The 455,175-nt window shown below is 62.8% G+C and carries 423 protein-coding genes, 6 tRNA genes, 1 pseudogene and 1 riboswitch (2 of these 431 running past the window's edge); of the genes and pseudogenes, 225 read left to right on the forward strand and 205 right to left on the reverse strand.

Annotated features, from left to right (window positions below; translation table 11 throughout):
- From IEW00_RS08275 to IEW00_RS08310, 8 genes are all read left to right on the forward strand, one after another.
- Positions 1–125, forward strand: partial view of an alpha-glucosidase gene (locus tag IEW00_RS08275; RefSeq protein ID WP_188513944.1) — the 3' end only. Its footprint begins 1,897 nt before the window's first position; only the last 125 of its 2,022 coding nucleotides appear in the window; its start codon lies off the left edge, out of view; its stop codon occupies positions 123–125.
- Positions 122–1,135 carry a LacI family DNA-binding transcriptional regulator gene (locus IEW00_RS08280; protein WP_188513945.1) on the forward strand — a complete coding sequence of 338 codons (1,014 nt, stop codon included), beginning with the start codon at positions 122–124 and terminating at the stop codon, positions 1,133–1,135. The genes IEW00_RS08275 and IEW00_RS08280 overlap by 4 nt, the downstream gene beginning before the upstream one ends.
- On the forward strand, positions 1,132–2,046 hold the full coding sequence (locus IEW00_RS08285; RefSeq protein ID WP_188513946.1) for an aldo/keto reductase: 915 nt from the start codon (positions 1,132–1,134) through the stop codon (positions 2,044–2,046). Before IEW00_RS08280 ends, IEW00_RS08285 begins: the two co-directional genes overlap by 4 nt.
- 122 nt (positions 2,047–2,168) lie before the next feature.
- Entirely contained in the window at positions 2,169–3,263 is a 1,095-nt protein-coding gene (locus tag IEW00_RS08290) for an LLM class flavin-dependent oxidoreductase (protein ID WP_188513947.1), read from the forward strand.
- A gap of 11 nt (positions 3,264–3,274) precedes the next feature.
- Complete coding sequence (glpD, locus tag IEW00_RS08295) at positions 3,275–4,765, forward strand: glycerol-3-phosphate dehydrogenase (RefSeq protein ID WP_229736907.1); 1,491 nt, start codon at positions 3,275–3,277, stop codon at positions 4,763–4,765.
- Positions 4,762–5,340, forward strand: a complete 579-nt coding sequence (locus tag IEW00_RS08300; RefSeq protein WP_188513949.1) for an NADPH-dependent FMN reductase — start codon at positions 4,762–4,764, stop codon at positions 5,338–5,340. The genes glpD and IEW00_RS08300 overlap by 4 nt, the downstream gene beginning before the upstream one ends.
- Positions 5,337–5,954, forward strand: coding sequence for a 3,4-dihydroxy-2-butanone-4-phosphate synthase (locus tag IEW00_RS08305; protein WP_188513950.1), 618 nt, complete (start codon positions 5,337–5,339; stop codon positions 5,952–5,954). The genes IEW00_RS08300 and IEW00_RS08305 overlap by 4 nt, the downstream gene beginning before the upstream one ends.
- Positions 5,955–5,978: 24 nt before the next feature.
- Positions 5,979–7,442: a glycerol kinase gene (locus IEW00_RS08310; RefSeq protein ID WP_188513951.1), complete on the forward strand. Its 1,464-nt coding sequence runs from the start codon at positions 5,979–5,981 to the stop codon at positions 7,440–7,442.
- Here IEW00_RS08310 and IEW00_RS08315 read toward each other — a convergent pair whose 3' ends face one another.
- Together IEW00_RS08315 and IEW00_RS08320 are read right to left on the reverse strand one after the other, a co-directional pair.
- Entirely contained in the window at positions 7,443–8,663 is a 1,221-nt protein-coding gene (locus tag IEW00_RS08315; RefSeq protein ID WP_229736908.1) for an FAD-binding domain-containing protein, read from the reverse strand.
- A complete protein-coding gene (locus tag IEW00_RS08320) occupies positions 8,660–9,058 on the reverse strand; it encodes a thiol-disulfide oxidoreductase DCC family protein (protein ID WP_188514557.1) in 399 nt (132 codons plus the stop codon). Before IEW00_RS08320 ends, IEW00_RS08315 begins: the two co-directional genes overlap by 4 nt.
- Positions 9,059–9,133: 75 nt before the next feature.
- Between IEW00_RS08320 and IEW00_RS08325 the strand changes: the two genes are divergently transcribed.
- Positions 9,134–10,801 carry a M20/M25/M40 family metallo-hydrolase gene (locus IEW00_RS08325; protein ID WP_188513952.1) on the forward strand — a complete coding sequence of 556 codons (1,668 nt, stop codon included), beginning with the start codon at positions 9,134–9,136 and terminating at the stop codon, positions 10,799–10,801.
- Between the two features lies 1 nt (position 10,802).
- Here IEW00_RS08325 and IEW00_RS08330 read toward each other — a convergent pair whose 3' ends face one another.
- On the reverse strand, positions 10,803–11,435 hold the full coding sequence (locus IEW00_RS08330) for an NAD(P)H-binding protein (protein ID WP_188513953.1): 633 nt from the start codon (positions 11,433–11,435) through the stop codon (positions 10,803–10,805).
- Between the two features lie 451 nt (positions 11,436–11,886).
- Between IEW00_RS08330 and IEW00_RS08335 the strand changes: the two genes are divergently transcribed.
- Genes IEW00_RS08335 through IEW00_RS08350 form a run of 4 tightly spaced genes read left to right on the forward strand, consistent with a single transcriptional unit; the run spans position 11,887 to position 17,270 of the window.
- A complete protein-coding gene (locus IEW00_RS08335) occupies positions 11,887–13,233 on the forward strand; it encodes an amidohydrolase family protein (RefSeq protein ID WP_188513954.1) in 1,347 nt (448 codons plus the stop codon).
- A 46-nt stretch (positions 13,234–13,279) separates the two neighbouring features.
- Positions 13,280–14,530 carry a cytochrome c gene (locus tag IEW00_RS08340; RefSeq protein WP_188513955.1) on the forward strand — a complete coding sequence of 417 codons (1,251 nt, stop codon included), beginning with the start codon at positions 13,280–13,282 and terminating at the stop codon, positions 14,528–14,530.
- Positions 14,527–15,018 (forward strand): (2Fe-2S)-binding protein, encoded by a 492-nt coding sequence (locus IEW00_RS08345; protein ID WP_188513956.1) that lies wholly within the window; start codon positions 14,527–14,529, stop codon positions 15,016–15,018. Before IEW00_RS08340 ends, IEW00_RS08345 begins: the two co-directional genes overlap by 4 nt.
- Positions 15,015–17,270, forward strand: a complete 2,256-nt coding sequence (locus tag IEW00_RS08350; RefSeq protein ID WP_188513957.1) for a molybdopterin cofactor-binding domain-containing protein — start codon at positions 15,015–15,017, stop codon at positions 17,268–17,270. The genes IEW00_RS08345 and IEW00_RS08350 overlap by 4 nt, the downstream gene beginning before the upstream one ends.
- On the opposite strand, the gene IEW00_RS08355 is transcribed toward IEW00_RS08350, so the two are convergent.
- A complete protein-coding gene (locus tag IEW00_RS08355; RefSeq protein WP_188513958.1) occupies positions 17,211–17,636 on the reverse strand; it encodes a hypothetical protein in 426 nt (141 codons plus the stop codon). The two genes, IEW00_RS08350 and IEW00_RS08355, sit on opposite strands and share 60 nt — an antisense overlap.
- A 113-nt stretch (positions 17,637–17,749) precedes the next feature.
- On the opposite strand from IEW00_RS08355, the gene IEW00_RS08360 reads away from it, so the two are divergent.
- Positions 17,750–18,685 carry a TraB/GumN family protein gene (locus IEW00_RS08360; RefSeq protein WP_229736909.1) on the forward strand — a complete coding sequence of 312 codons (936 nt, stop codon included), beginning with the start codon at positions 17,750–17,752 and terminating at the stop codon, positions 18,683–18,685.
- A 30-nt stretch (positions 18,686–18,715) separates the two neighbouring features.
- Here the strand turns inward: IEW00_RS08360 and IEW00_RS08365 are convergent, their stop codons facing one another.
- The 3 genes from IEW00_RS08365 to IEW00_RS08375 form a co-directional block, all read right to left on the reverse strand.
- Positions 18,716–20,017: an Hsp70 family protein gene (locus IEW00_RS08365; protein WP_188513959.1), complete on the reverse strand. Its 1,302-nt coding sequence runs from the start codon at positions 20,015–20,017 to the stop codon at positions 18,716–18,718.
- A 599-nt stretch (positions 20,018–20,616) separates the two neighbouring features.
- A tRNA-Ala gene (locus IEW00_RS08370) sits at positions 20,617–20,692 on the reverse strand.
- Between the two features lie 119 nt (positions 20,693–20,811).
- Entirely contained in the window at positions 20,812–21,126 is a 315-nt protein-coding gene (locus tag IEW00_RS08375) for a TIGR02300 family protein (protein ID WP_188513960.1), read from the reverse strand.
- Between the two features lie 188 nt (positions 21,127–21,314).
- On the opposite strand from IEW00_RS08375, the gene aroA reads away from it, so the two are divergent.
- From aroA to IEW00_RS08430, 11 genes are all read left to right on the forward strand, one after another.
- Positions 21,315–22,658: a 3-phosphoshikimate 1-carboxyvinyltransferase gene (gene aroA / locus IEW00_RS08380; protein ID WP_188513961.1), complete on the forward strand. Its 1,344-nt coding sequence runs from the start codon at positions 21,315–21,317 to the stop codon at positions 22,656–22,658.
- Entirely contained in the window at positions 22,655–22,924 is a 270-nt protein-coding gene (locus tag IEW00_RS08385; RefSeq protein ID WP_188513962.1) for a CBU_0592 family membrane protein, read from the forward strand. Before aroA ends, IEW00_RS08385 begins: the two co-directional genes overlap by 4 nt.
- Positions 22,921–23,874 carry a subclass B3 metallo-beta-lactamase gene (gene bla / locus IEW00_RS08390; protein WP_188513963.1) on the forward strand — a complete coding sequence of 318 codons (954 nt, stop codon included), beginning with the start codon at positions 22,921–22,923 and terminating at the stop codon, positions 23,872–23,874. Before IEW00_RS08385 ends, bla begins: the two co-directional genes overlap by 4 nt.
- Positions 23,871–24,497, forward strand: a complete 627-nt coding sequence (locus IEW00_RS08395; RefSeq protein ID WP_188513964.1) for a (d)CMP kinase — start codon at positions 23,871–23,873, stop codon at positions 24,495–24,497. Before bla ends, IEW00_RS08395 begins: the two co-directional genes overlap by 4 nt.
- Before the next feature lie 109 nt (positions 24,498–24,606).
- The gene (locus IEW00_RS08400; protein ID WP_188513965.1) at positions 24,607–25,383 is read left to right on the forward strand and encodes a glycosyltransferase family 2 protein; all 777 of its coding nucleotides are present in this window, start codon (positions 24,607–24,609) and stop codon (positions 25,381–25,383) included.
- Positions 25,380–26,336 carry a hypothetical protein gene (locus IEW00_RS08405; RefSeq protein ID WP_188513966.1) on the forward strand — a complete coding sequence of 319 codons (957 nt, stop codon included), beginning with the start codon at positions 25,380–25,382 and terminating at the stop codon, positions 26,334–26,336. The genes IEW00_RS08400 and IEW00_RS08405 overlap by 4 nt, the downstream gene beginning before the upstream one ends.
- Positions 26,333–26,875 carry a DUF2141 domain-containing protein gene (locus IEW00_RS08410; protein ID WP_188513967.1) on the forward strand — a complete coding sequence of 181 codons (543 nt, stop codon included), beginning with the start codon at positions 26,333–26,335 and terminating at the stop codon, positions 26,873–26,875. Before IEW00_RS08405 ends, IEW00_RS08410 begins: the two co-directional genes overlap by 4 nt.
- A gap of 3 nt (positions 26,876–26,878) precedes the next feature.
- Positions 26,879–28,057, forward strand: a complete 1,179-nt coding sequence (locus tag IEW00_RS08415; RefSeq protein ID WP_188513968.1) for a glycosyltransferase — start codon at positions 26,879–26,881, stop codon at positions 28,055–28,057.
- A gap of 458 nt (positions 28,058–28,515) precedes the next feature.
- Positions 28,516–30,228: a 30S ribosomal protein S1 gene (gene rpsA, locus IEW00_RS08420; protein ID WP_188513969.1), complete on the forward strand. Its 1,713-nt coding sequence runs from the start codon at positions 28,516–28,518 to the stop codon at positions 30,226–30,228.
- A gap of 324 nt (positions 30,229–30,552) precedes the next feature.
- Positions 30,553–30,834, forward strand: coding sequence for an integration host factor subunit beta (locus tag IEW00_RS08425; protein ID WP_188513970.1), 282 nt, complete (start codon positions 30,553–30,555; stop codon positions 30,832–30,834).
- Positions 30,835–30,911: 77 nt separating this feature from the next.
- Positions 30,912–30,996: transfer RNA gene (locus IEW00_RS08430), tRNA-Leu, on the forward strand.
- A 44-nt stretch (positions 30,997–31,040) separates the two neighbouring features.
- Here the strand turns inward: IEW00_RS08430 and IEW00_RS08435 are convergent.
- Entirely contained in the window at positions 31,041–32,984 is a 1,944-nt protein-coding gene (locus IEW00_RS08435) for a sensor domain-containing diguanylate cyclase (RefSeq protein ID WP_188513971.1), read from the reverse strand.
- Between the two features lie 239 nt (positions 32,985–33,223).
- Between IEW00_RS08435 and IEW00_RS08440 the strand changes: the two genes are divergently transcribed.
- The gene (locus IEW00_RS08440) at positions 33,224–33,790 is read left to right on the forward strand and encodes a hypothetical protein (protein WP_188513972.1); all 567 of its coding nucleotides are present in this window, start codon (positions 33,224–33,226) and stop codon (positions 33,788–33,790) included.
- 4 nt (positions 33,791–33,794) lie between these two features.
- Positions 33,795–34,508, forward strand: a complete 714-nt coding sequence (locus IEW00_RS08445; RefSeq protein WP_188513973.1) for a COG3904 family protein — start codon at positions 33,795–33,797, stop codon at positions 34,506–34,508.
- 13 nt (positions 34,509–34,521) lie between these two features.
- Here IEW00_RS08445 and IEW00_RS08450 read toward each other — a convergent pair whose 3' ends face one another.
- From IEW00_RS08450 to IEW00_RS08485, 8 genes are all read right to left on the reverse strand, one after another.
- A complete protein-coding gene (locus tag IEW00_RS08450) occupies positions 34,522–35,229 on the reverse strand; it encodes a class I SAM-dependent methyltransferase (RefSeq protein ID WP_229736910.1) in 708 nt (235 codons plus the stop codon).
- Positions 35,230–35,461: 232 nt separating this feature from the next.
- The gene (locus IEW00_RS08455; RefSeq protein ID WP_188513974.1) at positions 35,462–35,872 is read right to left on the reverse strand and encodes a hypothetical protein; all 411 of its coding nucleotides are present in this window, start codon (positions 35,870–35,872) and stop codon (positions 35,462–35,464) included.
- A gap of 68 nt (positions 35,873–35,940) precedes the next feature.
- The gene (locus tag IEW00_RS08460; RefSeq protein WP_188513975.1) at positions 35,941–36,231 is read right to left on the reverse strand and encodes a helix-turn-helix domain-containing protein; all 291 of its coding nucleotides are present in this window, start codon (positions 36,229–36,231) and stop codon (positions 35,941–35,943) included.
- Between the two features lie 10 nt (positions 36,232–36,241).
- Positions 36,242–36,580, reverse strand: coding sequence for a type II toxin-antitoxin system RelE/ParE family toxin (locus IEW00_RS08465; protein WP_188513976.1), 339 nt, complete (start codon positions 36,578–36,580; stop codon positions 36,242–36,244).
- Positions 36,581–36,680: 100 nt separating this feature from the next.
- On the reverse strand, positions 36,681–37,460 hold the full coding sequence (locus IEW00_RS08470) for a hypothetical protein (RefSeq protein ID WP_188513977.1): 780 nt from the start codon (positions 37,458–37,460) through the stop codon (positions 36,681–36,683).
- Positions 37,461–37,595: 135 nt separating this feature from the next.
- Positions 37,596–40,880, reverse strand: a complete 3,285-nt coding sequence (locus IEW00_RS08475; protein WP_188513978.1) for an error-prone DNA polymerase — start codon at positions 40,878–40,880, stop codon at positions 37,596–37,598.
- Positions 40,881–40,911: 31 nt separating this feature from the next.
- A complete protein-coding gene (locus IEW00_RS08480) occupies positions 40,912–42,420 on the reverse strand; it encodes a Y-family DNA polymerase (protein ID WP_229736911.1) in 1,509 nt (502 codons plus the stop codon).
- Positions 42,389–43,231 carry an ImuA family protein gene (locus IEW00_RS08485; protein WP_188513980.1) on the reverse strand — a complete coding sequence of 281 codons (843 nt, stop codon included), beginning with the start codon at positions 43,229–43,231 and terminating at the stop codon, positions 42,389–42,391. Before IEW00_RS08485 ends, IEW00_RS08480 begins: the two co-directional genes overlap by 32 nt.
- Positions 43,232–43,482: 251 nt before the next feature.
- Between IEW00_RS08485 and IEW00_RS08490 the strand changes: the two genes are divergently transcribed.
- Together IEW00_RS08490 and IEW00_RS08495 are read left to right on the forward strand one after the other, a co-directional pair.
- Positions 43,483–44,868, forward strand: coding sequence for a protein arginine N-methyltransferase (locus tag IEW00_RS08490; RefSeq protein WP_188513981.1), 1,386 nt, complete (start codon positions 43,483–43,485; stop codon positions 44,866–44,868).
- Between the two features lie 484 nt (positions 44,869–45,352).
- Positions 45,353–45,592: a hypothetical protein gene (locus IEW00_RS08495; RefSeq protein ID WP_188513982.1), complete on the forward strand. Its 240-nt coding sequence runs from the start codon at positions 45,353–45,355 to the stop codon at positions 45,590–45,592.
- A gap of 63 nt (positions 45,593–45,655) precedes the next feature.
- On the opposite strand, the gene IEW00_RS08500 is transcribed toward IEW00_RS08495, so the two are convergent.
- Positions 45,656–46,258: an HNH endonuclease gene (locus IEW00_RS08500; protein WP_188513983.1), complete on the reverse strand. Its 603-nt coding sequence runs from the start codon at positions 46,256–46,258 to the stop codon at positions 45,656–45,658.
- A gap of 196 nt (positions 46,259–46,454) precedes the next feature.
- On the opposite strand from IEW00_RS08500, the gene gluQRS reads away from it, so the two are divergent.
- The 5 genes from gluQRS (at position 46,455) to egtD (ending at position 50,562) form a co-directional block, all read left to right on the forward strand.
- Entirely contained in the window at positions 46,455–47,348 is an 894-nt protein-coding gene (gene gluQRS / locus IEW00_RS08505) for a tRNA glutamyl-Q(34) synthetase GluQRS (protein ID WP_188514559.1), read from the forward strand.
- A complete protein-coding gene (locus IEW00_RS08510; protein ID WP_188513984.1) occupies positions 47,345–47,566 on the forward strand; it encodes a hypothetical protein in 222 nt (73 codons plus the stop codon). The genes gluQRS and IEW00_RS08510 overlap by 4 nt, the downstream gene beginning before the upstream one ends.
- A gap of 27 nt (positions 47,567–47,593) precedes the next feature.
- Positions 47,594–48,157, forward strand: a complete 564-nt coding sequence (locus IEW00_RS08515; RefSeq protein ID WP_188513985.1) for a cob(I)yrinic acid a,c-diamide adenosyltransferase — start codon at positions 47,594–47,596, stop codon at positions 48,155–48,157.
- A 119-nt stretch (positions 48,158–48,276) separates the two neighbouring features.
- Positions 48,277–49,545, forward strand: a complete 1,269-nt coding sequence (egtB, locus tag IEW00_RS08520; RefSeq protein ID WP_188513986.1) for an ergothioneine biosynthesis protein EgtB — start codon at positions 48,277–48,279, stop codon at positions 49,543–49,545.
- A 24-nt stretch (positions 49,546–49,569) separates the two neighbouring features.
- Complete coding sequence (gene egtD / locus IEW00_RS08525) at positions 49,570–50,562, forward strand: L-histidine N(alpha)-methyltransferase (RefSeq protein ID WP_229736912.1); 993 nt, start codon at positions 49,570–49,572, stop codon at positions 50,560–50,562.
- A 134-nt stretch (positions 50,563–50,696) separates the two neighbouring features.
- Here egtD and IEW00_RS08530 read toward each other — a convergent pair whose 3' ends face one another.
- A complete protein-coding gene (locus tag IEW00_RS08530; RefSeq protein WP_188513987.1) occupies positions 50,697–52,133 on the reverse strand; it encodes a M20/M25/M40 family metallo-hydrolase in 1,437 nt (478 codons plus the stop codon).
- A gap of 105 nt (positions 52,134–52,238) precedes the next feature.
- On the opposite strand from IEW00_RS08530, the gene ispG reads away from it, so the two are divergent.
- From ispG to IEW00_RS17580, 3 genes are all read left to right on the forward strand, one after another.
- Positions 52,239–53,390 carry a flavodoxin-dependent (E)-4-hydroxy-3-methylbut-2-enyl-diphosphate synthase gene (gene ispG, locus IEW00_RS08535; RefSeq protein WP_188513988.1) on the forward strand — a complete coding sequence of 384 codons (1,152 nt, stop codon included), beginning with the start codon at positions 52,239–52,241 and terminating at the stop codon, positions 53,388–53,390.
- A gap of 11 nt (positions 53,391–53,401) precedes the next feature.
- Positions 53,402–53,884 carry a GNAT family N-acetyltransferase gene (locus IEW00_RS08540; RefSeq protein WP_188513989.1) on the forward strand — a complete coding sequence of 161 codons (483 nt, stop codon included), beginning with the start codon at positions 53,402–53,404 and terminating at the stop codon, positions 53,882–53,884.
- Between the two features lie 79 nt (positions 53,885–53,963).
- Complete coding sequence (locus IEW00_RS17580) at positions 53,964–54,092, forward strand: hypothetical protein (RefSeq protein ID WP_268235804.1); 129 nt, start codon at positions 53,964–53,966, stop codon at positions 54,090–54,092.
- On the opposite strand, the gene IEW00_RS08545 is transcribed toward IEW00_RS17580, so the two are convergent.
- The 3 genes from IEW00_RS08545 to IEW00_RS08555 all read right to left on the reverse strand — a co-directional run bounded on the left by IEW00_RS08545 (position 54,089) and on the right by IEW00_RS08555 (position 57,182).
- The gene (locus IEW00_RS08545; RefSeq protein ID WP_188513990.1) at positions 54,089–54,817 is read right to left on the reverse strand and encodes a ParA family protein; all 729 of its coding nucleotides are present in this window, start codon (positions 54,815–54,817) and stop codon (positions 54,089–54,091) included. The genes IEW00_RS17580 and IEW00_RS08545 overlap by 4 nt on opposite strands.
- 13 nt (positions 54,818–54,830) lie before the next feature.
- Entirely contained in the window at positions 54,831–55,862 is a 1,032-nt protein-coding gene (locus tag IEW00_RS08550) for an alpha/beta fold hydrolase (protein WP_188513991.1), read from the reverse strand.
- A 501-nt stretch (positions 55,863–56,363) separates the two neighbouring features.
- Positions 56,364–57,182 (reverse strand): universal stress protein, encoded by an 819-nt coding sequence (locus IEW00_RS08555; protein ID WP_188513992.1) that lies wholly within the window; start codon positions 57,180–57,182, stop codon positions 56,364–56,366.
- 170 nt (positions 57,183–57,352) lie between these two features.
- On the opposite strand from IEW00_RS08555, the gene IEW00_RS08560 reads away from it, so the two are divergent.
- Genes IEW00_RS08560 through IEW00_RS08585 form a run of 6 tightly spaced genes read left to right on the forward strand, consistent with a single transcriptional unit; the run spans position 57,353 to position 61,601 of the window.
- Positions 57,353–58,060: a CoA transferase subunit A gene (locus tag IEW00_RS08560; RefSeq protein WP_188513993.1), complete on the forward strand. Its 708-nt coding sequence runs from the start codon at positions 57,353–57,355 to the stop codon at positions 58,058–58,060.
- Entirely contained in the window at positions 58,057–58,908 is an 852-nt protein-coding gene (locus IEW00_RS08565) for an HAD family acid phosphatase (protein ID WP_188513994.1), read from the forward strand. The genes IEW00_RS08560 and IEW00_RS08565 overlap by 4 nt, the downstream gene beginning before the upstream one ends.
- On the forward strand, positions 58,905–59,375 hold the full coding sequence (locus IEW00_RS08570) for a hypothetical protein (protein WP_229736913.1): 471 nt from the start codon (positions 58,905–58,907) through the stop codon (positions 59,373–59,375). Before IEW00_RS08565 ends, IEW00_RS08570 begins: the two co-directional genes overlap by 4 nt.
- Entirely contained in the window at positions 59,375–60,010 is a 636-nt protein-coding gene (locus IEW00_RS08575) for a 3-oxoacid CoA-transferase subunit B (RefSeq protein ID WP_188513995.1), read from the forward strand. Before IEW00_RS08570 ends, IEW00_RS08575 begins: the two co-directional genes overlap by 1 nt.
- Complete coding sequence (locus IEW00_RS08580) at positions 60,007–60,909, forward strand: alpha/beta hydrolase (protein ID WP_188513996.1); 903 nt, start codon at positions 60,007–60,009, stop codon at positions 60,907–60,909. Before IEW00_RS08575 ends, IEW00_RS08580 begins: the two co-directional genes overlap by 4 nt.
- Positions 60,910–60,911: 2 nt before the next feature.
- Positions 60,912–61,601: a glutathione S-transferase family protein gene (locus IEW00_RS08585; RefSeq protein ID WP_188513997.1), complete on the forward strand. Its 690-nt coding sequence runs from the start codon at positions 60,912–60,914 to the stop codon at positions 61,599–61,601.
- Here IEW00_RS08585 and IEW00_RS08590 read toward each other — a convergent pair.
- A complete protein-coding gene (locus IEW00_RS08590; RefSeq protein ID WP_188513998.1) occupies positions 61,598–61,990 on the reverse strand; it encodes a hypothetical protein in 393 nt (130 codons plus the stop codon). The genes IEW00_RS08585 and IEW00_RS08590 overlap by 4 nt on opposite strands.
- Before the next feature lie 137 nt (positions 61,991–62,127).
- Here IEW00_RS08590 and IEW00_RS17585 point away from each other — a divergent pair, with 137 nt between their 5' ends.
- The 3 genes from IEW00_RS17585 to IEW00_RS08600 are packed head-to-tail and all read left to right on the forward strand — an operon-like array spanning position 62,128 to position 64,244.
- Positions 62,128–62,259: a hypothetical protein gene (locus IEW00_RS17585; RefSeq protein ID WP_268235805.1), complete on the forward strand. Its 132-nt coding sequence runs from the start codon at positions 62,128–62,130 to the stop codon at positions 62,257–62,259.
- Positions 62,256–63,563 (forward strand): serine hydrolase domain-containing protein, encoded by a 1,308-nt coding sequence (locus tag IEW00_RS08595; RefSeq protein ID WP_188513999.1) that lies wholly within the window; start codon positions 62,256–62,258, stop codon positions 63,561–63,563. The genes IEW00_RS17585 and IEW00_RS08595 overlap by 4 nt, the downstream gene beginning before the upstream one ends.
- A gap of 45 nt (positions 63,564–63,608) precedes the next feature.
- Entirely contained in the window at positions 63,609–64,244 is a 636-nt protein-coding gene (locus IEW00_RS08600) for a glutathione S-transferase family protein (RefSeq protein ID WP_188514000.1), read from the forward strand.
- A gap of 6 nt (positions 64,245–64,250) precedes the next feature.
- Here IEW00_RS08600 and IEW00_RS08605 read toward each other — a convergent pair whose 3' ends face one another.
- Genes IEW00_RS08605 through IEW00_RS08625 form a run of 5 tightly spaced genes read right to left on the reverse strand, consistent with a single transcriptional unit; the run spans position 64,251 to position 68,436 of the window.
- A complete protein-coding gene (locus IEW00_RS08605) occupies positions 64,251–65,192 on the reverse strand; it encodes a 5-oxoprolinase subunit C family protein (RefSeq protein ID WP_188514001.1) in 942 nt (313 codons plus the stop codon).
- Positions 65,189–65,848, reverse strand: a complete 660-nt coding sequence (locus IEW00_RS08610; protein WP_188514002.1) for a 5-oxoprolinase subunit B family protein — start codon at positions 65,846–65,848, stop codon at positions 65,189–65,191. Before IEW00_RS08610 ends, IEW00_RS08605 begins: the two co-directional genes overlap by 4 nt.
- The gene (gene pxpA, locus IEW00_RS08615; RefSeq protein WP_188514003.1) at positions 65,820–66,611 is read right to left on the reverse strand and encodes a 5-oxoprolinase subunit PxpA; all 792 of its coding nucleotides are present in this window, start codon (positions 66,609–66,611) and stop codon (positions 65,820–65,822) included. Before pxpA ends, IEW00_RS08610 begins: the two co-directional genes overlap by 29 nt.
- Positions 66,608–67,864, reverse strand: coding sequence for an Nramp family divalent metal transporter (locus IEW00_RS08620; protein WP_188514004.1), 1,257 nt, complete (start codon positions 67,862–67,864; stop codon positions 66,608–66,610). Before IEW00_RS08620 ends, pxpA begins: the two co-directional genes overlap by 4 nt.
- Entirely contained in the window at positions 67,834–68,436 is a 603-nt protein-coding gene (locus IEW00_RS08625; protein WP_229736994.1) for a prolyl hydroxylase family protein, read from the reverse strand. The genes IEW00_RS08620 and IEW00_RS08625 overlap by 31 nt, the downstream gene beginning before the upstream one ends.
- Positions 68,437–68,630: 194 nt before the next feature.
- On the opposite strand from IEW00_RS08625, the gene gspI reads away from it, so the two are divergent.
- The 14 genes from gspI (at position 68,631) to IEW00_RS08690 (ending at position 79,683) form a co-directional block, all read left to right on the forward strand.
- Complete coding sequence (gene gspI, locus IEW00_RS08630; RefSeq protein ID WP_188514006.1) at positions 68,631–69,008, forward strand: type II secretion system minor pseudopilin GspI; 378 nt, start codon at positions 68,631–68,633, stop codon at positions 69,006–69,008.
- Between the two features lie 101 nt (positions 69,009–69,109).
- Positions 69,110–69,703 (forward strand): type II secretion system minor pseudopilin GspJ, encoded by a 594-nt coding sequence (gene gspJ, locus IEW00_RS08635; RefSeq protein WP_188514007.1) that lies wholly within the window; start codon positions 69,110–69,112, stop codon positions 69,701–69,703.
- Positions 69,700–70,692, forward strand: a complete 993-nt coding sequence (gspK, locus tag IEW00_RS08640) for a type II secretion system minor pseudopilin GspK (protein ID WP_229736914.1) — start codon at positions 69,700–69,702, stop codon at positions 70,690–70,692. Before gspJ ends, gspK begins: the two co-directional genes overlap by 4 nt.
- Positions 70,693–70,850: 158 nt before the next feature.
- Positions 70,851–70,927, forward strand: a tRNA-His gene (locus tag IEW00_RS08645).
- A gap of 68 nt (positions 70,928–70,995) precedes the next feature.
- Complete coding sequence (locus IEW00_RS08650; RefSeq protein WP_188514563.1) at positions 70,996–72,063, forward strand: Leu/Phe/Val dehydrogenase; 1,068 nt, start codon at positions 70,996–70,998, stop codon at positions 72,061–72,063.
- A 226-nt stretch (positions 72,064–72,289) separates the two neighbouring features.
- On the forward strand, positions 72,290–73,021 hold the full coding sequence (gene ccmC / locus IEW00_RS08655; protein WP_188514008.1) for a heme ABC transporter permease CcmC: 732 nt from the start codon (positions 72,290–72,292) through the stop codon (positions 73,019–73,021).
- Positions 73,018–73,146, forward strand: coding sequence for a hypothetical protein (locus IEW00_RS17590; protein ID WP_268235806.1), 129 nt, complete (start codon positions 73,018–73,020; stop codon positions 73,144–73,146). The genes ccmC and IEW00_RS17590 overlap by 4 nt, the downstream gene beginning before the upstream one ends.
- A gap of 28 nt (positions 73,147–73,174) precedes the next feature.
- Positions 73,175–73,627: a cytochrome c maturation protein CcmE gene (ccmE, locus tag IEW00_RS08660; protein ID WP_188514009.1), complete on the forward strand. Its 453-nt coding sequence runs from the start codon at positions 73,175–73,177 to the stop codon at positions 73,625–73,627.
- On the forward strand, positions 73,624–75,603 hold the full coding sequence (locus IEW00_RS08665) for a heme lyase CcmF/NrfE family subunit (RefSeq protein ID WP_188514010.1): 1,980 nt from the start codon (positions 73,624–73,626) through the stop codon (positions 75,601–75,603). Before ccmE ends, IEW00_RS08665 begins: the two co-directional genes overlap by 4 nt.
- Before the next feature lie 13 nt (positions 75,604–75,616).
- A complete protein-coding gene (locus IEW00_RS08670) occupies positions 75,617–76,144 on the forward strand; it encodes a DsbE family thiol:disulfide interchange protein (protein WP_188514011.1) in 528 nt (175 codons plus the stop codon).
- Positions 76,144–76,566, forward strand: a complete 423-nt coding sequence (locus tag IEW00_RS08675) for a cytochrome c-type biogenesis protein (protein ID WP_188514012.1) — start codon at positions 76,144–76,146, stop codon at positions 76,564–76,566. The genes IEW00_RS08670 and IEW00_RS08675 overlap by 1 nt, the downstream gene beginning before the upstream one ends.
- A complete protein-coding gene (locus IEW00_RS08680) occupies positions 76,566–77,246 on the forward strand; it encodes a tetratricopeptide repeat protein (RefSeq protein ID WP_188514013.1) in 681 nt (226 codons plus the stop codon). Before IEW00_RS08675 ends, IEW00_RS08680 begins: the two co-directional genes overlap by 1 nt.
- 151 nt (positions 77,247–77,397) lie before the next feature.
- A complete protein-coding gene (locus tag IEW00_RS08685; protein ID WP_229736915.1) occupies positions 77,398–79,371 on the forward strand; it encodes a potassium transporter Kup in 1,974 nt (657 codons plus the stop codon).
- A 12-nt stretch (positions 79,372–79,383) separates the two neighbouring features.
- Positions 79,384–79,683 carry a putative quinol monooxygenase gene (locus IEW00_RS08690; RefSeq protein ID WP_188514014.1) on the forward strand — a complete coding sequence of 100 codons (300 nt, stop codon included), beginning with the start codon at positions 79,384–79,386 and terminating at the stop codon, positions 79,681–79,683.
- A 16-nt stretch (positions 79,684–79,699) separates the two neighbouring features.
- Here the strand turns inward: IEW00_RS08690 and IEW00_RS08695 are convergent, their stop codons facing one another.
- From IEW00_RS08695 to miaA, 12 genes are all read right to left on the reverse strand, one after another.
- Positions 79,700–80,620: a hypothetical protein gene (locus tag IEW00_RS08695; protein ID WP_188514015.1), complete on the reverse strand. Its 921-nt coding sequence runs from the start codon at positions 80,618–80,620 to the stop codon at positions 79,700–79,702.
- A 106-nt stretch (positions 80,621–80,726) separates the two neighbouring features.
- On the reverse strand, positions 80,727–81,701 hold the full coding sequence (locus IEW00_RS08700; RefSeq protein ID WP_188514016.1) for an NAD(P)H-dependent flavin oxidoreductase: 975 nt from the start codon (positions 81,699–81,701) through the stop codon (positions 80,727–80,729).
- A gap of 200 nt (positions 81,702–81,901) precedes the next feature.
- Positions 81,902–83,566 (reverse strand): 2-isopropylmalate synthase, encoded by a 1,665-nt coding sequence (leuA, locus tag IEW00_RS08705; RefSeq protein ID WP_188514017.1) that lies wholly within the window; start codon positions 83,564–83,566, stop codon positions 81,902–81,904.
- A gap of 284 nt (positions 83,567–83,850) precedes the next feature.
- A complete protein-coding gene (locus tag IEW00_RS08710; RefSeq protein WP_188514018.1) occupies positions 83,851–84,519 on the reverse strand; it encodes a DUF2490 domain-containing protein in 669 nt (222 codons plus the stop codon).
- Positions 84,520–84,652: 133 nt separating this feature from the next.
- Complete coding sequence (locus IEW00_RS08715) at positions 84,653–85,276, reverse strand: YceI family protein (RefSeq protein WP_188514019.1); 624 nt, start codon at positions 85,274–85,276, stop codon at positions 84,653–84,655.
- Positions 85,277–85,370: 94 nt separating this feature from the next.
- Entirely contained in the window at positions 85,371–86,627 is a 1,257-nt protein-coding gene (locus IEW00_RS08720) for an adenosylmethionine--8-amino-7-oxononanoate transaminase (RefSeq protein WP_188514020.1), read from the reverse strand.
- Entirely contained in the window at positions 86,624–87,241 is a 618-nt protein-coding gene (bioD, locus tag IEW00_RS08725; RefSeq protein WP_188514021.1) for a dethiobiotin synthase, read from the reverse strand. Before bioD ends, IEW00_RS08720 begins: the two co-directional genes overlap by 4 nt.
- Entirely contained in the window at positions 87,238–88,374 is a 1,137-nt protein-coding gene (locus IEW00_RS08730; protein ID WP_373282632.1) for an 8-amino-7-oxononanoate synthase, read from the reverse strand. Before IEW00_RS08730 ends, bioD begins: the two co-directional genes overlap by 4 nt.
- A gap of 10 nt (positions 88,375–88,384) precedes the next feature.
- Positions 88,385–89,437, reverse strand: a complete 1,053-nt coding sequence (gene ilvC, locus IEW00_RS08735; RefSeq protein WP_188514023.1) for a ketol-acid reductoisomerase — start codon at positions 89,435–89,437, stop codon at positions 88,385–88,387.
- 90 nt (positions 89,438–89,527) lie between these two features.
- A complete protein-coding gene (gene ilvN, locus IEW00_RS08740) occupies positions 89,528–90,043 on the reverse strand; it encodes an acetolactate synthase small subunit (protein ID WP_188514024.1) in 516 nt (171 codons plus the stop codon).
- 115 nt (positions 90,044–90,158) lie between these two features.
- A complete protein-coding gene (ilvB, locus tag IEW00_RS08745) occupies positions 90,159–91,913 on the reverse strand; it encodes a biosynthetic-type acetolactate synthase large subunit (RefSeq protein ID WP_188514025.1) in 1,755 nt (584 codons plus the stop codon).
- A 224-nt stretch (positions 91,914–92,137) separates the two neighbouring features.
- Positions 92,138–93,103, reverse strand: coding sequence for a tRNA (adenosine(37)-N6)-dimethylallyltransferase MiaA (miaA, locus tag IEW00_RS08750; RefSeq protein WP_188514026.1), 966 nt, complete (start codon positions 93,101–93,103; stop codon positions 92,138–92,140).
- Here miaA and serB point away from each other — a divergent pair.
- Positions 93,096–93,974 (forward strand): phosphoserine phosphatase SerB, encoded by an 879-nt coding sequence (serB, locus tag IEW00_RS08755; protein ID WP_229736917.1) that lies wholly within the window; start codon positions 93,096–93,098, stop codon positions 93,972–93,974. The two genes, miaA and serB, sit on opposite strands and share 8 nt — an antisense overlap.
- Positions 93,975–94,042: 68 nt before the next feature.
- Here the strand turns inward: serB and IEW00_RS08760 are convergent, their stop codons facing one another.
- The 8 genes from IEW00_RS08760 to IEW00_RS08795 form a co-directional block, all read right to left on the reverse strand.
- Positions 94,043–94,939, reverse strand: coding sequence for an SDR family oxidoreductase (locus tag IEW00_RS08760; protein ID WP_188514028.1), 897 nt, complete (start codon positions 94,937–94,939; stop codon positions 94,043–94,045).
- Positions 94,940–95,116: 177 nt separating this feature from the next.
- Positions 95,117–95,812 (reverse strand): phosphate regulon transcriptional regulator PhoB, encoded by a 696-nt coding sequence (gene phoB / locus IEW00_RS08765; protein ID WP_054133468.1) that lies wholly within the window; start codon positions 95,810–95,812, stop codon positions 95,117–95,119.
- Between the two features lie 49 nt (positions 95,813–95,861).
- On the reverse strand, positions 95,862–96,572 hold the full coding sequence (gene phoU, locus IEW00_RS08770) for a phosphate signaling complex protein PhoU (protein WP_188514029.1): 711 nt from the start codon (positions 96,570–96,572) through the stop codon (positions 95,862–95,864).
- Positions 96,573–96,660: 88 nt separating this feature from the next.
- Positions 96,661–97,434 carry a phosphate ABC transporter ATP-binding protein PstB gene (gene pstB, locus IEW00_RS08775; protein ID WP_229736918.1) on the reverse strand — a complete coding sequence of 258 codons (774 nt, stop codon included), beginning with the start codon at positions 97,432–97,434 and terminating at the stop codon, positions 96,661–96,663.
- Positions 97,435–97,442: 8 nt separating this feature from the next.
- A complete protein-coding gene (gene pstA / locus IEW00_RS08780; RefSeq protein ID WP_229736919.1) occupies positions 97,443–98,729 on the reverse strand; it encodes a phosphate ABC transporter permease PstA in 1,287 nt (428 codons plus the stop codon).
- Between the two features lie 10 nt (positions 98,730–98,739).
- A complete protein-coding gene (gene pstC, locus IEW00_RS08785; RefSeq protein WP_188514032.1) occupies positions 98,740–100,116 on the reverse strand; it encodes a phosphate ABC transporter permease subunit PstC in 1,377 nt (458 codons plus the stop codon).
- 8 nt (positions 100,117–100,124) lie between these two features.
- On the reverse strand, positions 100,125–101,138 hold the full coding sequence (locus IEW00_RS08790) for a substrate-binding domain-containing protein (protein ID WP_188514033.1): 1,014 nt from the start codon (positions 101,136–101,138) through the stop codon (positions 100,125–100,127).
- A 251-nt stretch (positions 101,139–101,389) separates the two neighbouring features.
- Positions 101,390–102,688 carry an ATP-binding protein gene (locus IEW00_RS08795; RefSeq protein ID WP_188514034.1) on the reverse strand — a complete coding sequence of 433 codons (1,299 nt, stop codon included), beginning with the start codon at positions 102,686–102,688 and terminating at the stop codon, positions 101,390–101,392.
- 191 nt (positions 102,689–102,879) lie between these two features.
- Between IEW00_RS08795 and IEW00_RS08800 the strand changes: the two genes are divergently transcribed.
- The 4 genes from IEW00_RS08800 (at position 102,880) to IEW00_RS08815 (ending at position 105,715) form a co-directional block, all read left to right on the forward strand.
- Positions 102,880–103,308 carry a hypothetical protein gene (locus IEW00_RS08800; protein ID WP_188514035.1) on the forward strand — a complete coding sequence of 143 codons (429 nt, stop codon included), beginning with the start codon at positions 102,880–102,882 and terminating at the stop codon, positions 103,306–103,308.
- A 20-nt stretch (positions 103,309–103,328) separates the two neighbouring features.
- The gene (locus IEW00_RS08805; protein ID WP_188514036.1) at positions 103,329–103,640 is read left to right on the forward strand and encodes an HPr-rel-A system PqqD family peptide chaperone; all 312 of its coding nucleotides are present in this window, start codon (positions 103,329–103,331) and stop codon (positions 103,638–103,640) included.
- 96 nt (positions 103,641–103,736) lie between these two features.
- Entirely contained in the window at positions 103,737–104,630 is an 894-nt protein-coding gene (locus IEW00_RS08810) for an HprK-related kinase A (protein WP_188514037.1), read from the forward strand.
- Positions 104,627–105,715, forward strand: coding sequence for a nucleotidyltransferase domain-containing protein (locus tag IEW00_RS08815; RefSeq protein ID WP_188514038.1), 1,089 nt, complete (start codon positions 104,627–104,629; stop codon positions 105,713–105,715). Before IEW00_RS08810 ends, IEW00_RS08815 begins: the two co-directional genes overlap by 4 nt.
- 100 nt (positions 105,716–105,815) lie before the next feature.
- On the opposite strand, the gene IEW00_RS08820 is transcribed toward IEW00_RS08815, so the two are convergent.
- A complete protein-coding gene (locus IEW00_RS08820) occupies positions 105,816–106,508 on the reverse strand; it encodes an HAD hydrolase-like protein (protein ID WP_188514039.1) in 693 nt (230 codons plus the stop codon).
- A gap of 96 nt (positions 106,509–106,604) precedes the next feature.
- Between IEW00_RS08820 and glmU the strand changes: the two genes are divergently transcribed.
- The 7 genes from glmU (at position 106,605) to IEW00_RS08855 (ending at position 113,761) form a co-directional block, all read left to right on the forward strand.
- On the forward strand, positions 106,605–107,963 hold the full coding sequence (gene glmU / locus IEW00_RS08825; protein ID WP_188514040.1) for a bifunctional UDP-N-acetylglucosamine diphosphorylase/glucosamine-1-phosphate N-acetyltransferase GlmU: 1,359 nt from the start codon (positions 106,605–106,607) through the stop codon (positions 107,961–107,963).
- A gap of 50 nt (positions 107,964–108,013) precedes the next feature.
- Complete coding sequence (locus IEW00_RS08830; protein ID WP_188514041.1) at positions 108,014–108,391, forward strand: ribbon-helix-helix domain-containing protein; 378 nt, start codon at positions 108,014–108,016, stop codon at positions 108,389–108,391.
- Positions 108,388–108,768 (forward strand): PIN domain-containing protein, encoded by a 381-nt coding sequence (locus IEW00_RS08835; protein WP_188514042.1) that lies wholly within the window; start codon positions 108,388–108,390, stop codon positions 108,766–108,768. Before IEW00_RS08830 ends, IEW00_RS08835 begins: the two co-directional genes overlap by 4 nt.
- 15 nt (positions 108,769–108,783) lie before the next feature.
- The gene (gene glmS / locus IEW00_RS08840; protein ID WP_188514043.1) at positions 108,784–110,607 is read left to right on the forward strand and encodes a glutamine--fructose-6-phosphate transaminase (isomerizing); all 1,824 of its coding nucleotides are present in this window, start codon (positions 108,784–108,786) and stop codon (positions 110,605–110,607) included.
- 49 nt (positions 110,608–110,656) lie between these two features.
- Positions 110,657–111,049: a GFA family protein gene (locus tag IEW00_RS08845; protein WP_188514044.1), complete on the forward strand. Its 393-nt coding sequence runs from the start codon at positions 110,657–110,659 to the stop codon at positions 111,047–111,049.
- Position 111,050: 1 nt separating this feature from the next.
- On the forward strand, positions 111,051–111,242 hold the full coding sequence (locus tag IEW00_RS08850; RefSeq protein WP_188514045.1) for a hypothetical protein: 192 nt from the start codon (positions 111,051–111,053) through the stop codon (positions 111,240–111,242).
- Positions 111,243–111,457: 215 nt separating this feature from the next.
- Positions 111,458–113,761, forward strand: coding sequence for a putative bifunctional diguanylate cyclase/phosphodiesterase (locus tag IEW00_RS08855; protein WP_444542135.1), 2,304 nt, complete (start codon positions 111,458–111,460; stop codon positions 113,759–113,761).
- A gap of 29 nt (positions 113,762–113,790) precedes the next feature.
- Here the strand turns inward: IEW00_RS08855 and purQ are convergent, their stop codons facing one another.
- Positions 113,791–114,465, reverse strand: coding sequence for a phosphoribosylformylglycinamidine synthase subunit PurQ (gene purQ, locus IEW00_RS08860; protein WP_188514047.1), 675 nt, complete (start codon positions 114,463–114,465; stop codon positions 113,791–113,793).
- On the reverse strand, positions 114,465–114,695 hold the full coding sequence (purS, locus tag IEW00_RS08865) for a phosphoribosylformylglycinamidine synthase subunit PurS (RefSeq protein WP_188514048.1): 231 nt from the start codon (positions 114,693–114,695) through the stop codon (positions 114,465–114,467). The genes purQ and purS overlap by 1 nt, the downstream gene beginning before the upstream one ends.
- Before the next feature lie 174 nt (positions 114,696–114,869).
- Between purS and IEW00_RS08870 the strand changes: the two genes are divergently transcribed.
- Positions 114,870–115,019: a hypothetical protein gene (locus IEW00_RS08870; protein WP_188514049.1), complete on the forward strand. Its 150-nt coding sequence runs from the start codon at positions 114,870–114,872 to the stop codon at positions 115,017–115,019.
- Positions 115,020–115,036: 17 nt separating this feature from the next.
- On the opposite strand, the gene IEW00_RS08875 is transcribed toward IEW00_RS08870, so the two are convergent.
- Both IEW00_RS08875 and purC read right to left on the reverse strand, forming a co-directional pair.
- Positions 115,037–117,997 (reverse strand): M16 family metallopeptidase, encoded by a 2,961-nt coding sequence (locus IEW00_RS08875; protein WP_188514050.1) that lies wholly within the window; start codon positions 117,995–117,997, stop codon positions 115,037–115,039.
- A gap of 160 nt (positions 117,998–118,157) precedes the next feature.
- Positions 118,158–118,937 carry a phosphoribosylaminoimidazolesuccinocarboxamide synthase gene (gene purC / locus IEW00_RS08880; protein ID WP_188514051.1) on the reverse strand — a complete coding sequence of 260 codons (780 nt, stop codon included), beginning with the start codon at positions 118,935–118,937 and terminating at the stop codon, positions 118,158–118,160.
- A gap of 20 nt (positions 118,938–118,957) precedes the next feature.
- Here purC and IEW00_RS08885 point away from each other — a divergent pair, with 20 nt between their 5' ends.
- The 3 genes from IEW00_RS08885 (at position 118,958) to IEW00_RS08895 (ending at position 124,094) form a co-directional block, all read left to right on the forward strand.
- Positions 118,958–119,692, forward strand: a complete 735-nt coding sequence (locus IEW00_RS08885) for a DUF5063 domain-containing protein (RefSeq protein ID WP_188514052.1) — start codon at positions 118,958–118,960, stop codon at positions 119,690–119,692.
- Between the two features lie 282 nt (positions 119,693–119,974).
- Positions 119,975–122,278: a DNA topoisomerase IV subunit A gene (gene parC / locus IEW00_RS08890; RefSeq protein WP_188514053.1), complete on the forward strand. Its 2,304-nt coding sequence runs from the start codon at positions 119,975–119,977 to the stop codon at positions 122,276–122,278.
- 208 nt (positions 122,279–122,486) lie between these two features.
- On the forward strand, positions 122,487–124,094 hold the full coding sequence (locus tag IEW00_RS08895; RefSeq protein WP_188514054.1) for a putative bifunctional diguanylate cyclase/phosphodiesterase: 1,608 nt from the start codon (positions 122,487–122,489) through the stop codon (positions 124,092–124,094).
- Here the strand turns inward: IEW00_RS08895 and IEW00_RS08900 are convergent, their stop codons facing one another.
- Genes IEW00_RS08900 through IEW00_RS08915 form a run of 4 tightly spaced genes read right to left on the reverse strand, consistent with a single transcriptional unit; the run spans position 124,095 to position 127,047 of the window.
- Entirely contained in the window at positions 124,095–125,288 is a 1,194-nt protein-coding gene (locus tag IEW00_RS08900; RefSeq protein WP_188514055.1) for a CCA tRNA nucleotidyltransferase, read from the reverse strand. It lies immediately after the preceding gene.
- On the reverse strand, positions 125,285–125,881 hold the full coding sequence (locus IEW00_RS08905) for a CoA pyrophosphatase (protein ID WP_188514056.1): 597 nt from the start codon (positions 125,879–125,881) through the stop codon (positions 125,285–125,287). The genes IEW00_RS08900 and IEW00_RS08905 overlap by 4 nt, the downstream gene beginning before the upstream one ends.
- Positions 125,878–126,468 (reverse strand): DUF1285 domain-containing protein, encoded by a 591-nt coding sequence (locus IEW00_RS08910; protein ID WP_188514057.1) that lies wholly within the window; start codon positions 126,466–126,468, stop codon positions 125,878–125,880. The genes IEW00_RS08905 and IEW00_RS08910 overlap by 4 nt, the downstream gene beginning before the upstream one ends.
- A gap of 60 nt (positions 126,469–126,528) precedes the next feature.
- Complete coding sequence (locus tag IEW00_RS08915) at positions 126,529–127,047, reverse strand: GNAT family N-acetyltransferase (protein ID WP_188514058.1); 519 nt, start codon at positions 127,045–127,047, stop codon at positions 126,529–126,531.
- Positions 127,048–127,207: 160 nt separating this feature from the next.
- On the opposite strand from IEW00_RS08915, the gene IEW00_RS08920 reads away from it, so the two are divergent.
- On the forward strand, positions 127,208–127,996 hold the full coding sequence (locus IEW00_RS08920; protein ID WP_188514059.1) for a DUF1499 domain-containing protein: 789 nt from the start codon (positions 127,208–127,210) through the stop codon (positions 127,994–127,996).
- Positions 127,997–128,034: 38 nt separating this feature from the next.
- On the opposite strand, the gene IEW00_RS08925 is transcribed toward IEW00_RS08920, so the two are convergent.
- On the reverse strand, positions 128,035–128,478 hold the full coding sequence (locus IEW00_RS08925; RefSeq protein WP_188514060.1) for a PaaI family thioesterase: 444 nt from the start codon (positions 128,476–128,478) through the stop codon (positions 128,035–128,037).
- Positions 128,479–128,627: 149 nt separating this feature from the next.
- Between IEW00_RS08925 and IEW00_RS08930 the strand changes: the two genes are divergently transcribed.
- On the forward strand, positions 128,628–129,203 hold the full coding sequence (locus IEW00_RS08930) for a superoxide dismutase family protein (RefSeq protein ID WP_188514061.1): 576 nt from the start codon (positions 128,628–128,630) through the stop codon (positions 129,201–129,203).
- A 16-nt stretch (positions 129,204–129,219) separates the two neighbouring features.
- Here IEW00_RS08930 and IEW00_RS08935 read toward each other — a convergent pair whose 3' ends face one another.
- From IEW00_RS08935 to IEW00_RS08950, 4 genes are all read right to left on the reverse strand, one after another.
- Complete coding sequence (locus IEW00_RS08935) at positions 129,220–130,020, reverse strand: hypothetical protein (RefSeq protein ID WP_188514062.1); 801 nt, start codon at positions 130,018–130,020, stop codon at positions 129,220–129,222.
- Between the two features lie 75 nt (positions 130,021–130,095).
- Positions 130,096–130,171: transfer RNA gene (locus tag IEW00_RS08940), tRNA-Thr, on the reverse strand.
- 32 nt (positions 130,172–130,203) lie between these two features.
- Complete coding sequence (locus IEW00_RS08945; protein WP_188514063.1) at positions 130,204–131,097, reverse strand: hypothetical protein; 894 nt, start codon at positions 131,095–131,097, stop codon at positions 130,204–130,206.
- 2 nt (positions 131,098–131,099) lie between these two features.
- Positions 131,100–132,431 (reverse strand): serine hydrolase domain-containing protein, encoded by a 1,332-nt coding sequence (locus tag IEW00_RS08950; protein WP_229736921.1) that lies wholly within the window; start codon positions 132,429–132,431, stop codon positions 131,100–131,102.
- A gap of 103 nt (positions 132,432–132,534) precedes the next feature.
- On the opposite strand from IEW00_RS08950, the gene IEW00_RS08955 reads away from it, so the two are divergent.
- Together IEW00_RS08955 and IEW00_RS08960 are read left to right on the forward strand one after the other, a co-directional pair.
- On the forward strand, positions 132,535–132,822 hold the full coding sequence (locus IEW00_RS08955; RefSeq protein ID WP_188514064.1) for a BrnT family toxin: 288 nt from the start codon (positions 132,535–132,537) through the stop codon (positions 132,820–132,822).
- A 34-nt stretch (positions 132,823–132,856) separates the two neighbouring features.
- A complete protein-coding gene (locus IEW00_RS08960) occupies positions 132,857–133,102 on the forward strand; it encodes a YegP family protein (RefSeq protein ID WP_188514065.1) in 246 nt (81 codons plus the stop codon).
- On the opposite strand, the gene IEW00_RS08965 is transcribed toward IEW00_RS08960, so the two are convergent.
- Positions 133,099–134,415 (reverse strand): replication-associated recombination protein A, encoded by a 1,317-nt coding sequence (locus IEW00_RS08965; RefSeq protein ID WP_188514066.1) that lies wholly within the window; start codon positions 134,413–134,415, stop codon positions 133,099–133,101. The two genes, IEW00_RS08960 and IEW00_RS08965, sit on opposite strands and share 4 nt — an antisense overlap.
- 132 nt (positions 134,416–134,547) lie before the next feature.
- On the opposite strand from IEW00_RS08965, the gene IEW00_RS08970 reads away from it, so the two are divergent.
- Positions 134,548–135,207: a PadR family transcriptional regulator gene (locus IEW00_RS08970; RefSeq protein ID WP_229736922.1), complete on the forward strand. Its 660-nt coding sequence runs from the start codon at positions 134,548–134,550 to the stop codon at positions 135,205–135,207.
- 138 nt (positions 135,208–135,345) lie between these two features.
- Here the strand turns inward: IEW00_RS08970 and putA are convergent, their stop codons facing one another.
- From putA to IEW00_RS08985, 3 genes are all read right to left on the reverse strand, one after another.
- Positions 135,346–138,831, reverse strand: a complete 3,486-nt coding sequence (putA, locus tag IEW00_RS08975; RefSeq protein ID WP_188514067.1) for a bifunctional proline dehydrogenase/L-glutamate gamma-semialdehyde dehydrogenase PutA — start codon at positions 138,829–138,831, stop codon at positions 135,346–135,348.
- Positions 138,832–139,041: 210 nt separating this feature from the next.
- On the reverse strand, positions 139,042–140,241 hold the full coding sequence (spt, locus tag IEW00_RS08980) for a serine palmitoyltransferase (RefSeq protein WP_188514068.1): 1,200 nt from the start codon (positions 140,239–140,241) through the stop codon (positions 139,042–139,044).
- Positions 140,242–140,318: 77 nt separating this feature from the next.
- Entirely contained in the window at positions 140,319–140,561 is a 243-nt protein-coding gene (locus IEW00_RS08985; RefSeq protein ID WP_188514069.1) for an acyl carrier protein, read from the reverse strand.
- A gap of 251 nt (positions 140,562–140,812) precedes the next feature.
- Between IEW00_RS08985 and IEW00_RS08990 the strand changes: the two genes are divergently transcribed.
- Complete coding sequence (locus tag IEW00_RS08990; RefSeq protein ID WP_229736923.1) at positions 140,813–141,298, forward strand: Pycsar system effector family protein; 486 nt, start codon at positions 140,813–140,815, stop codon at positions 141,296–141,298.
- Here the strand turns inward: IEW00_RS08990 and IEW00_RS08995 are convergent.
- From IEW00_RS08995 to obgE, 3 genes are all read right to left on the reverse strand, one after another.
- Complete coding sequence (locus tag IEW00_RS08995) at positions 141,291–142,202, reverse strand: NAD-dependent epimerase/dehydratase family protein (protein WP_188514071.1); 912 nt, start codon at positions 142,200–142,202, stop codon at positions 141,291–141,293. The two genes, IEW00_RS08990 and IEW00_RS08995, sit on opposite strands and share 8 nt — an antisense overlap.
- Positions 142,199–143,347 (reverse strand): glutamate 5-kinase, encoded by a 1,149-nt coding sequence (proB, locus tag IEW00_RS09000; protein ID WP_188514072.1) that lies wholly within the window; start codon positions 143,345–143,347, stop codon positions 142,199–142,201. Before proB ends, IEW00_RS08995 begins: the two co-directional genes overlap by 4 nt.
- A 107-nt stretch (positions 143,348–143,454) precedes the next feature.
- Complete coding sequence (gene obgE / locus IEW00_RS09005) at positions 143,455–144,513, reverse strand: GTPase ObgE (protein WP_188514073.1); 1,059 nt, start codon at positions 144,511–144,513, stop codon at positions 143,455–143,457.
- Between the two features lie 145 nt (positions 144,514–144,658).
- On the opposite strand from obgE, the gene clpS reads away from it, so the two are divergent.
- Together clpS and murA are read left to right on the forward strand one after the other, a co-directional pair.
- Positions 144,659–145,072, forward strand: a complete 414-nt coding sequence (clpS, locus tag IEW00_RS09010; RefSeq protein WP_229736924.1) for an ATP-dependent Clp protease adapter ClpS — start codon at positions 144,659–144,661, stop codon at positions 145,070–145,072.
- 58 nt (positions 145,073–145,130) lie between these two features.
- Entirely contained in the window at positions 145,131–146,414 is a 1,284-nt protein-coding gene (gene murA / locus IEW00_RS09015; RefSeq protein ID WP_188514074.1) for a UDP-N-acetylglucosamine 1-carboxyvinyltransferase, read from the forward strand.
- An 89-nt stretch (positions 146,415–146,503) separates the two neighbouring features.
- Here murA and IEW00_RS09020 read toward each other — a convergent pair whose 3' ends face one another.
- Complete coding sequence (locus IEW00_RS09020) at positions 146,504–146,797, reverse strand: ribbon-helix-helix domain-containing protein (RefSeq protein ID WP_188514075.1); 294 nt, start codon at positions 146,795–146,797, stop codon at positions 146,504–146,506.
- Positions 146,794–147,240 (reverse strand): DUF1801 domain-containing protein, encoded by a 447-nt coding sequence (locus IEW00_RS09025; RefSeq protein ID WP_188514076.1) that lies wholly within the window; start codon positions 147,238–147,240, stop codon positions 146,794–146,796. The genes IEW00_RS09020 and IEW00_RS09025 overlap by 4 nt, the downstream gene beginning before the upstream one ends.
- 246 nt (positions 147,241–147,486) lie before the next feature.
- On the opposite strand from IEW00_RS09025, the gene IEW00_RS09030 reads away from it, so the two are divergent.
- From IEW00_RS09030 to IEW00_RS09050, 5 genes are all read left to right on the forward strand, one after another.
- Complete coding sequence (locus tag IEW00_RS09030; RefSeq protein ID WP_188514077.1) at positions 147,487–148,059, forward strand: TMEM165/GDT1 family protein; 573 nt, start codon at positions 147,487–147,489, stop codon at positions 148,057–148,059.
- Between the two features lie 73 nt (positions 148,060–148,132).
- Positions 148,133–149,350 carry an argininosuccinate synthase gene (locus IEW00_RS09035; protein ID WP_188514078.1) on the forward strand — a complete coding sequence of 406 codons (1,218 nt, stop codon included), beginning with the start codon at positions 148,133–148,135 and terminating at the stop codon, positions 149,348–149,350.
- An 8-nt stretch (positions 149,351–149,358) separates the two neighbouring features.
- On the forward strand, positions 149,359–149,814 hold the full coding sequence (locus IEW00_RS09040; RefSeq protein WP_188514079.1) for a DUF3429 domain-containing protein: 456 nt from the start codon (positions 149,359–149,361) through the stop codon (positions 149,812–149,814).
- Between the two features lie 1,016 nt (positions 149,815–150,830).
- Positions 150,831–151,457 (forward strand): cupin domain-containing protein, encoded by a 627-nt coding sequence (locus IEW00_RS09045; RefSeq protein WP_188514080.1) that lies wholly within the window; start codon positions 150,831–150,833, stop codon positions 151,455–151,457.
- Between the two features lie 216 nt (positions 151,458–151,673).
- On the forward strand, positions 151,674–152,387 hold the full coding sequence (locus IEW00_RS09050; RefSeq protein ID WP_188514081.1) for an EAL domain-containing protein: 714 nt from the start codon (positions 151,674–151,676) through the stop codon (positions 152,385–152,387).
- An 87-nt stretch (positions 152,388–152,474) separates the two neighbouring features.
- On the opposite strand, the gene pal is transcribed toward IEW00_RS09050, so the two are convergent.
- The 6 genes from pal to IEW00_RS09080 form a co-directional block, all read right to left on the reverse strand.
- On the reverse strand, positions 152,475–152,993 hold the full coding sequence (pal, locus tag IEW00_RS09055; protein WP_188514082.1) for a peptidoglycan-associated lipoprotein Pal: 519 nt from the start codon (positions 152,991–152,993) through the stop codon (positions 152,475–152,477).
- Positions 152,994–153,204: 211 nt separating this feature from the next.
- Positions 153,205–154,488 (reverse strand): Tol-Pal system beta propeller repeat protein TolB, encoded by a 1,284-nt coding sequence (tolB, locus tag IEW00_RS09060; protein ID WP_188514083.1) that lies wholly within the window; start codon positions 154,486–154,488, stop codon positions 153,205–153,207.
- 129 nt (positions 154,489–154,617) lie between these two features.
- Positions 154,618–155,562, reverse strand: a complete 945-nt coding sequence (gene tolA / locus IEW00_RS09065) for a cell envelope integrity protein TolA (protein WP_188514084.1) — start codon at positions 155,560–155,562, stop codon at positions 154,618–154,620.
- 34 nt (positions 155,563–155,596) lie between these two features.
- Entirely contained in the window at positions 155,597–156,055 is a 459-nt protein-coding gene (locus IEW00_RS09070; protein WP_188514085.1) for an ExbD/TolR family protein, read from the reverse strand.
- Positions 156,055–156,756 carry a protein TolQ gene (gene tolQ, locus IEW00_RS09075; RefSeq protein WP_188514086.1) on the reverse strand — a complete coding sequence of 234 codons (702 nt, stop codon included), beginning with the start codon at positions 156,754–156,756 and terminating at the stop codon, positions 156,055–156,057. Before tolQ ends, IEW00_RS09070 begins: the two co-directional genes overlap by 1 nt.
- Positions 156,753–157,247: a YbgC/FadM family acyl-CoA thioesterase gene (locus IEW00_RS09080; protein ID WP_188514087.1), complete on the reverse strand. Its 495-nt coding sequence runs from the start codon at positions 157,245–157,247 to the stop codon at positions 156,753–156,755. Before IEW00_RS09080 ends, tolQ begins: the two co-directional genes overlap by 4 nt.
- Before the next feature lie 153 nt (positions 157,248–157,400).
- Between IEW00_RS09080 and IEW00_RS09085 the strand changes: the two genes are divergently transcribed.
- From IEW00_RS09085 to IEW00_RS09100, 4 genes are all read left to right on the forward strand, one after another.
- Positions 157,401–158,774 (forward strand): class II 3-deoxy-7-phosphoheptulonate synthase, encoded by a 1,374-nt coding sequence (locus IEW00_RS09085; protein WP_188514088.1) that lies wholly within the window; start codon positions 157,401–157,403, stop codon positions 158,772–158,774.
- The gene (locus IEW00_RS09090; RefSeq protein ID WP_188514089.1) at positions 158,771–158,944 is read left to right on the forward strand and encodes a hypothetical protein; all 174 of its coding nucleotides are present in this window, start codon (positions 158,771–158,773) and stop codon (positions 158,942–158,944) included. The genes IEW00_RS09085 and IEW00_RS09090 overlap by 4 nt, the downstream gene beginning before the upstream one ends.
- Positions 158,945–159,078: 134 nt before the next feature.
- Positions 159,079–160,335 (forward strand): M20/M25/M40 family metallo-hydrolase, encoded by a 1,257-nt coding sequence (locus IEW00_RS09095; RefSeq protein ID WP_188514090.1) that lies wholly within the window; start codon positions 159,079–159,081, stop codon positions 160,333–160,335.
- Positions 160,332–160,871 carry a hypothetical protein gene (locus IEW00_RS09100; RefSeq protein ID WP_188514091.1) on the forward strand — a complete coding sequence of 180 codons (540 nt, stop codon included), beginning with the start codon at positions 160,332–160,334 and terminating at the stop codon, positions 160,869–160,871. The genes IEW00_RS09095 and IEW00_RS09100 overlap by 4 nt, the downstream gene beginning before the upstream one ends.
- A gap of 37 nt (positions 160,872–160,908) precedes the next feature.
- On the opposite strand, the gene IEW00_RS09105 is transcribed toward IEW00_RS09100, so the two are convergent.
- The 3 genes from IEW00_RS09105 to IEW00_RS09115 are packed head-to-tail and all read right to left on the reverse strand — an operon-like array spanning position 160,909 to position 165,165.
- On the reverse strand, positions 160,909–163,128 hold the full coding sequence (locus IEW00_RS09105; RefSeq protein WP_188514092.1) for a CHASE2 domain-containing protein: 2,220 nt from the start codon (positions 163,126–163,128) through the stop codon (positions 160,909–160,911).
- Complete coding sequence (locus IEW00_RS09110; protein WP_188514093.1) at positions 163,121–164,455, reverse strand: FecR domain-containing protein; 1,335 nt, start codon at positions 164,453–164,455, stop codon at positions 163,121–163,123. Before IEW00_RS09110 ends, IEW00_RS09105 begins: the two co-directional genes overlap by 8 nt.
- Positions 164,452–165,165, reverse strand: a complete 714-nt coding sequence (locus tag IEW00_RS09115) for a response regulator transcription factor (RefSeq protein WP_188514094.1) — start codon at positions 165,163–165,165, stop codon at positions 164,452–164,454. The genes IEW00_RS09110 and IEW00_RS09115 overlap by 4 nt, the downstream gene beginning before the upstream one ends.
- 180 nt (positions 165,166–165,345) lie before the next feature.
- On the opposite strand from IEW00_RS09115, the gene amaB reads away from it, so the two are divergent.
- Positions 165,346–166,866 (forward strand): L-piperidine-6-carboxylate dehydrogenase, encoded by a 1,521-nt coding sequence (gene amaB, locus IEW00_RS09120; protein ID WP_188514095.1) that lies wholly within the window; start codon positions 165,346–165,348, stop codon positions 166,864–166,866.
- A gap of 205 nt (positions 166,867–167,071) precedes the next feature.
- On the opposite strand, the gene IEW00_RS09125 is transcribed toward amaB, so the two are convergent.
- Complete coding sequence (locus IEW00_RS09125) at positions 167,072–167,377, reverse strand: barstar family protein (RefSeq protein WP_188514096.1); 306 nt, start codon at positions 167,375–167,377, stop codon at positions 167,072–167,074.
- Between the two features lie 329 nt (positions 167,378–167,706).
- Between IEW00_RS09125 and IEW00_RS17490 the strand changes: the two genes are divergently transcribed.
- Positions 167,707–167,970: a hypothetical protein gene (locus IEW00_RS17490; RefSeq protein WP_229736925.1), complete on the forward strand. Its 264-nt coding sequence runs from the start codon at positions 167,707–167,709 to the stop codon at positions 167,968–167,970.
- A gap of 634 nt (positions 167,971–168,604) precedes the next feature.
- Here the strand turns inward: IEW00_RS17490 and zapE are convergent.
- The 4 genes from zapE to IEW00_RS09150 all read right to left on the reverse strand — a co-directional run bounded on the left by zapE (position 168,605) and on the right by IEW00_RS09150 (position 172,276).
- Positions 168,605–169,735, reverse strand: coding sequence for a cell division protein ZapE (gene zapE, locus IEW00_RS09135; RefSeq protein ID WP_188514098.1), 1,131 nt, complete (start codon positions 169,733–169,735; stop codon positions 168,605–168,607).
- The gene (locus IEW00_RS09140) at positions 169,732–170,193 is read right to left on the reverse strand and encodes a PaaI family thioesterase (RefSeq protein WP_188514099.1); all 462 of its coding nucleotides are present in this window, start codon (positions 170,191–170,193) and stop codon (positions 169,732–169,734) included. Before IEW00_RS09140 ends, zapE begins: the two co-directional genes overlap by 4 nt.
- Positions 170,194–170,257: 64 nt before the next feature.
- Complete coding sequence (locus tag IEW00_RS09145) at positions 170,258–171,040, reverse strand: succinate dehydrogenase iron-sulfur subunit (RefSeq protein WP_017670675.1); 783 nt, start codon at positions 171,038–171,040, stop codon at positions 170,258–170,260.
- A gap of 228 nt (positions 171,041–171,268) precedes the next feature.
- Positions 171,269–172,276, reverse strand: coding sequence for a D-alanine--D-alanine ligase family protein (locus tag IEW00_RS09150; RefSeq protein WP_188514100.1), 1,008 nt, complete (start codon positions 172,274–172,276; stop codon positions 171,269–171,271).
- A gap of 155 nt (positions 172,277–172,431) precedes the next feature.
- On the opposite strand from IEW00_RS09150, the gene IEW00_RS09155 reads away from it, so the two are divergent.
- On the forward strand, positions 172,432–173,901 hold the full coding sequence (locus IEW00_RS09155; RefSeq protein WP_188514101.1) for a hypothetical protein: 1,470 nt from the start codon (positions 172,432–172,434) through the stop codon (positions 173,899–173,901).
- 72 nt (positions 173,902–173,973) lie between these two features.
- Here IEW00_RS09155 and IEW00_RS09160 read toward each other — a convergent pair whose 3' ends face one another.
- Complete coding sequence (locus tag IEW00_RS09160) at positions 173,974–176,964, reverse strand: Rne/Rng family ribonuclease (protein ID WP_188514102.1); 2,991 nt, start codon at positions 176,962–176,964, stop codon at positions 173,974–173,976.
- A 591-nt stretch (positions 176,965–177,555) separates the two neighbouring features.
- Between IEW00_RS09160 and IEW00_RS09165 the strand changes: the two genes are divergently transcribed.
- From IEW00_RS09165 to IEW00_RS09175, 3 genes are all read left to right on the forward strand, one after another.
- On the forward strand, positions 177,556–178,767 hold the full coding sequence (locus IEW00_RS09165; RefSeq protein ID WP_188514103.1) for an N-acetylmuramoyl-L-alanine amidase: 1,212 nt from the start codon (positions 177,556–177,558) through the stop codon (positions 178,765–178,767).
- Between the two features lie 160 nt (positions 178,768–178,927).
- Positions 178,928–181,444: a penicillin-binding protein 1A gene (locus IEW00_RS09170; RefSeq protein ID WP_188514104.1), complete on the forward strand. Its 2,517-nt coding sequence runs from the start codon at positions 178,928–178,930 to the stop codon at positions 181,442–181,444.
- Between the two features lie 94 nt (positions 181,445–181,538).
- Entirely contained in the window at positions 181,539–181,982 is a 444-nt protein-coding gene (locus IEW00_RS09175) for an RrF2 family transcriptional regulator (RefSeq protein WP_188514105.1), read from the forward strand.
- A gap of 3 nt (positions 181,983–181,985) precedes the next feature.
- Here the strand turns inward: IEW00_RS09175 and IEW00_RS09180 are convergent, their stop codons facing one another.
- Positions 181,986–182,987 (reverse strand): sensor histidine kinase, encoded by a 1,002-nt coding sequence (locus IEW00_RS09180; RefSeq protein ID WP_188514106.1) that lies wholly within the window; start codon positions 182,985–182,987, stop codon positions 181,986–181,988.
- 274 nt (positions 182,988–183,261) lie between these two features.
- Here IEW00_RS09180 and IEW00_RS09185 point away from each other — a divergent pair, with 274 nt between their 5' ends.
- The 5 genes from IEW00_RS09185 to IEW00_RS09205 all read left to right on the forward strand — a co-directional run bounded on the left by IEW00_RS09185 (position 183,262) and on the right by IEW00_RS09205 (position 189,428).
- A complete protein-coding gene (locus IEW00_RS09185; protein WP_188514107.1) occupies positions 183,262–184,467 on the forward strand; it encodes a GGDEF domain-containing protein in 1,206 nt (401 codons plus the stop codon).
- A gap of 158 nt (positions 184,468–184,625) precedes the next feature.
- Positions 184,626–186,713 carry a prolyl oligopeptidase family serine peptidase gene (locus IEW00_RS09190; protein WP_229736926.1) on the forward strand — a complete coding sequence of 696 codons (2,088 nt, stop codon included), beginning with the start codon at positions 184,626–184,628 and terminating at the stop codon, positions 186,711–186,713.
- 106 nt (positions 186,714–186,819) lie between these two features.
- Complete coding sequence (gene chrA, locus IEW00_RS09195; RefSeq protein ID WP_188514568.1) at positions 186,820–188,142, forward strand: chromate efflux transporter; 1,323 nt, start codon at positions 186,820–186,822, stop codon at positions 188,140–188,142.
- A 121-nt stretch (positions 188,143–188,263) separates the two neighbouring features.
- Entirely contained in the window at positions 188,264–188,620 is a 357-nt protein-coding gene (locus tag IEW00_RS09200) for a hypothetical protein (RefSeq protein ID WP_188514109.1), read from the forward strand.
- A 124-nt stretch (positions 188,621–188,744) separates the two neighbouring features.
- Positions 188,745–189,428: a hypothetical protein gene (locus tag IEW00_RS09205; RefSeq protein ID WP_188514110.1), complete on the forward strand. Its 684-nt coding sequence runs from the start codon at positions 188,745–188,747 to the stop codon at positions 189,426–189,428.
- A gap of 119 nt (positions 189,429–189,547) precedes the next feature.
- On the opposite strand, the gene IEW00_RS09210 is transcribed toward IEW00_RS09205, so the two are convergent.
- From IEW00_RS09210 to mdh, 7 genes are all read right to left on the reverse strand, one after another.
- Positions 189,548–190,192 carry a trimeric intracellular cation channel family protein gene (locus IEW00_RS09210; RefSeq protein ID WP_188514111.1) on the reverse strand — a complete coding sequence of 215 codons (645 nt, stop codon included), beginning with the start codon at positions 190,190–190,192 and terminating at the stop codon, positions 189,548–189,550.
- A 486-nt stretch (positions 190,193–190,678) separates the two neighbouring features.
- Entirely contained in the window at positions 190,679–192,076 is a 1,398-nt protein-coding gene (lpdA, locus tag IEW00_RS09215) for a dihydrolipoyl dehydrogenase (RefSeq protein ID WP_188514112.1), read from the reverse strand.
- Positions 192,077–192,188: 112 nt separating this feature from the next.
- Positions 192,189–192,458 (reverse strand): GIY-YIG nuclease family protein, encoded by a 270-nt coding sequence (locus IEW00_RS09220; RefSeq protein WP_268235815.1) that lies wholly within the window; start codon positions 192,456–192,458, stop codon positions 192,189–192,191.
- 125 nt (positions 192,459–192,583) lie between these two features.
- Complete coding sequence (gene odhB / locus IEW00_RS09225; protein WP_188514114.1) at positions 192,584–193,855, reverse strand: 2-oxoglutarate dehydrogenase complex dihydrolipoyllysine-residue succinyltransferase; 1,272 nt, start codon at positions 193,853–193,855, stop codon at positions 192,584–192,586.
- Between the two features lie 67 nt (positions 193,856–193,922).
- Positions 193,923–196,748 (reverse strand): 2-oxoglutarate dehydrogenase E1 component, encoded by a 2,826-nt coding sequence (locus IEW00_RS09230; RefSeq protein WP_188514115.1) that lies wholly within the window; start codon positions 196,746–196,748, stop codon positions 193,923–193,925.
- Between the two features lie 182 nt (positions 196,749–196,930).
- Complete coding sequence (sucD, locus tag IEW00_RS09235; RefSeq protein ID WP_188514116.1) at positions 196,931–197,818, reverse strand: succinate--CoA ligase subunit alpha; 888 nt, start codon at positions 197,816–197,818, stop codon at positions 196,931–196,933.
- 105 nt (positions 197,819–197,923) lie between these two features.
- On the reverse strand, positions 197,924–198,886 hold the full coding sequence (mdh, locus tag IEW00_RS09240) for a malate dehydrogenase (RefSeq protein WP_188514117.1): 963 nt from the start codon (positions 198,884–198,886) through the stop codon (positions 197,924–197,926).
- Positions 198,887–199,335: 449 nt separating this feature from the next.
- On the opposite strand from mdh, the gene IEW00_RS09245 reads away from it, so the two are divergent.
- Positions 199,336–200,355 (forward strand): polysaccharide deacetylase family protein, encoded by a 1,020-nt coding sequence (locus IEW00_RS09245; RefSeq protein ID WP_188514118.1) that lies wholly within the window; start codon positions 199,336–199,338, stop codon positions 200,353–200,355.
- 17 nt (positions 200,356–200,372) lie between these two features.
- Here the strand turns inward: IEW00_RS09245 and IEW00_RS09250 are convergent, their stop codons facing one another.
- From IEW00_RS09250 to infA, 12 genes are all read right to left on the reverse strand, one after another.
- Positions 200,373–201,287, reverse strand: a complete 915-nt coding sequence (locus IEW00_RS09250) for a GNAT family N-acetyltransferase (RefSeq protein WP_188514119.1) — start codon at positions 201,285–201,287, stop codon at positions 200,373–200,375.
- A 96-nt stretch (positions 201,288–201,383) separates the two neighbouring features.
- Positions 201,384–201,980 carry a DUF1989 domain-containing protein gene (locus IEW00_RS09255; protein WP_188514120.1) on the reverse strand — a complete coding sequence of 199 codons (597 nt, stop codon included), beginning with the start codon at positions 201,978–201,980 and terminating at the stop codon, positions 201,384–201,386.
- Positions 201,970–202,665: a guanitoxin biosynthesis heme-dependent pre-guanitoxin N-hydroxylase GntA gene (gene gntA / locus IEW00_RS09260; protein WP_188514121.1), complete on the reverse strand. Its 696-nt coding sequence runs from the start codon at positions 202,663–202,665 to the stop codon at positions 201,970–201,972. The genes IEW00_RS09255 and gntA overlap by 11 nt, the downstream gene beginning before the upstream one ends.
- Positions 202,666–202,709: 44 nt before the next feature.
- Complete coding sequence (locus tag IEW00_RS09265; RefSeq protein WP_188514122.1) at positions 202,710–204,155, reverse strand: UdgX family uracil-DNA binding protein; 1,446 nt, start codon at positions 204,153–204,155, stop codon at positions 202,710–202,712.
- A gap of 11 nt (positions 204,156–204,166) precedes the next feature.
- The gene (locus IEW00_RS09270; protein WP_188514123.1) at positions 204,167–205,417 is read right to left on the reverse strand and encodes a putative DNA modification/repair radical SAM protein; all 1,251 of its coding nucleotides are present in this window, start codon (positions 205,415–205,417) and stop codon (positions 204,167–204,169) included.
- A 103-nt stretch (positions 205,418–205,520) separates the two neighbouring features.
- The gene (locus tag IEW00_RS09275; protein WP_188514124.1) at positions 205,521–206,357 is read right to left on the reverse strand and encodes an alpha/beta fold hydrolase; all 837 of its coding nucleotides are present in this window, start codon (positions 206,355–206,357) and stop codon (positions 205,521–205,523) included.
- Positions 206,358–206,473: 116 nt separating this feature from the next.
- Entirely contained in the window at positions 206,474–207,043 is a 570-nt protein-coding gene (locus tag IEW00_RS09280) for a DUF1993 domain-containing protein (protein WP_188514125.1), read from the reverse strand.
- Positions 207,044–207,131: 88 nt separating this feature from the next.
- A tRNA-Phe gene (locus IEW00_RS09285) sits at positions 207,132–207,207 on the reverse strand.
- A 114-nt stretch (positions 207,208–207,321) separates the two neighbouring features.
- Positions 207,322–207,498: a DNA gyrase inhibitor YacG gene (locus IEW00_RS09290; protein WP_188514126.1), complete on the reverse strand. Its 177-nt coding sequence runs from the start codon at positions 207,496–207,498 to the stop codon at positions 207,322–207,324.
- Between the two features lie 10 nt (positions 207,499–207,508).
- The gene (locus IEW00_RS09295) at positions 207,509–208,477 is read right to left on the reverse strand and encodes a ribonuclease E/G (protein WP_188514127.1); all 969 of its coding nucleotides are present in this window, start codon (positions 208,475–208,477) and stop codon (positions 207,509–207,511) included.
- Positions 208,474–209,085, reverse strand: coding sequence for a Maf family protein (locus tag IEW00_RS09300; protein WP_188514128.1), 612 nt, complete (start codon positions 209,083–209,085; stop codon positions 208,474–208,476). The genes IEW00_RS09295 and IEW00_RS09300 overlap by 4 nt, the downstream gene beginning before the upstream one ends.
- Before the next feature lie 11 nt (positions 209,086–209,096).
- Positions 209,097–209,315 (reverse strand): translation initiation factor IF-1, encoded by a 219-nt coding sequence (gene infA / locus IEW00_RS09305; protein ID WP_010162480.1) that lies wholly within the window; start codon positions 209,313–209,315, stop codon positions 209,097–209,099.
- A gap of 285 nt (positions 209,316–209,600) precedes the next feature.
- Between infA and IEW00_RS09310 the strand changes: the two genes are divergently transcribed.
- The 7 genes from IEW00_RS09310 to IEW00_RS09340 all read left to right on the forward strand — a co-directional run bounded on the left by IEW00_RS09310 (position 209,601) and on the right by IEW00_RS09340 (position 219,164).
- Positions 209,601–212,501, forward strand: coding sequence for a TonB-dependent receptor (locus tag IEW00_RS09310; RefSeq protein ID WP_188514129.1), 2,901 nt, complete (start codon positions 209,601–209,603; stop codon positions 212,499–212,501).
- 118 nt (positions 212,502–212,619) lie between these two features.
- Positions 212,620–213,387, forward strand: coding sequence for a tetratricopeptide repeat protein (locus tag IEW00_RS09315; RefSeq protein WP_229736927.1), 768 nt, complete (start codon positions 212,620–212,622; stop codon positions 213,385–213,387).
- A gap of 63 nt (positions 213,388–213,450) precedes the next feature.
- Positions 213,451–214,779: a PQQ-like beta-propeller repeat protein gene (locus IEW00_RS09320; protein WP_188514130.1), complete on the forward strand. Its 1,329-nt coding sequence runs from the start codon at positions 213,451–213,453 to the stop codon at positions 214,777–214,779.
- A 66-nt stretch (positions 214,780–214,845) separates the two neighbouring features.
- Entirely contained in the window at positions 214,846–216,252 is a 1,407-nt protein-coding gene (gene der / locus IEW00_RS09325; RefSeq protein WP_188514131.1) for a ribosome biogenesis GTPase Der, read from the forward strand.
- Between the two features lie 143 nt (positions 216,253–216,395).
- Positions 216,396–216,845, forward strand: coding sequence for an Hpt domain-containing protein (locus IEW00_RS09330; RefSeq protein ID WP_188514132.1), 450 nt, complete (start codon positions 216,396–216,398; stop codon positions 216,843–216,845).
- A gap of 61 nt (positions 216,846–216,906) precedes the next feature.
- Positions 216,907–217,428, forward strand: a complete 522-nt coding sequence (gene def, locus IEW00_RS09335) for a peptide deformylase (protein WP_188514133.1) — start codon at positions 216,907–216,909, stop codon at positions 217,426–217,428.
- A 227-nt stretch (positions 217,429–217,655) separates the two neighbouring features.
- The gene (locus IEW00_RS09340) at positions 217,656–219,164 is read left to right on the forward strand and encodes a DNA recombination protein RmuC (RefSeq protein WP_188514134.1); all 1,509 of its coding nucleotides are present in this window, start codon (positions 217,656–217,658) and stop codon (positions 219,162–219,164) included.
- 40 nt (positions 219,165–219,204) lie between these two features.
- Here the strand turns inward: IEW00_RS09340 and IEW00_RS09345 are convergent, their stop codons facing one another.
- Both IEW00_RS09345 and IEW00_RS09350 read right to left on the reverse strand, forming a co-directional pair.
- Positions 219,205–219,594 (reverse strand): hypothetical protein, encoded by a 390-nt coding sequence (locus IEW00_RS09345; RefSeq protein WP_229736928.1) that lies wholly within the window; start codon positions 219,592–219,594, stop codon positions 219,205–219,207.
- Positions 219,595–219,783: 189 nt separating this feature from the next.
- Entirely contained in the window at positions 219,784–221,391 is a 1,608-nt protein-coding gene (locus IEW00_RS09350) for a phosphoenolpyruvate carboxykinase (RefSeq protein ID WP_188514135.1), read from the reverse strand.
- 286 nt (positions 221,392–221,677) lie between these two features.
- Between IEW00_RS09350 and IEW00_RS09355 the strand changes: the two genes are divergently transcribed.
- The 7 genes from IEW00_RS09355 (at position 221,678) to IEW00_RS09385 (ending at position 227,153) form a co-directional block, all read left to right on the forward strand.
- Positions 221,678–222,385 (forward strand): response regulator transcription factor, encoded by a 708-nt coding sequence (locus IEW00_RS09355; protein WP_188514136.1) that lies wholly within the window; start codon positions 221,678–221,680, stop codon positions 222,383–222,385.
- Positions 222,354–223,964, forward strand: a complete 1,611-nt coding sequence (locus tag IEW00_RS09360; protein WP_188514137.1) for a sensor histidine kinase — start codon at positions 222,354–222,356, stop codon at positions 223,962–223,964. The genes IEW00_RS09355 and IEW00_RS09360 overlap by 32 nt, the downstream gene beginning before the upstream one ends.
- Before the next feature lie 70 nt (positions 223,965–224,034).
- Positions 224,035–224,469 (forward strand): HPr kinase/phosphorylase, encoded by a 435-nt coding sequence (locus tag IEW00_RS09365; protein ID WP_188514138.1) that lies wholly within the window; start codon positions 224,035–224,037, stop codon positions 224,467–224,469.
- 49 nt (positions 224,470–224,518) lie between these two features.
- Positions 224,519–225,478 (forward strand): RNase adapter RapZ, encoded by a 960-nt coding sequence (gene rapZ / locus IEW00_RS09370; protein WP_188514139.1) that lies wholly within the window; start codon positions 224,519–224,521, stop codon positions 225,476–225,478.
- A 136-nt stretch (positions 225,479–225,614) separates the two neighbouring features.
- A complete protein-coding gene (locus tag IEW00_RS09375) occupies positions 225,615–226,025 on the forward strand; it encodes a PTS sugar transporter subunit IIA (RefSeq protein WP_188514140.1) in 411 nt (136 codons plus the stop codon).
- Positions 226,022–226,294 (forward strand): HPr family phosphocarrier protein, encoded by a 273-nt coding sequence (locus IEW00_RS09380; protein WP_188514141.1) that lies wholly within the window; start codon positions 226,022–226,024, stop codon positions 226,292–226,294. The genes IEW00_RS09375 and IEW00_RS09380 overlap by 4 nt, the downstream gene beginning before the upstream one ends.
- 52 nt (positions 226,295–226,346) lie before the next feature.
- A complete protein-coding gene (locus IEW00_RS09385) occupies positions 226,347–227,153 on the forward strand; it encodes a TrmH family RNA methyltransferase (protein ID WP_188514142.1) in 807 nt (268 codons plus the stop codon).
- 165 nt (positions 227,154–227,318) lie between these two features.
- On the opposite strand, the gene IEW00_RS09390 is transcribed toward IEW00_RS09385, so the two are convergent.
- The gene (locus IEW00_RS09390) at positions 227,319–227,495 is read right to left on the reverse strand and encodes a hypothetical protein (RefSeq protein WP_188514143.1); all 177 of its coding nucleotides are present in this window, start codon (positions 227,493–227,495) and stop codon (positions 227,319–227,321) included.
- Positions 227,496–227,539: 44 nt separating this feature from the next.
- Here IEW00_RS09390 and IEW00_RS09395 point away from each other — a divergent pair, with 44 nt between their 5' ends.
- From IEW00_RS09395 to IEW00_RS09415, 5 genes are all read left to right on the forward strand, one after another.
- Entirely contained in the window at positions 227,540–229,072 is a 1,533-nt protein-coding gene (locus IEW00_RS09395) for a M28 family peptidase (protein WP_188514144.1), read from the forward strand.
- Between the two features lie 76 nt (positions 229,073–229,148).
- The gene (gene guaB / locus IEW00_RS09400; RefSeq protein ID WP_188514145.1) at positions 229,149–230,606 is read left to right on the forward strand and encodes an IMP dehydrogenase; all 1,458 of its coding nucleotides are present in this window, start codon (positions 229,149–229,151) and stop codon (positions 230,604–230,606) included.
- A 6-nt stretch (positions 230,607–230,612) separates the two neighbouring features.
- Positions 230,613–230,873 carry a hypothetical protein gene (locus IEW00_RS09405; RefSeq protein WP_188514146.1) on the forward strand — a complete coding sequence of 87 codons (261 nt, stop codon included), beginning with the start codon at positions 230,613–230,615 and terminating at the stop codon, positions 230,871–230,873.
- A complete protein-coding gene (locus IEW00_RS09410) occupies positions 230,870–232,096 on the forward strand; it encodes an RsmB/NOP family class I SAM-dependent RNA methyltransferase (protein ID WP_188514147.1) in 1,227 nt (408 codons plus the stop codon). Before IEW00_RS09405 ends, IEW00_RS09410 begins: the two co-directional genes overlap by 4 nt.
- A gap of 23 nt (positions 232,097–232,119) precedes the next feature.
- Positions 232,120–232,644 (forward strand): tetratricopeptide repeat protein, encoded by a 525-nt coding sequence (locus IEW00_RS09415; protein ID WP_188514571.1) that lies wholly within the window; start codon positions 232,120–232,122, stop codon positions 232,642–232,644.
- 252 nt (positions 232,645–232,896) lie between these two features.
- Here IEW00_RS09415 and IEW00_RS09420 read toward each other — a convergent pair whose 3' ends face one another.
- Together IEW00_RS09420 and IEW00_RS09425 are read right to left on the reverse strand one after the other, a co-directional pair.
- Positions 232,897–233,538, reverse strand: coding sequence for a hypothetical protein (locus tag IEW00_RS09420; RefSeq protein ID WP_188514148.1), 642 nt, complete (start codon positions 233,536–233,538; stop codon positions 232,897–232,899).
- Between the two features lie 522 nt (positions 233,539–234,060).
- Entirely contained in the window at positions 234,061–234,945 is an 885-nt protein-coding gene (locus tag IEW00_RS09425) for a LysR family transcriptional regulator (protein ID WP_188514149.1), read from the reverse strand.
- A 102-nt stretch (positions 234,946–235,047) separates the two neighbouring features.
- Here IEW00_RS09425 and IEW00_RS09430 point away from each other — a divergent pair, with 102 nt between their 5' ends.
- The 6 genes from IEW00_RS09430 to IEW00_RS09455 all read left to right on the forward strand — a co-directional run bounded on the left by IEW00_RS09430 (position 235,048) and on the right by IEW00_RS09455 (position 243,056).
- The gene (locus IEW00_RS09430; protein WP_188514150.1) at positions 235,048–236,205 is read left to right on the forward strand and encodes an acyl-CoA dehydrogenase family protein; all 1,158 of its coding nucleotides are present in this window, start codon (positions 235,048–235,050) and stop codon (positions 236,203–236,205) included.
- 169 nt (positions 236,206–236,374) lie between these two features.
- Positions 236,375–237,976: a carboxyl transferase domain-containing protein gene (locus IEW00_RS09435; protein ID WP_188514151.1), complete on the forward strand. Its 1,602-nt coding sequence runs from the start codon at positions 236,375–236,377 to the stop codon at positions 237,974–237,976.
- Between the two features lie 151 nt (positions 237,977–238,127).
- On the forward strand, positions 238,128–238,499 hold the full coding sequence (locus tag IEW00_RS09440; protein ID WP_188514152.1) for an endonuclease domain-containing protein: 372 nt from the start codon (positions 238,128–238,130) through the stop codon (positions 238,497–238,499).
- A 5-nt stretch (positions 238,500–238,504) separates the two neighbouring features.
- On the forward strand, positions 238,505–240,424 hold the full coding sequence (locus IEW00_RS09445) for an acetyl-CoA carboxylase biotin carboxylase subunit (RefSeq protein WP_188514153.1): 1,920 nt from the start codon (positions 238,505–238,507) through the stop codon (positions 240,422–240,424).
- A 168-nt stretch (positions 240,425–240,592) separates the two neighbouring features.
- Positions 240,593–241,045, forward strand: a complete 453-nt coding sequence (locus IEW00_RS09450; RefSeq protein WP_188514154.1) for a MaoC family dehydratase — start codon at positions 240,593–240,595, stop codon at positions 241,043–241,045.
- Positions 241,046–241,250: 205 nt separating this feature from the next.
- Complete coding sequence (locus tag IEW00_RS09455; protein WP_188514155.1) at positions 241,251–243,056, forward strand: DUF885 domain-containing protein; 1,806 nt, start codon at positions 241,251–241,253, stop codon at positions 243,054–243,056.
- A 3-nt stretch (positions 243,057–243,059) separates the two neighbouring features.
- Here IEW00_RS09455 and IEW00_RS09460 read toward each other — a convergent pair whose 3' ends face one another.
- Positions 243,060–244,157 (reverse strand): isoaspartyl peptidase/L-asparaginase family protein, encoded by a 1,098-nt coding sequence (locus tag IEW00_RS09460; RefSeq protein WP_188514156.1) that lies wholly within the window; start codon positions 244,155–244,157, stop codon positions 243,060–243,062.
- A 147-nt stretch (positions 244,158–244,304) separates the two neighbouring features.
- Here IEW00_RS09460 and IEW00_RS09465 point away from each other — a divergent pair, with 147 nt between their 5' ends.
- Positions 244,305–244,787, forward strand: a complete 483-nt coding sequence (locus IEW00_RS09465) for a GNAT family N-acetyltransferase (protein WP_188514157.1) — start codon at positions 244,305–244,307, stop codon at positions 244,785–244,787.
- Between the two features lie 6 nt (positions 244,788–244,793).
- On the opposite strand, the gene IEW00_RS09470 is transcribed toward IEW00_RS09465, so the two are convergent.
- Positions 244,794–245,831, reverse strand: coding sequence for a DUF1176 domain-containing protein (locus IEW00_RS09470; protein ID WP_188514158.1), 1,038 nt, complete (start codon positions 245,829–245,831; stop codon positions 244,794–244,796).
- A gap of 85 nt (positions 245,832–245,916) precedes the next feature.
- Here IEW00_RS09470 and IEW00_RS09475 point away from each other — a divergent pair, with 85 nt between their 5' ends.
- Together IEW00_RS09475 and IEW00_RS09480 are read left to right on the forward strand one after the other, a co-directional pair.
- Positions 245,917–246,786: a 3-hydroxybutyryl-CoA dehydrogenase gene (locus IEW00_RS09475; protein ID WP_188514159.1), complete on the forward strand. Its 870-nt coding sequence runs from the start codon at positions 245,917–245,919 to the stop codon at positions 246,784–246,786.
- 84 nt (positions 246,787–246,870) lie between these two features.
- Positions 246,871–247,536, forward strand: coding sequence for a DsbA family oxidoreductase (locus tag IEW00_RS09480; protein ID WP_188514160.1), 666 nt, complete (start codon positions 246,871–246,873; stop codon positions 247,534–247,536).
- Positions 247,537–247,730: 194 nt separating this feature from the next.
- Here the strand turns inward: IEW00_RS09480 and IEW00_RS09485 are convergent, their stop codons facing one another.
- Positions 247,731–248,132, reverse strand: a complete 402-nt coding sequence (locus tag IEW00_RS09485) for a DUF1489 family protein (protein ID WP_188514161.1) — start codon at positions 248,130–248,132, stop codon at positions 247,731–247,733.
- A gap of 4 nt (positions 248,133–248,136) precedes the next feature.
- Positions 248,137–249,564: a magnesium transporter gene (mgtE, locus tag IEW00_RS09490; protein ID WP_188514162.1), complete on the reverse strand. Its 1,428-nt coding sequence runs from the start codon at positions 249,562–249,564 to the stop codon at positions 248,137–248,139.
- A gap of 170 nt (positions 249,565–249,734) precedes the next feature.
- Here mgtE and IEW00_RS09495 point away from each other — a divergent pair, with 170 nt between their 5' ends.
- Positions 249,735–250,187, forward strand: coding sequence for a peptidylprolyl isomerase (locus tag IEW00_RS09495; protein WP_188514163.1), 453 nt, complete (start codon positions 249,735–249,737; stop codon positions 250,185–250,187).
- 49 nt (positions 250,188–250,236) lie between these two features.
- On the opposite strand, the gene IEW00_RS09500 is transcribed toward IEW00_RS09495, so the two are convergent.
- The 3 genes from IEW00_RS09500 to IEW00_RS09510 all read right to left on the reverse strand — a co-directional run bounded on the left by IEW00_RS09500 (position 250,237) and on the right by IEW00_RS09510 (position 253,460).
- Positions 250,237–251,121, reverse strand: a complete 885-nt coding sequence (locus IEW00_RS09500) for a LysR substrate-binding domain-containing protein (protein WP_188514164.1) — start codon at positions 251,119–251,121, stop codon at positions 250,237–250,239.
- Between the two features lie 403 nt (positions 251,122–251,524).
- Complete coding sequence (locus IEW00_RS09505) at positions 251,525–251,917, reverse strand: DUF4112 domain-containing protein (RefSeq protein ID WP_188514572.1); 393 nt, start codon at positions 251,915–251,917, stop codon at positions 251,525–251,527.
- 76 nt (positions 251,918–251,993) lie between these two features.
- Entirely contained in the window at positions 251,994–253,460 is a 1,467-nt protein-coding gene (locus IEW00_RS09510; protein ID WP_188514165.1) for an ABC transporter substrate-binding protein, read from the reverse strand.
- Positions 253,461–253,662: 202 nt separating this feature from the next.
- Between IEW00_RS09510 and IEW00_RS09515 the strand changes: the two genes are divergently transcribed.
- Complete coding sequence (locus IEW00_RS09515; RefSeq protein WP_229736930.1) at positions 253,663–254,085, forward strand: glycine zipper 2TM domain-containing protein; 423 nt, start codon at positions 253,663–253,665, stop codon at positions 254,083–254,085.
- A gap of 85 nt (positions 254,086–254,170) precedes the next feature.
- Here the strand turns inward: IEW00_RS09515 and glnA are convergent, their stop codons facing one another.
- The 3 genes from glnA to map all read right to left on the reverse strand — a co-directional run bounded on the left by glnA (position 254,171) and on the right by map (position 257,181).
- Positions 254,171–255,583, reverse strand: coding sequence for a type I glutamate--ammonia ligase (gene glnA, locus IEW00_RS09520; RefSeq protein ID WP_188514166.1), 1,413 nt, complete (start codon positions 255,581–255,583; stop codon positions 254,171–254,173).
- Positions 255,584–255,708: 125 nt separating this feature from the next.
- On the reverse strand, positions 255,709–256,047 hold the full coding sequence (locus IEW00_RS09525; RefSeq protein WP_188514167.1) for a P-II family nitrogen regulator: 339 nt from the start codon (positions 256,045–256,047) through the stop codon (positions 255,709–255,711).
- A gap of 309 nt (positions 256,048–256,356) precedes the next feature.
- Positions 256,357–257,181 carry a type I methionyl aminopeptidase gene (gene map / locus IEW00_RS09530; protein WP_188514168.1) on the reverse strand — a complete coding sequence of 275 codons (825 nt, stop codon included), beginning with the start codon at positions 257,179–257,181 and terminating at the stop codon, positions 256,357–256,359.
- 99 nt (positions 257,182–257,280) lie between these two features.
- Between map and IEW00_RS09535 the strand changes: the two genes are divergently transcribed.
- Genes IEW00_RS09535 through IEW00_RS09545 form a run of 3 tightly spaced genes read left to right on the forward strand, consistent with a single transcriptional unit; the run spans position 257,281 to position 258,742 of the window.
- Entirely contained in the window at positions 257,281–257,517 is a 237-nt protein-coding gene (locus IEW00_RS09535; protein ID WP_188514169.1) for a type II toxin-antitoxin system Phd/YefM family antitoxin, read from the forward strand.
- Positions 257,514–257,909, forward strand: a complete 396-nt coding sequence (locus tag IEW00_RS09540; protein ID WP_188514170.1) for a type II toxin-antitoxin system VapC family toxin — start codon at positions 257,514–257,516, stop codon at positions 257,907–257,909. Before IEW00_RS09535 ends, IEW00_RS09540 begins: the two co-directional genes overlap by 4 nt.
- A 56-nt stretch (positions 257,910–257,965) precedes the next feature.
- The gene (locus IEW00_RS09545; protein ID WP_188514171.1) at positions 257,966–258,742 is read left to right on the forward strand and encodes a competence/damage-inducible protein A; all 777 of its coding nucleotides are present in this window, start codon (positions 257,966–257,968) and stop codon (positions 258,740–258,742) included.
- Here IEW00_RS09545 and IEW00_RS09550 read toward each other — a convergent pair whose 3' ends face one another.
- Positions 258,743–259,060, reverse strand: a complete 318-nt coding sequence (locus IEW00_RS09550) for a 2Fe-2S iron-sulfur cluster-binding protein (RefSeq protein ID WP_188514172.1) — start codon at positions 259,058–259,060, stop codon at positions 258,743–258,745.
- Positions 259,061–259,166: 106 nt separating this feature from the next.
- On the opposite strand from IEW00_RS09550, the gene IEW00_RS09555 reads away from it, so the two are divergent.
- Positions 259,167–259,784 carry a DNA-3-methyladenine glycosylase family protein gene (locus IEW00_RS09555; protein ID WP_188514173.1) on the forward strand — a complete coding sequence of 206 codons (618 nt, stop codon included), beginning with the start codon at positions 259,167–259,169 and terminating at the stop codon, positions 259,782–259,784.
- 15 nt (positions 259,785–259,799) lie between these two features.
- On the opposite strand, the gene IEW00_RS09560 is transcribed toward IEW00_RS09555, so the two are convergent.
- The 3 genes from IEW00_RS09560 to IEW00_RS09570 are packed head-to-tail and all read right to left on the reverse strand — an operon-like array spanning position 259,800 to position 262,704.
- Positions 259,800–260,339, reverse strand: coding sequence for a hypothetical protein (locus tag IEW00_RS09560; RefSeq protein WP_188514174.1), 540 nt, complete (start codon positions 260,337–260,339; stop codon positions 259,800–259,802).
- Positions 260,336–261,895, reverse strand: coding sequence for an ABC transporter permease/substrate-binding protein (locus IEW00_RS09565; protein WP_188514175.1), 1,560 nt, complete (start codon positions 261,893–261,895; stop codon positions 260,336–260,338). The genes IEW00_RS09560 and IEW00_RS09565 overlap by 4 nt, the downstream gene beginning before the upstream one ends.
- The gene (locus IEW00_RS09570) at positions 261,892–262,704 is read right to left on the reverse strand and encodes an ATP-binding cassette domain-containing protein (RefSeq protein WP_188514176.1); all 813 of its coding nucleotides are present in this window, start codon (positions 262,702–262,704) and stop codon (positions 261,892–261,894) included. Before IEW00_RS09570 ends, IEW00_RS09565 begins: the two co-directional genes overlap by 4 nt.
- A gap of 151 nt (positions 262,705–262,855) precedes the next feature.
- Here IEW00_RS09570 and IEW00_RS09575 point away from each other — a divergent pair, with 151 nt between their 5' ends.
- Positions 262,856–263,662: an SDR family oxidoreductase gene (locus IEW00_RS09575; RefSeq protein ID WP_188514177.1), complete on the forward strand. Its 807-nt coding sequence runs from the start codon at positions 262,856–262,858 to the stop codon at positions 263,660–263,662.
- Positions 263,663–263,730: 68 nt separating this feature from the next.
- Here the strand turns inward: IEW00_RS09575 and IEW00_RS09580 are convergent, their stop codons facing one another.
- The 6 genes from IEW00_RS09580 to IEW00_RS09605 all read right to left on the reverse strand — a co-directional run bounded on the left by IEW00_RS09580 (position 263,731) and on the right by IEW00_RS09605 (position 268,907).
- The gene (locus IEW00_RS09580; RefSeq protein ID WP_188514178.1) at positions 263,731–263,988 is read right to left on the reverse strand and encodes an ATP synthase F1 subunit epsilon; all 258 of its coding nucleotides are present in this window, start codon (positions 263,986–263,988) and stop codon (positions 263,731–263,733) included.
- A 54-nt stretch (positions 263,989–264,042) separates the two neighbouring features.
- Positions 264,043–265,485, reverse strand: a complete 1,443-nt coding sequence (gene atpD, locus IEW00_RS09585; RefSeq protein ID WP_188514179.1) for a F0F1 ATP synthase subunit beta — start codon at positions 265,483–265,485, stop codon at positions 264,043–264,045.
- Between the two features lie 23 nt (positions 265,486–265,508).
- Positions 265,509–265,823: an energy transducer TonB gene (locus tag IEW00_RS09590; RefSeq protein ID WP_188514180.1), complete on the reverse strand. Its 315-nt coding sequence runs from the start codon at positions 265,821–265,823 to the stop codon at positions 265,509–265,511.
- Entirely contained in the window at positions 265,823–266,698 is an 876-nt protein-coding gene (locus IEW00_RS09595) for a F0F1 ATP synthase subunit gamma (protein WP_188514181.1), read from the reverse strand. The genes IEW00_RS09590 and IEW00_RS09595 overlap by 1 nt, the downstream gene beginning before the upstream one ends.
- 117 nt (positions 266,699–266,815) lie before the next feature.
- The gene (gene atpA, locus IEW00_RS09600; RefSeq protein WP_188514182.1) at positions 266,816–268,345 is read right to left on the reverse strand and encodes a F0F1 ATP synthase subunit alpha; all 1,530 of its coding nucleotides are present in this window, start codon (positions 268,343–268,345) and stop codon (positions 266,816–266,818) included.
- Between the two features lie 7 nt (positions 268,346–268,352).
- Positions 268,353–268,907 (reverse strand): F0F1 ATP synthase subunit delta, encoded by a 555-nt coding sequence (locus IEW00_RS09605; RefSeq protein ID WP_188514183.1) that lies wholly within the window; start codon positions 268,905–268,907, stop codon positions 268,353–268,355.
- Between the two features lie 268 nt (positions 268,908–269,175).
- Here IEW00_RS09605 and IEW00_RS09610 point away from each other — a divergent pair, with 268 nt between their 5' ends.
- Together IEW00_RS09610 and IEW00_RS09615 are read left to right on the forward strand one after the other, a co-directional pair.
- On the forward strand, positions 269,176–270,924 hold the full coding sequence (locus IEW00_RS09610; RefSeq protein WP_188514184.1) for a methyl-accepting chemotaxis protein: 1,749 nt from the start codon (positions 269,176–269,178) through the stop codon (positions 270,922–270,924).
- A 182-nt stretch (positions 270,925–271,106) separates the two neighbouring features.
- Positions 271,107–272,126 (forward strand): bifunctional transcriptional activator/DNA repair enzyme AdaA, encoded by a 1,020-nt coding sequence (locus IEW00_RS09615; protein WP_188514185.1) that lies wholly within the window; start codon positions 271,107–271,109, stop codon positions 272,124–272,126.
- A 7-nt stretch (positions 272,127–272,133) separates the two neighbouring features.
- On the opposite strand, the gene IEW00_RS09620 is transcribed toward IEW00_RS09615, so the two are convergent.
- Positions 272,134–273,672, reverse strand: coding sequence for a S1C family serine protease (locus IEW00_RS09620; protein ID WP_188514186.1), 1,539 nt, complete (start codon positions 273,670–273,672; stop codon positions 272,134–272,136).
- A gap of 33 nt (positions 273,673–273,705) precedes the next feature.
- Positions 273,706–275,871, reverse strand: a complete 2,166-nt coding sequence (locus IEW00_RS09625; protein ID WP_188514187.1) for a primosomal protein N' — start codon at positions 275,869–275,871, stop codon at positions 273,706–273,708.
- A gap of 165 nt (positions 275,872–276,036) precedes the next feature.
- On the opposite strand from IEW00_RS09625, the gene fsa reads away from it, so the two are divergent.
- On the forward strand, positions 276,037–276,690 hold the full coding sequence (gene fsa, locus IEW00_RS09630) for a fructose-6-phosphate aldolase (RefSeq protein WP_188514188.1): 654 nt from the start codon (positions 276,037–276,039) through the stop codon (positions 276,688–276,690).
- A gap of 85 nt (positions 276,691–276,775) precedes the next feature.
- On the opposite strand, the gene IEW00_RS09635 is transcribed toward fsa, so the two are convergent.
- The 9 genes from IEW00_RS09635 to IEW00_RS09675 all read right to left on the reverse strand — a co-directional run bounded on the left by IEW00_RS09635 (position 276,776) and on the right by IEW00_RS09675 (position 289,169).
- A complete protein-coding gene (locus IEW00_RS09635) occupies positions 276,776–279,049 on the reverse strand; it encodes an EAL domain-containing protein (RefSeq protein WP_188514189.1) in 2,274 nt (757 codons plus the stop codon).
- Between the two features lie 501 nt (positions 279,050–279,550).
- Complete coding sequence (locus IEW00_RS09640) at positions 279,551–280,660, reverse strand: cell wall hydrolase (protein ID WP_229736931.1); 1,110 nt, start codon at positions 280,658–280,660, stop codon at positions 279,551–279,553.
- 174 nt (positions 280,661–280,834) lie between these two features.
- Entirely contained in the window at positions 280,835–281,830 is a 996-nt protein-coding gene (locus IEW00_RS09645) for a glycosyltransferase (RefSeq protein ID WP_229736932.1), read from the reverse strand.
- Positions 281,831–281,907: 77 nt separating this feature from the next.
- Entirely contained in the window at positions 281,908–283,356 is a 1,449-nt protein-coding gene (locus IEW00_RS09650) for an MATE family efflux transporter (protein WP_188514190.1), read from the reverse strand.
- A gap of 115 nt (positions 283,357–283,471) precedes the next feature.
- On the reverse strand, positions 283,472–285,304 hold the full coding sequence (locus IEW00_RS09655) for a DUF885 domain-containing protein (RefSeq protein ID WP_188514191.1): 1,833 nt from the start codon (positions 285,302–285,304) through the stop codon (positions 283,472–283,474).
- 243 nt (positions 285,305–285,547) lie between these two features.
- Positions 285,548–285,904: a DUF4440 domain-containing protein gene (locus IEW00_RS09660; protein ID WP_188514192.1), complete on the reverse strand. Its 357-nt coding sequence runs from the start codon at positions 285,902–285,904 to the stop codon at positions 285,548–285,550.
- 43 nt (positions 285,905–285,947) lie between these two features.
- Entirely contained in the window at positions 285,948–286,703 is a 756-nt protein-coding gene (locus tag IEW00_RS09665) for a hypothetical protein (RefSeq protein WP_229736933.1), read from the reverse strand.
- 193 nt (positions 286,704–286,896) lie between these two features.
- Positions 286,897–288,555, reverse strand: coding sequence for an NAD(P)/FAD-dependent oxidoreductase (locus tag IEW00_RS09670; protein WP_188514193.1), 1,659 nt, complete (start codon positions 288,553–288,555; stop codon positions 286,897–286,899).
- A 140-nt stretch (positions 288,556–288,695) separates the two neighbouring features.
- Entirely contained in the window at positions 288,696–289,169 is a 474-nt protein-coding gene (locus IEW00_RS09675; RefSeq protein WP_188514194.1) for a BLUF domain-containing protein, read from the reverse strand.
- 323 nt (positions 289,170–289,492) lie between these two features.
- On the opposite strand from IEW00_RS09675, the gene IEW00_RS09680 reads away from it, so the two are divergent.
- Both IEW00_RS09680 and IEW00_RS09685 read left to right on the forward strand, forming a co-directional pair.
- The gene (locus tag IEW00_RS09680) at positions 289,493–290,155 is read left to right on the forward strand and encodes an alpha/beta hydrolase (RefSeq protein ID WP_268235809.1); all 663 of its coding nucleotides are present in this window, start codon (positions 289,493–289,495) and stop codon (positions 290,153–290,155) included.
- A gap of 294 nt (positions 290,156–290,449) precedes the next feature.
- Positions 290,450–291,682 (forward strand): tyrosine-type recombinase/integrase, encoded by a 1,233-nt coding sequence (locus tag IEW00_RS09685; protein WP_188514195.1) that lies wholly within the window; start codon positions 290,450–290,452, stop codon positions 291,680–291,682.
- Between the two features lie 196 nt (positions 291,683–291,878).
- On the opposite strand, the gene IEW00_RS17685 is transcribed toward IEW00_RS09685, so the two are convergent.
- Together IEW00_RS17685 and IEW00_RS09695 are read right to left on the reverse strand one after the other, a co-directional pair.
- Positions 291,879–292,298 (reverse strand): energy transducer TonB family protein, encoded by a 420-nt coding sequence (locus IEW00_RS17685; RefSeq protein ID WP_373282623.1) that lies wholly within the window; start codon positions 292,296–292,298, stop codon positions 291,879–291,881.
- A 142-nt stretch (positions 292,299–292,440) separates the two neighbouring features.
- On the reverse strand, positions 292,441–292,701 hold the full coding sequence (locus tag IEW00_RS09695; RefSeq protein ID WP_188514197.1) for a hypothetical protein: 261 nt from the start codon (positions 292,699–292,701) through the stop codon (positions 292,441–292,443).
- 537 nt (positions 292,702–293,238) lie between these two features.
- Between IEW00_RS09695 and IEW00_RS17495 the strand changes: the two genes are divergently transcribed.
- From IEW00_RS17495 to IEW00_RS09715, 4 genes are all read left to right on the forward strand, one after another.
- Positions 293,239–293,526: a phytanoyl-CoA dioxygenase family protein gene (locus IEW00_RS17495; RefSeq protein WP_229736934.1), complete on the forward strand. Its 288-nt coding sequence runs from the start codon at positions 293,239–293,241 to the stop codon at positions 293,524–293,526.
- Between the two features lie 1,091 nt (positions 293,527–294,617).
- Positions 294,618–296,879, forward strand: coding sequence for a TonB-dependent receptor (locus IEW00_RS09705; protein ID WP_188514198.1), 2,262 nt, complete (start codon positions 294,618–294,620; stop codon positions 296,877–296,879).
- Entirely contained in the window at positions 296,876–297,454 is a 579-nt protein-coding gene (locus IEW00_RS09710; protein ID WP_229736935.1) for a hypothetical protein, read from the forward strand. Before IEW00_RS09705 ends, IEW00_RS09710 begins: the two co-directional genes overlap by 4 nt.
- Complete coding sequence (locus tag IEW00_RS09715) at positions 297,454–298,974, forward strand: PepSY-associated TM helix domain-containing protein (protein ID WP_188514199.1); 1,521 nt, start codon at positions 297,454–297,456, stop codon at positions 298,972–298,974. The genes IEW00_RS09710 and IEW00_RS09715 overlap by 1 nt, the downstream gene beginning before the upstream one ends.
- 294 nt (positions 298,975–299,268) lie before the next feature.
- Here IEW00_RS09715 and IEW00_RS09720 read toward each other — a convergent pair whose 3' ends face one another.
- On the reverse strand, positions 299,269–299,481 hold the full coding sequence (locus tag IEW00_RS09720; RefSeq protein WP_188514578.1) for a helix-turn-helix transcriptional regulator: 213 nt from the start codon (positions 299,479–299,481) through the stop codon (positions 299,269–299,271).
- 474 nt (positions 299,482–299,955) lie between these two features.
- On the opposite strand from IEW00_RS09720, the gene IEW00_RS09725 reads away from it, so the two are divergent.
- From IEW00_RS09725 to IEW00_RS09740, 4 genes are all read left to right on the forward strand, one after another.
- A complete protein-coding gene (locus IEW00_RS09725; protein WP_188514200.1) occupies positions 299,956–300,204 on the forward strand; it encodes an RNA polymerase sigma factor in 249 nt (82 codons plus the stop codon).
- Positions 300,205–300,258: 54 nt separating this feature from the next.
- Complete coding sequence (locus tag IEW00_RS09730; RefSeq protein ID WP_188514201.1) at positions 300,259–301,179, forward strand: HEPN domain-containing protein; 921 nt, start codon at positions 300,259–300,261, stop codon at positions 301,177–301,179.
- 288 nt (positions 301,180–301,467) lie between these two features.
- On the forward strand, positions 301,468–304,407 hold the full coding sequence (traA, locus tag IEW00_RS09735) for a Ti-type conjugative transfer relaxase TraA (RefSeq protein ID WP_188514202.1): 2,940 nt from the start codon (positions 301,468–301,470) through the stop codon (positions 304,405–304,407).
- Between the two features lie 9 nt (positions 304,408–304,416).
- Positions 304,417–305,127, forward strand: coding sequence for a DUF6118 family protein (locus IEW00_RS09740; RefSeq protein ID WP_188514203.1), 711 nt, complete (start codon positions 304,417–304,419; stop codon positions 305,125–305,127).
- 220 nt (positions 305,128–305,347) lie between these two features.
- On the opposite strand, the gene IEW00_RS09745 is transcribed toward IEW00_RS09740, so the two are convergent.
- From IEW00_RS09745 to IEW00_RS09785, 9 genes are all read right to left on the reverse strand, one after another.
- The gene (locus IEW00_RS09745) at positions 305,348–305,842 is read right to left on the reverse strand and encodes a hypothetical protein (RefSeq protein WP_188514204.1); all 495 of its coding nucleotides are present in this window, start codon (positions 305,840–305,842) and stop codon (positions 305,348–305,350) included.
- Positions 305,843–306,030: 188 nt separating this feature from the next.
- Complete coding sequence (locus tag IEW00_RS09750; RefSeq protein ID WP_188514205.1) at positions 306,031–306,318, reverse strand: hypothetical protein; 288 nt, start codon at positions 306,316–306,318, stop codon at positions 306,031–306,033.
- 834 nt (positions 306,319–307,152) lie between these two features.
- Positions 307,153–307,228 (reverse strand) — tRNA-Lys (locus IEW00_RS09755).
- 90 nt (positions 307,229–307,318) lie between these two features.
- Complete coding sequence (folK, locus tag IEW00_RS09760; protein WP_188514206.1) at positions 307,319–307,813, reverse strand: 2-amino-4-hydroxy-6-hydroxymethyldihydropteridine diphosphokinase; 495 nt, start codon at positions 307,811–307,813, stop codon at positions 307,319–307,321.
- Positions 307,783–308,331: a GIY-YIG nuclease family protein gene (locus tag IEW00_RS17635; protein WP_188514207.1), complete on the reverse strand. Its 549-nt coding sequence runs from the start codon at positions 308,329–308,331 to the stop codon at positions 307,783–307,785. The genes folK and IEW00_RS17635 overlap by 31 nt, the downstream gene beginning before the upstream one ends.
- A 423-nt stretch (positions 308,332–308,754) precedes the next feature.
- Positions 308,755–309,603, reverse strand: coding sequence for an N-carbamoylputrescine amidase (gene aguB, locus IEW00_RS09770; RefSeq protein WP_188514208.1), 849 nt, complete (start codon positions 309,601–309,603; stop codon positions 308,755–308,757).
- Between the two features lie 10 nt (positions 309,604–309,613).
- A complete protein-coding gene (locus tag IEW00_RS09775) occupies positions 309,614–310,465 on the reverse strand; it encodes a class I SAM-dependent methyltransferase (protein WP_188514209.1) in 852 nt (283 codons plus the stop codon).
- Positions 310,466–310,544: 79 nt separating this feature from the next.
- Positions 310,545–311,558 (reverse strand): agmatine deiminase family protein, encoded by a 1,014-nt coding sequence (locus IEW00_RS09780; protein WP_229736936.1) that lies wholly within the window; start codon positions 311,556–311,558, stop codon positions 310,545–310,547.
- A gap of 10 nt (positions 311,559–311,568) precedes the next feature.
- Positions 311,569–313,260, reverse strand: coding sequence for a M28 family metallopeptidase (locus tag IEW00_RS09785; RefSeq protein WP_188514210.1), 1,692 nt, complete (start codon positions 313,258–313,260; stop codon positions 311,569–311,571).
- Positions 313,261–313,507: 247 nt separating this feature from the next.
- Here IEW00_RS09785 and IEW00_RS09790 point away from each other — a divergent pair, with 247 nt between their 5' ends.
- From IEW00_RS09790 to IEW00_RS09845, 12 genes are all read left to right on the forward strand, one after another.
- A complete protein-coding gene (locus IEW00_RS09790) occupies positions 313,508–314,155 on the forward strand; it encodes a sigma-70 family RNA polymerase sigma factor (protein WP_188514211.1) in 648 nt (215 codons plus the stop codon).
- Positions 314,156–314,221: 66 nt separating this feature from the next.
- Positions 314,222–316,969 (forward strand): bifunctional [glutamine synthetase] adenylyltransferase/[glutamine synthetase]-adenylyl-L-tyrosine phosphorylase, encoded by a 2,748-nt coding sequence (locus IEW00_RS09795; RefSeq protein ID WP_188514212.1) that lies wholly within the window; start codon positions 314,222–314,224, stop codon positions 316,967–316,969.
- Positions 316,966–317,433, forward strand: a complete 468-nt coding sequence (locus IEW00_RS09800; protein WP_188514213.1) for a peroxiredoxin — start codon at positions 316,966–316,968, stop codon at positions 317,431–317,433. Before IEW00_RS09795 ends, IEW00_RS09800 begins: the two co-directional genes overlap by 4 nt.
- Positions 317,434–317,852: 419 nt before the next feature.
- Entirely contained in the window at positions 317,853–318,521 is a 669-nt protein-coding gene (locus IEW00_RS09805; RefSeq protein WP_188514214.1) for a M23 family metallopeptidase, read from the forward strand.
- 220 nt (positions 318,522–318,741) lie between these two features.
- Positions 318,742–320,280: an acyl-CoA synthetase gene (locus IEW00_RS09810; RefSeq protein WP_188514215.1), complete on the forward strand. Its 1,539-nt coding sequence runs from the start codon at positions 318,742–318,744 to the stop codon at positions 320,278–320,280.
- A gap of 3 nt (positions 320,281–320,283) precedes the next feature.
- The gene (locus tag IEW00_RS09815) at positions 320,284–321,576 is read left to right on the forward strand and encodes a cytochrome P450 (protein ID WP_188514216.1); all 1,293 of its coding nucleotides are present in this window, start codon (positions 320,284–320,286) and stop codon (positions 321,574–321,576) included.
- A gap of 150 nt (positions 321,577–321,726) precedes the next feature.
- Complete coding sequence (locus IEW00_RS09820) at positions 321,727–323,154, forward strand: aldehyde dehydrogenase family protein (RefSeq protein WP_188514217.1); 1,428 nt, start codon at positions 321,727–321,729, stop codon at positions 323,152–323,154.
- Between the two features lie 249 nt (positions 323,155–323,403).
- Positions 323,404–324,576 carry an acetyl-CoA C-acetyltransferase gene (locus IEW00_RS09825; RefSeq protein ID WP_188514218.1) on the forward strand — a complete coding sequence of 391 codons (1,173 nt, stop codon included), beginning with the start codon at positions 323,404–323,406 and terminating at the stop codon, positions 324,574–324,576.
- A 175-nt stretch (positions 324,577–324,751) separates the two neighbouring features.
- Entirely contained in the window at positions 324,752–325,534 is a 783-nt protein-coding gene (locus tag IEW00_RS09830; RefSeq protein WP_188514219.1) for an SDR family NAD(P)-dependent oxidoreductase, read from the forward strand.
- A 68-nt stretch (positions 325,535–325,602) separates the two neighbouring features.
- Positions 325,603–326,469 (forward strand): crotonase/enoyl-CoA hydratase family protein, encoded by an 867-nt coding sequence (locus IEW00_RS09835; RefSeq protein ID WP_188514220.1) that lies wholly within the window; start codon positions 325,603–325,605, stop codon positions 326,467–326,469.
- Entirely contained in the window at positions 326,450–327,094 is a 645-nt protein-coding gene (locus IEW00_RS09840) for a TetR family transcriptional regulator (protein WP_229736937.1), read from the forward strand. The genes IEW00_RS09835 and IEW00_RS09840 overlap by 20 nt, the downstream gene beginning before the upstream one ends.
- A 106-nt stretch (positions 327,095–327,200) precedes the next feature.
- On the forward strand, positions 327,201–327,542 hold the full coding sequence (locus tag IEW00_RS09845; protein WP_188514221.1) for a hypothetical protein: 342 nt from the start codon (positions 327,201–327,203) through the stop codon (positions 327,540–327,542).
- Positions 327,543–327,737: 195 nt separating this feature from the next.
- Here the strand turns inward: IEW00_RS09845 and IEW00_RS09850 are convergent, their stop codons facing one another.
- Positions 327,738–328,106 carry a DUF2147 domain-containing protein gene (locus tag IEW00_RS09850; protein ID WP_229736938.1) on the reverse strand — a complete coding sequence of 123 codons (369 nt, stop codon included), beginning with the start codon at positions 328,104–328,106 and terminating at the stop codon, positions 327,738–327,740.
- A 209-nt stretch (positions 328,107–328,315) separates the two neighbouring features.
- On the opposite strand from IEW00_RS09850, the gene IEW00_RS09855 reads away from it, so the two are divergent.
- From IEW00_RS09855 to IEW00_RS09865, 3 genes are all read left to right on the forward strand, one after another.
- On the forward strand, positions 328,316–329,485 hold the full coding sequence (locus IEW00_RS09855; RefSeq protein ID WP_308419323.1) for a parallel beta-helix domain-containing protein: 1,170 nt from the start codon (positions 328,316–328,318) through the stop codon (positions 329,483–329,485).
- 5 nt (positions 329,486–329,490) lie between these two features.
- The gene (locus IEW00_RS09860) at positions 329,491–330,507 is read left to right on the forward strand and encodes an SO2930 family diheme c-type cytochrome (protein WP_188514223.1); all 1,017 of its coding nucleotides are present in this window, start codon (positions 329,491–329,493) and stop codon (positions 330,505–330,507) included.
- Between the two features lie 66 nt (positions 330,508–330,573).
- Positions 330,574–331,452 (forward strand): S-methyl-5'-thioadenosine phosphorylase, encoded by an 879-nt coding sequence (locus tag IEW00_RS09865; protein WP_188514224.1) that lies wholly within the window; start codon positions 330,574–330,576, stop codon positions 331,450–331,452.
- A gap of 28 nt (positions 331,453–331,480) precedes the next feature.
- On the opposite strand, the gene IEW00_RS09870 is transcribed toward IEW00_RS09865, so the two are convergent.
- Positions 331,481–332,341 (reverse strand): oxygenase MpaB family protein, encoded by an 861-nt coding sequence (locus IEW00_RS09870; protein WP_188514225.1) that lies wholly within the window; start codon positions 332,339–332,341, stop codon positions 331,481–331,483.
- A 386-nt stretch (positions 332,342–332,727) separates the two neighbouring features.
- Here IEW00_RS09870 and IEW00_RS09875 point away from each other — a divergent pair, with 386 nt between their 5' ends.
- The 5 genes from IEW00_RS09875 (at position 332,728) to IEW00_RS09895 (ending at position 340,294) form a co-directional block, all read left to right on the forward strand.
- Entirely contained in the window at positions 332,728–335,145 is a 2,418-nt protein-coding gene (locus IEW00_RS09875; protein ID WP_229736939.1) for an EAL domain-containing protein, read from the forward strand.
- A 150-nt stretch (positions 335,146–335,295) separates the two neighbouring features.
- Positions 335,296–337,131, forward strand: coding sequence for an arylsulfatase (locus IEW00_RS09880; protein WP_188514226.1), 1,836 nt, complete (start codon positions 335,296–335,298; stop codon positions 337,129–337,131).
- Positions 337,132–337,182: 51 nt separating this feature from the next.
- The gene (locus tag IEW00_RS09885) at positions 337,183–338,214 is read left to right on the forward strand and encodes a glutathione S-transferase family protein (RefSeq protein ID WP_188514227.1); all 1,032 of its coding nucleotides are present in this window, start codon (positions 337,183–337,185) and stop codon (positions 338,212–338,214) included.
- Positions 338,211–339,872: a sulfatase gene (locus tag IEW00_RS09890; RefSeq protein ID WP_188514228.1), complete on the forward strand. Its 1,662-nt coding sequence runs from the start codon at positions 338,211–338,213 to the stop codon at positions 339,870–339,872. The genes IEW00_RS09885 and IEW00_RS09890 overlap by 4 nt, the downstream gene beginning before the upstream one ends.
- On the forward strand, positions 339,872–340,294 hold the full coding sequence (locus tag IEW00_RS09895; protein WP_188514229.1) for a hypothetical protein: 423 nt from the start codon (positions 339,872–339,874) through the stop codon (positions 340,292–340,294). Before IEW00_RS09890 ends, IEW00_RS09895 begins: the two co-directional genes overlap by 1 nt.
- Here the strand turns inward: IEW00_RS09895 and IEW00_RS09900 are convergent.
- The 5 genes from IEW00_RS09900 to IEW00_RS09920 form a co-directional block, all read right to left on the reverse strand.
- Positions 340,269–341,180 carry an SUMF1/EgtB/PvdO family nonheme iron enzyme gene (locus tag IEW00_RS09900; protein ID WP_229736940.1) on the reverse strand — a complete coding sequence of 304 codons (912 nt, stop codon included), beginning with the start codon at positions 341,178–341,180 and terminating at the stop codon, positions 340,269–340,271. The two genes, IEW00_RS09895 and IEW00_RS09900, sit on opposite strands and share 26 nt — an antisense overlap.
- Positions 341,181–341,185: 5 nt before the next feature.
- Entirely contained in the window at positions 341,186–341,764 is a 579-nt protein-coding gene (locus IEW00_RS09905) for a TetR/AcrR family transcriptional regulator (RefSeq protein WP_229736941.1), read from the reverse strand.
- 49 nt (positions 341,765–341,813) lie between these two features.
- On the reverse strand, positions 341,814–342,296 hold the full coding sequence (locus IEW00_RS09910) for a DUF1330 domain-containing protein (protein ID WP_188514230.1): 483 nt from the start codon (positions 342,294–342,296) through the stop codon (positions 341,814–341,816).
- 73 nt (positions 342,297–342,369) lie between these two features.
- The gene (gene recQ / locus IEW00_RS09915) at positions 342,370–344,145 is read right to left on the reverse strand and encodes a DNA helicase RecQ (protein WP_188514231.1); all 1,776 of its coding nucleotides are present in this window, start codon (positions 344,143–344,145) and stop codon (positions 342,370–342,372) included.
- Positions 344,146–344,211: 66 nt separating this feature from the next.
- A complete protein-coding gene (locus tag IEW00_RS09920) occupies positions 344,212–345,603 on the reverse strand; it encodes a sigma-54-dependent transcriptional regulator (protein ID WP_229736942.1) in 1,392 nt (463 codons plus the stop codon).
- Between the two features lie 204 nt (positions 345,604–345,807).
- Between IEW00_RS09920 and IEW00_RS09925 the strand changes: the two genes are divergently transcribed.
- The 10 genes from IEW00_RS09925 to gcvPB all read left to right on the forward strand — a co-directional run bounded on the left by IEW00_RS09925 (position 345,808) and on the right by gcvPB (position 355,887).
- Positions 345,808–345,942: an aa3-type cytochrome c oxidase subunit IV gene (locus IEW00_RS09925; protein ID WP_188514232.1), complete on the forward strand. Its 135-nt coding sequence runs from the start codon at positions 345,808–345,810 to the stop codon at positions 345,940–345,942.
- A 12-nt stretch (positions 345,943–345,954) separates the two neighbouring features.
- Positions 345,955–347,085, forward strand: a complete 1,131-nt coding sequence (locus IEW00_RS09930; RefSeq protein ID WP_188514233.1) for an NAD(P) transhydrogenase subunit alpha — start codon at positions 345,955–345,957, stop codon at positions 347,083–347,085.
- A gap of 91 nt (positions 347,086–347,176) precedes the next feature.
- Positions 347,177–347,461, forward strand: a complete 285-nt coding sequence (locus IEW00_RS09935; RefSeq protein ID WP_188514234.1) for an NAD(P) transhydrogenase subunit alpha part 2 — start codon at positions 347,177–347,179, stop codon at positions 347,459–347,461.
- A gap of 23 nt (positions 347,462–347,484) precedes the next feature.
- A complete protein-coding gene (locus IEW00_RS09940; RefSeq protein ID WP_229736943.1) occupies positions 347,485–348,990 on the forward strand; it encodes an NAD(P)(+) transhydrogenase (Re/Si-specific) subunit beta in 1,506 nt (501 codons plus the stop codon).
- A gap of 5 nt (positions 348,991–348,995) precedes the next feature.
- Entirely contained in the window at positions 348,996–349,691 is a 696-nt protein-coding gene (locus IEW00_RS09945; protein WP_188514235.1) for an aspartate/glutamate racemase family protein, read from the forward strand.
- A gap of 140 nt (positions 349,692–349,831) precedes the next feature.
- Positions 349,832–351,001 carry a deoxyguanosinetriphosphate triphosphohydrolase gene (locus IEW00_RS09950; RefSeq protein WP_188514236.1) on the forward strand — a complete coding sequence of 390 codons (1,170 nt, stop codon included), beginning with the start codon at positions 349,832–349,834 and terminating at the stop codon, positions 350,999–351,001.
- 88 nt (positions 351,002–351,089) lie between these two features.
- A riboswitch (glycine riboswitch) is annotated at positions 351,090–351,182 on the forward strand.
- Between the two features lie 174 nt (positions 351,183–351,356).
- Complete coding sequence (gene gcvT, locus IEW00_RS09955) at positions 351,357–352,493, forward strand: glycine cleavage system aminomethyltransferase GcvT (protein ID WP_188514237.1); 1,137 nt, start codon at positions 351,357–351,359, stop codon at positions 352,491–352,493.
- Positions 352,494–352,520: 27 nt separating this feature from the next.
- The gene (gcvH, locus tag IEW00_RS09960; protein ID WP_188514238.1) at positions 352,521–352,892 is read left to right on the forward strand and encodes a glycine cleavage system protein GcvH; all 372 of its coding nucleotides are present in this window, start codon (positions 352,521–352,523) and stop codon (positions 352,890–352,892) included.
- Between the two features lie 59 nt (positions 352,893–352,951).
- Entirely contained in the window at positions 352,952–354,310 is a 1,359-nt protein-coding gene (gene gcvPA / locus IEW00_RS09965) for an aminomethyl-transferring glycine dehydrogenase subunit GcvPA (protein WP_188514239.1), read from the forward strand.
- Complete coding sequence (gcvPB, locus tag IEW00_RS09970) at positions 354,307–355,887, forward strand: aminomethyl-transferring glycine dehydrogenase subunit GcvPB (protein ID WP_188514240.1); 1,581 nt, start codon at positions 354,307–354,309, stop codon at positions 355,885–355,887. Before gcvPA ends, gcvPB begins: the two co-directional genes overlap by 4 nt.
- Before the next feature lie 58 nt (positions 355,888–355,945).
- Here the strand turns inward: gcvPB and IEW00_RS09975 are convergent, their stop codons facing one another.
- Positions 355,946–356,443 carry a methyltransferase family protein gene (locus IEW00_RS09975; protein ID WP_188514241.1) on the reverse strand — a complete coding sequence of 166 codons (498 nt, stop codon included), beginning with the start codon at positions 356,441–356,443 and terminating at the stop codon, positions 355,946–355,948.
- 82 nt (positions 356,444–356,525) lie between these two features.
- Here IEW00_RS09975 and IEW00_RS09980 point away from each other — a divergent pair, with 82 nt between their 5' ends.
- From IEW00_RS09980 to IEW00_RS09990, 3 genes are all read left to right on the forward strand, one after another.
- Positions 356,526–357,176, forward strand: coding sequence for a DUF938 domain-containing protein (locus IEW00_RS09980; RefSeq protein ID WP_188514242.1), 651 nt, complete (start codon positions 356,526–356,528; stop codon positions 357,174–357,176).
- A 149-nt stretch (positions 357,177–357,325) separates the two neighbouring features.
- Entirely contained in the window at positions 357,326–358,306 is a 981-nt protein-coding gene (locus IEW00_RS09985) for a glycerophosphodiester phosphodiesterase family protein (RefSeq protein ID WP_229736944.1), read from the forward strand.
- Between the two features lie 468 nt (positions 358,307–358,774).
- Positions 358,775–360,358, forward strand: coding sequence for a fatty acid--CoA ligase (locus IEW00_RS09990; protein ID WP_188514243.1), 1,584 nt, complete (start codon positions 358,775–358,777; stop codon positions 360,356–360,358).
- Here the strand turns inward: IEW00_RS09990 and IEW00_RS09995 are convergent.
- Both IEW00_RS09995 and IEW00_RS10000 read right to left on the reverse strand, forming a co-directional pair.
- A complete protein-coding gene (locus IEW00_RS09995) occupies positions 360,346–361,293 on the reverse strand; it encodes a DMT family transporter (protein ID WP_188514244.1) in 948 nt (315 codons plus the stop codon). The two genes, IEW00_RS09990 and IEW00_RS09995, sit on opposite strands and share 13 nt — an antisense overlap.
- A gap of 34 nt (positions 361,294–361,327) precedes the next feature.
- Positions 361,328–361,498, reverse strand: a complete 171-nt coding sequence (locus tag IEW00_RS10000; protein WP_188514245.1) for a hypothetical protein — start codon at positions 361,496–361,498, stop codon at positions 361,328–361,330.
- Here IEW00_RS10000 and IEW00_RS10005 point away from each other — a divergent pair.
- The 5 genes from IEW00_RS10005 to IEW00_RS10025 all read left to right on the forward strand — a co-directional run bounded on the left by IEW00_RS10005 (position 361,497) and on the right by IEW00_RS10025 (position 365,623).
- Positions 361,497–362,642, forward strand: coding sequence for an acyl-CoA dehydrogenase family protein (locus IEW00_RS10005; protein WP_188514246.1), 1,146 nt, complete (start codon positions 361,497–361,499; stop codon positions 362,640–362,642). The genes IEW00_RS10000 and IEW00_RS10005 overlap by 2 nt on opposite strands.
- 10 nt (positions 362,643–362,652) lie before the next feature.
- On the forward strand, positions 362,653–363,708 hold the full coding sequence (locus tag IEW00_RS10010) for an enoyl-CoA hydratase/isomerase family protein (protein ID WP_188514247.1): 1,056 nt from the start codon (positions 362,653–362,655) through the stop codon (positions 363,706–363,708).
- On the forward strand, positions 363,705–364,478 hold the full coding sequence (locus IEW00_RS10015; RefSeq protein WP_188514248.1) for an enoyl-CoA hydratase: 774 nt from the start codon (positions 363,705–363,707) through the stop codon (positions 364,476–364,478). Before IEW00_RS10010 ends, IEW00_RS10015 begins: the two co-directional genes overlap by 4 nt.
- Positions 364,479–364,565: 87 nt before the next feature.
- Positions 364,566–365,345, forward strand: coding sequence for an esterase/lipase family protein (locus tag IEW00_RS10020; RefSeq protein WP_188514249.1), 780 nt, complete (start codon positions 364,566–364,568; stop codon positions 365,343–365,345).
- An 86-nt stretch (positions 365,346–365,431) separates the two neighbouring features.
- A complete protein-coding gene (locus IEW00_RS10025) occupies positions 365,432–365,623 on the forward strand; it encodes a hypothetical protein (RefSeq protein ID WP_188514250.1) in 192 nt (63 codons plus the stop codon).
- A 15-nt stretch (positions 365,624–365,638) separates the two neighbouring features.
- Here IEW00_RS10025 and IEW00_RS10030 read toward each other — a convergent pair whose 3' ends face one another.
- Positions 365,639–367,192 (reverse strand): TadA family conjugal transfer-associated ATPase, encoded by a 1,554-nt coding sequence (locus IEW00_RS10030; RefSeq protein WP_188514588.1) that lies wholly within the window; start codon positions 367,190–367,192, stop codon positions 365,639–365,641.
- Positions 367,193–367,413: 221 nt separating this feature from the next.
- On the opposite strand from IEW00_RS10030, the gene IEW00_RS10035 reads away from it, so the two are divergent.
- Both IEW00_RS10035 and IEW00_RS10040 read left to right on the forward strand, forming a co-directional pair.
- Positions 367,414–368,334: a DMT family transporter gene (locus IEW00_RS10035; RefSeq protein ID WP_229736945.1), complete on the forward strand. Its 921-nt coding sequence runs from the start codon at positions 367,414–367,416 to the stop codon at positions 368,332–368,334.
- Positions 368,335–368,376: 42 nt separating this feature from the next.
- The gene (locus IEW00_RS10040) at positions 368,377–368,838 is read left to right on the forward strand and encodes a DUF6265 family protein (protein WP_188514251.1); all 462 of its coding nucleotides are present in this window, start codon (positions 368,377–368,379) and stop codon (positions 368,836–368,838) included.
- A 10-nt stretch (positions 368,839–368,848) separates the two neighbouring features.
- Here IEW00_RS10040 and IEW00_RS10045 read toward each other — a convergent pair whose 3' ends face one another.
- The 3 genes from IEW00_RS10045 to IEW00_RS10055 all read right to left on the reverse strand — a co-directional run bounded on the left by IEW00_RS10045 (position 368,849) and on the right by IEW00_RS10055 (position 371,662).
- Positions 368,849–370,414, reverse strand: a complete 1,566-nt coding sequence (locus tag IEW00_RS10045; RefSeq protein WP_188514252.1) for a phospholipase D-like domain-containing protein — start codon at positions 370,412–370,414, stop codon at positions 368,849–368,851.
- Complete coding sequence (locus IEW00_RS10050; RefSeq protein WP_188514253.1) at positions 370,411–371,148, reverse strand: endonuclease/exonuclease/phosphatase family protein; 738 nt, start codon at positions 371,146–371,148, stop codon at positions 370,411–370,413. The genes IEW00_RS10045 and IEW00_RS10050 overlap by 4 nt, the downstream gene beginning before the upstream one ends.
- A gap of 127 nt (positions 371,149–371,275) precedes the next feature.
- A complete protein-coding gene (locus IEW00_RS10055; protein WP_188514254.1) occupies positions 371,276–371,662 on the reverse strand; it encodes a hypothetical protein in 387 nt (128 codons plus the stop codon).
- 216 nt (positions 371,663–371,878) lie between these two features.
- Here IEW00_RS10055 and IEW00_RS10060 point away from each other — a divergent pair, with 216 nt between their 5' ends.
- From IEW00_RS10060 to IEW00_RS17505, 3 genes and pseudogenes are all read left to right on the forward strand, one after another.
- Positions 371,879–372,376 carry a (2Fe-2S)-binding protein gene (locus tag IEW00_RS10060; RefSeq protein ID WP_229736946.1) on the forward strand — a complete coding sequence of 166 codons (498 nt, stop codon included), beginning with the start codon at positions 371,879–371,881 and terminating at the stop codon, positions 372,374–372,376.
- On the forward strand, positions 372,376–374,640 hold the full coding sequence (locus IEW00_RS10065; RefSeq protein ID WP_229736947.1) for a xanthine dehydrogenase family protein molybdopterin-binding subunit: 2,265 nt from the start codon (positions 372,376–372,378) through the stop codon (positions 374,638–374,640). Before IEW00_RS10060 ends, IEW00_RS10065 begins: the two co-directional genes overlap by 1 nt.
- Before the next feature lie 13 nt (positions 374,641–374,653).
- Positions 374,654–375,145 (forward strand): annotated as a pseudogene (locus tag IEW00_RS17505) (nucleotidyltransferase family protein); the annotation flags it as partial.
- A gap of 17 nt (positions 375,146–375,162) precedes the next feature.
- Here IEW00_RS17505 and IEW00_RS10070 read toward each other — a convergent pair.
- Positions 375,163–376,167, reverse strand: a complete 1,005-nt coding sequence (locus IEW00_RS10070) for an XdhC family protein (protein ID WP_188514256.1) — start codon at positions 376,165–376,167, stop codon at positions 375,163–375,165.
- 13 nt (positions 376,168–376,180) lie between these two features.
- The gene (locus tag IEW00_RS10075) at positions 376,181–378,556 is read right to left on the reverse strand and encodes a thiamine pyrophosphate-binding protein (RefSeq protein WP_188514257.1); all 2,376 of its coding nucleotides are present in this window, start codon (positions 378,554–378,556) and stop codon (positions 376,181–376,183) included.
- 198 nt (positions 378,557–378,754) lie between these two features.
- Here IEW00_RS10075 and IEW00_RS10080 point away from each other — a divergent pair, with 198 nt between their 5' ends.
- On the forward strand, positions 378,755–379,375 hold the full coding sequence (locus IEW00_RS10080; RefSeq protein ID WP_188514258.1) for a GNAT family N-acetyltransferase: 621 nt from the start codon (positions 378,755–378,757) through the stop codon (positions 379,373–379,375).
- Between the two features lie 15 nt (positions 379,376–379,390).
- Here IEW00_RS10080 and asd read toward each other — a convergent pair whose 3' ends face one another.
- The 8 genes from asd to hisG all read right to left on the reverse strand — a co-directional run bounded on the left by asd (position 379,391) and on the right by hisG (position 388,535).
- Positions 379,391–380,242, reverse strand: coding sequence for an archaetidylserine decarboxylase (asd, locus tag IEW00_RS10085; protein ID WP_188514259.1), 852 nt, complete (start codon positions 380,240–380,242; stop codon positions 379,391–379,393).
- 145 nt (positions 380,243–380,387) lie between these two features.
- Complete coding sequence (locus tag IEW00_RS10090) at positions 380,388–381,275, reverse strand: cupin-like domain-containing protein (RefSeq protein WP_188514591.1); 888 nt, start codon at positions 381,273–381,275, stop codon at positions 380,388–380,390.
- Entirely contained in the window at positions 381,268–382,458 is a 1,191-nt protein-coding gene (locus tag IEW00_RS10095; protein ID WP_188514260.1) for a GNAT family N-acetyltransferase, read from the reverse strand. The genes IEW00_RS10090 and IEW00_RS10095 overlap by 8 nt, the downstream gene beginning before the upstream one ends.
- A gap of 221 nt (positions 382,459–382,679) precedes the next feature.
- Positions 382,680–384,812 (reverse strand): sodium-translocating pyrophosphatase, encoded by a 2,133-nt coding sequence (locus IEW00_RS10100; protein WP_188514261.1) that lies wholly within the window; start codon positions 384,810–384,812, stop codon positions 382,680–382,682.
- Positions 384,813–384,971: 159 nt separating this feature from the next.
- Complete coding sequence (gene thiL / locus IEW00_RS10105) at positions 384,972–385,895, reverse strand: thiamine-phosphate kinase (protein WP_188514262.1); 924 nt, start codon at positions 385,893–385,895, stop codon at positions 384,972–384,974.
- 231 nt (positions 385,896–386,126) lie between these two features.
- Positions 386,127–386,573 carry a transcription antitermination factor NusB gene (nusB, locus tag IEW00_RS10110; protein WP_188514263.1) on the reverse strand — a complete coding sequence of 149 codons (447 nt, stop codon included), beginning with the start codon at positions 386,571–386,573 and terminating at the stop codon, positions 386,127–386,129.
- Between the two features lie 10 nt (positions 386,574–386,583).
- Positions 386,584–387,873: a histidinol dehydrogenase gene (gene hisD, locus IEW00_RS10115; RefSeq protein ID WP_188514264.1), complete on the reverse strand. Its 1,290-nt coding sequence runs from the start codon at positions 387,871–387,873 to the stop codon at positions 386,584–386,586.
- On the reverse strand, positions 387,870–388,535 hold the full coding sequence (gene hisG, locus IEW00_RS10120; protein WP_188514265.1) for an ATP phosphoribosyltransferase: 666 nt from the start codon (positions 388,533–388,535) through the stop codon (positions 387,870–387,872). Before hisG ends, hisD begins: the two co-directional genes overlap by 4 nt.
- Before the next feature lie 38 nt (positions 388,536–388,573).
- Between hisG and IEW00_RS10125 the strand changes: the two genes are divergently transcribed.
- Positions 388,574–389,629, forward strand: a complete 1,056-nt coding sequence (locus IEW00_RS10125) for a DUF2332 domain-containing protein (RefSeq protein WP_188514266.1) — start codon at positions 388,574–388,576, stop codon at positions 389,627–389,629.
- Between the two features lie 109 nt (positions 389,630–389,738).
- Here the strand turns inward: IEW00_RS10125 and IEW00_RS10130 are convergent, their stop codons facing one another.
- Positions 389,739–392,240, reverse strand: coding sequence for a TonB-dependent receptor domain-containing protein (locus tag IEW00_RS10130; RefSeq protein ID WP_229736948.1), 2,502 nt, complete (start codon positions 392,238–392,240; stop codon positions 389,739–389,741).
- Positions 392,241–392,500: 260 nt separating this feature from the next.
- Between IEW00_RS10130 and IEW00_RS10135 the strand changes: the two genes are divergently transcribed.
- Positions 392,501–393,637: a hypothetical protein gene (locus IEW00_RS10135; RefSeq protein ID WP_188514267.1), complete on the forward strand. Its 1,137-nt coding sequence runs from the start codon at positions 392,501–392,503 to the stop codon at positions 393,635–393,637.
- Here IEW00_RS10135 and IEW00_RS10140 read toward each other — a convergent pair whose 3' ends face one another.
- The gene (locus IEW00_RS10140; protein WP_188514268.1) at positions 393,638–394,531 is read right to left on the reverse strand and encodes an alpha/beta fold hydrolase; all 894 of its coding nucleotides are present in this window, start codon (positions 394,529–394,531) and stop codon (positions 393,638–393,640) included.
- A 33-nt stretch (positions 394,532–394,564) separates the two neighbouring features.
- Positions 394,565–394,849, reverse strand: coding sequence for a BolA family protein (locus IEW00_RS10145; RefSeq protein WP_188514269.1), 285 nt, complete (start codon positions 394,847–394,849; stop codon positions 394,565–394,567).
- A 54-nt stretch (positions 394,850–394,903) separates the two neighbouring features.
- Between IEW00_RS10145 and IEW00_RS10150 the strand changes: the two genes are divergently transcribed.
- The 11 genes from IEW00_RS10150 (at position 394,904) to IEW00_RS10200 (ending at position 407,927) form a co-directional block, all read left to right on the forward strand.
- The gene (locus IEW00_RS10150) at positions 394,904–395,566 is read left to right on the forward strand and encodes a J domain-containing protein (protein WP_188514270.1); all 663 of its coding nucleotides are present in this window, start codon (positions 394,904–394,906) and stop codon (positions 395,564–395,566) included.
- Positions 395,567–395,621: 55 nt separating this feature from the next.
- Complete coding sequence (gene cobS / locus IEW00_RS10155; RefSeq protein WP_188514271.1) at positions 395,622–396,614, forward strand: cobaltochelatase subunit CobS; 993 nt, start codon at positions 395,622–395,624, stop codon at positions 396,612–396,614.
- 16 nt (positions 396,615–396,630) lie between these two features.
- A complete protein-coding gene (locus tag IEW00_RS10160; protein WP_188514272.1) occupies positions 396,631–396,927 on the forward strand; it encodes a nucleotidyltransferase family protein in 297 nt (98 codons plus the stop codon).
- A gap of 10 nt (positions 396,928–396,937) precedes the next feature.
- Positions 396,938–397,255: a HepT-like ribonuclease domain-containing protein gene (locus IEW00_RS10165; RefSeq protein WP_229736950.1), complete on the forward strand. Its 318-nt coding sequence runs from the start codon at positions 396,938–396,940 to the stop codon at positions 397,253–397,255.
- A 154-nt stretch (positions 397,256–397,409) separates the two neighbouring features.
- Positions 397,410–399,395 (forward strand): transglycosylase domain-containing protein, encoded by a 1,986-nt coding sequence (locus IEW00_RS10170; RefSeq protein WP_373282633.1) that lies wholly within the window; start codon positions 397,410–397,412, stop codon positions 399,393–399,395.
- Positions 399,396–399,452: 57 nt separating this feature from the next.
- Positions 399,453–401,276 (forward strand): cobaltochelatase subunit CobT, encoded by a 1,824-nt coding sequence (gene cobT / locus IEW00_RS10175; RefSeq protein ID WP_188514274.1) that lies wholly within the window; start codon positions 399,453–399,455, stop codon positions 401,274–401,276.
- A 77-nt stretch (positions 401,277–401,353) separates the two neighbouring features.
- A complete protein-coding gene (locus IEW00_RS10180) occupies positions 401,354–402,025 on the forward strand; it encodes a nitroreductase (protein ID WP_188514275.1) in 672 nt (223 codons plus the stop codon).
- 346 nt (positions 402,026–402,371) lie between these two features.
- Entirely contained in the window at positions 402,372–404,402 is a 2,031-nt protein-coding gene (locus IEW00_RS10185; protein WP_188514594.1) for a CHASE2 domain-containing protein, read from the forward strand.
- Between the two features lie 31 nt (positions 404,403–404,433).
- Entirely contained in the window at positions 404,434–405,180 is a 747-nt protein-coding gene (locus IEW00_RS10190; RefSeq protein ID WP_188514276.1) for a hypothetical protein, read from the forward strand.
- 115 nt (positions 405,181–405,295) lie between these two features.
- On the forward strand, positions 405,296–406,744 hold the full coding sequence (cysS, locus tag IEW00_RS10195) for a cysteine--tRNA ligase (protein WP_188514277.1): 1,449 nt from the start codon (positions 405,296–405,298) through the stop codon (positions 406,742–406,744).
- A 238-nt stretch (positions 406,745–406,982) separates the two neighbouring features.
- Positions 406,983–407,927 carry a D-2-hydroxyacid dehydrogenase gene (locus IEW00_RS10200; RefSeq protein ID WP_188514278.1) on the forward strand — a complete coding sequence of 315 codons (945 nt, stop codon included), beginning with the start codon at positions 406,983–406,985 and terminating at the stop codon, positions 407,925–407,927.
- A 14-nt stretch (positions 407,928–407,941) separates the two neighbouring features.
- Here IEW00_RS10200 and IEW00_RS10205 read toward each other — a convergent pair whose 3' ends face one another.
- Positions 407,942–408,709, reverse strand: coding sequence for an N-acetylmuramidase family protein (locus tag IEW00_RS10205; protein WP_188514279.1), 768 nt, complete (start codon positions 408,707–408,709; stop codon positions 407,942–407,944).
- Between the two features lie 398 nt (positions 408,710–409,107).
- Between IEW00_RS10205 and IEW00_RS10210 the strand changes: the two genes are divergently transcribed.
- Together IEW00_RS10210 and IEW00_RS10215 are read left to right on the forward strand one after the other, a co-directional pair.
- Complete coding sequence (locus IEW00_RS10210; RefSeq protein ID WP_188514280.1) at positions 409,108–410,754, forward strand: acetolactate synthase large subunit; 1,647 nt, start codon at positions 409,108–409,110, stop codon at positions 410,752–410,754.
- Positions 410,755–410,864: 110 nt separating this feature from the next.
- Entirely contained in the window at positions 410,865–412,298 is a 1,434-nt protein-coding gene (locus tag IEW00_RS10215) for an aldehyde dehydrogenase family protein (RefSeq protein WP_188514281.1), read from the forward strand.
- A 15-nt stretch (positions 412,299–412,313) separates the two neighbouring features.
- On the opposite strand, the gene IEW00_RS10220 is transcribed toward IEW00_RS10215, so the two are convergent.
- The 4 genes from IEW00_RS10220 to IEW00_RS10235 all read right to left on the reverse strand — a co-directional run bounded on the left by IEW00_RS10220 (position 412,314) and on the right by IEW00_RS10235 (position 417,430).
- Positions 412,314–412,964 carry a hypothetical protein gene (locus IEW00_RS10220; protein ID WP_229736953.1) on the reverse strand — a complete coding sequence of 217 codons (651 nt, stop codon included), beginning with the start codon at positions 412,962–412,964 and terminating at the stop codon, positions 412,314–412,316.
- Positions 412,965–413,114: 150 nt separating this feature from the next.
- Entirely contained in the window at positions 413,115–414,512 is a 1,398-nt protein-coding gene (locus tag IEW00_RS10225; RefSeq protein ID WP_188514283.1) for a vanadium-dependent haloperoxidase, read from the reverse strand.
- 251 nt (positions 414,513–414,763) lie between these two features.
- Positions 414,764–415,243, reverse strand: coding sequence for a transcription elongation factor GreB (gene greB / locus IEW00_RS10230; RefSeq protein WP_188514284.1), 480 nt, complete (start codon positions 415,241–415,243; stop codon positions 414,764–414,766).
- 126 nt (positions 415,244–415,369) lie between these two features.
- Complete coding sequence (locus IEW00_RS10235; protein WP_373282634.1) at positions 415,370–417,430, reverse strand: lytic transglycosylase domain-containing protein; 2,061 nt, start codon at positions 417,428–417,430, stop codon at positions 415,370–415,372.
- A gap of 108 nt (positions 417,431–417,538) precedes the next feature.
- Between IEW00_RS10235 and dapA the strand changes: the two genes are divergently transcribed.
- The 7 genes from dapA to alaS all read left to right on the forward strand — a co-directional run bounded on the left by dapA (position 417,539) and on the right by alaS (position 426,687).
- Entirely contained in the window at positions 417,539–418,414 is an 876-nt protein-coding gene (gene dapA / locus IEW00_RS10240; protein ID WP_188514285.1) for a 4-hydroxy-tetrahydrodipicolinate synthase, read from the forward strand.
- Positions 418,414–418,896 carry an SsrA-binding protein SmpB gene (gene smpB, locus IEW00_RS10245; RefSeq protein ID WP_188514286.1) on the forward strand — a complete coding sequence of 161 codons (483 nt, stop codon included), beginning with the start codon at positions 418,414–418,416 and terminating at the stop codon, positions 418,894–418,896. The genes dapA and smpB overlap by 1 nt, the downstream gene beginning before the upstream one ends.
- Before the next feature lie 300 nt (positions 418,897–419,196).
- The gene (locus tag IEW00_RS10250; RefSeq protein WP_188514596.1) at positions 419,197–419,712 is read left to right on the forward strand and encodes a DUF2062 domain-containing protein; all 516 of its coding nucleotides are present in this window, start codon (positions 419,197–419,199) and stop codon (positions 419,710–419,712) included.
- A gap of 169 nt (positions 419,713–419,881) precedes the next feature.
- Positions 419,882–422,290, forward strand: a complete 2,409-nt coding sequence (locus tag IEW00_RS10255) for a hybrid sensor histidine kinase/response regulator (protein ID WP_229736996.1) — start codon at positions 419,882–419,884, stop codon at positions 422,288–422,290.
- A 15-nt stretch (positions 422,291–422,305) separates the two neighbouring features.
- On the forward strand, positions 422,306–422,653 hold the full coding sequence (locus tag IEW00_RS10260) for a response regulator (protein WP_188514287.1): 348 nt from the start codon (positions 422,306–422,308) through the stop codon (positions 422,651–422,653).
- A gap of 118 nt (positions 422,654–422,771) precedes the next feature.
- Positions 422,772–423,857 (forward strand): recombinase RecA, encoded by a 1,086-nt coding sequence (recA, locus tag IEW00_RS10265; protein ID WP_188514288.1) that lies wholly within the window; start codon positions 422,772–422,774, stop codon positions 423,855–423,857.
- A 166-nt stretch (positions 423,858–424,023) separates the two neighbouring features.
- Positions 424,024–426,687, forward strand: coding sequence for an alanine--tRNA ligase (gene alaS, locus IEW00_RS10270; protein WP_188514289.1), 2,664 nt, complete (start codon positions 424,024–424,026; stop codon positions 426,685–426,687).
- Positions 426,688–426,804: 117 nt separating this feature from the next.
- Here the strand turns inward: alaS and rpmE are convergent, their stop codons facing one another.
- From rpmE to rpsB, 12 genes are all read right to left on the reverse strand, one after another.
- A complete protein-coding gene (gene rpmE / locus IEW00_RS10275) occupies positions 426,805–427,035 on the reverse strand; it encodes a 50S ribosomal protein L31 (RefSeq protein WP_054134584.1) in 231 nt (76 codons plus the stop codon).
- A gap of 112 nt (positions 427,036–427,147) precedes the next feature.
- Complete coding sequence (gene fabZ, locus IEW00_RS10280) at positions 427,148–427,606, reverse strand: 3-hydroxyacyl-ACP dehydratase FabZ (RefSeq protein WP_188514290.1); 459 nt, start codon at positions 427,604–427,606, stop codon at positions 427,148–427,150.
- A gap of 17 nt (positions 427,607–427,623) precedes the next feature.
- Entirely contained in the window at positions 427,624–428,316 is a 693-nt protein-coding gene (locus IEW00_RS10285) for an OmpH/Skp family outer membrane protein (protein WP_188514291.1), read from the reverse strand.
- Positions 428,316–431,000 carry an outer membrane protein assembly factor BamA gene (gene bamA / locus IEW00_RS10290; protein ID WP_188514292.1) on the reverse strand — a complete coding sequence of 895 codons (2,685 nt, stop codon included), beginning with the start codon at positions 430,998–431,000 and terminating at the stop codon, positions 428,316–428,318. The genes IEW00_RS10285 and bamA overlap by 1 nt, the downstream gene beginning before the upstream one ends.
- A gap of 118 nt (positions 431,001–431,118) precedes the next feature.
- Positions 431,119–432,231, reverse strand: a complete 1,113-nt coding sequence (gene rseP / locus IEW00_RS10295; RefSeq protein WP_188514293.1) for an RIP metalloprotease RseP — start codon at positions 432,229–432,231, stop codon at positions 431,119–431,121.
- Positions 432,228–433,445 (reverse strand): 1-deoxy-D-xylulose-5-phosphate reductoisomerase, encoded by a 1,218-nt coding sequence (gene dxr / locus IEW00_RS10300; RefSeq protein ID WP_229736955.1) that lies wholly within the window; start codon positions 433,443–433,445, stop codon positions 432,228–432,230. Before dxr ends, rseP begins: the two co-directional genes overlap by 4 nt.
- A 7-nt stretch (positions 433,446–433,452) precedes the next feature.
- Positions 433,453–434,259 (reverse strand): phosphatidate cytidylyltransferase, encoded by an 807-nt coding sequence (locus tag IEW00_RS10305; RefSeq protein WP_188514294.1) that lies wholly within the window; start codon positions 434,257–434,259, stop codon positions 433,453–433,455.
- Positions 434,246–434,914 carry a polyprenyl diphosphate synthase gene (gene uppS / locus IEW00_RS10310; protein WP_229736997.1) on the reverse strand — a complete coding sequence of 223 codons (669 nt, stop codon included), beginning with the start codon at positions 434,912–434,914 and terminating at the stop codon, positions 434,246–434,248. The genes IEW00_RS10305 and uppS overlap by 14 nt, the downstream gene beginning before the upstream one ends.
- A 104-nt stretch (positions 434,915–435,018) precedes the next feature.
- The gene (frr, locus tag IEW00_RS10315; protein WP_188514296.1) at positions 435,019–435,576 is read right to left on the reverse strand and encodes a ribosome recycling factor; all 558 of its coding nucleotides are present in this window, start codon (positions 435,574–435,576) and stop codon (positions 435,019–435,021) included.
- Between the two features lie 4 nt (positions 435,577–435,580).
- Positions 435,581–436,303, reverse strand: coding sequence for a UMP kinase (gene pyrH, locus IEW00_RS10320; protein ID WP_188514297.1), 723 nt, complete (start codon positions 436,301–436,303; stop codon positions 435,581–435,583).
- 205 nt (positions 436,304–436,508) lie between these two features.
- Positions 436,509–437,432: a translation elongation factor Ts gene (gene tsf, locus IEW00_RS10325; RefSeq protein ID WP_188514298.1), complete on the reverse strand. Its 924-nt coding sequence runs from the start codon at positions 437,430–437,432 to the stop codon at positions 436,509–436,511.
- A gap of 138 nt (positions 437,433–437,570) precedes the next feature.
- Positions 437,571–438,422 (reverse strand): 30S ribosomal protein S2, encoded by an 852-nt coding sequence (rpsB, locus tag IEW00_RS10330; RefSeq protein ID WP_188514299.1) that lies wholly within the window; start codon positions 438,420–438,422, stop codon positions 437,571–437,573.
- Between the two features lie 346 nt (positions 438,423–438,768).
- On the opposite strand from rpsB, the gene IEW00_RS10335 reads away from it, so the two are divergent.
- Positions 438,769–439,050, forward strand: a complete 282-nt coding sequence (locus tag IEW00_RS10335; RefSeq protein WP_188514300.1) for a hypothetical protein — start codon at positions 438,769–438,771, stop codon at positions 439,048–439,050.
- Here the strand turns inward: IEW00_RS10335 and IEW00_RS10340 are convergent.
- Together IEW00_RS10340 and IEW00_RS10345 are read right to left on the reverse strand one after the other, a co-directional pair.
- Entirely contained in the window at positions 439,019–439,738 is a 720-nt protein-coding gene (locus IEW00_RS10340) for a CDP-alcohol phosphatidyltransferase family protein (RefSeq protein ID WP_229736998.1), read from the reverse strand. The two genes, IEW00_RS10335 and IEW00_RS10340, sit on opposite strands and share 32 nt — an antisense overlap.
- A gap of 163 nt (positions 439,739–439,901) precedes the next feature.
- Positions 439,902–440,636 (reverse strand): phosphatidylserine decarboxylase, encoded by a 735-nt coding sequence (locus IEW00_RS10345; RefSeq protein ID WP_188514302.1) that lies wholly within the window; start codon positions 440,634–440,636, stop codon positions 439,902–439,904.
- A 201-nt stretch (positions 440,637–440,837) separates the two neighbouring features.
- On the opposite strand from IEW00_RS10345, the gene IEW00_RS10350 reads away from it, so the two are divergent.
- From IEW00_RS10350 to IEW00_RS10360, 3 genes are all read left to right on the forward strand, one after another.
- Positions 440,838–442,058: an NADP-dependent isocitrate dehydrogenase gene (locus IEW00_RS10350; RefSeq protein WP_188514303.1), complete on the forward strand. Its 1,221-nt coding sequence runs from the start codon at positions 440,838–440,840 to the stop codon at positions 442,056–442,058.
- Between the two features lie 7 nt (positions 442,059–442,065).
- Positions 442,066–443,694 (forward strand): carbon-nitrogen hydrolase family protein, encoded by a 1,629-nt coding sequence (locus tag IEW00_RS10355; protein ID WP_188514304.1) that lies wholly within the window; start codon positions 442,066–442,068, stop codon positions 443,692–443,694.
- Positions 443,695–443,775: 81 nt separating this feature from the next.
- Positions 443,776–445,548 carry a cation:proton antiporter domain-containing protein gene (locus IEW00_RS10360; RefSeq protein ID WP_188514305.1) on the forward strand — a complete coding sequence of 591 codons (1,773 nt, stop codon included), beginning with the start codon at positions 443,776–443,778 and terminating at the stop codon, positions 445,546–445,548.
- A 170-nt stretch (positions 445,549–445,718) separates the two neighbouring features.
- On the opposite strand, the gene rlmN is transcribed toward IEW00_RS10360, so the two are convergent.
- From rlmN to IEW00_RS10375, 3 genes are all read right to left on the reverse strand, one after another.
- Positions 445,719–446,954 carry a dual-specificity RNA methyltransferase RlmN gene (rlmN, locus tag IEW00_RS10365; protein WP_229736956.1) on the reverse strand — a complete coding sequence of 412 codons (1,236 nt, stop codon included), beginning with the start codon at positions 446,952–446,954 and terminating at the stop codon, positions 445,719–445,721.
- Positions 446,955–447,016: 62 nt separating this feature from the next.
- Positions 447,017–447,514: a hypothetical protein gene (locus IEW00_RS10370; protein ID WP_229736957.1), complete on the reverse strand. Its 498-nt coding sequence runs from the start codon at positions 447,512–447,514 to the stop codon at positions 447,017–447,019.
- Entirely contained in the window at positions 447,511–448,170 is a 660-nt protein-coding gene (locus IEW00_RS10375) for a histidine phosphatase family protein (RefSeq protein WP_188514307.1), read from the reverse strand. Before IEW00_RS10375 ends, IEW00_RS10370 begins: the two co-directional genes overlap by 4 nt.
- A 189-nt stretch (positions 448,171–448,359) precedes the next feature.
- On the opposite strand from IEW00_RS10375, the gene dnaN reads away from it, so the two are divergent.
- The gene (gene dnaN / locus IEW00_RS10380; RefSeq protein WP_188514308.1) at positions 448,360–449,478 is read left to right on the forward strand and encodes a DNA polymerase III subunit beta; all 1,119 of its coding nucleotides are present in this window, start codon (positions 448,360–448,362) and stop codon (positions 449,476–449,478) included.
- A 258-nt stretch (positions 449,479–449,736) separates the two neighbouring features.
- Here the strand turns inward: dnaN and IEW00_RS10385 are convergent, their stop codons facing one another.
- Positions 449,737–451,020 (reverse strand): citrate synthase, encoded by a 1,284-nt coding sequence (locus IEW00_RS10385; protein ID WP_188514309.1) that lies wholly within the window; start codon positions 451,018–451,020, stop codon positions 449,737–449,739.
- A 72-nt stretch (positions 451,021–451,092) separates the two neighbouring features.
- Positions 451,093–452,553 carry a glutamate--tRNA ligase gene (gltX, locus tag IEW00_RS10390; RefSeq protein WP_188514310.1) on the reverse strand — a complete coding sequence of 487 codons (1,461 nt, stop codon included), beginning with the start codon at positions 452,551–452,553 and terminating at the stop codon, positions 451,093–451,095.
- A gap of 73 nt (positions 452,554–452,626) precedes the next feature.
- On the opposite strand from gltX, the gene IEW00_RS10395 reads away from it, so the two are divergent.
- Positions 452,627–454,804, forward strand: coding sequence for a ComEC/Rec2 family competence protein (locus tag IEW00_RS10395; RefSeq protein WP_188514311.1), 2,178 nt, complete (start codon positions 452,627–452,629; stop codon positions 454,802–454,804).
- Here the strand turns inward: IEW00_RS10395 and IEW00_RS10400 are convergent.
- On the reverse strand, positions 454,785–455,175 hold the end of the coding sequence (locus IEW00_RS10400; RefSeq protein ID WP_188514312.1) for an L-serine ammonia-lyase. The gene runs 992 nt beyond the window's last position; the window shows 391 of its 1,383 coding nt (coding positions 993–1,383); the start codon falls outside the window, past its right edge — the gene reads right to left on this strand; the stop codon is at positions 454,785–454,787. The two genes, IEW00_RS10395 and IEW00_RS10400, sit on opposite strands and share 20 nt — an antisense overlap.

The following is a 455,175-nucleotide window of genomic DNA, read 5'->3' on the forward strand; positions in this document are numbered from 1 at the left end:
GTGCGGATTATGCGCCCGGGACGCACACGGTCCCCGCGCCGATCGGTCAGCCACCTGTGTTCTACCGCCCCGACAGCGATTTTGCGGCGCTGTTCGCCGGGCTGCAGGAGGTGCTGAACCGATGAGCGAGCGGGCCAATATCAAGGATGTCGCAGCAAAGGCCGGGGTCGCGGTGAAGACCGTCAGCCGGGTGCTCAACGGCCATCCTTATGTCAGTGCAGAAACCCGCACCCGGGTGGAAGATGCGATGCGGACTCTCGATTTCCGCCCCAGCGTCGCCGCGCGCATCCTGTCGGGCGGCAAGTCGAACCAGATCGCGCTGATCTACGACAATCACAGCCCCTATTACATGTTCCAGATCCAGACCGGCTGCTGGGATTTCTGCCGCGCCAACCATATCCGGCTGCTCGCCCAGCCGGTCGATGTCGCCGATCCCGATGTTGGAGAGCAGGTGCGCGGCCTCGTCACCGAGACGCATGTCGATGGCATCATCCTCTCGTCGCCGGTGACCGATTGCGATCCCGTGCTGCGCGCGCTTGAGGCGCTCGACGTGCCGTTCGTGCGGATTTCGCCCGGCACCAATCACGCGCTGACGAGTTCGGTGTTCATGGACGATGCCCAGGCCGCCGATGACATGACCACCCACCTGATCAACGCCGGCCACCGCCGCATCGGCTTCATCAAGGGCCACCCCAACCATATGGCGTCGGACGACCGCACCTTCGGCTATCGCCGCGCGCTGGACCGGGCGGGGCTGCCCTTTGATCCGGTGTTGGTTTGCGATGGCGAGTTCGATTTCGATTCGGGCGTGCGCGGCGGACGGGTTTTGCTCGATCTGCCCAATCGCCCGACCGCGATCTTCGCTTCGAACGACGATATGGCCGCCGGCGTGCTTGCGGTTGCGCACGACCGCGGGGTGGCGGTGCCGGCCGAGCTGTCGGTCGCGGGCTTTGACGATACCACGCTGGCGCGCACCGTCTGGCCGCCGCTGACCACCATTCACCAACCGATGATCGAACTGGCGCGCACCGCCACCGAGATTCTGATTGCCGGCGGTGCGATCTCGCACCGCCGCCTGCCGCACACCTTAATCGAACGCGCGTCGGTCGCGCCTCCCAACAGGATAATTTCATGAGCGAATTGCCCAAGTCCCCTGCCTTCCGTCCTCTCGGGCGCAGCGATATTGCCGTGTCCCCCATTGCCTGGGGCATGTGGCGGCTCGCCGATAACGGCCGCAGCGTCGCCGAGGCGACGACGCTGGTACACGCCGCGCTCGATGCGGGAATTAACTTCCTCGACACCGCCGATATCTATGGCTTCAACGGCACCGATGGCTTTGGCGATGCCGAGGCGCTGCTGGGCGAGGTGCTCGCGGCGGAACCCGAATTGCGCGATCGCATGGTGCTGGCGACCAAGGGCGGTATCCTGCCCCCGCTGCCGTACGACCAGAGCGCGGACTATCTGCGCAAGGCGATCGATGATTCGCTGGCCCGGCTCAAGGTCGACATGGTCGATCTGTGGCAGATCCACCGTCCCGATATCCTCGCCCACCCGCAGGAAACCGCGCGCGTGCTCGACGATGCGGTGGCATCGGGCAAGATCCGCACCATCGGCGTCTCGAACTTCACGATGGCGCAGATTGCAGCGCTCGACCATTTCCTTGCGGAAAAGCTGGTGACGACTCAGCCCGAGATCAGTCCCTTGCGGATCGACTGCTTCGAGAACGGAGAGCTCGATCAGGCGATGATGCTGAGCCTGACCCCGATGGCGTGGTCGCCGCTGGGTGGCGGGCGTCTCGCCGCGCCGGAAACCGCAAGCGACAAGGCGGTCGCCGCCGCGCTCGATACGGTGGCGCAGGCGCATGGCGTGTCGCGCACCGTGGCGGCCTATTCATGGCTGATGGCGCATCCGGCAGGCATCATCCCGATCATCGGATCGCAGCAGCCAGGCCGCATCGCAGAGGGCGCGCAGGCGCTGAACGTGCGCTGGACGCGGCAGGAATGGTACGCGGTGCTCGTCGCGGCGCGCGGCGTTACGCTGCCGTAACGTTACGCCGGGTGCTTCGACAAGCTCAGCATGAGCGGGGTTGGGGCTAAAACATAAAACACCTCCGCTCAGCCTGAGCCTGTCGAAGGCCCTGCGCCGGGCAATTCCGAAGGAACCGAAACATGAACCAACCGACCGGCCAATGCGAAATCTCCTGGTTTTCGGCGCTGTGCGACGATGACTACGAGTTTCTCGGCGTTCCCGACAAATATCTGCAATCGAGCTGGGAGCACTGCCGCAACATCGTGCTGCGCGCCGAAGAGGGCGGGTTCGACAACATCCTGCTGCCATCGGGCTATGCGCTGGGGCTGGACACCACTGCGTTCGCCGCCGCTGTTGCCACCCAGGTCCGCAGGATCAAGCTGCTGTGGGCGACTCGGATGGGCGAAGACTGGCCGCCGCAACTGGCGCGCCGCATCGCGACATTGGATCGCATCCTCGGCCCGAATGCGGACGGCACCGGCGGGCGGCTCAACGTCAACATCATCTCGTCCGATATGCCCGGTGAGAAAATCGAGTCCGGCCCGCGCTATGCCCGCGCGACCGAGATCATGAAGATCGTCAAAACGCTGCTCAATGGCGAGCATCTCGATTTCCAGGGCGAGTTCTACCAGCTCGAGCTCGATCCGCCGCGTGTCGGGACGCTCTCGGGCAAGTGCCCCGCGTTCTACTTCGGCGGGCTCAGCCATGATGCGCGCGAATGCGCCGCCGAAGCCTCGGACGTCTATCTGATGTGGCCCGACACGATGGACAAGGTCCGCGAGAACATCGCCGACCTGACGCAGCGCGCCGCGCGCTATGGCCGCACGCTCAAGTTCGGCTATCGCGCGCATGTCATCGTCCGCGAGACCGAGGACGAGGCTCGGGCCTATGCCGACCGGCTGCTGTCCAAGCTCGACGATGAGGCCGGCCGGGCCATCCGCGAACAGTCGCTCGATGCCAAGAACTACGGCGTCCAGCGCCAGCAGGAACTGCGCGGCGCGGCCGATGGCGATGGCTTTGTAGAAGAGCACCTGTGGACCGGCATCGGCCGGGCGCGCTCGGGCTGTGGCGCGGCCATCGTCGGCACCCCCGATCAGGTGCTCGCCAAGCTGCGTGCCTACCAGGCCGAGGGTATCGAGGCGTTCATCCTCTCAGGCTATCCGCACATGCAGGAAGCCGATATGTTCGCGCGCTATGTGCTGCCGCATATTCAGCACGGACCGCTGAACATCTGATGGAGCAAGGCTTGCCCGGCGAACCTTCGATCTTCGACGTCGCCGTCATCGGCGGCGGTGTTAACGGCACCGGCATCGCGCGCGATGCCGCCGGGCGCGGCGCGAAAGTGCTGCTGCTCGAGGCGCAGGATCTCGCCAGCGGCACTTCGTCCAACTCGAGCAAGCTGATCCATGGCGGGCTGCGCTATCTGGAGCATTACGAGTTCGGCCTGGTGCGCGAGGCGCTGGGCGAGCGGGAGAAGCTCTGGAAAATCGCGCCGCACATCATCTGGCCGATGCGTTTCGTGCTGCCGTGGGTGCAGGGGCTGCGCCCGCGCTGGCTGCTCAGGCTCGGGCTGTTCCTGTACGACCATCTGGGCACGCGCAAGCTGCTGCCCGCGACCGAAACGGTGCGGCTGCACCAGCACCCGGCGGGCGCACCGCTCAAGAGCGAATTCGTCCACGGCTTTGTCTATTCGGACGGCTGGGTCGATGATTCGCGCCTTGTCGTGCTCAACGCCCGCGACGCGGCTAACCACGGGGCGCAGGTCCATACCCGCTGCCCGGTCACGAAGCTCGAACGGGCAGGGGAGCTCTGGCACATCGAGACCGCGGATGGCCATTTCACCGCCCGCTCGGTGATCAATGCGGCAGGGCCGTCGGTGCTCGGCATTCTGGGCCGCAGCGGCGAGACGCCCAAACAGGCGATCCGGCTGGTGCGCGGGTCGCACATCGTGGTGCGCAAACTGTTCGATCACCCGCATCCCTATTTCTTCCAGCTTCCCGATGGCCGCATCTTCTTTGCGATCCCTTACGAGCAGGACTTCACGCTGATCGGCACCACCGATCGCGACCACACGCCCGGCGAGCCGATCGTCGCGAGCGACGAGGAAATCGCCTATCTGTGCGAGGGCGCTAGCCGGTTCTTCGCCAAGCCCGTCACGCCGTCGCAAGTGGTGTGGAGCTATTCGGGGGTGCGGCCCTTGGTCGATGACGGATCGGGCAAGCCCGAGGCGGCGACGCGCGGCTATCGCTTCGACGTCAGCGACGCTCATGAGGGCGCGCCGATCCTCTCGGTGTTCGGCGGCAAGATCACCACCTTCCGCACGCTGGCGCAGGTAGCGGTCGATCGCATGGCCGAGCGCATTCCCGCGCTGGCAGGCGCGCACTGGACCGACACCCGGCCACTGCCCGGAGGCGACTTTGGTGTCCATGAGGTCGACCAGCGCATCGCCGATCTGCGCGCGCGCTATCCGTTCCTGGAAGCCAAATGGGCCGATCGCCTGATTCGCTCCTACGGCACGCTCGCCACCACGATCCTGGGCGATGCGACAAGCCTGGCTGACTGCGGCGCGCATTTTGGCGAGGGACTGACCGAACGCGAGGTCCGCTATCTGATCGCCAACGAATGGGCGTGCGAGGCCGATGACGTGCTGTGGCGGCGCTCCAAGCTTGGTCTTCGCCTGTCTGAGCGCGAGCAGGATGCTTTGCGCAACTTTTTCACCAAGGAACCCGTTTCATGACACCCCGTATCGTCGCCATTGGCGGAACAGTATCTGCAAGCAGCACCACCGAACTCGCCTTGCGGACAGCGATGGCCAGCGCAGCGGCGCACGGCGCGGAGGTGCAGCTGTTCGACGGGGCGTATCTCGCCGCACTGCCGCATTATCGCAGCACCGCACATGCGGGCGCCGAGGGCAGCGAACTGGTCGAGGCCGTGCGCCAGGCCGATGGTCTGCTGCTGGCAGCGCCCGGCTATCACGGCACAATCTCGGGGCTGGTCAAGAACGCGCTCGATTACCTCGAGGACCTGTCGAAGGACACGCGGCCCTATCTCGATGGCCGTGCGGTCGGGCTGATCGCGACCGCCTATGGCGACCAGGCGACGATGAGCACGATGCAGACCTTGCGCAGCATCGTCCACGCGCTGCGCGGCTGGCCCACGCCTATGGGGGCGACGATTCGCACCTTTCCGGGGCTGTTTTCGGTCGATGGCGAATGCCTCGACGACCGTGCGAAGGTGCAGCTCGATCTGGTCGGCCAGCAGGTGGTGCACGGCGCGATGAGCCTTTCGGCAATGTCACAGGCTACCGCATGAGCGGGGTACAATCTGCGTTGGACGCGCTGGCGCGGGGCGAGGTGATCATCATCACCGGCGACCGCTTTCGCCGGGGCGACATGGATTTCTGCGTGGCGGCCAGCCACGCCGATGCCGATGCGATCAACTTCCTGGCGACGCATGGTCGCGGGCTGATCTGCCTGGCGATGCGGCAGGACCGCGCCGAGCGGCTGGGGATCAGCCTGATGAACGAAGGCACCGAGCGGCAATCCGGTCGGCCCCTGGGCCGCTCGATCGAGGCCAGCGAGGGCGTGACCACGGGCATCTCCGCGGCTGATCGCGCGCAGACGGTCAAGGTCGCAGTGGCCCCCGACGCGACGCATGAGGACATTGTCTCGCCTGGCCACGTCTTCCCGCTGATCATCTCGCCCGGCGGCGTTGCCGAACGTGCGGCAGCCGCCGAGGCTGCGGTCGAACTGTGCCAGCGCGCAGGGGTCGGCGACGCAGCGGTGATCTGCGCGATCATGCGTGACGATGGCGAAATGGCACGGCCCGCAGACATCGCCGATCTGGTTGCGCGCTTTGGCCTCGCGGTGGCCGATATTGACGATCTGCTGGAAATGCCGGAACCCGGTTCGCAACAAAAACGATAATTCGATTGGGATGAGGCTCGCCGCATGACTGACAACCGCTTCCTGCTGGTGCTCGACGAGGGCACCACCTCCACGCGAGCGATCCTCTATTCGCTGACCGGCGACCTTGTCGCCACGTCGCAGGAAGACATCACCCAGCATTACCCCGCGCCGGGTCTGGTTGAGCACGATGCTACGGAAATCTGGGACAGGACGCTGCGCTGCGCACGCGCGATGGTCGAGCGGGCAGGCGGTGCGGACCATATTGAGGCAATCGGCGTCACCAACCAGCGCGAGACCGTGGTTGCGTGGGACCGCAGCACTGGCAAACCCTTGTGCCGCGCGATCGTCTGGCAGGATCGCCGCACCGAGGAGCAATGCCGAGCCTTGCGCGATGCGGGGCACGAGCCTTCGATCCAGATCACCACGGGCCTGCTGCTCGACCCTTACTTCTCCGCGACCAAGATGGCGTGGATCCTAAAAAACGTGGACGGCGCGGCGGCGTTGGGTGACCGGCTTGCTTTCGGCACCGTCGAAAGCTGGTTGGTCTGGAACCTCACCGGCGGGCTTCACATCACCGATGTTTCCAATGCCAGCCGCACCTCGCTGTTCCCGCTGACCGCGCAATCCTGGGACGAGGGTCTTTGCGACCTGTTCGGGGTGCCGCGCGCTGCCCTGCCCGAGATCGTGCCCAGTGCCGGGGCGTTTGGTCTGACCAAGCCGGAAATTCTGGGCGCGGCGATCCCGATCACGGGTCTTGCGGGCGACCAGCAGGCGGCGACCATCGGCCAGGGCTGTTTCGCGCACGGTCAGACCAAGGCAACGCTTGGCACCGGCGCATTCGTGCTCGCCAATATGGGGCAGACACCGCCCCGGTCCGAACACCGGCTGCTTGGCACTGTGTTGTGCGAAGTCGCCGGGGTGCGTACCTTTGCGCTCGAAGGATCGGTGTTCGTCGCCGGAAGCCTGGTCAAATGGCTGCGCGACAGCATCGGCATGCTGGGCAACGCGGCCGAGAGCGAGGCGCTGGCCCGGTCGGTGCCCGATAGCGGCGGCGTGGTTGTCGTACCCGCATTGTCAGGGCTTGGCGCGCCGTATTGGCTGCCCGATGCACGCGGCAGCATCACCGGGCTGTCGTTCTCGACCACCCGTGCGCACATCATCCGCGCTTCGCTCGAATCGGTCGCCAACGTGTTCCACGATCTGGCGCGCGCCTTTGCCGCCGATGGCGCGGGCTGGTCGGTGCTGCGGCTCGATGGTGGGATGAGCGCAAACGACTGGCTGGCGCAGGACATCGCCGATGTGCTGGCGATCCCCTGCGAGCGTCCAGTCGATGTCGAGACCACCGCACGCGGCGCGGCGATCCTCGCGGCAATCGGGGCAGGGGCATACGCCTCGCTCGAGGACGCGCAGACGATGGTGTCGAGCACACAGGTGTTTTCGCCGCAGATGGATGCGCGCGCGCGCAATACCCGGCTGGGGCAGTGGAAAGCCGCGCTGGGGATCTGATTACCAGCCGGGCGTCCCGATTTCCGCGAGCAGCCTGGGCATCTGCTGCTTGAACGGGAAGAAGCCCTTCTTTGCGTGCGGCCAGAAGCTGTCGTCCCATTCACGACGGACCTGCACCAGCGGGATTCCCTCTGCCGCCAGCACGGGCATCAGTCTGGCAAGCGCCTCGGCGACCGGCCCCACCGGCGCATAGGGTGTCACGATCTGGCGCGCGCCTGCCTTTTGCGCGGCATCGATCAGCGTGGCGGCATCGAGAGTGGAGGCCGTATCTGCCGCACACCCGCAATGCGCAGACAGGCGCGTGGTGGCGTCCGCAGACGCACCGCTGACGAAACCGCGCGCAGCATCCCCCCACAACAGGCTGTGATCTGCCACCACCAGTGCGCCGCGCAGGTCCGCGTCGTTCGCCAGCGCCGACTCGGCGTGGAGATCGTCTGGCGTCACCAGCAGCAGCGAAGGAGTGCCCGGATCGAACCGCGGCAAATCGGCGACCGGCCGCGCGGATTCGACTGGGGCCTCAATCAGCGCCTCGGCATGTTGCGCCAGTCCCTTGGGCGCGAACCGGCCACTGGTGTAGCGTGCGATGTTGTCGGTGGTGGCCAGATAGGTCTTGCCTGCGGTCTGCAATCCCGCGACCCAGCGCCACGACAAAGTGTTGGATGCGGCATCGGCATCGACAAGTGTGCGCAGGAAGAAATCCGCCCCCAGTGCCCAGGGCAGTTTGAGCGTGAAAATCCAGATCGAGGCAAACCACATGCGCGCGTGATTGTGCAGATAGCCAGTTTCGACCAGCTCGTGTGCCCAGTCATCGAACCCCTCGATCCCGGTGCGACCCGCTTCGGCGTCTTCGATCCCGCGGGTATAGCTGAAGCCATCGCGCTGTCGGTCGCGCTCGGCTAGAAACCGCGTCCAAACCTGTGGGCGCATCTCGAGCCAGCCCTTCCAGTACGTGCGCCACAGCACCTCCTGCACGTATTTTTCCGCCGACTGCAGCGAATGCCGCGCCAGCACCGCATCGACCGTCTCGTGCTCGGTCAGCATCCGGTAGCGCAGATAGGGCGACAGCCGCGAAACCGCGCCGGGGTTGCCCGGGCCGGGATCGGTGTTGCGCCCTTGCGCATAGTCGCCTGCGGCATGCGGCACGAACGACGCCAGCCGCTCAAGCCCAGCAGCCCGGGTCGGGGGGAACATCGATGCGTCGTTCGCTGGTTTGGGCGTCATTTGTTGGCGAGCATTTGCTGCAGCCTCGGTCGCAGCACCAGAAAGCGGAGGTAAAGCCATTCGAGCCCCTTCAAAACTACACGATTGCGCGCTGCCCAGCCCAATGGCTTCAGCACGGGTATGGCCCGCCACATTGCGGCGAACGCCGCCGCGCCCGACAGCAGCACGCCGTTTTCGCGCGCATGAAACCGCGCGAGAAGTTCGCGCTGGTCGATCGGACAGAGCGCATCAGGTGACGATACATCGACGAAGTTTATCGCCCCACGCCGGTCGAGCCGACGCATCAGCGCGATCTCCCGAAGGCACAGCGGGCAAGCGCCATCGAACCACACGGTCACCCCTTGAGCGGGGGCAGGGGAGGGGGCCTCTGCAGGTCGGGCGACATCGGTGTTCATAACCGGCATATAGGGTGCGCCGATGGACATGCCATAGCCTTGCCCTGATCCAATGCCGCCCTATAAACCTTCTTCATGAAAACCCGTACACTCGTTCTTGCCGCTGCGCTTGGCGCTGCCTCACTCTCTCCCGCCTTTGCTCAGCAAGCCATCACCGTCGATGCCGACGAGCTGACGCAAACGGTGCGCACGCTGGCCTCCGATGTATTCGAAGGCCGCGCGCCCGGAACGCGAGGCGAGGAGCGGACGCTGGGCTATCTGATCGCGCGGTTCGAGGCGTTGGGGCTCGAGCCTGCCGGAACCGATGGCGGCTGGCTGCAGAAAGTGCCGTTGCTCCACACCCGGTTGGGTACACCCGCCACGCTGGCGTTTGCCACCCCCAAGGGTGCAATGGCGCCGGTGGTGGCGCAGGATATCTACGTCTCCACCATTCGCCCCGATGATGCCGCGCAGATCGCCGAGGCGCCGCTGGTGTTCGTCGGCTATGGCGTGAACGCGCCCGAGCGCGGCTGGGACGATTTCAAGGGGATGGATCTCAAGGGCAAGGTCGCGGTCTTCCTGATCAACGATCCCGATTTCGCCGCCCAGCCCGGCGAACCTGCCGCGGGCAAGTTCGGCGACCGGACGATGACCTATTATGGCCGCTGGACCTACAAGTTCGAGGAAGCCGCGCGCCAGGGCGCAGTCGCTGCGCTGATCGTCCACAATGCCGAGGGCGTGGGCTATGGCTGGAACGTCGTGATCAGCCCTGGCGGCGAAAATTACGATATCGTGCGCCCGACCGAACAGCTGACCAGCCTCAAGCTGCAGGGCTGGCTGTCGGCGGAGATGTCGGCCAAGCTGTTCGGTGCAGCCGGGCTCGATCTGGCTGCGCTCGAGGTTGCCGCGCGGTCGCCCGGATTCCGTCCTGTCGAACTCAAGGGCGTAACCATGGGGGCGGAAATTCCCGTGACCCAGGAAGTCGTCGCGAGCCACAATGTGCTGGCCAAAATCCCCGGCACCACCCGGCCCGACGAGATCGTGATGTATGGCGCGCACTGGGATGCCTATGGGGAAGGCAAGCCCGATGCGCAGGGCCGCATTTATCGTGCGGGGGCCAATGACGATGCGCTGGGCATCGCCGGAATGTTCGAGATCGCGCGCGCGATGAAGGCCGCGCCTGCGCCGCAGCGCAGCGTCGTCTTCGGGGCGTGGACCGCCGAGGAGCGCGGCCTGCTGGGGTCGGAATATTATGCGACCAACCCGGTTTTCCCGATGGACAAGACCGTCGCCAATCTGGGGCTCGATATCCTGCAGACTGCAGGCGCTGCGAACGATGTCGTGTTGGTTGGCCAAGGCCAGAATACGCTCGAAGACGACATGGCCCGCGTCGCTGCAACCCAGGGCCGTACCGTGACGCCCGAAAGCCTGCCCGAACGCGGGCTGTTCTATCGCGCCGATCACTTCTCCTTCGCCAAGCGCGGCGTGCCGGTCATGCTGCTGATGGGGATCGCGGGCGCGGCGAACCTCAAGGTCGGCGGGTCGGCGGCGGGGCAGGCTTGGATCGATGCCTATACCGGCCAGTGCTATCACCAGGCCTGCGATGCCTGGAGCGCGGACTGGAACCTCGACGGGGCGGTGCAGGACATCGAACTAATCGGCGCCATCGGCGCGGAGCTCGCCAGTTCCAACCGCTGGCCGCAGTGGAAGGCAGGATCGGAGTTCAAGGGCATCCGCGACAAGGCCGGCGTGCCGGGGCAATAACTCAGGCGAGACGATCGGCGGAAATGACGTGCCGCCCTGGCGTTCCGGCAACCGCGGCCTCGATCAGCGCGCTGGCGATGTTCTGGGCCGGGCTGATCCGCCATCCGCGCGGCAGAACCGGGCCAAACACTCGAAGAATCGCCTCGGAAACGCGCTCTGCCGCGCGGAATTCATCTCGTTTGCCGCCGATCAGGCCGGGGCGCACGATGGTGTAGCTGCAATATTCGAGAGCAGCGATGCTGGCTTCGACCGCGCCCTTGGTGCGGTTGTACAGCAGCCGCGAACCGGCATCCGCGCCGATTGCCGACACCAGCGCGAAGGACCTCGCACCCTGCGCCTGCGCGGCCTTTGCAACGGCTAGCGGATAGTCATGGTCGACACGGATGAACGCCGCATCCGACCCAGCCTTGGCGCACGTGGTACCAAGCGCGCAGATCACCGCGTCGCACCGGAACCAACCGGCATCGGGTGGAAGGGCATCGTAATCGACGATGGGGTTGGTAAGCTTGGGATGCGGTGGCAGCGCGCTGCGGGAAGGGGCGATGACGCGGGCAATACGAGGATCGTCCAGCGCCCGGGCCAGGACCATCCGGCCGACAAGCCCGGTGGCGCCAGCGATGAGCAGAGTGGTCATGCGTTGTTTCTTTTAAAAGTCATCAATGTGGAATCTCGCGTCAGGGATCGGTCCATGATCGCACCGATCACCTGGATTACGATACCAACTACTATTTTTCCGTCATCCAGAACAGGATCGCATAGCCGACCCGCTGGCAATTCAGGCTTTCTGATGGCCCAAGCGCCACTTTGGATCGCGTTTGCATCGCCGAACAGCGAGCTATTCTGCGCCGCGTGGTGACCACAGGCGGGGGGCAAGGCTCGCCCTCGGTGCGCAGGTTCGATCCGATCCCTGCTACACAGCAACGTCTTTTGCTGCCTTCCGCTGGAACAACTTGCCTTTCTGCCCCGTTGTTGACGCTTAGCCCTGTTGCAGGGGCGAATGTCCGAGGGGCGAGCAGATTAGCCTGAACCACGCTTTTCGAATTTCCAGGCGCGCGGTGCTGGCAGGCGCGGGCGCATCGGCAATCGTGCCACTCGGCTCCACTGCCGCGCGTTCACCTGCAGGCGAGTATCTGATCAGGGGTGCGACGGTCCTCACGATGGTGCCTGGCCCCGCTACGCCTGCCGGTGATGATGTCCATGTCCGTGACGGCCTGATCGTTGCCATCGGCCCGAAAATCGCCGCACCCGCAGCCATACCGATCGATGCCCGTGGCTCGATCGTGTTGCCGGGGCTGGTCGATACGCATTGGCATCTGTGGACCACGTTGCTGCGGAACTTCGCCGACAATAGCAGCGGCAACGGCTACTTCGCCATGACCGGCCGCCTGGGACAGCGGTTTGGTCCAGATGACATGCGGCTTGCGGCGATGCTCGCTGCCGCAGATGCAATCGATCACGGGATCACCACCGTGCACGACTGGTGCCACAACATCCGGAGCCCGGCCCACGCCCGCGCCGCTTTGGCGGGACTGCGCGACACAGGACTTCGCGCGCGGTTTTCCTATGGAGCGACGCGCGAAACCGCTTTCGATCAGCCGCTCGGTGCAAAAGGCTTTGCGCAGCTGCACGATAGCTGGAGCGAATGGTCCGCCGACGGTCGCCTGACCTTGGGGCTGGGCTGGCGCGGAGTGCTCGCCACGGTGGATGGCCGTCCTGCTGCCGTGCCTGATGCCGTCTGGCGCGCAGATCTGGCGCTGGCGCGCGACCGAGATCTCCCGGTGAGCGTCCACGCCAACAACAGCGCTGCCAATCGCGGGCACATCCGGCAGCTGGCTGCGCTGGGCCTGCTTGGCCGCGACATGCAGATTGTCCACGCGGTCAATGCCGAGCCCGACGAGATCGCGGCGATCGCAGGCAGCGGCGCAAGCGTCTCACTTGCGCCCTCGTCCGAGTTCACGGTGGGCTTTGGAGTGCCGCCTGTCGCGGCGCTCCGGCGTGCAGGCGTCAGGATCGGCGCATCGATCGATACGCCGACGCTGGTGGGCGCGGCTGACCTGTTGCGCGAGCTGCTGATGATCCAGGGTCTTGCCAATGCCCAAGCCGGAGACGAGATGGCGATGACGCCGCTCGACGCGCTGGCGATCGGCACGCGCGAGGGGGCGGCGTCGCTCGGGTTGGGCCAAGTGACGGGGACGCTGAGCCCGGGAAAACGCGCCGACCTGATCGTCGTTCGGCGCGATGCGCTGTCGCTGCAGCCACAGGCCGACCCTGCCACGACGCTCCTGCGATCGGTTCGGCCGTCGGACATCACGCTGGTGATGGTCGATGGCGCTATTCTGAAGCAGGACGGACGGTTGACTCGGATCGATCGCGCAGCGCTTTTCGCCGATGTGGGGCAAGCCACCGACCGGATGATGCGCGATGCCCGTTGAAGGGCCACTGCGGCGCCGCTGGCCACGTATACTGGCGCTGATTGCGGTGGCCGTTCTCACTGTGCTGGCGATTTTCGCTTTATGGGCACGCGAACCGGTCATCGCCGCAATTGGCCGTCCAGACCCGGCAAGCTTCGATCCGCGACAGGTCGCGCTGGGCGCTTCACTTGCCCGGATCGGAAATTGCGCCAGCTGCCATAGCGTGCCCGGTGGCCGGGTCTATGCTGGTGGCACTCCGATCCAGACGCCGTTCGGGACGATCCATGGCAGCAATATCACCCCGGACCCGGAGACTGGGATCGGCCAATGGTCTTACGAGGCCTTCGCGCGGTCGATGCGCGAGGGGCTGGGGCGCGACGGATCGCATCTGTATCCCGCATTCCCCTATGATCGCCTGCGGCATACCAGCAATGCTGACCTTCGCGCGCTGTACGCCTTTTTGATGACGCGCGATGCGGTGCGTGCCGAGCCCCCAGCCAATTCGCTGATCCCCCCACTCGGCTGGCGACCCGTGCTGGCCGGTTGGAAGCTGCTGGCGCTGCCACGCACCGCTCCGCAGGGACCGCAGCCGCAACTGGGCGCATTGTGGGAGCGCGGCCGCTATCTGGGCGAAGGGCTTGCCCATTGTGCCAGCTGCCACTCGCCGCGCGGGCTGCTGCAACAGGAGTTGCGCGAACGCGCCTATGAAGGGGGCTGGTCCGACGGCTGGTATGCGCCGCCGCTTGACGCGACTTCGCCTGCGGTGCGCGAATGGACCGCTGAACGGCTGGACGCCTATCTGCGCACCGGCCTCAGCACCGCGCACGCCGCAGCAGCAGGTCCCATGGGACCGGTGGCCCACAACTTGGCCCGCGCGCCAGAAGACGATGTGCGTGCGTTGGCGACGTATTATGCCTGGACGATGCGTGACGCGCGTGCTGCCCGGTCCGAACCTGTGCTGCCTGATCGAGGTACGGTCGCGGCCAGAGCGCACCCCAGCGGGGCTGCCCTGTTTCGCGGAGCATGTGCCGCATGCCATGAGCCCGGCGCCCCGATGATGGTTGCAGGGCGCCCCGATCTTCGTCTTGGCAGTCCGCTGCACGACGACAACCCGCGCAACGCCGTGCAGGTCATCCTGCAAGGGTTGGAGCCGCCAGTCGAGCCCCACGGCCCCTACATGCCAGCCTATGCCGATACGCTGACCGACAAGCAGATCGCCGAGGTCACGGCCTATATGCGGGCACGATGGGGGTCAGGGCCCGACTGGGGCAATCTTGTGGAAGCGGTGGCCGACGCACGCGCGGAGAATGGCGAATGATAGAGCTGACGATCAATGGCACGCGCCACCGCATCGATGGAGATCCGGCCGAGCCGCTGCTCTATGTGCTGCGCGACGATCTGGGGCTGTATGCCGCCAAGTTCGGTTGTGGCCTTGGCCAATGTGGGTCGTGCACCGTGCTGGTCGATGGCAAGCCGGCGCAATCGTGCATCACGCCGATCGCCGCGCTCGAAGACCGCGTGGTCATGACGATCGAAGGATTGGGCAGCGCCAGGACCCCCGGCCCGGTCCAGCAGGCGTTCATCGACGAGCAGGCGGCGCAATGCGGCTATTGCATCCCCGGCATGATCGCGCGTGCCGAGGCCTTGTTGCGCGCAGATCCTCGACCGAGCGAAGCTGCGATGCGCGATGCGATGCGGCCATCGCTCTGCCGCTGCGGCACGCACATGCGGATACTGCGCGCGGTGCGCCGCGCCGCCGTGGCGATGGGTGGCGGCATCGTCGATCCTGCCGAGCCCGTATCATGAGCGGTGTCGCGCGCCGGGACCTGTTGCGTGGTGGCGGGCTGGTGGTGCTGTTCGCTCTCGCTGGAACGGGCGTCGGGCAGGAGGGCGGCACGAGCGGCGGAGGAGAAGGCACCGGCGCGCCGCCCGAGGTCGCGCCCGAGCTTCCCGGCAGTCTGGCCGAATTCCCGCATCTCGATGCCTGGATCCGTATTGCGCCCGATGGTGCTGCCACGGTTTTCACCGGCAAGGCCGAGCTGGGGCAGGGTATCGGCATGGCTTTGCTGCAAATCGCTGCCGACGAGCTCGACCTCCCGCTCGAACGGGTGTCGCTGGTCACCGCCGATACCGCGCGAACACCCGACGAGGGGATTACATCGGGCAGCCAGTCGCTGCAGAACAGCGGCACCGCGATCGCCAATGCCGCCGCCAATGTCCGCTATCTGCTCGCCGAACGCGCAGCGCAGCTTTTCAGGGTGGCGGCTCAAACGCTGACCACCACAAACGGGATCGTCCGAGCGCGCGATGGCAGACAAGCGAGCTATGGCGAGCTGGCGGCGTCGCTGTCGTTGCATGTCGAGGCGCGACCCGATGTGCGGCGCAAGCGCGTCGATGCGCGCGATCATATCGGCCGCGACCGACCGCGTCGCGATATACCGCCCAAGCTAACCGGCGCAGCCGCCTATGTTCAAGACATGAGGATGCCGGGGATGCTCCACGCCCGCGTCATCCGCGGGCCTGCGGAAGGCACGCGGCTGACCGCGCCCGATTTCGATGCAATCGCGCGGTTGCCGGGGATCGCGCAGGTGGTGCGCGTCGGCGATTTCGCCGCGATGCTGGGCCCACGCGAATGGCCGCTGGTGCAAGCCATGTTGGCGGTCGGGCGGGTGCCATGGGCGCGTGACGATACGCCACTGCCGCAAGGGGATTTGCGAGAGGCGATCCGCAATCTGCCGACCGAGCCTGAGGTGATCCTGGCGCGTGACGCCGTCACCCTCCCGGCTGTTCGTCGCATTACGGCGCGCTATGACCGCCCCTATCTGATGCACGGAGCGATCGGGCCGTCCTGCGCGGTCGCGCTGTGGAAGGACGGCGCGATGACCGTCTGGACGCACAGCCAGGGCGTCTATCCGCTGCGAAGCGCGCTTGCCGAGCTGCTCGACCTCCCCCTTGAGCGCATTCGCTGCATCCACCGCGAAGGCGCGGGCTGCTATGGCCATAACGGTGCCGATGATGTCGCCGCCGACGCCGCGCTCGCCGCGCGCGCGGTTCCTGGTCGGCCGGTGAAGCTGACCTGGACCCGCGAACAGGAGCATGGCTGGGAACCCTTGGGCCCGGCGATGGTGACCGAGCTTTCGGCTGCGCTCGATGCCAATGGCCATATCGCCGAATGGACTCATGCGGTGTGGAGCAACACCCACAGCACCCGTCCGTCGCAGGCAGGCGACCTGCTCGCCGGGCTGGAAGTCGGGCGCGGATTTGCGCCGTCACCGCCGCGCGCTATCCCGCAGCCCAATGGCGGCGGCGATCGCAATGCGATCCCGCTCTACACATTGCCGCGCGCGACGATCACCAATATGTTCGTGCCGCAGATGCCCGTGCGCGTGTCGGCGCTGCGCGGTCTGGGTGCCCATATGAACGTGTTTGCGATCGAAAGCATGATCGACGAACTGGCGATGGCGGCGGGCGGCGATCCGGTGGCGTTCAGGCTGCGGCACCTGTCGGACCCACGCGCGATCGCGGTGATCCGCACTTTGGCTGACCGTTTCGGCTGGGCGCGGCAGAAATCTGAGCGCTGGCGTGGCCAGGGTTTCGCGTTTGCGCGCTACAAGAACAGCGGCGCCTATTGCGCGGTTGCGATCGACCTGCGCGTCGAACCTGAAACCGGCAAAACAACGGTGCTGCGCGCGGACGCTGCGGTGGATGCCGGCGAAACTGTCAGTCCCGATGGCTTGCGCAACCAGATCGAGGGCGGCATCGTTCAATCGATCAGCTGGACCGCCCATGAAGAAGTACGCTTCGACACGGCCCGCCGCACCGCGTTCGATTGGAGCAGCTATCCGATCCTGCGCTTCGATGCCGCGCCGCAGCGAATGGCGGTGCACGTGATAGATCGCCCGGGGCAGCCCTTTCTGGGCGCGGGTGAAGCATCGCAGGGACCCGCAGCGGCGGCGTTCGCCAACGCCCTCGCGCGCGCGACCCGGCAGCGTTTGAGGTCAATGCCGCTGAATGCGGAACGTATTCGCATTGCGCTCGATGGCTTCGGTACGCGCTAAAGCTTGCTCGATGATCATCGCTCGTTCCCGTTCGACACGATCAAGATAGACAAGCGCTTCGTCAACGATCTCGCAACGGACCAAAGCGCCCGCGCCATAATTGGGCGACCACCATGGTGGCCAGGGGCGCCAGGCATGGGAACGTTCGCCGAGCGCGCGGAAGACTGAGACCAGCTCGAAGCGCTCAGCGCGCAGGGTTGCAAGACCATCCAGGGCCATGTCTTCGGTCGCCCGGTGGCCATAAAGCCGGTCGTCCCCCTGATTACCGACATGCACTATGTACAGCAGGAATCCGGCGTGCAGGCTGGCGTTCAGAACATCGAATGTCTGTTGAATTGGGCAGTCGTTGTCCAGAATGTTATGCACACGTTGAGCCCGAAGACCCCGCAGAGCAGACCTGTCCGGACGACAATTGGCGATGCCGGTCTGTCGTCAGACGGTTGATGGACCGTCTATTTGCATGGTGCTAAGCTAGGGCGATGAACGCAAAATGTCTGACAGTCGCTGCAACCATGATGATCTGCGCGATGCCTGTACAGGCGCAGACCGCGCCAACTCCACCAACCGAGAACGAAATCGTGGTCAGCGCAAAGCGCTCAGGCGCGCCGATGTGGACGATCGACACGCCCAGCGGCACGGTTCTGCTGGTTGGCGAAATCCGCGCGGTTCCCAAGAGCACGCCATGGGAGCCCGAGCGACTGCGCGACGCTACTGCCGAAGCGGGTCGCGTCATCCTGCGCGCGGCACCCAAATTCTCGCCAGGTGATGTCCTGCGCCTGATCTTTCGCGGGGGCAACTTTACCAAGCTGCCAGATAAACGTGTAGCGGCGGATTATCTAACCGTTCAGCAGCGTAGCCGACTGGCCGTGCTGGAGACCCGGTACAAGGCTGACTATGACCGGGGCAGCTTTCTGATGTCCGCCTTCGATCTGCTGGCGCGCCGGCTCGATTTTGCGGACGATACCACCGACGATGCAACCGACATCGTGCAGAAGGCCGCCAAGAAGGCAAATATAGCGATCGTCCGGCCAGAGCGGTTTCGCGGCGAAGACCTGCTGGACAATCTGGCTGCCGCTCCGCCTGCCAGCCACATTCCCTGTCTGGAAGCCGCGATGACGGCGACCGAGGCGGGCAAGGCCGTTATCGAGGCGCGCGGCGATGACTGGCGCAGGTTCGATATCCCTGCAGTGATGGCCAACCCGCTCGAAATTGCCCTGAACACCTGTTGGCCCTGGGCCGACGAAGACCTTGGCGGAGAAATCCGCGATCAGTGGACCCGGCTGATCACCCAGGCCTCCAGCACGCAGGGGGTGACGCTGGCTGTTGTCCCGCTCGGGGTGCTTGCCGAAAAGCAAGGCGTGCTCGACCAGCTGGAGGCCCGCGGTTTTGCTGTTGCAGGACCCCAATGGCGCTGAGCATGCTGCCCAAACGATGATCGACTTGCGTCATTCGCCCCATTGGCTAGGATCATCTTCCATTCCGATGAGTGCCAGGCCATGGGCGATCGACGTCAGTTCGCCCCCTGTGGCAATGCGATCTGAACCGAACCGGCGTTCGAACAATCCGCGGATAGCCGGGATCAGCGACGAGCCGCCGGTCAGGAAAACGCGGTCGATGGCACCTGTCGTCATGCCTGCCCGTTCCAGTGCCGTATTCATCGCCGCTTCGATGCGGAGCAGGTCGGTGGCGATCCATTGCTCGAACTGACTGCGCAGAACCTCAGCCTCGATCTCGACGCCGCCCCCGGCAAACGCAAACCTGGCTGTCTCCGTTTCCGAGAGCGCTCGCTTCAGTTTGCCGATGGCATCATACAGCGCGAACCCCTGTTCATTTTCGATCAGCGCGATCATCCGGCCAATCTGGTCCGGGAACAGGGCATCGCGCTGCAGTCTGCGCAGCTCGTCGAGCGTGCGGCGGTTGCGCATCATTGCGAGGCGCGACCAGTTGCCAAAATCAGAGAAGTGGCCACCGGGGATATCGAGGACCTTGCCAAACGAGCGGTATTGGCTGCCCTTTCCTAGCAGCGGAAGCACCAGGTGATCGACAATGCGATAGTCAAAATGGTCACCGGCAATGGCAATCCCTGCCGAAGCCAGTGGCACGCAGCGGCGAGCGGCGCCGGGTTCGGCGATGGTCACAACCGAAAAGTCGGTGGTGCCCCCGCCAAAATCGGCCACCAATATCGTGGCAGGCTTGTCGAGCCGGGTCGCATAGCTGTGCGCTGCGCCCAGCGGTTCGAAGACATACAAAGGCTGCGTGCCCAGTGCTTCGAACATCAGGTCATAGCGCTGCCGCGCCAGCAGCGCATCAGCCCTGGCGCCGGCATATTCGACCGGGCGGCCGACAATCACACTGGCTGGCCGGGTATCCAGCGCGCCCTGGGCGTGCGAAACCAGACGGTTGAGGAAGGTGCGGCCCAGATCCTCGAACCGATGGGGCCGGTTGTAGATCATCGCCCGTTCGAACAGCGGGCTTGCTGCCACGCTTTTGAACGACTGGATAAACCGGCAGTCGAGCGGCGACTGGAGATATTCCTCGATCGCCCACGGCCCGGCCTCATGGGCAATGCCCTGCCATGCCCGCTCGTCCTCCCAGAAGCATAAGGCCGATCTGAAGACCGCGCTGGCCGACGCGGCCGGGCCGAACTGGACAAGCTGCGTGTCGCCATCCGGGGCCGAGACTGCCGCGACGGTATTGGTCGTGCCAAAATCGATGCCCAATGCCTTTGGTGGCAGTTTGCTGTTCATGGTGCGTCCGGTGTCCGTTGAATTTGCAAGGGCGTGCATGGCAGGGCCGCGCCTGTCGCATGGCTGCTGGGTGGCGGCAAGAGGGGCGCAGGCCATATGGGTCTTGTGTGACCTGCGGGCCGTTGCTTGTGCCACGGCTCGTGCCGCTGTCTCTGCACTGGGGTGCGCCCCGGCCTCGCCATCACCGTCGGCGCTTTGGGCTTCGCGAAATTCGAGCCTTTAGCGCATCGTCTGCTGAAAGGCCTGTGCCCTTGCTAGCCTTGGTTTATCCTAGGGTATGGCGATCGTGCGCCACGGTCGCCGCGCGTTTGCGCCTGCGCACCGCGGAATGGTCAGCGGGTGTTCCCGCTCGCCAAAACCGGTCGATTGCCGATGCTGGTTGCGGCTGGGTACAGGCCCGCCAAGCGGTGATGTGCGGGAGCGCTGGGGCGGGGCCGCATACAGTGGTCGCTCAACCGTTGCAGCCTAACGCTGGACAGCGTGCCGACGATGGCCAGCGTTGCCTTCAGTCTGATCGATGCGGGCACGGCGAAGGCTCCACCGTCACGTTATGTGCTGGGATACCGAAAATGCGCGTTTGCGCCGCTTTCGTAGTAGGTTGGTGGAGCCTAGCGGGATCGAACCGCTGACCTCTACACTGCCAGTGTAGCGCTCTCCCAGCTGAGCTAAGGCCCCATATGCGCCGGCGGGATTGATGCCCGGCGCTGAGAAGGACAGCCCTTTAATCGAGCCATCCGGTGGTGGCAAGGGACAAAACGCTGCCCCCGCCACCAAAATTACCGGTCTGGAAAGTCTTAGCTTTCCTCGTCGCCGTCGTCGGCAGCGGCCACGCCAAGGTCGTCGTCACCGCCAAGATCGACATCGTTGTCGGGCGAATCGCCATCCTCGTCGATGTCCAGATCCTCATCGGCCAGATCGACGTCCTCCTTCTCGACGACTTTCTTCTTTTCTTCCTCGAACGGAAGCGGCTGCTTGGATTTCAGCACGGGCTCGGGCGTCCAGCTGTTGCCGCAGTTGATGCAGGCGACCGGATCGTCCTTGCCCAGGTCATAAAAGCGGGTGCCGCATTTCGGGCAGCTGTGCTTGGCGCCCCATTCAGGCTTGATCATGAATAATGCCTCAGGTTCAATAACATCGAAGATGTAAGGAGAAGGTTGCATATTTCCAGTCGGCAGCGCGCGTGCGCAGCAACAGGAAAATCGGCGTGCGCCTTGCCATAGCTTTGTGCCGCTGTCAAAAGCTGCATCGCATTTCACCTCTGGCAGCTGCCTGCCCAACCGGAACGTGTATCATCCTTATGGCTCATTCAGCAGACCATGCTCCGGTCCCGTGCCGTTTCGGCACATCCGCCGCGCTCACCGGCGCGATCCGCGTCCCTGGCGACAAGTCGATCTCGCACCGCGCGCTGATGCTCTCGGCGCTGTGCGTCGGTCGGAGCCGCATCACAGGCCTGCTCGAGGGCGAGGACGTGCTCGCCACCGCTGCTGCGATGCGGGCGATGGGGGCCGATGTTGTGCGCGATGATGATGGTGTGTGGACGGTGCACGGCGTGGGCGTGGGCGGGCTGATGCAGCCGCCCCAGGCGCTCGAAATGGGCAACAGCGGTACATCGACACGGCTGCTGATGGGGCTGGTCGCGAGCCACCCGATTACCGCGATGTTCACCGGCGATGCGTCGCTCAGCCGCCGCCCGATGGCGCGAGTGACCGATCCGCTGGGGGAAATGGGGGCGCAGTTCAACGCCAGCCCCGGCGGCACGCTGCCGCTGATGGTGCGCGGGATCAGCCCTGCGGTGCCGATCAGCTACAGGCTGCCGGTGGCTTCCGCGCAGGTGAAATCTGCGATACTGCTCGCAGCACTCAACACGCCGGGCACCACCACGGTGATCGAGCCGGTGGCGACGCGCGACCATAGCGAAAAGATGCTCAAGGGTTTTGGTGCCGATCTGACGGTGGAGACCGATGCCGACGGCGTGCGGCATATCTCGGTCACCGGGCCGTGCGACCTCAAGCCGCAGAACATCGAGGTTCCCGGCGATCCCTCATCCGCCGCGTTCTTTATCGTCGCCGCACTGATCGTGCCGGGTTCGGACCTCGTGATCGAAAATGTCGGCATGAACGTCACCCGCACCGGATTGATCACGGTGCTCGAGCAGATGGGCGGGCGGATCGAGCGGCTGAACGAACGCACCGTCGGCGGCGAGCCGGTCGCGGACCTGCGGGTGCGGGCGAGTGCGCTGCATGGCATTACGGTCGATCCCGCGATTGTGCCGAGCATGGTCGACGAGTTTCCGGTGTTTTTCGTTGCCGCCGCTTGTGCCAGCGGGACGACAGTCACCAGCGGCCTTGATGAACTGCGGGTCAAGGAATCGGACCGTCTCGCCACCATGGCGCGCGGGCTAGAGGCGATCGGCGTATCGGTGAAAGAGTGCGAGGACGGGCTGGTCATCACCGGCAGCGGCGGTGTTACCTTGCGGGGTGGCGGACCAGTCGCGACACTGCTCGATCACCGTATTGCGATGAGCTTTGCCATTGCCGGGCTGGTCAGCCAAGACGGCGTCGAGGTTGACGACACCGCCCCGATCGCGACCAGCTTTCCCGATTTCCTCGCGCTGCTCGAAAGCAGCACCGGCGCAACATGAACCCGCTGCTCGCCAACATCATCGGGGTCACCGGAAGCGTGCTGTTCATCGGCGCGTTTGCTTACGCCAACCGGGTCGAAGTGATCGACAAGCTGCTGTTCAACGCGGTCAATCTGGCAGGAGCGATCCTGCTGCTGATTTCCTTGTGGGTGCACTTCAATCTCGCCGCGTTCGTGCTTGAAAGCGCCTGGGCGGTGATCGCGTTGGCGGGCCTGATCAAGGCGATCCGGGAGCGGCGGACACACCGGGAAGGCACACAGTCATGAAGCGGATCCTTATCGCCACGCTTGGAGCGGTCGCCGTCGCTGGGTGTGCCGCAAGCCCGCCATCCACGCCCTCGCCCGCGCAGTCACGGATCGCCAGCGATGCCCAGATCGATGCTGCGCAGGAGGCTCCGGTGGAAGGCTTTGCCAAAAATGGCCGCTGGAACGAGCCTCAAGCGCCGTTCACGGTCGCGGGAAACCTGCATTATGTCGGTACCGAAACCGTCAGCGCCTTTTTGATCACAACGCCTGAGGGGCATATGTTGATCGATGGCGTGCTCGCGCAATCGGTCCCGCAGATCATCGCCAATATCAAGACGCTGGGCTTCGACATCGCGGACGTCAAATACCTGCTCAACACCCATGCGCATATCGATCATGCTGGCGGTTTGGCGGGGCTGCAACGGGCGAGCGGCGCGCAGATGCTCGCCAGCGCGCCCGACAAGCCGTTTCTGGAAGCCGGTGCCATCGACCATGGCCCGACCAAGGATATCCGCTTTCCCCCGGTGCGTGTCGATCGCGTGATCCGCGATGGCGAGGTTGTCACGCTGGGTGGAACGCAGCTGACCGCGCACATCACGCCCGGGCATTCGCCGGGCTGCACATCGTGGAGCCTGCCGGTCAAGCGCGCAGACGGCGCGCAGCACCAGGCGTTTCTGCATTGCAGCGCGACGGTCGCAGGTCAGTCGCTTGTGCCCGAAGCCTATCCCGGCATGGTCGCCGCATTTCGCAGTACCTTTGCGAAGGTGGGGGCGATGCAGGCCGACATATTTCTGGCCAACCACGACAATTTCTTTGGCTTGAAGGACAAGCGTGCACGGCAGCTGGCCGGGGACGCTAACGCGTTCGTGAATGCGCAAGAACTGCAAAGCTTCAATACCCGCATGGAAGCGCAGTTCGAGGCTGATCTGGCCAAGCAGCAGCAAGCGGCGCAGGCCGGGAGCGCGCGATGATCATCGCGGTCGATGGACCCACCGCCAGCGGTAAGGGAACGATTGCCAGGGCGCTCGCCGCGCATTTCGGCCTGCCGCATCTCGATACCGGACTGCTTTACCGTGCGGTGGGCGTAAATGCGGTTCGTCTGGGCGGTGATCCGGACGATGCCGACGAGGCGCTGGCGGGCTGCGCGTTTGACGATGCGCTGCTCGCCGACGAGCATTTGCGCTCTGAAACCGCAGGCGGGCTCGCCAGCCGTGCCTCGCGGCATCCTTTGGTCCGGGCAGCATTGCTCGAGCGGCAGCGCGCCTTTGCGGGCCAGCCAGGCGGCGCAGTGCTCGACGGGCGCGACATCGGCACGGTGATCGCGCCTGAGGCCGAAGCCAAGCTGTACGTCACCGCCAGCGTCGGCGCACGCGCGGCTCGGCGCTTCAACGAGATGCGGCTGCGCGGCGAAAACGTTACGCTCGAGGAGATAGCCGCCGATCTTGCCTCGCGCGATGCGCGCGATTCGCAGCGCGCGGTGGCGCCGCTCAGGCCCGCCGACGACGCGTTCTTGCTGGACACCAGCGATTTGACCGCCGGCGCAGCAGCAGCGGCTGCGATTGCGGCGGTTGCGGCGCGGTTGTCTCGGCGCTGACTTCAATCTTAAGATATCTATCATATAACTGACTTGGTGATATCGCTGACGCGTCACGCCATTGGCCTAACTGAAACGACTTCGGTACAGGCTGCGGGGGGTGAATGGGATGCGCTGGTCGGCTGTCGTTGCAGTGTACAACGAAGAGGCATTCCTTCCCGGGATGCTGCGCTCGATCCAGGCGCAAAGCGAGCCGTGCCACGTGATCGTCGTCGATAACGGTTCGACCGACCAGAGCCTCAAAATCGCTCAGGACCTGCAGGCGGCGGGCGGCACTATCACGGTGCTGTCCGAACCCAGGCCGGGTCAGGTCCATGCACTTGCGCAAGGCGTGCGGGCGGTGGAAACCGAATTTGTCGCGATCTGCGATGCCGATACATTCTACCCAACAGGCTACCTTGCCGCCGCGACGCGACTTTTCGAGCGCCCCGGCCGGTATACCGTCGCGGCGTGCGCCTGGCCGCGTCCGCAGGCCCATTCGGCTGTGGCGCAATGGTTCGCCGCCAGCCACAAATTGGGAGCGCAGCGCCTGATGCCGCGCCAGAACCATGTCAACGGTGGCAGCCAGACGTTCCGCACCGCAGCGCTGCTGGCCTCGGGGGGGTATGACCCGGCGATATGGCCGTATGTGCTCAAAGATCACGAGCTGATGAACCGGGTGCTGCACCTTGGCTGCCAAGCGATGGCAGCCGATTTCTGGTGCAGCCCGTCGCCGCGCCGTGGCGATCGGCGCAACGTGCGCTGGACGTTGCGCGAGCGGCTGGCGTATCACGGATCACGCTTCCACCGGCGCGACACGTTCTTTCACGAGTGGCTCGCGCCCCGGTTGGAGGCGCGCGGTCAACGCGACACCGTGCTGCGCGACCAACCCTGGAATGGCGCATGAACCATAGCGTTCCTGGCGCTGCGCCGCTGGCAATTCCGCGGATAGATGCGGATATTCTGGCAAGTCTGCCTCGGCTAGATCCCCGGCGGCAATGGCGGGCACGCTGGTTCGCGCGTACGATATCGCTTCTGCTGTTAGGCATGGTTGCTGTGCAGCTCAGCGCGATCGACCTTGCAGCGCTCGAGGGTCTGCTCGCCCAGAATGCCGGGTTCTGGCTGGCGTTTGCCATGATGTATTTTGCGCTGCCACTGGCCGACTGGATTATCTTTCGCCGTCTTTGGCGATTGCCGCTCATCGGCCTGGCACCAATCCTGCGCAAGCGGATCAGCAACGAGCTGCTACTGTCCTATTCGGGTGAGGTGTATTTCTACTTCTGGGCGCGCCACCGCGCCGGGCTGACCAACGCTCCCTTCGGTGCAATCAAGGATGTGAACATCGTCTCGGCGCTTGTTGCCAACGGGGTGACGCTGGGACTGCTGGGGCTGGCCTATCCGTATATGGACGGTCTGTTTCCCGGCGAGCTGGAAACGATCGTGACTTTGTCGATCGCCGTGATCCTCGCAATCACATCGGTGGCGCTTCTCTTCCGTCGACGGCTGTTCACGCTGACCGGCGATCAGCTGGTCTGGGTAGGCGGCATCCATCTGGCGCGCATCCTTGTCACCACCGGGTTGCTGGCGTTGGTGTGGCATCTGGCCATGCCGGGTGCCCCGCTGGGTCTGTGGCTGGAGCTCTCTGCACTTCGACTGGTGGTCACCCGGTTACCGATGCTGCCTTCGAAGGATCTGCTGTTCACCAGCATCGCCATCTTCCTGCTCGGGTCCCACAACGAGGTTTCGGCGCTGCTCGCGTTGACTGCTGCGCTCACGCTTGCGCTCCACGTGGGGCTGGCGATCATTCTGGCCATCACCGGCTTTTTCGATCGCGAACGCTCAGGGGAGGAGGCATCATGATCGGCCGGATAGTCTGCGCCCTGGGTCTGCTGGCCTGTGCCGCGTCGAGCATCGGTGCTCCATATCCGGTGCCACCGCGCGCCGAGCGCGGCAAAGCCAACGCTGCCTGTCGGCCGGGCGAGCCGGGACCCGCCATCCGGGTGAAGGTGACCGGTATCAAGGATGGTGAGGGAAGCCTGCGGCTCGACCTCTATCCCGCCAACGACACCGAATTTCTGGCACCTGACAAGGAATTGATCGCAGCCGGGCGGCCGTTCCGCCGGATCGAGCGCAAGCCGCTGGTGGCGGGCACGGCCACATTGTGCATCCGCGCGCCGGAACCGGGCCATTACGCGCTCAGCGTGCTGCACGATCGCGATGGCGACGGCAAGTTTGCGTTTCTGCGCGATGGCGTCGGCTTTTCGCGCAACCCCAGGCTGAGGCGCGCCAAGCCCAAGGCCAGTTCGGTGGCCATCAAGATCGGACCAGGCATCGGAGAGACGCAGATCGTAATGAACTACCGCCGCGGGCTTGGCTTCGGCCCCGTCCCGGTGCCCTGAGCGGTGCGGATCGTCGATATCTGCGAGTTCTATGCGCCTGAAGGCGGCGGCGTGCGGACCTATGTCCATGCCAAGCTGCGCGCGGCGGCCGCAGCCGGGCATGACATGACCATTGTCGCACCGGGAGCTGCCGATCACGTCGCAGTTTGGCCGGATGGCGGCCGGATCATCACGCTCAAATCGCCGCCGCTGCCGTTCGACCGGCGCTACGGCATGTTCTGGAATACGGCTCCAGTGCATGCCTTGCTCGACGATCTGCAGCCTGACGTTCTCGAAGCATCATCGCCGTGGCGCGGGGCCTGGGTCGCTGCCTCATGGCGGGGCAATGCAGTCCGATCTCTGTTCATGCACCATGATCCGCTCTCGGCCTTTGCCTATCGCTGGTTCGATGCCATGGCACCGCGTGAGGCTATCGACCGCCAGTTCGCTTGGTTCTGGCGCTATCTCCAACGCATGTGCGCGCAATATGATACGATTGTCTGTGCTGCTCCGAGCCTGAGCGCGCGGTTGAAACAGGGCGGTATCGAGCGCACGGTTACGCTGCCGATGGGGGTCGATGCAGGCGTTTTCTCACCGGATTTGCGCGATGACGATATCCGTGCCGGGCTGTTGGCGCTATGCAATCTACGCCGCGATGCGACTCTCGCGCTTGCCGTTGGCAGGCATACCCCCGAAAAGCGCTGGCCTCTGGTGATCGATGCCTGCACCCGAGTCGCGGCAGATCATCCGCTCGGTCTGGTGCTGATCGGCGATGGCCACCAGCGTGGCAAAACATTGGCGCACATTGGTGATAATCCCCATGTCTACGCCATGGCTCCGGTCCGCGACCGCCCGCTGCTGGCGCGCATCCTAGCGAGCGGCGATCTGCTGCTGCACGGATCGGCTGCAGAAACGTTCGGACTGGTGGCGGCAGAGGCCGGTGCTTCCGGCTTGCCTCTTGTGCTCCCCGATATGGGCGCGGCGCATGATCTGGCACATGACGATCATTGCGAGACATATACTGCAGGGGATCGCAAATCTGCGGCCGATGCGATTCGGCGGATGCTGGGACGCGATCAGACCGCGTTGCGCGCTGCCGCCGCCGCGCGCGCAACGTCCGCGCGCACGCTGGACGAGCATTTTGCAGAGCTCTTTGCGCATTATCAGACGGCATCGCGCTGGCCGCAAGGGATTGCGGCCTGATGCCGAAACGTGCTCCCCGGCCCTTGGGATGCGCCCCCCGGGGCTGGGGCAGCTGGTGGCAGCTTGCGGCAGGCCCAGGACCATTGCTTATCCGGGTACTGATCTGGAGCCAGCGCAACGCCCCAGAACATTCGCCAGCCGATGAGCCTGTAACGGCCGCGCTTGCCAATTGCCCCATAGTTGGATATGGGCCACGCGTTCTCGAAAATGGTGACGAGATCGGATAGGGCGAGCCTGGTACTGCCAGGGTCGGCAAAGCAGGCGTTGCTAACTGGCATTCGTGCCACAGGCCGATGGCGGGTTTATCGCATTCGAAGGCGCTGTCTGCCGGTTTTCCTTTTCCGCTGCAATCATCTGCGCGAACGTCGACCTGGCATGCGGCCTTGTCGATATTTTAGGCCAAGACCGCCGGAGACAACCGGCTGGCCGGACAATACAGTTTAAGGATTATCACATTTATGGCCTCAACGGCATTTCCCAGCCGCGATGATTTTGCGGCACTTCTCGACGAATCGCTTGGTGGCGGAGCCGCATCGGATGGCGGATTCGAAGGCCGCGTCGTCAAGGGCACGGTTACCGCGATCGAAAACGACAAGGCGGTCATCGATGTCGGACTGAAGTCGGAAGGCCGCGTGGCCCTGCGCGAATTCGCAGCGCCCGGCCAGGATCACGGCCTCAAGGTCGGTGACGAAGTCGAAGTCTATGTCGACCGGATCGAAAATGCCGACGGCGAAGCGATGCTGTCGCGCGACCGCGCACGCCGCGAAGCTGCATGGGACAAGCTCGAGAGCGAATTTGGCGAAGGCAAGCGCGTCGAAGGCGTGATCTTCGGCCGCGTCAAGGGTGGCTTCACCGTCGATCTCGACGGCGCCGTGGCCTTTCTTCCCGGCAGCCAGGTCGATATCCGCCCCGTGCGCGATGTCACCCCGCTGATGGACATTCCGCAGCCTTTCCAGATCCTCAAGATGGACCGTCGTCGTGGCAACATCGTTGTCTCGCGTCGCGCCGTTCTGGAAGAAACCCGTGCCGAACAGCGCACCGGCCTGATCCAGTCGCTGGCCGAAGGTCAGATCATCGACGGTATCGTCAAGAACATCACCGATTACGGTGCGTTCGTCGATCTGGGCGGAATCGATGGCCTGCTGCATGTCACCGACATCAGCTACAAGCGCATCAACCACCCCAGCGAAGCGATCACCATCGGTGAGACCGTCAAGGTGCAGATTATCCGCATCAATTCGGAAACGCAACGTATCTCGCTGGGCATGAAGCAGCTCGAAAGCGATCCATGGGAAGGCGCCAGCGTCAAGTATCCCATCGGTGCCAAGCTCAGCGGTGCTGTCACCAACATCACCGAATATGGTGCATTCGTCGAACTCGAGCCCGGCATCGAAGGCCTGGTCCACGTTTCGGAAATGTCCTGGACCAAGAAGAACGTCCACCCCGGCAAGATCGTTTCGACCAGCCAGGAAGTCGATGTCATCGTTCTGGAGGTCGACGCCGAAAAGCGTCGCATTTCGCTGGGCCTCAAGCAGGCGCAGTCGAACCCCTGGGATGCTTTCGCAGACAAGCACCCGGTCGGCAGCATCGTCGAAGGCGAAGTCAAAAACGCAACCGAATTCGGTCTGTTCATCGGCCTCGATGGCGATGTCGATGGCATGGTCCACATGTCGGATATCGCATGGGGCATTTCGGGTGAAGACGCGCTCAACCTCCACCTCAAGGGTGAGCAGGTCAAGGCGATCGTTCTGGACGTCGATGTCGACAAGGAGCGTATCTCGCTCGGCATGAAGCAGCTTGAAAAGGGTGCTCCGGCCGTTGGCGGATCGGACAGCTCGACGCTTCGCAAGAACGAAGTCGTCACCGTCACCGTGCTCGAAGTGCGCGACGGTGGTCTGGAAGTTCAGGTTGGCGAAGACGGAGCCACCGGCTTCATCAAGCGCAACGATCTGGGCCGCGACCGCGACGAACAGCGTCCCGATCGCTTCCAGGTTGGCCAGAAGCTCGACGCGATGGTCACCGGTTTCGACCGCTCGCGCAAGCCGACCTTCTCGGTCAAGGCGCATCAGCTGGCTGAAGAAAAGCAGGCTGTCGCACAGTACGGTTCGTCCGACTCGGGCGCATCGCTGGGTGACATTCTGGGCGCCGCTCTCAAGCAGCGCGAAGATTGATCAGCTGAACCGCCAGCCTTTGAGGCTGGCACCGTTTCAAAAAGGGGCATCGGCCGAGCGCCGGTGCCCTTTTTTGTGCACGATCCGTCGCCCTGATGGCCGTAGTTCGAAGAACGGCGTTGAAACGGTTCGCAAATTCTGACAGCATTCAGATTGTCGGTTACTCGATTATAGTGTGCCCGGCACATCCACACGCGCCGGCTTTTCGGGTCCTGCGCTTTGGCTTGTCGGGGGGCTGGTCAATTCGATAACTGTGGGGTGGTTGCGCGCGGCGATCTCCCTTGATGCGCACCCCGTCGCATATTGAATTGCAGGAGATTGGCCGTGATACGATCAGAGCTGCTTCAGCATCTGTCAGAAGAAAATCCCGGTCTTCGTCCCGATGAGATCGAAAAGATCCTCGATATCTTCTTTAACAACATCATCCAGCGGCTGGCTGAGGGCGGCCGGGTTGAGCTGCGCGGTTTCGGCGCTTTCTCCACCCGTTCGCGCGAGCCGCGCAAGGGCCGTAATCCGCGTACCGGAGAGGCTGTCGATGTTCCCGGCAAGCGCGTTCCGTACTTTAAACCCGGCAAGGAAATGCGCGCACGGCTCAACACCGATTGAGCCACAGACAGGCTCTTGCGGCCATTATCTAAGCTTGCCCGGCAATTCCTTCCCGGACTATAGACGGCGGTCTTCAAGCGGGCGTGGTGAAATGGTAGACGCAACGGACTTAAAATCCGTCGGGCTTTGCCCGTGGGGGTTCAAGTCCCCCCGCCCGCACCAACTTCCAACGGCCTGACCTGATCCGGCAGCGAGCGGGCGGCGGGTCACGCGGCGCTGCGGTCGATCCCCGGTGTATATCGGCTGGTGACCACGCAATTGCGACCCAGGGTCTTGGCCTGGTACAGCGCGTTGTCGGCGCGCGCATACAGGGCTTTGGCATCATCACCCGCGTGCCAGTTGGCAACGCCGATGCTGACGGTGATCTGCAACTCAAGATTGCCGTGAACCGCAAACGTCTGCCGAGCGATGGCAGCGCGGATCCGCTCGGCAATGGTATCGGCGATTGCCGGGCGCGCGCGGTCGAGAATAATCAGGAACTCCTCGCCCCCCATCCGGCCCAACGCATCGCCTGCGCGCAGCAGACCCTGCATGCGCTCGGTCAGGACTCGCAAGGCATCGTCGCCCGCCACATGACCATAGCGATCGTTGATCGCCTTGAAGTTGTCGATATCGATCACCAGCACAGCCATTGCGCTCCCCGGCCGCAGCCTGGGAAGCCGCGTATCCAGATCCGCCAGGATCTTGCGGCGGTTGGCGATTCCTGTCAGCGGGTCGATCTCCGACAGCATCTTCAGCTTTGCGTTCGCCGCATTGAGCGCGGACGTCCGCTCGGCAACTCGGTCTTCGAGCAACGCATGCGACTGGCGGATGGCGCTTGCCATGGTTTCGAACCAGCGCACCAGCCGGGTCACCTCATTGCCGCCCTTTTCGCGCTCGGGTAGCGCGAGGATCGCATCATTGGCCAGCTCGCGGGTGATCCGCTGTGCGTCATAGGTCAGATCGCGCAGTGGCTTGCCGACCAGGCTGCGCAGAACGAACGTGACCGCGAGGATGCACACGATCAGCGCGATGACCGCTATTGCCGCAATACGCGGAATGGGGCGCAGCGCCTCGGCCAGGATCAGCCGTTCGGGCTTTACCGTCAGCGCATACCAGCCCGCGCCGGGCACATCTTGCAAGGACACATAGGCACCCAGCCCATCGGCCTTTCCGGTGAAACCCGCGCTGCCATGCTTGCGGACCAGCGCCCACAGTGCAGCAAGTTCGGGCTTGGTGCTTGTCGTTATGTCGAGATACGTTCCGGTCTCGCGGCTATGCTGGCGGGTGTATTCGGGGTGGTAGATCAGCCGACCCTCACGCGAGACCAAAATGACCTCATCGTTCGCAGGACCAGAGAAATGGCCCGCCGGCACGACCTGGTCAAGCGGCATCGAGGTACCGAAGGTGCCGATATGGCGTCCCTCGCGATCGACCGGGGTCATGCATCCCGTGGTCCAGATCTCACGATCCTTGAGTGAAATCAGCGATTGCAATCCGGTGCACATCATCTGCCGGGCCGGGTTGGCGGTTGTGGTGGAGATGGTGGCAAATTCGCGGTCCTGGAAGGCGAAACCGGCAGGTGCGGTTTTGCGATAATATTCCAGCCGATCGGGCCGCGCGGGAGCAAAGATGACGATGCCGTTGGCAGGAGTGAAGAAATACAGGCTCTCGATCTCGAACCGGCTGCCTTCGCCCAAAGCGCGGATCGCATGGGTTGCCGCGACCACATCGCGCACCGCCTCGTCATCGCGCGCGATTCCCGCAGGGATGAACGCCGCCATTCCCTGGGTATAGCCGATCGCGGTGCGACCGCCGTCGAACATCGCATCGCGGCTGCGCCGGGTCCCATCGGGCTGAAGCGGGTACAGCGCTTCAAACTCCCGGCGTGCCTCTGCCGGGGTTAGCATCGCGCGTTCGGCGCGGAATAGATCGATCGCGCGGGTCTGAGTGGTGGCGATCCGATCGAAGCGCTTGCCGAGCTCTTCGACGATCTTGTCGTTGCGCTGATCAAGCCGGGCCAGCGACTCGTCGATCGCGTTGGCATGCTCATCGTTGAAGGCGATCAGCGCGGCGCAAACGATGACCAGCGTGAACCCCGCTGCCAGGCTCCACGCCGTCCGTGCGCTGATCGATAGCGAATGATACCAATCTAGAAGACGAGCGGCCATTCGGCTACTATCCAATATTTTGGTTAATAAACCGCAAATAGCGGCGCTTTGGCCTAGGCGCGGTAGCTTGAGCCACTCCACTCAAGCGCGTGGGCTGGCTGCGGCGGATATATCCTATCTGCCCGAGGGGCGCTGCATTATCACTCCGGGCTGTGATCCGGGTCATGGTTTGACCGGTCCTTGCCGCTACGGTACGATAAACCAGGGTCGATAGCTGTTCCTGGCGGGAGATGCTTGCGATGGGTGGAGCAATATTGAATGCAGCCTTCAAGGCTGTGGTGAAATCCGGGGCGGTAGCTGCGGTTGTGGCGCTCGCGCTTCCCATGCCGGCACAGGCGCAGTTCGGCAGCCTGCTACGCAGCAAGCCCAAGGCCAGCGGCAAGACCGCCACCGGTTGTGATGACAGCGCGGGCAAGTCGGTCGGGCGCTCGGTGATCGGCGGCATGCTGGGCAGCGTGACCAGCCGCGTCGGCGGGCTGGCGAGCTTCCTGCCGGTGCCCGAAGTCGCGGGTCTGTTGACCGATGCCATCGCCTGCAAGCTCGAGCCCGAGGAGCAGAAAAAGGCGGCCGACGCGACGCTGGAGGCGACGCGCGGCGAAGAGGTCGGCAGCACATCGACCTGGACCAGCGAAACCCGCAAGGACGTCTCGGGCACCTCGACCGTGGTCGGCAAGACCCAGTTGGCGGATGGATCGACCTGCATGAGCGTCAACGATGTTATCATCGTCGAGGGCGAAGAGACGACGGTCGCCAAGCGAATGTGCAAGAAGCCGGGCGCGGCGCGCTATGAAATTGCGCAGGCCTGATGTGATGCGTACCCCATTGCGTGCCGTGCTGTTGCTGACGGGCGCTGCGCTACTGAGCGCACAGAGCCCGGCAGCGGTCGATCCGCTCAACCCCAGCTGCCCGAAATCGCCCGACTGGTCGGCCAACAAGATCATGGCGCTCAAGGTGGTCAAGAAGGGCGGCGCGCAGGTGCTGCTCGCCGAAGGGCCGATCGACCAGACATTGCCCGACCGGCTGAAAAAGGCGCTGGCCGACAATCCCGACATCGCCGAGATCTGGCTGCGCTCCCCCGGCGGCAACGCGCGCGCGGGCAACGCGGCCGGCCGGCTGATCCGCAGCGCGCCGGGGCTGGTAACGCGCATCCCGGCAGGCTGGACGTGCTTTAGTGCCTGCAACTTCGTGTTCATGGGCGGCCAACTGCGCGTGGTTGAGCCCGGCGGCAACTTCATGGTGCACATGTTCACGATGACAGGCGACCGCGACGCGATCGATCAATCGGTGGCTTTGGGCACCGAAACCACGGTCGAGCTGATCGGTGACATCGAACAGGAAAGCGCGCTGCTCGCCAGCGAGGACAACGACTTCCTGATCCGCATGGGCGTCTCGCGCAAGCTGCTGACCGACATCATGTACAAGCAAAAGGCGGTGCCGAGCGGCGGAAGCGGCGACAAATCGACGCGGCGCTGTCTGAGCCAGGACGAGGTGTTCCAGTACAACGTGGCGAACGTGCGCGAATAAGGGGGCGGAGGGCTTAAGCCTTCGCGGTCAGCAGCCACACCTTGTTGGCCATCATCACGCCCTTGCCCGGCACATGCCGCTGCCCGAACAGGCTGACCAGATCTGCACGCGCGCGGGCGAGCACGTCGTCGCCTGCCTCGGCAAGCGCGCGGCCGATCGCCATCGAGGCGAGCGCGAAGTCCGCCGCCTCGTCGGGCGAGGCACCGGGGCCGCCGATCGGTTGCTCGCCCTGATAGGGTTCGATATCGGGCGAGGAAAACCCGGCACGCGCCAGGATGTCGCGGACATAATCGAGATCGGAAAAGGCGAACGGGCCGGGCGCGCGCGGATCTGGCGAGGGGATGTCGATATGCGACCGCGCGACCCCCATCAGCTCCATCATCCACGGATTGTCGCGCGGCGCGGCCCAGATGGCGAGGTCGATCCGCCCGCCGGGCCTGATCAGGCCGTGCAGGTTGGTGAAGGCGGCATAGGGATCGGCGAAGAACATCGATCCGAAGCGCGAGATCAGCCGGTCATAAGGCTCGCCGTCGAGCGCGACGGTGGCGGCATCGGCACAGACGAAGGTGACGCCAGAATGATTGGGGGCGTGGCCTTTGGCGCGGCGGCGGGCCGCGTCGATCAGATCGGGCGAGATATCCAGCCCCAGCACCGCACCATCCGGCCCGGTCGCGCGCGCGGCGGCGAGCGAGGTCAACCCCCCCGCCACACCCCAGATCAATCACCCGCTCCCCCGAAGCAATCGCCGCGCGCGCCAGCAGCGCATCGCCGATCGGCGCGATCATGCCCTCGAACCGGTCGATATGTGTGAGCCACTTGCGCCCCATCTCGCCCGCCCAGTCTTCGCCCTTGAGTTGGTTGGGGTCGGCGGTGGTCGCGGTCATGGCGGGCTCTCCTGTGGTTGCGGGAGAGGTTAGGGGGTGGTGGGGGGAGGTCAATGGGGGGAGTGGTGCTTAAAGCCCGGCGGTGGGACCGTCCCGCCATGTCGGATAGACCACGCGCTTGGTGCCAAAATAGCGTTGCGTAGAGTCGCGAAGCCGCTTTGGGTCGACAAGGTCATCGCCAAGGTCTGCTTCATACAGAACGTTGACCTCGGATTCCTTGCCCCTGAGCACATACTGGATCTCCAGCCAGCGCTGGTCAGGTGGGTCCAGTTCCCACAATGCGATCATGTCGTCCTCGAACTTGTCGTAGTCCGGCGAGTGGTACGCGATGTAATTGCCCCGATCCCAGAACAGCGACATGCTGATAAACATGTCTTCGACCGCGCAGATGAACAACGTTCCCAAAGGTGAAAACCGCCGGTCTGCCTTGAGAGTAGCGCCGATCTGGTGGAGCAGGCGCGCCTTTTGGTCGTGGGTCATTGCTCATCCCCTAGTCTCCGAGCGCATACCCTCAACCTGCCTGCGCACCCACGCCCATCAAGCTGCCTTCACGCCTCCCGTGCGGCATCGGGCATCCGCGCGATCACGCTCAGATAGGCGCTGGCGGTGGCATCGGGATGGCGGCGGCCCTGTTCCCACCCCTTGAGCGTGGCGAGCGGAATGCGATACGCACTGGCAAACGCCTGTTGCGACAACCCCAAAGCCTCGCGGATCGCGCGCACATCGGGCACCTCGATCACATGTTCGCGCGCGGCGGTATCGTCCCCGCGCGCATGGGCAGCGGCTTCGGTCATGCTGGCGATCAGGTCCGCAGCGAAGGTGGTTTTGGCGTCTTCCATTGCTCTTTCCTTATCTCTTGCCTTTGATGGCTGCGGCGAGGGCTGCAACCGCCTTCTTCTCGTTCGCGCTCATATCGGTCGCCTGCGCCTTGGCATAAGCCAGCAGCAGATAGAGCGGGGTGTCCAGATCGTGATAGAAATAGATCACCCGTGCGCCGCCACGCTTCCCGCTACCGCTCCGCCCCCAGCGCATTTTGCGCACCCCGCCCGTGCCGGGGATGACATCGCCTGATTCTGGATTGTGCGCGAGTTGATCGACAAGGGAAGCACGTTCCTCATCACTCCATATCTTCTCCGCTTGCCGCAGGAACACGCTGGTTTCCACGACGGTGATCGGGCGGGTCTGCATGGTGCATTTATACGTCAATGTCGCCTAGGGCGCAATCGGGCTTTGTGAGTGCTGATCACCGATTAGCGCAGAAAAGCAGGGCAGGTTGACGAATTAAATATCATTTCCTTAGAGATAGTGAAAATTTAGATAAATCATCTAAGGCTTTATTCGTGATTTGCGAAACCTCTTTAATCTTCCCAACAACACTTTCTCCTTCAAAAGTCCCTTGATCGAATCTGATGTCAAAAACCTTTCTTGGATCATCGTGAAGCTTTAGCCACTGTCCTGGCTCTAGGCCAATGGGTCCTGAGTTTTGGTACTTATGAGGAACAATAATAGTGGGGCCATGAATGTCTAAAAGTGATTTTCCATTGTTATCCATGATTTCATAATGTGCTTGATGAACATAGGCCAGGGTTCCGACAAGCACCTTGTGCTTGTCATCAATATCTAATTTATGTAAAATATAAAGATCGTTACCATCATCCTGGAATGGCTTCAATTCATTAAGTATGAATTCTAAAACATCATTGTTTGGTGTATCACTCCGAACTCTACCCTTATTTGTAAGAGCCTCTAGTGCCCGGTCTTTGTTGGGGTAGAATGGAAATGATGTTCGATTTGTTATTTTACATCCATTTGCTATTACGAGCGCACAATAAGCATGATCCAAAGCTGAGCGTAGATTGTGGATGGCGTCGCCTAATATCGTAGGCGTGTGTCTTGGTGGTGCACTACCGACACCCCTTTTTTGCCACTTTTTGGGATTCGGTTGCCGTTTCATAGCTTGCACATTGAACGCGACATGATCTCGAGCGATCTGCTCTAAATGTCGAATGTGGTGCTCAGCCCGTTCCAGTTTTAACCGTACCCCAAGGAAATCCTCGCGATCCATCATATTGTTTTCCTTTTAAGACAGCTCCGGCTCTATATATTGCCAGTATATAATAGGCTCATGATGATACCTTTTGAGTTTTGTTATAATCAAGACTCGAATTATCGGTTGGATTAGACTTTCGGTTCGTATGCCCCCTCAATGAAAATCCCGCGATTTCGGCAGCACCCTTGCATCCCGCGGATGGCGTGACGGTACCGGGCGCGCCACCTCATCCCCTCGCGCCAGCGGTGGCGACATCGCTCCATCCCCCCGTGTCGCCGTCAGCGTCGCCAGCAGATCGCTCCGATCCACCACGCGGTTCGCCATCAGGTGGACCACGCCTTCGCGGCTGCGTTGCAAGACGCCTTCGACCTGCATCAGGCGGCTGGCCATCACGGCGCGGCGGTAGCGTTCGAACAGGCGGGCCCACAGGACGATGTTGGTGATCCCGGTCTCGTCCTCGATCGTGACGAAGATCGCGTTGCCCTTGCCGGGGCGCTGGCGGACGAGGACGATGCCGGCGGTGCGCACCGCCGCGCCCGCCTTGGAATTGTTGGTGTCCTCGCACGACAGCACGCCGTCTGCGCGCAGACCAGAACGCAAGAACGTCATCGGGTGGTCCTTGAGCGAGAGCCGCAGCGTCTGGTAATCGGTCACCACCTCTTCGGAGGCGGGCATGATCGGCAGCTGCATGTCGGGCTCGTCGCCCAATTCACTGACGAGGGGCTCGCGGGCGCGGGCGGCGGCGAACAGCGGCAACTCGCCCGAGGGCGTGCGCCGCACCTCCCATAGGGCCTGCCGCCGCGACAGCCCCAGCGATCCGAACGCATCGGCATCGGCGAGCAGGCGCAGCGCAGCAGACGGCAGGTCGGCACGGCGCGCGAGCATCTCGACCGAGGTGAAGCGGCCTATTTCGGCGCGCGCGGCGACCAGAGCCTCGGCCCAGGCATTGCGGAAGCCATCCATCTGGCGATAGCCCAGCCGCAGCGCCAGCCGCCCATGGCCATCGCGCTCAAGCGCATTGTCCCAGCCGCTCATGTTGATGTCGATCGGCCGTACCTCGACCTGATGCTCGCGCACATCGCGCACGATCTGTGCAGGCGCATAGAACCCCATCGGCTGCGAATTGAGCAGCGCGCAGGCGAACACCGCAGGCTGGTGGCACTTGATCCACGACGAGACATAGACCAATCGCGCGAACGACAGCGCATGGCTCTCCGGGAAGCCATAACTCCCGAAACCCTCGATCTGCTTGAAGCAGCGTTCGGCGAACTCGGCGGTATAGCCGCGCGCGGTCATCCCCTTGACCAGCTTCTCGCGGAAATTGTGCATCGTGCCGACATTGCGGAAGGTCGCCATCGCGCGGCGCAGGTGGTTGGCCTCGCCCGGGGTGAAGTCCGCCGCGACGATCGCCAGCTTCATCGCCTGCTCCTGGAACAGCGGCACGCCATAGGTCTGCCCGAGCAGCGTCTTCAGCTCATCGGGGTCGTGCGGCGGTGCGGGCGAGGGGTAGTCGACCGGATCGATGCCTGACCTACGCCGCAGATAGGGGTGGACCATGTCGCCCTCGATCGGCCCGGGGCGCACGATCGCGACCTGCACGGTAAGGTCGTAAAGCGTGCGGGGGCGCAGGCGCGGCAGCATGTTCATCTGCGCGCGGCTTTCCACCTGGAACACGCCGATGCTGTCGCCGCGGCACAGCATGTCGTACACAGCCGGGTCGTCCGCCTCGAGATCGACGGTGAGATCGTGCTCGCCCAGATCATGCTGCCGCATCAGCGCGAACGCCTTGCGGATGCAGGTGAGCATGCCCAGCGCCAGCACATCGACCTTCATCAGGCCCAGCGCGTCGATGTCATCCTTGTCCCATTCGATGAAGGTGCGGTCGTCCATCGCGGCGTTGTGGATCGGCACGGTCTCGTCGAGCCGGTCTTCGGTGAGCACGAAACCGCCGACATGCTGCGACAGGTGGCGGGGGAAGTGCAGGATCTGGTCGACCAGATCGCGCAGCCGCACGATGTCCGGATTGTCGGGATCGAACCCGGCCTCGGCATAGCGCTGCTCGGCCATCGAGGACGCAAAGCTGCCCCAGATCGTGCTGGTCAGCCGGGCCGTCACATCCTCGGAAAAGCCCAGCACCTTGCCGACCTCGCGCACCGCGCTGCGCGGGCGGTAATGGATTACCGTCGCGGCGATCCCGGCGCGGTGGCGGCCATAACGCTGGTAGATGTACTGCATCACCTCCTCGCGCCGCTCGTGCTCGAAATCGACATCGATATCGGGCGGCTCGGCGCGTTCTTCCGAGACGAAGCGCGAGAACAAGAGGTCGTGCGTCACCGGATCGACCGAGGTAACGCCCAGCAGAAAGCAGACGATCGAGTTCGCCGCAGAGCCGCGCCCCTGGCACAATATCGGCGGATCGCGGGTGCGGGCGAAGCGCACCAGATCGTGCACGGTGAGGAAATAGCAGGCGTATTTTTGGCTAGCGATCAGCGCGAACTCGTCGTCGAGCATCTTGCGGACCTTGGCGGGCAGCTCCCTGCCGTACCGGTCGCGCGCGGCCTCGGTCACCATATGCTCGAGCCAGGCCTGCGCCTCCCAGCCTTCGGGAACGGGCTCGAGCGGGTACTGGTAGCGCAGGTCGTCGAGGGTGAAGGCGATGCGCTCGATCAGCGCGGTGCTCTGCGCGATCGCCTCGGGGCAGTCGGCGAACAGCCGTGCCATCTCGGCGGGCGGCTTGATGTGGCGCTCGGCGTTCGCCTCGAGACGCCGCCCTGCATTGGCGATGGTGGTGCCCGCGCCGATGCAGGTCAGCACATCGTGCAGCGGGCGCTGCTCGGGCGAGGCATAGAGCACGTCGTTGGTGGCGAGCAGGGGGAGGGCGGTGGCCTCGGCGAGGTGCATCATCCGCGCGAGATGGCGGCGGTCGGCGCCCCGGCGTGGCATGGTCACGCCGATCCAGACGCGGTCTGGCGCGGCTGCGCGGAGCGTGCCGAGCAGCGCCGCGTCATCGGGCGCGGCCATCACGATCAGCAGGAGGTCGTCGAGGTGCTCGAGCAGGTCGGCAAGGTGCAGCGTACAATCGCCCTTGGTGGCGCGCAGGTTGCCCAAGGTCAGCAGCCGGGTCAGCCGCCCCCATCCATGCCGCGTCGCGGGATAGGCGATGATGTCGGGCGTTCCGTCGGCAAACACCAATCGCGCGCCGACCACCAGCCTGAGGGCAGGGGGCGGCACGCCGATCTCGGCGGCGGCCTTATGCGCATCGCGCAGCGCGATGTGCGCGCGGACCACGCCTGCCACCGTGTTGCGGTCGGCGATGCCGATGCCTGCGAGCCCGAGCTCGAGCGCGCGCGCGACCAGATCCGCCGGGTGCGATGCCCCGCGCAGGAACGAGTAGTTGCTCGCGGTGACCAGTTCGGCGAAGGCGGGTGCGTCCGTCATGCGAATAACGTGTTGTTTGTGGGCCTTTTTGTCATGCGAAAAGGCCGTGCACATACCAGCGCGGATCGGGCTTTTCGGTCTCGTACAATCCATGGCGGAAGATCCAGAAGCGCCGCCCGCGCGCGTCCTCGACGCGGTAATAGTCGCGGGTCAGGCCCCCACCTCCCTTGGGGCTTTTGCCAGGCGCGTGCTTCCACCATTGCGCCGCAATCCGCTCGGGCCCCTCGAAGCGCACGACATGGTGCTGGGTGCGGCGCCAGCGGAAGCGGTGCGGCGGGCCGTCGGGCACCTCGGCGATCACCTCGATCGGCTGCGGCGGATCGAACAGGTGGATCGGGCGGGTCGGCGGCTCGCCCGACTGCGGGGCATCCCAGGCGGCGGGCGCGGGCAGATCGACCGCGGGCAGGGTCAGCGCGGCCTGCTCGGGGACATGGCTGTTGCGCGGCTCGAAACGGCGGATCGCGCCGCGCCCCAGCCGGGTGCTCAACCGGTCGACCAGCTCGGCCATCGCTTCGTCGGCCACGCACCCGCCCTCAAGCTGCAATTGCGCCGGGGTCAGCGGTTCGATGCGCGGCACCGCCAGCCGGATCATGTCGAAGCCGAAGCCCGGATCGATCGGATCGGCCAGCGCCGCCAGCCGCTCGCTGAGCAGCCGCATCAGTATGTCGGGATCGCGCATCGGCAGGCTGCTTTCGGTGGCGAGATCATAGGTGCGCCCGTCGCTGCGGAAAAAGCGCGCGATGAAGCGCCGCCCGCCCATGCCGCGCTGCTCGAGCACGATGGCGGCTTCCTGCGCCAGTTCGCCGATCGCCGCCATCGCCGCTTCGGTGCGACCGATCGGCTCGGCAAAGCGCCGTTCGAAGCGCAAGGCTGGTGCGGCGCGGCGCGGGGTGATGCGGCTGTCGGCGGTGCCCAGCAGCCGGTCGAGGTTGTCGACCAGATCCGCACCGAAGCGCGCGGCGAGCGGTGCGCTGGGCCGCATCGCCAGATCGCCGATGGTCTTGAGCCCGGCGCGGATCAATGCGGTCTGCGTCTCTTCGTCGATCCGCAGCGCGGCGACCGGCAGCCGGCGCAATGTCGCATCCTCGCTCTCGAAGCTGGTGCCTGCAGGCGCGAACCGGGCGAGCGCCTGCGCCGCCTCGGGCGTATCGCCGCACGACAGCCGGACATCGTCGCTCCACCGCGCCATGAAATGCGCGACATCGGCGAGCAGCGGAGCCTCGCCACCGAACAGATGCGCGCAACCGGTGATGTCGAGCGCCAGCGCATCGGGCGGCTCGATCGCGACCAGAGGCGTGAAGCGGTCGCAAAGGTCTGCCAGCCGCTCTAGCCAGGTCAAGTCCGCTGCCGGGTCGTGATCGGTGACAGTGAGCAGCGGCACCTGCGCGCGGGCATCGGCGAGCGCCATCCCCGGGCTCAGCCCGAGCGCGGCCGCCTGCGGGCAGGTCGCCGCGATCCGCATCGCACCGCGCACCTTTTCGACCAGCACCAGCGGCGTGTCACGACCATCACCCGGCGCGTCGCAGTTCGTTTGCCGCATCAACCGGTCTACCGGCAGAAAAGGGAAGAACAGCGCCAGATGACGCCGCTGCGATTGCGGCGGATTCTCCGGCATTGAGGCCGCAATCGGCGTCTGCAAAACAGGCTTGTTCACGGTTCCACTCCACGCGCCAGTCGCTGCCTGATGGGCGTCCGCGCTGGCGCAACAATTCAACTTTCCAGGCAGGATAGCCCGGCGCATTGGCTTCCATCGGTAGCGATGGGGCGGCGCTCACCTGCCAGCGGGTCTGCGCCGCGCTGGGTGAGGGGGTCGCCGCAATGCGCAAGCCGATCACAGTCACCCCCGATGTTTCCGCCGCCAGCGCCAGCCGCCGACTTGCGGTCAGGTCGAGCAGCCGCGGGTCGCGCCACAGTTCGATCACCGCGACGCCCACTTCGGCGCAGCGCACCACATCGGCCGCCGCACGCAGCACCGCCAGTGGATCGGGCATGATCCCGATGATGACACGTGCCGGATCGAGGCCGATCTCGACCAGCCCCGGCGCGTGCAGCCTGCCGCCTTGGCGTTCCGCCTGAGCCTCACGCAGCCACACCAGGGTGCCGCCCGATCCCATCCCCAGGCCCACCCCCAGACGCAGCGCCAGCCCTGCGACAAAACCCGCCGCGCAGCCCGCATCACCGGCCTCTGCGGCAAACACCTCATGCACCCGTCCGCGCGCCAACCCGCCGCCCAGCGCGTCGTCGATCCCGGCATGACCGGTCTGCGCCAACGCCGCCGTCTCGACAGCACGCAGGCGTTCGATCCCGGCGATCCGGTTTTTGAGAGACTCGAGGGAATCGGGTCGGGACATATGTTCTTATTATGTTCTCTTTTGCGGAACGTCAAACTCGGTCGGTCGCAGGTGGGGAAATCCGTCATTCCCGCAGACGCGGGAATCCCGCTTTGATACGGCCGTGGCGCAAAAGCGGGACCCCCGCCTTCGCGGGGGTGACGATCAAGTTGCAGACGTAAAAAGTCTCGCAAAACCCAACGGTTACGTTTTGTTAACCCTGCTCGTTAATAGTCTGGTGAACTGTCTTAACGCCGCTTTACGGGGGAAATATGCCGGATACCGCACACGAGATTTCAGCCGCGCGAACCCTGTTGCATGAGGCGATGCAGTTGCAGGAGGCGGGCAATCTTGCCGCTGCCGAACCGCGCTATCGGATGGTGGTGGAGCAGGGCTATCGCACGATCGAGGTGCTGCCGATTCTCGCCGGAATCCTCGGTCATCGCGGCGCGACCGACGAGGCGCTGGCGGCGTGGGACATGCTGCTCGCGCTCGATCCCGATCACGCGGTGGCGCACCACGAAAAGGGGCTGATCTACAGCCGCACCGGCCGCCCGAACGAGGCGATCACTGCGCTGCAGGCGAGTTGCAAGGCCGACCCCGCCAACCCGGTCGCCGCCAACAACCTTGCGGTCATGCTCTCCGATGCAGGCCGCAAGGGTGAGGCGCTCGACCAGTTCCGCCGCGCGCTGGCGCTGCAGCCGGGCAACATCCATATCGAACACCAGATCCGCCGTCTGAGCGCCGATCTGGTGCCGTTCTGGCATATCCCGATGCTCAACGACGTGCGCCGCAACGACGCCTTCGAGGCCGCGATCCGCGCCGCGATCGCTGAGGCCGGGCCCGATGCGCGCGTGCTGGATATCGGCACCGGCAGCGGGCTGCTCTCGATGATGGCCGCGCGCGCCGGCGCCCGGTCGGTCACCGCGTGCGAGGTCGTCCCGGTGATCGCCGACATGGCGCGCCAGATCATCGCCGACAACGGCTATCAGACCCAAATCACCGTCCACACCGCGCCTTCGACCGAGTTGAAGGTCGGCGAGCATCTGGGCGAACGCGCGGACATTCTGGTCTCCGAAATCCTCTCGAGCGACCTGCTCACCGAGCATGTCATCGACACCTTCGAGGATGCGCACGCGCGGCTGCTCAAGCCCGACGCCATCGTCATCCCGCGCCGCGCATCTGCGATCGGCTGCCTGGTCGAAAGCCCGGTGCTCGCCGATTATGTGTTCGTCGATCAGGTCTCGGGCTTCGATCTGTCGCGCTTCGCCGCGCTCGCTTCGCCCAAATTGCCGATCCACGGCACGATGACCGACTGGCGGCGGCTGTCGGCGGACGTCGAACTGGTCAGCATCGATCTCACCTGCAAGGCGCACGCCAGCGACCTGCACCTGCTCGAGATCGACGTGCAGGCCGATGGCATCGCCACCGGAATCGTCCAGTGGATGCATGTCGATCTGGCCGAGGGCGTGACCTTCGACAACCACCCCGATGGCTATACCGATGGCGGCTGGCTGCAGATGCTGCACAATTTTCCCGAGCCGATCGTGGTCCAGGCGGGCGATGTGCTCAATGTCGCGGTCGGGCACGACCGGGTAACGCTGATCGTGCGTCCGCTCGAGGTGGTCACTGCGGCAGCGCAGGCGCAGGTGGCTTGATGTGATGATGCTCTCTCCCCTTCAGGGGAGAGATACGAAGGCTTGCGAGCGTAGCTCGCTAGCCGAAGTTGAGAGGGGCAGCGGCAACGCATTCCCCTCTCCCCCCGCCGCTACGCGGCTCCTCCCTCTCCCTTAAAGGGGAGAGGGCCAATGCGGCACGCACCCTCATTCCGTCGCGCCGCCACTCTTCGCGTGAAAAAATTCCGGTTCACGCGAAGACGCGAAGCCGCGAAGGAAATGCGCCAAGCCGCGAGCCAAGGCGCGACAATTGTCGATGCACTCCAATCACCACCCCCGCTCATCCTGAGCCGCGGGCTTCAGCCCGCGAAGTCGAAGGACCCGCGCCCACGCTGGCCGTATAGCGGGGCCTTCGACAGGCTCAGGCTGAGCGGAGGGGGTGGCGGCTGTGCTGCTATGATAAAAAAGCAATCGCTCCGTAAACCACCCGCTTGTGGATGTGCGCGCTTGAATTACTATTGTTGTGATGTCTGAGCTCGCCCAAGCAATGTTGGCCATATTCATCGCCGCAATGTGCGTTGCCGTCGGCGCGTGGGCATATGGCACGCGATATTGGCTTCCAATGTGGTCAGTAGGTTTTCGTAAAACAGAATGGCGCAACATTTACATGCGACGTACCATCAAAGGATATGCGGGCTTTATTCTTGCCGCCGGCATCGGCTTTGTCGCTGGAGGCATTGCGGAATATTGGGGAGGCGGTTGGTAGCGATGCATCACCGACCAATTCGCTTTGGCTGACTGACAACCTTCTGCTCCCTTTACTTCCCCCTCAAGCCTCCAACTCTACATCCCAATACAGCCAGTCATGCCAGCTGTTGTGCAGATAATTGGGCGGAAACGCGCGCCCGCGCTCCTGCAGCTGCCAGCTGGTCGGGCGGATCGGCTGGACCATCAGGCGCATGCCCGCTTGCGCAGGCGTGCGGCCGCCCTTGCGCATGTTGCATGGGGCGCAGGCGGTGGCGACGTTCTGCCAGGTGGTCTTGCCCGCCAGACGGCGTGGGACGACGTGGTCGAAGGTCAACTGGTGCGGCGATCCGCAATACTGGCAGTGGAAGCGGTCGCGCAGGAACAGGTTGAAGCGGGTGAAGGCGGGGTATTCGGACGGCTTCACGTATTGCTTCAATGCGATCACCGATGGGATCTTCATCTGGACCGTGGGTGAGTGTACCTCGCGCTCATAGGTCTCGATGACATCGACGCGGTCGAGGAAGATCGCCTTGATCGCGGTCTGCCACGGCCACAGGCTCAGCGGATAATAGCTCAAAGGGGTGTAATCGGCGTTGAGAACAAGCGCCGGGCAGCTGTCGGGATGCCGGATAAAGTCGGGGTGCGGGTCCCGCAGGGCCCGTTCAATCAAATCGGGATGAAACATGGTCGGCTTAAACCCTCTCCCATTCGTCCGCGCTGTTTCCTATAAACCCAAGTGCGTGACAGCCCCATGACAAAAACGCGATAACCGGATTTACGGTTAATCAGCATGAGGCAACCGCACAGGTCAAGAGGGTGCTGCCACAATATATGGTGATAAGTTGGCGCATTACACCCAAGGGGCGGACGGTTTGTTTGAGATGGGCGAAAAGGTGACGGCGCGCTCTCCCGTCCGCACCCGGTTTGCCCCGAGCCCCAATGGCGCGCTTCACCTGGGACATGCCTATGCCGCCTGCCGTGCACATGATCTGGCGCGCGATCTGGGCGGCGCATTCCTGCTGCGGATCGAGGATATCGATGGGGTGCGCTCGCGCCCTGAACTGGTCGAGGCGATCTTTGCGGACCTTGGCTGGCTGGGGCTGGGCTGGGATGGCGAGGTGTTGTTCCAGTCGTCGCGGCTCGCGGCGTATGAGGCGGCGCTAACGCTGCTGAAGGCGCGGGGGCTGGTTTATCCCTGCTTCTGCACCCGCAGCCAGATTGCCGCTGCTGGCGCACAACCTGGACCCGAGGGGCTGGTCTATCCCGGCACCTGCCGCGCGCTGGACAAGGCGGAGCGCGAGCACCGGATGGCCAGCGAGGCGCATGCCTGGCGGCTGGATATGGCGCGCGCCATCGCCGAGGCAGGACCGCTTGTCTGGCACGATCTGCAGGAAGGCGATCAGCCCGCGCGGCCCGAGGTGTTCGGTGATGTCGTGCTGGCGCGCAAGGATGCGCCGGCGAGCTATCATCTCGCGGTAACACTGGATGATGCTCACCAGCGCATCAGCCATGTGGTGCGCGGGGCCGATCTGTTCGATGCGACGCACGTCCACCGTCTGTTGCAGGCGCTGCTGGACCTGCCGGTGCCGCACTATCTGCACCACGCGCTGCTCGCCGGACCCGATGGCCGCAAGCTGGCCAAGAGCGAAGGGGCCGCTGCGCTGGCCGTGTTGCGCGATGCGGGCGAGGACGGACCGGCGCTGCTGGAAAGTTTGAGAAAAAATCACCTTGCCGCTGGCATTTCATGGGTGCACGCCTCATATAGTTTCCCATGAACGTCATCATCATCCTTGCGATTGTCGCTCTGGCAGTCATGGTCCTGGTCAGCCTCGTGCGCGGCCTCGTTGCATTCATCCAGATGACCGAGGAAGACCTCAAAACCCCCGGGGTCGGCCGTAGCCACCAGATGCAGAACAAGATGATGTTCGCCCGCGTCAAATATCAGGCGATGGCGATCGTTGCGGTCGCAGTGCTGATGCTGGTCAACCGCTGAGCCTGTTGGGCACGCGGGTTTCGTTAGATGGTCAAGCTCAACAAGATTTACACCCGCACCGGCGATGACGGCACGTCGGGCCTGGTCGATGGCTCGCGGGTGTCCAAGGATTGCCCGCGCATGGTGGCGATCGGGGATATCGACGAACTGAACAGCGCGCTCGGGCTGGCGGTCGTGGCGCTGGGCGAGAGCGAGTTCACCGCCGATCTGGTCCGCGTGCAGAACGACCTGTTCGATCTGGGCGCCGACATTGCCACCCCTGGCGAGGATTTCACCCCGTCGGAAATGGTGCTGCGCATTATCCCGGCGCAGGTCGAGTGGCTCGAACAGCGCATCGATGCGGTCAACGATGCCCTGCCGCCGCTGCGCAGTTTCATCCTTCCGGGCGGCAGTCCGGGCGCCGCTGCGGTGCACCTTGCCCGCGCGATTGCTCGCCGTGCCGAGCGCGCCCTGGTGACGGCATCGCAGGACGGATCGATCAATCCTTCAGCGCGTATCTACGTGAACCGGCTGTCGGACTTCCTGTTCGTCCTCGCGCGCCGGATCAACAACGGTGAAGATCCGCTCTGGGTGCCCGGCGCTTCGCGGTAGACGACTGTTCTCCGGCGAAAGCCGGAGCCCAGGAGTCAGATTGAGCAACATCGCCCCTGGATTCCGGCGTGCGCCGGGAAACGGTAAAGGACGATAGATAATCATCGCATGGGGAAGATATGACGACCACGAGCGCCACCGCCCTCCCGCATGAGGCAAGCCCCTCGGCGCTGGTCGGTCTCTTCACCCAAGTCCGTGCGCTCACGCTGGCATTGGCCGATCCGCTGTCCGATGCCGACGCGACAGTGCAGTCGATGGACGATGCCTCGCCCGCCAAATGGCATCTTGCCCACACCAGCTGGTTCTTCGAAACCTTCGTGCTGCGCGATTATGTGCCTGATTACCGCGCGTTCGACCCGGACTTCCACTTTCTGTTCAACAGCTATTACGAGGCCGAAGGCGCGCGGCATGCGCGACCGCATCGCGGGCTGCTGACCCGGCCTTCGCTCGACCACATCCGCGCCTATCGCGAGCATGTCGATGCCGCGATGATGGACGCGATGCCATCGCTGGGTCAGGAAGCGCTGGCGCTGGTCGAACTGGGGCTGAACCACGAGCAGCAGCATCAGGAGCTTTTGCTGACCGATATCCTGCACCTGTTCGCGCAGAACCCGCTATATCCCGCGATCTGGCCAGCAGAACCGCAGCCGGTGGTCGATGCGCAGCCGCTCGAATGGATCACCGGGCCGGTGGGGCAGGTCGAGATCGGCCATGCGGGTGATGGTTTTGCGTTCGATTGCGAAGGCCCGCGGCATGCGGTGTTGCTGACCCCATATGCGCTCGCCAGCCGCCCGGTGACCAATGGCGAATGGGCCGCGTTCATCGCCGATGGCGGCTACACGCAATCGCGCCACTGGCTGGCCGATGGCTGGGCGTGGGTGCAGGCCAACGGCATCGGTGCACCGCTGTACTGGACCAAGGACGCCGACGGGCACTGGCAGCAGTTCGGGCTCGATGGGCTGCGCAGTGTCGATCCGGCAGCGCCTGTCTGTCATATCAGCCTGTACGAGGCCGATGCCTATGCCGCTTGGGCCGGAGCGCGCCTTCCGACCGAGGCCGAATGGGAAGCGATCGCCATGATGCACAATCCACTGGGCGGCAATCAGCTCGATACCGCTGGCGCGGTGCGGCCGCGCGCCGATGCGAGCGAAGCACTGTTCGGCAATGTCTGGCAATGGACCGGTAGCGCCTATCGTCCCTATCCTGGGTTCAAGCCGGCCGAAGGCGCGGTGGGCGAATACAACGGCAAGTTCATGTCGGGCCAATTCGTCCTGCGTGGCAGCAGCTGTGCAACCCCGCGCGGGTCCGTGCGTCCCAGTTATCGCACCTTCTTTTACCCCCACCAGCGCTGGCAGTTCACCGGGCTCAGGCTGGCGCGGGATTTGTAGAAGATTTCATCAGGAGAGTAGTTCGTGTCGACCAGACCCCAGGCCATCGATGCAATTCCCGATGTTTCGGTAGCATCGGCAGACCCGGCCTTCCGCGCCGACATTCTCGCCTGTTTCCGCAGCACCCGCCGTGCGATTCCGGCGCGCTGGCTGTATGATCTGGCAGGATCCGAGCTGTTCGAGGCGATCACCGATCTGCCCGAATATTACCCCACCCGCACCGAGACCGCACTGCTCGAACGCTATTGCGGCGAGGTCGCCGCGCATGGCGGTGCGGGTCGCGCGGTGGTCGAGTTCGGATCGGGCTCGTCGGTCAAGACCCCGCATCTGCTACGCGCGGTGCAGGGCGAGCATTATGTGCCGATCGATATCTCGGGGGATTTCCTGCGGGACTCGGCATCTGCGCTGGCGGCGGATTTCCCCGAACTGGCGGTGCATCCGCTCGAAGGCGATTTCATGCACCCGCTCAAGCTGCCCGAGGCTGTGGCGGGGGTGCCCAAGCTCGGCTTCTTCCCCGGCTCGACCATCGGCAACATGGTCGCGCGCACGTCGCTTGACCTGTTGCGCTCGATGCGCGAGACGCTGGGTGAGGGGGCGATGCTGCTGATCGGCATGGACCGGATCAAGTCGCCCGATATTCTCATCCCGGCCTATGACGATGCGCAAGGCGTGACAGCGGAGTTCAACCTCAACCTGCTGCGCCGGATCAACCGCGAGCTCGATGGTGATATCCCGGTCGATCGATTCTGCCATGTCGCCCGCTGGAACGACAGCTACGCCCGGATCGAGATGCACCTGGAAGCACAGGCTGATATCGATTTCCATATTCTGGGAGAAGGCTTCAGCATGGCCAGAGGCGAGACGATCCACACCGAAAACAGCCACAAATACGGACCCCGCGATGCGCGGCTGCTGCTGCGTTCGGGCGGCTGGACCACCTGTCACGAATGGACCGATCCCGACGACTGGTTCGCGCTGATCCTGGCCGAAGCCAAGCCGTTCCAGTCCGCGCCCTGACGCTCACGGTGGACTGCGTTCTCCGGCGAAAGCCGGAGTCCAGAAGCGGGGTTGTGCACCATGGCCCCTGGATTCCGGCTTTCGCCGGAAAACAGGAATTGGGTCACCGGTCATTCTTGCATCGGTGATGGCGCTCAATTGGCCAGGTGCTTGAGGATCAGGTACCAGTGGTCCAGCCCGGCGTAGAAATCCTCGACCCGGATGCGTTCGTTGAGGCCGTGCGCGAACATGTCCGCATCGCGCATCGCCGCGCCGCTGATTGCGACGGTGTTCATACCCAGCGCACGATAGTGCATGCCATCGGTACCGCCCGCTTCCATATACGGCGCGATCACCATGTCGGTAAAACGCGCATGAACGCCTGCCTTGACCGCGCCGAGAACCTCGGCGTTCAGCGTCGATGCCGGGCTTTCGACGACATCGGTATCGAGCTTGAAGATGACATTGTCGTTGCCGATGACCTTCTCGAGTGTTGCTTGGGTTGCCGCAGCGCCGCCTTCACCGGGGAATATCCGGCAGTTGACCGTCGCGGTCGCCGATTGCGGCAGCGCGTTTTCGGCATGGCCGCCCTTGAGCATCGTCGCAACGCAGGTGGTCGAGAGCATGTTGGCTGCAGGTGAGGCGAGCAGGGTCGCGCGCGCGGCCTCGTCAGCAGGGTTGGCCGAGAATGCCAGCATCGCCTCGCCCAGCGGGCCGGGGGTGATCTTCCCAAGCTCGGCAAACGAACCGCGGGTGATCGCGTTGTCGCGCACGGGGAAGCGATAGGCTTCGATCGCCTTGAGCGCCGAAGCCAGTTCATAGATCGCATTGTCCGCGCGGGGCCGCGACGAGTGGCCGCCGGGATTGGTGACGGTCAGCTCGAAGGTCGCAAAGGTCTTTTCCGCCGCCTGAACGCCGAACATGATCGGCTTGAAATCCTCGGTCAGCCGGATGCCGCCAGCATCGCTGTTGAGCACCAGCGCAGGCTTGATCGTCTCGGCCACGAATTTGGCCTGCGCCCGGGTGCTGATCATTCCGGTTTCCTCATCACCTGAAAACACCAGAACCAGATCGCGCTTGGGCGTCCAGCCTTCCTTCTTCAACCGGATGAACGTGTGCGACAGGCTGGCGATGCCGTATTTGTTGTCGAGCGTGCCACGTCCGAAGAAATAGCCGTCTTCCTCGGTCAACGTGAACGGCGGGCGTTCCCAGTCTTCGGGCAAAGCTTCGACGACATCCATATGCCCGAGCAGCACGATCGGACCGGCCTTGGGCTTCCCCTTGGCGCGGAACGTGACCATCAGGCCCTGGGTGGGCTCGCCATCGCTGTCGTAATCGGTGATGCTGATATCGCTCTCGGGGAAGCCCGCCTTTACGAGCTCGCCCTTGAGGTACGAGACCATTGCCGGCACCTGCTTGTGGCCGCGCGCGGTGCGGAAGCCGACGATGGTGCGATACAGCTCGCGCGCTGCCTGTTCATGGGCGCTGCGCTGCGCGGCCGGAGCTTGCATCTGCGCCCAAGCGGGCAGGGTGGTCACAGTTGCCATCGCCATCAGGCCGCTTGCCAGCGTCAGTTTCATCATCTTGTGCATCTGGTTCCCAATCCCTGTTGTTTGACCGGCTGCGTTCGCTCCCAGAACTCTCGCCAAAGCCGTATCGAGCGACTATACCTGCCTGACACTCTTGGAGAGCAATTTATGTCCGTCCACAACCCCTCGCTTCGCCCCTGGCGCGATATCGACCGGCGCAAGTCGCGGCAGATCATGGTGGGCAACGTCCCGGTCGGCGGCGATGCGCCGGTCACGGTGCAGACCATGACCAATACGCTGACATCGGATGCGCGCGCGACGATCGACCAGATCCGCCGCTGCGAGGAAGCAGGCGTCGATATCATCCGCGTCTCGTGCCCCGATGTCGAATCCACTGCGGCGCTCAAGCAGATCGTGCGCGCGGCGCGCGTCCCGATCGTTGCCGACATCCATTTCCACTACAAGCGCGCACTCGAGGCCGCCGATGCAGGTGCGGCGTGCCTGCGGATCAACCCCGGTAACATCGGCTCGTCGGACAGGGTGCGTGAGGTCGTCAACGCGGCCAAGGCCAATGGCTGCTCGATCCGTATCGGCGTCAACGCCGGAAGCCTCGAAAAGGACCTGCTCGAGAAATATGGCGAGCCTTGCCCCGAAGCCTTGGTCGAAAGCGCGCTCGATCATATCAAGCTGCTCCAGGACCATGATTTCCACGAGTTCAAGGTCGCGGTCAAGGCGAGCGACCTGTTCCTTGCGGTCGCTGCCTATCAGCAACTCGCCGATGTGGTCGATTGCCCGCTGCACCTCGGCATCACCGAGGCGGGCGGTTTCGTCGGCGGCACCGTCAAGAGCGCGATCGGCATCGGCAACCTGCTCTGGGCCGGCATCGGCGATACCATCCGCGTTTCGCTCTCGGCCGAGCCCGAGGAAGAGGTGCGCGTCGGTTACGAAATCCTCAAGTCGCTGGGCATCCGCACCCGCGGCGTGCGCATCGTAAGCTGCCCCAGCTGCGCGCGGCAAGGCTTCGATGTCATCCGCACAGTCCAGAAGCTCGAGGAGCGCTTGCAGCACATCAACACCCCGCTTTCGCTTTCGGTGCTGGGTTGTGTCGTCAACGGCCCGGGCGAGGCGCGCGAGACCGATATCGGCCTGACCGGCGGTGGCAAGGGCAAGCACATGGTGTACCTGTCGGGGATCACCGACCATACGGTCGAGGACGAAGGCATGGTCGATCACATCGTCCGGCTGGTCGAGGCCAAGGCGGCTGAAATCGAATCCGAAACAAGCGACGCCGGCAACGCCGAGACGATCGCGGCGGAATAAGGCCAGCCATCATGACAGTAACGATCCGCCCGGCGAGGCTCGGCGACGAGGCCGATATCCTGCGCATGGTCATCGCGCTTGCGGTGTACGAGCGCGAGCCCGATGCCGTGAAGGCGACCGAGGAATCGCTGCGCGCGACGCTGTTTGGCGCAAATGCGCAGGTGTTCGCGCACTTGGCCGAGATCGACGGACAGATTGTCGGTCTGGCCTTGTGGTTCCTGACCTATTCGACCTGGACCGGTGCGCCGTCGCTGTATCTCGAGGACCTTTACGTCGCCGATGCCGCGCGCGGAACCGGAACCGGTCGTGCGCTGCTTTCCACGCTGGCACGCGAGGCCAAAGCGCGCGGCTGTGCGCGGATCGACTGGGCGGTGCTCGACTGGAACGAGAAGGCGAAGAAATTCTACAGCCATATCGGCGCGCATCATTCCGTCGGTTGGGAGCCGTGGCGGATCGAAGGCGAAGCGCTGGAGCGGCTGGCAGGGCGCGGTTGAGCGCATTTCGGCCGCTGATCGCGGGCGGTGCCCTGGGTAATTTAACGCTTTGTTAGCGGATCGCGCGCATTTTGCGGGAATGAGCAAAACCGCAATTTTCGTCCAAGCCCCCCGCACCGATCCTGCGATGTTCGCGGTGCTGCGGTTCGTGCTGGTCTCGGGCTGCGCGAGCGCGCTGATCCTCGCGCGGTATCCGCTGCCGTTCTAACCGGCAAGCTTGCGCTCGATCCCCTGCCATAGCCGCGCATAAGCCTGCGCCGCCGGACTTTTGGCGTCGAAGGCGCCCACGGGCATCCGCTCCTCGGCCATCCGCTCGACCGAACTCGCCATCGGTACAACCGGCCAATCGGGGTATTTCTCCAGCGCCTGCTTGTGCAGCGCACGCCTGCGATCGACCATCACGAACACCGGCAGCATCGGCGCGTGCCTGCCCGATTTGCCGTCGAGATAGGCCTGCACCTCGACAAAGGCGCGTTGCGACAGCGGCGAGGGGATGATCGGCACGATTACCAGATCGGCTGCGCGCAGCACCTGATCGGAGGTCTCGCTGAGCCCCGGTGGGCAGTCGAGGATGATCCGATCATAGGTTTTGCCAAGCCCATCGAGCAGTTTCCTGAGCCTTTTGGCCTTGCCGATTTCGAACAGCAGCCGGTCGAGACCACGCAGCGAATGGTCCGCCGCCAGCAGATCGAGCCCTGCGATCCGCGAGGGACGGACCAATCGGTCAGCGGAGACATCGCGCGCAAAGATTGAGCGCGCCTCGTCCTTGGCTGAGCGATCGTCGCCGATCAGATGAGTCGCCGCGCCCTGCGGATCGAGATCCCACAACAGCGTTCGCCGGGCGGACAGCACCGCCGAGCACCAGGCCAGGTTTACCGCGCTGGTGGTTTTGCCGACGCCGCCTTTCAGGTTGTAGATGGCGATGCTGTGCATGCTGTTCCCCATATCAGCCCCCGGGTAAAATTGCCGGTTCGGCAGGGACGGCGGCCGCATTAGGGACCGATTGTGTCATCGCTGTTGCAGGCCGGTCGAGTCCCGTCTTCTGTAGCCAGCTTCTGAAATCCGCGACCGTGCGCACCGGGTCTTCCTCCATCGGAATATGTCCCAGATCATCATAGACCAGCACGGTTTCGTTGGGTAATTGGCGCGCAAACCAGGTGGCGTTGGCAAGCGGGATCAGCGTGTCCTTTTTCCCCCACAGGATGAGTGACGGCATCGTCAGCCCGGCAAATTCGAGCGCACTTGCAGGTTTGCGGGGGAAATCTCCGCGCGCCACGGTCGCCTCGCGGTTGCCCGGATGGCGCAGCAGTTTCCAGTACAGATCGACCATCTCGGGGGTGATCTTGCCGGGATCGCCCACCGATTGCTCCAGGCTCTGTTTGATGATCACGCGGGGCGTGAAAACCTTGAGGATCGGGCGGACGGCCGCGCTTTGCGCCAGTTGAAAGCCGATGGGAACCTTGGTCGGCTTGGCCTCGGGCGCTCCTGAACTGTCGATCAGCACCAGCCCTGCGACCCGCCTGGGATAGGCCAGCGCCATATTCCACGCGACCCAGCCGCCCATCGAATTGCCCGCGACCACATAGCGATCGACACCCAGTCTGTTCATCACGGCAGCGCCTGTGTCGCGGAAGGCTTCGGTGCTGTAATCCTCCTTCACATGCGCCCCGGTCAGGCCATGGCCTGGCTGATCGTAACGCACCACGCGGTAGTCCGCCTTCAATGCATCGACCCATCCGTCCCAGGTGTGCAACGAAGCGTTGGACCCGTGGATCAGCAGGATCGCCGGGGCATTGCGGGGGCCTTCATCACGAACATGCACGCTTTGACCATTGGGCAGTTCGACGAATTGAGATGGAGGTTGGCCATATAGCGCCTGCAATTCACTCGGCTCGATATCGGGGGCATAGCCCCAGATGAAGAGGCCGATGATGGCAACGACCAGAAGGATAAACAGCCATTTCAGGAATTTAAGCATCGCAGGCAGGGTCCTTGCGGCAGGGGGACGGTCCTCCCTGAGCCTAGTGCGATTTTCTTTGAAGTGCCAGCGGATTGGCCTGTAGTTGCCACCCCGGCCTTACTGCCAGACATCTTCCCGACATATGGTATTGCATTTCAATAACGAGTATAAGCTGCAATTGAAATGCGTTAGCGATAGACGCGAGGCTACAGTTGGCTTGTGTAACGGGTAAAACGTGAGCGATTGACCGTACTTCGGGCTCGGCATCGCGTATCACACAAGCCTGTTCTTCCGCATGTCAAATGTCATTCGGATGCCCCTCCGCGCGGGAAGGTGCAGGCCGGTCCAGAGGCTTTCTGCACGCGAAAGGATCCGATCGCCGCGATGACCAGTGACCAAAGCCCGTTTGCCGAGCGCTGTTTTTCCCGCTTGGTACGGCGAAAAGACCATCACCGCGAGCAGGATCGTCGACCCCTGCTGTTAGGTGCGGGCGCGCCGTTGACCGCGCCCGCCCAGCCATCAATGCGCCAGCAGCAGCGGAATGTTTGAATCGCGCAGAAAATAGCGCGTCACGCCGCCGAGCAGGACTTCGCGCAGACGGCTGTGACCGAATGCTCCCATCACCAGCAGGTCGGCGCTGATCTCGCCTGCGACATTCTCGATCACTTCCTCGATCGACAGCGTACCGCGTTCGCGCTCGATCAATTCGCTGCACACGCCATGGCGCGAGAGATATTCGCATGCCTCGGTCGAGGGAAAGCCGCCCGCCTTTTTCGGCTCGACGATCGTGACGATATGCACCGATGCCGCCTGTTGCAGCATCGGCAGAGCGAGCTTGAGCGCATTGGCGGATTCGTGCCCGCCATCCCAGGCGACCAGCACCTTGCCAGCGGTATAAAGCGCCTTGGTATCGGTTGGCACGGCCAGCACCGGGCAACGGGTTTCCACCGCTACATCGGCGATCGACAGCAATGGGTGCGGGCGAACATTGCGCTCGGTGTTTTCCAGCGACAGCACGATCACATCTGCAAGGCGCGACGCGCTGATCACTGCCTGGGTGACGTCGCCATCATAAGCTGTCCAGTCCCAGGGCAGCCCCTCGATCTTCATCCTCGCCTCGACCATATTGCGCAGCCGGTCCTCATCGGCGCGCAACTGCGCGAGCATGCCAGCGGGGACATAGCTGCCGCCCATCGGATCCATGACGATGAAGCCCGAAAGCGGCGTTGCCTGTAAAAAGGTGATGTGGCCAGATTGGCTGCGGGCAAGGTCAAGCGCGGCCTGAAACCGGGATTCAAATGCAGCGCCACCATCGGCATAAAGCAGGATCGATTTCATGGTGCCTTCTCCAGTGTTGTTATGAGGTGACCTTGGGAGCGGTCGGCACAACACGCATTGATTCAAATCAAGCCGCGGCTAGAAAAAGCAGTTATCTGCCGCTACGGCACCCAGAAGGGACCGAATCAACCGATTGGCCCGGACATCATTTCTCTGGGAGACCTCTCGTCATGCAGAAAATCTATCCCGATGCCGCATCCGCACTGGAAGGTCTGCTGTTTGACGGGATGCAGATATGTGCAGGCGGCTTTGGCCTCAGCGGCATCCCCGAACGACTGATCGATGCGATCCGCGATGCAGGTACCAAGGACCTGACCATCGCCAGCAACAATGCCGGGATCGATGGCGAAGGGCTGGGCAAGCTGTTGCGCACTCGCCAGGTCAAGAAGATGATCTCGAGCTATGTCGGCGAGAACAAGGAATTCGAACGCCAGTATCTGGCAGGCGAGCTCGAGGTCGAGTTCTGTCCGCAAGGGACGCTCGCCGAGCGCTGCCGCGCAGGCGGCGCTGGCATTCCCGGCTTCTACACCAAGACCGGCGTCGGCACGCAGGTGGCAGAAGGCAAGGAACACAAGGACTTCGACGGCCAGACCTACATTCTGGAACGCGGGATCTATGCCGATCTGTGCATCATCAAGGGCTGGAAGGCCGACAAGGCGGGCAACCTGATCTTCCGAAAGACCGCGCGCAACTTCAACCAGCCGATGGCGACCGCGGGCAAGATCTGCGTCGCCGAGGTCGAGGAAATCGTCGAGACCGGCAGCCTTGATCCGGACTGCATTCATCTGCCCGGTGTTTATGTAAAGCGCCTGATCTGCGGTGCGCCCTACGACAAGAAGATCGAGTTCAGAACGGTGCGTGAACGGACCGCCGCGTGAAACGCGCGCTGCTGTTCGCGGCGATCGCGCTCTCCGGATGCGCCACGACGCGTTCCGATCCCGTTGCAACCGCGGCAGCCGCAATCGCGCCAGCGGTGCCGACGGGCCAGCAATGGCTCTACGGATCCGCCGAAGGTGCGATCGCGGTGCGGCAAACCTATGGCGCATTGGTGTCGTATGCGGTCGCCAAGGCCAAAACGCGGCCTGCCGACAGTGTGATCATCGATGAGGCGACCGGTAAGCCCTTTGCTTGCGGCGACAAACCGCTGGCTGCCGTGTTCGATGCCGATGAGACGCTGATCTGGAACATTGGGTCGATGCGCTGGTTCGCGATGCAGGGCAGCGACTTCGATCCCGCGATCTGGGACCAGTGGGAAAAGACCGGCACCGGCAAGGCCGTCGCGATGCCCGGTGCGCTTGAGGCGATGACCGCGCTACGCGCTGCCGGGATCACGCCGATCGCCAACACCAACCGTTCGACCGCCAACGCTAAGGGCAGCGAGGCCACGCTTGCCGCTGCCGGATTGGGCGACTTCAAGCACGGCGATACGCTGTTCCTGATGGGTGATGATACCGACGGATCGAGCAAGGATCTGCGCCGCGCCACGATCGCTTCGCGCTGGTGTGTCATCGCGATGGCGGGTGACCAGCTTGGCGATTTCCGCAATGTCTTCAACAAGCCCGAACTGCCCCCGCTGCAGCGCCGCGCACTAGCAACCGCCGCACCGTATGACGCGCTTTGGGGCAATGGCTGGTTCCTGTTCGCCAACCCGGTCTACGGCCCGTCGATCCGCGGCGGCTTCGATGATGTCTTCCCGCCCGAAACACATTGGGAACCGCAGCCGTGAACGGTCGCCTGCAGGGCAACAGCTGGCTGATGGTCGGTGGCTGTCTCAGCCTGCTCGCAGCGCTGCTTCACATCGGCGTGATCATCGGCGGTCCCGATTGGTATCGCTTCTTTGGTGCTGGTGAAGGCATGGCGCGCATGGCCGAACGCGGCCTTTGGCAGCCGGTCCTCGTGACCACCGGGATCACTGCGGTTCTTGCAGTTTGGGCGCTCTACGCCTTTGCTGGCGCGGGCCGTTTCCGCAAGCTGCCGCTGATGCGCACGGCGCTGGTGCTGGTCAGCGGCATTTATCTGGCGCGTGGGCTGTTGATCGTACCGATCCTGATCGAGCCGCACGCGCGCACACCGTTCAATATCTGGTCTTCGCTCATTGTCCTCATTTATGGCCTGGTTTACGCGATCGGCACCCGGCAGGTGTGGCGCGATCTTTCACAAAAACCCGCTCTCATCCAAAAGGAAGCATCATAATGCCCTGGACCCGTGACGATATGGCGGCGCGTGCCGCAAAGGAATTGAAGGACGGCTATTACGTCAACTTGGGCATCGGCATTCCGACTTTGGTCGCCAACCATGTGCCCGAAGGCATCGAGGTGACGCTGCAGTCGGAAAACGGCATGCTCGGCATCGGCCCGTTCCCCTTTGAAGGCGACGAGGATGCCGATCTCATCAACGCCGGCAAGCAGACGATCAGCGAACTGCCCTCTTCGAGCTATTTCAGCTCGGCTGACAGTTTCGCGATGATCCGCGGTGGGCATATCGACCTCACCGTGCTGGGCGCGATGGAGATCGCCGAGAATGGCGACATCGCCAACTGGATGATCCCCGGCAAGATGATCAAGGGCATGGGCGGCGCGATGGATCTGGTCGCGGGCGTCAAGAAGATCATCGTGGTGATGGAGCACACCTCCAAGAACGGCGATCCCAAGTTCATCCCGGCCTGCACGCTGCCACTGACCGGCAAGAACGTGGTCGATATGATCATCACCGACATGTGCGTGTTCCAGCGGCCCGATCACGACAGCCCGTTCAAGCTGATCGAACTCGCTCCCGGCGTGACGGCAGAGGATGTCGCGGCCAAGACGACGGCGCACTACATCGCATGAAGCGCGGTGCCCAGGTTGCTTTGGGGCTTGCTGTCGTTGCGATCGGCGGATTGGGGGCCTGCGCCGCGACCACATCGCCACCGTTGCTTTTGAGCCAGCTCGATGCCGTGGCCGGAGGCGGCAAGGGGGCGGAACTGGTGGCCGAGGCGGTTCCATTCGGTGCGCATGGCCAGACACTTGATGTCTGGCGCGCGGCTGATGCCACTACAAGCGACAAACGCCCGGTGCTGATCTTCTGGCATGGCGGCGGTTGGGTGAAGGGTGCGCGGCAGGACTATGCCTTTGCCGGGCGCGCGTTCGCCAAGCAGGGCTTTACTGTGGTGGTGCCCGATTACCGCAAGGTGCCTCAGGTACGTTTTCCGGCATTTGTCGAAGATGCTGCCGATGCGGTCGCCTGGACCCGCGACAACATCGCGCGTTTTGGCGGCGACCCGCAAGCGATCGGCTTTTCCGGCCACTCGGCAGGCGCACACACCGCCGTGCTGCTGGCGCTTGATCCGCGCTGGCTCAAGGCGGCAGGCGTCGACCCGGGCATCGTCAAGGCGGTGGTTGGGCTGAGCGGCGCCTATGATTTCTATCCCTTCACCACCAAGCGTTCGATCGACGCGATGGCTGCCTATCCCGATCCGCAAGCCACCCAGCCGATCACCTTCGCGCGCGCCGATGCGCCGCCGATGCTGCTGATCACCAGCAGCGAGGACAACACCGTCCGCCCGCGCAACGCGATCAACCTCACCGCGCGGCTCAAGCAGGAGGGCGCGATGGTCGAGATGATCAATTATCAGGGGCTCGACCACGAAGAGGTGGTGATGGCGCTATCCAAGCCCTTCCGCGGCAAGGGGCCGGTGTTGAAGGACAGCAGCGTATTCCTCGAGCGGTACCTCAAAAGCGGGGACTGACCATGGCCTACACTTTGTACACCGCGAACCGGAATTATTCGAGCTGGTCGCTGCGTCCCTGGCTGCTGATGCGCGCGCTCGACATTGCGTTCGAGGACCGGCTGGTGCCCTTTGCCGGGCCGGACAACGCAGCTGAATTCCGCAGCTTCGCCCCCAATGGCAAGGTCCCGTGCCTGCACGATGGCGACATCATTGTCTGGGATTCCCTCGCCATCATCGAATATCTGGCGGAACGGCACACAGATGTATGGCCTGCCGATGCGATGGCACGCGCATGGGCGCGGTGTGCGGCGGCAGAAATGCACAGTGGCTTTGCCGCGCTGCGCAACATTTGCCCGATGAGCGTGGGTGTGCGGGCCGAGTTGCTCGATATCCCCCCGGCGTTGCAGGCCGATATCGACCGGATTTCGGAGATCTTTTGCGATGGGCTTGACCGGTTCGGTGGCCCCTGGCTGGCTGGCGCTGATTTCAGCGCGGTTGATGCCTTCTTCGCGCCGGTTGCCTACCGCGTGCGTAGTTTCGGGTTGCCGCTTGCCGCCCCGGCAAAGGCCTGGGTCGGCCGGATGCTCAGCCATCCGGCGATGGTCGAATGGGAAGCTGCAGCGCTCGCCGAAACCTGGCGCGACCCTGACCATGAAGATGAAATAGCCGCCGTGGCGACCGTCACCGCCGATTATCGCGCTTCGAACTAGCTGCTGCGCTTGCCGTTCCACACAGCGCCGGGAACGTAATCATAGTCGCAGTACGACCAGATACCCGTCCAGCCTGTGCCTGCGCTGTTGAGCTCGAAGCGGATGCGTCCCCAGTGGCGGCTGCCCATCTTCGCGGTATCGCAAGTGTAATCCGATGCGGATTCGATCCAGAACCCGTCGATCACATTGTTGTCGACTGTGCCGGTAATACGGCCATCGTCGGTTTCATAGGATCCGCTGATTTCGCCCTGCTTGTTCTGCGTCAGCGTTACGGTACCAAAATCGGTGGTCCAGACGCCGGTAACCGGATTTTGAGGGGGCGCAGCCTGCGCGATCGCGGCAGCCGATAACAGGGTGAGCGCGGTCAGTGTTTTGAAACCAAAGGACATCGACATTATCTCCGGGCCTAGGGGAACCATCTAAAGGAATCGTACCACCCAGATCGCAAAAGTTTTGTGATGCGCAGCACATGCTCGAAAAATTTCCACCGGCGTAGGGAAAGCGGCGATGAACCGGCGATCCGGCCATGACCGGCGACAGATCGAAACCGCAATGGCTTGCTCTTAAGCATTTTACAGGGCAAAACATCTATAATGGCGAAGACGATGCAGTTAACGCATTGCAGCCGGGGCGCAATTTCATTTCGGAGATTCCATGAAGCACTGGCTGCGCAGTCCTGTCGTCTGGACCGCCAGTGGTCTTGCCGCCACCGCCTTGCTCACCGGGCTCAATGTGTCGCGTGGCGGCGGTGTGGTGTCGGGCACCCCGGCGATCGCCGCGCAAGCCACGCTGCTGTTGCCCGATACCCCCGAACGCTGGCAGGGCATGGTCGATTATGCCGCGTTCGACGCGCGGATCAACCGGCTGATGCGCGATCCCGAGATGGTCGGGCTGTCGGTCGCAACCGTCGAGAACGGAAGGCTGGCGTTCGTCCATAGCTATGGCTTTGCCGACCGCGAGGCCGGGCTTCCGGTGACTCCGCAAACCGTGTTCCGCTGGGCCTCGGTCTCCAAAGGCGTCGCAGGAACGCTGGCCTACAAGCTCGCGGAAAAGGGCGATCTCAGCCTGTCTGCGCCGCTGGCGTCGTTCGGAACTAGCTTGAGGCTTTCTGGTGGGGCCGAGCACCGGCTCGCCATACCCGATCTGCTTGCGCACCGGCTGGGGCTGTCGCGCAATGCTTACGACGGCAAGCTGGAATCGGGCGACCCCGCGCCGGTTCTCCGCAACATGCTCTCCACCGTGCCGCAACAATGCCTTCCGGGCGATTGCCACAGCTATCAGAACGTCGCTTATGATGCGTTCAGCGAGATCGTCGTTAACGCCACGAAGATGCCTTATGAAATGGCCGCGTCGCAGCAGCTGTTCACTCCGCTGGGAATGACGAGCGCAGGGCTTGGCATGGCCAACCTCACTGGCGCTGCCAGTTGGGCGCGGCCCTATCGCCGGGGACGAGTGCAGGTGCTGTCCGATTCCTATTTTCGCGTTCCGGCTGCGGCCGGGGTCAGCTCGAACATCATCGATATGGCGCGCTGGATGCAGGCGCAGATGGGGCAATCGCCGCAAGTCGTTTCGCCCGGGGTTCGCGCCGAAATCCACCGGCCGCGCGTCGCGACCTATCGCGGCGGACGCAGCGGGCCAGACTCGCTGATCATCAGCCATGGTTATGGCCAGGGCTGGCGCAGTCATATCTATGATGGCCACTGGATCGTTGGCCATGGCGGCGCAGTCAACGGCTATCGCGCGGCGATGTGGTTCGATCCCGAAACCCAAAATGGCGTCGTGCTGCTGTGGAACAGCGAATCGACCCGACCCTTCCGGCTGGCATATGAATTCTTCGACCAGGTCTATGGCCGCCCGTACAGCGACTGGATGGCTATCGATAAGGATCCGCGGTTGAGCGATCCGGCCCCGATGATGCCGGCCCCGATGCTATCTGCCGACGCGGCGGCGGTCGCCGATTGACCAGACCGACATCCTAAAAAACATAACTGTCCGGAGAGATTTGCCATGAGCATCGTGCTGCATCACCTCGAATATTCACGCTCGACCCGCATCATCTGGCTGCTCGAGGAAATGGGCTTGCAGTACGAGATGGTGCGTCACCAGCGCGATCCGCAGACCTTCCGCGCACCGCCCGCGCTCAAGGACGTGCACCCGTTGTCGAAGGCGCCGACGGTCATCATCGATGGCCATGTCATGGTCGAATCGGGCGCGATCATCGAATATCTGATCGAGCGCTTCGGCAGCGACCGGCTGGCACCTGCCAATGCAAAGGACCGCCCCGCCTATCTCGAGTGGCTGCATTTTGCCGAAGGGACGATGTCCAGCCCGATCATCTTTACAGCCCTCGCCCCGCGCTTTGGCGGACTGGGGCCGATGCTCGGCGGCTTTCTGGGCGCAGAGGTGACCAAGTTGCTCGACCATGTGGAAGCTGCCGTCACCGGGCATGATTTCCTGGTCGGCGACAGGTTGAGCGGCGCGGATATCCACATGGCCTATCTTCTGGAAGTCGCGACCGCCAGCAAGCTGCTCGAAGGCCGCAGCGCGCTGACCGCCTATCTCCAGCGGCTGCGCGATCGTCCGGCTTATGCCAAGTCGATCGAGCTGGGCGGGCCGATGATCTTCGCAGCGATGGGTGGCTGATCGGGCTTAAGCCAGGGTCAGGCCGGGAAGCCACTCACGCCACAACGCCAGCTTTTCGGCATGGATCTGTTCGGCCTGTTCTCCTTGGACCGGCACCAGCAGCATGGTGGCGTTGGGAGCAAGCTGGCCAATCAGGTGCCGGTCGGCGCGAATCACCTGACCGACGCGCGGGTAGCCGCCGGTGGTCTGGCCTTCGCAGCCGATCAGATAGGGCAGGCCATCGGGCGGACACTGAATGATGCCAGGGAACACCGCGCCACTGCGGATCGGCGCGGCGGAGTTGAGATCGATCGCGGTGCCCTGCAACTTGAGACCCATCCGGCTCGACCGTGATGAAACCCGCCAGCGTTTGCGTGCCAGCGCCGCCATGCCCAGCGCAAGTCGTTCGGATTCGGGACCTGCGACGATGCGCAGCACGAAACCATGCCCAAAGAATGGCTGCAACTCCGCCGGAGTGGTGATTTTGTCGCTCGGATCGTTGCCGTCTTCCAGCGCGATGACGTCACCGTCGGCGAGCGCGCGGCCCTCGAGGCCGCCAAAGCCGGCAGCGATCAGCGTCGATTGCGATCCCAGCACCGGCGTGACCGCGATCTCGGCCGAGACCGCCAGATAGATGCGGCACCCTGCCCAGACCCGGCCGATGCTGATCGTGTCGCCGGCGGACAGGTGCAGCGTCTCGTGCTGCTCGGCATCCTCGCCGTTGATCGCGACCTGGCATGGCGCGCCGGTCACCGCTACTGCCATTGCGCGTTCGGTGCGGAACTCGGCAGGGCCCAGGGTGATTTCGATCGCCGCCGCCTCATACGGCTTGCCGACCAGCCGATTGGCCAATGCGAGGCTGAGCACATCGGCTGCACCACCCGAGGGGACCGCCAACTGGCGCAGGCCCCGAAATGGCGCTGCCTGGATGCTTGACTGGACCCCGGCCTTGATCACGGTGATGCTCATGCGGCGTCTCCCGCTAGGCGTGAAAGCGTCGCACCATCCACCCGCTCGAACCGGACTTTCTGGCCCGGGGTCAGCAAGGCGGGGGAGGCAGCGTGCGGATCGAACAGCGTTTCGGCGATCCGCCCGATAATCGGCCAACCTCCGGGCCCCGCATGCGGATAAAGCCCGCAGATCTGGCCGAGCAGCCCGACCGAGCCCGCTGCGACATGGGTGCGCGGATCGGACAGGCGCGGGATATCGGGGATCGCCGCATTGCAGACCAGATAGCCGAAGCCCGGCTGGAACCCCAGCATCGCCACGCACCAATCCTGCGCGGCGTGCCATTGCGGCAATGCATCGGTGGGAATTCCCAACAGTTCTGCAACGATTTCGGCGTCATGCGCCCAGTTGCTGTCATAACATATATGCAGCGTGACAGGTGGCAGGGTACCATTCCGGGGAGCGTTGGTCGCCTCCGTCAGCAGGACCTCGGCAGCATCACGCGCCGCCTGTAACGATCGCTCTACTGGGTTCCAGCTCAGCGACAGGCTGTCCAGCCCCGGTACGATGTCTTCCCAACCCTGTTGCTGTGCCGCCTGTGCCAGTCCTGCAACCTGATCCGGGTCGAGCGAGCGGATCATCAACCAGTCATCGGCGCAATAGATCGGCAGGGTCATTGGGCATCTCTCCGGGTGCTTTTATGCTTATCCCCTTGCTTGCCATCACCCCGGCGATCCGCAAAGCGGTTTGTTCCGATCCGGGACTGTCTGAATGGATGCACAGGCTTTTCGCCACAACATGGATCAGTGTGCCGTCATTGGCGGCGAGCGGTTGGCCGGTGGCGATGGCCAGCGCCTGCGCCGCGCGGGCATCATCGCCTTCGATCAGCGCGCCCGGCTGGCTGCGCGGGACCAGGCGGCGCGCTGGCGTGTAACCGCGATCGACAAACCCTTCGGCGATGAAGCAGGCGCCAGCCTTGCTCGCAGCGGCTTCAAAAGAGCCATGGGCAAGCCCTACCAACGCGAGATGCGGGAACGCGCGGTGCAGCGCCGATGCCACCGCACCGGCCATTTGCGGATGGTCGGCAAGGTCGTTGTAGAGCATGCCGTGCGGCTTGATGTGGGTGAGGGGGATCGCAAGGTCCGCGGCGATGTTGGCGAGCGCGTCCACCTGAGCGACGAGCGAGTCGATCAGCTCGGTCAGCGGCATATCCAGCGATGTCCGGCCAAAGCCCGCGCTATCGGGATAGGAGGGGTGCGCCCCTGGAGCCACGCCCGCTTCCCGCGCCGCGCGCAGCATCCGCGCCATGCTGCCCGCGTCCCCGGCATGGCCGCCACAGGCGATGTTGCAGCTGGAAATGTGCTGCATCAAGGCAATATCGCGCACTTCTTCCATGGGCTCTTCACCCAGATCGGCATTGAGGTCGATCCAGCCGGTCATGGCCACACACCTGCTGCGCGCAGGATAAGCCGCAGCCCCAGCAGCGTGCACACCAGAACCACCAAACCGCCCGCCAGATTGGCCACGAATCCATTGGCAAAGCTGCCCAGGCTTTCCCGACGCGATGCCACCCACAAAAGAAACGCGGCGAGGATCGGGAGCAACAGGCCGTTGGCCGATTGCGCAATCAGAATGAGCTCGACCGGGTTCACCGCGAGGACCGCAAACGCCGTACCGATCGCGATCACCGCCAGCGCGGTGCGCTTGAAGATTCGCGTGCGCCGTGCCGGGTCGCCGCTGCCGCCCAGCATTTCAGCGAGTACATAGCCGGTGGCGAGCGGAGCGGTAAGCGAAGAGCTAAACCCCGCGCCGACAAGCCCCAGTGCGAAGACGATCCGCGCCGGGGGTCCGAACAGCTCTTCCAGCCGCAGGGCGATGTCTTCGAGAGGGCTGCCACTCGCCGCCGCCATCGCGCTGGTCGCAGCCCCCATGATCACCACCGCCATCGAAAGAATCCCGCCCAGCGTAACCGAAATTGCCGTGTCCATGCTGGCCGCCGCGATCCCCTCCCCGTCGGGGCTGAACTGGCCGCGCACCGATGCGGCGTGGAGGAACAGGTTGTAGGGCACCACCGTCGTGCCAATCAGCGCGATCGCGGTGAACAGGCTATCGGCGGGAAGCGACGGGACCAGGCCAGCGGCGGCGGCAGACCAGTCGACATCGATCACTATCAGCCCACCGATAAATGCCAGCGCCATTGCCAGCACCAGAGCGATCAGCAGCTTTTCCAGCCAGCCGGGCTTGCCGACGATCACCAGCGCCGCCGCCACCGCGCCAGTGGCGAGCGCGCGCAGCGGTGGGGAGACGAGGTCATCGCCGATCCCCAGCAGCGCAAGCCCCAGCCCGGTGCCGCTGATGTTGCCCGCCTGATAGGCGGAGTTGCCAATGCCCAGCGCGGCGAAGATCAACGCCGCCGTCGCCCAGCGCACCGGAGGGCTGGATGCCGCCGCGAGGATCGCCTCGGCCAGTCCTTGGCCTGTAACGATCGCGACCCGCGCCGCCATATTCTGCAATATGATCGTCGAGAGAGTCGCGAACACCAGCGCCCAAAGCAGGCCATAACCAAAGCCGATGCCTGCGCTCGCGCAGGCGGTGACCGTTCCGGGTCCGATAAATGCTGCGGTGACCAGCATCGCTGGCCCGGGGCGGTAGGATGTCAGGCTCACCAGCCCCAGCTTTTCTCGCGATACCATTTGGTGATCACGTACTTCGTCCCCTCGCGCACCTTCATACCGTGGTGGATGGTCGCGGGATTGAGGCTGCCATCGGGCCTGCGGTTGTTCCACGCGACAAGTTTGCCGGTTTCGGGCTGGATCGACTTGCCGATGGTCTTGAACCGGGTCGCGCCGCCTGCGGCCGGCTCGTTGAGGTAGATCATGAACGTCCAGGTCCGCTGGCCGGCCACGCTGGTATAGCGTTCGTAATCCTGGCCGCCGGGCTCGAAGTAATCGGTGTGTGCCTTGAACTCCTGCCCCACGGCATAGCGCTGCCCCTGCATCGTCTCGCCGAACCGACGGTCGATCCCCGACAGCGCGCTGAGTTTCTCATCAAGCGCAATGACCTCCGGGTCCTCGGTGCCAAGGTCGCAGGTTTCCGATGTGCGGAAATAATGGTCGCCATTGGGGTCGGCGATGGTCGAGGGGCGGCGGTCGATATCGATCTTGGCGACGAAGCGGGCGCATTCCTCAGGCGACAAAAAACCGCGGAGGATAAACAGCTCCAGCCGCGGCGTCGGCACCCGCTGAATCCCGGGAACGCGCATCATCGCGGCGACATCGCACTGGTTGTTGCCGGTATTGTCGGTGGCGGCTTTGGTGGTGGTGTTGGCGGTCTTGGTGTCGCTCATTGTTCCCATCCATGTGCGGGCCTGCGGTGCCTGCCGAATAGCCAGCAAACCGGCCGCAATTCAACCCCGCAAACGGCTGGCGCGCCGGGGCTTTGACGGTTAAATGATCGACCATGTCATCCCGCCGCCATACCCGCGACCGCACCGCCGGTTTCAGCCTGCTGGAAATGCTGGTCGCGCTGGCGGTGTTTTCGATCGCGGCGCTGGCGCTAATCAAGCTGCAAGGGGCGAGCCTGATGCAGACGGCAGAGCTCGACAGCCGGTTGTACAGTGAGGTCGTGGTGCGCAACTTGGCGGTCGAGGCGCTGACCGATCCCAACCCGCCATCCCTGGGCGACTCGGAAGGGTCGACAACCAACGCGGGGCGCAATTTCACCTGGCGGCGCACGACATCTGCGCTCGATGGCGGCGAGATGCTCAAGGTCGATCTGGCGGTGAAGCAGGCGGCGGGCCCCGAGGTGACGCTGACGGTGCTGAGGCCGGTGTTGTGATTGGCCGAGCCAAGCCTGTTCTCCGGCGAAAGCCGGAGCCCAGGAGTCGGATTGCGCTACCTCGCTCTGGATTCCGGCTTTCGCCGGAAAACGGACATGGTGTGCGGGGTGCGGATACAGGCTTCACCCTCGTCGAGATGATGGTCGCCCTGTTCATCTTCGGGATGATCGCCAGCGCCTCTGTTTTCCTCCTTCGCCAGAGCGTCGAGGCCGAGGCGCGCAGCGCGGTGCGGCTTGAGGAGATGGGCGACATCCGCCGGTTCTCGGCAATCATGGCGCAGGACACCACGCTGATGCTTCCGCGTCCGTCGAGGGACGCGATCGGCAGTGACCGGGTCGCGCTGATGTCCGGCAATGGCCTGCTGCTCGGCTTTACCCGGCAGGTGGTGCAGATCGACCCGCAACCGGGTGTCTCCAGTCTGCAGCGGATTGAATGGGCGCTGCGCGACGGCCAGCTGACCCGAGCAGTAGCCTCCAAGGCCGATGGCGCGGCGACGACCGCCCCGGTGCCGATCCTCGAGGGCATCGAATCGGCGCAGCTTCGCTTCCGGGACAAGCAGGGGCTGTGGCAGTCCGATTGGCGGCCGCAGCGCACCAACGAGCTGCCGATCGCAATCGAGCTGACGCTGGCGCAGGTCGGCAATCCCGGTGCTCCGCTGGTTCTGCAGTTCCTGGTCGCAGGGGGTGGGGTTTGAGCGCGCCGGTCAAACCATCCGAGCGCGGCATCGCGTTGCTCAGCGTATTGCTGCTGGTTGCGGTGATGGCGATCGTCACGACGCTGATTCTCGACCGGGTGAACCTGGCGGTGCGTCTGGCGGGTAACGCCGGTGCTGCCGACCGTGCCCGGTTTGCGGCTTTGGGGGCAGAAAGCTTTGCCGCGCGCGAGATCAAGCGGCGGCTTGACCAGAGCCCTGCGCGCACGGTCAATGTCGGCGGCTGGCTGGGCAACCCGACGGTGCTGCCGATTGACGATGGATCTGGCGGAATCGCTACCGCGACGGTGCGCGATGGCGGCAACTGCTTCAACCTCAACTCGGTGGTCGAGGGTCAGCCAGGCAACCTGGCGGCACGACCCGTCGGCATCGGCCAGTTTGCCGGACTGATGAGAGCGCTGGGCGTGCCCGCGCAAGATTCGGCCGCCATGGCCGATGCGCTGGCGGACTGGATCGATAGCGATCAGGCTCCGTTGCCCGCAGGCGCTGAGGATGCGTACTACACGCAAGGTGAGGTGCCTTATCGCACCGCAGGCCAGTTGCTGCACGACAAGGGCGAGATTCAGGCGTTGCGCGGGATGACGCCGCAATTGTACGCCCGGCTCGAGCCCTGGATCTGCGCGCTGCCCGACGCCATTCTCTCGCCGATCAACGTCAACACCTTGCTGCCCGAGCAGGCGCCGTTGATCATGATGCTCGCCCCAGGCCAGATCACGCTGGAGCGTGCACGCCGTCTGATCGAGGAGCGCCCGCCACTGGGCTATGCACGGATCGCCGACTTCTGGCGGCCGCTGGCGCTGCAGTCACAGACCTTCGGGCCCGAGATCGAATCGCAACCCCAGATCGTGACCCGTTGGTTCGAGCTGGATCTGGTTATCGCGCAAGGCGAGAGTCGCTGGCGGCAGACCAGCCTGCTCGATGCGCAGCTTTCCCCTGCACGGGTCATCGCGCGGCGAATAGGCGAGCCTTGAACCGCTGGATTATTTAATTACAGTGCAGCGGCCGATTGGCGCATTTTCCCTTGCCATGAGGCCCTGCTTTGTAAGATAGCGAGCCGCGCCAATCGTTGCTTGACGATTGTCCCCGCGCGCTCCTAAGGGACGCCTCCGCGTGGCGTGTGCAGTGTGTGGCGACCGTAGCTCAGTTGGTTAGAGCGCCGGTTTGTGGTACCGGAGGTCGGGGGTTCGAGACCCCTCGGTCGCCCCATCTGCCCTGATTTGATGGCCTTGCAAGGCCACTTCCGCGTGCTGACCATCCTTGGGGGAATCGGACGCATGCAAAGCTATTGGGACCTGCCTGACTTCGACGAGCACGAAGCCGTGCAATATGTTCACGACCGCGCATCCGGCCTGTCGGCGATCATCGCCATCCATTCCACCAAGCTGGGCCCCGCAGGCGGCGGCACCCGTTTCTGGCATTATGCCGACAAGGGCCGCGCCATCACCGATGCGCTGCGCCTGTCGCGCGGCATGAGCTACAAGAACGCGATGGCTGGACTGCCCATGGGTGGCGGCAAGGCCGTGATCCTCGCCGATAGCGATCATCGCAAGACTCCCGAAATGCTCGCCGCGTTCGGCGACGCCATCCAGGCGCTGGGCGGCCGGTATGTGACCGCCGAGGATATCGGCATGTCCGATGCCGACATGGTTGCGATCTCGAAGCGGACCCGCTTTGTCTCGGGCCTGCCGGTCCAGCAGGAAGGTTCCGCCGGGGGCGACCCTGGACCGTTTACCGCCAATGGAATCTTCCAGGGCGTAAAGGCTGCGGTCCAGTTCAAGCTTGGCACCGACCGGTTGAAGGACGTCCGCATCGCGGTGCAGGGTACCGGCAGCGTCGGCGGCGGGCTGGCACGTCTGCTGGCATCCAAAGGCGCCGTGCTGACGCTCGCCGACGTCAATGCCGACCGCGCCCAAAGTCTCGCCGACGAGCTTGGCGCGCAGACCGTGTCTGCCGATCAGATTATGCAGGTCGAGGCCGATGTCTTCAGCCCCAACGCACTGGGTGCGATCCTAGATTCGGAAAGCATCGAGAAGCTCAACGTCAAAATCGTAGCGGGCGGCGCGAATAACCAGCTCGCCCGGCCGCACCACGCCGACATGCTGGTCGACCGCGATATTCTGTACGCGCCCGATTACGTGATCAACGCAGGCGGCATCATCTCGGTCGCGCTGGAATATTTCGCTGTCGCCGATGGCCGCACTGCGCAGGTGGATGAGGTTCTTGCCCGGCTGACCGGCATTCCCCAGCGGCTCACCGGCATCTGGCAGGAAAGCCGCAGCACCGGCCAGTCGCCCGCAGCGGTGGCCGACGCCATGGCACAGAAGCTGATCGGGCGGGGTTGAACAATCTCACTGTGCTTCTGCAAGCGGCCGGGAAATATTCCGACCGTATCTGAAGTGCGATTGCATTCACCCTCTGGAAAAACGCGGTAATACTCCCCAACTCAAGGTTCGATCCATCGGTACGACGCAAAATGCCTTGAGGCTGTGCGTGCATCGTGGCAACAAGGGCCGATGCCGATATCCCTCGGCGATCGACTGCTCTGGGAAGCTGACGCAACGCTCGCTCATGCATGGTTTTGCCAATCCTACGCGATTTCTGTCGATTGCCCGTCCGCTGACACCAGCGTTGATGGTGACCGGCGTGATCATGGTCGCGATCGCCCTGTTCCTCGGCCTGTTCAACGCGCCTGCCGATCGGCTGATGGGCGAGACAGTTCGGATTCTCTATATTCACGTGCCCGCCGCCTGGCTGGGAATGGCAGGCTGGACCAGCATTGCCATCGCCAGCCTGGTCGAGCTTGTCTGGCGGCACCCGCTGGCCGGTATCGCCGCGCGCGCCTCGGCACTGCCTGGCGCATTCTTTTGCGCGCTGTGCCTGGCGACCGGATCGATCTGGGCCCGCCCGACCTGGGGCACGTGGTGGGTATGGGATGGCCGGTTGACCTCGATGCTGGTGCTTTTGTTCCTGTATCTGGGATACATGGCCCTTGCCGATGCCAGCCAGAAGGATGCCGCTGCCGGACGCAATGGCACGGCCCGTGTCGCTGCGATCTTCGGGCTTGTGGGTGCGATCAACGTGCCCATCATCAACCGTTCGGTGGTGTGGTGGAACAGCCTGCACCAGCCCGCGAGCATCACGATGGGCAAGTCTGCGATCGACCCGGCGTTTCTGTGGCCGCTGGGAATGGCCGTCATCGGCTTCAGCCTGATCTTCGGGGCGATCATTTTGATGCGAATGCGCACCTTGCTGGCGGATATCCGGATCGAGGCGCGGATGCGCAGGCTGGCGGCAGCATGACCCAGTGGTCTTATGTGATTATGTCCTATGCGCTAGGCATAGGCGGCAGCATTGGCCTGATCGGCTATTGCTGGATGGCTTTGAAGCGCGCAGAAGCGCGGCTCGATGCGCTCAAGCGCAAGTGAACCGGACACACCCGACATGCCCAGCCCAATGAAAGCCAAACATCAGCGTCTCGTCCTGATCTCCATCGCCTTTATCGGCCTGTTGGCGGCGGGACTGATCGCGGCCTATGCGCTACGCGGCCAGGCAAGCTATTTCTACACACCCGGCGAACTCGCCGCTGCCGAGGTCGAACCCGGACAGGCCATCCGCCTCGGCGGGATGGTCCAGACCGGATCGATCAAGAAGCAGGCTGACGGTGTCACCATCGATTTCATCGTCGAAGACGGCAAGGGTACGGTCCCGGTGCGATTCTCGGGCATCACGCCTGCGCTGTTCGTCGAAGGATCGGGCGTCGTGGCCGAGGGCCGGATGGACCGTGCAGGATTCTTCGTGGCCGACAATCTGCTTGCCAAGCACGACGAGAACTACGTCCCGCGCGAGATGAAAGACATGACCAGCGCCGACGTCAAAAAGGTCGCGGGCACGGTGGCACAGCCATGATTGCAGAATTTGCGCTGGCGCTGCTGTGGCTGGCCGCCGCACTGGCTCTGTTGCAGCTGGGACTTGGCAGCTACGCATTGACCGTAAGGGGCGCGCAGTTTCTGCCCGCCGTTCGACCGGTTGCCGTCGCGCAGGGCGTGCTGGTGGCGGTGTCGTTCGCGCTGCTGATCGTCCTGTTCGTGCGCAGCGACCTTTCGGTCAAGCTGGTCGCAGCCAACAGCCATTCGCTCAAGCCCCTGATCTACAAGATTTCGGGAACTTGGGGGAACCATGAAGGCTCGATGCTGCTGTGGATCACCGTCATGGGTCTGGCCGGCGGGCTGATCGCGCTGCTGGAGCGCCGGTTGAACGATCGCACGTTGATCGCGACGCTGGCCGGGCAGGCCTTCGTCAGCCTGGGCTTCTATGCATTTTTGCTGTTTGCCTCCAATCCGTTCGAGCGGCTGAACCCTGCTCCGGCCGAAGGCAACGGCCTCAATCCGCTGCTGCAGGACCCCGGTCTCGCCTTCCATCCGCCGACGCTTTACATCGGCTATGTCGGGCTTTCGATCGCGTTTTCGTTCGCCATCGGTGCGATGGTGACGCGCGACGTCGGTCCAACCTTCGCCCGGGCCATGCGGCCATGGGTGCTGGGCGCGTGGATTTTCCTGACGCTCGGCATCGTCGCAGGTTCGTGGTGGGCGTATTACACGCTTGGCTGGGGCGGCTGGTGGTTCTGGGATCCCGTCGAGAACGCCTCGCTGATGCCCTGGCTTGCCGCCACCGCCTTGCTGCATTCGGTCAGCGTGCTGGCGACGCGTGGTGCGCTCAAGGCGTGGACCGTGATGCTCGCGGTAGTCGCGTTCTCGATGTCGATGGTCGGTACCTTCCTCGTGCGCTCGGGCATCCTGACCAGCGTGCACGCGTTTGCGGTCGATCCCGAGCGCGGCAGCTTCATCCTGGCGCTGCTCGCGATCTATATCGGCGGCGCGCTCGCCCTGTTCGGCCTGCGCGCCTCGACGGTGACCGAGGGCTCGCGCTTCCATCTGTTCAGCCGCGAAGGCGCGCTGGTGATGAACAACGTGCTGCTGGTCGGCATTCTGGGCATCGTGCTGATGGGTACGCTCTATCCGCTGGTGACCGAAGCGTTCGGCACCAAGGTCTCGGTTGGACCACCGTACTTCAACCCGGTGAGCGCGATCTTCGTGTTCCCGATGCTGGTGATCATGGCGGTCGGCCCGCTGATGCGCTGGCGCCAGGACAACGGCAAGAAACTGATCAATCTGATGGCGGCGCCTGCTCTCGCTTTGGCGGTGGCGCTGGCGCTGGTGGTGCTGTTTGCCGGCGACATCGCCATCCTGCCGCTGCTGGGGCTGATCTTCGCCGCAGGGCTTGCGGTGGCCAGCATTCTGCCGCTTTGGAAGCGTAACCTGCGCCGCACGCCTGCGCACATCTATGGCATGGTGCTCGCGCATCTGGGTATTGCCGTGGCGCTCGCGGGTATGGCTGCCGAGTCCGCGTTCAACACCGAAAAGCTTGTTGCCAGCGAAATCGGCCAGACCCACACGGTCGGACCGTGGTCGATCGAGCTACAGGGAATCGACCCCATTGCTGGGCCGAACTGGACCGCGCTCGAGGCACGGCTTGTCACCCGCTATGGCGACAGCGCTACGCAGACCGTGATGAACCCGCAGTCGCGGATGTTCTCGTCTCCGCCGACCGCAACCAGCCATGCTGCGCTGCTGACGCGGTGGAACGGTCAGCTGTATGTCGTGCTGGGTGAAGAGGGCGATGATGGCCGCTGGCAGCTGCGGCTGTGGTGGAAGCCGTTCGTGCCTTTGATCTGGTATGGCGGGCTGCTGATCGGGCTGGGGGGCATCCTGGCGCTGGTCGGCCGTACCGCGCGCGATCTGCGCCGCAAGGACCAGCCCGAATATGAACCGGTGGCCGCGCCTGCCGATCCCAAGCCCGTCGGAGGCCGCGAGGCCCTGGCATGAAGCACGTCCTATCATGAAGCATTGGGCCATCTGGTTGCCGCTCGCGGTGTTCGGCGTGTTGTTCGCGTTGTTCGCGACGGGGCTGATCGCGCCGGGTGATCGCACCATTGTCTCGCAGATGATCGGCAAGCCATTGCCCGCGTTCGATCTGCCACAGGCGGTGCCGGATCGCCCTGCCGTGACCCGCGCCAATTTCACCGATGGCAAACCCAAGCTGCTCAACGTGTTTGCCAGCTGGTGCGTGCCCTGCGTTGCCGAAGCCCCCTATCTGCAGCAGCTTGCCGATGTCGGGGTCGAGATCAACGGTGTTGCGATCCGCGATCGCGGCCCTGACGTGCAGGCGTTTCTCGCGCGCAACGGCAACCCCTATGCGCGGATCGGATCCGACGACGTGAGCAAGATCCAGTTCGACCTGGGCTCGTCGGGCGTGCCCGAGACCTTCGTCATCGATGGCAAGGGGATGATCACCTATCAGCATATCGGCGATATCCGAGCCGAGCATGTGCCGGTGATCCTCGAGAAGCTGAAGGAAGCGCAGTGATGCGCGGCTTTCTGCTCCTTTTGGTCGCGCTGCTTGCGCAACCCGTCGCCGCACAGGATTCGCTTCCGCCCGCGCCTTATGCCTATAAGCAGCTCGACGACCCCGCGAAGGAAAAGTCCGCGCAGGATCTGATGATGACGCTGCGCTGCCTGACGTGCCAGAGCCAGTCGATTGCCGACTCCGATGCGGCGATGGCGGGCGACATGCGCCACCAGGTGCGCAGCCGGATCGAGGCAGGTGAAGACCCTGAGGCGATCCGCTCCTGGCTGATCGAGCGTTATGGCGATTGGGTATCCTATCAACCGCAGGTGACCGCGATGACCTGGCCGCTGTTTGCCGCGCCGGTCATTTTGTTGCTGTTTGCGGCATTCATCGTGCGCAAACGTTTTGGCAGGGCCAAGCCGACCGGAGAGAAGAGCTGATGGCCTGGGGAAGCGTTCTGTTGGTGGCGGTCGCCGTCATGGCGGGCATGATCTGGCTGGGCAAGATGCCGCGCAAGGCGTGGGAACTTTCCGCCGCGGCGCTGTTCTTGGGGATTGCAGGCTATGCCTGGCAGGGGCAGCCTTCGCTGGCTGGATCGCCTAAGGAGCCTGTCGAAAAGCTCGGCATGTTCGACGAGGACCTCGCCAAGCAGCGCGATGAGATGGGCGGCAATTTCGGCAATGCGCGTGCCTGGCTGGTGCTCGCCGATAGCCAGAGCCGGCAAGGCAAGTTTGCTACCGCAGCCACCGCACTGAGCAAGGGGCTGGAAACCTTTCCCGAGGACGCCGATCTGTGGGTCGCTTTGGGCAACGCGCTTGTCGGCCACAGCAACGGGCTTTTGACGCCGGCATCGCAGTTTGCCTATCAGAAGGCGGCGACCCTTGCTCCCGACCATCCCGCACCACCGTTTTTCCTAGGGCTGGCGCTGGCGACATCGGGCCAGTTGCAGCAGGCTCGTGCGATCTGGGGCGAGTTGCTTGAGCGCTCGCCACCCGACGCCGAGTGGCGCGAAGACCTCACCACACGACTCGCCACGATCGATGCGCTGATCGCCCAGCAGAGCGGTGCGCCCGCGCCGGGCATGCCCGGATCGGTTCCGACCGCCCCTACAGCCAACTAAGGCACTGAATAGCAACAACAATTGCCGGTCAGCGATTATATTGCACCGCGTCATGGGCCATGCTAATCCGCTGGCCATTGCCGATTTGGCGATAGGCGAAAGGGAACGATGAACGCGGGTTGCCTGGCTGCACGCGTTCGCACACTGCCCGATGATTACAGACACTCCTTCAGAAACGCCTCCCACGCAGCCGTCAGCCGGTTCGGTGGCGGGCGAACAGGTCGCACAACAACCCGGCAACGGCGATACGCACAGCAGTTCGGTCGCCTTGCTGGCGTTCGGCGCGATCGGCATCGTGTTTGGCGACATCGGCACAAGCCCGATCTACGCCTTCCGTGAGACGTTCGCCGGGCACCACCCGCTGACCCCGGATCCCGAACATATCTTTGGCGTCGTCAGCCTGATCTTCTGGTCGATGACTCTCGTTGTCGGCGTGCAATATGTCAGCATATTGATGCGCGCCGACAATAAAGGGCAGGGCGGCAGTCTCGCGCTTGTCGCGCTGATTTCGCGCAGTATCGGCCGCACCAGCTATGGCTGGCTGCTGATCCTGCTGGGCGTGTTCGCGACGGCCTTGTTCTACGGCGACAGCATGATCACCCCTGCGATTTCGGTGCTGTCGGCGGTCGAAGGGCTGACCGTGGTCAATCCCGGGCTGCAGCCCTTGGTGATCCCAATCGCGGTCGGCCTGCTGGTGTTTCTGTTCTTTATCCAGTCGCGAGGCACCGCCAAGATCGGGACGTTGTTTGCGCCGATCATGGTGTTGTATTTCGTCACCATCACGGTGCTGGGCATTTATCAAATCGTGTTCAACCCCGAGATCCTGCTCGCGCTGAACCCCTGGTATGCCGTGCGGTTCTTCATCAACGATGGCTGGTTCGCGTTTCTGGCGCTCGGCTCGGTCGTGCTGGCGGTGACCGGGGCGGAGGCGCTGTACTCCGACATGGGGCATTTTGGGCGCGGTCCGCTGCGGCTGTCATGGTTCGGCTTTGTGATGCCTGCGCTGTTGATCAACTATTTCGGTCAGGGCGCAATGATCATCGGGATGGGCCCTGCCGAGGCTATCGAGACGATCAAGAACCCGTTCTTCCTGCTGGCACCCGAAATGCTGCGACTGCCGCTGGTGCTGCTGGCGACGGCTGCGACCTTCATAGCCAGCCAGGCGGTGATCTCGGGCGCATTCTCGATCACCCATCAGGCGATCCAGCTGGGCTATATTCCTCGCCTGTCGATCAAGCACACCAGCGCATCGGAAAGCGGCCAGATCTACATTCCGCTGATCAACTGGGTGTTGATGATCGCCGTGATCCTGCTGGTGCTGACCTTCCAGAGCTCGAGCAACCTGGCCGCAGCCTATGGCATCGCGGTCACCGGTGCGATGCTGATCGACACCTGCCTGATGGCGGTGTTGCTGATCGCGATGTGGAAATGGAAATTGTGGATGGCGATCCCGGTCATCATCACCTTCGTGGTGGTCGATGGCGCCTATTTCCTCGCCAATGCGACCAAGATTCCCGATGGCGGCTGGTTCCCGCTGGTCATCGGTGCATTCACCTTCACGCTGCTCACCACCTGGGCGCGCGGACGCAATCTGATGCGCGAGACGATGATCGAAAGCGCGTTGCCGATCGAGGTTTTCGTCAAGTCGGCACAAGGATCGGCTACCCGGGTCAAGGGCACGGCGATCTTCATGGCATCGGCGACCACGGGCGTTCCGACCGCGCTGCTGCACAACATGAAGCACAACAAGGTGATCCATGAGCGCGTCGTCATCCTGACGGTGCAGATCATGGAAGTGCCGTATGTGACAGAGGCCAACCGCTTCCAGGTTGAAAGCCTGGGCCATGGCTTCTACCGGATGATCCTGCGCTATGGCTTCATGCAATCGACCGACGTTCCCGCCGCGCTCAAGGACGTGAAGGAGCTGTGCGGCGGCAAGTTCGAGATGCTGCAGACCAGTTTCTTCCTTTCGCGCCAGACGTTGCTCACCGCTGAACGCCCGGGAATGCCGGTATGGCGCGAGAAGATCTTCGCGTGGATGCTGCGCAACTCGGCAAGCCCGATGGAGTTCTTCAACCTGCCCTCGAACCGCGTGGTTGAACTGGGCAGCCAGCTGGAAATCTGAAGGAGCGCGGCGATGATCGTGATTGCAGGCCATTACCGGTTCCCGCCCGAGCATCTGCCGGCGATCGAGCCCGCGATGGCGACCATGATCGCAGCCAGCCGCGCCGAGCCGGGCTGCGTGCATTATGCGTTTTCGCACGATGTGATCGAACCCGGTCTTATCCGCGTCAGCGAATGCTGGGTCGATCAGGCCGCGTTCGATGCCCATGCCGCCAGCGCGCATATGGCGCAGTGGCGGGCCGCAGGCGCGGTACATGGAATCCATGACCGCACGATCACGGCTTATGAGGCGACGGCCGCCCGTCCGCTCTGATCGCCCAACCTGACGGTTATCGGGCCTCGCAGCGCAATGTGATCATGCGCTGCTGCATATCGTAGACCAGCGCCGAGCAGCCCTGCAGAAACCTTCGCCCGGCCACGATGCGCAGGTCGACCTTCTTGTCCTTCTTGCCCACCACGACAATCTCATCCGAATCTGCGCCATCGCCACCTTCGGCTGCAATCCCCGAAGCATCGCCATAATCGCTATAGCGGACATCGACGTTGGTGAGCTGCGCAGGGCCCAGCGGTACCGGCTTTGACAGCGTCATTGCGCGTGTCGGCCGCGTGATCCCATAATAGATCAGGGTCTGTTTGGGCTCGCCAGTGAACTTGCCATCGCGCTTTTGGGCAAGCCAGTTGCCGGTGGGCGCGCTGGCCAGTGTCTCATTGCGTTGCAGGCTGAACTGAAAGCGAAGCTTTTCCCCTTCAAGATCGATCGTTGTGCCGACACCCAAGCGGCCCAAAAACCCGAAATTGTCGAGCGCGAGCTGGTAATTCTTCTCGGTGGGCGAAGGATTGCCAAGAAGGAACTTGATGCGCTTGTACGGCAGCGAAGCCGGGCTGATCGTACCGTCTGCGAGGCTGGACGAGGCGCGGTCAGCCCAGAAGATGCGCTGGTTCTTTTCCCCCGCGCCATAATCCACCTTGTGGATGGCGGAGTTGCCGTTGACGCGCTCGGAGCCCACCATGCTGCGAAACGCCAGCATCCCGGGTTTCAGGCCCAGCCGCACGGCTGCTTCGGGGTTGAGTGTCGGGGCATCGGCGGCCTCGGGCCTGACCTCGAGCCGCAACGCCTCACCGTTGATGGTAACATCGATGATGTTATCGCCGCTCAGGACCAGCTCTTCGGGCAATTGAGGACCAGGTTTGGCAAGCACCGCGCTGGAACAGGCCACAGACAGTAGCACAACCATGCCAAAAGCACGCATATCCAAAGCCCCCTTAAATCCCCAGCACCGCGCGGTTGAGGCGATGTTATCGCACCTCAAGCTGAACGGCGGCTGACCTGGCAGAAGGCCAGATGCAAAGGCGCAATCAGTATTGCGATCGTGCCAGCAGCGATTCCTTGGCCGCGTTGTATTCCCGGGTCAGGCGGCCGACCATGTCGGCGACGGTATCGACCTTGTCGACCGCGCCGATACCCTGTCCGCTGCCCCAGATGTCACGCCAGGCCTTGGCTTCGGTGTTGCCACCCGAACCGAAGTTCATCGTGCTGTAGTCGCCCTTGGGGAGGTTGTCGGGATCGAGCCCGGCGTTGACGATCGACTGGCGCAGATAGTTGCCCGAAACGCCGGTGAACAGGTCCGAATAAACGATGTCCGATGCCTTGCCCTCGACGATTCCATTCTTGTAGCCATCGTCGGCGCGCGCTTCGGCCGTGGCGATAAACGCCGAGCCGATATACGCAAAGTCCGCGCCCATCGCCTGTGCAGCCAGGATCGCTGCGCCGCTGGCGATCGATCCCGACAATGCCACCGGCCCGGTGAACCACTGACGGATTTCCTGCATCAGCGCGAAGGGCGAGATCGTGCCTGCATGCCCGCCGGCACCGGCTGCAACCGGGATCAGGCCGTCAGCGCCCTTTTCCACGGCCTTGCGGGCGAAGCGATCGTTGATGACGTCGTGCATGGTGATGCCGCCCCAGTCGTGCACCGCCTTGTTCAGGTCTTCGCGCGCACCCAGCGAGGTGATCACCATCGGCACCTGCCACTTGGCGCAGGTCATCAGGTCGGCCTCGAGCCGATCGTTCGACTTGTGGACGATCTGGTTGACCGCATAGGGCGCGGCGGGCGCGTCGGGGTTGGCACGATTATATTCGGCCAGTTCCTCGGTGATCTGGTGAAGCCATTCGTCGAGCTGTGCCTGCGGGCGCGCGTTCAACGCAGGGAACGATCCGATCACGCCCGCCTTGCATTGCGCAATGACAAGCTCGGGTCCGGAAATGATGAAGAGCGGCGACCCGATGACGGGCAGGCGCAGTTTGTCGCAAAGCGGGGATGGCATTGTCATGGGCGCGACATTACCCATGGTTCATCGGCTGTCCAGAGGCATTTTTAACCAGACGATTAAGTTTTGAATGAAAACGGCTAACTGCATAGATATAAACCCGTTCTCCGGCGAAAGCCGGAGTCCAGGAGCGAGATTGTTCTGTAACCGCCCTGAATTCCGGCTTTCGCCGGAAAACGAAGAAGGTGCGAATCTGAGCGGCTTCAAATCCCCTCGAGCGCGCTCAGCACCGCCTTGATCGACGCGGTAGCAACATCCTCGTCCACGCCCACGCCGAAGCAGGGCGATCGGCCGTCGATTGCGCACTCGACATAAGCCGCCGCGCGCGCCTTCGACCCCGCACCGATGGCGTGCTCGCGGTAATCGGCGATGTCTATGGCGATACCCAGCGCGGCAGACAGCGCATCGACCACGCCCGATATCAGCCCGTTGCCACGACCGCTGACCGGAATTTCTTGACCGTCCGCGATAATGCGTCCGACGAACAGCCGGTCGTTCCCCGCCTTGCGCTCCTCATAATCGACAAGCTGGTATTTGCCCCGACCATCGAGCCGGTAGCGGGTCTGGAACGCCTGCCAGATGTCGGATGAGGACAATTCCATGCTCTTGGCGTCGGCGAGCGCCTGCACTGTCTTGCTGAAATCGGCCTGCAGCCTTTTGGGCAGCTTCAATCCCTGGTCCTGCTCGAGCACCCAGGCGACGCCGCCCTTGCCCGACTGCGAGTTGACCCTGATCACCGCCTCGTACGACCGTCCGATATCGGCGGGGTCGAGCGGCAGATAGGGGACCTGCCAGTACTCGTCGTTGCGCTTTTCCTGCGCGGCAAAGCCCTTCTTGATCGCATCCTGATGGCTGCCCGAAAACGCGGTGAACACCAGTTCGCCCGCATAGGGGTGCCGCTCGGGCACTTTCAATTGGTTGCAATATTCCACCGTCTTGACGATCTCGTCCATGTCCGAGAAGTCGAGACCGGGATGCATCCCTTGCGTGTACATATTGAGGCCCAGCGCGACGAGATCGACATTGCCGGTGCGTTCGCCATTGCCGAAGAGGCAGCCCTCGATCCGGTCCGCGCCCGCCATCAGGCCGAGTTCGGCCGCCGCGATGCCCGATCCGCGATCATTGTGCGGATGCAGGCTGATCACCACGCAATCGCGCCTGCTGATGTTGCGGCACATCCACTCGATCTGGTCGGCATAGATATTGGGGCTCGAGGCTTCGACCGTTGCGGGCAGGTTGAGGATCAGCGGCTTTTGCGGATTCGGCTGCAAGACCTCCATCACCGCCTCGCAGACCTCGAGGCTGAAATCGAGTTCGGCGGTGGAGAAGGTTTCAGGGCTGTATTCGAAATGCCAGTCGGTCTCGGGGTATTTCGCCGCCTGCTCCATAAGGATGTTGGCGCCCTCGACCGCGATCGCCTTGACGCCTGCGCGGTCGAGCCCGAAAACCACCTCGCGCCAGGCGGGCGAGACGGCGTTGTACAGGTGGACGATCGCGCGGTGGACGCCGGCGAGGCTCTCGAAGGTCTTTTCGATCAGGTCGCGGCGTGACTGGGTGAGCACCTGCACAGTGACATCATCGGGAATCTTGCCGCCATCGACCAGCCCGCGAATGAAATTGAACTCGGTCTCGCCGGCAGAAGGAAAGCCGACCTCGATCTCCTTGAGACCAATCTTGACCAGCAGATCGAAGAAGCGCTGCTTCTTGGCAGCGTCCATCGGATCAATCAGTGCCTGGTTGCCGTCGCGCATATCGGTCGACAGCCAGCGCGGCGGGGCGGTGATCACCGCGTCGGGCCAGGTGCGGCCCGGCAGATCGACACGCGGGAAGGATCGGTATTTTTGCGAAGGATCGGTGAGCATCGGCATGGCTGAAGGGCGCCCCTGACTGTTTGATGGTGCGATAAGGGTGGCCAGCAAACAGCGCAACCGGTGATCGGCGCTGAGCGTGCTGGCAGGTGGAAAAGCCCTTAGGCGTGGCGCGCCGCATCGGCGCACACGGTCGGTACACGCCTAAGGGCGTGTAAGTCGCAGTCCAAGAAGGAGGGCCGATCCGGTCATAATGGCATCGTCATTGCGCGAACAAGGCAATATGCGCAACAAAAAAATGGCATCGATAGGCGTCTGCGTCGGAAGCGGGTTGTCCGTCCCCGTCAGAAAGTCGCGAATAGGTTGACGTTGAAGGTATGATCAGCCCGGTCCTGCCCGTCGCGCACCACGTATTGGTTGAGATATCCTGGGACCACTTCCACGCCCTTCGCCAGCGGGACCGAAACACCGACGAAATTGCGCCAAATCGATAGGCCGCCCCGCTGCACGCCGGTTCGGTCAAGGTCCACGAACGGCTCGGTATACGCAGCGATCTTGTTGTGCCGGGTGATGGGTACGCGCACCTGCACGAACTGCCGCAGACGCCACGCAGTACCGCCACGTTCGACGAAGGTGCGCTGTTCCAGCCGGGTGCGAGAATCGAGCGTCAGGCCGCCTTCGGTCGAAATCAGCCTGACATTGAACTCCTGGTAAAAACGGTGCTCGTTCAGCTCGGCCGGACCGACAGGATTGGTGCGGACATAGGCATAGCCAGCGCCGATGTTCACGTCCTTGCTCAGTCGATAGCCGACCAGCGAGCGCAGCAGCAGTTGTCCCAACCGGTCGGCGTCGTTGGTGAAACGCTCCTGCGCTTCGAGCCTAATGTAGACGTCATCGCTCGCGTTGATCGTTGCGAACTGGCCGAGCCAGATGTTGAAATCATCCTCGGTGGCCGAGGCCGGCGAGACCAGTAGAGCAGAACCGACGGCGCAGCAGAGCAAGCGCGATAACATGGAATTTGTCTTCTTGTGGGAGGATGACGCTGGACCAAACGGCCAGCACGGCCAAAACGCGTCTCCGCAGGCCGCAGTGTATATATAGACATATATTCTCTCCCCGGCACACGGCCGGGGAGAGAATTGCGCCTTACTTCTTTTCGAACGCCACAGTGATGTCGAGTTCGACTTCGTCGCTGATCATCGGCAGCGCATAGTTCACGTTGAAATCGCTGCGCTTGATCGTCGTCTTGGCATGAAAGCCGACGGTTTCCTTCTTGTTGAAAGGATTGGCGCCCGCGCCCGAAAACTCGGTGTCGAGCACGACCGGCTTGGTGACGCCGTTGAGCGTCAGGTCACCGGTGATCTTGGCGGTGTTGCCGGTCGCCGCGACGCTGGTCGAAACAAAGCGGGCGTCGGCAGGCGACGAACCAAAGAAATCAGGCTGGCCGCCATCCTTGCCGGCGCGCAAAAGGTGCTCGGTCAGGCCCTTGCTGGCGGTGGTCACCTTTGACACCGGAATGGTAATGTCCACTTTGGCAGTAGAGGGGTTGGCAGGATCAATCTCGAGCGTGCCGGTCGCATCGCCGAAGATGCCGAAATAGTCGTTGAAGCCGAAATGGCTGACGCGCCAGCCGATCAGCGTGTGGCCGGGGTCGGTGGCATAGGAGCCTGCGGTGACACGGCTGGCGTCCAACTGGCCGGGAACCTGGGTGCCCTGGCCGATCAGCGGGGTGGCGGCAACAAGGGCGAGAATCGCGAGGGCTTTGCGCATTGGGGGATACTCCTGACAGACGGTGGGGATAATGCGCGTGAAGTTGGGTTCCGCAGTCGCGCGAGTCAATCGTTGATGCGTACGCGACGAGAATTCACCGCGTGCCGGCGTCCATGCCTGCGCGTACCACCGCATACACATCGCTCAACTGCTCGGCGGTCATGCAATAGGGCGGCATGACATAGACGGTGTTGCCCAAGGGGCGGATCAGCACGCCGTTTGCCCGGCCCCATGCGGCCAGATGCACCGCCCAGCTGGACAGATAGCCATTTCCACCGGCGGCGATATCAAACGCTGCGATCGTCCCGCATTGCCGGGTACTGGCGACCAGCGGATGATCGGCCATGGCTTGCAGCTCGGCCGCCTGAAACGCCGCCAGGTCGTCGATCCGCTGCTGGACCGGTTCGTCCGCCCAGATCGCCAGATTAGCCACCGCGGCAGCACATGCGAGCGGGTTGGCGGTATAGCTGCTCGAGTGGAAAAAGCAGTCGGCGCGGTCCTGCGACCAGTGCGCCATGAAGATCGGCTCGCTCGCCAGTGTCACCGCCAACGGCACCGACCCACCTGTCAGGCCCTTGGAGAGGCACAGGATATCGGGGATCACACCCGCCTGCTCGCATGCCAGCAGCGTTCCGGTACGCCCCCAGCCGGTCATCACCTCATCAGCGATGAACAGCACATCATGGCGGGTACAGATCGCGGCCATTTGCGCGAGCACGGACGGCGGGTACATCAGCATCCCGCCTGCGCCCAACACCAGCGGCTCGACAATGAACGCTGCGGCACCCTCGCGGCACGCCACGTCGAGCGCGTCGAGCGTCGCCTGCTCGGCTCCGGAGGTAGGGAAAGGGATGCTGGTCACATCGAACAGCAATGGAGCATAAGGTTTGTTGAACACTCCCCGCGCGCCGACCGACATCGCGCCGATGGTGTCGCCATGATAGCTGTGCTCCATCACGACGATCTTGTGACGATCAACCTTTCGGTTATGCCAATAGCCCAGCGCCATCTTCAGCGCGACCTCGACCGCAGTCGAGCCGGAGTCGCTGAAGAACACGCGGGTGAGCGGCTCGGGCGTGATCTCGATCAACCCGCGCGCCAGCGCTTCGGCGGGCTCGTGCGTCCATCCGGCAAAGATGATCTGGTCGAGGTTCTCGGTCTGGTCGCGGATCGCGGCCATGATGCGCGGGTGCGCGTGGCCGTGCGTTGTGACCCACCAGCTCGAGATCGCATCGAGCCACTGACGGCCGTCGGCGCCATGCAGCACCGCGCCTTGCCCGCGCGCGATCAGCGGGATGTCCTCACCCAGCCCGTGCTGGGTGAAGGGATGCCAGACGGGGGAGGGCGTCATATGAAATCCGCCAGATCGAACCCGTCGGTGAACCCTGCGGCGAGCGTCTGCGGGGTCAGCGTGTCGAGCCGGGCAAGGCGGCCCAAGCGGCGGACATTGCCGATGGTAGCGATAGTCTCTTCGCTATCGGGCATCGCATCGCCGATGAACGCGATGCCGTGGATCGGCACGCCGCGCGCGCGCAGCGCCTCTATGGTCATCAGGCTGTGGTTGATCGTGCCCAACGCGGTGCGCGCGCAGACGATCACCGGGATCCGCCAGCGCGCGAAGACATCGGCGTACAGCACCGCCCTTGTGACCGGCACCAGCGCGCCGCCTGCGCCCTCGATCACCAAGGGCGCATCGACATCAGGCGGTGTCAGCGCATCGGGATCGATCTCGACGCGGTCGATCTCGGCGGCCAGATGCGGCGAGGCGGGGGTGACCAGCCGCCAGGCTTCGGGGAGCGTCGATGCGGGCACCATGCGTTCGACGAAGCCGGTGTCGGTCTCGCCCTCAAGGCCAGACTGGATCGGCTTCCAATAGCGCGCACGCAAAGCCTGGACGAGGGCGGCGCTGAACACCGACTTGCCGATATCGGTGTCGGTTCCTGTAACAACAAAGCGGGGTTTCATGCGGGGATCATGATCCTGTCGAGTGATTCGGCCAGCGCGCCGATATCACCCATCGACACGTTGCGGGTAATGGAAATGCGCAGCCGCGCGGTGCCCTGCGGCACGGTGGGCGGGCGGATGCCGCGAATGTCGAAGCCCTGGCGCTGCAGGCTGGCCGCGATCTTCATGGTGCGCGCATCGTCGCCGATGATCACGGGCAGGATCTGCGTGTCAGATGGCGCGGTGCCCAACCGGGGGGCGAGCAGGCGGCGCGCTTCGGCGACGCGGGCGAACAGATCGTCTCGCCAGTCGTCATGGCCAGCGACCAGCGTTAGCGCCCGGCGTACCATATGTGCGACCAGCGGCGAGGGCGCGGTCGAGAAGACGAGGGGGCGGGCGCGGTTGATAAGGAAATCGGTCACCACGTTGGGAGCGCAAATCAGCGCGCCTTCGCAGCCCAAGGCTTTGCCACAGGTGTGCAGGGTGATGACGTTCGGCTGGCCGGCAAGACCGTGCGCAAGTCCGGCACCGCCGGGTCCGAACACGCCGGTGGCATGCGCTTCGTCAATTACCAGCGCAGCATCGTGCCGAGCCGCCACCTGTGCCAGATCGGCCAGCGGGGCGCAGTCGCCATCCATGCTGTAGAGACTTTCGACCGCGATCCAGGCGCGCCCGGTGCCGCCTGCGTCACGCCAGCCGGCGATGACATCCTCGAACGCCTGTGCGTCATTGTGAGCCGCAGGGCGGCATTCTGCGCGGCCCAGCCTCATCCCGTCATGCGCGCTCGCGTGGATCAGACTATCGTGCACCACCAGATCGCCGCGCTGGGGCAGCGCGGCGAACAATGCTGCGTTGGCAGCAAAGCCGGTGGCAAAGAACAAGGCGGCCTCAGAGCCGAAATGCGTCGCGGCATCGGCTTCCAGCGCTTCGTGCGCCGGATGGTTGCCACGCAGCAGCCGCGATCCGCCTGATCCAGCAGGCAGGCCGAGCGCCATGGCTTCGCGCAAGGCATCGTGCAGCAGGGTCGATCCCGCCAGCCCGAGGTAATCGTTCGAGGCGAAGTCCTTGCCTTCCCGGGGACCAAGCGCACGCAGCCTCGAATCCCTTTTCAGGGATTCGAGTTGCGCTGCATGATCCTCGAAAATCGGCGTGATCAAAGACCGATCAGTTCTTGTCTTTGTCGACCAGCTTGTTCGCACCGATCCACGGCATCATCGCGCGGAGCTGTGCGCCGGTCTTCTCGATCGGATGCGCGGCAGCGAGCTTGCGCGCGGCCTTCAATTCCGGCTGACCGGCGCGGTTGTCGAGCACGAAGTTCTTGACGAAACGGCCCTGCTGGATGTCCTCGAGCACGCGCTTCATTTCGGCCTTGGTTTCCGAGGTGATGATCCGCGGACCGGTGGTGATGTCGCCATATTCGGCGGTGTTGCTGATCGAATAGCGCATGTTGGCGATGCCGCCTTCATACATCAGGTCGACGATCAGCTTCACCTCGTGCAGGCACTCGAAATACGCCATTTCAGGGGCATAACCCGCTTCGGTCAGCGTTTCGAACCCGGCCTGGATCAGGTGGGTCAGGCCGCCGCACAGCACCGCCTGCTCGCCGAAAAGATCGGTCTCGCACTCTTCGCGGAAGTTGGTTTCGATGATGCCGCTGCGGCCGCCACCGACTCCGCTCGCATAGGCCAGCGCAATGTCGTGCGCGTTGCCCGAAACGTCGCGTTCCACCGCGATCAGGCAGGGGACGCCGCCGCCGCGAACATATTCGCTGCGCACGGTGTGGCCGGGGCCCTTGGGCGCGATCATGATGACGTCGAGGTCTTCGCGTGCCTCGATCAGGCCGAAATGGATGTTGAGGCCGTGCGCGAAGGCGAGCGCCGCGCCGGGCTTCATGTTGGCGTGATAGTCATCGGCGTAGATCGCGGCCTGATGCTCGTCGGGTGCCAGGATCATCACGATATCGGCCCAGGCAGCGGCTTCTGCGTTGCTCAGCACCTTGAAGCCGGCTTCCTCGGCCTTCTTGGCGGTGGCCGAGCCGGTGCGCAGCGCGATGGCAACATCCTTGACGCCGCTGTCGCGCAGGTTCTGGGCGTGGGCATGGCCCTGGCTGCCATAGCCGACGATGACGATTTTCTTGTTCTCGATCAGCTTCTGATCCGCATCAGCATCATAATAAACGCGCATGTTCTTTCCCCATTTTCCTGTCTTCTTCGTCATTCCCGCGAAAGCGGGAATCCCGCTTTGGTTGGTGCAGAAGCGGGACCCCCGCCTGCGCGGGGGTGACGATGTGGTGGTTACGAAACTGAATTACCCTGCCGTGGCCCCCCGGGTCATCGCGACGACTCCGGTGCGGGCGACCTCGACCAGCCCGACCTCGCGCATCAGCGCGATGAACTGGTTGATCTTTTCCGACGATCCGGAAATCTCGAAGACGAAGCTGCCGGTGCTGGTGTCGACCGGGCGCGCGCGGAAGATATCCGCCAGCCGCAGCGCCTCGATCCGGGCTTCGCCGGTTCCGGCAACCTTGATCAGCGCCAGCTCGCGCTCGACATGCGGGCCAAGCTCGGTGAGATCGGCGACGCGGTGCACCGCCACCAGCCGGTCGAGCTGCGCAATGATCTGGTCGATCACCGCAGGCGGGCTGACCGTCACGATGGTGATCCGGCTGACCGCATGGTCCTCGCTGATATCGGCCACCGTCAGGCTTTCGATGTTGTAGCCGCGTGCGGTGAACATACCGGCAATCTTCGCCAGAATGCCCGCCTCGTTGTCGACGGTCACGGTCAGAACGTGCCGTTCGGATGCCTGTTGCTGAATATGCATGGGGCGATCTTTCAGAAAGGGTGAAAGCCGATGCTGCCCGCAGCAGAATGCCGCGCTAGCAGGATGGGCAAATCGGCTTTCGCCGATGGGACGTCACGGAGCGCATGAAACCGCATCAGACGAGCGCCTTGGCTTCGTCTTCCATGGTGCCGGCCACTTCGTCGCCATACAGCATCATGTCGGTGTGCGCCGCGCCCGAAGGGATCATCGGCAGGCAGTTGGCGAGTTTTGCCACGCGGCAATCGACCAGCACGGGGCCCGGATGATCGATCATCGCCTGAATGCCAGCGTCGAGGTCGCTCTGTTCGGAAATGCGGATGCCCTTCCAGCCATAAGCCTCGGCCAGAGCAACGAAATCGGGCAGCGCATCAGAATAGCTTTCCGAATAGCGGCTTTCATAGGTCAGCTGCTGCCATTGGCGCACCATGCCCATATACTCATTGTTGAGAATGAAAATCTTTACCGGCAGGCGATATTGCGTCGCAGTACCTAGTTCCTGGATGTTCATCTGGATCGAGGCTTCGCCGGCGATGTCGATGCACAAGGCATCGGGATTGCCCAATTGCGCGCCGATCGCGGCGGGCAGGCCATAGCCCATGGTGCCAAGCCCGCCCGAGGTCAGCCATTTGTTGGGCTGCTCGAAGCGGAAATACTGTGCCGCCCACATCTGGTGCTGGCCGACTTCGGTCGAGATGATCGGGCTTTGGTCTTTGGTCAGCGCATACAGCCGTTCGATCGCCTGTTGTGGCATGATCTCGCTGTCGCTGTCGCTGGGCGGATAGGCCAGGCACTCGCGCGCGCGCCAGCCCTTGATCCGCGACTGCCACTCGGACAGATCGCGCTTTTCGTGACCGATCGCCTCGAGCGCATCGATGATCTGGCCAAGCACCGTTGTGCAATCACCCACGATGCCCAGGTCCACCCGCACTGTCTTGTTGATCGACGAACGGTCGATATCAATGTGGATCTTCTTGGACTCGGGCGAGAACGCGTCGAGCCGCCCGGTAACCCGGTCGTCGAACCGCGCGCCGACGCAGATCACCAGATCGGCGCGGTTCATCACCATGTTGGCCTCGTAGGTGCCGTGCATCCCGAGCATGCCCAGCCATTCGGGATGCTCGGACGGGAAAGCACCCAGGCCCATCAGCGTCGAGGTGACCGGCGCGCCGGTCATATCCTGAAGCTGGCGCAGCAGTTCGCTCGCCTCTGGCCCCGCATTGATGACACCGCCGCCTGAATAGATCACCGGGCTGGTGGCCGCACTGATCATCTTGGCAGCCTGTGCGATATCATCGGGCATGCCTGCGGTGACCGGCGCGTACCGCAGGTTCGGGCGGGCAGGAGCGTCCCGGTCATAAGGTGCGCTGGCGACCTGAACGTCCTTGGGAATGTCGATCAGCACCGGGCCGGGGCGGCCCTTGGTCGCGATGTGGAATGCCTCGCGCACGGTCGAGGCGAGCTTGGCCGGGTCCTTCACCAGATAATTGTGCTTGGTGCAGTGGCGGGTGATGCCGATGGTGTCGGCTTCCTGGAAAGCATCGGTCCCAATCAGGTTGGTCGCAACCTGGCCGGTGATGACCACCATCGGGATCGAGTCCATCAGCGCATCGGTGATTCCGGTGACCGCATTGGTCGCGCCGGGGCCCGAGGTGACGAGCACGACGCCGGGCTTGCCGGTGGCGCGGGCATAGCCTTCTGCCGCATGCGCTGCTGCCTGTTCGTGCCGCACCAGGATGTGGCGCAGCGAAGGGTGGCCGAAGATCGCGTCGTAAATCGGCAGCACCGCGCCGCCGGGATAGCCGAAAATCACTTCGACGCCCTGCTCGACCAGCGTTTCAACCAGTATCTGCGCGCCGCTCAGTTCGGCCATGACCAAAAACCCATCCTCAAGAAAACCAAGGCCCGCTTAGACAAAGCGGGCCGATGTTGCAAAACCATATGCTGCCGAGCGACGTGCACCAATCGAAACCGGTAAAATCAACCCGGCGCAGGCAGCCCGCGCCGGGTTGGAAAACCCATTTGACAGGTCGAAGGACGCTGGCAGCAACGTCGTGACCCGTGCGCTCTAAAAGACATAAAATGCTGCGTCAACACCTAATGGTGGAATAAAATATCAAAATTCACCACTAGACTATCGGAAAGTGGTTCTATGAATCTGTGCCAGTCCTTGGGCGGCTGGTTGCGGAACCAGGTGTACTGGCGCTTGGCGTACTGCCGCGTGGCGAGCTGGCCATCGGCGAGGCTTTGCGCGAGATCGCTTTCCCCGCGCAGCAGACGGGCAACCTCTGGCACGCCGATCGCGCGCATCACCGGTAGATCGGGCGACAGGTGCCGCGTCAGCAGCGTTTCGACCTCTTGGCGGGCACTACCATCGAGCATCGCGGCGAACCTGCGATCACACCGCTCGAGCAGCCAGTCGCGCGGGGGCTGCAGGACCAGCGGACGCAGCGCGATCTGCGCGCCGATCCCGCCCACCTTGCGCGCTTGCCAATGCGCGACCGGTTGGCCGGTCGACCGGATGATCTCGAGCGCGCGTGCGACCCTGGTCGTATCGGCAGCATTCAGCCGCGCGGCGCTGGCGGGATCTTCCTGGCGGAGCGCGGCATAGGTCTGCTCAACGGGCATCGCGCGCACCGCTGCGCGGATTTCAGCGTCGATTGGCGGAATTGGCGCGATACCGTGGAGCAGCGTCTGGATATACAGCCCGGTACCCCCGACGAGGATTGGCAGCGTACCGGCGGAATGTGCGGCGGTAATCTCGGCACGCGCATCAGAAGCCCATCGCGCGGCGGAGCAGGCCTCGGCGCCATCGATATAGCCGAACAAACGGTGCTCGATGCCGCCCATTTCATCAGGCTCGGGGCGCGCGCTCAGCACGGCCAGATCGGCATAGACTTGCGCGCTATCGGCGTTGAGGATCACCGCGCGTTGCCCGTGTGCCTCAAGCCATTGCGCATAGCGGACCGCCAATCCGCTCTTGCCGCTGGCGGTCGGTCCGGCAATAAGCGCCACCGCCGGGAGAATGTTTCCGGTCCTATCGAGGGAAGATGTTGTGCCCATAGCCGTGCTGATAGCAGCAGAGCCCCTGCCAGCGGGAGAGCTAAACGCTGCCACCGACAAATTGCATCAGGCAGGGCTGGTGGTGGGCACGAGCCACTGGGTCGAACCCGGGCTGGTGGGCGAGGTTCGGTTCACTGGCGACCGTGCTGCTGCCAATGACGCGCTCGAACCGCTGCGCGCCGCCGCCGATGTGCTGGTGCTCGACGAGGCCGCGCGCGATCCGCGGCTGCTGGTCTCCGACATGGACAGCACCATGATCGTCAACGAATGCATCGACGAGCTTGCCGATTACGCCGGGGTCAAGCCTCAGGTCGCCGCCATCACCGAACGCGCGATGCAGGGCGAGCTCGATTTCGAGGCCGCGCTGCGTGAACGCGTCGCGCTGCTCGAGGGTCTGAGCGAACATGTCATCGCCGATTGCCTCGCCCAGCGGATCCGCCCGATGCCAGGTGCACGCACATTGGTCCGCACGCTGTCGCGGCGCGGCGCGGACTGTGTGCTGGTTTCGGGCGGTTTCCATTCGTTTGCCGATGTCATCGGAGCAGAGCTGGGCTTCAACGCGGTGTTCGCCAACCGGCTGGTGATCGAGCACGGTCACCTGACCGGCGATCTTGAAGGTACGATCGTCGATGCCGCGCGCAAGGCGGCAATCCTGATGGAGCAATCGGTGGGGCAGGGGCTTGAGGCGCGTCAGGTGATCGCGCTGGGCGATGGCGCAAACGATATCCCGATGCTGAAAGCCGCCGGAACCGGAATCGCCTACCACGCCAAGCCCGCGGCGATCGCGGCAGCCGATGCGCATATCGCGCATGGCGACTGGACCGTCCTGCTCCACGCGCTGGGAATAGCGCGCGCCGACTGGAGCGATTGAGACGCGAAAAAAAGGGTGCGGCGAACCTCGCCACACCCCTTCGCGCATTTCAGCGATGAAGCGGAAGATCAGCCCTGCAGCAGGCGCATGATCGTCATCGCCTGTTCGCTGCCCGACTGCGGCACGGTTTCGCCGGTGCGGTCGGTGATCTTGTCGAAGATCCGCGCCACGCCTTCCGCGGTGCGCTCGCCTTCGGGAAGTGCCGCGCCCTGGGTCATCGTGACATAGGCCGCGTGGAACGCGCCTGCGCCTGCGCCGATGATCATGTTGGTCGGCGCGTCTTCGGACACCAGATAGACCGCGGCAGGCACGACGTTCTCGGGCTTAAACTGCGCGAAGGCTTCAGGCGGGAAGATGTCTTCGGTCATGCGGGTTCCGGCGACGGGCGCCAGCGTGTTGACCTTGATGTTGTTCTTGGCGCCTTCGAGGTACAGCGTCTTGGTGAGGCCTGCGAGGCCCAATTTGGCCGCGCCATAGTTGGCCTGGCCGAAGTTGCCGTACAGGCCGGTCGACGATGCGGTCATCAGGATGCGGCCATAATTCTGCTCGCGCATTGTTTCCCACACAGCCTTGGTGCAGTTGGCCGAGCCGAGCAGGTGGACCTTGACCACCAGATCGAAATCGGCCGGTTCCATCTTGGCGAAGCTCTTGTCGCGCAGGATGCCGGCGTTGTTGATCAGCACGTGGACGCCGCCCCAGGCTTCCTTGGTCTTGGCGACCATTTCGACCATCTGTTCATATTCGGTGACCGAGCCGCCATTGGCCATGGCTTCGCCACCAGCGGCCTTGATCTCTTCGACGACCTGCGCGGCAGCGTCCGACGTGCCGGTGCCGTCGCGCGATCCGCCCAGATCGTTGACGACGACCTTGGCGCCGCGTGCGGCGAGATCGAGCGCATAAGCGCGGCCCAGGCCGCCGCCTGCGCCGGTGACAATGGCAACGCGGTCCTTGAAACTGATGGTCATAAGATGCATCCTTTCGGGCAGGGTTTTACACCCCGGGGTTTAGATTGCGCGCGGCAAATGCGCGCCGAATGGCGCGGGTTTTAGCCATGTTGTGCCGCTTGGCAAGCACCAAGCTGGGCCTCAGACAACCACGAGCCCGATTGACGTTCGCGTAAACCCGCGCTGACGTTACGGCGATCAGGCCAGTTCGCTGTCCAGCGCGTATCCTGCCGAACGCACCGTGCGGATGATATCGGGCTGGCCGTGCGCGTTCAATGCCTTGCGCAGGCGCCGGATGTGCACGTCGACGGTGCGAATCTCGATATCGCTGTCATGCCCCCACACGCTGTCGAGCAGCCGCTCGCGCGAGAACACCCAACCGGGATGCTCGAGGAAATGGCGCAGCAGGCGGAACTCGGTGGGGCCAAGCGGAATGGTCTGCCCGGCGCGCTTCACCTTATAGCCCACGGTGTCCATCTCGATGTCGGCGAAGCTCAGCGCCTCGCCGGCAAGCGCCGGGCGTACCCGGCGCAGCACCGCGTTGACTCGCGCGATCAGTTCGCGCGGCGAGAACGGCTTGGTGACATAATCGTCAGCGCCGATATCGAGCCCGCGCACCCGGTCTTCCTCTTCGCCGCGTGCCGACATCATGATGATCGGGATGTTCGACGTATCATTGTCGCGGCGCAGGCGGCGGCAAACCTCGATCCCCGAGAGGTTCTCGATCATCCAGTCGAGCAGTACGATATCGGGACGCTCTTCGCGCGCGATCAGCATCGCCTCCTCGCCATCGGCGGTCTGGCTGACACGAAAGCCCTGCTTGTCGAAGTGCCAGGAGACAAGCTCTGCCAGGGCCATGTCGTCTTCAACCAGCAGCAGATGGGGTGTTGTCATCGTCTTCGTGCTTTCTTGTGCGAAAAGTCCCGGTCAGAAATATGGCTGATCAGTCGGCGTTTGGTGCGAGCGCATCGTCGCCACGCTCGCGTTCGTTCATCGATTGTCCGGTAACGGCAAAATAGACCATTTCCGAAACGTTAGTGGCATGATCGCCGATCCGCTCGAGGTTCTTGGCGATAAACAAAAGGTGCGTGCCGGCGCCGACATGCTCGGGGTTTTCGATCATGTGTGCGATCAGCGCGCGGAAGATGCTGTTGTAGAAATCATCGACCGTCTTGTCCTGCGCGCACACGGCGACCGCAAGGTCGGCATCGCGGCGAGCAAAGGCGGTGAAGGCGTCGTCGACAAGCTGGCGAGTGGCGTCGGCCATCGCGGGCAGCATTCGAGCCGCTTCAATATGCTGGCTGGCATCGATCAGCGCGACCCGCTTGGCGATGTTCTTGGCATAATCGCCGATCCGCTCGACCACGCCTGAAATCTTGAGCGCCGCGACCAGTTCGCGCAGGTCATCGGCCATCGGCGCGCGCAGCGCGATGGTCTGGATCACCATCCGGTCGATCTGCTCTTCGAGCGCATCGATCCGCTTGTCGCCCTCGACAACCTGATGCGCGAGCTCGAGATCGTTGTTAGCGAGCGCCATCATCGCGCCTTCAACGGCTTTTTCCGCGCGTCCACCGATTTCGGCGATCAGACCGCGCAGAGTGATCAGGTCGCCGTCAAAGGCCTTCAGCGTATGTTCGTTCTGTCCATGGTTCATCAAGTTATCCAAAATCAGCAAATGTCGGGTCTAATCGTCGCCAAACAAGTCAGGGCATTTACATAGTATCGTCAGAATGTGTTTTTGGTCAGCCATACCGGCCAGTAATATAATCACGGGTGCGCTCTTCGCGCGGGTTGGTGAAGATGTCCGAGGTGTCTCCATACTCCACCATGTTGCCCAGATGGAAGAAGGCAGTCTTCTGCGAAACGCGCGCCGCCTGTTGCATGTTGTGCGTAACGATGACGATGGCATAGCGTCCGCGCAGTTCGTGGATCAGTTCCTCGATCTTCGCGGTTGCGATCGGATCGAGTGCCGAGCATGGCTCGTCCATCAGGATGACTTCGGGATCGACCGCGATCGCGCGTGCGATGCACAACCGCTGCTGCTGGCCGCCCGATAATGCAGTGCCGCTTTCTGTCAGCCGGTCCTTGACTTCGTTCCAAAGGCCGGCCCGCACCAGCGAGTTTTCGACGATCTGGTCAAGTTCCGCCTTGTTGGGCGCAAGGCCATGAATGCGCGGACCGTACGCAACGTTGTCGTAGATCGATTTGGGAAAGGGATTGGGCTTTTGGAACACCATGCCGACCCGCGCGCGCAATTGCACCACGTCCATCTTGCTCGAATAGATGTTCTCGCCATCCAGCGTGATGTCGCCTTCCACCCGCGCGCTGGCGATCGTGTCGTTCATCCGGTTAAGCGTCCGCAGAAAGGTCGACTTGCCGCAGCCCGATGGGCCAATGAAGGCGACGACATTATCCATGTCGATGTCGATCGACACGCCGTTGATCGCCTGCTTCTCGCCGTAAAATACCTTTACGTCGCGCGCCGACATCTTTGTGTTAGGGGCGGATTCGGTCATGAATTTCGTTACCATCGTGTTTCAAAGCGGTTGCGCAGATAGACTGCGACCGCATTCATGGTGAGCAGGAAGACGAGCAGGACAATGATCGCAGCAGAGGTCTTTTCGACGAAGCCGCGGTTGACCTCATCCGACCACAGGAAGATCTGGACCGGCAGCACGGTGGCCGGATCGGTCAGGCTATCGGGCGGGGTGGTGGTGAAGGCGCGCATGCCGATCATCAGCAGCGGTGCGGTTTCGCCAAGGGCCCGAGCCATGCCGATGATGGTGCCGGTCATGATCCCAGGAATCGCCAGCGGCAGGACGTGGTGGAAGACGACCTGGATCGGGCTCGCCCCTACGCCCATCGCCGCCTCGCGGATCGATGGCGGCACAGCTTTGATCGCGTTGCGTGATGCAATCACGATCACCGGCATGGTCATCAGTGCCAGCGTCAGACCGCCAACTATGGCGGCCGATCGCGGCATCGCGAAGAACTGCAGGAATACCGCAAGGCCGAGCAGGCCGAAGATGATAGAGGGTACCGCGGCCAGATTGTTGATCGAAACCTCGATCAGGTCGGTCAGCCGGTTCTTGGTCGCATATTCTTCCAGATACACCGCCGCCAGCACGCCCACGGGAAAGGCGAGGAGCAGGGTGACCGCTATGGTGATAAGCGATCCTTTGAGCGCGCCCCAGATGCCGACCCGCGCCGGGTCGGTGCCGTCGGAGCCGGTCAAGAAGTTCCAGTTGAATGTCTGGCGCACTTCGCCCGCTTGGCGCAGCCGGGCGTAATCGGCCTCGGCCTCTGGGGTCGATCGGTCCTTGGCGGCGCGATCGACGTCGCTGGACGTGGGTAGCCAGAAATCGGCCTTGCCCATCAAAAGATCTGGATTGGCGATCAATTGGCTGCGCAATGCGGTCCAGGCGGTGCTGGCGAAATAGCGGGTGCCGTTCTCACCATATTGCGCTTCCACCGCGTCATCATAGATGCGGCGCACGTCGATCGATGAAATGGTCGCAGAAAGGCGCGGGCCGGTCAGCTGGTCGGCCGAGATGCTGCCGGTAGCGGCAGGCATATCGACCGTCAGCGTCGCCTCGGTGGTGATGAACCCCTTGGCGCCGTTGCCGACCATGACGAACAGCAGGAACGCCAGAAACAGCGAGGACAGCGTTACCGCAGCAAGCCCCATAAACTTGAAACGTCGCTCGGAAGCATAGCGCGAAGCGATCCGCTTCTGCATCGCTGCACCCATCCAGTCGGTCTTGTGCGCAACGGGGTGGCCGGCAGGTGCGGGCGAGGACGTGGGGGACATAGAGGCAGCCTCAGTCATACGCTTCCCGATATCTTTTGACGATCTGCAGCGCGACGATGTTGAGCAGCAACGTGACGATGAAGAGGGTGAGGCCAAGCGCGAAGGCGGCAAGCGTCATCGGGCTGTTGAAATCGGTATCGCCGGTCAGCAACTGGACGATCTGGGTGGTCACGGTGGTAACGCTGGCAAACGGATTGGCGGTGAGGTTGGCAGAAAGCCCAGCGGCCATCACCACGATCATCGTCTCGCCGATCGCGCGGCTGACCGCGAGAAGTACCCCGCCGACAACGCCGGGGAGCGCTGCGGGGATGAGCACCTGCTTGATCGTCTCGCTCTTGGTTGCGCCCATTGCGAGCGACCCGTCGCGCATGCTGTTGGGGACCGCGTTGATGCTGTCATCCGCCATTGATGAAACGAACGGGATGATCATCACACCCATCACCAGGCCGGCTGCGAGCGCCGATTCGGAAGAGGCATTGGAGATCCCGATCCCGGCAGCGAAGCTGCGCAGCGCGGGGGCCACCGTCAACGCCGCGAAATAGCCATAGACCACAGTCGGAACGCCCGCGAGAATTTCGAGGATCGGCTTCATCCACCGGCGGACGCCGGGGCTGGCATATTGTGTCAGATACACCGCGCTCATCAGACCCAGCGGGATAGCCACCGCCATCGCGATGATCGCGCCGATGAACACCGTGCCCCAGAACAACGGAACCGCGCCAAAGCCGGTGGCCTTGCCATCGACAACCTTGTCGGACGGGTTCCAGTTCGTCCCGAACAGGAACTCGAACGGCGAGACCAGATTGAAGAAGCGGATCGTCTCGAAAATCAGCGAGGCAACGATACCCAACGTCGCAAGAATTGCGATCAGCGAGGCGAGCAGCAGGCCCAGCATGACCATGCGTTCGACCTTGGTCCGCGCCCGAAAATCGGGACGCAGACGGGTAAAGGCGAACGCACCACCGGCAAAGCACAGCAGAAACGCAGCCAGCGCGCCGATCATCGTATAGCGCCGGTCCGCTTCGCCATAGAGTGGAGCCAACTGGACCGCCGCGTCGTTGAACACCTTGAGGTTGGCATCGCGCGACAGATCACGCGCTTCGGAAAGGATCGCCGCGCGGGTGAAGGGGTCGGTCGGCAGGCTGGCGGCCAATGGGCTGTCGAGCACGGCATAGCTGCCCAGCGCAGGTGCGATCGAATTCCACACCACCAGGAAAATGACGGCGGGCACCACGGCCCACATTGCCGCATACCAACCATGATAGCTTGGCAGCGAATGCACACTGGCTGGGCCGGCGGTGATGAACTTGCCCGCGCGGGCGCGCGCAAAGACCCATGTGATGAGGCCAAGCCCTGCGATCAGGAATATTATAGCGGTACTGGTCATGTCCCGGCCTATTCCAACACAGCGCCATCAAGGGTCGGAAGCGACTTGATCCGCTCCAGCATCTCACTGCGCATTTTCGCAGGCGAAGAGATCAGGCCGATCCGGGTGAGATATCCGTCGGGCTCGCCGCCACGCAGATACTCGGCGAGGAATTCGCGCAAGCCAGGGATCACATCGACATGCTTTTTCTTGATATAGATGAACAACGTGCGCGCCCCGGGATATTGCCCGCTTTCGATGGTCGCATAGCTGGGTTCGACGCCGTTGATGGGGATGCCGCGCACCGTCTCGGCGTTGTCGGCCAGATAGCTGTAGCTGAAGATGCCCACGGCATCCGGGTTCGTCGACAGCTTCTGGACGATCAGGTTATCGTTCTCGCCGGCGTCGGTATAGCCTTGGTCGGTGCGGACCGTATGGCAAATCTCTTCAAACTTGTCCTTGTCGCTATCGGCAAGGGCTCCAACGGCTGGATCGGTTTTGCAGCCCTTTTCCATGATGATTTCTTCGAGCGCATCACGCGTTCCCGATGTTGATGGCGGGCCGAAGATGTTGATCCTTGTATCAGGCAGCGCAGGGTTGATGTCCGGCCAGCGCCGTGTCGTGTTGGGGCCCTTGCCGAACGGCTCTGCGGCGAGCGCAGTATAAAATTCGGCTACCGACAGATTGATCTTGGGGCCGTTTTTCGATTGCGCGAGCGCGATACCATCAAAGCCGATGATCACTTCGACGATCTCTTCGACGCCGTTGGTGATGCAGCGATCAAATTCGTTTTTCTTCATGCGGCGCGACGCATTGACGATATCGGGGGTGTTGGCGCCGACGCCCGAGCAGAACAATTCGATGCCGCCACCGGTTCCGGTCGATTCGAGGATCGGCGAGCGCCGCTCGGGATCGAAGTTGACGAACTCTTCGGACACCTTCTTGGCGAAGGGGAACACGGTTGAGGAGCCGACGATGCGAATCTCGCTCCGGCTGCTGCCCTGATTGGTCGATGCCGGGTCCTGACATCCTGCCAGCAGCAACGCTGGGAGGCAGGCAAAAGCGAGCTTCCTGATCAAAACCGCAACCTCTTCTTAAAGCCCGGGCCATCAAGGCGATTCCGGCCAAACCGATTGCGGGGCACTCCATGGCCCTTCCAGAATCACACCGTTAAGCATGGTTTTTGGAAAAAGCGGCCCCCGACGCGTTGCCGATAGGCAGGCGCGGTTGCCCAAAGATGACAATGCGATGACGGATTTATGACAACGACTCTGAGAGCGGCTTCCAGATCGGATCAGGCGGGGACGGAAAGGTCCGGATTTGCACCTGATCCGTCGCTCTGCGGTGCGCGTGGGTCGGCGGGCAGGGTAATCGTGATGGTGGTTCCGCGCTGGACCTCGCTGTCGATTTCCAGCCGTCCGCGGTGCCGTTCGACGATATGCTTGACGATTGACAGGCCAAGGCCTGTGCCGCCGATCGCACGGCTGCGGCTCGAATCGACGCGATAGAACCGCTCGGTGAGGCGCGGCAGATGTTCCGGCGCGATGCCCTCACCGCAGTCGATGACCGAAAGGCGCACGAGCGCGCCGTTGCGCGACGAGCGCAGCCGCATCGTCACCGGGGTGCCGGGCTGGCCGTATTTCATGCTGTTCGATACCAGATTGTGCACCAGTTGAGAAAGCTGCGCCCGGTCGCCGCGCAACGGTGGCAGGTCCGCGCCGATATCGACGACGATGTCGGCACCGCGATCGGGCTGGCTATGGCGCAGCACGGTTTGCACTTCGCGCATCAGGTCGGGCAGATCGACAGGGGTATCAGGGACGCGGAACTTCTCGGCCTCGATCCGCGACAACGAAATCAGATCGTCGATCAGCTTCTGCATCCGGTTGGCTTCGCGGAACATCACGTTAAGGAACCGTGCACGCGTTTCGGGGTCGGCGCCGGCCTCGTTGTCCTCGAGCGTTTCGATGAAGCCCTTGATCGACGCGAGCGGGGTCCGCAGTTCGTGGCTGGCGTTGGCGACGAAATCGGTCCGCATCCGCTCGACCGCATAGACCCCCGAACGATCCCACAGGTGGAGGATCCGCTCGCCGCCAGGCATGTCGCGTACCAGCATTTCCCAGCGCTGGTCACGGCTGCCGATGCCGACCAGCTGGATCGGTCCTTCGGCAGCAGCGGTGCCGTCGATCAGCAGATCTGCGGCGGCGGGATGACGGATAACGAGCCGGATATCTTCACCCACGCAATACTCGCCCAGCAGCTTGCGCGCGGCGCTGTTGGCCCGGCGCACGTTGTTGCCGGTCAACACCAGGACCGGGTCGGCGAGGCCATCGATAAAGCTGGTGAAGTCGCGATGCTGGCTGATCGGCTTGATTTCCGGCTCGCGGATCGGTGCTGCGGCCTGGGGGTTGTGCTTGGCCGGGCTCGACAGATCCGCCATCGCGACGATCGCGACAAGGCCGGCGGCAAAGCAGATCATCGCCTGCTCCACGCCATTGCTGCCAAACTGGCTGATGGCCACGCCCGCGCCCAGCAATGCTGTCGCAAACAAAAAGCGGCCGCCATTTAGTCCCGATGCTGGATTGTCTCCCATGGGTGCTCGATATACCAGCGTGTGCAACGTCGCGCTATTGGTGATCGGCGGTTTTCGCCGATTTACGAACCGCCCCTAGCCTGTCCCGCAGAAGGACAGCGGATCAAATGCCTTGCCTTGGCAGGCGCAAGGTCTTTAGGTTTGTGCAAACACGTGCGCCGATCATGCCGGGCACCGGGGAACAATCAAAGATGAGTGCTGACGACGGCGATAAACGTGACACTGCGCACGATCATTCAAGCAATCCGATTGCGCCGGGAACGGCATCGCGGCGGACCTTGCTGATCGGCGCGGTCGCAACCTCTGCTGTTGTCAGCATCCGCCCGGCGCTCGCGCAGACCGCAGGATCGGTGCTCAACTGCACCATCCCGGTGCCCGAGCGGGGCAAGGGCATGTTCATCGATCCTGCAGGAAAACTGGTCTCGCCCGATACGCCCGGAGCATTTCCGCCATCCCCGCGTGATTTCACCGGAGAGGAAGTGCGCCAGGCGCTGCAGGGTCGCAACCTGCCGGGGACCTCGCGCGAACAGTCGCGGGCGTACATCAACTATATCCGCAAGCTGCAGAACGGACAGAGCGGGTTTACCTGCTATGCCTCGCTGCAGATGCCGCGCCGCTGATCGCAGGGCAGCGCGCTGAAATGGCCGCGCCACGCTTCTCCGCATTGCCGGCAGCCGCGCTCAAACGCGTGCCGCTTGGCGGGCTTGAAGCGATCTATCATGTGTCATCGGGCATCACCCATCTGTTGGCCGAACCGGTGCCTGACCTGCTCGATGCGCTGGCTCGGCTGGAACCGGGTCGATTCGTCACCGCTGCACAAGTGCTTGCCCTGGTGGCCGAGCGGTTCGATATCGTCGGCGACGATCCCGGCGAAGCGCCGGAAGCCGTTGTGTCCGAGCGGCTTTCAGAGCTCGGCGCGCTGGGACTTGTAACAATCGTAACCGATGCGTGACACACTTGCATCACGGTGATGTAAAACCGCGCCACACCCACGCTAAGCCCCTGTTTCCATTTTGTCCGCGCACCGGCACATTGTAAGGCGCGGGGCATGCGCCACTCCTGCTCCATCACTGTTGGACCGGCCCGATTCCGTATCGGCAGTGACTGGCGTGCGCCGGTCGATCAGCTGCGCGCGTTGTATCAGGATTATCCTCAGGACGAGGGCGTTCCCGATTTTACCGTCCGGCTGCAGGCAACCTCCTCGATACGCCGTTTGATCAAGCCACAGGTGGCGATCGCGGGCGATTTTACGCTGCCCGATGCCGCGCCGTTGCCACTCGAGCAGGGGCTGCTTGCCGCTGAAATGGCGATGAACCTGCAGATGGCGCTGGGCTGGCGGCGGCATCTGCTGCTGCACGCCAGCGCGGTGTCGCGCAACGGTCGCGCGGTCATCATGACCGGGGTCTCGGGCGCGGGCAAGTCCACGCTTTCGGCGCTGCTGGGCGAGCGTGGCTGGCGCTTTCTGGGAGACGAGTTCGTGCTGCTCGATCCCGATACCGGCATGATCGCACCGTTCCCGCGCCCGGTCAGCCTCAAGAACACCGCGATTGCCGCGATGGAACGCGAGGTCGACGATGAGAGCCGCTTTGGCCCGGTGATGCACGATACGCCCAAGGGCACCATCCGGCATCTGCGCCCGCGCACCGAAGCGGTGGAACTGATGACGCGCGAAACGCGGCCGGCGTTGCTGCTATTTCCGCGTTTTGGCTATCCGCGCGCAGTAAGGCGGGTTGACGAGGCGGAAAGCTTCGTCCGGCTGACCCAGGCCTCGACCAATTACGTCGCGCTGGGCGAGCGCGGGTTCGATGCGCTCACCGGTTTTGTTCGTGCGATGTCCGCCTGCGCGATCGATTATGCCGATGGCGAAGAGGGCGTAGAGATGGTCGAGCGGCTGTGGTCCGAGCAAGGGGGCAAGGTGGGCGAAAGGGCGGCTGCGGCATGACCGACGGCTGGTCGGTTGCGCGTGCGCTTACCGATCCGGGGTCGGTTGCCGGGCTCGATGCCACTGGCTGGACGCATCTGTTGTCCGCCGCACGCGCGCTGTCGTTGATCGGGACGCTGGCGGAGGCTCTCGCTGATAGTCCAGTCCCTCCTGGGGTTGCCCGCGTTCTCGCCGATGTCCGCCAATCCAACGTCACCGGTCAGCGCCAGGCACTGTGGGAAGCCAAGTGCGCAAGCATGGCGCTTACCGGCTATCCGGGCAGGGTCGTGCTGCTCAAGGGCACTGCCTTTGTTGCTGCCGGATATGACGCCGCACTGGGCCGCTCGATCGGGGATCTCGACATACTCGTGGAGCACGCAGGGCTTGATCAGGTCGAGGCGCTGTTGCTCAAGGCCGGTTGGGAGTGGGTCAAGCCCGATCCCTATGACGACGCCTATTACCGCCAGTGGATGCACGAGTTACCACCGCTGATCCACGCCGAACGGGACCGGATGATCGATGTACACCATACCATCCTGCCGCTGACCGCCAAGCCAAAGCCCGATGCGGCAGCGCTGATCGCGGCCGCGCGCGTGCTGCCGTCCGGGCTTTACGTGCTGAGCCCCGCCGACATCATCTGCCACGCGGCAGCGCATCTGATCGCGGACGGGGATATGTCGGGTGGCATGCGCAACCTGTGGGACATCGACCGGCTGGTGCGGCAGTTCGTGGTCGAGGAGCCGGGGTTCTCGGACACACTGGCCGAGCGGGCGAAGCTGCATGGTCTCACCGATGCGGTGGGGCGGGCGTTGCGATTGACGCAGAGACTCTTTGGCACCCCGATCGTTTTCCGGCTAAAGCCGCAATCCAGAGTGGTTACAGCGCAATCCGGCCATGGACTCCGGCTTTCGCCGGAGAACGAAAAGCAAGTGACTGCCAGCGACGCCCTTTTCCTGCGCCGGATCACTGCGGTCGATGGCTGGGGGCGCAAGACCCGCAAGCTTACCCGCCAGGCGTTCTACATGCGCTCGCACCTGCTGCGCATGCCGCCTGCCATGCTGGCGCGGCATTTGTGGACGAAGTGGCGCAAGGGGCACCGGGGGTAGGGTTTTGCCGTTTTCCGGCAAAAGCCGGAATCCAGGGCGGCCACAGCGTAACCGAGCTCCTGGGCTCCGGCTTTCGCCGGAGAACGAGGATGGGTTGAAGTCAGCCCCCCGCCGCAATCCGCTCCAGCGTGGGCACGAATTCATCGTAATGATCGATGATCGCGTCCGCGCCGAGCGTCTCGACCGGCTGGTGCAGAAACCCGAAGCTCACCGCGACACACGCGATTCCGGCATTGTGCGCGGCCATCACGTCGTAGATGCTGTCGCCGATGAACGCAGCCGGGGTGACCCCTGGCTCGCCCCCGCAGCGGCGGATCATCTCGTCGATCGGCGCGCGGTCGGGCTTGGATTTGCCCTTGCCCATGGTGTCGCCACCGATGACACAGGCGAAGCGGTCAATCAGGCCGACCTCGGTCAGCAATTTGACCGCAAACCGTTCGTATTTGTTGGTTACCACCGTCATCTTGACACCCATCGCGTCGAACCGCGTCATCGCATCGAGCAAGCCGGGGTAGGGCGGCGAACCGGTCCCCAGGTTCTCGCCATAATGATCGAGCATCACCGGCAGAAACTCCCGCAGCGCCTGGGGATCGGAGTTGCCGGCGCGCTCCAGCCCGACCTGCAGCATGTGCTTGGCGCCAAGGCCCACCATGGGCTTGATGTCTTCCTGCGTCAGCGTCGGCAGGCCCGCCAGCGCCAGCGTGTGGTTAACCGATACGGTCAGCTCGGGGCTGGTGTCGAGCAGCGTGCCATCAAGATCAAAGCCAATGATTTGGTATGGAAAGTCTGTCATGGGACGCTGCATCGCCCGAAAAAGGTGGAAGATGCAAGCGGTTCGTGGCAAAGGTTTTTGGGCGATCTGCTTTGGGAAACGCGGAGAACATGAAGCATGGGTGAGCAGGCGCTGGCTGCAATCATTTTGGCGGCGGGCCAGGGCACACGGATGAAGTCCGATCTGCACAAGGTGTTACACCCTGTTGCCGGACTGCCGATGCTGCATCACCTGCTGGAGAGCCTGACTGCGGCGGGAGCCGCGCGCCAGGTCGTCGTTGTGGGAGCACGGCGCGAGCAGGTGGAAGCATCGGTGGCCGGCCGTGGTATCGATATCGCGCATCAGGCAGAACAGCTGGGCACCGCGCATGCTGCGCTCCAGGCCAAGGCGGCGCTCGTCGATTTCGACGGCATCGCGATCGTCTGCTTCGGCGATACGCCGTTCCTCAGACCCGAAACCATCCGCCAATTGACCGACCGTCTGTCTGCAGCCGACGCGCCGCGCGTGGCGGTGCTGGGCTTCGTTCCCGACGATGCCAAGGCCTATGGCCGGATCATCGCGAGCGATGATGGCACGATCGCCAAGATGGTCGAGTACAAGGATGCTAGCGACCACGAACGCAGCGTGAAGCTGTGCAACTCGGGCGTCACTGCGGTGCACACTTCTGATCTGTGGGCTTTGCTTGAGCGGGTGGGTAATGACAATGTTGCCGGAGAATATTACCTTCCCGATATCGTGATGCTCGCGATCGCCGATGGCAATCGCGCCGTAGTCGTGGAAACGCACTCCGACGAGCTGATCGGCATCAACAGCCGCGCCGAACTCGCCGAAGCCGAGTTGATCTGGCAGACTCGCCGCCGCAGCCAGGTGATGGCGGACGGCGCGACCCTGATCGCGCCGGAAACCGTCTGGTTCGCGCATGATACCGTGATCGGCCGCGATGTCGTGATCGAGCCCAATGTCATGTTCGGCCCCGGCGTGACGATCGCCGACAATGTCGTGATCCACGCCTTCAGCCATCTGGAGGGCGCGACCATCGCCAGCGGCTGTTCGGTCGGCCCGTTTGCACGGCTGCGGCCCGGCGCGCAGATGCAGCAAGGCGCAAAGGTCGGCAACTTCGTCGAGATGAAGAAGGCGGTGCTGGGGCCGGGGGCCAAGGCCAGCCATCTGACCTATCTGGGCGATGTCACCGTGGGCGCCAACGCCAATATCGGCGCGGGTACGATCACCTGCAATTACGACGGTTACTTCAAATACCAGACCGTGATCGGCGAGAACGCGTTCGTCGGATCGAACAGCTCGCTGATCGCTCCGGTCAGGATCGGTCGTGACGCGATTGTCGCTGCAGGCAGCGCGGTGTCGCGCGACGTCGCCGATGGCGAGCTACGGCTGGTGCGCGCCGAGCAACTGGTCAAACCCGGCTGGGCCGACCGCTTCCACGACGCGATGCGCAGGAAGAAACGCGAAGGGAAGTGAGGCGGCATTCGGCTTGACATGATATCATGATATGATATCAGTATATCATCATGCCCCGCATCCTCGCTGACCTTCCTGAAGATGACATCGAATGGCTCGACCAGCTTGCTGCCGAGCAGGGCAAATCGCGTGCGCAGGTTTTGCGCGAGGCTGTAGCCGATTATAAAGTCGGGTTTTCCTCGGCGCAGGACAAGAAGTGGCTCGATATCGGTTTTGGCGCGTGGCGCGACCGCGTCGATATTGGCGACTCTGTCGAGTGGCAAAGACGTGAACGTGCATCATGGACGAGGCCTTGGGACGACGACTATGAAGATGTCAAAGCCGAGTTTCCCGATCTGTTTGACGACGAGGATGACCGTCAGCGCCAAATCCACCTCGATATGCTGGCCGGCAAATATCCTGAACCTAAGCAGCTAAATTCCAAGTGAGCGGCTTCAGTTTCGATTCAAATATCATCATCGATGCATTGGCTGGGTACATTCAGGCAAGAGCAGAAATCGACCGTGCCACCGATTTTGGAGCCAGAGCTTGGATTAGTCGCGTGGTCTGGATCGAGGTCATGTCCAAGGGCGAGGGGGATTCGCTGAGGCGTGCCGAAACGCTTCTTTCGGGATTCGGTATTGATGAAGTGGATGCTGAAATTGGCAGGCGCGCAGCTGCGCTCCGCCGCGAACGTGGACGGCTCCGGGCCATGGACGCCATCATCCTCGCCACCGCCCAGATACGCGGCCGAGTGCTCGTGACACGAAACACCAAGGATTTTCCGGCAGAGATGCCGGGGATCCGAGTTCCCTACCAGCTTTGAAAGGCACCCTTCTGCATGTGCGGTATCGTTGGAATCCTCGCCCGGCGCGATGTCGTGGGCGATTTGGTCGATGGCTTGAAGCGGATGGAATACCGCGGGTATGACTCCGCCGGGGTGTGCATGGTGCACGACGGAAAGCTCGTGCGCAGGCGCGCCGAGGGCAAGCTGCGCAATTTGGTTGATGTGCTGGCGAAGGACCCAGCACCCGGCCATGTCGGCATCGCGCACACCCGCTGGGCAACGCATGGCGCGCCGACCACGTCGAACGCGCACCCCCATGCCACCGGCGAGGTCGCCTTGGTGCACAACGGCATCATCGAGAACTTCAAGCCGCTGCGCGATGCGCTGATCGCACGCGGTCGTCGGCTGGAGAGCGAAACCGATACCGAGGTTGTGGCGCACCTGATCAGCGAACGCGTCGAGGCTGGCGACAGCCCGCAGGACGCGGTCAAGGCCGTGCTGCCGCGATTGCGCGGCGCTTTTGCGCTTGCCATCGCGTTCCGCCAGCATCCCGATCTGCTGATTGGCGCGCGGCTGGGCTCGCCTTTGGTGCTGGGTTACGGAGACGACGAGACCTATCTGGGATCGGACGCGCTGGCGCTCGCGCCGCTGACTCAGCGCATCGCCTATCTCGAAGAAGGCGACTGGGTGGTGCTGACCCGCGAGGGCGCGCAGGTTTATGACGTCGACAACCAGCCGGTCGAGCGCGAGGTCACGCTATCGGGTGTGACAGGCGCGCTGATCGACAAAGGCAACCACCGCCACTTCATGCAGAAGGAGATCTTCGAACAACCCGTGGTCGTGGCGCAGACGCTGCAGAGCTATATCCGTTCGGTCGAGCAGAAGGTGTCGCTGCCGCAGATGGATTTCGAGCTGTCGAGCATCGACCGGGTGACGATCATCGCCTGCGGCACCGCATCCTATGTCGGCATGATCGGCAAATACTGGATCGAGCAGCTGGCGCGCGTGCCCGTCGAGGTCGATGTCGCGTCCGAATACCGCTATCGCGACCCGGTACTGGCGCCCGGGATGCTGGGCGTGGTTGTCTCGCAATCGGGCGAGACCGCCGATACGCTGGCGGCGCTGCGCCACATGAAGGCGGGCGGGGTGACCACCGCCGGGATCATCAACGTACCAACCAGCTCGATGGCGCGCGAGGTCGATCTGCTGCTGCCCACGCATGCCGGGCCCGAAATCGGCGTTGCCTCGACCAAGGCGTTCACCTGCCAGCTGGCGGTGATGGCGGCGCTGGCGGTCAATCTTGCGCGCGCTAAGGGCAAATTGACCGCGCAAGAGGAGTCCGAGATCGTCCGGCATCTGATCGAGGCTCCTGCGGCGATCAACGAGGCGCTGGGGCACGATGCCGAGATCGAGGCGATGGCGCACACCATCGCACAAGCGCGCGACGTGCTGTATCTGGGACGCGGGCCGGATTATGCGCTGGCGCTTGAAGGTGCGCTGAAGCTCAAGGAAATCAGCTACATCCACGCCGAAGGCTATGCCGCGGGCGAAATGAAGCACGGCCCCATCGCGCTGATCGACGAAGCCGTGCCGATCATCGTTATCGCGCCGTCGGGCCCGCTGTTCGAAAAGACCGTGAGCAACATGCAGGAGGTGCGCGCGCGCGGCGGCAAGGTGGTGCTGATCTCTGATGCGCAAGGGCTAGCTGAAGCGGGTGAGGGTTGCCTCGCCACGATCGAGATGCCGAAGGTCCATCCGCTGATCGCGCCTCTCGTCTACGCGGTCCCGGTGCAGTTGCTTGCGTATCATGTCGCGGTGGCCAAGGGCACCGATGTCGATCAGCCGCGCAACCTGGCCAAGTCAGTCACGGTGGAGTGACCAGCAAGTCGTGATAGGTGTGATGGAATAGTCACCAGTGGAGCAGAGGATGTCGCCAGTGCATGTCACGGTCAATGGCGGGTGCCATTGTGGCGCGGTCCGCTTCGAGGCGGACGTGGCGCACAATGTGCGCTTGTTAGCCTGCAATTGCTCGATGTGCGCCAAAACCGGTTTCCAGCATCTCATTGTTCCACATAGCGATTTCCGGCTACTGCAGGGCGGTGATAACCTGTCGCACTATCGCTTCGGCACTGGTGCGGCAGAGCATCTTTTTTGTCGGACTTGCGGCATCCGCAGCTTCTATCAGCCGAGGTCTCATCCCGAATCCTGGTCGATTGATTTCCGCTGTCTCGGTGATGGCCACATCCTGTCGGCAACCGTCGAAAACTTCGACGGCAAGAACTGGGAATCCGCCAGGGCGAGCCTCACCGACGACGAATAACATGCAAAAAACACAAGTGCAGGGAAAACAATTGCACTTGTATGGCAGCAGTTATGACCTATTTCCCGCTTCAGAGAGCAGGATGTCTGCACGGCAAATTCCAACAGTTTTTCAGGAGTTCGTCATGCGTATCGCATTCAACCTGGCCGCTGCCTTCGTCAGCAGCGCCGTTATCATGCTGGCCGTTATCTAATTTAAACCCGCCGATCAATCGGCGGCGCGGTCAGTTTCCCCTTCGCCTGCAGCCCGTGTCGTCGATGCGGCTGCAGGCAAGGTGGCTCCCCGATCACCGGGGATTTTCCACAACATACCAACTGGCAAAGTTACCGTTCGCTAACTTTGTTTGGCTACATCGTGCCGGTGAGCACCACCAAACACAACCCGTCCACGGTAAGCGACCTGCCCGTTATGGCCGTTCTTGGCCTGCGCGACCCGGCCAAGGGCGATTGGGATCACTTCCGCGCGATCCAGTATAGCGGGCTGGCCCGCTATGCGGTGCTGCGCGTCGTCACCAACCTCGTCCTGGGCCTGATGGTCTGCCAGCTTTTTGCCGGGTTCGTGCCGCTGTTGCACCTTGTCGGATGGATGGCGATGCTGGGCGGCGCGCTGTATTTCCCCGCGATCGTCTACAAGCAAAGCGGCATGATCAATCATGATCATGTCGCGCGCCGCTTTGTGCTGCAGCTTGTGGCGGCGACCAGCCTGGTCGCTTTTGTCTGGTGTATCCCGATTGTGGTATTTGCACCGCAGGCCGGCCCGCTTCAACTTGCTACCGTCTGGACCATCCTGGCCGCGCTGGTGGTCGGTGGAACGCTGTTGCTCAACGCGCTGCCGTTGGGCGCGGTGCTGTTCAACCTGGTGCTGATGACGGCATCGATCATAGCGTTTTCGCGCGAGGGCGAGATGGTGACGATCGGTGCGATAGTCTGCTTCTCGATCCTGCTGGCGCTGTCGGGCTTTGAAAACGCTCGAGCCTATCTTCTGTTCAAGCTGTCAGAAGTCGGCCTTGCTGAAAAGGAAGAGGTCGTCAGCCTGCTCCTGCGCGAGTTCGAGGAAGGTGATGCCGACTGGCTGTGGCAGATCGATGCATCGCGCCGTGTGGTCGCCGCCAGTCCGCGGTTCGCTTTCGCAGCAGGCCGCGATGCCAAGGACATCGAAGGCATGCCGTTGACCCAGCTGATCGCGGGCAAGGCCTGGGAAAGCGGAAACCTGCCGCCCAGTCTACACATCCTTTCCGACAAGCTGACCAAGCGCGAAAGCTTTTCCAACCTGGTCGTCAGGGTATTGGGTGAAGATAAGACCTTTTGGTGGGCGCTGTCAGCTTCCCCGCGCTATGACGAAAATGGCAATTTCATGGGCTTTCGCGGCGTCGGATCGGACGTTACCGCAAGCCGCGAGAGCGCCGAGAAGATTGCCCGGCTCGCCCGCTATGACACGCTCACCGGGCTTCCCAACCGGTTGCAGTTGACCGAGGCGCTCGACCGGGCGCTCAAGGAATGCGAGATGTGGAACACTCGCTGTGGCTTCCTGATGATCGACCTCGATCGGTTCAAATCGGTCAACGACACACTGGGCCATCTGGTCGGCGACAGGCTGCTGGCGCAGGTTTCGCTGCGGTTGCGATCGTTGATGGGCAAGGACGAAATGTGCGGGCGTTTGGGCGGCGACGAGTTCGCTGTGGTGATGCGCGACACCGGAGACGGCCAGCGGATTTCGGATATCGCCAGTCGGATCATCGATGTCCTGTCGCGGCCCTATGAAGTTGACGAGCATACCTTGTTCATCGGTGCCAGTATCGGCTCTGCCAACGGCATCCGCGATGGCCGCACCGTCGAAACGCTGATGCGCAGCGCTGATCTTGCGCTCTATCGCTCAAAGGACGAGGGGGGTGGCCGCCACAATGTCTACGAGCCCAAACTGCACAGCCATGCCGAGGAACGCAGGGTCATGGAAATGGCGCTGCGCAAGGCACTGGAAAAGGACGAATTCACGCTCGCCTATCAGCCAGTGGTCGATGCGGCGAGCGAATCGCTGGTCGGGTTCGAAGCGTTGCTGCGCTGGAAGAGTGCGGAATTCGGCCAGGTATCTCCGGCAAAGTTTATTCCGTTGGCAGAAGATGCCCGGCTGGTCGTCCCGATCGGCAACTGGGTGCTCCATCGCGCCTGCCGCCAGGCGGTATCCTGGCCTGCGCATGTCCGCGTTGCGGTCAACGTGTCGGCAGAGCAGCTATACGAGGCTGACTTCGTCGATGCCGTGGTCGAGGCGTTGTCTGAAACCGGGCTGGCTCCGCAGCGGCTTGAGCTGGAAGTGACCGAAAGCGTGTTCCTGCGCGAAGGGTCGCGCGCGGGCGAGACGCTCGACCAGATCCTCGCGCTGGGGGTCGGGCTGTCGCTTGACGACTTTGGTACCGGCTATTCGGCGCTGGGTTACTTGAGCAAGACCCGCTTCACCACGATCAAGGTCGATCGCAGCTTCGTTCAGGGCGCGGCACGCGGTCTGCCAGAGAGCATCGCCATCATCCGCGCCGTTGTTGCAATGGCGGACAGCCTCGGCATGGCCACGACGGCAGAGGGCGCGGAAACCGAGCACGAGGTGCGGGTTATCCGCGATCTTGGGTGCAAGAAAATCCAGGGCTATTATTACGGCCGCCCGATGGGCGCCGAGGATGTCGCTGAATTGTTCAGCGATCACCGCGCTGCCCAGTTTGGATAATCGGCGGTTTGCGTCGCCGTTGACCGTTGTCAGGCGCGCTCGAGCACCGACTGCGCCAGCGCTTCGAACAATCGCGCGCCATCGGTTCCGCCCTGCAGCGGTTCTACCATCCGTTCGGGATGAGGCATCATGCCCAGCACATTGCCCTTGGCATTGAGTACACCTGCGATGTCGCGCGCCGATCCGTTGATGCCATCGGCATAGCGGAAAGCGACCTGGCCGTCGCCTTCGATCCGATCGAGTGTCGCATCGTCGGCGAAATAGTTGCCATCATGATGCGCGACCGGGATATGGATCGTCTCGCCAGGCTGGTACAGTTTGGTGAAACGGCTCGCGGTGTTTTCCACCTTCAACGCGACGGTGCGGCAGACAAAGCGGATGCCCGCATTGCGCATCAGCGCGCCGGGGAGCAGTCCTGCTTCGGTGAGAATCTGGAAGCCGTTGCAGATGCCCAGCACCGCAACGCCGCGCGCAGCAGCTTCGACCACTGCACCAACCACCGGAGAGCGCGCTGCCATCGCGCCCGAGCGGAGATAGTCGCCATAAGAAAATCCGCCGGGGACGCCGATCAGGTCAAGGCCTTCGGGAAGCGTCTGTTCGCCATGCCACAACCGGATCGGTGCGTGGCCGGTGACCCGCTCGATCGCCACAGCCAGGTCGCGGTCGCAGTTCGATCCGGGGAAGGTGATGACCGCCGACTTCATCAGACCAGCTCGACGCGGTAGTTTTCGATCACCATGTTGGCCAGCAGCTTGCGGCACATGGCGTCGATATCGTCGTCGCTGGTGCCATCGGCCAGGGTCAGTTCGATCAGCCGTCCGGCGCGGACATCCTCGACGCCGCCGAAGCCCAGCCCTTCCAGCGCATGGTGGATGGCACGGCCCTGCGGGTCGAGCACACCGTCTTTCAGGGTCACATGGATGCGGGCCTTCATCGGCGTCCTCCTGGCAGAATGAATGGCCTGCCCTATACCGTGCGACGGCAAAGGGGCAAGGGGCTGCACGCAATAAGCCCGGATCGATCGCGATCCGGGCGCCGCACGTTAACCCTCATTCACAAGCTGCGGGAAACCTATCGGGGATAGCCTTTGCTTCGAAATGGGGGGATTATGGCTGGACTGGCACTTGCAATGTTTGTCGCGCTGTTCGGCTTTGGCCACGAACTTGTCGGCTGGACCGATCCGGAAGGCCATGTTCAGCTTGCGCTTTTCATGGCGTTCATCTTCGGAATCATCAGCGGCTATCGCACGCGCGGATAAAACATCCGAGGGCCGGGTCAGCGCGGCGCTGCGTTGGTGGTGACCGGCGCGGCGCGAGATGCCAGCTGCCCCTGATCGGCACGATCGTCGTAAAGTGATTGCACCAGCAGTGCGCGTTCGGGAGGAAGATAGGTGCGTGCCAGGTCAAGCAGATCGTCCGCGCTGACCTTGCCGAATGCCGTGCCGCCGCTCCGGAACCGATCAAGTTTGGCAGGCTTGCTTTGCGCTGAATCGACGATGCCCAACCACGCGGTGTTGGTCTTCACGCTGTTGGCGATATTTTCAAGAAGTGGGGTGCGGGCCCGCGCAAGTTCATCGGCTGCGATCGGCGAGGGCGGGGCGAGTTCGCCCAACATCGGTGCGGGGGCGGACAGTTCTGCCGCGATATTGCGCACCGCATCGGACACCTTCTCGACATCGCCGGAAGCCACGTTGGTGCTAATCTGGATATAGCCATAACCGGGGTAGATCGACGACGTGAACGATCGCGCCACCGGAGAATAGCTCGCGCCCAAATTTTCGCGGAGCTGGTCGGTGACCTTGATCTGCAGCAGTTCGGCCAGCAGCCGCAGCCTTACGTCCTCGCGGTAATCGTGATCGTCGGTCGTCGGCCAGTAGAATTCGACGATCGCCTGATCGGCTTCGCCCTGGTGGTGGAGCACCCGGGGGGTCCGGTTATCGGTAAAACGGCGGGCACGGGCCTCGTCATATTGACGGAACTCGGCCTCGCGCTCGCGCAGCGCGCCGAAGGTCGCTGCGACCGCTGCGATCGCCTCGTCCTCATCGAAATCGCCGACCAGCCCGATCTCGATAGCACCATGCTCCAGCCGGTCGCCGATCGTCGTCTTGAGATCGTCGAAGGTCAGCCTCTCAAAAACCGCCTGGTCGGCGAGCGAAAAGCGTGGGTCGTTGTCGGAGAGGATCGCGCCAATGTTACTACCGATCGCGCCTTCGGGTGTCGCGTTTAGGCGTGCGTAGAAGTTGGGCAGGAAGCTGCGATACTGATTGAGCGCCTCGCTCCTGTATCCCGGGTGCTGGGTAAACGCGGTGAGCACCTGCATCTGTAGTTTCAGGTCATCGGGCGTGGTCGAAAGATAGCCGCCCAGATAATCCTCGCCCGAGCCGAAATTGAGCGACACCGCACGGCCTGCGAAGATCGAGTACAGATCATCGAGGCTGTGCGCTTCAAGCCCGCCGCGCACGAAGATGTTCATCAGGCTGGTTGCCTCGGGCTTCTCGCGGGATGACAGCAGATTGCCGCCGTCGATCCGCAGCGAGACCAGCACGCGGTTCTTGTCGAAATCGGTCTTCTTGAGGTTCAGCCGGACGTTGTTGGCAAAACGCACGGTGCGGATGCCGAGATCATCGATCGTCGAATCGGCCACCACTGTCCCAGGTGATCCGAAGTCCTGATAAGCAAACGCTTGCGCGTCGCGTGCCTTGGGTTTGCTGACCTTGGCCTTGCGTGCATCGGCAAAAGCGGTGCGGATCGCCTGCGAACCACCCGTCGGGTCGACCTTGGTGGATAGATGGATCAGCGGCTTGTCGAGCGTTCCGAAATCCTCGCGCAGTGCCTTGAGCAGCATCTTCGATGTCAGGCTGTCACGCAGCGCGATAAACCGTTCGAGTTGGCTTTCTGGCGTGGTGACGATCATCCCGTCCTTGGCCATTGCCAGAATCTGGTCGGCAAGTTGCTCGTTGGGCCGAGTTTGATAGCCGCGCACGGCATTTTCATAGCCGGTGGTGAAGTTGGCAAACTGCTCGGCGAGTTCGGCGTCGGTAAAGCCATAACGCAGCGCGGCACGCACCTCGCGTTCGGCAGCCGCGATCCCGCGCTGCCATTCGCCATCGCGAGTGGACACGTTGAGCACCGACTGGTTGGCGATGCGGTAGACATCCGATCTGCCGATCGAAGCGCCGACGTACGGAGCGTTTTCCTGCCGCGCGATCCGCCCCAGTCGCCTTCCGATGATGTTGTAGCCCAGCGCGCGGGTCAGCTTGGCGCGGCGGGTCGCCCGGCTATCGGGCTCATCAACGAATGGCGAGAAGCGAACGACCGTCGCGACCTCGTCGATCGCGGGGTGGACAAAGATGTTGGCCTCGTCCGATCGGGCGATGTCGATCGTACCCAGGGGGACATCGGGCGCTTCGCCTTGCGCTGCCTTCCAATTGCCGAAACCGGCAACAATCTTGGCCTCGATCGTCGCAACATCGATATCGCCGACTACCACCAGGGTGGCGCGGCCGGGAGTGTAATAGCGATCATAGAAATTGCGGAAGCGCTCGGCCGGGGCGGTTTCGATTACTGTCCTGTCGCCGATCGGCGAGCGGGTGGCGATGCGGGTGTCGGGCACCGAAAAAGCAAATAGCGATTCGCGGTTGCGCTGCGCATAATTGGCACGGGTACGCAGCTCTGACAGAATCACCCCGCGCTCGCGTTCAATGGACTCTGGGTTGAAGCTGATCTCGCTGGCGGTTTCGCGCAGCAGATACAGCGCGGTGTCCACCGTCTCATCCTGGACATTGGGCAGATCGAGCAGATAGCCGGTCTGGTCATAGCTGGTGAATGCGTTGGTATCCGCGCCAAATGCCAGACCCATGCGTTCGAGGATCTTGATCATCTCGCCTTCGGGCACATTGGTGGTGCCGTTGAACGCCATGTGCTCGATGAAATGCGCGAGGCCGCGTTCGTCTTCGGCCTCGGCGGTCGAGCCGACGTTGATCGTCAGCCGCATCACGGCGGTGCTGGCGGGCGTAGTGTTGCGGCGGATGGCATAGCGCATGCCATTGGGCAGCACGCCGAAGCGGATCGCGGGATCTGGCGTCAGGTCGATGTCGGAATAGCGCCAGGCCTTGGCGATCGCGGCTTCGTCGCGCACGATCGCGGCAGGCTCGGGTTTTTCGGCTGCGGCAGATATCTGCGCCGGAGCGTCATGGCTGGCGAAAGACGGTGATGAACACAGTGCGAGGGCGGCCATGGTCACCCATGCCAGCATCGACCGTCCTGTCACATATGAAAGCCTCTCGCTTCGATCCATCTCCGCCCGCGTGTTGTTTGCGTGTGACGAAAATGTTGCATGCGCGCTGCCCGCGCGCAAGATGACGGAAACGTAAAGCGATCAGCCAGGGTTTTGGCGCTTACTTGCCCTTGCGGCGGCGATGGCTGTCGAGATCGAGGACCTCGTTTTCGCCACCTTCGTTGAGCAGCCCCAGACGCCGGGCGACCTCCTGATAGGCCTCCACTTCGCCGCCCAGATCACGCCGGAAGCGGTCCTTGTCGAGCTTCTCGCCGGTCTCGATGTCCCACAGCCGGCAGCCATCGGGGCTGATCTCGTCGGCCAGGATGATGCGAGAGAAATCGCCATCGAACTGGCGGCCGAACTCGAGCTTGAAATCGATCAGCCGGATGCCGATTGCGGCGAACATGCCGCACATGAAATCGTTGATGCGAATCGCCATCGAAGAGATGTCCTGCATCTCCTCCTGAGTCGCCCAGCCAAAGCACGCGATGTGCTCTTCGGCGACCAAAGGATCGCCCAACGCATCGTCCTTGTAGCAATATTCGATCAGCGTGTGCGGCAGCGGCTGGCCTTCCTCGAGGCCAAGCCGGGTGCAGATCGATCCGGCAGCGACATTGCGCACGATCACTTCGATGGGCACGATCTCGACCTGGCGGATCAGCTGCTCGCGCATGTTCAGGCGGCGGATGAAGTGCGTCGGGATGCCGATGTGCGCGAGGCGGGTGAAGACGTACTCGCTGATGCGGTTGTTGATCACGCCCTTGCCGTTGATCGTGCCCTTTTTCTGGGCGTTGAACGCGGTGGCATCATCCTTGAAATACTGGATCAGCGTGCCGGGCTCGGGTCCTTCATACAGGATCTTGGCCTTGCCTTCGTAAATCTGACGGCGGCGGGTCATGGGCTGGTAACTCCGATAAAATGCATGACGCCCCGGTGCGGCGGCCAAAGCGCGCAGAGCCGGGGCGTTTTCAGCGCCGCTATAGACGCTTGTGGGTGCAGGCGCAATTGTGCTGTCTGCGCGTAAGTGGGGCCTGTCATGAAACCGGACAGGGAGGGGGTTTCGGCATCGATGGCAATGTCCGCCATTGGGCGGCGCTTCGAGAAATGCGGATGGCCGATAATGGGTGGCAAGCTGAAATTCCGCTCGACAGAAGCTATTCGCTCCGTGCACTTAAAAGCATGAAGCAAACTGATCAGATCGCAATCATCAGTGCTCCGTGTCGAGCGTATCTCGATCTATTAAATTCTGCGCCCGCTGATCCGCGAGAACGTCAACTGAAGTTAGCGACGACCCTTGATCGGCTCTGTGTTGCCTTTAACACGACGCACGATATCGAGCTGGACGCCGACAACGTGGACGCTCCAAGGGTCGACCCAAAGCAATTCGGTGAAAAGGCTGCCTCCGCATTTCCAGAGCTCGGCTTCTATCCTGATGCAGATCCACTTGATGGATTTGATCAGGAAATTGGGCAAGGGTGGGGTTTAGATGACTTAATGGACATCGCTGTTGACCTCACCGAGGTGCTTTGGCTGATTGATCAACACCAAGACGATGAGGCGATTTGGCAATTTCGATGGGGATATGAGAACCATTGGGGACACCATTTGCATGACCTCAGGCGATACCTGCACAAGCTGCTATATTGGGGATAAATATCTGCTTTGGGGTCGATTAAAGAACAGCAGATTCAGTTCGCCCGAACGTGGAAAGCTGACGTAAAACTTTGGCGAGTTCGCTTTTCCCGTTTGCCTGCGAAGGCAGGCATCCATCTCCTGCCCTCGCACCGGGGGCGACGGTCGGGTGATGGGCCCCTGCCTTCGCAGGGGACCGGAATATTGCGGCCATGTCGCTACACGCTCTGACCGCAAATTTTCCCCAGAAAACCCGGGCCACCCTCTCGCTTTGCCGCATCCGCGCTGCTACGCGGCTGAGATATGGCTAAAGACGCGAGCGCCGGGTCTGGCGACGACCTTTCCGAAATCGAAAACACATCGTTCGACCGCGCGCTGTCGGAGCGGTATCTCGTCTATGCGCTCTCCACCATCACCGCGCGCTCGCTGCCCGATCTGCGCGATGGCCTCAAACCCGTCCACCGCCGCCTGCTCTGGGCGATGCGCCAGCTCAAGCTCGATCCGGCGAGCAGCTACAAGAAGAGCGCACGCGTCGTCGGCGATGTCATCGGTAAGTACCACCCGCATGGTGATGCCTCGGTCTATGATGCGATGGTCCGTCTCGCGCAGGATTTCGTGCTGCGTTATCCGCTGGTCGACGGGCAGGGCAATTTCGGCAATGTCGATGGCGATAACGCCGCGGCCTATCGCTACACCGAAGCGCGGCTGACCCGCACCGCGATCGAGCTGATGGCCGGGCTCGACGAGGGCACCGTCGATTTCAAGCCGACGTACAATGGCGAGGAGGAAGAGCCCGAAATCTTCCCCGGGCTGTTCCCCAACCTGCTCGCCAACGGTGCCAGCGGCATCGCGGTGGGCATGGCGACGTCGATCCCGTCGCACAACGCTGCCGAGGTGATCGATGCGGCGATGCTGCTGATCGATGCACCCGAAACCACGCACGAGCAGATCATGCAGGTGTTCCACGGCCCCGACTTTGCAACCGGCGGGCTGCTGGTCGACAATGCCGAGAGTATTTCGCAGGCCTATCGCACCGGGCGCGGCGCCTTTCGGCTGCGTGCGCGCTATTCCACCGGCAAGGATGCCGACGGCGTCTGGGAAGCCTCGGGAATCGAAAAGCTGCCCGGCGGCACCTGGCAGCTGGTGCTCAGCGAAATTCCCTATCAGGTGCAGAAGGGCAAATTGATCGAGCAGATCGCGACGCTGATCGCCGACAAGAAGTTGCCGATCCTTGCCGACATCCGCGATGAATCGGATGAGACGATCCGCATCGTGCTCGAACCCAAGAGCCGCAATGTCGATCCCGATGATCTCAAGGATGCGCTCTATCGCTTCTCCGATCTGGAAATCCGCTTCCCGCTCAACCTCAACGTGCTCGACGAGACTCGCACGCCGGGGGTGATGGGAATCAAGCCGCTGCTTGAATCCTGGTTGCGGCACCAGATTATCATCCTCACCAACCGCAGCCGCCACCGGCTCGACAAGATCGCGGCCAGGCTCGAGCTGCTGCGCGGCTATATCATCGCGTATCTCAACCTCGACCGGGTGATCGAGATCATCCGCACCAAGGACGAGCCCAAGCCGGTGATGATGGCCGAGTTCGAGCTGACCGACCGCCAGGCCGAAGCGATCCTCAACATGCGGTTGCGGTCGTTGCGCAAGCTGGAAGAAATGGAGCTGCGGCGCGAGCACGACGCGCTGGTCAAAGAGGCCGAGGGGCTGGAGAAGCTGCTGGCCGATCCCAAGCTGCTCAAGAAGCGGCTGAAGAAGGACCTTACGACGCTGCGCGCGCTGTATTCGGAAACCACCGAGCTGGGTCGCCGCCGCACCGATCTGCAGGAGGCCGCGCCCGCGCGCGAAATCCCGCTCGAGGCGATGATCGAGCGCGAGCCGGTGACGGTGATCATGTCGCGGCGCGGCTGGATCAAGGCGATGAAGGGCCATGCCGATCTGACGGTGCCCGAGATCACCAAGTTCAAGGAGGGCGACGGCCCCGCGTTCGCGTTCCATGCGCAGTCGACCGACAAATTGCTGATCATGCTCGACAATGGCCGCTTCTACACATTGGGCGCGCAGCATCTGCCCGGCGCGCGCGGGTTTGGTGAGCCGGTGCGCAACATGCTCGATATGGAGAACGAGGCGCAGATCATGGCGCTGATGCCCTATGATCCAGCGGGCAAGCTGCTGCTCGCCGCCTCCAACGGCCGCGGCTTCCTGGCCGAGATGGCAGAGTTGATCGCCGAAACCCGCAAGGGCCGCCAGGTCGTCAACCTGAAGCCCGGGGTGCGACTGATGGTGATCCGCAGCGTCCCGGCAAGCGCCGACCATGTCGCGGTGGTGGGCGAGAACCGCAAGCTTGTCGTGTTCCCGATCAGCGAACTGCCAGTGATGGCGCGCGGGCAGGGGGTGCAGCTTCAGCGCTATCGTGACGGTTCGCTCTCCGACGCCACCACCTTCCGGCTCGAGGAGGGCTTGAGCTGGACGATGGGCGGCGAGAGCGGACGGACGCGGACCGAGAAGGACATGGGTCTATGGCGGGTCGCGCGCGGTGCGGCGGGCCGGCTGCCGCCGAATGGCTTCCCGCGCAACAACCGTTTTGAAGGTTAGAAAATAACGCGCTGAAATGACGGTTTTCTCAGGGTGTTTAAGCTAATTTTACATCTCGCGCGTAGGGCAGACAGATATGGCCAGCCCAACCCCGCCCCCCAAAACGCGCAAACCGCCTGTGCCCGGTCTGACCCAATCGGGCAGATTAGCCGGCAAACATCCCGGCTTCGCTGCTGTGCTGGATCCGTTGCCCATCCCGGCGGCGATCGTGACACGCATCGACGACATGCCCCAAATCGTGATGGCAAACCCCGCATTTATCGAGCGTCAGCTTATGCCCGGCGGTGTGTCCCAGATCGATGCAATGCTGCTCGCAGAGCTGATCTCGATCGCCAGCCGCAATGACAGCGGCAGGGCCAATCGTCCGTGGACCTCGACCGATCCGGTCAAGATTCGGCGCTATGATGTTACTGTCGCACGCATGGAAATGGATTCGCTCAACTGGCCGCATTTTTTGCTGAGCCTGATCGACCGCACCACCGAGATCGAGACACACGACAGTTTCCGCCGCGAAACCATGCGCGACAGCCTGACTGGTCTGCCAAACCGTGCCGGTTTCGAAGACATTGTCGAAACCCGGCTAGCCGAGCATGGTACCAACGGTCGGGCGGCGATGCCCAGCTTTGCGATCATTACAATCGATATCGCTCGGTTCAGCCAGATCAACGAATGCGCCGGAAACGTGGTTGCCGATGAGCTGATCATCACCGTCGCCCGCCGCCTGATGGGCCGGATCCGCAAGACCGATGTCGTTGCACGCATCGGCGGCAATGAATTCGCCTTGTTCGTGCCACTGCGCGGATCCAATGAGCGCGAACTCGCGCGGATCATCAGCCGCATCCGCGATATCTTCCTCAATCCCTATCGTCTTTCCGACCTCGAGATCCAGATCGATGGCGCGATCGGTATCGCGCTCAGCAAGACCGGACAGACCGATTGCGCAAACTATATCCGCCAATCGCAGATCGCGCTCAAACGCGCCAAGCACACCCGTCAGGCGGAAGTCTACACACCCGAGGAACTCGACAAGGCGCGCCGCCGCTTCACGCTGGAAACCGAATTGCGCAAGGCGATCGAGCTCGACCGGCTCGAGCTTTACTTCCAGCCGTTGATCGACATGAGCAACGGTTTCGTCACCGGCTTCGAGGCGCTCGCCCGGTGGAAAGACCCTGATTACGGCATGATTTCGCCAGTCGAGTTCATTCCGGTGGCCGAAGAATGCGGGTTGATCCTGCCGCTGGGGCGCTGGGCGCTCGACCGGGCGTGCAAGGTGCTGGGCGAATGGGACAAGAAGGCGGGCGAGGAGCTGCCGCTGAAGGTCAGCGTCAACGTGTCTGCGGCGCAGTTTGCGCGCGACGATATTCCCAACATGGTCTCGAGCATCCTGCGCGCCAACAACACCAAGCCGCAGCGGCTGTGCCTCGAGCTGACCGAATCGGTTGTTGTCAGCGATCCCGCGCGCGCCGCCAAGGTGATGAGTGCGCTCAGGGCGCTCAACGTTTCACTGGCTATGGATGACTTCGGGACCGGATACTCCAACCTCGCCTATCTTCAGCAGCTCCCGATCGACATCCTCAAGATCGATCGCAGCTTCGTGACGCACATGCTGAAAGAGCGCGACAAGGTGGCGATCGTCCGTGCGATCCTGTCGCTGGCCAGCGCGCTGGGCATGGAAACCACCGCCGAAGGAATCGAGACGCTGGAAATCTCGCAGACGCTGGCGGCGCTCGGCTGCTCGTTTGGGCAGGGGTATTTCTATTCACCCCCGGTTCCCGCCGACGAGGCCTATGAGTACATGATCACCCGTATGGGTTGATCAGGCCGCTGCCACCTCTGCGGCGATGACATTGACGCGCGCGGTATCGGGGAAGTCTTCGGCAATCCACCGCCGCCGGGTTTCACCCAGCACTCGCGCGACATCGGGCCCCGCGTTGATCCCCAGGGCCAGAATATCGCGGCCGCCCAGTGGAAAATCCGGGACCGACCAGCCCTTCAGGCTGTCCCAGCCCGCAGCGAGCGCATCGTCGGGCGCGCGCAGCAGAAGCCAGTGCGCGACATGGTTGGAGGGCTGCACGTCTGCCGCGACCTGCCGCGCGGTGCCATGGCTTGGCCATGCGGCGGCATAGCGGGCAAGCGTTGCGCGCTGCGCCTTGGACAAGCGCAACCTTGCCGCGACGGTCTCTGCGACCTGGGCATCGACCGGCAGCAGGGCCGCCAGCCGCACCAGCGGGTCGGCAGTTGCACCCATCCGGCTCTCGCGTGCCAGCAGGACGCGCAGCGTATCGAGGCCACCGGGCTTCATTTCAGGGAGGATCACCCGCCAGATTCCGGTTTCCTCCATCCGCTGCGCGGCATCGATCGGAATGGCGCTGCCCAGCAGCAGCAGCAGTTCGCGAGCGATCCGTTCGCGCGACAGTGCTTTTAGCCGGTCTGCATGCGCAGCACATGCGGCAAGTGCCGCACGGTCGGCCTTTCCGCCGAATCGCGCATGGAAGCGGAAGAACCGCAGGATCCGCAGATGATCTTCCAGGATGCGCGCATCGGCATCGCCTATGAAGCGCACCAATCGCGCTTCGAGGTCGGCCAGGCCGCCAAAATAGTCGGTTACCTCCAATGTGCGTGGATCGGCGAACAGAGCATTGATCGTGAAGTCCCGCCGCGCGGCATCCTCGCGCCAGTCGTCGGTGAACGCGACCTCGGCATGGCGGCCATCGGTGGAGACATCGCGGCGCAATGTGGTGATCTCGACCGGACCACCGGGCAACACTGCGGTCACCGTGCCGTGCTCGATCCCGGTCGGCACAGCCTTGATCCCCGCATCGGCCAGCCGGGTCATGACCTCTTCGGGAACCAGCCGCGTAGCGATATCGATATCCGCCGCCTCGATATCCAGCAGCGCATCGCGCACCGCGCCGCCAACATAGCGGCACTGGTCCCCATCGGGATCGAGCGCGGCGAGCATCGCGGCAACATCCGCGCGCTGCGTCCATTCGGCAGCGATCCGGGTCATGCGCTGACGCCTTCGAGTCGGCGCGACAGGTTGGCGATGATGCCTGCGGTCACACCCCAGATCCGCCTGCGCCCCCACATGATCTCGATATAGCGGCGTTCGGCACCTTTCCAGCGGGTGCTGTGCTGCACATGGTTGGCGCGATCGAGCACGAAGCCCAGCGGCACCTCGAACCAGTCTGCAACTTCGCCCGGATTGGGCGTGTAGCTCAAATCGGGTGGGATCACTGCAAGCACCGGGGTGATCGCAAAGCCGCTGCCGCTGCGATAGATGTCTGCCGTTCCGATGACGCGCACATAAGATGGCGCGAGGCCAAGCTCCTCGTCCGCCTCGCGCAGCGCGGCGGCGATGGCGTCGGTATCGGTCGGATCGATCTTGCCTCCGGGAAATGCGATCTGTCCCGGGTGGCTGCGCAGATAATCGGGGCGCTGGGTCAGGATCACACCGGGCTCGGGTCGGTCGGTAACCGCGATCAGTACGGCTGCATCGATGTGCCTGCCACCATCGGGATCGATATGCCGTTCATCCTCGCCTGCAAAATCGCCGCCGGCGCTTGCCGCGAGAGCATATGCCAACCGGTCGAACAGGCTCATGCAGCGCTGATCCGGTCCAGCCGGAAGCAGGCACCATCGCTCCAGATCGGCAGGCTTGCCAGATCGTCAGCCCCGTCGGGCTGCTCGGCGAGTGCCAGTTCGACCAGATCATAATACACGCTGCGCTCTATCCGCGCTTCCAGCCCGCGTGCGAGCCCCAGATACGGTCGTGGCTCATCAACGCTGCCACGCAGGATCAACGGTCGATCGGCGCCGGACACGACGAGCTCGTCGGTGTTGAGCCGGAACGCCAGCCGCCGCTGTTCGCCATTGCCCTCGGATTTGACCTCGACCGCCAGTAGCGGCGCGTCCTCGACCTCGATCCACTGCTTTTCGAAAGGGGTAACCAGCGCATAACGCCCGTCGTCTTCGCGTCGCAGCACGCTGGCGAACAGCCGCACCATCGCCGGGCGCGAAATCAAGCCGTCCCGGTGGTACCAACGGCCATCGGTAGCGATCCGCATATGGCTGTCGCTCTCGGCCTGTGGCGACCATTGCTCGACCGGGGGAAGCTTGCGCGCAGCGACCAGCCCGGCGATCTCGGCCAGCGACAGGTCCTGCATTTCGGGGGGGGGATCATAGGGCATCGGGGAATCAGATAAGCACGCGGCGTGCGGGATGCAAAGCCTGTCACCCCAAATTATGGTTCACGTCAGTCGCCATGGACCCAAAATGCCCTGCGCAGGCATCACCGAATCGGGACGTGCCAGTGCCAACAGACGGTGCTGCTCATAAGGGCCAGGTAACGTCCAGCCGCCGGTGCGTTCGGCGCTAAAGCCGAACCGGGTGCCGTAATATTCCGGATCGCCCAGCAGCACGAGCGGCATTTTCTCGCCAACGCCCATCGCGCCGAACACCGCCGCCATCAGTGCGCGGCCTATGCCCTGGTCCTGATGATCGGGTGCGACGCCGACAGGGCCGACCAGGATCATCGGATAAGCCAGTCCATCGGGATCGGTCAGTGCCACCGGCCAGCACTGGATCGTTCCGACCAGATAGCCGTCCGCGTCGATCGCTGCAAAGCTGAGCGCAGGCAGCGCTTCAAGCCCTTCGCGGACGCGATAGATCGTCCGCGCGGATCGCTCGGGCCCGAACACCTGGTCGAGAAGATCGTCAACCCAGGCCGTATCGACCTGATCCAGCGGGATAATAGTGAATTCTGTCATCGTTCCAGACGGGTTTGCAAGAGGCCGCAGTGCCATGCGCCCTTAGGCAGGTGGGGGTGGCGAGTCGAGTGTCATTTCCCGCAACGAAACATCGGCCTATTCGATTTGCCAAATGGTGAAGCCTTTCCTATGTGTGTCAAACGGGCAACAGGGGTAGGCTATGGGCAGCGATGTAAAACAGCACGGATCAATCTGGCTGGCGCGGCTATGCTTGCTGCTGGGCGCGGGCGCGGTGTTACTCGCGTTGGTTGGCGCCATCGGCGCCGGGCAGGACTGGTGGGGCAAGCTTGATGGTATCAGCTTCGTTACCGCCGCGGTTGTCGTCGCTCTGGTCGGGCTGGTCTTTTCGCTGATCGTGCTGCTGCTCTATCGGAAAAAAGGCACCGCGATCCGCAATCTGACGTTAATTGGCCTGGTGTGCTCGCTCGCCTATCTCGGTTTCATCGGATACTGGATCAATGTCGCCAGGAGCGTGCCGCAGATCCACGACATCACCACCAATCTCGACAATCCGCCAGAGTTTCGGGTCCTCAAGCTGCGCCCTGATGATTTTGCCGATGTTCCAGGCCGGGGCGAGGCGAAATATGCGGGCATGGATGCGATGGAGCGCTGGAAGCTGCTCCACCGCGGTGCCTATGGCGATATTCGCACCGTCACGCTGGCGCTGCCTGTCGACAAGGTTGTCTCGCTTGCCGAAGAGGTCGCACGCGATCGTGGATGGGAAATCGCGCAGGCCAGCCCTGAAGAAGGTCGGCTCGAAGCGGTCGATACCGTGTCGCTGTTCCGCTTCAAGGACGATGTCGTTGTCCGGGTCCAGCCGGGACCTGGCGGCACGACCAGCCAAGTCGATGTCCGCTCGGTTTCGCGGGTGGGGCGCAGCGACCTGGGTGTCAATGCCAAGCGCATCCGGGGTTTTCTGAAAGACCTGCAGGCCGCTGCTAGCAACTGACGGGCGTTGCTAGCGTGCCATAGGGGCTGGGCCCGGCTTTAGCGCGCCCCGGCGACAGCCTTGCTCGATGCCTGTTCTACCCGTGTACGGTCAGCCAGCATCAAGGTGGAGCTCGCCTTGGCGAGAACCTTGCCCGACGCATCAAGCAACTGCCCCTCGAAAAAGCAGGTGCTGCGTCCGCGGCGCTCGACCCAGGCTTTTGCGGTTACGAGGCCGGGACGGGCGGGGGCAAAGAAGCTGACCTTCAGTTCGAGTGACATCGGCACGACGCCGGGGCCGGCCATCGCCATCGCCGCGTGCGCCATCGCTGCATCGATCCACCCGGTCACGAATCCGCCCTGCACCACGCCGCCCGAGTGGCACATGTGCTCGCCCGCCTGAAACTCGAGGGTCGCATGGCCATCGGCATGAATTTCGGAGATGCGGACAAAGCCCAGCGTCGTGTTCAGGTCCTGTGCTTGGGGTACGGCAAGGTCAGTCATGGTGCTCCGGATGTGTTGTGACGTTTCGGGGGTTGAGCCAATCGTGAAAACCCGAGGATGTCAAACGGACAATGTGGGTTCGCATTGGCGCGGCGAGGAACTTCGTGCATTCTGACCTGTAGTTGTGAAACACAAACAGGAGCCTTTTCATGATCACCACCCGTCTTTCCTTCGGGGCCTCTCTGCTGGCCGGGGCGCTGGCGCTCACCGCTTGCGGCGAAACTGCCGAAACGCCTGCTGCGGATACTGCTGCAGCAACCGATGCCGCGGTCGTCCCCGCCATGCCACAAATGGCGACCGCCCAACTGAAGACCGCCGATGGCAAGGACGTTGGCATGGTGACCGCCACAGCCCGGGACCGCGATATCGCGATATCGGTCAACGCAACTGGAATGACCGCAGGTGATCATGGAATTCACGTGCATACCACCGGCAAATGCGATGGCCCCGCGTTCGAAACCGCTGGCGCACACTGGAACCCGGCCGGCGCGAAGCACGGCCTAAGCAATCCGCAAGGTCAGCACCATGGAGACATGCCCAACCTGACGATCGCTGGCGATGGCACCGGCCGGATCGAATACACCATCGAAGGCACGTCGATTGCAGAAATGCTGGATGCCGATGGCGCCGCGCTGGTGATCCACGCCGAGGCCGATGACCAGATGACCGATCCGTCGGGCAATAGTGGTGATCGCATCGCTTGCGGCGTTTTCAACGCAGGCTAACGGTTGCAGCGCTGCCTCATTGCTGCCGGGTGGTGTAATCGATGCGAATGCGCACCCATTCACCGACCTTGGATACCCCGCCAACCCGCGGCGGCCTGACGCGAAATTGCCAGGCCGCCGCGATCACGGCACGGCCGATGCCCGATCCGGTCGGCGATTCGCCCAGCTGCACGCAATCTTCGACGCGAAAATCAGACACCGTCCGGCATGCGATCAGGGCCCAGCCAGGACCCCGTGCCGTCGACAGGTAGCCTGAAAGCTCGTCAGGATAGGGCTCGCGATACCAGGCAGCGGCGTAAAGCGGCTCACCATTGGGGCCTGAGCCGCTGACCCGGTCGGTATCCCCGGGAACGCCTTTGTCGGGCGGCCCATAGACCTTGCCGGGGTTGGCCTTGGGTTTGGCAATCTGCGGCGAAGCTTTGGGCTGTGCCGGTTGCGCCGACGGCATAGGTATGATGGCGGGGGGGACTGGCGAGGGTTGGGTTGCGATGACCGGACTGGGGGTCTCGGCAGGCGGGGTCTCGGCGTCCTGCGGCTCTGGCGATTGCGCGGCATCCTGTGGCGGCGCTGGGTTGTCTTCTTCCAGAGGTTCTTCGGAGGGTTCGGGGCTGACGCCGAATACGGTCAGCTTCTCTTCTTCGCTCTTCGATCCCGGCGGTGCAATCGACAGCGACAACAGCGCCAGAATGATGAGAATTTCAGCCAGGATCGCAAATATCACGCCACCGGTGCGCTCACCCAGCTTCGAGCGCAGCCACTGCCGAGCAAGGCCATACTGCGATGGTGTTTCAGAAGATATCCGAGTGTCTGACGTCATGAGGTTTGGGGAATGTCCATCAGCAGGCTTGCTCGTGTGCGGTTGCGGCCCCCCAGCCCCTGAGATTGCACCATGTGGTGCCGCTTGTCGGAATCGAACCAACGACCTACCGCTTACAAGGCGGTTGCTCTACCAGCTGAGCTAAAGCGGCGCTAATGGCGCATATGCGCGGCGTCCAATGCTCTATTTAACACCAAAGGTCCAGCCTTCAGTGACGCGAATGGCCTCATCGAGCGCCTGCGGGTTCCAAAAGTCGTGCCACAGCGCCTTGTCGCGCGCCGCATTGCGCAGCCACGCCGCCGTGATCAACGCATCGGTGCTGTGATCGTCATGTGCGATCAGTGGCGCGGGAGGGCGGGACCCCAACGCTGCCAGTGCTTCGTGCAGTGCATCGGCATCGCGCACCTTGCTGCGCGAGAGCCCGCGGCCGGCGGCCCGTGCGGCGATGCTGGTGTAGATTTCGACGATCACCGGGCCTTTGTCGGGTACCGGATCGAACGGCCAGATCGGGATCGTCCCTGCCAGCCTGTGCAGCACCCGCATGCCCGTAAGACTCGACTTGCCGACCTGCGCCGCGCCGACCAGGTTGAAGCAGCTCGCGCTATTGGCCTGGCCGGTCAGCCGCTGGTGGCGTTCGACCACCCGCAACCTGCCGGTGCCCGCCTCGCCGAAACGGTCGCCGGTATCGCCTTTGCCATGGCGAAAATAGCGCCGGGCTTCAGCGTGACGCACGAAGCTGCCCGCACCTAGATGGTCATCATCGGCGCACATCCGGTCGACCATCGCCCACAGGCTGCGCGCATCGGCAGGGCTATCGGCCCAGTCGGGGAAATAGCCGCCCGCATCGACAAACGGGAACGAAGGCGACAGATCCATGCCGATCAGGATGTCCGTCCCCGCCTCGGCATGCGCCAGCAACCAGTCGAGCGCAGCACCACGCGACCAGCCGCCCTGCGGACGCAGCAGCACCGGGCGGTCCTCCGGCTCCGCACCGATGCTGGCGAGCGCCAGCCCCTTGGGCCGGGCAACCGCCTGGCCCGACCAGTCGAAACAGGCATAATGCTGGAAACGGCGCATGGTCAGCGGATCTGCTTGAGAACCTCGGCGGTGAACTGGGCGATATCGAACTGGTCACCGGTAGCATCATAACCGCGCCGCACGATCACCAGATCGCGGCTGGGGATGATCACCAGATACTGGCCGCGATTGCCGAACGCTGCAAAAGCGTCTGCAGGTACGTCTTCGCTCTTGTTCATCAGCCAGAAGCTTGCGCCATAGCCGAAATCTCCACTGGACGGCTGCGGCCCGCTGGGCATGGTGACATAGTCGCGCCAGCCCTCGGGGAGTATGCGGGTCCCGTTCCAGCTCCCGTCGCCAAGGTACAGCAGCCCCAACCGTGCCATGTCACGCGCGGTGGTCCACACCTGGCTGGAAAGGATATAGTTGCCCTGCCAGTCGGTTTCGGCCCAGGTCCGCGTCATTCCCAGCGCATCGAACATCTGGTGCGGGTGCAGATCGGGCGCGGCATCGCGCGCGGCCAGCGTTGCAAGCAGGATATCGTTGTTGGAATAGCGGAAGGGGGCTCCGGGCTGGTGCAGCATCGGCCATAACGTCGTCCACTGGCGGACATCGCCTGCGGCCATGTAGACCGCATCGGTGCGGTTGCCCGCGGTGTCGCTGACCAGCCCGCTGCCCATGCGCAGCAGATGGTCGACGGTGATCGCGCGGCGCGGATCGCCCTCGATATTCCATTCGCGCACCGGTCGGTCGGGAATGGCAAAGCCCTTCTGGCGGACATAGCCAACATACGTCCCCGCGATCGATTTGGCGACCGACCAGGTCCGCTGCGCGGTGTGCATGTCGTGGCCGGGCTTGTAGCGCTCCTGCACGATGCGGCCCTTGTGGACGATCACCACGCCACTGGTCTTGCCGCCGAACGCTTTCGCGTCGAACGCGCTTTCGACCAACTGGTCGAACGGCGTGATCATCATGATCCGGGGATCGCTGGCATTGGTATCCCCCAGCGGCCAGGCTTTGTCATCGGCGCTGCCGGGCTGTGCACGCTCGAGGGATTCGGCAGGCAGGCGGCGGCCGTCATTGGTCCAGCCGATCGGCATCGATGTGCATCCGGTGACCGGATTGTGCCGGGCGATGCGCGGCGGCATGTCCTCGGCAAACGTGACGCTGACCTGATGCGCGGGTTCGTCCACGTCCGCCTTCAGTGTCGGGACGATCGCGGCGATGTGCGGATAGATCCCGGTCAGCTCATCGGCCTCGATATCGGCCAGCGTCTTGTTGCCGTTCCACAGCCCCGAACACACGAACTGCGCCTTATACCCCGCCGCCTGCGCGCGATCCATGCGGGTGGGCTCGGCGGGGGTTGTCGTTATCAGCTGTGCGGCCAATGGCATGCTAATGAACCCTAGAGCTAAAGGCAGGCATGCGATAGCTTGCGAAGGAACGGCGTTGCGGAACGACTTTGGCATAATCGGAACTCCAAGGTGGACGGGCGTTATGGAATTTGAATGGGACGAAGCCAAGCGCTTGATCAATCTCGAAAAGCACCGGATCGATTTTCGTCGTGCGATAAAGATTTGGGAGCGCCGCGTTATCGATCCTTATGAGGACAGCGTCACTGGCTCTGAGATCCGGCACATTGCGCTGGGAATGATTGGCGATGACGCGAAGGTGATTGCTGTGGTATATACGCTGCGTGACGGCAAAAGGCGGATCATCAGCGCGCGACGAGCAAGACGATATGAACGGCAAGATTACCAGAGTCAGTTTGGACACGGTGTTTGAATCGGATGGGACCGATTGGGCACGGCTGGACGCCATGACCGAGGACGATATCGAGCGCGCCATTGAGGACGATCCTGATTGGGCGGCATTCAACGATGTCTCGGAAATTCAAAAGCGGGCAGGCTTTTCGCTGTTTCGTGGCCCCGACGACCAATGGCGTTGGCTGCTGAGCGACAAGTCGGGCGCGGTGATCGGCCAGAGCACAGTCGCCTATCGATACAAGGGCGATGCTATCGCAGCGGTGAAAGACCTGTTCGAGAACATCGCGAAAGCCGCCTAACCCTTCCCCTTGCGCAAATCCTCCCACACCCGCATCCGTTCTGCGATCCGCGCTTCATATCCGCGTTCGACCGGTTGATAGAAGCGCTGTGAGTCCATCTCCTCGGGCCAGTAGTTCGCGCCCGAAAAACCCTCCGCCTGGTCGTGGTCATAGGCATAGCCCTTGCCATAGCCGATGTCCTTCATCAGCTTTGTGGGCGCGTTGAGGATGTTGGGCGGCGGCATCAAAGATCCGGTCGCGCGCGCGCTTTTCCAGGCCGCTTTCTGCGCGGCATAGATCGCGTTCGATTTGGGCGCGGTGGCGCAATAGAGGCACGCCTGCACGATCGCCAGTTCGCCCTCGGGTGAGCCGAGGAAGGCGTATGCATCCTTGGCGGCGAGGCACTGCACCAGCGCCTGCGGATCGGCCATGCCGATGTCTTCGCTGGCAAAGCGGGTGATTCGGCGCAGCACGTAAAGAGGCTCTTCGCCCGCCACCAGCATCCGCGCGAGATAATAGAGCGAGGCCTGCGGATCGGAGCCGCGCATCGCCTTGTGCAGCGCGGAAATGAGGTTGTAATGCCCCTCGCGATCCTTGTCGTAGACCGGCATCCGCCGATGCAGCAAAGCGGCCAGCCCCGCCGGATCGAGCGGCGTATCGATCTTCACCGCAAGCAACGTCTCGACCTGGTTGAGCAGGAAGCGCCCATCGCCATCGGCCGACGCGATCAACGCGGCGCGGGCATCGTCGGTCAGCGGCAAGGTTCGCCCCGTCAGCGCCTCGGCGCGCGCGATCAGTTCGCCCAAAGCCGCCTCGTCGAGCCGCCGCAGGATCAGCACCTGGCTGCGGCTGAGCAACGCGGCGTTGAGCTCGAACGAGGGGTTCTCGGTGGTCGCGCCCACCAATACGACGGTGCCGCGCTCGACGAAGGGAAGAAACCCGTCCTGCTGCGCGCGATTGAAGCGGTGGATCTCGTCCACGAACAGCAGTGTGCGTTGGCCTGCGCCCGCCATCTTTTCGGCTTCGGCAAAGGCTTTCTTGAGGTCGGCCACGCCCGAGAACACCGCCGAGATCGCAACGAAGCGCATCCCCGTCGCCTCGCCGAGCAGCCGCGCCATGCTGGTCTTGCCGGTACCCGGCGGCCCCCACAGGATCATTGAGGACAGCTTACCCGCCGCGACCATGCGCCCGATCGCGCCTTCGGGCCCGGTCAGGTGATCCTGGCCGATGATCTCGCCGAGGTTCGCGGGGCGCAGCCGGTCGGCGAGCGGCGCGTCGGCGGCAGGCGCGTTGCTAGAGGCATTTTGGGGCAGGGTTGCAAACAGGTCACTCATCGCCGCGACGCTAGCGGCTGGGACGGGCAGGGGGAAGGGGATGAAAAATGCACCCGTCGCAAGAATGGCCCTTGCTAAACTGTATCTAAGATATATCTTAGAGCCATCGAGATATGAAGGAGTTCAATCGACATGAGCATGCGTTTCAAAATGGGTAGCGGTCCGCGTGGTGGCCGGGGTGGTGAGGGCAATCCCTTTATCGCCATGAGCTTTGGTCGCGGCGGGGGCCGTGGTTGGGGTGGCGACTGGGATTTCGGCAATTGGAGCTTTGACGGCAATGGCCGTGGCGGTCGCGGAGGCGGCGGTGGAGGCCGCGGCGGACGGGGGCGCCGGCGGATGTTCGACAGCGGTGAACTGCGCGTCGTGCTGCTTGCGCTGATCGAAAAGGAGCCGCGCCACGGCTATGACCTGATCAAGGCGATCGAGGACATGACCGGTGGCGAGTACGCGCCAAGCCCGGGCGTGGTCTATCCGACGCTCAGCCTGCTCGAAGACAGCGGACTGATCGCATCGGTCGAAACCGATGGTGCGCGCAAGGCGTTTCGGATCACCGATGCTGGGGTTGCCGAACTGGCAGAGAAGCGCGACGAGGCCGATGCGCTGCTGTCACGGCTGTCCGATGCGGGCGAAGAGCGCGAGCAGCGTGCCGGTGGTCCGCAGATCGGACGGGCGGTTGCCAACCTGATGGCGGCGATGGCGCACCGGCTCGCGAGCGGCGAGACCGACGCCGAGTTCAAACACAAGGTCGCCGAAATTCTCGACGAAGCCGCGCAGAAGATCGAGCGCCTGTAAGCCTCTCGCCTACCGTTTGCGGGAGGGGCAGGTGCGGCTTGCTGAACCGGGGTGGGCCTGAATAGGCGTCTGCTCAGGCCCATCCCGGCCTCGGCTTCGCCTCAGCCTCCCCTCCCGCAATCGGGAGGGGAGAACTAATCACGCCAGCAACGACACATTTCCGCCAGCGGCTGTCGTATCGATGCACACATGGCGCTCGTGAACACACCGCGCGGCAAAGTGCTCTTCGGTGAACAGCGGCAAGATGTCGCCTTCGCGCTCGGCCAGTGCCTTGCGGATCGCGCGCTGGTCGTCGCTGGTGCTCCATGCGGCCACGGCGTCGAAGCCGGCAATCTGGGCCAGGTCGGCGCGTTCAATGAACCCGTCGATGGCGTGTTGACCTCTGGCTCCAGGTACCACGATCAATGCGGCGCACCCTTCGGATTGCGCGGCCTGGGCCTGTTGTGTCGCAGCCTCAAGGGTTGGCCCCAGGCACAGCACCCGGCCACGCGGATAGGTCGACAGCACGTTCGATTCGCCGGTCGGTCCGGGCATTGTCATCGTATCCAGCGGCAGTTCGGTCACCCGCGGCAAGGCTGCCAGTGCAGTCTCGACCTCGGCGCGCGCAGCGATCCGGGTGAGCGGCGGCAGTTCGAGCTGGGGGCCGGGCGCTTCGGCAAAGCGCGGAAGATAGCGGGGTCCGCCCGCCTTGGGGCCGGTGCCCGACAGGCCCTCGCCGCCGAATGGCTGCGCGCCGACGACCGCGCCGATCTGGTTGCGGTTGACGTACATGTTGCCTGCATGCATCCGCGCGGTCACATGCTCGACGCGGCTGTCGATGCGGGTCTGCAGTCCGAAGGTCAGGCCATAGCCGCGGGCATTGATCCGTTCGATCAGCGTGTCGATCTCGCCTGCCTCGAAGGTCGCGACGTGCAGCACCGGCCCGAAAATCTCTTCGGCAATGTCATCGATACCGCCGACCGACAGGGCGGCGGGGCCTACGAACCAGCCGGTGTCGGGCGTGCCCAGCTGCTTGAGCAACCGTCCCTCGCGCTTCGCGGTCTCGATATGTGCGACGATCTTTTCGCGAGCCTGCCGGTCGATCACGGGGCCGACATCGTTGGCCAGCCACCACGGATCGCCCAGCGACAACGCATCCATCGCGCCGAACAGCATTTCGTTGAGAGGTTCGGCAATGTCGCGCTGCACGTAGAGCATGCGCAGCGCCGAACAGCGCTGCCCCGCGGACTGGAAAGCCGATGCGACAATATCGCGCACCGCCTGTTCGGGCAGCGCGGTCGAATCGACGATCATCGCGTTGATGCCACCGGTTTCAGCGATCAGCATCGCGCCGGGTGACGATTTTTCTGCCATATTGCGGTTGATCACCTGCGCGGTGGCAGTCGATCCGGTGAAGCAGGTCCCGGCGATCCCATCGTCGCCAGTCAGCGCGGTTCCGACGACCCGGCCTGATCCGGGAAGCAATTGAAGGGCATGAGCGGGAACACCTGCCTGATGGAGCAGCTTGGTCGCCAGATATGCGATCAACGGGGTCTGGTCGGCAGGCTTTGCAAGGACCCCGTTCCCGCATGCCAGGGCAGCAGCGATCTGGCCGGTGAAGATCGCCAGCGGGAAGTTCCACGGCGAGATGCAGGTGATGATACCGCGCGGCGCCAATGCCGGGTTGCTGACGGCTTCAGCTGCGTAATAACGGAGGAAATCGACCGCTTCGCGCAACTCCGCAATCGCATCGGGCGCGCATTTACCAGCCTCTCGTGCGAGCAGCGCGAAAATTTCGCCATGGTTTTCTTCGAGCAGATCTGCGGCACGGTTGAGCGTGGCGGCGCGATCGGTGACCGGAACGTTCCACGGCCGGGCTGCGGCGATGGCCGCAGACGCCTGCTCGGCTGTGGCGTCACGCACGGTGCCGATCTGCGAATCCGGGTTGGCCGGATCGAATACCTCGCGTTCGCTACTGGCAGCGCCTGGCGCTCCGGCGATCAGGGGTGCGGCGTGCCATTGGGCATCGGCAAAAGCGCTGCGCGATTCAAGGAATTCGTTGAGGTCGGCGCGATTGGCGAGGTCCCAGCCGCGCGAATTGATGCGCGAAGGAGCATAAAGCGCATGCGGACGGATGATCTTGGTGTGCGCCTCCGCACGCCCGGCATCGAGCTGCTCGAACGGATCGGCGGCGATCGCCTCGGCGGGCACCGCATGGTTGGCAAGCTGGTTGACGAACGAGGAGTTCGCACCGTTTTCCAGCAGGCGGCGCACCAGATAGGCGAGCAGTTCACGATGCTTGCCCACCGGGGCATAGATCCGCGAGCGAACCTTCTCGTTGCGCAGCAGTGCGCCATGCAGGGGCTCGCCCATTCCGTGCAGCCGCTGAAACTCGAAGTCGTCGCGATTGCCTGCCATCTCGAGGATCGCTGCGACGCTGTGCGCATTGTGCGTGGCGAACTGGGGATATATGCGGTCGGTGAGTTTCAACAGCTGCGCGGAGCAGCAGATATACGATATGTCGGTTGCCGCCTTGCTGGTGAAAACCGGGAAATCAGGTACGCCGTCGACCTGCGCGCGTTTGATCTCGGTGTCCCAGTAAGCACCCTTGACCAGTCGGACCATGATCTTGCGGTCGAGCGATTGCGCAAGCCCATAGAGCCAGTCGATCACGAAGCTGGCGCGCTTGCCGAAGGCCTGAACGACGACGCCGAGGCCATCCCAACCTGCAAGCGACGGATCGCTGAGCACCAGTTGGATGATGTCGAGCGAAAGCCCGAGGCGATAGGCCTCCTCGGCATCGATGTTGAGCCCGATGCGCGCATCGCGCGCGGCGCGGGCGAGCTCGAGCACGCGGTCGGCGAGCGCGGGAACGCACTCGTCGGTCTTACCCATCTCATAGCGCGGATACAGTGCGGACAGCTTGATCGACAGCCCCGGATTGGTGCGCATGTCATCGGTCTTGGCGGCGTTCGCGATGGCGCGGATAGCATCCATATAGGCTGCGAAATAGGTGTCGGCATCGGGGAAGGTCAGGGCGGCCTCGCCCAGCATGTCGTAACTGAACGTCGCGCCGTCGTCCGCCCATTTGCGCGATCGCTTGAGCGCCTCGCCCATGTCTTCGCCGAGTACGAACTGGTTGCCCAATTCCTTCATCGCCCGTCGCACCGCAACACGGATAACGGGCTCGCCCAGCCGCTTGATCGCGCCGCGCAGCGCATCCAACGGTCCTCTGCTCACCGAACCCTCGAGCACCGATTGCGTCATCGAGAGCGCGAAGGTGCTGGCGTTGACCAGGCTGTGTTCGGACTTGCCGAAATGCTCGCGCCAGTTGGCGGTCGAAATCTTGTCTTCAATAAGGTCGTCGATCGTCTCGGCATCGGGCACCCGCAGCAGCGCCTCGGCCAATGTCATCAGTGCCAGACCCTCGTCGCTCGACAGGCCGTATTGGCCGAGGAAGCTTTCCATCAGCGTGGGGCCTGAGGCGGCGCGGACGTCCTCGACCACCCGTACCGCACGCGCGCGGATGCGAGCCCGCATTTCGGGCGAGGGGGCGTACTGCGCGATCAGATAATCGAGCACCGCGCCTTCATCGGCCCGGTGATGAGCGCGCACGATATCGCGCAGCGCAAGCAGTTCGGTCATGGCAAAAGGCCTTGTCTGGGGAGGACTCTCAAAGTCCGCCAATACAGCAATTTTCGGGGTTTTGAAGGGGTGTGATTGCGGTTTGGCTGATGCGCTTCCCCCTCCATCCAAGGGAGGGGTTACGGGTAGGTCGGCGAGAATATGCTACGCAGGTTTTGGAACGGCATACCCGCCCCCGGCCCCTCCCTAGAAGGGAGGGGAGCAATCCCATCAAATCACCCCGACGTCCTTGCCGGCAGCTTCGAAGATGCCCAGGATCTCGGTGACCTGCTCCGCTGTATGCTCCGCGCACAGCGAGCAGCGCAGCAGCGTCATGCCGGCAGGGGTTGCTGGCGGACGAGCAAGGTTGACGTACAATCCGCGCTCGAGCAGCGCCTGCCACATCTGCGCGCCCTTCAGCATATCGGTCATGATCACCGCGATGATGCCGCTCTGCGCCTCTGGCGTGCCGAGCGAGAAGCCCAGATCGCGCAGGCCCTGATGGAGCCGCTTGGAGTTTTCCCAGAGATGCGCGCGCTTGTTGCCGGCGTGCATCAGCTTGCGGATGCTGGTCGCGGCGGTGGCGACGACCGAGGGCGGCAGGCTGGCGGTGAACACGTACGGACGGCAGACGAGGCGCAGCACCTCGAACTTGGGGTGGTTGGAAACGCAGAAGCCGCCGACGGTGCCGACCGACTTGCTGAACGTACCAATGATGAAATCGACGTCGTCCAGCACGCCTGCGGCTTCGGCGACGCCGCGGCCGTTCTCGCCGATAAAGCCCATCGAATGCGCCTCGTCGACCAGCACCATCGCGCCTGCCGCCTTGGAAACCGCGACCATTTCCTTCAATGGCGCGATATCGCCGAGCATCGAATAGACGCCCTCGAGGATCACCAATTTGCCCGCTTCGGGGGGCAGGCGCTTGAGCCGCTTTTCGAGCGCTTCGACGTCATTGTGCCGGAAGGCGACGATCTGGGCGTTGCCGAGCGCGCAGCCATCATAGATCGAAGCGTGGCTGTCGGTATCGAGGATGATGTAGTCCTCCTTGCCCGCCATGGTCGAGATGATGCCGAGGTTTGCCTGGTATCCGGTCGAAAAGACCATCGCATGGTCCATTCCGTAGAACTCCTTGAGCGCCTCTTCGCAATCGCGGTGCCCGGCATAGGTGCCGTTGAGCACGCGGCTTCCGGTGGTACCCGATCCGAAATTGTCGAGCGCCGCCTTGCCTGCCTCGAGCACATCGGGATCGAAGGTCATGCCCATATAGTTGTAGGTGCCCAGCAGGATCGTCTCCTTGCCGTTGCACATCGCCACGGTGGGCGATTTGACCGATTCCATGACCAAGGCGTAGGGATCGCGCACGCCGTGCGAAAGCAAAGCCTCGCGCTCGCCGATCAGGGCGTCAAACTTGGAGAAGAGGTCGGTCATGGGATCATTCTCTGATGAAGAGGGCCGGGATGGGCTCATAATACGCCGCGCAGATAGGCAACGCAGCGCAAATAGGGTCAGGCAGTCAGCTTTTCCACCGTGGCGACCAATTGGCCGACGGTTTCGATCTCGGCCTGCATGTTCATCGTGATGATGATGTCGAACTCGTCCTCTATCGCCGCGACGAAGTCCATCACCGTCAGGCTGTCCCATTCGAGATCGGAAGCGAAGGTTGTGCCTTCAGTCAGTTCGACGCCCTTTTTGTTGAAAGGCTCGATCTGCGTGGCGATGCGATAATAGGTTGCGGTCCGGTCGGTCATGTCTGTCTTTCGTCGATCAAGGGTTGGCACCGCATTGCCAAGCGATTGCGGCATAAACGCGGCAGTATGTTGAAGCCTGAAGAGCAGTGCGGCGGCCCTTGTCAAGCAGGTCGCGTCTATGTCACTAACCTGCGATGAAACAGGGGGGCACAGCAGAGCGAGTCGAAACGTCAAGACCGGCGGTTTCAGCCCCATGGCCACAAACCCCGCACACCTTTTCACCGCATGCGATCCATCTGATCCGAACATCGGTGCAGACGAACCTCGCGCTCAGCCAGATGGCCGACCAGAAAGCTAGCATCCTGATGGGTGCTACCTTCGTGGTATTCACCATTTCGGTAGGGCAGGCGCGCAGCGGCAACTTCACGCTGCCGTTGATCGTGCTGGCGCTGTTTGCATTCCTGTCGGCGATGTGCGCGGTGTTCGCCATCCTGCCATCGGTGCGTGGAGCGCCCAAGCCCAAGGGGCCGGTTATCCCGGGATCGACCAACTTCATGTTCTTCGGCAATTTTTCAGGGATGGCGGAGGACGACTTCGCCGATCTGGTGATCGAACAGTTGCACACCGACGAGACGATCTTCCGCACGATGCTGCGCGATGTCCACCAGAACGGCATGGTGTTGCAGCACAAGAAGTACCGTTATCTCGGCCACGCCTATCGCATCTTCCTGATCGGCCTGTCGCTGACCTTCGCGCTGTTTGTGGTCGAGCTGGCGCTGGGCCGCTCGCTTATTTGAGCCAGCCCTTGGCACGATACCAGCGCGCGGTTTCTGCCAGTCCCTGCCGTGTTGCGATTGCCGGCTGCCACAATTCGCGCGGCGGACGGCGCAGCGGATCGGCGGTCCAGTCGCTGTGCGCGATGTAGCGCGCACGGTCGGGGGTGAGCTTGGCACCCTTGCCGCGCATCAGACGATCGGCATGTGCAGCGACATTAAGCGCAAGCTTTGGCGTGCTGAATGCGCGCACCTTGCGCCCCACCGCGTCGCCCAGCGCATTGGCAAAGTCGGCATGGCTCCAGCCGCGCTGCGTGCCATCATCGACCTCGTAGATCGCACCAGGTTCGCCGCCACCGCTCGCAAGCCGCACCAGCATCGATGCCAGATCGGCGACATGCACCACCGACATCCGACCGGCTGGCGGCAGCATCACCACCCCGCGCGCGGCCATGCGGAACAGGTCGAGCATCTCTGTATCGCCGGGGCCATAGACCGCCGGCGGTCGCACCATCTGCCATTCGAGCCCGGATGCGATGACAAGGGCTTCTGCCTCCGCCTTGGACCAGCAATAGTTCGAAAGATCGCGTTCGCGCGCGGCGAGTGAAGAAACGTGGATGAATCGGGCCACGCCAGCCGCTTTCGCCGCTGCCAGCATGTTCTCGGTGCCGGTGATGTTGCCTGCGACGAAGCCTGCGCGATCGGGCGCGTTGACCACGCCAGCGATATGCAGCACGCAATCGGCCCCGGTGCACAGTTCTGCCAGGCTATCGGGATCATCGAGCGCGCCTGCCACCCAGGTCACGCCATCGCGCGTCGGCTGCGGGCGGCGGGTGAGCGCGCGGACCTGATGACCCTGGTCAAGCGCTTGCGTGATGCTGGCCCCCCCGACAAAGCCGGTGCCGCCGGTCAGCGCGATGACGCTCACAGCAGCACCATCTGGTCGCGGTGGACCAGCGAACTGCGCGGCGCATGGCCCAGCACATCGGCAATCGCGTCGGTCCGCAGGCCCATGATCCTGGCCATATCGGCGGCGTCGTATTCGGTCAGTCCGCGTGCGATCGTCTCACCGGTTGCGCTCAGGATTTCGACGACATCGCCGCGCACGAACTTGCCGTCGACTGCAATTGCACCGGCGGCCAGCAGGCTCGATCCCTTGCCAAGCGCAGCCTCAGCGCCTGCGTCCACGGTGATGCGCCCGCGCGCGGTCATCCGCCCGGCAAGCCACAATTTGCGGCCCTTGCCCTGCGGCCCGGCGGTGAACACCGTTCCGCGCCCGCCCTCCGCCAGCCTTGCCAGCGGATTGGCCAGCGTGCCGTTGGCGATGGCCAGGTGCGCGCCCGCGCTGGTCGCGATCCGTGCTGCCTCAAGCTTGGAGAGCATGCCCCCTGATCCCATTCCCGATGCCGATCCGCCATCGGCCATCGCGCGGACCCTCGCATCGATCCGCGCGACACTTTCGACGAGCTTGGCCTCGGGGTTGTTCTTGGGGTTGGCGGTAAACAGGCCATCGACATCGGAAAGCAGCACCACGCCGGCTGCGCCCGCCGCCTGCGCGATCCGCGCGGCGAGCCGGTCGTTGTCGCCAAAGCGGATTTCCTCGGTCGCGACCGAATCATTCTCGTTGATCACCGGGACGGCTCCCAGCGCGATCAGGCGGCGCAATGTCGCCGACGCGTTGAGGAAGCGCCTGCGGTCCTCGAGGTCATCGAGCGTGACCAGCATCTGCGCGGCGGTAATGCTGTGATTGCCCAGCAGTTCGGCCCAGCACTGGCTGAGCGCGATCTGACCGGTGGCAGCGGACGCCTGCGCGTCCTCCAGGCTGGCGCGGCCGCCCTTGGGCAGCCCCAGCCGCCGGGCACCCAATGCGATTGCGCCCGAGGACACGATGACGATGCGCTGACCGCCTTCGATCCGTACAGCGAGGTCGGCGACCAGAGACGCCAGCCACTCACGCCGCACTGTTCCGTCGGGCGCGACCAGCAACGCTGATCCGACCTTGACCACCAGCACCGGGCAGGCGGCGGGTGAGAGCAATGTGGCGGGGGAGGGGGGCAGGCCTTGGGGTGTCATCACTGTCGCTCTTCAGTTTTCCGGCGAAAGCCGGAATCCAGGGCGAGTGCAATGCTATCGCGCCCCTGGACTCCGGCTTTCGCCGGAGAACGGTTTTGTACAAAAGCTCAAACCGGCGACCAGACTCCCGGCTCGTTGTCGGCATTCGGATCGACCCCTTCGGGCTTCTCGGTCGCGGTATCACGCGGCAGATACTCGAGCAGCGCATCGAACAGCGCCTCGATTCCCGCGCCGGTGGCCGCCGAAATCGGGAACACGCGCTCGGCCCCTGCGGCCAGCACTTCGTCCGAGAAATGCTGCATCAGCTCATCGTCGAGCAGATCGCCCTTGTTGAGCGCGACCAGACGCGGCTTTTCATCCAGCCCGGCACCGTAATTGGTGAGCTCGCCATTGACGATCCGCATCGCTTCGAGCGGGTCCTCGCCATTGGCATCGATCAGATGGATCAGCACCTGGCAGCGTTCGATATGGCCCAGGAAGCGGTCGCCGATGCCTGCGCCTTCGGCCGCACCCTCGATCAGTCCGGGGATGTCGGCGAGCACGAACTCGCGGTTCTTGTGCTGCACCACGCCCAATTGCGGGCGCAGCGTGGTGAACGGATAGTCGCCGACCTTGGCGTGCGTGTTGGTCACCTGGTTGATGAAGGTCGACTTGCCCGCATTGGGCAGCCCGACCAGGCCCGCGTCGGCCATCAGCTTGAGTCTCAGCCAGACGTACATTTCAGCGCCGGGCCAGCCGGGGCCGTGCTGGCGCGGGGTGCGGTTGGTGCTGGTCTTGTAGCTCAGGTTGCCGCGCCCGCCATCGCCGCCGCGCAGCAGCGTGATCGTCTGCCCGGCATGGGTGAAGTCGGCGAGCACCTCTTCCTTGTCCTCGCTCAGCACTTGGGTGCCGACAGGTACCTTGATCACCAGGTCTTCGCCGCCCGCACCGGTGCGGTTGCGGCCCATGCCACCGGTGCCGCGCTTGGCCTTGAAATGCTGGGTGTAACGAAAATCGATCAGCGTGTTCAGACCGCTCACCGCTTCGAAGACGATGTCGCCACCCTTGCCGCCGTTGCCGCCATCGGGTCCACCATATTCGACATATTTTTCGCGGCGAAAGGACACCGCGCCCTGTCCGCCGGTACCCGAACGGATGAAAATCTTGGCTTGATCGAGAAAATGCATGGCGCAGCCCCTAAAGGAATGCGGCGTAAAACGCCAGAGCCCGCGATGACGGCCATAACCTGGGTCAACGTTAGCCGCACGTTGCCCTCAATTTGCATGCTACCCCTTGCCTGAGGCCAGCGAAATACGATATTCGCAATCATCTATGCACCCTGCAACCAACACATCCGCGCTGCGCCCGGCGCGCCATGATCCCGCTTTGCGGGGCATCAGGCTTCCCGTGCATGCCGGACCCGACCGCGAGGACGGGAATGACGATGGCCCGCCCGATATCGGCATCGCGGTCAAGACCCGCGCCAAGTCGAAAAAGCCCAGCCAGTACAAGGTTCTGATGCTCAACGACGATTACACCCCGATGGAGTTCGTCGTGCTGGTGCTCAAGCGGTTTTTCAGCATGAATATGGACGAGGCGACCCGGGTGATGCTCCACGTTCACCAGAAGGGAGTCGGCGTCTGCGGCATCTTCACCTATGAGGTCGCCGAGACCAAGGTGAACCAGGTGATGGACTTCGCCCGCGAACACCAGCACCCGCTGCAGTGCACACTCGAGAAAATTTGACCGTCGCGCACGACCACCACCCCCTTGCACCCGGTGCCGCAGGCGTTAAACAGCGTCGATGGATAAAATCATCATTCGCGGCGGCAAGCCGCTTTCGGGCCGTATTCCCATCTCCGGAGCCAAGAACAGCGCATTGACGCTGTTGCCGTGCGCGCTGCTCACCGACGAGCCGCTGACTTTGCGCAACCTTCCGCGGCTCGCCGACGTCGACAGCTTCGGACATCTGCTCAACCAGCTTGGCGTCTCGACGATGATCGAGGGGGCAAGGCCCGAGGATTTCGGCCGGGTGATGACATTGCGCGCGGGCCGTGTCACGGCAACAGTCGCGCCCTACGACATCGTGCGCAAGATGCGCGCCTCGATCCTGGTGCTGGGCCCCTTGCTGGCACGCGCAGGCGAGGCGACGGTGTCGTTGCCCGGTGGCTGCGCGATCGGCAACCGCCCGATCGACCTGCACCTCAAGGCGCTGGAAGCGTTGGGCGCCGAGATCGAGATCACCGCAGGCTATGTCACTGCGCGCGCGCCCAAGGGCGGGCTGCCCGGTGGCGACTTCGGCTTTCCCGTGGTGTCGGTGGGTGCTACCGAGAACGCGCTGATGGCCGCCGTGCTCGCCAAGGGCACCTCAACATTGCGCAATGCCGCGCGCGAACCCGAAATCGTCGATCTGTGCAACCTGCTGGTGGCGATGGGCGCCGTGATCGAGGGGATCGGCGGCTCCACGCTGGTGATCCACGGCAAGGACCGGCTGCACGGCGCGACCTATCGCGTCATGGCCGACCGGATCGAGGCGGGCAGCTATGCCTGCGCCGCCGCGATCACGGGCAGCGCGCTCGACCTGATCGGCGCACGGTTCGACGAGATGGAGGCGACCATCGCGGCGCTGCGCCAGGCGGGTGTGCACGTCGAGGAAATCGCCGATGGCATCGCGGTGCGCCCCAACGGCAAGCTGCAGGCGGTGACGCTGTCGACCGCGCCGTTCCCTGGTTTTGCCACCGATATGCAGGCGCAGTTCATGGCGATGCTGTGCATGGCACAGGGCGCCAGCGTGCTGACCGAGACGATCTTCGAGAACCGCTATATGCATGTTCCCGAGCTCAACCGCATGGGCGCGCATATCGATGTCAAGGGCCGCACGGCAGTGGTCCACGGGGTTGAGCGTATGGTCGGTGCGCCGGTGATGGCGACCGATCTTCGCGCCTCGATGAGCCTGATCATCGCCGGCCTCGCTGCCGAGGGCGAAACCGAAGTCAGCCGCATCTATCATCTCGACCGTGGCTATGAGCGGCTGGAAGAGAAATTGCAGGCGGTCGGCGCGGACATCGAACGCGTCGGCGGGGATTGAGCGTCCATTTCGTTTTCCGGCGAAAGCCGGAATCCAGGGCGGATGCAGCGCAACCTGGCTCCTGGGCTCCGGCTTTCGCCGGAGAACGGCTAGCTTGAGACGGAAGTTTGTTCTTCAGTTTCCGGCACGGGCGGACTCTGCTCCATCAGATCCCTTACCAGCCACAGCCGGATCGCGCTGGCCAGGTTCGGCGGGCCGACCGCCTCGATGCGTTCGACATCGATCCGCGCGACCAGTGCATTCAAGGGGAGTGCACGCGTTTCCGCCGCCGCCTTGAGCATATCCCAGAACAGGGGCTCCAGGCTGATCGAGGTCAGGTGCCCGGCAATGCCGATGCTGCGCTTGACCGGGCCGCGATACAAGTCGTCGGTCGAGATCGTCATCCGGCGGGGTACAGCCGGTTCATCTCGGCCAGGTCGTGGCCGATAATCTCTTCCAGTACGCCCATATCGATCTGATCCAGCCGGTTTACATAGAGGCAGGATTTTTCCATTTTGTACTTGCCCAGTTTTGACAGCAGCGCATCGCGCTGCGCAGCGGCCTCAGCGTCGTCATAGCCTGCCATCAGGTAGATGCTGTGCTTGCCCTTGCGCGGGGAAAAGCTGGACCGCGCCCATGTCCCTTCGCGCCCGCTGGGGTAATGATAGGTATATTCACCAAAGCCGATGATTGCCGGGCCCCATAATTTAGCTGGTTCGCCGGTGATCCGTTCATACATCGCCAGCAGCTTGGACGCTTCCTCGCGACGCCGGTCGGGCTCGAGGCCCGCGATGAAGCCTTGTACGCTCGTATCGGTTACCACCGTCTTGTTGCCTGCATCTGCCATCTTGCATATCCCAAGATCAAGCACTAAGGGCTAGCACGTCTGATGGGGAGTAGCCAACCGGTGCGTGCACTGGTCCGCGCGTCAACACACTTGGCCGAGATGCCATGGTGCGCGGGTTTCCGGATCTTTTGAAGGTCCGGCTGCCGGCAAGACCGATGACACCTGAATCTCTCGCCCGGCCGGGCAGGGGCGATGGTGTTGTTGCGTTTTGCTCACCTTGCTGCCCGGCCTCGGATTGATCTCCATATGGAAGCCTTTCTTACCTCGCTGTCACTGGTTGCGCTTGCCGAAATGGGGGACAAGACGCAGCTGCTTGCGATCCTGCTCGCTGCCCGGCTGCGCAAGCCTGTCCCGATTATCGCGGGGATACTGGTGGCTACGCTGGCCAACCATTTTTTCGCCGCGCTACTGGGACAGCAGATTGCAGGCCTGATCGACAGCGCGGCGTTTCGCTATGCAATCGCTGCCGGGTTTGTCGGCATGGCGCTTTGGGCATTGATCCCCGACAAGTTCGATGAGGATGACGCGCCAAAGCCTCGTCGCGCAGGGGTTTTCGTCACCACGCTGATCGCTTTCTTCCTGGTCGAGATGGGTGACAAGACCCAGGTCGCCACTGTCGCGATGGGCGCGCACTACCAGAACGTGCTCGCGGTCACCGCAGGCACGACCCTGGGCATGATGGTTGCCAACGTGCCCGCGGTGCTGCTGGGCCACAAGATCGAGCGCATCCTGCCGATCCGCGCGCTGCAGATCGGTGCGGCGCTGCTGTTTGCGGCGCTGGGTGTGTGGGTGGCGGCTCAGACGGCAGGATGGGTCTGATCAACCCTTGCCCCGACTCCAGCGCGCTGATAGGCGGCGCGCAAACACCCTTTCTTGCAGAAAGTCCGCTCGCATGACTCAATCCGTAAACCGCGTCGTTCTGGCCTTTTCGGGCGGACTGGATACCAGCGTCATCCTCAAATGGTTGCAGCAGACGTACACCTGCGAGGTCGTGACCTTCACCGCTGACCTTGGCCAGGGCGAAGAGCTCGAGCCCGCGCGCGCCAAGGCGCAGATGATGGGCGTGAAGCCCGAACACATCTTCATAGACGATCTGCGCGAAGAGTTCGTCAAGGACTACGTCTTCCCGATGATGCGCGCCAATGCGGTGTATGAAGGCACCTATCTGCTGGGCACCTCGATCGCGCGGCCGCTGATCGCCAAGCGCCAGATCGAGATCGCCAAAATGGTCGGCGCCGATGCGGTCAGCCATGGCGCGACCGGCAAGGGCAACGACCAGGTGCGCTTCGAGCTGGGCTATTATGCGCTCGACCCCGACGTCAAGGTAATCGCCCCATGGCGCGAATGGGATTTGACCAGCCGCACCAAGCTGATCGAATTCGCCGAAACCCACCAGATCCCGGTGAGCAAGGACAAGCGCGGCGAAGCGCCGTTCTCGACCGACGCGAACATGTTGCACACCTCGTCCGAGGGCAAGGTGCTCGAAGACCCGTGGGATGAGGTCCCCGACTATGTCTATTCGCGCACCAATCACCCCGAAGATGCGCCCGACACGCCTGAGTACATCACCATCGATTTCGAGCGTGGTGACGGCGTCGCGATCAACGGCGAGGGGATGAGCCCGGCGACGCTGCTCGAAAAGCTCAACGAGTACGGCAAGACGCACGGCATCGGACGGCTCGATCTGGTCGAGAACCGCTTCGTCGGCATGAAGTCGCGCGGCATGTATGAAACCCCGGGCGGCACGATCTATCACATCGCGCACCGCGGCATCGAGCAGCTGACGCTCGATCGCGGCGCGGCGCACCTCAAGGACGAGCTTGCCCCGCGCTATGCCGAGTTGATCTACAACGGCCTGTGGTTCAGCCCCGAGCGCGAGATGCTGCAGGCGGCGATCGATCACAGCCAGGCGCATGTCACCGGCACCGTGCGTCTGAAGCTGTACAAGGGCAATGCCTGGGTCGTCGGGCGCAAATCGCCGTTCTCGCTGTACAGCGAGAAGGTCGTGACCTTCGAGGATGACGCGGGCGCTTATGACCAGAAGGACGCCGAAGGCTTCATCAAGCTGAACGCCCTACGCCTGCGCCTGCTGGGCCGCCGGGGGACCTGAGCGCGCTTATGGAGAGGGTAGAGGGCAAGAACCGCACGCTGATGCAGGTGCTGACCTATGCAGGGGCGCTGCCGTTCCTCGCTGGGGCATCGTGCCACCTCACCGGCTATGGCGATGTCAATGCTGCCAACCTCACCTGCTACTGGGCGTTCACCATCCTGATGTTCATGGCAGGAACGCTGTGGGGCATCCAGGTGGTGGCCCCGCAGAAGGTCAACCCCAACCTGCTGATCGCCAGCAACGTGGTGGTGCTGGCGACCTGGGCTGCGCTTTGGTTCGTGCCGTTCAACGAGGCGGCATTGCTGTTCGCGATCGGCTTTGGCGTGCTGCTGTGGCTGGATCGCCGCGCGGTCGAGGCAGGGGCCACCGATGCTGGCTATGGCACGATGCGGACGCGGGTGACCGCGTTCGTGATTGCTTGCCTGGTGCTGATTGCGGTCGTGCCGATGGGGGCGATTGGCTAACGCCCATGCCGTTCTCCGGCGCAAGCCGGAGTCCAGGAGTCGCATTGCATTGTGGGCGCCCCTGGATTCCGGCTTTCGCCGGAAAACGACGAGTGATTCTCTGGAAGAACAACTCCATTTGTTGCAGCCTTATGAAACAAACCATCAGCCCGACGATAATCCATTGTTGTCCACCATCTTATCCACAACCAACCCGTACCGCCTGTGGATAACTCGTGCAATTTCGCTGGTTGTGACTCGGATGTCGTGACACCTTTGTGAGGTCGGAAGGACAGACGGAAAGCGCACTGAAGAGCGAAAAAGCGTTGAAATACAGCAATGTAGATCATGCTTTGACGGGCGGAGAGTACGCCCGCCAGGAACGCCAGCGATGGTGAGCCGGGCGCGAGAGACGGCAGGTGTTCTGCACCAAGCCCGACATAGGCGGATAAGCCGCCCGGCAGCAGCGATGCTGAAGGGATGGGCAGCCGCCGAAGGTCCGAACGAAGAACCGATGATCGGCTGGCAGGCAAGATGCGAGACGCAAGTCTCGGATGGAGCGGCAGGTCGGTGCGATACCCAGGCCTTGCGAAATGCGGGTCAGGACAAACGGTTAACGCGTATGGTCCTTCGGGACCGTGCTGCCGGGCCGGATAACCTGAAACGGATCAGCGAGACGGGGTGTCAGGCCCAGCGCGGACCCGGGTCCAGCGGTTTTCGGACCACGGAACCGGGCCTCGCGCGAAGCCGGACGCTTGGGAAAGAACGTCGATGGCCGATGCGACAGGCGCAGCAATGCGCATGCCGCGACCGCAAAGCCCGACCCGGACACGTCAGCTCCACCGTTCGCGGCGCAGCAGATGGACCACACAGAGGCGGGAAACCGCTTTCAGGGTTACGGAAAAAAGCTCCGATGATCTTTTCAGGCGCAGTGGGGGCCGACAGCAATGTCGGCCCCCGTTTTGCGTCTGGGTGTGGCATAACGTTTGAGCGCTCGCTTCTGACTGGAGAGGCCATGCGCTAACAGGAGACGCGCCATGCTGTTTTCGTTGTTGATGCTATCGGCAAGCTTGCCGTCGGAGGTTCCGCCGGTCCCCGGATTGTGTTCCGCTCCCGTGCCGGAGGACAGGGAAACCCCCGGCTGCTATCAGACCAACGAGATCGAACTGGCTGGTGCGCCCGCACAGATATACTGGTCGATTTACGAGTATCCCAGCCTTGCTAAGGCAGCGCGGGAATCTCGCCGCCATCGATGGTCGGCGGCAACCCAGATCCACGGCCGCAATTGGCTCTATGTGCTTGGTCCTGCTGGACAGCCGATCCCCGGCGCAACCAGACGCGCCGAAATCGGCCCTATGCAAGTCCCTCCGGGCGAGGTGACCGCGCACTTTTCCGAAGCCATCTTTCCGCCCGGCATGCGAACGCGCGTTCATTCCCACCCCGGTCCAGAGGCATTTTACGTCGTCGAAGGCGAGCAATGCATGGATAGCCCCAGCGACAGTATGATGATCCAGGCTGGCGGCACCTATATCGTTCCGGAAGGTCCGCACATTCAGGCTGCACCCGCGGGAAGGCGCAATCTCGTCCTGATCCTGGCACCCAAGGACAAGCCGTTTGTGATCCCTGGCGGGCAATGGCAACCGAGTGGTTTTTGTGATGGGTAAGGCGTGGAGGTTGATGAGGCTCCTTGCTGTGGGCGCTTGCCCTGCGTTCGGTTTGCCGCAAAGTGCTCCTCAAAATGCGCTCGTTTCACAGGTCGTTAGGGTTTAGCGCGCAAAACATCTTATATTGGGGGGTTAGCCATAAAGCGAAGCGGAGCATTACAGGTGGTGACAGGGTGCCAAGGCTGCCGTTCAGAACAGCATCAATTTGCGATTGCGATGGCTTTCCAGCCCATTGTCGATATTCACACCGGGCTTCCGTTCGCCTATGAGGCGCTGGTTCGCGGGGCAAATGGCGAGGGCGCGGCCGAGGTGCTTGCGCGTGTCTCGCCTGAAAACCGGTATGCTTTCGACCAGCAATGTCGGGTCGCGGCGATCGAGGGTGCCGTGGCTGCGGGGATCCTGAATACCCCGGCACGGCTGTCGATCAACTTTCTCCCCAACGCGGTTTACTCGCCGGTCGCCTGCATCCAGTTGACGCTGCAGACCTCCCGCGACACCGGCCTGCCGACCGATCGGCTGATCTTCGAGTTCACCGAAAACGAACACATGGCCGACACGGCGCATGTCAAGAATATCGTCGATTCCTACCGTAAGATGGGTTTCGGCACCGCGATCGATGATTTTGGCGCCGGACATGCCGGGCTGGGACTGCTGGCCGCGTTCCAGACCGATTACATCAAGCTCGACATGGAGCTGATCCGTGATCTCGATACCAGCATGCCGCGCCGCATGATCGTCGAAGGGGTTGTGCGGATCGCGAAGTCGCTGGACATCACCGTCATCGCCGAGGGGATCGAGACAATCGGCGAATACAACGTACTGCGCTGTTTGGGGGTTCGCTATATGCAGGGTTATCTCCTGGCGCGCCCTGCCTTCAAGGCGTTGCCCGTCATCGAGCTTCCGTCGCAAGATTATGCTGCTGTAGCATAAGGGCATGCTGACGGTCTGACCGGAAAAAAGGGCCAGCCACTTCACGCGGCCAGCCCTTTACCGGTTCGTCAACCCTTGCAGGTCACGTCAATCGATCGTCACCGTCACCGCGCGGCGGTTCTGGGCCCAGGAACCTTCGTCCGAACCCATAGCGGCAGGGCGTTCCTTGCCATAGCTCACGACGCGCAGGCGCTGCTCCGACACGCCCAGCGAGACCAGATAGTTCTTCGCGGCGTTGGCACGGCGTTCGCCGAGCGCGAGGTTGTAGTCGCGTGTGCCGCGCTCGTCGGCATGGCCTTCGATGATCGCCTGCTTGTTGGGATACTGGGCCAGCCACTGGGCCTGGCTCTGCAGCGTGATCTGGCCGTCGGCATCAACATTATAGCGATCAAGATCGAACAGGATGCGGTCAGAGCGGACCTTGGTCAGGAAGTCGGCCTGGCTGCCCGGGACCGCAACATTGCCAACGTTCGAATTGTCCTGACCCATTGAATTGTCCACCGCAGGGCCGGGTGCAGGTGGAAGCTCAGGCGGGGCCTTTTTGGCGCAGGCGCCCAAGGCGATCACGGCAGTTGCCATGAGAAGCGTGTTGCGAATGGACTTCATTGAGCGTCTCCTTCTGGTATTGCGGGTCAGGGCCGCCGGGCGGATCCGGTCTAGGCGCCTTCCCCGGTGGGGAAATAGCGGAGGGTGGCGGGGTAAGCCCCAGCCCATAATGACAATACAACCCGTAACTGCGACGAACCGTGACTCGCTTTGTCGGCGGGGTAAACCCTTTTGCCGCAAAAACTGTCGGGTAGCGCAGGAATTACACGGTTCACGGCAGGATCGGTCCCCAGGAAGGATCGGAGCCATCGACCGGGGTCGCCAGACGGCGCTCGTTCGATCCAGTGAGATCGACCTGCCACACGCTAGAGCTTACTGCGCCGCGCCCGGTGCGGAAGAACTGGATGACACGGCCATTGGGGGCCCAGGTCGGGGCCTCGTCCTGCCAGCTGTTGGTGAGCAGCCGTTCGCCGCTGCCCGAGGGGCTCATAACGCCGATGCGGAAGTTGCCCTGCATCTTGGTGAAGGCGATGAGGTCGCCGCGCGGGCTCCACTCGGGCGTGGCATAGCGCCCGCCGCCAAAGCTGATCCGCCGCTGGTTCGAGCCATCAGCGTTCATGACATAAAGCTGCTGGCCGCCACCGCGATCGCTTTCGAACACGATCTGGCTGCCATCGGGCGAGAAGCTGCCGCCGACATCGATGCCCGGGCCGTCGGTCAGCCTGATCGGCGTACCGCCTTCGACCGGAATCTTGTAAATGTCGGTGTTGCCGCCGATCGCCATCGAATAGAGCAGGAAGCGGCCATCGGGTGACCAGCGCGGCGCGAAGGTGGCGTTGCGGCTTTGGGTCACCAGCCGCTGCCGTCCGGTGCCGACGTCATAGACATAGATTCGCGGATTGCCGTCGAGATAGCTCAGATAGGCGATCTGCTTGTAATCGGGTGAGAACCGCGGAGTCAGCGCGGTCGACTGGCCATTGGTAATGAACCGGTGGTTGGCGCCATCGGAGTCCATGATCGCAAGCCGCTTGGTGCGGTTCCCCTTGGGGCCGGTCTCGGCAATATACGCGATGCGGCTGTCGAAGAACGGGCTTTCGCCCGACAACCGCGAATAGATCGCATCGGCGCATTTGTGCGCGGCGCGGCGCCAGTCCGCAGGTTCGACGACAAAGCCCTGTCGGGTGAGTTCGCTACCCAGCGCGACGTCATACAGATAGCAGCCGACGGTGATCTTGCCGTCCCCGTTCGAGCGGACGAAGCCCTGGATCAGCGCAGCGGCGCTGCGGCCCTGCCAATAAGGGAAGGTTGGTGCGGTGACCTCGTCGACTGTGATCTGCTTGACCGCACTGCGCCCGATTGGCTTGAACAGCCCCGAACGATCGAGGTCAGAGGCGATGACATCGCTGATCCGGTTGCCCAGATCCTCGGTCGTGCCCGCCAGAGTGGTCTCGCTGCGCGGCGTGGGCAGCGCAGGCACCGCGATGATCAGGTCCGCGCTGCCGGCATTGTCGACATCGACGGTCAACTGGGCGTGGGCGGGGGTGGCGGTCATCATCAATCCAGCGATCACAACCGCTGCTTTCCGGCGAAAGCCGGAATCCAGGAGCGAGCTTGTGCCACCCCGCTCTGGGCTCCGGTTTTCGCCGGAGAACGGGAAGAGGAAGGAGGTTACGGTTCGCATGGTTTACAATCCCAAATAGAAAGTTGGTTCGATGGTCTGCCACTCGGAATAAAATTGCGGCGGGAAATTGAACGGAGCGGCGCGGCGCACGGCGGCGATCGCGCGTTCCTTGTGCAGCGCTTCCTGAGCACGGTTGCTGGCCGTAACGCCCGTGGTCACCGCGCTGGGGGTGCCGACGATCTTGCCCGATTCGTCGAGTCTGACGGTCACCTTGGTGCGCAACTGATCGGCATCCGCGCCCGTAGGCGGTACCCAGTGCGGCTTGACCTGGCGCAGTAGCTCGCGCTGCAGCGATGCAACGACCGCTGGTCCCGCGACCGCAGCCGGAGGCGTCTGCGATCGGCTGGTCGAAGCCTTGTCGGTCACGCCATCGAGAAAATCGCTGCCGATCCGCGGCGCGCGGGGGGCTTTGGCTGCGGGCGTAGCGGCGGGCTTGGCTGCAGGCTTCGCGGCAGGTGTAGCCACTGGACGGTCCGGCCGTCTGCGGTCAGCCGTATCGGCGGGCGCTGCAGGCTTGGGCTTTTCTGCCGCTTTGGGCTGCGGCTTGGCGGGAGGCGGCGGGGTGCTACGCGCAGGCTTGGGTACAGGCGCAGGGCGAGGCTTCTCGGCTGCCTTGGGCCGGGGCGGGGCGGGACGCTCGACCGCCTTGGGCGCGGGCGGTTCGGGGCGATTGACCGCAGGAGCCGGCGCAGGTGCGGGCACAGGCTCAGGAGCGGGCTCGGCCTTCTCGATCTCGGGCGCCAGTTCGTGCGCGGTCGCGGTCGCGGCCTCGCGAGTCGGAGTTGGTGCCGTCGATACCAGTCCGACCTCGTCGGTCAGCTGCACCGAAATCGGCTCGGTCGGCATCTTCAGCTCACTGCGGCTGGCAATACCCAGCGACAGCGCGCCGAACAGCACGACATGGCCGATGACCGCCACCGATAGCCCAAGACGCTCGCTTTTCTCCATTCGTGCCTGTTTCCAGCCTGTTATCGCCAAACGCCTATAGGCGCTCGGATGAACCCGTCGTGACCAGCGATACGCGGTTGAGCCCGGCGCGGTTCAACTCGCCCATCACCAGCATCACCTTGCCATAATCGAGCGAACGGTCCGCGCGCAGCATCACCTGCGGCGCATCGCCGTTATCGTCGCCGCGCTCGGTGCGGATCGCCTCGAGCGCCGCGGGAAGATCTGCCATCGACACCTGCGCGTCATCGACAAAGGGCTGGCCATCGGCATCGAGCGAGATCTGTACCGGTTCCTTTTCCTGCTCAAGCGCGCTGGCACGGCTGTCGGGCAGGTCGATCGGGACACCGGCGACCAGCAAAGGCGCGGTAACCATGAAGATGATCAGCAGCACGAGCATCACGTCAACGAACGGCGTGACGTTGATTTCCGCGATCGGCGCGCGCGATCGCCCCCGCCGTCCGCTACCACCTGATGGGCCAAGCGACATCGCCATCAGATCGGGTCCTTCTCGAGCTCGCGGCTGAGTTCGCCGTGAAACGCGTCAGAGAAGCGGAAAAGCCTTCCTTCGAGCTTGTTCAGCCGGTGCGAAAAGCGGTTGTAGGCGATGACCGCAGGGATCGCTGCGAAGAGCCCAATCGCCGTTGCGAACAAGGCTTCGGCGATGCCCGGGGCGACGACCGCGAGCGAACTGTTCTGTTCTGCCGCAATCGCGGTGAAGCTGCGCATGATGCCCCACACGGTGCCGAACAGCCCGACGAAAGGTGCCACCGAACCCACGGTGGCGAGGAAGTTCAGCCGGTCGGCCATGTTGTCGATTTCCTGGCCGACAGTGGAGTGCATCGCGGTGGCGAGCCGTTGGCGGGCGCCATCGAGATCGGTGATCCGGCTCTTGGTGGTCCGCCGCCATTCTCCGACGCCCGATGCCAGCACCCGCGCGCTGGGCAGCTTTTCGTGGCCGCGCGCCTTGTAGAACGCATCGATGTCTCCCGCCTTCCAGAAATCCTGCTCGAACGCGGAGTTGTCGCGGACGATCTTGCCGATCTTGAGGCCGAAGCTGATGATGATCGTCCATGTCCAGATGCTGGCCAGCGCCAGCCCGATCATCACCGCCTTGACGACAAGATCGGCCTCCATGAACAGCTTGAGCGGCGACAGGGTGACGGCATCAGGGGTGAGGCCCATGGTATCGATCATAAGCGGGGTCTGTCTTTCTGGTCGGAATCGAGAATTTGGGTAAAGGCGTCCACCCAGGCGCGCGGCTGACGGATGGGACGCCCCTCGGGATTGATAAAGGCTGCGGTAACGTCTGCTTCCAATAGTGTCTCGTATGAATCACCGATAGATTGGCCGCGTCGGATGACTCGTTGATGAATAATGCACGCCGCAGCGCGCAATCGTGTGATCTGGCTCATCACCACCAGGTCATCGTCCATCTTGGCCGGGCGCACGAACCGCAGGTTCATTTCTGCCACGGCATAGACTCCGCCGCCTGAATCGTGCGTCGTGCGCTGGTCGACACCCAGGCATCGCAGCATGTCGGACCGGGCTCGCTCCATGTAGCGCAGATAGTTGGCGTGGTAGACGATTCCGGAGAAGTCGGTGTCCTCGAAATAGACCCGGCACGCGAAATAATGGGTATGGCCTTCAAACCGGCCGTTGAACGGGATGATATCGGGCGGGACCATCCCGAACGCTTAGAGTCTTTGGCTGGCCAAGTGCAAGCCTGGCAGCACTGCACCGGCGATTCGCTGCTGCTTTTGGCCGCCATCATTGCTATGGGGCGCGGCCCGGCCTAAATTGGTCGGCCACAGTTGGAACAAAAGTTGGAGTGCGTGCACGTGGCGGCAAAATGGACACCGGATAGCTGGCGGACCCAAGAGGCGCGGCATATTCCGGAATATCGGGACGCTGCGGCTCTCGCCGAAGCGGAAGCCACGCTACGCAACTATCCACCGTTGGTGTTTGCGGGAGAGGCGCGCAACCTGGAAAAGGAGCTGGCGCGGGTTGCCGCTGGCGAGGCGTTCCTGCTGCAGGGCGGCGATTGCGCCGAAAGCTTTGCCGAGTTCCACCCCAACAATATCCGCGACACCTTCCGCGTGCTGCTGCAGATGGCGGTGGTGCTGACCTTCGCTTCGAAGCGCCCCGTGGTGAAGTTGGGCCGGATGGCGGGCCAGTTCGCCAAGCCGCGCTCGGCCCCGACAGAACGCCAGGGCGATATCGAAATTCCGAGCTATTTCGGCGACAACATCAACGGCATCGAATTCGACGCCGCGGTGCGCGAGCCCGATCCGCAGCGGATGGTGCGTGCCTATTCGCAGAGCGCCGCGACGCTCAACCTGCTGCGCGCCTTTGCCAGCGGAGGCTATGCCAGCCTGCAGCAGGTGCAGGGCTGGATGCACGATTTCATGGGCCGCAGCCCGTGGGCCGAGCGCTATGCGCAGACCGCCGACCGGATCAGCGAGGCGCTCGATTTCATGCGCGCCTGCGGGATCAGCCCCGACACCGTGCCGCAGCTGCAGGGCACCAGCTTCTTCACCAGCCACGAGGCGCTGTTGCTGCCGTTCGAGGAAGCCATGACCCGGCGCGATTCGCTGACCGGCGACTGGTATGACACCAGCGCGCATTTCCTGTGGATCGGCGACCGCACCCGCTTCGAGGGCTCGGCGCATGTCGAGTTCCTGCGTGGCATCGGCAACCCGATCGGCATCAAGTGCGGGCCAAGCCTGTCGACCGACGCTTTGCTCTCGATGCTCGATACGCTGAACCCTGCGCGCATTCCCGGCCGCATGACGCTGATCAGCCGATTTGGCCACGACAAGGTCGAGGCCGGCCTCGCGCCGCTGGTGCGCGCGGTCAAGAAGGAAGGCCATCCCGTGATCTGGTCGTGCGACCCGATGCACGGCAATGTCGTCAAGTCCGAGAGCGGCTTCAAGACCCGGCCTTTCGAGCGGATCATGGCGGAATTGCGCGGCTTCTTCGCGGTGCACCGCGCCGAGGGCACGCATGCCGGCGGCATCCACATCGAGATGACCGGACAGAACGTCACCGAATGCACCGGAGGCGCGATCGCGATCACCGACGAGGCGCTGGGCGACCGCTATCATACGCATTGCGACCCGCGTCTCAACGCGGCGCAATCACTCGAAGTCGCGTTTGAGGTCGCCGAGATGCTCAACGCCGAAGTCGCGCTGACGGCCAAGCGCGCGGCATGAACGAGCGGCGGGTCATCGTGCAGCGCGAGGTCGTCCGCAACGGCATCGGCTTCGGCAGCGCGCTGGCCATCGCGATCAGCTATACCGCGCACAAATCGGTGCTCTGGGCGATCATCCACGGGTTCTTCTCGTGGTTCTACGTGGTGTATTTTGTGCTGACGCGGGATTGATCAAGAGTCTCTGGTCCCCTGTGCATGCAGGGGCCCATCTCCCGGCCTTGCATCACGCGGGACCATTACGAGATGGACCCCTTCCTGCGCAGGGGACCGACAAGAACAACGAAAACACAACCAAGGGGCATCGCATGGCTTTCCGCACATTTATCGCTGCACTCGCGCTCAGCGCCAGCTTTACTGCGCCCGCATTCGCGCAGGATGCGGCGGCCGCCAAGACGGCCTTGGCGGGGGATTACGACCGGATCGTCGCAGAACTGATCACCCTCACCGAAATCCCAGCGCCGCCATTCGGCGAACAGGCACGCGCCGCCTATTTCGTCAAAGCATTCAAGGACCTGGGGCTGGCCGAGGTGGCCATCGATGCCGAGGGCAATGTGACCGGAATTCGGCGCGGCACCGTATCGGCGGGCGGGCCGTTGGTAGCGATCAGCGCGCATCTCGATACGGTGTTTCCCAAGGGAACCGATGTGAAGGTGCGGCGCGAAGGCAATACGCTCAACGCCCCGGGTGTAGGCGACGATACCGTCGGGCTCGCCGGGATGCTCGGCTGGATCCGCGCGCTGAATGCAGCAAAGACCACCACCAAGCACGACATCCTGTTCGTTGCAACGGTGGGCGAAGAGGGCCCCGGCGACCTGCGCGGGGTGCGCCATCTGTTCACCAAGAGCGGCTACAAGGACCGGATTGCCGCGTTCATCTCGTTCGACGGGTCCGACCCTTCACGCATCGTCAACCAGGCGGTCGGCTCGAAGCGCTACAACATCGCTTTCACCGGCCCCGGCGGGCACAGCTATGGCGCGTTCGGCATCGTCAACCCGATGGCGGCGATGGCCGATGCGGTGAAGCGATTGTACGAGACAGATGTCCCCAGCACCCCGCGCACCAGTTTTGCCGCGGGCGTGGTTTCGGGCGGAACCTCGGTCAATTCAATTCCCGATCGCATCGAACTCCAGGTCGACATGCGCTCGCCCGATCCCAAGGCGCTCGATCGGCTCGAAAAGCGCTTTCTGGCGATCGTCGATGAGGCGGTGGCAGCAGAAAATTACGCCCGGTCGACCAATGTCGGCGAGATCGGCGCGGAAAAGACCCGGATCGGTGACCGTCCTGCAGGGGCGACCGCAGAATCGCATCCGCTGGTTGTGACCAGCCAGCGCGTCCTGACAGACCACGGCTTTCCAACCCAATTCCAGGCATCGTCGACCGATTCGAACATCCCGATGAGCCTCGGCATCCCGGCGATCACCATCGGAACCGGTGGCGGCGGCGGGCGCGCGCATTCGGTCGATGAATATACCAACATCGAACGCAACGCCTTTATCGGTGGCCTGTCGTCGGGCCTCGCGGTGGTGGTCGCGGTTGCGAACCTCGACTGGGCGGTAAAATGAGGCTTGCGGTCGCGATCGGCTGCGGCCTGCTATTGGCGGGATGCGCCGCGCCGGTGGTCACCCGGACCGACGTGACCGTCGCTGCACCGATCCCGGCGCGCGCAAGTTTCACTCTGGTCGCCCCCCCGGGCGAGCCTGCGTTTCTGCATCAACAGGCCACCGACATGATTGTTGCCGGATTGACCCAGCGCGGCTGGTCGCGGACCGAGAACGGAGATTATCTGCTGTCTGTGACCCTGTCCGATCGGCCTGCCGCAGCACGGTTGCAGGCGGGTGACGATAGCGGGAGCCCACGGATCGTGATCGCTCCGGCGGCAGATCGCACGACCAGCAGGGGATGCGCCAAGCGCGATCACCGGCTCGCGATGCGCCTGACCGAACGGGCAACCGGGCGCGATCTGTATTCCGGTTGGGGCGCCGAGTTCCACTGCAGGGCAGGGCTTGGCGACAGCCTGCCACACCTCGTGGCTGTGACGCTCGATGGGCTCGCGGGTATTCGCGGTCCGCGCGTTGTCGAACGCATCGGGGTTCGTTGAAAGCATGAGGATACGCCCCAGCACGTCGGGGATATGATTACCGCTTCTGCTGTTCCTCCAGCGGCAAGGTGATGGTGAACACAGCGCCACCGGTATCCGCGTTGCTGCCGGCAATCGTCCCGCCATGGCGTTCGATCACTGCCGCGACGTAATTCAACCCCAGCCCGATGCCTTTGACGCCGGTTCCCCGACCATCGCTGGCAAAGCGCTGGAACAGCTGGGGCAGCACGACCGCATCGATACCCTCGCCCTGATCGGCCGTACTGATCACCAACGCGCCGTCCGCCGTCCTCAGATGCACGGTCACGGTGCCACCTTCGGGGCTGTATTTCACCGCATTGTCGAACAGATTGACCAGTGCGCGGAACAGGCTTTCGCGCTCGGCAGCGATGAACGCCGTGTCACTGTTGTCGATTAGGACGATTTGCACACCGCGCTGCCGGGCGACCGGCCAGAGGCTGTCGGCTGCTTCGCTCACAAGGTCCGCCGCGATCAGCGGTTCGGGATCGAAAGGCCGCTCATGCATGCGCGCCAGATCGACGAAATTGTCTGCAAGCGTGAGCGTATGCCGCGCATGCCGGGCGATCCGGGCTCGGTCGATATCGCCGTCACTGGTTGCAACCAGCGCCAGGATCGCCGCCTGCGGGCCGCGCATGTCGTGCGATAGCAATTGCAGCATCTCCTCGCGCTCCTGGCGGGCGGCGGCGATAGCGGTGATATCGGTAAGGTAATCGATATGGCCGCGCCCCGCGCCCCGCGCATCGAGAATCGGCGCGCGGCGCAGAACGAAACAGCGGCCATCGCGTGCGGTGAACTCGATATGGCCGGTATTCGGATCGGCAAGATATGCCTCCAGCGAAGCGCTGCTGTTTGGCCCCGCGATCCGGGTAAGCAGAACTGCGCTGTCCGTGCGAAGCAACTGCGCACCGAACGCTGCATCGGCCGCCGCGTTGGTGAGCACGACCTTGCCCGATCCATCGCTGACCAGCGCTGGATCGGGGAGCCCCGCTAGCGTATCGCCGACAAAGCGCCGCAGATCGCGCAGCTGGCCAATGGCACCGCTGAGCCTGTTCGACTGGCCGGTCACCAGATCTGCATCGGCCAGCCTGGTATCGCCGATTGGCAGCGCGTCCTCACGCTCGAGCCGGGCGAGTTCGCTGCCCATGTAATCGCTGGTCGCCTGCAGCCGTCGCCAACCCCAGAGCGGATAGACCAGTGCCAGCCCCAGCAATGCGGGGCCGGGGGCAATCCACAGGTTGGCGGTCAGCGTTGCGATGCTGCCGACGAGCACCAGCAGCGCCAGCCCCGCAACCAGCAGATTGACGCTGCGCGGCTTCACGCGCCAGAAGGCGAGCAGCAGCAGCCACGCGGGCAATAGCGCAAACCCCAGTGCGGCCAGGGTCGATGGCTGGCGCACCCAAAGGCTTTGAAGCTGCGCGTTGGCGATATTGGCGTTGATCTCGACCCCGGGCATGTTGCCGCCATCGGACGAGGGAACCGGATAACGATCTCCCAATCCCTGCGCGGTCATTCCGATCAACACCCTCCGACCGGTGATCAGAGCATCGGGAACCTCGCCGCGCAGCACACTGGCAAAGGAAATGGTGGCAAAGCTCTCGGGCGCGGCAAAGCGCAGGCGTTGGGGCTGCCGGCACGCAGGCCAGTTGGCAGGCGCAGCGCCCAGGGTCATCAGGTGAGGCAGCGGGCGTTCTGCGCCGTCAGGCTGAAAACACAGTCTGGCCGAGCGGACCGTGCCATCGCGGTCCATCGTCGTATTGGCGTGGCCCAGACCATCGGCGGCGCGGGCGATGACCGGTGCCGGGTCAATCCGATCGACGCTGCGCCCATCGCGGCCCGGCTGGACGAACTGGACGGGCAGATAGGCGCGATCGATCCGTCCGATGGCGCCAGCGAGCAACGCGTCATCTGCGCTAGGCTCGGACAGAAGAACATCGAGCGTCACCGATGCCGGGCGCGCCTGCGCCAGCTGCTCCAGCAGCTGCGCGTGCAGCCGTCTGGGCCATGGCCAGCGCCCCAGCGCGGAAAGGCTGGCTTCGTCGATTGCCACGATCAGGATTTCGCCGTCGGCGGGCGCGGGGGCCATCCGCATCGCTGCGTCATACAGCAGGTCATCGGCAGGTCGGGTCCATCCGCCGATCGATGCCGCCGTGATGATGGCAGAGGCAATCAGGGCCACGATCGCCCATTCGATCTGGAACCGGTGCCGCAGACCCGCGGATCCGGCGCTCTCATTCATCGATCGAGAAACTTTCGAATTCGGTCCAGTCGCTATAGGTTTCTTCAGGGGCGAACGCAGTCGTTCCGACACGCCATTGATAGCGGCCGGCCGGCAGATCGCTCAGGATGATCGACGAGCCCGAAAGCCCGGCCTCATCGACGACATACAGCGGGTTGTCCTGTGTCCGCAGCTGGAAGCGATAGCGCAGCACGCCCTCGCCGCTGCCCACCCAGCGGAAGACATAGCCGTGTTCGCTTGCAGTGGTGCCCTGTATCGCGGTCGCCAGACGGCGCTTGAAAGCGAACGTGCCTGGCATCCCTTCCAGCCCTGACCGGGCGATGGCCGTGAACCGGGCGAAGTAGTTGCCGTTGGGCAAAGCGGGCAGGGCAAAACTGGGCGAGGCATTGGCCATTTCCTCGACGATATCGACGAACCCACTGTCGCGCGCGATCAGCAGCCGATAGGCTTGTGCGTCCGGTACCGCGCCGATTGCAAATGCTAGCGCAGGCGCCCGTTGGATTTCCCCGCCTGCCTTCAGCACCGGTGGCGGCAACAGTTGCTCGACCGCGATCCCGCCGGTCTTGCCGATGACCGCGCCGAACTCCGCATCAAGCCGGGTTTCGGCGGCCATCGCCGGCGCGGTGAGCGCAATCCCGCCCTCGATCAGTTCGGCGCGTGCCTTGCCGTCTTGCGCATCGTAATGGTTGCGAAAATCGGTGCCGCGCACCGCAGACACAGCAATCGGGTTGCGCAGACGGAACCGGTCGTCCCGGTTGCGGAACGGCGAGACCTTGCTGCGCACCGCGCCGTTGTCCAGCGCCAGCTCGTAATCGATGCTGTTGGTGATCAGCAGCTTGCGCAACCGTGATATCCGCATCGCGCTGTTCGATGGCAGCGTGATTACCGATCCATCGGTGAGCGCCAGCGAAAGCGACGAGGCAGGCCCGGTCAGGACGCGCGCGCCTTCGCCAAGCGCCAGCCCCATGCTGACCGCGCGCGGCAGGCTGCCGTCGCTCGAAGCCTGTGCATCCCCGCGAAATGCTGCGACGGTGGCCGAAGCCGGGCGGAACTTGAGCAGGCGTACCGGCAAGGTCAACCTGCGCGCGACCGAAAGCCGGTACGGATCAACCACGCGGTTTATGCGCTGAACCTCTTGCCAGTCGTTTTCGCGGATCATCCACGTGCGTGCCAATGTGATCAGCGTATCGCCCTTGCGGACGGTGTAGACGATGCTGTCCTCAGCGGCGGGTTGCTGCGCCAGAGCGCGCTGCGGCGTCAGGACCAGCCCGGTGGCAAAAGCAGCCACAAGTATCCAGCAGCAGATCAGCGATGCACGCAGGGTCATTCGGTGAGTGAAAGGTCCTTGGCCGGGTCGATCGTTTCGAGGCGATAGCCATAGCCGAAAACGGTAAAGATGCGAAAGCCGTTCTCCGGTTTGAGTGCCAGTTTGGAACGCACGCGTGAGATGTGCATATCGAGCGTTCGGGTGGCCAAATCTGCGCTGGTCCGCCAGATCGTTTCCATGATGTACGCGCGCGACAAAGTGCGGTCGCGATTGCGGAACAAAAGGTCTGCCAGCTCGAATTCCTTGGCGGTGAGCGTGATGTCCTTACCTGCATGGCGGATGGTCTGGGCCATGCGATCGAGCCGGTATCCGCCGTATTGGGCGATCTTTTCCATGCTCGAGCCGGTTCCCGTGCGCCGCAATACAGCGGAGATGCGTGCCGCGATGACGCTGTCTTCCTCTGGCTTGGTGATGTAATCATCTGCGCCGGCGTTAAGCGCTTCGGTGATGTCGCGCTTGGCGGTGCGGCCTGTGAGCATGATGACTGGGGGAGGATTGTCCAGCGTCTGCTGCATCCACTGGAGAACTTGCAATCCGGTCCTGGCCGGCATGTTCCAGTCGAGCATCACCAGGTCGAAGGTGTCTCGCAGCAAAGCCGTCGTCAGTCGCTCTCCATCGCTGAAGCGGGCACAGATATGGCCCATGCTTGCGATGATGCCTTCCAGAAAGATGAGGCTGTCGCCATCATCATCGGCTATTGCGATGCGCATAAGTTCCCCTGACTGTGCGCCAAATGAGCAGTTAACTGACCTTAAGCATGCCAAATGCCTGTTTTTACAGTGTTTGGCGAGTCCTCCGTATACGTTTTTACATAGCTTTACATCAATCTGGCGGGATCCCAACCCGCATCCGAGTATTGCAAGGGGCAGTGGGCGGTGTATCTGGGCCGGATGACCAGCCAGCACCCAGCGATCACCGCCACCACCCATCTTGACGCCCTTGCCGCCGCGCTTGGCTTTGCCCTGCCGCAGGGCGGGGTGGAAGTCTTCAGCCCGGTCGATGGCGCGCGGGTCGCCGGGTTCGATCCGGTCGATGCTGCCGCAGTTGGCGCTATTGCAGATCGGGCGGCCAAAGCGTTCCATCATTGGCGCACGGTTCCCGGCCCGCGCCGGGGCGAGCTGGTGCGCCGCCTCGGCGAGGAACTGCGCCGCCACAAGGCCGATCTCGGCATGCTGGTGACGCTCGATTGCGGCAAGCCGTTGTCCGAAGGACTGGGCGAGGTGCAGGAGATGATCGACATCTGCGATTTCGCGGTCGGCCTGTCGCGGCAGCTGCACGGGCTTACGATTGCCAGCGAGCGCCCCGGGCATCGGATGAGCGAGACCTGGCACCCGCTGGGACCGGTCGCGATCATTACCGCGTTCAATTTCCCGGTCGCGGTGTGGGCGTGGAACGCCGCGCTCGCTTTGGTCTGCGGCGACAGCGTGGTGTGGAAGCCATCGGAGAAGACCCCGCTGACTGCGATCGCGGTGCAGGCGCTGTTCGACCGGGTCGTCGCAGACTTTGGTCCGGATGCACCCGAGGGGCTGGCGCAACTGGTGCTCGGCGATGCGCCGACCGGCGCGGCCTTGGTCGACCACCCGGAGATTGCGCTGGTTTCCGCCACCGGCAGCACCGCGATGGGGCGGATTGTTGGCCAGGCGGCGGCCAGGCGCTTTGCGCGCAGCCTGCTCGAACTTGGCGGCAACAACGCGACTGTGGTTGCGCCCAGCGCCGACATGGAGCTCGCGCTGACCGGCTGCGCCTTCGGCTTCATGGGCACGACGGGCCAGCGTTGCACCTCGCTCAGGCGGCTGTTTGTCGAGCGTGGGACCTATGACTCGTTCGTGCCGCGGATCATCTCGGCGGCGGCGCGGCTGCCGATCGGCGATCCGCGCGATCCGGCAAACCTTGCAGGTCCGTTGATTGACGAGGCGTCCTTCGGCGCGATGCAGGCCGCGCTCGCCGATGCCCGCGCGCTCGGCGCCACGGTGCATGGCGGCGAGCGGATCGATGGATCGGGCGCGGGCGTGTACGTCCGCCCGGCGGTGGTCGAGATGCCCACGCAGACCGGCCCGATGCTGCGCGAAACCTTCGCGCCGATCCTCTATTGCCTGCGCTACGACACGCTGGACGAGGCGATCGCGCTCAACAATGCCGCGGCGCAAGGGCTGTCCTCCTCGATCTTCACCAACGACCTGCGCGAGGCCGAAGCCTTCGTCGCCGCCTCGGGCAGCGATTGCGGCATAGCCAACATCAACATCGGCACCTCGGGCGCGGAAATCGGCGGCGCATTCGGCGGCGAGAAGGAAACCGGCGGTGGCCGCGAGTCCGGATCGGACAGCTGGAAGGCCTACATGCGCCGCCAGACCAGCACGGTGAACTATTCCGCCGCGCTGCCGCTGGCGCAGGGGGTGACGTTCGAGCTTTGAGGGGGAAAGTGCCCTGTGAGGGGGAGGGGCCCGATCATATTGCGACACGGCCTGAATGTCCCGGTCCCCTGCTAAGGCAGGAGATGGATGCCTGTCTTCGCAGCCAAACGGGAAGAGCGAGCTTGCCATCGTTTTACGTCAGCTTTCCACGTTCGGACGAAAAAAGCTGCCGTTCTACAATCGACCCCAAAGTGGTCAGAAAGCTTCAGGTGACCAGCACGGCCACATCGACATCGCCTGCCCAGTCGGGATCGGTTGTTCGTTCGTTGCGGGCCTCTTCAACCCACGATGCAAAGTCATTGAGAAAGTCGCGAATGTCGTCTGAAGGGTCGCTGATGACCACCCGATAGGGCGGCTGCACGCGGTTGAGTTCAAGGTGATAAATCATGGTTTCCAGAAAGGCGTCAGCGTTTCGTCCGTGCCATTCAACGCTGCCCAAGGCATCAGCAAGAGCGTCGTAGAAGTCGTGCTTCGTGCGCCAGTTCTTCCCGCTCAAGTTGATCGTTTGCATCCCGGCATTCTAGGCACCTTCGATCAAGGAGCAATGGCAAGAAACCACCCAATTTCGGTCATAGGGCACACCCGCACCTCAACCCGAAACTTGACGGGCAGCTATCCGGGCATTGCTGAAAAAAGCTGCCGTTCGGCAAACGACCCCCATTGTGGTCATTCAGCAACGCACTATTCTCACGCGGTATGAGCTATGTCGAGCGCGATAGACGAGTGGAGCTGAAGCTGTTCGGATTCCAAGCTGATGGCGAGCGAATGCTCCCGGCCGGTGGAAGCATGGTTAGACACCGGGACGGCAGTATGGGGTGGGTAAGGCCCTCCAGTCTTGGAGTGAACGAAACTTGGGCTGACGCTATACAAATTCTGATCGCATCGCTCGGTGGAGAGGAAGCTGTCGCGAGCCTCATCGAATCCCTCAATCCTGATAGACGAGTCATCGCTATCAGTGTTCCGTTTGGGTCTCCGTATCAGGAAAACAATGGTCTCACGGCAGAAACCGTTCAAATGCTTGCAAGGCTATCCCTGGAACTCGACGTCTGCCCTCTGGATTTCGATCCACGCAACCCGTCGCACCTTGCCCCTGAACGGTATTGACTTTTGAGGTCAGGAATCCACCCAAATATCGCCATCCAAGGCGGAGCAGCGCGCGCTTAAGACCGGTCAGGCAGCTAGCGCAGCGATCTCTCTAAAACCGAAAAAATTTTTCAGCGCCCCCAAAGCGGACGTCAGATCAGCAAGGATTTTGCGAGCGTCGTTTGTAGTGCCGCAGAGTGCTGTCCGGGTAAGCCGCCACCAGTATGATAGGTCCGCTGTCGGTCATTAGAACTCGATAAAGGTGCGTGTCTCCTGACGTGATATCGAACTCACCGTTTTCGACTGAGGCGACCATAGGTATCTCAAGAACCAGGCCGACTTTACGCTGTGTGTATCGAAGTGGGAGGACTGCGGGGCTTTCCCCGATCCGAACACCGTTCGACTGGACGCTCAGGGAAGGTGCGTCAGGAGCAACGTAGCAGCCCACGACAGGAGAAGGGTCGACTGCCTCCGATTCGTTGAAGTCTGTGCATCCAGCGACCATCAACAGAAGTGGCAGAGTCGTGGCGAGCTTAATCATACGCTGCACAGGGTAGCTGTGCGGGCACAACGGTCAACGGCAGTTTCCCACCCAAATCCAGCCGCTGGACCCTGTTCACGTTCAACCCGAAACCTGCGGCCAGCCTGACCCGAACTAACCCGCTCCAGCCCGCTCGCCGTGGCCCAGCGCCAGATAGCTGTCCGACTGCATCTCCATCAGCCGCGAGATCGTGCGGTCGAACTCGAAGCGGCCGTCGCCGCTGGAATACAGGTCCATCGGCTCGGCATCGGCGGATGCGATCAGCTTGACCTTCATTTCGTAGAGCGCGTCGATCAGGGTCACGAAGCGCGCGGCCTCGTTGCGGTTTTCGGGGCCGAGTTGGGGCACGCCGACCAGGAACACGGTGTGATAGCGCCGCGCGATCGCGAGATAGTCGGGCGCGCCGCGCGCTTCGGTGCAGAGCTTCTTGAACGAGAACACCGCGACGCCCTTCAACGACTTGGGCACATGGATGGAGCGCCCGCCGCTGATCGCGACTTCGCCGCTGGGGACGTGCGCGGCGTCGTCGGGCGAATAGTCGGTCATGCGGAAGAAGGCTTCGCGCAGGGCGGCAGTGGCGGCGGGGCCGTTGGGGACGTGCCAGGTGCTGGTGCCCGACAGACGCTCGAGCCGGTAATCGGTCGGGCCGTTCAAGGATTGCACATCGAGCCTTTGCTTGATCAGCGCGATGAACGGCAGGAAATGCTCGCGGTTGAGGCCATCCTTGTAGAGATCGTCAGGCGGGCGGTTGGAGGTGGCGACCACGGTGACGCCCGCCTCGATGATCGCGGTGAACAGCCGCGACATGATCATCGCATCTGCGGAGTTGTTGACCACCATTTCGTCGAATGCGATCAGCCGGTAGTTTTCGGTGAACTGGCGCGCGACCGGGGGGATGGGATCGCCCTGCATCGTGTCACGCTCGACCCGCAGTCGCGCGTGGATGTCCTGCATGAACTCGTGGAAATGGACGCGGGTCTTGCGTTCTATGCTGACCGATTCATAGAACAGGTCCATCAGCATCGACTTGCCGCGTCCGACCCCGCCGAACATATAGAGCCCGCGTACCGGCTCGGGCTGCGGCTTCATCGCCATCAGCCGCCAGAGCAACGATCCGCGTGGCGGGACCGCCTGCAGCGCATCCTGCATCGCCTGCAATCGGACGGCAGCGGCGCGCTGGTCCGGATCGGGGCGCAGTTCGCCTGCGGTGACGAGCGACTCGTACCGGGCAAGCGTTCCGATCATGCCCGATCGACCCTTGGCTTGCCCATCTTGCGGATGGTGCCGCTATAGGCGCAAATGCTCGCGCCCTGCTGCTTCACCAGCCCGCGCAGGAACAGCATCCGTCCGGTTTCCTTGATGATCTCGACTTCGCAATCCATCGGCACGCCGACCTTGCCGGCGCCGACGAAATGCGTGCTGAGGTCGAGCGTCACACCCGGACCCTCCCGCAGCGATCCGTTGAGCCGCGCGCACACGAACATCGCGATATCGACCTGGGTCAGGATCGCGCCGCCATGGACGTTGTTGGCAAGATTGCCCTGCAGGTGGCCGGGGACAGTGCGGACAACGACGGTGCCGTCATCGCGCTGCATCACCGACATGGGTCCCAGCGTGCTGTTATAGCGGCCTTCCGCGCGCAACGTCCACCGCATCCAGCCCGGATGGTCCGGGTCTGGTCCGAAGGCGAAATCATCGGGCAATACAGGCGAGTCTGCGTCCACCGGGGCGATGTCAATCGAACGGTCTGGTCAGCCGGGAGGCCGATCAGACGTGCCGTTCGACCTGCATCTTCTTGATCTCGGCGATCGCGCGCGCCGGGTTGAGGCCCTTGGGGCAGACATTGGCGCAGTTCATGATCGTGTGGCAGCGATAGAGGCGGAAGGGATCTTCCAGCTCGTCGAGCCTCTCACCGGTCATTTCGTCACGGCTGTCTGCCAGCCAGCGATAGGCCTGCAGCAAGATGGCGGGGCCAAGGAACTTGTCCGAGTTCCACCAATAGCTGGGGCAGCTAGTCGAGCAGCACGCACACAGGATGCATTCGTACAGGCCGTCGAGCTTGGCACGGTCGGCGGGCGACTGCAGCCGCTCCTTGCCCGAGGGCACCGGCGTCACGGTCTGCAGCCACGGGCGGATCGAGGCGTATTGCGCGTAGAAGTGGCTGAAATCGGGGACCAGATCCTTGATCACGTCCATATGCGGCAACGGCGTTATGCGCACCTCGCCCTTGCAGTCTTCAATCGCGGTGGTGCAGGCCAGGCCATTGCGGCCGTTGATGTTCATCGAGCACGATCCGCAGATGCCTTCGCGGCAAGAGCGGCGGAAGGTCAGCGTCGAATCCTGCTCGGACTTCATCTTGATCAGCGCATCGAGCACCATCGGGCCGCAATCGTCCAGATCGATGTCGAAAGTGTCATAGCGCGGGTTCTCGCCGCTATCGGGATCATAGCGATAGACCTTGAATTTCTTGGTCCGGCCACCGGTTTTGTTGCTGAACGCCTGGCCCTTGCCAGTGATCTTGCTGTTCGCCGGGAGCGTAAAGGTAGCCATGGAATCCCTCGTAAATCTGTGCGTCCGACGCCTAGATAGTCACTTTATCGCTCAGGCTCAACGGCAGATGGGGAAAGGGCGAGAAAAAGGTGGATTGGTCAATCTTCTCAACACACCATCATCCGTTCTCCGGCGAAAGCCGGAGTCCATGGGCGATATTTTGCTGTCATCGCTCTGGATTCCGGCTTTCGCCGGAAAACGGATAATTTGCAGGGCCCTGCGGTGCGTTTACCCCATCAATCCGTGGCTGCGCAGGCTTTCGGCGACGATCGTCTCGATCAGCTGTTCCTGCGTCCATCCCGCGCGCTTGGCGGAGCGGCCGAAGACCTTTTGCGACCACAGGTTGCAGTTCAAGTTGACCTCGAGGAAGTTCAGCTCACCCTTGTCGGCATCGAGCCGGAACTCGTACCGGCCGTAATCGAACGGCACGAATTCCTGCGCGAGGTTGGCGGTGTGCTCGGCAATCGCAGCCTCGAACGGCGAGCCTTCGAAATCGACCAGCTCATACTTGCTGGCGCGCTCGACCAGATCGCGCTTTTCCCAATAGGTGCGCAAGTGCGTGGGATCGGCCTGCTCGAACAGCATCATTGGCAGGATCACCGGACGGCCATTGATCGTCACGACCGGTACCTCGACATCGCTGCCGGTCAGGAACGGCTCGACGATCGCGTCATGGCCTTCCTCGTGGATCGCGGCGACCGCGTCTTTCACGCCGGCCCAGTCGCCAGCATCGCGCACGCCCCAGCTCGCTGATGAGGCGTTGGGTTTGATTACCATGCGCTCGGCCATCGGGCAGAGCTTCTCGTCGACCGGGCCGCCCTTGCGATAGATTGCCCAGTCGGCAGTCGGCAGGCCGCGCGCGCGCGCCACCAGCTTTGACAGATGCTTGTCGTCCGAAAGACCCCGCAGGATCGGGCTGCCGCCCAGATACGGCAGGTCGCGGCGGTTGCACAGCAACGGCACCAGCATCTCGGAGTTGACGAAGCCGCCACGGTTGAGCAGCGAGAACACGAAATCGACCTCAGGCGGATCAAACAGCATCGCGTACCTGTCGCCGACCTTCAGATTGTCGAACAGCCCCTCCAGGATCGTGCGCACCTCGTTGTGATACACCGCGTGGTTGCCATCCTCGGGATGGAGCGAGCCATCGCCCAGCGCGTGCTTGGCCAGGAACAGCACCTTCAATGTTTCACGAGTTTTGGCGTCGATGGTGAGCGGTGCAGGATATTGGGTCACTGGAAAGGCACACTTTCGTTGTTGATCCGGTGGCTTTCAGCCCGCGCCGGTTTCCTTCAGACAGGGCGAATGACCCAAGACAACTTGCCATCGCGGCCAACACCCCTATAGGCGCGCCCATATCCGCTTCGGGGGCGCAGCGAAAGTACCGTTTGATGGAACACGATTCTAACACGGCTGTCAGCCACCTGCTGACCATTGGCGGAGACGAGCGCATTGTCCCGGCGCATGCTGATGGCACCAACAAGTATTTCTCCTCGCCATTCCCCCGCAAGACCGTGACCTATGCGTCATCGACCGCGAACGACATCTCGGGAGCAGCGTTCGATCACCTCGGCGCGTTCGTGGCGCAGCATGGCATCACGCCCGACATGGATGGTGCCGACTATGCCCGGCATCTCGGCGCGGCCCGCAGCCGCCTGACGGCGGCCTACAGCCTGCCTGCGGGTACGGATATTGCCTTTTCAGCATCGGGCACGGATCTCGAATACATCGCGCTGCAGGCGTTCGCCGGGCGTGCGCCGGGCGGCATCCACAATGTGCTGCTGGGCGCGGACGAGGTCGGCAGCGGCTGCATCCTGAGCGCGCATGGCCAGTATTTCGCCGCGCAGACCGCGCTGGGCATTGCCACTGCCAAGGGCACGCCGGTGCCGGGGCTGGCGCCGGTATCGCTCACCGAAATATCGGTGCGCAACGGCTTTGGTGACGCGTTTGACAGCGGCTTGATCGTGGCAGGCATGCGCAGCGAGATCGAGCGCGCACTGGCGAACGATCAGTTCCCGCTGCTGCACGTGGTGCATGGGTCGAAGACCGGGCTGATCCTGCCGCATCTGGACGATATCGATTCGCTCATCGCGCAATATGGGAACCGCATCGGCTTTGTGGTCGATGCGTGCCAGGCGCGGATCACCAGCGCGGCGATTGCGGCCTACCTGGCGCGAGGCGCGGTGGTGCTGCTGACTGGATCAAAGTTCATGGGCGGTGCGCCGTTTTCGGGCTTTGCGCTGGTCCCGCAGGCTGTTGCCGCACAGATTGCGCCGCTGGGTGCAGGGATGGCGACGATCTTCCGCCGTGCCGAACTGCCCGCAGGGTGGCCGGGCGCAGAACAGTTGCCCAATGGTGGCAATGCCGGGCTGACGGTGCGCCTAGAAGCGGCGTTGTTCGAGCTCGAGCGGTTCCAGGCGCTGGCGTTTTCGGATGTTGCGCAGATCATCGAGCTGTTTCGTGCCGCCTCGCTGCAGCTGGTCGAGCGGATCGGCGGCACGCGAGTGCTGCCGTATCCGGTGGGCGATCGCGAGCAGGCGGGAAGCCACCCGATCGAGATGCGCACGCTGACGACGATCGATCTCAGCGCCGAGGGCAGGGCGATCGATTTCGAGGGCGCTACCGCGATCCAGATGGAAATGATGCGGGGGGCCGTACGGCTGGGCCAGCCGGTCAAATGCGCGCGCTTCCAAGGCTTGGATATGGCGGGCAAAGTGCGCGGCACGCTGCGGGTCGGCATATCGATGCCGCAGATTGTGACGCTGGTGGGGCTAACGGGTGAAGAAGCCGGGCAGGCGCTGGCGCACGATATGGACACGATTGTGCGCGCGTTCGACAGCGCGCTGTTGGCGATCGGATAAACTGAAACGCCCCCCGCTCTGCGGTGTGTACCGGAGAACAGGGGGCGCTGATCAGATAGATAACAGTTTGTATTAGTTGCCGAATGTCCGCTGCCACCAGCCGCGGCGAGTGCCGCCGCTTTCGCTGTCGCCCGAAGCTTCGGGCGCCGGGTCCTGCGCAGCGGTTTGCGGCACCGACACTTCGGCAGGCTCCGCTTTGACTTCGACCGGCTCGGACTCACCTGCAGCCGCGGTATTGGTCACCGCTTCGGAAGGCGCTTCTGCCTTGGGTGCGGCCTTTTTGCGGGGCGCACGCTTGGGCTTGGGCTTTGCTGCCGGCTCGGCGTCTGCTTCGGGCGTTGCCGCTGGGTCAGCATCCCCCGGTGCTTCTGCAGCAGGCTCAGCTTCGACCGCCGGCTTCTTGGCGCGGGATTTGCGCTTGGGCTTGGGCTTTTCAGGCGGCGCTTCGGCTTCGGATGCCGCAACGTCCTCGACTTCGGGCGCGGTGTCCGCCACCGCGACATCGGCGTTGGCCGGTGCACCAGCGACTTCGGGCGTGGCCTCGGTCTCAGCAAAGGAGCCAGACATCGCATCCGCATCGGAAGCTGCATCGCTGCCATTATCGCCTTCGCCGCCCTTACGGGCGCGACCACCACGGCGTCCGCGACGTGCACGGCGGGGCTTGGCCTCGCCTGCTTCGTCATCGGTCACCTGCGCATCGGCAGCATTGTCGGTGCGCTGATCGTTCGCTGCAGTTGACGCTTCGCCGGCTTCCGGGGCGTTGTCTGCACCATTGGCGTCCGCACCATTGGCATCCGCACCATTGTCCGTCTCGTCGCCGGTGTCATCACCCGCCTCGTTCCGGATCGGCTGGCCGTTTTCGTCCTGGAAACCTTCACCATCACGCTTGCCGCGCTTGCCACGACGGCGACGGCGACGCTTCGAGCGGCCCCCTTCGCCCTCTTCGGCAGTGCGCTGCGACGGAGCGCGTTCGGTGCGCTCGTCACCGTCGGCACGATCGGGACCTTCAGCCGGTTCGCCTCGGTCTGCACGTTCGCCCCGGTCTGCACGTTCGCCCCGGTCTGCACGGCTGCCCCGGTCTGCGCGGTCGCCACGGTTTCCGCGATCTCCACGATTGCCGCGACGTGGTGCTGCCTCTTCTTCTTCCTCGATCTCGTCGATCTCGTCTTCGATATCCTCGTCGTCGTCGTCATCATCGATGATCGGCTGGAAGGTAACGGTCTTTTCCGGACGCGGGCCGCTTGCGGTCACTTCCATCTTGGCGCCTTCGTTCTCCCCATTGGGTTGAACTTCGACGTGGACGCCGAAGCGCTCCTCGATCTCGGCGATGTCACGGCGCTTGTTGTTGAGGACGTAGATCGACGCTTCCTGGCTGGTGCGCAGCGTGATCAGGCTGCCATGGCCGCGCGCGGCCTCTTCCTCAAGCAGGCGCAGCGCCGACAGGCCCGCCGACGATGCGGTGCGGACAAGGCCGGTGCCATCGCAATGCGGGCAAGTGCGGGTCGATGCCTCGAGCACACCGGTGCGCAGACGCTGGCGGCTCATTTCCATCAGGCCGAAGCCCGAAATGCGGCCAACCTGGATGCGCGCACGATCGCTCTTCAGCGCATCGCGCATGGCCTTCTCGACCTTGCGGACGTTGTTGCCATATTCCATGTCGATGAAATCGATGACCACGAGGCCAGCCATGTCGCGCAGGCGCAACTGACGGGCGATCTCGCGCGCGGCTTCAAGGTTGGTGCTGAGCGCGGTTTGCTCGATGCCGTGTTCCTTGGTGGAACGGCCAGAGTTAATGTCGATCGAGACAAGCGCCTCGGTCGGGTTGATCACCAGGTAGCCACCCGATTTGAGCTGGACGACAGGCTCGTACATCGCCGACAGCTGGTCCTCGGCGCCGTAACGCTGGAACATCGGCACCGGGTCGGCATAGCTCTTAACCCGCCGCGCATGGCTGGGCATCAGCAGCTTCATGAAGTCCTTGGCGGCGCGGTAGCCCGCTTCACCCTCGACCAGCACCTCTTCGATATCGCGATTGTAGATGTCGCGGATCGCGCGCTTGATCAGGTCGCTGTCCGAATGGATGATTTCAGGCGCAGAAGCCTTCAGCGTCTTTTCGCGGATCTCGTCCCAGAGCCGTGCGAGATAATCGAAGTCGCGCTTGATCTCAGGCTTGGTGCGCGAAAGGCCTGCGGTGCGCACGATGCAGCCCATCGTGGCGGGCAGCTTCATCTCGGCGATGATCGTCTTCAGCCGCTTGCGGTCCGACGCGTTGGAAATCTTGCGGCTGATGCCACCACCATGCGCGCTGTTGGGCATCAGCACGCAATAGCGTCCTGCGAGCGACAGATAGGTGGTGAGCGCAGCGCCCTTGTTCCCGCGTTCTTCCTTGACGACCTGCACCAGCATCACCTGGCGGCGCTGGATGACGTCCTGGATCTTGTAGCGGCGACGAAGCGCCATGCGGTTGGTGCGCGCCTCGTCGCTGGCCTTGGCCTTGCCGCCTCTGCCGTCGCGGCGCTTGCGGCGCCCCGAGTTGCGGCCGTTACCGTTGCCTTCACTGGCGGACTCGGCCGATTCCTCGGCATCGTCGCTGTCGGAGTCAGAATCCCCTTCACCATCGCCTTCACCTGAAAGGGTTTCGGCGGCGATGGGTTCATCTTCGGCTTCGATCAGCCCGTCGTCGGACAGACCGTCGTTGTAATCGGTGTCATCACCATGGCCAGCTGCGTCATCCGCCTCTTCTTCGGCGGCAAGCGCATCGGCTTCTTCCTTGGCGTGGCGGGCTTCTTCAGCCAGCAGCGCAATCTTGTCCTCGCGTGGAATCTGATAATAATCGGGGTGGATTTCAGAAAAGGCAAGGAATCCGTGGCGGTTGCCGCCATAATCGACGAACGCTGCCTGCAGCGATGGTTCGACCCGTGTTACCTTTGCGAGGTATATATTGCCCTTGATCTGCTTATGTTCAGCAGATTCAAAATCGAACTCCTCAATCCGATTTCCCTTGAGCACCGCCACCCGAGTTTCCTCTTGGTGGCGCGCATCGATCAACATGCGCGTTGTCATTCAATAGTCTCCGTGCGCGCGCACCGGGCGGAACCGGCCGGGTCGCTGCGCTTCTGTGTGTTGTGGCGCTGCCGCTCCGGAATGCCGAAGGGACGCGCAAACTGTGGTTTACGATAAGGATTGTGTCTGCTGCACGGGTTCGCAGGGCGTCAAGCGCACTGGCCGCAACACTTTTCCGCAGCCAACCGCCCAAAGGCGGGGTCGCGGAAAAGGCGGTATTCGAACCCATATAGCGTCAACCTGATGATACGGCACCGGGGGCAATTTGCGTCCGCAGTGCTGTCATTGAATGCTTAGCATGGCTGGATTAGCCGATGAGCCGCAAAGCTTTGCTAGCATCGCTCGATGAATACAGCAACAAAAAGCTCGCGGGGGTATGCTGCTCAACAATATTGCAACGCACAATCGACGGTTTGCCCCGTAAATGCGCTATCGCGCGCGCACGTATGCTAAAAATGCCGTTAACCAGATCGTTTCACACGGTTTTTCCCGCTTAACCCTAATCCTGCCTTCATCAAGGCATTAGGCAGGATTCCGGGGATTATGAAATTGCACTGGACCGGACAAACGCGCCGGGGGCATAAGCGATACATGTTTTGGCTTACCTCCATTTGTGCGTCAATGGCGTGTGGCCTGCCTGTACAGGCAGGCGAGGTGTCCAATGTCGAAGTGCGCGCCAACCAGGTCGTTTTGCACTTCAACGATGCGATCGACAGTGCCAGCAGCTTTGTGCTCAGCGGACCCGATCGGATCGCCATCGATGTGAAAGGCGCGACCGCAGGGACGAAGGCCACCAACCGCGATGGAATGTTCCGCACCGTGCGCATGGCGCAGTACGACATCGATACCGCGCGGATCGTGCTCGACCTCGACCGGCCCGCGATGATCAGTTCGGGAAGCTTTTCGCAGGACGGCCGCAGCCTGACCCTTTCGGTGACCGAGGTCGGGTCGGCGGAGCTGCGTGGAGTGCTGGCCGCTCCGCGCCAGTCGTTCGTGCCCCCGGCCGAGTTCCGTGCTGAGCCGCCGCCGCGTCGTTACAGCGTCCGCATTCCCATGCCCAAGCCCTCAAAGGCACCGCCGCTGCCCAAGATCGAGGGGCCGAACGACAAGTCCCGGCCGTTGGTGGTGATCGATGCCGGGCATGGCGGGCATGACCCCGGCGCGATCAGCCCGCATGATGGAACGCACGAGAGCAAGGTGACGCTGGCGGTTGCCCGCGCGATCCGCGACGAATTGCTCAAGTCCGGGCGGGTGCGGGTCGCTTTGACCCGTGACTCCGACGCCTTTCTGGTGCTGCAGGAACGCTATGGCATTGCCCGGCGGCTGGGGGCTGACCTGTTCATTTCGGTCCACGCGGATGCAGCCGCCTCGCAAACCGCGCGCGGCGCGACCATCTATACGCTCTCCGAAGTCGCATCAGACCGCGAAGCGGCCCGGCTTGCCGCACGCGAGAACAAGGCGGACATCCTCAACGGCGTAAACCTGTCCGATGCCCCTTCGGATGTCTCCTCGATCCTGATCGACCTCACCCAGCGCGAAACAATGAACCTGTCGGCAGACTTTGCCCGGCTGCTGCGGCGTGAGGGTGAGAATAAGATGAACTTTCGCACCGACTCCCACCGCTTCGCCTCGCTGATGGTGCTCAAGGCCCCCGACGTACCTTCGGTGCTGCTCGAGACCGGCTATGTCAGCAACGCCGATGATGTCGCGTTGCTCAATACGCCGGCGTATCGTCGCAGGATCGCGGAATCGGTCAGCCAGGCGATCACGGTATTCTTCGCGCGCAAGCTTGCGTCGCGGTAAGCTTCGCACAGCATCCGAAGGCCGTTTCCCGGCGAAAGCCGGAATCCAGAGCGACTGCAATGCAATCTGACTCCTGGGCTCCGGCGTTCGCCGGAGAACGGGATGCGGTCCACCAATCCGCTCTGGCAATGTTCAGGAATGATGTGCTAACCGCGTTAGCATGAGCGAGGGTGAAAACGGCGATATCGTCTATAGCGTGCGGCGCAGCGAAGACGGAGCTTTTGGCTCACTGCGCGACGTGTGGAGCAAGCGCTGGGTCCGCTGGGCCGCGTACCTCCTTGCTGCGGCGCCGGTCGCCATCTTGCTGATCTGGGTCATCTTTGCGCGCGACCTGCCTTCGGCGGACACGTTGGTCGATTATGAGCCTGATCTGCCGACCATGGTGCGCGGTGTCGATGGGGAAATCATCAACACCTACGCGCGCGAACGCCGGGTCCAGCTGCAGTACAAGGACTATCCGGTCCCGCTGATCCGCGCGTTCCTGTCGGCCGAAGACAAGAACTTCTTCTCTCACAACGGCCTGGATTATCCGGGGCTTGCCTCGGCGGTGTTTGATTACGTCACCAAGATCGGATCGGGCCAGCGCGCGCGCGGTGGATCGACGATCACCCAGCAGGTCGCCAAGAACTTGTTGCTGGGCGATGAATATTCGATCACCCGCAAGGTGCGCGAGGCGATCCTCGCCTATCGCATCGAAGATGTGCTGACCAAGCAGGAAATCCTCGAGCTCTACCTCAATGAGATCTACCTCGGTCGCAACGCTTATGGCGTGCAGGCGGCGGCGCGTGCCTATTTCGGCAAGGATGTCGCGGATCTGAAGCTGCACGAGGCGGCCTATCTGGCGATCCTGCCCAAGGCACCGTCGAACTATCGCCCCGAAGTCCACATGGAGCGTGCGCTCGAACGTCGCAACTGGGCGCTGGGCGCGATGCAGTCGAACGGCTGGATCACCCAGGCACAGATGGCAGCAGCGCAGGCCGAGCCGCTGGGGACGATCGCGCGCACCGGCGATGGCTTCGACAAGATCGGCGGTTATTTCGTCGAGGAAGTTCGTCGCCAGCTGGTCGAGCAGTTCGGAGAAAAGGCGGAAGACGGCAGGAACAGCGTTTACGCAGGCGGTCTTTGGGTCCGCACTTCGCTCAACCCCGAGATGCAGCGCGCAACGACCGAGGCACTACGCGATGCGCTGCTGCGGTACGACCGCGGCAGCGGCTGGGCCGGACCGATCAACACGATCGAGATCGACGACCAATGGGCCTCACGGCTGGCCTCGACCTATATCGATATCGACTATGAGAACTGGCGCGTGGCAGTGGTGATCGAAAAGTCGGGCAGCGCTGCAGAGATCGGCTTTGCCAACGGCACGAAGGGCGTGCTGCCGCGCTCAACCGCAACGATGCCGCGCAAGCGCGTCGGCGGAACCGCGTTCGATTCGATGAAGCCCGGCGATATCATCGCGGTTTCGCCGATAGCTGGCGATAATTATGCGTTGCGCAACGTGCCCGAGATCTCAGGCGGCATGGTGGTGCAGAACCCGCGCTCGGGCCGCGTATACGCGATGCAGGGCGGGTTCGACTCGCAGATCAGCCCGTTCAACCGTGCCACCCAGGCCGATCGCCAGCCGGGATCGACGATCAAGCCCTTCGTCTATGCCACCGCGCTCGACAACGGCATGACGCCTGCTACCCAGATCGTCGATGGCACCTTTTGCGTTTACCAGTCGGCAAGCCTCGGCAACAAGTGCTTCCGCAACTTTGGCGGCTCGGCAGGTGCGGGCGCGCAGACGATGCGCTGGGGGTTGGAACAATCGCGCAATCTAATGACCGTGCGCGCCGCTAATGATGCGGGCATGACCAATGTCGTCAAGACGATCAAGGCGGTCGGCATCGGCGACTACAAGCCGTATCTCTCGATCGCATTGGGAGCGGGCGACACCACTGTGATGAAGATCACCAACGCCTATTCGATGCTGGTCAACCATGGCCGCGAGCTCAAGCCGACGATGATCGATTACGTCCAGGACCGCCGCGGCAAGGTGATTTTCCGCTCGGATCCGCGGACCTGCGAGGGCTGCAACATGGCCAAATGGGACGGCAGGCCGATGCCCCGCTTCACGCCGCGCGGACGCCAGATCGTCGATCCGATCACGTCGTATCAGGTCGTCCACATGCTCGAAGGCGTGATCACCCGCGGCACCGCGACCAACCTTGCCGATCTTGACCGTCCCATGTTCGGCAAGACCGGAACCTCGAGCGGACCCACCAACGTGTGGTTCGTCGGCGGCACGCCCGATATGGTCGCGGGGATCTATCTCGGCTTCGATCAGCCGCGCAGCATGGGCGGCTATGCGCAGGGTGGCAGGCTTGCAGCACCGGTGTTCAAGCAGTTCGCCAAGCAGGTACTGCCGTCGATGCCGATTACGGAATTCCGCGCACCCGCAGGCACCCGCATGGTCCGCATCGATCGCCGCTCGGGCCGCCGCGTTTACGGTGCATGGCCTGGGGATGAAGCCAAGGCCGGCGTGATCTGGGAGGCGTTCAAGCCCGAAACCGAGCCGCGCCGGACCATCCGTCAGGAGGAAATGGCAGCGGCCAAGGCGGTGCAGAAGCGCACCGGACCTGCGGCACAGGCGCGCAGCGACAGCGAGTTTCTGCAGCAACAGGGTGGTATTTACTGATCGGTCGATCCCATTGGGGGCTGATCAGGCCAGGAGTCCCCACTCTACCAAATGCATTGAAAAACTCGCTCGCTCCGCGTAGTCCAACTGGACCATGCTCAGCCAGAAAGTCCGTTATACCATCCGTGCGTTGCAGCACCTTGCCGATCATTACGGCGAGGGACTGGTGCATCTGGAGGATATCGCACAGGCGCAGAACATTCCGCCCAAGTTCCTGACCGTGATCCTGTCGGAAATGGCGCGCGCTGGTCTCGTGCATTCTCAGCGAGGCAAGGACGGGGGCTATAGCCTGGGTTTGGCACCGATCGACATCCGCTATGGCGATATCGTACGCATTACCAGCGGATCGCTTGCCCTGGTTCCGTGTGCCAGCCGATATGCCTATGAAAAGTGCAAGAACTGTCTGGCCGAAGACGAATGTCGGCTGCGCGCGCTGATGCTCAAGGTGCGCGATGAAACCGCGGTGATCCTCGACCAGATTACCCTGGCCGATCCGATTCAGCCTATTGCCGAGCTAGACCCCGCGCTCGCAAACTGAAGGTTATACCGCAAACTCCACCCGCCAGGCAGCGCCCGAACCCGGATTGGCGATAGCCTTGATCTCGCCGCCCAGCTGCGCTGCCAGCGACTGGACGATGTGGGTGCCCAATCCCTTGCTGTTGGTTGCATCTTCGCCCTGGGGCAGCCCGCGACCATTGTCGCTGACCGTCAGCGTCAGGTGCGCGGAATCTGGTTGCTCTAATTCCAAGGTGATTGTGCCACCATTGTCGCTGAAGGCATGTTTCAAGCTGTTGGTCACCAATTCGGTGACGAGCAGCGACAGCGTGGTCAGCCGGGCGATGTCCAGCGTGATCGCTGGCATGTTTACGAGGCACACGATGTTGCGCGCGCCGGTTGCCTGCAAAAGGTCGGAGCAGATTTCCTGAAAATACTGTGCCACGGGCAAATCGAGCGATGCGGGGTCATACAGCCGTCGGTGGATCCGCGACATCGTCTCGATACGGCTCTGGGCTTCATCGAGCGCGCTGCCAGCGGAGGCGGGGTCGGCGGTCACCTTGCGCTTTTGCAGGTGCAGCAGCGCCGCGACGAACGCCATGTTGTTGGCAACGCGGTGCTGGAGTTCCTGGAACATTGTGCGTTGCTGGTCATACAAAGCCTCGGTAACCCGCTTTTCATCTCGCAGTTCGTCCGCAGCGCTGTGCATCAGATGGATCAGCGTTATGTCGACAGTTACGATGAAGACGTAGAATCCGAGCGTGATTGCGCTCGCGGTGTCTATGCCGAAGCTGTCGAACGGTGGAATGAAAAAATACCAGGATGCCAGGCCGGACAGGACCGCGCACAGCAATCCTGGCCATAGGCCGGCAAAAAAGGTGGTGACGATGACCGCAGGGAAGAAGGTCAGATAGGGAAATCCCGGCGGGAGAATGTCACTGAGCTCACGACGCAGCAGCAAAGCTGCAGCAAACGACATGACGGCCAGGCCATAGCCAAGATAAAGGTCGTGCCTGAATTTTGCTCCGGCACGTATCAGTCTGTTCATGTTGGTCCAGGTCCGCAGAGGCGGGGGTGGCAACTCCTCCGGCATTTCAGCCCTACAGTTCTAGGGGGTGTTGCCAGACCGGGCAAGCACCGCGTATCAGTCGCCAAGACTTGGAGAGGCGGGACGTGACAAATTCGCCACGAAGCCATTTCTGGGTGAGCGGTTCGATGGTGTTCGCCTTGTGGATTAATTCATCCTTCACTCAATTCTGCAACGGTTATTCTATCGTACGGCAATTTCGCGGAGATGAAACATCGTCGGTCGCCTGATCCAGTTGATCCGCGCCTTCTGGCAGCGGGCGAAGGACGCTACCGATGGCGGGAACCTTCCCCCCTCACTGCGTGATGAATTGGCTCAGTTGCAATATTCGCGGATCGGCGCGATCGTCCCGATCCTGTACTTTTCCATTGCCGTCGTTGCAGTCATCGCCGGTACTGCTTCGGGTAGTACAGTCAGCCTGATGTACCACGTCCTGCTACCAGGCGGATTTGTGCTGATCGGCTGTGTGCGCTGCTACGCATGGTACCGTCGCAGATCTGAGGTGCTGCCGATCGCTCAGGTGCGCCGGTACCTGCGGTCCACCACCTGGATCGCGATTGCGATGGGGCTCGTCGGCGGTCTTTGGACGGTCGATTCCTATTACGACACAAGCGAGGCACGCCGGGTGCTCGCCCCGGTGTTCATCTTGATGATCACCTTCGTCGGGGCGGTCTGCCTGACCAGCATGCCGCGCGCTGCCATCGGAGTGATGGTTGTCGCATTGACGCCGATGATAACCATCATGATCCAGTCGGCAGACATCGGTATTCAGGCAATGGCGATATGTTTCACGATCGTCTCGTTGTTGACCTTGATGCTGATCGTCAGCAGCTTCAAGGAAATCGTCAAGGGCCTTGTGTTGCGACACGAGCTGAAAGTCTTGTCCGAAACCGACCCGTTGACCGGACTTGCCAATCGCCGGGCGTTCCGCACGAAATTTGCTGCGTTGTCCACCGGATCCGACCCGCCATCTTCAATCACGATGGTCATGATCGATCTGGATGGCTTCAAGGAAGCCAATGACCGGTTCGGCCATGCGGCAGGGGATTCCATCCTCATCCAGGCGGGTCAGCGGCTAGCGACATTGTGCTCCGATGCCAGCAGTGTAGCTCGGCTGGGGGGCGATGAGTTCGCGTTGCTGGTGGAGACAGATAGTGATAGCGAGGCGTTGAAACGCTCGGTGTTATCAGTGCTTTCGTTGCCCTATCATTATCGCGACCAGCAGATCGCTGTTACCGCCAGCGTCGGCAGCGCGCATGGTTGCAAGGGAGCAGTCTCGCTGGAATCGCTGATGCGCGAGGCGGATGGTGAACTTTATCGCTCCAAGCGATGGGCAACAATACGTCGGCGGCAACGGCAGGGTATCGATCAGGCCAGCGAGCCGAGTGGTCTAGAACCAATCACCCCGGGTCGGCGAGGGTTTCGATCAAACAACAGTTGAATTTGGCCCGTCCGGGTTGTCGTCGGCAGCTATCGAGCATTGCCAGACAGGCGACGGATGCTAAACTTGGCCTCTGATTTCGATCATCCAATCAATATCATAGAGGATCGCCGATGCGCACACGCGCCATTTTTGCCGCCTTGCTGGGAACTGCAGCCATGACATTTTTCGCCCCGGTTTTCGCTCTGGGCAGCCCCGTCGCTTATCCCACCACCGAAACCGTTGGAACGGTCGACGAGCAGTTCGGCGTCAAGGTGCAAGATCCGTATCGCTGGCTGGAAAATGATGTCCGCGTCGACCCCAAGGTCGCCGCCTGGGTCGAAGCACAGAACAAGGTCACCGACGCGTATCTGGAGACGGTGCCAGGCCGCGAGCAACTCGCCAGCCGGATGCGTGCGCTGTATGACTATGCCCGCACAGGCGTTCCCGAGGTCGCCGGGGACCGCTATTTCTTCACCCGCAATTCGGGCCTGCAGAACCAGGCGGTGCTGTATGTCAAGGATGGGAAGGACGGCGCCGAGCGGGTGCTGATCGACCCCAATGCCTGGGCCAAGGATGGCGCGACCGCGCTCGATTCCTGGGTGCCGAGCAAGGACGGGACCAAGCTGATCTATTCGATCCAGGATGGTGGCAGCGACTGGCGCACCGTCAAGGTGCTCGATGTCGCCACCGGCAAGACGATGGACGACGAAATCAAGTGGGTGAAGTTCTCCGCCCTCGAGTGGGACAAGGTGGGGCAGGGGTTCTATTACTCGCGCTTCCCTGAGCCGGACAAGGAAGGCGAGTTTCAATCGCTCAACACCGATCAGGAAATCCGCTACCACCTTTTGGGCACGCCGCAGGCGGATGACCCTCTGATCTATGCAACTCCCGAGGAGCCGCAGCTCAACCACGTTGCGCAGGTCGCGGACGACGGCAGCTTCCTGCTGGTCACATCCTCCTCGGGCACCGACGAGCGCTACCGGCTGACGATGATCGGGCTGAACGGCGATGAGACCCGCCGGGTGATCGTGCCCGACCTGCTCAACGACTGGAGCATGATCGGCATGTCGGGTGGGCGGATCTATTTCGTCACCAACAAGGATGCGCCGCGGCTGCGGATCGTATCGATGGCGATCACCGGCAGCGAAAGCGCTCTGGACACCGTGGTTGCCGAAGGCGAGTCGGTAATTTCGGGCGCGTCGGTGGTCGGCGGCCGGCTGGTGGTCAATTATCTGCAGGACGCGCGCAACGTCGTGAAGCTGTTTGACCTTGCTGGCAAGCCGATGGGCGAGCTTCCGTTGCCGGGGATCGGATCGGTTGGCGGGTTCGATGGCGACCTGGATTCGACCGAAACCTTCTTCTCCTATTCCAGCTTCAACCGTCCCACGACGATCTATCGCTATGACCTGACCTCGGGCCAGGTGACGCCATGGGCCGAGCCAAAACTCGCGTTCAACCCCGACGACTACACCGTCGAGCAGCGGTTCTATGCAAGCAAGGATGGCACCAAGGTGCCGATGTTCATCGTCAAAAAGAAGAGCGTCACCGGCCCTGCGCCGACGCTGCTCTATGGCTATGGCGGCTTCAACATCTCGCTGACCCCCGGCTTCTCGCCGACACGGCTGGCGTGGCTCGAGCAGGGCGGGGTGTATGCCCAGGCCAGCCTGCGCGGTGGCGGCGAATACGGCAAGGCGTGGCACGATGCCGGGCGGCTCGCCAACAAGCAGAACGTGTTTGACGACTTCATCGCGGCAGGTGAGTATCTGATCGCCGAAGGCGTCACCGGCAAGGATCAGCTGGCGATCGAGGGCCGCTCGAACGGCGGGCTTCTCGTGGGCGCAGTGGTCAACCAGCGCCCCGATCTGTTCGCGGCGGCGCATGCTGCGGTGGGCGTGATGGATATGCTGCGGTTCGATCGATTTACTGCGGGGCGCTATTGGGTCGATGATTACGGCTATCCCAATAAGGAGGCCGACTTCCAGACACTGATCCGGTACTCGCCGTATCACACGATCCGCAAGGCAGATTATCCCGCCGTCATAGTCTCGACCGCCGACACCGACGACCGCGTGGTGCCCGGCCACAGCTTCAAGTATACCGCCCGGCTGCAGGCAACCGAGGCCGGCGACAAGCCGCACCTGATCCGCATCGAAACCCGCGCAGGCCATGGATCGGGCAAGCCGACCGACAAGATCATCGAGGAATTCTCAGACATCTACGCTTTTCTGGCGAACTTTACCGGGTTGAAGGTCGCAGGGGAGTAATGTCGTCAGATGGTTTCGATCGTCAGTCCCGCGCCCGCAGAAATCCCGCTAGGTCGCACAATGCGCCATTCTTAGCGGGACCCCTGCGTCTGCGGGGGTGACTGACATGGGGCCGATGGACGGTGCCGAGAAGCCGAGCTTTGCCGACCTGGTGCGCGTCTTCGCGCGTATTGGGCTGCTCAGCTTCGGCGGGCCGGCGGGGCAGATCGCGCTGATGCACAGCGAGCTGGTCGAAAAGCGCGGCTGGATCGGCGAGCCGCAGTTCCTCCACGCACTCAATTTCTGCCACTTGCTGCCGGGGCCCGAGGCGCAGCAACTGGCGACCTATGCTGGCTGGCGATTGTACGGGGTGCGCGGCGGGCTGGCGGCGGGGCTGCTGTTCCTGCTGCCCGGTGTCGCCATCATCCTGGCACTGTCGGTCCTCTATGCCTACGCCGCCGGGCTGGACTGGTTCGCGGCGATCTTCCTGGGGATCAAGGCAGCGGTGCTCGCGGTTGTGCTGCAGGCGCTGATCCGGATGGCCCGGCGCGCACTCGACAGCCTGTTCAAGCAGGGCCTGGCAGGGCTTGCCTTTGTCGGCCTGTTCTTCCTCGATCTGCCGTTTCCGCTCGTGCTGCTGGGCGCCGCGGCGGCGGGGGGCATCGTGGCATCGCTGACGCCCAGCTGGCTGAAGCTGCAAGCCGTTCCCGCTGACCCTGTCCGGACGGCGCGCCCCGCTATGCGCGCCACCGCGCACACGATCGCGGTCTGGGCGATGCTGTGGGCACTGCCGCTGTTCGCGGTGTGGATAGTCCTGGGCGGCGACCATGTTCTGATGGATATCGGGCTGTTCTTCTCGCAGCTTGCGGTCGTTACTTTTGGTGGGGCTTATGCGGTGCTCGCTTACATGGCGCAGGAGGCGGTGCAGGGCTTTGGCTGGCTGCAGCCGGGCGAAATGGCTGATGGACTGGGATTGGCCGAGACCACGCCGGGACCGCTGATCCTGGTCACGCAGTTCGTCGGCTTTCTCGCCGCCTATCGTGATGCCGCGCCGTTCACGCCGCTGCTGGCAGGGGCCCTTGGTGCTCTGCTCACTTTGTGGGTGACCTTCACGCCTTGCTTTTTGTGGATATTCACCTTCGCGCCATGGATCGACCGGCTGCAGAACGCGCGGGGGCTGACGGGCGCACTGGCTGCGATCACCGCAGCGGTGGTCGGTGTCATCGCCAATTTGAGTCTGTGGTTTGCGTTGCACGTGCTGTTCGGCAGCGTGACCGAACGGCGGCTCGGCGTGGTGCGGCTTTACTGGCCCGACATCACCACATTCGATGGATTGGCGATGGCGCTTGGCCTGATCGCCGGAGTACATCTGCTTGTGCTCAGGCGTTCGGTCGCAGAGGTGCTGAGTGCGGCTGCAGTGCTGGGGTTCATTGCGACCATATTCATCTAGATGGCTGGTTAGCTGAACAAAAGCTGTCATATCAATTCAGGCTCTCCACACCGCCGAATCGCTATATCTTCCCTTGTGACGCCGAGCAGGTCGGCGAACGGACCAGACGGAGGAGACTTTGATGTTCGGAAAAATAATTCTCGGCCTCGCCGCCATCGGCTCCGCCACCTTTTTTGTTACCCCTGCCGATGCGCAGTGGCGCGGTGGCCCCGGTTTCGGCCGCGGAGCGCCCAATCAGGCGGTGAACCAGTGCACCCGCGCTGTGCAGACCGATTTGCGCCGCTATGGCCGCTTCGGCCAGGTGACGGATATCCGCCGGGTCAATGACACCCGCTTTGGATATCGCGTCCGCGGTCGGGTCGTGGTCGAACAGCCGCGCGGCTATCGTGTCAGGCTTAACCGGGGGAATTTCGATTGCATCGTGGATCGGGGCAGGGTGCGTGATGTGCGTCTGAGCGGACTCGGCAACTTTCGCTGAGCACGCATGTGCGCATCCGGCTCCCGGGCGGTTCAGCGTGGCGACAGGCTGAACCGCCTAAACAAACAGCTAAACTAGGGAACAGCGCGCTGCGCCTTGGCCAGATACTTGAAAGGCATGGGATATGTTGAAAGCACTGACAGGTCTGGGCGCTGCGGGCGCAATGCTGGTGACAGGAATGGCCCCCGCCATGGCTGCACCGGTCGCAACTGGTCTCGGCAGCAGCGCGGGTGATGACAGCGCGCTCGCCGATCTGGCATGGGATCAGGGCGACGAGCAGGCCGAGCAGTGGCGCGGCGGCTGGCGCAATCGTGGGTGGCGCGGCCGCAACCGCGGCATCAGCGGCGGCGATATTCTTGCTGGCGCGCTGATTATCGGCGGTATCGCAGCGGTGGCCAGCGCGGCCAGCAATTCCAGCCGAAACCGTAACGGCCCCAACGATCGCTACAGCTATAACGATGATGTTCGCTCCGCGTCGAACCAGTGTGGTGCAGCGGCGGCGGCGCAATCGGGCCTTGGTTCACGGATCGAACGGATCGACAATGTGGTGCGCGAAGGCAATGGCTGGCGGGTCGAAGGCCTGATCGGATCGCGCAACCAGGGCGTCGATAGCTTCACCTGCGGCATCAGCTTCGGCCGCATCGACTATGTCCGCTTCAACCGCGCCAATGGCGCCTGGGGCGCTGGTCCGCTGGGCGGTCAAGGTCAGGGTTTCGGTGATCCCGGCGATCAGTCTTATGTGCCACCGTATCAGGGGGACGATAGCTACGCGTATGACCAGGACGGAAACCCTTTTCCGCCTGAATAAACTTCGCTTTACCGGAGGCGGTTGGCTTTAGCCACCTGCATCCGGGAACAACCCCTGCGGCGCGCTTTGCCCCTTCGCACGCCGCAGGGGTAATCCGGTCAAGCGGGAAACGCCGTGGCCTAGCCGTCGGGGCTGCGGCCGCGATACCCCGGAAGGCCGATGTTGTAGCGGATTGCCATTCCCCGCAGCACGAACCCTGCCACTGCCGCGATGATCGCCGCCACCGGGCGATCGACCTCGATCATTCGCAGACCGACATACAGCCCCGATGCCAGTGCTGCGGCGGTTACGTACAGTTCAGGGCGCAGGATGATCGACGGCTCGCCTGCCAGAACATCGCGGATGATGCCGCCTACGCACGCGGTGATCACCCCCATCATCACCGCAGGAAGTGGATCGACGCCGTATTGCAGCGCCTTCGCCGCGCCGAATACGCCGTACGCCCCCAGGCCCGCCGCATCGAACCAATCAAGCATCTTGCCCTGCCACCAGCGTTGCGGCGTGACCCAAAGCAGTCCGGACACGGTCAACACGACAACCAGCACGCTGGAGTTCACGATCCAGAACACCGGAGCACCGATCAGCAGATCACGCACCGTCCCACCCCCGACACCGGTAACCAACGCAAAGAAGGTGAAAGTGACGAAGGTCTGCCGCTTGGCCGCCGCCGCCAGCGCGCCCGAGGCAGCGAACACCGCGATCCCGAACATGTCGAGCGCGCCGAGAATGGTGCCGAAGTCGAACGCGGGGAGGGGGGTGATCATGGGGAGCGGCTTTAGTGGATCGGGGTGAAAATTTCACGTGCGATCTGCAGCAACCCGTCTATCAGACCAAAGCTGTCCGAGGGACTGTGACGACCCAAATGCCAACTATACCGTCACCCTGAACGTGTTTCAGGGCCCATTTCTCCTCTCGCTCGAACCCGGCCCAGACGTGGGATGGGTGCTGAAACAAGTTCAGCATGACGAAGGGAGTAAGGGCTGGTGCTTCACGAACTCTCGTCTACCGCAGGCGGGAAGGGAGAGGCATGGTCATAGCCGGGCTGTAGTTGATCAGGGCGGCGATTTCATGCGCGATCTGCTCTCTCCACGGGAGAGACGCGGACCTGGCAGCTTGCTGCCTAGGCGCGGCGGTGAGGGTGCGGCTGGGAGCAACCGCGCAGGCATTCGTGCAAGCCGGAGAGAACACCCCCACCCCGCCCTCCCCCATCAAGGGGGAGGGCTATTAAGGGAAAGGGGCCGTCCTGCAGATCAAATATGGATCGGCTTGCCCTGCACCGCCATCGCGGCTTCCTTGAGCGCTTCGCTGTGCGTCGGGTGCGCGTGGCAAGTGTAGGCGATGTCTTCGGATGTTCCGCCGAATTCCATCGCCTGGGCGGCCTGGGCGATCATCGTGCCGCCGAGCGAGGCGATGATCCACACGCCCAGCACGCGGTCGGTCTTGGCATCGGCGATCACCTTGACCATGCCATCGCCTTCGTGGTTGGTCTTGGCGCGCGAGTTCGCCATCATCGGGAACTTGCCGACCTTGATTTCGCCCTTCTCGCGAGCCTGCTCTTCGGTCAGGCCCACGCCTGCGATCTCGGGCATCGTGTAGACGACGCTGGGGATGATGTCGTGGTTCACGATTCCCGTCAGGCCCGCGATGTTCTCTGCGACCGCGATGCCTTCGTCCTCGGCCTTGTGCGCGAGCATCGGACCGGGAACAACATCTCCGATTGCCCAGATCCCAGGGACCGAAGTGCTAAAATCACGCTCGATCTCGACCTGGCCGCGGCCGTTGACCGCAAGGCCGGCCTTGTCGAGCGCGAGCCCGTCGGTATTGGGACGGCGACCGATCGAGACCAGCACGACATCGGCTTCGATCGTCTCGGCATCGCCGCCAGTCGAAGGCTCAACCGAGAGATGCGCCTTGTTGCCGTTGACCTCAGCGCTGGTGACCTTGGTCGAGAGCTTGAACTCGAGGCCCTGCTTCTTGAACAGCTTGAGCGATTCCTTGCGGATTTCACCGTCCATGCCGGGCAGGATCATGTCGAGATATTCCACCACGGTGACCTTGGCCCCCAGGCGCTTCCAAACCGAACCCAATTCGAGCCCGATGATACCGCCGCCGACCACGACCATATGGCCGGGTACCTTGGCAAGCTCGAGCGCACCGGTCGAATCGACGATGATCTGCTTGTCATTGTCGACCGTGATTCCGGGCAGCGGGGTAACCGACGATCCGGTGGCGATGACGATGTTCTTGGCGCGATAGCTCTTGCCACCGACATCAACGGTGTCGGTGCCGGTGAACGCGGCGCGGCCCTTGATCCACTCTACCTTGTTCTTCTTGAACAGGAACGCGATGCCGCCGGTCAGGCCCTTTACGGCCTCGCGGCGCTGCGCGTGCATGGTTTCGAGGTCGAGCTCGACCGTTCCCTTGATGCCCAATTTGGCGAGCTTGCCGCTGGCCGCCTCCTCGAACAGTTCGGAGGCGTGCAGCATCGCCTTGGACGGGATGCAGCCGACGTTGAGGCAGGTGCCGCCCAGCGTCTCGCGGCTCTCGACGCACGCGGTCTTGAGCCCCAATTGCGCCGCACGGATCGCGGCGACATAACCACCGGGCCCTGAACCGATCACCAGAACGTCGAAATCATAGTCAGCCATATTCAAACTCCGAACTTTCGTATTCTTATCGTTTTCCGGCGAAAGCCGGAATCCAGGGCGACGATAGTGCAATCCGACTCCTGGGCTCCGGCTTTCGCCGGAGAACGGGCTTCTAGCGATTCAGATCTGGATAAAGGTCACGCCAGACCGGATTGTCCTTCTCGATCAACGCAATCTTCCAGTCACGCTTCCATGTCTTCATTCGATACTCGCAGGCTCTTGCGTCCTGAATGTCGTCAAAGTGTTCGTACCATACCAGCATATGGCAACGATATTTTTTGGTGAAACCCTCGATCTGCCCAGTCCTGTGTTGCCAAGCCCGATATGGCAGATTGCTGGTCACGCCCAAATAGAGCGTTCCGTTGCGTTTGCTCGCCATCAGATAGACCCAGCCCGGTTTCGTGGTTACTCTCCCGTTCGTTGTCCGGTGAAAGCCGGAATCCAGAGCGGCTACAGTGCAATCTGACCCCTGGGCTCCGGCTTTCGCCGGAGAACAGTTGAACTGGTTTAAAGATCAATCAGCAAACGCGTGGGATCCTCGATCGCTTCCTTGATCCGCACCAGGAAGGTTACAGCCTCGCGGCCATCGATCAGGCGGTGATCATAGGACAAAGCTAGATACATCATCGGACGTGCAGCGATCGAGCCATCGGGCATCACGACAGGACGCTGGTCGATGCGGTGGAGGCCGAGGACGGCGCTCTGCGGGGGGTTGATGATCGGGGTCGACATCAGCGAACCGAACACGCCGCCGTTCGAGATAGTGAATGTGCCGCCCATCATCTCGTCCATCTTGAGCGTGCCGTCCTTGGCGCGCTTGCCGAAGTCGGCGATGGTCTTTTCGATGCCGGCAAACGACAGCGTCTCGGCGTTACGGATCACCGGAACGACAAGGCCGTTGGGCGCGCTGACCGCGACCGAGATGTCGGCATAGTTGTGATAGACGATCTCATCGCCTTCGATCTGCGCATTGACCGACGGCACGTCCTTCAATGCCAGGCACGCGGCCTTGGCGAAGAAGCCCATGAAGCCCAGCCGGATGCCGTGCTTCTTTTCGAACAGGTCCTTGTACTTGGCGCGCGCCTCGATCACCGCAGTCATGTCGACATCGTTGAACGTTGTCAGCATCGCGGCGGTGTCCTGCGCTTCCTTCAGGCGGCGCGCGATCGTCTGGCGGATGCGTGTCATGCGCACGCGCTCGGTCTCGCGACCGGCTTCGCTGCTGGTGGCAGGCTTGGCGGCGGGTGCGGGAGCGGCTGCCGGGGCAGGCGCGGCCTTGGCGGTTTCAGCCGCAGCAAGCACGTCTTCCTTGGTCAGGCGGCCATCCTTGCCGGTACCCTTGATGCCTGTGGGGTCGAGCCCATGCTCGAGCACCAGACGGCGCACCGCGGGCGACAGGCTGACGGGCTCGCCCGATGGGGCCGGGGCGGGCGAGGAGGCGGCGGGCGCGGGATCGGCCTTCGCGGCGGAGGGAGCAGGGGCAGCCTCACTTTTTGCGATCGCTGGCTGCTGTTCGCCTGCATCTCTGGCGACGGCTGCACCCGATTCTTCGATCGTGGTCAGGATCGATCCGACCTGCACGGTGTCGCCGGCCGAAAAGATGTGCTGGCCCATCACGCCAGCCGACGGGGCGGGGACTTCGACCGCGACCTTGTCGGTCTCGAGGCTGGCAATCGGCTCATCGGCAGCGACCGCCTCGCCGGGCTGCTTCAGCCACTCGCCGATGGTGGCTTCGCTGATCGATTCACCCAGGACGGGGACTTTGACTTCGATGCTCATGGGTCTCAAACCTTCAACTTTGCCCGCGTTTTGACGGGCGGAAACGAGTGTATATTCTTTGCAGCGGTCAGTCGCCGCGCTGACGGCGGATTTCTTCGCGGACATCATGGCCCAGCGCGTCTGCAATCAGCGCGCCCTGCTCCACCTGGTGACGCTTGGCGAGCCCCGTGGCGGGCGATGCCGCCGCAACCCGGCCTGCATAACGAGGCCGCTTGGGCGCGACGCCTGCATCGGCGAGGCACTCCTCGATGAACGGCTCGACGAAGAACCAGCTGCCGTTGTTCTTGGCTTCTTCCTGCGCCCAGACCACCTCTTCGAGATTGACCATGCGCTTGAGGCGAATGGTCAGCGGCTCGCCCGGGAACGGATAGAGCTGCTCAAGCCGGATGATCGCGGTGTTGGTATCGCCGGCGGCGTCGCGCGCCTCCATCAGATCGAACGCGACCTTGCCCGAGCACAGCACCAGCCGCTTGACGTCCTTGTCTTCGGGCTGGTTGGGATCGGACAGGATGCGCATGAAATGGCTGCCGGTCGCAAAGTCGCTGGCTTTGGAGACCGCCATCTTGTGCCGCAGCAGCGACTTGGGCGTCATGATCACCAGCGGCTTGCGGAACGGACGGTGCATCTGGCGGCGCAGAACGTGGAAGTAGTTGGCCGGCGTGGTGATGTTGCACACTTGGATGTTGTCGCCCGCGCACATCTGCAGGAAGCGTTCGAGACGCGCCGAGCTGTGCTCGGGGCCTTGCCCCTCCATGCCATGCGGCAGCAGCAGCACCAGGCCGTTGGCACGCAGCCACTTGGCCTCACCGCTGACGATGAACTGATCGATCATGATCTGCGCACCGTTGGCGAAATCGCCGAACTGCGCTTCCCACAGCACAAGGGTCTTCGGGTCAGCCATCGCATAGCCGTACTCGAAGCCGAGCACGCCATACTCGGACAAGGGGCTGTCGAGCACCTCGAACCGGCCATGCGGAACCTGCTCGAGCGGCAAATAGCGGCCGCCGGTGTTCTGGTCGATCCACACCGCATGACGGTGGCTGAAGGTGCCGCGCCCCGAATCCTGGCCCGACAACCGGACGGCATAGCCTTCGGACACCAACGACCCGAACGCCAGCGCCTCGCCGGTCGCCCAGTCGAAGCCCTCGCCCTTGGCGAACATCTCGCGCTTGGCATCGATCACGCGGCGCAAAGTCTTGTGCACTTCATGGCCTTCGGGGATCGTGGTCAACGTCCTCCCCAAGCTTTCGAGCAATTTCTTGTCGATGCCGGTCTCGACATTGCGGCGCGCGCTTTCAGGGTCGGCGGGCATGTGCAGCCCCGACCAGCGCCCAGCGAACCAGTCGGCCTTGTTGGCCTTGTAGTTCTTGCCCGCCTCGAACTCGACCTCAAGATGGTCCGAGAAGGTCTTGGCGTTGCCGTCGATCCAGTCCTGGCTCACCACGCCCTGCGCGATCAGCCGGTCGCCATAGATCTTGCTGACCCGCGGGTGCTGGCGGATCTTGGAATACATCAGCGGCTGGGTGAAGCTTGGTTCGTCGCCCTCGTTGTGGCCGAAGCGGCGATAGCACCACATGTCGATCACGACATCGCGGTGGAACTGCTGGCGGAAATCGATCGCCATCTTGCAGGCGAAGGTCACAGCTTCGGGATCATCGCCGTTGACGTGCAGGATAGGAGCCTGAACCCCCTTGGCGACATCCGACGGATAGGGCGAGGAGCGCGCGAACTGCGGGCTGGTGGTGAAACCGATCTGGTTGTTGACGATGAAGTGGATGCAGCCACCGGTGTTGTAGCCGCGGATGCCCGAAAAGCCGAGGCACTCCCACACGATCCCCTGGCCTGCAAACGCGGCATCGCCGTGCAGCAGCACCGGCAGCACCTGGGTGTGATGATCGAGATCGTCACGCACCACCTGCTGCGCGCGAACCTTGCCCAGCACGACAGGATCAACGGCTTCGAGGTGCGAGGGGTTGGGGACCAGCGACATATGAACGCTGATGCCGTCGAACTCGCGGTCGGTGCTGGTGCCGAGGTGATATTTCACATCGCCCGACCCGCCGACATCATCGGGGTTGGCCGAGCCGCCCGAGAATTCGTGGAAGATCACGCGATAGGGCTTGGCCATCACATTGGCGAGCACGTTGAGGCGGCCGCGATGCGGCATGCCGTAGACGATTTCCTTAAGGCCGAGCTGGCCGCCATACTTGATCACCGCTTCGAGCGCAGGAATCATCGATTCGCCTCCGTCGAGCCCGAAGCGCTTGGTGCCGACATATTTCTTGCCGAGGAAGTTCTCGAAGGTCTCGGCTTCGATCACCTTGGCAAGGATCGCCTTCTTGCCGTTCTCGGTGAACTCGATGCCCTTGTCGACGCCTTCCATCCGGTCCTGGAAGAAGCGGCGCTCCTCCACATCCGAGATGTGCATGTATTCAAGGCCGACCTTGCCGCAATAATTGGCGCGCAGCGTATCGATCAGCTGGCGGACGGTCGCTTTGTCGAAGCCCATGGTGCCGCCCAGGAAGACCTCTTCGTCCATCTCGGCCGCGGTGAAACCGTGATATTCGGGGGTGAGATCGGCGGGCAGCTCCTGCTGCGACAGGCCCAGCGGATCCAGCTCGGCTGCCAGATGGCCGCGCACCCGGTAGGTGCGGATCAGCATCATCGCGCGGATCGAGCGATCCGCAGCGCGTGCGATCAACGCTTCGTCGACCGGCTTGCCGCCGCCCTTGCTCGCATCGCGGATCGCCGCCTTGACCGCCGCCTGCATCTGCATGGGGTCGAGTGCTGCGGTCAGATCGTCGCCATCGCTAAGCGGCCAGTTGCTCGGCTGCCAGCTCGGTCCGGCCTGCGGAGCTTCTGCGGGGTCAAAATCATGTGCGTCGTAGGTCATAAACTAGCGTCCCAATATCCCCTCTCCCCACCGAGGGAGAGGGTTGCGCAGACTTGGCGCTGCGAGCGCCTAGTCGAAGCTGGGAGAGGAGGAAAACGCGCTACCGGTCGTGCTCCCAGGCCTCTCCCTCGCATCGCTCCGCGATGCTTTCCCTCTCCCGTGAAGGGAGAGGGTTATTCAGATCACACCGTCTCGAGCAGTTCCGCCAGGGTCGTGCCGAGTAGCGAGGGCGAGGGTGATACCCGGATGCCCGCGTCTTCCATCGCCGCGATCTTGTCGTCCGCGCCGCCTTCACCGCCCGAAACGATCGCGCCGGCATGGCCCATGCGGCGGCCCGGAGGTGCGGTCTTGCCGGCGATGAAGCCGACCATCGGCTTGCTGCGGCCGCGCTTGGCTTCGTCCTTGATGAACTGCGCGGCTTCTTCTTCGGCGCTGCCGCCGATTTCGCCGATCATGATGATCGAAGTGGTTTCGTCATCGGCCAGGAACAGTTCGAGCACGTCGATGAAGTTGGTGCCGTTGACCGGATCGCCGCCGATTCCGACAGCCGTTGTCTGGCCCAGGCCAACTGCGGTGGTCTGGTGCACGGCTTCATAGGTCAGCGTGCCCGAGCGCGAAACGACGCCGACCGAGCCCTTCTTGAAGATGCTGCCGGGCATGATGCCGATCTTGCACTCGTTGGGGGTCAGCACGCCGGGGCAGTTGGGGCCGATGAGGCGCGACTTGCTGCCGACCAGCGCGCGCTTGACGCGGACCATATCGAGCACGGGAATGCCTTCGGTGATCGCCACGATGAGTTCCATCTCGGCGTCGATCGCTTCCAGGATCGAATCGGCTGCGAACGGCGGCGGAACATAGATGCAGGTCGCGGTCGCGCCGGTCGCATGCTTGGCTTCGGCGACGGTGTTGAAGTTGGGCAAGCCGATGTGCGTCGTGCCGCCCTTGCCCGGGGTCACGCCGCCGACCATCTGCGTGCCATATGCCAGCGCCTGTTCGGTGTGGAACGTACCGGTCGCGCCGGTCATGCCCTGCGTGATCACCTTGGTGTGCTTGTTGACGAGAATGCTCATTGTTGTTCCTTCAGTTCGGGACCGGCGATCGCGTCGATCCTGCACAAATGCGAGAAACCTGCCGTGATCGCCAGGCTATCAGCGCCCGGGCGTTCACGGCCGCTATCAGGCGAGGCTCGAATCCAGGGCCTTGCACGCGTCTAGCAGTTCCTTGACCGCGTCAACCGAGACCTGCAGGTTGCCCTTGGCTTCGTCGTCGAGCTCGATCTCGACGATCTGCTCTACGCCGCCGGCACCGATGATCACCGGAACGCCGACATACAGGCCATCAAGGCCGTACTTGCCTTCGACATAGGCCGCGCAGGGCAGCAGGCGCTTCTGGTCCGAGAGATACGCTTCGGCCATCGCGATGCCGCTGGCCGCAGGCGCGTAGTATGCCGAACCGGTCTTGAGCAATGCGACGATCTCGCCGCCGCCGCCGCGGGTGCGCTTGACGATTTCGTCGATGCGCTCCTTGGTCGAGCGGCCCTGCTTGATCAGATCGGGCACGGGAATGCCGGCGACGGTCGAATACTGGACGACTGGGACCATGGTATCGCCATGGCCGCCGAGCACGAAGGTGTTGACGTCGCGCACCGAGACCTGGAATTCGTCGGCGATGAAGTGGCTGAAGCGCGCGCTGTCGAGCACGCCTGCCATGCCGACGACCATGTGGTGCGGCAGGCCTGAGAATTCGCGCAGCGCCCAGACCATGGCGTCGAGCGGGTTGGTGATGCAGATGACGAAGGCGCCAGGTGCGTTGGCGGCGATGCCTTCGCCCACGGCCTTCATGACCTTGAGGTTGATGCCGATCAGGTCATCGCGGCTCATGCCCGGCTTGCGGGCGACGCCTGCGGTGACGATGATGACATCGGCGCCTGCGATATCGGCATAATCGTTGGTGCCGGTGATCTTGGCATCAAAGCCTTCGACCGGGCCGCACTGCGACAGATCGAGCGCCTTGCCCTGCGGCACGCCTTCGACCACGTCGAACAGCACGACATCGCCCAGTTCCTTGAGCGCTGCGAGGTGCGCGAGCGTTCCGCCGATGTTGCCTGCGCCGATCAGCGCGATCTTCTTGCGTGCCATGGTCATTCCTTTCCGAAAGTTATGAAGTCTGGCCGAAACTGCCTGCAGGGGATGCGGGAATGGGATAAGGATATAAGGTGTGCGTTCCCTGAACAGAAATCCGGCAATATACGTATCCGTTTCACGACCTGATGTCGGCGCACGTCGGTTTTGCCGACCTGAATCGTCGCCTAGGGGGCTTGCCTAGGCCGCTTGACCGGGCAATTCAACCGTCAAAAGCCATGGTGGCACATTTATCTCTGCAATTGAAAACTATTAGCAATAAGTGTGTTGGCTACCGTGCGTGAGGTACGGTTCATCCCAACGGTGCTGCAGATAGAGATGCGCATGGCCCGATTCGAAACATCGAAGAGTTAACATCGGATAGACGAATTCGACCGCTTCATGTACGGCTGATGAAAGCTGCGACTTTGGTAAGCCGGTTTTAACCCACCTCGACATAGAGCAGGATGATGGTCACCAAGGTTCAGTTCACCGTCGATACCGAGTTGTCGCTGAGGCTTTTTCAGCAGGGTGCGAGCGCGCAGGACAATTTCGACAGTTCGGTCGCGGGCAAGTGCCGCGATGGCGAGTACGGCATTTTCTATCAGATGGATCGGCTCGAAGCCGCCGGGCTGACGGGTGTGTTCTTCGTCGATCCGATGCCCGCTTTGGTCTATGGACCAGGAGTGATCGCCCGTATCGTCGAGCCTATCTTGAAGCGCGGGCACGAGGTGCAACTGCACATCCACACCGAATGGCTCGAGTTTGCCCACGACCACGAGCATGCGCATCTGCGTGGCCGCAACATCGCCGATTTCTCGCTCGACGACCAGATCCGCCTGCTCGAGCAGGCGCGCGCGTTGCTCATGATCGCAGGCGCGCCCAAGCCGACCGCCTTTCGCGCAGGGAATTTTGGTGCCAACGATAACACTCTGCGCGCATTGAGCGCCCTCGGCGTGCAATATGACAGCAGCTTTAACCCCGCGTTCCTGTCGGGTGAATGCGCCATCGACCTGCCATCGCAGACCCCCCCGTTCAGCGAACATCTGGGGGTCGGTATCATCCCTGTCAGCATGATCGAGGACCGTCCCGGAAACATCCGTGCAGTACAATTGTGTGCGCTTTCTGCGTGGGAAATGCGCGATGCGCTGGCGCATGCGGCAGAGGATGGTTGGCCATGCTTCACCATCGTCAGCCACAGCTTCGAACTGCTTTCGCGGGATCGCAGCCGTGGCAATGGCATCGTCATCCGGCGGTTTGAGGCCATGTGTCGCAACATTGCCGAGCACAACCGGCTCGAGCCGATCGGTTTCAACGGGCTCGTGCCGCACGCCAAAAAACCGATGACCACCCTCCCAGCCAACTTCGTCAGGACCGCGCTGCGCTATGGCGAACAGGCTTTCAGCCGCATGCGCTACGAGACGGGGATTGCTTCGACGCTCTTCTTCAACGAGTTTGCCGCACTGGATTCGATCGTCGCGATCTAGGCGGCAGGGCGCAAGCCTTACCTGCGGAGCAGTTTCCTGATCCTGGCCTTCGCACCGATCCGATCAAGCCACGCACCAGTGCCTTCGACCGCAGCATTGAACCTGCGTTGTCCGCTGAGCAGCGCACGGTTGGCAAGCGTGGGCTTGAGCAGGAACACCGTTGCGCATTGGACCTGATGGGTGCCAAAAAGCGCCTTGTGCGCACCGTCGCCTTCAGTGAAATCGAAATACCGGAATCGTCGCTCGGCAAACAGCTGTTTGAGCGCGTGCATCTGCAACACCGTTCCCGGAGATAAATGCGCGCTGGCTTGGTCGTAGCCGAGATAGGCATAGATCAGCACATCATCGACCACCGGAAGATAAAGATAGGCGATCGCGCGTCCTGCGAGAAACAGAACATAGGCGCGCAGATTATCGGCTTCGGCCAGCCTCTGCGCCTCGGCGTGGAATGCGGCGTTGCCCGGCAATCCGGCATCGAGCAGCCGCGCCTGATAGGTTTGCTCCGAAAGCGGCAGTGCGGCCTTGAAGAACGCGTCGAGTTCATCAGGCCCGTGATAGCTGCGGATATCGAGGATTCCGCCACCCGCATCGGCGAGTTTGCGCATTTTGCGCTTGAGCGTGGCGCGGGTCTTGGATGAAAACTGCGCCATATAGCCATCATGCCCCAGCGCCATGTCGATGTAATGCCGCGCATAGATCTGCGGCTGCGATGCAATTAGGCCGGCAAAATCGCGGTTCAGATGATCGATACGGCCTGCCGGTACCGACTGCAGGCGATAACCGTCGGCATCGGCAGGAAGTGCGGCAGAGTTTAGGGGGGCGTTCTGCAAAATCGCATCGAGCCCATAACCGATCGGCACCAGCATCCGCCGTGCCGCATAAACGGGGCGATCACCCAGCAGAAAGCGGACTTGAGAGGCGACGGGCTGCATGCGGGCGATCGATTCCGGCTAGGATGGCAATTGCCACCGGTCTAGAAGAGCCCGGTTAAGATCGCTTGAACCGCAATGGTCTTGCATTGCTATTGTTCAGCTGGATATCTCATACGCGATCGGCTTGAACGATCCATTGTTCGATTGCAGCGCCGAGCAGGCGGTCAGCCCGATGATCAGGTCCTGATGCGCCAGGAAGCTCACGCTTTCTCCAGCCTTGCTACGCGGCGGGTCGACCCTCAGTTCACCGGTTTCGCCATCAACGGGCACGTTCATGAAGCAGTTGAACGCGATAGGGATCATGTCTTCGGTAACGCCGTACGGCTCAAGCGCGGCAGCAAGATTGCCGAAACAGCCACGGTGCGGATCGGTATCGCCATAGATGATCCGGAACGTATCCTTGGAGCACGGGGTTAGCAGGAAATCGTGACGCCCGACCTCGTCGGCGGTAATTTCCAGCATCACGGTGCTGCGGTTGGAATACAAAAGATCGCCGGTGGTGAGGTAGATGCGACTGGCGTAGTCAAGCGTACGGCCTGACGAGATCACCTCGTGGATATCGCTGCGGCTGAACGCCAGCAGATCGGCGACCTGCTCGCCGCGCACATCGATGACCCTGAGCGTCTGCCCCTTGCGTAGCTCGAAAGCAGTACCCGAACGGGGCGGGATTTCGTGTCCGTGCTCAGAAAGCATTTTCAGTGATCTTGCGCTGACTCATCGGGCATTTCCATGCGGTATCGACGGCGCGGCCGCTATACTGCCGCGCTTCGGAAATCGTGCCATGCACCGCGAGCATCGGGTTGATATCGCCCGCCAGCTTGATGTCGCGGTCTAGGATCGTACCGCGCAATTTTTCGTAAAGCCCGGATGCGCGCAGTTGCTCGAACTGATCGTGCAGGTTGAACACCAGAGCCGGGCGCTCGAACCGACGCGCAGGGCGACTGGCGCCCGGATGCAGACCGACGACGAAAAAGGCTTCGCCGCCGAAGCTCAGCGAAAAATGCGGATCATCAGGATCGGCGCTGACGCGCGGATCGGATTTCTGCCCCAGCCATGCGTCCTTATCGGTCAACGACTGCACGCGTTGCCACAGATGCCGCTCGAACTGTTCCTCGGTCAGCCCTGCGTCTTCTTCGAATACCACCGCCAATGACTGGAACGGTACGGGATCGCGTGCATAATCCTGCGCAATGTCCATGAGCGAAGGCAGGATTCGCAGGTCATCCCAGCCCGAACGCAAGTCGCGTCCAACGATGATCCGCATCTGCCCCTTGGCCAGCGCCGATTTGGCGCCAACGCAAGGGAACTCCGGAGTCTTGATGAAGGCACGAAAGCGCTGTGCCAGCGGGTGGTCTAGATTGCTACAGGCGGTCAACATGCCACCCATACGCATTGGCGTGAAGCGGGTTGCATAAAACTGAATCACGTTCTTGAACCTTTCGCAAGCTCCAGAGCGGCAGCCAGATCAGCCACAAAAGCGCTGCGTTCGGCGGCCGCGCGCTGGCGATCGGGCAGGCGCAGCAGGAACGAGGGGTGTACCGAGGCGACCAATCTTTCGCCCTGGGCCAATGTAATCGGCTGGCCGCGGACCGAGCTGATGCTGGCGCTTTTGCCGGTCAGCCCGCGCAATGCGCTGCCACCCAGCGAGACGATGATATCGGGCTTGACCAGTGCGCGTTCCTGATCGAGCCACCAGCGGCAGATGTCAATCTCCCCGGTGCTCGGGTTCTGATGCAGGCGGCGCTTGCCGCGCGGCTCGAACTTGAAGTGCTTGACCGCGTTGGTGACATAGAGCTTCGCACGGTCGAGCCCGGCCTCGCCCAAAGCGTCGTCGAGCAACTGGCCTGCCGGGCCGACGAACGGGCGGCCTACCAGATCCTCGCGGTCGCCGGGCTGCTCTCCGACCAGCATGATCCGCGCTTCGGCGCTGCCTTCGCCTCCCACCGCCTGGGTTGCATTGCAGTGGAGCGGGCAGCGGGTGCAGGCGTTGATGCCCTGCGCCAGCTCACTCAGCGTGGTTGCGCCATGCTGTGCCACCACCGCCGGTTCCTCGCCACGCACGCGCCATTTGTCGCTGCGTGGGTTGGCGAGTTGGACGGCGGTCTCGCGCATTTTCTCAACCCGTGCGCCTGCGCCCGCCAGCAGTGGGCCGATGTCTTGCGCCTCGGGCAGGTTGTGCCAGTATTTCTTGGGCATCTCGGCGCGCATCGCATTGATCTTGACCCGGGCGGGGTTGAAGATCGATCCGTAGTACATCCGCCACTGGTCCTCGACCACGTCGGAATCGGGCACCTCGTCACGCGTCCCGCCGGGGCCGAAGGTCAGCGTTTCGTCCTGCCAGATCGCGCGCGCATCCGGCGTGAGGATCGCCCAGTCCATGCCATAGAAGCGCTTGCGGAAGAAGGGCGCGCCCAGCCGCACGATGCGGTGTTCGGGCTCGAACCAAGCGGCGAAGGACTCGCGGCCATCCTCGCCCTCGCCCAGTCTGCGGAAGCGGACAAAGGCGTGCATCTTGTGCAGATCGCGGCGGATCGACTTGTCCGCCCTGGCCAGCCAGTCGATATCGTCGTCGGTGCGTCGCTCGAGCAGCCGCCGGTCGGTGAGCGCGCGCCAGACGATCTTGTACAGCCGCGTCGGCACCGCCGGATCGCGGTGGCAGATGACCCGGTCGAGCGTCGTCACCAAGGCGCGGGGCAGGGTGACCGTGCGCTTGGGTTCAAGCGGCGCGATATCGGCGAACAATGACGCGCTTTCGTCCGCCTGTCGCCAGACGATGTCTTCGGGCGGCACCTGTGCCGCCAGCAGGCCACGCGCTGCATCGCGCCATTCGGCAAAGTCGCCCGGCCGGTGCAGGATGACCTCGCGCATCGCTCAGGCCCTCAGAGCGCCAGGCTCATCTGTTCGGGCCGTGGAGCAAAGCGCGCGCGCAAGTTCGCGCTGTCGGTGAGGCCCCCGGGCCGCCAGTCGGGGGTGGTGATGAACGGCAGCACTTTCTTCACCGACGCGGTGAGCTTGGCCAGATCGCCCAGCCGCACCGCGCCCAGCCTGCGCGCCATGAGGATCCGCTCGACCGCTTTGGTGCCAAGGCCCGGAACGCGCAGCAGCATCTCGCGCGGCGCCCGGTTGATATCGACCGGGAAGGACTCGCGCCGTTGCAGCGCCCAGGCCAGCTTGGGGTCGATCGTCAGGTCGAGCATGCCATCGTCGGCGCCCTCCATGATCTCGGCGCGCGAGAAGCCATAGAAGCGCAGCAGCCAGTCCGCCTGATACAGGCGATGCTCGCGGATCAGCGGCGGGCGCACCGGGGGCAGGTCGCTGCTCGCATCGGGGATCGGGCTGTAGGCGGAATAATAGACGCGGCGCAATTTATACCCCGAATACAGGCTGGTCGCCGATTGCAGGATATCATCGTCGCGCGAACCATCCGCGCCGACGATCATCTGCGTCGATTGCCCTGCAGGCGCAAAGCGCGGTGCCTTGGCCTTTTTGAGAAGCCGCCCGCGCAAGGCTTCCGCCGCATCGTCGAGACCAACGCGCACGCCCGCCATCGTCTTGCGGATCGTCGCCGAGGTCTTTTCCGGCGCAAAGCTCTTGAGCCCAGCCTCGGTGGGCAGCTCGACATTGGTCGAGAGCCGGTCGGCATAGAGCCCGGCGCGCGCGATCAATTCGGGTGAGGCACCGGCGATGGTCTTCAAATGGATATAGCCTCCGAAGCGGTGCTCCTCGCGCAGCAGCCGAGCGACCTCGACCAGTTGCTCCATCGTGTAGTCTTCCGAACGTATGATGCCCGAGGAGAGGAACAACCCTTCGATATAGTTGCGCTTGTAGAAATCGAGCGTCAGCCGCACGACCTCTTGCGGGTTGAACCGCGCGCGCGGCACGTTGCTCGATGCGCGATTGATGCAGAAGCGGCAATCATAGATGCAGAAGTTGGTCAGCAAAATCTTGAGCAGCGAGATGCACCGACCATCGGGCGCATAGCTGTGACATATCCCCATCCCACCGGTCGAACCGATGCCTTTGGTGCCGGTGGAATCGCGCTTGATCGTGCCTGAGGATGCGCACGACGCATCATATTTCGCCGCATCGGCAAGGACGCCCAGCTTCTGGAGAATCGTTTTTTCGCTCATCCCACCGGATATAGAGAGTAGAACATAAAAAGAACAGAGGTTTGACGGCACGCTCTGCCCGGTCCGGCGCAAATCCGGACCGGGCACGATAGGCGTCGCTGCTCTATTTGCGGATGAATGCCAGGATGTCGGCGTTGATCTGGTCCGCATTCACCGTCAGCATGCCGTGCGAAAGGCCCTCATAGATCTTCAGTTCGCAATCGGGCAGCAGGTGGGCCTGCAACAGTGCGGCGTTCTTATAGGGCACCACCTGGTCGTCATCGCCGTGCAGCACCAAGGTAGGTACAGTCATGGCCTTGAGATCGTCGGTCTGGTCGGTTTCGGAAAAGGCCTTGATGCCCTCGTAATGCGCATTGGCGCTGCCCATCATGCCCTGCCGCCACCAGTTCTCGACGACCGCCTCGTCGGGCTCGGCGTCTTCGCGGTTGAAACCGTAGAACGGTCCGGATGCGACATCGCGGAAAAATGCCTCGCGGTTGGCGGCCAGCCCGCTGCGAAAGCCGTCGAAAACCTCCATATCGAGGCCATCGGGATAGCGATCGGTCTTGAGCATGATCGGCGGCACTGCCGCGACCAGCACCGCCTTGGCAACGCGTCCCTGCGGGATGCCGTGTTTCGCGACATAGCGTGCAGCTTCCCCGCCGCCGGTCGAGTGGCCAATGTGCACCGCGTTGCGCAGATCGAGCTGCGCGGCGACCGCTGCGGCATCGGAGGCGTAGTGATCCATGTCATGGCCGTCGCTGACCTGTTCGGAGCGGCCATGGCCACGCCGGTCGTGCGCGACGACGCGAAAGCCCTTGTCGAGAAAGAACAGCATCTGCGCGTCCCAGTCGTCGGACGACAGCGGCCAGCCATGGTGGAACATGATTGGCTGGGCGTCCTGCGGCCCCCAGTCCTTGTAGAAGATCTGGGTGCCATCAGATGCTGAAACATACGCCATGTCCGGGTCTCCCTTGCAGATTGCAGCGATAGTCCGCGAATGGGACTCGTGGATGACGCCTGGGTGGCGTCAATGTCGATCGCTCCGCGCGTTCAGGCTGCCCCGTTGCCCGCAGATCAACCCGGCTCGGGCATCGTTCCGGGACGCAGAAAGCCGAACATGTGTGCGACATAGTCCGCCTTGCCCAGGTTCACGCCTTGCGCGCGCAGGATCGCATAGGCTGCCATGAGATGGAAATAGAACTGCGGGATTGCCCAGTCGCGGACATATTGCGCGGCGGTGAGATCGAAGATCATGCCATTGGGCAGCGCGTGCGCGACCGGTGTGTCGGGGGACAGATCGGGCATGTCTGCTGCCGCCGCCTCGACGATCCGCAGCGTGTCGGCGATTCGCGCCTGTGCATCGGCGATAGTCTGGCTTCCTGATCCGGCGCCACGCCCCTCGTCGAGCAAAGCGGCGGTCGCAGGCGGCAGGTCATCCTGCCGCAGACGAGAGATCCCCTCTTGGGCCTGCACGCAGGTGAAGCAGATCTGAGTGAACAGCGGGAACATATCCGGCGCGATCCGGGCGTTCATGATCGCCGCGGCCTTGTCGTCAGGCAGTTGGTCGGCAGCCTTGCCCAGCCACGCAGACAGCGCGGCGAGCATCTGGAGATAGGTTGGAACCAGCGTTTCGTTGAGCGTCATGACATCATCCTTTCGTGAGCCGCGACCATAAGCCGGCGACAAATCAGAACAAGCATCGATCGAAGAAAGCGGGGAATCAGGGAAAAAGTGGTGCCCGGGGACGGGGTCGAACCGCCGACACTGCGATTTTCAATCGCATGCTCTACCAACTGAGCTACCCGGGCATCTCGCGGCACTAAAGTGCAGCGCGCATCGCCTCACCGGCGATTTGGAGCGCCGCCTATAGTCAGGCAACGCAATGCTTGTCCATAGCAAAATCGATCTGGATCATTACGGCCTCAATCATAGTCCGCATCAGGCTCGTCGGCGGGTGGTCCGGGGACGGCATAACCTCCGCCCAGCCATTGCAGCAGATCGCGGTCCTTGCAGGCCTTGCTGCAGAAAGGCGTAAAGTCGGGGCGCGCAGGCTTGCGGCATAATGGGCAGGGCCGGGAGGCTTGTCTGGGATTGGACATAACCGGTTATCTAGTCCGGGCGGACATCGATCGCAACCGGACGGCCGGTGCGCTGTTGCAACGCCTCGAGCAGCGCAGGCTCTCGCCCCAGCAGCTGCGATTCGCGCAGCGACAGGGCGAATGTCAGCGTTCCGGTACCACCGTCGCGCTCCGCGCTGCGCAAGCTGGCGAGCAGCTGCCATCGCACAGAATCTGCCGCGCGCAGTTCGATCAGCGATGGCCGCGCGCGCTTGAGCACGATCTGCATCAGGGCGAAGCCGTTGATTGCGGTGCGCTCGCACGGGATCGTCATTGCCGCATCGAAATAGTTCGCCACGGCATTGCGATCAGCCTTGTCGGCCAAAGTCGGAAAATCGATGACCACACCGCCGCCAATGCCATGACGGCGGATGGCATGCGCGGCCTGCGTTGCAGCGGCCAGGCCCAATGCGCGCGGCGCGATGTCGCCATCGACATCGATCACCATCATCGCAGGCGTAGGCGACAAAGTGAGCGATCCGCCGGTGAAGTCAATCTGCCCGGTCTCGGCCTCGGACAGCACATCGTGCCAGCCCGATTCGGCGAGTAGGTCTGTGCCATGTGCGGTCGCACGGACGATCTCGTGGCCATCGGCGGTAATGCGGTCGATCAGGCGCGGGGCAGGGCGCAATGGCGTGCTGGCGGCAACGGCGCGCAGTCGGGGCGGCTTGTGCCGCGCGGTGCCTGGCTCGAACAGTGCCTCGCGCAGCACTTCGGCGCGCACGGTCTTGCCTTCGCTCAGTTCCTTGGGGACCGGTTGCAGCATCGCCTCGCTGCCATCGGCCAGCGCGATGCGTGCGCGATGGCCGCCCGCGCTCTTGGCGAGCAGGCGTCCCTCGACGATTGCACCGAAGCCCAGGGGCGTGTCGGTACGCTGGATGCGGGCTTCCACGATGCGGCCATGCTCGACCAGCGCGGCGCGCTCCTCGCCGATGCCGTCTTCATACAGCCACTGGGTCATGCGCCCTTTTCCGATCCTGGCGAACTTACAAGGGCAGGGTTGAGCAAACCGGCAGTCACCAGCATGCTGCGGGTTTCGTACAAGGGCAGCCCCATGATGCCGCTATAGCTGCCTGCGATGGTGCGGATCAGCGCTTCGGCGCTGCCCTGGATGGCGTAGCCGCCGGCCTTGCCCTGCCATTCGCCGCCGGCGATATAGGCGTCGATCTCGCTGCCATGCAGGCGCTTGAAGGTGACGGTGCTCTCGGACAGCCGGTGCAGGCTGCGGCCATCGGGCAGCATCAGCGTGACGGCCGACAGCACCATGTGGCGGCGGCCCGAGATCAGATCGAGGCACATCCGCGCTTCGGCTTCGCTCTCGGCCTTGGGCAGGATGCGGCGACCGGCGGCGACCACGGTATCGCCCGACAGCACCGCGCTATCCGGGTGCAAAGCGGCGACGACGGCAGCCTTCTCGGCTGCCATCCGCCGCGCATAGACGCGCGGCAGTTCGGTCTTGATCGGGGTTTCGTCGATATCGGCAGGAACGATCGCATCGGCGGTCACGCCGATCCGCGCCAGCAATTGCTGACGTCGCGGGCTGGCCGATGCAAGGATGAGCGGAAACATGGCCGCCATCCTTACTTGAAGCGGTAGGTAATCCGGCCCTTGGTCAGATCATAGGGCGTCAGTTCGACCAGAACTTCATCGCCCACCAGCACGCGGATGCGGTTCTTGCGCATCTTGCCGGCAGTATGGCCCAGGATTTCGTGATCGTTTTCCAGCTTCACGCGGAACATGGCGTTGGGAAGCAGTTCGACCACCTGGCCGCGCATTTCGAGAAGTTCTTCTTTTGCCATTCGGCCCCTGCAATTTGGTTCTGGTGGCGATGGAACAGGGTTTGTGCCATCGTTATTGGCTGCCATCCGAAGAGACGGTCCGCGCAAATGTGAGCGCGCCTTACAGACAAAGCGTGCAAAAGAAAAGACGGGAGTTCATGCCGTCTGTCGCACGATTTCAGCGTTTGCGCGAAAATTTGTTACAATTCAGCACTGGCTAAGGTGGGGCGACGCATCATATTGCGCTGCAACACAACCCCTCTGCGCCCTTTCCCCCGTGCCAGCAAGAACAAGAGCCACTCCCCCATGATCACGCCGCTGCGACCTTTCTCCGGCCTGTTGCCGCTTGCCCGTCCGACACTTGGCCTGTCGCTCGTGACAGCATTGAGCCTCTCTGCAAGCCCGGCTGTCTACGCCGCAGCGCTGACCGATGGTGTGGCAGATGATCAGGTGCAGACCCCTGCGCAGACGCCAACGACCCCGTCCGACGATGCCGACCCGGATAGCGACGGCGAGACCATCGTCGTCACCGCAGAACGGTTGCGCGGTGCGATCCAGACCGATGTGCCGCCGGTTGCCGAACTGAACGCGGCCGACATCGCCAGCTATGGCGCATCCTCGCTGGCCGAGCTGCTGGAGCAGATCGCGCCGCAAACCGGAAGTGCTCGCGGACGCGGCGGTGATGGCCCGGTCGTGCTGCTCAACGGTCAGCGTGTGTCAGGCTTCCGCGCTATCCGCGATCTTCCGCCCGAGGCGATCCAGAAGGTCGAGGTTTTCCCCGAGGAGCTCGCGCTGAGATACGGCTTCCGCCCCGACCAGCGGGTGATCAACATCATTCTGGTCGACAATTACCAAAGCGTGGCCGCCGAGATCGACAACGGGCTTTCGACCCAGGGCGGCTATGGTACGACCGAGATCGAGGGCACCTTCACCAAACTCGGCAAGAACACCCGGTTGATCATCGATGTCGAGTACGAGATGGCCACGGCCTTGCGGGAGAGCGAGCGCGGAATCGTCCAGCCCGATAGCAGCGCCCCGTTTGCGCTTGGCGGCAACATCGGCGCATCGCCCTTCGGCACCGGTGCCGCGATCGATCCGGCGTTGTCGGCACTGGCAGGCAGTCCGCTCAGCCTGGCAGGAATCCCGCAGGGGATCACCGGCGCGCCCGCACTGTCGGCATTCAACAACGCTGCCAACACCACCGATCTGGGCGAGTTCCGTACGCTGATTCCCAATTCGGATCGCATCCAAGCCAATGCCACCTATATCCGCAACCTCGGACCCGATACAAATGTCCAGGTCAACGCGACCTACACCAACAATTTTGCGACATCGTTGCTGGGCCTTAACACCGCCACGCTGAACATTCCGGCGACCAATCCGTTCTCGCCGTTCAGTCGCGATGTCACCCTGCTCACCGCGTTCGGCGATCCGCGCGCGATCACACGTACGGTCGACAATGACACTTACTCCTTGGGGTTCAATGCCAATGGCGTGCTCCCGGCATCATGGAAGTGGTCGCTCACGGGGGATTATACCCGGGTCGATACGCTGACGATCATCGACCGGACGGTCGATGTCTCGGGATTGCAGGCGGCGATCTCCAGCCCGACCAACCCGATCAACCCCTTCACAGGGACACTGGGCGGCTTGCTGCCGAGCTTGATCAGCGATTCGGCCCAAAGCCGCAACCAGCTGTTTAATTCGCAGCTGACGGTCAACGGCACGGTAGTCGATCTGCCAGCAGGGCCGCTCGCGGTGACACTGGTCGGCGGCTTTGCCCGGCGTTTGCAGGATTCGATCGACAGCCGCCTGGCCGGTGAGGCGAGCACATCGCTCAGCAGAAGCGAAGCCAATGTGTCGGCCAATGTCGATGTGCCACTGGTCGATCAGTATATGAGCGACTGGTTCGGCAAGCTTTCGGTCAACGGCAACCTGGGCTATCGGGAGCTGAGCGATGTCGGCGGGCTGCTGAGTTTCGGTTATGGCCTCAACTGGTCCCCCACTGATACGCTGACAATCCAGGCCTCGTTGATCGCCGAAGAGGCCGCGCCTGGGATCAGCCAGCTGGGCGATCCGCGCATCGTGACGCCCAACATCAGCACCTTCGATTTGGCACGCAACGAAACCGTGCTCGCGACGATCATCTCTGGCGGCAACCCGCTGCTGACGCCCGAAGAACGGCGCGATGTGAAGATTTCGCTCAATTATCGTCCGCCCTTCGTGGAAGGCCTGGATTTCCTCGCCGAGTTCATCCGCAATCGCAGCTATGGCACGACATCGTCGTTCCCGATCCTGACCCCTGAGATCGAGGCGGCGTTCCCCGACAGGATCATCCGCGACCCCGATGGCAGCTTGCTTGCGATTGACCAGCGCGCGATCAATTATGACCGGGTGACCAGCGACCGATTGCGGTACGGAATCAACTTTTCCAAGCGTATCGGCGGCGATGATCGCCGCGGTGCAGGCGCAGGTGCTGGCGGCGGCGGCGGGCGGCCCGAAGGCGCGCGGCCCAGTGGCGCTGGCGGACCTCCGCGCGGTGAAGGCCAGCCTGCCACACCGCCCGAGGCAGGGACGCCTCCTGGAGGCGGCGCTCCGCGCGGCGAAGGCGCCCGTGCCGACGGTCAGGGTCCCAGCACGGGTGGCGGGCCTCGGGCCGGCGGCGCTCGCGCTGGCGGCCCCCCGCGTGGCGGCCCTCCAGGCTTCGGTCCCGGTGGCCGCGGCGGACGTTGGAATGTATCGATCTTTCACACTGTCCGGTTTGCCGAGACAATCCGGATCCGGCCCGGCCTTGCCGATCTTGACCTGCTCGGAGGATCGGCGACCGGGTCGAGCGGTGGCGTGCCGCGGCATGGCGTCGAGATGGAGGGGGGGCTGTTCCTCAACGGCGTGGGATTGCGCTTCTCGGGCAATTACCAGAGCGGTTCGCGGGTCGACGGCGGCGGGCTGGTTGGCTCCACTGATCTGCGCTTCAACGAAATCGCAACCATCGGTGCGCGAGCGTTTATCAATTTTGATAACAAGCCCCAGATCACCGAGGCGGTGTCGTTCCTCAAGGGAAGTCGTCTCAGGTTGTCGATCGACAACATCTTCAACGCCCAGCAGCGAGTGACCACCCAAGACGGCACGGTGCCTCTGCGCTATCAGGCCGGGTTCATCGATCCGCAGGGCCGGGTTGTCTCGCTTAGCTTCAGAAAGCGGTTCTGAAACCGGCGGAATTGACGCCAAATTTGCCATGGCTTTTGCAAGTGGTGGGGGGTAAAGACGCGACCTTGAGCCGGGGCGAGCGCTTCCGGCGGTAAGGTTCGATTCCAGGGAGTCCCAATTGGCACTGACACCGAGCAAGGACGCAGATGCCGCGCGCGACAACATGTTCATGCGCGAAGTCGATGATGCCCTGCGGCAAGACCAGATGGCCGGTATCGTCCAGAATTACGGCAAGATCATTCTGATCGGCATCATCGCCGTGTTTCTCGCGCTGGGCGGCTGGTTTTACTACCAGCACGCGCAGAGCGAAGCAGCGGGCGAACGCGGCGAGGAACTGACCAACGCGCTCGATGCGGTGCGAAACAACAACCTTGCCGGGGCGGCCAACGCGCTGAAGGCGCTCGAAACCGCCGATCAGCCTGGATATCGCGCGGTGTCGCAAATACTGGCCGCTGGCATCAAGCAGCAGCAGGATGATCCCAAAGCGGCGGCAGCGATCTTTGCCAAGGTTGCCGCAGATGAAAGCCTGCCGCAGCCGCTGCGCGATCTGGCGCTGATTCGCCAGACGGCTGCCGAATACGATAGTCTGAAGCCCACTGATGTCATCGCGCGGCTCAAGCCGCTGGCGGTACCCGGAAAACCCTGGTTCGGCAGCGCAGGCGAGATGGTTGCCATCGCGCACATGCAAATGAACAAGCCCGACCTTGCCGGCCCGTTGTTCCTTCAACTGGCCGACGACAATCAGGTGCCGGAAACCATCCGTTCACGTAGCCGTCAGTTGGCAGGTGTCATGGGCGTCGACGCGGTGACCGATCCCAGCAAGGCACAAGGCGTTGCTGAGGCTGCCGCTGCCCCGGGACTGACCGAGTCAGCAGCAGCACAATAATACGATTTTGCGGGTCGCTACCGTTGATGATGCACTTTTGAAGATTCGGGAGCTGAACTGGCAATGCACAAACGCAAATGGGCAATGATACTCGCGCTGTCGGCAACGCTGGCAGGCTGCGGCGTACTGGGCGGCGGCGACAAGCCCAAGGTCACGCCAACCGTGGGCAACCGAACCTCGATTCTGACCCGGTCCGAAAGCGGTGCCGATGTCGACAAGGATCTGGCGGGCGTTGCAGTGATTCTGCCGGCGGCTGTCGCCAATGCAAACTGGAGCCAGCCCGGGGGCAGTGCCACCAAGGCCGTCGGCCATCTTACGATTGGCGATACGATCACGCGGGCTTGGTCCGCCAAGATCGCAGGGTCCAGCCTGCGCGTTCGACTGGCCGCGGCACCCGTGGTCTATGGTGGCCGGCTGTATGCGGTCGATACCAGCGGCATGGTTCACGCGTTCGATACCGCAACCGGTGCCAAGGTCTGGCAGGTCGCTCTCGAAGCGCGAAGCGATGGTGCCTCCTCGGTGTTTGGCGGCGGCGTGAGCGCCGATGCCACAAGGGTTTACGCCACCAACGGCGTCGGTGAAGTCGCCGCGCTCAATGCCGCCGATGGTTCGCAGATCTGGCGCGTCAAGCCGGCAGGGCCGCTGCGCGGTGCGCCGACCCTGGCGTTTGGATCAGTTTATGTGATGTCGCAGGACAACCAGCTCGTCTCGCTTAACCAGGTCGATGGCACGATTGCCTGGAATCAGAGCGGGTCGCTCGGCCAGGCGGGCGTGTTCGGCGTCGCCGCACCCGCAGCCGGGCAAGGCACCGTCGTCGCCGGCTTCTCGAGCGGCGAATTGATCGCTTATCGGTATGAAAACGGCCGCAATCTGTGGTCCGATGCGCTCGCGCGCACCAGCATTTCGACTTCGGTGTCGTCGCTGACCGATATCGATGCCGATCCGATCATCGATCGCGGACGCGTCTATGCGGTGGGTGAGGGCGGCCGCATGGCGGCGTATGAGCTGGTCACCGGGCAGCGTATCTGGGAGCTTAACATCGCAGGGATTTCAACCCCGGTGATCGCGGGCGAATGGCTGTTCGTGCTGACCGACGATGCGCGCGTGCTGTGCATTGCGCGTGCCACCGGCAAGGTGCGCTGGTCGACCCAGCTGCAGCAGTTCCGCAAGGAAAAGAAGAAGGAAGGCCAGATTTACTGGAACGGCCCGGTTCTGGCCGGTGGCCGCCTGTGGACCGCTAATACCGAAGGCGAGGTCGGAACGATCGACCCCTCCGATGGCACCTTCAATATGCTGTTCGACCTCAAGGAAAAGGTCTCGTTGCCGCCGATCGTGGCAGACAATACGCTGTACATTTTGGACGATGGCGGCACGATCACCGCCTGGCGTTGATCTGCTGCACTGACGTTATTTATTGCGGGGGAGACAAGAACGCTTTCCCGCAGTAAAGGCGTGCCTATGTTACCTGAAATCGTCATCATCGGCCGACCCAATGTCGGCAAGTCCACGTTGTTCAACCGGCTGGTGGGCAAGAAGCTGGCGCTGGTCGATGACCAGCCCGGCGTTACCCGTGATCGCCGTCTGGGCAAGGCCGAGCTGCTCGGCCTGCACTTCCAGATCGTCGATACCGCAGGCTATGAGGACGAGGACCCCGAAACGCTCCCCGGCCGCATGCGCCGCCAGACCGAACAGGCGGTTGCGACCGCGCGCGCGGCGCTGTTCGTATTCGATGCGCGTGCCGGGATCACGCCGCTGGACGAGGAAATCGCCCGCTGGTTGCGCACCACCAAGACCCCGATCATCCTGATGGGCAACAAGGCCGAGGGCCGCGCAGCCGATGGCGGCCTGATGGAAGCCTATTCGCTGGGGCTGGGTGAACCGATCGCGTTCAGCGCCGAGCACGGCGTGGGGCTTGCCGAACTGTTCGACGAACTGCGTCCGCTGATTGAGGACTGGGACGAAGGCGGCGATGACAGCACGCAGATGCCTGCGGTCAACCTCGATGCCGAAACGATTGACGAAAACGCGCTCGAAGCCGCACCGTTACAGCTGGCGATTGTCGGACGCCCGAATGCCGGCAAATCGACGCTGATCAACATGATCCTGGGCGAAGACCGGCTGATCACCGGGCCCGAAGCCGGGATCACCCGCGATTCGATCGCGATCGACTGGAGCTGGACCCCGCCCGATGGCGCGCCTTCGCGGGCCGTACGGCTGATCGACACCGCCGGGATGCGCAAAAAGGCCAAGGTCGTCGACAAGCTCGAGAAGCTCTCGGTCGCCGATGCCAAGCGTGCGATCGATTATGCCGAGGTTGTTGTATTGCTGCTCGATGCGACCCGCGGTTTGGAGCTGCAGGAGCTCAAGATCGCCGACAATGTGCTCAAGGAAGGCCGCGCGCTGGTCATAGCGATCAACAAATGGGATGTGGCCGAGGACGCATCGAGCCTGTTCAACGGCATCAAGGCGGCGCTCGATGAGGGGCTCGCGCAACTTCGCGGCGTTCCCGTGCTGACGATTTCGGGGATTACCGGCAAGGGCATCGACGTGCTGCTCAAGGTGGCGTTTGAAACCCGCACCGCATGGTCACGTCGCGTTTCGACCGGACAGCTCAATCGCTGGTTCGAAATGGCGGTCGAGACCAATCCGCCGCCCGCTCCCGGCGGCAAGCGCATCAAGCTGCGATATATGACCCAGGCCAAGGTGCGCCCGCCCGGCTTCATCATCTTCGGCACCCGGGTCGATGAACTGCCCGAGAGCTATTCACGCTATCTGATCAACAGTCTGCGGCGGGACCTGGGTTTTGGCGCGGTGCCGGTGCGGCTGACGTATCGCGCGCCCAAAAATCCATTTGCGAAGGATTGAGCGAATCCTTCTGTATACTCGGCTGAAATCGCTTGGTCCCTTAACGCGCGGCTAGTAGTTATACTTAGCTGGCAAGACTTCGTTTACCATTGCTGTAGTAATCTCCGCGCGCAGTGCTTTGGGGCACGACGGGAGAATGCATCATGTCCTATCAAGAGGCGCCACTGGTCAACTGGTCGACCTTTGCTGAAGCGCGCGCCGCGCTGGGGACCGATTTTGTCCGCATCCTAGGCTATTTTCGCGAAGACGGCACCAAGTCGGTCGACGCCATTGAGACCGCTATGCGCGAAAATAGCGCCGCCAAGCTGGTGCTGCCCGCGCATACGCTCAAGGGCGAGTCCTGGCAGTTCGGTGCCGAGCAATTGGCGTTGCTTTCCGAAAAGATCGAGATGATTGCGCGGCACTGTGTCGAAACCCAGCAGGCGCCCGACGAACTGCTCGAAGATATCGTGGGTCTGCGCGATGTGTTCCGCCTGTCGCTGGGCTCGCTTGAAAAGGAAGCCAATCCGCTGGTCGAACGCCGCAGCTTCGGTCGCAAAAATGCGATGGCGGGCGCTGCGATGGGCGCACAACGCAGCTTTGGCCGCGGCTGAACCACTCGGCCCGCCGCGCCGGTGACTTGACCGGGCAGCATTGCAGTCATATCTGAGCCAGATGGCTATCCACCCCATCCTTGAAGTTCCCGATCCGCGGTTGAAGACCGTCTCCACCCGCGTCGAGGCGTTCGATGACGAACTGCGGACGCTGGTCGCAGACATGTTCGAGACGATGTACGATGCGCCCGGCATCGGCCTTGCCGCGATTCAGATCGGTGTCCCCAAGCGCGTGCTGGTGATCGATCTCCAGCACGAGGGCGAGGACGGCGAACCGGTTCGCACCCCGCGGGTGTTCATCAACCCCGAGATCCTCGATCCCTCGAACGAGCATACGCTCTATAACGAGGGCTGCCTGTCGGTGCCCGATCAGTATGCCGAGGTCGAGCGCCCATCTACCATCCGCGCGCGGTGGCAGGATCTCGACGGCAAGGTGCACGAAGAGGCAATGGACGGCCTGATGGCCACCTGCCTGCAGCACGAGATGGACCACCTCGAAGGCGTGCTCTTCATCGACCACCTCTCGCGCCTCAAGCGCCAGATGGTGCTCAAGAAGCTCGAGAAGCTGCGCAAGGCGGCTTGAGCGCCTAGGCGCCTTTCACCATTGATCGACTGTTACCCCCGCGAACGTGAGGGGCCGATCTTCTGCCCTTGCCACCAGACGCACCATCCGGAGATGGTCCCGCCTTCGCGGGGGAGCGCGGAAGGGGGCGGCAGTTCTCCCCGGCCCGGCGGCTTTGCCCCATTGCCAACCCACCCCTCGCGCTCTAGGTTCGCTTTTCGTTCCATTTTGCCGTGCGGGGAGTTTTCATGGACCTGGGGGTCGCAGCCATTATCGTTATCGCGCTGATCGCGGGGCTTGCCATCGGCTGGTGGCTGGGTGGACGCCCGCTCGCAGATGTCCGTGCCGAACGCGAAGAGGCCCAGACCGCGCTCAAGGACATGCAGGAGCGCTTCAATGCTGCGATCCGCGACCTTGCGACCGCCAGCGAACGCGCCAAGCTGGCCGATGATCTGTCATCGCGACTGGATGGTCAGCGCACCGAGAACGCCTCGCTCTCGGGCCAGCTCGCCGCCGCAAGCGAACGAGCGCGCCAGGCCGATGATCTGGCCGTCCGGCTCGACACCCTGCGCGCCGAACACGCAGCCGCCGCGCGCGAGCTCGCGACCATGAAGGCCGACGCCGCCAACCACGAAAAGCAGCTGCGCCAGCTGACCGAAGCGCGCGAGCAGCTCGCGCAGCAGTTCGGTGAGGTCGGCAACAAGCTGTTGGGTGAGGCGCAGGAGGTGTTCCTGCGGAGAGCGAACGAACGCTTCGCGCAGTCCGAGGAAAAGAACGAAGAGAAGATCCGCACGTTGCTCGCTCCGGTGGGCGAGCGGCTTAAGACCTATGAGGAGCAGGTGCAGAAGATCGAGGCGACCCGCAGCGAGGCGTATGGCACGCTGACCGGGCTGATCGACCAGATGCGCGCAGGGCAGGACCGGGTCCAAGCCGAGGCTGCGCGCCTGGTCAATTCCCTTCGTAACGCTCCCAAGGCGCGCGGGCGCTGGGGTGAGCAACAGCTACGCAACGTCCTGGAAAGCTGTGGGCTTGCCGAGCGCACCGATTTTGCGATGGAGGTAAGCCTTGATACCGAGGACGGGCGGCTGCGCCCCGATGCGGTGGTCAATGTTCCCGGCGGTCGCTCGCTGGTGATCGATGCCAAAGTCTCCTTGAATGCATATCAGGATGCGTTCGGTGCGGATGACGAGGCTGCGCGCAAGCTGGCGCTGGCTGCGCACTGCGCATCAATGAAGGCGCATATCGATGGCCTGTCGCGCAAGGCCTATTGGGACCAGTTCGCAGACGCGCCCGATTATGTGATCATGTTCGTGCCCGGCGAGCACTTCCTGTCTGCCGCGCTTGAGCACGATCCTTCGCTGTGGGACCACGCGTTCGAGAAGAAGGTCCTGCTTGCGACACCGACCAATCTCGTGGCGATCGCGCGGACCGTAGCCAGCGTCTGGCGGCAGGAAGGATTGGCGGCAGAGGCCAAGCAGATTGGCCAACTGGGTAAGGAACTTTACGACCGGCTCGCGGTCTCCGCTGAGCATCTCAAGCGGATGGGTACAGGGCTTTCGAGCGCGGTCGGGAACTACAACAAGTTCGTCGGCAGCTTCGAACGCAACGTGCTCTCCACCGGCAGAAAGTTCGCCGCACTCAACATCGAGACTGGCAAGCGCGATCTGGAAACCATCGACGAAATCGAGGCGCTTCCGCGCTATGGCGACGCTGCGCTGATCGAGACGGATGTACAGGTGAAGAACGCGGCGGAATAGTCAAATCCCTCCCCAGCAAGCTCGGGGAGGATTTTGGGTGTTACTTGCCCGTGAACTTCTTCGCGAAGCCCATGATGTCGTTCATCGGGTTGCCGTCGCCGTCGCGGTCGAGGAAATCGCTGACCTTTTTCAGGGCATCCTCGCCGCCGACCCGGGTGAGCAGTTCGTGCAATTTGTCCATCGGCAGGCCGGTCGATTGCGCGGCGGTGGTGACGGTGTCGCCGGGTTGCGGCGCGGCCTTGCCGAGCGGCGCCATCGCCGATTGCACCTGCGCTTCGCTCAGGCCGACTTGGCGGGCGAGCGCGGCGATCTTTTCGGTGCCACCCAGCTGACCGACGATGTTGTTGAGGAAATCCATGCGTTCAACTCCCATGCTCAAATCGACACGTTTTCCGGCATAAGCCGGAATCCAGGGCGGCTGCAGTGCCATCTAACTCCTGGGCTCCGGCGTTCGCCGGAGAACGAAAGGAAGTTAACATTGGCGACGATGGTTCGCCATGCGTTTCACCCCGTCAACGGCACAGCATCTGGTAAAATCTTATCGCACCTCAACAAACGCAAAACGGCCGCTCGCCGGGTGGCGAACGGCCGATGATGCTGTGAACCCGTCGCGGTCAGGTCAGGCGACCACTGCCTGGCGTTGCGGCGCGGCGGCGCGGACCGCATCATCGACATGGGCTTCGAACTGCGCGAAGTTGTCGATGAACTGGCCGACCAGCTTTTGCGCGGTGGCGTCATAGTCGGCCTTGACCGCCCAGGTGCCGCGCGGATCGAGGATCGCGCTGTCGACACCGGGAACAGCGGTGGGCACTTCGAAGCCGAAGTTGGGATCGGTGCGGAACTCGGTGCTGTTCAGGCTGCCATCGAGCGCCGCGTTGAGCAATGCGCGCGTCGCCTTGATCGGCATGCGATTGCCGACGCCGTATTTGCCACCGGTCCAGCCGGTGTTGACCAGCCAGCAGGTGACGTTGCCCTTGGCGATGCGTTCCTTGAGCAGGTTGCCGTACACAGACGGATGACGCGGCATGAACGGTGCGCCAAAGCAGGTCGAGAAGGTGGCAGACGGCTCTGTCACGCCGATCTCGGTGCCCGCGACGCGCGCGGTATAGCCCGAGAGGAAGTGGTACATCGCCTGTTCGGCGGTCAACCGTGCGATCGGAGGCAGCACGCCATAGGCATCGGCGGTGAGGAAGATGATGTTCTTCGGAACCGGGCCCAAATTGTCTTTCGACGTGTTGGGGATGAAGTCGATCGGGTACGAACCGCGGCTGTTTTCAGCGAGCGTGTTGTCGGCGAAATCCAGCGTACGGGTTTCGGGATCCATCACCACGTTTTCCAGCACCGTGCCGAAGCGCTTGGTGGTGGCGTAGATCTCGGGCTCGGCCTCGGGCGAGAGGTTGATCATCTTGGCGTAGCAACCGCCCTCGAAGTTGAACACTGCGGTGTCCGACCAGCCATGCTCGTCATCGCCAATGAGCGTGCGGCTGGCATCGGCCGACAGCGTGGTCTTGCCAGTGCCCGAAAGCCCGAAGAACACGGCGGTTTCGCCTTCGGGGCTGATGTTGGCCGAGCAATGCATCGGCATCACGCCCTTGGTCGGCAGCAGATAGTTGAGGATGCCGAACACCGACTTCTTCATTTCGCCGGCATAAGCGGTGCCGCCGATCAGGATCAGCTTTTCGGTGAGGTTCACCGCGATCACGGTCTCGCTGCGGGTGCCGTGCTTGGCAGGGTCGGCGCGGAAGCTGGGCAGATCGATGATCGTGTATTCGGGCGCGAAATCGGCCAACTGGTCGGCCGTGGGGCGGACCAGCAGCGTGCGGATGAACTGGCTGTGCCACGCAAATTCGTTGATCACGCGGACGTTGACGCGGTATTCGGGCTGCGATCCACCGAACAGGTCCTGCACGTAGAGTTTGTCCTTGGTGCCCAGGAACGCCAGGAAATCGGTCTTGAGCGTGGCGAAGTTCTCGGGCGTCATCGCCACGTTGGTCTTGCCCCACCATACCGAGTTCTCGGTCTCGGCATCACGGACGATAAACTTGTCATTCGCGCTGCGACCGGTGTGCTTGCCGGTCGCCACCACCAGTGCGCCGCCAGCGGCCAGCGAACCTTCGCCATTGCGCAGTGCCTCTTCAACCAGTGCCTCGGTGCCCAGATTCCACTTCTGGTTCTCGGTTGCGGTAAAGCCCTGATCGGCAAGCGAAACTTTTGAATTCTTAGCCACTGGTACACTTCTCCCATGTCGCGGTCACCGAATGGCTGGGTGGAAACCCAATGACCAGTCCCTCAGTTTTGAGGCGACTCGCGCTTTTCAAGCATGCTGTGCGATGGTCCAAGACCTCTGGCCAGTGGTCTGTCAATACCTGCTACCGGTGTCATAAATCCCGGATTATAAACTGGATTGGAAGCTTCGACGGTGCTGCGATGCACCATTGTGCACAAAGCTGTTGTTCCTGACGCTACGATATGCGACCGGCAGGCGGACTTGATCGAGGAGGGTTCAGCCCGGCATGGCGGCAACGATTGCGCTGGTCGATGACGACCGCAACATTCTGACATCGGTATCGATCGCGCTGCAGGCAGAAGGGTTTGTCACGCGGCTGTATTCCGATGGTGAAGCGGCTTTGAAGGCGATCACCGAAACGCCGCCCGACCTGTGCCTGTTCGACATCAAGATGCCGCGGATGGACGGGCTTGAGCTGCTGCGCAGGGTGCGCGAGCACAGTGCGGTTCCGGTGATCTTTCTGACATCCAAGGACGAGGAACTGGACGAGGCGCTCGGCCTGGCGATGGGCGCCGACGACTATATCACCAAGCCGTTTTCGCAGCGTCTGCTGATCGCGCGGATCAAGGCGATCCTGCGCCGCGCAGAATTGATGCGGACGCCCAATGAGGCCGGCGACGAGCCCGCAGCCGAACCGATCGTACGCGGCCGGCTGGAGATCGATCCGGCACGCCACATGGTCAGCTGGGACGGCAAAAAGGTGACGCTGACCGTGACCGAATTTCTGATCCTCGAGGCGCTCGCGGCGCGGCCAGGGGTGGTCAAAAGCCGCAATCAGTTGATGGACGCGGCCTATCAGGACGACGTCTATGTCGATGACCGCACCATTGACAGCCACATCAAGCGTCTTCGCCGCAAGTTCCGCGAAGTCGATACCGAATTTTCCGCAATCGATACCCTGTATGGCGCCGGATACCGTTTCTCAGGCGAATAACCCGCCCGCGCTCAGCTTGCGCTGGACGCGGCGGGTTTCGCTGACCTGGCGGATTCTCGCGGTCAATATCTTTGCCATCGCCATGCTGGGCGGGGGGCTGTTGTATCTCGACAGCTATCGCGAGCAGATCATTCAGGAGCGGCTCGACCAGGAACGGCAGAGCATCTGGCTGCTGGCGCATGCGCTCGAGCGGCTCGACCAGCCCGACCGGATCGCGATGATGATTGCGGTGTCGCGGCGCTATGCCTCGCGCGTCCGGCTGTACGATAGCACTGGCACGCTGCAGATGGACAGCTTTGTGCTCGCCCCGCCCACTTATGCACTGCGTGATCCGGCCAACGAACCGTGGCAGCGCCACGCCGCGCGGCTGCTCGACCAGGGTTTCGACGGATTGGTCAACGCACAACGGATCGACAAATATGTCGAACGACAGCCAGACCAACTCCAGAACTGGCCCGAAGCGGTCGAAGCGCGTGACACAGCCCGGACCCAGGCAAGGATGCGTTACGCCCCGGATCGCACCCCGATGATCAGCGCAGCGATTGCATTGCCGCGCGGATCGGGCGTGCTGTTCACCAGTTACAACGCGCGTGACATCACCCGGATCGTGCGCGCGGAACGGACCAATCTAGCGCTTATCGTGCTGACGACGGCCCTGGTTTCGATCCTGTTCTCGCTGTTCCTCGCGCGGACGATCGTCAAGCCACTGCGCCGACTGGCGAGCGCTGCGGTCCGCGTGCGGCTGGGCCGCGCGCGAGAGGTGGTGGTGCCGCGGCTGCCATCAAGGGGTGACGAGATCGGTCTGCTGGCCCGTTCGCTGTCAGATATGAGTCTGGCGCTCAGGCAGAAGATCGATGCAACCGAAGCCTTTGCCGCCGATGTCAGCCACGAGCTCAAGAACCCGCTCGCCTCGCTGCGGTCGGCACTCGAGGGGTTGGGGAGTGTCAAGGACGAAGCCTTGCGCGCACAATTGTTCGATATCGCATGCAGTGATGTTCGGCGGCTCGACCGGCTGATTACCGATATATCCGAAGCTTCGCGGGTCGATGCGCAGCTCACCCGGACACGGTTCGAGCCGATCGATCTGGGCGAGATGATCGAGAACCTGCTCGAGGTGCGGCGCGCACGCGGGCTGAACGATGACCGCGAGATCGTGTTTGCCCGGCCCCGGCGCGGGGTCGCGGTGGTGATGGGCGAGGGGACGCGGCTCGAACGCGTCATCTCCAACCTGCTCGACAATGCGGTGTCGTTCTCTCCGCCCGGCGGTCTGGTGCGGATCGAGGCGACCCAGGTGCGGACCGATGAGCAATGGCGCGTGCTCGTGCGGGTGATCGATGAAGGCCCCGGCGTGCTGCCGAGCGAGCGCGAGGAAATTTTCCGCCGCTTCCACAGCGCGCGTCCCGAAGGCGAGGCGTTTGGCCAGCACAGTGGTTTGGGGCTGGCGATTGCGCGGACGATCATCGAAGGGCATCATGGCACGATCAGCGCCGACGACCGCGACGATGGCGAGCCGGGGGCGTGCTTCGACATCAGCCTGCCGGGCATCGACCCCGACGGACTGCCGATATCGCCGGCCTGACGACCGGCGTTGAAGTTACCGGGCATAAGACCGGGGCCGGCGCGACAGTATACCAAGGGGGGAGGACATCATGCATCCAGCAGGCCACTGCACCTATCCAGCAAGCTGCGTCAGGATTAACGGCGCGGCGGTCCTAATCACCGGGGAATCGGGGATCGGCAAGTCCGAGCTCGCGCTGGCGCTGATCGATCGCGGAGCGCGGTTGATCAGCGACGATCAGGTCGCACTGCGCTGCGAGGATGACCGCCTTTTTGCAACGCCGGCGCAAAACATCGGCGGGCAGATCGAGGTGCGCAACCTGGGGCTGATGGCGATGGAGCCGGGCCCCGAATGCCCGGTGGAGCTGCTTGTTGAACTGAACCGTGTCGCGCCGCGCTGGATCGAGCGCAGCGATCGGCGCGTCATTCTGGGGATTGCCATCCCGCAGATCCTGTTGTCGCCCGATAGCAATGTCCTGCCGATCAAGGTTGAAATGGCGTTGCATGCTTATGGGCTGAAGCGCTAGGTCAGCAGGATGTCTGCGGCCGCATTCCTGCCGCACCAGGGGTGGCCACATGACAGATATCATCACACCGCAGGCGCCTTCGCCCGACGCTGCGCCGCCACGCCAGCGAGTCATGCTGGTCACCGGGTTGTCGGGGGCGGGCAAGACGACCGCGCTCAAGACGCTCGAGGACCTGGGTTGGGAGGCGATCGACAATTTCCCGATTCGGCTGCTGCCTCTGTTGATCGACACCCCGCACCCGGTGGGCCAGAGCGGACAGGACCGACCGCTCGCCATCGGTTTCGACACGCGCACCCGCGGGTTCGATCCCGCCTCGATCGTGCGGCAGGTGCGCGAGCTTGAACAGCGCCCCGAGTATGCGGTGAGCACGTTGTTCCTTGATTGCGCTGGGCGCGAGCTTCAGCGGCGCTATGCCGAGACCCGCAGGCGGCATCCGCTGGCGCAGGATCGCTCGGCCGAGGCCGGGATCGCCGAGGAGCGCGAATGGCTGCAGCCGCTGCGCCGCTGGGCGGAAAACGTCATCGACACCACCGACATGCCGTTGTCAGAGCTGCAGCAGGAGATCCGCCGCCGCTTTGCGCTGGAGCAATCGCCGACCAGCATCATCGTCACCAGCTTCGGTTTTGCACGTGGCATGCCGCCCAGCGCAGATCTGGTGTTCGACATGCGCTTCTTGCGCAACCCGCACTGGGACAGGAACCTGCGCGCGCTGACCGGGCTTGATGCACCGGTAGGAGCGTTCGTGACGGAGGACCCGGCTTATGCAGGCGCGGTGGACCGGATCGTCGATCTTCTGAGCTTCCTTTTGCCGCGCTATCAGGCGGGGGCGAAGGCCTATGTCCACATCGCCATCGGGTGTACCGGGGGGAGACACCGGTCGGTGTTCGTCGCCGAGGAGATCACCAAACGCTTGCAAGCAGCAGGCTTTTGTCCCAGTGTCCAGCATCGCAACCTGACGTCAAGACCCGTCGATGCCATTGAAGGAAGCCCCGTACAGTCGCCCGAATGATGGCGACACAGAGGGCAGGGAGAGTTCAAGCGGTCGGCGAAGGTCAGACAGAGACATTTTCAAAACCAGGTGATTTGGCACATATTCGGCCAGGTAATTTGGCTTAGATACAGGCACATTGGTACAAGCATCTCCCATGATAGGTCTTATTCTCGTTACCCACGGACGGCTCGCACAGGAGTTTCTGGTTGCGATGGAGCACGTGGTCGGCAAGCAGCAGAACATTGAAACCGTCGCCATCGGCCCGAACGATGACATGGAGCAACGTCGCGCCGACATTGCTACCGCCATCGCCAAGGTCGATACCGGCAAGGGTGTGATCGTGCTCACCGACCTGTTCGGTGGCACGCCCTCGAACCTGGCCATTTCGCTGCTCGATGCGGGACGGGTCGAGGTGATCGCCGGGGTCAATCTGCCGATGCTGATCCGCCTCGAAGGCGCACGTCGATCGATGAACGTGCGGGAGGCGGTCGCAGCCGCGCGCGATGCCGGTCAGAAGTATATCAGCGTCGCATCCGACCTTTTGGGCCAGGAAAGCGCGCAATGAATTCGCAAACGGTGACGATCACCAACGCCCGGGGGCTTCACGCTCGTGCCAGCGCCAAGTTCGTCACCGCAGTGGCGCGCCTGCCTGACACGGTGAAGGTGCATGTCAGCAAGGACGACAACATCGTTACCGGAAGCTCGATCATGGGGCTGATGATGCTTGGCGCCGCGCGCGGCGACAGCATCACGATCAGCGTCGAGGGCGAAGACGCCGACGCCGCGCTCAAGAAGCTGGTCGGTCTGGTGATGGACGGCTTCGGCGAGGACTGATGGTCCGCCGATCCGCCTGCGTGCCCGCATCTGCACCTGAACCTGAAGAGCCATGACAATTTCCCGCCTGCCGATCACCGGCTTTTCCAATCCCGCGGTCAAGGCTGCGCGGTCTTTGCGCGAAAAGAAGCATCGCAAGCGCGAGGCGCGTTTCCTGGCCGAAGGACTGCGCCTGCTCACCGAGGCGCGCGAGGCGGGGATTGTTCCCGAAGCGTTGTGGGTGGGGCAGCACCGCGACCCGCATCCGCTGATCGATGCGCTCGAGCGCGCGGTCAGCGATTGCGGCGGGGTGATCTATGAGACCACCGCCGACATCCTGTCGAAAATCTCGGGCAAGGATAATCCGCAGACCGTGCTGGGGGTGTTCTCCGATCTGCCGACAACGCTCGACCGGCTCGATCGCACCCGCTCGGGGATATGGCTGGTGGCGCAGGCGATGCGCGATCCGGGCAACCTGGGCACGATGCTGCGCACCTGCGATGCGGTGGGCGCAGGCGGGCTGATCCTGGTCGATCAGTGTGTCGATCCGTTCTCGGTCGAGGCCGTCCGCGCGAGCATGGGCGCGGTGTTCACCGTGCCGCTGGCGCAGGCGGATTGGGGTGAGTTCCTTGGCTGGCTGCGCGCCGGGCCCGGGCAGCTTGTCGGCACCAGTCTGAACACGACGCACGATTATCGCGGCGCGGCCTATGCCAGCCCGAGCTTTCTGCTGATCGGCAACGAGGCGCAGGGGCTGCCTTCAAATTATGAGGCGCACTGCGATCTGCTGGTGAAGATCCCGATGCTGGGCAAGGCAGACAGCCTCAATGCCGCTGTTGCAGGCGCGGTGATGGCGTACGAGGTGCTGGCGCAGCAGGGGTGAGGGTGGGTGCTCTCTCCCCTTCAGGGGAGAGAGATACGAAGGCTTGCCAGCCTGCTGGCTAGCCGGAGTTGAGAGGGGTTTGAGACAATCGCGAGGTTGCACGAATTCCCCTCTCCCAACCCTCTCCCCTCAAGGGGAGAGGGCTTTCAGCACGCCTTGCGCGCCTCAATCCCCCCGCAACCGCCGCTTGCCCTTCAGCCGGCTGGTCAGGTGAAACCGCCCGCAGCGATCGCACGCATAAGGGCGCAGATCGATGTCCGCTGCCAGCGCGGCCAGCACTGCGGCTTCTTCGCTGTCGAACCGTTGTTTGCGCTGGCAGATGCTGAGGCGGGTGCGGGGCATGGTTCCACTTGCACCACGCCGCCGGTTTGCGCCATGACGATCGCATGATCACATCCTTCCGGGCCTGTGCCCTCTCCGCCCTGGCGCTTGTCACTGCCCTTTCGCATGGGCCTGCGACCGCGCAGCAAAAGCCTGCTCCGATCAGCGAATCAGAGGTTCGCGCGCATATCGCGGTGCTCGCCAGCGATGACTTCGAAGGCCGCGCCCCGGGGACGTCGGGTGAGATGAAGACGATCGATTATCTTGCAAAGACCTGGGATAGCTACGGCCTGGTCTCGGGCACAAACGATCCGGCAAATCCGTGGTTTCAGCCGGTGCCTTTGGTCGAACGCAAACCTTATGCGCAGAGCTTTAGCGCGATGCGTGGCACGCGGCCTCTGAAGATCGATAGCGACGCTTTGATCCTCACCGGCCGCAACGCAACCGATGCTGTCAGCGGTGCGCCGGTGTTCGTCGGCCATGGCGTGGGTGCCGATGGCAAGCTCAATGCCGATGTCCGCGGACGGATCGTCATCATGCTGTCGGCGGAACCCAAGTTCGAGGGTGCGGCCAAGCTGCCGACCCGGCGCGAGCGCGAGAAGCTGCTGGCCGAGGCGGGTGCTGCCGCTGTGTTGCTGACCGCACCCAAAGGTGCCCCTTGGGCCAGCGTGCGCACCGCGCTTGCGGGCGGATCGATGCGGCTGGCGAGCGATGACGTCAGCACGACGATCAGCGGCCTGATCCGTCCCGATGCCGCCAACGCACTGATCAAGCCTGCAGGCATGTCGCTTGCCACTGCGACCAAACGCGCAGGCGAGCCGGATTTCGTCCCGGTCGATCTACCGGTGACGCTTGAACTTGCCGCCAGCACACAGGTGCGGAGCTTTGCCAGCCACAATGTCATCGGCAAGATCCCCGGCGCCAAGCCCGGATCGGGCGCGGTGGTGCTGCTCGGCCATTGGGATCATTTCGGCATCTGCCGCAGCGAAGAAGCCGAGGACCGGATCTGCAACGGCGCGGTCGATAACGCCAGCGGCATGGCGGTGCTGCTGACGGTCGCGGAACGCCTGGCGCGTGCCGCCGCACAGGGCGCGCAACTCGATCGCGACGTCTATTTCATGGGCACCACCGCCGAAGAACGCGGGCTGCTGGGCGCGTATCACTTCGCCGACAATCCCGTTGTCCCGCTCGACCAGATCGTGGTTGCGCTCAATATCGATACCGTCGCGATCGCGCCCAAGGGCGCACCAGTGGCGCTGGTCGGGCGCGGGGAATCGGGGCTCGATGAGATCGTCGATCAGATCGCGATCGCCGGGGGCCGAACGGTCGATACCGACACCGAGGCCAACGCCTTCATCCGCCGGCAGGATGGCTGGGCACTGGGGGCCAAGGGGGTCAAGTCGATCATGGCGGGCGGATCGTTTTCGGACATGGCGCTGCTCCAGGCGTTTTTGACCAGCGTCTATCACCAGCCCGATGACGAGCTGACCGATAAGACCGAACTGGGCGGCGCGGCGGACGATGCCAATCTGCACATCGACCTGGTCCGACATTTTGCCGATGAAGCGAAATATAACCCCGCAACCACTGGCGATTGAAGCGCAGCTTGGTTACATGGGCCGCCACCGGTCGCAGTTGGACCGACCGAATCAGCAATCGAAAGTGGCATCTCGCATGGACATCCCCCTCGGCCTTACCTTTGATGATGTTCTGCTGCGCCCCGCAGCGTCGGAAATCGTGCCCAGCCAGGCCGATACCTCGACGTATCTGACCAAGGCGATCCGCCTCAACATCCCGGTCCTGTCATCGGCGATGGATACCGTGACCGAGGCGCGGATGGCGATCGTCATGGCGCAGTTGGGCGGCATCGGGGTGCTCCACCGCAACCTCAGCATCGAAGAGCAGATCGCCGCAGTGCGTCAGGTCAAGCGCTTCGAAAGCGGCATGGTGGTCAACCCGATCACGATCACCCCCGATGCGCCGCTGGCCGAAGCCCAGGCTTTGATGCGCCTGCATTCGATCTCGGGCATCCCGGTGGTCGAGGCCTCTGGCCGTCTGGCCGGTATCCTGACCAACCGCGATGTGCGCTTTGCCGAGAACCCCAACCAGCCGGTGCACGAGCTGATGACCTCGGACAATCTCGCCACCGTTCCTGCCGATGTCGGCCAGGAAGAGGCGCGCCGCCTGCTGCACCAGCGCCGGATCGAAAAGCTGCTGGTGGTCGACAAGGACTATCATTGCATCGGCCTGATCACCGTCAAGGACATCGAAAAGGCGGTGATGAACCCCGATGCGACCAAGGATGCCGCAGGCCGCCTGCGCGTCGCGGCTGCGTCCACTGTGGGCGAGGCAGGGCTCGAGCGCAGCAAGGCGCTGATCGATGCCGAGTGCGATCTGATCGTGGTCGATACCGCGCATGGCCACAGCAAGATGGTCGCGATCGCGGTCGAGGCGATCAAGAAATATTCAAGTCGGGTCCAGGTGATCGCAGGCAATGTCGCGACCGCGGGCGCCACCCGTGCGCTGATCGATTCCGGCGCCGATGGCGTCAAGGTGGGCATTGGTCCGGGTTCGATCTGCACCACCCGCGTGGTCGCCGGTGTCGGCGTTCCGCAGCTCACCGCGATCATGGATGCCGCTGAAGAGGCTGACAAATCGGGCATTCCTGTGATCGCCGATGGTGGTCTGCGCACCTCGGGCGATGCCGCCAAGGCGCTCGCCGCCGGTGCCTCCACCATCATGATCGGGTCGATGCTCGCAGGCACAGAAGAGGCTCCGGGCGAAACCTTCCTGTACCAGGGCCGCGCCTACAAGAGCTATCGCGGCATGGGCAGCGTCGGCGCGATGGCGCGCGGCAGCGCCGACCGCTATTTCCAGCAGGACATCAAGGACCAGCTCAAGCTCGTCCCCGAAGGCATCGAAGGGCAGGTGCCGTTCAAGGGCCCGGCGCGCGATGTCGTCCACCAACTGGTCGGCGGGATCAAGGCCGCGATGGGCTATACCGGATCACCGACGATCGATTCCTTGCGCCGCAACGCAGAGTTCGTGCGGATCACCAATGCCGGCCTGCGCGAAAGCCACGTCCATGACGTTTCGATCACTCGCGAGGCCCCCAATTACCCGACCCGCTGACCCCCGATGATCGAACTGGTCCCCTTTATGCTGATGCTGGTCTGGCCCGCGCCCGATCAGCCGGGCGGGTTCGAGATCGAGCGGGTGGCAAGTCTGTTTGCGAGCGAGGCGGACTGCGATCGTGCGGCAGCACAGTTGGTGGCGGACGCCTCGGGCAGGGCGATGGCGCACCGTTGCCTGCCCGTACCCAAGACCGGCGAATATGACCGGTTGTTCGCGCAGATCGACGCGGATCGCAGCGCGACTTCGCCCGAGCGCGGCGAATGACTCCTCCGGCCCGGGTTCAGGCGGCGATCGACCTGATCGACGCGATCCTCAAGGCCGCGCGCGGGCAGGGGGCAAGCGCGGACACGCTGGCGCGCACTTTCTTCCGCGAGCGGCGCTATATGGGCTCGGGCGACCGCCGCGCGGTGCGTGACCTTGCCTATCGCGCGGTCCGCCGGTTTGGCGAGATCCCCGATAACGGCCGCGCCGCGATGGCGGGTCTGGCGCGCGAGGATGCCGATCTTGCCGCGTTGTTCGACGGCAGCGGCTATGGCCCTGCAATGCTCAGCGAGGCTGAGCCGGTGGCGAGCGGCGGGGTGATCCCCGGCTGGATCGAGGCGCGTTTGCCCAAATTGTTCGACGCCGCCGAGAAGGACGCGTTGCTCGATCGCGCTGCGCTCGACCTGCGGTTCAATCCCGATCGCACCGATCGCGCGGGCCTGAGCGCGCACTGGCCCGATATCGCGTTCAGCGACATACTGCCCCGCGCAGCGCGGCTGCCCAACGGCACCGCCATCGAGGACAGCGATCTGTGGCAGCACGGCGCGGTCGATGTGCAGGACTGGGGCAGCCAGGCGATCGTCGCGGCGTGCAACCTTCCCGATGTCGCGCTGGCAATCGATCTGTGCGCGGGTGCGGGTGGCAAGACGCTGGCGCTCTCGGCGATGATGCCATCTGCGCGGATCATCGCATCGGACACCAGCCGCGACCGGCTCGCGGCGATGGAGCCCAGACGCAGGCGCGCCGGACCCGACCGGATCGAGACCGTGCTGCTCGATCCGCGGCGCGAGTGGGAAAGGCTCGAAGCCTTTGAGGGCCAGGCCGATGTCGTATTGGTCGATGCGCCGTGCAGCGGCTCTGGCACCTGGCGGCGCAACCCCGAGACTCGCTGGCGGCTGACCCCCGAACGGCTCGACAAGCTCGTCGCCGAACAGGCGCGGCTGATCGCCATCGCGATGCGGCTGGTGCGGCCCGGTGGCGCTTTGGTCTATGCGGTGTGCTCGCTGCTCCCCGACGAGGGGGCACGGCAGGTCGCGCACGGCTTGAAGGGCCAGCCCGGTTGGCATATATCCTTGGAACATATGAACATTGGCCGACCTGTCGGGGCCGATGGCGAGCTTGCCGGGGCGCGCGATAACGCCTCCCAACCCGCCGGAATGCTCCTGACGCCGCATCACGACGGCACCGATGGCTTTTTCTTCACAAGAGCGATCCGGTCGTGTTAGCCTTGCGGCCAACCTGGGAGACTATCATGCGTTTCACGCCCGCAGCCATCGCGCTGTCACTGGCTCTTGCCACCGTATCGAGCACCGGTATCGGTCAGCCGATCACTTATGCCGTCGATCCCGTGTCGCAGGCGCTGGTCGATGAAGGATCGAGCGTGCAGCAGACGGGCAAATTGGACGACGCGATCGGGCTTTACGAGGCCGCGCTCGCAGTCGATCCGGGCAATCGCAGCGCGTATATTGCGCTCGCGCAAATTGCGAGCGCACAGGGCCTGCCCGGCAAGGCAATCCGCCTGTACCGCGAAGCGCTTCGGCTCGATCCCAACGATGTCGCCGCTCTGGTCGGGCAGGGTGAAGCGATGGTCCAGCGCGGCGCGGTCGAAAAGGCCCGCCGCAACCTGGTCCGCATCGAGGCCATCTGCACCACCGCCTGCACCGAAACCGAACGCCTGGTCGCCGCCATCGACGAAGCTGCCGCCAAGCCGGTGCTATCGGCCGAGGCGGTCGCGTCGACGCCAACGGTTGCTCCGGTGACCGAGCAGCCTTGAGGGCGACGACCGGCTTTGGCCTGACGCACACATGCCACACCATAAATCCTCGCCTATAATGGGGGGGATCTGCCCACAGATCGGTTGATGGAAGTGTATCAGCGTCGGCGCGAGGACTGCGCCCTTCAGTCATGCTACGCCTCAGGAGCGTGCGAAGTGCGGCAATATGGCACAGGCAGGGCGCAGGCCCAATTGGGTGGGAAGTACGATAGCCGAACCTATTCGCTTGCCACCGGAATTGGCCTGAAGCTACTAGTTCTCTAGATTGACATAGGCGAAGATTGCCTCTTCCGCATAGCGTCGTTGGAACTTTAGATAAGAAAAAAGAGAAAACAAATAAACGACACTTATGGCAAGATAACTAATTAATTTCGTTAGTGTTGAATTGTCCCCTATTACGATCAAGCTGTCTGGCGGGGTATGGCCAAGCACACGACAAATATGCATGAGCAATTCAATCCATAGTGCACCCAAAAATATTGTGCATATTGACCGAAATAGGCCGGATATCACAAGATAATTGTACATACGCGCAGTAGCCGTCGGATTTTTGTTGATGACAACTGATTCAAGTGCTTTAAACCACTGCGTATCTTGACTTATTGATTTCGCGTCAGGGAATTTAGTGGTCAATTTAAGATCCGCTGCGTCGAGTAGGTATTCAGGAATACGAGTTTTAAAGAATCCAAACCAGTTTGAAACCCACACAACTATATAAGTCGGAACTGCAGGCAGATGTATCAGAAAGCGTAATGCTCCTCTAATTTTTCTACCTTTCTCAAAGTTTTTTTGAGCTCCTTGTTTTAATCTACCTCGAATTACTTCGTTTATATTTCCATGCGATTTACATCCGAGTAATATTATTGTGCTTGGTTTGCCAAAAAGGCTGTCCATAACCTTTTCTATAGTCTCACTGCCTACATATGCAATGATGTGGCCTAGTATATATACCGAAAATAGTGCAGTTAACGAATTTATTAAAGTGGATACAAAAGAAGAGCTGATCTAAAAATTAAAACTCGTAATCTGAATATTTAGGTCTTCTGTATAATGCATTATGAATGGCAAAGAAAATAGGCCGCATCCGAAATATACTACGATATCATAATTAGCAAATGGTGGTCTAACTAGGTCTTTAATTGACTCGATAGATGCCATTGCGGCTGCTCCCAACGTTACAAAACTCGTAGCCAGAAGCTTATGCTACCCTTTTGCGAGCGCGACTGCACCGAATTTTTGTCGGTAATTATCAATTAAAATTCGTGCGTGCAACTCAAAGGCGTCTTGGCGATTTACCAGTATTGTGTACGTGAACTACGCAAAATAGAACTCGAATTATTTTTCCCTGAACTCTGCCATAGTCGGTTGAGCATAAAGAACCTAGCAGGGTGCTTGGGTGACGGGTTGAATACTCCACTACCCCCCATCCCCCCACGCCCCCCCAATCCGCTCCGCCAGCACCCCGCGCACGCGCGCCACCACCGCCTCTGGCACCGCGTCCGCCTCGCGCATCAGCACTCCCAAAGTCCGCACATGCGTGAAGTCTTCCATCGGCACCCGCGCCACGCCGGGCACGACAAAACAGTCCGGCATCACCGTCACGCCGACGCCTGCTGCGACCAGCGCCAGGATGCGGTCGTCGCTGCGGGAGCGGGCGGCGAAGAAGGGGCGGACGCCGCGCGCGGTGAAGTGCTGGCTGGTCGCGGTGAGCAACTCGCAATGGCGGCGCACCAGCATCACGTTGTCGGCGAGCTCGTGCGCGGCGATCGAGGTGCGCTCCGCCAGCGGGTGCGATGCGGGCAAAGCGAGGCCATAGCCTTCGCTCGCCACCGGTTCGAAGCTGTCGCGCAGCCGGCCCTGTGGCTCGGTGGTGATTGCAAGGTCAATCCGCGCGGCATCGAGCCGGTCCTGCAGCTCGCTGGCGCGGCCCTCGACGAACTCGGTGCGGATGCCGTCAATCCCGCCCAGCGCTTTTGCGATGTCGGCCACCATGCTGGTGGGGAGGGTGGCGAGCACGCCAAGCCGGATGATCGCCTCGGGCTGGCGCTGCTTCATCGCCACTTCGGCGAGGTTGAACTGTGCCTCGATCCGGCGCGCGTGTTCGGCGAACTGCGCGCCGGTCGGCGTGAGATCAACCCGCCGGTTCGACCGGTGGAACAATCGCTGGCCGACGCTCTCCTCCAATCGCGCTATACCCACCGACAGTGTCGGCTGGGTGACGTTGCAGCTCTCGGCCGCGCGCGTAAAATTGCCATGCTCGACCACGGCGAGGAAGTAGCGCAGCAGATAGCGTTCGATCATAGACAGCGTCTAGGATAAACCCCTGACGATATCAATTTTCCTTTGTTGACCGCTCGGGCTAAAAGCCGCTTCAATCGAACGATAAACGAGAGGATCATCCCCATGTCGACGCTCCCCGAATTCGACTTCGCGCTTGGCGAGGCTGCGGACATGATCCGCGACACCACCGCGCGCTTTGCCGCCGACAAGATCGCGCCGATCGCCGCGAAGATCGATGCCGAGGACTGGTTCCCGGTCGAATTGTGGCCGCAGATGGGCGCGCTCGGACTGCACGGCATCACCGTGGGCGAGGAAGACGGCGGGCTGGGCCTTGGTTATCTCGAGCATGTCATCGCGATGGAAGAGGTCAGCCGCGCGAGCGCCTCGCTGGGGCTGTCGTACGGTGCGCACTCCAACCTGTGCGTCAACCAGTTGCGCCGCTGGGGCAATCCGGAACAGAAGGCCAAGTATCTGCCCGGGCTGATCTCGGGCGAGCACATCGGCTCGCTCGCGATGTCGGAAGTCGGCGCAGGATCGGACGTCGTGTCGATGAAGCTCAAGGCCGAGGCTGTCGCGGGCGGTTACCGGCTCAATGGCACCAAGTTCTGGATCACCAACTCGGCCTATGCGCAGACGCTGATCGTCTATGCCAAGACCGGAGAGGGTTCGGGCGGGATCACCGCGTTCATCATCGAAAAGGACATGCCGGGCTTTTCGATCGGGCAGAAGATAGCCAAGATGGGGATGCGCGGGAGCCCCACGGCAGAACTGGTATTCAACGATTGCTTTGTTCCGCAAGAGAATATCATGGGGCCGCTGAACGGCGGCGTCGGCGTGCTGATGAGCGGGCTGGATTATGAGCGCGCGGTGCTTGCCGCAGGGCCGCTGGGCATCATGCAGGCGTGCCTTGATGTGGTGCTGCCCTATGTGCGCGAGCGCAAGCAGTTCGGATCACCCATCGGATCGTTCCAGATGGTGCAGGCCAAGGTCGCCGACATGTACGTCGCGCTGAACAGCGCGCGCGCCTATGTGTACGCGGTCGCGCGCGCCTGCGATGCGGGCAAGACGACGCGGTTCGATGCCGCCGGCGCAATCCTGCTGGCCAGCGAGAATGCGGTGAAGTGCTCGCTCGAGGCGATCCAGGCGCTGGGCGGGGCGGGCTACACCACCGACTGGCCGGTCGAACGCTTGCTGCGCGATGCCAAGCTGTACGACATCGGCGCGGGCACCAACGAAATCCGGCGGTTTTTGATCGCGCGTGAACTGATCGGAGCGCGGTGATGGCTGCAGATATCCAATTGGAAGCTCCTCTCCCCTTGCGGGAGAGGATGGTAAGGCTTGCCGGTTCATCGGCTAGCCGCACCTGGAGAGGGGGGCGGCCCTCTCCAACGTCGCCTAGGCAGCAAGCTGCCAAGGCTTTGGTCTCCTCTCCCGTAAAGGGAGAGGAGGGATGACCGCCCCTACGCTCGACACCAAGATCGATACAAATTCAGACCTTTACCGCGCAGCATACACGCACAATATCACCCTGCGCGACGAGCTGTGGAGCAAGGTGGCCGAAGCCGCGCTCGGCGGCAACGCCAAGTCGCGTGAGCGGCACACATCGCGCGGAAAGCTGCTACCGCGTCAGCGCGTCGAGCGGCTGCTCGATCCGGGCTCGCCGTTCCTCGAGATCGGCCAGCTGGCCGCCTGCGACCTGTACGAAGGCGAAATCCCAGGCGCGGGGATGATCGCCGGCATCGGCCGCGTCTCGGGCCGCCAGTGCATGATCGTGTGCAACGACGCCACCGTCAAAGGCGGCACCTATTACCCGATGACGGTGAAGAAGCACCTGCGCGCGCAGGAGATTGCCGAGGCCAACCGGCTGCCGTGCATCTATCTGGTCGATAGCGGCGGGGCGAACCTGCCGCACCAGGCGGAAGTCTTCCCCGACCGCGACCATTTCGGCCGAATCTTCTTCAACCAGGCCAATATGTCCGCCAAGGGCATCCCGCAGATCGCCTGCGTGATGGGAAGCTGTACTGCGGGCGGCGCATATGTCCCTGCGATGTCCGACGAGAGCGTGATCGTGCGCAACCAGGGCACGATCTTCCTCGCCGGGCCTCCGCTGGTCAAGGCCGCGACGGGCGAGGAGATAACAGCTGAGGATCTGGGCGGCGGTGATCTGCACGGGCGCAAATCGGGCGTGGTCGATCATGTCGCAGAGAATGACGAACACGCGCTGACCATCGTGCGCGATATCGTCTCGCACCTGGGGCCGATCCCCAAGCCCAACATCGATGTCCGCGAACCACGCGCGCCAAAGTTCGACGCCGAGGAGCTTTACGGCATCATCCCGTCCGATGTCCGCGCGCCGTATGACGTTCACGAGGTGATCGCGCGCATCGTCGACGGCAGCGAGTTCCACGAGTTCAAGGCGCTGTACGGCAGCTCCTTGGTCTGCGGGTTCGCGCACATCTGGGGGATGCCGGTCGCGATCCTCGCCAACAACGGCGTGCTGTTCAGCGAAAGCGCGGTCAAGGGCGCGCATTTCATCGAGCTCGCCTGCCAGCGGCGCATTCCCTTGCTGTTCCTCCAGAACATCTCCGGCTTCATGGTCGGTGGCAAGTACGAGGCCGAAGGCATCGCCAAACATGGCGCCAAATTGGTGACCGCAGTGGCGACCGCGAGTGTGCCCAAGGTCACCGTGCTGATCGGCGGTAGCTTCGGCGCGGGCAATTACGGCATGTGCGGGCGCGCCTATTCGCCCCGCTTCCTGTTCAGCTGGCCAAACAGCCGCATCAGCGTGATGGGTGGCGAGCAGGCCGCGTCGGTGCTGGCGACCGTCCACCGCGATGCCGACAGCTGGACGCCGGAGCAGACCGAGGCGTTTAAGCAGCCGATCCGTGATGACTATGAGGCGCAGGGCAGCCCCTACCACGCCACCTCGCGGCTGTGGGACGACGGCATCATCGACCCCGCGCAGACGAGGGACGTATTGGGCTTGGCGTTCGCGGCGTGCCTGAATGCACCGGTCGAGGAGGGCACGCGGTTTGGCGTGTTCCGGATGTGATGGGGTGTGTTTGGCTTAAATCCTCCCCGAGCTTGCTCGGGGAGGGGGACCGCCCGCGCAGCGGGTGGTGGAGGGGTTCTTCGTGTTGAAGGATGAAGCCCCAAAGCCCGCAGTTGGAACCGTCACCCGCGCACGCCGCCTCCGCAAGGACATGAGCCTGCCAGAGGTGCTTCTTTGGAAGCTGCTGAAGACGCAACCCGACGGTTTGAAGTTTCGCAGACAACACCCAAGCGGCGAGTATGTCCTGGATTTTTTCTGTGCCGATGCGCGGCTTGCGACCGAGATCGACGGGCAGTCGCACGACTGTGGTGACCGTCCCGAACGGGACCAGCGCCGCGATGCTTGGTTGAAATCGCAAGGGATCGAAACCCTGCGGATACCCGCCAGCGACGTTCTCGAAGATTGCGCTGCGGTCGCTGATGGCATCGTTCAATATGCCCGGGCGCGATTGCCCCTCCACCACCCGGCAAGTGCCGGGCGGTCCCCCTCCCCGAGACAAGCTCGGGGAGGATTTTCAGGATAGAATCCATGCTGAAATCCCTCCTCATCGCCAACCGGGGCGAGATCGCCTGCCGGATCATCCGCACCGCCCGCGATATGGGTGTCCGCACGGTCGCGGTCTACTCGGACGCCGACGCAAAGGCGCTGCATGTGCGTTCCGCCGATGAGGCGGTGCATATCGGGCCGTCGCCTGCGCGCGAGAGCTATCTGGTGGGTGAGAAGATCATTGCGGCTGCCAAGGCTACCGGCGCAGAGGCGATCCACCCGGGCTACGGCTTCCTCTCGGAAAACGCCGAGTTCGCGCAATCCGTGATCGATGCGGGCCTGATCTGGGTCGGCCCCAAGCCAGCTTCGATCCGCGCGATGGGGCTCAAGGACGCGGCGAAAAAGCTGATGGACGCGGCCGGCGTGCCCACCACGCCGGGCTATCTGGGCGACAATCAGGACCCCGATTTTCTCGCCGAACAAGCGGCCAACATCGGCTATCCGGTGCTGATCAAGGCGGTCGCGGGCGGCGGCGGCAAGGGGATGCGGAAAGTGGATGCCCCGGTGGATTTCGCAGATGCGCTCGTCAGCTGCAAGCGCGAGGCGGCGGCGAGCTTCGGCAATGATGTCGTGCTGCTCGAAAAATGGATCGAAAGCCCGCGCCATATCGAGGTGCAGGTGTTCGGCGACTCTCACGGCAATGTCGTCCATCTTTTCGAACGCGATTGCTCGCTGCAGCGCCGCCACCAGAAGGTGATCGAGGAAGCGCCAGCCCCCGGCATGGACGAAGCGACGCGAGAGGCGGTGTGTGGTGCTGCGGTGCGTGCGGCCAAGGCGGTGGATTATGAGGGCGCGGGCACCATCGAGTTCATCGCCGATGGCTCCGAAGGGCTGCGCGCCGATCGCATCTGGTTCATGGAAATGAACACGCGGTTGCAGGTCGAGCACCCGGTGACCGAGGAGATCACCGGGGTCGATCTGGTCGAATGGCAGTTGCGCGTGGCGAGCGGCGAGCCGATCCCGCTCAGGCAGGACGAGCTCAGCATCAACGGCTGGGCGATGGAAGCGCGACTGTATGCCGAGGACCCGGCGAAGGGGTTTTTGCCGAGTACTGGGCGGTTGGAGCATCTGGTGTTCGGCGATGCTGACCGCATCGAGACCGGGGTCGAGCAGGGCGGGGCGGTCTCGCCCTTTTATGATCCGATGATCGCCAAGATCGTCTGCCATGGCGAGACGCGCAGCGATGCCATATCGTCGCTGGCGCAGGCCGTGAGCGAGACCGAGGTCTGGCCGGTCAGGACCAACGCCGGCTTTCTCGTCCGCGCGCTCTGGTCGGACAGCTTTGTCGAGGCCGATCTGGACACAGGCTTCATCGCCAGGGCGGGCGACGCGCTGATCCCGCCCAGCGAGCCCGAAGACGCGTTGTTCGACGTCGCCGCCCGGCTGGTTCAGGATTCGACCGAGCAGGCGCGCATTGCCGGTTTCCGCCTCAATGCCGCGCAGGCGCATAGAGTGACGCTGACCAGCGCTGGCGAAACCCGGACGGTCGACATCGCAGCGATTGGCGATCGGGTGATCTCGGTCGGGGACGATACAGTGGACTGTTACCTCCCTGCACACACAGAAGCTGCGGTGGTGACAGGGTATGTGAGCGGTGATCAGGCGATCCTGTTTGCCGATGGCACGGCCTATGCGTTCGACCTTGTCGCGCGCGGCTCGGGCCATGCGGCGGCGGGAAGCGGTTCGATCCTCTCCCCGATGCCGGGCAAGGTGATCGCGGTGGATGTCTTGGCGGGGCAATCGGTCACCAAGGGGCAGAAGCTGCTGACGCTGGAGGCGATGAAGATGGAGCATTCTTTGGTTGCGCCGTTTGATGGCGTGGTGGCGGAGCTCAACGCCAGCGAGGGTGCGCAGGTGCAGGTCGAGGCGTTGCTGGTGCGGATCGAGGCGGCGCCGGAGTGATACGCAGTTGGATGAGGGTGAAGGGTGGCGTGACAACGCTGGCGTTGCCGCCCCCTCTCCCAGCTTCGACTAGGCAGCAAGCTGCCAAGTCTTCGCAACCCTCTCCCTCGGGGGGGAGAGGGGTAAGGTGGTGCTCCCTCGGGGGAGAGGGGTTCAAAAGGAAACACGATGGCAGGCAAATTTTTTGACGAATGGAACATCGGTGACCGGATCGAGCATGAGATCCGCCGCACGGTGACCGAGACCGACAATCTGCTGTTCACCACGATGACCCACAATCCGCAGCCGCTGCATCTCGATGTCGAGGCCGCGAAGGCGAGCGAGTTCGGGCATATCCTCGTCAACGGCACCTTCACCTTCGCGTTGATGGTCGGGCTGTCGGTGGGCGATACCACGCTGGGCACGCTGGTGGCGAACCTGGGCTATGACAAGCTGGTGATGCCCAAGCCGGTATTCATCGGCGATACCATGCGCGCGACAAGCGAAGTCACCGAGCTCAAGCCATCGAAGTCACGCCCCAATGCCGGAATCGTGACCTTCACTCACGAGCTGATCAACCAGCGCGACGAGGTGGTGTGCCGGTGTTTGCGCTCGGCGTTGTTGAAGCGCAAACCGGACTGAAAATCGCTGTTCTCCGGCGAAAGCCGGAGCCCAGGGCGGTGTTGCACTATCATCGCTCTGGACTCCGGCTTTCGCCGGAGAACGGAAGAAAAACTGATAGTTAGAGTTTTCCGTATACGAAAACTCCCCCAACCCCTTGACCCCGCGACCCCGGCCTGCGTCTAATGCGGCGCACCACATCTCTGCCAATCCGGGGTCGCCTATCATGCGCGCATCAACTGTTCTGCTTTCGCTTCTGCTCAGCACCGCGAGCATCACGGCAGCGCCCGCGTTCGCTCAAGACGAGCTCGCTCCCGCTGTCCCCACTGCCGCGGCGAAACCCGCCCCCGGCCCGATGGATGCGAAGCTGCGCGCAATCTACGATGCCGAATGGGAATGGCGGCAGGGCGAATATGCCCGGGTGAAGGAAGGTGACCGCTGGGTCCAGGGTGACAGGTTCTCCAGCGAAACCGCCGAGGCGCAGGCGCGGCGGCTGGCCTATTGGACCGATGTGCTGAAACAGCTCGATGCGATCCCGATGGACCAGCTTTCGCCCGAAGAGCAGGTCAACGCTGCGGTGTTCCGCCAATCGGTGTGGGAGAACGCCAAGGGCCTGGAATACAAGACTTATGAAGCGCCGTTCAACAGCGACACGTTCTTCTGGGGCGGGCTGAATCCGCGCGCAGGCTTCGCCACCGCCACCGGATACCGCCGCTTTCTGGGGCGGATGGCCGACATTCCGCGCTATTTCGACGAGCACACCGTCAACATGCGCGCCGGGCTCGCGCGCGGCTATACCGTGCCGCGGGTCGGCATCGAAGGTCGCGATGCGACGATTGAGGCCTATACCGTGGCCGGCGAGGCGAACCCGTTCTACGACGCCTTTCGCACGATGCCTGCCAGCATCCCCGCAGCGGACCAGGCCGCGCTTCGCGCAGATGCGCTGCGGGCGATCGAAGTGTCGGTGGTGCCCGCCTACACCAAGCTGCTGACCTTCATGCGGGCTGAATATATGCCCAAGGCGCGCACGACAATCGATGCGTATTCGCTGCCCGATGGCAAGCAGTACTATCAGGACATGATCAAGGTCTTCACTACGCTCGACCTGACACCCGAACAGATCCACGAGATCGGCCTGAAAGAGGTCGCGCGGATCGATGCCGACATGCAGAAGACGATGCGCGAAACCGGGTTCAAGGGCACATTTCCCGAGTTCCTGCAGTTCATGCGCACCGACCCGCAATTCTATGCCAAGACCCCGCGCGAATTGCTGTCGTATGTCGCCTATGTCACCAAGAAGATGGACGGCAAGCTCAAGGAATCGTTCAACCTGCTGCCGCGCTATCGCTTCACGATCCGCCCGGTGCCCGATGAGATCGCGCCGATCTATACCTCGGGGCGTGGCGGGCTGGAGAGCTGCCTGTTCAACACCTATGATCTGCCCTCGCGGCCGCTGTACAACCTCACCGCGCTGGCGCTGCACGAATGCATTCCGGGGCACAGCTTCCAGGCGGCGGTGGCGCTCGAGGCGCCTGACCGTCCCGACTTCCGCCGCCAGACCTATTTCTCGGGCTATGGCGAGGGCTGGGGGCTCTACACCGAATGGCTCGGCACCAAGCTCGACATGTACGAAACGCCATACGAGGAGTTCGGCCGCGAGACCTTCGAGATGTGGCGCGCGGTGCGGCTGGTGATCGATACCGGCATCCACACCAAGGGCTGGAGCCGGCAGAAGGCGATCGATTATCTGGCCAGCCACACCGCGCTCGCACAGCGCGATGTCGAGACCGAGGTCGATCGGTATATCTCGTGGCCGGCGCAGGCGCTGGCGTATAAACTGGGCGAGCTTAGCCTGCGCAAGATGCGCGCAAAGGCCGAGGCTGAACTGGGTACCCGGTTCGACCAGCGGCCGTTCCACGATGCGTATCTCGCGCTGGGATCGGTGCCGTTGCCGGTGATGGAAGCGAAGATGGAAGAGTTCATCGCTGCCCAGAAGGTCAGGCTCGCCAAGCCGGACAAGAACCCCAGCTGACGATCACTCGTCGCCGTAGATCGCCACGCTGTTGCTGCCATCGCTGCTCGCCATCCCGCGGAACATTCCCGGGGTGTCGAAGCTGTAACCCTGATGGCCCCAGGGGGTGAGGTATATGATCCCGCCCGATCCGCCCAATGCGCCCATTTCGCCGATAACAGCGTCCGCGATCTCCTGGACCTCGTCAGCATTCAGCGCGCCGGCGAGCAGGTCCTTGCGCGTCGCCGCGTCGAGCTTGCTCCCGCCGCGCTTGCCTTCCTGCGCCAGGAACTCGGCGCGTGCCTCGGCCTTGATGCGGATGCGGGTGCAGATTTCATGCGCAACGCCCACCCGGATGAAAAACTCGCCCGCGCCGGTAGCGGAAATCGCGCAACTGCGATTGTCGGCATAGGTGCCCGCGCCGATCAGCGGTGAATCCCCGATGCGGCCGTAGCGCTTGCCGGTCAGGCCGCCGGTCGATGTGCCTGCCGCGACATTGCCCTGCGCATCGCGCGCAACCGCGCCGACGGTGCCGTATTTCAGATCGACATCGAACCAGCCGACCTTCTTGGCCTTCAGTTCTTCAAGCTGCCGTTTGCGCTCGGGGGTGCCGAAATAGGCGTTGTCGACCTGCTCGAGACCTTGCTCGGCGGAAAACCGGTCCGCGCCTTCGCCCGACAGCAGCACGTGCGGGCTTTCATCCATCACCTTGCGCGCAAGCAGGATGGGGTTCTTGGTCTGGCTGGCACGCGCGATCGCACCGGCCTTGCGGTCTGCGCCATCCATTACCGCCGCGTCGAGCTCGTTGGTGCCCTCATAGGTGAAAACCGCGCCATGGCCGGCGTTGAAATTGGGGTCGTTTTCCAGGACCATGATCGCGGCCTGGACCGCGTCCATCGCTGCCCCGCCCGAGCTCAGCACATCGGATCCGGCCTCGAGCGCCTTGGCCAGCGCGGCACGGACCGCAGCGTCGGTTTCGGGCGAGATGCGTGACCGTTCGAGGATCCCGGCGCCGCCATGGATCACCAGCGACCAGCCGGGTTCGGCAGCGGTGTCGGACGAGGCGGCGGCGGGAGTGGACAACGACATCATTAAGGCTCCAAACAGCAGGAACAGGCGCATAGGACAGCTCCTTGGGTCAGGAGTGCGGATTAGGCGGGTTGGCAGCAGCGCGCAAATCAAGTTTCGTCATCAAGTGACGGTGGAAATGCAAGCGTCTATGCGGCAATGATTGGCACGGACGAAAGTTCCAGCCAACAGGGGGTGCGTATGGCGCAGGTAGCAGCAGCGGCTGATATCCAGATTGTCGAGGATGACCTGAGCGGGGGCGACATCATCGCGCTGCTCGAATATCACCTGGCCGAGATGGCGCGCCATTCGCCGATCTGCAGCGTCCACTCCTTCCCGGTCGAGCGACTTCGCGCGCCCGATGTCACCTTCTGGTCGATCCGGGTCGGGGGCGCCCTGGCAGGATGCGGTGCGCTCAAGCAGATCGACGCAACCCATGGTGAACTCAAGGCGATGCGCACCGACCCAGCGTTTCTGCGACAGGGGCTGGCCGAACGGATGCTGCTGCACCTGATCGCGCAGGCACGGTTGCGCGGGTACACCCAGCTGAGCCTGGAAACCGGTTTGCCCGAGCCGTTTCAGCCGGCGCATGCGCTTTATCGCAAGCACGGCTTCGAGCGGTGTGCGCCGTTTGGCGACTACACCGAAGACCCGTTCAGCATGTGCATGACGCGCAGGCTGTGAGCCCGCTCAGCGCACCAACAATACCTCGGTGGCCCACACGCGCGGCCATTCCCACACCCCGCGGCATTCGCCCATTTCGTGCTTTTCGCTGAGGTGGAACTTCTCGCCATCCCAGACATAGCTGCTGGCGACACCGCAATCACCGATCCCGCGACCCTTGGCGCGGTCATAAAGCGTACCGGTTTCAGGCGCGAAATCGGCGTTGACCACCTGCGCCACCTGATCGTCGTCGCCCCAACCAGTGGCGCTATCGAACTTGGCGGGGGCAAATTCCCACCCTGCATTGGGGTCTTCCATTGGCCGGGTGGCGACCATCACCGCTGAACCGAAATTGTACGCGCCCGAATCGCAGGAGATCAGTACCAATGCCATGTCCAGCCCACCGCGTTGGCCCAGCGGGTGCACGGTATCTTCTACCCCCTCCATCCGGTATTCGCACCCGGTCTCGGCGATGATCTGGGGGTAACGCCTGAGATCAGGGAGCTCGGTGAGCTTTGAGGCAGCGCGCGCGGTCAGCTGCGGCAGTGCCGGGGGCAGGGCGCTATCGGGCTTTGTCCCCGTGGCGATGATCGCCCCGATGGTACCCGCGCGCTGCTGGACCGAATCCATGTAGCGCAAGGCCGCCGACGACCCGGCGAGCGAAACCGGCAGGGGCTTGCCATCGGAAAGAATGAGCGATGCGTTGCTGCCGCTTGCGAGCATTCGCGCGATCGCCAGCGACTGCGCTTCGTCGAGCCGTGTGTCGCCCTCGGCATCTGGCGATCCGGCGAGCAATGGGCGTGCATCGATCTTCAGCCTGGCAGGACCGCTCGCCATGTCCTCGCCCGGCGTGAGTTGGATGCGGAGCGGCGCGTGGGGGCCGCCACCGCGATGAATCCGCAGCGCCATCGCACCTGTGAAATCGCCATCAACCGGGCCCAACGTTCCCGCCTCGCACGACCAGACATTATCGCAGGCAACATACCAATCCTTGAACACCTTGACCTCGCCGGGGACGGGTGCGGAAGCAGCAGCGGTAGCAGCGAGAAGCAGGGCGGATAGCATGACGGTGTTCGATCCTAGCCAGAGACGAAATCATCGGTTATGCGGCGGGCCTATCCTATTCCTGCGGCACCAGAAAGAGGCACTTATGGACAAAATGGCAGTTATCGGCGCGGGCCAGATGGGCGCAGGGATTGCGCAGGTCAGCGCGCAGGCGGGCATCCACGTGTTCCTCTCCGACGTATCGGTCGAGCTTGCCGAAAAGGGCAAGGCGGGCATCGCCAAGCAGCTGGCGCGCGCGGTCGAGAAGGGCAAGCTCGAGGCGAACGATGCGGACGCTGCGCTGGCGCGGATCGAGCCGGTGGGTGACTATGCGCCGATGGCCGAGGCCGGCCTGATCATCGAGGCGGCAACCGAGCGCGAGGACATCAAGCGTACGATCTTCGAGAACGTCGGCAAGGTGCTGGCGTCCGATGCGATTCTGGCAAGCAACACCTCGTCGATCCCGATCACCCGGATGGCGGCCGCCACGACGGATGCGTCACGCTTTGTCGGCGTGCACTTCTTCAATCCGGTCCCGGTCATGGGGCTGATCGAGCTGATCCGGGGCCTTGCGACCTCTGACGCGACGGTCGATTTTGTCCGCGCTTACGCGGAGCGGATCGGCAAGCGCGTGGTGCAGGCCAACGATGCGCCGGGCTTCATCGTCAATCGCATCCTGCTGCCGATGCTCAACGAAGCGTGCTTCGCGCTGGGCGAGGGCGTGGCGACGATCGAAGACATCGACGCTGCGGTGCAATTAGGGCTCAACCACCCGATGGGTCCGCTGACGCTGGCCGATTTCATCGGGCTCGATACCTGCCTCAGCATCACGCAGGTGCTACACAGCTCGACCGGCGACCCCAAGTTCCGCCCTGCGCCCTTGCTGGTGAAATATGTCGAGGCCGGATGGCTGGGCCGGAAGGTCAAGCGCGGGTTCTATGACTATTCGGGCGAAACCCCGGTACCGACCCGCTGATCCGCCAGAAGGCTGACAGGCGCGCCAAAACACGGTATGCTTGCGCTTTCCGGGGCGCGCCGACAGCCTTTTAGGAGATCTTCAATGACCGCCCATCCGCTCAAGATCGATATCGTGTCCGACGTGGTCTGCCCGTGGTGCATCATCGGCTACAAGCAGCTGCGAAAGGCGCTCGAAATTATCGGTGATGAGGTTGAGCCGCAGATCACCTGGCACCCGTTCGAGCTCAACCCCCAAATGGCGCCCGAGGGCGAGGCGATCTCAGAGCATGTCGCGCGCAAGTACGGTGCGTCGCCCGAACAGAGCGCAGCCAACCGCTCGCGGCTGCAGGAAACCGGCGATAGGCTGGGTTTTGCGTTCAACCACAGCCCCGGAATGCGGATCTACAACACCTTCAAGGCACACCAGCTGCTCACCTGGGCCGGCGAAACCCAGGGTAGCGACGCGCAGACGCGGCTGAAGATGGCGTTTTTTGCGGCGTATTTTCAGGACAATCGCGATGTCAGCGATGAAGACGTGCTGCTCAATGTCGTCGCCGATGTCGGGCTGGATCCGGAAGATGGCCGCGCGGTGCTCAACGACCCCGACAACGAAGCTGCGGTCCGTTCGCATCTCGATCACTGGATCGAACAGGGCATCAGCGGTGTTCCGGCGATCATCTTCGACGGCAAATACCTGGTCCCCGGCGCGCAGGAAGCCGAGACCTTCGTCAACGTGATCCGCAAGGTCCGCGAAAAGGCGATGGCTTGAGGCGATGAACCGGAGGTCTCCCACCAACCTCCGCTCAGCATGAGCCTGTCAGAGGCCCCGCGGTCCGTTAGATACGTCGTCACCCTGAACTTGTTTCAGGGCCCATTTCTCTCAACGTAGCTTCAGTGATCGGGGCACTATGGCTCCTGAAACAAGTTCAGGATGACGAAAAAGGGAGGACATTTGGCAGCCTCTCAAACCAACCCTAATCTTGCCAGTTCGCCCAGCATATCTGCCGGCATCGCATCGACATCGGCGCTGCCGTCGCCCAAATCCGCAGGTGCATCGGCTTCCTCAAGATAGCGCCAGCCCTGGTGCGCGCGGCGGGGGATGGACTGCACTGCGATCAGCCGGGGCTCGATCCTGATCCAGTAGCGGCCCTGGCCGTTGTCCATGAAGCCGAGCAGCGGACTGCGGCCGATAATCGCCTTGTTGAAGATCCAGAACAGCGATCCACCCGCCATCTCCTCGTGCCGCTTGGGCATATAGCGTGTGGTCAGCCGTGCCTCCCCGAGCGGAGCATGGCTCTCGATCCATTGCCGCAGCGAAGTCACGCTGGTCGCGCCGAACGCGATCTTGGTCATCCCGAGCGCCATGGCTTCAGAAACTCGCTAGGCCGCTGGCGACAGCGAGGCCCAGAAACGCCAGAAAGCCCATCGAATCGGTGATCATGGTGACGAACACCGAGCTGGCGACCGCAGGGTCCTGTTCAAGCCGGTCGAGGGTGACCGGCACAATGACACCCGCCATGCCTGCAATGATGATGTTGACGAGGATCGCCACCGCGATCACCCCGCCCAGCATCACGTCGGCGAACACGAGCGCGGTTCCGATCCCGGTCAGCACCGCAACTGTGGCACCGTTGAGCACCGCGATCCGCAGTTCGCGTGCCACGATGCGCCGGGTGTTCGATTCGGTGAGCTGGTTCATCGCCAGCGCGCGAACCGCGACCGCCATGGTCTGCGTGCCGGCATTGCCGCCGACCGACGCCACGATCGGCATCAGCACCGCGAGCGCGACAAGTTGCTCGATCGCGCCGCCGAACAGAGCGATGATGCTGCTGGCGACCAGCGCGGTGCCCAGGTTGGCGATCAGCCAGCGCACCCGGCTGCTGTACGACTGGCGGATCGGTTCGTTGATGTCGCCTTCGCCCGCGCCGGACATCCGCAGGATATCCTCGCCTGCCTCTTCCTGGACGATGTGGATGATGTCATCGACGGTGATCTGGCCGACGAGGCGTCCTGCGCCGTCGATCACCGCGGCCGAGATAAGCGCATATTTCTGGAAGCGCAGCGCGACCTCTTCCTGATCCATATCGGTGGGGATCAGCGTCTGGTCGCGCTTCATCACATCGGCAAGCGCGATATGCCGGGGGGTGCGCAGGATCCAGCTGAGCTGGCAGGTGCCGACCGGGCGATGCTGCGGGTCGACGATGAAGATTTCCCAGAACTCGGTGGTCAGATCGGCATGTTCGCGCAGGTAATCGATCAGCTGGCCGACGTTCATATGCTCCGGCACCGCGACCAGATCGCGTTGCATCAGGCGACCGGCGGATTCCTCGGGGAACGAGAGCGCATCGACGATCGCGGCGCGATCGGCCGGTTCCAGCTCGGCGAGCACCGCGCGCTGGTCGGCCTCCTCCATCTCCTCGATGATCGCGACCGCGTCGTCGGTCTCGAGTTGCCCGGCCAGTTCCGCCACCTGCGCTGCGGGTAGGGCGTCGATCACGTCGTCGCGGACATAATCGTTGAGCTCGGTCAGCACATCGGCGCCCAGCAGATCGGTGATTGCGCGTGCCAGCGGCCCGCGATACTCGCGCTGCACCAGCTCGAACAGATCGGCGATGTCGGCGGGATGCAGCGGCTCTACCAGATCATAGACGGTCTCCTCCTCACCCTCGTCCAGCGCGTTGCATACCTGGCTGACGAAGCCGGGCAGCAGCCGGTTATCGTCGTCCAGGCTGGTGCTGGCATCAGAGCCATCATGGGGTGCGTAGTCGCGGAGCTGGGCATCGGTCTGTTCGGTCACATGCCGCTCCTTTCTGGCTGGGTGAGGGTGCGCCCGGGGCGCAATCGCCAGTGTGTGGCGGTTCGCACCTGCAAAAGCAATCCCGATACGGTGGGTGTTGGCAGGGGTGACATTCGCCTGCGCGTCGCTATATCGGCCGCACCAATTCTCGTGCCATCAAAGGACTGCATATGACCGCTGAGACGCTTACCCTTCACCTTCAGGACGGCGGCGATGTCGTCATCAAGCTGCGCCCCGACCTCGCTCCCGGCCACGTCGAGCGCATCGTCGAACTCGCCAACGAAGGCTTCTACAACGGCGTGAAGTTCCACCGCGTGATCGCAGGCTTCATGGCGCAGGGTGGCTGCCCCAACGGCACCGGCACCGGCGGATCGAAGAAGCCCGATCTGAAGCAGGAATTCAACGACGAACCCCATGTCGAAGGCATCTGCTCGATGGCGCGCACGATGGACCCGAACAGCGCGAACAGCCAGTTCTTCATCTGCCTCGCCGATGCAGGCTTTCTCGATCGCCAGTACACCGTCTGGGGCCAGGTTGTCGAAGGTATGGAACACGTTCATGCGCTTCCCAAGGGTGAACCGCCGGCAAAGCCTGGTGTGATCGCATCGGCAACGGTGGCCTGATCTGCTAATCTAAGATTGAAGAAGCCCTCCTGGAAACGGGAGGGCTTTTTTATATGTCTGCCTCGACCAGCCAGTCGTGGAACAGCCGCACGGCGCGGGTTTCCAGTGCGCGCGGCTTGCACACGAACCAATAGCTATACGGGCTTTCGACCCGTACATCGAACAGCTTGGCCAGCCTTTTATCGCCCGAGCGGGTGAGGTGATCGTCATGCATGATCGCGATCCCCAGCCCTTGCGCGGCGGCTTCGAGCATCAACGGTCCGCTGTCGATATGATCGATTGACGCAGGCTGCAGATCATTGAGTTGCAGCGCCTGCTTCCAGGCATCGAACGATTCCGGCATGTCGTTGTGGATCAGGATCGTCTGGCGGTTGAGTTGTGCCAGATCGGGGGTCGATCCCAGGCTCTCGACCAGCTCCGCCGAGGCAATGGCGTAGACATAGTTGCGATCGAGCCGTACCGAGTGCAGCGCAGGATCGGGGTTTTCAGACAGGATGATCGCGGCATCGAGCGTATCGCCCAGCCGGGCCTCGCCATGGCCGGACGTATCGACATCAATGTGCAGCAGCGGATACAGCCTGCGCAATTCGCCCAGCCGCGGGACGAGCCGCTGGCTGCCGAACAGCGGCAACATGCCAAGCCTCAGACGCAGTACCCGGCTATCATCCATGTGCGCGGCGACCGCATCGGCCAGTGCGTCGATTGCAGGAGCGACACTGGCGAACAAGGCTTCGCCTGCTTCATTGAGCTTGAGCTGCTGGTTATGCCGTTTGAACAATTTCTTGCCGACAAAGTCTTCAAGCCCGCCAATCCGGCGACTCAACGCCGAAGGGGAGAGCGCAAGTTCGCTGGCGGCCGCTTTCGCAGAGCCGAGTCGCGCGACGCGCAAAAACGCTTCGAGGGATCGCAGGGGGGGAAGTCTTCGCATGGCCATAGTCGACCGCATTATTGCACTGCAGCGGAAATGTGCAATTGCAAATGTCGCGAGCAGTGCGGTTTTGCGTCACTTCAGTTGCACTCTTTGCAACTTTGGCGGGTTATTTCGCACTTGCACAATCAGGGCCACTGACCCATATTGATCATGCCTTTCAGGCATCCTCTCCTAAAAACTTTATCGGGTCAGCCTTCGGGCTGGCCCTTTTTTTTGCTTATTGGAGCCTGCAGCGGGGGCCTAACCAATTGCATCGGACTTGGCAAACCCTTTGATTTCGTTGGGGTTCACGGTGTCAGGAGGGTCATATCTTTGCACACGATTGCAAAGTCTGGCTGTCTACCGGTGTCATCGAGGCGCGGCAGATCGGTCGCGACGTTTGCTGAAAAGTGATTCGGTTCGCGACTCACCCCTCGATCACGCGTGCACAAGGATGGTGCTTGTCGAGGTGCTTGCGGATTATTTTGAGATTGCGGGTGTTTGACCGCCAGAAAAGGTCGAAGACATCGCCTGCGATCGGCACCGCACCCAAAAGACTGTCGAAACCGACATTGGCCGCCATCCGCATCAACTGAAATTTTGACATGCCCAGGTTGCGCGCTTCCCAGACGATATACAGCCCCATCGCGCCAGTAATTATATCGCCAACCACCGGCACCAGCCCCAGCGCGAAGTCGAGGCCAACCTTGCGGGACATACCCGGCAGGGTAAAGCTGCGTTCCAGCACCTGCTCCATCATCTCGATCCGTTTGCGGATCGCTGCTGGATCGTTTCCGATCGCGGCTGCCATCAGCTTCATCTGGGCCGCCTTGATCTGCTGTATCTGTTCAGGCCGGATCGTCTTCATCGTTCACTCCCAAGCCCCTTGCGCCTGCTTATCTGGGGATGGCGACCAGGTCGGGCAAGGCGTGCCAGCCATCGGCAGTAATCGCAAACCCTGGGACATTCCCGGCAACCAGCGAAAACCGCACCGGTGCACCCAGCGGGATGTAGATGTTGGCACTGGTCATCGACAGTTCCGCCTCGGCCATTTTCTGTGCGCGGATTGCTGGGTCCACCGCCCGGCGTGCGTGCGCCAGCAGCACATCGCCATCCTTGTCGCATACTGGGCGCACCGAACAGGCCAGCTGATTGAGGAACCATGAAGGTTGGCGGTGCCGCGCGACCGCATCAATCAGGCGCAAATCCGCTGTGTCCTTCAAACCGACCATGCGGCTTTCCAGCCCGATCTGCGCCAGGTCGCGCCTGAGCCGCGCAAAAACCAGTCGGCTGCCAGGACCTTCAGGCATGGCGATACGCAGCGCATCTTGCGATCCTGATTGCTCCTGACGCCAGCGGATGACCCGCCCGCGGGCCAGGTCGCGCCGTTCGTCCAGCGAGAGGTTTGCCCAGCGATCTCCCACTAAAGGCGTATAGCGATCAAGCCCCAACGGAATGATCCGGGTCAGCGTCTGCCACTGGCGAATGCCCAGTGGCGTCATCAACGCATCGCGATCGATCGCAAGACCGATTGCCTCGCGGTTGGCAGGATCGCCCAGAAAGCCGCGCTCGTTCACCGCCAGCAGTCCGAACAACCCGATCACCGGGTCCGCGCGCACCGCATTGTCGGGCACTGACGCCGCACTCAGATAGGGCAGGTGCTCGAAGCGACCGCCCAGCACCATGGTTGTCTCACCCATCGAAAACCGAGCGATCGCGTGCGCCGCGTTTTCGGTGCGGACCTGCAGAGGGCGGACCGGGCGGCGCTGCTCTGGTTCGATCGAGTCATCGACCCGTTCGGTAAGAAGGGTCCAATATTGCTGCCTGTCGGCAACGAGCGGCCCGGTGCCGCGCCCGCTGCGCCGGATACCCAACTCCGGCAACGCGAGGATACGTAGCAGATCTGGCTGCGGTGCGAGCAGACGGATCTCGATTACCCGCCCGGTCATCGATCGGATATCGCGCACCACGATGGTATCCGCGCCGATCGCGCTGCGGGCTTCGATATTCAGTCGGCGTCGCAATGCTGCCGCGACGTGCTCGGATGTCACGACGTCGCCGTTTTCCCAGCGGGCATTGCGCAGGCGAAAGATATAGCTCAGGCCATCGTCGGTGACGATCCAGCGTTCGGCCAGTGCGGGAACGATGTTTCCCAACGAATCCAGCCGGACCAGTCCTTGCGATGTCGCGGCGCGCAAATACTCTGCCGCAGGCGCAAGCTCGGCGGCATCGAGGTTGTTCACCGGCGATGAATCGATGATCGAAATCCCCAGTGGCGACGTATCCGAACCGCTGCACCCCGCCAGCAGCAACACTGCAGCGGTGGTGCAAGTCCCGATCGTCCTTGCCAAAACGCCTGTCATGTCTTGTCTCTCACCGTCGTGCCGCTTTTTGTGGAGATAGCAGGACGTAAGCATAGCGACAACGCGGCGTTGACGCAGTTGTCGCGCCTGATGGTGGCACGAGCAAGCTGGTACAGTTCGTGTTGGTGCGACGAAAATTGTCCCGAACGGGAACGGATTGCCGCCATGAGGCGTCCCTTTGTCAGTTAAAGCGAGGAACATCATGACAATGTTTAGCAAGAAGACATGGGCCCTGGGAGCAGCGCTGGCGGCGGCGACAGTGGTAAGTGGATGCGCCGGCGGTGGCTTTGGCAACCGTGGTGGTTCGAATTTCCGTCAATTTGATTATAATCGTCCCGACCCCGCCTACGGCGGTTATGACGCCGGACGGTATTATCGGGAAAACCCGCGTCAGCGCGAGCGGCGGCTGAGCAACAACGACCGCGTGTATCGTGGGCAGGACGGCCGGTATTATTGCCGTCGTCCAGATGGCACCACGGGCCTGATCGTTGGCGGCCTTGCCGGGGGTGCGCTCGGCAATGTGATCGCACCGGGTGGATCGAGCACGCTTGGGACCATTCTGGGAGCTGCCGGTGGAGCAGTTGCCGGACGCGCAGTCGATCGCAGTGGCGCGCGTTGCCGCTGATCGCGGCACGCACACCCTGCTCACTTAACAAAAAAGCGCCCCGGGTTTCCCGAGGCGCTTTTTTGTTAAGTGAGCAGGTAAAAGCTTACCAGCTGTAGTACATGTCGAATTCGACCGGCGAAGGCGTGGTTTCCCAACGCGAGACTTCAGCCCACTTCATCTCGATATAGGCTTCGATCTGGTCCTTGAGGAACACATCGCCCTTGAGCAGGAAGTCGTGGTCGGCGATCAGCGAGTCGAGTGCTTCGCGCAACGATGCGCAGACGGTCGGCACTTCCTTCAGCTCTTCGGGCGGCAGGTCGTACAGGTTCTTGTCCATCGCCTCGCCGGGATGGATCTTGTTCTGGATGCCATCGAGGCCCGCCATCAGCAGCGCCGAATAGCACAGATACGGGTTGGCCATCGCGTCGGGGAAGCGGAATTCCACGCGCTTGGCCTTTTCGCCGGTGCCATAAGGGATGCGGCACGACGCCGAGCGGTTGCGGCTCGAATATGCCAGCAGCACAGGCGCTTCGAAGCCGGGCACCAGACGCTTGTAGCTGTTGGTGGTCGGATTGGTGAACGCGTTGAGCGCCTTGGCGTGCTTGATCACGCCGCCGATGAAGTACAGGCACATATCCGACAGCCCGGCATAGCCGTTTCCGGCGAACAAAGGCTTGCCTTCCTTCCAGATCGAGATGTGGGTGTGCATGCCCGATCCATTGTCCTGCTTGATCGGCTTGGGCATGAACGTCGCGGTCTTGCCATAGGCCTGCGCGACCATGTGGACGACATACTTGTAGATCTGCATGCGGTCGGCGGTTTCGGTCAGCGTGCCGAAAGTGAGGCCGAGTTCGTGCTGCGCGGCGGCGACTTCATGGTGGTGCTTGTCGCAGGGCAGGCCCATTTCGAGCATGGTGCTGACCATTTCGGCGCGGATGTCGACAACGCTGTCGACCGGAGCCACGGGGAAGTAACCGCCCTTGGCGCGCGGGCGGTGGGCAAGATTGCCGCTTTCATAGGTGCGGCCCGAGTTCGTCGGCAACTCGATGTCGTCGATCGCGAACATCGATCCGGCATAGCCGTCCGAGAAACGCACATCGTCGAACATGAAGAATTCGGCTTCGGGGCCGACATAGACGGTGTCGCCGATGCCGGTCGACTGCAGATAGGCCTCGGCGCGCTTGGCGGTGCTGCGCGGATCGCGAGCATACAATTCGCCGGTACCGGGCTCGACGATGTCGCAGAACAGGATGAGCATCGGGTCGGCCGAGAACGGATCGATATAGGCCGCGTCCATGTCGGGACGCAGGATCATGTCGGATTCGTTAATCGCCTTCCAGCCCTCGATCGAAGAACCGTCGAACATCAGGCCATCTTCGAGTTCGTCCTCGCCAATGACGCGGGCGCACATCGTGAGGTGCTGCCATTTGCCCTTGGGATCGGTGAAGCGAACATCGACCCACTCAATCTCGTTTTCCTTGATCATTGCCAGAATGTCTTTGGCGGTCTTTGCCATGTTAGCTTTCCCTCTTCTTGATGTCTGGTCTGGGCCCGTTTCCCGGCCCCCCCTCTGGTGGAACTGACGTGTGTTCTTGCGGCCTTGCGAAAGCAGGCCTCTCCTGAATGCGCGTGCCCTGTAGGTCAGACCGCGTCGTTATCGCGTTCACCCGTGCGGATGCGCAAAGCGGTTTCCACTGGGATCACGAAAATCTTGCCGTCGCCGATGCGGCCGGTCTGCGCCGCCGCTGCGATCGCCTCGACCACACGGACAGCGAGCGCGTCATCAACAACCACTTCCAGCTTCACCTTGGGGAGAAAGTCGACGATGTATTCGGCACCGCGATACAATTCGGTATGGCCCTTCTGCCGTCCAAAGCCCTTGGCCTCGGTAACAGTGATTCCCGAGACGCCGACTTCGTGGAGCGCTTCCTTCACTTCGTCGAGTTTGAAGGGTTTGATGATCGCCTCGATCTTTTTCATGTGTTCCAGATCATCCTGTGCTCGGCTGACCGGCCCCAGGGCGGGGCAGGGCGCTGATGGGAGAGAGCGGCTCGGTTTGTCCCGTGCCGCCGTGACATTGCGCGGAAAAGCCGGACAGGCGCATGACGCCCCTCCCGAGTCCCCCTTTGTCTGCTACCAAACAATTAACGTGCCAAGACGCAAACCGCTACAATTGCTTGGCCCGATCGCAACATTATTACGAGCCATGATGGAAATGCGGGCAGGCGGTATCGGAGTTGCCTATATTTTGTGCAGGTTACGGTGCCAGCCAATCCAGTCAGGCTGTCATCAATAGGGCGGGCGATCAAGCCCTGCGGGGCTCTTGGTGAAAATCTCGCAACCGGTTTCGGTGATGCCGATTGAGTGTTCGAACTGCGCCGAGAGCGACCGATCGCGGGTTACGGCGGTCCAGCCATCTTCCAGCATCTTCACCGCCGGCTTGCCGATATTGATCATTGGTTCGATGGTGAAGAACATTCCGGGCTTGAGTTCGGGGCCAGTGCCGGGGCGTCCGGCGTGGACGACTTCGGGTGCGTCGTGGAACAACCGTCCAAGGCCATGACCGCAGAAATCGCGGACGACGCCATAACGGTGCTTCTCGGCGAACGCCTGGATGGCGTGCGCGACATCGCCCATCCGGTTGCCGGGCCTGGCCTGCTCGATCCCGAGCATCAGGCATTCGTACGTCACATCGACCAACCGCCGCGCCTTCACGCCAACATCGCCGATCAGATACATCCGGCTGGTATCACCGTGCCAGCCATCGAGGATCGGGGTGACATCGACGTTGATGATGTCGCCGTCCTTGAGCTTGCGATCTGCCGGGATGCCGTGGCACACGACATGGTTGATCGAGGTGCAACAGCTATGCGTGAATCCGCGATAGCCCAATGTCGCAGGAATTCCGCCGCCGGCTATCATCAGTTCGCGCGCCTTGGCGTCTATCTCTGCGGTGGTGACGCCTTCGACCACGAAGGGCGCAAGCGCATCGAGCACCGAGGCGGCGAGTTGCCCGGCCTTGCGCATGCCCTCGAAGCCTTCAGGCCCATGCAGCTTGATGGTGCCATCGCGCATCGGCGTATCGGCGTTCGTTACATTCACATACTGGTTCATGGTGATTCCATATAGGGGACGGGGGCCACTTTTGCGACCCGGGAATGCAGTGGACTTAGTCCGTTGACTTAGTCCGGTCAATGGGCTAGCCTCGATATCATGACTAGCATCGTCAACGTCCACGACGCCAAGACCCACTTTTCCAAGCTGCTCGACCGCGCGCATGCGGGCGAGGAGATCATCCTCGCCAAGGCGGGCACGCCTTATGCGCGCCTCGTGCCGCTGGAAAAGCCGAAGGTGGAACGGCGGCCTGGGCGGCTGAAGCTGAAGACCCCCATACCGGACGCGTTTTTCTTTGATCCCTTGCCCGAGGAAGAACTCCGGGCCTGGGAATGACCGATTACCTGTTCGACACCCATGCGCTCGTCTGGTGGTGGACGGGCGACACGGCCCTGCCAGAAGATGTTGCTCGGGTCATCGGTGACCAGAGGAATGCCATCTATGTCAGCGCGGTTTCCGCCTGGGAGATCGCGACCAAATGCCGGATCGGAAAATGGCAGGCTGCCGTCCCGGTGTTCGAGAATTTCGAGGAGCTGGCGGCGGCCGATGGTTTCGGTGAACTAAGCGTCACCGTTCTAAATGGACTACTCGCAGGATCGCTTCCCGGCGAACACCGCGACCCCTTCGACCGCATGATTGCGGCGCAGGCCATCCACGACGAACTTGTGGTCATCACCCGCGATCCGGCGCTGGCCAGCCTAGGCTGCGCGACCTTCTGGGCCGATTGACGTCCGCCGCCAACGAACCGCTTGCGCGCTCCACGCCACGCGCTAAACACCGGCGGATGACAGCAGACGCCCCCGCCCAAACCCCCCGCATCTGGACCGCCGCGCTGATCGTGATCGGCGATGAGATTCTCTCTGGCCGCACCCAGGACAAGAACGTCGCGCAGGTGGCAACCTGGCTGAACGTGCAGGGGATAAGGCTCAAGGAAGTCCGCGTTGTCGCCGACGACATGGACGCGATCGTCGAAGCGGTGAACCTGCTGCGTGCGCGCAACGACTATCTGTTCACCACCGGCGGCATCGGTCCGACGCATGACGACATCACCGTCGATGCGATCGCGCAGGCGCTCGAGGTCGATGTCGTGATCCATCCCGTCGCAAGGGCGATGCTCGATGGCTATTACGCGACCCGCGGCGGACTGACCGAAGGGAGGCTGCGGATGGCGCGGGTACCCGATGGCGCTGAACTGATCGAAAACCGCATGTCGGGCGCCCCGGGCATCCGCATTGGCAATCTGTTCCTGATGGCGGGCGTTCCGCATATCACCGCGGGCATGCTCGATGCGCTGACCGGAACGCTCGAGGGCGGGCTGCCGCTGCTGTCGGTGACGCTAGGGTGCTGGGTCGCCGAAAGCGAAGTCGCCGATCTTCTCGGCAGCACCGAACGTGCACACGAAGGCTGCCAGATCGGCAGCTATCCGTTTTTCCGCGAAGGCCGGGTGGGCGCGAATTTCGTCATCCGCTCGACCGATCAGGTGCGGCTTGATGCCTGCGCCTTGGCGCTGACGTCGGCGCTGGAAGCCACCGGGCGCGAGGTCACGCCCGGCGGGATCTGATCAATCTTCAGGTGCGATGGCGACCTTGAGGCCATCGAGCGCTGCGGTCATCTGAATCTGGCACGACAGCCGCGAGGTCGCATTGCGGTGATCCGAACTGTCGAGCAGGTCGTCCTCATCCGCGCTGACCGGGGGCAGCTTGTCGGTCCAGTCGGCATCGACATGGACATGGCAGGTTGCGCACGAGCAGCATCCGCCGCACAGCGCCAGCAGCTCGTCCAAGCCATTGTCGCGGATCGCTTCCATCACCGACAGACCGGTATCGGCCTCGATGGTGCTTTCTTCTCCGGCGCGGTTGACGACGATCAGCTTTGGCATGGAAACTCCCCAAGATTATGAGCGAGGCTATAGCCCCCGCAAACGTCGCTGCTATGATCAACCGGGCGCCCGAATGCAAGCGGCGGATGTGAGAGGGACTGCAGTTATGGGATTGACCGCCGAGCAGCTGGGCGAGGGGCTTGATGCCGTCGCAGCGCATGAACCCGCCATCGCCCGCGCGCTTGAAATTGCAGGCTACCCCGAACCTCGCATTCGCTCACGGGGTTACGCGACGTTGCTGCGGACCATCGTCGGCCAGCAGGTCAGCGTCGCTTCGGCGGCGTCGGTGTGGAACAAGCTCGAAGCGGCGCTGGGTGAGGGGTGTGCCCCTGATGCGCTGATCGCGGCAGATTTCGATGCGCTACGCGCCTGTGGCATGTCGCGGCAGAAACAGGGCTATGCCCGCTCGCTCGCCGAGCTGGTGATGTCCGGTGCGCTCGATCTGGAAAACCTGCCCGCCGATGACGAGGCCGCGATAGCCGAGCTGGTGCGGATCAAGGGCATCGGGCGTTGGTCTGCGGAAATCTACCTGCTGTTCGCCGAGGGGCGGCGCGACATCTGGCCTGCGGGTGATCTTGCAGTGCAGGTCGGGATCGAGCGGATCCTCGCGCTTGGCGAGCGGCCGTCTGAGAAGCAGACCCGTGCGCTTGCCGAGCCTTGGTCACCGCACCGCGGCGCGATCGCCATTCTCACCTGGCATTGCTACAACAACGCCGCGCTATAGTGCAGGGGTTGATCGTCAGCCCTTGAACAGGACGCGGCCACTGGCCAGCCGTTCGCGGCTCAACGCGGTTACTTCCTTGAGGAAGCTGGTCGGCTTTTTGAAGTATTTGCTTTCTGGGTTGACCTTGAGGCCCGCCGCCGTCGCTACATCGCCGATAAAGTGCACGCAGTTAGCGGTGTTGAGATTATAGCTCTTCTGCTTTTTGTTGCGCCATTTGTCGGTCACTGCCATCACCGAGCGATACTCGGCATCGGTCAGTTCATACGTGAAATGCGCGTTGGAATTGGCGATGTATTTGGGCTTGGCCACATGGATTTCGCCCTGAACCCAGCCAAACAGAATGCTCGGCCCGGTGCTGGTCGCGGTGAACCCGACATTGGTGTCGACCACTTCTCCAGTGGAATCGACCTTGCCTTTCAACGTTGCGAAAGCGTGGGGGAACTGGCTGCCCAGCTCGTGGCTGTAGAAGGTGATGGTGACCCGTGCATGGGCGACATTGGCCCAGCCGAGCAGCGGGACGATCAGAAAGGTGAGCAGCAGTCGCTTGAGCATCATGGGGTCTTTCCTTGGGATGGCGTGCGGAGCATCCGATCGAGCCACGCGGCCGAATCAGCCGGACTTTGCTTGTTGTCGTCCCTATCGACGCGATAATTGGCCTCACGCATTTTTTCCACAGCGATTGCGCCCACCAGCGGTTCGAGCGCCTCGACCAATCGCGCGTCGCGGGCGGCTGACCGGCTGACCATCAGGATCGCATCATATGGCGGGATCGCGCCCCTGGGATCATCCAGCACGACAAATCGGTTGGCGGCGATCCTGCCATCAGACGAAAACGCCGAGATGATATCCGCTTCCCCGAGGGACAGCGCGCGGTACATGAAGGTTGGCTCGAATGACCGCCTGCCCTTGAAACGCAGCGGGTAGGCAGCCTGCACCATCTGCCATTCGGGCCGCTCCAGAAACTCGACATCGGTGCCGAAGACGAATTGCGGGGCAACGCGCACCACGTCATCGAGCGTGCGCAGGCCCAGGCGCTTGGCATCGTCGGGGCGAACGGCAAAGGCGTAAGTGTTTTCAAAGCCCAGCGGTCCGACCACCCGGACGCCATGCTGCGCGTTGGTCCAGCGGGTAATCTCGGCGAGCATGTCGGCGCGCGGCTCGGGGTCCTGGCGTTGCATCTCGTTGGTCCAGATCGTTCCGGCATAATCGACAAGGACCTGAACTTCATCGGTTGCAAGTGCGCGGAATACCACCGCACTCCCCAGTCCTTCGCGATAGCGCACTTCGTATCCCGCTGCCTCGAGCCGCCGTCCAATCAGCCGGGCGAGCACATATTGCTCTGAAAAGCGCTTGGCACCGATGGTCACCACGGGCCGGTCGGGCGACGGCGCAGGCCATAGAGCGAGCGCGAGCCCTGCTGCCAGAGCAACTCCCGCCAGCCAGATGCGCAGGTGCTTGCGCCATCGGATTCCGCTTTCGATCACCCCCAGCAGCAGATCGACGCTGATCGCCAGCAATGCAGCGGCAATACATCCGGCAAGGACCAGCGACCAGTTCTGCGTCTGCAGCCCGGCAAAGATCAGATCGCCCAGGCTGGGCTGGCCCACGGTGGTCGACAGGGTTGCAGCTCCGATCGTCCACACCGCAGCGGTGCGCACACCGGCCATGATTGTCGGGGACGCCAGCGGCGCCTCGACCAGCCACAGCTTCTGCAGGCTTGTCATGCCGACCCCATCTGCGGCCTCGACCATCGCGGGCTCGACCGATCTGAGACCGGTAATTGCGTTTCGCAGGATCGGCAGCAACGCATACAGCGCTAGCGCAAGCAGCGAGGGCAGAAAGCCCAGCGGCGAGATCGCATCGCCGAAGACGGCAGACAGTGCGAGCAACAGCGGGAAGAACAGGGCAAGCAGCGCCAGTGCGGGGATGGTCTGGATCAGGCCGGCAAATCCCAGGGTCACGCCGGCCACGGTGCGGTTGCGAGCCGAGAGGATCGCCAGCGGCAGCGCGACGAGCAGACCCAGTCCAAGCGCGGCAAAGCTCAGTTGGACGTGCTGGGCAAGCAGGTCGAGGATGCGGGGCCAGTCCTGGTTGAACAATCCCTGGTTCATGGCTGAGGTTGCATGTTTCGCATCGCGGTTATCCGGTCGGCCTGCAGCCTTGGCACCGCGACCAGCGCTTCGGCTTCCGGTCCGCACTGGCCGGCGATCATTTCGGCGGGGCTGGCATCCGCGACGATGCGCCCGCTGGCCATCACCCAGATCCGATCGGCAAACAGCAGGGCTTCGGCCATGTCATGCGTTACCATGATGGTGGTCAGGCCCAGCCGTTCATGCAGCGCGCGATACTGTTCGCCCAGTGCTTCGCGGGTGACCGGATCCAGCGCGCCGAAGGGTTCGTCCATCAGCATAAGCCCGGGCTCCCCCGCCAGCGCTCGGGCGACCCCGACCCGCTGCTGCTGCCCGCCAGAGAGCTGCTCGGGCAACCGGGTAGCGAAATCGCGGGGCAGATCCACCAGATCGAGCAGCGCAGCGACCTGGTCGTCGGGCAACGGTTTGCGGCTCGCGATGCGGGACCCGATGCCGATATTCTGTGCCACGTTCATGTGCGGAAACAGGCCGATGTTCTGGAACACGTACCCGATCGAGCGGCGCAATTCGTGCTGTTCGCGTTCGAGCACATCCTGGCCATCGATTCGCACCGATCCGGCATCGGGCTCGACCAGGCGGTTGACCGCCTTGACCAGCGTGGATTTGCCCGATCCCGACGATCCGACAATGGCAACGAAAGTGCCCGGCAAAATAGTCGCGCTCACCGCATCGATAGCGACGACACTGCCATAATGCTTGCTGACACCCTCGAACGCTACGGCAGGGCCATGTGCGCAGAGGGTGGAAGGAAAGGGAGCAGTGGGGGCCATGCAAGGAAGCTTATAGGCGGCGGTTTGCTGCGCTGGCTAGCCACTTGCGTAGGGGTATGCGGCGGCTTAGCGTCGGCAACCAAACACCGCATCCGTCTGTCCCAAGCGACATCGGAAAACGGGGCGCCAGAACAAGGGGAGGCCTGACCCAATGACCGACACCAAAACCATCTTCATCACCGGCGGCGCATCGGGAATCGGGCGCGAGGTAGCAAAGCATTTTGCGCAGCGCGGCTGGTTCGTCGGGCTCGCCGATGTCAACATGAAGGGCATGGAAGAGACCGCCGCGATGCTACCGCCCGGTATGACGTCGACGCATATGCTCGATGTTCGCAGCCGCCAGCAGTGGACCACTGCGCTCGAAGCTTTTGCGGAGAAAACGGGCGGGAAGCTGCACGTGCTGTTCAACAATGCGGGTGTCGGTATCGGTGGATTGCTCGAAGAGCATACCGAAGACGACATCGAGAAGCTGATCGACATCAATTTCAAGGGCGTCGTCTACGGCGCGCACATCGGCCACAAATATCTCAAGGCTACCCCAGGATCCTGCCTGCTCAATACGTCGTCGGCCAGCGGGATCTATGGCTCGGCGGGGTTGTCGGTCTATTCGGCGACCAAGTTCGCGGTGCGTGGGCTTTCCGAAGCGCTCGATATCGAATGGGGCCCCGACAACATCCGCGTCCGTGCGCTGCTGCCCAGCTTCATCGATACCCCGCTGCTCGATGGACCCGTGGCCCGGACCAACCAGTCAAGCCGCGACAGCGTGACCGCCGCAGGGCTTGAGATCGCTCCGGTTGCGATCGTTGCAGAAGCGGCGTGGAATGCCGTGCACGATGCCAAGAACGTCCACAGCTATGTTGGCCCGACGGCCCGAAAGCTGGCGTTCGCGGCCAAATGGATGCCAGGATCGATCCGCAAGCGCGGCGGGATCATGGCGCGCAAAAGACACGGGGATTAAGGCGCGGGGCGCAGTGCCCGTTAGCTCACAGGGTATGGCGGCATAATGCCGCCGGCCTGTGCTCAGGTTCAACCGATTACGCGCTCGGCAAGGATCGTGAGACCCCGTTCGTTGACTTCGGCAAAGCCGCCTTCGATGGCGATCGTCTCAGGCTGCGCGCCGTCGGTCTTGTAGATCATCACCAAGCCGTTGCGCATGGTCGACATCAGCGGAGTATGGCCTTCGAGCACGCCGAACTCGCCTTCGCTGCCGGGCACGACAACCATGTGCACCGCTTCGGAGCGGACCAGCTTCTCAGGGGTTACGAGCTCAAACTGCAGTGCCATTTCAGAATTCCTCAATGCCCTCTCCCCTAAATGGGGAGAGGGCAGTTTGTTCGATTAAGCCGCTTCAGCGAGCGTCTTGGCCTTTTCGATGGCCTCGTCGATGCCGCCAACCATGTAGAAGGCTGCTTCGGGCAGGTGATCGTATTCGCCGTCGACCACCGCCTTGAACGAGCGGACGGTATCTTCGATGGCGACGAACTTGCCGGGAATGCCGGTGAAGACTTCGGCGACGTGGAAAGGCTGCGACAGGAACTTCTGGATCTTGCGCGCGCGCGCAACGGTCAGCTTGTCCTCTTCCGACAGCTCATCCATTCCCAGAATGGCAATGATGTCCTGCAGCGACTTGTACTTCTGCAGGGTTTCCTGGACGCGGCGGGCGGTGTCGTAATGCTCCTGGCCGACGACGGCCGCGGTCAGCACGCGGCTGGTCGAATCGAGCGGATCCACGGCGGGATAGATGCCCAGTTCCGAGATCGCGCGGTTCAGCGTGGTCGTCGCATCAAGGTGAGCGAACGAGGTGGCAGGGGCAGGGTCGGTCAAGTCATCTGCGGGAACGTAGATGGCCTGCACCGACGTGATCGAGCCCTTGTTGGTCGAGGTGATGCGCTCCTGCAGCGCGCCCATGTCGGTTGACAGCGTTGGCTGATAGCCCACGGCCGAAGGAATACGGCCCAGCAGTGCCGACACTTCCGAACCCGCCTGGGTAAAGCGGAAGATGTTGTCGACGAAGAACAGCACGTCCTGACCTTCCTGATCGCGGAAATATTCCGCGATGGTCAGGCCCGACAGGGCTACGCGTGCGCGCGCACCCGGAGGCTCGTTCATCTGGCCGAACACCAGCGCAACCTTGGAACCTTCGCTGGTCGGATTACCATCGGCATCCTTGGCGATAACGCCTGCGTCGAGGAATTCGTGATACAGATCGTTGCCTTCACGGGTGCGTTCACCCACACCTGCGAACACCGAGGTGCCGCCATGGCCCTTGGCGATGTTGTTGATCAGTTCCTGAATGAGAACGGTCTTGCCCACTCCGGCACCGCCGAACAGGCCGATCTTGCCGCCCTTGGCGTAAGGCGCGATCAGGTCGATCACCTTGATGCCCGTCACCAGAATGGCGGTCTCGGTCGACTGGTCGACGAAGGCCGGTGCCTTGGCATGGATCGGCGCGAAGTTCTTGGCATTGACAGGTCCGCGCTCGTCGATCGGCTCGCCGACGACGTTCAGGATACGGCCAAGCGTTTCGGGGCCGACAGGCATCGTGATCTGCGCCCCGGTATCGGTGACGACCTGACCGCGCGTCAGACCGTCAGTGCCGTCCATGGCGATCGTGCGAACGGTGTTTTCGCCCAGATGCTGCGCGACTTCGAGCACCAGACGGTTGCCGTTGTTGTCGGTCACCAGCGCGTTCAGAATCGCGGGCAGGTTGTCTTCGAAGGTCACATCGACGACAGCGCCGATGATCTGGCTGATCTTGCCGATATTGTTGGTGGTTGCCATGAGCTGTTTCCTGCTTTCGAAATCTAATCTTTAACGACGAATTTTACGGTCTGGGTCACTGTCGCGGCTTGCGGACTGCCATTATTGTCTACTGCTGGTGTAAACTTGGCCTTGGTCGAAAAAATCGGACAAACGGTGTCTGCAAGCTCCTTGGGAGCATCGGTATCAACGACTTCGCATTTGGCGACAGAGCCCTTTTCATCAACCTCAAGCCGAACCGTGACCGCAACTTCCTGCTTTTTTTCTGCAACTGCCGTGGCCGGAACATCACTCACCCCTGGTGCGGACTGAGTCGTCATAGTCGCCAATGCAAATACCAATGAAGCCAACGCGATCATTACAGAGCCTCAGCGCCTGCAATGATTTCGATGAGCTCGGTGGTGATCGCCGCCTGCCGGGTGCGGTTGTAGACGATCGTGAGATCGTTGATCAGCTCGCCCGCATTGCGCGTCGCGTTGTCCATCGCGGTCATCGATGCACCCTGCTCGGATGCCGCGTTCTCCAGCAGCGCACCGAAGATCTGGATGGTTACATTGCGCGGCAGTAGCTCGGTGAGGATTTCTTCCTCATCGGGCTCGTATTCCATCGCTGCATTGGTCGCAGGAGCATCGCCGGTGGGGATCGCCACCGGAATGATCTGCTTGCCGACGGGTTCCTGAACCAGTGCCGAGCGGAACTTGGAATAGAACAGGTGCGCCACGTCGAACTGGCCGCGTTCGTACATGGCGATCAATTCGGCTGCGATCGACTGTGCTTCGGCAAATCCCTGGCTCCGAAGCGCAGTGGTGTCAAAATAGCCATCGACCTGCTTGGGATATTCGCGCACGATCACCGCACGGCCCTTGCGGCCAACCAGATAAAACCGGACGGTTTTTCCTGCGGCTTCCAGCTCGCGCGCCTTGACGCGCGCAGCCTTGACGATGTTGGAATTGAACGCGCCGCACAGGCCACGGTCCGACGAGGCGACGATGATCAAGTGGACCTGGTCCTTGCCGGTTCCCGCAAGCAGCTTCGGGCTTGAATCGCTGATCGCGACCTTGGAACCCAGCGACGCCATCACCCGCTCAAGGCGATGGGCATAAGGACGCGCAGCCTCAGCCGCCGCTTGCGCCTTGCGGAGCTTGGCGGATGCCACCATCTGCTTGGCCTTGGTGATCTTCTGGGTCGATTTGACCGAGGCGATCCGGCCCTTGAGTTCTTTCAGACTGGCCATGGTGTCCTAACTTCAAACCCTGTTCGGTCTCCCCAGCGAAGGCGGGGGGCCATCTCCTGCCGTGTCACCCCGCACAACTGGCGGGAGATGGACCCCTGCCTGCACAGGGGACCGGCATTATGCAAACGTCTTCGCGAAGCTATCGAGCGCAGCCCTGAGGCTGGCCTTGGCTTCGTCACCCAGATCCTTGGTGCTGCGGATCGTGCCGAGCAGGTCGGCATGGTCCGTGCGCAGGAAGCTGAGCATTGCGGCTTCGTATTCGGTGACACGGTTGACCGGGATGCTGTCGAGATAGCCGTTGGTGCCGGCAAAGATCGACGCGGTCTGTTCTTCGAACGGCAGCGGGCTGTACTGGGCCTGCTTGAGCAGTTCGGTCAGACGCGCACCGCGGTTGAGCAGCTTCTGGGTAGAGGCATCGAGGTCCGATCCGAACTGCGCGAACGCAGCCATTTCGCGATACTGCGCCAGCTCGAGCTTGATCGAGCCCGAAACCTTCTTCATCGCCTTGGTCTGCGCAGCCGATCCCACGCGCGACACCGACAGGCCGACGTTGATCGCCGGACGGATGCCCTGATAGAACAGGTTGGTTTCAAGGAAGATCTGCCCGTCGGTGATCGAGATCACGTTGGTCGGGATGTAAGCCGAAACGTCGCCCGCCTGGGTTTCGATGATCGGCAGCGCGGTCAGCGAGCCCGAGCCATTGGCTTCGTTCATCTTCGCGGCGCGTTCGAGCAGACGTGAGTGCAGATAGAACACGTCGCCGGGATACGCTTCACGGCCCGGAGGACGGCGCAGCAGCAGCGACATCTGACGATAGGCAACGGCCTGCTTGGAAAGATCATCATAGACGATCAGCGCGTGCATGCCGTTGTCGCGGAAATATTCGCCCATGGTGCAGCCGGTGTACGGTGCCAGGAACTGCAGCGGAGCGGGCTCCGAAGCGGTCGCGGCAACGACGATGGTGTATTCCATCGCGCCCGATTCTTCGAGCTGACGGACGATCTGTGCCACCGTCGAGCGCTTCTGGCCGATGGCGACATAAATGCAGTAAAGCTTCTTGCCTTCATCGTCGCCGGCGTTCGCTTGCTTCTGGTTGATGAAGGTGTCGATCGCGACGGCGGTCTTGCCGGTCTGACGGTCACCGATGATCAGCTCGCGCTGGCCACGGCCGACGGGAACGAGTGCGTCGATTGCCTTGAGGCCGGTCTGCACAGGTTCGTGCACCGAGGTGCGCGGGATGATGCCCGGTGCCTTGGTTTCGACGCGCATGCGCTTTTCGGCGACGATCGGACCTTTGCCATCGATCGGGTTGCCCAGACCGTCAACGACGCGGCCGAGCAGTCCCTTGCCGACGGGGACGTCTACGATGGTCCCGGTGCGCTTGACGACATCGCCTTCCTTGATCTCGGCATCCGAGCCGAAGATCACGACGCCGACATTGTCGGCTTCGAGGTTGAGGGCCATGCCCTGCACACCGTTAGAGAATTCGACCATTTCGCCGGCCTGGACGTTGTCCAGACCATGGATGCGGGCGATACCATCGCCGACGCTGAGCACGCTGCCCACTTCGGATACTTGCGCATCCGTGCCAAAATTGGCGATCTGATCCTTGATAACCTTGGAGATTTCTGCGGCACGAATGTCCATGAGAATGTTAGCCTTTCATCGCTTGGCTGAGCGTGTTGAGACGAGTCTTGATGCTGGAGTCAATCATCTGGCTGCCCATGCGGACAATCAGGCCGCCCAGGATGGACGGATCGACCCTGGCGGTGATCTTGATGCTGTGACCGGCACGGTCCTTCAGCTGCTTGCGGATTTCATCGATCTGCATTTCCGTCAGCGGAAATGCGGAGGTGACTTCGGCGGTGACTTCGCCGCGATGGGCGGCAACCAGTGCGTCGAACGCCGCAAGGACATTGGCGAGCTGACCCAGGCGGCGGTTGTGGGCGAGGACGCCCAGCAGGTTGCCGGTCATCGCGTCGAGCTTGAGTGTGGTAGACAGCGCCTCGACCACCTTTTCGGCAGCTGCGCGGCTGATCGTCTGGCTCTTGGTCATCGCCATGAAGTCAGCTGATTCGCTCAATGCTGCACGCAGCGTCGCCACGCTTGCTTCCACTTCGGCGAGCTGCTTGTCGTCGCGCGCCAGCGAAAAAAGGGCTGAAGCGTAACGCCCTGCCAGACTGGCCTGTATCCCGCCGGAAATGTCCACGCGAATGCTTTCCCTTGCCGTGATGTAAGTGCTGCAGGCTATGTTGGGAAGCCCCTAGGCCTCACCCACCTGTCGGCGCGGCGGTTAGCACTCATCATGTTGCATTGCAAGACAGCGGTAAATATCGCGGACCGATGCCTGCACCCGCTCAATCGGGACGGTTTGCGACATTTTGGTGAAACACTTGTTTACCAAATCTTGGGACCGATCGGGCATTTTGCGGCGCACAACAACGGTCGCCACGCATTCAACGGAATCGCTACAATTTATGTCGAAAATCGCGATCAAGCGCATTGAATTCCTCAGTCAGCTTGCGGGGCTCAGCATCCATGCCAAGGTGCGGCTGAGCTTGACGTTCATGCTGGGTTTGCTGGCGTTGCTCGCGGCAGGCGCGATCGGCGTCGTCGCGGTGACTCAATATACCACTGGGCATCTAATTACGGGGCGTATTCAGCCGACAATGCAGATGCAGGCCGTGATCGATGGGTATCGGGAATCACTGGCAATATCCAGCAAGGTGGAATCGGATGTGATGCCGCCCGAAAGCGGGCTGAGCGCCCTCAATGCGCTGGAACGCAAGATCAACCGCAACTGGGACAGGCTCGAGGCGAGCGAATTCGCCACCGAGTTCAAGCCGCTGATGGCTGAACTGAGACGCAACCGGAGGACCGCCGACGCTGCTAAAACCAAATTGCGAGGTTTGCTGGAAAGAAAGGCGATCGACGAGATGGATTATTTCATCTCAAACGATCTGCATCGCGGGCTCGATCCGATGCTGGTGACCAGCCAGAATGCGATCGATGCGATGCGCCAGCGGGCGGTGGTGCAGCTGGCGTTTCTGCGTACGGTCTATATCGTTGCATTGGCGTTTTCAGCGCTTCTGATGCTGGCCGCCGGGTTGTTCGTGCACTGGTGTATCCGATACACCAATCGCGATTTTCTGATGCCGTTGACGGCTCTGGGGCAGTACGCGCTGCCCGATAAGCAGAACGCGATCAGCCCGAAACGCCTCGGCTTGCGGCGCCGCGACGAGATCGGGGTCATTGCTCGGGCAATCCACCGCTCGCACGTCAAGGCCGATCGCGCGCTCAAGGCCGAGAAGGAGCGCCAGGCAGTTCAGATGCAGTTGCAGCGCGAACAGATCGACCGGCAACAGGAGCGCGCCCGCCGCGCGCTCGAACTCGATCGCCTGTTCGAGAGCCACGAGGCGCGATTGTCCGAGCTTTCCGATAATCTCGCGCAGGCGGCGGTCGGGATGCGTGAAGGGGCCCAGATGATGAAACGCAACGCATCGCAGACACAGGACTACAGCCTGTTTATCGCAGACAATGCGAATCAGTCGGCTCAATCCATGCAGGCGATCGACAAGCATGGTCGGCGCCTGCAGCAGACCGGGGGCGAGGTGCGTGAATTGGTCGCAGACAGCACGCGCAATATTTATGACGCGCACAGCGCCAGCCGCTCGAGCCGCGAAACCGCCGATCAGCTACAAGCGGTCGCCGGCGAAATCTCCGATATCCTCTCGCTGATCACCCACATCGCCAAACAGACCAATCTGCTCGCGCTCAACGCCACGATCGAGGCGGCACGGGCGGGCGAGGCAGGACGCGGCTTTGCGGTGGTGGCGCAGGAAGTGAAGAATCTGGCCAACCAGACGCAGAACGCTGCCGCCTCGGTCGAACAGCGCCTGGGCAGCATCGCCAGCATGACCCGCGATGTTTCTGGCGCGATCGTCTCGGTCGATGGTCATGTCGATATGGTCCGCCAGAACGCCGACCGGATCGATCACGCGGTGTCCGACCAGTACCGCGCAAGCAGTGACATTCTTGACGCCATCCGCGTGGTGCTTTGCGGCAGCCAGCAGGTGGTTGCGCAGATGACCGAGCTCAAGGAGAAATCCTCGCGCGCCAACCTGTCCGCCGATGCGCTCAGCCAGACCGCTGAGGACGTTGCGCGCCAGTCGCAGGAACTGCGCGCACAGATGCAACAGTTGGCGCAGGCGGTTCGCTCGGCCTGAGGCGCGCAAGTTTGACCGCATGATCCGGGACGCCTCTGGCATGCAGAACCGCTAATCACCGGGCCCGCCTGCTTGAGGAGATGCCCGATGCCGCCCCCCCTGTTGTTCCGCCGCCCCACCATCGCCTATGACCGATCAGCCGCTGCATTGCCTGCGGCCGATAGGGCAGGACGATGGACAGCATGATCGACGACACCACCGCTTGGAATGCCGTGCTTCGTCGCGATCGCAGTTTCGACGGGCGCTTCGTCACGGGGGTGCTGACCACGGGGATCTACTGCCGCCCATCGTGCGCGGCGCGGCATCCTGCGCCCGGCAATGTGCGGTTCTTTGCGGATGGCTCTGCGGCGCGCGATGCTGGCCTGCGTGCCTGCAAGCGCTGCCTGCCCGATGACGTTGCACGCGCCGAGACAGCGGTGCTGGCTGCGATCAATGCGATCGGTGCGAGCGAAGAACCGCTGGCATTGGCAGCACTGGCGGCAGAATGCGGTTATTCGCCTGCGCATTTCCAGCGGCTGTTCACCCGGCACACCGGGCTGTCACCCGCAGCCTATGCTCGCGCATTGCGCGAGGAGCGCGCGCGCGAGGCGCTGACCGGGAACGTCCGCGTCGTCGATGCAATTTATGAGGCCGGGTTCAGCGCGCCCTCGCGGTTCTATAAATCAATGAAAGGACGGATCGGAATGGATCCTTCGGCATGGAAGAATGGCGGGGCGGGGGTGGAGATATACTGGACGCAGGCTGCCACGAGTCTTGGTCAACTGCTTGTTGCGTGGACCGACAAGGGTGTCTGTCGCCTGTCGTTCCAGGAAGAGCCCGAAACACTGGCGATGCGCTTTCCCTTTGCAACGGTGATCCAATCACAGGGGGATGCGGCAGACTTGCTTGCTGGCGTGCTCGCAAGCATCGAGACGCCCGCGACCGGTGCTGCAATTCCGCTCGATGTCCGCGGGACGGCATTCCAGGAATCGGTGTGGAAGGCGCTGTCGGACATCCCGGCGGGCGAAACCCGCAGCTATGCCCAGATCGCTGCCAGCATCGGTAAACCCAAAGCGGTGCGCGCGGTGGGGTCTGCCTGCGGGGCGAACCCGGTCGCGGTGCTGATCCCCTGTCACCGCGCATTGCGCACCGACGGCACCTTGGGCGGATATGCCTATGGCCTGGCGATCAAGACCGAACTTTTGAAGCGCGAGGCGGAGTAGCGCACGGCTAATCCTCCAGCGCAGGCTTGGCGGTGCACGAATACACCAGCACCTCGTTGGGCTGGGCAGGCAGCGCTTGGCGCAACGCCTTTTGCATATCTTCAAGATCGGCCATCGCATCCGGGTCGGTGGTGCAGGCGTTGTTCGAATACCGTGCCCTGATCTTGCGTGCGTTCTCCATCGCGGTCAGCCCCAGCTGGAAATTCTCGGTGCGGAACTCGCGGGATTCGGGGTCGAACCGGTTGATCGATACCGACTGGTCTTCATTGGGGACAAACACGCGGGTCCAGCCATCGGCATCGCGGCCATATTGCGTGCGGTCGTTGACGCATCCGCTGGATGACCATCCAATCTCGACCGGTGGCGGGCTGGCTCCGGTGATGCGGCTGCGCTCGGGGACGATCCGGCACATATAGGTTCCATCGGTGGGACCCTGAGCAGCATCCGCCTTGCCGAGCTCGGTCTTGAGAGCGGCGATGGCCATGTCCTCGGCACCGTCAAAGCTCGGGCGCAGCGCCAGGCCGAGGGCCGCCGCCAGCACCAGGGCACCGCCGATGCCTGCTGCGATCTTGCGCTTTTCCATGTCACCGCGTTCGTGCAGGACGAAGGTCGCCCCACCGGCCATTCCTGCCAGCACCAGCATCAATGCGACAAAGGCGATGTGATTTTCACGCGCGGCGATAATCGCGTGTTCGGCTTCGCGCAGCGCATTTCCTTCCAGATCGCGGCGCTCGGCGCGTTCAGACAGCTGGCGGTCGCGCGCATCGTCTGCGGCCTGGGCTGCGCGGGCGCGCTCTTCGGCGGAAAGCTCTGCGACCGACCGGCACGGCGTATCGGCCAGCCTATACTCGACCTTGGCCGAGCGCAGAAAGCTGAACAGTTCGCGGTTGGAGACCGCAAAGCCGTATTCGGCATCATTGCCATCCGACAGCGAGCCGAAGCTGTTGACCCCCGCGACACGGCCGCACAGGTCGACCAGCGGACCGCCGCTGTTCCCTTTGGCGAGCGCGGCGGTGTGCAGGATGGTATCAAAATCGCGTGTCGTGCGGCCGCCGGAGATCACCCCCGGCGTCTTCACCGGAGCCATCGGCGCGACCGTCTCGCGTGCGTCCAGCCCCTGCGCGCGATCGACCGCGGCGGGATAGCCAATCGCCATCACCTGCGCGCCATCGTCCAGCGGGGTCGCGATCAACGCCAGGCTGGGCAGGCGGCCCTTTTCGACCTCGATCAGCGCGAGATCGTTGCGAACCGATATTGCGACTATCCTGCCGCCATAGGTGGTGGTGCCTTCTGACGGGATGATGCCGATGCGGATGGAAGCATCCTCGCGCATCGGCGCAACCAGATGCGCATTGGTAACGATCTTGTCGGGCGCAACCGCAAAGCCGCTGCCATGCCCGACATAGAACGTCTCGCCGTCCTCTTCGGCGACCAGCACCACGCGCACGACCGATCGGCTTGCGGCCTGGATATCGTTGGGATCGGCGGCAAGCGGGGCCGCCAGCAAAGCCGCGCAGGCGGTGACGAGTAGGGCGAAAAGGCGCATCGGGTTCATGGGCGCAATCTCATAGCGGGGCGCTCACACAAAGCTATAAGGATCGACATCGACCGCAACCCGTACGCCCGGAGGCCAGCGCAGCGGGTCGAGCCATTCGCGGATGATCCGCTGCATCTCGACATTGCGACGGGCGTGAACCAGCAACCGGAAGCGGTGGCGTCCGCGCAGCAGTGACAAGGGCGCAGGCGCGGGGCCATAGACCGCAAATCCATCGAGCTCGGGCGCGTTCGCCCCGGTCTGCCGCGCCGCATCGCGCGCCTCGTCATGATCCTCTGACGAAATGATGATCGCTGCCAGCCTGCCAAAGGGTGGCACGTTGGCATCGCGCCGCGCCTGGGTTTCGGCTGCGTAGAACGCCTCGCGGTCACCCTGCACCAGCGCGTCGATCACCGGTGCATCGGGGTGGCGGGTCTGCAGAAACACCTCGCCGGGCTTGGCGGCGCGACCGGCGCGGCCCGAGACCTGCGCGATCTGCTGGAACGTTCGCTCGCCCGCGCGCAGGTCGCCGCCCTCCAGCCCGATATCGGCATCGATCACCCCGACCAGGGTCAGATTGGGGAAGTGATAACCCTTGGTCACCAATTGCGTGCCGATGATGATGTCTATCGCGTGTGCCTCGACCGCGGCAACGAACTCTGCCGCCTTGTCGGGCGACCAGATCGTGTCGGATGTCACGATCGCGCGCCGCGCTTCGGGGAAGATCGCTGCAACCTCGTCGGCGATCCGCTCGACGCCGGGACCGCAGGCGACCAGGCAGTCGCTCTCGCCGCATTCCGGGCAGGCGCTGGGCGAGGGTTCGGCGTGGCCGCAATGGTGGCAGGCGAGCCGCCCGGACAATCGGTGATCGACCATCCACGCGCTGCAGTTCGGGCATTTGAATCGATGCCCGCAGTTGCGGCACAATGTCAGCGGCGCATAGCCACGGCGGTTGAGAAACAGCAAGGTCTGCTCGCCGCGCTCGAGCCGTTCGCGCATCGCTGCAAGCAGCGGCGGCGCGATCCACTGGCCGCGCGGCGGCGGGTCCTCGGTCAAATCGATCAGTGCGATCCGCGGCAGTTGTGCGCCGCCGTAACGATGGGTCAACACCAATGACTCATAGCGTCCCGCTTCGGCCATCACGCGGCTTTCGAGCGCTGGCGTGGCGCTTGACAGCACCACCGGGCACCCTTCGAACAGCCCGCGCATCACCGCGACATCGCGCGCGTTATAACGCACCCCGTCCTCCTGCTTGAAGCTGGTCTCGTGCGCTTCATCGACGATAATCACGCCAAGATCGGCATAAGGCAGGAACAGCGCCGAGCGCGCGCCGACGATGATCCGCGCATCGCCGCTGATGATCGCATTCCACGCCCGGCGCCGCTCGGTCTGCTTGAGGCCTGAGTGCCAGGCGACCGGGGTCGCACCGAACCGCGCCTCGATCCGGGTGAGGAACGGCTGGGTCAGCGCGATCTCTGGGAGCAGCAGCAGCGTCTGCTTGTCTTGCCGGAGCGCCTGCGCCACCGCCTCGAAATACACCTCGGTCTTGCCCGATCCGGTGACGCCATCGAGCAGGAACGGTGTCGGTTCGGACGCAGCCACGGCCTGTGCGATCCGCGTTGCGGCGGCCTGCTGCTCATCGTTGAGCGCAGGCGTGATGTGATCGGGCTTGGGGCGTGGATAGGGGCGGCCGACCGGAACTTCGATAGCCCGCATCGCGCCCGAGTTCACCAGTGAGCGGATCACCCCTTCGGAAACCCCCGCCAATGCTGCGAGTTCGCGCACTGTGGCCTGCGCGCCTTGCAGCTTGTGGTACGCGATCTGGCGTTGCGGCGTCATCCGGGCAGGGGGGGTGTCACCCAGCCGGTATTCGGTGATCGCCCGTCCTGGTCCGAGCAGCGACCCGCTGGGCAACGCCATCCGCGCGACTGCGGCCACCGGAGCAAGATAATAATCGGCGGTCCAGTCGATCAGGCGGCGCAAGGGAGCGGACAAGGGGGGGAGATCGTGCCTCGCCGAGACCGGACGCAACCGGCTGGCCTCGACCTCCTGCGCATCGAGCGTGTTCGAGTCCCAAACGATCCCGTCGATCCGCCGCGGCCCCAGCGGCACCTGCACCACCGATCCCGAAGGTAGATCCATGCCCACAGGAACGCTGTAATCGAACGGGCCGACAGCGGCATTGAGCAGGAGGACGCGGACACGATTCATGATGCGGCCTGCATAGGCGGTGTCGTGCGGCGCGTATAGCGTGCCTCTCCCCTACCGCTTGCGGGAGGGAAGAGGCGTTTGCCCTTATTCGGTTAACCCCACCCGCCGCCCGCGCTATAGCGACCTCACGAATCGCACCCCACCAGCCATCCGGAGCCAGCCGCCATGAAATTCTTCGTCGACACCGCAGATACCGCCGAAATCGCCGATCTGGCCGCCACCGGGCTGCTCGATGGCGTAACCACCAACCCCTCGCTGATCGCCAAATCCGGCTTGAATTTCCTGGAAGTCACCAAGGAAATTTGTGCGCTGGTCGAAGGACCCGTGTCGGCAGAGGTCGTCGCGCTCGATCACGAGACAATGATGAAGGAGGCCGAAATTCTTCGCAAGATCGCCGACAACGTCGCGATCAAGGTGCCGTTGACCATCGATGGCCTGAAGACCTGCAAGAAGCTGAGCGACGACGGCACTTTGGTCAACGTGACCTTGTGCTTCTCCGCCAACCAGGCATTGCTCGCAGCCAAGGCGGGCGCGAGCTTCATCTCGCCCTTCGTCGGACGGCATGACGACAACGGCTTTGACGGCATGGCGCTGATCGAAGACATCCGCCTGATCTATGACAACTATGCGTTCGAAACCGAAATCCTCGTCGCCTCGGTTCGCCACCCGATCCACGTGCTCGAATCGGCCCGTATCGGTGCAGATGTCGCCACGATGCCCCCCGCCGTCATTCGCAACCTGTTCAAGCATGTGCTGACCGACAAGGGCATCGAAGGCTTCATGGCCGATTGGGCCAAGACCGGCCAGTCGATCGGCTAACGATCAGCCTCCAGGCGGACCAAGGGTCCCCGGTGGCCATGGCCCCGGGGACCGTTGGCCGCTTAGGACTAGCGGCTCAGGCGGCTCAGGCGGCTTTGGCCGGGCTGTAGTTCGCCAGATAATCGATCAGCGCCTCGAACGGCATCGGCCTGCCGATCAGATACCCTTGCGCCTTGTCGCATCCCATCTGCGCGAGCAGATGCAGCGTCTCATTGTCCTCGACGCCCTCTGCGACCACTTCCTCGCCCAGCGAGTGCGCCAGTTCGATCGTGGAATTGACCATGATCCGGTCCGATCGGCTGCTGACCAGCATTTTTACGAAGCTGCGGTCGATCTTGAGCTCGGTGGCCGGGCAGCGCTTGAGATAATCGAGTGTCGAAAAGCCTGTTCCGTAATCGTCGATCGACAGCTGCAAGCCAAGGCTGCGCAGGTCCCTGAGCTCCTGCATGGCCGCGTCTGCACTCGACATCGCGGCGGTTTCGGTGATCTCCAGGATCAACCGCTCGGCGGGCAGGCCATGGCGACGCAGCGTCTGGATGACCATCGGCTTCAGGTTGGCATGGCCGATCAGCCGGGGGGACAGGTTGACCGCCATATCGAAACGGCGGCCGGCAGTGTTGAGCGATGCCGCCACCTGGACTGCGCGGTTCAGCACATGGTCGGTCAGCTTCTCGATCCGGTCGTGGCGTTCGGCGGCGGTGATGAACTCTTCGGGGTTGATCGGCCCCTTTTCGGGATGCGTCCAGCGTACCAGCGCCTCTGCGCCGCAAATCTCGCCCGACAGCAGGTCCAGCTTGGGCTGGAACGCGACCCACACCTCGCCATTGTCGATTGCGGCGTCGAGTTCACCCAGCATCGACACGCGCCATTCGGTCGCTTCGAGCTTGGTGGGATCATAAACCCGCCAATGCTCGCCCGCGTTCTGGGCTTCCTGGCACGCCAGCAGCGCGCTCGACATACGGCTCTGGATGGTACGGCCTGGATCGGCATCGACACCAAAAGCAATGCTCAGATCAACCAGACGACCCGAAACATTGGCCGGGCTGCGGAAGATCGCGCTGAGCCCCGCCAGCTGATCGCCGACATTGTTGATGCTGGAGGCGGGCATCAGCCACATGAAGATGCCTTCATCGCCCTGATACACCTTGCATCCGCCGTTGCCGAGCGAAAGGCGCATGGTGATCTGCTCGACCAATTCCTTCTCCGCCGCAGCGGGAAGCGCCGTGGCAGCTTCGGCGTAGTTGTGGATACGTGCAGCGACCAGGCCGTCCTGGCTGTCGAGCCCCGCCTGCCGCAACGCGTTGAGATTGGGTTGGCCCGATACCTCGTTGACCATGCCGCGGGCATCGAACGTCTGCCGGTGCAGTTTCCAGGCATGATGTCCCATCGCACCGAGCATCAGCATCAGTGCGGGCATGATGTGCGTGTAGCGGCCCAGGCTTTCGAGCAACAAAGGCAGGCCGATAGCGCAGACCGGCAGCAGCGCGATCATTCCCAGCACCAGCTGGGTCCGCGAAACCCGCATCATCAGCGCAGACGTCACAAAGGCGACGAGGAACGGTACCCACCAGCCATACCAGGTGGGCTTGCCCGCGATCAGTGTTTCAGCGGCCACGGCTGCGACGAAGACGCTGGCCGAAGGGCCGTGGCCAGGAACCGCATAGCGATTGCCGATACCGGTTGCGTTGGTACCGATAATCACATCGCGTCCGCGCAACGAATTCAGATTTTCGCGGCTGTCGATAATCTGGGCAGCGCTGAAATAGGGCAGGGAGTCCATGCGGATCGAATAATCGATCGGAAACGCTTCTCCGGGTTTGCCCCGGATGCCCGAAATCGTCGATGCGATCGAGGGGATATCCAGTGCGCTGACCTTATTGCTGTAAGGCATGTTCCAGGCGGTGTTGAAACCGTTGGTGCGGATGTTGGTGTTGACCAGCCCGGCGACATTGCGCAGCGCTTCGGGCGGCAACAGCTGGGATTGTCTGGCCATGTTGGCCTCTGGCGCAAAGTTGGCCGCGATGTAGACATGCCCTTCCATCCCCGCCATGGCATCGACCAGTTGCGGCAAGCCGGGGTCCGATGGGGTGGTGTTGATCGGAAAGTCGAAGAATATCCTGCGCACGCCCGCCTGTGACAGCCGTTCGATCATGCTGGCATACCGTTGTGAAGACCAGGGCCAGTCTCCGACCTGTTGCTGGGCAAGGCTGTCGATGCCGATCACCACGACCTGACCGCTGGCATCGTGATCCCGGGCTTTGTTGCGGATCGCGCGAAACAGATCATCGACCGGCTCGCCAAACTCAGCCAATCCGAACAGCAAGGCAGTTACCAGCGACCAGATGAGCAAAATGCGCATCGGGCGGGCCGGTTCCTTGCTGTTACGAGATGCGACTGACTGCATGTGGTTACTTCCTCGTAAACCGCGATACCGCACACATAGTTACCAAACTGCAAATTTGCCTCGTTTCGAGGCTATCGAATGCAGCGCTCTCGCCGTGCAGTTCGCCCGCTTGATCAAGCTGCGAACGGTGCAATTTGGTGGGCTGGAATGTGGCTATTCGAGCGGTATACCGGTTTGAATTTATTGCGGTTTCTCTCCTTCGATCATGCCAAGCTTATCATTGGATGGTTTATGGGATGATCCCAGCAAAGGGTCGTAACCCAAAGCGGAGAGTCTCATTTTGGTACAAATGCCTGGTGCAGTTAATCAATCGATTACCGACGTTAGGCGCGGAAAGCCTAACCTTGGCTTGGCAAGCCGGGTGCATCAAGATGCTTAACGTGTAAACGAATTGCGGTCTGCACCAGATCGCGAAGGCCGCCATGCGAATGCGGCGACCGGCCGGTTCCAGCGCGATTATGCGCCCGGCTGACGGATCCATTGGCCGCTGTTGCGGTACTCGGGCCGGACTTGGCTGTCATCGGGCAGTTTGGACCCACGGAAGACGGCATCACCACCGCGCTGGACGACATCGGGAGCATATACCGGGGACTGCGCTCCGGTGAGTGTAGTCGCGGCGGCAGGCATTGCTCGGCCGAGCCGCTCGGATTCGAGCGTGACGGCATTTTCGGCTTCGGCCTTCAACCTCGCCGCCTCATAGGCCTTTGCCAGAACCAGCGGATCAAGTGGGTCGGCTGACCCTGCCTGTACGAAAGCTGCGCGCGGCTTGGGTCCGGGGGAGGGCTCTGCGCCCATATATTGCCGGGCAAACGCAGCGCTGCGTCCGGCTGACCCTTTCCACCGATAGAACCGGTGCGCGCCGATGGTGCCGATGAAGTCCAGGCTGGGTGCCCAATAGGGTGATACTTCGGTGGTGTGGTAATGCGTCGCGGTGCCGACCGGACGATAGACATAGCCCGCCAGCGCCCGCTGCGCGACACCGCGTGCACGCGCCCAGTAGACGGGACTGGGTGCCCGCGCCATTGCACCATCGCAGCTGAAAGTGAACTGGCAGCCGCTGACGCGTTCGGACCCCTGATAGACCACGCCGCACACGGTATCAGGATAGCTGGGGTGCATCATCCGGTTGAGGATTACCTGTGCGACCGCCTGCTGGCCCGCGTCGGGTTCCATCGCGGCTTCATAATAGATCGCCGCTGTGAGGCACTGGAGCGCACGGCCCTGATCGACAGGCGAACCTCGCAATGTCACGCCGCGAACAAACTCGCCACTGGCCAGTCCGCCTGCGGCATCCCCGGTAATCCCCGCGGGCGATGGCAGCACCAGCGATCCTGCGTCATCGAGATAGTAGAAGGCTGAGCCTGGAAAGTTCTCGCCCGATCGCTCGAACGGCAAGCCGCCATCGGGTTGATACTGCGATGCCGTGGCATCGTCGCTGCTGCGCTGCGCGCGCACGATCTGGGATGCAGCCAGCGAAACCACCAGTGCCAGCAACAGCCATGCAACCCACTCGCGCAGCCCCATCGCGGCGCTGGCTCGCTTCGGTCGGAAGGCGGGGATGAACATGGGGCGCGGCGAATCCTGCGGAGGGGATCAGCGTGTCCCCGGCGATGCCTGGCCATTAGCGCAATTCCGTTTCCAAATCTGCGGCCATTTTGCGCTGTCTCGGGACGGGACACGGCACCTTACAGGAATTAACATCCCCGAAATGCCGGTAAAACAGGGCGAACGGTGCAAGGGTCAGTAGCGCACGAGACCGTATGACAGCGTGATGGCCTGGGGGATCAGCCCCAGCTTCACGAGGCGTCCTGCAGTCCGCCAGAAACCATTCTTCGTGCCGCCCTCGCGCAGATGTGCGTGCATCAGGTCAAGCCCGCCCCCGGTCATCGCATCACGTGAATATTTGATGCTGTCGATGACTTCCAGCCGCATCCGCGCGCCCAGCCCGGTCGTACCCAGCGTGGCATCTATGGTATCGAGTGATGGCAGACTGGTGGCGCCCTCGAACGGATCGGGTCGGCCTGCGCGGCGCTCATGCGCGGCGAAGCGCGCGCATGCCGCGCCGATCGCCTGAACCAATATGTGCTTCTCACTGACCTGATCGGGGGATCGCCGATAGAGAAACAGCCGTCGGCGAAGGTTTCGCATATCGTGCTGTTCGCTGACGCGAAGCCACAAATCATAATCCTCGCAGTGCCGGAAAGCCGCCCGATATCCTCCAAGCGCCCTGATGACATCGCGGCGCATCATTACCGATGGATGGCACATCGCGCTGGCCACCATCAACCTTTCCCGGATATCGGCGGGTTGCTCGGGGTGAAAATCGCTGCAGGGAAAGAACGCGCCATCGGCATCCAGTTCGTCGGTGTTGCTGCCCAGGACCGCGATCTGCGGGTGCGAAGTCATTTCTGCGAGCTGCACTGCAAACCGTTCGGGCCGCGACACGTCATCGCTGTCCATGCGCGCCACCAAAGGTGCACGGGCTTCTTCCAGCAACAGATTCAGGCTGGCGATGAGGCCACGGTTTTCCTGATGGATAACGCGGATCCGGCTGTCCTGAGCGGCATAGCGGTCGAGGATCGATGCCGAGGCGTCGCGCGAACCATCGTTGACGATCAGGAACTCGAAACGCCCCTCGGTCTGCCCCAGGATGCTCTGTATTGCTTCGGCAACGTACCGCTCTGCGTTGTAAACGCTCATCAGCACGGAAATGACAGGCATATCGGTCGGGGTCATGGCGTGGGGATCGCAGCAGGCAGTTGTGGACGGACGCCTGAATAGCGCCAAGCCGCAAAGCTTCAAAACCGGTTAACCTATATTTTTGCCAGCTGTGCCAGCCGGTGGCGCACCAGCCAGTAGGCGCCAAGGCCAAACAACACACCGCCGATCGCCTGTCCGATCAGCACGCCAGGCGCTCCGCCCATCGCGCTGCCGACATAAGCGAAGGGCAGCACTCCCAGCGTATTGCGACCCCAGTTGGTCCAGGTCGACCACGACGCGCGGTCAAGATTGTTGAAGCTGGCGTTGGCAATGAAAAGCAGGCCATTGAAAAAAAACAGCGGGACCACGACCCAGGCAAAGGCGTGGATCAAGTCCATCCCGCCTGAGGGCAGATCGAAGACCGCGCCGATGGTATCGCTGCCCAGAATCAGGATCGGCCAGATCAGCAGCGTGAAACCGGCAGCGAACAGCACTGCGCGATCGAGTGTTCCCCGGACCCTGTCGAGTTGGCCAGCACCGTAATTCTGGCCGATGATTGGCCCGATCGATCCCGACAGTGAAAACAGCAGGCAGAACGCAAGCGGGATAACCCGCCCGATCACAGCATAGCTCGCGACAGACGCCTCGCCATATTCGGCGATCAGCCGGAACGCGATAATGCCACCAACAGGCGTCGCCAGATTGGTCAACACCGCCGGAACCATGATCTTGCGGATATCGAACAGGTTGGCCGCGAAGCTTTCGCGGGTCGGAATGGCAAAGCCGCCATAGTGCCGCAGAATCGGGACGATGCCGGTGATCGCCATCAGCAGGATCGAGATGACGGTGGCCCATGCCGCACCCACAAAACCCCAGCCCAGGCCGAACATCAGCAGCGGATCGAATATCGCGTTACCCGCCGCCATCGCCAGCGTCGTGTTCATCGCGCGGCGCGCATCGCCATAGGCGCGCAGCAGCCCGGAACAGACCATGCCCATCACCGTGATCGGACCGAACGGGGCAACAATGCGGATATAGGTGACCGCTGCGTCCTTGGCCTTGCCGGTTGCCCCCATCAGCTCGACCCATTGCGGCGCGAATATCCAGAAGAGCAACGCAATGACCGCCGCCATCGCGATGCCCAGCAGCAGCACTTCGCCCAGCAGCGCCCGCGTTGTCTCGCTGCGCCCCATTCCGATGCGCCGGGCGGCGAGCGCGCTGATCGTGATCATCAGCCCGATGTTCAGCGAGGAGTTGAGGAACAGCAGCGTGCTGGCAAAGCCCATCCCCGCCGTCAGCGAGGGGTCGCCCAGTTGCGAGATGAAGAATAGATCGGCGAAATCGACCAGAAACAGCGCCAGCAGTCCGATCGACGAGGTCAATGTCATCACTGCGACATGCCGCATCAGGCTGCCGGTGAGGAACTTGCCGGTGCCGATGGCCTTGGTTGCGGGTACTGCGCGCGCCTGCCCGTTCCCGTCCCCCTCTGTGGGTGGGGCAGGGGTCAGGCTTGCAGGCGGTGCGACGGAATCGGAAATGGCGGGTCGTCCGGTTGCAAACATGGCGCGGAATGGCGCCCGGCTTCACTGCATATAGGGCATTGCGATCGATGCAAAACCCCGTTTCGGTTCGCAACCGGACATCGCATCGGTCCGGGTATTCGTGCGGAGGTTCAGATCAGCCCGCGCTGCGTTCGATCCAGTCATCCACCCGGCGCTCCAGAATCGACAGCGGCTGCGAGCCGGAGGCGATCAGCAGGTCGTGAAAGCCCTTGATATCGAACCTGTCACCCAGCTTGCTTTCGGCGCGCTGGCGCAGCTCGACGATCTTGAGCATCCCCATCTTGTAGCCGGTCGCCTGCCCCGGCAGCGTGATGTAGCGGCGGATTTCCGAACGCGACCGTTCGATCGGCTGGCGGCCGGTGGTGTTCATGTATGCAACCGCCTCGTCCTCGGTCCAGCCCATCGCATGCAGCCCGGTATCGACGACCAGACGCGCCGCGCGGAACAGTTCGGCATCGAGCCGCAGGAAATCGGCGGCGACATCGGGAAACGCGTTCATCTCCTTGCACAGCGATTCGGCATAAAGCGCCCAGCCTTCGCCGAATGCGACATAGCCGGTGACCGCGCGGAACTTGGGCCCGCTGGTCTGGCGCACCTGGATGTCGCCCTGCATGTTGTGGCCTGGTACCGCTTCGTGGCACATCAAGGTGTACATCGCGGCGGGATCGGGAACCGTCCCGACCAGGTGGACATAGGTGCGCGCGGGGCGCGATCCATCCGGGCTGGGCGCAGACGCATGCGCCGCGCCGCCCGCGACTTCCGAGAACGCGGGTTCACGCACCACCTCGATGCCGTATTTGGGCAGCGAGTTGAAATAGGGCTCAAGCAGCGAGCGGGTGTGCGCGACAAAGGCGTTGGCGGTGGTCAGATATTCTTCGCGCGCGGCATCGTCGAACGGCCGCGGCGGGTTGAGCCGGGCGCGCTCGGCATAATAAGCGCTGCGATCCTTGAACCCGGCCTGCTGCGCCAGCGCATCCTGCTCGCCCTCGATCCGCGCGACTTCCGAACGGCCGATGCTGTGGATTTGCTCGGCAGTATAGTCGCTGGTGGTGTTGAGCTTGAGCTCGTTGGCATAATAGGCCGCGCCATCGGGCAACGTGAGCGCGCCGACCTTGCCGCTCGGGGCGTTGGGCAGGCTGGCCTTCGCCCAGGTGACGACCCGGTCATACGCAGGTTTCAGATCGACGATTGCAGCGCGTGCTTGCGCCAGCATCGCGTCGGCCTCGGCGCGGGGCAGCTTGCCGCCGGCGACCAGCGCCTCGGCCTTGGCCTTTACATCGGCCCACAATGCGGCATCCGGACCATCGCCGAACGGCGCCCCGCTCGTCAGTTTTTCGCTGCCAGCGATGATGGTTTCGATCTGGAACTTGGGAGCACGGATTCCCGCCGCCTCGCTTGCCTTGGTCCGCTCGATCGCAACATCGAGCACCGCCGGAATGCCACGCAGCCGGGCAATATAGTTCTTCAGGTCCGCCGCATCGGCGACGCTGTGGGTGTTGATCAGGAAATCGGGCAACTGGCTGTGCGCCGAATACAGCCGCGAATAGAAAGGCGGGCGGTAGACGCGGTTGGCCTGCTGCATTTCCGCGCGCTCGGCTTCGAGTTCCCAGATATCGTAATTTACCTGCGCTTCGGGCGACAGCTTGGCGCGATCGAACTGCGCCTTCATCCGCGCGACGCTGGCCTTGCGCCAGGCGAGTTGGGCGTCTGCGGCCGCATCGCCAATGTCGTTCCACTGGTCACCACCCTCCTTGCGCCCCAACCGGGTGGCAAGCTGCGGTTGCTGCTTGATTGCCTCTTCGAACTCGGCATCAAGGAACGCGGTCAACGCGGCATCCTGATTGGCTTCAGCAGGCTGCGCGGCAACCGCCGGAGAAAAAACGACGGCGCTGGGAGCGGCCAGCGCAATGGCAAGCGCGGATACGGCGAAGCGAACAGTGTGGTGCATGATGGTCCCCGTGGTTAGGCGGTGACCATAAGTGCTTGATCGCAAAAGGGGCAAGCCCTTCATTGCAGACAACGACCCAAAGCCTGCAAAAACCGGGTCTTCCGGCCTGCAGCGTACCCGGCCGGCATCGACGTTCAGGGTGGGAGCATTTTCCATGGCCAAGCGGCAGGTTGCCAAGGTCAATTTACCGCAGGCCGACACGACACCAGGACGGCATTGCTGCCAGCACCCGCCCTGCAGGCCTCAGCCGGCTTTGAGCGGAACCGTCTGCTGGTGCTGCAGCACACGCCACTCGTCGTGCTCGAGCCTGCGAATGGTCGTGGTGCAATAAGCCAAGTAGCTTTCATCGGAACGGCTAGCCTCTGCCTTGTAGGCGAGGATGATCAGACCTTGCTGCGGCCGTGAGACCTGTTGTTCGCTGAACTTCACTTCAGCCCAGCGAGGTGTTTTCTGCACCGCCTTTATGGCCTGAGCACCTGTAAAGACATAATCGTGTTCGGGCAGCACCATCAGGCATTCGGGATCGATCAGCGCCTCGTAGGTGTCCGGGTCGCCGGTCCACAGACTTTCTTCAAATTCCCAAACGCGCGCATCTTCCATGGATCGGTTCCTTTTGTCTTAAGAAGCAAACCCATGCCGGAAGCTATCGTTCCAGATCCGAAATCGGATCCGCTGGTGCTTCAGCTTTGGCAAGTTCCGGGCGGGGCATCGGCGGTGCCGGCCGGTGCCAGACAAGCGCGGAGAGGGCGAGCCACGTTGCGAACATCAGCAAATAGGGCCAGCGACGAGGCCACAACCGTGCCACGAACAGCGTGACTGCCGCAGTGCCGGCAAGGGCAAGCAAGGCCGAGCTTGCCGCGCGCGTAACGGTGCCGACGAGCGCCGTCTGGATGGCCACGCTGGCCCATTGTGCGGGCAGCAGCACCAGCAGCCAATCCGGCAACGCGCCAGGTAATGTCGCTGCGGTCACCAACATCGCAGCCTCTCCACCGACCACAAATATCGCGATCCACCAGCCTTTATCGGATGCGGAACGCGCAAACAGCGCGCCCCGCGCGGCAAAGCTGATGCTGGCGGTGATTACGGCTAGCCCGGTTGACAACGGGTGTAGCAGCGGCGGCATTCCCAGCGCCCGCGCGAACAGCAGAAGGCCGGCCCCGGTCAGCAGGGCAAGGACGACGCCGACCCACAGACGCCGGGCAGCGGCCGCTCCGATCATGCCAACACCCATCAAGCCTACCGCCAGTATCGGACCGCTCACCAGGGCGAACGGCGCGGGACCGGGTGCATCGAACAGCAATAACATCGCTATGGCCGGTGCTGCTACCCCGGCGAGCGCCACGGACAGCCAGGCCAGTAACGGCCAGGCCAAAGGCTGAGCGGGTGACGAGGACTTCATGGGGCGGACACTGGTTGAAGCGCCGGTCATTGTCGAGCACCCAATCAGCCCCTTGGGCGCCGACAGCCCATGCGCCTGAAAAGTCCATCGTGCGGGCGGCGACGTTATGGTCGGTCACGCTGAATGTTGATGCCAGAGAATGTTGATGCCAGAGAATGTTGATGCCAGATTTCAATCTCAGGGCGACGGGTGGTCACCCGGCATGAGCGCTGTCGCGCCCCGAACGGGCAGAGGCCGCGCTGAGACTCTGCGCCACGGCTTCGGCAATCTTGATCCCATCGACCGCCGCCGACAGGATGCCGCCTGCATAGCCCGCGCCTTCGCCCGCAGGAAACAACCCGGCAGTGTTCAGGCTTTGCAGATCATCGCCTCGGGTGAAGCGGATCGGTGAAGATGTGCGGGTCTCGACCCCGGTCATCAGGACATCGGGGTGATCATAGCCCGGGATCTGGCGGCCGAACACGGGCAGAGCCTCGCGCATCGCGGTGACCGCGTAATCAGGCAAACATTGCGCCAGATCGGTCATATGCACGCCAGGCTTGTAGGAGTTAACGACCGACCCAAGTACCTCTGAGGGGCGTCCTGCCAAGAAGTCGCCCAGTCTTTGCGCCGGGGCCTTGTAGTTCGATCCGCCCGCGACATAGGCCATGGATTCCCAGTGACGTTGCAGCGCAATTCCTGCGAGCGGATCGCCGGGGAAATCACGCGCCGGATCGATCGCGACGACCAATCCGGAGTTCGCGTTGCGCTCGTTGCGCGAATACTGGCTCATCCCGTTGGTGGCTACGCGGCCCTCCTCGGACGTCGCAGCGACCACGGTGCCGCCAGGGCACATGCAGAAACTGTAGACTGTCCGGTCATTACTGCAGTGGTGCGAGATGTGATATTCGGCCGCGCCAAGGATCGGATGGCCGGCATTGACGCCGAAGCGCGCCTTGTCGATCCAGGATTGCGGGTGTTCGATCCTGACCCCGATCGAAAACGGCTTGGCCTCGACATGGACCCCGGCGGCATGGAGCATTGCGAACGTGTCGCGCGCACTGTGACCGATGGCGAGCACGACATGGTCGGCCTCCAGATATTCGCCAGTGCTCAAGTGCACTCCGCGGACACGCCGGTCGCCCTGGGCATCGGTCGTGATATCGATACCATCGACGCGATTCGAGAACCGGTATTCGCCGCCGAGTTCCTCGATGCTCTTGCGCATGCTCTCGACCATCGTCACCAGCCGGAATGTTCCGATATGCGGATGGGCCTCGGTGAGGATCTCGGGCGGTGCTCCCGCCTTGACGAATTCGGTCAGAACCTTGCGGTCGCGATTGCACGGATCCTTGATCCGGCTGTAGAGCTTGCCATCGGAAAAGGTGCCGGCGCCGCCCTCGCCGAACTGCGCGTTCGATTCCGGATTGAGCACTCCGCGCCGCCAAAGTCCCCAGGTGTCCTTGGTCCGCTCACGCACCACCTTGCCCCGGTCGAGGATGATCGGCCGGAACCCCATCTGCGCCAATATCAGCCCGGCAAACAGTCCGCACGGTCCAGCGCCGATGACGACTGGCCGCTTTGCCTCGCCTCCTGGCGGTGCCTTGGCAACCAGATGATAACGCGGGTCCGGGGTGCGCTGGACGTTGACGTCCTTGCGAAAGCGCGCGAGCACTGCTGCCTCGTCCTTCACGTTCACGTCGACCGAATAGACCAGCAGGATGTTGGCCTTGTCGCGCGCGTCATGGCCGCGACGCGCAACGACATGGCGCACCAGATCACGCGGAGCGATCCGCAACCGCTTGCAAATCGCAGCGGGCAGGGCCTCATCGGGATGGTAGAGCGGCAGACTAAGTTCGGTGATGCGCAGCATTGTGCGGCTTTAGAGGGTGCAAGCGCGAAATGCCAATCGCTGATGTGCAGCCGATAGGCACAACATTCTCTGTGCTGCGTATCGATTATTCATCGGCACTACCGAACTGAGCGAGCCTGAACCTCGGGTCTTTGGCGCATTCAACCTCGCCCAAGCGCAGCCAGCGGTTCTGAATCCAGGTGCGCGAGAATTCGTTTGAGCGCTGCAGCATTGTGTTCGTCTTCGGCGCTATCAAGCGCCTCGTGCAACACCGAACGGATATCATCGGCTTCGACCCGCTCCATTTCCCAACCCAGATACAGACGCTCGCGCTTCTCGATACTCCGGTCCAGTGGGACGATATCATAGTGGCGCGAATCGTCGTGAAGGCTCGCGATCAGGGTCTGCACTTCTGCCGGCGGCCCCTCGATCCATTGGAAGAAAACTCCGCTGCCGAAGACCAGCACGCCGGTGATGCCTCGGGCGACATTGCGCCGCTGAGAAAACTCGATGATTCGGTTAACCTCTGCGTCGTCGACCCCATCGGTGGCACGACTGCAGTACACGAATGTCTCAAGCGTCAGTGCCGCGAATTCCAAATCTGCGTCGTCTGGAATTCCGTATTCGTCGAACATAGTTTTCGCTCGCTTTGTCTGTGCCGGGTAGGCCGTATCAACCGGCTTATCGACCCTGGGTTAGCGCATCTTGATCGATTGTGTAAGCAACTAGACGGATGGCCACATTGTTCCGGCCCCGGTTTCGTTCGCGTGCCATTTCTTGTCCCGGAAAAGGTATGCTGCAACCAGGGTCACCGGAAGGCAGAGCCAACGGATTGTCTGGCAACAGGTGGAAATCTGTGAGCGGCGGTTCTACCTGTTCGGTTACACAATTCTCACGATCGAAGCCAGAATGGCGGCCCAGCAAACGCTGCCGTCCACAACCATGAGAGAAGATATCGGTGTCGAAAATCGTCAATGGCGCCAGTCTGAAGCCTCGGACCGGAGAGCGGCCCAGCAAAATCGTGCTGCTGCTTCACGGCTTTGGCTCGAGCGGCACGGACATGATTTCGCTTGCCCCCCAATGGCAGGACGCGCTTCCCGATACGTTGTTTCTTGCGCCGCACGCGCCTCAGCGCTGCGGGATGATGGGGGCGGGCTATCAATGGTGGGGCTTGTCAGGTTTTTCGCCTTCTGCACTGGCAGCGGGTGCGGCATCTGCAGCGCCAGCTATCGACGCATTTATCGACCGCAAGCTGAGCGAATATGGACTGACCGAGGCAGATCTGGCGCTGGTCGGGTTTAGCCAGGGAACGATGATGGCGCTCCATATCGGGCTGCGACGACCGCGAGCGGTTGCTGCCGTGGTAGGCTATTCGGGGATGCTCACGGCAACGTCAGGCCTTGCGAACGAAGACTTTGCGAAGCCTCCGGTGCTGTTGGTGCATGGAACGGCTGATCCGGTCGTACCGGTCGCAGCGCTGCATATGGCAGAAAGCGAACTCAAACGGCTTGGTGTTGAGGTCACGACGCACATATCCCATGGTGTACCTCACAGCGTTGATCCTGTTGGCTTGCGCCTGGGTCGAGATTTCGTGTCCAACGCCTTCAATAACCCGGCTTGACCGCTAGTTCCGATCGGGGGTTGAGGATATCATCGGGGCCGGTGCTTGCACCGACGACATCGCAGGTCTTTGATAATCCATAGAAACATGGTGAGCCCTGCTGGGTTCGAACCAGCGACCTACTGATTAAAAGGGAACAAATAGAGACCTCATGGAAGCTAATGGGGTCTCTATGCAACGGAAAACAAACGATATTTATTTTATAGCATCTCAACGCGTACCATGGATTTCTCTTAAAATGTTACCTAAGGTAACGCACATTTCGAACTCTCAAAGATCTGTGGAATGCGAGCAATGGCTGACACCACCCTTACAGATGCGAAGCTTCGAAGTCTGAAGCCACCGGCCAGTGGTCAGCTTGAAGTTAGCGATGTCCAAGTCCCAGGTTTGAGAGCGAGGATTAGCCCGCGAGGCGCAATATCATTTATCATTCGAAAACGGGTGGGGAGCAAGGTTCGGAATATCACCCTAGGGCGCTACAACGAACGATTTGGGATTGCCGCAGCAAGAAAGCGAGCGCGGTCAATTATTAGCGACCTCGAGGCTGGACGAGAACCCATCAAGCCCCAGACTGTGCAGAAGGCCATAGCGGATGGTAAAGGAACCATCCGTTCGCTTTGGCCTTCCTACCGAGCAAGCAAATCAGGTCTGCGTTCGATTTATGAGGTGGAGCGCGTTTTTACACGCCACATTCTTCCAGAATTTGGCGACCGGATGGCAGACATGATTACTCGAAGCGAAGTTACTGCTTTCGTCGACGATATTGCAGAGACCGCCCCAGTAATGGCGCGGGCAGTTCACGCTCAGCTATCAGCTTTCTACAGCTGGGCAATGCCAAGGCTCGATCGACTGCCCGCGAATCCTTGTCGTGATGCGGGGCGACCGCCAGCACCGAAAGCTCGAGATAGGGTATTGAATGGTAGCGAGCTAGCAGCTCTATGGCACGAAGCTGAAGCTCAGCCGATGCCTTGGGGGCCAGCGATCAAGCTTCTCATTCTTACTGGGCAGAGACGTAGCGAAGTTTTCGAGGCCGAATGGTGTGAATTTGACTTCAGCGAAAAGCTCTGGGTCATTCCAAAGGCACGAGCGAAGAATGGTCTAGCCCACCTTGTCCCATTGTCAGATGATGCATTGAATGTGCTGAAGCAGATTGGTCGACGACCCGATAGCTCTCGAGTTTTTCCGGCAGCAGGAAATGGGGAGAACAGTGCCAGCGGGATATCAAAAGCGGTGGAGCGATATCGCACATCACTCAACAAGGCGCTCGGCATCAAAACGGAGCATTGGACGTTGCATGACATTAGGCGGACCGTCGCAACTGGCCTTCAGCAGATTGGCGTGCGGTATGAAGTGACAGAGGCGGTGCTAAATCATGTTAGCGGAGCCCGAGGAGGGATTGCCGGTATCTACCAACGACATGATTGGGCATTGGAAAAGCGGGAAGCGCTCGATGCTTGGGCTGTCAAGGTCAGGCAGATAGTTGAAAAAAGTCTAACCGTAGAGCAGGGGCACGATTTTGACGAATAGCCATCGGTGCAAAGATGCCAACCTATCGCTGGCTGCAGCCGTCTGCACATTACCGGGCACTTAGCATATGTCTGTAAATGGGCCGCTTGTTGAATGGCAGCTCTTGGCCAAGAGATGGCTGAAGCCGCATGTCAGCTTTCAGGCACCCGCCGCAGGGCATCCCATGGCCGCAACTGGGGTGGAAAGCTGTCATCCACTAATTGGCTTCATCAAAATGAAATCGCATCTGGCCACGTGCGCCAGGCAGGATTGCTTTGGCATCCTGTTGGGGCTTAAATCTGGCACGTCGCATAAGCAATTTACATGGCACGCTGTCGAAGCGCGAATTGCCGCTTTCGTTCGTGACCCGGCAATTCACAACGTGTCCGTTCTCGGCGATATCAAAAGATATGGTAACTTCGCCAGATTCGGAACGCCTATAGGTACTCTCTGGATGATCAGCAGAGGTAACCCATTTCTCAGGGTCAATTGGCGTAGCTCCAACAAAATAATCCCTTCCAACTCTCAGGTCGTAGGGCGCGAATGCCTTACCTTCTGACAGTGAGCCGCCTGTGGACAACCATACCGGAAGGCACGCCAAAAGAGTCAAACCTGTCGATAGCGCACCCATCCGCATAGTATGCAAAGCAAGGCCAATTCCTGCAATGGGGTCGGTAAAAGAATGTCCGGTTCTTGTTACATTGCTGCGCTAGCTAACTAGCTGGCATTGGGCGCGAGCCGATCCGTCGTGAACGGCTATTTTTGCGTGGATAGCGGTTCTATGCCGACCATAGTCGTTCAAACTCCGCCAGCTGCATTTCAGTATTTCCTGATGGTGCGATATCAGCGAACTCGAACACGCCATGCTTGGCCTTTGTTGGTTGCCCTGGATGTCGGTGAACAATATTCCCGCTCATATCGAAGCCGAGTTCGCGTGTGATAGCGCCATGTTCATCGACCTCGGTAAGGATGCGCGACAAACCCCACGTATCCACAAGGCCGATCACTTCCGCCTCTGTCCATATCAGGATACGCTGCATGGGATCGAGCATAACTCCGCAACAAATGTCCGCAATGGGTCGATACCCGAATCGCACTTTTTTTCGGATCGCAGAGATTTCCATCTGTTCTACAAACGACCTAAGCCACCGTTGCACTGGTAGGCATCTGCTGCTTAAGCAAGCAGCAGATGCCCGAAGACGTAATTCCCGACCTTGCAACTTATGGCGCGCAGCGTTTCAAAGGCGCATTGAAGCCCTGCCTGCATATCTTAGAGGCGGCGTTATCTACGCTCCGGCAGGGCGAGGCTGGCCTCCGGCTTCATGGCATCGAAGCCCTCCGTCCTGTCCTCGCACACGATGGTTGTATTGGGGCCGTCGCTGCTTCAATTTTGGGCGCAACCGCTAGGCCTGTAAGAGCAATCCTATTCAACAAGTCGTCGGAAACGAACTGGTCGCTCGCTTGGCATCAAGACAGAACAATATGTGTGAAGGAACGGCGAGACCCTCGGATTCGGACCTTGGACAGTCAAAAGCGGATTGGTCCATGTTGCCCCGCCATTTGACCTGCTAACGCGGATGGTCACGTTGCGTGCGCACCTTGATGACGTTCCAGCTACGAATGCGCCGCTGCTTATCGCACCGGGCTCGCACGCGTATGGTCGAGTTCCAGTCACAGATGTAGAGAAGGTCATCGAGCTTTGCGGCACCGCATCCTGCACCGCTGAAGCTGGAGACATCTGGCTCTATTCAACGCCGATCCTCCATGCCTCTGAAAAGGCATCAACTCCAGCCAGGAGGCGAGTGCTTCAAGTTGATTATGCGGCTGAAGAGCTGCCGGACGGCCTCGAATGGCTCGGCGTTTAGAGTCATCAATCGATCCACAATCAGTCGCCCAAGGCGGATTGCGGTGCGCCTAAGGTCTATCAGGCCGATATCGCAGCGACTGCGCCAGAACCGGAAATTCTTTTGCCGACCCCATAGCGGCCGTTGCAAACATTCGGTGGCTCCGCTAATTTCCGGTTATGAGAAAGCGTTTCACAATCCTGATCTTGTCATTCGCAACATTGCCGGCAAGCAGTGTGTCACTTGCTGCTACTCAGCATAATTCAGAAGATCCCGCACTTATAATCACATCCGTTGATGAAGACACTGTATTGCTTGGCAAGCCGCTCCGAAAATTGGTCGGACTAATGTCGATTGTCAATCATGGAAGAGAAGATCTTTGCATTCAAACCGATATATTGGCGAACGATTTATCACCTCATGTGGTTATTAATGACGACACGCGGGGCCTTCCGCACCCACCCCTTGCGGAAGGCATCACTCGAATTGGTCAGGGCAAAGCTGTCTCGTTCAAAAGGGTGGTTGCCTTTCGCGATCTGGATCAGCCCAAAAGGCGACTCCGAGTGCGGGCCACAGTCTCTGCGTCGTGGTGCGATCGCGAAGTCTTTATCCGGTTAAGGTCGAATGTGTTTAGGGGTTGAGCGGGTTTGACCCTTCGGCAGCTATCCATCCATCTGCAGTCATAGAGCGCTCTGGAAAATGGTGCCAGAAGCCGACATCACTGCCGCGTTCCCAATGACCGGTTTTGGGAGACGCGGCGCAGCCCCCTAACGACCGGGATTGGGGCGCTTTGCTGAACGGCTGTTTTTCCAGTTCCGGAATTGCGGCAACTGGGCCGGTTGTTGAACGGCAGGTCCTGGCTGGCCAAGGGCTAAAGCCGCAGGTCGGCTGTCCGGCGACTTTGCTACGCCCGTCATGGTCGTTCACGAACCGGAGCAGGAAAGTGTGCTCTGTCCCGTGGCGTTCTGGCGGTTCCCGACCGATCTATGTTTATGGATTGCCAGTATTAAGGTTGGGCGCGATGGGGCACGCCGAAAAAGACCCTGACAATATATGCGATTGACTCTCATTAGCGCTTATGGTTAGGCGCTTCCCGTCGTCAGGGGAGTTCCATGAAATATTTATTGTCTTTGTCTACCTCGCTCCTTGCAGCGCTTGCTGCCCCAGCGGTTGCGGCTGCAGCGGAAGACACGTCTCCGGATGAGCAGAACGAGATCATAGTCACTGGCGAAAAGGCAGCACGCAGTCTTCAGGAAACGACGGCTTCCGTGAGCGTGACGACTGAGAAAAAGCTGGTCGAAGAGAATATCTTGACCATCCAGGACATCTACAATCGCACCGCGAATGTGTCGGAAACCTTTGGTGCGTCCGGTTTTTCGATCCGCGGTATCGACCAGCGCGGCGTTTCTGGCGGCGGCGATGCGGCGACCGCGACGGTGTTCGTCGACGGCGCGCCGGTGCCGCAGGATGTGCTCTCGAATGGTCCGACGGACATGTGGGATGTGGCGCAGGTCGAAATCTTCCGGGGGCCGCAATCGACCATCCAGGGCCTCAACGCACTGGCTGGCGCGGTGCATATCCGCACGCAGGATCCAACGTTCGACTGGAGCCTCAAAGGCCGTGCCCTCATTTCATCCTTCGATACGATGCACTTCGCGGTAGCTGGTGGTGGCGCAATCGTGCCTGGCGAACTGGCATTCCGAATCTCGGCCGAAAAGCGCGATTCAGATGGATATATCCGCAACATCACCCGCAATGTGCCGGAAAGCGGCGTGGATTCCACCTCGATCCGGGGCAAGCTGCTGTGGACGCCGTCTGCGCTGGCCGGTTTCGAGGCGCGCCTTGGCTATCACCGTTTCGAGACGAAGGGCGGCTACCTTTTCACCTATGTCGATCGATCGGTCGCGGATTACTTCGACAACCGGACCAACCCATCCGATTATCCCAACAGCAGCGATGTCGACAACGATCAGGTGACGCTGGACCTGCGCTATGATCTGGGCGGCGGCTTTTCGCTGAATACGCTCGGGACGTATACGGACACTGATTTCATCCGCAAATATGACGGCGATTCTTCGGCCGCCAGCGTAGCCTATAGCGACATCGCGGGCGGGGCCGAAACCTTCACCCAGGAGTTGCGCCTCAACTACGAGAGCGATCGGTTGAGCGCCTTAGCCGGATTTTTCTATTATCATCGCGACCAATACCGCCGCGCGCATCAGGTGACGCTGGTGCCGACGCCCGGCCCAACCATCGCGAACCTGCTGACTGGCGCGCTTGGCGCTCCGCTGGCGGCGCAGGTCGCAGCACTCTACACCGCTGCGCTGCCTACCATTCCCGTCGACTACACATCGGACTTTCCGACGAAGGTCGAGACGATGGCGGCGTTTGCCGACGCGCGCTATAGCCTGACCGACCGGCTCTCGCTGCTCGGCGGCTTCCGCTATGACCGCGAGCGCAACACGATCGGCGGCGAGGCGATCGCCACATTCATCGGAACGTTGCCCAATCCAGCGACGTTCGGTCCGCTGGCGCCGGTCTTCGCAGGCGTCAATGCCGCTGTGCTGGGGTTCGTTACCGACGCGAATGGCTCGGCGCCGGCGGGGACCCGCACCTTCAATGCCTTCCTGCCCAAGGGCGGCGTGGAGATGGCGTGGACGCCCGACCTTGCCACCGCCTTCGTCGTACAGCGCGGCTATCGTTCGGGCGGAAGCAGCTTCAACACCGCCCGTTCGCAACTGTTCGCCTATGAACCCGAATTCACCTGGAACTATGAACTGTCGCTGCGCTCGGCATGGCTCGACGGTCAGCTGACGGTGAATGCGAACGCCTTTTACATCGACTGGACGGACCAGCAGACCAACGCCAATTTCGGCAACGGCACCTATGACACGCATACGGTGAATGCCGGCACTTCGCATGTCTACGGGTTCGAGCTGGAGCTGGCCCACCGGGTTTCGTCGGCCTTCGACTGGTATGCCAGCCTGGGCCATACGCGCACGAAGTTCGATGAATTCGTCACCGATGTTGGCTCCATCACTGACCTGGCGGGTCTGGAGTTTCCCTATGCGCCCAGATGGACACTGGCGGGCGGCGCCAATGTGCGGTTCGGCGGCGGCTTCAACGCCAACGTCAACGCCAGCTACCGCAGCGCAGTCATGACCGACGTATCCGTCCCACAATCCGCCAGCCGCGTCGGCGCGCGCACTTTGGTCAATGCCCGGATCGGATACCAGGCCGATCATTGGAGCCTGTCGCTGTTCGCCAACAATCTGTTCGATGAGACGTATGATCAATACGTCAATGACTTCACCAATTTCGCCATCATTGGCGCACCGCGCAGCGTCGGCGTGGTGCTGGAGGCAGGATTTTGACGGGCGCAGCGCATTTCGGCGCGATGGCGGCCATTTTCGGTGGCGCGATCGCCGGAGGCTGGCTGCTGCGCCGGGCCTGGAGCCTCAAGGCCGACAAGGCGCCGTGGCGCTGGGCGGGGCTGGGCCTGCTGTCCCTCACTATCCTGTGGCCTGCCTGGCTTTTGGGAGAAGCGCGTGGTCCGTTCATCGCCGTAACGTTGTTGTCCGTTGCGGCCTTCGGCGTCATCGCTTCGGGCTATACGTACCGCCCGTCCAGAGCAGGGCGCGCGGCGCGTGAGGGCCTGGCTCCGGAACCGGCGGAGCGTGCGCCGAGCGCGTGGCGGACCACGCTGCGCTGGTCGCTGGCTGGCCCCATCGGCATGGTTGCGGCAATGGGGCTGGGGATCGGCTATGCTACCTGGGCACCCGGTGAAATGCAGACGCGGCTGCTGATCGGCGGGCTCATCGTGCCGCTGGCATGGGGCGGTGCGATGGCATGGACACTGGCGGACAGTCGCATCCTGCGCGCCACCGCCGTGCTGGTGGGAACCGCCATCTCCGGATTCAGTGCGGCCATGCTCAAGGGGTTCACATAATGAAAGCGAAAAAGAGCAAGGGTTTCCCCTCACCCGATCTCGTGCGCGCGGTGCTCAAGGGGCACAGCGGGCTGGGCCTTGCCTTTGCCGCCCTGCTGTATCTGGTGTGCCTGACCGGCACGATCGCCGTTTTCACCCATGAATTTCAACGCTGGGAAAATCCGGCTGCCGAGTCCATGGAAACTATGTCTGCCGAAGCGGTTCAGGCCGCCTATCGCGCGGCAGTGGAGCGTGCAGACGGTCCGGTCGAGCACGCGCTCATTCTTATGCCGAGCCAAGATCGGCCCTGGCCGACGCTGCGGATCGATACCGAGGACGGAACCCAGACGACCTGGATCGCCGATAGCTCGGGTCGCATTTCCGGCGAAATTCGCGAGGGTTGGACAAAATTTGTGACCCGGCTGCATATCAATCTCCACCTGCCACAAAGCTGGGGCATCTTTATCGTCGGGCTGACCGGCGTTGCGTTACTTTCCTCGCTGATCTCGGGCTTGCTCGCGCATCCGCGCCTTTTCCGCGATGCTTTTCACCTCCGGCTCGGCGGGTCACGGCGGCTGCAGGAGGCCGATCTGCACAATCGCATTGGCGTGTGGGCGCTGCCATTCCACGTCACCGTATCGCTTACGGGTGCGCTGCTCGGCCTTAGTTCGATCATCATCGGCGCGATCGGCCTGGCAGTGTTTCAGGGCGATACCGCCAAGGTCTATGCCATTTTCACTCCGCCGCATCTGGCAGAGGACGCGCGGCCAGCTCCGCCGCTTGACCTGCGGCCACTGTTCGCCAGCGTGGCCACGAAAGCGCCGGGAGCGCGCATCAGCTATCTCGTTGTCGAACACCCCACAGAAATGGGGGCGGCGGTCATCTTCGAGGTTGAGGACGGCTCTTCGCGCTTAGCCAACGCAGATAGCTATGCGTTCGATCGCAGTGGCAAGCTTTACCATCAGCAAAAGGCTGAACAGAACAACGTGGGCCAGCAGATTCTGGGCTCATTGGGGCAGTTGCATTTCGGCTGGTTCGGCGGCGGTATGATCAAGATCGCGTATGCGCTGCTCGGTCTTGGCCTCACCTATCTCGCGGCGGGCGGCGTCAATATCTGGCTGGCACGGCGACGTGACAAGGGGCGACCGGCGCCGGGCTGGGAGCGTGTGTGGGCCGCTTCGGTCTGGGGGCAGCCCGTCGCGTTGGTAGGAGCCGCGCTCGCTGCGCTGTTCACAATGTCGGTTGCGCCGCTGATCTGGACATGGGCCGCAATCAGCGTCGCGATGCTTGGCGCTGCGGCTTTCCTGCCGCCAGTCGCGATCTCGCGGATCGGGCGCGCCGGAACGGGCATATTTTTCATCGCCCTTGCCACGGCTCATCCTGCCTTCATGGGCACCGGCGATCGCATGGCTCTGATTGTCAATGGCGTTTTCGGACTGATCGGTCTCAGCTTGCTTGCGACCGTTATTGGACAGGTTTCAATGCTCAGAAAGGCGTTAATGCCCGCATCAACTAGACCTAAGTCCGAGCGGCGAACCTAATGTCTGCCATCGAATGTTGTACTCGGTAAGAGTTTATGAGGCTGCAGTTCGGCAGACCGCAGCTCTGAAACTGCAGCTTCTTTCCAGACCCAGCACCACGGGCCGATTGGTTACGATGTCCGCTTTCGAGCAATCGGCGGGGAAGCCGTAATGACCGAGATTAGGGCGCGAAGCTGACTGGCGGCTTACCGAATTGATCGCCCTCTGTAAGGCATGGGCACGCAAGATGGGGCAGCCCCTGTCAGTCATTACGGTTCGGACAAACCTCCAGCAACGTTCTTTGCCTTCGTCGGGTCATCCTGCTCGGTCTGTGACCTCATAGAACATCGGGTTCTGCAGCCACTCCTCGATGGCCGATTCCCGCCACCCGCAGCATCGTTCGGCGAGTTTGACCTGCCTGGGGAAAGTACCTGCCTGGATCTTGCGGTAGAGCGTTGCTCTGGATAGCCCGGTACGATCGAGCACGGTGTTGAGCCTCAGGAACCTGTTGGGTGCATGGGATGCCATGGCCATTGTCTCCATCCTGTGATGTGATCTGCCCCTGCCTGCGACGCAGAATGGCGATGTGCCGCTGCGCGTCAATCGAGCCACATGCGGCTATCTCGCAGGCAGTAGGGCAGGGCAGCGCTGCTGGCTGATCGCCGGATGCGGCAGCGTAAGCAGAATATTTCTGCTCGCGGCATCTCACTGTGTTTCAGCATTCAGCAGCGCATCTGCGGTCGCAGCAAAGCTGCGGCATTTGCCCTGTTCGGGCGGGACACCGGGGGCCGTCAATCGCCTCTGGCCACGCCAGGCCAGCGCGCAACCCGCGTTGCGGGTCCTACACTGCGTTGCGGTGCTTTCGGCATGCGCGCCGTCCGTTGCAGCGTGGCTGCCAGCTTTTCTTCGCCGCCCCCCAGCGCCCCTTCCGGGCCGGGGCCGGATGGAAGGAGACAAGGTCATGGAAAACACTACCACCCTTAGCTACACGGGAGAGGCAGCATGAGCGCGCGCCTTTCCCGAGCGCAGCGGCAGCAGCTGCGCCGCGCGGAACGCGCCGTCGACAATATGTCGCCGATGCAGCGCGAGATCTTCCTCGGCATTCGCGTCGATGAGCTGAGCTATGCAGAGCTCGCTGCGATGCACGGCATCACCGTCGCCGAGGTTGAGCATCACTTTGCAGGCGCTCTGCGCATCCTCGACCGGCACATGCACGAACACCACCACAAGTGGTGGCAGTTCTGGCGATGAAGGCCAGCTTCCACCTTGCCAATCGCCAACCATCCCTACAGGGTAAACAGGACCATGCGAACCGACATCGATCACCTTCCGGCCAACAAGCAGCGCGAGCTTGAGCGCGTAAAGCAGATCATCTTCGAAGAGTTCGAGGACGCTCTGGCGCTCGCCACGCACCAGTGGAAAAAGAAGGGCAGGATCGAGAAGCTGATCCTTTACGGCAGCTATGCCCGAGGCGGCTGGGTTGACGAGCCGCATACGGCCAAGGGCTATCGTTCCGACTTCGATCTGCTGATCATCGTCAACGACAAGCGGCTCACCGAGCGCGTCGATTACTGGCTGAAGCTCGAGGATCGGTTGATCCGCGAGCTTGCAATCGACCGGACACTGCACACGCCGATCAACTTCATCGTCCACACCCTTCAGGAAGTGAACGACGGACTGGCTCACGGCCGGTATTTCTTCATGGACGTTGCCAAGGACGGCATCGCCTTGCACGAGGCTGACGAGAGAGCGCTGCACACGCCCAAGCCTAAGACGCCCGAGCAGGCGCTAGCTATGGCGCAGGAGTATTTTGACGAGTGGTTTCCGAACTCAATGAAGCGGTTCGAGAGTGCCAATTTCCTGATCAGTAAGGGTTACAACAAGCAGGCGGCGTTCGACCTACATCAGACTTCTGAAGGCCTGTACCATTGTGTGCTGCTGGTCTGCACCTTCTACTCGCCGCATGTCCATAATCTCGGCTTTCTGCGTACTCAGGCCGAGCGCATCGATATGCGTCTCGTCGATGCCTGGCCGCGTGATACGCGCATTGATCGTACGCGGTTCGAGAAGCTGAAAGAGGCCTATGTGAAGGCCCGGTACTCCAAGCACTATCGGATCACCGAAGAAGAGCTGCTGTGGCTCGGCGGCTGCGTCGAGGCACTCGGCCGCGCGGTGCACGCGATCTGTTCGGAGCGCATCGCATTGTTGTCTGACAAGGTCGGCTAAACCGGAGGTGTGATCCGGCGCGAGCCCTCAGGCTGCTTGGCTTGCGCGTCCTGAGCCGCTTGGCCTTGCTGTGGAGCGCCTGAAGCTCGGCGTCGTAATCACGTGGTTTTCGCATGAGGTTGTTCCTTCGATTGTCGGTGAAGGACCAACCAGCTATCCCTCTCTCATCCCGCAGACAACAGGCTGGGTCGCTGTGAGACCCCGTCATCTCGAGCGCGATCAAATCGGGGGAGGGCGCGCTTATACGTCGTGCCGACGTCGCTCGTTTGGCGTAAATGGATGGTCGCCATGGCGATCTATCACTTCTCGGCCAAAGCCATCTCCCGCGCTGCAGGTTCGTCTGCGGTCGCCGCTGCGGCCTATCGCGCAGGCGAGCAGCTGCACGATGACCGGCTCGGGCGGACGCACGACTTTACCAACAAGGCCGGTGTCGTTCACAGCGAAGTCATGCTGCCCGAAGGGGCGAATGAAGCCTGGTCCGATCGCGAAAAGCTCTGGAATGATGTCGAGGCGGGCGAGCTGCGCAAGGACGCCCAGCTGGCCCGCGAGATAGAGTTTGCTCTGCCGCGAGAGATGACACAGGCTCAGGCGATCGAACTGGCGCGGGACTTCGTCAAAGCTGAGTTTGTTGATCGGGGCATGATCGCCGATCTCAATGTGCATTGGGATATCGGCGCAGATGGCGAGGCAAAGCCGCACGCGCATGTCATGCTGACCATGCGCGAAATTGTTGTCGGCGAAGATGGTTCGGCCAGCTTCGGCGCAAAGGTTCGCGAGTGGAACCGGACCGAGCTCTTGACCCATTGGCGCGAAGCCTGGGCGGACCATGCGAACCAGCGCATGGCCGTGCTCGACATCGATGCGCGTATCGATCACCGCTCGCTGGCAGCGCAGGGCATCGACCTGGAGCCGCAGTCGAAGATCGGCGCTGCGGCCTCGCGCATGGCAGGCGAGGGGCTTTCGCCCGAACGACTGGCCGAACATGCCGATATCGCGCGCTCGAACGGCGAGAAGATCATCGCCGATCCGAACATCGCTCTTAATGCGATCACGCACCAGCAGGCGACTTTCACGACGCGCGACCTTGCGATGTTCGCGCACCGCCACAGCGCTGACAAGGAGCAGTTCGATGCTGTGATGTCCGCGGTGAAGAACGCGTCCGAGCTCATAGCGCTTGGCAGGGACGGCAAAGGCAACGACCGGTTCACGTCGCGCGAGATGCTGGAGACCGAGCAGCGGTTGGAGAGCGCGACGATCCGGCTCGAAGCACGGCGCAGCCATGCTGTGCCTGATCGTTATCGCGAGCTGGCACTGGCCAATGCAAAGTCGCGCGGAATGGACCTGTCGGCTGAGCAGCGCGGAGCGCTGGAGCATGTCACATCGGCAAAAGGCGTCAGCAACGTCATTGGATATGCCGGAACGGGGAAAAGTGCGATGCTGGGGGTAGCGCGCGAGGCATGGGTGCGCGCTGGCTATACGGTGCAGGGTGCAGCACTATCGGGCATTGCTGCGGAAGGGCTGGAGCATGGCTCACGCATCCCTTCGCGAACGCTTGCCAGCCTGGAGTATCAATGGGGGCAGGGCAGGGAGCTGCTCACCAGCAAGCATGTGCTGGTGATCGATGAGGCAGGCATGCTCGGGACGCGTCAGATGGAGCGCGTCGTATCGCATGCTCAGCAGCAAGGCGCCAAGGTCGTCATGGTTGGCGATCCGCAGCAGCTGCAGGCGATCGAGGCAGGCGCTGCGTTCCGGGCTGTGGCCGAGCGGCATGGCGCTGTCGAGATCGCGTCGATCCGGCGGCAGCAGATCGACTGGCAGCGTGAGGCGACACGTGAACTTGCTACGGGTAGAACGGGTGAGGCGCTTGGCCGGTATGAGGAAGCTGGCAACGTCCATGTTGCCGAGACGCGTGAAGCTGCGCGCGCCGGCCTTGTCGATGCCTGGGAACGCGACAGGCAGGCGAAGCCAGATGCCAGCCGGATCATCTTGACGCATACGAATGACGAGGTCCGCGCGCTCAATGAAGCGGTGCGCGAGAAGGTACGCGCCAGCGGAGATCTTGGTGAAGACGTTGCGCTCAAGGTCGAGCGCGGCGCGCGGCAGTTTGCCGATGGCGACCGGATCATGTTCCTGAAGAACGAACGCTCGCTTGGTGTGAAGAACGGATCGCTCGGGACCGTAGAGAGCGTCAGTGCCTTGCGCATGTCGGTGAAGCTCGATGATGGCAAGGCTGTGGCGTTCGATCTCAAGGACTATGCCCATCTGGATCATGGCTATGCAGCCACCATCCATAAGGCGCAGGGCATGACCGTCGATCAGGTCAAGCTGCTGGCGACACCGGGCATGGATAGCCATGGGGCTTATGTCGCGTTGTCGCGGCATCGCACCCAGGTCGATCTGCATTATGGCAAGGACGACTTTGCCGATCGCAAGGCGCTGGTGCGCACGCTCAGCCGCGAGCGTGGCAAGGATATGGCCAGCGATTACGCGCGGCAGCCGGAGAAGACCGCTGAGGTTCCGCAGCCACAGCGCGAGGCCCGCGCTGGGCTTAAGGTCAGTCGCAGTGGTCATCTGGTCGATCTGCTCAAGGGCGCGTCTGCAACGCCCCAGCGCGAGCCGGTTGCGCAGGCGCGCGCAAAAGTCGCATGGCCGGAACAGGCGAGCGACAAACAAGCTTTCGACAAGGCCGTGCAGCGGTTTGCGCGGGTGGCGCAGGACATCGTCGCAATGCGCGACAAGGGGCTTGAGCCGCTGGCTTCGCAGCGGACTGCGCTGAACAAAGCCGGGGCGGAGCTCAACGCGCTGAGGCCGGACAGCTTTGGTGATCTGCGCAAGGCCATGAACCGCGATCTGAGTCTTATCCCTGAGGCAGTAAAGGGCCGCACCGATCGCGCCGTCCAGGCGATGGAGCAGCAGGCGAAGCTGCGGATTGAGGCGCAGCTTGTTGCCGCCGCCAATGAGCGGCGGGCCGATGCTTTTGTCGATCAGTGGCAGCGGCAGTCTGAGCAGTATCGGGCGCTGCGCAAGAACGGCAGCGCGGCTACTTCGGACAAGGTGCGCGCCTCGCTGGTTGGCATGGCAAAGGGCCTGGAGCGCGATCCGCAGCTTGAGTCGGTGCTGGCAAACCGGCGTCCGCAGCTGGGGCTGGACGCTATGAGCACGAAACCGCTGTCTCAGGACCTCCAGAAATCGCTCGGTCTCTCGCGTGGGCTCGGCATGGGGATGTAGGCATGCGGGATGGCCGATGCTGAACCTGATCCTTCCCCCGAAGAAATTCCGATTGAGCAGGCGCTGGACGCTGTAGCCCGGCGGCTGGCGGGCGTCACGGCTGCGGTCGATGGGTTTGCTGAGCGGCAGCAGGATCTGTTCGGGCGCGACTACAGCGAGGACCTGGCTTTGATCCACCAGAGCTGCGAAGACCTGCGTGAGGCTATGAATACACTGGCTCAGAAACCCGCTCTGGTGCTGACACCCGAGATGATTGGTCGGCAAATCGAGACGGCAACGCGGCAGGTGCGCAAGGATGCCGATCGGGCTTTCGCTGCCGCCCACAACAATTTTCAGAATGCGATCAGCGCGCTCGCCAGGATAACGGGTTCGGTGCGAACAGTGAAGCGCCAGAACCAGTGGTTGGCTGGCGCTGCAGGGTTTACCCTCGTGCTTGGTGCACTGGGCGGGAGTATCGTGCTGCCTGCGATCGACTGGGTTGTGCCAGAAGGCTGGCTATGGCCTGAAAAGCGGGCAATGTCGGCATTGCGCCGTAACGGCAGGGAGGCTGGGGAGCGACTGCTTCTGGTGGCCGATCCGGAGCGCTGGAATGCCATCCAGGCGGCGACAAGATTATCGGAGGTAAACAGCGTTGCCATCGAGAGGTGCGCTAGGCGGGCGGCAGACCGGAAGTTGAAGACCGTTGGCTGCTCGGTTGAGGTCGGGGCGCGAGATTACTGAATTGCCCTACTTGAGGTCAAAACTGGATCTCAAAGACCGTAACCTGATGCCCAGCATTGGATTGAACCTACGGCAGCATTGCGCCCCAATATCGGTCATTAGCAGCGATCATTGCATTGCCTGAAAGCGGTCATCGGGAACGCGCCGGTGATGTCGGCTTCGGGCATAACCTTGCAGGACGCTCTATGGCGCAAAGCGGGTGGTTTTCGGAATGGCCGCTTCAATCCGCGACGGGCAGCTGAATGAGCGGCGAATAGTCTGTCAGATTGCCAAGACATACCGCCAGGATTCGAGCGTCTGCTGCCCCATGTTCCTCGTAGAGTGACCAGCATTCCTTCGCCACACGCGGCGCTATATCCGGGTTCATGGCGACCCATCTCTCTTTGGCGCCCAGGGCGTCTTTGTTTGTCATCGCCGCCTGAGCGGAAGCAACGTGTATCGCAAGCACAGACGCCTCTACTGCTTCGTCCTGCTTGGAAGCACATTCCATATTGATCCGTCCGCCTGACAGACAATAGCTATAGGCTTGGTCGCGCACCCGATCGAAAAGCTCAGGCTTATCGGTGAAATTCAGCCAGCTGGGTTTTGCACCAAAAACGCTCTGTGCTTGCGATTCCTCGACAACCCGCTGCGTTGTTTCCGCGCTAGGCGTGCCCGATTGGCACCCAAGTAAGCTACTTACGAGGACAAGGATGCCTGCGTGAATGCGTCTCATGGCCCCGATCTTACCGCAGGCTGCAATGACCGCAACGGGGTCGGTAACAGAATTTCCGGTTCTGGCGCAATCGCTGCGATAGCTGCCTGACCGGTCTTGGGTGCGCACCCATCCGCAGTCGATGGCCGTTTATGGGTGGAAACCGGGCATTGGCGTATGCTGAGTTCGGTGTCACCGGCACTGGGGTTTTATCCGCCGCTATGTTCCTGCGCTTTCATGCAAAAAAGCCAAGCCCCCGCGATGGCCGCTGCCAGAAGGGCATAAGGGAGCACAACGCCTATCCTGAAGTCGCTTTGCGCCATTCCAACCCCCAACCCCACCAAGACTAGGAGCAGTGTCACTAACATTGTCACGAGAACCAGTGTCGCACCAGTAAGGAAGTGGCGGGTCGCCAAAGAAATCAGAAAGCAAAGAGTCGCCATGATTAGGCCGTTCACAAAAATCCAGGCCAACCAACCGCCAGCAACGCCGCTCACCGCTTACACTCCTCAAATGGTAACTCGACAATGCGGGTTCTCGCACTAACCTATCATGGCCACAATGGGGTCGGAACCCGAATGGCAGATTTTTTGAGATCGCCGCGTTTTTCAGTCATTCCGGAAGCGACCCCGTTCCTGCCGCCGATTACCCCCCTTCTGTCGCCCGCACTCCGCGCTTCCAGCACAACACTCCGATCACCAATGGCAGGCCGAAGAAAAGTAAATAAAGATCCCAGTAATCCGCCAGCAAGCCGGAGATCGAAGAAGGTTCAAGCAGAGGGAGTAGTAAGGGAGACAAGATGATCGGCGGCGTCGTCCAAAGCGCCCAAGCCGCTCGCTTCCAAAGAACGGAAGGCGACGGGGGAGTTATGAACCACCGCCAAAATCTCGTGATCGATTCACCGAACCTCGCCATAGTCTTAGGCATACATTGCCGACGGCAAGAATCCACCCAATTGCGGCCATGGGATGCCCTGTGGCGGCTGCCTGAAAGCTGACGTGCGGCTTCAGCCCTTTCATGGCCAGGACCTGCCATTCGGCAACCGGCCCAATTGCCGAATTTCTGGAATTGGGTCGGGAGATGCAATTCGCAGTCTTGCTTAGGGAGGCGGGAAACGTGAGGCATGACACTTGGCTAACGGCCAGCTCTCGACATCCACTCAATGGCATTGCACGAACTGCGTTTCCGTTCTTCGCTGCCTCTGAGGGTGATCCTGCATCGTCATCCCTGAGATGTCATGAAATGTTACCTAGGATGTTACCTAAGGTGCGGATCAGCGTAAAAATTGTCCGAGCGATGTTCTACTAAGTACTTCATTTACAATCAAATTATGGTGAGCCCTGCTGGGTTCGAACCAGCGACCTACTGATTAAAAGTCAGTTGCTCTACCGACTGAGCTAAGGGCCCGTAAGGGGTGGCGCGAGGGAATGGCGCCATCGGATGTCGACCGGGTATGGCCCGGTGCGGCGTCTCCCCTAGTCGTGCATCCCGGATGGGTCAAGCCCGTGCGAGCCGGTGCAGCAACTGGGCGATGCTGCGACCGGTGACCGGATCGCGCAGGCGCGGCGCGATCATCGCGGCCGGATGCAGCACGAAGCGCCGCTCGTGAAAGGCTGTGTGCGGGACGATCAGCTCTGGTCGGCGCGAGTGCCAGGTGCCACCTGACCACCAGATGATGTCGAGGTCGAGCGTACGTGCCGACCAGCGCTGGCCGCGCCTTGCGCCGAAACGCGCCTCCAGCGCCTTGAGCAGCACCAGCAGGTCATCGGGGGCAAGGGTGGTACAGATCAGCGCGGCGCTGTTGGCGTAGGTGCGCTGCGAAGGCCCGATCGGGCGGCTGCGGATAACCGGTGCAAGCGCGAGAATGTCCACATCTTGTTCGGCGAGCACTTCCATCGCTGCTCCCAGCACGCGCTCGGGTGAACCGAACACGTGGTGCCGCCGGTTCGATCCCAGCGCGATCAGATATTGGGCAAGGCTTGCCTGACGCATGGCCTGCGCCTAGCGCCTGGACGTGACCAGTGTAAGCCCCAGTTTGTACACTGATCCGCTGCAGGATTGTCTGCTTCGCTCTCGCTTGGTGGCGCTGCGCGACGCATGTCGGGCCGAAATCGGTGTAACGTGACCACGTGCGCCTTATCCGTCACCCCGGACTTGATCCGCGGCCCAGGGCAGTGGAGCGCCGCTGGGTGCAACTGTCGTGAAGCGCCCCGCAGCGAAGGAAACCCGAAGTCCTCGGCAAGATCGCGCCAGCGCGGGTTGGCGTTTTCGATCAGATCCAGTTTCGACCTGCGTTGCCAGTTCTTGAGCTGCTTTTCGCGCGCGATGGCAGAGTCCATCGTTTCAAACCCCTCGAACCAAACGAGCAGTTTAACTTCGTGTTTGGCGTTGAAACCCCTGAACGTGCCCTCGCGGTGCTGGTGGATGCGACCAATCAGGTTGGACGTGACGCCGGTATACAGCGTCCCATTGCGCTGGCTTGCTAGAATATAGACCGCCGGCTTCTTCATCGAACCGTAGCGTGTCCCACCCTGGGTCCCGGATCAAGTCCGGGATGACGAGTTTAGGGGGCTGCATGCGCCTTATCTGTCACCTCGGACTTATCCGGGGCCCAGAGCAACGGAACGCCGCTGATGAAGAACGCACTCCGTACTGCCCGGACCCACGGATGACGAAAAAGCCCATGCCAGAACGCTCGCCTTGCAGATTTCAGATGGACTATAAAGGCCCTCGGCTGGGGTGATGGATCACCAGACGGCGCAATTTGCCGCACTGGCTGCACCTGCCGACGGTGTATTTCTTTCCCCAGGCACCGAAGCGGACGCCACCTGCATCAGCGACCGACCGTTCGTGGCCGCAGGTGGTGCAGCGGATCATCCATTCCCTGGACTGGCTCCGGGCATTCTCGCGTATGCGCCTAAGCCAGCCGAACATCACACGTCCTGCGCCAGCCGTCCGTACAGTTCGGGCCTGCGGTCGCGGAAGAAGCCCATTCCAGCGCGGTGGGTGCGGGCTTGGGCGAGGTCGAGCGTCGCGACTAGGACGCCGGTTTCTTGCGCCCCGTATTCGAGCACCTTGTCGCCCCACTCGTTGGTGATGAAGCTGTGACCGTAAAACGTCTGGTCGCCTTCCTGGCCGATGCGGTTGCTGGCTATCACCGGCATGCAGTTGGAGACCGCATGGCCCTGCATCGCGCGCTGCCACATCCGGCTGGTGTCGAGCGTGCTGTCATAAGGTTCAGAGCCGATTGCGGTCGGATAGAACAAGAGCTCTGCGCCCATCAGCGCCATCGCGCGCGCGCATTCAGGGTACCACTGATCCCAGCAGATGCCGACGCCAATGCGGGTGCCGCACACGTCCCACACCTTGAACCCGGTGTTGCCCGGGCGGAAATAATATTTTTCCTCATAGCCCGGACCGTCGGGAATATGGCTCTTGCGGTATACCCCCATGATCTCGCCTTCGGGGTCGATCATCGCCAGCGAGTTGTAATGATGCGGGCCATCTCGCTCGAAGAAGCTGGTGGGGATAGCGACCTTGAGCTGGCGGGCGAGCTTGGCCATCGCGCGGACGCTGGGGTGCTCGGCGGTAGGGCGCGCGGTCGCAAACAGCGCCTCGTCCTCGGTCCGGCAGAAATAAGGCCCTTCGAACAGCTCGGGGGGCAGGATGATATCCGCCCCCTTGTCGGCTGCGTGGGCGACCAGATCCGTCACCGCCTCGATGTTCTCGGCTTCGCTTGCGCCCAGCGCAAGCTGCAGGGCGGCGACGGTGATCTCGGTCATGTGTCTTTGCTTACTTCTTTTTGAACAACAGGGTCATGCGGTCGGACTCGCCGATCGCGGCGTACTTGGCCTTGTCCTGATCCTTCAGCGCGTAATTGGGCGGAAGGGTCCAGACTCCCTGTGCGTGATCGGCAGGGTCCTTGGGGTTGGCGTTGATCTCGCTCTTGCCCGCGAGCACGAAGCCGTGCTTTTCGAAGGTCGCGATCACATCGGCTTCCTTGAGATAACCCTTCGAGCCATCGACATAGGCAGCAGGCGCATCGGCCTTGGCGCGGTGCTGTACGACACCGACCATTCCGCCAGGGGCCAGCATGGCGTGCATCGCGTCAAGCTCGCTGCCCAGAATGCCCGAGCGCTGCAGGTTGTGCAGCATCCGGAAGACAAGCACCCGGTCGATCTTGCCCTGCATCTCGGCAGGAACCGCATTGTTCACATAGGCAGTGATCTTGTCCGCACTCAGTCCGGTGGCCTTGGTTGCCCGATCGGGATAGGCGGCAGGATAGGCGGCCATCTGCGCCTTGCGTTCTGCGCTCAACGAGGGGCTGCTGGGCGATACGCCCAGCGCGACGTACTTGCCACTGGTCGCGGTCAGCGGTGCCAGGATCTTGGTGTACCAGCCCGCATCAGCAGCATATTCGGCCACAACCATGTCGGGTTTGACCTGGAAGAACTCGAGCGTCTGCTTGGGGTGGCGATACTGGTCACGCGCCTTGTCGTCTCCGCGCAGATCCGCAGCGACCGCCGCATCGATGGCCGACGCGGCGCTGGCGTCAGCAGCCTGCGCTGCGAAGGCGGGCTGGGCGGTGGCGATCAACGGCAAAGCAGTGCCCGCAATCAGGGCGGGGATAATCAAATGGCGCATGGGGCAATCCTCTTGTGGTTTTGGGGAATATAGGCAGCTTCCTGCCAGCGGCTATACCCCGCTGCGACAAGGCGATCAATCAGCCAGCCGTCACCGATGCTGTCCACGGCATCTGCTGGCTTGCGCAATGAAAACTGCCCCCGCCTGCGAGCACCGCATCGGCGCGCAGGCCGATGGTCTTGCGTTCGGGGAAGCATGCGCCGATCGCCGCGACCGCCGACTGGTCCGATGCCGTGCCATAGGTCGGCACGATAACGGCATGGCTGGTGATCGCGAAGTTCATGTGGCTTGCGGGCTGGATCTTGAGGTGCCCCTCGGCATCGACCCGCTCGACCAAGCCTGGCGAGGGGATCGCGACAACCTTGACTCCAAACGCCTCGGCGCGTGCCTTGGCACTGGCATAGATCGCCGCATTGGGGTCGTCTGCGCCCGCAGCGACCGGAAGTGCGAGCGTGCCGGGCGCCACGAACCGGGCGAGATTGTCGACATGGCCATCGGTATGATCGTTGATCAGGCCATCGCCCAGCCACAGCAGCTGCTCGATCCCCAGATCGCGGTGCAGGTTCTGCTCGATCTGCGCGCGGCTGAGATGCGGATTGCGGTTGGGGTTGAGCAGGCACTGCTCGGTGGTCACGCCAAGCCCGGTGCCATCGACATCGATCGCGCCGCCCTCGAGCACCCAGTCGGCGCGCGCATTTTGCAGTCCCGCTTCACCGGCGAGCGTCGCGCCGATTTCAGTATCGCCGTCCATCACATATTTGCCGCCCCAGCCGTTGAAGCCGAACAGTTGCGCTCGGAGCGAACCATCCGTGTCCGCGACCACCAGCGGCCCAGTGTCACGCAGCCAGATATCGCCATAATGGTGGATGCGGATGTCCACCGCATCGCCCGTTAGTTCGCGCGCGAGCGTTGCGCTGGCCTCGTCGCGGCACACCAGTCGCGCTGGCTGGCCGCTCTCCGCGACCGCGCGGGCGAAGGCTGCGATCTCGGCCTGGGCAGCGGCAAGAAAGCCCTGCCACTCGTCGGCCAGATGCGGAAAGCCGATCCACAGCCAGGCCTGCGGTGCCCATTCGGGCGGAAGACGATGCGTCAACAGCCTGTCCTTATTTCGCGGTCGCAGCGGCGGCAGCGCGGCTGGCATCGCGAGTTGCGCGAAACTCGTCACCCTCGACCCAGTTGGGCCAGCTGGTCGACATCGCCAGCGAGCGGCCGACGCGGTAGTACAACGTCAGATCGGCCATTACCCCCGACCAGTCCCAAGCCGGGTTAAACTCGTCCTTGGGCCCATGGTAGCGGTTGACGGTATAGTCCTTGGCCGCTGCCTCGCCTGCGGCCGTACCGCCGTTGATCAGGTCCTCGCCGCCGTCGATGTACAGCATCGGCACGCCCTGCTTGGCGAGGCTGAAATGATCCGAGCGGTAGTAATAGCCGTTCTGCGGCGCGGAATCGGCGGTGGCGACTCGGTTGGCGGATTTGAGCGCGACCTCAAGATAATCCTCAAGTTGCGACTTGCCCTTGCCTACCACGGTGACGTTGCGCGAGGGGCCTGCCATCAGGAACGCATCCATGTTGATCCCGCCGACGGTCTGCGCCAGCGGATAGACCGGGTTCTGGCCATAATAGGCAGAGCCCAGCAGTCCGGACTCCTCGGCTGTCACCGCCAGGAACACGATGCTGCGATCGGGCGCGCCGGCCTTGGCGAAGGTTTCGGCGATCGCCACCAGCGCTGCGGTGCCGGTCGCGTTGTCGACCGCGCCATTGCAGATGTCATCACCATCGGGCGCAGGCTTGCAGCGGCCAAGATGGTCCCAGTGCGCGGTGTACAGCACGTATTCGTCTGGGCGCTTGGCACCGGGAAGGATGCCGATCACGTTGTTTGACTGCGTGGTGGTGATCGCGTTGTCGAACGACAGCGACGCCTTGACCCCCAATGGCACCGCCTTGAAGCCTTTGACTTTGGCCGCAGCGCTGAGCGTCGCCAGGTCCTTGCCAGCGCTGGCCAGCAGCTTTTCGGCGGCTTCCTTCTGGATCCAGCCATTGGCCTGTGTCTGGCTTGCGCCCTTGTCTGCGCTCTGGGCGAAGAATTGCGGCCCGGTCCAGCTCGATTCCACTACGCCCCAGCCATATGCGGCAGGCACCGTATCGTGCACGATCAGCGCAGCGGCAGCGCCCTGGCGCGCGGCTTCCTCATATTTGTAGGTCCAGCGGCCATAATAGGTCATCGCCTTGCCGCCGAATTCGCCGGTCAGGCTGTCGCTGGCATAATCGGGATCGTTGACCAGAATGATCACGGTCTTGCCCTTTACATCCAGCCCGGCATAATCGTTCCAGCCCTTTTCGGGGGCGTTGATGCCATAGCCAACGAACACGATGTCGCTGTCCTTGACCTCGGTTCGCGGGGTTTCGCGATAGGTGCCGACCACCATTTCAGTACCATAGGCAAAGCTCAGCGGGGTTGTACCGCCGGAGACGGTCAGCGCGCTGACATTGCTGGCCTCTATTCCGACAAGCGGCACCTTTTGCAGCCAGCTGTCGCCGTTGCCCGGCTTCAGGCCTGCCTTGGCAAATCGTTCGGTCAAAAGCTTGATGGTTTTCTCTTCACCGCCGCTACCGGGCGCCCGGCCTTCAAATTCATCGGACGACAGCATCCGGGTGACGTCCTCCATCGTAGCTTGCGATACCGGTTGAGGGGCGACATCCGGCACATCGAGCGACGCGGATGATTGTGCACCAGCCTGGCTGGCAGCAAGCAGAACAAGTGTCACGGGAGCGATTTTGAACAGTGTCTTGATCATGAAAACAGGGCTTTTCGACCAGAGGGCACACCATCTGGTAGACGGCGCGATCAGGGCGCATCTTTGCCAGCTTGCCTTGCGACAGGCAAGCGTGGCCGGACGAACCGATCCGCGCCATGCTTGTGATATGCAACGGAATTCCCTATCGACCGTATCGAAATTAACATGCGTCAATGTGGCGCAAGCCACCAATCGGCTTGCCCGCAGTCCCAGTTCACCACATGCTTGAAGGTCAGGCCCTTAGCTGATGGCGGTTGATAACCCCGCAGATATCTCGCCGGAAATCGGCGGAGCGCCGCTCGAAGACGGTGCGTTCAAGGCACAGCTCGCAGCGCTGATCCCGCACCTGCGCGCCTACGGCCGCTCGCTCAGCGGTAATCGCGATGTGGCAGACGATCTGGTGCAGGATACCATGCTCAAGGCCTGGGCTGCGCGGGGCCGCTTTGCGGCGGGCACCAACATGCGCGCCTGGACATTCATCATCCTGCGCAACTCGTTTCTGTCGCAGCGTCGCCGCGCGCGGTTTACCACCGAATGGGACGATGTTGTCGCCGACCGCATCCTGTCGATGCCCGCTGGGCAGGGCGACCAGCTACACCTCGCCGATGTGCAACGCGCGCTGATGCAGCTACCCGAGAGCCAGCGCGAGGCGTTGATTCTCGTCGGGGCGGGGGGCTTTTCCTATGAGGAAGCCTCCGAAATCTGCGGAGTTGCGCTGGGAACCATCAAAAGCCGGGTCGCGCGCGGGCGCAGCGCGCTGCAGGCGCTGATTGACGATGCGGTCGCAAGCGAGGGACGCGGCGAGCGGACGGCTGATCCGATGGCAGCGATCATGGCAGACGTCGACCGGGTCAGCGGCGGGCTTCCCGGGCGCGATGGCGACGACAACGAATGATCCGCAGCGCAGCGATCGTCCTATCGATGATTGCGAAGACACAGTCCGACCGTTAGCACCCACGCCATGACAACTCCTGCCGCCCATGCAGACGCTTATGCCGATGCGATTGCCCGTGCCCGAACCCATTCGCCTTTCCTGGCACTGGCGCTGGACCGGCATCCGGTCTCGCTCGAGGTCTTGTGCAGCCAGGGGGTGGATGCCGCCATTCAACGCATCGGCACGGCCTATTCGGACGCACCTGTCGGCGAATGCCTGCGCCGCAGGAAGAATGCCCTTGCGATGGTGCTGGCTATCGCCGATCTCGCCGGTGTGATCGGTGTCGAGAAGGTCACCCACTGCCTTTCCGACTTTGCCGATGCCGCGCTCGATGCAGCGCTCGCCGATGTGTTCGCCAAACGCACGCCGGGCGAGCCAGTACGCGGATTTGCCGTGATTGCCCTGGGCAAGCATGGTGGGCAGGAACTCAATTACTCTTCGGATATCGATCCGATCTTCATCTATGATCCCGATACGCTTCCAGTCAGGCCGCGCGAAGACCCTGCCGATGCTGCGCAGCGGATCGCGCGGCAGCTGATCGATCTGATGAGCGCCCGCGACGGCCATGGCTATGTTTTCCGAATGGACCTGCGGTTGCGGCCAGCAGCCGAAGTCACCCCGCTGGCAATTCCGGTCGATGCCGCGCTGTCACATTATGAATCGCAGGCGCTGACCTGGGAGCAGGCGGCCTACATCCGCTCGCGCGCGGCTGCGGGCGACCGCGAGCTCGGACCCTATTACATGGAGGCGCTGCGTCCCTTCATCTGGCGGCGTTCGCTCGACTTCGGCACCATCGATGAGATTGCCGCGCTGACCCGCCAGATCCGCGACCACTACAGCAAGGGGCAGCTGCTGGGCCCGGGGTTCGATCTCAAGCGCGGACGCGGCGGCATCCGCGAGGTCGAGTTCTTTACCCAAGCAAATCAGCTGATCCATGGCGGGCGCGATCCAGTGTTGCGCGCGCGCTCAACGCTGGATGCGTTGTCAGCCCTGGCCTCGCAGGGGATCGTGCCTGAGGATGAGGCTGCGATGCTGGCGGACCATTACCGCATCCTGCGCACCTTTGAACACCGGCTGCAGATGGTCGACGACCAGCAGACCCACAGCCTGCCGCAGGACCCGGCGGCATTGAACAATGTCGCGCAACTGCACGGTCTCGCCGACGGCGCGGCGATGATCGCGGCGCTGGAAGGCGTCACGGGCGAGGTCGCGCAGGTCTATGACGGCCTTATCGCCTCGCAGCGCTCGCGCGATGACGACACGGTGATCACGTTGAGCAGCGATCCCGAACTGCTTGTCGACGCGCTGGCCAGCGCCGGGCTCGAAGCACCCGAGGCATTGGCGGCCCGGGTGCAGGCGTGGCGCGGGGGCGCGGTGCGCGCGTTGCGCAGCGCGGCGGGGCGCAAGGCATTCGAGGCGGTGCTGCCAGCGTTGCTGGCTGCATTCGCTGATGCGCCCGATCAGGCAGGTGCGCTCAACCGGTTCGATGATCTGCTGCGGCAACTGCCCAGCACGGTAAATGTATTTCGCCTGCTGCAGGCGAGGCCTGCGCTGATGCAGACCATGGTCGATATTCTGAGCCATGCGCCGCCGCTCGCCGAATCGCTCGCGCGTCGGGGCGATCTGCTCGACGGGCTGATCGATGCCAGCGCATATGATCTGGTGGGCAGTGTCGAGGACATCACCAAGCGGCTATCGCGCGAGGAACCCGGCGATGACTACCAGCAAAGGCTCGATGCGGTGCGCGTCCGGGTGGGCGAAATGCGGTTTGGGCTGGGGGTGCAACTGATCGAGGGGCGGCACGATCCGGTCGCGATCGCCGGGGGCTATGCCAGGGTGGCCGAAGCTGCAATCATCCGGCTGGCGAACTGCGCGGTGCACGAATTTACGCTGGTGCATGGCAAGATTGCAGATAGCGAGCCGGTGATCCTCGCGCTGGGCAGGCTTGGCGGCGGCGCGCTGACCCATGCCTCGGACCTTGATCTGATCTTCCTGTTCAGCGGCGAAATTGGGGAAGAATCCGATGGCGCAAGGCCGCTCGGCAGCACGCAGTATTACAACCGCCTCGCCCAGCGGATCATCGCTGCATTGAGCGTGCCGACAGCGGCGGGCGCATTGTACGAGGTCGATACCCGGCTGCGGCCCAATGGCGCGCAGGGGCTGCTGGCGGTATCCTTCACCAGCTTTGCCGATTACCAGCGCGATCAGGCCTGGACCTGGGAGCATATGGCGTTGTGCCGGGCACGGGTGGTCTATGGCTCCGAGCAAGCGCGCGCGACGCTTGGCGAGATCATCGCGAAGATCCTGCATACTCCGCGCGATGCTGACGCGATTGCCGCAGCCGCGCTCAAGATGCGGACCGATATCGCCGCGCACAAACGTCCGATCGGACCACTCGACATCAAGCTGCTGCCTGGCGGCTTGGTCGATATCGAATTCATCGTCCACACCTTGCAGCTTCAGCATCGCGTTGGTTTCAACCCCGATCTGCGATTGGCGCTTGCGGAACTGGTCGAAGCGGGATTGGTGGATGCAGCGCTCAAGGACGCGCATGATCTTTTGACCCGGCTGCTCGTTACGCTGCGGTTGGTGTCGCCCGATTGCACCGAGCCAGCGCCTGCCAGCCAGGTCCTGATCGCGCGGGCGTGCGGCTGTGCAACCTGGAACGATCTGCTGACGACGGTCGAAGCTGCGCGCGGCCATGTGGTCGCTCAATGGAACACGGTTTTTGGCTTGGCTGACATTCCTCAGCCGAACGGACGAAAGGACAGATGATGACTGATATTGGCGATACCATTCCCGATGTGGCGCTGACCCGCCCCGATGACAGCCAGGTGCGCGCGAGCGATTACGCGGGCAAGGCCTGGGTGCTGTATTTCTATCCGAAGGACGACACCACCGGCTGCACCAGGGAGGCACAGGAATTCAGCCAGCAGCTCGATGCGTTCGCGGCTGCTGGCGTATCGGTGCTGGGCGTGTCCAAGGATCCGCCCAAAAAGCACATCAAGTTCATTGAGAAATATGCGCTCACCGTCCCGCTAGCGAGCGATGTCGAAACAGAAGGGCTCGCCGAGGCGATGGGCGTCTGGATCGAGAAATCGATGTACGGCAAAAAATATATGGGGATGGATCGCTCGACGTTCCTGATCAGCAAGGACGGGAAGGTCGTTCGCACCTGGCGCAAGGTGAAGGTCGCAGGGCATGTCGATGAGGTGCTGGCAGCCGCCAAGGCACTCTGATCGCCAACGAGGATCTCATGAATGATCAATGGCCCGTCACCTGGTGATGGGCCATTTTCGTTTTCCCGAGTTGTGACGAATTTCTGCAATACGCCCAGGATCGCAATCTGTAACCTGACAAGGCTGATTCACGCCCGATTCTGATTCCGTCAAAGCGGGGATAGCGTGAAAATCACTGCGTTTTGTCCATCGCAAAACGATTCAACGTGCCAACCAGCCGGTTTAACGCGCCACCGACTAAGGTGGGTTGCGGTGCGCAAAGATTTGCTCCTACTCATCATTTAACGAAGTCGGAGGGAAGGGGTTCCAACGATTTTGAGTTTTTCTGCCCCGATCTCAACTGAGGTCGCGGGAAAAGAAGGACAGCTGTCATGGCCGAGCGGCCAGGCATCTGCCCGGTAACAAGGTGCTGAATATTCATGGTCGCAACCAGAATCGTCGCAATGGTCCTTACCACCTCCACAGCCGGTCTGCTGTGCGCTGCGTCACCCGCATTTGCCGAAAATGGGTCATCCGATATTGCATCGTCCATTCCATCGGTCGCCAGTGAAACCAATCTGGGAACTCAGGATACCGAATTCCGCGCTTTGTTCGCCGACTGGAAATCACTCGAAAATCGTGAAACCGGCCGGGTCGCCATTCCTTCACGCAAGCCCGTCGACAGCTTCAAGCTCACCAGCCAGTACGGCTTCCGCGCCGATCCGTTCGCCGGCCGCCGCGCCCGCCACAAGGGCGTTGATATGGCAGGGCCGATCGGCACCCCGATTTATGCAACCGCTGACGGCATCGTCGGACGCGCGCAGTGGGTTGGCGGATACGGCAAGTATGTCGAACTCAACCATGGCGGCGAAATCCAGACCCGTTATGGGCATATGTCGCAGATCCTGGTCGAACCCAACCAGCGGGTCACCAAGGGCCAGATCATCGGCCTGATGGGATCGACCGGTCGTTCCACCGGCAGCCACCTGCATTACGAAGTCCGCATCGCCGGAAACTCGGTCAATCCGATGCCCTTCATCTCCTCGCGCGACTATCTTCTCGCCATTGCAGACGGCAGCAAGGTGGCGCAGGGCGGTCCGGCTGAATAAGCGTTTCGCTTTCGGGGCCACGCACCAGCCAGCGACCTAACGATCAAGTCAAGAGCGTCGGTTTTCCGGCGCTTTTTTCTTGTCCGGCGTTGGCGCCCCGGCAGTTTGCCATTGCTTTAATCGATCGATTAAACCAAGATGTTGGCAACAGCGGGAATCGTCGTTCGGGCACCTGTGGTGCTGTGCGGAGAGATTTCCCCGAACAGGAGGGAATGTCGCAATGCATCCATCGGTCCATGCCCGGACAGACGGCTCGAAACCTGCGGTCATCATGGCAGGATCCGGAGTTGCGGTCAGCTACGATCAGCTCGATCGCCGTTCCAACCAGATCGCACATTATCTGCGCGGGCAGGGCATCGGCACTGGCGATACCGTCGCCTTGTGTCTTGAGAACCGCGCGGAGTATTTCGATGTCGTATGGGGCGCGCAGCGTTCAGGACTGATATTCGTGGCGATCTCGAACCGGCTTACCGCCGATGAAATCGCCTACATCCTTCAGGACAGCGGCGCCAAATTACTGTTTACCTCGAGCTATCTGAACCCCCAACTGCCCGCGATCGCGGGCCAGTGCCCGGGCGTTCCCGTCGCCAACCTTGATGACCCGGCCACCGTGGCCGCGATCGATGCAATGCCAGGCGAGCCGATCGCCGATGAGCGGGCAGGCGCGGACATGCTTTATTCGTCAGGGACGACCGGGCGTCCCAAGGGGATCAGACTGCCGCTTCCAGAGGATGGTAACATTGCTGCGGGCAATTCGCTAGTCGCGCTGGCCCAGGGTGCGTTCGGCTTTGGTGGAGACAGCATCTATCTTTCGCCCGCGCCGCTGTATCATGCCGCCCCGCTACGCTGGTGCATGACCGTGCACAAACTGGGCGGCACGGTGATCGTGATGGAAAAGTTCGATCCCGAAGCCGCTCTCGCGCTCATCGAAAAGTACAAGGTCAACGTCAGCCAATGGGTACCAACGCATTTCACCCGGATGCTCAAGCTGCCCGAGGATGTGCGGTTGCGCTATGACGTGTCCAGCCTCAAGTCGGCAGTTCACGCCGCCGCACCGTGCCCCGTGCCGGTCAAGCAGGCGATGATCGACTGGTGGGGGCCGGTGCTCAAGGAGTATTACGCGGGCACCGAAGGCAATGGCTTCACTTTCATCTCGAGCGAGGAATGGCTCACCCATCAGGGCTCGGTCGGGCGCGCGCTGCTCGGAATCGTGCGCATCTGCGACGAGGAGGGCAATGAGGTTCCCGCACGCACCGAAGGCTCGGTCTATTTCGAGGGTGGCGGCCAGTTCCAGTACCACAACGATGCCGACAAGACGCGCGAGGCGACGCATCCGCAAGGCTGGACCACGCTGGGCGATGTCGGCTGGGTTGATGAGGACGGCTATCTGTATCTCACCGATCGCAAGAGCTTCATGATCATCTCGGGCGGGGTCAACATCTACCCGCAAGAGATCGAGAACCTGCTGGTCAGCCATCCACGGGTGGCCGATGCCGCGGTCATCGGCGCGCCTTGCCCGGATATGGGCGAGCGGGTGATCGCGATCGTCCAGCCGCTCGACCTTGCCGATGCGGGCGAAGAACTCGCAGGCGAGCTCAGCAGCTATCTGCGTCAGTCGCTTTCGGGGGTGAAGATGCCGCGCCAGATCGATTTCCGCGATGAGTTGCCCCGGCACGCAACAGGCAAGCTCTACAAACGGCTGCTGCGCGACGAATATTGGGCCAAGGCCAAGGCCGATGAAGCTTTGGCAGGGGCCTGAACCATGGCGACGATTGCACCCGCGACGCTGCCGGCGGATCTGTCCGCTGCAATCGTCAACCCGCAGGCTTATGGGCAATGGGCCGATCTTCAGGACCGGTTCCGCTGGGCACGCGACAACATGCCGGTGGGGCTGGTCCAGGCCGAAGGCTATGCCCCGTTCTGGGCGATTACCCGGCATGAAGACATCTTGGCCGTCAGCAAGGACAATGCGCGGTTTCTGAACGCGCCCAAGTCGGTGGTCCTCGCGCCGGTCGCGGTGCAGATGCTGACGCACATGATCACCGGCGGCAGTCCGCATCTGGTGCGCTCGCTGGTCACCATGGATGCCCCCGAGCACATGGACTATCGCAAGCTGACGCAAAGCTGGTTCATGCCCAAGAACCTGGGCAGCCTCGAGGCGCGGATCCGCGAGATCGCGCGCGCCTCGGTCGACCAGATGCTGGCGACCGGAGGGACCTGCGATTTCGTGCATGAGGTATCGGCGCTGTATCCCTTGCATGTCGTGATGCAGATTCTCGGCGTGCCGGACGAAGACGAGCCATTGATGCTCAAGCTGACGCAGGAGATGTTCGGCGGCGAGGATCCTGATCTCAACCGCGCGCGCTCGATCGATTTCACACCCGAACAGATCACGCAGTTCGTGGTCGATGCGGTGCGCGATTTCGAGGGCTATTTCATGAAGCTGGCGGCGGACCGTAGGGCCAAGCCGCGCGATGATGTCGCATCGGTGATCGCCAATGCGATGATCGATGGCGCACCGATCAGCGATCGCAATGCAGCGGGCTATTACATCATCGTTGCAGCCGCGGGGCACGACACCACCTCGGCCTCGACCGCAGGCGCGATGTGGGCGTTGGCGAACGATCCCGAGCAGTTTGACCGGATCAAGGCGGACCGCAGCCTGCTGCCCGGCCTGATCGAAGAGGCGATCCGCTGGACGACACCGGTGCAGCATTTCATGCGCACCGCGGTCGAGGATTGCGAGATCGGCGGGCAGAAGATCGCCAAAGATGACTGGTTGATGCTTTGTTATGTTTCGGGAAATTACGACGAGCGGGTGTTCGACAATCCCGAGCGGTTCGATGCTGCGCGCGGGCCCAACCGCCATGTGGCTTTTGGTGCCGGGGTGCACCAGTGCCTGGGGCTGCACCTTGCGCGGCTTGAGATGCGGATATTGTTCGACGAACTGCTCGACCGGGTGGATAAGGTAGAACTGGCAGGCACGCCGCAGCGTGCGTCCAGCACGTTCGTCGGCGGGCCCAAGACGCTGCCGATCCGCTTTGTCGCGCGGTAGGCTTGCCGGATGAACAGCCGGATGGATTGCAAGATGAATAGATAGTGGCCTGCGGTGGATGGGCGATGTAGCCTGACCGCCAGGGCCCATATTGAAAAGACCAAGCACCCGGACCCAGCCGGGCAGATTTCTCAGGAAAGGATCGTTCACATGGTTCAGCAATACAGCGTACTGATCAACGGCAAGCTCGAAAAGCCCGGCAAGTGGATCGACGTGGTCAATCCCGCCAACGAGCAGGTGATCGGCCAGGTGCCCGATTGCGGCCAGGAAGAGCTCGATCGTGCGGTCGCCGCCGCGCGCGCCGCGTTCAAGACCTGGTCGAAGACCCCGGTCGAGGATCGCCGCGCGGTGATCATGAAGATTTCGGGCGCGATCAAGGAGAACGCCGACGAGCTGATGCGGCTGCTGACGGCTGAGCAGGGCAAGCCGCATGCGCAGGCGACCGGCGAAATCTATGGCGCGGCCGGAATGGCCGCTGCGCAATCGACGCTGAGCCTGGAAGACGAGATCAACGAGGACAGCGAGGTTCGCCTCTCGCGCACCCGGCGCGTTCCGGTCGGCGTGGTCGGCGGCATTGTGCCCTGGAACTTCCCGGTGATGATGGCGATCCAGAAGATCGTGCCGGCGCTGCTGTCGGGCTGCACCATCGTGCTCAAGCCATCGCCGTTCACGCCGCTGGCGACGCTGCGGATCATGGAACTGGTGGCTGATTTGGTGCCGGCAGGCGTGCTCAATGTCATCACCGGCGGCGATGACCTCGGCCCGATGATCACCGCGCACCCCGATATCGACAAGATCACCTTCACCGGATCGACCGCGACCGGCAAGCGGGTGATGGAATCGGCCTCGAAGGACCTCAAGCGCATCACGCTCGAACTCGGCGGAAACGATGCCTCGATCGTGCTCCCCGATGCCGACGTCAAGAAGGTGGCAGAGCAATTGTTCTGGTCGAGCTTCACCAACGCCGGCCAGATCTGCGTCGCGGCCAAGCGCATCTATATCCATGAGGACATCTATGACGAGCTGTCGGCCGCGATCGCCGAATACGCCCGTCACGTGAAGGTGGGCGATGGCGCCGAGCAGGGCACCGCGGTCGGGCCGATCCAGAACAAGAAGCAGTACGAGCGCGTGCTCGAACTGATCCAGGATGCCAAAGACCATGGCTACAAGTTCCTGGTCGGCGGCGATCATGATCCGTCGGTGCCGGGCTATTATGTTCCGATCACCATCCTCGACAACCCGCCTGAAGACGCGCGGATCGTCGCCGAGGAGCAGTTCGGTCCGGTGATGCCGCTGATGAAGTTCGCCACCGTCGATGAAGCCATCGCGCGCGCCAATGCTTCGGATTACGGGCTGGCAGGCGCGGTCTGGACCAGCGACACCGACGAAGGCGTCCGCGTTGCCGAGCAGCTCGAAACCGGCACGGTGTGGATCAACGAGTTCCTCCACCTGTCGCCATTCGCACCCTTTGCCGGGCACAAGCAGTCGGGCTTCGGTGCCGAATATGGCAAGGAAGGCCTGCTTGAGTTCACCTACCCGCAAGTGATCACGGTGAAGCGCGAGAAAGCGGCGGCGTAGTTCCCAATCCTCCCCGAACGTGTCTCGGGGAGGATTTCTCGCACCACGACTCCGTCATTCCCGCGAACGCGGGAATCCCGCTTTGTGGTGCCGCTTAACCAGAAGCGGGACCCCCGCCTGCGCGGGGGTGACGAAGATGGATTGGGATTGACCTCATGGTTGACGTACCCTGCAACGCTGTTTAACCGTTCGATTAAATTCACGGCGGACTCGGGCTTGGCCCTGTCGTCGGTTCCAAGGAGAGAAATCATGGCTCATGCTTATATCGTAGACGCGGTCCGCACCGCTGGAGGCCGCCGCGGCGGACGTCTCGCTGGAATTCACCCTGTCGATCTTGGCGCAGCGGTGTTCGATGCCATCGCCAGCCGCAACGATTTCGATACCAAGGCGATCGACGACGTCATCACCGGCTGCGTCGGCCAGGGCGGCGAGCAGACGATGGATCTGGGCCGCAACGCGGTGCTCGCCTCGAAGCTTCCGGACAGCATTCCTGCGGTCACCATCGATCGCCAGTGCGGTTCGTCGCAGCAGGCGATGCAGTTTGCCGCGCAAGCAGTGATGAGCGGCACGCAGGATATCGTGCTCGCCAGCGGCATCGAGAGCATGACCCGCGTGCCGATGGGCAGCCCCGCGGTGCTGTACATGAAAGCGGGCCTTGGCAACTACAAGTCGGCGCGGCTCGAAGAGGCGTTTCCCGGTGTGATGTTCAGCCAGTTCGATGGCGCCGAGATGATCGTCAAGAAGCACGGCCAGACCAAGGAACAGATCGACGCCTATTCGCTCGAAAGCCACCGCCGCGCGGCGGCTGCCTCACAGGCCGGTGCGTTCGACAACGAGATCGTCCCGGTCGAGATCGAGACCCCCGAGGGCAAGGTCTGGCACAAGGTCGATGAAGGCATCCGCTTCGATGCGACGCTGGAAGGCATTTCGGGCGTCAAGCGGATCACCGAAACCGGCGTGCTTTCTGCCGCGAACGCCAGCCAGATCTGCGATGGTGCCTCGGCGGTGCTGATCGTGTCCGAACAGGCGCTGAAGGATCATGGCCTGACCCCGCGTGCGCGGATTCATCACGTCTCGGTAACCGCCGGCGATCCGGTGATCATGCTCGAAGAGCCGCTGTTCGCCACCGAGCGCGCGCTCAAGCGCGCGGGCATGTCGATCAACGATATCGACCTGTATGAGGTCAACGAGGCGTTTGCGCCGGTACCGCTGGCCTGGCTGTCGTACCTCGGTGCCAGCCATGACCGGCTCAACGTCAATGGCGGCGCGATCGCTCTGGGCCATCCGCTCGGCGCTTCGGGCACCAAGCTGATGGCGACGTTGCTCAACGCGCTTGAAGCGCGCGGCGGCAAGTACGGCCTGCAGACAATGTGCGAAGGCGGTGGCCAGGCCAACGTCACGATCATCGAACGGCTGGGCTGAGCTTTAAACAATCCTCCCCGGAACGGGGAGGGGGACCGCAGAGCGGTGGAGGGGAAGCGTCCAGGCGCTGTCACGAATGTTGGCATGACCCCGCTGCCCCTCTGTCAGTCCTGCGGACTGCCACCTCCCCGGCCCGGGGAGGATTGAAATTCGAATACCTTTCAGGAGACCCAATATGATACTCGACTCTTCGATTTCCGCCGTCGTCACCGGCGGTGCTTCGGGCCTTGGCGCTGCCACCGCCCGCGCGCTGGCCGCCAAGGGCGTCAAGGTTGCCATCTTCGATCTGCAGGAAGAAAAGGGCACCGCGCTCGCCAATGAAATCGGCGGTGTGTTCTGCGAAGTTAACGTCACCGACGACGCCAGCGTCGATGCAGGGTTCGCCAAGGCCCGCGCCGCGATCGGCCAGGAGCGAATCCTGGTCAACTGCGCCGGCACCGGCAATGCGATCAAGACCGCCAGCCGCTCGAAGGAAGACGGCAGCATCAAGCATTTCCCGCTCGATGCGTTCAACTGGATCATCCAGATCAACCTCGTCGGCACCTTCCGCTGCATCGCCAAGTCGGCAGCCGGCATGATGACGCTCGACCCGCTGGCCGATGGCGATCGCGGTGCCATCGTCAACACCGCATCCGTGGCGGCCGAAGACGGCCAGATCGGCCAGGCGGCCTATGCGGCATCGAAGGGCGGTGTCGTCGGCATGACCTTGCCGATCGCGCGCGATCTTTCGAACGAAGGCATTCGCGTCAACACCATCCTGCCCGGCATTTTCAATACCCCGCTGCTCGCCGCCGCGCCGCAGCCGGTCAAGGATGCGCTGGGCGCTTCGGTTCCGTTCCCCAAGCGTCTGGGCAACCCGGAAGAATATGCGCAGCTCGCGATGACGATGATCGAGTGCGGCTATTTCAACGGTGAAGATGTGCGCCTCGATGGCGCCATTCGCATGGCACCGCGCTGAGCTGACCAGTTCCCCGTCCGATGGATGATCGGGCGGGGAACGCTTTCATCGTGTAGAAGGGCCTTCAGATGGAATATACGGCCATCCGCTATTCGTTAGCCGACGGGATCGCGACGATCACGCTCGATCGCCCCGAGAAAATGAACGCCTTTACCAATACGATGATGGCCGAGATGATCGACGCGTTCGATCGGATCGATGCTGATGATGACGTCCGCGCAGTCATCGTCACCGGCGAGGGCAGGGCGTTTTGTGCGGGGGCGGATCTGACGCCCGACAGCGGGGGCGGACCGTTCTCCAGCGACGATCCGGTCAGCGACCTGTCCGATCCGCGTGTACGCGACGGCGGCGGGATGCTGACGCTGCGGATGTTCCGGTGCACCAAGCCTGTGATCGGCGCGATCAATGGTGCAGCGGTGGGCATAGGCGCGACCATGCAACTGCCGATGGATATGAGACTCGCGTCGAGCACCGCGCGATTCGGGTTCGTGTTCGCACGGCGCGGCATCGTTCCCGAAGCGGCATCATCCTGGTTCCTGCCCAAGCTGGTGGGACATCAACAGGCCCTCGAATGGTGCATGACCGGCAGGGTTTTCGATGCGCAGGAGGCGCTCGCAGGCGGGCTGGTCCGGTCGGTTCACGCGCCCGAGGACCTGATCCCCGCAGCGACTGCGCTGGCCCGCGAAATCGCCGATAACACCGCGCCGGTGTCGGTGGCGCTGACCCGCGCCATGCTATGGCGCCTGCCATCTGCGCCGCACCCAATGGACGCGCACCGGATCGACAGCCGTGCAATCTATACCCGCTCGCGTTCGGGCGATGCGGCCGAGGGGATATCCAGCTTCCTGCAGAAGCGCGCAGCTAATTATCCCGACCGGGTTGCATCCCAGATGCCGGGTTTCTATCCATGGTGGGATGAACCCCAGTATGAATGAAGCGCCAACGCACGATGGCGAGCTCAATGCCCGCGATCAGCTGATCGATGCAGCCAGCCAGATCATGCGCGACGGCGATACGGTAGACCTTTCGTTGAGCGAACTGTCGCTGCGATCTGGCCTCAACAGTGCTTTGGTCAAATATTATTTCGGCAACAAGCAAGGCCTGATGCTGGCGCTGCTCGAGCGCGACATGCGCAACATCGTCAACAGCCTCGATGCGCTGGTGGCCAAAGACTTTCCCCCCGACGAGAAGCTGCGCGTGCATATTCGTGCGGTGATCGGCACCTATTTTCGATTTCCCTATCTCAACCGGCTGTTGATGCGGATGGTCCGCGATGCCTCGCCCGAGGTTTCGCGCAAGATTGCCGACGACTATCTGCTGCCGATCTCGCATGCCTATTCGAAACTGATCGACGAGGGTGTGAAAAAGGGCTTGTTTCGGCCGATCGATCCGCAACTGTTCTACTTTACGGTCACGGGTGCTGCCGACCGGTTCTTTTCGGCGCGGCTAGTGCTGCATCATTGCTATGGGCAGAGCGAGGTGACCGAGCAGATGCGCGATGACTACGCCGACCACACGCTCGATATTATCATGCCAGGATTGCTGAAACGTCCCGATTGAAAAAAGACACCGGTATCATCTGAATGTCCGATGAACCGTTGGTTACATAACATCGCGTTACGGTAATAAACTTACAACAAAGAGAAACTTTCGGTATAGGGGAGGCATGAACACTCCCAACCCGATTCCCGTCGCCATTCATTCTACCGAACAGGCAGATCGTCACGCACGTTCTGCCTCGGTCAGCAATGCTGATCAGCAGGCTTTCGACGCTGCGACCGTTCGGTTGCGCCATGCGTTGCATGCTGCCGCTAACGGGGCGTACTTTCATGAAGTGTGCGATGCCCGGCTTGCCCTGCGTTCGCTGGCGGTAAAGCTGCGAGACGCCGGATTTTGGCGGTCGGACAAGCAGGGTTTGCGCGCAACGGTATCGCTGTTGTGGGAGGCGGACCGGTTTGTGAATGATCATGCACTGACCTGCCCGGACGACAAGTCCGCGCAACTATAATTGAATCGAGATCAAATTCTTTACGTCTGCCGGGTCGCACGGGAGCAGGCGTGAAGAGGCGGGTCGGTCGCGGCTTTGAGACGAGTTACGCACCGACCCGCCATTCATTTATCGTGATGTTACCGTTTAATGACACTATCCGTGCCACAATGTAACATGTGGGTTACGGTGGTCATCACACGAAGTTTCGCGGTTCTACTTCGCAGACGTCCAGATCTGGGTCTGGCAAAACATCGCGACACACCCTTCAACATTCAGGCTTCCGGCCTTGCCGTTGCTGACGATTGACCGATAGGTCTTGCCGGTGTTCGGATCGTAGATCTGGCCGCGCCATTTGGCGCCATCCGCGACAAAACCGCTCAGGATAGGCAGCCCTACCAGCTTGCGCTTTCTCAACACCGGATCAGGATTGTTAACATCGGTGGTGGCGCCGCTTTTGGGCTGTTCGATCAACCGTGCAATCTTGCCGCACAGAGCCTTGCCGCAGGGCGCGATAGTAACCAGCGCGCGTTTGTCCTTGGTGTACCATTGCCCAGTGATATTCTCCGCAGCCTGAGCAGGCATTGCAAATGCAAGTGTCCCGGCGGCCAGAATTGCGACAGATGCGATCAAGCGCATATTGTTCTCCACCTCGAATAGGAATAGCCTGTCATCCTAGCCACGCAGCAGACGGGGACAAAACCGGCGGTGTCCGGTCGTAGATAACGCGGGGAAGGACAAGCATGAAGCGGAAATTTGCAGCGACGAAATTTGCAGCGATAGTGTCATTATGGGTGTGTGCAGCCACAGCGCCGCTGATGGCCAAGGACATCCTCGTTGCAGCGGGCAGCGGCGCACAGGAGCGGTTGCAGGAAGCGCTGATTCTTGCCCAGCCCGGTGACACGGTGGTGTTGGCCGAAGGCAAATTCGTGCTCACCGACGGACTGTCGCTCGATGTCGCAGGCGTGACCGTCAAGGGCGCGGGACCCGACAAATCGGTGCTGAGCTTTGCCGGGCAACTCGCTGCGGGTGAAGGCCTGCTGGTGACCTCTGACAATGTCGTGCTGCGTGATTTTGCAGTGGAAGACAGCAAGGGCGATGCGATCAAGTCCAAAGGTGCGGACAACATCGTCTATCACAACCTGCGGGTCGAATGGACCTGGGGGCCCAAGGAAACCAACGGTGCCTATGGTATCTACCCGGTCGAGAGCGAAAACGTACTGATCGATTCGGTGCTGGTGATCGGCGCATCAGATGCGGGCATCTATGTTGGCCAGTCGCGCAACATCATCGTCCGCGATTCGATTGCGCGGTTCAATGTTGCGGGCATCGAGATCGAAAACAGCTTCAACGCCGACGTGTTCGATAACGTCGCCACCAAGAACACCGGCGGGATTCTGGTGTTCGACCTGCCCAATCTGCCGCAACAAGGCGGCCACAACGTCCGCGTGTTCAGCAACATCGTCGCAGAGAATGATACACCCAACTTTGCGCCAAAGGGCAACATCGTCGCCAGTGTGCCGACAGGTACCGGCGTCATGATCATGGCCAATCGCGATATCGAAATTTTCGACAATGTGTTCGAAGGCAATGGCTCGTCTAACATCATGGTCATCGGCTATCGTCAGGCATTTGACGATGCGCAATATCAGCCGACGGTGCGCCATGTACGGATCAGCGACAACGCGCACGGCAAGACCGGTTTTGCCCCGCAATTTGACGGTGGCGAGATGCTCGCCGCAGCCTTTGGCGGCAGCGTGCCGCCGATCATCTGGGATGGCGTCGGCGGTTCCGGTGCCAGCATCGTGTCGAGCGACGAGGTGCCGGTGCTCAACCTGGGCCTCACCCGCTCCGACCAGCCGATCGAGACCGCGCAACCCCAGCTTGCCAAGCTGACCGGCGACGCTGCACCCAAGCTGCCCAAGATCGTGATGCCCGAAGCGATGGAAGCTGCAATCCGGTGAACCCGATGCGGATTGCCCTCGCGCTGGGCTGCGCGGCATTGGTGATCAGCGCTGCGCCTGCATCGGTGCGGGTCAACGACAGTGTGATCCTCGATGCAGGCTATCCGCGTGCCTTGTCTGAATACGGCTTTTTCACAGGGCAGGGGGTCGCCAGCCCTTCGGCGCAACTGATCGGCTACAATCTGCAAACACCGTTGTTCTCTGACTATGCCGAAAAGCAGCGGTTCGTCTACGTCCCCGACGCGGCGCGGATTAGGGCAGATACTGACGGGAGGCTCGATTTTCCTGTCGGCAGCGCGCTGATCAAGACCTTCGGCTATGGCACCGGCACGGCGTTTCGCCCGATCGAGACCCGCGTATTGCTGCACCGCGCATCGGGCTGGGAGGCCTTGCCCTATGTCTGGAAATCGGATGGGTCGGATGCCGAACTCAAGCTCGCCGGGACGCGATTGCCTGTCTCCGTCACTCCACCTTCGGGGCAGACGCAGACGATCAGCTATGCCGTACCCAACAAGAACCAGTGCAAGGAATGCCATTCGCGCGCAGGCGCGGTGGTGCCGATCGGGCCGACTGCCGCCAATATGGATGTAGCGCCGGCCTATATCCCAGCGTTTCGCAATCGTATCGACTGGACCGGCAAGACACCGCTGGGCACCGGCCCGGTGTGGAACGATGCCGCATCAGGTTCGCTCGATGCGCGAGCCCGCGCCTATCTGGCGGTAAACTGCGCACATTGCCACAACCCGGAAGGGTCGGCGAGCAATTCGGGGCTGTTCCTCGATGCGCAGGCGGCAGGCGATCCGGTCGCGACCGGCATCTACAAGCGCCCGGTCGCAGCAGGGCGCGGTAGCGGCGGGCATGATTTTGCAATTGCCCCGGGCGACCCTGCGCAGTCGATCATGATCCACCGGATGCGCTCGACCGAACCCGGCGTTGCCATGCCCGAGGTTGGGCGCTCGATGGTGCATGAAGAAGGCGTCGCGCTGATCGCGCAATGGATTTCGTCACTCCCCGCCAGATAGCTGTTGCACCCCACCGATCGCGCGCTACTCGAAGGTTCAGATGTCATCATGCAAGGGCGGACGGCGATGAGCGAGTGGACGATTGGGGTTATCGGCGGTTCGGGCCTGTATGCGATCGACGGGCTGGAAGATGCGCAATCGATCCGGGTGGACAGTCCGTTCGGCGAGGCCTCGGACGAGGTTGTTATCGGAACGCTGCACGGTCATCGTTTCGTGTTCCTGCCGCGTCACGGCAAGGGTCACCGGATCAGCCCGACCGACGTCAACGCCCGCGCCAATATCGATGTTCTCAAGCGCGCAGGCTGCACCGATGTGATCGCGATCTCGGCAATTGGGTCGTTGCGCGAGGAGCTTGCGCCAGGGTGTTTTGTTGTCGTCGACCAGTTCATCGATCGCACCGTCAACCGCACCAAGAGCTTTTTTGGCACCGGAATGGTTGCGCATGTCTCGATGGCCGATCCCGTCTGTCCGCGCCTCGCCACGCTGGCGGCAGAGGCCGCGCGCGCTGCTGGCGCACCGGTATCGGTCGGCGGCACCTATCTGGCGATGGAAGGCCCGCAGTTCTCGAGCCGCGCGGAAAGCCACATGTATCGCGCCTGGGGTTGCGATGTGATCGGGATGACAGCAATGCCCGAGGCGAAGCTGGCGCGCGAAGCAGAGCTGCCCTACGCGCTGGTCGGCATGGTCACCGACTATGATTGCTGGCGCGAAGGCGAGGCACATGTCGAAGTGGGCGCGATCATCGCGCAAATGAACAGCAACTCGGCCAGGGCGCGGCAGATGGTGATCGAACTCGCCAAGGCGCTGCCGCAGCAAAGACCGGCCAGCCCGATCGACACTTGCCTCGATTTCGCGCTGATCACCGCGCCCGAAGCGCGCGACCCCAAAGTGCTTGCGCAGCTTGATGCCGTTGCCGGAAGGGCCTTGCACGCCAACCCGGAGTGATCAGGCAGGAGTGATCAGGTAGAAGTGGTTAGGCAGACGCCGCTGAATTGCGGACGGTACTGTTCTGCGAAAGGGCCCAGCGAGTGATCGCGGCCATCCCGGTCGTCCCGCCCCGCACCGCCAATCGTGCAGGCAGCGAAATCGAAAGCCCGTGCATCGAACGCGCCCAGCCTGGCAGCAGATCGACCCCGGCCTGCATCGTCATGTGATGAAACGGAGCAAGCGCGGGGCTGGATGCGGGTTGGTGGAGCAGCAGGTCGGCGATCTCGCGGGTACGTTCGTCGAAACGCAGTCTGGGCCGGGCATCGCGGACAAAAGTCTGCGCCGCGCGATAGGTACGCGGCACCGGATCAGCGCCGAGCAGCACACCAACCTGCGCCATTTCGTCGAAATAGCGGTCCCTGTCGCGCATCGACATATGCGGCTTGCGATAGCGGATGAAGCTCTCGACGAAGCACAGGCTTTCGGTGACATGCACCCAGGCGAGCGCTTCGGGATCGTTGGCATGATAGGGAGTGCCATCGGGTAGCGTGCCGTGCACATAGTCGTGAACCCGCCGGATGCGGGCAATCTCGCCCAGCGCCTGCGCCTTGTCACCATAAGTCGTTCGGGCAAGAAACGCCGCCGTCCGGCGCAGGCGTCCACGCATGTCCTGTCGAAACACCGAATGGTCCCATACACCCGCCAAGACACGGGGCTCCAGCATCTGCAGCAAAAGCGAGGCGATGCCGCCGATCATCATCGCGGTGACATCGCCATGCACCTGCCAGCATACCGAATTCGGGCCGAACAATCCTTCGTCCTCACGCGATATCTCGATCGTCTTGCCGCCCGGATCGGCAAAGATCCTGCGGATTTCGGTTCCGATGGAGTCGCGCAGTGTCTGCATGGTGCCAATATGGGGTGCCAGTTGGGTTTTGCCAATCGCTGCCGAACCATTCCCGCATTCGTCCTGAGTGCCGGGTTTTACGGGATTTTCGCGCCATTGCGGTGGTATCGGTAACGCTTTGCTAATCGCGGCGCGCTATCCGGAAATGTATGTTCGGACAGAAGCAATCAGACCCTGACAATGCTGAGTCATCGCTGATTGATCGGTTCAATCACGGTGTTGTCGAAGGGCTGAGCGGTATCAATCCGATTTCGGCTGCCTCGTTGCTCGGGATCTGCGCACTGTGGCCTATCGTCATCGGTGTACGGACCCTGGCGCTCCTGATCTCCGCGGTGGCCGGCGGGTTTCAGTTCGCGTTTGTATCCGTGCCGCTCGTCATAGCAATTGTGGTTTCGTTGGTTATCGACCTGGCGATCTATCTTCCCTCGGTCAGCAGCCGGGCGCGGCAGCAGTTCGGCGTCCGGTTTCCCGGCCTGCTCGCGGCTATCGTCTGCCTGTCATCGGCGACCTATGCCTTTGCGCTCGTCACCATTGCCTATGCCAGCGGGTCGGTTGGCGTTCTGCTGGGGCTGATCGCGCTGCTGGGTGCCTTGCTGCCATCGCTCACGGTGATGGTGCCGCATCGCATGCTGATGTTTCTGGCAAGCCTTTCGACCGCAGCGGGCGCGCTGGCGGGAAGCGGCGAGCCGCAGCTTCTGGTCGGCGCGATGGTATTCCTGCCAGCCATGCTGCTGGTGGCGCTGATCCGCAGCAAGGATGACCGCGAGGCCGAAGCGATTATCGACCAGCAGAAATTGAACAACGACCGCGCCCGCTGCCTGTTGACCGATTACGAAAAATCTGGCCGCGGCTGGTTCTGGGAAACCGATCGGCATGGCCGGATCGTCTATATCAGCCAGGAAGCGATCAGCGCGATCGAGGCCGATCCGGAGACGATCATCGGCCAGCCGCTAAGCTCGGTGATTTGCTCGCCCGGATCGGCAGGCGGCGGCAGCGAGCGGACGTTCAACTTCCACTTTTCGGCGCGTACCGCATTCAGCGATCTGGCCGTCCATGTCGCAAAATCGGCGGAGGAACGCGCCTGGTCGCTTTCGGGAGGTCCGTTCTACAACGAGTTCGGCCAGTTCGTCGGCTTTCGCGGGCATGGGACCGATCTGACCGAGGTCCGGCGGTCGCACGAGGCGGTGACCCAGCTGGCGCGCTATGACAACCTCACCGGGCTTGCCAACCGGCTGTACATCAAGGAACTGTTCGAAAAGGCGCTGATCGGCCATCGCGGCGAACCGAGCCCTTGCTCGCTGTTTCTGCTCGATCTCGACCGGTTCAAGCAGGTCAACGACACGCTTGGGCATCCGATTGGCGATGCACTCCTCAAGCAGGTGTCCGAGCGTCTCAAACGGACAATCGGCGAGTGCGGCGAGGTTGGCCGCCTGGGTGGCGACGAGTTCCAGGTCGTCCTCCCCGGCATTATCAGCGAGGAGCGGTTGGCGGACATTGCCCGTTCGGTGATCGTCAACCTCAGCCACCCGTATATGGTCGAAGGTAACCAGATCGTCATCGGCGCATCGGTGGGAATAGCCATTGCCGATGGCCGTCATGTATCCGGCGCGGAAACGCTGATCCGCAACGCCGACCTTGCGCTTTATTCGGCCAAGGAGAACGGCCGTGGCATCTGGAAGTTCTACAGCGAGGATATGCACAAGGTCGCGCACGAACGCCGCGCGCTTGAAGGCGAATTGCGCGCCGCTTTGCAGGCTGGCGGGATGAGCGTTGCCTATCAGCCGGTCATCAATGTTGCGACCGAAACGATCAGCGGCTTCGAGGCACTTGCGCGTTGGCAGCATCCGCAGCGTGGTGCGATCAGCCCCAGCGTTTTTGTCCCGATCGCCGAGGAATCGGGCCTGATCATGCAGCTGGGCGAGTGGGTGCTGCGCACCGCGTGCGCCGATGCGGCGGCCTGGCCCGGGCAGGTCAGGATCGCGGTCAACGTCTCGCCGATGCAGTTTGCCGACCCTGCTTTCCCCGCGATCGTTTTGAATGCGCTGGCGCAAAGCGGCCTGGCACCCGAGCGGCTCGAGCTGGAAATCACCGAAAGCGTCTTTCTCGATGACAAGCTCGATGCCGCGCGGATCTTCGAGCGGTTGAAGGGCATCGGCGTGCGTCTGGCGCTGGACGATTTCGGTACCGGATATTCGGCTCTGGGGTATCTGCGCACCGCGCCGTTCGACAAGATCAAGATCGACCAGAGTTTCGTTCGGGGTGCTGCGCATTCGGGCAGCGCCAACAGCGCGATCATCCGCTCGATCGTCTCGCTCGCCGAGGCGCTGAACATGGAGACTACGGCCGAGGGTGCCGAAACGATCGACGAGCTCGAGCTGATCCGTTCGCTGGGCTGCAGCCATGTCCAGGGTTATATCTACGGCAAGCCGGTGTGCCTGGTGGAGGCCAACGAGCGGCTTGCCGGGGTGGACAGCCATGTCGAACCGATCGGCCACAAGCACAGCCGTGACATCCGCTACAAGGTGTTGCGCACGATTGGCATCCACCATGACGGCTATTGCTATCCCGCCAAGATCAAGAACATTTCGCCGGGCGGCGCGCTGATCGAAGGACTTTGGGATGTTCCGGCGGGGACCGAGTTCGAGGTCGCTCTGGGGGCGAACATGAAGGTCCGCGCCATGGCGCGCTGGTCGGTGGATGACCGGACGGGGCTGCAGTTCGAGCTGCCGATCAGCCTGGAAAAATTTCGCCATTCCGCACCGCCGCAGATCGCCACTGGGTATCCCGAGTTGCTGCGCGCCTGATCGCCCTCCGGCCGCCGCGCCCACGGCACCACTTAGCTCGGATGCCAAAAGTGCGGCCTGACACGGCCCGACACGGCCTTGCGTCGGTGAATTTTATGACATAGCCTGTGTCAATATGCTCAACGGTCTGAGCGAAACAGGAGAGGTGGCATGACGCACACCGGGCGGAAAGTCGCTGTCGCAATCATCGTCGGCGTCGCGTTGACTGGGCTGGGCGCAGCATCAGTCCCGCGGTCCGCGCCAAATCCGGTCGCGTCCGCCGCGTCGTCATCGCCAGCTCCAGTTGCGGCCCCTGTCTCCGTCAAGCCCAACTTTGTCGTGTTGCTCGCCGACGATCTGGCGCTGATGGATCTTGGCATTTATGGCGGTGAGGCGGCCACGCCCAATATCGATGCGCTGGCGCTGCGCGGGCGGATGTTTACCCGCTATTATTCATCGCCGTTGTGCTCACCGTCGCGTGCGATGCTGCTCACCGGGCTCGACAATCATCGCACCGGGGTTTCGACGATCCAGGAAATGATCCCGCCCGAGCAGACCGGCAAGAAGGGATATTCGCTGCGGTTCGAGCCCGGTGTCACCACGATCTCGGAGCGTCTGCAGGGGCAGGGTTATCGCACCTATATGACCGGGAAATGGCATCTGGGTCATGGGCAGGGCGACCTGCCCGTCGATCATGGGTTCGACCGGTCGTTCATCCTCGATGCCTCGGGCGCGGACAACTGGGAGCAGAAGTCCTATATGCCGTATTACAAGACGGCGCCGTGGTTCGAGGACGCCAAGCCGGCGACGCTGCCTGCGGACTTCTATTCCTCGCGGTTTTTAATCGACAAGATGATCGACTATATCGACTCCGGATCCGCCGATCAGCCGTTCTTCGCCTATGTCGGCTTTCAGGCGGTGCACATACCGGTGCAGGCACCGGCCGAGTTCACCCGCAAATACGCCGATACCTATCGCGAAGGCTGGGCCGTGATGCGCAAGGCGCGGTGGCAGCGGGCGCAGGCGATCGGGCTGATCCCGCAAGGCGCGCCGCTCGCCGATCCGCCGCAAGGGCTGCGCGCTTGGGAGAGCCTGAGCGCGCAAGAGCAGGCGCTGTTTGCGCGCCACATGGCGATCAACGCCGGGATGATCGAGGCGATGGATCATCACATCGGGCGGCTGGTGACGCATCTCAAGCGCACCGGACAATATGACAATACCGTGTTCGTGTTCGCATCCGACAACGGGCCCGAGCCCAGCAACCCGATGGCAGGCGCGCGCAGCATGGACCTGTGGACCCGCACCAACGGCTACAGCGTATCGGCAGACAATTGGGGCGAGAAGGGAACCTACGGCTTCATCGGCCCCGAGTTCGCCAACGCCGCCGCGTCTCCGGGTGCGATGTTCAAGTTTTACACCAGCGAGGGCGGCTTGCATGTTCCGATGATCATTGCAGGGCCCGGCATCGCCCCAGGTCAGCCAAGTTCGGCCATGACGGTGGTCAGCGATATCGCGCCGACGCTGTTGGCGCTGGCAGGCGGTAAGGCCGAAGCCGGCGCGTTCGATGGAACGTCTTTGGTCCCGCTGCTGACCGGAGAGCGTGAAGAGGTTCGCTCCGCCGAGGTCCCGGTGGGTTTCGAGGTCTCGGGCAACGCGGCCTTGTTCAAGGGCAGCCACAAGCTGGTGCGCAATCTCAAACCTTATGGGGATGGGCAGTGGCGGTTGTTCGACATATCCAGCGATCCGGGCGAAACCCGCGATTTGAGCGAAGCCGAACCTGCAAAGTTCCAAGAACTCATGGCCGATTATCGTGCCTATGCCTCCCGCAATGGCGTCCTCGAAATGCCCGAGGGCTATGATTCAACGACACAGATCGGCATCAATACAGTCAAAAAGATGGCGGGGCATTATTGGTGGGTGCTTGCAGGGATGGGCCTGCTGATCATCGCCGCGCTTTATGGCATCTTCAAGCTGGTCCGGCGCAGCAGCGGGACACGCCCGGCTTGACCCGATCACGGTATTGACATAGCTTATGCCAATAAAGTGACGCCGGAGAGAATGATGCAACCTGTCGAACTGCTCGGGGCTCCGGGTTCGCCCTATTCACGCAAGATGCTCGCGTTGTTGCGCTATCGGCGGATCGCACACCGGATGATCTGGGGCAGCCATATGCAGCCGATGCCCGGCTATCCTGCGCCCAAGGTCAAGCTGCTGCCCACGGTCTATTTCGGCGAGGGCGATGCCCGCGAAGCCGTGGTCGATTCCACCCCTATCATCCGCCGGCTCGAGGCAGAACATCCAGGCCGTTCGGTCATCCCCGAAGACAAACTGCTGCGGTTTCTGGATATCCTGATCGAGGATTTCGCCGACGAGTGGATGACCAAGGCGATGTTCCATTATCGCTGGCATTACGCCGAAGACGCTGCCAACGCCGGGCCCATGCTGATCTTCTGGCAGGACAGCTGCTATCCTGACGATGTCGCCAAGCCGATGGCCGACAGCTGCGCCCGGCGCCAGATCGACCGGCTGTTCGTCGTCGGCTCGAACGATACCACCGCGCCGATCATCGAGGCGAGCTACCAGCGGCTGGTCGGTATCTTCGACCGGATCGTCCAGCGGTGCGGCTTTGTGCTGGGCACGCGGCCCTCGGCGGCGGACTTCGCGGTCTATGGCCAGCTCACCCAATTGGGTATCGTCGATCCGACCCCTGCGCGGATCATGGCGAAGGGCTCGCCGCGCCTCAGGGCCTGGCTCGACCGGGTCGAAGACCTGTCGGGCCAGCCCGATGGCGATTGGATTGCGCATGCCTCGCTATGGGCGCATCTGGGTGAACTGCTTGCCGAGATCGGGCGAGTGTATGTGCCGTTTTTGCTGGCCAATGCGCAGGCTGCCGCTGCCGGCCAATCCGAGTTTGAAACGACGATCGACGGCAAGCGCTGGACGCAACCTGTATTTCCCTATCAGGCCAAATGTCTGCTGACGCTGCGGGCAGCGCGCGAAGCCCTGTCCGACGATGCGAGGCAGGCGCTAGACGCTCTGCTCGCGGGAACGGGTTGCGAAGAGATGTTTGAAACGGAGCATTCGGCATGATCCGCAAGGGCCTGATCGCGCTGCTCGTCGTGCTGGTGGCGGGCGGTACCTGGGCATGGTTCAACAAGAGCACCGTGCTGTTGTTTGCCGCGTCGAATTTCGGGAAGCATGATGTCGGTCCCAACCGACCCGTCGTCTGGCAGAGGGGCCCGGATGCGCCTGCGGTCCCGGCAGGCCAGCGCCCGCCCAACATCGTGTTCATCCTGGCAGACGATATGGGGATCAACGACATATCGACCTTTGGCGGAGGTGTCGCCGGCGGCCGGGTGCCGACACCCAATATCGACCGGTTGGCAGGCGAAGGCGCAATCTATTCCAATGCCTATTCGGGTACCGCGAGCTGCGCGCCATCGCGCGCGATGATATTGACCGGGCGTTACCCGACCCGCACCGGCTTCGAGTTTACGCCTACGCCCGATGGGATGGGCCGGATCGTTTCGGCCTTGTCGGCTGAGATGGATTCGGGCCTGCCTCCGCTGAGCTATAACGAATCGGTTGCAGAGGGTTCGCCCAGTTTCGATGGCCAGGGGCTGCCCGGCAGCGAACGAACCATCGCCGAAATCCTGAAACCGGCGGGTTATCACAGCGTGCATATCGGCAAATGGCATCTGGGTGACGGCCCCGAGTTCAATGCCAACGCGCAAGGATTCGATGAAAGCCTGCTGATGGCAAGTGCGCTGCATCTTCCCGAGGAAGATCCGGACGCGGTCAACGCCAAGCTCGATTTCGACCCGATCGACAAGTTTCTGTGGGCGCGGATGCAATATGCCACCAGCTACAATGGCGGCGACTGGTTCAAGCCGGGCGGCTACCTTGCCGATTACTGGACCGACGAGGCGATCAAGGTGATCGAGGCGAACCGCAACCGCCCGTTCTTCCTCTACCTCGCACACTGGAACGTCCACACCCCGTTGCAGGCGACCAAGGCGGATTACGAGGCAGTGGGCGATATCAAGCCGCACCGGTTGCGGGTGTATGCCGCGATGGTCCGCGCGCTCGATCGCAGCGTAGGGCGGATCATGGCATCACTGAAAGAACAGGGGCTCGACGATAACACCATCATCGTGTTTTCCAGCGACAACGGCGGCGCGGGATATGTCGGCCTGCCCCAGATCAACGCGCCCTATCGCGGGTGGAAGCTGACGTTGTTCGAAGGCGGAATCCGGGTGCCGATGTTCGTCCGCTGGCCCGGAAGGATTCAGCCAGGGACCGTGATCGATACCCCGGTCGCGCATATCGATCTGATGCCGACCTTCGCCAAGGCAGGCGGCGCGACATTGCCCGCTGACCTCGCGATCGATGGCGTCGACCTGCTGGGCGATGATCCGGCGGACCCGGTCGGTAAACGCCCGGATGACGCGATCTACTGGCAAAGCGCATATTACCGCGTGGTACGCCAGGGCGACTGGAAGCTTCAGGTCACCGAGCGCCCGGCCAAGACCTGGCTGTTCAACCTGAGGCAGGATCCCACCGAAAAGCGCGATCTTGCGGCGAGCAATCCTGCCAAGGTTGCGCAGCTTAAGGCGCTGCTCGCCAAGCATCAGAAGAGCGCGCGCAAGCCGCTTTATCCGCACACGATCGAGGCACCGGTGGCGATCGACAAGACGCTGGGGCAGAAATTCAAGAAGGGCGATCCTTACATCTACTGGCCCAATTGATGGCTCAACTGCTGCCAGCGCCCGACCCGCGATTGCCACCCTCGGCCGCATCGCGATTTTTGGTGCTGTGCGGCGTGCTGGCGGTGGTTCCCGGCACCATCCACGTCGCACTGCCCGATGGCGGGGCAGGGGTGATCGCGGGGATCGATCTGGGGCGCGATGGGGGGCGGATCATCGCGATGTTCGCCTGGGCGGGTGCCACCCAGATTGCCTGGGGGCTGACTATGCTGGCGGTGGCGTTGCGCTATCGCGCGCTGGTGCCGCTCGCGCTTGCCCTGCTGCTGCTCGAGCGCAGCCTGCACGCGCTCAATTTCTGGGTGCTGAAACCCGGCGCGCACCATCCGCCCGAGAGCTATGCGGTGCTGGTCGCGCTGCCGTTGATTGCCCTGTTTCTGGCTATTGCGCTGCGACGTCGTGGATGATGCGGAAGCCGATGTGGTTGGATGAGAAGTCGCGTTCCTGCGGCTGGCGCGCGGCAGGCCGATAGCGCGCGCAGAAGTTCGCCGCGCACAGCCAGCTTCCGCCCTTGATGATCATCCGCGCATCATCGACCGGGCTGTCGGTCCACTCCCAGACATTGCCGATCAGGTCGTGCACGCCATTGCGATCCGCCGGAAAACAGGCCACCGGCGCGGTACCAGAAAAGCCGTCGGTGGCCTGATCCAGCACCGGGAACACACCCTGCCAATGGTTGGCGCGTGGGATGCCGGCATCGTCCACTGCACCGGAAAAGCGGTTGGCAGGATCGGGCAGGCCGGTACTCGCGGCGTATTCCCATTCCTCTTCGGTGGGCAACCGCCCCCCCGCCCATTTGGCATAGGCTCGCGCATCGGCCAGCGTCACGTGCACCACCGGGTGGCGGCCCTTGCCTGTGATCGTCGAGCTTTTGCCCTCGGGCGTGCGCCATGTGGCTCCCTTGCGCAGCACCCAGCGCCCGTTGCCTGCCTTGCCATCGCGCACGAACAGCGCGGACCCGGCAGCGGGGTCGTCGCTATCGCTCGCGGTTTCGGCCTCGGTGACATAGCCGGTCGCCTGCACGAAAGCGGCAAACTGGTCGTTCGTGACCTCGTGGCTCTGGATGGAAAAGCCCTCGACGCGCAGACGCATCGACGGGTTTTCTTCGGGATACAACGGATCTGCGCCCTTGAGGAACGATCCGGCAGGCAAAGTTACAAAGCTGCCAGAGTTGAAGCCGGTGGGACAATCGGTCTTCGCACTGGCCTGCACTGGCCTGGTGACATCGGTTGGCTGGTCGCAGCCCTGCAAAGCAACCGACGCCGCGCACACCAGAACCAGCGTCGCACGCAAGCGTATCAGCCCAGCAGTTTGGAGATGGTGAGCTTCACCACATCGGTAGCCTGATCGACGCTCAAATTCTGGTCCTGCCGGAGCCGCCGCCAGGTCTGGAAACCGGCACACATCTCAACGGCTGAGAGCATCGTCGCATTCTTGCGAACCGGATCGGGCAGCACGTTTTCCAGGCCGGTCCGTTCGAGATGAAGGAACCGCTCGTAGTTGAGCATCAGATAGTCCGAACTGAACCGGCGAATGCTTGCTGCAATCTTGAGCGGCATGATCTTTTCATAGATCACCGCGCGGCGCTCGAGCAATTGGTCGAGCTGTGCCTGCCAGCCATCGCCGGTAAACGGCTGGTGGATGATCGGCATGATCTGTGCCTCCATCCGTTCGGTCATCTCGCTGTAAAGGCTATCCATTTCCTCGAAATGGCGGAACACGGTGCGCGCACTGACGCCCGCCCGTTCGGCGATATCAGCTGCGCTGGGCTCCATCTTGCCGCCCATGATAATGTCGAGCATCGCATCGACGATCGCCAGTCTGCTGCGCTCGCTGCGCTGTTTGCGACCGTCCGGATGACGAGTGGGATGGCTCATTGGGGTATTTGCATTCATGGTCACGGCTTACTGCCAAGCCTTTCACCTGTCACCCCTCCGAGCCAATCTTTGTGAGAATCGTTTGCATCCACGGCATGCCCATTGCTTCGGTCGACAACACCGTCTCGATGTTGAGCTGTCCATCCAGCCCGGCACTGCGATGCACCGCGATTTCGCGCCACTCATCGGACATCGACATCCGCACCATGTCGCCGCGCCTGGGATAAACGCCGATCGCGACCTCGTCCCACAGTTCGCTGACCTGGCCCAGCGAGAGGAAGGTGACATCGGCAGCGAACATCGCGATGCCGCCGAACTTCGGCAGCAATTGCGCGACCGCACGGCCATAGATCATGTACGCCTCGCGCCCGGTCAGGTCGGTTTCGCGGCCATCCTCGTACACTGCCTTGTCCTTGAACTTGAGCAGGTTGATCATGAAGATCGGGCCATCGGGCCCAGGCTGCATCAGCCCTGCCATGGTCGCAGGGTCACCGGGGAAGACCTCGTTCAAGACAGTGAAGGGCTGGGGCATCGCAGATTCCTCTCACTCGGTGTGATCAGGCAATGCTATATATTGACACAAGTCCTGTCAATATAACCGCCGATCAGCTGCCGTGGTCGAGGATCACCTGCAGGAATGCCTCGCCATAGGCCTCTAGCTTGCGGGTGCCGACTCCCGAGACCCGCGACAAGGCATCGAGCGTGCGCGGGCTGCGGTCGGTCATTTCGCGCAGCGTGCTGTCGTGGAAGATCACATAGGGCGGCACGCCTGCCTCCTGCGCCAGCTCGCGGCGGCAAGCCCGCAGCGCTTCGAACAGGGGATTGCTGACCGGATTGGGTGTGTCGCCCGCGCCGCGCTTGCCACGCCGCGCCCGCTTGGGTGGCAGCACCAGCGACAATTGCACTTCGTCGCGCAGGATCGCGCGCGCGCCAGGACCCAGCATCAGCCCGCCATGCTCGTTGGTGTCGAGCGCATCGCGCAGCAGCAGCGCGCGCGCCACCGGCTTGAGCAGCGCGACCTCGTCGTCTTGCACGATACCGAACACCGAAAGCTTGTCATGGCCGCGCTGCGTGACCTTGTCATTGCTCTGGCCGCGCAGCACCGCCTCGAGATGGCCGATGCCAAAGCTCTGCCCGGTCCGATACACCGCCGACAGCAGCTTGCGCGCGGTCTGCGTCGCATCCACGCTCGCGGGCGGGCTGAGGCAGTTGTCGCAATTGCCGCAGGTCTCGGGCGGGCTCTCGCCAAAGTGGCGCAGCAGGATCGCGCGGCGGCAGGTGCCGGTCTCGACCAGCGCGCCCAGCGCCGAGATCCGCGCGCGCTCGCCCGCCTGACGCTCGGGCTCGATCTCGCTGATCCGCATCCGCGCGCGGGCAAAGTCATCCGCGCCCCAGAACAGATGCGCTTCGGCAGGTTCGCCGTCACGGCCTGCGCGGCCCGATTCCTGGTAATAGCCCTCGATCGATTTGGGCAGGCCTGCATGCACCACGAAGCGCACATCGGGCTTGTCGATGCCCATTCCGAACGCGACCGTCGCGCACATCACCATGTCCTCACTGGCGATGAACGCATCCTGGTTGGCGCGGCGGACCTCGGGCGGCATACCGGCGTGATAGGCGCGAACCTGGCGCTTGCCGTCTCGGCTCAATTGTTCGGCGAGCTTTTCGGTGCCCGCCCGGGTCTGCGCATAGACGATTCCCGGGCCGGGGTTGCCGCCGACCAGATCGGCGATCTGCCGGGTCAGCCCGTCGCGCGGGTGGACGGCATAGCGGATGTTGGGCCGGTCGAACCCGGCGACGATCATGCCTTCGCGATCGATTCCCAACTGCTTGAGAATATCCTCACGGGTGTGCGCATCAGCCGTCGCGGTCAGCGCCAGCCGCGGGCGATCGGGGAAGCTGTCGAGCAACGGCTTGAGCAACCGGTAGTCGGGGCGGAAATCATGCCCCCATTCGGACACGCAATGCGCCTCGTCGATCGCGAACATCGCGATCGGTGCGCGGCCAAGCAGGTTGCGAAAGCCCTCCGAGCTCGCCCGTTCGGGTGCGACATACAGCAGATCGAGCTCGCCCGCACGAAAGCGGTCCTGCGTTTCCTGCCAGTCGGCGTCGACCGAGGTCAGGCTGGCGGCGCGGATGCCCAAAGCGGTCGCCGCGCGCAGCTGGTCGTGCATCAGCGCAATCAGCGGCGATATGACGACGCAGCAGCCATCGAGCGCAACTGCGGGGAGCTGATAGCACAACGATTTGCCCGCCCCGGTGGGCATGATCGCCAGCGTATTGCGCCCCGCCATGACGCGACTGACCACCTGGTCCTGCACGCCGCGAAAGGCGGAGAAACCGAACGTGTCATGCAAGACATCAAGGATGGGCTGAGTCATCTGCCCGCTCTTATGGACGGCGGGCAGCGCAGGGAAGGGAAAAAGCCGTGGTGCGTTGCAGCCAGCTCAGGCCGCGTTGTCGATGCCCAGCTCGGTCAGCTTGCGATACAGCGTCGAACGACCGATCCCCAACCGTCGCGCAACCTCTGTCATTCGCCCGCGATAATGGCCGATGGCGAGGCGGATTACATCCGCCTCGATTTCTTCGAGCGGGCGCAGGTTGCCATCTTCGCTATACAATGTGATGCCAATACCATCATGGCTGACAGACGCGCGGCGTGGCTCGTCCTCGCCCAGCATGTTGGTCAGTTGCGGGAATTCGGTGGTGGTCAGTGCATCGCCATCGCAGAAGATCGCGGCGCGGAACAAGGCGTTTTGCAACTGGCGGACATTGCCCGGCCAATCGAAGCTGGAAAGCAGCGACAGCGCCTCGTCGGTCACGCCGAGCCCCCGCATTCCGGGCTGCTCGGCGATCCGGTTGAGGAAGTGGCGGACCAGCGCGGGAATGTCGCTCGAGCGATCGCGCAGCGCGGGGATGGTGATCTGGACCGGCGCGATCGCATAATACAAGTCTTCGCGGAACGTGCCCGCCTCGACCATGGGCTTGAGCGGCATGTTGCTCGCGCAGATGAAGCGGACATCGCAGCGGAAGCTGTGCCGCGCGCCCAACGGGCGAATCTCACCCGCACGGATCGCATCGGCGAGCTTGCCTTGGGATTCGAGCGGGACCTGATCGATCTCGTCGATGAACAGGGTGCCGCCCTCGACCCGCTGGATCACGCCGACATGCCGATCGAACGCGCCGGGAAACGCACCGCGCTCATGCCCGAACAGCTGCGATTCGATCTGGCCGCTCGATGCCCCCGAACAGGTCACCAGGCGCAGCGCCAGCTTGGCGCGCGGGCTTGAGGCGTGGATCGCGCGTGCGATCATTTCCTTGCCGGTGCCGCTTTCTCCCTCGATCAGCACAGGCGTATGCGTCCGGGCCGATTTTGCCGCGATCGCGAGTGCTGCGCGAAAGCGCGGCGATGAGCCGATCATCTCGTCAAAGTCGAGCGGGGCCGCGATCTTTTCGGTCAGCGGACGCAGCTCATCGGCATCGTCTTTGCGCGTCGCAGCATTGAGCGCGGCGACCAGACGGTCGGGCGCAATCGGCTTGATCAGGTAATCGGTGGCACCTGCGCGCATCGCCTCGACCGCAAGCAAAGGCGAGGTGCTGGCGGTCAGCATCAGGATCGGCAGCGCAGGGCGGCGCGATTTGAGCTCGGCGATCAGTTCGGCGGCTTCGTCCCCTGGCACCCACTGGTCGAGGATGATCGCATCGAGCATCATCCCCTCCTGCGTGCCCAGCATCGCGATCGCAGTTTCCGAATCGTGCGCGAACACTGTGCGCCAGCCAGCCTTGGCCGCCAATGCGGCGACCAGCCTGCACTGCGCGGGTTCGTTGTCGATCAACATTACCCGGCGGGTTTGCGGATCGGTTTCTGTTCGTTCTTTTGCCATCATCATCTCGTCTAACGGCATGTGGTAAAAACCCGATTAAAGCTATGCTTTGGATCACCCTAGCGAATTCAGGCTTGCGGGATTGAGCGCCACCCGGCATTCGGTTAAAGCGAACCGAGATTAATTTCGGCAAAATTTGTAATGGAGAAGGCTCCTACCATGGCCAATGACCACTCTACCAACACCATTGAATCCGCTCGTCAGACTTATGAAGGTTTTATGGGCTGGATGAAAACAGGATCGATCATCGCGGCGCTGGTAACAGCGTTCGTTGTCGTCCTCATCGCCAGCTGACCGGCAACCTGCATGAAAATCGCGGTCCTCAAAGAGCAGGCATCGGGTGAACGGCGCGTTTCGGCGAGCCCGGAAACGGTCAAGAAATTCATCGCGCTAGGCGCGGAAATGGCGGTTGAAACCGGCGCAGGCGAATTTGCGTCGGTCACTGATGCCGATTTTGCCGCTGCTGGTGCGACCATTGCTTCGCGGGCCGAAGTGCTGGCCGGTGCAGATATCATCTTTGGTATCCAGGGACCCGATCCTGCCAGCCTGGCAGGCGCAAAGCCTGGCGCGATGATCGCCGCCTCGCTCAACCCGTTTGGTGAGCGGGCACGTATCGATGCCTATGCCAATGCCGGTTTCCAGGCGCTGGCGCTTGAGTTCATGCCGCGGATCACGCGTGCGCAGTCGATGGACATCCTGTCGTCGCAGTCGAACCTTGCCGGATACAAGGCTGTGCTTGATGGCGCATCCGAATATGGCAAGGCTTTTCCGATGATGATGACAGCAGCAGGTACAGTGTCTGCTGCTAAGGTATTCGTGATGGGTGTGGGCGTTGCTGGCCTTCAGGCGATCGCCACAGCACGTCGCCTCGGCGCGCAGGTTTCGGCGACTGACGTCCGTTCGGCCACCAAGGAACAGATCCAGTCGCTGGGTGCCAAGGCGATCTTTGTCGAGAATGTCGCGGGCATCGAGGGCGAGGGCGCAGGCGGCTATGCCACCGAAATGTCCGACGAATACAAGGCGGCGCAGGCTGAACTGGTCTCTTCGCACATCGCCAAGCAGGACATCGTGATCACCACCGCGCTGATCCCGGGCCGTGCCGCACCGCGCCTGGTATCGGACGCGCAGATCGCCAGTATGAAACCGGGCAGCGTTCTTGTCGATCTCGCGGTCGAACAGGGTGGCAATGTCGAGGGGGCTGTCGCGGGCGAAGTCGTCGTGAAGCACGGCGTCAAGATCGTCGGCCATCGCAACGTGCCCTCGCGGCTTGCTACTGATGCATCGGCTTTGTTCTCACGCAACCTGTTCAACTTTTTCTCCGCGTTCTGGGACAAGGAGGCCAAGGCCCCCGTGTTCCCCGATGACGACGAGATCGTCCAGGGCGTCCGGGTGACGATGGGCGGCAAGGTTGTGAGCGAGAGGCTGCTCGCCAGCTGATCGTCAGCAATCAATATCTAGACCGGCAAGCGCCGGCAACTCCCCGATGGATCGCATGACCGATCGCGCGGGATGAATGGAGAATGTGAAGATGGACTTCATCTCAATCCTGTCGATTTTCGTGATGGCCTGCTTTGTGGGTTATTACGTGGTCTGGTCGGTCACGCCTGCTTTGCACACGCCCCTGATGGCGGTGACCAACGCGATTTCGTCGGTGATCATCGTCGGCGCGCTGATCGGCAGCGCGACGGCGGATTCGCCTGTCGCCAAATATCTGGGGTTGATCGCGGTGGTGTTTGCCAGCGTCAATATTTTCGGCGGCTTTGCGGTCACCGAGCGCATGCTTGCGATGTACAAGAAGAAGGAGCGCAAGTGATGGCTCCGGGGGCAATACAACACATGAACCGTCGTCCGCTTACCACGCTTGCCGCGCTGTGCAGCTTCACCCTGTCAGCGCCTGCCTATGCCGCCGGCGGTGAAGGGACGGCGGTCAGCCCCTGGGTATCGCTGGCCTATCTTGTCGCAGGCGTGTTCTTCATCCTTGCGCTGCGTGGCCTCTCCAGCCCCGAAACCAGCCGTGACGGCAACCGGTTCGGGATGATCGGCATGGGGATCGCCGTCATCACCACGCTGGTGACGCATGACCTTGCCAACATTGTCGAGATCATTGCCGCCATCGCGATCGGCGGTGTTGCCGGTTTCGTCATCGCTCGCCGGATCAAGATGACCGACATGCCCCAGCTCGTGGCCGCGTTCCACTCGCTGGTCGGGCTCGCTGCGGTGCTGGTCGCGCTGGCGGCCTGGCTCAACCCCGGTGCTTTTGGCATCCTCGATGCGAACGCACAGATTCTCACCGTCAGCCGGGTCGAACTGGGGCTGGGTGTCGCCATCGGTGCGATCACCTTCTCGGGGTCGGTGATCGCATTTCTCAAGCTTAACGGTAACATGTCGGGTGCGCCGATCATGCTGCCAGGGCGGCATGTCATCAATCTGGGCGTGCTTGCGGGCATTCTTGGCCTGATCGCGGTGTTCACCGTGTCGCCAGAAGGTGGTGCGGGCCAGGGATGGCTGTTCCTGATCATCACCATACTCGCGTTCATCATCGGCTTCCTGCTGATCATCCCGATCGGCGGCGCGGACATGCCGGTCGTTGTCTCGATGCTCAACAGCTATTCGGGCTGGGCGGCAGCGGCGATGGGCTTTACCCTGTCGAACACCGCGATGATCATCACCGGCGCGCTGGTCGGCTCGTCGGGTGCGATCCTCTCCTACATCATGTGCAAGGCGATGAACCGCAGCTTCATCTCGGTGATCGCCGGCGGCTTCGGTGCCGACACCGGTGGTGGCGGCGCGGGCGCGGTCAAGATCGATCGTCCGTGGAAGCGCGGCAGCGCCGAAGACGCGGCGTACATGATGAAGCAGGCCGAAAGCGTGATCATCGTACCGGGATACGGCATGGCGGTGGCACAGGCGCAGCACGCGCTGCGTGAGATGGGCGATCTGCTCAAGAAGGAAGGCGTCAGCGTCAAATATGCGATCCATCCTGTCGCAGGCCGCATGCCCGGGCACATGAACGTGCTGCTCGCCGAAGCCAACGTGCCGTATGACGAGGTGTTCGAGCTCGAGGACATCAACAGCGAGTTCGCGCAGACCGATGTCGCGTTCATCATCGGCGCGAACGACGTGGTCAATCCGGCGGCGAAAACCGATAAGTCCTCGCCAATCTATGGCATGCCGGTGTTCGATGTCGACAAGGCCAAGACCGTGTTCTTCATCAAGCGCTCGATGGGCGGCGTGGGCTATGCAGGCGTCGACAATGACGTATTCTACATGGACCAGACAATGATGCTGCTCGCCGATGCGAAAAAGATGGTCGAGGATATCAACAAGAACCTGGGGCACTGAGCCGGATGCGGAAAATCGGCCTGATCGGCGGGATGAGCTGGGTTTCGACCGAAACCTATTACCGGCTGATCAACAAGGAGGTGCAGAAGCGCGCCGGGTCCTTGTGCAGCGGGCCGATGGTGATCGAGAGCCTGAACTTCTGCGATATCGCGCAGATCACCACGCCCGAGGGCTGGGATCACGCGGCCGAAAAGCTGACCGCGGCGGCGCGCGCGCTCGAGCACGCGGGCGCCACCGCGATCCTGATCTGCGCCAATTCGATGCACAAGGTCTATGACCGGGTGCAGGGCGCGGTCTCGGTACCGATCCTGCACATCGCCGATTGCGTCGGTGAAAAGATGCAGGCTGACGGCATCAAGCGCGCCGCAATCATCGGCACGCGCAACGTGATGCTTGAAAGCTTCTATCGCCAGCGGCTGATCCGCCACGGCATCGGTCTGCTCGCGCCCAAGATGGAGCGGGTCGAGGAGATCGACCGGATCATCTACGACGAACTGATGGAAGGCCGGGTGGTCCGCGAATCGGAGCGCACGATGAAAACCTTCCTGACCAACATCGCCAAGGAAGATGTCGAGGCGGTGGTGCTGGGCTGCACCGAGCTTGAGATGATCATCGACACCAAGGCCAATGTGCTGCCGATCTATGACGGCACCGAAATTCATGCGCATGCGGCGGTCGATTGGATCATGAGCGAGGGTTGAGTTCGAGGCCGTTTTACCCCTAAGGCGATCCCGCTTTCCGGCGAACGCCGGAATCCAGGGGCGAGCTTGGCGCAATCCGGCCCCTGGGCTCCGGCTTTCGCCGGAGAACGACTTGGCGCTTTTGGAGCCTTCTGATCATCATGCACCCCCGCGCACCTTATGCCTGCGACCCCGATGCCACGCGCGGACGGCAATATGCCGAAGGCGGCGCCCCGACCCGCGGTCCGCGCAGCGCGTTCCAGCGTGACCGCGACCGGATCATCCATTCGATCAGCTTCCGCCGTCTGCGCCACAAGACCCAGGTCTTCGTCGCGCCCGATGGCGATCATTACCGTGTTCGGCTGACCCACAGCCTCGAGGTCGCGCAGATTGGGCGCACCATCGCGCGTTCGCTGGGGCTCGACGAGGACCTGACCGAAGCCCTGTGTCTCGCACACGATATCGGTCACCCGCCATTCGGCCATGCCGGCGAAGATGCACTGCGCGACGCGATGGTCGGCCAAGGCGGGTTCGATCACAACGCCCACACGCTGCGAGCGCTGCACGTGCTCGAATCGCCCTATCCGCGCTGGCAGGGATTGAATCTCAGCTGGGAGGTGATCGAAGGGCTCGCCAAGCACAATGGCCCAGTCGCCGATGCACCCTGGGCGCTGCGCGAGATAGATGCGGCGTTTGATCTCGACCTCACCCGATATGCGTCGCTCGAGGCGCAGGTCGCTGCGGTTGCCGATGACATCGCCTATGACAATCACGATATCGATGACGGTCTGCGCGCCGGTTTCCTCGCGTTCGATGATCTGCTCGCGCTGCCTTTTGCCGCCGCGCAATGGGATGCGATCCGCCGCCGCTTTGCCGATGTCGCACCTGAACGCCTCCAAGCGGAGTTCGTCCGCGACCAGATCGGTCTGATGGTCAACGACGTCATCGCTTCGACAAGGCAGCGAATCGCCGATCTGGGAATCGCCTCGATCGAGCATGTTCGCAGCGCCGGGCAGGTGATCGCGGGCTTTTCCGATGCGATGGCGGCGCAGGAACGCCAGCTCAAAGCGTTCATGTATGACCGGGTCTATCACCATCCGCGCCAGCTTGAGGCAGCCGCGTTGGCGCGAGTGGTGATCGCGGCGCTCTTTGCCGCTTATCGTGCCGATCACAAGCTTCTGCCGGAAGACTGGCGCACCCGGATGCCCGCAGGCGAACCGGCGCAAAGCCGCCACATCGCAGACTTCATGGCGGGAATGACCGACCGCTTCGCATTGACCTGCCATCGGGAGATCTTCGGACATGCGCCCGAAGGTCTTAGCCACGTCTGACGTGCATATATTGCATTGCAGCGTAATTCGATTGACAGCCTGAGTGGCTTTGGTCATTCCCTGAAACGTCGATGGGGTGCAAGCCCTTGAAAACGACACGGGAGAGCGCGGGGTGCAAGCCTCGCCACCGAAGGAGCAACCGCCCCGGAATCTCTCAGGTCATCGGGACCGTGTCGTTAGTCGGCGCTCTGGAAAGCGAGTGGCCCTGCCGGGCTGCTCCACCGAAGGGGTAAATGACCGGTCTGCCAGGATCGCTCATGAAAGCTCTCAGGTTCAAGTGACAGAGGGGGTTGGATGTCGGGTAGGGCCACTGGGCTGTGCCGTGCCATTCAGCCTCATGCCACCGGAGTGCCTGATGACCACCGACTATATCGCCGAAATGCTCGAGCGCATTCCTGACAAATTGTTGCCGCTGGATGCCTGGCACCGTGCGCGCGGTGGACGGATGGTGTCGTTTGCGGGCTATCAGATGCCGGTGCAATATGAAGGCGTGATGGCCGAGCATCTGTGGACCCGCGAGAATGCCGGGCTGTTCGATGTCAGCCATATGGGCCAGGTGCTGCTCACCGGGGAAGACGTGGATGGCGCGCTCGAATCGGTGGTCCCCGGCGAAATCGCCAAGCTTCCCGTCAACCGCATGCGCTATTCGCTGCTGCTCAATGACGAGGGCGGCATTCTCGACGACCTGATGGTGACGCGGCGGACAAGCGACCTGTATCTGGTGGTCAACGGTGCCTGCAAGTACGACGACCTTGCCTATATGCGCGAGACCTTTGCCGACGAAGTGGTGATCACCCTGCTCGACGAGCGCGCGCTGTTTGCGCTGCAAGGGCCCAAGGCTGCCGAAGCACTTTCGAGCCTGATCCCCGAAGTCGCCTCGCTGTATTTCATGCAGGCCGGTGCTTTCACGTTCGAAGGCATGTCGCTGTGGATCAGCCGGTCGGGCTATACCGGCGAGGACGGTTTCGAGATCAGCCTTGATTGCGATCACGCGGCGGCCTTTGCTGACCGGCTGTGTGCAATTGACAGCGTCAGGCCGATTGGCCTGGGTGCACGTGATTCGCTGCGTCTGGAAGCCGGGCTGCCGCTGTACGGCCACGACCTCGACGAAGAGACCAGCCCGATCGAAGGCGATCTGGGTTTTGCGATCAGCAAGCGCCGCCGCGCCGAAGGCGGCTTTGCCGGAGCCGAGCGCGTGCTGGGCGAATTGACCGGTGGCGCACCGCGCAAGCGTGTCGGCCTGACGGTCGAGGGTCGCCAGCCGGTGCGCAAGGGTGCCGAACTGTTCGTCGGCGATCGTCTGGTCGGCAAGGTCACTTCGGGCGGCTTTGCGCCCAGCATCGGTGCGCCGATCGCGATGGGCATGGTGTCCGCTGCGAACGCCGCCATCGGCACTGCGCTGGAAGCCGAGGTGCGCGGCAAGCGCATCGCGGTGACCGTCGCTGCCATGCCCTTTGTACCCCATCGCTACCACCGGCCCAAAGCCGCCTGATTTTACCTGAACGAACGGAGCCAGATCATGAGCCGCTATTTTACCGAAGAACATGAATGGGTCGAAGTCGAGGGCGATATCGCCACCGTCGGCATCACCGAATATGCGCAATCGCAGCTGGGCGATGTGGTGTTCGTCGACGTGCCGAGTGAGGGCAAGCAGTTCGACAAGGGCGATGAAGCCGCCGTGGTCGAATCGGTCAAGGCAGCCAGCGACGTTTACAGCCCCGTGTCGGGCACCATCGTCGAGGGCAACGATGTGCTCGCCGACGAGCCTGCTTTGGTCAACACCGATCCCGAAGGCGATGGCTGGTTCTTCAAGCTCGAACTTACCGATGCCAGCGAGCTCGATGGCCTTATGGATGAGGGCGCGTACAAGAAATACGTCGCAGGCCTCTGATCTTAATTATAATTTTTGACGTTACCCTGGCTATTCCGCCACAGGATATTTGAGCGATCATGCGTTATCTTCCCCTGAACTCCCATGACCGGCAGGCGATGCTTGCCACCATCGGTGCTGCGACCATCGATGATCTCTTCGTCGATATTCCGCAGGAAGCGCGGCTGACCGGCCCGATCCACGACCTGCCGATGCACGCGCCCGAAATGGCGGTCGAGCGCCACATGAAAAAACTGGCCGGGCAAAATCTGGTGGCAGGCGAGGTGCCGTTCTTCATGGGGGCAGGCGCCTATCGCCACCATGTTCCCGCGTCGGTCGATCACCTGATCCAGCGCGGCGAGTTCCTGACTGCGTATACGCCCTATCAGCCCGAGATCGCGCAGGGCACGCTGCAGATGCTGTTCGAATTCCAGACCCAGGTCGCACGGCTGCTGGGCGTGGATGTCGCCAACGCCTCGATGTACGATGGTTCGACCGCCTGCTGGGAAGCGATCGGCATGGCCCGCCGGATCACTAAGCGCGCGACCGCTCTTTTGTCGTCCGGCCTGCACCCGCATTATGTCGGTGTCGCAAAGACGATGGCGCGGTTCACCGGAGACGCCTTGGTTCACAATGCGCCGAGCCTGACCGCCGAGACCGATACCGACGCGCTGATCGCGCAGATCGACAAGAACACCAGCTGCGTCGTGGTGCAGTACCCCGACATCCTGGGCCGCGTTGGTGATCTCACCGCGCTGGCGAACGCGACGCAGGCAGCCGGCGCGTTGCTGATCGCGGTGGTGACCGAGCCGGTGGCGCTGGGCGCGTTGCGCAGCCCGGGCGAAATGGGCGCCGATATCGTGGTTGGCGAAGGCCAGTCGCTCGGCGTCGGGCTGCAGTTCGGCGGACCCTATGTCGGGCTGTTCGGCTGCAAGCAGAAATATGTCCGCCAGATGCCGGGCCGGCTGTGCGGCGAAACCGTCGATGCCGAGGGCAAGCGCGGTTACGTGCTGACGCTGTCGACCCGCGAGCAGCATATCCGCCGCGAAAAGGCGACCAGCAACATCTGCACCAACTCTGGCCTGTGCGCGCTGGCGTTCAGCATCCACATGACGTTGCTGGGTGAAAAGGGTCTGCGCTCGCTCGCTGAAATCAACCATGCGATGGCGGTGACCGCCGCCGACCGTCTGGCGCAGGTGCCCGGCGTGTCGGTGCTCAACGAGAGCTTTTTCAATGAGTTCACGCTGGTTCTTCCCAAGGATGCGCGGGCGATTATTCGCGAACTGGCCGATCGCCAGATCCTGGGCGGGGTTTCGCTCGGACGGCTCTATCCTGAGGAGGCGGAGCTTTCCAACGGCCTAATCGTCGCGGTGACCGAGACGGCGACCCATGAGGATATCGAGGCCTTTGCGGCCGCTTTGCAGGAGGTGCTGGCATGAGCATGAACAACCAGGGCCGCCCGACACGGCAGTCGGTCAAAGACGCGGCCAATGGCGCGCAGCCCACCAGCACCGGCAACCGCGCGCTGATGCTCGAGGAAGCTTTGATCTTCGAGATCAGCGATTCCACCCGCACCGGGGTCGATCTACTCGATGCGCCCAAGGTCGCCTCGCGCCTCGGTGGTCTCGAGCGCAAGGCGGCGATCGGCCTTCCGGGCCTGTCCGAGCAGGAAACCGTTCGGCACTATACCCGGCTGAGCCGCCAGAACTACGCCATCGATCTTGGCCTGTTCCCGCTGGGATCGTGCACGATGAAGCACAATCCGCGTTTGAACGAGAAGATGGCGCGGCTGCCGGGCTTTGCCGACATTCACCCGCTGCAGCCGATCCACACCGTGCAGGGCGCTTTGGCAGTCATCGACGAACTCGGCGAATGGCTGATCAAGCTCACCGGAATGGCGGGCGTCGCGATGTCGCCCAAGGCCGGCGCGCATGGCGAGCTCTGCGGCATCCTTGCGATCCGTTCGGCGCTCGAGGCACGCGGCGACAAGCGCTCGGTGATCCTGGTCCCCGAAAGCGCACACGGCACCAACCCGGCGACCGCTGCGTTTGTCGGCTATCAGGTCGAGGACATCCCCGCCAACCCCGATGGCCGGATCAACCTCGAGGCGCTGATCGCGCGTCTGGGCCCCGATGTCGCGGGCGTGATGATCACCAACCCCAACACTTGCGGGCTGTTCGAGCGCGATCTCAAGACCATTTCTGACGCGGTGCATGAAGCGGGCGGCTTCGTCTATTGCGATGGCGCCAACTTCAACGCGGTGGTCGGCAAGGTGCGCCCGGGCGACCTTGGCGTCGATGCGATGCACATCAACCTGCACAAGACCTTCTCCACCCCGCATGGCGGCGGTGGTCCGGGCTCTGGGCCGGTGGTGTTCTCAGAAGCATTGGCCCCGTTTGCGCCATTGCCGTTCGTCGAACGGATGGACGATGGCCACCTGGCACTGATCGAAGAAGAAAGCGCGCAGGACCATCACGCATCGAGCTTCGGCCGTATGGTCGCGTTCCACGGCCAGATGGGCATGTTCACCCGCGCGCTGTCCTACATCCTGAGCCACGGCGCCGATGGTCTGCAGCAGGTCGCCGAGGACGCGGTGCTCAACGCCAACTACGTGCTGCGCTCGCTCGAGGACGTTCTCGACGCACCGTTCGGAGACGCTGGTCCGTGCATGCACGAGGCTTTGTTCTCGGACGCTGGATTTGCCGAGGGCTTCTCGACCATCGATCTCGCCAAGGGGCTGATCGACGAGGGCTTCCACCCGATGACGGTCTATTTCCCGCTGGTGGTGCATGGCGCGATGCTGGTCGAACCCACCGAGACCGAAAGCAAGGCTGCGCTCGACCAGTTCATTGGCGCGCTGCGTTCGGTGGCGCTGCGGGCGAAGGCAGGCGACGAGTCGCTCCACAGAGCGCCGCATTTCGCGCCGCGCCGCCGTCTCGACGAGACGCTGGCCGCGCGCAAACCGGTGCTGGTCTGGACCGAGCCTGCGGCCGAACAGGCCGAAGCTGCAGAATAGGAGAGGGAAGGCCCACCCGGTGACGCGCCGGGTGGGCACTTCTTCGCGGCTATTGAGCTTAAAGCCAGCGACGAACGCGGCGGCAGTAATCCTGATACGGCTTGCCAAATCTCTGGGTTAAATACTTCTCTTCCTTGGCGATCACCGCGCGATCGATGGCGATGAACGCGAACGGCACGAACAGCAGCACGCCTGCGCTGGCATCCCAGATCGCATAGCCGATGTGAATCACCACCATCGCCAGATACATCGGGTTGCGACTGTGTCTGTATGGTCCACGCGCGATGATTGCCTGGCTCGGTGTCCAGGGTTCGGGGTTCTCGCCATAAGCCCGGAACATGCCGAGCGAGACGATCAGCACCGCAATCCCCGCCATCATCAGCGCAAACCCCACCCAATTGATATCGTGGCTGATCGGCATCGTGGGCAGGCTCAGCAGCCGGTCGGCAAACAGGCCCAGCAGGATAAAGCCGACAAACACCAAAGGCGGCGGAAACCCGACCTTGGGAGCGATACTGGCATCGATGCGCGGCAATTGGGGCGGTTCGTAGTCCATGATGCCGCACCGTGGCGGCTCGCTTGGGCTGTGGCAAGCTGCCTGATTGCGCGGTGGCCGATATCGCGGCATGGTTCGCTCTATGACCGAACCACACCCCCACCCTCGGCCATGGCTGATCGACGAGGCAGGTGCCGAGGCGCGCCGCCATGCGCCTGCGACCTTGCGCAACCGCGATGCGATCTCCGATGTGTTGCGCGAGCATCTGCCCACCACCGGCAATGTACTCGAGATCGCCAGCGGCAGCGGAGAACATATCGTGCATTTTGCGCGAGCCTTCCCGCAGCTCGTCTGGCAGCCCAGCGATTGCGAGCCCGCCGCGCTCGCCTCGATCGCGGCCTGGGCTGCGCAAATGGGTGCATCCAACGTGCGGCCGCCGCTGCTGCTCGATGCCGCACAGTCCGTCTGGCCGATCGAGAGCGCCGACGCCATTATCTGCATCAACATGGTGCATATCAGCCCGTGGGATGCGACGCTGGGATTGTTCAAGGGCTGCACTCAGGCGCTCGCTGAGGAGGCACCCATCATCCTCTATGGGCCCTATCTCGAGGAGGGCGTGGAGACGGCAGCCTCCAATCTTGCGTTCGATGAATCGCTCAAGGCGAGAAACCCGGCCTGGGGGCTGCGCCACCTCGATGACATGGATCGCGTGGCATCGGACCATGGCTTCGCGCGCACCAGCCGCCACGCAATGCCAGCGAACAATCTCACGCTGGTTTACCGGAAGCGTTAGTTATAAGGTATTGTGCCGCTTTGCGATGTCCGCTTTTTCCGGGCGCGAGAAAAAAGCTGCCGTTCAGGAAACGACCCCAATTCGGTCATTCCTCCAAGGGCAATATGTGCCTAAAGACAGTCACCCAAATCTAGGCTGGACACCGGCATATGAATCGACGTCGCGCATTTCTTCTTGCAGCGCTCATGGTGTTCGGCGCGGTCTATTTTGCAAATGCATCATGGCTTGCGCCTGAGCCAGAGGGCGAAGCGCGGTTGATGGCGCACAGGGGGATTCATCAGCTTTACGATCGGGCTGGGATCGACAAAGACACTTGCACCGCCAACCGCATGCTGCCCCCGACGAACCCCTATATCGAGAACACCTTGCCATCGATTGCAGCCAGCTTTCTGGCAGGCGCCGACATCCTTGAAATCGATATTCACCCGACGACTGACAACGAGTTCGTGGTCTTTCACGATTGGACGATTGATTGCCGCACCGAGGGGAGCGGCGTCACGCGTGAGCAGTCGCTGGAATATCTCAAGTCGCTCGACGTAGGCTATGGATACACTGCCGATGGCGGCAAGACATTCCCGTTCCGCGGTAAGGGCAAGGGCATGATGCCGTCGTTGGCCGAAGTCCTGAAGGCCTTTCCTGAGCAACGCTTCCTAATCAACTTCAAGAGCCGATGGGTTCAGGAAGCGGATCTTTTGCACGCCTATCTCGAACGGCATGGGATCATTATCGATGACAAGATCATGGTCTATGGCCATGACAGGCCTGTCGGGCGCTGGAAAACCATCAATCCGAACGGCTTTGCTTTCTCCAAAGCAGAGATGAAAAAGTGCACCCTCGATTACATGAAGGTTGGATGGAGCACGAAATTGCCGGCCTCTTGCGTCGGCAGCGTTATCGGGGTGCCGATCAACTACAGGCATCTGGTATGGGGATGGCCCAACCGGTTCCTTGAGCGAATGCGCCAATCCAACACGACAGTGATATTCCTTGGAAACATCGAAAACGAAAATGGTGCACCCGGCATCACGGACCCTGACGATCTTGATTCTGTTCCGTCAGGCTTCGACGGGCTGATCTGGACCGACGCGATAGAGCAAGTCGGGCCAGCGTGGACAACGAAGGCAGGCTAGCCAGAGGGTGGAGCTTAGGCCCATAGCCGCATGGCTGCGATTTCAGTTAAATCGCTGACACCAGCATGGCAGCAAACCACCCAAACGCGGTCATTCCCGATGCGTCTGTAGCTATCCAGTCCGGTCAGGCAGCTATCGGATCGATTCTGCCAAACCTAGCGACCCTTCCACAGCCCCCTTGGCGACCAGCCCGCTTTACCCGTCATCCCGGGCTATACCCGGGATCCAGGGTTATAATTCTACGCGGCGCACATGATCGCTCTGGACCCCGGATCAAGTCCGGGGTGACGATGACGGGAGGGGCGGCTTTCCATGGCGGCGCTGATCGCCATGCCCACCGACACCCTGTCGCTGGTCTATCGCCGGGTTTAACGCAATTCTATTGTCAAGCCGCCCGGTTTCCGCCTAGCCTGCCTGCGTAAACGGCAGGGTCGAAACGGCTCGCCACCACGATTTTTGGAGAGAGATATGCTGGCAACCGTCGCTGAGGCGCGTACCGACCTGGGTTCCACCATTGCCTATTGGGCCGAGGCGCGACCCGATGGTGTGGCACTGGACGATGGTTCGGTCCGCATCACCTACCGCGAACTCGACGGGCTGGTCGATCGCTATGCCCGCGCCTTTGCAGGCGCTGGGCTTCAGCCGGGGGATCGGATCGCCTGGCTGGGGAAGAACGCGAACCTGTATTTCGTCCTGCTGGTTGCGGCCTCGCGCGCGGGTCTGGCGATGGTGCCGGTCGGCTGGCGGCTCGCGGTGCCAGAGGTTCGGTACATCCTGTCCGACACCGGTGCTGCGATGCTGGTCTGCCAGAGCGCCTGCGCCGGCCTGGCGGCCGCTGCAAGCGAAGGGCTGGATACGCTTCGGTTTGCGCTGGTCGAAGGCGACAGCGATGTCGGCGCCATGACCTCGCTTGAAGCCTGGACCGCTGCGCAGCCGCACGGCGACCTGCCCGAGGCCGATCCCGATCGCGGGGTGCTGCAACTCTACACCTCGGGCACCACCGGCAACCCCAAGGGTGCGGTGCTGTGCAACCGAAACATGTTCGCGCTGCGGCCGATCATCGAGGCCTCGGACGTCGATTGGTACAAGATCAGCAGCGACGATTCGATGCTGGTGATCATGCCGGTGGCGCATATCGCGGGCTCGGGCGTGGGGACGATCGCGTTCTACAATGGCTGCCGCGCGATGATCCGCGCCGAGTTCTCCCCCGATGCGGTGCTCGATTGCGTCGCCGATGGCGTAACCCACATTTTCCTCGTGCCCACCGCGCTGCAGATGGTGGTCAACCACCCGCGCGCCGCCAGCACCGATTGGTCTCCGCTCAAGCTGGTGATGTACGGCGCTGCGCCGATCCCGCTCGAACTGCTGCGCCAGTGCATGCAGACCATGGGCGCCGATTTCTGCCAGCAATACGGCATGACCGAAACCACCGGGACCTTCTGCGCGCTGCCTCCTGAGGATCATGATCCGGCAGGCAACGAGCGGATGCGCTCGGCGGGCAAGGCGCTTCCCGGCGTCGAGATCCGTATCGTCGATGGCGGCGGCAATCCGGTGCCCAATGGAACGATCGGTGAGATCGCGACGCGCTCGCCGCTCAACATGGTGGGATACTGGCGCAACGAGGCCAAGACCCGCGAGACGGTCGATGCCGATGGCTGGCTGCGCACCGGTGACGCGGCTTATATGGACGATGACGGCTATGTCTTCATCCAGGACCGAGTGAAGGACATGATCATCTCGGGCGGCGAGAACGTCTATCCCGCCGAGGTCGAGAACGCGATCTTCGGTCATCCCGATGTGCTCGAGGTCGCCGTCATCGGTATTCCCGACGACAAATGGGGCGAGGCGGTCAAGGCCGTGGTCGTGCCCAAGCCGGGGCACGAGGTCGATCCGGCTTCGGTGATCGCCTGGGCGCGCGAGCGGATTGCGCCGTTCAAGACGCCGAAGTCGATCGATGTCATTCCCGAGATGCCGCGCAATGCCACCGGCAAGATCCTGCGCCGGTCGCTGCGCGAGCCTTACTGGCAGGGCCGCGAGCGTCAGGTCGGCTGAACGCTCTGGCGCGGGGGCCGCGACAGCCGGTGCTCGCGCCAGACGATGTACAGCCCTGATCCGATGATGAGCGGCGCGCCGAACCATGTTGCTTGAACCGGCCAGCGGTCCCAGATCAGATAGCCGATCAATGCGGCCCAGATCAGGCTGGAGTAATCCATCGGCAGCACCACCGATATCGGCGCGAAGCGCAGCGACGATGTGATCGCCAGCTGCGCAGCGGCGCCGAACACGCTGATTAGGGCAATGATGCCCCAGGTTCCCAGATCGTGCGCCTGGCCGACGAACAGCATCGCGATGCCCAGCGGGAACAGCGAGGTCAGCGAGAACCAGAACATCGTCGTCACCGATTTTTCGGTCTCGCCCAATTTGCGGATCAGGATGCTGACCCATGCCGTGACTCCTACGCCTGCCAGCGCAACCAGCGCGCCGTTGAGCGGGATATGTCCATCGCCCGGCTGGATAACGATGACGACCCCCACCAGGCCCAGCGCAATTGCTGCCCAGCGGTGAAGGCCCACCGCTTCGCTCAACAAGATGACCGACAGCAAGGTCGCGACGATCGGCACCATGAAACCGATCGCGGTGGCTTCAGCGATGGGCAGCAACGTGAACGAGAGGAAGTTGAGCGTCATTCCGGTCAGGCCGACGACCATGCGCGCGGCATGGGTCCACGGCCGCGACGTTTTCAGCACCGCTATGCCAGCGCCGGCAAAGGCGATCGGGATCATCAGTGCAAGCCCGGTCAATTGGCGGTAGAACACGCTCTCGAGCACATGAACGCCTCGGGTAGAGGCGATCTTGACGCACGCGAACATCGCGGTCAGGCACAACGCCGCAACCAGACGCGTCAGAATCGCGAACAGCGGCCGGTGGGCCGGAGCTTCGGAACGGGGGACCGTTTCGCTGGCAGATGGGGATGGAGGCAGCGCCATGTTGCTTGGCTGCTAACAGCCTGCATCGGCTGCGTCATCCCTGCAGGGAGACCGGTACCAACTTTTCTGCAACAAGCTTCGCTGCATCGGGGCATTTCTGCATGGCCTCTGTGAAAAAGGGCAGGGCAGCCGCTCTGGCCAAAGCTGGACGATTGCGATAGTCGCCGACGCACAAAAGAACGAACAGCAGCGACAGGAATGCCATGACCGACCAGTTCGAGCTTACCGAAGACCAGATTGCCATCCAGGACGCCGCGCGCAAATTCACCGCCGACCGGATCACGCCGTTCGCCGCCGAATGGGACGAGAAACACATCTTCCCGCGCGACACGATCAAGGAAGCAGCAGACCTTGGTTTTGCAGCGATCTATGTCAGCGAAGAAAGTGGGGGCATCGGCCTTGGACGGCTCGAAGCTGCGCTGATCATGGAGGCGATGGCCTATGGCTGCCCCTCGACCAGCGCGTTCATTTCGATCCACAATATGGCGGCATGGATGATCGACACCTTCGGGTCGGAAGACCTCAAGAGCCGTTACCTCCCCGACCTGGTCACCATGGACAAGATCGCGAGCTATTGCCTCACCGAGCCCGGTTCGGGATCGGACGCCGCCGCGCTCAAGACCAAGGCGGTGCTCGATGGCGACCACTACATCGTCAACGGCTCGAAGCAGTTCATCAGCGGCGCGGGCGCCAACGACGTCTATGTCACGATGGTCCGCACCGGCGAGGATGGCCCCAAGGGTATTTCTTGCCTGGTGGTTGACAAGGACACCCCGGGCGTCAGCTTCGGCGCGAACGAGAAAAAGCTGGGATGGCACAGCCAGCCCACCGCGCAGGTGATCTTCGACAACGCGCGCGTGCCCGTTGCCAACCGGGTCGGTGCGGAGGGCGATGGCTTCCGCTTCGCAATGATGGGGCTCGATGGCGGACGACTCAACATCGGCGCTTGCTCGCTGGGCGGGGCGCAACGCTGCCTCGACGAGGCGATTGCCTATACCAACGACCGCAAGCAGTTCGGCAAGCGGATCAGCGACTTCCAGAACACCCAATTCATGCTCGCCGACATGGCGACCGATCTGGAGGCGGCGCGCGCGCTGCTGTATCTGGCCGCCGCCAAGGTCTCGGCCAATGCACCCGACAAGACCAAGTTCGCCGCGATGGCCAAGCGGCTGAGCACCGACAGTGGCTCGAAAATTGTCAACGATGCGCTGCAACTGTTTGGCGGATATGGCTATTTGCAGGATTATCCGATCGAGCGCTTCTGGCGCGACCTGCGCGTGCATTCGATTCTCGAGGGCACCAACCAGGTGATGCGGATGATCGTCGCGCGTGAAATGCTGCGTCAATAAGGATTACAACATGACCACCGATGTTATCACCCGCATCGAGGGGCGCACCGGGATCATCAGCCTCAACCGCCCGCAAGCGATCCATGCGCTGACCACCGCGATGTGCCAGGTCATGACCGACGCTCTGGTCGCCTGGATCGACGACCCTGCGGTCGAGGCAGTGATGATCGATCACGCCGAGGGTCGCGGGTTCTGCGCGGGCGGTGACATCCGCATGCTGGCCACCAGCGGCGCCAAGGATGGCGTCGAGGCGCGCGAATTCTTCTTCGTCGAGTACCGATTGAACCACCTGCTGTTCGTCTATCCCAAACCGGTGGTCGCGTTCATGGACGGGATCACGATGGGCGGCGGGGTCGGCCTGTCGCAGCCCGCGCGCTATCGTATCGCCACCGAGAACACCCGTTTTGCGATGCCCGAGACTGGCATCGGCCTGTTCCCGGATGTCGGCGGCGGCTGGTTCCTCTCGCGGCTGCCGGGACGCACCGGACAGTTTCTGGCGCTCACCGGGGCGCGGCTCGACGGCGCGGAATGCCAGGCGCTGGGGCTCGCAACGCACTATCTGCCATCGGACGTGCTCGCCAACGCCAAGGCGCAGATCGCCGAGCATCCCGACCAGGTCGAGAACATTCTGGCCAGCCTGGCGGTCGAACCGCCGACTGCGCGCATCCTGGGCAACCGCGATGTCATCGACCGGCTGTTCGCATCCGATCGCTTTGAGGACATCCTCGCTGCGCTGACCGAAGAAGGGTCTGAATGGAGTGCGAAGGAACTCGCGACGCTGGGTCACAAATCGCCACAGACCTGCAAGGTAGCTCTGCGCCAGCTCAAGGAAGGCGCGCAGATGCCTGATTTCGCAACGGAAATGGCGCAGGAATATGCGATTGGCGCGCGCGTCGTCCAGATGCACGATTTCATCGAGGGTGTGCGCGCATTGATCATCGAGAAGGACAACGCACCGCGCTGGAACCCGGAAACCGCAGAAGGCGTGACCGACGACCTGCTCGACAGGATTTTCGCGCCGCTTCCCGCCGATCAGGCTTGGACACCATTGGAGATTGCAAGATGACCTATGAAACCCTGCTCGTCGAACAGCGCGGCGGCGTCACGCTGATCACGCTCAACCGCCCCCAAGCGCTCAACGCGCTCAACAGCCAGGTGCTTGCCGATCTGATCTCAGCGCTTGCCGCGTTCGATGCCGATCCCAGCCAAGGCTGCGCGGTGCTGACCGGGAGCGAAAAGGCGTTCGCCGCCGGCGCGGACATCAAGGAAATGGCAAGCCAGTCCTTTGCCGACATGTATGGCGGCAACTTTTTCGCCGGGTACGACCGCGTCACCGCGACCCGCAAGCCGGTGATCGCTGCAGTCGCAGGCTATGCGCTTGGCGGTGGCTGCGAGCTCGCCATGATGTGCGATTTCATTATCGCAGGCGATAACGCCAAGTTCGGCCAGCCCGAGATCAAGCTGGCGGTGACCCCCGGAATGGGCGGCTCTCAGCGGATGGCGCGTGCAATCGGCAAGGCCAAGACGATGGACATGTGCCTGACGGGCCGGATGATGGACGCGACCGAAGCCGAGCAATCGGGCCTGGTCGCTCGCGTCGTTCCGGTGGCTGATCTGGTCGAGGAAGCGGTCAAGGCGGCGACGACAATCGCCGGAATGGCGCCGCTGGCGACGTTGGCAGTCAAGGAAATGGTCAACGCGGCCTTCGAAACCACGCTACAGCAAGGCGTGGTATTCGAACGCCGTCTGTTTCACGGGCTGTTCGGCAGCGAGGACCAGACCGAAGGCATGGCGGCCTTCGTCGAAAAGCGCCCCGGCAACTGGACGGGTCGCTGATCGACGGCGGATCGCGGTTGGTGGAGTGAGGCTTAAAACCCGGCGGGTGCATTCCTATCTTCTCCATCAGACAGGAACCGCCACATCATGACCCAGACCGCAACCGCCTCCAAAGCCCGCCCGCCGCATCCGCTGCTCACTTTGACCGAGGGGCGGGCGGTGTTCGAGCTTGGGTGGTTCGTCGCGCTGCGCCGCGCGATGAAGCGGTTGCCCAAGGGTGATGGGCACGCTGTCATCGTACTCCCGGGGTTTTTGGCGGGGGATACCTCGACGCGGCCGATGCGCGGGCTTTTGAAAGATCTCGGCTACGTCCCATATGGCTGGGATCTGGGCCGCAACCTGCGGTTCAACAGCGACCGCGAGCAGGCGCTGTATGCGCTGCTCGACCGCGTACACGAAGAATCCGGCAGGCCCGTCTCGCTGATCGGATGGAGCCTGGGCGGACTGTTCGCGCGTGAAATCGCCAAGCGGAGCCCGAATAAGGTGCGCCAAGTGATTTCGCTGGGCAGTCCATTGTCCAACGACCGCGGATATACCAGTGCCAGTCGCTTGTTCGAGCGGCTGAACGGCAGGGACCCCGAGCCGATGAAGCAGGGCCGTTTTCAGGCGCTCGATGAGGCCCCGCCTGTGCCCACCACCTCGATCCTCAGCCGCAGCGACGGCATCGTCGCCTGGCGCGCATCGGTGCAGAAGCCGGGTCCGCAGGCCGAGACGCTCGAGGTTCTGGCCAGCCATTGCGGGCTCGGGGTCAACCCGATGGTGATGTACGCGATCGCCGACCGGCTCGCTCAGGCCGAAGGCGCATGGCAGCCGTTCGATCGCTCGGGCTGGCGGTCCATGCTGTTCAGGACGGTGGAGGCTGACTGACCGATGCTGAGGCGGAAGGTCACAGCACGATCAGGGCTGGACTTTGTCGCATGCGGCACCAGATGGTCGGATGTAAGGAGGCGCAGATGAGCATCAGCATTTGGGGGCAGTTGGCTATTGCCATGTCTGCGCTGGCGGGCACTGCAGCGATTGCCGACGCGCGGCGGATGCGCAGGCGCGATTTCGACCGGGTGGGGTTCATGCCCTGGCCGCTGATTCTGATCGTGTCGGTAGTGATCGCGGTGTTTGCCACCGCGATTGCGCTCAAAGGCTACTGACCAGCGGTACGATCTTTACAGGCAGGCTTCCAGATACGCCTGTTCGAAGCCGAACTGCCGCGCCTTTTCAAGCGTATAGGGGCGCAGGCCCGTCGAGCGGTATTCGCCGATGATCTTGCCGTCGGCGCCCTCGTCCATGTATTCGAACTTGAACAGTTCCTGGGTAACGATCACTTCGCCCTCCATGCCGATCACCTCGGTGACGTTGGTCACGCGGCGCGAGCCATCGCGCAGACGCTTGACCTGGACGATGATGTCGACCGATTCGGCAATCTGGCGGCTGATCGCTTCCTTGGGGATCTTGATGTCGCCCATCAGGATCATGTTTTCCATACGGCCCAGCGCTTCGCGCGGGCTGTTGGCGTGGAGCGTACACATCGATCCATCATGGCCGGTGTTCATCGCGGCAAGCAGATCGAAGCACTCGGCGCCACGAATTTCGCCCAGGATGATGCGGTCGGGACGCATACGCAGCGCGTTCTTGACGAGATCTCCGATGCTGATCGCACCCTTGCCCTCGAGGTTGGGTGGGCGGGTTTCCAGCGGCAGCCAGTGCGGCTGCTGCAGACGAAGTTCGGCGGCATCCTCGATCGTCAGCACGCGCTCGCCCGGATCGATCATCTTCGACAGCGCGTTGAGCATCGTCGTCTTGCCCGAGCCGGTACCGCCCGAGATGACGACGTTGAAGCGGCAGGCACCTGCGATCTTGAGCGCGGTCGCCATCTTCTCCGACATTGCGCCCCAGTCCTTGAGGTTGTCGAGCGTGATCGGCTTTTCGGAAAACTTACGAATCGAGATCGCGGTGCCGCGCAGCGACAGCGGCGGGATGATGACGTTGACGCGGCTGCCGTCCTTGAGACGAGCATCGGCCAGCGGCGTGGTCTGGTCGATGCGGCGACCGACCTGGTTGACGATCCGCTGGGCGATCTGCAGCAGATGTTCCTCATCGCGGAACTGGATCGGCGCAATGGTGAGCTTGCCCTTTTTTTCGATGTAGGTCTGCTCGGGTCCGTTGACCATGATATCGGTGATGTCGGGGTCGGTGAGCAGCTCTTCGAGCGGGCCGAAGCCGAGCAACTCATCGATCAGCACCTTCTCCAGCGCGAACTGTTCGCGGCGGTTCAGCGTCAACTTAAGCTCGGCGAGCACTTCCAGAATGATCGGGCGGAATTCTTCCGCCAGCTCGTCCTTTGTCAGCGTGGCGGCGGCTTCTGGATCGACTCGCTCGAGCAGACGCGGCAGCACCTGTTCCTTGATCTTGTGAACAGAGGCCTCAAAGCCTTCGACTCGCGGCCCCAGATCGGCGACCGAGTTGGCGCGATCGGACAGGCGGGTCATCGCCTCATTCAGAGCAATGCTCTCGGGGGTCTCATCGAGCATGTCGAGTCCGGGCAGATCGGCAGAATCGAGATCGGGGAACTGATCGCCGCCCATATCGAGCGAGAGGCCCAAGCGGGATTCAGTCGCGGGCGCAGGCGCTCCCCCTTTCATCGGGCGCGCAACACCAAAGCTCGGACGCGCCCCCGTGCCCATCTGTCCTATTCCGTTTTTTCTGCCAAACGCGCTCATGGTGACCGATTTTCCCGGTGTTGCGGACAGATCATCAGACCTGCCGGTGATGGTCATGGTGAATAGCCCGGAAACTTTGACAATATCCTAACGGTGGGCTGGCTTGGCCGGGGGGAGGGCGTGGCCCGCGCCCCATCGCTTCGGTGATGCAGCTTGCATCGCACCCGATATCGGGCATTAAGCCCGCCAAATGTTAACAACATGCAAGCAGGCGTTCCGCATTGGCCGACAATCCCGTTTCAGCGGCCAAGACCGCACCACCGCAGCCCGATAATGTGGCTGCGGGAATGGCCTATGCCCTTGCTGGGTTTGCCCTGCTGTCGGTGGGCGACGGGTTGATCAAATCGACCGCAGGGCTCTGGCCGGGGATGGCGGTAGCAGCGCTGCGGTTCCTCATGGGCGCTGTCGGGCTGGGCATCGTCTTGCTGGTGATCGAGGGACCCAAGGGCTTCCGGTTTCCTTCGCCCAAGGTTCAGTTGGCGCGCGGTTTTTTCCTGGCTGCAGCGACGCTGACGTTTTTCAGCAGCATCTTCCTGATGCCCTTGGCCACGGCGGTTTCGATCCAGTTTATGGCGCCGCTGCTCACCGCAGTGATCTCGGCTATCCTGTACCGGGAGACGATCAGCCCCGGCCGCTGGATTGCGACCCTGGTGGCATTCGTCGGGGTGATCATCGTGCTGCGACCCAGCTTTGCCGATCTGGGCTGGGCGGCGCTGCTGCCATTGGCGGCTGCGTTTGGCATGAGCGGGCTGATGATTACCAATGCCCGCGCCGCAGGGACGGGCAGCGTCCTCTTGATGCAGTTCCTGGTCGCGGCCATTGCCGCTCCGCTGCTGATCCTCGCGGCCACCATCGGCCATTTTTCGGGTTATCCGCCTTTGCAGGTCGGCTGGCCGGCCGCGCATGTCTTCGTGGTCTGTGCCACCGTCGCGGTCTCGGCGAGCTTTGCCCATATGCTGATCTATACAGCGACCGTCAGAGGCTCTGCCGCAGCGGTCGCCCCGATGGTCTATGTCCAGATTTTGGTGGCAATCGGCATTGGCGTGATCTTCTATGGGGACTATCCTGATCTGGTGGCACTGGCAGGGACCGGCGTGATCATCGCCAGTGGCATCTATCTGCTGCGCGACGGACGCAGATAGCACGCTTAGAACACGGGTGCGAGACAGGGCAGGGGGACTGATATGGGACTGGCAGGCTGGATCATCGGAATGGCGCTCCAGGCATCTGCATTGCCGACCTTGCCCGCAGCACCATCGCTGCCATGCTGGATCGAGGGACGCTGGGTCTCCGAAGAGGCCGAAGACCGCTGGACCGAGGAAAACTGGACCGGATGCCGCGCGCAGACGATGCTGGGCACCGGGCGCGGCGGCCGGGCCGATGCGGTCACCAGCTATGAGTTCATGCGCATCGCGCGCAACGAGAACGGCGATCTGATGTTCTACGGATCACCCTTCGGCAACCCGGCGGCGGCGTTTCGCGCGGTCAAGGCGGGGCCTGCCGAGGTTGTGTTCGTCAATCCCAACCACACGTATCCGCAGCGTATCCGTTACTGGATGGAGAACGGAATGCTGCTCGCGGAAGCCTCGATGATTGACGGCAGCAAGCCGCAGGCCTGGCGCTACAAGCGCGCTATCCCTAAATAGTCTGCTGCGGTCACAGCAACCATTCAATCGGCAGCATCTGCCAGAACACCACCTGCGCACGCCGCAGGAGCGTGGTCCCGGGATCATGGGTGTGAATGACTGTCCCCTCGGGGCGGACATCAAGCCATTGCATCGCGCCATCGGGTGCGAGTTGCACCCGATAGGCGCGATGTTCTAGCGGCTCGCTGAACAGATGCTGCAGCCGCTGTGCCAGCGACGGGCTTTCCATCAGAAAGCCGAGCTCGGTGTTGAGGTGCATTGATCGCGGATCGAAGTTGAACGAACCGACAAACAGCCGCCTGCCATCGATGGTGAAGGTCTTGGCGTGCAGCGATGACCGGCTGGAGCGCGGCAGACTGCCCAGCACGCCACTTCTTGCCGAGGGGTGCCGCGGGGCATCGCCCTTCATTTCCCACAGCCGAACGCCTGCGTGCAGCAACTGCCGCCGGTAACGGGCATAGCCTGCGTGCACTACCGCGACGTCGGTGGTCGACAGCGCGTTGGTCAGCACATCGACCGAGACCCCTCGCGCGGTGATCTTCTCGAACATTCTGGCCCCCGTCTTCGACGGGACGAAATAGGCCGAGACCAGCCCCAGTTGCTTCCGGGCCTTGCGCATGATCGCGCCGATCTCTTCGACAGGCTCAGGCGCGCGGGGTTCATGGCCCAGGGCCTTGGCCGGATCGTCGCTCATCATCGTTACTGGAGCCCATTCGTATTCGATCTCGTCATGGGTCAGCGGATCGGCATAGGATTGCGTATCGACCGCGGTTGCATAGGCCTTGGCCAGCTCGCTGGTGTTGCCCAGTTTCTGTGTCTTGCGGGCAAGGTCCTCCAATGCACCGGGCTTGGCTGGCGGCAGGATCAATGGCGCTGGATACGAGGAGGCGCTGGTCCAGTAGCGCGCGAAATCGGTGGCCATTTCGGGCACGATCGCACCGATCGCCAGCACATCGAGATCGGCGAATTCGGGCTGATCGCCTGGGCCGAAATACTCATCGCCGATGTTGCGCCCCCCGATGATGGTCATCTGGTTGTCGGCGGTAAGGCTTTTGTTGTGCATCCGCCGGTTGAGGCGGAAGCAATCGAGCAGATAGCCGACGACCTTGGGTGTGCGGATGACGAAAGGGTTGAACAGCCGGACCTCGATATCGGGATGGCTGTCCAGCGCGGTCAGTTCGTCATCCAGCTTGGCGATGCCGTTGTCGTCGAGCAGCAGCCGGACCTTGACACCTCGGTCTGCCGCTTCGCGCAGTTCTTCGAGCAGCACCAGGCCCGCGACATCCTCGCGCCAGATATAATATTGCACGTCGAGGCAGACGTCTGCGGCACGGATCAGCTTGACCCGCGCAGCATAAGCTTCGCGCGAATCGACCAGCGGCAGGATACCCGAAAGGCCGGGGTGCGCCGCCTCAAGCCCTGCAATCGCGCGGCCGATCCGGCTGTTCGGGGTATCCTGAGGCGGGGGCAAGGGTGGCTCGGGCGGCAGGGCGGGCAACCGGTAGACCAGCCTCAGCGTGACCCACAATGCGGACAGCACCGCGAGCACGAGCGCGGTCACGGTAAAGCCGTTCATGCGTCGCCGGGCTCGCGTGGTGCGGGCAGTTTGAGCCGCGCCCAGACCGGCAGGTGATCGGACGCAAGCGCTGCCAGTCGGCTGCTGTGCACGGCGGCATCTTCCACCGCCAGATCGGCCGAGACGAACATCCGGTCGAGATGCGCCACCGGCCAGCGCGCAGGGAAGCTGGGGCCGGGGCGGATATGCTCGAAATGCCGCACCAGGTGCAGCAGCCCTGAAGGTTCGCGGCGCCACTCGTTGAAGTCGCCGGTGATCAGGGTCGGTCGGTCTTCGTCCTGTCCATGAGCATGGCTGACAAGCGCCTTGAGCTGGCGCGGCCGCCACAGCCCGGACAGATCGAGATGCGCACCTATGACGCGCAAGGGATGGCCATCGATCGCAAGATCGGCGAGCACCGCGCCGCGTGGCTCGAGCATCGGCAGCTTGAGCCGCTCGCCGCGTACGATGTCGACCCGTGGAGAGACCAGGATCGCGTTGCCGTGCCAACCGATGCCGTTGCGCGCGGTCGAAACCGGTACCACCTGCCAGCCCGCCTCTGCCACCAATGCAGCGGGAAGCGCGCTATGACGCTCCCCCAGGCGTCGGTCGGCTTCCTGCAGCACCGCGATATCCGCGCCGGTCTCGGCCAGCACGCGCATGATCCGCTCGGGATTGTGCCTGCGGTCGGCACCGATCGCCTTGCGGATGTTGTAGCTCACGACACCAAAGGTTTCGGGGCTTGCGGCGATCATCGGATTGCGGGCCTTGTTGTGAAGCGGAGGTGGTTGATGGGGGAACGCGGCTGGCTCCCTGAAAGTCCTACGATGGCGATAGGCGATTGTTGCGTGTACCGCCAGTCGCGCAAGAGCCCGCAGGGGGTTACGCAGCCGGCGGCGGAACCAGCCCCATCGCCTGCAGCAGCGCAGCCTGAACCAGCATGGTCACCAGCCAGTAGCCCGCAGCACTGGCGGTCGCGCGGACCCCGGCGCCACGAACGCCCAGGGTCACCACCAGCACCGGAAGCACGAAGCCAACCCAGATGATGAACGCACTGCCCATCGCCATCGTCCAGGCAGAGGCCTGATCGGGCGCGAGGATGACGGCGCCTGCCAGGATTGCTGTCAACCAGAACTCTGCGATGAGCGAGGCAAGCGCCACTCCCGCCGAAACTTTGTGCCCCGCTGCCCGCGCCCAGCCATAGCCGATCGCCAGCCCGGCAAAGGTCGCGGCGAGGATCGGGACGATGTTGAGCCAGATATAGATCATGCACGTGTCCTTTGCTGGAGCGGACCATGCACGAGTTCGCTTGCGATGACGAGAGCAGGTGGCCGGGATGGTCAAGCGCGGGACCGCGGCTCTCCCAACCAAAGCCCGGTTTCTAGGCAAAAACGCCCGCTGTTACTGGCATTGCCGTATTTACATTGGGCCCGTGCGCATTAGGTTGTTATCCGGGACTGATCCGGGGCAACAGGGGTGGCGGCAGTGGCAATCGATTTCAAGGTCAACGGCAGGGATGTCAGCGTCGATGCGGATGCTGATACGCCGCTGCTGTGGGCGCTGCGCGAGGACCTCGCGCTGACCGGCACCAAGTTCGGCTGCGGCATTGCGGCATGCGGGGCGTGTTCGGTGCATGTCGATGGCACGCTCACCCGCTCGTGCAGTGTCGCGATCAGCGACATCGCGGGCAAATCGGTCACCACGATCGAAGGACTCAAGGGCGCCGATGGGGCCATGCATCAGGTCCAGCAGGCGTGGATCGATGCGCAGGTTCCGCAGTGCGGCTATTGCCAGTCGGGACAGATCATGGCGGCGGTGGCGCTGATCGAGGCTACCGGCAGCCCCAGCGAAGCGCAGATCGACGAGGCGATGACCAACATCTGCCGCTGTGGCACCTATCCTCGGATCCGCAAGGCGATCATGGCGGCGACCAGACAGGCTGCGACTGGGCAGGCTGCGACAGCGCTGCAGGGAGAGGCATGATGGCAGACAATCCCACCCCGCATCTCGATGCTGCCGAAATTGCCACAACACCGCCCAAGAAGAAGGGCGTCGTGCGCCGGGCGTTCCTGTTCGGCAGCGCATTGCTGGTCGGCGGGGCTGCTTTCGGCGTGTACTGGGGCGACAGTTCGGCCAAGGCGCGCGCGCGCGCGCTGACCGAGACTGGCAATGACCATAATTTCCTCAGCTGGATGAAAATCGCCGAGGATGACACCGTCACGGTGTATTCGCCGCACATCGATTTCGGTCAGGGCACGCATACCGCCTTGGGGCAGATGCTCGCCGACGAACTCGATGCCGACTGGAGCAAGGTCAAGGTCGAGCAGGCCCCCGCCGACAGCGCATTTGCCAACACTCCGCTCGGCCAGGGGTTTCTGGCTGAAATGTCGGGTGCGCCGGGGGTGATCAATGCGCTGCCACCGGCGTTGATTTCGATGATCGCACGCGCGATGCCGCTGCAGATCACCGGCGGGTCGTCCGCAGTGCGGTTCACTGGCCAGGTCGGCATGCGCGCGGTCGGCGCGGCGGTGCGGCTGGCGCTGATCGAGGAAGCCGCCGACCGGTTGGGGGTCCCGGTCTCTGAACTTGCGACCGCAGACAGCAAGGTGATCCATGCCAAATCGGGCAAGACGTTGCGCTATGGCGAGCTTGCCGCAGGCGCGGCCGAACGCTCGCTGACCAGCGATCCGGTGCTCAAGACCGCCAAGGATTTCAAGCTGATTGGCAAGCCGGTTCCGCGGATCGACATTCCAACCAAGGTCGATGGCAGCGCGATCTACGGCATCGATTTCACGCTGCCCGATATGCGCGTTGCGACTATTGCGGCGGCACCCATTCGGGGTGGCAAGCTGCTCTCGGTCGACGAGACGCCCGCTTTGGCGGTCACAGGTGTCGAAAAGGTGATAAGGCTCGATGACGCGGTGGTCGTTGTCGCCAAGCGCTACTGGCAGGCGCAGAAGGGCCTCAGGGCACTGAGCCCGCAATTCTCCGATGGCGGCCACGGTGGCGTATCGAGCGCATCGATCCACGCCGCGCAGGAGGCTCTGCGCAAGGCGGGCAAGCCTGACAACAAGGGCGGTGATGGCGATGTCGATGCTGCATTCGGCGTCGCGGGGGCCAGGACGGTCAGCGCCGATTATCGCGTGCCGTTCTTGCACCATGCGATGATGGAGCCCTTCGCGCTGACCGGCCACTTCACGGAAGGCAAACTGACGTTGTGGGGTGGCCTGCAGGACCCGCTATCGACGCGCGCGCGCGCGGCCAAGGCCGCCGGTATCGATGTTGATGACGTCGTCTTCAACCCGATGATCATGGGCGGCGGCTTCGGACGCCGGTTCCCCGACATGACCGAGATCATCGATCAGGTGGCGTTGCTCGCCAAGCAACTGCCCTATCCGGTGAAGCTGGTATGGAGCCGCGAGGAGGATGTGCGCCATGGCACCTATCGCCCGCAATCCTCGGCGCAGCTCAAGGCGACCCTGGGCGAAGATGGCAGGATCGCCGCGTGGCGAACCGACTATGTGCAAAGCGGCGATGCCGAAGGCGAGACCACCTTCGTCTACACCGTCCCAGCCACATCGCGGCGGCATTTCAATTATCAGTCGAACCAGATCGACGGGCCCTGGCGCGCGGTCAACTCGACCCAGATCGGTTTTTACAACGAAAGCTTCATCGACGAACTGGCTGAGGCGGCGGGTGAGGACCCGTATCAGTTCCGCCGCAAGCATCTGGCAGCAGGATCGCGGCACCTCAAGGTGCTCGATACGGTTGCCAAGCGCGCAGGCTGGGGCAGTCCGCTGCCCGACGGTGTGGGGCGCGGGATCGCGATCGTCGAGAGCTTTGGTACCATCGTTGCCGAGGTGATCGAAGCGACGGTGCGCGAGGATGGCAGCCCCAAGGTGCTCAAGGCCTGGGCGGTGGTCGATTGCGGCACAACCGTCAATCCGCTCAACGCCGAGGCGCAGATTGCAGGCGGGCTGATCATGGGGCTATCGTCGGCGATCGGCGAGGAGATCACGCTCGACAAGGGCGCGGTGGTCCAGAGCAATTTCAATGATTACGCGATCCTCAAGCTGGCCGATGCCCCGCCGGTGATCGATGTGCATTTCATCGAGAGCGGCGCCAAGATCGGCGGCATCGGAGAGCCTGGCCTCCCACCAGCTTCGCCGGCGCTGGCCAACGCGCTGTTTGCCGCGACGGGCAAGCGCATTCGTACGCTGCCCCTGCGCACCCAGGCCAAGGCCTGACCAGCAGCCCGCCATGACGCTGGAGGGCTGGGGTGCGCTGGTGCTGGCAGCAGGCGCGGGGACGCGCTTTGGTGGGGGCAAGCTGCTCGCTGATCTGGATGGTGCGCCGGTGATCCGCCGAACGACGCAGGCGGTGCTCGCGGCGGGCTTTGGCGATGTCATCGTCGCTACCGGCGAACAGCACATCAGCATCATCGATGCGCTCGATGGGTTGGCTTGCCGGGTTGTCCACACCCCCGGTTGGGAGGAGGGCATGGCCGCATCGATCCGCACCGGCAGCGCGGCGCTGATGCCGGGCAGCAAGGGCCTGTTCGTGTTTCTTGGCGATATGCCGCTGGTGCCCGCCGGGTTATGCGGCGAACTGGCGAGGCTCGCCCAAGACAGTGGTTATGCGGCGCGTCCGCGCGTTGCGGGGCGGCCGGGTCATCCGGTGTGCTTCGTGGGCGATGCGGTGCGCGATCTGGCGTCGCTCGAAGGCGATGAGGGAGCCGCGCATATCCTCAAGCGAAGGGCCGATGTCGCCTATCTGAAGACCGACGATATCGGCGCGATACTCGACATCGATTTGCCCGAAGACCTCGCCATCATCGAACGCGTGTGGAAATCGCGTGCGATTTCGGCCACCAGCGAGAGCGCGATATCGCGCGGGGCCTTGCCGAAGCCCTGAAGCCCGATCGGCGCATGCAGCCGGGCAATCTGGGCGTCGCTCACCTGGTGCAGGCGCAGCCGCTCGCGGCGCATCTCCAGCCGCGCGCGCGCGCCGATCGCGCCGACATAGAACGCATCGGACTTGAGCGCATATGCCAATGCCTGCTCGTCATCCTCGCGATCGTGCGACATTACGGCCACTGCGGTCCAGCGATCGAGCGCAATTGCGTCGAGCGCATCGACCGCTGCGGTGCGGTGGTAGCCGATGCCTCCAAACGGCGCGTGTTCGGGACCGTTGGGGGTGACCAGCACGACGTCGAGGGCCATCTGGGCGGCAAGACCCGCGCTCGCTAGGGCCGACGCATCCTCGCCGATCAGCACCAGCCGCAAGGCGGGTTCGAACAGCTTGGAGTAGCGCGTCCCATCCCATGGCACCGATGGAGCCCGGGAAGACGAAACGGCTTCGCGGGTGCGCCCGTCACTGGTCCAGAGCACCGGGGTGCGTGCGGCAAATCCCTTGAGCAAAATGTCAATCGCGGAGTCGGACATCGCGAGCGGCTCGACCAGCACCGATATTCCCGAACCGCAGGCCAGTTGGATGTCGATCCACGGGCTGCCCTCGCCATAGCGCAGCAGCCGGGGCGCGCCGTCTGCCATCGCTTCACGCGCGTGGCGGGCAACATCGGCCTCGATGCAGCCACCCGATAGAAAGCCCCAGAACTGATCCTGCGTGACCAGCATCTGAGCGCCGATCTCGCGCGGTGCAGGGCCGGACGTCTCGACCAGGGTTGCGATCGCGCACACATCGGTTCGGAGCCGCTGGTCCAGCAGCGGTTGGCGTATATCGTCGATTTCGGCTGCTAGCCGCCAGCTGCTCATCTGAGGTCAGCCCTCAGCCGCGTTGCAGCAAAAGGTCAGCCATCGCATCGATGATCGCCTCGCTGTCGAGCCGGTAGGTGCGGTAGAGATCGGGCAGGTCGCCGGTCTGGCCGAAGCGATCGGTACCCAGCGGGCTGACCCGGTGGCCACGCACCCCGCCCAGCCAGGACAGCGCAGAAGGTGACCCATCGAGCACGGTGACCAGGCCCGCACCGGGGCTTAGAGCGCCGAGTACGGTCTCGATATGACTGGGCCCTTGCGGCTTGCCGTTCCATCGCGCCGCACGCTGCGCTGACCAGTCGCGGTGCAGGCGGTCGGGCGATGTGACGGCGAGCAGGCCGAGCCCGGGGATGTCGTCGCGCAAAGCCTCCCACGCAGCGATGGCTTCAGGGGCGACCGCGCCGCAAAAGGCGATTGCCGCGTCGGCCTGGCCCGAAGGTTCGCGCAGCCAGTAAGCGCCCGCGATCGCATCGTCTTCCCAAGCCGTATCGGTGCGGGTCACCTGCTCGATCACCCGCGTCGTCAGCCGCAGATAAACCGAGCTACCGGCGTCCGCCTGCATATGCGCGAACGCCCAGCCCATCATCAGCGCAACCTCGTCGGCAAACGCGGGTTCGAAGCTTTCGAGACCCGGCTGGCCCATGCCGATCAGCGGAGTGTTGACCGACTGATGCGCGCCGCCTTCGCCAGCCAGCGTGATCCCCGAGGGCGTACCGATCAGCAGGAAGCGCGAATCCTGGTAGCACCCATAATTGAGCGCATCGAGACCGCGCGCGATGAAGGGATCGTAGACGGTGCCCACCGGGATCAGCCGCGTACCGAAATGCTGCGCGGAAAGCCCCAGCGCCGCCAGCGCGAGGAAGAAGTTGTTCTCGGCAATCCCAAGCTCGATGTGCTGGCCGGCGCGGTGTCCGATCCATTTCTGCGCCGAGGGAATCTTTGCCTGCTGGAAGATATCGGCGAGTTCCTGTCGCCGGAACAAGCCACGCTGGTTGACGAACGCGCCCAGATTGGTGGTCTGGGTAACATCTGGCGCGGTCGTCACCAGCCGGTCAGCGAGCGGTGCATCGGACTTCGCCAGATCATGGAGCACCTTGCCGAATGCCGCCTGGGTCGATTGCTCGGCACCTTCGGGGACAGGCAGCCGGTCGGGAAGGGGGATTGCGGGCGCTGCATGTTCCGCCTGCTTGCGGGCGATCGGGCTGTGATCGACAAAATCCTGCAGCGTATGCGCCAGATTGTCGCCGAGGCCTGCCCATTTGCCCCATTCGTCACCCGGAGAGATGCCTAGATCGCCGCGGAGGCTTTCGATCTGGCTGGTGTTCATCATGCCCGAATGGTTGTCCTTGTGCCCAGCGAGCGGCAGGCCATAACCCTTGACGGTATACGCGATCAGCAGCGTCGGGCGCTCGTCGTCCATGCTGTCGAACGCGTCGAGCAAGGTCTCGATGCAGTGCCCGCCCAGATTGGTCATCAGCCGGGCAAGCTCATCGTCATCGAACGATCCGACCAGATCTGCAACGCCGCGCTTGGTGCCGATGTCGCGGATCAGCCGTTCGCGCCACGCCGCGCCGCCCAGATAGGTGAGCGCGGCAAACTCGGCATTGGGGCAGGTCTCGATCCAGTCTTCGAGCGCCTTTCCGCCGGGCCGGGTGAAGGCCTCACGCTGCAGCTTGCCGTGCTTCAATGTGACCACGCGCCAGCCGCAGGTTTCAAAGATGTCGTCGAAACGACGGAACATCCGGTCTGCCGTGGTCGCATCGAGCGACTGGCGGTTGTAATCGACCACCCACCAGCAGTTTCGCAGATCGTGCTTGTAGCCTTCGATCAGGCATTCGTAGATGTTGCCTTCGTCGAGCTCGGCATCGCCCATCAGCGCGATCATCCGCCCCGAATTTTCTTCAGCCATCTGGCCGTGCGCGATCAGATAGTCCTGCACCAGCGATGAAAACGCCGTGATGGCGACCCCCAGCCCGACCGAACCGGTCGAGAAATCCACCGGAATGGAGTCCTTGGTGCGCGAGGGATAGCTCTGCACCCCGCCAAGGCCACGGAATCGTTCCATCTTCTCGCGGGTCTGTTCGTCGAGCAGATAATGGATCGCGTGCAGCACCGGCCCTGCGTGCGGCTTGACCGCCACCTTGTCCTGCGGGCGCAGCGCATGGAAATAGAGCGCAGCCATGATCGCGGTCATCGACGCGCAACTCGCCTGATGCCCGCCGACCTTCAGCCCGTCGCGCTTGTCGCGCAGCGTGTTTGCGTTGTGGATCATCCACGACGACAGCCAGCGCAGCCGCTGCTCGAGCTGGGTAATCAGCTCGACGGTTTCAGCGCGCGAGGGGCTTGCCGCGCTGTCGGTGGCGCGCGTCGGTGTGTTGATGAGTGCCATTGCGTCGCCAATCCCTGCATAGTCCCGCGCACGCTCGCGCTTCCAGCTGCTATATCGTTTGCATGGCGCATATTGCTAGACATGGAAAACGTGCAGGACAGATCTTGGACTGTCCCTTGACATCTGCGCCGTCTGACCGACTTTCTGTAAGTGTCGATCGACACCAGATGGCTAGGCTTTCAGCAACGGCGGTACGCAATGGACGGCGCAGGGCACTCCGGAGACAGCATCAACCAGATCATCCATACGACCGCCACCGACGGGAAGGACATATGCATCCGCCCGATCCGGTCGACCGATGCCGCCAAAATGAGAGAGGGCATCGCGCATCTTTCTACCCAGTCCCGCTATCTGCGGTTCTTCTCGGTCCAGCCGATGCCATCCGACAGCGTGATCGCACGGCTGGTCGATGCCGATGGGCATGATCACATCGCCTGGGGCGCGATCCACATGAACGGCGAGGACAACCCGGCGATCGGCGCGGTCCACGCCATCCGCAGCACCGACCGCGAAGGGATCGGCGAGTTCTCGGTGGCGATCCTCGACGATTATCACGGAATCGGGCTGGGCCGCATGCTCACCGCGGTACTGCTGATCAACTGCCATGCCGAACAGATGCGGGTGCTGGATATCCAGACGCTCGCGGAAAATCAGGCGGCCATCGGTTTCATCCGGTCGATCGGTGGGCAATTGCGGCAATGGGACAGCGGCGTGCAGGATTACGTGCTCGAAGTGCAGCCCGCGATCGAAGCGATGCGCAAAAGCTGCGAGCTGCAGGGCATCAGGGATATCTTCCAGGCTCTTGGGCCATATCTTTGAGCAACAGGCGCGCTGTCAGTTTGGACGGTTGCCCATCGTTTCGCCCAGCCGAACCGCGCGTTCGGCTGCCCAGTCCGGATTGAAGGCGATCGTGTTCGGTCTGAACAGCATGACAACCGTCGAGCCGAGCAGAAACCGCCCCATTTCTTCGCCCTTGGCGAGCACGATATCCTGATCGGCATAGTCCCATTGCGAAATCTTCCCCGAGCGCCGGGTATTGATCACGCCATGCCACGGGGTTGCCATGCTGCCGACGATCGTCGCCCCGACCAGCACCATCACGAATGGGCCATGATCGGGCGATTCAAACACGCACACCACGCGTTCGTTGCGCGCGAACAGGTTGGCGACACCGCGCGCGGTCACCGGGTTTACCGAAAACAGCGTACCGGGAACGTGGATCATACGCATCAGCCTGCCGTCACAGGGCATGTGCAGGCGGTGATAATCCCTGGGCGACAGGTACAGGTTGGCGAAATGGCCGTGACGGAACTGGTCTGCGAGCACTGAATCGCCACCGACGAGATCGGTGATCGTGTAGCGATGCCCCTTGGCCTGCAGGATATGGTGATCGTCGATCGCGCCCAGCTGGCTGATCGCGCCATCGACCGGGCTAGCGAAATCTGCGGTTGTCAGGGGTCGGATGCCGGGCTTCAGCGGGCGGGTGAAGAAGTCGTTGAAGCTGGTATAGCTCGCCAGATCAGGGTTTTCGGCCTCGGTCATGTCGACCTTGTAGCGCTGGACGAACCAGCGGATCAGGCTGGCGGTCATCGTTCCGCCCCGCACACCGGCAATTCTCCCCGCCAGAGTGGTCAGCAGCTGCTTGGGCATGGCCTGTTGCAGCAATATGGTCAGGCGTTCGGACATTGAGAACCTTGATCGGCGATGTCACTGGGGCCAGCGACCATCAGCACAATGGTAATGATTCAGGGTCTCTGGCTCAGAAAGCGATCAAGGTCCAGCCGTTCAGACGGATTGCACGGCGTGTTTTCGGACGAACCGATTGCCGGGGTCAGTCGAGTCCGAGCTTGCGAAGCGCACGATAGCCGAACGACTTGACCGCATTGTGCACGGGATAGCGCTTGGGCGGGGCAGGGTTGAGACCGAGTTTTCGCAGCACGCTGTTCATCGCGTGTGCGTCGGTCTCGGCATAGCTCCATTCGGAGCGCCATGTGATCGACAGCGAGATCGAGGGCACGTCGCCATTGCGGACATAATGCGGTGCCATCACAGGGACGAAGATCGCCTGGCCGGGCTGCAGCCGGTAGTCAGCGCCGTGCGCGGCAAAGCCATCGTCCCATGGAAGATTGCGTGGGCCGTCGCCCGAATGATAGGCCTCGTGCGCCTGCGGCGCGGCAAAGCGCGGGTCGCCCGCCGGGAACACCGTCATGGTCTTCTTGCCCCGCAGTTGCAGCAGGATGTTGTGCTCGGGATCAAAGTGATAGGGTGTCATCGATCCGGGCGAGGACACGAAGACGAACCCTTCGGGGCGCAGCATCTCGCCCGTGGTCACGCTGGTGACATCCTCAAGCTCGGCCAGCAGCGCCATCAGCAGATCGCGATAGGCGGGCACCTGCTCGATGTTCTTGAGCACGCACCAGCTGTTGGCGCTGTCGATGCTGCGGATCGTCTCGCCGATGGTCAGGCCGTTCGAAGGCACGTCTTCGGGCCGGATACCGATGGGCAGATCACCCCGGTTATACTCAAGCGATTTTTCGGGCAGCGATTCGCCCAATTGTGCCAGCGCCTCCAGATCGAGCAGCGGGTGCTGTAACAGGCAGTGGCTGAGCATATGCGGTGTCTCAGGGTAACACAGCGCAAAACGCGCCTTGGCATCGCCGGTGAACACCGCGCCGGTCAGGGTGCCTGCAAAATGGTCCTGATGGGGCTGATCAGTCATCATCATTCTCCACGCAATGGGAGGGCGGCGGATCGCCGGCGGCAGCGGCACGGCGACGCTCCATGAATTGTTCGCCCTTGCGGAACAGACCGAACAGCGCAGGGCGACCATAGCCCTTGAGCGCCACGGATACCCGCGCGACATGGCGGCGTTCGGCCCACAGGCTGTCGATCATCGGATGACCCTCGGCCGCGCAGCTGTCCATCCAGTCGAGCCCATGATCGCGCAGAATGCCCAGGTTGTCGATCTGCAGCAGTACGCCGGGGGAAAAGCGGGCGTAATCCTCGGCAAAGGCGGTTTTGAATGAAAAGCCGCCCGGCGGGCTGAGGAAATTGACCAGCATTGCAATGGCGCGTCCGTCGAGCCGCATCGCGGTGACATGGAGCCTGCCGGATTGGTGCGCCGCATGGGTGGCCGACAGGAACAGATCATGGGTTTCGCGCATGTCCGCCAGCGCCGAACCGTTGCGGCCCTTCCAGCCTGAGCGCTCGAGCGCGAGGAACTCGCCGAGCCATGCGTCCAGACCTGCGGCCCCACAGCCCTCGACGATCTCGATCGTGCCAAGCTCGGCCAACCGGTTGCGCAGGCGTGCCAGCTCCTTGCGCTTCTTCTTGCGCACGACCTGTTCGTAATAGGCTGGTCCGGCAAGCTGCGTTGAGAGCATGGCGCGCTCCTGCGCCATCACGATCGCACAGGTACGGTTCTGCCCGGCGCACAGCTGCGCGAGCGCGGCATAGACCGGGCCATCTGTGGCTATGCCATGCAGGTGGAGGAACACGCCGGCACCCAGTTTGCAATCAAGATCGGCGAGCAATGCCTGCCAGAAGGCGGTTTCGTGCCCTGGCCGCACCAAGGGTGTGCCCAGGAAGCAGTTGGGGTGACGCCAGTTCTGAATATGGGGAAGCAGCCAGCGGCCATAATAGTGTTCGCCCGCCAGCGGCATCACGCCGCACAACTGGCCATCGACCTGCAGCGTCAGCAACCGCGCGCGGCGCAGGGTGTCGCAATGCTTGATCGCCGGAACAAGGAATTCGGGCGCATGAAAGACGTTAGGTTCGCTCGCGCATTCGGCGAGGCGGTGCCAGGCTGCAACGAAGGTATCGTCGAGGCTCACCGGATCGAGCATGACCAAGCGCGAGGTCGCCAACACCGCAGGCGCGGTGGAGGGGGCTCCCATGGTCATCCCTTGATCCATGCGCAGTCGCGTCCTGTCCGAGTACGGGGCAGTCCCCGACCGTTAGCGATGTTATAGGACGGCAGATCGAAACAACAGATTAAGTCGTGTGGTTAATCCGTTAAGGCTTTGGGGCAACGGACTTTGCCAGCGGGCTGCAAAGAAAAAGCCCCGCCGGATAGATGCCGACGGGGCGAGTTGTCGTTCAGGTTATAAGGCTAACGCAAGCCTTAGCCCGCCGCAAGCGCCGCAAGCAGCAAAAGAGCGACAATATTGGTAATTTTGATCATCGGATTGACCGCGGGGCCTGCGGTGTCCTTGTATGGATCTCCCACGGTGTCACCGGTGACCGCCGCCTTGTGCGCCTCGGATCCCTTGCCGCCGTGATGGCCATCCTCGATATACTTCTTGGCGTTGTCCCACGCGCCGCCGCCGCTGGTCATCGAGAGCGCGACGAATAACCCCGAGACGATCACGCCGAGCAACAGTGCGCCGAGCGCGGCAAAGCCGTTTGCCTGGCCAGCGACTGCAGTGATTACGTAGTACACAACGATCGGTGCGAGCACCGGCAGCAGCGAGGGGATGATCATCTCCTTGATCGCGGCCTTGGTGACCAGATCGACGGTCCGGGCGTAATCGGGCTTCGAGGTGCCCAGCATGATACCCGGATTGGTGCGGAACTGCTCGCGTACTTCTTCGACCACTGCTCCGGCAGCGCGGCCCACGGCGGTCATGCCCATCGCGCCGAACAGATAGGGCAATAGCGCCCCAAGCAGCAGTCCGACGATCACGTACGGGTTGGACAGCGAGAAATCGACCGGGACGTCAGGGAAGAACTCCTTGAGGTCGGTCGTGTAGGCACCGAACAGGACGAGCGCGGCAAGCCCTGCCGAGCCGATCGCATAGCCTTTGGTCACTGCCTTTGTGGTGTTGCCCACGGCATCCAGCGCATCGGTCTTTTCGCGGACGCTGTCATCGAGCCCCGCCATCTCGGCGATCCCGCCAGCGTTGTCGGTTACTGGGCCGTAAGCGTCGAGCGCGACGACCATTCCGGCCAGCGCCAGCATTGCGGTGGCGGCAAAGGCTATGCCGACGACACCTGCGAGCTGGTGCGCGACGATCACTGCGACGACGATCAGCAATGTGGGCAAAGCAGTCGCCTCGAGGCTGATCGCCAGACCCTGGATGACGTTGGTGCCATGGCCGGTTTCGGACGCCTTGGCGATCGAGCGCACCGGGCGGTAGTTGGTGCCGGTGTAGTATTCGGTGATCCAGATAATCAGACCGGTGACGCCCAGCCCGACCAGCATCGTCAGATACAGGTCCATGCCGGTAAACGTCTGCGTGACGACGCCTTCTTCGGGTTTGAGCGAATAGGCGCTGCCCATGCCGATGATCGCATCGGTGACGAAATACAGGCCGATCGCCGATAGGATCGCGGTGACCGCAAAGCCCTTGTACATAGCGCCCATGATTGAGTTGGACGATCCCAGCCGCACGAAATAGGTGCCGATGATCGAGGTGATGATGCACAGGCCGCAGATGCCGAGCGGAAGGCCAACAAGCGGCAGCAGCGCGGCATCGTCACCCGCCACCAGCAGCGCGATCGCGACCATGGTGACGCCGATAGTGACGACATAGGTCTCGAACAGGTCGGCGGCCATGCCCGCGCAATCGCCGACATTGTCGCCGACGTTATCGGCGATGACGGCGGGATTGCGCGGGTCATCCTCGGGGATTCCGGCCTCGACCTTGCCAACAAGGTCCGCGCCGACATCGGCTGCCTTGGTGAAGATGCCGCCGCCCAGTCGCGCGAAGATTGAAATCAGCGACGCGCCAAAGGCCAATGCCACCAGGCCGTTGACGATGTTGCGGTCTTCGGGATTGCTCAGGCCATGACCTGCGATCGCATAGAGATAATAGAAATAGCCCGCCGTCGCGAGCAGCCCCAGGCCTGCGACCAGCATGCCGGTGATTGCACCCGCGCGGAAGGCGAGGGTAAGGCCTGCCTGCAACGAGACGCTGGCGGCCTGCGCGGTGCGCATGTTGGCCCGGACAGAGATGTTCATGCCGATATAGCCGGCGACACCCGAAAGCACCGCACCGAGCACGAAGCCGACCGCCGAGACCGGGTTGCCGAACTTGTCGAGCAATCCCCAGACGAGAATGAGCACGACGACTCCGACGATGGCGATGGTGCGGTATTGACGACCAAGATACGCCTGCGCGCCTTCCTGGATGGCGGCGCCGATCTCCTGCATTCTAGCGTTACCGGGTGATTGGCTGAGAACCTGGCGGCTGGTGATGACACCATAAAGCACCGCGACCACTCCACACAGGATGGCAATCAAGACAACATTCATGCGTCGCTCCCCCAAAAAAGCGAACGGCCAAAATGGCCAGGTTGGCGATCACCGCGCCCTTCACATGAACGTCAGCGTCCCTGCGCATAGGTATAAGCGGGGTTGGCAGGGGCGCAACTGAATTAAATGGAGGGTCTTGCCCCGCAAATCCGGGAGTTTTCAGCCGTGCTGCCAGCCAAGTTTTTTAGGCAGGTCGACCGGCATTCCGTTCCAGCTGATGGTGAGTCCCGACCCCTCGCCAAACCCACCGACGCGGCAGGCGGCGACAGGCAGATGCGCCTCGCTATCGGCTGCAAACAGCAGCTGATAGTCGTCGCCGCCAGTGGCTGCGCAAAGTGCTGCTGCCTGATCTGCGCCAAAGGTCGCGGCGAAATCCGCCGATAGCGGAACCTTGGCCAGATCGATCCGCACCGCAAGGCCAGATGCGCTTGCCATCCGCGCGGCATCGATCAGCAGTCCGTCGGAAACATCCATCATCGCATGGGCGACCTGCGCCAGCGCGCAGCCATCGGCGATCCGCGCCTGGGGGCGGCGATAGGCGGCGATCAACGACTGTGGCGCGGTTCTGCCATCCTGCAGCAGCTGCAACCCGGCCCAGCCATCGCCGATGGTCCCGGTGACGAACAGTCCGTCGCTTGCCAGCGCCCCCGCGCGCGGCGGTGGCACTGGCACCGAGGGCAGGCCGATCGCTGTCAGCGAGAGCACCCTTGCTGTGCCTGCAGGCGCGCTGATTGTATCGCCGCCGATCAGCATCATGCTGTAATGGTCCAGCGCCTCTTGCAGTCCCTTCACGAATGCGCTGTCCCATGCCGCATCGCCGGTCAATGTGTGCCCGGTGAGGCAGGCGAGCGGGGTCGCGCCCTTGGCAGCAAGATCGGAAACATTCACCGCGACGAGCTTCCACGCGACATCGCACGGAGGATCATCGGGGAGGAAATGCACGCCCTCGGCGAGCATGTCCTTGGTGAAAACGAGGGCCTGCTTGCCGACAGTCAGCACCGCTGCATCATCGGCCAAGCCGCGCGCCGCCGGATCGGTTGCGATGCTGCGGAGCTGATCGATGAAGGCCGGTTCAGTGGTCATCCGCGTTCTATAACCGTTTTCCGGCAAAAGCTGGAATCCTGCGTGGCGGTACAATATGCGCCAAGCACCCCTCGTTCCGTGTTCCCGAGCGAAGTCGAGGGACGTTTCGCTACGGAAACCGCATACGTCCCTCGACTTCGCTCGGGACAAACGGAAAGGGGGGAGGGACCTCCATTGCAGTGCCAGGCCGCCCCTGGGCTCCGGCTTTTGCCGGAGAGCAGCAGGGCGTGATTACCGCCGCACATCTTTCGCGATCGCGTCGAGCAGGCCGTTGGCAAAGCGCGTGTCCTTGGCATCGAAGAACGCATGTGCGACATCGAGATATTCGTTGATCACGCTGCCCACCGGTACATCGGGCCGCGCCAGCAGCTCATAGGTGCCTGCGCGCAAGATCTGGTGGAGTGTGCGGTCGAGCCGGGCGAGAGACCAGCCCGAGGCGAGCTTGGCCTCGATCAGCGCGTCGATCTCGGCGAGCCGGGCCGTAGCACCCTCGACGATATCGTCGAAGAACGCGACATCGGCGTCGGCGAACTGGTCGTCGTCGATTTCCTCGCCCAGCCGGTGCGTGTGGAATTCGTGCAGCAGCTGCGGAATGGGAATCTCTTCCATCGTGTGCTGATAGAGCGCTTGCACCGCAGCGAGGCGCGCGGCAGAGCGGGATTGGGACTTGGGGTTCATTGCATTTCCATCATGTCAGCCGGCGTTTGACGCTATCGGCATGGGCCGGGAGGCCCTCCATCTCGGCGAGCGCCACGGCCGCCGGGCCGATCGCCAGCAGCCCTTCGCGACCCAGTTCGATAAAGCTGGTGCGCTTCATGAAATCGAGCACCGACAGACCCGAAGAAAAGCGTGCGCGCCGCCCGGTGGGCAGCACATGGTTGGGCCCCGCGACGTAATCGCCGACAGCCTCGGGTGTCAGACGGCCCATGAACACCGACCCGGCGTGCTTGACCTTGGCGAACAGCGCTTCGGGATCATCGACCGCGAGCTCGAGGTGCTCGGCGGCGAGCCGGTTGACCAGAGGCATCGCATCTTCAAGGCTGTCGACGACGATGATTGCGCCATTGGTTTCCCACGCCTTGGTCGCGACCTTTTCGGTCGACAGCTGGGCGAGCTGGACGCCGACGGTATCCGCGACGATATCGGCAAAGCCCGCGTCATCGGTGAACAGGATCGATTGGCTGGTCGGGTCATGCTCGGACTGGCTGAGCAGGTCGGCGGCGATCCATTCTGGGTCGCTCTTGGCGTCCGAAACCACGACAATTTCCGATGGTCCCGCCACCATGTCGATGCCCACCACGCCATAAAGCTGGCGCTTGGCCTCGGCGACCCAGGCGTTGCCGGGCCCGGTGACGACATCGACCGCGCGGATTGTTTCGGTGCCATAGGCAAGCGCGGCAACGGCCTGCGCGCCGCCGATCCGCCAGATTTCGTCCACGCCCGCCAGATGCGCTGCTGCCAGCACCAGCGGATTGATCACGCCCTTGGGGGTCGGGGTCACCACCACCAGCCGCTCGACGCCCGCAACCTTGGCAGGAATCGCGTTCATCAGCAGCGACGAAGGATACGCCGCGCGGCCTCCGGGGACATACAGTCCAGCTGCATCTACCGCAGTCCAGCGCGCGCCCAGGCGAACACCTGCGGCATCGGTATAGTCGCGGTTTTCGGGCAATTGCGCTTGATGATAGGCGCGGATGCGGCTGGCGGCGAGATCGAGCGCGGTGCGCAGCTTGTCAGAAAGCGCCGCATAGGCCGCAGCGCATGCGTCCTTGCCGATACTCCAGCCACCGCCGGCCAGGCTGTGGCCATCGAAGCGCGAGGTGTATTCGATCAGCGCCGCATCGCCGCGCGCCTTCACATCGGCGATGATCGCGGTGACGTCGCGGCTGACCTCGATATCGCTTTCGCGCCGTCCGCGCACCAGCCGGTCGAACGCATTGGCGAAATCCTTGTCGCTTGTGGCAAGCCGCAGCGTCATGCCGCCTGCCTCTGTTCGGCAGCGAGGTCGCGGAAAGCGGACATCAACGGTCCAAGCCGCGCGTGGTCCTTTTTCAGCGCCGCACGGTTGATGATCAGCCGTGCCGATACCTGCGTGATGACTTCGGTTTCCACCAGTCCATTGTCCTTGAGAGTGCGACCCGATTCCACCAGGTCGACGATTTGGCGGGCCAGTCCCAGCGACGGGGCAAGCTCCATCGCGCCGTTCAATTTGACGCACTCGGCCTGCACGCCCTGCCGTTCGAAATGGCGGCGGGTGATGTTGGGATATTTGGTCGCGACACGGATGTGCGACGGGCGCGGTTGGTGCCCGCCCGCTTCGTCGACGGGCTCTGCCACCGATAAGCGGCAATGGCCGAAATTGAGGTCGACCGGCGCATAGAGGTCCGAATAATCGAACTCGTCGATCACGTCCGAGCCGACGATACCGATCTGCGCCGCGCCGTGCGCGACGAAGGTCGCTACATCGAACGCGCGCACGCGGATGATGTCCATGTCCGCGCGGTTGGTGCGGAAGCGCAGCGAGCGGTTCTTGGGATCGTGGAACTCGGGTGCAGGCTCGATCCCCACCCGCGCCAGCACGGGCAGGGCATCATCGAGGATTCGCCCCTTGGGGATTGCAAAGATCAGCGTGTCGGCCATGGTCGCGGCATGTAGGGGCAAGCAGGGCAAAGGGCAATATGGAGCGGCAAGACGAAATCGACCGGCAGATCGCGGCGCAGGCGGATCATGTGGCGGCCAACGACGCCCCAGCGACCGCGGCAATCTGCCGCGCGTTGATCGCGTTGGCGCGTGGAGACACGGCGTGCGGGCGCAGGATCGCCAACTGGCCGGGCGATGTGCTCGCCGATGCGATGCCGTTGCGGCTGGCGGGCGGGCTGCACCATCTGTTCCGTAAGGGGGAGGCCCCGGCGCTGGGCGCGATCTACCGGCAGGAGGTTTCCGAGCAGGTAGACGTGGACGCCATCGTCGCTGAGGTGGTCGCAGCGCACGATACCGAACTGCTGCCATGGTTCGACGGCCCACCGCAGACCAACGAGGCGGGGCGGTCGGCGAGCTTCGTGGCGGCGCTGCACTGGCTGGCCAGCCGGACGACGGCGGTGTTCGAATTGGGCGAGATCGGGTCGAGCGCGGGGATGAACCTGCTGATCGACCGTTATGGCTATGACCTTGGCGGCGTGGTCTCCGGCCCGGCGGACGCGCCGTGCACGATCCGCCCCGACTGGCAGGGCCCGCCGCCATCTGCGACGCCTTTCCAGATCGCGCAGGTGCGCGGGTGCGACCTCCAGCCGATCGACGTGCGCGATGATGCCGCCGCCGACCGGCTGATCGCCTATATCTGGCCCGAGGCGCACGCGCGGTTCGAGCGGATGGCAGCAGGCATCGCGATGATCCGCGAGCGCGCGGTCGATCTGGCCCAGGCCGACGCTGCCGACTGGATCACCGCGCGGCTTGCAGAACCGCAGGAGGCGGGCGTCACCCGGGTGCTGATGCATTCGATCGTCTGGCAGTACATTCCGCCCGAAAGGCAGGCTGTGATCGAAGCCGCGATGGCCGAAGCGGGCGCGCGGGCGACAACGGAACGACCGCTCGCGTGGATCGCGCTGGAAACCAACCGAGCGACCTTCCGTCACGAACTCAAGGTGCGGTATTGGCCGGGTGGCGGCGAGCCGCACCTGCTGGGCGAGGCGCAGGCGCACGGCGCGTGGGTGTGGTGGCTGGGTGAAGCGGTGTAACGAAGCGGGGGAGCCGAGCGCCGTACAGGCCTGCCTTGCGCTGTCATCTCAAACGATAAACCCGATCGCGCCCTTTCAGGCGCGACCGGGATGAAATCGCAGTTTGTAATCAGAAGAAGAAGCGTGCCGAAGCCGAAACGGATCGGCCATAGAGCGGCCGCGCCATGACGACGCCCGATGCCGGCACCGAACCTTCCGAAATGCCGGCGATGGCACGTTCGTTGAGCACGTTGTTGGCATTGATGCTGAGCTCCACCCGCTCCATCGGACGGACCTGCGCGAACAGGCCGACAGTGGTGTAGCCGGGCATCCGCAGCAGGTTTACATCCTGGCTGAAGCTGTCGGTAACGCCGATGATGTTGGCGCCAACCGTAAACGTGTCAGTGTCGAACTGCGGGGTCAGCCCGAACAGCAGCTTGGGCTGATTGCGCGGGATGTTGCCCTCCAGCGCCGGGTTTTCTGCGCTGCTGATCTCGGCTTCGGTGTACGTGGCATGCGCGGTGATGCTGAACGGACCACGACGGAAGCCGCCTTCAAACTCAAGTCCATAGGCTGTATAGGCCCGTGTCACCGAATTGAGCTCGAGCTGGCCGGTCACGGGGTTGGTCAGGATCTGCGAGTTGGTGTCATCGGTCTTTGCGTGGAAGCCGGTGAGGTTCAGCACCAGCCCGTCCTTGCGGAATTTCAATCCGATCTCTGCCTGGCGCACGCTGTCATCGCCTGCGCCGCTGTTGACCAGTGCGCCAGTGGTTGGGCTCAGCGCAGCGGTGAACAAGATCTTGTCCGCCGCAGCTCTTCCCCCCAGGCTATAGCGGGCGAACATCGCAAACGGTTCTGCGATGCGGTAATTCACGCTGGCCGAATAGGACACATAATCGTGGCTGTAGTTCACCGGCTGCGTGACACCGACCGGCACGAACGAAACCAGAGTTTCGGGTGCCGAAATCACGCCATCGCCGTTCATGTCGAAACTGCGAACGCCGCTGTCGTTCATGATGTTGCCAGTGGCCCGGCTGTTGTCCCAGCGAACAGATCCACCCACAGCGATCTTGCCCTTGGCAAAGTTGACCGAGGCAAATGGCGCAGTCGTCTGATAGGTGACATCATTGTTCCTGATGTTGCCGGCAGCACCGGGGCCGCCGAAATTGCGGTAGCCAGCGTCGGTGACCGGGACACCCGCTGCGGTCGTCAGGTTGAGCGGAACCGCCTGGCCGCCGCCCACGACATCCTGGAAGAACGTTGCAAACCCAATATCAGAGACGAACTTCTGGTTCGATCGATACAGGCCCGCAGTTGTCGTCAGGTCTCCGCCGCCGATGTTCCAGACGCGGCTGATGCGCAGGTCGTTGGTCATGTTGCTGACATCGGGCGCTTCATTGTCCGAATAGAAAGCCAGAGCCGCAAGCCCGTTGCCACCGGCGGCATCGAACAGCTGGCCGGCACGCGGTCCCGCCGCATAGCGGTAGTTGGCGCCAGCACCGCCAAAGCGCGTTGCAAACTGGCCCGCGGGCGCTGCGGAGGATACCACCAATGTGGTGTTGCGGGTCGACTGGTCGGCATAGCGGAAGCGGTTGGTCACCGACCATTCGCCAAGACCGAACTGCGCGTCGAAGCCCAAGGACTTGGCCTGAACCTCTACGCCATTGTTGAAGTTCCTGCGCCGCACATCCCCCGAGGAGCCCAGAGTCAGGACCACTGGCAGCGTGGGCGACAGCAGCGAATCAGTGCGGCTGTTGATCCCACGCGGATCGGCGAACGACGGATCGTCGTTGGTTCCAGTCACCAGCAAGGGCGTTCCCGTGAAGGTCGGGACCCGGTCGTCGAGCACCTTGGCATAGACGCGGATATAGCCGCCATCGAACTGCTTGGTGACGTTCATCTTGACCTGACCGCCACGCGACGCATTGAAGCCGGTTTCGCGGATGCCTTCGCCCTCGCGGTAAAAGCCGCCGACATGGAAACGCCAGCCGTTACCCAGGCTGCCACCATAATCGAAATCGGTGCGATAGCTTTCAAAGTCGACACCCACGGTCGCCATGACCGAGCCGCCCTCGACTTCGCCGGTCTTGGAAATGAGGTTGATGACGCCTCCGGGCGCATTCGACGCAAAAGTCGAAGCAGAGCCGCCACGGATCGATTCGACCTGGCCGACATTGAAATCTGCGCGAACGAACAGATCCGGCGTCAGGCGCATCAGGTCACCGAATTCCATGACGGGCAGGCCGTCTTCCTGGATCTGGATGTACTTGCTGGCTCCGTTCACCATGGGCAGGCCGCGTACAGTATAATTGTTCTGCGCTTCGCCTGCCGCAGCCTCGACGCGGATACCGGGAATGTTGCGGAACAGTTCAGCCATCGAGCGCGGGGCGAGCCGAATGATGACATTTTCCTTGATCGCGCTGGTCGAGGTTGCGCTGTTTAAGCGGTCACGCCCGCGGGCAACGCCGGTGGTGACCATGTCGCCATCATCAACGGTGCGGCTGGCCTCCCACGCCGTCACCGTTTCGTCTTCCTGCGCGGCCTCCTGCGCGGCCGCGGGTACACCGAAACTGCACGCGACGATCGCTATGACAGAACAGCAATATGCAAAACCGAAAGTCCGAAATTTCATTGTTAGGCCCCAACTGTTGGATACAGGAAGCGTTATAGGAAGATTTCAGGACGCTCCGGGCGAATGGGCAGTTTTTTGGCAGGTTGCGCCAGCAGGGGGTCAAGCATGGCGCCATTGGCAGGCACAGGGCGGGGTAGGCGCACCAACATTCAATCGAAACTCGCTTGTCACGGATGTTTCGCGCAATACGGCTAGGGGAGCGCTCAGTCTCCCGGCCACTAGCCCGGGAGCGCCACTGATGCGACAGGAGTGCATCGCACATGAACGATCAGCCGGATTCGGCCGAGTTCGACCAGCCTGTCACGCGCAGGGCGGGGGAACCGGAGGCATCGCAGTTCGTTTCCGAAGTCACCGCGCGCGTCATGCCCTCGCTGATTGCCAATGTTACAGCCGAGCTTACGCTTGTTCGGCACGCGGGCCATGACCTACCCGTGGTCATCAACCATGGCGACTGTGGCGGCAGCTATGTCGCTGCGCCGCACAGCGCGTATGTTCTGTATCCCAAGGCAGAACTGGGTCTGGTCGATCTGGGATGGTTGCGTGTGCCGGCGAGTATATTGATCGGGCTGGCCGACCGGCTCTTTCGAACCTTGCGGATCAACCATGCGGTGCAGATCGACAACTGGCTGCTGTCGACCAATTTGCATGGCGAGTGGACCGGCGCCGGGATTGCAGATCTGCGTGCCGATCTCGCGCGCCGTTATCCCAACCATTTTCTGGTGGTGCGTTCGGTCGATCCCTGGTCGTGTCCGGAGTTGTTGAAAAATCTGCGTGCCGATGGCTGGCTGTTGCTGCCCAGCCGCCAAATCTGGGTGACCGATGATGTCGAACGGGACTGGGCGAGCCGCAACAGCGTCAAGAACGATCGCCGCAAGCTGTTGCAGTCGGGCCTGATCGTGGAAGATGTCGAGCGGCTGTCGGATGCCGATGCCGCGCGCATCGCCCAGCTTTATGCGATGCTATACGTGCACAAATACTCGGCCCTCAACCCGCAATACACCCCGCGCTGGATGCAGATGGCGGTGGCGACCGGGCTTTTCCACATTCGGGTCGCGCGCGAGAGGGATGGGCAGATCCTGGCAGCAGCGGGGATTGTCGCGCGCGGCGGGATCGCGACCAACCCCATGCTGGGGTATGACACCTCAAGGCCGCAAGCCGATGGGCTGTACCGGATCGCATCCTGGCTGGTGGGGGATTTTGCCCGGTCGCACAGGCTGCGAGTGAACGGGTCGGCGGGTGCAGGGCATTTCAAGCAACAGCGCGGTGCACGCAGCGAGATAGAATACACGGCTTTTCACGCCGGGCATCTGCCATTCTGGCGCAGGGCTCCGCTGGCATGGGTGGCGCTGGCGCTCGAACATCTGGTCATTCCAGTGATGAAGCGCCGAATGCTGTGATCATGGCGCGCGCAGGAATTCTTCCATCGCGGCAATCAGCGCCTCCGGCTGCTCCCACGGCACGAAATGCCCGCCGGGTGCCGTGACAAGCGTCAGGTCAGGCACCAGCGTTTCGATGCCGTCGAGCAACGAGGGGCGCAGCGCGTAATCGTCCATCGCCCAGAACAGCAGCGTTGGCTGGGTCACCGGGGGGAAGGGGCGGTCAAGATAGGCAGGCCGTGCGACCTCTCCTTCCATCGGCGGGACGATCAGCGGGCTGGCGCGATACCAGTTGACCATCGCGGTGAATGCGCCCGGCGTCTGCCATTGCGCGAGGTAGATCGCGCGTTCCTCCGGCGTGATGCGGCTGACCGCGCTGGGCTCGGCAAAGCGCGAATCGAAATAGGCGTCCCAGCCCATCTGCGCGACGATTTCCTCGAAATCCGGGTGGCGCATTTCGGTGATGTACTGCGCCGAGGCGCGCTGGTCGGGGTCGTCGAACAGCGCCTTCTGGTAGGTGAAGGGGTGCGCGGAATTGGCCATGATCAGGCGCCTGACCCGATCGGGATGACCCAGCGCCGCCATCCAGGCGATGGCGCCGCCCCAATCGTGCCCGACCAGGGTGAAGGTATCGATCCCCAGGTGATCGGCCAGCGCCAGCAGGTCTGCGACCATGTTCTTGGGCTGATAGGCTTCGACCCCTTCGGGCTTGGACGATCCGGCAAAGCCGCGCTGGTTGGGCGCGATCAGCCGATAGCGGTCGGCAAAATGCGACATGACATAGCGCCAGGTGCGATGCGATTCGGGGAATCCATGCAACAGGATCAGCGGCGGCGCGCCTTCCGGACCGGCGATCGCCACGTCGAGCTCGACCCCGGTGGACAGCGCGATGCGGGTGAGCGGAAAGTCGATCATTGCCCGGTCAGGCGGTAACCGCGGAACCGCCGGTCATTCGCCCGGAGCCTTCGCCTTGATCGCCATCGCGTGGACCTTCTGCCCCGGCAGGTCGCCGAGCGCGCCGTTGACCATCCGCTGGCGTTCCAGCCGTGATTTACCGGTGAACGCTGTGCTTTCGATCAGCACCGTGAAGTGCGATTCGCCGCTGCCATCGTCGCCTGCGTGGCCGCTGTGCTTGGCGCTGTCGTTGATCACCTCCAACTGGGTCGGCGAGAGCGCCGCCGTCAGCCGGTTTTCGATTTCGTTGGCCATCGGCCCCTTGGTTTTCATGTTCATGCCACCCTATATAAACTGCTCTTTGCCGCAATACGAGGCGGCGTGTAGCAACGGATGGTCGGGGTTTTGGCGGAACGGGACGGATCGGATAAGGATGGCGGCACCGCTCGGCGTCGTGCGCGATTCCATGGCCGGGTCGAGGGCAACGGACGTCGCTGCGATTGGGCCGAATGCCCCGAGGATGGTGAGTTCCGCGCGCCTCCCGACGAAAACCGGGCGCATGGATCGCGCTTCGATGGGCCAGGGCGATACCGCTGGTACTGCCTTGAGCACATCCGCGAGTTCAACGAACGTTACAATTTCTTTGCCGGGATGACCGCCGAGCAGATCTATGAGGCGCAACGGCCGACATCGGGCTGGGACCGCGAGACGCGGGCCTTTGCAGCCGGCGCCGGCCAGGCACCGCGTTGGGGCGACTTTTCCGATCCGCTCGATGCGATCGGCGCTCGCTTTCGCCAGAACATCAGGGACCGCGCCGCGGCCCAGGCGAATGACCGCGCCGCTGCCCAGCGCGGATTGAGCGTCGCTGACCGGAGTGCGCTGAAGACCCTGGGTCTGACGGCCGATGCCGACCGCACGACGATCCGACAAGCGTATTCGAAGCTGGTCCGCGCTTATCACCCGGACCGAAACGGCGGCGACCGAACCCACGAGAAAGCCTTGCAGGAGGTCATCGCCGCCTATACGCACTTGCGCAAACTTGCTGCGTTTGCCTGATCATGCCATCGGGCAGGGGCGCACTCCAATCGACCGGACATTAGCGGACATCAACATGACAGATATTTCCAATACCCAGCCTGACAGCCGTGACGGCACCCTGCTCGATGCCCCCGACCGGATGGTGAAAGCGCGCGACGTGTTTGGTGTCGACATCGACATGGAAGTCCCCGCGTTCAGCGAGGCCGACGAGCGGGTTCCCGATCTGGATCCTTCTTATGTGTTCGACCCGGAAACCACGCTCGCGGTGCTGGCAGGGTTCGCCCACAACCGCCGCGTGATGGTGCAAGGCTATCACGGCACGGGCAAGTCGACGCACATCGAGCAGATTGCCGCGCGGCTCAACTGGCCATGCATCCGCATCAACCTGGATGCGCACATTAGCCGTATCGATCTGGTTGGCCGCGATGCCATCGTGCTGCGCGACGGCAAGCAGGTCACCGAGTTCCGCGAGGGCTTGCTGCCCTGGGCGCTGCAGACGCCGACCGCTCTGGTGTTCGACGAATATGACGCGGGCCGTCCCGACGTGATGTTCGTGATCCAGCGTGTCCTCGAGACCGAGGGCAAATTGACCCTGCTCGACCAGAACCGCGTGATCCGCCCGAACCCGTATTTCCGCCTGTTCGCCACCGCCAACACCGTGGGCCTTGGCGACACCAGCGGTTTGTATCACGGCACCCAGCAGATCAACCAGGGCCAGATGGATCGCTGGAACATCGTGTGCACCTTGAACTATCTCCCCGCCGAGACTGAGGCCAAGGTCGTGCTCTCCAAGGTCGGTGAGACCGATCCCAAGGTGGTCAAGAACATGGTCAAAGTGGCCGACCTGACCCGTCAGGGCTTCGTCAACGGCGATATCTCGACCGTGATGAGCCCGCGCACCGTGATCAGCTGGGCGCAGAACGCCGCGATCTTCCACAACATCGGCTTTGCTTTCCGATTGTCCTTCCTCAACAAGTGCGACGAGGCCGAGCGGATGCTGGTCGCGGAATACTACCAGCGGGTGTTCGGCGAGGATCTGCCGGAGAGCATCATCGGCAAGGGGTGATTTGAACGAGGCTGCGATGGACAAGGCGACAGCGATTGCGAGACTAAAAGCGCACGAGGCCGAGCTCCGGGAGCTTGGCGTGGAGCGGTTGTCGCTGTTTGGTTCTACCGCGCGGGGTGAGGAAGGTCCCCAGTCCGATGTGGATTTGGCAGCGCGATTTGCCCGTGAGGCCCGGATAGGCGGTTTTGCCTTTGTTGCTATTGCAGACCGATTAGAGTCGATTTTGCGTACACGGGTTGACCTTGTTGCTGAACCGGCGCGCAAACCGAGGATGCAGGAGGAGATAGACCGGGATCGCATTCGTGTCTTCTAGGCGCGAGCGTTTGCGCATTCTCGACATCGTCGAGAATATCGAAGCGGCGCAAAGCTATATTGAGGGCATGTCGGTTGACGATTTTGCGCGCAGCCCAATCACGATCGATGCCGTGGAGCGGTGTCTGCAGCGCGTTACGGAGGCGGCGATCAAAATCGGAGAGCATCGATTCTGCATAATCGCGCCGGACGTCTCCTTTCATCAAGTGCGAGGACTGGGCAATCGACTGAGGCACGACTACGATTTTCTCGATGAAGCTGTCGTCTACAATACGGTTGTTGAAAGTCTGCCAGTGCTGTTGGCTTGGTGCCGCTCGGCTTTGGATTGATTTCCATTGCTGGCATCGGCTGTCATATTGATATAACACACCAGCCGTGTTGAAAAAATTCCGATTCGGAGCAGGGCGCTTTGGCGGCGCTGACGCTGGTGCGGCTTCGCTTGGTCTGGGCGAGGCGCGCAATCCGTGGCTTGAGCCTGCGGCCATCCCCGCCGAGCCTGCCGTTATCAAGCCGCCGCGCACGCGCTGGTGGTGGGGCAAGAGGATCTTCGCAGCCGGGTTCGTGCTATTCTTGATCCTGCTTGTCTGGCTCGCGATCACCGCGCCCCTTTCCAAATCGCTCCAGCCGATCGCCCCGCCCGAGATCACCCTGCTCGCCGCCGATGGCACGCCGATCGCGCGCAGCGGGGCGGTGGTCGAGGAGCCGGTGGTGGTCGACCGCCTGCCGAGCCATGTCGTGCAGGCGTTCCTGGCGATCGAAGACCGGCGGTTCTATTCGCACTGGGGCATCGACCCGCGCGGGCTGGCGCGCGCTTTGTGGGCCAACGTGTCGGGCGACAGCGGCACTCAGGGCGGAAGCACGATCACCCAGCAACTCGCCAAGATCAGCTTCCTCACCCCCGAACGCAGCCTGACGCGCAAGTTGCGCGAGATGCTGATCGCGTTCTGGCTCGAGGCTTGGCTGACCAAGGACGAGATCCTGGGGCGGTATCTCTCCAACGCCTATTTCGGCGACAATGTGTACGGGCTGCGCGCGGCAAGCTTGCATTATTTCGATCGCCAGCCCGAACGGCTCAAGCCCGAACAGGCGATCCTGCTCGCTGGATTGGTGCAGGCGCCGTCGCGCTTTGCGCCGACGCGCAACTGGAAGGGGGCGAGCCGTCGCGCTGCGATGGTGCGCACCGCGATGGTCAATGCGGGCTTCATGACGCGGGCCGAGGCCGATGCGCTGCCCCAGCCCCGGCTGGACGTCCACGAACGCCCCAAGATCGCCAACGGCACCTATTTCGCCGACTGGGCGATGCCACAGGCGCGCGCGCTTACCGAGATGTCGCACGCCCGGCTCGAACTCACCACGACTCTGGATTCACGGCTGCAGCGCGCCGCCGAGCGCATCGTCGCGCGCGCAGGGCTGGGCAAGGCGCAGGTGGCTTTGGTCGCGATGCGCAGCAATGGCGAGGTTGTCGCCATGGTCGGCGGCAAAAACCACAAGGACTCGCCTTTCAATCGCGCCACCCAGGCACGGCGACAGCCGGGTTCGACCTTCAAGCTGTTTGTCTATCTGGCGGCACTTGAGGCAGGCATGGAGCCCGAGACGCTGGTCGATGACAGTCCGATCACCACCGGAACCTATCGTCCGCGCAATGCAGGTGACAGGTATCGCGGCACGATCAGCCTTGAAGAAGCGTTCATCCACTCGAGCAACGTTGCCGCCGTCCGGCTGTTCCAGCAACTGGGCAGCGAAAAGGTGATCAAGCAGGCGACGCAACTTGGTCTCAAGGGCCCGTTCACCGAGGGCGATCCGAGCCTGGCGTTGGGCAGCGCGAGCGCCAGCCTGATCGAGCTGACTGCAGCGTTTGCTGGGGTCGCGGGCAACCAGTGGCCGGTGGTTCCGCACGCCTTTCAGCGCGAGGAGCAGGGCTGGTTCGAATGGCTGGTCGATGGCCCGGACCGCTATTCGTCGCGGGTGCACGAGCAGATGCAGGACATGCTGCGCTCAGCGGTCAATCGCGGCACCGGCCGCGCGGCGAGCCTTTCGGTGCCCAATTTCGGCAAGACCGGCACCAGCCAGGACAACCGCGATGCGCTGTTCGTCGGCTATGCCGGCGATCTGGTGGTCGGAGTGTGGATCGGTAACGACGACAACAGCCCGATGCAGGGGATCCGCGGGGGCGGTCTGCCCGCGCGGATCTGGCGGCAGTTCATGGGCGAGGCGGTGCGCGGTGCCGTTCCGCCAAGACGTGTTGCGCCTGCCGCTCCGCCCGAAGAGATCGACTCTGATCCCGTGATCGGTCCGTTGATCGATAGCCAGATCGATGCGCAGGTCGGCGGCGCGAACGTGCGCGTCACTCCCGATGGCCTGACGATTTCGGGCGATGTCGGTGGCGCGCCGGTCGCGGTCACCGTCGATGGCAACGGCGCGCAGGTTGAGAGGCGCAGGCCCGAGCCTCCCGCTCCGCCCGCGCAATAGCTGGCTGGCATAGGCAGGCTGCTTGACATCGCTGGCCCGGGTGTTCAGCGATAGCATATGACCAACCGCACGCCCCTTGATGACCTGAAGAACGTATTGGCCGGAACCGCGCGCGCAATCGCGCATCAACCTGAGGTCGAGGTGGCGTTCACCGCCGACCCTCCGTCGCAATCAGGCAACAAGCTGCGCGTGCCGATGCCGGGGCGCAAGCTGCCCGCCGATCAGGTGGCCGAAGCGCGCGGCTTTGCCGATCTCTATGCGTTGCGGCTGAAGCACCATAATGCCGCGCAGCACAACGCCAATGCGCCCAGGGAAGCCGTGGCGCGCGCGGCATTCGATGCGGTCGAGCAGGTGCGGATCGAGGCGCTGGGCAGCCGGTCGATGTCAGGGCTGGGTGCCAATCTGGATGCCGCGCTCGAGATGCGGATGCGCTCGGACCCGATCGCGCGCGCGACCAAGGTCGACGAGGTGCCGCTTTCGACCGCGCTTGGGCTGATCGTGCGCGAGCGGTTGACCGGCAAGCCGATGCCCGCAGGCACCGCAGCCGGCGTCGATCTGGTGCGCGACTGGATCGAGACCAAGGGCGGCGAGGACATCGACAACCTTGCGATGTCGCTCGACGATCAGGCGGCGTTCGCCGCGCTCGCCACCCGGCTGCTCGAGCATCTCGACCTCACCGAAGGCCAGATGGATGAGGAAGACAGCCAGGACGACAGCGACAACGACGACTCCTCCGAAGAAGGCGAGCCCGAGGATAACGAGGGCGAGCAGGAAGGCTCCGATGCCGACCAGACCGAGGCGCGCGGCGAGGAACAGACCGGCGAGAACGAGGACGGCGACCAGTCCGAGGCCGAAGGCGAGATGGAGCAGGGCGACGACGGCGACCCTGGCGAGATGGGCGACGATGGCATGATGCCGACGCGGCCCAATCGCCCGTGGACCGATCTGCCTAGCGATTTCGAATACAAGGCATGGTCCACCCGCTTCGACGAGGTGGTCGAGGCTACCGACCTTTGCGACGAGGACGAACTGTTGCGCCTGCGCGCTTATCTCGACCAGCAATTGGCGCACCTGCAGGGCGCGGTCACCAAGCTCGCCAACCGGCTTCAGCGCCGGCTGATGGCACAACAAAGTCGCAGCTGGGACTTCGACCAGGAAGAAGGCATGCTCGATGCCGCCCGGCTGGCGCGGATCGTCGTCGCGCCTGGGCATTCGCTGTCGTACAAGATCGAACGCGAAACCGATTTCCGCGATACCGTCGTGACGTTGCTGATCGATAATTCCGGTTCGATGCGTGGTCGGCCGATCAGCATCGCGGCGATCAGCGCGGACATCATGGCGCGCACCCTTGAGCGCTGCGGGGTCAAGACCGAGATCCTGGGCTTCACGACCAAGGCCTGGAAGGGCGGCCAGTGCCGCGAGGACTGGCTGGCACAGGGCCGCCCGCAGCTTCCCGGCCGTCTCAACGACCTGCGGCACATCGTCTACAAGAAGGCCGACGAGCCTTGGCGGCGTGCACGCAAGAACCTGGGGCTGATGATGCGCGAGGGGCTGCTCAAGGAAAACATCGATGGCGAGGCTTTGCTCTGGGCGCACAGCCGCCTGCTCGCCCGCCGCGAGGAACGCCGCGTGCTGATGGTGATCTCCGACGGCGCGCCGGTCGATGATTCGACGCTCTCGGTCAATCACGGCGCGTATCTCGAACAGCATTTGCGCAAGGTCATCGACTGGATCGAGCGGATGTCGCCGGTCCAGCTGATCGCGATCGGCATCGGTCACGACGTCACCCGGTATTACAAGCGCGCGGTGACGATCATGGACGCAGAACAGCTTGGCGGCACGATGGTGGAGCAGCTGGCCGGATTGTTCGACGACGAGTGAAGCGACGCTTGCTAACCAGGGTGACGGTGTTTAATCACGCAGTTAAATTCTGTCGCGATTGATCTGGAGAAACCGCCTTGAACGTATCCGAAGCCGTTGCCACCCGTCGTTCCGTGCGCCAGTTCTTGCCCGATGCGGTGCCGCTCGAGACGATCAGTGATATCCTGACCAAGGCGCAGCGTTCGCCCTCGGGAGGCAACACCCAGCCGTGGAATGCGATCGTTCTGACCGGCGAGCCGCTGGCCGACCTGACCGCGAAGATCAAGGCCAAGGCCGCAGAAGAGCCGATGGGCGCAGGGATGGAATACGACATCTACCCCAAGGGGCTCGAAGGCCGCTATGAGGCGCAACGCCGCGCGGTGGGCGAGGCGATGTTCGGTGCGCTGGGCATCGCGCGCGAGGATGGCGCGGGCCGGGTCAAGCAGATGATGGCCAACTGGGACAGTTTTGGCGCGCCGATCCAGATCTTCACCTATTGCCGCACCTATATGGGGCCGCCGCAGTGGTCCGACATGGGCATGTGGCTGCAGACCGTCATGCTGTTGCTGCGAGACGCCGGGCTCGACAGCTGCCCGCAGGAAATCTGGGCGATGTATGGCAGTTATATGCGCGAACTGCTGGGCATCAGCGACGACTACATCTTCTTCACCGGCATGGCGGTGGGGTATCGCGATCCTGAGGCACCGATCAACCGCTTTCCGGTGCCGCGGGTCGATCTGTCCGAAGCGATCGAATTCAGGGGTTTTTGATCCCTATGCATTGCGACAGCCCGCGTTAATCAATTCCACGATAATCTTTGGGCGCTCGCAAAGCGGCAACTGGCCACGCCGCTTTGGGAGGATTATAGCAACGCAAAACGAATCCAGACCGGGTCGCACCAATAAAGAGATTTTGCCTCCGCAGAACCTGCGCGTGGGGCAAACGGGGTGTGACAATGCGCGAGAGCCAATCAGGCTTGTTGACATGGAACGATTCTGTGGTGCCGCGGGCGGACCAATCCGGTCAGCCACCGCTTGCAGCATTGCGAGTGCAGGTTAATGCTGGGGTAGCATTCGCGCACGCGCGCGCCGGGGGGCAGCAACACACATCATGGTTATGAAACCAGACACCGTGTCGGCGCCCACCAGCCGTGATGAGGTTGGCCGGTCGGCCAATCGCCTGATCCGCCAGCTTGGCCTGGTGCGGCTGCTGGCGACGTTTGGCTTTCTGGTGTTTGCGCTTGCGGTGGCCCGCTACAGCCCGCAGATGCCGCTGCTGGGTGATGCCGAAAACGCGATGTACGATATGCGCGCGGCCAATTTCGCCAAGAAAGTGGATCAGGATCCGCGCATCCTGATGGTGGTCTATACCGACGATACGCTGATCGATACCGGCCAGCGCTCCCCGGTCGATCGCACGATCCTGGCCAATGCGCTGACCAATATCGACAAGATGGGCGCCAAGTCGATCGGCATCGATATCCTGTTCGATCAGCCGCAGGACGATGACGAAGCGCTCAAGACCGCGTTCCGATCGATGCAGACCCCGACCCATGTCGCTTACGCCTCGAACGAGACTAACACCGAGGCGATCCAGTTCCGCCAGCAGCAGTTTCTCGAGAGCTTTCTCAAGGATATCACCACTGACAAGACGGTGCCCACCAGCATCCGGCTCATCACCGATGCCGATGGCGTCGCGCGGCGCTGGCCCGACCAGCCCAAGAACCTGCCGCCGATCATGGTCCGGGCGATGACGCCGCCCAATGCGGCGTTTGCCGACTATCGCGGAGCCATCCGCTTCCGCGTGCCGCTGTCGTCGGATCGCCCCGTTATCAACAAGCTGCCGATTGATCTGTTCGCTGACCCCGCAAGCGCCGAGTTCGTCGCCAGCGAGGTCAAGGGCAAGCATGTGCTGATCGGCGGCGATTTTGTCGATTTCGACAAGTTCGATACGCCGCTTACCCGTATCGGTGATGTCGTCACCGGTGAATCGCAGATGATCGGGCTTGAGGTGCACGCGCACATGATGTCGCAGTTGCTCGACAACGATCAGCCTTATGCGTTTCCAGCCTGGTCGTTGTGGGTGATCGCAGTCGTGGTCATCCTGGCCGGATTCGCCACCGCGATCAGCCAGGCACGCGCCTGGATCATGGGACTGTTGCTGGGGGTGCAGATCCTGTTCTTCATCACCGTGCCGCTCATTTTGCAATATCAGGGGTTCGATACGCTCAATTTGCCCAGCTTCGGCTGGGCGACAGGATGGCTCCTCGCTTACACGTCGGTGGGCGCGGCCGCGCGCGTGGTCGGCTCGAAACAGCGGGCCTTTGCGCAGAATGCGCTGGGCAAATACCTTCCCCGTTCGGTGGCGGCGGAGATCCTGAAGGACCCCGACAAGCTGGCGCTGCACGGCGAGAAGCGCGAGATTTTCTGCGTGTTCACCGATCTGGAAGGCTTCACCAAGCTGACCCACGCGATCGAACCGGAAATGGTCGCGTTGTTGCTCAACAACTATCTCGACCGGCTGGCGGACGTGGTGCTGCAATATGGTGGCACGCTCGACAAGTTCGTGGGTGATGCCGTCGTCGCCTTCTGGGGCGCGCCGATCAGCTTTCCCGATGATGGCGAACGCGCGGTGCGTGCCGCATGGGCGATGTACGAGGCGGGCGAGGAGTTCCGCCGCAGCGCGCCCGAAGGCGTGCCGCCGATCGGGCGCACCCGCGTCGGCGTGCATTTCGGCGAGGCGATCGTCGGCAATTTTGGCGGCGAGGGGCGCATCCAGTATACCGCGTTCGGCGACAGCATGAACACAGCAGCGCGGCTTGAGGCGGCCAACAAGAACCTCGACACCCGAGTGCTCGTCAGCCGCGAGGCGGCCGTGCGCTCCGGACTCGACTGGTTTCGCCCGATGGGGCGGATTGTGCTAAGAGGGCGGGCCAGACCTGTCGATATCTTCGAGCCCGCACCGGACATGCCCGAGAGCGAGCGAATCAGGATAGGAGAGATTGTCGCTGCGCATGAGGCGGGGGATTTGGATGCTGTGGTAAATCTCACAACACAGCTTGAAGCCATGGGGCAAGAAGAGGCCATCGCGAATCTGTTCAAGCGACTTGGTCAGACACAAAAAGGAGAAAGCTATGTTCTCGGTTGATAGGAAGTCCGTACTTCACCGGGCGCTTGCGTTGGGTGCAGTTGTAACTCTGGGTATTACCGCAAGCGGTGCCGCCATCGCGCAGTCGATGGTCGTCCGATCGGCTGGCCCCTCGGCTGCCCAGTATCCGGCAGGCAAGAAGCTGCCCGCCAACACCAAGGTCGTGCTGAAGGCCAGCGACAAGGTCACCGTGCTCGACAAGGCCGGCACCCGTGTCCTCTCCGGTCCCGGCACGTTCACGCTTGATGGCACCGTCAAGCGCGACCAGACCCAAAGCACGCAGATCGCCAGCCTGCTGTCGACCAGCGGAACCGCAGGCCGCAGCCGCACCGGGGCCGTCCGCGGTGCACCGACAGCCGACAAGCCCGCCGCCCCGCGCAGCCCGAACCTGTGGTTCATCGACTCTGCCCAGTCGGGCAGGTTCTGTGTCGCCGAACCCAGCCGCCTACTAGTATGGCGCGCAAGCGTGGCCAATGAAGAAACGATGAAGCTGTCGAGCGCGAGCGGGGCCGCCACCGATGTCCTGTTCAAGGTCGGCTCTGCCAATCGCCTGTGGCCGTTTGCCGAGGTGCCGGTGACCAGCGGCGCCAGCTACACGCTAACCGGGCCCGATGGTAAGCCCCAGAAGGTCGATCTGGTGGTTCTACCCAGCGTGCCGACCGAGATCGACGATCTGGCCGGAACGCTGATCGAGAACGGCTGCGAAAACCAGCTCGGCCTGCTGGTCGAATCGCTGGCTGCAGTTGAGCAGGAAACCGGCCCTATCGGGGACCGCTAAGTCGACGTTTTCTACATACCCCGCCCGTGCCGCTGCGACCGGCACGGGCGGGGTTTTGTGTCTGCGCCATCGCGCTTGACGGCCCGCGCGGTTTGCAGGCAAGGGTTGCCGCATCATGACCCACCCTGCAACCGCCCCTCTAATGCTGTTCAACAGCCTGACGCGCTCGATAGAGCCGTTCGAACCCGTTCATCCCGGTGAAGCGCGCGTCTACACCTGCGGGCCGACGGTCTACAATTACGCACACATCGGCAACATGCGCGCTTATGTCTTTGCGGACACATTGGGCCGCGTGCTCAGCTTCAAGGGCTATACGCTCAAGCACATCATCAACATCACCGATGTCGGCCATCTGACCGATGATGGCGATGCCGGCGAGGACAAGCTCGAAAAGGCAGCAGCCGCGCAGGCGCAGTCGATCTGGGATATCGCGCGGCATTACACCGAGGCCTTCTGGAACGATGTAAAGGCGCTCAACATTCGCCAGCCCGCGCAATGGTCGGTCGCGACCGATTATGTGCCGAAGATGATCGAATTCGCGACCTCGATCGCCGACAAGCATTGCTATGAACTGCCCAGCGGGTTGTATTTCGATGTCTCGACCGTCGCCGATTACGGCGCGTTGGCCCGCGCTGCCACCGAGGCGGGCGAGGGGCGGATCGAGACAGTCGAAGGCAAACGCAACGCGCAGGACTTCGCGATCTGGCGCAAGACGCCCGAGGGCGAGACGCGGCAGATGGAATGGGATTCGCCCTGGGGCAAGGGCGCACCGGGGTGGCACCTCGAATGCTCGGTGATGAGCGAGGCGCTGCTCGGCTTTCCGTTCGATATCCACACCGGCGGCATCGATCACCGCGAGATACACCATCCCAACGAGATCGCGCAGAACCAGGCGTTTGCCTGCTCGCACGGCAGCGGCGCGCGGATCTGGATGCACAACAACTTTCTGATCGATCGAACCGGCAAGATGTCGAAGTCGTCAGGAGAGTTTCTGCGGCTCCCGCTGCTGGTATCGAAGGGCATCCATCCGCTGGCGTACCGGTTGATGTGCCTGCAGGCGCATTACCGCAGCGAACTCGAATTCAGCTGGGACAATCTGCTCGCGGCGCTGACGCGGCTGAAGCGGCTGGTGATGGCGGTGGCAGCGCTGCGTTCGGGCGCTGAGGTTGCAGCCAAGATTGAGCATCCGCGCCTGAACCAACTGCTGGGCGATTTTGCGGCTGCCGTGTCGGACGACCTGAATACATCGAGGGCGCTAACCGTGCTCGACGAGGTGCTGGCGCAGAAGAAGGTCGATGCAGGTGAGCGTCTGGGTGCGATTGGCCTGATCGACACCGTGCTGGGGCTCGACCTGCTGGTACTCGAACGCTCGGCGCTGCGCATCCCCCCGGCAGCGATCGAGATCGACGAAGCCCGTATCGAGCACATGCTCAAGCTGCGCAAGGAAGCGCGCGCGGACAAGAACTTTGCCGCGTCCGATGCGATCCGCGACGAGCTGACCAAGGCGGGTATCGAGGTGATGGACGGCGATCCGCTCGGCTGGGAGTGGCGGATAGAGATCTAGCTTCTGATTGGCAGCCCACCTCCGTTTGTCTCGAGCGAAGTCGAGGGACGCAAATCCCGAACGGTTGTGTAAGGTCCCTCGACTTCGCTCGGGACAAACGGATAGTGGGATCGGAATATCGAAATCCTGCTCTCCGGCGAAAGCAGGAGCCCAGGAGTCGGATTGTGCTGCAGCCGCTCTGGATTCCGGCTTTTGCCGGAAAACAGATAGCAGTGCGGTTGATTGAACAGGAGAGAGCATGACCAAGGCTGTGATATCCGCGCTGGTGCGTCCGTTGCTTGAAAGCTCGATCCCAGAGGGCGTGAAGGTCGCTTGGATCGGCTCGACCGATGAAGCCAAGCGCGAGGTCACTGATGCCGATATCGCCTGGGTCGATATGCACGACAAACAGGCGATGCGCGAGGTCATGCTTGTCGGCACCCAGCTCAGATGGGTTTCCACGCTGTACGCGGGGCTCGATCATTTTCCGGTCGAGGAACTGACCGCGCGCGGCACCCGCGTCACCAACGGCGTAGGCATCAACACCGTCGCAGTCGCCGAATACGCCGTGCTGGGCATGCTCAGCATGGCCAAAGGCTATGCCGATGTCGTGCGCGCCGCCGATCGCAAGGAATGGCTCTGGGCCTCGCCGGGCACGATCGAACTTTACGAAACCCGCGCGCTGATCATCGGCTATGGCGCGATCGGCTCGGCGATCGGTGAGCGGTTGAAGGGCTTTGGCGTCGAGGTAACCGGCGTTGCCCGCACCGCCCGGCCGGACCAAGCCATTTTGGGTGCTGATGAATGGCGCTCTTGGCTCGGCGAATACGATTGGGTGGTCATTGCCACCCCGGCCACCCGCGAAACCGATGCGCTGATCGGCGCGGCCGAGCTTGCGGCGATGAAGCCCGAGGCGATCCTGGTGAACATCGCGCGTGGTGAATGCGTCGATCAGGACGCGCTGATGACCGCGCTGAAATCGAAGGGCATCGCCGGCGCGTTTCTCGATGTCACAACACCCGAACCACTGCCGTCAGACCATGAATTGTGGACGCTGCCCAATGTGCAGATATCGATGCACCTCTCGGGCCGGGCACAGACCCGGATGTTCCAGCGGTCGGCAGCGTTGTTTGCGGATAACCTTGGTCGCTACCTGCGCGGCGAGGCTCTGGTCAACGAGGTCGATCTGGCGCTGGGATATTGAGCTGCGGGCAATCGTCAGCTGTATTTGGCGTGCGCGGCAGCGATCTTGACGTGGTAATTGTTCGCGGCGAATCCAGCGCCGTTATAACCCCTGGCAAAAGCGACGCAGGTGGCCGCGACGTTGCTGATTGCCTTCAACGCGGCCACCAACTTCTTCGATGAGATGAAGCTGGCAAACGCCTTGAGATGTGCAGCTTCGGATACCTTCATCGCTTCCCAGAACGCTTCGACCGTATCGAACCCAGCAGCCTTGTGGTTGAAACCCATGATCTGCGCGCCCCCCACCGATGCCGACAGCAACGCCGCCTTGCGATCCAGCGCCATCGCCTTCCACAGCCGGATGTACTCGCCTTGTCCGCCGACATAGAGCTTGCGGTTCCATTTGGCACTCGACAGGTTGGGGTGGCTATTGCGATATCTGCCTTCGGTATAGCGATCGAAGATGTGCGCTTCGAACAGGATCTTGGGCAGGTGCGGGCCATCGAGGAAACCTCCCGGTCCATCAAGCGCGAGGATGTCCGCGCGCACGTCCTTGAACCATCCGCCGCCGCTTTCGACCTCCCAAACCGCCCGGATCTGCGCCGTGGTGCATCCCAGCGCGGCAGCGGTTTGCGCAAAATCGGCTAAGGTCAGCCCGATCTGAACGCTTGTCGTCGTGGCACCGGTGGGCCGGGAAATTCCCAGCTGATCGAGCAGGTTATCGACCGCATTGACTTCGATCTGGGTAAAGGATTGGCCCGAGCGCAGCGCCTTTATGGCAGAAAAAACGGGAGTACGGTCCATAAGTTCGACCTCCAGCACTATAGGTGATGCCAATCTGGCAAAGATAACCTTATCCGCACGGTTGGTCGGGCAAAGTTATCATCGGTTAATGTTCATCAATACTGCGCCATTTCCAACATTGACAGGCATTGGATGCGATCCGCTGCAAAGCGCGAACGTGACAGGCCAGAGGATGGCTGCGGCGCTCCGGATCGCAGGGCCGGTTGCGCACTTTTGGCGGGTGACTCGGCAAATGTTTGCGTTTATGCCTTGCGTCACACGGGGGATGGCCTGCGGAGGCCATGCTTCTGGAGCACCTTTATCCGCCCGGGCGACCCAAGCATAACGCACAGCCCGGTCATCCTTTCGGTCGCACGAACGCAACGATCAGCCATTTTCGGTTCCCGGGGGAGTTTTCCATGACCAAAGCATCCGATCTGTTCATCCAGTGTCTGGAAGAGGAGGGTGTCGAGTACATCTTCGGCGTTCCCGGCGAGGAAAACCTCGACATGCTCGATTCGCTCAGCCGCTCGACCAAGATCCAGCTGATCCTGACGCGGCACGAACAGGGTGCGGGATTCATGGCCGCAACTTATGGTCGCCACACCGGCAAGACCGGGGTGTGCATGGCCACCTTGGGCCCGGGAGCGACCAACTTCGTCACCGCTGCAGCCTATGCGCAGTTGGGCGGTATGCCGATCCTGATGGTGACCGGCCAGAAGCCGATCAAGAAATCCAAGCAAGGCCGGTTCCAGATCCTTGATGTGGTGGGCATGATGAAGCCGATCACCAAGTTCACCCACCAGCTCGCCAGCGCCGACAACATCCCCAGCCGGGTGCGCGAGGCCTTCCGTCTGGCCGAGGAAGAAAAGCCTGGCGCGACGCATATCGAATTCCCCGAGGATATCGCTGAAGAGCAGACCGATTCGGTTCCGCTGAAGCCCAGCCTGATCCGGCGTCCCAATGCGGACAAGAAGTCGATCCGCGCTGCGGTCAACGCGCTTGAAAAGGCAAAGTCGCCGATCCTGGTGATCGGGGCAGGGGCCAACCGCACGATGACCAGCCGCATGCTGCTGCAGTTCATCGAGAAGACCGGGATCCCGTTCCTCACCACGCAGCTGGGCAAGGGCGTGATCGATGAGCGCCATCCCAAGTTCGTCGGTTGCGCAGCGCTGTCGGCGGGCGATTTCGTCCACCGCGCGGTGGAAGCGGCGGACCTCATCGTCAACATCGGCCACGACGTGATCGAAAAGCCGCCGTTCTTCATGCACGCAGGCGGCACTCCGGTGATCCACATCTCGTCGAAGACCGCAGAGGTCGATCCGGTGTACTTCCCCGAAATCGAGGTGATCGGCGATATCGCCAACGCGATCTGGCAGATGAAGGAAGACATCGTCCCCAATGGCGGGTGGAAATTCGACCATATGCTGGCCTTCCGCAAGGCTGAGGTGGAGCATACCGCTTCGCTGTCGGGTGACGCGCGCTTCCCGATCTTCCCGCCGTATCTGGTCAAGCAGATCCGCGAGGCGATGCCCGATGACGGGATCATCTGCCTGGACAACGGCGTCTACAAGATCTGGTTCGCCCGCGGATATGATGCCTACCGGCCCAACACCGTGCTGCTCGACAACGCACTTGCCACGATGGGCGCGGGCTTGCCGTCTGCGATGATGTCATCGATGGTCTATCCCGATCGCAAGGTGCTGGCGATCTGCGGCGATGGCGGCTTCATGATGAACAGCCAGGAGATGGAAACTGCGGTCCGCCTGAAGCTCAACATGACCGTGCTGATCCTCAACGATAGCAGCTATGGCATGATCCGCTGGAAGCAGGCGAACATGGGCTTTGCCGATTTCGGCCTGACCTATGGCAACCCCGATTTCGTCAAATATGCCGAAGCTTATGGCGCCAACGGCTACCGTGTCGAGAGCGCCGAGCACCTTAAGGAACTGCTCGCGCATACGCGCGACACGCCAGGGGTGCATCTCATCGATTGCCCGGTTGATTATTCGGAGAACGACCAGATCTTGAACATCGACATCAAGAAGCTGGCGAAAGAATTGTAAGCCTGCTGACCCGTTCCCCGGCGAAAGCCGGGGTCCAGGGCCGAATTGCACTGTAGCCGCTCTGGATTCCGGCGTTCGCCGGAAAACGGCCTGCGGCCCGGGAGTTTTATATGACCACCCTCAAATCCGTCTATCCGCTCTATCTAAACAACGAGGCGCAGCAGCCGAACACCGACCTCGAGGTGACCGACAAGTTCACCGGCGAGGTCGCGTTTCGCGTCGCGCAGGCCGATGCCGCGACGATCGATGCTGCGATCGCAGGCGCAGTCGAGGCTGCAGAGCCGATGGCGCGGATGCCGAGCTATGCACGGCAGGAGGTGCTCAACCATTGCGTCACGCGCTTCAAGGAGCGCTCCGAAGAACTCGCCTATGCTTTGTGCGTCGAGGCGGGCAAGCCGATCAAGGATTCCGAAGGGGAGGTCAGCCGGCTGATCGATACCTTCCGCATCGCAGCAGAAGAATCGGTGCGGATGACCGGCGAAGTCCAGACGATGGACATCAGCCCGCGCGCCAAGGGCTATCGCGGCATGTGGAAGCGGGTGCCGATCGGGCCATGCTCGTTCATCTCGCCGTTCAACTTTCCGCTCAATCTCGCTGCGCACAAGATCGCGCCTGCCATCGCGGTGGGCTGCCCGTTCGTGATGAAGCCCGCCAGCCGCACGCCTTTAGGCGCGATCATCATGGGCGAGGTGCTGGCCGAGACCGACCTGCCCAAGGGCGCGTTCTCGATCCTGCCCGCCAGCCGCGATGGCGCGGACCTGTTCACCACCGACGACCGGCTCAAGCTGCTGTCGTTCACCGGATCGCCCGATGTGGGCTGGGACCTGAAGGCGCGCTGCGGCAAGAAGAAGGTCGTGCTCGAGCTCGGCGGCAATGCGGCGGTGATCATCGATGCTGATGCAAACCTCGACGATGCGATGGAGCGCGTGATCTTCGGCGCGTTCTATCAGTCGGGGCAGAGCTGCATCGGCGTGCAGCGCATCCTGATCCACGCCGATGTCTACGATCGCTTCCGCGACATGCTGGTCGCCAAGGCCAAGACGCTGGTTTCGGGTGACCCCAAGGACCGCAACACCTTCATCGGCCCGATGATCCACGTCAAAGAGGCCAGCCGTCTGGATGGCTGGGTGCAGGAAGCGGTGTCGCTGGGCGCAACACTGCTGTGCGGCGGCAAGCGCGATGGCGCGTTGCTCGAGGCGACGCTGCTCGAAAACGTGCCGCACGAAGCCAAGATCGTGACCGAAGAGGCCTTCGGTCCGGTCGCGGTGCTGTCGAAGTTCACCGATTTCGGCGAAGCGATGGCAGAGGTCAACAACAGCAAGTTCGGATTGCAGGCAGGCGTGTTCACCCGCGACCTGTTCAAGATGTTCGATTGCTGGGATCATCTCGATGTCGGCGGCGTGGTCATCAACGACGTCCCCAGCTTCCGTATCGACAACATGCCCTATGGCGGGGTCAAGGATTCCGGCCTCGGCCGCGAGGGCATCCGCTTTGCGATGGAAGACATGACCGAAATCCGCAACCTGCTGATCCGCGGAGGGTGAAACAGGGCGAGCACCTTAGTTGAAAATGGCGACCAGGATTGCACCGGTGATGATAAAGCCGGCGCCGATGGCGGCTCCAGCGATCCAACAGGCGCGCAGCGTCGAAACGCCCAGTTGCCCTGAAAACCAACGCGTCTGGAGGACGAAGTACCAGATCAACGCAGCGAAAAAGACGGTCGCGCCGCCAATCGTCGCGTTGCGGTTTTCTAGCACCAGCATCGAAATTGCCAGCGCGTTGGCAAGCGCGAAGGGTGCCGCCACAAAACACTGGCTGTAAAAGGGTGGGCGCAACGCGCGCCGGTCTATTTCGCGCTTCTGTTGCCGCAACAGCGCGATTGCCAGAACCAGCGGATAAACGCTGTAAACACTTGCGGTGAGCAGCAGCGAGTTCTTCCAGTTGAGCAGCAGCGCCGGTGTCGTCGCAGGATCATCAGGGCCTGAGATGCTGTCGGAGGCCCAGGTCGCGAGCACGATGGTGATCAGCAGGAACAAGGGTGGGCTGATCGTGCTTTCATATTGCGCGGCTGGCAGATCATCCAGCTCGTCATCGGCATAGGCCATCATCTCGCCGGGACGGAACAATGCGAGCCACATCGTGCGCGGATAAAAATACAGCCAGCCGACAACCTCGAAGATGAAATTCTCGAACGATTTGAGAATGTTCATGAAGTCCATGCGCGTGCCCCCCGGGTGTCCGCGCGGAATATCAGATTGGCACCGGCCTGCAAGCGCTGCCGGTTGGTTCCGCCAGAGGGCTTCAACCTGTGGGATCGCACCCGCCTCGCAACGGGCGCGATCCCGGGAATACAGGGTTGCTTAGGGGTTGAGGACAACCCCGCCGAGCGAAGGTGCGGTGTTGAAAAAGTCGTGCGCTTCGCTGCCGATCGCGAGGCCCAGCGGCACGCCGCCGACATTCTCGCCATCGCGACGCGGAATCCCGTCAAAGCGCCAGTGGACGCCCAGATAGATTCGGCTGACCGAATTTTCCCAGACCGCTTCGGCGAAATTGTCGAAGGTCTTTACCACCCGGGTCCGGGTCGATCCATCCGGATCGCTCGCCACCCCATCGAGCTCGTCCGAGACGAAGCTGAAGGTCTCCTTGGCGATCGGGGCGCTGTCATGTGTCTCGACATCGAGCACGTCCTTCAGCGTGATCGGACCCGGCGCAGTGTTGAGCGCTAGCCGCAGCGTCTGGAACAGCGCCGCGCCAAAAGTGGCGTGACCGGACGGATAGGCGGGGAAGTTTGGGCTGCGCGTCATCGGCCCTGCGGTGTTCGTTTGCGGCGCACCCAAGGGCGCCCAGAACGGGTCACCACCGCGGGTCGCGTCTTCCTCGCGCAGGCCGACCACCGGCCGCCACAGATCATAGACATATTTCCAGTGCCAGGCGTCGATCCCGGCATCGGCCATCGCGACGTTGAGCTGCGCGAACAGTTCGGCAGCGCGCGGAACGTTCAACGCAAGCGGTTCGACCACCCGGCGGGCGACCTGATTATACAGCCGCGGCGGCACCCCCAGGTTCATCGCGCCATCATAGCCCCAATAGACCCCGATGCGCTCCTGTTCGGCAGTGCGCTTGCCGCGCAACTTGGCGCCGTAATCGCGGACCTCGTCAAAGTCGTCCTTGTAGTCAGGATTGTTGAGATAATCGGAAAGGGTACTTCCAGGGAACGGATCAAGCGGCTGGTTGGCAGCGCCGGTGAACCGAGTGACATTGCCCCAGACCGGGCCCAGCCGGTTCTGCCCGGGCTGAAACGGATCGGCGCGATGCTGGCCGTAGACCGGATCGGTGGGCTGGTTGGTGACGATGTCAATGTTCGAGCCATCGGCGGAGCGCGCATCGAGAATGGCCTGGCCAACCTGCTCGCCATAAGCAAACCGCGCAGCATTCACGGCACCGGTCGAATCATCGATATAGATGCCATAGCGCGGGTACATGGCCTTCAATGTCACCACCGCGGCCCCCGCGATGATATCCCCAACGCTGCCACCGGGCGCAGGGCCGACGCCATGGGCGATGCTCTTTTTGGTGAGCCACGCCGCGCCCGGATTGCCGCTAGCGAAAGCTACCGCATCGTGAATGGCAAGGTGAACGATCGCCATCGCGCGCGAGGTGCGAATGGGGCCGGGCTGTTGCGCATTGTTAAAACCGCGCGTGAAGTCACGGCGTGAACATTCCAGAAGTATCGCATTCCAATACAGAACGGGGTTCATGGTCAATTCCTTCAGACAGGCGCCATCGCTCTATCCAGCGAGGATAGAGGATGAATAGGACACACGGAAACAATCACCAATTCGGTGAGCGTCAATCGATGATGTTATTATGATATTCGCAGGCGTGACGGCATCGACCACGGCCTTGGTTCACGCAGATGCATGTTACTTGGTTTTACGTCCGGACCATAGGACAGATGCGACAGTTATAGTATTAAACTTTTGTTGAGCATCAACATGATCCACGCCGATCAGGCGGGATAGGCGATTCCCATCACTTCCCATTCCTTGGTGCCGCCCGGCAGCGTGACAACGCGCAGATCGCCAACACTGGCGCCGCGCAGCGCGCGGGCGAGGGGCGAGTTCCAGCCAATCCGGCCGGCGCCTGCATCCTGTTCGTCGTCGCCGACCAGAGTGAGCGTCCGGCGGTTGTCGTCCTCGTCGGCGATCTCGACCTGCGCGCCGAACCACACGCGGCCGGTGTCCTGCTGCTCCTTGGGGTCGATGACCCTGGCGGCCTTCATCTTGCGCGCGAGTCGGTTCAGTTCGCGATCGATCTCGCGCATCCGCTTGCGGCCATACAGATAGTCGCCATTCTCGCTGCGATCGCCATTGCCGGCCGCCCAGCTGACGATCTCGACGATCGCGGGCCGTTCGACGCCGAGCAGTTCGTCATACCGCGCCTTGAGTGCGGCATAGCCGGTGGGGGTGATGTAGTTGGGGCGGTCCATAGGCGGGGAATTAGCATCTGATCCGGCAAAGTCACGATTTCCGGCGAAAGCCGGAATCCAGGGCGGTGACAGCGCTATCCGGCCCCTGGACTCCGGCTTTCGCCGGAGAACGGAGGTACCTATATCTCAACCCGGGCTGTTCTTGCCCAGATAGCGGCTGAGCTTGTTGTTGCCGCGCATAGTCGAGCGTTCTGGATGCATCACATCATACACCACCGCGTTTTCCAGCACGCGCTGAACGTAATTCTTGGTCTCGAAAAAGGGGATCTTCTCGACCCATTCGACGATATCGATGCCGCCCATACGCGGATCGCCGTTGGCGCGAAGCCACTTGTTCACGTTTCCTGGACCTGCATTGTAGGCCGCAACTGCCAACGGATAGCTGCCGCCGAAATAGTCCATCATCCGCATGAAATAGCCAGCGCCCAACTGAATGTTGTACTGGGTGTCGTCGGTCAATGCGCCAACGGAGTAGCTCAGCCCCATCTTGCCCGCCTGTTCGCGCGCGGTGCCGGGCATCAACTGCATCAGCCCGCGGGCGCCGGCATGGCTGACCGCGTTCTGCGCATACTGGCTTTCCTGCCGGGTGATGGCGTGGATCATCGTCCAGTTGTTCTGATAGCCTGGCGGCACCGGCATATGCGGGAAGGCGACCGATTGCAGGTCATCGACGCCCTTCGAGCGCGCCGACTGGCCGACGATGACCGCAAGATCGCGTCGCCCGATCTGTCGCGCGAGTTCGGCGGCCATGACATGCTCTTGCGGCGTACTGGCCGAAGCAGCGACCGCACCAAAGAACCGCCGCTGGGTCGGCCAGTCGCCGCTGCGGGCGATCATCTGCGCTGCGCGCACCAGCGAGCTCGCATTGAACCGCCCACGATCGACCGCGCTGACCTCGACCCGCGGAGCCTCGGCAAACGGTGCGATCGTGCGGCCCAGCCGCTCGGTGGCGAGCTGGCCGTAGAAGTGGTCCGGATAGGCCGCAGCCATTTCGAAATATGTGTTCGCCTGTCCGGTATCGCCTGCGGTCGCAGCAGCACGTCCGGCCCAGTAGAAACCCTTCGACCGTGTCTGCGGCGTGCGGGCACCGCCACCATAGCGCGCGAACATGCCGATGGCGTCGCGCGGGCGGCCCAGGTTCTGCAACGCGACCGTGCCTGCAAGCCACGTCAGACTGGTGTAATCGTCGCGGACACCCAGGCTTTCGTCGGACACATCATGTCCTTGCGGGAACGCGTCATCGACCTTTGAGGCGATGTCGAAAGCGGTGCTGTATTGGGCGTCGTTGTTGGCCGCGCGCGCCTGTGACAGCAGCAGCTCGTACCAGGCTTCAGGATTGGTCGGGCGATATTGAAGCTCCGGGCGGCTGGCCAATAGGTTGCGGGCCATGCCCCAGTTGCCGGTGTCATTCAGCCGCTTCGCGCGCTGGGCGACATATCCCGCATCGCGCATCGCTTCTGCCCCCAGCGATCCGGCCAGGCTGTCGGCATCGGGCAGGTTCTTGAGCATCGCCAGACGCGCGGCAAAAATCGCACGGCGTTCGCCCGAGACGAAACCGAACTGCTCCTCGGCATCAGGCGTCGCCTTGGCCCAGAGCAGCGCATCCATCCGCGCATCATGATCGGCGATCGAAAAGGTCGATCCGAACCGGCTGAACAGCTGTGCCCGGTCTTGCGGCATCATCGTGCCCGCACGCCAGGCCTTCGCAGCTTCGGATTGCGCAACATCGCGCTGGCCCATCGCATCGAGTGCCATAGCGTAGCGCGCGCGGCCGACATTGGTCAGCGGCGCAAACCGTGAGAAATAGGCGACCACTTCCTGCGGCGAGGCTGGGCTGACCCCCAAGGATTGCTCGGCGCTGCGGCGCAATTTGTCCTCATCGGGCCAACCGGGGTTCGAGATCAGGAAACTGGCGAAGGTGGAAAAGGTGTAGTTGTTCGGGCTCGTCGTCAGCGATCGCCAGTTGGCGATGGTGCCAGACATGTCGGCAGGCATCGATTGAAGAAGCTGGGCGCGTGCGCGGTCCCAGTCGCTGCCGTCGCCCGGTCGGCTGATTGGCGCAGATGAAGCGGCGTAGTCGGCTGACTGATCACTTGCCAGACACGCGGCGGGAACCCCCAAAAGGGGCAGGGCGATGAGTGCGGCAGTGCTGCGCGCAATTGCAATTCGTGAAACCATGCTGGACATCATGCGCTTTCGATCCTTATCAGGCGCTGAACACAGCGGCTGATCCCACAGCTTGTGCATACATTATCGTTCTTGCCCGAATTTCGGGCAAGGTAAAGGAGCTACCCGATGTTTTCCGGCTCAATTCCGGCCCTTGCGACCCCGTTCCGCGACGGAGCGTTTGACGAGCCTGCTTTTCGTGCGTTGATCGACTGGCAGATCGAGAACGGAAGCTCCGGGCTCGTACCATGCGGGACGACCGGAGAGGCGGCAACCATGTCGATCGAGGAGCATGATTACATCGTGCGGGTCTGCGTCGAGCAAGCGGCCGGGCGCGTGCCCGTGATCGCCGGGTGCGGATCGAACGACACCAAGGTCGCGATCGGCCATATGCAGAACGCCAAGGCCGCTGGTGCCAGCGCAGCGCTTGTCGTGCCGCCTTATTACAACCGTCCCGGCCAGGACGGGGTCCGGGCGCATTTCAAGGCGCTGACCGAAGCGTGCGACCTGCCCATCATGCTGTATAACGTGCCAGCGCGCACCGTCACCGACATCAAGGTCGAGACGATGGCGAAGCTGGCGCGCTTCCCGACGGTCATCGGCGTGAAGGATGCGACCGGAGATCTTGAGCGGGTCAGCGCCCAGCGTGCGCAATGCGGCAAGAAGTTCTGCCAGCTGTCGGGCAATGACGAACTGGCGCTTGGCCACCGCGCGATGGGCGGGGTGGGCTGCATCTCGGTGACCGCTAATGTCGCGCCCGCTTTGTGCGCGCAGTTTCAGGCGGCGCTCGCCAAGGGTGATTACAAGGCCGCGCTGGCGCTCAATGACCGGCTGTACCCGCTGCACTCGGCGATGTTCTCGGATGCCTCCCCCGGCCCGGTAAAATACGCGCTCAACCGCGTGCGGCCCGACTTCCTCCCCGATCTTCGCCTGCCGATGACTCCGCCAGACAAGAAGAGCCGCAAGACGGTGGATGCTGCTCTGGTACATGCAGGGCTTATTTGATGGCGCGACCCAAGCCCGAAACCTTCGACAAGACCAAGATCGTCGCCGAGAACCGGCGCGCACGCTACGATTATGCCATCGATACGGTGTACGAAGCAGGAATCGCGCTGACCGGGACCGAAGTGAAGGCGCTGCGATCAGGCCAGGGTTCGATCGCGGAAAGCTATGCCGAAGTGAAGGACGAGCAGATCTGGCTGATCAACTCGAACATCCCCGAATACAGCCACGGCAACCGCGAGAACCACGAACCCAAACGGCCACGCAAGCTGCTGCTGCATGCGCGCGAGATCACCAAGCTGCACGGCGCGGTCAACCGTCAGGGGATGACGCTGGTACCGCTGTCGGTGTTCTTCAACGGCCGCGGCCGCGCCAAGGTCGAACTCGCGCTCGCCAAGGGTAAGAAGGCCCCCGACAAGCGCGCCGCGACCAAGGAGCGCGAGTGGAAACGCGACCAGGGCCGCATCATGCGCGACAAGGGGTGAGCGCCCCCGGCCCGGGTTCTAGTCAATACAACCGCGCAAGAGTGCTCCGGTCGTCGAAAAATCCTTTCGGTTCGCGACATCGCGTGCGCCAGATCACGCAGGGTCGTTAAGGACTATGGTGACGGTGTGGACACCCGATTCGGCAATGAATTTGGGTAAACATCGTTTTAATCCGTTATGAGCTATGGCCTTTTGATGGGGTGCTCCCACATGGGGCAACATCGCTGCCATGGCGAAAGATAAGGGCAAAAGGGTTTGGAGTTGACTGAAGGCCGGTTCAGCCGCTGGGTGGGACGCAACATGCCGACGCGCGAGAGTATGGAGCAGAACCGCTTCATCAAGCCCTTCGCCGCACGTGTGCTGCGTTCCGAGCTGTGGCGTTTCACCCGGCGTTCGGTACCGCGCGGTGTTGCACTCGGCGTTCTGGTGGGGGTGATCATTCCACTGGGCCAGATTTTCGCCGCAGCGCTGCTGGCGTTGCCGGTGCGGGCCAATGTTCCGGTAGCGGCCCTGACCACCTTCATCACCAATCCGCTGACGACGCCTTTGTTCTGGCTGGCTGCCTATCACGTCGGCAGCTTTGTTCTTCGCATCGATGCGACCACGTTTGGCCAGCCCGTTGCGACCGCGCTCAATCAGCCCGAGGTCGAAACCTGGATGCAGTGGCTGACCGGTGCAGCCTCGATCACCGCGTTTGGCTTGGTTGTGATCGCGGTGGTGCTGGCGGCGATCGGCTACCTCGCCAGTGCGGTTGGCTGGCGGATGTGGGTTGCCGGCAAGCGCCGCCGCAGACTGGCGCGGGTTCGGCGCGCCTGACCGCACATAGTTCCCCGCGCGATCGAACTGCAATTTGTAACGCCGTGAAACTTGCGCTAGCGTCGAGCACTTGGAAGGCATGGCCAGTCGGCCGCGCCAGGGGGATCCGACGACCTTGAATACCACCCGCGCCCGCACCGACCTTGACTGGCCGGAATGGTTGCCCGCGATGCCTGATCCCGATGTACCCGACGCTCGCGTCACCGCGTTGATCATCATTGGCGCGCTGGTGGTGTCTGGTGGTCTGATCTGGGTCGCGCTGGGCGAATGGATTCCGCTCGCTCTGTTTGGCGCCGGCCTGGTGGCTCTGGCATCTTTGGTCGTGGTCTATCGCCGCCAATTCCCGCCACGCGTGCAGGTGCAGGCGGCACTGCCCGACTGGTCGGTGACCCATGCCGCGACCGATCATCCCGTCATCGCCATCGCGATCACCGACGAGGCCGGACGGATGATTTGCGCCAACCAGCGCTTTGTCGATATGTTCGGGGCGCAGGTGGTTCCGCCCAAGCTTCCCCTGGCAGGGCAAGGCGGCGATCTGCTGGCCGAGGCCGGCCGCGCCGCATGGCGTGATGGCGAGGGCAATGCCGCAGGGCTGGTTGCCGCGGGTGCCAGGATCGATGCGCAGGTCCAGCGGGTGGGGCGCGGGCAGGATTATCTGCTGTGGCGGTTCGAGCCGGTGCAGACGTTCGATCTGGCAACCCAAGCCGACAGCATGCTGACTGGAAGGCCGGGGCGCGCACTGGGCGATGGCGGCTTCATGGCCGCCGCGATCAGCCCCGAAGGCCGCGTTCGCGCCGCCAATAGCGCCTTTGCGGCACGCGCTGCTGGCGCCGAATCAGGCAATGTCGTCGGACGCGATCTGGCCAGCTTCCTGCGCGCAGACGAACGCAACCGCATCTATTTCGAGCGCGAAGGTCGCAAGGGTGTGCCGTTGAGGCTGTTCCACCTGCCGCTGCTCGACCCGCTCTATACCACCGACCCCGAGGAGCGCGAAAAGGCGCCTGCCCTGGTCGTGCTGATCGATGAGGACGCCAGCGGGCTCGATAAGGGCACCGCGCTCGGGTATGTTCAGAACCTGCTCGGACTGTTGCCGGTGGGGTTGGCGATGACCGACCGCGACGGGCGGTTCCTGTTCGCTAACGATGCCTTTATTCGGGCGGCAGGAATCACCGAAAGCACGCTGCCGCCCTATCCCGGCGACCTGGTGGTACGCGAGGACAAGGGCGCGCTTGCCGATGCGGTGCGCCGTCATGCCAGCGGCCAGGCGATGTCTGCCGATGTCGCGCTGCGGTTGCGTCACCAGCCGGACGAGCCCGTGACGCTCTCGCTCGCGGGTTTGCGCGGGATGGGCGATGCTGCGGTGCTGCTCTCGATCAAGGACAATTCCGAGGAAAGCCGCCTCAAGCGTCAGGTCGCGCAGGCCAGCAAAATGCAGGCGATCGGCCAGCTGGCAGGCGGGGTGGCGCACGATTTCAACAATGTGCTGACCGCGATCATCGGCCATTGCGACCTGATGCTGATGCGGCACAGCCCCGGCGACAGCGATTATGACGATATCCAGCAGATTCGCAGCAACTCCAACCGCGCTGCCTCGCTGACCCGGCACCTGCTTGCTTTCTCGCGCCAGCAGACGTTGCGTCCGCAGGTGCTTCAGCTGCCCGATATCGTCTCGGACACCTCCGAGCTGCTCAAGCGGCTCATCGGCGAGAAGATCTTGCTCGAGGTCCAGCACGATCGCAACCTAGGGCCGGTCCGCGCCGACCCGGGCCAACTCGAGCAGGTCATCGTCAACCTGGCGGTCAACGCGCGCGATGCGATGCTCGCCAAGCGCCCACCGGGCGGCACGCTGACCATCCGCACCCGCAAGGTTACCGCCGCCGACGTGCGCGCGATGGCAAGTGAGATCCTGCCGGCAGACGATTACAGCGCGATCCTCGTCGAAGATCAGGGTGTCGGCATTCCGCCCGATGTCCAGGCGCGGATCTTCGAGCCGTTCTTCACCACCAAGGATGTCGGCAAGGGCACCGGGCTGGGCCTGTCGACCGTATACGGCATCGTCAAGCAATCGGGCGGCTATATCTTCGTCGATTCAGAGACGGGGCAGGGGACGACCTTCTCGATCTATTTCCCGGTCTATCGCGGCGGTGCGGTCGAACAGCGCAGCCGCAAGCCTGCCAAGATCAGCAACGGCCAGTGGGGCAACGCCAGGCTGTTGCTGGTCGAGGACGAGGACATGGTCCGCGCAGTCGCCGAACGGGCGTTGACCCGGCAGGGCTTTACCGTCGTCACCGCCACCGATGGCGAAGACGGGCTCGAGCGGCTGGCCGATAGCGGCCCGTTCGATCTGGTGGTCAGCGATGTCGTGATGCCCAATCTCGATGGCCCCGGCATGGCGATGGAGATGCGCAAGCGCATGCCCGGTCTGCCGATCCTGTTCATGTCGGGCTATGCTGAGGAAACCCTGCGGCAGAGCATATCGATCGACCAGGTCCACTTCCTTCCCAAACCGTTTTCGGTTGCGCAAATCGTCGATGCCGTCCACGGCGCGCTCGCGGCTGGCGTCAGCCCTTCTGACTGAAAGAACGATTCCATCGTGCCTGAACCCCGGACCTTCCTGATCGCCGAAGATGAAGCGATGATTGCCATGCTGCTCGAGGATTTTCTCGATCTGCTCGGCCACAAGATCGCGCATATGGTGGCCAGCGTCCCCGATGGGCTCGATGCGATTGCCGCCGGCGGGTTCGATGCCGCGATTCTCGACGTCAACCTGGCGCGCGACAAGTGCTGGCCGCTGGCCGATGCACTGAAGGCGGCGGACATTCCCTACGTTTTTGCGACCGGTGGCGGTGATACCATCCCTGCACCGCATGTTAATGCACCCACGCTGGCGAAGCCCTATACGACGGCATCGCTCGAGGCTGTGCTGGCGAACCTGGGATAGTTCTTTCCACTCTTGTTTGCTCGACGATGTTCCCTACTTGTTCCATGAGAACAAATCATATACATAACTGAGTCGTTGCACCCGATGGCGGGAGCAACTAGGCAAGGGAGGCGTGGCGATGGCCGGGCAATTGAAACTCATCCAGACCGAAAAAGAGGCGAAATCCATGGACAGGCAAAAGGCGCTCGATGCAGCGCTGGCACAGATCGACCGGGCCTTTGGCAAGGGATCGGCGATGCGGCTGGGTTCCAAGGAGACAATGCAGGTCGAGGCGATTTCAACCGGATCGCTGGGCCTGGATATCGCGCTGGGTGTCGGCGGATTGCCGCGCGGCCGCGTGATCGAGATTTACGGACCCGAAAGTTCGGGCAAGACCACGCTGGCGCTCCACGTGATCGCAGAAGCGCAGCGCACCGGCGGGACCGCAGCGTTCGTCGATGCCGAGCACGCGCTTGATCCGGTTTATGCCAAGAAACTCGGCGTCAACATCGACGAGCTGATCGTGTCGCAGCCCGACACCGGCGAGCAGGCGCTTGAGATCGTCGATACGCTGGTGCGGTCGAACGCGATCGATGTTCTGGTGGTCGATTCGGTCGCAGCTCTGGTTCCGCGCGCGGAAATCGAAGGCGAGATGGGCGACAGCCATGTCGGGCTTCAGGCGCGTTTGATGAGCCAGTCGCTGCGCAAGCTGACCGGTTCGATCAGCCGCTCGCGCTGCATGGTGATCTTCATCAACCAGCTGCGCATGAAGATCGGCGTGATGTACGGTAATCCCGAAACCACCACCGGCGGCAACGCGCTCAAGTTCTACGCCTCGGTCCGTCTCGACATTCGCCGCACCGGCCAGATCAAGGATCGCGACGATATCGTCGGCAACGCCACCCGCGTGAAGGTCGTCAAGAACAAGGTCGCCCCGCCGTTCAAGCAGGTCGAGTTCGACATCATGTATGGCGAAGGCATCTCCAAGATCGGCGAAATCCTCGATCTGGGCGTCAAAGCCGGCATCGTCGAAAAGTCGGGCAGCTGGTTCAGCCATGATTCGGTGCGGATCGGGCAAGGGCGTGAAAACTCGAAGACGTTCCTCAAGGAACACCCCGAGATGACCGACAAGATCGAGGCTCTGATCCGCGGCCACAAGGACAAGGTCGCCGAGGAAATGATGACCGGTCCTGATTCCGATGATGACGACGGCGACGACATGTAAACGCCGGTTCCGACCCCGGTTAGGCGTCATGGGTGAAACCGGGATCGGATGCTGGGCGATGATCCGCAATTGATGAAAGGGCAGCACGGCACACCAGCCGTGCTGCCCTTTCATTTTTGCGCACATAACGCTTCAATCTCGCTGCAACTCGTCTTATGTCGCAGGCATGACATCGACAAACGACATAAGGCGTTCATTCCTCGAATATTTCGGGGGCAATGGCCACGATATCGTGCCTTCGGCACCCCTGGTTCCGCACAACGATCCGACGTTGATGTTCGTCAACGCCGGGATGGTGCCGTTCAAGAACGTCTTTACCGGTCTTGAGACCCGCAATACGCTGCGCGCGACCTCGTCACAGAAGTGCGTGCGTGCCGGCGGCAAGCACAACGATCTCGACAATGTCGGCTACACCGCACGGCACCACACCTTCTTTGAGATGCTGGGCAACTTCTCGTTCGGCGATTATTTCAAGGAAGAGGCGATCCATCACGCCTGGACCCTGGTCAACAAGACCTGGGGCCTCGCCGCAGACAAGCTCACCGTTACCGTCTATCACACCGATGACGAGGCGTTCGACCTGTGGCGCAAGATCGCGGGATTGCCTGAAGACCGCATCATCCGCATCGCGACCTCGGACAATTTCTGGTCGATGGGCGATACCGGGCCGTGCGGGCCGTGCAGCGAAATCTTCTACGATCATGGCGATCACATCGCAGGCGGTCCTCCAGGATCGCCCGATGAAGATGGCGACCGGTTCATCGAGATCTGGAACCTGGTGTTCATGCAATATGAGCAGCACGCCGATGGCAGCCGCATCGATTTGCCGCGTCCGTCGATCGACACCGGAATGGGCATCGAGCGGCTCGCAGCGGTGATGCAGGGCGTCCACGACAACTACGACATCGATCTGTTCAAGGCACTGATCGCAGCGTCTGGCCAGGCCACCGGCACGCACACCACGGGCGCCAACCAGGCCAGCCACCGGGTGATTGCCGATCACCTGCGCGCAACATCGTTCCTGATCGCAGATGGCGTGCTGCCAGCCAACGAAGGCCGCGGCTATGTGCTGCGCCGGATCATGCGCCGCGCAATGCGTCACGCGCATATCCTAGGTGCGGCCGATCCGCTGATGCACCGGCTGGTGCCGACCCTGGTCACCGAAATGGGCCAGGCGTTTCCCGAGCTCGTGCGCGCGCAGCCGCTGATCGAGGAAACGCTCGAGCGAGAGGAAACCCGCTTCCGCCAGACGCTCGACAAGGGTTTGAAGCTGCTCGACGAAGCCACTTCCGATCTGGGCGAGGGCGCGGTGCTCGCAGGCGAAACCGCGTTCAAGCTCTACGACACGTTCGGCTTCCCTTATGACCTGACCGAAGATGCGCTGCGCAGCCGTGGCCTTGGCGTCGATCGCGCCGGGTTCGATACCGCGATGGCCGCGCAAAAGGCCGCCGCGCGCGCCGCGTGGAAGGGTTCGGGCGAGGCGGCATCGGCGGATGTCTGGTACGATATCGCCGAACGCGAAGGCGGCACCGAGTTCACCGGTTACACGTCAAACGAGGGCGAAGCGCAGGTCGTCGCGCTGCTGCGTGACGGCGCCGAGATTGCTTCGGCGAGCGAAGGCGACACCGTGACCATTCTGGTCAACCAGACGCCATTCTATGGCGAAAGCGGTGGCCAGATGGGCGATGCAGGCGTGATCACCGCGCTGTCGGGCTTCAAGGCCGTCGTCGACGACACCTCCAAGCCGCTGGGCCGTCTGCACGCGCATCAGGCGCGGATCGAGTGCGGCAGCCTTGCGGTGGGCGATACCGTGCACCTCGCGGTCGATGTCGAACGCCGCGATGCGTTGCGCGCCAACCATAGCGCAACCCACCTGCTGCACGCCGCGCTGCGCAATCACCTGGGCGGCCATGTCACGCAAAAGGGATCGATGGTCTCACCCGATCGGCTGCGGTTCGACTTTTCGCACACCAAGGCGCTGACCGATGCCGAGATCGCCGCGGTCGAAGCCGAAGTGAACGCCGAAATTCGCGCCAACGAGACGGTGACCACGCGGCTGATGACCCCCGACGATGCCGTCAAGGCGGGCGCCCTGGCGCTGTTCGGGGAGAAATACGGCGACGAGGTCCGCGTCCTTTCGATGGGACGGGCGACCGACAAGCATTATTCGGTCGAGCTGTGCGGCGGCACCCATGTCCGTGCCTTGGGCGATATCGGCATCCTGCGGATCGTCTCGGAAAGCGCGGTATCGAGCGGCGTTCGCAGGATCGAGGCGTTGACGGGAGAAGGTGCCCGCCAGTGGCTCGTTTCCCGCGATGACCGGCTCAAGGCTATTGCATCGCTGGTGAAAACTGCACCTGACGAGGTCGAAGCGCGGATTGCTGCGCTGATCGATGAACGCCGTACGCTTGAGCGCGAGCTTGCCGAAGCCCGCAAGGCCCTCGCGCTGGGCGGTGGATCGGGCAAGGCCGGACCGTCGGTGGAGGATGTCGGCGGGGTGAGTTTCATCGCGCAGGTGATCGAAGGGCTCGATCCCAAAGAACTGCGCGGGCTGCTCGATCAGGCGAAGGCCTCACTGGGGTCGGGTATCGCGGTGATGGTCGCGGTCAACGATGGCCGCGCGGCGTTTGCAGCGGCCGTGACTGACGACCTGACTGCACGGTTCAGCGCGGTCGATCTGGTGCGCGCCGGTGTCGAAGCGCTGGGCGGCAAGGGCGGCGGTGGCCGCCCCGATATGGCGCAGGGCGGTGGTCCCAATGGATCGAAGGCCGAAGCGGCGCTCGATGCTGCGCGCCGTGTCATCGCATCGGTAAGCGCGCCTGCGGCCTAATTAACGGCAGAACCGGTCCCCTCCTGCGCAGGGGGCCGGTACGCTTTGAGGCACAAAAAAGGGCTGCGAACCCATTGGTTCGCAGCCCTTTTTGTAAGCCTAAGCCGATCGAACCGATCAGCCCTTCTTGAGCGACAGTCCGCCGAAACGCTTGTTGAAGCGTGCAACCTGGCCGCCTGCATCGAGCATGCGCTGGTTGCCGCCGGTCCATGCCGGGTGCGAGGTCGGATCGATATCCAGCTGCAGCGTGTCGCCTTCCTTGCCCCAGGTCGAGCGGGTCTGGTAGACGGTGCCGTCAGTCATCTTGACGTTGATCATGTGATAGTCGGGATGGATATCGGTCTTCATGTGTAACTGTCCTCGTCAAACGGCTGGTTCCGACCAGCCTGCAGGATGAATGGGAAGCGGCGCGCATAACGGGATGCGCGCCTGAAAGCAAGGGGTTTGGCTTGCCCGGCGATCAGGCCGGCGGATCGGCGATCATTGCGGTGAAGCCGACCTCGCAAGCCAATATGCCGTTCATTTCAGCCCGCGCCTTGAACTTGCACACCTTGGCGCGCTTCTGCTCGAACTCGGCATGCAGATCGAGCAGGACACCCGGCTCAACCGGCGCACGGAACTTCGCGCCGTCGATCGCCATGAAATAGACGAGCTTGCCCGAACCTGCCAGACCCATCGATTCGACCGCGAGAATGCCCGCCGCCTGCGCCAGCGCCTCGATGATCAACACACCGGGCATGATCGGGCGTCCCGGGAAATGCCCCTGGAAGAACGGCTCGTTCATGCTGACGGCCTTGATCGCGTGGATCGACTGGTCCTTGTCCAGCCGTGCCACGCGATCAACCAGCAACATCGGGTAGCGGTGCGGAAGCGCCGCCAGCACCTTCAGGATGTCATAAGGGTGCTGTTCGTCCGTCATGCTGTGATCCTCCGGGATTACCGGCCTTCAGGCTGCTGAGCGGCAGGAGCTGCCGGTGCTGCGGCGGGAGCTGCACCGTTGGCTGCGGCGGCACGCGCCTGCTGTTCGCGCTGCTGACGGGGCAGCCAGCCCTGCGGAGGCACGAGCTGCGCGCTCGGGATGGCTGCGTTCAGCTCTGCGGTGATGTCCTTGGTCATGTCATAGGCATCGTTGTGTGCCAGCGTCGAACCGACTTCAAAAACGACACTGATCTTGCGCTTGGTCATCGCCGAGCGAACCGCTGCGTCGAACTTTTCGCTGATTTGCTCGAGGACGTAGGCTTCCGACAGCGCGACCGGCTGAAGGATTTCCTGAACTTCCTGCGAACCCTGCTCGCGCAGCTGCTGGATCTGGCCCAGCTGCTGCTGCAACGCGGCCTGATTGGCGTTGGCGTTGGGTGCCTGAACGTCGGCGTTGAACTTGGTCACCAGCGGCTCGAGCTGCTGGCGAAGCTGGTTCGACTTTGCCTGCGCGGCGTCATACTGCGCTTTGTAGGTGGTAGGACGCGCAGCGTTCGCACTGACGAACGCCGCCGATTCAACAACCGCGCGACGCTGGTCGGCGATGCCGATACCCTGAACGGTCTGCGCCATGGCAGGAGCGATGACGCCCGAGGCGACGGTGCCGAAAGCCATCAGGGCAGCGGCGGTGCATTTCAAAAGAGTTTTCATCAGAACTGGGTCCCTACGTTGAATGTGAAGAGGCGGGTGTCGTCGCCCGGCTCTTTGAGCAGGGCACGGGCAATATCGATACGGAACGGTCCAAACGGCGAGTTCCAGTTAACGCCAAAGCCCACCGAAACTCGCGGCTTGGGCGAATCGCCAAAGAACTGTTCGGTGAAGAAAAGGCTGGGCGTGTTGGGATTGCCGTTCGCGTCCACTGCATCGGTGGTGGTCGTGATGACCGTCTGACCTTGTTCATTGACTGTGGTGGTCAGAAATTGCAGCGCATTGGTGGTCAGATCGCGGTTCTGCACGGTCTGCAGGATCGGCTGCACGACGCCGAACACCGCGCCTGCATCGACGAACACCGATGGCCGCAATCCAAGCTCACGCGCACCGCTGCCCAGCGGAATGTCGAGTTCGGCGCGTGCCAGGTAATAGGACCGACCGCCCAGCGCGTCGTCTTGCTGGTTTCTGTTGCGCGGTTGCAAGACGTTGACGGGCACCCCGTCGACGAGTTCCGGGCCGAAGAAGTTGCGGATGACGCGCGGGCCGACGCCGCGAATATCGAAACCGCGGATTTGCGGCTGGCCGAGGAAGAAACGGTCGGTCAGCCGGATATCATCGATACCTTGTGCGGGCGAACCACGGTTTTCGAACGCGATGATGTGACCACCCTCGGCCGCCACGGTAAAGATGAAGTCGCTGCGGCCCAGACGCCAGTGCTTCGAGGCATTCAAACGGGTACGTAGATAGCTGACCGAACCGCCGAGACCGGCAAAATCCTGCGACAGTGTTACGTTCTGTCCGCGGGTCGGCCGCACGCGGTTGTCGCGGTCGTCATAGATCAGCGAATAACCGAGCATCGACGTCGTCCGCTGCCCCAGGTTGTCGCAGAGGAAGAAGCCGGCGCGCACGGGGTCGCATTCGAGCACCCCGTCGCCGTTAAGGTCAGAGAAAAACTGACCACGGTCCAGCGTAACGTCATCGACGGTCAGCGAATAGCGCAGCAGTGCCGAGACATATTCGGTCAGCGGTACGCCCAACCGCAAGGAGGCGCCGGTGGTCAGCTGCTCGAATGTGGTGTTGCGCGAGTTGTTCACGAAGTTGAAGCTGTTGAGATCGCGCCGGAAGATATCCGCGCCGAACGACAGGTTCTTGTCGAATACGTAAGGCTCGGTGAAGCTGAGGTTGATCCCCTGCGAGAAGCGCGAATAGTTGACGCTGGCGCCGATCGTCTGGCCCTTGCCGCGGAAGTTCCGCTGACGGATCGATGCTTGCAGAATGAAGTTTTCGATCGACGAGAAACCGGCGGACAGCTGAAGCTCGCCCGTAGCCTTTTCTTCGACATTGGCTTCAAGAATGATGCGGTCAGGGGCGCTGCCCTGCCTTTGCTCGATCGCGAACTTCTCCTGGAAATATCCCAGCGAATTGATGCGGTTTTCCGAGCGCTTGACCAGGAAGCTGTTGAACGCATCGCCTTCGTTCAGGCGGAATTCGCGCCGGACAATCTTGTCTTGGGTCAGTGTGTTGCCGTTGATGTCGATCCGCTCGACATACACGCGCGCGGCCTCTGCCAACTCGAACGTGATGTCCATGGTGAGCGTTTCGCGGTCGCGATTGAAATTGGGACGCACATCGGCAAAAGCATATCCGAACAGGCCGGCAGTTTCGCTCAACTGCTCGACGGTGTCTTCGACCTGCTTGGCGTTGTACCAGTCGCCCGACTTCATCGGAAGCTGGGCCTTGAGCCCCTCTTCGGAGAAATCGCGGATCTGGCTCTCGACCAGAACCTCGCCGAACTTGTAGCGCTCGCCCTCTTCGACCACATAGGTGATGATGAAGTCACGCTTGTCGGGGGTCAGTTCGGCAACCGCGGAAATGACGCGGAAGTCGGCATAGCCCTGGGTCAGATAGAACTGGCGCAGCTTCTGCTGGTCGAACGCCATCTTGTCGGGGTCATAGGCATCGCCCGAGCTGAAGAACCGGTAGAAACGTGATTGCTTGGTGACCATCTCACCGCGCAGCTCGCCGTCAGAAAACTTCTCGTTGCCCAAGATGTTGATCTGGCGAACCTTAGATTTGGGTCCTTCGGTGATTTCGAACACCACATCGACGCGGTTCTGGTCCTGCTGGACCATCTTGGGCTCGACGGTGGCGGCAAAACGGCCCTGGCGTTTATAAAGCTCGATGATTCGCGCGACATCGGCGCGGACCTTGGTGCGGGTGAAGATCTGGCGGGGCGAAAGCCGGATTTCGGGAAGGATCTTGTCGTCCTTGATCCGCTTGTTGCCTTCAAGGATGACACGGTTGATCACCGGGTTTTCCTTGACGTCGATGACCACTGCGCCGTCGTTGTTGCGGATCGACACGTCGGCGAACAGTTCGGTCTCGAACAGATCGCGCAAGGCCTGATCGGCTGCTACCTGGGTATAAACATCGCCCACGCGCAACTGAATGTAGGAACGAACCGTATCGGACTCGATCCGCTGAGATCCGTTGACGGTGATCGAGCGAATCTGCTGGCCCTGCGGCACTACGGGGGCAGGGGCCGCTGCGGGTACCGATGCCGGCGGTGCGACCGGCCCTGCAGTCTGCGCGAATGCGGCAGACGTGGTCCCGGCCAAAATGGTTGAGCCCAGCAACAGGCCGAGGGCTCGCACGCCAATGGCGATTTTCTGTTCAGATTTCACGGAAAAAGACCCACCCTAAGCCACAAAACACATCAGACGGTCCCTGTAGATGCCGTCCAATAACCCGCCCCGGTGCGCAAACCCCTGCATCATCCGCCGCAATCAATCAACCAGTCTTTCAGCCCAGCAGGCCGAACGACGCCAGATCGTTAACGGTCACGAACACCATCAAAGCCAGCACTGCCGCCAGCCCTGATCGAAATGCCCATTCCATGACCTTGGGATTGACCGGCTTGCGCCGAATTCCCTCGATCGCATAGAAAAGCAAATGTCCGCCATCGAGCATCGGGATTGGCAGCAGGTTGATGAACCCTAAGTTAATTGAGATCAGCGCGATGAAGAAGATGAAGTCGTCTGGTCCCGCGGCCAGCTGTTCACCCGAGACCTGCGCGATCTTGAGCGGCCCTCCAAGCTCGGACACCGACCGGCGCCCGGTGATCACCTGGCCCAGCGTCGCGACCATCAATTTCACGATTTCCCCGGTGCGCTGGACTGCCACGACCGGTGCCTCGATCAGCGAAACATCGCGGATGATCGGCTTGGCCGACATGATGCCCAGCCGCCCGATGCGGTATTCGTTGCCGAAGCGGTCTTTCTGGACTTCGACGCCGATATCGAAGCTAAACTCGCGCGAGGTGCCATCACGGTCCGCGCGGACCGTGATGCGCTCGCCGGGACGGTGGGCAATCTTGCGACCGACCTCGTCGAACCATTCGACCGCCTCGCCATCGATCGAGGTGATCTTGTCCCCGGGCAACAGACCCGCCTCGGCAGCGGCAGAGGAGGGGACCAGATCTGCGATCACCGTCGGCGTCACGCTCTTGCCATAGGCGAAGGCGAACCCGGCGAGGATCAGAATGGCGAACAGGAAGTTGATGGCAGGGCCTGCAAACACGATCAGCGCGCGCTGAAGCAGCGACTTCGACTGGAAGGTGCGGTTGCGCTCATCGGCGGGGAGCGATTGCCATTCCGGGTCGGCGCGACTGGCCGGATCCATGTCGCCAGCGAACTGAACATAGCCGCCCAGCGGCAGCATGCCCAGCTTCCAGCGCGTTCCGCGCTTGTCGGTCCATCCGGCGATTTCTCGGCCAAAACCGATCGAGAACGATTCCGCCTTCACTCCGAACCAGCGCCCGACCAGATAATGGCCCATCTCATGAACGAAGACGAGGGGACCCAATACCAGCAGAAAGGCGAGTACGGTCAGCAGAAATCCTGGATTTTCGCTCAATTTCGGTCCTTGGTCGATATCGCGACTGCAGCCATCGCGCGCGCTTCACGGTCAATTGCCAGCACATCCTGCAGGGATTGCGGCGCAGACGGGATATAGCCTGCCAGAACGTCGGATACAATTGCGGCAATATCGAGAAACCCGATACGACCCTCCAGGAACGCGGCAACCGCGATCTCGTTTGCCGCATTGAGGATCGCAGGAGCGCTGCCGCCTGCCGCAATCGCTGCGCGGCAGATGCCGGGGCCGGGGAAGCGTTCGGTATCGAGCGGCTCGAACGTCAGCTGGCCGATGGTCGCCAGATCGAGCGGGGTACATTGCGTTGCAATCCGCTGCGGCCAGGCTAGCGCGCTGGCAATCGGGATCTTCATGTCGGGCGCACCCAGCTGCGCGAGCGTCGAGCGGTCGCGATACTCGACCATCGAATGGATCACCGACTGGGGGTGGACCAGGATACGGATGGCATCGAGCCCGACCGGAAACAGATGGTGCGCCTCGATCAGCTCGAGCCCCTTGTTGAACATCGTCGCGCTATCGACCGAAATTTTCGCGCCCATCGACCAGTTGGGGTGCGCGACGGCCTGGTCGGGGCGGGCCGCCCGCATCTGCTCGGTCGTCCAGGTGCGGAAAGGGCCACCGCTCGCGGTCAGCGTAATGCTTTCGACCTCGTCAATGTTACCGCCGGCAAGGCACTGGAAAATCGCGTTATGTTCCGAATCAACCGGGAGCAGGGTGGCGCCGCTGGAGCGCGCTGCCTCGATCATCAGGGCGCCTGCAGAAACCAGAGCCTCCTTGTTTGCGAGCGCAACGCTTCGTCCGCGCAGCAGGCTGCGCATAATCGGCGCAAGGCCAGCGCAGCCGACGATCGCGGCCATCGTCCAGTCCGCGTCGATGTCTGCCGCATCGAGGAGCGCCTGCGCACCGGACCAGGCCTGGGTGTTGGTACCCTGCAGCGCGTCGGCGAGTGCATCATGCTGTGCTGCATCGCTGATTACCGCGACTTCGGCGGAGAACTCACGCGCGAGTTTTGCAAGCCCCGAAGCATCGCTGTGCGCGGTCAGCGCGACCACGCGATAGGCGGAAGGATTGAGCCGGACGAGATCGAGCGTCGAGGTGCCGACCGATCCGGTGGCGCCGAAGATGCTGATGCTGCGCGGGGGCGGGGAAGGGGGCGGCACGGTGCGGCCGGATGAGAGCATGTTGGGTCGCGACATAAGAGGGCTACCCTAGCGCCCAAAATGCGTTGGCTGCAACCAGCAGTGCGACGACCGGAGCGACCGGCACCAGGCCGTCAACCCGGTCCAGTATGCCGCCATGGCCGGGGATTAGCGTGCCCGAATCTTTGACGCCTGCCTGCCGCTTCATCCAGCTTTCGAGAAAATCGCCGATTTGCGCGATGATTGCCAAGGGCGCACTGGCCAGCACCAGCACATAAGGCAGGTCGAATTGTGTGCGCATGAACAGCGCAAAGCCGAATGCAGCGATCATGCCGCCGGCAAGCCCGGCCCAAGTCTTGCTGGGGCTGATCGATGGCGCGATCTTGGGGCCGCCAATGCCGCGCCCGGCAAAATACGCGCCGACATCGGTCGCCCAAACCGTCGCCATCGTCCAGAAGGCCAGCATCAGGCCGTTGTCCTGCTGGCGCAGATACAGCAGCGCCATGACGGGAAGCGCGCAATAGAACACACCCCAGGCGAGCCGAAAGCTGCGATCGATCGTCGCGATGAAGAAGGCGCCGCCGATGATGAAGCCGAACGACAGGAACCCGGGACCATCGGCGAACGGCGACAGCATCGACAGCGAAGCCATCAGCGCCAGCATCGACAGCCGTCTGCGGTCGAGCCGCCCGACCAACGTGGCCCATTCGTGCTGCATCGTCAACGCGCCTGCCATCAGCAGGAGCCAAAAGGCAACACCGCCGAGCCAGAGCGCCACCGCGGCGATTGCGACAAGCACAATCCCCGACGCCGTGCGTACCGCCAGATCATTGCCGAAGAGCGAGCGCCGGACGGGTTCAGCGGCCACCAAAACGCCTCTCGCGTGAGGAAAATGCTTCCAGCGCAGCCTTCAGCGCTGCCCCATCGAAGTCAGGCCACAATATGTCGGTGAAATAAAGTTCAGAATATGCTGCCTGCCAAAGCAGGAAGTTGCTCAAGCGCTGCTCGCCCGATGTGCGGATCAGCAAATCCAGGGGCGGCATGTCCGCGGTATCAAGCGCTGCATCGATATGCGTGATCTGGATTTCCGCAGGATCGATCTCACCCGTGGCAGCCGAACGCGCCAGCGTCTGCACCGCACGCAGCAGTTCATCCTGCGCACCATAATTGAGCGCGATCGCCAGCGTGGTGCCGCTGTTGTGCGCGGTGCGATTCACGACATCGTCGATCATCTCGACCAGATCGGGCGCGAGCGCCTTGTAGTTGCCGATGATCTTGAGCCGGACATCGTTGGCAATGAATTCATCGACATCGGCGCGAATGAAATGCCGCAACAACCCCATGAGATCGGCGACCTCATCCTCGGGTCGCTTCCAGTTTTCGGAGGAAAACGCATACAGGGTCAATGCTTCGAGCCCCAGGTCGCGCGCGGCGCGCACCGTCGCCCGCACTGCCTCGACGCCCTGTTTGTGCCCGATGAACCGCGGAACGCCGCGCTTGCTTGCCCAGCGGCCATTGCCATCCATGATGATCGCGGCATGGCGTACGCCATGGTCGAGCGCGCCACCGGCATGCAGATGGGCCGCAGCCTCCTGCGCGGTTTTGGATAGCTTGGGGCCGGAGCGAAAGATCACTGACCCAGGATTTCCTTTTCCTTGTGCGTAGCGGCCGCGTCGGCCTGGGCAATAATATCGTCGGTCAGCTTCTGCACTTCGGTCTCGAGACGCTTGCGCTCGTCCTCACTGATCGCGCCCTTCTTCTCGTCGGTCTTGAGCGAATCCATCCCGTCGCGGCGGACGTTGCGGATCGCGATGCGGGCTTTTTCTGCATACTGCCCAGCCAGCTTGGCGAGTTCCTTGCGGCGCTCTTCGGTCAGATCGGGGATCGGCAGGCGCAGCGTCTGGCCGTCCATGATCGGGTTGAGGCCAAGTCCCGCCGAGCGGATTGCCTTGTCGGCCGGACCGACGTTCGTCTTGTCCCACACCTGCACTGACAGCATCCGAGGCTCTGGCGCAGAGACGGTCGCGATCTGGGTCAGCGGCATATGCGAGCCATAAACCTCGACGGTCACCGGATCGAGCAGCGCCACGTTGGCGCGGCCGGTCCGAAGGCCGGAAAGATCGCCCTTGAGCGATTCGACAGCGCCGTTCATCCGGCGCTCAAGGTCTTTCTTGTCAAACTGTGCCACAGGTTCAGTCCTTCTGATGTACGGTGGTGGCCGTGCCCTGACCGCTCAGCACACGGGCAAGATTGCCCTGTTCGCGGATCGAAAACACGACGATGGGGATGGAATTGTCGCGGCACAGCGCCACGGCGCTGGCGTCCATGACCTTCAGATTGTCTTGCAACACCCGGTCATAACTCAATGTATCATAACGCACGGCGTTGGGGTCCAGCTTGGGATCGGCGTTGTAGACGCCATCAACGCTGGTGCCCTTGAGCAGCGCATCGCACTTCATTTCGGCAGCACGCAGCGCTGCGCCGGAATCGGTGGTAAAATAAGGCGCGCCCACACCTGCAGCGAAGATGACCACGCGGCCCTTTTCCAGGTGCCGCTGCGCCCTCCTGCGGATCACCGGCTCACACACCTTGTCCATCTCGATCGCGGATTGGACGCGGGTGGGAACGCCAAGCTGCTCCAGCGCGCTCTGCATCGCCAGCGCGTTCATCACGGTGGCAAGCATGCCCATATAGTCTGCCTGCGCCCGGTCCATCCCCTGCGCGGCGCCTGCCATGCCGCGGAAGATGTTGCCGCCGCCGATCACCAGGCAGATTTCAAGCCCGGTGTCCTGCGCCGCCTTCACCTCGCCTGCCATGCGGGTCACGGTCGCCGGATCGATGCCGTACTGGCCATCACCCATCAAGGCTTCCCCCGACAACTTCAAGAGGATGCGGCGATAGGAGGCGATGGTCATGATTTTTCCGGTGATGAAGGCTGATCGGGCAGCCAGGCTGCCAGGCGTCGCGCACCATAGTCAGTGCATTCGTAGCTGCCAAGCATGTTCCACGTTGGCGCAACTGTTTCAATCCCTTGCCTGCCCCAGAGGCAAGCGCCGGACGCAAAAACGGCGGGCCGCCGTAAATGACCACCCGCCGCTCTTTGATACCGTGGGGAAGGTCTTACAGACCTGCCGCCGCTGCAACTTCTGCTGCAAAGTCGGTTTCTTCCTTCTCGATGCCTTCGCCGAGCTGGAAGCGGACATAGTCCTTGAGGGTGATCTTGCCGCCGGCATCCTTGGCGGCCTTGGCCACCACGTCTGCGATCGCGGTCTTGTTGTCGATCACGAACAGCTGGCTGAGCAGCGCGTTTTCCTTTGCGAACTTGGCGATCGCGCCATCGACCATCTTGGCCTGCACTTCGGCGGGCTTGCCGCTTTCGGCTGCCTTTTCCTCGGCGATCTTGCGTTCGCGCACGATCATTTCGGCATCCAGGCCGTCGGCGTTCAGCGCCAGCGGGAAGGCAGCGGCAATGTGCATGCCGATCTGCTTGCCCAGGGGCTCCAGGATGTCTGCCGACACATCGCCTTCGAGCGCGACCAGCACGCCGATCTTGCCGAGGTTCGGCGCGACGGCATTGTGCATGTAGGAAACAACAGCACCTTCGCTGACCGAGACGGTCTTGATGCGACGGATCGACTGGTTCTCACCGATGGTGGCGATCGAGTTGGTCAGCTTTTCGCCGACGGTTTCGCCATCGGGATAGGGAGCGGCCTTGAGCGCTTCGACATCATCACCGGTGGTCATCGCGACCGAAGTTACCTTGCGGACAAAATCCTGGAACTGTTCGTTCTTTGCGACGAAATCGGTTTCGCTGTTCACTTCGACGGCGATGCCCTTGAGGCCCTGGACTTCGATGCCGACGAGACCTTCAGCGGCGGTGCGGCTCGACTTCTTTTGAGCGGTGGCGAGGCCCTTGGCGCGCAGCGCATCGACAGCGGCTTCGATATCGCCATCGGCTTCGGTCAGCGCCTTCTTGGCGTCCATCATGCCGGCGCCGGTGCGCTCGCGCAGTTCCTTAACATTAGCAGCGGTGATAACGGCCATGTTCATGTTCCTTGTCTTGAAATGTAACTGCAGGGGCCACAGGTGCGGGCCAGTGCCCGGCCCGTAGCCCCTGCATGTGTCAGTTTTGCGAAGCGGCCGGACGAGCGATCACTCGCCCAGACGCATCAGGCAGCCCGATCAAGCAGCAGGCGCTGCTTCACCAGTGGCTTCCGGGGTCGCATCGGCGCCAGCTTCAGCGGCAAAGTCAGCAGCCGAAACTTCAGGCTCGGCCGGCGCTTCTTCAAGTGCAGCTTCTGCCGGGGGTTCGGACATCGCACCGACGTCACGGCCCGAGTCCACGACCGCGCCGGTGCGGCCCTTGGTGGCAGCAGCGGCGATGGCATCGCAGTACAGACGCACTGCGCGCGCCGCATCATCATTGGCGGGAACCGGGAAGGCGATGCCCTGCGGATCGACGTTCGAATCGAGGATCGCGATCACCGGAATGCCAAGCACGTTGGCTTCCTTGATGGCGAGATCTTCCTTGTTGGCGTCGATCACGAACATCACGTCGGGGATGCCGCCCATGTCGCGGATGCCACCGAGCGAAAGTTCCAGCTTGTCGCGTTCGCGGGTCAGCTGAAGCACTTCCTTCTTGGTGAAGCCCGAGGTGTCACCGGCGAGCTGCTCTTCAAGCGTCTTGAGACGCTTGATCGAACCCGAGATGGTCTTCCAGTTGGTGAGCATGCCGCCCAGCCAGCGGTGGTTGACGAAATGCTGGCCGCTGGCGCGGGCTGCATCGGCGATCGGCGACTGCGCCTGGCGCTTTGTGCCGACGAACAGAACCTTGCCGCCAGCCTGGACGGTGGCCGAGACGAACTCGAGAGCGCGCGCGAACAGCGGCACGGTCTGCGACAGGTCGAGGATGTGGATGCCGTTGCGCGCGCCGAAGATATACGGCTTCATGCGCGGGTTCCAACGGTGGGTCTGGTGGCCAAAGTGCGCGCCAGCTTCGATCAATTGCTGCATCGAGACGACAGGTGCCGCCATAAGCTTATTCCTTTCCGGTTGTGCCTCTGGAAAACGGGAACCTGTGGTTTGGCTCTCAAAGAGCCAGGCAGGCACCGGTATGTGTGTTTTCCATGTGGATTGAATGCGGCAATGCACCGCAGACGAGCGCGCCTTTAAGCGGGGTGGTGTGCAAAATCCAGCATTTTATGGCGCGCGAGGCGATTTTCCTGCTTGACGATTCGGAACAGGAATGGAACAAAGTGCAAACAAAGACGGTTAACGAGCAGGCCAGGCGGCCCGGATGGAACCTGAATTTGTCCACAACGTTATCCACAATGTTCCGCAATGCACGCGCTTTAGCGGAAGACGCCGAGGAAAAGTTGCCATGCTTGCCATCATCACCGCCCTGTTTTTCGCTGGTGCCACCGTATTTGCCGTGCTGACGATCAGCAAATCGTTTGCCGGATCGGCCGAGCGGATCGACGCGCTGTTTGCACAGTATCGTGCACTTGGGGATGATCGGATCGTTACCGGACGCATGCATCCTGTCGTGCGGTTCACACCTGCACCAGCGCCGAATTACATGCCGCGCAATATCGTGGTGTTGCCTGTGCGCGCCGCCCCGTCGGGGCAGATCACCCCTGCTGACTGGCGCGCTGCCGCTTAATTTTGGCGTACGAACGGATGCCTAAGGGGATCAGCCCGAGATAAACGATGCTGATCGCGCTCAACGTGATCCATGGCATCGTCAACAATGACGCTGCGATCAATGCGAACAGAGCCAGTGCTTCGAGCCTGATGTTCTTGCGAAGCCTCAACGACGACCAGCTGAATGTCGCGACGTTCGATATCATCAGGAAGGCGATCAGCAGCACCCAGGGACCGATGACCGTATAGTGGCGCAATTCCTCGATACCGGTTTCCATCCAGAGATAAAGTGGCAGCATCGCAAGGCCAGCGCCTGCAGGTGCGGGTACACCGGTCATATAGCCTGCGGATTTATGCGGCTGATCTTCGAGATCGATCTGCGCATTGAACCGTGCCAGGCGCAGCGCGCAGCAGACGGCAAGCGACAGCGCGATGAGCCAGCCGAACCGGGGGAGCTCGTTGAGTGACCAAAGAAACAGCACCAGTGCCGGCGAAACGCCAAACGCGATCGAATCCGCCAGCGAGTCCAGTTCAGCGCCAAAGCGGCTTTGTGCCTTGAGCAGCCGGGCGACGCGGCCATCGATGCCATCCAATACGCCGGCAACGACAATGGCAGTTGCAGCCAAGGGCCACTGTCCTTCGAGTGCAAACCGGATCCCGGTGAGGCCGCAGCACAAAGCGGTGGCGGTGATGGCGTTGGGGACCATCGCGCGCAAAGTCAGTCCCTCGCGCAGGCGCAGACGCTTCCCGGCCAAATAACGGATCGGGCCGCGCCGTCCGCGCCGTTCCAGCGGATCAGGGTCGGTCATGGTATGCTATCCCGGGGTTGCGCCTGAAGGCGGAGGGTTAAGAGGGCAGGGGCGCGGCGCATCAGTGCGAAATGCCCTCGCGGATCGGCTCTTCGCCTAGAACCGCGATGATGGTTTCGCCAGCGACGACCCGTTGGCCCTTGACCACCGCGGGCGCCGTGCCGTGGGGCAGATAGACATCGACGCGGCTGCCGAAGCGGATCAGCCCAACCCGCTGGCCGACAGCGACAAAATCACCTTCCTTGATGAACGGCACGATGCGCCGCGCAACCAAGCCTGCGATCTGCGTCATGCCGACCCGGGCTCCATCGCTGCGTTCGACCATGATGTGCTGGCGTTCGTTCTCTTCGCTCGCCTTGTCGAGATCGGCGTTCAGGAATTTGCCGGAGATGTAGACGATCCGGCGGATCGTTCCACCGATCGGTGCGCGGTTGATGTGAACGTCGAACACGCTCATGAATATCGAGACACGGTACAAAGGCTCGTAGCCAAGGCCGTCCATTCCAGCCAGTTCGGCAGGTGGGGGTGCCAACTGGATCAGTGTGACCAGGCCATCCGCCGGTGCCACCAGCAATCTCTCGTCCAGCGGGGTTACCCTTGCTGGATCACGAAAGAAAGCGAGGATCCACAGCGTGACCCCGCCCATCGGCCAGGCAAGCGTTTCCCACGCCATCAACGCGAAAAGGAGAGTGACGGCGGCGGCGATAACGGCGAATTTGCGGCCTTCGGGGTGTACCGGCGGCATGCTCCAGCTCGCCAGGCCCTTGCCCCGGTTATCCAGTAATTCTTGCGACATAATCGGTCTCTTAGGGGCTGCAGGCGGGTGTGACAACGTCCAAAGCCTGCGGCCCGCCGCGAATGTCGCTGCAGTGCAGCATAAACAGGGCCATAACAGCTCATCGGCGCATCCTGAGCGACACGGTTGAAACATGGGCGGACTTTGCTAAGAGCGACGCAACTTAACGATTCCTCCCTAGCAAGAAGGCGCAAATCCCGCATGGCCAAGATAAAAGTAGCCAAGCCCGTTGTCGAACTCGACGGCGACGAAATGACCCGGATCATCTGGGAGTGGATCCGCGAGCGTCTGATCCTGCCCTATCTCGATATCGATCTGAAATACTACGATCTGTCGATCCAGAAGCGCGATGAGACCAACGACAAGATCACCGTCGATGCATCGAACGCGATCCGCGAGCATGGTGTCGGCGTCAAGTGCGCGACGATCACCCCCGACGAACAGCGCGTCGAGGAGTTCGATCTCAAGAAGATGTGGAAGTCGCCCAACGGCACCATCCGCAACATCCTGGGCGGCGTCGTGTTCCGTGAGCCGATCGTGATTTCGAACGTCCCGCGTCTGGTTCCCGGCTGGACCGACCCGATCGTGGTCGGCCGTCATGCTTTCGGTGACCAGTACAAGGCTACCGATTTCCGCGTACCCGGCCCCGGCAAGCTGCGGCTGGTGTTCGAAGGTGAAGATGGCACCCGGATCGACGAAGAAGTGTTCCAGTTCCCGTCCTCGGGCGTCGCGATGGCGATGTACAATCTCGACGATTCGATCGCCGACTTTGCCCGCGCCTCGATGAACTATGGCCTCGATCGCGGATGGCCGACGTACCTGTCGACCAAGAACACCATCCTCAAGGCCTATGACGGCCGCTTCAAGGACATCTTCGAAGAGGTCTTCCAGGCTGAATTCAAGGATAAGTTCGACGCCGCCGGCATCACTTATCAGCATCGTTTGATCGATGACATGGTCGCATCGGCGTTGAAATGGTCGGGCAAGTTCGTCTGGGCGTGCAAGAACTATGACGGCGACGTCCAGTCGGACACCGTCGCGCAGGGCTTTGGCTCGCTTGGTCTGATGACCTCGGTGCTGATGACCCCCGATGGCAAGACCGTCGAGGCCGAAGCGGCGCACGGCACGGTCACGCGCCACTTCCGCATGCACGAACAGGGCAAGGCGACCTCGACCAACCCGATCGCATCGATCTTCGCGTGGACCCGCGGCCTGATCTATCGCGGTCGCTTCGATGAAACACCTGAAGTGATCCGCTTTGCCGAAACGCTCGAGCGCGTCTGCATCGAGACCGTGGAAAGCGGTGCGATGACCAAGGATCTGGCGATCCTGATCGGCCCCGATCAGGCCTGGATGACCACCGAGCAGTTCTTCGAAGCCATCCGGCAGAACCTCGAAAAGGAAATGGGTAGCTGGGCGTGACCCGCTGATGGGACAGGGCAGCAAGGCACGGCTCGAGGTACGGCAGGCCCGGCGAGGCGATATTCCAGGAATATCGCAGCTCGTCGAGCGCGCTTATCCGAGCCTGCCGCCGTACAAGTTTGGCGAGCTGCGCGGGCAGATCAACAACTTCCCCCAAGGCCAGTTTGTCGCCATCCTCGATGGTGAGATCGTCGGCTATTGCGCCTCGTCGCGGGTGACAGAGGCGATGGCGTTCACCCAGCACGACTGGGAAGAGATCAGCGGCAACGGCTTTGGTACCCGCCATGTTCCCACCGGCGAGTGGCTGTACGGCTATGAAATGTGCGTCGACCCGGCGCAGCGCGGCGTGCGCATCGGAAAACGGCTTTACGAAGCGCGGCGGGCGCTCGCCGAACTGCTCGATCTCAACGGCATCGTGTTTGCCGGTCGTATTCCTGGGTATGACAAGGCCAAGCGCGCCAAAAAGGTTGAAGGCCCGGAGGATTATCTCACCAAGGTGATCGACGGCAAATTGCGCGATCCGGTGATCGGGTTCCAGATCGCCAACGGTTTCGCGCCTGTCGGCATCCTCACGCGTTATCTGCCCGAGGACAAGCAGTCGCGCGGCCATGCGGTGCAGATGGTGTGGCGCAACCCGTATGTGAACCCCGACGAGCCACCGACGCACCGCGTTCCGCGCGGCGTCGAAAGCGTTCGCCTCGCCACGGTGCAGTTCCAGGCGCGTGCGGTCGCGAATTTCGAAGAGTTCGTCCGCAACGTCGAATATTTCGTCGATGTCGCTGCCGACTACAAAGCCGATTTCGTGCTGTTCCCCGAGATGTTCACGATGTCGCTGCTCTCCTTCGCCAAGAAGAAGATGGGGCCGCAAGAGGCGATCGAGGCGCTGAGCGAGTTTACCCCGCGGATCCGCGACGAGCTGACCCGGATGGCGATGGAATACAACATCAACATTATCGGCGGATCGCATCCCACGCGCGCCGACGATGGCGATATCCAGAACATCGCGTTGGTCGCGCTGCGCGATGGATCGATTCACGCGCAGGAAAAGATCCACCCGACGCCCAACGAGCGGTACTGGTGGAAGATCAAGGGCGGCGACAGCATTGATGCGATCCAAACCGATTGCGGTCCGATCGGCGTGCTGATCTGCTACGACAGCGAGTTTCCCGAGCTGGCGCGGCGTCTGGCGGATGAAGGCGCGCGGATCATTTTCGTGCCGTTCTGCACCGACAGCCGCGAGGCCTATATGCGCGTGCGCTATTGCTGCCAGGCGCGTGCGATCGAGAACCAGTGCTATGTCGTGATGTCGGGCAATGTCGGCAATCTGCCTGACGTCGAGAATATGGATATCCAGTATTCGCAAAGCTGTATCCTGACGCCGTGCGACCTTCCGTTTGCACGCGATGGCATCGCAGCCGAAGCCAGCGAAAACGTCGAGACGCTCACGATCAGCGACGTCAATCTCGACGATCTGAGCTGGGCGCGGAGCGAGGGCACCGTGCGCAACCTCGGCGATCGGCGCTATGACCTCTATCATATCGAATGGGACAGCGGGGTGGGACGGGGCAGCTCCGCCAAGCGCGAGCGTGCCCGGCAGGCGGCACCGGCCGGACCGCAGGGGGGCGGCGGCGGCTGATCGGCAACGGCAGCAGACAAAGCGTTGCCGATGCGCGATTAATGGCTGACAGGCGCAGCTCCATCGGTCATTACCTCAGGCATGCACAATCCGCTCGATAATCCGGTATTCAGCGACGCTCTGGTCATTCTGGGTGCCGCCGGGATCATTATCCCGGCGTTCGCGCGGTTCCGGATCACGCCTATCATCGGCTTCCTGCTGATCGGCATTCTGGTCGGGCCATCGGGGCTGGGCTCGCTGGTGGATGAATATCCCTGGCTGTATCACATCACGATCACCGATTCCGATGCGATCGAGCCTTATGCCGAGTTCGGCATCATCCTGCTCTTGTTCACCATCGGGCTCGAACTGTCGTTCAAGCGATTGTGGAGTCTGCGCAAGCTGGTGTTCGGGGTCGGCGCGGCCGAGCTGCTGCTCTCGGCGCTGATCATCGGCGCCGCGCTCAACATGGCGGGGCAGAACTCCAGCGGCGCGATCGGGCTGGGCCTGGCGCTGGCGCTATCATCGACCGCACTGGTGCTGCCGATGTCGGGAACGACGTCACCGGTAGGACGCGCGGCGCTGGCCATGCTTCTGTTCGAGGATGTTGCGATCGTCCCGATCATCTTCCTGCTCGGCGCGCTGGCACCGATGGCAGGCGCCGCCACGGGAGCCAATCTGGGGATGACGCTGCTGCTTGGCGTTGCCACGGTGGCGGCTATGCTGGTACTGGGCCGCCTGGTCTTGCCCCGCATGTTTGCGCAGGCGGCTCGCACCAAGAGCCCCGAATTGTTCCTGGCCGCCAGCCTGCTGGTCGTGATCACCGCCAGCCTTGCCACCGCCTCGGTCGGGCTGTCGCCGATCGTGGGGGCGCTGCTCGCCGGATTGATCATCGCCGAAACCGAATATCGCGGCGAGGTCGAGATTCTGATCGAGCCGTTCAAGGGCCTTGCGCTCGGGGTGTTCCTGATCACGGTGGGCATGTCGATCGACCTTCGGGTCATCGCGGCCTATTGGCAGGAGCTGGCGATTGCCGTGGTCGGCGTGCTGTTGATCAAGGCGGTGGTGATCGGATTGCTGTTGCGCGTTGCTGGTGCACGGCGCGGCACGGCTGCAGAGGCCGGCGTTCTGATGGCCAGCCCATCGGAAACCACCTTGATCGTGCTCGCCGCCGCAGTGCAGGCGCAATTGATCCAGGCATCGACCGCGCAATTCTGGCAGATTGTCACCGCAATCGGCCTGACCATTACGCCTTTGCTCGCCAAATTGGGCCATACGATGGCGCGGCATATCGAGATGCGGGCCAGCGATGCCGCGCCGATCGACCAGTCGGACATCGCCAACGATCGCACCGTGATCTTCGGCTATGGTCGGGTCGGAGAGATCATCGCCGATATGCTCAAGGCACACGAACAGCCGTTTGTCGCGGTGGAATCGAACGTTGATGTGGTGATGGGGGCGCGGCGTGCCGGTGTGCCCATTGTCTTCGGCGATGTCGCGCGGCCTGAATTGCTCGACCGGTTGCGGCTGGGCCACGCCCGCGCATTGATCCTGACGATGGACGATCCGGTGCTGGCGGTGCAGATCGTCCGCCGCGTCCACGGCTGGGTGCCGGACCTCACGATCATTGCGCGTGCGCGTGACACCGCCCATGCCGCCGAACTCTACCGCGCCGGAGCGACGCTGGCGGTGCCCGAAGCGCTCGAAAGCTCGCTGCAGCTGTCCGAGGCGCTCTTGGTCGACCTGGGTATCGCGATGGGGCATGTCATCGCCTCGATCCATGGAAAGCGCGACGAAATGCGCAAGCGGATCATGGAGGAAGGCGAGCTGGCCGAAAAGCCTGCGCTTCGGTCGGGCGAGGTTGCTGCGGGGTAGGCTTCGGGTTTGCCAGAAAAACACCCGTTTTCCGGCGAAAGCCGGAATCCAGAGCGACGTGAGTGCAGTATCGCTCCTGGACTCCGGCTTTCGCCGGAGAACGATCAAACTAGGAGGGCCACCCTTGGCCTGTAGCCACCCCTCCCGCAAGCGGTAGGGGAGAGGCGCGGTCACCCCAAAGCCGCCTGCTTTTCCTCCGCCAGCCGGTCCAGCTCGGCGCGGGTCTTCTTCTCGGAGGCTGATTTGAGCTGGCCGCATGCCGCCATGATGTCGCGGCCGCGCGGGGTGCGCACCGGCGCGCTGATGCCACCTTCGAACACGATGTTCGAAAAGCGCTTGATCTGTTCGGGGTCCGAACATTCATAGATCGCGCCGGGCCACGGGTTGAACGGGATAAGGTTCACCTTGGCGGGCAGGCCATAGCCCTTGATCAGCCGCACCAGCTCGCGCGCATCGTCGTCGCTGTCGTTCTTGTCCTTGAGCATCACATATTCGAAGGTGATCCGCCGCGCGTTGCTGGCGCCGGGATAATCGGCGCAGGCCTGCAACAGCTCCTCGAGCCCGTACTTGCGGTTGATCGGCACGATTTCGTCGCGCACTTCCTTGGTCACCGCGTGCAGAGAGACCGCGAGGTTCACGCCGATTTCTTCGCCGCAGCGCGCCATCAACGGGACGACGCCGCTGGTCGACAGCGTAATCCGCCGCTTGGAGAGCGCCAGGCCATCGCCGTCCATCACCACCTTGAGCGCATCGCGGACATTGTCGAAGTTATAGAGCGGCTCGCCCATGCCCATCATCACGATGTTGGTCAGCAAACGGCCATCAGCGGTGTACGATGCCGCGTCTTCCTCATCGTCGAGCTGGTCCATCGCGCCTTTCGGCCATTCGCCCAGCGCGTCGCGTGCGAGCATCACCTGGCCGACGATCTCGCCGGGGGTCAGGTTGCGCACCAGCCGCATCGTGCCGGTGTAGCAGAAGCGGCAGTTGAGCGTGCAGCCGACCTGGCTGGAGATGCACAACGTGCCCCGGTCGGCATCGGGGATGAAGACCATCTCGTATTCCTGCGCGTCATCGGTGCGCAGCAGCCATTTGCGGGTGCCGTCGGATGAGACCTGCGCCTCGACAATCTGGGGCCTGCCGATCACGAAGCGTTCTTCGAGCCAGGGTCGCATCTGCTTGGCGATGTCGGTCATACTGTCGAAATCGGTGACGCCGCGATGATAGATCCAGTGGAACAGCTGCTTTGAGCGCAGCTTCGCCTGCTTGGCGTCGAGCCCGGCAGACACGAGCAGCGCGCCGATGTCCTGGCGCATCAGCCCCATCAGATCGGAACGGCCGTCCTCGCGCGGCGTGATCCGGCGCGGAACGGGAACAGGGTCGATGTGGCCGGGGATTGCCATATCCATTGAAGTCTCAGTTGAGGTCTCGGTTGTCATGCGCGCCACATAGGCGTTTGGGCAGCCAAAAGCTACCGTCTGGCTGCACATCCCAAAGCGGCAGCATCGAGCGCTGTTGCGGCACCCTTGAGCGGATAGACATCGCGAATTGGTTTGCCATCCGTTCCGGTGCCCATGGCGGTCATTTCGCGCGCGGAGCGCATGGCGGCGATGATGGCGGCGTCCATGGCCTTGTCGCGCGCCCAGGCATCACCGCCGCCACCGGAGAGCGTAAACCGCCGGACACCGATCGCCAGTGTCACCGTTTCATCGTTTGCCGCGGCGCGGCTCAGGCGCAGATGGAACTGGCCGCGTACGCCGCGCCTGGGCCAATAGCCGATGCTGGCGAAGGGCCGGTACTCGCGCCTGCCGCGCACGCTATAGGGCTGGGCGATGGCATAGCACCGCGGCAGCTGCGGGTCGCGGAACGCCCCCCAGCCATCGAAGACGCCGAGGCTGTCTCGCGCTTGCAAAGGAGTAGCGGCAAACAGTGCAGCAGGCACGGCAAGCGCTGCCAGCCAGCATTTCACGCATGGCCTCCACCGGTTCCTGTGACGACGATCACTTCCCGCCCACCGGCGATCATCACCACCGACCCTTGCGGCAGCCCGGGGGCCACCGGCGCGCCGAACACCGGATGCGGCGGCAGGCCAAGCAGCACCCCGCGCAGCACCCGGCTGGAAATGCCGTGCATGATGACCAGCCGGTCGCCGGGCGTATCGGCATGCTCGGCGAGCCAATCGATCACGCGGTCGGCGATCTGCGGATAGGTCTCGCCATCAGGCGCGCATTTGAGCAGCATTTCGGGCGCTTCGATCACGGGGCCGACCTCGGCGATGACATCGGCATAGTAACGCCCGCCCCAGCTGCCCATGCCGATCTCGAGCAATCGCCGGTCGGCAGTCGCATCGTGCCAGTCGAGCGCGAGATGCTCGGTGATCACCGCGAGGGTCTGCAATGCGCGGCCACTGTCCGACGCCCACAGTGTCAGCGAAGGCCGGGGGCCAAGCACCTGTGCCAGCGCTGTACCCATCGCATCGGACTGCGCGAACCCTGCGCGGGTGAGCGGGGTGTGCAGATGGTCACCCTGCAGTCTTTTGGCCGCGTTGAACACGGTTTCCCCATGCCGTGCGATGAACAGGCGGCCGGGAACCGGAGGGCAGGAAAAACGGACAATTTGCGTCATATTGGTCCCGTTTCGGCAATAGCGTCGCATCGTGCAAGCCCGGCGTCCCATTTTCCACAGTTTAAACGGATTTGCGCGGGTATCGGCTTGCGGGAAAAGCCAATATTGTTAATGAAGTTGGTCCGGATTCTGCCAGTATGGCAGAACATGTCTTTTGGATTTGAGGCCGTCTGGTCTCGGGGGATTTTCATGAAAGCGACAATCGAACGCGCGACGCTCCTCAAGAGCCTCAGCCATGTTCAGTCGGTGGTGGAACGGCGCAACACTATCCCCATCCTGTCCAACGTGCTGATCGAGGCATCGGCCGACGGCGCGCTGCGCTTCATGGCGACCGACCTCGACCTGCAGATCGTCGAGACGATGAGCGCCTATTCGGTCGAAACCCCCGGATCGATCACGGTGTCTGCGCACACCCTGTTCGAAATTGCGCGCAAGCTTCCCGACGGCAGCCAAGTGATGCTCGATGCCGCGGACGGCAAGATGCTAGTCCGCGCCGGGCGCAGCCGCTTTACTTTGCCCACGCTGCCCCGCGATGACTTCCCGGTGATTGCCGAGGGCGAGTTGCCGACCAGTTTCGAACTGGCTGCCGCCGAACTCGTGCAGATCATCGACAAGACGCGGTTTGCGATCTCGACCGAAGAGACGCGTTATTACCTTAACGGCATCTTCCTGCATGTGGCGGACGATGACCGCCCTGTGCTCAAGGCAGCGGCGACCGACGGACACCGGCTGGCGCGGGTCACGCTCGACCGGCCCGATGGCGCCGAGGGCATGCCCGACGTGATCGTCCCGCGCAAATGTATCGGCGAACTGCGCAAGCTGCTCGACGAGCGCGGCGATGCCAAGGTGCAGATCGACCTGTCCGCCAGCAAGATCCGCTTCACCTTGGGTAGCGCGATCCTGACCTCGAAGCTAATCGACGGGACGTTTCCCGATTACAGCCGAGTCATCCCGACCGCGAACGACAAGCTCCTCAAGATAGACCCCAAGGCCTTCGCGCAGGGTGTCGATCGCGTGGCCACAATCGCCACCGAAAAGACCCGCGCGGTCAAGATGGCACTGGAAAACAACAAGATCACCCTGTCGGTGACCAGCCCCGAAAATGGCACTGCCGCCGAAGAGGTCGAAGGCGAGTATTCGAGCGACGGCTTCGAGATCGGCTTCAACGCGCGCTATCTGCTCGACATCCTGGGTGAGCTCGATGGCGATGTGATCGAACTGCACCTAGCCGACTCCAGCGCCCCGACGCTGATCCGCGAGAACGACAAGGCCAGCGCGCTGTACGTCCTGATGCCGATGCGCGTCTGAACCGATGCCCGGCGTCGGGGCCTTTGTCCTGATTGCCGTCATCGTGCTTGCACTCTTGCTGGTCTATCGGTTCGATCGGACGGGGGGGTACACTGACGCTGTTTGCGAGCCTGTTCGTGATCGTGCTGCTTGTGCTGATGCTGTTGATGGCAGGCCTGGTAGTCGCAGCTGGCGTGGCCTGAACATCCCAACCACTCGCACAGCAAAACGCCCTCCCGGTCGGACCGGAAGGGCGTTTTGCGTTAATCTCGAGCTGTCTTAGCGCTTGTCGACCGAAACATAAGGCCGCTGCGTCGGGCCGGTGTACAGCTGGCGCGGGCGGCCGATCTTCTGGCCGGGATCGGAGATCATTTCGTTCCACTGCGCGACCCAGCCGACGGTGCGCGCGAGAGCGAACAAGGCGGTGAACATCGTGGTCGGGAAGCCGATCGCCGAGAGGATGACGCCCGAATAGAAATCGACGTTGGGGAACAGCTTCTTCTCGATGAAATAGGGATCGTTGAGCGCCATTTCCTCGAGCTGGAGCGCGACTTCGAAAACGGGATCGTTGACCTTGAGCGATTCAAACACTTCGCGCACGGTCTTCTGCATCACGGTCGCGCGCGGATCGTAGTTCTTGTAGACGCGGTGACCGAAGCCCATCAGGCGGAACGGGTCGTTCTTGTCCTTGGCGCGCGCGATATAGTGCGGGATCTTGTCGGGCGTGCCGATTTCCCGCAGCATATTGAGCGCCGCTTCGTTGGCGCCGCCATGCGCCGGGCCCCACAGGCAGGCGATGCCGGCCGCGATGCATGCAAACGGATTGGCGCCCGAGGATCCTGCCAGACGAACGGTGGAGGTAGACGCGTTCTGTTCGTGATCGGCGTGCAGGATGAAGATGCGATCGAGCGCGCGCTCGACCACGGGGTTCACCTCGTATGGCTCCGCAGGAACGCCGAAGGTCATGCGCAGGAAGTTGCCGGTGTAGGACAGCGAGTTGTCGGGATAGACGAACGGCTGGCCGACCGAATATTTGTATGCGGCAGCCGCGATCGTCGGCATCTTGGCGATCAGCCGGTGGCTGGAGATGCGGCGATGCTCGGGATCGGCGATGTCGGTCGAATCATGATAGAACGCCGACAGCGCGCCGACGACACCGCACATGATCGCCATAGGGTGCGCATCGCGGCGGAAACCGCGATAGAACTGCATCAACTGCTCGTGCAGCATCGTGTGGCGGGTGATGGTGTACGAAAAGGTTTCGAGTTCTTCCTTGCTGGGCAGCTCGCCGTTCAGCATCAGGTACGAGACTTCCATGAAGCTCGATTCTTCGGCCAGTTCACCAATCGGATAACCGCGGTGGAGCAGAACGCCGTCGTCACCATCGATATAGGTCAGCGCCGAGTCGCAGCTGGCGGTCGAGGTGAAGCCAGGATCGTAGGTAAAGCATCCCGTCTCTGCATAGAGCTTGCGGATATCGATGACGTCCGGACCGATCGTGCCGGAGCGGACAGCATAATTGCTTTCCTTGTCGCCGATCTTCAATGATGCGTTGTCTGACACGGTTCGTTCTCCTCCAGGACTATATCAGGGCAGGCGGTGCTAGCGCATGCGGTGGTAGTGCGCGAAGAGCCCTCAGGCTGCCACACGCGTAACGTCGGTGATCCGGGCGAGCGATTCTTCGCGTCCCAGAAGTTCGAGCACATCGAAAATACCCGGTGAGCGCGCCTGCCCGGTCAGGGCGGCACGCAGCGGCTGGGCATAAGTGCCAAGGCCGTGCCCTTGTTCCTCGGCGAATTGCGTAAGTCTGTCTTCCAAAGTGGCGGCAGTCCACGGCGCTGTCTCGGCCAGGACTGAAAATACCGTCTGCAAGACCGCGATCCCATCGCCTTCTAGCAAAGATTTTGCTTTGTCGTCCATGCCTATCGGGCGCGACTTGAAGAGAAACTGTGCGCCATCGGCAAGCTCGTTGAGGTCGCGTGCGCGCAGCTTCATCACGGGCATCGCGCGCGCGAGCAGATCGGTTCCAACGGCAGGATCAAAGCCGGGCATCAGCGTAGCGACGCGGGGTGCGACGAGCGCGGCCAGCGCGGCATCGTCCATTTCGCGCAGATACTGGCCATTCAAGTTGACCAGTTTCTTGGCATCGAAGCGCGACGGCGACTTGCCGACGTTGGCGAGCGCAAACAGCTCGGTCGCCTCGGCGCGCGAGATCTTCTCGCGGTCGCCATAGCCCCAGCCCAGCCGCAGCAGATAATTGAACATCGCGTCGGAGACGATCCCCATGTCGTCGCGATAGGCCTCGACCCCCAATGCGCCATGACGCTTGGAAAGCTTGGCACCGTCGTTGCCGTGGATCAGCGGGATATGGGCATAGACCGGCTCTGCCCATTCCATCGCGCGGATCAGCACGAGCTGGCGGAAGGCGTTGTTGAGATGGTCGTCGCCGCGGATAATGTGGGTGACACCCATGTCGTGGTCATCGACCACCACCGCGAGCATATAGGTCGGCGTGCCATCCGAGCGCAGCAGGACGTAATCATCGAGCTCGCGTGCATCGACGGTGACCGAACCCTGGACCTCGTCGGCGATGGTCAGCTTTCCGCCTTCGGGAGCCTTCAGCCGGATAACGAACGGCGCGCCTTCGGGAGCTTCCGAGGCATCGCGGTTCCGCCAGCGACCATCATAGCGCAGCGGCAGCTTCTTTTCGCGCTGCTCGGCGCGCATCGCCTCGAGTTCCTCGGATGTGGCGAAGCATTTGTAGGCATTGCCCGCATCGAGCAGCTGATACGCAACCTCGGCATGGCGCTCGGCGCGCGCGCTCTGGAACACCGGTGCATCGTCCCAGTCCAGCCCCAACCAGTCGAGCCCGGCGAAGATCGCATCGATCGCTTCGGGGGTCGACCGGGCCTTGTCGGTATCCTCGATCCGCAGCAGCGCCTTGCCACCATAATGGCGGGCAAACAGCCAGTTGAACATCGCGGTCCGCGCGCCGCCGATGTGCAGATAACCGGTGGGCGAGGGCGCAAAACGGGTGACCACCTGCCTGTCGGTCGATGCCGCAGTTTCAGGCTGATTTTCGCCGCTTGCACTCACTTAGGCTTTCCTTTCAAACTGGCAGGGCATGGCCCTTTCGACCGCCTCTAGCACGGCTTTCTGGCAGCGACAAATGGCCAGTTTGTCCCGATTTTCAACGCCCGTCGGTCTCGGCGCGGCGACCGATAGCTTCATTCTGGCGGAACGTGACCAACTGCCGCCATGGATTGTCGTGGCGTTCGGGGCAGGGATTGCGGCATGGTTCGCGCTGCCCGGCGGCGACTGGCACTGGGCTGTTATCGCCTTGGGGGCAGCAGTGGCGCTGGCGGTGCTGGGGTTGCACGGCAGCTGGGCGGCGATGGAGCTGGGCGCACGGTGCATGTTCGTTGCCGCGCTGATGCTCGCGCTCGGGGCGGCGCATATGGCGTGGCGCGCCGAGCGAGTCGCTGCTGATCCGCTGGCTGCGCCCTGGTTTGGCGTCCTGACCGGACGCGTGATCGAGCGTGAGATGCAGCCTGCGCGCGGACAGGTGCGGCTTGTGGTGCGGACCGCGCCTGTCTTGGGCCTGCCCAAAACGGTGCGGGTGAACCTCGACCTCACCAGGGACGAACCGCAGGCGCGGCTTGGCGCGATGATCTCGGGCCGGGCCCGGCTGATGCCTCCGGCGCAGGCATCGCTCCCGGGAGGCTACAGCTTTGCCCAGCGCGCGTGGTTCGACGGGCTGGGTGCGACCGGCAGCATGCTCGATCGGCCCAGGGTCCTGCAGCCCGGCCAATCGGCCGGCGGCTTCGATTCGCTGCGTTCGCGGCTATCGGCGCATATCCAGGCGCAGATCGGCGGCGGGGCAGGGGGAATCGCGGCCACGCTGGCCACCGGCGATCGCGGTGCGATCAGCGAGGACGATGCCGAGGCGATGCGGCGCAGTGGCCTTGCGCACCTGCTTTCGATCAGCGGACTGCACGTCACCGCGCTGATCGGCGCGGTGTGGCTGGTGACGCTCAAGCTGCTGGCGCTGTTCCCGCCGCTGGCGCGCGCCTGGCGGCTGCCGTTGGTGGCAGCGGGGGCAGGCGCGCTGGCGGGGATCTGCTATACATTGCTCACCGGGGCCGAGGTGCCGACGATCCGGTCGTGCGCGGCGGCGATGCTTGTGCTGGTTGCGCTGGCGCTGGGGCGCGATCCGGTTTCGCCCAGGCTGATCGCGGCTGGCGCGATGCTGGTGCTGCTGATCTGGCCTGAGACGCTGATGGGGCCGAGCTTCCAGCTCAGCTTTGCTGCGGTCACCGCGATCGTTGCGCTGCATGATCATGAGGCCATGCGCAAATGGGCGGCGGCGGATCTGTCATGGCCGGGGCGCCTCGCGCGATTTCTGGGCATGCTGTTCCTCACCGGGCTGCTGATCGAGTTCACGCTGATGCCGATCGCGCTGCATCATTTCAGCAAGGCGGGGCTCTATGGCGCGCTGGCCAATATGGTCGCGATCCCGCTGACGACCTTTGTCATCATGCCATTGGAGGCCTTTGCACTGATGCTCGACCTGACAGGCTGGGGCGCGCCCGTATGGTGGCTGTGCGGTGCGGCGCTGAACGCGCTGCTCGCACTGGCGCACATGGTGGCCGATGCGCCGGGGGCGGTGACGCTGTTTCCTAAGATGGCGCCCTGGGTGTTCGCGCTCTTTATTATGGGCGGGCTGTGGGTCTTCCTCTGGCGTAGCCGTGTCCGCTGGCTGGGGCTGGCACCGATTGCGCTCGCCAGCACGCTGGTGGCGCTGCAACCGGTGCCCGACCTGCTGATCACCGGCGATGGTCAGCACCTCGCGGTGGCGGGGCAGAGCAGGCAGATGGTTGTCCTGCGTTCACGCACAGGCGATTTCGCATTGCAGGCCTTGAGCGAAAGCGCGGCTTTCGAGGGGGAGGCGGTGCCGATGGCGGAGTGGTCCAAAGCAACCTGCAGCGCCGAGTTCTGCAGCTTCACGCTGACCGGTCGATACCGGGACTATTCGGTGCTGGTCGGACGCAACCGCGAGCGGGTACCCGAGCGGGCATTGGCTGCCGCTTGCCGGCGCGTCGATATCGTCATCGCGGGGCGCTGGCTGCCGCGCAGTTGTCGCCCGCGCTGGATGAAGGTCGATCGCGCGCTGCTGGCCAAGACCGGCGGGATGGCGTTGTATCTCGATGGCCAGACCGTGCGGACGGTTGCCGCCGACCATCGCGGCCACCCCTGGTGGGACCGTGCGATGGACCTGCAAGAGGCGGCGCGCGTGGCAAAACGGGCGGCCAGGACTTCAGTCCCGATCAGCACTCCACCACGTTGACCGCAAGTCCGCCCTGCGAGGTTTCCTTGTAGCGCTCGTTCATGTCGAGCCCGGTGCGGCGCATCGTTTCGATGACCTCGTCAAGGCTCACCCGGTGCGTGCCATCGCCCATCATCGCGAGCCGTGCCGCCTCGATCGCCTTGACTGCGCCAACCGCGTTGCGCTCGATGCAGGGCACCTGCACCAGTCCCGCGACCGGATCGCAAGTCAGGCCAAGGTTATGCTCCATGCCGATCTCTGCAGCATTCTCGACCTGCATCGCAGAGCCGCCCCACGCCGCTACCAGCCCGGCGGCCGCCATCGAGCAGGCAACGCCGACCTCACCCTGGCAGCCGACTTCGGCGCCCGAGATCGATGCGTTTTCCTTGAAC

This window comes from Blastomonas aquatica, from assembly GCF_014639875.1.
In the GTDB taxonomy this organism is placed as follows: Bacteria; Pseudomonadota; Alphaproteobacteria; order Sphingomonadales; family Sphingomonadaceae; genus Blastomonas; species Blastomonas aquatica.

Bases quoted from the DNA above. Each gene is read 5' to 3' on its own strand.
- IEW00_RS08280 (WP_188513945.1), top strand. From the start codon at position 122: ATGAGCGAGCGGGCCAATATCAAGGATGTCGCAGCAAAGGCCGGGGTC.
- IEW00_RS08285 (WP_188513946.1), top strand. From the start codon at position 1,132: ATGAGCGAATTGCCCAAGTCCCCTGCCTTCCGTCCTCTCGGGCGCAGC.
- IEW00_RS08290 (WP_188513947.1), top strand. From the start codon at position 2,169: ATGAACCAACCGACCGGCCAATGCGAAATCTCCTGGTTTTCGGCGCTG.
- IEW00_RS08300 (WP_188513949.1), top strand. From the start codon at position 4,762: ATGACACCCCGTATCGTCGCCATTGGCGGAACAGTATCTGCAAGCAGC.
- IEW00_RS08305 (WP_188513950.1), top strand. From the start codon at position 5,337: ATGAGCGGGGTACAATCTGCGTTGGACGCGCTGGCGCGGGGCGAGGTG.
- IEW00_RS08310 (WP_188513951.1), top strand. From the start codon at position 5,979: ATGACTGACAACCGCTTCCTGCTGGTGCTCGACGAGGGCACCACCTCC.
- IEW00_RS08315 (WP_229736908.1), bottom strand. From the start codon at position 8,663: ATGACGCCCAAACCAGCGAACGACGCATCGATGTTCCCCCCGACCCGG.
- IEW00_RS08320 (WP_188514557.1), bottom strand. From the start codon at position 9,058: ATGAACACCGATGTCGCCCGACCTGCAGAGGCCCCCTCCCCTGCCCCC.
- IEW00_RS08325 (WP_188513952.1), top strand. From the start codon at position 9,134: ATGAAAACCCGTACACTCGTTCTTGCCGCTGCGCTTGGCGCTGCCTCA.
- IEW00_RS08330 (WP_188513953.1), bottom strand. From the start codon at position 11,435: ATGACCACTCTGCTCATCGCTGGCGCCACCGGGCTTGTCGGCCGGATG.
- IEW00_RS08345 (WP_188513956.1), top strand. From the start codon at position 14,527: ATGATAGAGCTGACGATCAATGGCACGCGCCACCGCATCGATGGAGAT.
- IEW00_RS08350 (WP_188513957.1), top strand. From the start codon at position 15,015: ATGAGCGGTGTCGCGCGCCGGGACCTGTTGCGTGGTGGCGGGCTGGTG.
- IEW00_RS08360 (WP_229736909.1), top strand. From the start codon at position 17,750: ATGAACGCAAAATGTCTGACAGTCGCTGCAACCATGATGATCTGCGCG.
- IEW00_RS08365 (WP_188513959.1), bottom strand. From the start codon at position 20,017: ATGAACAGCAAACTGCCACCAAAGGCATTGGGCATCGATTTTGGCACG.
- IEW00_RS08375 (WP_188513960.1), bottom strand. From the start codon at position 21,126: ATGATCAAGCCTGAATGGGGCGCCAAGCACAGCTGCCCGAAATGCGGC.
- aroA (WP_188513961.1), top strand. From the start codon at position 21,315: ATGGCTCATTCAGCAGACCATGCTCCGGTCCCGTGCCGTTTCGGCACA.
- IEW00_RS08385 (WP_188513962.1), top strand. From the start codon at position 22,655: ATGAACCCGCTGCTCGCCAACATCATCGGGGTCACCGGAAGCGTGCTG.
- bla (WP_188513963.1), top strand. From the start codon at position 22,921: ATGAAGCGGATCCTTATCGCCACGCTTGGAGCGGTCGCCGTCGCTGGG.
- IEW00_RS08395 (WP_188513964.1), top strand. From the start codon at position 23,871: ATGATCATCGCGGTCGATGGACCCACCGCCAGCGGTAAGGGAACGATT.
- IEW00_RS08400 (WP_188513965.1), top strand. From the start codon at position 24,607: ATGCGCTGGTCGGCTGTCGTTGCAGTGTACAACGAAGAGGCATTCCTT.
- IEW00_RS08405 (WP_188513966.1), top strand. From the start codon at position 25,380: ATGAACCATAGCGTTCCTGGCGCTGCGCCGCTGGCAATTCCGCGGATA.
- IEW00_RS08410 (WP_188513967.1), top strand. From the start codon at position 26,333: ATGATCGGCCGGATAGTCTGCGCCCTGGGTCTGCTGGCCTGTGCCGCG.
- rpsA (WP_188513969.1), top strand. From the start codon at position 28,516: ATGGCCTCAACGGCATTTCCCAGCCGCGATGATTTTGCGGCACTTCTC.
- IEW00_RS08435 (WP_188513971.1), bottom strand. From the start codon at position 32,984: ATGGCCGCTCGTCTTCTAGATTGGTATCATTCGCTATCGATCAGCGCA.
- IEW00_RS08440 (WP_188513972.1), top strand. From the start codon at position 33,224: ATGGGTGGAGCAATATTGAATGCAGCCTTCAAGGCTGTGGTGAAATCC.
- IEW00_RS08445 (WP_188513973.1), top strand. From the start codon at position 33,795: ATGCGTACCCCATTGCGTGCCGTGCTGTTGCTGACGGGCGCTGCGCTA.
- IEW00_RS08455 (WP_188513974.1), bottom strand. From the start codon at position 35,872: ATGACCCACGACCAAAAGGCGCGCCTGCTCCACCAGATCGGCGCTACT.
- IEW00_RS08460 (WP_188513975.1), bottom strand. From the start codon at position 36,231: ATGGAAGACGCCAAAACCACCTTCGCTGCGGACCTGATCGCCAGCATG.
- IEW00_RS08465 (WP_188513976.1), bottom strand. From the start codon at position 36,580: ATGCAGACCCGCCCGATCACCGTCGTGGAAACCAGCGTGTTCCTGCGG.
- IEW00_RS08470 (WP_188513977.1), bottom strand. From the start codon at position 37,460: ATGATGGATCGCGAGGATTTCCTTGGGGTACGGTTAAAACTGGAACGG.
- IEW00_RS08475 (WP_188513978.1), bottom strand. From the start codon at position 40,880: ATGACGGACGCACCCGCCTTCGCCGAACTGGTCACCGCGAGCAACTAC.
- IEW00_RS08480 (WP_229736911.1), bottom strand. From the start codon at position 42,420: ATGCGGCAAACGAACTGCGACGCGCCGGGTGATGGTCGTGACACGCCG.
- IEW00_RS08485 (WP_188513980.1), bottom strand. From the start codon at position 43,231: ATGTCCCGACCCGATTCCCTCGAGTCTCTCAAAAACCGGATCGCCGGG.
- IEW00_RS08490 (WP_188513981.1), top strand. From the start codon at position 43,483: ATGCCGGATACCGCACACGAGATTTCAGCCGCGCGAACCCTGTTGCAT.
- IEW00_RS08495 (WP_188513982.1), top strand. From the start codon at position 45,353: ATGTCTGAGCTCGCCCAAGCAATGTTGGCCATATTCATCGCCGCAATG.
- IEW00_RS08500 (WP_188513983.1), bottom strand. From the start codon at position 46,258: ATGTTTCATCCCGATTTGATTGAACGGGCCCTGCGGGACCCGCACCCC.
- gluQRS (WP_188514559.1), top strand. From the start codon at position 46,455: ATGGGCGAAAAGGTGACGGCGCGCTCTCCCGTCCGCACCCGGTTTGCC.
- IEW00_RS08510 (WP_188513984.1), top strand. From the start codon at position 47,345: ATGAACGTCATCATCATCCTTGCGATTGTCGCTCTGGCAGTCATGGTC.
- IEW00_RS08515 (WP_188513985.1), top strand. From the start codon at position 47,594: ATGGTCAAGCTCAACAAGATTTACACCCGCACCGGCGATGACGGCACG.
- egtB (WP_188513986.1), top strand. From the start codon at position 48,277: ATGACGACCACGAGCGCCACCGCCCTCCCGCATGAGGCAAGCCCCTCG.
- IEW00_RS08530 (WP_188513987.1), bottom strand. From the start codon at position 52,133: ATGCACAAGATGATGAAACTGACGCTGGCAAGCGGCCTGATGGCGATG.
- ispG (WP_188513988.1), top strand. From the start codon at position 52,239: ATGTCCGTCCACAACCCCTCGCTTCGCCCCTGGCGCGATATCGACCGG.
- IEW00_RS08540 (WP_188513989.1), top strand. From the start codon at position 53,402: ATGACAGTAACGATCCGCCCGGCGAGGCTCGGCGACGAGGCCGATATC.
- IEW00_RS17580 (WP_268235804.1), top strand. From the start codon at position 53,964: ATGAGCAAAACCGCAATTTTCGTCCAAGCCCCCCGCACCGATCCTGCG.
- IEW00_RS08545 (WP_188513990.1), bottom strand. From the start codon at position 54,817: ATGCACAGCATCGCCATCTACAACCTGAAAGGCGGCGTCGGCAAAACC.
- IEW00_RS08550 (WP_188513991.1), bottom strand. From the start codon at position 55,862: ATGCTTAAATTCCTGAAATGGCTGTTTATCCTTCTGGTCGTTGCCATC.
- IEW00_RS08555 (WP_188513992.1), bottom strand. From the start codon at position 57,182: ATGAAATCGATCCTGCTTTATGCCGATGGTGGCGCTGCATTTGAATCC.
- IEW00_RS08560 (WP_188513993.1), top strand. From the start codon at position 57,353: ATGCAGAAAATCTATCCCGATGCCGCATCCGCACTGGAAGGTCTGCTG.
- IEW00_RS08575 (WP_188513995.1), top strand. From the start codon at position 59,375: ATGCCCTGGACCCGTGACGATATGGCGGCGCGTGCCGCAAAGGAATTG.
- IEW00_RS08580 (WP_188513996.1), top strand. From the start codon at position 60,007: ATGAAGCGCGGTGCCCAGGTTGCTTTGGGGCTTGCTGTCGTTGCGATC.
- IEW00_RS08585 (WP_188513997.1), top strand. From the start codon at position 60,912: ATGGCCTACACTTTGTACACCGCGAACCGGAATTATTCGAGCTGGTCG.
- IEW00_RS08590 (WP_188513998.1), bottom strand. From the start codon at position 61,990: ATGTCCTTTGGTTTCAAAACACTGACCGCGCTCACCCTGTTATCGGCT.
- IEW00_RS17585 (WP_268235805.1), top strand. From the start codon at position 62,128: ATGACCGGCGACAGATCGAAACCGCAATGGCTTGCTCTTAAGCATTTT.
- IEW00_RS08595 (WP_188513999.1), top strand. From the start codon at position 62,256: ATGAAGCACTGGCTGCGCAGTCCTGTCGTCTGGACCGCCAGTGGTCTT.
- IEW00_RS08600 (WP_188514000.1), top strand. From the start codon at position 63,609: ATGAGCATCGTGCTGCATCACCTCGAATATTCACGCTCGACCCGCATC.
- IEW00_RS08605 (WP_188514001.1), bottom strand. From the start codon at position 65,192: ATGAGCATCACCGTGATCAAGGCCGGGGTCCAGTCAAGCATCCAGGCA.
- IEW00_RS08610 (WP_188514002.1), bottom strand. From the start codon at position 65,848: ATGACCCTGCCGATCTATTGCGCCGATGACTGGTTGATGATCCGCTCG.
- pxpA (WP_188514003.1), bottom strand. From the start codon at position 66,611: ATGACCGGCTGGATCGACCTCAATGCCGATCTGGGTGAAGAGCCCATG.
- IEW00_RS08620 (WP_188514004.1), bottom strand. From the start codon at position 67,864: ATGGTATCGCGAGAAAAGCTGGGGCTGGTGAGCCTGACATCCTACCGC.
- IEW00_RS08625 (WP_229736994.1), bottom strand. From the start codon at position 68,436: ATGATGCGCGTTCCCGGGATTCAGCGGGTGCCGACGCCGCGGCTGGAG.
- gspI (WP_188514006.1), top strand. From the start codon at position 68,631: ATGTCATCCCGCCGCCATACCCGCGACCGCACCGCCGGTTTCAGCCTG.
- IEW00_RS08650 (WP_188514563.1), top strand. From the start codon at position 70,996: ATGCAAAGCTATTGGGACCTGCCTGACTTCGACGAGCACGAAGCCGTG.
- ccmC (WP_188514008.1), top strand. From the start codon at position 72,290: ATGCATGGTTTTGCCAATCCTACGCGATTTCTGTCGATTGCCCGTCCG.
- IEW00_RS17590 (WP_268235806.1), top strand. From the start codon at position 73,018: ATGACCCAGTGGTCTTATGTGATTATGTCCTATGCGCTAGGCATAGGC.
- ccmE (WP_188514009.1), top strand. From the start codon at position 73,175: ATGAAAGCCAAACATCAGCGTCTCGTCCTGATCTCCATCGCCTTTATC.
- IEW00_RS08665 (WP_188514010.1), top strand. From the start codon at position 73,624: ATGATTGCAGAATTTGCGCTGGCGCTGCTGTGGCTGGCCGCCGCACTG.
- IEW00_RS08670 (WP_188514011.1), top strand. From the start codon at position 75,617: ATGAAGCATTGGGCCATCTGGTTGCCGCTCGCGGTGTTCGGCGTGTTG.
- IEW00_RS08675 (WP_188514012.1), top strand. From the start codon at position 76,144: ATGCGCGGCTTTCTGCTCCTTTTGGTCGCGCTGCTTGCGCAACCCGTC.
- IEW00_RS08680 (WP_188514013.1), top strand. From the start codon at position 76,566: ATGGCCTGGGGAAGCGTTCTGTTGGTGGCGGTCGCCGTCATGGCGGGC.
- IEW00_RS08685 (WP_229736915.1), top strand. From the start codon at position 77,398: ATGATTACAGACACTCCTTCAGAAACGCCTCCCACGCAGCCGTCAGCC.
- IEW00_RS08690 (WP_188514014.1), top strand. From the start codon at position 79,384: ATGATCGTGATTGCAGGCCATTACCGGTTCCCGCCCGAGCATCTGCCG.
- IEW00_RS08695 (WP_188514015.1), bottom strand. From the start codon at position 80,620: ATGCGTGCTTTTGGCATGGTTGTGCTACTGTCTGTGGCCTGTTCCAGC.
- IEW00_RS08700 (WP_188514016.1), bottom strand. From the start codon at position 81,701: ATGACAATGCCATCCCCGCTTTGCGACAAACTGCGCCTGCCCGTCATC.
- leuA (WP_188514017.1), bottom strand. From the start codon at position 83,566: ATGCCGATGCTCACCGATCCTTCGCAAAAATACCGATCCTTCCCGCGT.
- IEW00_RS08710 (WP_188514018.1), bottom strand. From the start codon at position 84,519: ATGTTATCGCGCTTGCTCTGCTGCGCCGTCGGTTCTGCTCTACTGGTC.
- IEW00_RS08715 (WP_188514019.1), bottom strand. From the start codon at position 85,276: ATGCGCAAAGCCCTCGCGATTCTCGCCCTTGTTGCCGCCACCCCGCTG.
- IEW00_RS08720 (WP_188514020.1), bottom strand. From the start codon at position 86,627: ATGACGCCCTCCCCCGTCTGGCATCCCTTCACCCAGCACGGGCTGGGT.
- bioD (WP_188514021.1), bottom strand. From the start codon at position 87,241: ATGAAACCCCGCTTTGTTGTTACAGGAACCGACACCGATATCGGCAAG.
- ilvC (WP_188514023.1), bottom strand. From the start codon at position 89,437: ATGACGAAGAAGACAGGAAAATGGGGAAAGAACATGCGCGTTTATTAT.
- ilvN (WP_188514024.1), bottom strand. From the start codon at position 90,043: ATGCATATTCAGCAACAGGCATCCGAACGGCACGTTCTGACCGTGACC.
- ilvB (WP_188514025.1), bottom strand. From the start codon at position 91,913: ATGGCCGAACTGAGCGGCGCGCAGATACTGGTTGAAACGCTGGTCGAG.
- miaA (WP_188514026.1), bottom strand. From the start codon at position 93,103: ATGGGCACAACATCTTCCCTCGATAGGACCGGAAACATTCTCCCGGCG.
- IEW00_RS08760 (WP_188514028.1), bottom strand. From the start codon at position 94,939: ATGACCATCAGTTTCAAGGACCGCGTTGCCATTGTCACCGGCGCAGGC.
- phoB (WP_054133468.1), bottom strand. From the start codon at position 95,812: ATGACAACACCCCATCTGCTGCTGGTTGAAGACGACATGGCCCTGGCA.
- phoU (WP_188514029.1), bottom strand. From the start codon at position 96,572: ATGAACCATGGACAGAACGAACATACGCTGAAGGCCTTTGACGGCGAC.
- pstB (WP_229736918.1), bottom strand. From the start codon at position 97,434: ATGACCGAATCCGCCCCTAACACAAAGATGTCGGCGCGCGACGTAAAG.
- pstA (WP_229736919.1), bottom strand. From the start codon at position 98,729: ATGTCCCCCACGTCCTCGCCCGCACCTGCCGGCCACCCCGTTGCGCAC.
- pstC (WP_188514032.1), bottom strand. From the start codon at position 100,116: ATGACCAGTACCGCTATAATATTCCTGATCGCAGGGCTTGGCCTCATC.
- IEW00_RS08795 (WP_188514034.1), bottom strand. From the start codon at position 102,688: ATGGGAGACAATCCAGCATCGGGACTAAATGGCGGCCGCTTTTTGTTT.
- IEW00_RS08800 (WP_188514035.1), top strand. From the start codon at position 102,880: ATGAGTGCTGACGACGGCGATAAACGTGACACTGCGCACGATCATTCA.
- IEW00_RS08805 (WP_188514036.1), top strand. From the start codon at position 103,329: ATGGCCGCGCCACGCTTCTCCGCATTGCCGGCAGCCGCGCTCAAACGC.
- IEW00_RS08810 (WP_188514037.1), top strand. From the start codon at position 103,737: ATGCGCCACTCCTGCTCCATCACTGTTGGACCGGCCCGATTCCGTATC.
- IEW00_RS08815 (WP_188514038.1), top strand. From the start codon at position 104,627: ATGACCGACGGCTGGTCGGTTGCGCGTGCGCTTACCGATCCGGGGTCG.
- IEW00_RS08820 (WP_188514039.1), bottom strand. From the start codon at position 106,508: ATGACAGACTTTCCATACCAAATCATTGGCTTTGATCTTGATGGCACG.
- glmU (WP_188514040.1), top strand. From the start codon at position 106,605: ATGGGTGAGCAGGCGCTGGCTGCAATCATTTTGGCGGCGGGCCAGGGC.
- IEW00_RS08830 (WP_188514041.1), top strand. From the start codon at position 108,014: ATGCCCCGCATCCTCGCTGACCTTCCTGAAGATGACATCGAATGGCTC.
- glmS (WP_188514043.1), top strand. From the start codon at position 108,784: ATGTGCGGTATCGTTGGAATCCTCGCCCGGCGCGATGTCGTGGGCGAT.
- IEW00_RS08845 (WP_188514044.1), top strand. From the start codon at position 110,657: ATGTCGCCAGTGCATGTCACGGTCAATGGCGGGTGCCATTGTGGCGCG.
- IEW00_RS08850 (WP_188514045.1), top strand. From the start codon at position 111,051: ATGCAAAAAACACAAGTGCAGGGAAAACAATTGCACTTGTATGGCAGC.
- IEW00_RS08855 (WP_444542135.1), top strand. From the start codon at position 111,458: ATGGCCGTTCTTGGCCTGCGCGACCCGGCCAAGGGCGATTGGGATCAC.
- purQ (WP_188514047.1), bottom strand. From the start codon at position 114,465: ATGAAGTCGGCGGTCATCACCTTCCCCGGATCGAACTGCGACCGCGAC.
- purS (WP_188514048.1), bottom strand. From the start codon at position 114,695: ATGAAGGCCCGCATCCATGTGACCCTGAAAGACGGTGTGCTCGACCCG.
- IEW00_RS08870 (WP_188514049.1), top strand. From the start codon at position 114,870: ATGGCTGGACTGGCACTTGCAATGTTTGTCGCGCTGTTCGGCTTTGGC.
- IEW00_RS08875 (WP_188514050.1), bottom strand. From the start codon at position 117,997: ATGGCCGCCCTCGCACTGTGTTCATCACCGTCTTTCGCCAGCCATGAC.
- purC (WP_188514051.1), bottom strand. From the start codon at position 118,937: ATGACCCGCCGCCGTCAGATTTACGAAGGCAAGGCCAAGATCCTGTAT.
- IEW00_RS08885 (WP_188514052.1), top strand. From the start codon at position 118,958: ATGCATGACGCCCCGGTGCGGCGGCCAAAGCGCGCAGAGCCGGGGCGT.
- parC (WP_188514053.1), top strand. From the start codon at position 119,975: ATGGCTAAAGACGCGAGCGCCGGGTCTGGCGACGACCTTTCCGAAATC.
- IEW00_RS08900 (WP_188514055.1), bottom strand. From the start codon at position 125,288: ATGACCCGGATCGCTGCCGAATGGACGCAGCGCGCGGATGTTGCCGCG.
- IEW00_RS08905 (WP_188514056.1), bottom strand. From the start codon at position 125,881: ATGAGCCTGTTCGACCGGTTGGCATATGCTCTCGCGGCAAGCGCCGGC.
- IEW00_RS08910 (WP_188514057.1), bottom strand. From the start codon at position 126,468: ATGCCCTATGATCCCCCCCCCGAAATGCAGGACCTGTCGCTGGCCGAG.
- IEW00_RS08915 (WP_188514058.1), bottom strand. From the start codon at position 127,047: ATGACAGAATTCACTATTATCCCGCTGGATCAGGTCGATACGGCCTGG.
- IEW00_RS08920 (WP_188514059.1), top strand. From the start codon at position 127,208: ATGGGCAGCGATGTAAAACAGCACGGATCAATCTGGCTGGCGCGGCTA.
- IEW00_RS08925 (WP_188514060.1), bottom strand. From the start codon at position 128,478: ATGACTGACCTTGCCGTACCCCAAGCACAGGACCTGAACACGACGCTG.
- IEW00_RS08930 (WP_188514061.1), top strand. From the start codon at position 128,628: ATGATCACCACCCGTCTTTCCTTCGGGGCCTCTCTGCTGGCCGGGGCG.
- IEW00_RS08935 (WP_188514062.1), bottom strand. From the start codon at position 130,020: ATGACGTCAGACACTCGGATATCTTCTGAAACACCATCGCAGTATGGC.
- IEW00_RS08945 (WP_188514063.1), bottom strand. From the start codon at position 131,097: ATGCGCCGTTTCCAGCATTATGCCTGTTTCGACTGGTCGGGCCAGGCG.
- IEW00_RS08950 (WP_229736921.1), bottom strand. From the start codon at position 132,431: ATGCCATTGGCCGCACAGCTGATAACGACAACCCCCGCCGAGCCCACC.
- IEW00_RS08955 (WP_188514064.1), top strand. From the start codon at position 132,535: ATGGAATTTGAATGGGACGAAGCCAAGCGCTTGATCAATCTCGAAAAG.
- IEW00_RS08960 (WP_188514065.1), top strand. From the start codon at position 132,857: ATGACCGAGGACGATATCGAGCGCGCCATTGAGGACGATCCTGATTGG.
- IEW00_RS08965 (WP_188514066.1), bottom strand. From the start codon at position 134,415: ATGAGTGACCTGTTTGCAACCCTGCCCCAAAATGCCTCTAGCAACGCG.
- IEW00_RS08970 (WP_229736922.1), top strand. From the start codon at position 134,548: ATGAGCATGCGTTTCAAAATGGGTAGCGGTCCGCGTGGTGGCCGGGGT.
- putA (WP_188514067.1), bottom strand. From the start codon at position 138,831: ATGACCGAACTGCTTGCGCTGCGCGATATCGTGCGCGCTCATCACCGG.
- spt (WP_188514068.1), bottom strand. From the start codon at position 140,241: ATGACCGACCTCTTCTCCAAGTTTGACGCCCTGATCGGCGAGCGCGAG.
- IEW00_RS08985 (WP_188514069.1), bottom strand. From the start codon at position 140,561: ATGACCGACCGGACCGCAACCTATTATCGCATCGCCACGCAGATCGAG.
- proB (WP_188514072.1), bottom strand. From the start codon at position 143,347: ATGACACCCCAAGGCCTGCCCCCCTCCCCCGCCACATTGCTCTCACCC.
- obgE (WP_188514073.1), bottom strand. From the start codon at position 144,513: ATGCATTTTCTCGATCAAGCCAAGATTTTCATCCGTTCGGGTACCGGC.
- clpS (WP_229736924.1), top strand. From the start codon at position 144,659: ATGCACCCTGCAACCAACACATCCGCGCTGCGCCCGGCGCGCCATGAT.
- murA (WP_188514074.1), top strand. From the start codon at position 145,131: ATGGATAAAATCATCATTCGCGGCGGCAAGCCGCTTTCGGGCCGTATT.
- IEW00_RS09020 (WP_188514075.1), bottom strand. From the start codon at position 146,797: ATGACGATCTCGACCGACGACTTGTATCGCGGCCCGGTCAAGCGCAGC.
- IEW00_RS09025 (WP_188514076.1), bottom strand. From the start codon at position 147,240: ATGGCAGATGCAGGCAACAAGACGGTGGTAACCGATACGAGCGTACAA.
- IEW00_RS09030 (WP_188514077.1), top strand. From the start codon at position 147,487: ATGGAAGCCTTTCTTACCTCGCTGTCACTGGTTGCGCTTGCCGAAATG.
- IEW00_RS09035 (WP_188514078.1), top strand. From the start codon at position 148,133: ATGACTCAATCCGTAAACCGCGTCGTTCTGGCCTTTTCGGGCGGACTG.
- IEW00_RS09040 (WP_188514079.1), top strand. From the start codon at position 149,359: ATGGAGAGGGTAGAGGGCAAGAACCGCACGCTGATGCAGGTGCTGACC.
- IEW00_RS09045 (WP_188514080.1), top strand. From the start codon at position 150,831: ATGCTGTTTTCGTTGTTGATGCTATCGGCAAGCTTGCCGTCGGAGGTT.
- IEW00_RS09050 (WP_188514081.1), top strand. From the start codon at position 151,674: ATGGCTTTCCAGCCCATTGTCGATATTCACACCGGGCTTCCGTTCGCC.
- pal (WP_188514082.1), bottom strand. From the start codon at position 152,993: ATGAAGTCCATTCGCAACACGCTTCTCATGGCAACTGCCGTGATCGCC.
- tolB (WP_188514083.1), bottom strand. From the start codon at position 154,488: ATGATGACCGCCACCCCCGCCCACGCCCAGTTGACCGTCGATGTCGAC.
- tolA (WP_188514084.1), bottom strand. From the start codon at position 155,562: ATGGAGAAAAGCGAGCGTCTTGGGCTATCGGTGGCGGTCATCGGCCAT.
- IEW00_RS09070 (WP_188514085.1), bottom strand. From the start codon at position 156,055: ATGGCGATGTCGCTTGGCCCATCAGGTGGTAGCGGACGGCGGGGGCGA.
- tolQ (WP_188514086.1), bottom strand. From the start codon at position 156,756: ATGATCGATACCATGGGCCTCACCCCTGATGCCGTCACCCTGTCGCCG.
- IEW00_RS09080 (WP_188514087.1), bottom strand. From the start codon at position 157,247: ATGGTCCCGCCCGATATCATCCCGTTCAACGGCCGGTTTGAAGGCCAT.
- IEW00_RS09090 (WP_188514089.1), top strand. From the start codon at position 158,771: ATGAACGAGCGGCGGGTCATCGTGCAGCGCGAGGTCGTCCGCAACGGC.
- IEW00_RS09095 (WP_188514090.1), top strand. From the start codon at position 159,079: ATGGCTTTCCGCACATTTATCGCTGCACTCGCGCTCAGCGCCAGCTTT.
- IEW00_RS09100 (WP_188514091.1), top strand. From the start codon at position 160,332: ATGAGGCTTGCGGTCGCGATCGGCTGCGGCCTGCTATTGGCGGGATGC.
- IEW00_RS09105 (WP_188514092.1), bottom strand. From the start codon at position 163,128: ATGAATGAGAGCGCCGGATCCGCGGGTCTGCGGCACCGGTTCCAGATC.
- IEW00_RS09110 (WP_188514093.1), bottom strand. From the start codon at position 164,455: ATGACCCTGCGTGCATCGCTGATCTGCTGCTGGATACTTGTGGCTGCT.
- IEW00_RS09115 (WP_188514094.1), bottom strand. From the start codon at position 165,165: ATGCGCATCGCAATAGCCGATGATGATGGCGACAGCCTCATCTTTCTG.
- amaB (WP_188514095.1), top strand. From the start codon at position 165,346: ATGACCAGCCAGCACCCAGCGATCACCGCCACCACCCATCTTGACGCC.
- IEW00_RS09125 (WP_188514096.1), bottom strand. From the start codon at position 167,377: ATGCAAACGATCAACTTGAGCGGGAAGAACTGGCGCACGAAGCACGAC.
- zapE (WP_188514098.1), bottom strand. From the start codon at position 169,735: ATGATCGGAACGCTTGCCCGGTACGAGTCGCTCGTCACCGCAGGCGAA.
- IEW00_RS09145 (WP_017670675.1), bottom strand. From the start codon at position 171,040: ATGGCTACCTTTACGCTCCCGGCGAACAGCAAGATCACTGGCAAGGGC.
- IEW00_RS09155 (WP_188514101.1), top strand. From the start codon at position 172,432: ATGGAACACGATTCTAACACGGCTGTCAGCCACCTGCTGACCATTGGC.
- IEW00_RS09160 (WP_188514102.1), bottom strand. From the start codon at position 176,964: ATGACAACGCGCATGTTGATCGATGCGCGCCACCAAGAGGAAACTCGG.
- IEW00_RS09165 (WP_188514103.1), top strand. From the start codon at position 177,556: ATGTTTTGGCTTACCTCCATTTGTGCGTCAATGGCGTGTGGCCTGCCT.
- IEW00_RS09170 (WP_188514104.1), top strand. From the start codon at position 178,928: ATGAGCGAGGGTGAAAACGGCGATATCGTCTATAGCGTGCGGCGCAGC.
- IEW00_RS09175 (WP_188514105.1), top strand. From the start codon at position 181,539: ATGCTCAGCCAGAAAGTCCGTTATACCATCCGTGCGTTGCAGCACCTT.
- IEW00_RS09180 (WP_188514106.1), bottom strand. From the start codon at position 182,987: ATGAACAGACTGATACGTGCCGGAGCAAAATTCAGGCACGACCTTTAT.
- IEW00_RS09190 (WP_229736926.1), top strand. From the start codon at position 184,626: ATGACATTTTTCGCCCCGGTTTTCGCTCTGGGCAGCCCCGTCGCTTAT.
- chrA (WP_188514568.1), top strand. From the start codon at position 186,820: ATGGGGCCGATGGACGGTGCCGAGAAGCCGAGCTTTGCCGACCTGGTG.
- IEW00_RS09200 (WP_188514109.1), top strand. From the start codon at position 188,264: ATGTTCGGAAAAATAATTCTCGGCCTCGCCGCCATCGGCTCCGCCACC.
- IEW00_RS09205 (WP_188514110.1), top strand. From the start codon at position 188,745: ATGTTGAAAGCACTGACAGGTCTGGGCGCTGCGGGCGCAATGCTGGTG.
- IEW00_RS09210 (WP_188514111.1), bottom strand. From the start codon at position 190,192: ATGATCACCCCCCTCCCCGCGTTCGACTTCGGCACCATTCTCGGCGCG.
- lpdA (WP_188514112.1), bottom strand. From the start codon at position 192,076: ATGGCTGACTATGATTTCGACGTTCTGGTGATCGGTTCAGGGCCCGGT.
- odhB (WP_188514114.1), bottom strand. From the start codon at position 193,855: ATGAGCATCGAAGTCAAAGTCCCCGTCCTGGGTGAATCGATCAGCGAA.
- IEW00_RS09230 (WP_188514115.1), bottom strand. From the start codon at position 196,748: ATGACCTACGACGCACATGATTTTGACCCCGCAGAAGCTCCGCAGGCC.
- sucD (WP_188514116.1), bottom strand. From the start codon at position 197,818: ATGAGCATTCTCGTCAACAAGCACACCAAGGTGATCACGCAGGGCATG.
- mdh (WP_188514117.1), bottom strand. From the start codon at position 198,886: ATGGCACGCAAGAAGATCGCGCTGATCGGCGCAGGCAACATCGGCGGA.
- IEW00_RS09245 (WP_188514118.1), top strand. From the start codon at position 199,336: ATGATGGTCACCAAGGTTCAGTTCACCGTCGATACCGAGTTGTCGCTG.
- IEW00_RS09250 (WP_188514119.1), bottom strand. From the start codon at position 201,287: ATGCAGCCCGTCGCCTCTCAAGTCCGCTTTCTGCTGGGTGATCGCCCC.
- IEW00_RS09255 (WP_188514120.1), bottom strand. From the start codon at position 201,980: ATGCTTTCTGAGCACGGACACGAAATCCCGCCCCGTTCGGGTACTGCT.
- gntA (WP_188514121.1), bottom strand. From the start codon at position 202,665: ATGTTGACCGCCTGTAGCAATCTAGACCACCCGCTGGCACAGCGCTTT.
- IEW00_RS09265 (WP_188514122.1), bottom strand. From the start codon at position 204,155: ATGCGCGAGGTCATCCTGCACCGGCCGGGCGACTTTGCCGAATGGCGC.
- IEW00_RS09270 (WP_188514123.1), bottom strand. From the start codon at position 205,417: ATGAGCGAAAAAACGATTCTCCAGAAGCTGGGCGTCCTTGCCGATGCG.
- IEW00_RS09275 (WP_188514124.1), bottom strand. From the start codon at position 206,357: ATGGCGTATGTTTCAGCATCTGATGGCACCCAGATCTTCTACAAGGAC.
- IEW00_RS09280 (WP_188514125.1), bottom strand. From the start codon at position 207,043: ATGACGCTCAACGAAACGCTGGTTCCAACCTATCTCCAGATGCTCGCC.
- IEW00_RS09290 (WP_188514126.1), bottom strand. From the start codon at position 207,498: ATGTCCAATCCCAGACAAGCCTCCCGGCCCTGCCCATTATGCCGCAAG.
- IEW00_RS09295 (WP_188514127.1), bottom strand. From the start codon at position 208,477: ATGACCCAGTGGCTGTATGAAGACGGCATCGGCGAGGAGCGCGCCGCG.
- IEW00_RS09300 (WP_188514128.1), bottom strand. From the start codon at position 209,085: ATGTTTCCGCTCATCCTTGCATCGGCCAGCCCGCGACGTCAGCAATTG.
- infA (WP_010162480.1), bottom strand. From the start codon at position 209,315: ATGGCAAAAGAAGAACTTCTCGAAATGCGCGGCCAGGTGGTCGAACTG.
- IEW00_RS09310 (WP_188514129.1), top strand. From the start codon at position 209,601: ATGATCACGCCGCTGCGACCTTTCTCCGGCCTGTTGCCGCTTGCCCGT.
- IEW00_RS09320 (WP_188514130.1), top strand. From the start codon at position 213,451: ATGCACAAACGCAAATGGGCAATGATACTCGCGCTGTCGGCAACGCTG.
- der (WP_188514131.1), top strand. From the start codon at position 214,846: ATGTTACCTGAAATCGTCATCATCGGCCGACCCAATGTCGGCAAGTCC.
- IEW00_RS09330 (WP_188514132.1), top strand. From the start codon at position 216,396: ATGTCCTATCAAGAGGCGCCACTGGTCAACTGGTCGACCTTTGCTGAA.
- def (WP_188514133.1), top strand. From the start codon at position 216,907: ATGGCTATCCACCCCATCCTTGAAGTTCCCGATCCGCGGTTGAAGACC.
- IEW00_RS09340 (WP_188514134.1), top strand. From the start codon at position 217,656: ATGGACCTGGGGGTCGCAGCCATTATCGTTATCGCGCTGATCGCGGGG.
- IEW00_RS09345 (WP_229736928.1), bottom strand. From the start codon at position 219,594: ATGGCACTGCAGCCGCCCTGGATTCCGGCTTATGCCGGAAAACGTGTC.
- IEW00_RS09355 (WP_188514136.1), top strand. From the start codon at position 221,678: ATGGCGGCAACGATTGCGCTGGTCGATGACGACCGCAACATTCTGACA.
- IEW00_RS09360 (WP_188514137.1), top strand. From the start codon at position 222,354: ATGGCGCCGGATACCGTTTCTCAGGCGAATAACCCGCCCGCGCTCAGC.
- IEW00_RS09365 (WP_188514138.1), top strand. From the start codon at position 224,035: ATGCATCCAGCAGGCCACTGCACCTATCCAGCAAGCTGCGTCAGGATT.
- rapZ (WP_188514139.1), top strand. From the start codon at position 224,519: ATGACAGATATCATCACACCGCAGGCGCCTTCGCCCGACGCTGCGCCG.
- IEW00_RS09375 (WP_188514140.1), top strand. From the start codon at position 225,615: ATGATAGGTCTTATTCTCGTTACCCACGGACGGCTCGCACAGGAGTTT.
- IEW00_RS09380 (WP_188514141.1), top strand. From the start codon at position 226,022: ATGAATTCGCAAACGGTGACGATCACCAACGCCCGGGGGCTTCACGCT.
- IEW00_RS09385 (WP_188514142.1), top strand. From the start codon at position 226,347: ATGACAATTTCCCGCCTGCCGATCACCGGCTTTTCCAATCCCGCGGTC.
- IEW00_RS09390 (WP_188514143.1), bottom strand. From the start codon at position 227,495: ATGCCCCGCACCCGCCTCAGCATCTGCCAGCGCAAACAACGGTTCGAC.
- IEW00_RS09395 (WP_188514144.1), top strand. From the start codon at position 227,540: ATGATCACATCCTTCCGGGCCTGTGCCCTCTCCGCCCTGGCGCTTGTC.
- guaB (WP_188514145.1), top strand. From the start codon at position 229,149: ATGGACATCCCCCTCGGCCTTACCTTTGATGATGTTCTGCTGCGCCCC.
- IEW00_RS09405 (WP_188514146.1), top strand. From the start codon at position 230,613: ATGATCGAACTGGTCCCCTTTATGCTGATGCTGGTCTGGCCCGCGCCC.
- IEW00_RS09410 (WP_188514147.1), top strand. From the start codon at position 230,870: ATGACTCCTCCGGCCCGGGTTCAGGCGGCGATCGACCTGATCGACGCG.
- IEW00_RS09420 (WP_188514148.1), bottom strand. From the start codon at position 233,538: ATGGACAGCCTTTTTGGCAAACCAAGCACAATAATATTACTCGGATGT.
- IEW00_RS09425 (WP_188514149.1), bottom strand. From the start codon at position 234,945: ATGATCGAACGCTATCTGCTGCGCTACTTCCTCGCCGTGGTCGAGCAT.
- IEW00_RS09430 (WP_188514150.1), top strand. From the start codon at position 235,048: ATGTCGACGCTCCCCGAATTCGACTTCGCGCTTGGCGAGGCTGCGGAC.
- IEW00_RS09435 (WP_188514151.1), top strand. From the start codon at position 236,375: ATGACCGCCCCTACGCTCGACACCAAGATCGATACAAATTCAGACCTT.
- IEW00_RS09440 (WP_188514152.1), top strand. From the start codon at position 238,128: ATGAGCCTGCCAGAGGTGCTTCTTTGGAAGCTGCTGAAGACGCAACCC.
- IEW00_RS09445 (WP_188514153.1), top strand. From the start codon at position 238,505: ATGCTGAAATCCCTCCTCATCGCCAACCGGGGCGAGATCGCCTGCCGG.
- IEW00_RS09450 (WP_188514154.1), top strand. From the start codon at position 240,593: ATGGCAGGCAAATTTTTTGACGAATGGAACATCGGTGACCGGATCGAG.
- IEW00_RS09455 (WP_188514155.1), top strand. From the start codon at position 241,251: ATGCGCGCATCAACTGTTCTGCTTTCGCTTCTGCTCAGCACCGCGAGC.
- IEW00_RS09460 (WP_188514156.1), bottom strand. From the start codon at position 244,157: ATGCGCCTGTTCCTGCTGTTTGGAGCCTTAATGATGTCGTTGTCCACT.
- IEW00_RS09465 (WP_188514157.1), top strand. From the start codon at position 244,305: ATGGCGCAGGTAGCAGCAGCGGCTGATATCCAGATTGTCGAGGATGAC.
- IEW00_RS09470 (WP_188514158.1), bottom strand. From the start codon at position 245,831: ATGCTATCCGCCCTGCTTCTCGCTGCTACCGCTGCTGCTTCCGCACCC.
- IEW00_RS09475 (WP_188514159.1), top strand. From the start codon at position 245,917: ATGGACAAAATGGCAGTTATCGGCGCGGGCCAGATGGGCGCAGGGATT.
- IEW00_RS09480 (WP_188514160.1), top strand. From the start codon at position 246,871: ATGACCGCCCATCCGCTCAAGATCGATATCGTGTCCGACGTGGTCTGC.
- IEW00_RS09485 (WP_188514161.1), bottom strand. From the start codon at position 248,132: ATGGCGCTCGGGATGACCAAGATCGCGTTCGGCGCGACCAGCGTGACT.
- IEW00_RS09495 (WP_188514163.1), top strand. From the start codon at position 249,735: ATGACCGCTGAGACGCTTACCCTTCACCTTCAGGACGGCGGCGATGTC.
- IEW00_RS09500 (WP_188514164.1), bottom strand. From the start codon at position 251,121: ATGGCCATGCGAAGACTTCCCCCCCTGCGATCCCTCGAAGCGTTTTTG.
- IEW00_RS09505 (WP_188514572.1), bottom strand. From the start codon at position 251,917: ATGAAGCTGATGGCAGCCGCGATCGGAAACGATCCAGCAGCGATCCGC.
- IEW00_RS09510 (WP_188514165.1), bottom strand. From the start codon at position 253,460: ATGACAGGCGTTTTGGCAAGGACGATCGGGACTTGCACCACCGCTGCA.
- IEW00_RS09515 (WP_229736930.1), top strand. From the start codon at position 253,663: ATGACAATGTTTAGCAAGAAGACATGGGCCCTGGGAGCAGCGCTGGCG.
- glnA (WP_188514166.1), bottom strand. From the start codon at position 255,583: ATGGCAAAGACCGCCAAAGACATTCTGGCAATGATCAAGGAAAACGAG.
- IEW00_RS09525 (WP_188514167.1), bottom strand. From the start codon at position 256,047: ATGAAAAAGATCGAGGCGATCATCAAACCCTTCAAACTCGACGAAGTG.
- map (WP_188514168.1), bottom strand. From the start codon at position 257,181: ATGAACCAGTATGTGAATGTAACGAACGCCGATACGCCGATGCGCGAT.
- IEW00_RS09535 (WP_188514169.1), top strand. From the start codon at position 257,281: ATGACTAGCATCGTCAACGTCCACGACGCCAAGACCCACTTTTCCAAG.
- IEW00_RS09540 (WP_188514170.1), top strand. From the start codon at position 257,514: ATGACCGATTACCTGTTCGACACCCATGCGCTCGTCTGGTGGTGGACG.
- IEW00_RS09545 (WP_188514171.1), top strand. From the start codon at position 257,966: ATGACAGCAGACGCCCCCGCCCAAACCCCCCGCATCTGGACCGCCGCG.
- IEW00_RS09550 (WP_188514172.1), bottom strand. From the start codon at position 259,060: ATGCCAAAGCTGATCGTCGTCAACCGCGCCGGAGAAGAAAGCACCATC.
- IEW00_RS09555 (WP_188514173.1), top strand. From the start codon at position 259,167: ATGGGATTGACCGCCGAGCAGCTGGGCGAGGGGCTTGATGCCGTCGCA.
- IEW00_RS09560 (WP_188514174.1), bottom strand. From the start codon at position 260,339: ATGATGCTCAAGCGACTGCTGCTCACCTTTCTGATCGTCCCGCTGCTC.
- IEW00_RS09565 (WP_188514175.1), bottom strand. From the start codon at position 261,895: ATGAACCAGGGATTGTTCAACCAGGACTGGCCCCGCATCCTCGACCTG.
- IEW00_RS09570 (WP_188514176.1), bottom strand. From the start codon at position 262,704: ATGGCCCCCACTGCTCCCTTTCCTTCCACCCTCTGCGCACATGGCCCT.
- IEW00_RS09575 (WP_188514177.1), top strand. From the start codon at position 262,856: ATGACCGACACCAAAACCATCTTCATCACCGGCGGCGCATCGGGAATC.
- IEW00_RS09580 (WP_188514178.1), bottom strand. From the start codon at position 263,988: ATGGCACTGCAGTTTGAGCTCGTAACCCCTGAGAAGCTGGTCCGCTCC.
- atpD (WP_188514179.1), bottom strand. From the start codon at position 265,485: ATGGCAACCACCAACAATATCGGCAAGATCAGCCAGATCATCGGCGCT.
- IEW00_RS09590 (WP_188514180.1), bottom strand. From the start codon at position 265,823: ATGATCGCGTTGGCTTCATTGGTATTTGCATTGGCGACTATGACGACT.
- IEW00_RS09595 (WP_188514181.1), bottom strand. From the start codon at position 266,698: ATGGCCAGTCTGAAAGAACTCAAGGGCCGGATCGCCTCGGTCAAATCG.
- atpA (WP_188514182.1), bottom strand. From the start codon at position 268,345: ATGGACATTCGTGCCGCAGAAATCTCCAAGGTTATCAAGGATCAGATC.
- IEW00_RS09610 (WP_188514184.1), top strand. From the start codon at position 269,176: ATGTCGAAAATCGCGATCAAGCGCATTGAATTCCTCAGTCAGCTTGCG.
- IEW00_RS09615 (WP_188514185.1), top strand. From the start codon at position 271,107: ATGATCGACGACACCACCGCTTGGAATGCCGTGCTTCGTCGCGATCGC.
- IEW00_RS09620 (WP_188514186.1), bottom strand. From the start codon at position 273,672: ATGCGCCTTTTCGCCCTACTCGTCACCGCCTGCGCGGCTTTGCTGGCG.
- IEW00_RS09625 (WP_188514187.1), bottom strand. From the start codon at position 275,871: ATGAATCGTGTCCGCGTCCTCCTGCTCAATGCCGCTGTCGGCCCGTTC.
- fsa (WP_188514188.1), top strand. From the start codon at position 276,037: ATGAAATTCTTCGTCGACACCGCAGATACCGCCGAAATCGCCGATCTG.
- IEW00_RS09635 (WP_188514189.1), bottom strand. From the start codon at position 279,049: ATGCGCATTTTGCTCATCTGGTCGCTGGTAACTGCCTTGCTGTTCGGA.
- IEW00_RS09640 (WP_229736931.1), bottom strand. From the start codon at position 280,660: ATGTTCATCCCCGCCTTCCGACCGAAGCGAGCCAGCGCCGCGATGGGG.
- IEW00_RS09645 (WP_229736932.1), bottom strand. From the start codon at position 281,830: ATGACCCCGACCGATATGCCTGTCATTTCCGTGCTGATGAGCGTTTAC.
- IEW00_RS09650 (WP_188514190.1), bottom strand. From the start codon at position 283,356: ATGTTTGCAACCGGACGACCCGCCATTTCCGATTCCGTCGCACCGCCT.
- IEW00_RS09655 (WP_188514191.1), bottom strand. From the start codon at position 285,304: ATGCACCACACTGTTCGCTTCGCCGTATCCGCGCTTGCCATTGCGCTG.
- IEW00_RS09660 (WP_188514192.1), bottom strand. From the start codon at position 285,904: ATGGAAGATGCGCGCGTTTGGGAATTTGAAGAAAGTCTGTGGACCGGC.
- IEW00_RS09665 (WP_229736933.1), bottom strand. From the start codon at position 286,703: ATGAAGTCCTCGTCACCCGCTCAGCCTTTGGCCTGGCCGTTACTGGCC.
- IEW00_RS09670 (WP_188514193.1), bottom strand. From the start codon at position 288,555: ATGCTGCGCATCACCGAACTTAGTCTGCCGCTCTACCATCCCGATGAG.
- IEW00_RS09675 (WP_188514194.1), bottom strand. From the start codon at position 289,169: ATGTTCGACGAATACGGAATTCCAGACGACGCAGATTTGGAATTCGCG.
- IEW00_RS09685 (WP_188514195.1), top strand. From the start codon at position 290,450: ATGGCTGACACCACCCTTACAGATGCGAAGCTTCGAAGTCTGAAGCCA.
- IEW00_RS17685 (WP_373282623.1), bottom strand. From the start codon at position 292,298: ATGCGGATGGGTGCGCTATCGACAGGTTTGACTCTTTTGGCGTGCCTT.
- IEW00_RS09695 (WP_188514197.1), bottom strand. From the start codon at position 292,701: ATGCAGCGTATCCTGATATGGACAGAGGCGGAAGTGATCGGCCTTGTG.
- IEW00_RS17495 (WP_229736934.1), top strand. From the start codon at position 293,239: ATGGTCACGTTGCGTGCGCACCTTGATGACGTTCCAGCTACGAATGCG.
- IEW00_RS09705 (WP_188514198.1), top strand. From the start codon at position 294,618: ATGAAATATTTATTGTCTTTGTCTACCTCGCTCCTTGCAGCGCTTGCT.
- IEW00_RS09715 (WP_188514199.1), top strand. From the start codon at position 297,454: ATGAAAGCGAAAAAGAGCAAGGGTTTCCCCTCACCCGATCTCGTGCGC.
- IEW00_RS09720 (WP_188514578.1), bottom strand. From the start codon at position 299,481: ATGGCATCCCATGCACCCAACAGGTTCCTGAGGCTCAACACCGTGCTC.
- IEW00_RS09725 (WP_188514200.1), top strand. From the start codon at position 299,956: ATGAGCGCGCGCCTTTCCCGAGCGCAGCGGCAGCAGCTGCGCCGCGCG.
- IEW00_RS09730 (WP_188514201.1), top strand. From the start codon at position 300,259: ATGCGAACCGACATCGATCACCTTCCGGCCAACAAGCAGCGCGAGCTT.
- traA (WP_188514202.1), top strand. From the start codon at position 301,468: ATGGCGATCTATCACTTCTCGGCCAAAGCCATCTCCCGCGCTGCAGGT.
- IEW00_RS09740 (WP_188514203.1), top strand. From the start codon at position 304,417: ATGGCCGATGCTGAACCTGATCCTTCCCCCGAAGAAATTCCGATTGAG.
- IEW00_RS09745 (WP_188514204.1), bottom strand. From the start codon at position 305,842: ATGAGACGCATTCACGCAGGCATCCTTGTCCTCGTAAGTAGCTTACTT.
- folK (WP_188514206.1), bottom strand. From the start codon at position 307,813: ATGCGTCAGGCAAGCCTTGCCCAATATCTGATCGCGCTGGGATCGAAC.
- IEW00_RS17635 (WP_188514207.1), bottom strand. From the start codon at position 308,331: ATGAAGAAGCCGGCGGTCTATATTCTAGCAAGCCAGCGCAATGGGACG.
- aguB (WP_188514208.1), bottom strand. From the start codon at position 309,603: ATGACCGAGATCACCGTCGCCGCCCTGCAGCTTGCGCTGGGCGCAAGC.
- IEW00_RS09775 (WP_188514209.1), bottom strand. From the start codon at position 310,465: ATGCGCCATTTGATTATCCCCGCCCTGATTGCGGGCACTGCTTTGCCG.
- IEW00_RS09785 (WP_188514210.1), bottom strand. From the start codon at position 313,260: ATGATCAAGACACTGTTCAAAATCGCTCCCGTGACACTTGTTCTGCTT.
- IEW00_RS09790 (WP_188514211.1), top strand. From the start codon at position 313,508: ATGGCGGTTGATAACCCCGCAGATATCTCGCCGGAAATCGGCGGAGCG.
- IEW00_RS09795 (WP_188514212.1), top strand. From the start codon at position 314,222: ATGACAACTCCTGCCGCCCATGCAGACGCTTATGCCGATGCGATTGCC.
- IEW00_RS09800 (WP_188514213.1), top strand. From the start codon at position 316,966: ATGATGACTGATATTGGCGATACCATTCCCGATGTGGCGCTGACCCGC.
- IEW00_RS09805 (WP_188514214.1), top strand. From the start codon at position 317,853: ATGGTCGCAACCAGAATCGTCGCAATGGTCCTTACCACCTCCACAGCC.
- IEW00_RS09810 (WP_188514215.1), top strand. From the start codon at position 318,742: ATGCATCCATCGGTCCATGCCCGGACAGACGGCTCGAAACCTGCGGTC.
- IEW00_RS09815 (WP_188514216.1), top strand. From the start codon at position 320,284: ATGGCGACGATTGCACCCGCGACGCTGCCGGCGGATCTGTCCGCTGCA.
- IEW00_RS09820 (WP_188514217.1), top strand. From the start codon at position 321,727: ATGGTTCAGCAATACAGCGTACTGATCAACGGCAAGCTCGAAAAGCCC.
- IEW00_RS09825 (WP_188514218.1), top strand. From the start codon at position 323,404: ATGGCTCATGCTTATATCGTAGACGCGGTCCGCACCGCTGGAGGCCGC.
- IEW00_RS09830 (WP_188514219.1), top strand. From the start codon at position 324,752: ATGATACTCGACTCTTCGATTTCCGCCGTCGTCACCGGCGGTGCTTCG.
- IEW00_RS09835 (WP_188514220.1), top strand. From the start codon at position 325,603: ATGGAATATACGGCCATCCGCTATTCGTTAGCCGACGGGATCGCGACG.
- IEW00_RS09840 (WP_229736937.1), top strand. From the start codon at position 326,450: ATGAACCCCAGTATGAATGAAGCGCCAACGCACGATGGCGAGCTCAAT.
- IEW00_RS09845 (WP_188514221.1), top strand. From the start codon at position 327,201: ATGAACACTCCCAACCCGATTCCCGTCGCCATTCATTCTACCGAACAG.
- IEW00_RS09850 (WP_229736938.1), bottom strand. From the start codon at position 328,106: ATGCCTGCTCAGGCTGCGGAGAATATCACTGGGCAATGGTACACCAAG.
- IEW00_RS09860 (WP_188514223.1), top strand. From the start codon at position 329,491: ATGCGGATTGCCCTCGCGCTGGGCTGCGCGGCATTGGTGATCAGCGCT.
- IEW00_RS09865 (WP_188514224.1), top strand. From the start codon at position 330,574: ATGAGCGAGTGGACGATTGGGGTTATCGGCGGTTCGGGCCTGTATGCG.
- IEW00_RS09870 (WP_188514225.1), bottom strand. From the start codon at position 332,341: ATGCAGACACTGCGCGACTCCATCGGAACCGAAATCCGCAGGATCTTT.
- IEW00_RS09880 (WP_188514226.1), top strand. From the start codon at position 335,296: ATGACGCACACCGGGCGGAAAGTCGCTGTCGCAATCATCGTCGGCGTC.
- IEW00_RS09885 (WP_188514227.1), top strand. From the start codon at position 337,183: ATGATGCAACCTGTCGAACTGCTCGGGGCTCCGGGTTCGCCCTATTCA.
- IEW00_RS09890 (WP_188514228.1), top strand. From the start codon at position 338,211: ATGATCCGCAAGGGCCTGATCGCGCTGCTCGTCGTGCTGGTGGCGGGC.
- IEW00_RS09895 (WP_188514229.1), top strand. From the start codon at position 339,872: ATGGCTCAACTGCTGCCAGCGCCCGACCCGCGATTGCCACCCTCGGCC.
- IEW00_RS09905 (WP_229736941.1), bottom strand. From the start codon at position 341,764: ATGAGCCATCCCACTCGTCATCCGGACGGTCGCAAACAGCGCAGCGAG.
- IEW00_RS09910 (WP_188514230.1), bottom strand. From the start codon at position 342,296: ATGCCCCAGCCCTTCACTGTCTTGAACGAGGTCTTCCCCGGTGACCCT.
- recQ (WP_188514231.1), bottom strand. From the start codon at position 344,145: ATGACTCAGCCCATCCTTGATGTCTTGCATGACACGTTCGGTTTCTCC.
- IEW00_RS09920 (WP_229736942.1), bottom strand. From the start codon at position 345,603: ATGTTGATCGACAACGAACCCGCGCAGTGCAGGCTGGTCGCCGCATTG.
- IEW00_RS09925 (WP_188514232.1), top strand. From the start codon at position 345,808: ATGGCCAATGACCACTCTACCAACACCATTGAATCCGCTCGTCAGACT.
- IEW00_RS09930 (WP_188514233.1), top strand. From the start codon at position 345,955: ATGAAAATCGCGGTCCTCAAAGAGCAGGCATCGGGTGAACGGCGCGTT.
- IEW00_RS09935 (WP_188514234.1), top strand. From the start codon at position 347,177: ATGGACTTCATCTCAATCCTGTCGATTTTCGTGATGGCCTGCTTTGTG.
- IEW00_RS09940 (WP_229736943.1), top strand. From the start codon at position 347,485: ATGAACCGTCGTCCGCTTACCACGCTTGCCGCGCTGTGCAGCTTCACC.
- IEW00_RS09945 (WP_188514235.1), top strand. From the start codon at position 348,996: ATGCGGAAAATCGGCCTGATCGGCGGGATGAGCTGGGTTTCGACCGAA.
- IEW00_RS09950 (WP_188514236.1), top strand. From the start codon at position 349,832: ATGCACCCCCGCGCACCTTATGCCTGCGACCCCGATGCCACGCGCGGA.
- gcvT (WP_188514237.1), top strand. From the start codon at position 351,357: ATGACCACCGACTATATCGCCGAAATGCTCGAGCGCATTCCTGACAAA.
- gcvH (WP_188514238.1), top strand. From the start codon at position 352,521: ATGAGCCGCTATTTTACCGAAGAACATGAATGGGTCGAAGTCGAGGGC.
- gcvPA (WP_188514239.1), top strand. From the start codon at position 352,952: ATGCGTTATCTTCCCCTGAACTCCCATGACCGGCAGGCGATGCTTGCC.
- gcvPB (WP_188514240.1), top strand. From the start codon at position 354,307: ATGAGCATGAACAACCAGGGCCGCCCGACACGGCAGTCGGTCAAAGAC.
- IEW00_RS09975 (WP_188514241.1), bottom strand. From the start codon at position 356,443: ATGGACTACGAACCGCCCCAATTGCCGCGCATCGATGCCAGTATCGCT.
- IEW00_RS09980 (WP_188514242.1), top strand. From the start codon at position 356,526: ATGACCGAACCACACCCCCACCCTCGGCCATGGCTGATCGACGAGGCA.
- IEW00_RS09985 (WP_229736944.1), top strand. From the start codon at position 357,326: ATGAATCGACGTCGCGCATTTCTTCTTGCAGCGCTCATGGTGTTCGGC.
- IEW00_RS09990 (WP_188514243.1), top strand. From the start codon at position 358,775: ATGCTGGCAACCGTCGCTGAGGCGCGTACCGACCTGGGTTCCACCATT.
- IEW00_RS09995 (WP_188514244.1), bottom strand. From the start codon at position 361,293: ATGGCGCTGCCTCCATCCCCATCTGCCAGCGAAACGGTCCCCCGTTCC.
- IEW00_RS10005 (WP_188514246.1), top strand. From the start codon at position 361,497: ATGACCGACCAGTTCGAGCTTACCGAAGACCAGATTGCCATCCAGGAC.
- IEW00_RS10000 (WP_188514245.1), bottom strand. From the start codon at position 361,498: ATGGCATTCCTGTCGCTGCTGTTCGTTCTTTTGTGCGTCGGCGACTAT.
- IEW00_RS10010 (WP_188514247.1), top strand. From the start codon at position 362,653: ATGACCACCGATGTTATCACCCGCATCGAGGGGCGCACCGGGATCATC.
- IEW00_RS10015 (WP_188514248.1), top strand. From the start codon at position 363,705: ATGACCTATGAAACCCTGCTCGTCGAACAGCGCGGCGGCGTCACGCTG.
- IEW00_RS10020 (WP_188514249.1), top strand. From the start codon at position 364,566: ATGACCCAGACCGCAACCGCCTCCAAAGCCCGCCCGCCGCATCCGCTG.
- IEW00_RS10025 (WP_188514250.1), top strand. From the start codon at position 365,432: ATGAGCATCAGCATTTGGGGGCAGTTGGCTATTGCCATGTCTGCGCTG.
- IEW00_RS10030 (WP_188514588.1), bottom strand. From the start codon at position 367,192: ATGAGCGCGTTTGGCAGAAAAAACGGAATAGGACAGATGGGCACGGGG.
- IEW00_RS10040 (WP_188514251.1), top strand. From the start codon at position 368,377: ATGGGACTGGCAGGCTGGATCATCGGAATGGCGCTCCAGGCATCTGCA.
- IEW00_RS10045 (WP_188514252.1), bottom strand. From the start codon at position 370,414: ATGAACGGCTTTACCGTGACCGCGCTCGTGCTCGCGGTGCTGTCCGCA.
- IEW00_RS10050 (WP_188514253.1), bottom strand. From the start codon at position 371,148: ATGATCGCCGCAAGCCCCGAAACCTTTGGTGTCGTGAGCTACAACATC.
- IEW00_RS10055 (WP_188514254.1), bottom strand. From the start codon at position 371,662: ATGATCTATATCTGGCTCAACATCGTCCCGATCCTCGCCGCGACCTTT.
- IEW00_RS10065 (WP_229736947.1), top strand. From the start codon at position 372,376: ATGGCAGACAATCCCACCCCGCATCTCGATGCTGCCGAAATTGCCACA.
- IEW00_RS10070 (WP_188514256.1), bottom strand. From the start codon at position 376,167: ATGAGCAGCTGGCGGCTAGCAGCCGAAATCGACGATATACGCCAACCG.
- IEW00_RS10075 (WP_188514257.1), bottom strand. From the start codon at position 378,556: ATGGCACTCATCAACACACCGACGCGCGCCACCGACAGCGCGGCAAGC.
- IEW00_RS10080 (WP_188514258.1), top strand. From the start codon at position 378,755: ATGGACGGCGCAGGGCACTCCGGAGACAGCATCAACCAGATCATCCAT.
- asd (WP_188514259.1), bottom strand. From the start codon at position 380,242: ATGTCCGAACGCCTGACCATATTGCTGCAACAGGCCATGCCCAAGCAG.
- IEW00_RS10090 (WP_188514591.1), bottom strand. From the start codon at position 381,275: ATGACTGATCAGCCCCATCAGGACCATTTTGCAGGCACCCTGACCGGC.
- IEW00_RS10095 (WP_188514260.1), bottom strand. From the start codon at position 382,458: ATGACCATGGGAGCCCCCTCCACCGCGCCTGCGGTGTTGGCGACCTCG.
- IEW00_RS10100 (WP_188514261.1), bottom strand. From the start codon at position 384,812: ATGAATGTTGTCTTGATTGCCATCCTGTGTGGAGTGGTCGCGGTGCTT.
- thiL (WP_188514262.1), bottom strand. From the start codon at position 385,895: ATGACCACTGAACCGGCCTTCATCGATCAGCTCCGCAGCATCGCAACC.
- nusB (WP_188514263.1), bottom strand. From the start codon at position 386,573: ATGAACCCCAAGTCCCAATCCCGCTCTGCCGCGCGCCTCGCTGCGGTG.
- hisD (WP_188514264.1), bottom strand. From the start codon at position 387,873: ATGACGCTGCGGCTTGCCACAAGCGACAAGGATTTCGCCAATGCGTTC.
- hisG (WP_188514265.1), bottom strand. From the start codon at position 388,535: ATGGCCGACACGCTGATCTTTGCAATCCCCAAGGGGCGAATCCTCGAT.
- IEW00_RS10125 (WP_188514266.1), top strand. From the start codon at position 388,574: ATGGAGCGGCAAGACGAAATCGACCGGCAGATCGCGGCGCAGGCGGAT.
- IEW00_RS10130 (WP_229736948.1), bottom strand. From the start codon at position 392,240: ATGAAATTTCGGACTTTCGGTTTTGCATATTGCTGTTCTGTCATAGCG.
- IEW00_RS10135 (WP_188514267.1), top strand. From the start codon at position 392,501: ATGAACGATCAGCCGGATTCGGCCGAGTTCGACCAGCCTGTCACGCGC.
- IEW00_RS10140 (WP_188514268.1), bottom strand. From the start codon at position 394,531: ATGATCGACTTTCCGCTCACCCGCATCGCGCTGTCCACCGGGGTCGAG.
- IEW00_RS10145 (WP_188514269.1), bottom strand. From the start codon at position 394,849: ATGAACATGAAAACCAAGGGGCCGATGGCCAACGAAATCGAAAACCGG.
- IEW00_RS10150 (WP_188514270.1), top strand. From the start codon at position 394,904: ATGGTCGGGGTTTTGGCGGAACGGGACGGATCGGATAAGGATGGCGGC.
- cobS (WP_188514271.1), top strand. From the start codon at position 395,622: ATGACAGATATTTCCAATACCCAGCCTGACAGCCGTGACGGCACCCTG.
- IEW00_RS10160 (WP_188514272.1), top strand. From the start codon at position 396,631: ATGGACAAGGCGACAGCGATTGCGAGACTAAAAGCGCACGAGGCCGAG.
- cobT (WP_188514274.1), top strand. From the start codon at position 399,453: ATGACCAACCGCACGCCCCTTGATGACCTGAAGAACGTATTGGCCGGA.
- IEW00_RS10185 (WP_188514594.1), top strand. From the start codon at position 402,372: ATGAAACCAGACACCGTGTCGGCGCCCACCAGCCGTGATGAGGTTGGC.
- cysS (WP_188514277.1), top strand. From the start codon at position 405,296: ATGACCCACCCTGCAACCGCCCCTCTAATGCTGTTCAACAGCCTGACG.
- IEW00_RS10200 (WP_188514278.1), top strand. From the start codon at position 406,983: ATGACCAAGGCTGTGATATCCGCGCTGGTGCGTCCGTTGCTTGAAAGC.
- IEW00_RS10205 (WP_188514279.1), bottom strand. From the start codon at position 408,709: ATGGACCGTACTCCCGTTTTTTCTGCCATAAAGGCGCTGCGCTCGGGC.
- IEW00_RS10210 (WP_188514280.1), top strand. From the start codon at position 409,108: ATGACCAAAGCATCCGATCTGTTCATCCAGTGTCTGGAAGAGGAGGGT.
- IEW00_RS10215 (WP_188514281.1), top strand. From the start codon at position 410,865: ATGACCACCCTCAAATCCGTCTATCCGCTCTATCTAAACAACGAGGCG.
- IEW00_RS10220 (WP_229736953.1), bottom strand. From the start codon at position 412,964: ATGAACATTCTCAAATCGTTCGAGAATTTCATCTTCGAGGTTGTCGGC.
- IEW00_RS10225 (WP_188514283.1), bottom strand. From the start codon at position 414,512: ATGAACCCCGTTCTGTATTGGAATGCGATACTTCTGGAATGTTCACGC.
- greB (WP_188514284.1), bottom strand. From the start codon at position 415,243: ATGGACCGCCCCAACTACATCACCCCCACCGGCTATGCCGCACTCAAG.
- IEW00_RS10235 (WP_373282634.1), bottom strand. From the start codon at position 417,430: ATGTCCAGCATGGTTTCACGAATTGCAATTGCGCGCAGCACTGCCGCA.
- dapA (WP_188514285.1), top strand. From the start codon at position 417,539: ATGTTTTCCGGCTCAATTCCGGCCCTTGCGACCCCGTTCCGCGACGGA.
- smpB (WP_188514286.1), top strand. From the start codon at position 418,414: ATGGCGCGACCCAAGCCCGAAACCTTCGACAAGACCAAGATCGTCGCC.
- IEW00_RS10250 (WP_188514596.1), top strand. From the start codon at position 419,197: ATGCCGACGCGCGAGAGTATGGAGCAGAACCGCTTCATCAAGCCCTTC.
- IEW00_RS10255 (WP_229736996.1), top strand. From the start codon at position 419,882: ATGCCTGATCCCGATGTACCCGACGCTCGCGTCACCGCGTTGATCATC.
- recA (WP_188514288.1), top strand. From the start codon at position 422,772: ATGGCCGGGCAATTGAAACTCATCCAGACCGAAAAAGAGGCGAAATCC.
- alaS (WP_188514289.1), top strand. From the start codon at position 424,024: ATGACATCGACAAACGACATAAGGCGTTCATTCCTCGAATATTTCGGG.
- rpmE (WP_054134584.1), bottom strand. From the start codon at position 427,035: ATGAAGACCGATATCCATCCCGACTATCACATGATCAACGTCAAGATG.
- fabZ (WP_188514290.1), bottom strand. From the start codon at position 427,606: ATGACGGACGAACAGCACCCTTATGACATCCTGAAGGTGCTGGCGGCG.
- IEW00_RS10285 (WP_188514291.1), bottom strand. From the start codon at position 428,316: ATGAAAACTCTTTTGAAATGCACCGCCGCTGCCCTGATGGCTTTCGGC.
- dxr (WP_229736955.1), bottom strand. From the start codon at position 433,445: ATGTCGCGACCCAACATGCTCTCATCCGGCCGCACCGTGCCGCCCCCT.
- uppS (WP_229736997.1), bottom strand. From the start codon at position 434,914: ATGGATGGCAATGGCCGCTGGGCAAGCAAGCGCGGCGTTCCGCGGTTC.
- pyrH (WP_188514297.1), bottom strand. From the start codon at position 436,303: ATGACCATCGCCTCCTATCGCCGCATCCTCTTGAAGTTGTCGGGGGAA.
- tsf (WP_188514298.1), bottom strand. From the start codon at position 437,432: ATGGCCGTTATCACCGCTGCTAATGTTAAGGAACTGCGCGAGCGCACC.
- rpsB (WP_188514299.1), bottom strand. From the start codon at position 438,422: ATGGCGGCACCTGTCGTCTCGATGCAGCAATTGATCGAAGCTGGCGCG.
- IEW00_RS10335 (WP_188514300.1), top strand. From the start codon at position 438,769: ATGCTTGCCATCATCACCGCCCTGTTTTTCGCTGGTGCCACCGTATTT.
- IEW00_RS10340 (WP_229736998.1), bottom strand. From the start codon at position 439,738: ATGGTCCCCAACGCCATCACCGCCACCGCTTTGTGCTGCGGCCTCACC.
- IEW00_RS10345 (WP_188514302.1), bottom strand. From the start codon at position 440,636: ATGTCGCAAGAATTACTGGATAACCGGGGCAAGGGCCTGGCGAGCTGG.
- IEW00_RS10350 (WP_188514303.1), top strand. From the start codon at position 440,838: ATGGCCAAGATAAAAGTAGCCAAGCCCGTTGTCGAACTCGACGGCGAC.
- IEW00_RS10355 (WP_188514304.1), top strand. From the start codon at position 442,066: ATGGGACAGGGCAGCAAGGCACGGCTCGAGGTACGGCAGGCCCGGCGA.
- IEW00_RS10360 (WP_188514305.1), top strand. From the start codon at position 443,776: ATGCACAATCCGCTCGATAATCCGGTATTCAGCGACGCTCTGGTCATT.
- rlmN (WP_229736956.1), bottom strand. From the start codon at position 446,954: ATGGATATGGCAATCCCCGGCCACATCGACCCTGTTCCCGTTCCGCGC.
- IEW00_RS10375 (WP_188514307.1), bottom strand. From the start codon at position 448,170: ATGACGCAAATTGTCCGTTTTTCCTGCCCTCCGGTTCCCGGCCGCCTG.
- dnaN (WP_188514308.1), top strand. From the start codon at position 448,360: ATGAAAGCGACAATCGAACGCGCGACGCTCCTCAAGAGCCTCAGCCAT.
- IEW00_RS10395 (WP_188514311.1), top strand. From the start codon at position 452,627: ATGGCCAGTTTGTCCCGATTTTCAACGCCCGTCGGTCTCGGCGCGGCG.